This is a genomic window from Ktedonobacter sp. SOSP1-52, assembly GCF_016587395.1.
Genome location: NZ_BNJH01000003.1, coordinates 1,643,358 through 2,102,965 on the forward strand (window position 1 = coordinate 1,643,358; position 459,608 = coordinate 2,102,965).

A 459,608-nucleotide genomic window follows, 5' to 3' on the forward strand; every position below is an offset into this window, starting at 1 on the left:
TGGTGGCGTGGATGGGTCTAGCGATGATGGTCAAGACGCGCCTGTGGCTGGCCGGGACCGTCTCACTCACCCGTGATCGGGCTCTGGCTGATCGGCTCTTGCAACAGGTACGACGCTGTGGGCAGTCCCTGAAAGCGCTGCTGGTCTTGACCGACGGCTGGTCGGCGTACCCAGGCAGTATCAAGCGAGCCTTTCGTGAAAAGGTCAAAGAAACACCGGGACGAGGACGCGCTCGCTTGTGCCTCTGGCCAGAGTTGCATATTGGGACCGTCATCAAGCGAACGCAGAAGAAACGCGTCGTCGAGGTCACACGCACCATGTCACATGGCTCACAAGAGGAAGCCGAGAGGCTCTTGCAGCAGTCGAGAGGAGGCAACGTGCTCAACACCGCCTTCATTGAACGCTTGAATGCCACCATGCGTCAGCGGTTTGCCACCTTGACGCGCAAATGTCGTCAGGGCGCTCACCGCCTACGTCCGTTGGAGACGGGAATGTACCTGCTTGGCACCACCTACAATTTCTGCTGGGAGCACCACGAGATTTCCAAGCCGACGCACGAGGGCAGAGTCGTGACGCCGGCGATGGCAGCTGGGTTGACCGATCACCTCTGGAGTGTGAGTGAGCTCTTGCACTACCAAGTCGCGCCTCCTGCATGGGTTGAGCCCAAGCGACGAGGACGACGAAGGAAAGACGCTCAGCCGTCTGTTCCAACAATGAAGCAGCCGTCAAATCGAGCCCTCGTTCGGCTGCGCAAGGGGGCCTTGTGCTCAACCACCGGTTAGTGATATTGTTGGCGAATGAGCAGAAGCTACGCAACAGCTACTTGCTTGACAGAAGCGAGCAGCTCTGCAAAACGAGAAGTTGGCGTGGTTGCCAGCTTCGCTTCTGCAATCCAATGACAAGCCCGAAGCATGTTGATGGAGGTCGCTGTTAGAAACGCCTGGAGATTGAGCTTTTTCACGCCAATGTATCGGGATCTGCGTATCTCACAGGTCCGTACACTTTGAGCAACGGTTCCTTCAATGCCTGCTCGCGCTGCATACAGGGCTCGAAATTCAGCGGTTTCCTGACGTTTTCGAGCCTGCTGAAGTGCCACATAGCTGGCTTCATCTGGTCGCAAAATGAGTACTTTGGCTGCGGTTGACGAACACTTCTCATGAAGTGTGCAAACCCGACAAAGGGGAAGGGGAAACCGGATACGCAGACTTGGCTTTCCATGTCGATCAGGGATATGTCCCCAATCTCGGCTTGTCTGCCCAGCCGGACACAGGACCTGTTTGGCCTTCCAATCAATGTGGAAGTGGCTATGATCAAAGCGCCCAGCTTCTTTTGAGGCCCAACTGGTATCAGGAAGAACCGGCCCAACCAGATCAACCTGATGGCGATGCTGACTCGTAGCAAGCAGTTCGGCGTCCACATAGCCTTTATCGACCAGGTGCTGGCCGGGGAGAAGTTGGTTGCCAGCCAAGCGTTCATGAAGATTTTCCATGACGTCTCCATCTGGGAGCGTGGATGCTGTCGTGGTAACTTCGAGCACAAAATGAGGCTGATCAGCGTCACATCCTTCGGTAAAATGCACTTTGTAGCCAACCCATCCTGTCTGCTTCTTCTTGCTGTATCGCGCCTCCACATCATATGGCGATTGGATCAAGAGCGCTGCCGGGGGAAGCTCCTGATCTTTTCTCCAAGGTGTTCCCTGCTCACATGCGTGATACTGCTGGATCCAAATCCTTCGCAGAATCTCTACGGCTGGGAGTTCTTGTAACCAGGCATGGGTTGTGCTGCCCCAGATGCTCTCCAGGAGCCTTCGGCCGTCAGCTCCAATCTGCTCTGAGAGCTCTTGACGCGCTTTCTCGTCCTTTGGTAAACGAAAGTCGCTAAAGCGTGATCGATATCGTTTTTCCCATTCAGGTTGAACACGCTCAAGAAGCCAATCGGGAGCTACTTCTGCCAGGATATTGAGGACATGGCGCATGGTTTCTCCAACACATTCCAGACGGTTGACAGCTCGAATAGCCGCCAGAATATGCGTTGAATCTGTCCGTTGTTTGCCTCGTGCTTTGACCCAGCCTCGTTCTCGGAACTGAGACAACATCAGATCAAACAAACGGCGTTCCGCTTGATTGGCAAGGAGGCGACCACGAAATTCACTTAACACGGAAAAATCAAATCCTGGATCCTTGATTTCTAAGCTCAAGGCGTATTTCCAATCAATGCGCGTTTTCACTGCGTCTGCTGCCTGCCGATCCGTTAACCCTTCTGCATATTGCATTACCATCACCAGTGCGAGACGCCAGGCCGATATTGCAGGCTGTCCTTTGTTGGAAAATAAGTCAAGGAAATCTTCATCGCGAAAAAACGTTCCTAATGCATCTCGCATATGAATACAGATGTTGCCTTTCGGCAAAATGGCTTGTGCTATCTCTACAGTTTCTTCTGGGACTGGCGGTATCGCTTGTGGCTGTAGTGTCATGGGTTCCCTCCCTCCTGAATGCTTGTTTTTTCTTGCTTCTTCAGTATCTCACATTTCGCCTCAAATTAATTCGCCAACAATATCTTAGTGGGGAGCTACCAGGCCTGCCCCCTGGAAATTTTTTATACATTGTTGCTTTATCAATCCGGCCCGTAAAACCCCTGGCTTGAGCCATGGGGATACAAGGGCCGTTCCTTGTGGGAGTGGCTTTGGGTGGCGCAGGAATGCACCGACTTGACAGAAACGCGAGGCTTCTGTATACTGCTTCTTGAAATCCTGTTCTACACCTGTAATAAGGTCTCAGCACCGAAGTGGGCAGAAATGCCGTGAGAGGAGGGGAGACATGGAAGATGCGAAGGAGACTCCGGGATCACAACCAGATAAGACACTGTTACCGGTGCGCGTCAAAGCCTATGTCTATCGTGTGTATCCCACCCGCAAGCAAGAAGGCACCCTTCTCTGGACGCTTCGGCGCTGTAAAGAGCTCTACAATGCGTGTCTGGAAGAACGCACCGCCGCCTACAAAATGGCAGGCGTCTCGGTCTGCTATGGTATGCAGGCTGAGCAATTGCCTCAGATCAAAGAGGAGCGACCCGAGTATCAGGAAATCTATTCTCAGGTGCAACAGGATGTGCTCAGACGCCTCGATAAAGCCATGAAGGCCTTCTTTCGGCGCGTTGATGAGGGGCAAACCCCAGGCTATCCACGCTATAAATCCAACGCTCGCTATCGCTCCTTCACCTATCCGCAGAGTGGCTTCGAGATCATCGGCGCCCTCACGTCCCATGGCACCACAAAGAAGAAAACCTGTCGGTTGAAGCTCTCAAAGATCGGGCATCTCAAGATGGTGATGCACCGACCCATCAAAGGCACCATCAAAGCCTGTACCATCAAACACGATGGCGACCACTGGTATGCGTACTTCAGCGCGGAGCAGGCCATTGCTGTCACGCCGGTGCATCCCTCCACCAGGACAGTGGGCGTGGATGTGGGCATCACCTCCTATGCCACGCTCTCCACAGGCGAGCAGATTGCCAATCCACGCATCTCTCGTTCGACTGAGCAACAGATCAAGGAGGCCCATCGCAGGCTCTCTCGGCACAAACGGGGCAGTCATCGACGTGCCCGAGCCAAGCGTGCCTTGACGCGACTCTATCGCAAGGTACACCACCGTCGGCAGGACTTCCTGCACAAGACATCGCGCCGGCTGGTTGAGCAGTATGGTACCCTAGTGTTTGAGGCGTTAGAGATTCCCAATATGACGGCACGGCCCAAGCCCAAACCTGCGCAAGCCCCTGCACCTCCCCAGGGAAGCAACAGTGGAGCGCAAGCCTCGGCGGTGACGCACTATCTGCCCAATGGAGCGGCGGCCAAGGGTGGCCTCAACAAGAGTATCCTGGACGCGGCCTGGGGCCGTTTCATCACACTGTGTGCCTACAAAGCGGAAGAAGCTGGTGGCATAGTGGTGAAGGTGGCGCCCCAGCACACGAGTCAGCTGTGTAGTGGCTGCGGGGTCCTGGTCCCTAAAGACCTCTCGGTGCGATGGCACTCCTGCCCCACGTGTGGGGCAGAGCTTGATCGCGATGAGAATGCCGCGATCAACATCGTGCGCCGCTATGAGCTGCACGGACCCATTCGTGAACGCAAGAAACGCAAATCCACCAGGAAGGTGGTCGGGGCGGGAAGCGCCCCACAGTGATCGGTTCCCTCCAAGGAGGGTGCCAACCACTGTCGAAGCCCCCGCCTTTAGGCGTGGGGTACTTCACGAGAGGTAGACGTTGGACCAGTCGCCGAAGTAGAGTCCGCCACCATTGAGAACGACGCCATGGAGATTAGCGGGGATGATGCCCGCCAGTGTCTGATGCGAGAGCGGGAGCCAGCCCACATCATCGATAGCGACTCGCTCGGCCTGGGCATAGAGATCCAGGCGCTCCTGGCCTGATTTCTGTTCGGCCTGTGCCACCAGGCTATCGAACTTAGGATTGCTCCAATCGCCATTGTTATTGGCCGAGGTGGAGAGCAGGCTCAGGTCCAGCCATTCATAGGGATCGGGGAAGTAGACGCCCCACTGGGTAAAGCCAAACTGGACCGTGTGTTTGGAGGTCTCGCTATTATACGAGGTCAGTTCCATCGGATTGAGCTTGACCTGCACACCAAGGGCGGACTGCCACATTGCCTGCAAGGCCGTTGCCGCATCCTGGGGAAACTGTGAACCAGGATACGAAAACGTCACGGGCGGCATCTTACTGACATCTGGGTAGACCGACTGGAGGAGCTGTTTGGCCCTGGTCATGTTATATGAGATACCAGCATAATCTGGCTGGGCGCCGGGCTGGCCCGGCGGGATGATTGTGCTAGCAGGTGTAACAGAATCTTTAAAGATGTTTGTCGCCAGAAGGTTTTTATTTATAGCCGCGGCAAAGGCTTGGCGAACGGCCGACTTGTTGAAAGGCGCGGTCTTATTGTCAAAGAAGAGCAGATTGCTTTGCAGGATAGGCTTGCGAATGAAACCAGGCAGGTTTTTCGCCGTCTCCTGGTCGTGTGGGGTAATGCCCCAGGTAAAGTCGTATTGTTTGGCCTGATACGCTTTATAGGCGGTCTCTGGTTCTTTGACAAAGAACATTTCGACCTTCTTCAGCTTTGGTTTGGCGCCATAGTAGTTGGGGTTTGGCACCAGATCCATTTTGACTCCGTGTTGCCAGGACTGGACGATGAAGGGGCCAGTTCCTACACCCTGTCCCGCCACGTGCTGTGCCCAGTCGACCTGCCCATATTTCTCGATGAGCTTCTGATTGAGCGGATAAAAGAGGTTAACGGTTAGTAGTTGGAGGAAGTAGGCGGTGGGACGTTCCAACGTGACCTGGAGCGTCTGGTCATCGAGCGCCTTCACTCCCTCTAGCGTTGTAGTCTTGCCACTATTGACATCTTTTGCTCCGACAATGGCCTCCTCCAACACGGGCGCAATGGGAGACTTGACCTCGGGGAGCAGGGCGCGGGTCCAGGTATAGACATAGGTCTGCGCCGTAACGGGCGTGCCATCAGAGAAGGTGATGCCCTTCTTGAGATGGAAGGTGTAGACCTTGTTATCCTTCGAGATATCCCAGGTGGCCTGGTCTGGTTGAGCGCTCAGGTTCTGATCCGCCTTTACCAGGCCTGTGAAAAGCATGTTGATGGCCAGGTTAGAGTTAGAGTCAGAGCCGCTGGCGGGATCAAGCTTGCCAATGTCATTGGTTCCAACGTTGGGGAAGCGCAGGACCTGGTTGTTTGTGGATTGATTGTTCTGCTGTGTGCCTCCTCCGCAGGCGGTCAGGAGGAGGATTGCCAGGCTGCTCAAGAGTAAAAAGGGCAGCAGGTGTGTGCGCTGTTTCTGTGTATACTGCATACACAGTCTCACTTTCTATGGTTCAGATGTAGAGGGATGAGTCACGCTGGCCCGGGCTATTCTCTCTGCACAAAATATAGTTATCAACTTCGATATTATTTTCATGAACTTGTCAGAAAAACCGCTCCGGGTTGTATATGACTTCTGGGTAGATGAGGCTATCTCCTCTTTAAGAAGATAGTTCTCTATAATAATACTCTATTGCTTGCTAGAATGCATATATTGGCGGGCATCTCATTTATGTATCGGCTTGCTACCAGGCTTTCTCCATATCAGACAACTCTATGGTAAAAAGTCAGGTCGAATTGTGGAGGCATGTTTTTCTTTAGTTCTGACTATGATCTTCTTCCGAAACCCAACGTCACTGGCGTGCCTAGCGCTTCGCACTCAGGGTTTTCGGATCAGAAGTATGCAGGAAGTACCAGAAATTCGCAAATGCTTACTGTGTCGGCAATTGTCTATGTTATGGTAGATAGAAGAATGGATTTGTATGAATGGAGGCGCTTTGCTGTGAAAAAACGCTTGTGTATTTTATCAGTGCTAGCTGTGTGTATATTTCTGGTTGCCTGTGGCGCATCTTCAGGTTCTGCGGCTATGCCCGGTAAGAAAAGCGCGTCGGCGACATCAACCTCTACGCAGAAGCAAATGGGGACAGAGGTGGCGGAGCGTCCTCTCGTGACGCCAACGCCGAAAAAATCAGTTCAACCAACGCCAACACCACAACCTACGCAGGTCCCTACCCAGGGAGGAGCAAATGGTGGGAATACTGGTGGAAGCAGTGGTGGAGGCAATGGCGGTGGTACCCCTCCCGTTTCGAGCACGGATCAGCAGTTAGCGCAGCAGCTCTTTGCGCTGGTGAACCAGGATAGAGCCGCTCAAGGTCTGCCAGCGCTTACCTGGACGTCCACGCTTGTGGTGAGTGCGTCTCGACATACCCAGGTCATGGCAGGAGAGTGTGGGCTCTCGCACCAGTGTCCAGGCGAGAGTAGTCTGGGGACGCGCGAAACGAATGCGGGAGTCAACTGGAATGCCTGTGGCGAAAATATTGGTACAGGTGGTCCTGCCCCTTCCTACAATGCGCAGTGGAGCATGGCTTTAGGCCTTCATCGGAGTATGATGAATGAGACCCCTCCTAATGATGGGCATCGTCGTAATTTGTTGAGTAGCACTTTTCATCATATTGGGATTAGTATCTTTGTCGATGCACACAATACGCTCTGGTTAACCGAGGATTTCGCGAATTAGCTGTATGAGGACTTTGTTCTCGTTCCTGGAGGAGATGTGTGATGGAAGTGCTAGCTCTCGATTTTTTAAATAGTGATTATCGTGATTATCGTGGAAGTGGTCGTGCAGAGGACCGTTTCCTGCAACTTGCCTGGCGCCAGCAATTTCTAGCGCGCTGGCACTTAGACGTGGATGCAGCAGCTCTAGATGAGAGTATGATGCGTTCTCTGATCACACTCCGATCACACCTATGGGCCTATGCGGCTCGCCTCGCGCGGGGGGAGCCGCTCGCTGTGGCTGATATGACGCAACTACAGCCGTATCTCCAGGCCTCTGTTGTGCGGCGAACCCTCAGTCAGGACCAGGATGGTCATTGGCGAATTGTGTTGGAGCCGTTGCAGAAGGATTGGCTCTGGGTACAGAGTGAGATCATGGTCTCTTTTGTGGAGCTAGTGACAACGCAAGACCCTACGCGCATAAAGACCTGTGAGAACGATGCCTGTGGCTGGATCTTTTTTGACGCCAGCAAGAATCGTAGCAGGCGCTGGTGTGCAGGGTATGCCTGTGGCAATATGATGACAGTGCGGCGTTACAGAGCACGCCAGACGCATCATAGCCATGCGACAGCGAGCGAAGAATCTCATTGATTCTCGCTCTGCCGCATGTCTTTGCCTCTACTGGGTCACGACGTTTTCTTCAGTTTGATATATGCATGCTGTTTGGGATCATAGCGGTAGACGGGATTGCCATCTTCATATTGAAGATCACCGCCTTTGCTTGATAGCCACATCAGAACCTGCGTATTCGGTGGGAGGTTTGTGTTCCATTGCCAGTGTCCCAGGGCCTGTGAACCGGTGACGCCATAGAGCCATATTCCGCCATCATCGTCAATAGTGTTAGGTGAGAGTTTACGACAAGGGACCATGTCATCGTCTTGCTGCCCCTCAAGGGTAAAATCGCAGGCTCGTAGCATCATTTTCTCTACCGTTGTGTGTGGTTCAAGATAGGGATAATTATCCAGGCCCGGCACCTTTTGTGGTTGCATCATTGCCAGCGCCCAGACCCATGAACCAACCTGGACATGCATATCAGTTGCGACAAAGAGGCTCACCGTATCGTTGTTGGTAATCTGGATCTGTAAATTGCAGCCACCGCTGCAATCAACGTATCTATTTGCCTCCGCCTGTTGTTTGATGGTTTGTGGTAAGTGAATCAGAGGCGTAGGTGTTGGCTTCACAAACGAAGGTTCACTAATTTTACGCACAATGCCACCGATGGCGACCAGAGGCGACTGAGGTTGGAGTGGGATGACGGCCCCGACTGTTAAATTCTGACAATTCTGACCAAAGACACGGTTCAACGCTTGTATAGAATTTTTTTGCGCGTCATTAAAAATTTTCGTTGATTGCCCCATATTCATTTGATTGGCCAGGATTTCATTACAGGAATCGCCATCTTGAATGGTGTAGGGAATAACTCCCATCTGTGGTGAGACGGCGGGAAACGGAAATGATGTATGAGGTGGTGGAAGGTCCGCATGTGCGCCGGTAATAGTTGAAAAAAGTTGTGAAAGACTTAAAAGGCCGCTATTTGCAATAAATAGAGAGCAAGCGAGAAAAGGTAAGAAGCCAACAAAGCATATAACAATTCCAATAATAGTTTTCCACGGTAGCGAACGAGCAATAATATCCACGTTCTCTGCCGATGAAGACCTGGGAAGAAATCGGCGGGACATGATATACTCCAATCTTAGCCTTTTATTGTTTATAACTTACATATTCTTATTATAAGAAGTACCGTAAAAGTTATAATGAAAGTTATTTAAATATATAGTTTGTTTTATGATAGGTATTTCATATAGAGAGTGGTTTTGTGTGCTGGTCTTTCTTAGCAAGGACACCTTCTATATCTAATCCCGTGGGTAAGTGCTTTCGGGTAGTATGTGTGATGCATGCCAGCCATTGGCTGGCATGCATCACACATACTACCCAGGCGAGCGCCGCAGGCGCGAGAGCCATGAAGCTTTGCTATTTCGTATAGACGAAACGTTTGCCATGTGTTGGCAGGTGGCAGGAGATGTGTGGATGAAAGGTGCGAATGTAGTCAACAAAGAAGCCTACGCGCCCGGTATTGGCGGCAAACATCTCATAGTGGGTCGGAATGACGCAATCTATGCCAGCGGCGGCAGCCAGGTCTGCGGCCTCGCGCTCATCCATATTGCCCACGAGTTGCTGTTGTTCGCGGAAGTAGTTGCGTCCGTTGATGGGAGCAGGGCCAGGTCAATTGCATGGGAAAGTAAGTGTGCGGCCATGCTATCATAAACAAGCGTATCCCCAGGATGATACAGGCACACGCCATCGAGGTCCAGGACATAACCCAGGTAGCGATACTGCCCCTCGCTCTCCTCAAAGCCAAAGTTGTAGATTGCAGGTGGGCATTGAATTGCGTGTACAGCGGGAACAGGCCTGAGCCGGCAGGTTCCTAGCATATGCTCTTCGCCAGGCTGGACACCAAGAATGCGCTCGCTCTCTATCCCCGTTTCAGTGAGTTGCCCGATGATAGGACGAGGAACGACGAAGCGGAGCTGTGGCTGGCGCTGAGCCAGCTCTTGCAGGGCGGGGAGATCCAGGTGGTCCAGGTGCTCGTGTGTGCAGAGCACAAAGTCGATCTCTGGCGCGGTCGTGGCGCTAAAAGGAGGAACGACTAGCCGTCCCTCATGCTCTGAGAGGAAGGGGTCAATAAGCATGGTCAACGAAGCACTTTTGATGGCAAAGCCTGCCTGTCCCAGCCACCATAGGGCAATACTTCGGATTGGTAGTTTTTCTGTAGCGCTTATCTCCTGAGCGCAAGTATGTGGATAGGTTTCCATAAAAAAAAGCCTCCTTCTGGGATGCTTTCGACTCGATGACTGGCAGATAGGCGCGGCCCAGGTCTCTCATGCCTGGTTACATCTCTCCTGATTAAAGATACCAGCCATAATAATTATTTTTAATTCGAAGAATTCCTAATTGAATATGCATAGTGTAGATGATAAAAACGGCACTGACAAGAGGAAAAATGGTCTGTTCAGCTCGCAAAAAAACACTCCTTATGTCGAAGTTCGCTTTGGCATCAAGCCTGACGCCTTAAATGTGGGAGGCATCAACCTCTTTGGCGAAAAGTTTGGCAATTATCCCTAGCCAAATGTCTTGAAGGTGAACTTCGCCCACCCCAATGGAGGCACACGTATAGAGCAAGCGCGCCTCAATGGCTCCCAGCCAAATACTCTTTCGTAAATGCTAGCATTTGCATTTATGAATAAAGGGCGCTACACTTGAGCCATGATAGCTGACCTTTTTTAGAAAAGAGAGACACAATGCAGCAATGGTTGTTTGTAGATGCGGACGATACGCTCTGGGAGAATAACATCTATTTTGAAGAGGCCATCCATCGTTTTATTGAGTTCCTTGCCCATAGTAGCATGCAGGTGCATGAAGTTCGCGCCGTACTCAACGAGGTCGAGCATACTGCTGGATATGGCTCTAAAAACTTTGCGCGTAGCCTGGTAGAGACCTATCATCGCCTTGTCGAGCGGGAAGTGAGGGACGAGGATCTGGACTATGTCAGGCGCCTGGGCGAGGAGATTGCGCACCATCCCCTGCAAATTCTAGAGGGTGTTGAAGAGACGCTCAAAGAACTCGCACAGAAGCATCACCTTGTCCTTCTGACCAAGGGGGAGCGCGAGGAGCAGCAACTGAAGGTTGAGCGCTCTGGCCTGGAGTCTTACTTCCAGCGTATTGTGGTCGTAGAAGAGAAAAACACCGGCACCTATGAACTCCTGACACAGGAGTTTCAATGTCCTCTCGCGGACACCTGGATGATTGGGAACTCTCCTAAATCTGATATTAATCCCGCTTTAGAGGCAGGCCTAAATGCCGTCTTCATTCCTCATGAGCATACCTGGGTTCTTGAGCACCAGGAGTTGCGCGAGCCGGGACCAGGCCAGTTGCTGATCCTGGACACCTTTGCCGATCTGCGCGCACACTTCTAAGATCTTCTTCCGAAACCCAACGTCACTGGCGTGCCTAGCGCTTCGCGCTCAGGGGTTCGGATAAGTAGTAAGCAGCTCCAGGTAGAGTCGAACAGCAAAGGAGCCACCAGAGGGAACAGCTGTATGTATCAGCTAAGCCTCTAGTAGCTCCTTTGCTGTCTGTTCTTTAGAGGCATGCCAATTCTATATTCACATTTTGAACGCTTTATCATGAAAAATGCTTGACAAGGAAAATAGCAATAAGCTATAATAGATATAGCTAAAAGTTATTATTAACTAGAGATGAGAGTGCATCACACTGTGAGACCGCAGTTACTGCACGTGTTGGATTCCGGTGAGGTAAGCAAGAAGGTCATCAGGATTGGCTCAGTTCATGAAATGCGACGTTTCTTACGCAAGCATGGCTCGTAACTGGCGAGCGAACATGCTATTATATGGGTGTCTGCTGTCTCTTTAAATATGTTCTTTGATATTTATGATTGTGGCGCGTCTTCACTATTATGATGGAGGATATGCGTATGTACTCGCGCCAGAAGAGAGCTCATTGGTCTTATTGGCTTGGGGCGGGCCTGTTACTTGCTTGCGCCCTGGTGTTCCAATTTGGCACTGGTTCATCGGTTGTCCTGGCAGAGACCAGGGCCACTGCCCATGTTGACCGGGTGGTTCTCAATAGTGATATCAATGCTTCTTCATTGCGCCTCCTTTCGCGGGCCATAGAGAGTGCCTCAAGCGATGGAGCACACGCGCTCGTGGTCGAGGTGGATTCTCCGGGGGGCGACCTGGATTCCATGAAGGCGATGACGCAGAAGATCCTTGCCAGCACGGTTCCTGTAGTAGCCTATGTGGCGCCCGCGGGTGGACGAGCGGCTTCAGCGGCGGCGTTTGTCACCCTGTCGGCGCAAATCGCGGCTATGTCTCCTACGACGCGTATCGGCGCAGCCAGCCCGGTGACGAGCACTGGTGGCGATATTGAGAGCACCTTGAAGGCCAAGATTACCAACGATCTTGTCGCCTCGATGACCAGTATTCAGCAACGTTATGGACGCAATGTCTCCCTGGCCGTGCGGATGGTGACCAATGCCAGTTCCTACGATGATGCGACCGCGATTCGCTCCCACATTGTGGACCTGGGCGCCCCCAACCTGAACAGCTTACTGACGAGCATTGATGGGCGGCAGGTGCGTCTAAATAATGGGCAGCAGGTGCGCTTGCAGACGGCGGATGTCGGTATTCAGGATGTGAGCGAGACGCCCGCCGATGTGTTCTACAATTTTCTCCTTGATCCAACGGTCATTTTCTTCCTGTTCCTGGTCGCTATGCTGGGAGTGTACCTGGAGGTATCCCACCCGGGCGCGATTGTGCCTGGCGTGACTGGCGCCATTGCCTTACTCCTCTTCCTGTTTGGAGCAGGCTCACTTGCGCCAAACTGGGCGGGCTTGGCGTTGATGCTTCTGGCCTTTGTGTTGCTTGTGCTGGATGTGCGTCTCCCAACGCATGGCGCGCTGACCATTGGAGCTGTGGTCTCGCTGATTGTGGGCTCGCTGATTTTCTTCAACAGTGGCGGCTCATATAATGCAGCCTATCTCAACCCGTGGATCATTTACGGCGCGGGCGTGGTGGTTGGTTTGATGGGCCTGAGCATCGTCGCGTACGCTGTGCGAGTGCGTCGAGCACCGGTACGAAGTGGCCAGGAGGCGATGTATGGCGCGAAGGCTGTGGCCTTAACACCGCTACAGCCTGAGGGACGTGTTAGCTATCAGGGCGAGAATTGGGCTGCGCTCCTAGATGTTCCGGATCTGGCGGTAGATAGTGGTACGGAGCTTGAGATTGTCGCAGTGGAAGGGCTGCGTTTGCGCGTTCGCCCCCTGGTAACTCCTGGTGTGGATACTGGTAAGATTGCTCCACCTCTTGAGTAAAGAGGCGATTTCATACATCTATTCGTTGTTTTTGCATATGCATGAATGTCTACAAAGTAGACCGTTGGAATGAGCAGGCTCGTTTCAGCGCGTGCAGGAGGTTTTTTATGGATGCCTTACTTGGTTTTGGCACATTCCTCATCATCTTCGTTATCATCGTGGTGGTGATTTTAGTGCTCTCTGGCCTGCGTGTGGTGCAGGAGTATGAGCGTGGCGTCGTCTTTGTCCTGGGTAAGTCGACGGGGGCGAAGGGGCCAGGCGTCTTCTGGGTGCCCCCATTCATCTCGCGTATGATAAAGGTCGATCTGCGTATTGTGACCTTGAACGTACCCGCTCAAGAGGTGATTACGCGTGATAACATCACGATTAAAGTCACAGCGGTTGTCTATTTTTACGTGGTAAATCCTGAGGCCGCGGTCATTCGGGTCTTGAATTTTATTCAGGCAACCACCCAGATTGGGCAGACAACCTTACGTAACGTACTTGGTCAGTCTGAATTGGATGAGTTGCTTGCCCAGCGCAACAAGATCAACCAGGAATTACAGAGTATTATCGACGAGCATACCGAAAGTTGGGGTGTGAAGGTCACGGCGGTCGAGATTAAGGATATCGAGTTGCCAGCGACGATGCAGCGCGCGATGGCCAAACAGGCCGAGGCCGAGCGCGAAAAGCGCGCGAAGATCATTCACGCTGGCGGTGAGCTGCAAGCCTCTGCACAACTGGCTCAGGCGGCTGGTGTCATCGGTTCGCAGCCCGGCGCCTTGCAGTTGCGCTACCTGCAAACCTTGACGGAGATTGCGGTTGAGAAAAACTCGACCATTATCTTCCCGCTTCCCATGGACCTGATCGAGCCACTGTTGCAAACAGCACGCCGCGATAGTGCCAATGGGCAGGCGAATGTCGAGGTTTCTCGCTATACACCGCCCACGCCCGCCCGTCCGCAGACGCCACCGGCACCAACTCAGCAGCCCCGCCATCCTCAAGAGTAGGTGGCATAGAAAAACGCGAGCAGGGACACACATACACATGCGTGTGTTCCTGCTCGTGCGTACGTGAATGCGGCTCACACTAGATGGCCTAGAGGTGAGGAGAGGAGTTATTCTCTCCCTGTTTCGCGCGGAGGTACTCAGCGCAGGCGCGATAGGTTTCCTCTGAGATGAGTCCCCTCGACATATAGTGGTTAAGCATCACATCTAGCTTTAAAATACTCATCAGGTTGTAGCCATGACGACGCAGGCGCTCAGCGGCGCCATGCTCGCGGTCTACAAGGACAATAACATCTTTGACCGCCAGGCCATTTTCTTGCAGTAGGGATGCGGTCTCTACAATGCTACTGCCCTGGGTGACGAGATCGTCGATGATGAGGGCGGTATCACCCTTAGTAAAACGGCCCTCGATGCCCCGGTTCCCGGTTCCTTCTGGGCGAATACGGGCATAGATAAGCGGTGTGTTGTTTTCAAGGGAGTACGCGGTTGCCAGGAGAAGGCCACCAACCGGCACACCTGCCACAACATTAAAGGGATGTACCCGCGAACGGCGTAGTGATTGTGCCAGTTGAATCTCTTGCTGCATCAGTTTGCTGGCAACGCGAAGGGCGGTTGGATGACTGATTAAAACCTTGGGATTGACGAATACCGGCGAACTGACCGCGGACTCGCTCACGGTAAAGTTGCCAAATTGAACGCCTCCCAGGTCGAAGAGAATCTGTGCCAACCAGAGATTATCCAAAGACTGCTCTTTTGCCACCTTAGCACTGCGGCGCAGTAGCTCTCTTTCAGAAGAGAGATGCACCGCCTCCTTTCTTTGCTCTAAACTCTCTGATGCATATGAAAACAAGCGAACATATGAGAAATGGAACCCTTCTTTTACGCGAAACCTGCATGCTCGCTTGCATCAGATAAGAAGGATGCGCTATTTCAGTATATCATAGTTCCTGAGTTGATAGCTAGGCAGGGGAGAAGGGCTTCTCAAACGCCCACCTTCTGGCCCTTTGGGTTCTATGCAAGGTTGTCGATTATGGTTAGGAGAGAAGGGTAAGTGTGCGCCAGGTGCTGCGACCCCCTTACAGTCTGCTCCTGTACTATATTTATGCAGGGCGAGGGCGAGGGATGGCGAGGAAAAAGCCGCGAAACAATGCTATAATATGCTCATAACATGACGCGATCGCTCTCTGTATACACCTCAGGATGCCATCTGTGTCGAGCATTTAGAAGAGAGACCTTCGTAGCGTGCGTGGAAGCGTAGGAGGTCTCGTTGTTCTCCATATTCAAAGAAATATAATTTAGGTGAGACTACATGCCTATTGTAAGTGTTATTCAATTGGGAAAATCCTTTGGTGCCGAGCGTATCTTCTCTCAGCTCAATTTTCAGATTGATCCCCTGGATCGTATTGGCCTGGTTGGCCCCAATGGCGCGGGAAAATCTACCTTGATGAATATCCTGGCCGGTCTTGAGGAGCCAGATGAAGGGACTGTGGCGGTCGGACGTACTATCCGTATTGGCTATCTAACGCAGATCTCTGCTTTTGACCCAGATAATACACTGCGTGCCGAGATGCTGACGGTATTTGCGCAAATTCAGGAGTGGGAGCGCGAACTCAGTGACCTGGCTACCCAGATGGCGGCCCCTGATGCTCAGCAGGATCACGCGCTCTATGAGCGTATGCTCGCTCGCTATGCTGAGCTGCAAACGCGTTTTGAGCATGCTGGCGGGTATACCTACGAGAATCGCGTAGAGCAGGTCCTCGATGGCCTGGGCTTCACACGTGAGCAGCAGCACGCGCCATTTAAGCATTTGAGCGGCGGCCAGCAGACGCGAGCCTCGCTAGGCAAGCTTCTGTTGCAGGAGCCGGATGTCTTGCTGCTGGACGAGCCAACCAACCACCTGGACCTGGACGCCCTGGAGTGGTTGGAGACCTATCTCTCCACCTGGAAGGGCGCGATTGTCATCGTGGCCCATGATCGCTACTTCCTGGACAAGATCGTCACGCGTACAATTGAGCTGGCGTTCGGGCGTATTGAGGAATATCCAGGCAACTATACCAAGTACCTGGAGCTGCGCGAGGAGCGTATGGAGCGCCGTCTGCGTGAGTACGAAGCGCAGCAAGCCTACATTGCGCATACAGAAGAGTTCATTCGGCGTTATAAAGCGGGCCAGCGTAGTAAAGAGGCACGTGGTCGTCAGACCTTACTGAATCGTATGGAGCGCGTGGAGCGACCGCAAGATTTCCAGACGATGAACTTTAAGTTCTCGCCTGTGGTAGACAGTGGCACAATTGTGTTTTCTACGCGTAAGCTCTTGATCGGCTATGGAGTGCGTGCGCGCCAGGATGTTCCCGCCGCGCAGGAACCGAAGGTGCTTGTGCAGGTGGCCGATGTTGAGTTTATGCGCGGCGACCGTGTTGGCTTGCTTGGTCCCAATGGTTCAGGGAAGACGACCCTCTTGCGCACCTTAACTGGCGAGCTCTCTCCGGTTGGTGGCCAGCTCCAGCTCGGACACAATGTGCGGGTGGGCTATTATTCCCAGACACACGAAGGGCTAAATATGGAGCGGACTATTCTGGACGAGATCCGTCAGGTGAGCGCCTTGAGCGAGGAGGGCGCGCGCACCTTCCTGGGACGTTTCCTCTTTTCAAACGATGATGTCTTCAAGCAGATTGGCTCCTTGAGCGGCGGTGAGCGCAGTCGCGTTGCCCTGGCCAAATTAACCCTCCAAGGTTCCAACTTCTTAATCCTTGACGAGCCAACCAACCACCTGGATCTGCAATCGCGACAATTTCTCGAAGAGGTGCTCAGCGACTATGATGGAACCCTGCTGTTTGTTTCGCACGACCGCTACTTTGTAGATCGCCTGGCGACAAAAGTCTGGTCCATTGAACAAGGGGTCCTGATTCCCTACATGGGCAACTACACGGAGTACCGCACCTTCAAGCGGCCCCTGGTCCTTGATGTGCCCCAGCCACTACTGGCGCCAGCCGCAAAGAAGCAAGTGACAGAGCCAGAGCCAAAAAGCGCGAGCCCGGCTCGGCCTGCTGGCAAGAAGGGGAAAGGGAAGGTCAAGACGCGCACCATCGAGGATGTCGAGAAAGACATCGAGAAGGCGGAGACGCGGGTAAAGACCCTGGAAGAAGAACTGTCTGAAGCAGCATTACAGGCAGATGCGGCACGACTTACTACGTTAAATGAAGCCTATGAACAGGCGAAAACGCAGGTGGAGGAGCTCTTAGCCGAATGGGAGCAGCTGGCCGATGTTGCCAGTTAAGAATAGTTTGTCTGTAATAAAAAGCGCGGTGCTCAGCACCGCGCTTTTTATTACAGACAAACTATTCTTAACCGCGTTTGCGTAGGCGATTGATCAGTCCCGCGATATAGCCAATGATGGCGAGGAAGAGGGCTAGCGTGCTCAGGATGGGCAACGCAATCGCGAAGAAAATGGTTGGCTCAAGCAGCGAGGGATGAGTCTTAAATAAACTGATGAGGCGTGTCTCGCCGAATTTATAGGCTCCTCCCACAATGGCGAAGCCTACGAGGCTGAAGAGCAGCGTCGTGAACACGCTCTTAAGGCCATGGCGGAAGGCGCCAAGGAAGGCATGCACACATAAGAGTCCTAGACCAATACTGGCGATAAGCAGGCCAAGAGGCGCCGGTAGCTTTGGAACGATAAGGAGAGCTAGCCCACCAATGGCGAGAAGTGTGCCCAGAAATTGCAGGGCGAGACTTCCCAGGAATCTTCCAGGGGGAGAGGCGGTCGCGGCCTCTTTGCTCAGAGGCGTTATGGGACTTTTGCCGTTAGAGCTCTCGGCTGAGGCCAGGCTGGCCATGATATTGGTTTTGATCCCATAGGTCTCAGGATTGTTGGGGTTGAGTTCCAGGGAGCGTTCTATGGCAACCAGGGCCGCCTGATACTGACCACTGTTATTGAGCAAGACGGCACGCATGCTCCAACCAAGCGCGTTATTGGCATCAACCTGGATTAACTGATCGACGGTCGTGAAGGCCTCGCGGGTGCGACCCAGCGAGCCGAGCAGTTGGCATTTGAGCGTCAGGGCTTCAACATTTGTTGGCTGCACCTGCAAGGCTTGTTCAAGTAGTTGCAGCGCGTAGGGTTGATTATTTTGTTGCAGTTGTTGTTGGGCCTGCGCTACTAGCTGCGCGCTCTGTTGCTCTTTTTGCGCATTGGCATTGAGCTGCTGAGGAGGACCAGGAGGGGGAGCAACCTGGGTCGCAGTCGCAGTGCCAAAGTTGCCGGTAGTGGTATGCAGGGGTTGGTGCGCAGGTGATGAGCCTGCGGCGGTATGAACAGGCTCCACGGCTTGAGAGGTTGATTCTCCTGACAGCAGGAAGGGGACCTGGAGTTGACCAATCGCGATGATTTTATGCTGCTCATCCAGGTTTTGTGCCAGGACGCTCTGGAGCTGTTGGAAGGTAATATTCCCGCTCTGTGGATCTCTGGCGGGGCCACAGAGACCTGCGATCATGCGGTGAGCGAAAATGCCCAGGCCTTGTTCTCCGCGCTCCTCACCAAACTCATTGCCGCGACAGGAGAAGGTAAGCAGGTGTTTAGTTGGTTGCAGGCTGCCGGAGAGGGTGCGCCCAAGCAGGGGCGTAAAATCGAAGGGTGAGGTCCGGCGCATACTCCAGAGCTGCCCAGTCTGATAGCAGTCGAAGACGAACACAAGCTGTGAGGCGCGACATTGGGGTAAAATCTGGCGTATCAGCGTCCCCAGGTGGAGTGCAGTCTGTGTATTCTGCATCTGTGTGTTTGCCAGGGCCAGGTAGCCATCACCGGTTCGCTCATCCACGAAGGCCTGCCCGGCAAAATAGAGCAGGACCTGGTCGCCGGGCGTCGCAAGCTGTGTACACATTTGTGACACGAGTGATTTAAATAATTCATGCGTAACATGCTGACCCTGGATCAACTGCACATCGCCGGGTGACCACTTTCCACCCTGATTATTCACAAGCCACTGCGCAAGCGCGCGTGCGTCGTTCTCCGCGTAGCGCAATGGTCGAAAAGCGGGGTCTTGAAACGTATTTATGCCAGCAATGAGGCCCAACCGCCTACTCATCTATACTCCTTGATTATCCTGTGTATTTGGTCTGGCTATTGGGTTATTGTACGATATGAATTATGGAGAGTGTAAGAAACAAGCAATAACAAGTACTTTTGGGAGAGCGTCTGCGTCGGAGCGCTACTGAAGGCGCGGCGTTCATCGATGAGGGCGTATGCGTGTCTGCTATCGACGGGCGCTGCTCTCGCGTGCTTTGCTCTTGTCTTGTGTCTATCTTAGCATGCCGAAAGGGAGATGCCAATGCCATATATATTGGGCCTGACGGGAAACATTGCCTGTGGCAAAACTTCCGTGGGTCAGATGCTGCTCGCCTCAGGTGCTCAGCGCTATATTGATGCTGATGCCGTCGTACATCGACTCTATGAAAAAGACCAGCCCATTGCGCGCCAGGTCGCCTCCGCCTTTGGTAACAGTGTGCTGAGTCCTAACGGCGATGTGGACCGTAAGGCCCTGGGAGCTATTGTGTTTTCTGATGCCGAGGCCATGAAGCGCCTGGAGGCAATTGTGCATCCAGCGGTGAGTCGCGCGTTACAGGCTGAATTACAGCAGGTGGGTGAGAAGGATATCGTGGTGCTCGACGCGGTAAAGTTACTTGAAGGTGGCTCGGGTGCACTGTGCCAGGCGAAATGGCTGGTTGTCTGTACGCAAGAGCAGCAGCTACGCCGCTTGATCCAGCGGAATGGGCTGAGTGAGGAGGATGCCTGGGCACGTTTGCGTGCGCAAGCGCCAGTTGAGCCGAAGAAGAAGCTGGTGGATGTTGTGATTGATAACAGTGGAACACTTGAGGAGACACGCAAACAGGTAGAAGCAGCTTTCACACATTTTTGCGAGCAATTTGTATATTAAGGGGCCCTGATAGGTGGTGTGGTGCGCCTGGGCAATCTTCGGTTGCCCAGGCGCACCACACCACCTATCAGGGCGAGCTTGCGAGCCGAGACGCAAGAGCATAGAAGCCGTTTGAGCAGTCCCAGGAGACAAAAGAAGGTATATTGACAGAAAACATTGTACTACGTATAATCGTCGCAACCTTAGCTTAGTTTCGTTTGGATGACATTTCTCCAGATAAGCGGGTGTTAATCGCTTACATGGTTTTCATAAGGGGAAATGGTTTTTCGGAGGGAAAAGATTGGGGGATCTGAAAGTTCTGGTGAGATTTACGGTTTGAAGAACGTAATTCTTATTAAAGAGGTCACTGGAGCCGATCTATGACCAGTCGTTTTTTATCATCTGCCTGGCGTAGAATGCTTGCTTCCATTGTGTCCTACTTCCATAGTTCTCGATGTGGCATGAAGGATAAGTGCTATTTCTAAGGAGGCTAACGTGCGTATGCAAAAACGTTGGACACGGATGTGTGCCCTGGCGTTGGGCGTTCCGCTGTTGCTGGCAATCCTGGCAGCTTGCGGCCCCGGCACTGCTACCACAGGCTCAAACGGTGGTGGTTCTGGCTCAACCATCATCAAAGTGGCAACCGACTTTCCCGCCTCTGGTCAGGATACCGCCAATGGTAAACCTGCTCAGAACGGCGCAGAATTGGCAGTTAATGAGTCCAAGAATTTAATCCCCGGCTACACACTGCAATTTGTGCCCAAGGACGACGTGGGCGCGCAGGGTGTTAATGATCCAGATACCGGCAAAAAGAATGTGACCGAACTGATCGGTGACGCGCTGGTTGCTGGCATTGTTGGCCCCTTCAATAGCGCGGTCGCCCAGGCTGAGATGCCGGTTGCGAACGAAGCCCCCATTGTCCTTATCAGTCCCTCCAATACCAACCAGTGCTTGACCCAGGAAGGCGCCAATGTTGGTTGTACCGGTGCGCAGGACAAGGTTCCCACACTGCGTCCCACTAATAAAGTGACTTACTTCCGCCTGGCCACCACTGATGATCACCAGGGAAGCGTGATCGCTGACTTCCTCTTCCAGAAGAAGGGTTTGAAGAAGGCCTATGTGGTTGATGATACAACTGTCTATGGTGTCGGTATCGCCAATGTCTTCGTCCAGGAATGGCAGAAGCTGGGTGGCACCATCGTGGGCAACCGCGAGAGCAAGCAGAAGAGCAATGACTACGGCGGTACCGTCGCCAATGTCAAAGCCGCCAATCCCGATGTCGTCTTCTATGGTGGTACCGATAGCCAGGGTGGCACGCAGTTGCGCCAGCAGTTGCTGAACGACTCCGGTACCGCGAACCTGGCCTTTGCTGGTGGTGATGGTATCGTGACCACCGCCTTCGCGCAGGCCGTCGGCACCAAGGGCGGCGCAACCTATGGCACCGTCGCGAAGGTTAACGAGACCGTGCTTCCCGCCGCCAAGAGCTTTATCGACAACTATGACAAAGCCTATGGCGCAGACCAGTATGGTGCCTATAGCGCGGGTGGCTATGACTGCATGAAGGTGCTGCTCAATGCCATTAAGAGCGCCATTGATAGCGGGGCCAAGACACCAAAGGACTCCAACGATTCCGCCGGTGCCAAGACCTTCCGCCAGGCCGTCATCGACGCGATGATGAAGACCGACTACAATGGTATCACTGGCCATCATACCTTTGATAAGAATGGTGATACTACCAACAAGGTCATCTCCATCTACCAGGTCGCCGACGTCAACAGCAAACCTGACTTCAAGTTTATTGATCAGATTGCTGCGAAATAAGAGCAGGCGCATATGTCAGGAGGAGTAGAGGATGCTCTGCTCCTTCACTTTTGCAACGAAGCTTGGACAAGGCGCAATCGGCTACCCAAGGATGTAGGTAGCTATGAACGACGCTGGGGGAGTCAGCGACAGGTGTTGATCTGTGGCTACTCCTCCTTTGCTATTGAGGGTTACTCCCTGAAGGCGTGTGCCTCTCTTTGATAAAGACGGAGAAAAGACGTACATGATACACTTTTTTCAAGTCCTGACGATTGGCCTGGTGGCGGGCGCGATTTATGCCCTGATCGCGCTAGGATATACCATGGTCTATGGTATTATTGAGCTGATCAACTTCGCGCATGGCGATATCTTCATGATCGGCTCGATGCTTGCTATTGCGGCGTTGACTTTGATGGGTGTGACTGGAAGCTCTCACCCCACTGGACTCGCGTTGGCAGGCTTATTGATTGTGTCGTGCCTCTTTGCTATGCTTGGCTGCGCGGTGTTGGGCGTATTAATCGAGCGTATTGCCTACCGGCCCCTACGCAATGCTCCCCGCTTAGCCCCGCTGATCTCGGCTATTGGTGTCTCCTTGATCCTTGAGGATATTGGCAAACTCTGGAATGGCATTAACTTTGTTCGCTTTCCACAAATATTCCCTCGTTATGACTACTGCCTCTGGCCTATCTCGCTCGATTCTGTCTTTCCTCCTCATGTGACCTGTCTTGCCAGGCCTGCGGATACCGTTATTATCACAAGCAATAACCTGCTCGACATCATTATGGCGGTTGTGTTGATGATTGCGTTGCAGTGGCTGGTGTCACGCACGAAACTAGGGCGCGCCATGCGCGCAGTTGCCCAGGATCGCGAGGCCGCAGCTTTAATGGGTGTGAATGTCGACCGCGTCATTTCAATGACCTTCTTTATTGGCGCGGCACTGGCTGGCGCAGCAGGCTTTATCTATGGCTTGCAGTATGGCAACACCATTTATTCTATTGGCTTCGATTATGGCCTGGTTGCCTTTATTGCCGCGGTCCTGGGTGGTATCGGCAATATTCGAGGCGCCATGCTTGGCGGCCTCTTTATCGGCGTCATCGAGGCGATGACGTCCTTTATCCCTGACTCCAATGTCTATGGCTTTGGCCTTCCCCATGGTGGTGGAGCCTGGACGCGTGCCGTTATCTTCGCCATCTTGATCCTGATCCTGGTGTTTCGCCCCTCGGGCTTGTTGGGTCAGCAAACACCTGAAAAGGTCTAGACAGAGACTAGAAATGCTCTTGCTGTCTTCCTATTCTCTTATGAGGTGAGGTTATGTTGTCTGCTCGTATGCTTCTTCCTCCACCCGAGACACGAAAGTTGTTGCTCAAGTGGGTCATCGCGCTTCTCATCCCGCTTGCGGTGTTTACCTTTGTCTGGAGTGGCGAAGGCATTATCAACAACGTCTTTTTGAGCTATGTCTCTCCGGGGGAGGCTATACTTCCGTTCGCAGATTGGCCCTCGCTGATCGAGGCCACTGTCTTTATCGGGCTCTTATACCTGACGATTATCGCGCTGGTAGGCTATCTGGTCGCTGCTGATAGTGGACGCCGTGGCATGAGCGAGCTCTGGATCGATATGCTCTTCCAGGTGGTGGCTCCCCTGCTGCTGGTCCAGGCCCTGGGCCTGATTATGGGAATGGCTGCCAGCATCATCGTCTGGGGCCTCTATGCCTTTGGACGCACCAGGATTCGCCAGGCGCTCAAATATGTGCCTCCAGCCCCTCAGGCCAGCCTGGATATCCTGACCGAGGAGGGGCGTGCGCAACGCGTGCAGCAGGCTACTGCGGCGGGCCTCTGGTTTGCCCTCGCTTTTGCTCTTGTCTCTCTGGTGCTCGATATTGTCTACTACATTGCTGGCTCTATTCCCAATACATTGTTGATATGGATTGTTGCGCGCACGCTCTTGCTGCCAGTGGCAGGCTATTTCCTGGGTCGTCTTGGTGGTAGGCGCGCGATGCGCCGGTCACTTCAGGCCAGCGCGAATGGTACGAATGGGAATGGCGCGGCCAAACGCACAGAGCGCCAGATTGCCGCCCTCTCTCTCGCGCGAGCGAAGGAGAAGATCCGTGAGATTGTGCCCACTGACCTGCCACTGCTGAGCCAGGGGGCGCAACGCTTCTATATGGTGTTGATTGTGGCGTTCGCGCTCTTCTATCCCGTGTTGGACCCGCTCCTGTTTGGCTACGGTACGGATGGACGCCTGGCGGCATACGGCGATGCTGGGTACTATGTGATCCTGGCGCTGGGCTTGAACATCGTGGTTGGCTTCGCGGGCCTGCTGGACCTGGGCTATGTCGCATTCTTCGCCATTGGCTCCTATGTTTGGGGCTTCTTTGGCTCTACTCAGTTTCAGATTGTGACGGGCATTACAATTGCGCCAACTACCTGGGCCTGGCTCTTCTGGCCCATGGTCATTGTGGCGGCCCTGATCGCGGCCCTGTGGGGTGTGATTCTAGGCGCGCCTACCCTGCGCCTGCGCGGTGACTACCTGGCGATTGTGACACTGGGCTTTGGTGAGATTGTTCCGGTGATCTTTAAAGAACTGGATAAGTATACTAATGGCATCAATGGTATCGTTGGTGTCTACTCGCCAGCTTTCCCAGGGGTGAACTGGACCTCGATTACTGCGGGTCCCTATTACTACCTGATCCTGGCTCTGATTGCCCTGTGCGTCTTCGCTAACCTGCGCCTGCGCGACTCACGCCTGGGACGTGCCTGGATCGCCATTCGCGAAGATGAGATCGCCGCCTCTTCCTCTGGTATTAACCTGGTGAACACCAAACTGCTCGCCTTTGGCGCGGGCGCCTTCTTCTCTGGTATCGCGGGCGCCTATCACGCTGCTAAACTGGGAACGGTCTCGCCTGATAACTTCAATTTCAGCGACTCGATCATCTACCTGGCCATGGTGGTCATTGGTGGTCTGGGGAGCATTCCAGGTGTGGTCGTTGGCGCTATCGCCGTCTACGCGATCAATCTGCAAATCCTGGGGCAGCTCGATACGCTAGCGGCCGATCCCAACAATTTTCTGCATGTGTTCAAAACGTTTCCCAACTTTGCTTTTAGTAATATTCGCGGCTTGATCTTTGGCGTCATTCTGGTCCTGATCGTGATATATCGGCCAGAGGGATTGATTCCAAGTGCGCGTCGTAGGCGCGAGTTGCACCATGAGGAGGAGAAGATCCCAGAGGCGGATGCCGGAGATGCCCTGGAGGTTCCCCCAGGGACAACCGATTTTGAAGAAGGCGTGCGTGTTGAATAAGTCAGGAGCAAGAGCATGAGTGAGATGCAAGCAGAACGTGTTGAAGGCACGCCCTCTGAGCCTATAACAGGCGAAGCCTTGCTGGCGTTGAAGAACGTCACCAAGGCCTTTGGTGGCCTGACCGCCGTAGGCGACCTTGACCTGTTTGTGCGGCCTGGGGAAATTGTGAGTGTGATTGGCCCCAATGGTGCCGGCAAAACGACCGTGTTTAACCTGATTACCGGGATCTATCGGCCAACAAAGGGCGAGATTACCCTGGATGGGACGTCTATTGTGGGTCTGAACCCAGACCAGGTGCTGGTGCGTGGCATCGCTCGTACCTTCCAGAACATTCGCCTCTTCAATAACATGACAGTGCTGGAGAATGTCCTGGTGGGGCAGCATACGCAACTGAAGGCCAGTGTCCTGGGTTCGCTTTTTCGCACGCCGCGTGTGCGCCAGGAAGAAGAGGCGGCACGCGAACGGGCTATAGAGCTGCTGAGCTTCTTTGGCTCCTCCCTGGTGGATCGGCAAGATGAATATGTTATTAACCTCTCCTATGCGGAGCGCAGGCGTGTTGAGATCGCGCGTGCGCTGGCGGCGAAGCCTAAGCTCTTACTGCTGGACGAGCCGACGGCTGGCATGAACGAGGCCGAGACATTGGAGGCAGTGGGCTATGTCCGGCGCCTGCGCGAAGAATTGGGCCTGGCGATTCTCTTGATCGAGCATAAACTGGCGGTCACGATGGGCATCTCAGATCGTATTGTCGTGCTCGATTATGGACGCAAGATCGCTGAGGGCCTCCCCGAAGAGGTGCGCCGCGATAAGAAGGTTATTGCCGCGTACCTGGGGCAGTCCGCTGAGGAGCCAGAACAGACAGAAGAGCACGAGGTCAAGTAGGATGTTACAACTCAGCAATATCAATACATTTTATGGTCCCAGCCAGGTGCTCCACGAGGTGTCCCTGGAGGTGCAGAAAGGCGAGATCGTCTGTCTGCTAGGCGCGAACGCGGCAGGCAAGACCACGACCATGAAAACCATTTTTGGCCTGGTGCGTCCACGCGGTGGCTCTATCCTCTTTGATGGCAAGCCTATCGAGCGCCGTTTGACGGGCGATATTGTCGCCTCTGGCCTGGCGTTAGTTCCTGAGGCCAGGCGCATCTTCCCGCGCATGTCGGTGCTGGAGAACCTGGAGATGGGAGCATACACGCGCAAGAGTCGCACGGAGCTTAGCCAGGATCTGGAGCATGTGTGCGATATCTTTCCTCGTCTGAGGGAGCGCCTGAAGCAGGCGGCAGGCACGATGTCGGGTGGCGAGCAGCAGATGCTGGCCATGGCACGCGCCCTGATGTCGCATCCACGTATGATTTGTATGGACGAGCCCTCGATGGGACTCTCGCCCATTATGGTGGAGACCGTCTTTGAGACGGTCCAGCGCATCCGTAACGAAGGTGTGACCGTTTTCCTGGTTGAGCAGAATGCCTCCATGGCCTTGAAACTGGCGGACCGTGGATATGTCTTGCAGACAGGCAAGATTGTGCTCAGCGATACGGCCGCCAACCTTTTGACCAACGACCTGGTGCGCCAGGCCTACCTGGGCGGTGCCTAGTCGCCGCTGACCAGAGGGGGACAACGCTACTAAAGTACGCGTCTACATATCCATAGTACGAGATGCCCCGTACCATGATATGTAGACGCGTACTTTAGTAGCGCCGCTATGCCTTGGCGTCGAGCTTCTGGTGCAGTTCTTTGATCTGTTGGATGACATCGTCTAGTGTACGCACATTGAGCTCCTCCATGTCCTCGCGCAGTGTCTCCATCCGCTCAAGAAGCTCCATGTCGTCGTATTCCTCCTCGTCAAAATCCTCTTCAAAGCTCTCGTCCTGGTGTTTATTCATCTGTGCTATCTTCCTTCCTTCGTATTGTTTTCCTTGTCCTGTTTAAAACAGGAAGGAGGTATTGGGATCCTGGTAGGTCCAGCCGGGCTGGCTAATCGCGCCCGTTGCGACCAGGGTAGGCACCCCTTGTAGACCTCCATCAGGTGTCAGGGATACAGTATAAAGACCCTCTCCCTGGGCTAGGCGTTTCCCCTGCCAGGAGAGACGCTGCTGCGTCAGGAAGAGGAAATGCTGGCTATCGGCTGCCCAGGGACTATTGGGCAAGGGCTGGAGCAGCGCTTTGCTATCGACCGCGTTTCCTAACTGACCCCCTGTACCAGCGGGGCTGCTCAGGAGGGTCTGGGTACGTTGATGAGCGACATCTATCAGTATCAGGCTGTGTGGACTATTGAGCAAGAGAAAGCGGCCATCAGGCGACCAGGAGGGCGTGCTCTCTTGATCGGCATGGAAGCTGAACGCATGTCGCTGGTTGAGAGGTAAAATAGTAAATGAGGTACCGGTTGTATAGAGAATCGCGTTGCCATCGGGACTCCAGGCAAACTGCGTGCAGGCGCAGGTTGCCAGCACGCGTTGCGCTCTCTTTAGAGAGCGCAATATCAATTGTACCTGTGCCGGGTGTCCAGAAGATGCGGGCTGAGAATCTATGCTTTGCGCATACAGTAGACTCGTATCCTGGTGTTGTGGTTGCCAGAGCACGCGTTCGAGTCCAGCAGGAAGGGGATGCCCGGTGAGTTCCTGGTTGGTGAGCGCGCGTTGTTGCGTGCCAGCCAGGGTTGTGGTGAAGAGTCCTTTATCAGCAATTCCCGCGACAAGATCATTCGTATAGCCGAAAGAAGGGAACGCATAGCTGGTTGGGAAGATTTTGGCGGCGATCCCACCGGGCTGATCGTTCTGGGTGAGCCACCAGGTGGCATCGCCAGCCTGAAAAGTATCGCCTACACTCGTTTGGCGGAGCAGGAGGCGATTCCCAGATGGATTCCAGGTGGCATTGCTATAGCGTGCGTTGGTGTTTGAGAAGGCGACAACTATGGGCGTGCCACCATCGATTCCAACGGTACTGACGGCGCCAGGGGCATCCTGTATTATGCCACCTGGCCTCTGTTCTGCCAGGACACTTCTGGCTGCCGGGGTACGTGCGAAGTCCGTATCGAGTGTGCGAAAGGCCACAATCTGATGATTGGGCGACCAGCTATACCCGATGACTGGCACATCTTGTTTGGCGATGGCGAAGCTATTGGCGCCATTGGCGTCAACCGTCCAGAGTTGTCCATCTTTGAGATAGCCAATGATCTTTGTTCCATCATGCCCAGGTTGGCAGGCGATGAGGAGCAGGCTAGCCAGCAGTAGCAGGAGGGCGAGAAGTGCCAGATCTTGTCGTTTCATGCTTGCAGTATATGCGCCACGGGCCGCGTGGTCAAGAGCGTTTTAACCAGGGCTTACAGTTACTTCTGAGATGTGCTATGCTTCTTTTTGGCAGTCAATTGTGAGGTTGCGCTGTGTCTCTAGATGGGGTTTGTGTGTAGTATATAGGCTCATCACTATGAAAAGAATAATCGAGCAACTTTTATTCCTCAAAGCAGATAAGGGGCAGAAGGGACAGCTTTATATCATCGACTCATGCCTGGGAATTCTGAGTTCTCTGGCAGTGACGCTTTGTCTCTACCTTCTTAGACTGTATCCAACGATCCCAAACGTCTCGCTCATCTATTTACTTATTGTGCTGGTGCTGGCAAGTACGCGGGGACTCTACGCCGCGACGGTGGCCTCTGTCGTTGCTTTCCTTTCTTTTGATTATTTTCTTGTCCCACCATTCTATACTTTTTCCATTGCTAAGTCTGAGGAATGGTTAGCGCTCTTCATTTTTCTCGTCACGGCTATTTTTACCGGTCAGCTAGCGGCTGCCCTGCGGCAGCGCGCCCAGCAGGCAACAATGCGTGAAAGTGAGACGCGTGCGTTGTATGAACTGGTGAGCGCTACCACGAATGAGGCGAGTATGGAGCGCCAGCTCCAGGTGGTGGCCCAGGCGGTTGTGCGCGAGTTTGCCTCGTCAGGTGTGCGCGATTGTGCCATTCTTCTCCCCAATGAGAAGAATCAGTTTGTTTTACATGCCGACGTAAAACAGACACCAGGTACAATCATGGAATTAGTACCTGACGAGCAGGTGACGGCCATGACGGCCATGCGCGAAGGAAAGGTGATCGACCTCCATAGCGATGCGTTGGTCTCGGCGCGTGACCCTATCCGGTACTGGTATCGTCGCAGGATGGATGCCAACGCCTCAAAGCGGGGCTATATTCGTATGTTGCCCTTGATGTTGGGACAGCGCAGCGTTGGTGTCGTGCGCCTGTTGATGAATGAGGATCCACAGCAATTTATGCTGGGAACGCGTGCGCGTGGAAGAGGTGAGCAACTCTCACAGAGAGCCGCGTTTTTCTGGACCTTTATGGACCAGGCGGCGGCGGTTATTGACCGGGCGCGCCTCCGACGTGAAAGCATGCAGGTTGAACTATTACGACGCACCGATGCCTTGCGCTCGGCACTGCTGTCCTCGGTTTCCCATGATTTGCGCACGCCTCTGGCCTCTATCAAAGCGGCGGCCAGCAGTCTACTCCAAGAAGATGTCTCATGGGGTGAAGAGGAGCGAGCGGGTTTTATTCAGGCAATAGAGCGGCAGGCTGATCGCTTGAATCGCCTGGTAGGCAATTTACTCGATATGTCGCGCATCGAGGGCGGGGCGCTCCATCCAGAGAAGGAGTGGTACCCTATTGATGAGCTTATTCACGATGTGCTGGGGCATATGCAGACAACGTTAGATGGGCGCGAGATCCGGACCTCGCTTCCAGAGGATTTACCCCCTGTTCAGATTGACTACCTACAGTTGGACCAGGTGGTCACGAATTTGCTGGAGAATGCGGCACGTTATACCTCTGTTGGCTCACCAATCGAAATCTCGGTCGAAGTCATGGATGAGAATATGCTTGTAAGCATTGGTGATTATGGACCGGGCATTCCTCCAGGCGACCTGGAGCGTATCTTTGACAAATTCTACCGTGTATCAGGAACCAGGCGCTCCAGTAGTAGTACAATGGGAACGGGATTAGGCCTGGCAGTCTGTCGTGGTTTAATCGAGGCGCATGGAGGTCGCATCTGGGCCGAGAACAGGCTTGAGGGGGGCGCGATTTTCCGCTTTACCTTGCCACTGACAAAGGGAGAAGAACTGGACTATGCATAAAAGTGGTGCTCGTATACTTGTAGTTGACGATGAAATTGAGATTGTGCGTGCCTTACAAAGAAGCCTGACGGCTTATGGCTATGAAGTCTTTTCTGCCTCCAGTGGCGAAGAGGCGCTGGAAGAGGTTGCGCGCCATCGCCCGGATCTTATCTTGCTTGATCTGGGACTGCCTGGAATCAGTGGGCTTGAGGTGTGCCGAAAGGTGCGGGAGCAATCGAACCTGCCCATCATTGTGCTTTCTGTAAAGGATACAGAGCGTGACAAGGTACAGGCGTTGGACCTGGGGGCAGACGACTACGTCTCCAAACCCTTTGGCTTAAATGAGGTCCTGGCGCGTGTACGTGTGGCCTTACGGCATTCAGCCCAGGTCAAGGTGGGAACTGAACCCGTCTTTCAGGCTGGCCCCTTGCGCGTGGATTTCTCCCAGCGCCTGGTGCAGGTTGAGGGGAAAGAAGTGAAGCTGACGCCGACCGAGTATGATCTCTTGAAGGCGTTGATCCGTAACTCGGGCAAGATCATGACGCGTCAGATGTTGCTGTCGCAGGTATGGGGAACGGGGTATGGCACAGAGGCACATTATTTGCATGTGTATATTGGGCAGTTGCGGCGCAAAATCGAGCCAGACCCGGCTCATCCTCGTTTTATTCTGACCATCTCGGGTGTTGGCTATCGCTTTAACAGCGAGGAGCCAGAATAGAGCGAGAACGAGCCATTGACTGGCAACATGCTGGCCTACCAGCGCTTGAGTAGGTGGGCCACTCTGCCTTCGGGTGTAACTTCGTAGCGAATACGATCTGGATTGATATTTTTGATCTTTTCGTTTTCCTCGACATCATCTGCCGAAACGAGCGTATCCTTTGGATGGAGCATCTGCCAGATTTGTGTGGCAAGCTCTGGCTGCCCTTGCAGATACACATACTTGCGGACAGGCAACTTGGCATTGAGTGCCATGCTCTCGGCTTTGCCAAAGGCTTCTTTAGCCTGCTCATCATCCAGATACGGATCAACAATCTCCATCATACGAGGCGTATGAGGCCGCGCTTTCGCATCACTCAGATACAGGAAGACGACCGGGCGATGTTGCTCATTATTATTGACTGCGGCACGGATAACCGCCTCATTACGTGGATCGCCTGGCTTAAGAATGGCCAGAATCGAGTTGGGCATCCGCTCTTCGATGCGTGTGACCACCACTGGTACAGTGACGCGGCCGGTGACTCTCCTGGAGCGTGCATGATAGAGGTAGGCAATAATCATACCCACAATGGTGATACTGCCACCGAAGATCGTGGCATCGCGCTTAAAGATCAGGTTCGTCACCCAGGCAATCGCGACCAGCAGAGTGGTCAGAATACCCAGGACATAATCGATCTTAAACCACAAGCCATGCGTCTCTTTTTGCGCTTCTTGTAGCGGAAGGCTGGAGCCATTCCTGAGGGGCGTATCCGTATTGCTGAGCGCTTCAACCTGCGAGAGCTGCAAATCGTGCGTCGAAGTAATGCTGCCAACGCTAGCGTGGCCATTACCTTGTGTACTCAATGCTAGACGCTGCTGACGCGCGGCCCGAGCCTTCTTCCAATCACGTGTGCGAACCACGTCCAGGCCCAGGCAGGTGAGCGTAAAGGCACCCAGGAGGCCGAAGGCATACATATCGCCCAGCAAGTTGATGTTACCGTTGACGGCGATAAGGATCGCGACCGGGATAAAGGTTGCCAGGGCGATAGAGAAGTGAGGCGTATCGCGTATCTTATTGCGCTTCAAGACGACTTCAGGCAGGAAGCCCATACGCGAGAGGGCCATAAACACATGATAGGCGCCGATGATCGCCGTATTACTAGCGAAGACCAGGAGTGCGCTGGCGCTGATAGCGACCTCTGTTTGGAGCACAACGCTGCCCCAGTTGCCTGCCAGCAGTGAGATGACCTGCCCGGAGGTATCCGGATTGGTCAGGATATTGGAAGGAAGTAGTTGTGTCGAGAAGAGCGTCAAAAGTGGGCTGGTAAGGCCAATTGTGATGACCACCAGAAAAAGGGCCTGTCCCGCAACCTTCTTATGTGGGCGCTTCATAACAGGGGAGAGCTGTGAGATGCTCTCCAGACCCGAGAAGGCCAGAAAGGCGTTCGCAAAGCCAATCAGCAGGGCTAACCCGGTCAGATGCTGGTTGGCAAACATTTTTGGGAAGAGCTGTAAAAACTCGCCAAATGAAATGTGGGAAAAGACGGTGACGAGGATGGCGATGTCGCTAATAAAGGCAATAATTGCGCCAAAGAGGCTCACCTTCGCGCTTTCACTGATACCTACCCAGTTGAGGACGCCAAGGAGTATGACGACGGCAACTGTGACCCAAAGGATATAGGGTGCCAGCGTAGGAAGAACCACGCTCAGGTACTGGATGCCGGAAAGACTACTGATAGCTGCGGTCAGAAAGTAGTCAACCAGGATAAACATACCCCCCAGCGCACCAAACCAGGGGTTAAGAGCTTGCGCACCCACCGTCACGACGCCGCCACCCTGTGGATAGCGATGTGTTACCTCTGCATATTTTAATGTAAGCAACACAAAAACGGTCATCGTCAAGAATACAAAGAAGCCCGCGAGTCCGTGAACGGTTTGATAGAGAATTCCAGGTGTGTAGTAGACCGAGGTCCCAATATCTGCAAAGACTACTGCCCAGCAGAGTAAAGGGCCAAGCATATTTTTTGTATTATGCTCGCTCCCCTCATGTCCTACTTCTGATGTTGTTGAAGCCACAGATTCCTGTGCCATGTCGAACTGTCATCCTTTTGGTCGAGAATGATGCGAGGAGGCTTGCCCTCCTCTAGGAAACTTGCATGCTTGCTAGATGTAGCATGCAAGGCTCTCACGCATGCTACATAGTGTAGCATACAAGCCATTTTAAGCCCAGCTCGACACTTTGCCAAACTGGTCTATTTCCCTCATTGAGGCTGCAAATTGTCTATATATGTTAAACCGTATCTACTTTTGACCAAGCACATTGCTGTCAATTTGACAGTTAGTTTCAAGCAGGCTACAGCTGCCTTTCTCCTCGTTTCGCCCATGAAATGGAGCGTTAATTAAAGACTTCTTACCCATCCGCAAGAGATGCAAAATAAACGCCATTGGTGTTTGGTCAGATACAGAATACATATGTTAGAAGTGTACCTCAATTGAACTAACGTTGGCAACAATCCTCGATCAAATAAGATCGCGCTTTTAAGCGCTTTCAGCGTATGAATTCCTACCGAGCAAATTGCTGGCCGAGCAAATCGCTGGTGGAAGATGAGCTTGATGATGGAGGAAACGAGAAAGGGGATGCTTGCTTTCGGAACACGGTTGGTGCGCCAGTCACGCTCCTGGCATGAACCATGACTGCTTCTTTGTGGTCTCGCGCTCCGCCCGCTTGGCATTGGGAAAGCTCCTGGGCTGAGAGGATCACTTGTCTCAATTGAATAGTCAATAGGGATTCCAGGGAGAGACAGGAAAAAAGCCTTAACGTGGCAGGATCAAGGTGATGAACACGTGTGTTACAATAATTGCGATATAGATGAGTATGTATATTTGAAGGAAAAATGTATGACAACACTCTCTCAGCGGGTACGTATTCTGCATAGTAATGACATCCATGGACGTATTGATGGTCTGGCCCGCATCGCAACGCTGGTGAAGCAGGAGCGTGCGGCTTCTCCTCACCTACCGATTCTCTATCTCGATGGTGGTGACATAGAAGAATCCTCGGTCCGCTTGAGCAATCTGACGCGTGGCACAGGAATGCACCGTCTGCTGGCGGCCGCAGGCTGTGACGTCGCGACGATTGGCAATGGCGGTCTGCTGCGTTATGGGTACGAGATTCTTAAGGAGTATGGAGAGGTTTCGGGTTTTCCCCAACTCCTGGCCAACCTGCGCCTGCCCAACGGCACGGTTCCTGAAGGTGTACAGGCTGCGACCATTCTCAAGGCGGGAGTGCTGCACCTGGGCGTGATCGGCCTCTCTGAGAACATGTTTAACAGCTATACAAAATATTTCGGTATGCTTGAGTTATCGGCAGTAGCGCTTGTGCGCGAACTGGCGGAACAGCTTCGTGAGCAAGGAGCCAACGTGGTGATCCTTCTCTCACATATGGGATTGAAGAACGATCGCGAACTCGCCAGCGAGCTACAGGGTGTGGTTCCCTTGATTATTGGTGCACATACGCATGACCTACTACCCGAAGGCGAGCGTGTTGGTGAAGTACTGATTGTTCAGGCGGGCTGCTACGCGCAGCATCTTGGCTATCTTGATCTGCTCTGGGATGGTGAACGCCTCTCAGTCGAGCGCGTACGCGTCGAGCCCGTCAGCGAGGAAATTCCTCCAGCTCCGGAGATAGAGGTAGAGGTCAAGTTGATTGAAGAGGATATTACGCATGTGTTTAGTGAAGTCATCGGCGAGCTCATGGAAGCACTGGACTTCTCAGAGGAGCGTGAGTGTAGTACGGTAAACCTCATGGCTGATATGCTGCGTGAACGAATGGGGGCCGAGGTGGCTTTGATAACATCGGGTGCCAGCTTTGTTGAAGCGCTTCCGTCAGGACCCCTAACACGTGGAAAGCTCTGGGAAGCCTGTCCCTCGCCTGGAAATCCCGGAGTCGTGGAGATGACTGGTGCACAATTGCTTGCCGTTATCCAGCGTGGCCTCGACCCTGAAATGGTTGCCAGGCGACCCCGCCCATTGCGTGGACACGCGCAAGGCCTTCTCCACCTGAGTGGCGCAAGCATGCGTGCCGGGCAGCTCTATGTTGGAGATGAGCTGGTAGACCCAGAACGGATCTACCGTGTCGCGGGTTCAGATTGGGAACTGGACTCCTATGGAGGGTATACCGATCCCGCGTGGGGGCTCAATCCCACGTATGATATGCCTACTATCCTGTCCGAAGCTCTGGAGGCATATATCACACTACAGAAGAGTATTAGCCTGCCGGTGATGGGTCGCCTGGGGTAAAACATGCAGGAGCCATGATCCTCTAGAATCTCTCCCAGGTTGACTGGATACGAGGATGGTTCCGCGAACCACAGAAAAGGGAGGTTTAGCCTAGAGTCTGTTAGAACTTTAAAGGAACTGCACCTGTTCGATCATTCGCGCCAGCCACTCAAGTTCCGTCTGTATTCGTTGATCATTGAAAGCATTCAATTTTTCGACATAGGGCTGTACTTTGCCCACAATGGGGGAATCAAGATATTTCTGGTATCGTCCCTTTTCCAGGATAAGGGACTGGAGCGCCTGTATACGCGTTTGCAGGATCTTCACGCGATCCTCAGGCTCCAGGAAGCCGAAGAGGGCGAAACGCACATAGAAGTCCATATCGTTGCGAGCGATTGTGTGTGGAAAGTCGCGTAGCATCTCGCGCAGTTCGGACAGACCATGGTCCGTCAAATGATAGATGTGGCGATCGGGCTTTCCTTGTTGCTCGATTGCTTCGCGCCGCACCACACCCATCTCCTCAAAACGCCGTAGCGCCGGATAGAGCTGATTATGGTGCAGCGTCACCAGTCCGCCCAATGTCTGATCGTAAGCCTTCTTTATCTCATATCCATGCATTGGGCGAGAAAGAAGCGCGGCAAGTATAAGCATATCCGCAAGCATAGACGTCCATCCCCGATATATTCCACAAAAGAGCAAGAAAGGCTGCGCTAGCCTTTCTAGAGCGTTGAGATTGTTTTGCCCGACTATATGGGCAAAATCTGTAGGGCTGCATGTAAGGCCATAGCAAGCTTGCGCAGTCTTTCGATGCGACCTCCGAATGTTATACTATAACCTCAGCCTCTCTACCACACTTTCTTTCAAGAGCAGAGAGGAAAATCAGAGATGGACAAGCGAGCAACTACTACCAGACCACCGGGAGGTGAGCCGGACCGGTGGTCGCTGTATCGCCTGACCGCCAGGGCACCTCAGACGGAGCGACCGCCAGGCGCACATTCGGCAGGCGTTTGAGTAGCGTCGTCCAGAGCACCTGCATCTCCATACGCGCCAGTTGCTGACCCAGGCAGGCATGGATACCACGGCCAAAGCTGAGGATGGGATTTGGCGTGCGATCAAAATCCACCACGTCTGGATTAGAGAAGACCGATGGATCTCTATTGCCGGCATGAAAGGGCAGCACCAGCACTTCGCCCGGCGGGACATGGACGCCGCTGAACTCGACCTCTTCGCGGGCGATGCGCGGCCTACCGCCCGCACCCAGCAGGGTGACGCGCAGAATCTCCTCGATCGCGGAAGCCATCGCTTCTGCATCATCGACGCGCGCTTTCAACTGTTCCAGCAGATCTGGGCGTTGGAACAGCACAAAAGCGGAATTGGTAAAGCTCGTGCTGGTCGTCTCAAAACCGGCGGCGATCAATCCAAGCGCGAACGAGAGCATCTCCTGCTCTGTAAGCACGCCATCGCCCTGTTCGTGGTTCTTCACCAGCAGACCCAGGACGGTATTGCTCGGATTGGCCCGCTCTTTCTCGATCAGGGGCGTAATATACTGCACCATTTTCTGCCAGCGCTCCTGCTGTTCTTCTGAGGTGGCAGTGCGCGAGAGCAGATCGCGCCCCCATTCGCGGAAGAGCTTCTCATCTTCATAGGGAATGCCCAACAGGTCACAAATGACGGCCATCGGCGTTTTGATGGCGTAGTCCTCGTAGAGATCCGCCGGCGGTCCCTTGCGCTCCATCTCATCGATCAGCCGATTGGTCAGTGCGACTACCCCTGGACGCATCTCGTTGGCATGCTTGACGGTGAAGGCCTGCGTAACCAGGCGGCGAATCTGGTTGTGGCGCTCAGGTGTCACTGTAAAGAGCGAACCCTCGCGTGTACGGGGCGAGACCTCCATGCGCGGCACATCGCCGTCTGAGCGGAGAATCGTGCCACAGCGCTGCGCATCGTTTGCAGCCTTCGTGATATCTGCATGGCGGGTCAACAGAAGAGCATCACCGCCGTAGGGCATCTTCACACGCGCTACCGGGCACGTTGCTTGCAACTCCGTATACTCTTTGGGTAGCTCCAGACGATGATCAGCCAGCGGAAACGGGAAATGGAGCGGTGCTGCTTCCTGCTGCACCTCCGGCACCTGAACGTTGACATCCTGTTCGTTACTCATAGGGCTATTTGCTCCAATCTAGAATTTGCCTGTTTTTATCACTATTTTGCTGAAATGAGGGAATCTTCACAAGCGAGTTCCATGGACGGTGGTGAATACCACGCCCTTCGTTTATCAGACCGCCTGGTCATTTTCTACAACAATGAGCTCTGAATCGTTTGCTTCGTCCTCAACGCTGAAGACCTGACCCGGACAGAGATCCACGGCCTGTCGCACGTTTTTCAGCAGCGCCAGAGAAGGTCGCTCATTGAGAACATGAACGGTGCCATCGCTGTCTCGCTGCTCAAAAACGTCGGAGCAGGCGAGCACACAGTTCCCGCCCGCAATACACTTTTGGGTATACGCGATCACGCGCACGTCATCACCTCCTTTCTGATATGTTACGTTGACATAGGTAATAATAATATATCAGATAGGCAATGGGCAAGGTGATGAGAGGGAATGTTAGGGGTGGAAATGCCGAGCATCCTCGACGCTCCTTGACACTGTGGTATTTACCATGGTATTATCCGAGATAGAAATACCACCGTAAATACCATCGTATTCGCCCAAAAAAAGGGAACAGAAACAGGAGCCGTTGTATGCCATCCAGTAAGGATCGTCAGCGTATCGAAATTCCAGTCCATTTCTATGAGCAACTGGCGCAGATCGCCGAGACGGAGGATCGCACGATCACCAGCGTCCTCAACCAACTGCTGTTTCAAGCTTTACAGGGCTATCAGCCGACATGGATACCCAGTAAACACCTCAGTCGCTTCAATGAGCATGCTCAGCATGTCCTCTCCCTCGCCCGCGAGGAGGCACTGTCCTTCAATCACCAGTATATCGGGACCGAGCACCTATTATTAGGTTTGTTGCGTGAACAAGAGGGCCTCGCAGCCCTGGCGCTGGAAAAATTGAGTGTCGCACTTGATCCTGTCCGTGCTGCTGTTGAAAAGAAAATTGGGCGTGGAAACCAACCTGTCAAGGAGGAAATTGACTACGTGCCCCGAGTTCGCAAGGTGCTCTCACTTGCGCTGGACGAAGCAGAGCGTCAGGGAAGTGCCTACGTTCGCACCGAGCATATCTTGCTGGGAATAGTGCGCGATGGTGGCGGTGTCGGTGCGGATATTCTCGATACTCTTGGGATTTTGGGAAAGGTACGCGCCCAGGTTTTCGAGCTTCTCGGCTAGCTCTTCCCCTGCTTAAAAAAGGAAGGAGAAAACAGCATGACAGAAACTAGTGATGTTTGGACTGGCAAAGCCAGCAGCTACGATCGGGCGCGTCCGACGCCACCACCAGCTTTGCTCGATCTGCTGACGCAGTTGATTCACCTGCCGCATCCCGCTCTGGTGGTGGATTTGGGCAGCGGGACTGGACTGTCAACCGCGATCTGGGGCGAGCGGGCCGAGCAGGTGATTGGGATCGAACCCAATGCCGATATGCGGAACGAGGCTGTGCGCAACGTCGAGGGCCATCCTTACGCAGCACATATCGAGTATCGAGAGGGGCTTGCTCATCAGACGGGTCTGCCTGATGGGTGTGCGGATATCGTCACTGCTGCCCAAGCATTCCACTGGATGGAACCAACTGCGACCCTGGCCGAGATCGCTCGGATTCTGCGACCCGGAGGACTCTTTGCGGCGTATGACTATGATTCGCCACCAGCAATCCATTGGGAGCTTGATTGGCTCGCCCAGGAGGGAAGTTTGCGCTTAGTGGAGCTTGTCCGGGAGCGCGGACTGGCTCAGAGCTTCAAGATCTGGCCGAAGAACAAATCCCTCGACCCTCTGCGCGAGAGTGCTCACTTCCGCTTCACCCGCGAGGTATTGCTTCATCATATCGAGCAGGGAGACGCTGCACGGTTTCTTGAGATGATGCAGAGCAGTGCGCTCAGCCACCAGTTCCAATTCACCAAACAAGAGATCGGGTTTGATCACCTCAGACAGGCCGCGCTCCAACATATCGGGTCCGAACCCATTCCTTGGTATTTTAGTTACCGAGTTCGCATCGGAATCAAGTGAATGCGGGGATGTGAGAAAGAAAGCCCATCATACGTCGTCCGCATGATGGGCTTTCTTTCTCACATCCTTGAGTGTATCTCGTTACGCAACCCGTGGGCACTATTCAGATCACATCAGAAACGCGCCTGGTATCGCTGGCCCGGTCCTGAGGCGATCAACCGTGGTAGTAGTCGGCGAGTGCGGTGAAGGCGGCCTTGGGTTCCCAGGGCATGTCGGGATAGGTGTCGCCGAGGCGGTTCTCCAGGATCTTGACAACGCCCCAGCTGGCCATGTCGAGGTCTTCGCGGGGGTCGCTGCGGTGTGGCCAGCCGTAGCAAACGAAGGTGCACGCGAAGGCGGCGTCGACGCCCTCGGCGGTGAAGACGTCCAGCAACTCGCGCAGGTAGGTGGCCTGCTCCTGCTCGTCGCGGGTGTAGTCGCCGTTGAGCCGGACCGGGGTGGTCCCGTCGAACACGATCATCTCTCCGCCGCCGCGGGCGCCGTGGTCGGCCGCGCCGCGGTGGGTGGTGCAGCCGAACTCGGTGATCGCGACCGGCTTGCCCTGCGCGACCAGCGTGCGGACACCCTGCTGGAAGATGTGGGCGATCTCCTTCGAGCGGTGGAGGTCGACCGAGACGATGTCGAATGGCGTCCAGTCGACGCCCTCGAACGGGATGGAGGCGTACGTGACCTTGCCACCGAACCGCTCGCGGACCACGGTAACGGCCCTGGCGAGGAAGTCATTGATGCGGGCGGGTAGCCCGGCCAGCAGCTCACGTATCCCCGGCTCGCGCCGGAGCAGACGGCCGGTCCGCTCCTCGAGGCTGTTGCCCGGCAGGAACCCGCTGTTGAACAGGCTCAGCTCGGCGCCGGTGACGAACACGACCTCGGCTCCCCGGTGGCGGATCCGCTCGGCGCGCTCCGCGCCGTCGGCGAGCAGGTTGAGCATCTCCTCGGGGCCGAACTGATAGGTGAACGGCGAGAACCAGACCTCCAGGCCCAGGTCGGCGGCATGGCTCGCGGCGAATTCGAGCCGGTCCAGGTCATCGCCGAACAGGCGCACCGCGGTGCAGTGCAGGTCGTCGCGGATGATCTGCAATTCGCGCCGGACGATCTCGTGGTCGAACGGCCGGCGGGTGACGCCGTCGACACTGAATCCGGTGTCGTAACCGATGCCCTTGACTCGCGGAGACCTTTTTTGTTGCACGACTAATTCGGCTTTATTGAGCTTCATACACATTTTCCCTTCGAACACTTTTTTGTTTCATACACTAAAACATAAGAAAAGGACAGGAGGGCATCAGGACATAGTATCCACTAAAGCGATACTCCCTTCAGCCTCCAAGCAAGCTGCTCTACGATTGTTCTGAGGCTTTCTTCTCGTCTGTTAAGGGCTGAAAAAGTCGCAGAACGATCTGGGCATCAGGAACGTAGGTGCGAAATTGTTCTGGATCTCGTAGAGCCCAACGGGTGAGGCCATCAAGACAGGCACTCACCACCGCTACCAGTTGATCCGGGTCGCCCGGCGCAACCTCGCCGGTGGCTTGGCCCTCGACAATCAGTTGTTTCATCGTCGCCAACAACATTTGATAGCGTTTGCTGAGCGATTCGCGTATCTCTTCGGGCATAGCATCAGCATCGAGGGCATGTTGAAGCAGTTGATGGGCCTCAAGTGGTTCGCGCTGCCCGCGTGCTCCCACGATACTCGAAATCAGCGTAGCAAGATGTTCCCCTGGTGTTCCAGGCATCTCCACCAGCTTCTGGAACTCGGCAGAATCGTCTGGTACTGTTTGCTTGACCAGTTCAGAGAAGATCGCTTCCTTATCAGCAAAGTAGCGGTAAGCCAGTCCAAGACTAATCTGAGCTTCCGCGGCAATATCAGTGATCGTCGCTTCCATCCCCTTGCGCGCAAAGACGCTCCTGGCACTTTCCAGGATCTTTGCACGCTGCGCTTCACGGATGCGTTGATTCGCTTCTGGCGTTCGAGGCATTCCACTGTCCTTTTCAATGAATAAAAAATTATTTCATTGAAAAATATACCTCTTCAGCCCATCTTTGTCAAGCGCTTTCGGGGAGTGTACCATTCGACCAGAAAAAACTTCTCCTAGTGTTGACACATCACCTTGCACACGCACTCACTATGTTCTTTCTCTCCAATACAGCTTCGTTGCCGAGTTGATCCTCTCCGCCGAATTCTTGACAACCTGAAAGTGAGCGCCTATAATTATGACTGACTAAGTCAGTCATAATTTGAGAAGGAGGGACAGCGATGCCTCGAACAGCAGAGGCGAAGCAACACATTGTTTATAGAATCTATTGAGACAGAGAAACGAAGTGAGGAAGTCATGAACCCCATGCCGAAAGGCAGGGGCTTGTCGAAGGGCTGAGACAATGCAAGTCATGTCTAGTGGGCTACTTCGGTAGCAGTCGCGGGATGGGCTAGTTTTCAAGAACGTTCGAGTCCCCCCCCTCGCTTGAGCCTCTTCTAGCCGCGCCCAAGCTGGCACCCTGCGGGGTTAAGCCTGTCCTGCTCTCACGAAGGGGAATATTACCCTGGCCTCGACCAGGAGCAAAGGAAATCCTTTATGCGAATACCTGTTGTAGATAGTCGTGGGGTGGCGTTAATGCCATGTACATCTGCCAAAGCACGACACTTATTCAAGAGTGGTAAGGCACGCCCAAAGCGCAATCGGCTTGGCCTCTTCTTTGTCCAGTTGTGCTACGAGCAAGAACCACAGAATCAACCTCTTGTGGTAGGGATTGATCCTGGTAGCAAATTTGAGGGATTCAGTGTGGTTGGCAGCAAAGACACCGTAATCAATCTGATGGTGGAAGCCCCTACGCACGTGAAAGATGCTATGGAAACGCGCAGGACCATGCGTCGGGCACGTCGGCATCGGAAGTGGCGTCGTCCAAAGCGATTCAACAATCGCCTCAATCGGAAAAAGCGCATACCACCCTCCACACGAAGCCGATGGGAAGCCAAAGCACGTATTGTGGCACATCTCAAAGGCATTCTGCCTTTGACTGATGCTGTGGTAGAGGATGTGCAAGCGGCAACGAGAAATGGGAAAGGAGGGAAATGGAATCTTTCATTTAGTCCGATCCAGGTTGGAAAAGACCATTTGTATCGGTTACTTACTCGTATGGGGCTACAGGTGCATTCGAAACAGGGATGGGAAACCAAACAATTACGCGAGCAGTATAGCCTCAAGAAAACCAAACAAAAGGAGAAGCAACACTTTGAGAGCCATGCGGTAGATAGTTGGGTGTTGGCAGCTTCAGTCAGTGGAGCAACAACGCCAACCTGTCAACGACTCTGGTATGTTGTCGGAGCGGTATTACACCGTCGCCAATTGCATCGCCTACAAGCCTCAAAGGGAGGCGTGCGTAAGCCATATGGAGGCACCCGCTCACTTGGATTAAAGCGTGGAACATTGGTAAGCCATCCCAAATATGGCCTGTGTACCGTAGGTGGCTTTGATCGAAAAAAGCAAACGGTAAGCTTACATGCCTATCGAACGAACAAACGTCTCACACAGGGAGCCAAGCCTGCAACATGTGCTATCAAGACATGGGTGGCATGGCGCAGTTGGCTCGTTCCCCAAAAGGAGAGAAAGGAGCGGCTTTGTGCGCCTCCCCATAGCTCAAGCCAGGGGTTTCCACAAAGCTGATTTGTTAGATGAGTTCAACGAAAAGTGGCACCTTGCGCGTGCCTGGTGCACATCTCGCTTACGAGGTACGCGGCTCTGGCCCCGTCCTACTTCTGATCCACGGCGGAGGTGGCGATGCCCGTGCCTTCAACGGCGTCGTCAAGCACCTCGCCAGCCAGTACACCGTTGTGACCTACGACCGCCGGGGCCTCTCCCGCAGCACGCTCGACAATCCAGAGGAAGAACAGCAGGTGGAGATGCATAGTGACGATGCTCACCACCTGTTGGCTGCGGTCACGTCCGAACCCGCGTATGTATTTGGGAGCAGCGGCGGTGCGGTCGTCGGACTCGACCTGGTCGCACGCTATCCCGAGCAAGTGCGCACACTGATCGCGCACGAGCCCCCATCTCATCTGTTGTCTGGGTTAGAAGAGCGCCATGATACCATCCGAGGAATCGCTCAACGTGAGGGCGCGACTTCGGCGATTCAGCAATTCATGGCACAGATCGGTGTGACCTACGACGACCGGGAGCCGGATGCCGACCTGCCGGAACAAGGGGAGCGACCCACCCAGAACACCATGTTCTTACTGAAGCGGGAATTTGCCATGTATGACCGCTACCGGTTTGATTTCACCGCACTCAGATCCGCCTTGGTCCAGACTCGGATCGTGATTGCTGCTGGAGAGAGCGGACGAGCGTATGTCGGATATCAGAATGCGGTCGCAATGGCGGACAAGCTAGGGACGCCCGTTGTGGAGTTTCCCGGGCACCATGTGGGCTATATCAGTCATCCGAGGGCCTTTTCCGCGAAGTTGCAAGATGTGCTTGGCGAGACACCTCTCCCGTAGGGTGCAAGGGTGACCGCGTGCCGAGACATCGCGCAGACACGCGGTCACCCTCACGGTAGCTCTGGTCATGGAACGTAGCGCATATGGTATCGTTGACGCAACAGAACCCATCCTACGAGATCACGCAGCGCACCAGAGGCGTGGATGGCGAACGGTAAAAGGGAGAATCGTATGGAAGAGCAGGAAGCAAGAGACAATGAACACGATCAAGCAGCAAGAGCTCATTTGGTCATGCTCATGCATGGCCCTATCCCAGTTTGGGAGAAAGTCTAATGCGAAAGCTTAGGTCATACGATGTTCAAATTCCCATGGACTCAGGTATCCAAGGGCTGAATGTCGTCGCACATGGTTGTAATGGCACTCGATATACTCAAAGACGACTGCTCGCGCCTGCTGACGGCTCTACAAATGGGTTCGATACATGCACTCCTCTTTGAGGGTGGCAAAAAAGCTCTCCATGACGGCATTGCCATAGCAATTGGCGACGCGGCTTATGCTGATCTGGACGCTCATCTGCTGTTTTTTGCCGCTTTCGTACAGAAGCCGCCCCGCCTCCTGTTTGCATTCATGAGAAGAGGTCGGTTGATGCGCTGCCATTGTTGCCTCCTTGAAGATCACTTCTGTTCTTTTGCTCCTTTCACTTTCGACCTCCTATCCAACCAGGACAACATCAGGTAGAGATTACCTCCCTTTGTAGGAGGGATTACTGTGATATGCTAAATAGCAACAGCGACCGTGAACAAGGGGGAGCCAGATATGTAAGAGGTAAATTGGGCATGTTGTCCAAAGGCCGCGGAAATTCCGCTCACACGGTTCTTCATTTCATACGGTCCTTCATTGAGCAACTCGTCAAAGAGCGAAAAGCCTCAAACACCATTGAGAATTACGGAAGAGATCTCAACGATTTCTTATCTGCCTTTCCTGAAATTCCCTTTTCGGAATAGCTCGAAGCCGGCGAAAGCCGGATACCTGATTATATCGATTGATTATGAAATCGAGAGGTAAAACGAGAAAAATGAAGAATCTACAGATAGAAACAAAATCCTCATTGTGGTGAGGTTTACCACTATCTCTAAAACGTCCAGTGAGGCTCACGCGTGAGCTAAGGAGAATTATATGTCAAAAAAGACCGTGACCTATTCCTGGCAGGATAAGGCGAGCTATTCCTGGCAAGATAGCAAATTGCTCTTGCTGACGCCCCTGGGTTCGCTACTCGTGCTGTATGGATTTACTGCCTCATGGTTCGCGTACCCGAATGCATCTGGCTGGGAGATAGCGCTCGATTTCGCCAGCAAGGATCTGATCCTTTTGTCGGGCGTGGCGCCGGGCGCACCCGCGCTGCTCTGGCTGGTCCCCTGTACGGCGCTCTTGCTGCTTGGATGTGGGATTATGCGCCTATTTTGGGCGCATCTTCGTTGGGGGCGTATCTGGTCATTGTTCCTTGTTGGTGTATCTCTCGTGCTCATGAGTAGTTTCTGCTTTCCGCTGTTTCCCCCTGAGACCCTGCAACATCTCCGCGGAGGGGACTTGCAAGTGGGTTTCTGGTTGACCGGTGGCGCCTTACTGCTCTCGGCGCTTGGCTTGCTTATTCCAGATCCAACGCAATGGATCATGAAGGCTGACCAGCAGCCAGCGCCAGACACGCGCATGTCCCGGCGACACGCGCTGACCAGCGTGGTGAATCTAAGCGGATTACTGGTGGTTGGCAGTGCAGTGGGCCTGGATCTGGGCTGGCTTACCCACCCATATGTGACGCGCCGCCAGGTGCTCTCTATCGTAGGGTCACATTATTCATCTCTGGATGGGATGAGAAAGCTGGTGTGGTCGTCTGACAATACTTCACTCGTGGAATGTTTGAGTGGCGTCTTGCACTCCTGGAAGATCGCGACCGGTCAGGTGATGCAGACCTATATATCTCCTCCCTCTCCCAATGGTAATATTGTTGGAGAAACCGACAAATCTTTCAATAACATTGCGCTCTCTCCCGATGGTCGTTGGATCGCGGCTGCCGTGAATGCTGATGGAGTGAGTATCTGGGAAGCAGCGAGCGGACATTTCGTGCAGCGCTTTGCCCCTGTCGAGCGGAACCCGATCCTTAGCGAGTTCTATGGTGGCGTTGCGTGGTCGCCTGATGGCACCGCTCTCGTAACAAGTAAGTTCATCTCGGAGAATCAGGCGGTGTTGTTTGTGTTGCGGGCGAGCGATCTAAAACCTCTGGCCACATATCCACTCTCAGACACTGCCCGAACGATGGCCTGGTCAGGCGATGGCCGGATGCTTGCGGTGATCACGGATCAGGTGGACGTGTGGGATATCTCCCGTGGCAAGAAGATCTGGACGTACCAACCGCCACGCTACTCTGTGAGCTCCGAGACCGAAAAGTTCAGAATGAGTGTATCAGATGTGGCCTGGGCCTCCGACAGTCGGCGTCTGGCGATTTCGTTGAGTGCTGGCATCCCAGGCGATGGTTTTGCCGGCCAACCTTCCCCCGTGCTGATTTGGGATATCGCCGCGAATCGGCAAATATGTTCCTGCCAGGGACACTGGGGAAGCTCCAACGGGCTGGCGTGGTCGCCTGATGACTCCAGGATTGCGGCTGCCGGGTCGGACTGGACGGTCCAGATATGGAATGCGCAGACAGGAGCACAGCTCTTAACGTACCAGGGGCATCGCGACACTGTCTGGTCGGTCGCCTGGTCGCCTGATGGCAACTTCCTTGCTTCTGGTTCTGCTGATCACACAATCCAAATCTGGGAAGCGCCTCGGCTCTAAGCACAAGCGATTATGATGGTGTTCTGGGTTTTCTCATGACCACGAGTACAGACACAACGTTTGTGTGTATCTAACCTGTAGAGCATAATGAAAGAGGACTCAATGCTTGATCATGATAACCTGGAAGAGTTCCGCGATCCGCAGACCTTTGATCTAGAGGACGAGGGCTACTATGCTGATTGGCCATTAACCAAGCAGTGGGCGCGTTCGCTTGGTGGACCGCTGCTTGACCTGGCGTGTGGAACAGGACGTATTGCCCTGCGCATGGCTGCGGAAGGTTACCAGGTTACAGGCGTGGACATAGTACCAGAGATGATTGAACGGGCTCGCCAGAAGGCTATTCAGCAGGGCGTCTCGATTGACTGGGTGGTGGCTGATGCGCGCACATTCCACCTCCAGAAGCGTTTCCCATTCATCTATATGCTGGAAAATGTCTTCCAATTCTTTCTGACTCGAGAGGATCAGGAAGCGATGCTGGCACGTGTCCGGGAACACCTGGAGCCGGAGGGATGTTTCCTCTTTGAAACGCGCAATCCCACCCCGCGCAATCTCCTGGAAGTCCGCCATCCCGACCCACCGAAGTACACGCTGCCTGATGGGGGACAACTTCTAACCACCGAAGAGCAATATTATGATCCCATGACCCAGATTCAGCACTATACCCGCCAGCTCACGTTCCTCCATCCAGATGGTCAGCGCCAGGAGAAGACCCTTCACACGAACCTGCGCTACGTTTTCCCACAAGAAATGGAAGCCTTGCTCTTCTACAATGGATTTCAGATTCGTGCCTGCTATGGTAACTGGCAACAGGATCCTCTGACCGCTACATCACCCGCGATGATCTATGTCTGCCAGAGGCGTAGCTAAATCCATGCATCAAATCGCTCAAGCTATGACAGGCCGTCTGTTGTGGATGTACCACAGAGAAGCTAACTGGTTCTAGCCCACAAACGTAAGTGGCAGACCAGCCCGACGTGCACTTTAAGGGCGGCGCTGTTAATACGTATTAACAGCGCCGCCCCATTCTCCTATCTCTCCTTAAAGACATTCCTGGCGATGCTGATGCCATTGAGGGCTGCCGGGAAACCTGCGTAGACCGCCATCTGTATGATGACTTCTACAATTTCCTCTTTCGTCGCACCAACATTGAGGGCGGCATTAATATGGACCGCGAGTTGGGGCTGAGCTGTGCCAAGGGCGGTACACATAGCGACGGTCGCGAGTTCCGTGATCTTGTCGTCGAGTCCGGGACGACCGATAACATCGCCATAGGAGAACTCGATGATGAAGCGCCCCAGATCGGGGGCAATACCCTTGAGGCTTTCGACCACGGCCGCGCCAGAGCCACGGCTTACGCGCTGAAGCGTTTGCATGCCATGCTCGTAGCGGTCGCCTGTCGTTGTGCCGCTATCAACCGCTGGTTTGTCTCCGCGTTGCTCGAAGACCTCACGGGTCGCCGTGATCCCATTGAGAGCCGCGGGAAAGCCAGCGTAGACACTTGCCAGGATCAGGATCTCGACAATCTCCTCCGGTTTCCAGTCAAGGTTCCTTGCTCCATGGATATGGTAGCGGAGCTGGGGCGCAGCAGTACCCAGGGCTGCCAGGGCGGCTACAGTACAGATCTGCCGGGCCTTCAAATCAAGATTAGGGCGCGCTAGAACATCGCCATATCCAAATTCTACAGTGAAGCGGCCCAGCGCGGGCGCGATGTCGTCGAGGGTGCGAATGGGGGCGTCATAATTCTCCCCGCCGACCTTCTGGAGAATAGCTATTCCACGCGTATAGCGGTCATCATCCTGTGCTACTTTATCAAATGTATCTACTTTTTGTTCATTCATACGATAAGATTCTTCTTTCTAGCCTCGCTTAGACCTTTCTAGAATATCACATCCACATATGTTGGTCATGTCCGAAAACCGCTAGACACGCTTCTCTTCAAGGCGTATAATAGCGCTTGCTCGCTTCGCTGGTGAAAATGAAGCCATGGCTATTGCAGCGCATCTTTGGACACGCGGAATATCTCCTTTGTCAGGAGCAAGATAGAAATAGAGAAATTAGGAAATCCATTAAAAATGCAGAAAGCACTCAATTTTCCTCGCTCACTCTGGGTTCTATGTATAGGCACCTTTTTTAACCGTATTGGTGGTTTTGTCAGTGCCTTCCTCATCCTCTACATGACAACCAAAGGTTATACCGCTACCCAGGCGGGTATGGCTGCCAGTGCCTATGGTATTGGCAGCATCAGTGCTGCTGCTCTTGGCGGCTATTTTGCGGATCGAATGGGGCGGCGAAATACAATTATGCTCTCTATGTTTGCTTCAGCCGCCACCATGCTTGTGCTATCGCAGGCAACAGCGTTGTGGCTGATTATTGTGCTTGTTACCCTGGCGGGCCTGGCGACGGAGCTGTATCGTCCAGCCTCCAGTGCGCTTATCGCGGACCTCGTTCCATCCGAGCAGCGGGTGGGTGCGTTTGCCCTGTATAGATTAGCAATTAACCTGGGGGTGACCGCGGGATCAGTAGTCGCGGGCATCCTCGCCAGCCACTCGTTTATATTGCTCTTTATTGGTGATGCCTTGACCTCGGTCATCTTTGGCCTGTTCATTCTCTTTGCCCTTCCCGCTGATGTGCGTAAACGGGCAGAGCCGTCATCCAGGCAAAGCAATTTCTTCCAGGCTGTATTGCCAGATCGCGGCTTTCTCATCCTCCTGGTAGCAGGGATCGCCGTTGCCTTTGTCTATCTGCAACACCTCTCTACTATGGCTCTCCAGGTTCAGGCGCTTGGCTTATCGAATGCTGTCTATGGGTTATTGCTTTCAGTCAATGCCCTCGCTGTTGTGTTCCTCGAATTGCCAATTAGTGCCATAACTCGCCGTTTTCCCAGGCCTGCTGTGATCGCGTTTGGCTTCCTGCTTATCGGGCTGGGCTTTGGCTTGCTCGCGTTCGCGCCCACTATTCCCTTGCTGGCACTGGCTGTGGTCATCTGGACACTTGGCGAAATAGTCCAGGGACCGGTCACGACCGCCTATGTGGCAGATCTCTCGCCAGCGCATCTGCGAGGGAGCTATCAGGGGGCCTGGGGTATGACCTGGAGCCTCGGTCTGATCCTGGCCCCTCTGCTTGGCACACTTGTTTTTACCTGGAGCACGACTGGTTTATGGCTCCTTTGCGCTCTGCTAGGAACGCTGGCAGCGGCGAGCGTGCTGCTTATCACACGCCCCAAAGATCGGCCAGAGCAGGCCATCAGCAGTTCAGAGACCACCCTGGCCGAAGTAGGTATGCGGGAATAAGAGGCGAATTGCAACAGCATAAAGCAGGATTGTTAGTGGGGAACGAAGTGCTCCAGGGGCGGCAGGCGCTGGACATGGGTAATAAAATCCAGTACATCGGGGATGGCAGGTGTGATCGTTAGCTCTACGGGTTGGTGGCTGCGTGGGCGAGGACGCGTGTTCAGGGCCTCAGACTCGCTGAGCCAGCCCGATTGGAGCCAGGTCGTATAGGGCACAAAGGTGGCGGCTCCCCGGCGCGCGGGTTGACGGCGTGCGTTCCCCGTGTTGATCGGCGTCAGTGTGACCTGTTCCGCGTAGCGTGCCAGCAGGCGCTCGGTATCTATGCTGAGCACAATCTGTGGGCGCTCCTTCATCGCCCCGCGCATCCGGTTCAATCGCTCGGGATCGAGCCAGAAAAAGACGCGGGCATTGAGCAAAGAGTACCATTGGGCTGGCGTCATCTCGTGCAGGCAGCGCGCCAGGGCCGTGGGTGGCATTGGCTTCTGATCCCGGATCAGGATGCCTCTGGGCAGTGTGAGCGATTCGGTACGCTGTTGCTCAAGCAAGCTCCTCTTTTGCGTAGGCAGACTCACCTGCTCAAGAAGGGCCTGGGCGCTGAGGAGGCCGTATTGCTGGATAAAGGGCCAGTTGCCCTCCTCAGCTATGTGATAGATTGTGGATGGTAGGCGTTGTTGTGACATATGTATGTTTACGCTAAGGCGACCTCACTGGTTGGTTTGACTGTGATGGTGTGCTCGGGAGAGCCAAAACCATTGAGGGTTGCGTTATGATGGGCGACAATCTGCTCCGCGTTTAGCACAACACGATCAATGGTGGAATGGGCATCGCCGACCAGCGTCACATCATAGCCGTGACTGATCGCGGCCCGGCAGGTGGTATCGATGCAGAAATCGGTGCGGCATCCCGTGATGACGAGATGGGTAATCTGACGCGCCTGGAGTTCCTCGTCCAGCGTCGTGGCGAGAAAGGCATCGGGTGAGCGCTTGGGGATAATTGTCTCGCCTTCCAGAGGTGTGATGGATGGGTGAATGCGCCAGCCACGCGTGCCAGGAACCAGGGAACTGGGCGCCTCCTCCTGGTGCTGGATATAGATCACAGGCGTTCCGCTGGCGCGTGCCTGCTTCAGGAGATGCGCGATATTGGCTAGCAACTCCTCTTCGTGATAGGTCGGCCGTCCCGGAACCTTAAAGAGGGCCACCTGCACATCTACAATAATCAATGCTGTCTGCTTGCTCACGTTTGGTGTCTCCTTTGTTACCCCCGGCCCGCTTCTTCCAGCCTGGAGCATATTGTCGCCCCCATTATACCTCATCTTCCCTCCATTCATCGACGCCACGCCGCGCCCTCGAATGGGGGGTTACTCCGCATTGATTTATCTTATGGGAGCAACAACCAATCTTCCAATGCAATATTCCAAAGAATCACACCCAATTATTTTGATTTAACAGGCAGAGATGCGTTGAATATAGAATAGGCTATTTTGCGTGTTTTTATGAAGAGCAACGGAGTGCTATTTATGCTTCAGAGAACGGTGTCCTATAAGACGCTTCTACGAATCGTTGGTGCGTGCTTTCTCCTCTATGGGCTCTACCTGGTTGTCGTTGTCTTCACTGCGCAAATAAGTTCAAGAGGCAGCATAGAATATGATGGTCCGTTGGTTTTTGAAGACCCAAATGCAGTGATAAACTATATCTTTTGTGGTGGTTGGTTCTTTGGAACCCCGGTCCTGCCTGGTAATTTGTACACGTTTGGCCCCTATACACCTGGTCCTCTTTTCTGGGTGGGTATTAGCTTCCTCTGTCTGGGTGTGGCGAGTAGGCGTGTATGGGTGGCGTATGGAGCTCTGCAGATCGCACTCTGGTTCATCAGCCTATCTATTTGGTTTCCCATTGCTATTCTGAGTGGTATTACAAATTATGATCCAGGTGTCTTTGCACCTTTTGCGCTGGTTACTTTTGCGATTTCATTGGTTCTCCTGGCTTGCTATAAGCCTGTGACCCGCTTCTTAAGTAGGCATTTGGAGTCAAATAATGCGGCACCGATTGCCTAAATGTGGGCGCCATAGTTGTATTGGGAAACGTGGACGGCCTCGTTTGCGTTGACAAACAGAAGTATGCAAGTTATTATGTAATTGTCTGCGATGACATCGTTGTCATTTTTGATTGAAGTGGGGAAAATGGGTACATGTTCGAACAGTACACCCTGTTGTGCAGGCAACAGGTAGGGATGTTGTGCTGTCTTTATGCTGCTAATCGTAATTTGGTGAAAACAAGGAGGTTTTTTCGTATGAAACGACGTACCGCTATTGGTGTGTTGGGTGGGGCACTTTTGAGTCTGGTTGGTTCACCTCTCATCACCGCCTATGCAAGTGAGAGCAACCAATCACGCGCCATAGCCTCATATGCTGCCTTGCAGAAGTATTTTTATGTTAATGATGGCTCCTATCTCTATCATGAGCAGTACCCGGTCGCAGCCACGGATAACGCTTACTCCTATGAGTGGCCCTTTTCGCAGGCGCACGGCGCAACGCTGGACCTCTCAAACCTTCCTGGAGAGGCTGGGCGCGCGTATCGGGATGCTGTCAATGAACGCTGGTTGGGCCAGGAGCGCTACTGGAACACGACCGGGGCGACGGGTTTGCCGGGGTATGACTCCTATGCACGCACGCCTTATGGCAATGGCGGCGATAAGTTCTATGATGACAATGAGTGGGTTGGCCTGGCCTCCATTCAGCGCTACAAGATGTGGGGGGAGGATGCTGTTCTGGAGCGTGCTAAGCGGATCTTCGCGCTCGTAGTCTCTGGTTGGGATAACGATGCCACGCATCCCGCGCCTGGAGGTGTCTTCTGGACGCAGGCTCCCTGGAGCCATGATCGCAACACGGTCTCCAACATGCCCGGCGCCGAACTGGGCCTGCGTCTCTACCAGGTGACTGGGGAGCAGCACTACTTCGATTGGGCGAAGAAGATGTATGACTGGACCAATACCTATCTGCTCGCCCCCAATGGCTTGTACTGGGATCATGTCGACTTGCAGGGGAATATCGAGAAGACTCAGTGGAGCTATAACCAGGGCGTGCCAGTAGGCGTCAATGTCCTGTTCTACCAGGCGACTGGCGATGCAACCTACCTGCAGCGCGCCGAGCAGATCGCCCAGGCCGCGCTCGCTTTCTACGGCACCACAAATCTCGATAAGCAGCCAGCCTTCTTCAACTCCATCTTCTTCAAGAATCTGCTCCTGCTGCAGTCTGTCAATCATAACCAGGACTACGTAAAGGCCATGCAGGCCTATGCGGATCGTGCATGGGAGAACAATCGCGATGCCACGACGGGTCTCTTCCACTTTAATGGCTCTCAGTCAACGCAAATGATAGAGCAGGCGGCGATGACCCAGATCTACGCCGTTCTCTCCTGGAGCCCTTCCCAATATCGTATCCTATATTAGCGACGCGTCCAGGTAGATTGTAGAGCAAGAAGAGCGTAGTGTGATCGATCACACTACGCTCTTTCGCTTTTTTGTGGAATATATGCTACAGAAGGCAACCTTGACAGGTCGCCTGGCCCTGGCGTATGCTCCTGCTCACGATGAGTGTGTTTGCTCTATGGTTGAGATAGTAGGAAGAAGTGTGATCGAATGCGCATACGACCCTTTCGCTACGATGATATTCCCGAGGTGCTGACGGTGCAGTGCGAGGCGGCGCGTGTAGATGGAACTGAGGTAGTCAGCGCGGAGGATTTTGAGTCCTGGTTACGCGACGAGGCACTTGACGCGGCGGAGAACGCCTTTGTGATTACGGATGATGACGATGAGCTGAGCACCTGGAGCCAGGCGGGAACGCTGGAGGGGGTCGAGGGCGAGATCGCAGGCTATACTCTGGTGCGCCTAGAGAGCGATGCAGAGGCCTACCACTTCATATGCCAGGGGGCGGTCATGCCCCAGCAGCGCAGACGGCGTGGTGGGCGCCTCTTGCTGGTGGGCGCGCTCAACCGGGCGCGCGTCATGGCTTATGAGTTTGATTTCGAGGCCGAGCAAGCGGGGATACCTATCTATTTTGAGGTACTGCTACCCACACGCGACGAGGGCGCGCCCCACCTCGCCGCCCTCTGTGAACTGGAGCCAACTGACGATCCAGCCCCTGAGAGCTTTCGTCTCTACCGTCGTGAGCTATAACGGGTCCACAAAGCGAAAAGAGAGAGGCGCACGTTGTGCGCCTCTCCTTTCAATTTATTTACTAATCACACTTTGCGGTAGGTGGTGGTAACAGCGTGGGTGCCATCGGCGAGCTGCTCAATCTCGTAATCGCCAAAGAGAATGGGGTCGGCCAGGTGCAGGCAGAGGAAGATGCGAACTGCCAGCTCGCGAATCTCGGTCTCCGCGTGGGCGTCGGCGCGCATCTCGATCACGTGTCGCCAGGAGCGGACATTGCCCGTGACCACGATGGGGGCCTCGGTCTCGTTCGGGAGCACTGAGCGGGCCGCCTGCTGGACCTTCTTGCGCAGGTCAGTGCGGGCCTCGGCGCTCAGAATTGTCGAGCCCTCTTTTTGCATCTCCAGCAGGCGCTTGGTGAGTTGGGCGTACTCTTCGGCGGCGCGGTCGACGCGCTGCTCAAACTGGGTGTGTAGCTGTGCGTCATCGCGATACTCTGGGCGCTCCACAAAGCGCAACATGCGGCCTGAGACGTACCTCTGACTCAGCTGGGAAAAACCCATGCCCGCCCTGTGCCGGATCAGCTCGTGGGTCAGGCTGCGAGAGACGCCGTAGAGGAGCAGGCTAAAATTGGCGTGCTCGAAGACCGAGCCATGGCCGGAGGACTTGAGATTCTCGAAATAACGGCTGGCATTCTCATTCATCGTGCGTTTGGGGCCAAAGCTCATATAGCAGGTCTGTCCGGCGATCTTACAGAGTTGTGAGCTTTCTGGAAGGGTGGTGGGATCATCGAGATACTGGCTAAAACCAAGTGAGGTATCAAAACCATCAAGGAAGCCTGCCAGGCCGGTGGGGTTGGTCTGAGGGCGCGCCAGCATCACGACTCCAGGAACCTGTAAGTAGGGCGTCCCACCTGGAGTGTGATGGACTGGCGCATGAATCGTGGCAAAGCCTGCATTCTCACTTCCGTTATATTCCTGGAAGAGAGTTTGTGCGTCGAGAGCAGACAATGAGAACCTCCTTGTTGACTGGTGTATTCGCTAGAAATCGACCCCTAGTCTAACAGGTTCTCGGCTATTTGGCTACCTTCTTAATACGAAAACCAACGCCGCTCTCGCAGCTAGCGCTAGCGCGCTCAGGTTTTCGAAAAAGCATTACCCGTCTATTGACTCACGGACTCAGGCGGTGGGGCGAGCAGCTTTTCCAGGGTTGAGCGGCGAATACGGTAGGCCTGGCGAGCGCCTCGGTGGGGAAGAGTGATTGCTTCAAGCACTCCATTTTTGATCCAACGGCGCACAGTGGTATCATCCACACGTAATTGTCTTGCAACTTCACGAACTGTCAGCAGTTCCGCATCGTCGTATTCCACAGAGCCCTCTTTTCTGGTCATAAGGCGTATAAGAAAGTACACCTGACCACAATAGCAGAAGAACGTTAATAGCAGAAGAACGTTGAAGAAATTAAAGTATACCTTGGGTTCGCGCGATGAGTGATTTGATTATATAAACGGTTAAGGCACTTATTAGTAACAAAATCCCTAATAGCCGGGATACACTGTAATTACGTGTACCCCACTGGAATTGTTGTATCAACCACCAATCATAGACATGCTGCGGTTCGCACGCTTAAAGCGTTTATCCCCGATGTAATGCTTCAACTCTTTATGCCACACTGCTTGTCGAATTACGCGGGCAAGTTCCACGTCATCTGCATCGGAGCGAACCACGGAGCGCAGATCGGTCTCTTCAGTGGCGAAGAGGCAGGTGCGCAGCTGGCCATCGGCGGTAATACGGATACGATCACACTGGGCGCAGAAGGGTTCGCTTACGGGATTGATAAAGCCTACTTCGCCAATGTTATCGCTAAAAGTATAGCGGCGCGCGGTCTCAGAGGGATCACCGGAGGTAATAGGGACCAGGGGGCCATAGGCGGCCTCAATGATGGCTTTAATCTCGCCACCGGTTAAGATATCTTCTTTGCGCCAGATCTGATCGGCATCGAGGGGCATAAACTCGATCCAGCGCATGACATAGGCTTTATCGCGTGCGAAGCGTACAAAGTCCAGGACCTCGGCCTCGCTAAAGTTGCGCATAGCCACCGCATTGATCTTTATGGGATGGATGCTGGGATAGGCGGCCAGCGCGTCCAGTCCTTCGAGAACGCGATCAAGCTGGTCACGGCGTGTGACCTGGGTGAATTTCTCATGTAGGAGCGTATCCAGGCTGACATTGATGCGCGTCAGTCCCGCCTCGGCCAGGGCTTTGGCCTGTTGTGGAAGCAGGATGCCGTTGGTGGTCAGGCTCAGGCTGCGTAGCCCTTCCAGTTCATGAAGCTGGTGTACCAGCTCGGGAAGGTCGCGACGCACCAGGGGTTCGCCTCCCGTCAGACGAATCTGCTCAATGCCCATGCTGACTGCCACGCGACTGATGCGCATGAATTCCTCATAGCTCAAGATCTCAGCCTTTTTTAGCCAGGGAAGCCCTTCGGCGGGCATACAGTAGGTACAGCGAAAGTTGCATTTATCGGTCACCGAAATGCGCATGCTTTTGATGCGTCTTCCGTAGCTATCGACTAAAGATTCCATTGGTTGGCCTCCCCCAAAAGACTGTCTTGAACATGTTTTGCTCTATTTCACTATATCATATTTACGTGCCAATGTCACAGATCTGTCACGGGAAATAAGTACTTTGTGTTACAATGTTAAATAAAAGCAGTTAAATGCATATTGTGTATGTGCTGTTCGATAAAAAAAGGTCCGCCCCTTGTGTGTAGAGGGGCGGACCACTTTGTGTGTGTATTGCCATGGACAGGCAATGATGTGTGTTACGAGCGCGTGTGTTTTTTTATGCGTCGTAGTACAGTGAGAACTCGATGGGCGTTGGGCGCAGGCGAACGATGTCATTCTCCTCGCGCTTCAGCTCGATGTACTTCTCCAGGATGTCGCTGGTGAAGACGCCGCCCTCAAGCAGGAAGGCGTGATCGTTCTCCAGGGCCTTGAGTGACTCTTCGAGCGAGCCAGGAACCGAGCTGATCTCATTCAGTTCTTCCGCCGACATATGATAGAGGTCCTTGTCGACCGGGCCAAAGCCGTAGTCGCTGGGCTCGATACCGCGCTTGACGCCGTCCAGGCCAGCCATCAGCAGGGCCGCGAAGAGCAGGTAGGGGTTGGCCGTTGGGTCGGGCGGGCGGAACTCGATGCGCTTGGATTTGGGGCTCTCTGTCAGCGGGATACGAACGGCCGCGCTACGGTTGCCTTTCGAGAAGACCAGGTTGACGGGTGCTTCGAAGCCGGGAACCAGGCGCTTGTAGCTATTGGTCGTTGGAGCCGCGAGGGCCATGAGGGCCGGAGCGTGCAGCAGAATACCACCAAGGTAATGGCGTGCCATCTGTGAGATGCCAGCGTAACCGTCGGCATCGTAGAAGAGAGGCTTCTCGTCCTTCCAGAGGCTCTGGTGTGTGTGCATACCGGAGCCGTTATCGCCATAGACTGGCTTGGGCATGAAGGTCACGGTCTTGCCATACTTGCGCGCGATGTTCTTAATAACGTACTTGTAGAGCAGAATGTTGTCAGCGGTCTTGAGCAGGGTGCCGAAGCGGATATCGATCTCGGCCTGACCGGCGGCGCCAACCTCGTGGTGCTGGGCCTCGACAGGGATACCCAGGGCCTCAAGCTGAAGGGCCATCTCGGAGCGCAGATCCTGCATGGTATCATTTGGCGCGACGGGGAAGTAACCGCCCTTGACGCGCATCGAATGACCCAGGTTGCGGGAACCGTCATGGCGAGTCGCCTTGTTAGTGTTCCAGGCCGCCTCGTCTGAATCGACCTCGACGCTCTGAATATTATCGCTAGAGGTGTACTGAACGTGATCGAAAACGTAGAACTCTGCTTCGGGACCGAAATAAGCGGTGTCGGCAAGGCCACTGGACTTGACGTACTCTTCAGCCTTGCGCGCGATGTAGCGGGGGTCGCGGCTATAGGGCTTACGGGTGCCGGGATGGGCGATATCGCAGATCAGGCTGAGCGTGGGGACAGTGGTGAAGGGGTCCATGAAAGCAGTGGTGGCGTCGGGAATGACTACCATATCGCTCTCATTGATTGCCTGGAAGCCTCGAACGCTGGAGCCGTCGAAGAAGAGGCCCTCTTCAAAAATAGATTCTGCAAGCGCACTGAAAGGAATGCTGAAATGCTGCCAGGTTCCTGGAAGATCGGTGAATTTCAGATCGACCATTTTGGCGCCATTTTCTTTTGCAAACCGTAAGACTTCCTCTGGGGTCATCAAAGTTTTCTCCTCTCGCGTTCAATCCCCGCGTCATTGCTGGTATTTAGTGGCTTGCCTTGCGCACTTTGTTGATGTGTTTAGATGTCTTTGGGTCATTCTGCATAATATAGTGGTCGCTTCCCAGCATCGTGCCAGGACTCAACTTCTGTACATATGATATGCTCTCAGCCCATGAGATACTACAGTTACTTTACCCGAAAGTTTTAGCCATACTTTTGTATATAGTGCACAAAATTTTGTGAAGATAACTAGGTAAAAAGACAGCTATTACCTCTTCTCTGAGATGCTCCGGCTCCTGCTTGCTAGCAATCGCGATGGCAATCATCTCCTTGTGCAAATCCCCTTGTATCTCGGGCATATTGCATTGTATTATCGGCAGATGAGTGGCAGCACTTGAGTCTTGTCTCCAGCGTTTGAAAAATGAACCAGCTAAAGCGATTCTTGAAAAGGTATGTTACATGCAAAAAACACAACTAATCTTGATCGAAGGGATTTCAGGGTCTGGAAAATCCACGCTCGCACAATTTCTTGCCCACACGCTCATACGCTCTGGTATTGCCTGTCGATGGTGGTATGAGGAAGAAAAAGGACACCCTCTCTACGTCTTCCATGATCGAGCCTCCTTACAGGACACCGTCAATAACTTATCCACCGGACACTATCAGAAGGTCATTGATGCCGCTCTGGAGAAATGTAAAGAGTTTACTCAAGCCATTCAGTCTTCTGAGAACATTGTCATTCTCGATGGATGTCTCTTTGGTTATCTCACCTGGAGTCTCTTTCCTTTGGATATTCCAGATGCGGAGATCCAACGCTATCTCTCGCAAGTCGAGCAAATTATCGAGCCTATTTCCCCCAGCCTCATCTATTTGTATCAACAGGATATTGCTCAGGCATTGGGGAAAATTTGCCAACGGCGTGGGAGTGAAACGCGGGCATGGCTGATGACTCAGGCAACCCAGTCATTCTATGGAAAACGACGAGGGCTCCAGGGATTTGGTGGGATGGTAACATACTGGAAAGACTTTCAGATACTTATCGATGATGCATTTGCTCGTTTTAATGGTTCCAAGCTAGCTTTAGAAAACTCAGCAGGAGACTGGAAAACATATGAGCGAACAGTTTTAGACTTCCTTGATCTGCCAATAGAGGAGGACGTCGCAGCAGTTTCTCCTTCCGCACAGGAACGACTTGTTGGTATATATCACTTCGAAGAAGGAAGTTGTCACGTCTTCCTGGAAAAAGACCAGCTTATGGTTGATGGCATACCACTTATCTGGCAGCGAACAAGGCTCATCCCACGAGATCATAATGTGTTTGCCGTCGAGTCACTGCCGTTCATAGTAACCTTTGAAGAAGATACACATGGAAATATCACAGGAATGAGAGCAACAGGGCCAGAATTGTTACATGGAACGGTTGAGCGTCTATATGTACGAAAAGATACTACCGAAAGAGAAATAATTGCATAATGGATTTCAAGCTGACTAATGTCCAACAAAGAGCTCTTGATTACGTGTATCAGAAGGCGATACAGAATAAGAGTACTGATAGAGAAAGAATACAAAAGATATTAAATGTATGCGAGATTGAATGTGACGTCGTTGACCTTATCAAAGCCATCCGTGATCTATCACACCTTACGATCAACTTTCACCCCGACCGGCTGCTTGCCGATGGCCGTTCAGTGATTGCCGCGCTGTATGAAGAAGGCATATACCGTAGCCAGTTTGAGACTAGGATTTCTAATGGTAGGCTCACTGCCTTTGCTGGCGGAGACCGCGATATGTGGGAAGCAGCCATGCTTGGTGGAGCATATCAGACTCAGGGAGTAACCGAGGCAGAACGTCCTAAGTATGCTGGACTAAATCTTATGAACTACAGTGACGGGGCCTGCCCGCGCTTTGGCTCCTGTTATTTACGCTTAAAGGCACATGTAGTACAACGCGCGACGCTTGTCTTTGGTGATAGTGTATCGGATCCTCAGGATATAGGGGTCATAAACGCCTTTGAACCGGTTCTTGCTGGATTACTGGAAGAAGTTAAGGCTCATGGAAATGCGCTCGGGCGCAGAGAGGTAGATGTTACCACATTTGTTCATGCCTTGCTTCATCCTGGTAATACAAAAGCGTCGCTCTTCCATAGGTCACGGGGGCGCGCGCTTGATGATTACATTGAGGCGCAAATACACGGTGAACTGTGTATGGCAGATGATGTAGATGCGCTTGTCGCAGACCCTTCATTCCAGAACACGGCAACCGGTGAGGTATTGGAGGCAACCGCGAAGAAGTTTGGCTTTCCCCTTGAATGGCACGAAGGCTTTGAGCTTCCCTTAGAAGAGGTGCCGAGCGACTTCCGTGGACCAGAAATGCCTCCTCTTGCCCAGCGCGTCTTGGAAAATCACGCGTTAGAGGATGGCTATCTTAATGCCGCAACGATTGGGCTTGCGGCAGTTTCGGTTGTTGCGGACCCTGAACAGTGGCAAGACTGGAGATCACCCAAAGACACACTGCAACACATCAAGTATTTGTGGCATATTCTTGTGGTCTACGGAAAGCCCAGGATGTAAGTACAGGCCACGTATGAGGGTATTTGGTCGCGCTGGAAAAGTTGAATAGGGTGAGAATCTGGCCTACTGGCGCTGAGCTTTGTAGCCGTTAGATGTAATTGATGAGCATACCTCTTGGAGAAATATCCCGAATAATTAGAAAAGCTGCAAAGAAGAAGTGGTATACTATCAAATTACAGGCAACGCTATAGAATTTTTTGACCATAGTTCGCGTTCTATTTGTTAACAGGTATGTTTTTACGTCCTTCTTAATTGAAGAAGAAATTTGGAGGGCTTGTGGCTAGGATGGCTACGGCTTGCAGCGCAAAGAGGCGAAGTGCATGAAGAATCAATCTGATGGCCCTATTTTGCCGCTAACGAAGGTTATAAGATTTATAATAACTTTCACGCTTTTTATAACACTTGTGTATTTGCTTAGTTTTTTGCATATACTTCCAGATTCATGGGGAAATTTCCTTCCAAACCTGGCGACGATTCTGGCCGTACCCGTAGGCATAATTGCTATCTTAGCTGCTCTCAAAAACTTTGAGAAGGCAGTAGTGCAGGTAATGCCTCGGCCTACCGCCTGGGGACCTCCAAAAATTCCAAAGATAAATAGAAAATTGTGGATGTTCGTGGGCCTGGTAGCAGCCGTGGTTTTGATTGTTGTGGGGGGATATCATTATATATGGCCTGCACCTCAATCTACTGTGCCTCCATTACTCTTCTCATATTCAACTCCTGATGGCCCTATTGGAATTAGTGATGGAAGCTATGTCTTCGATGTAAAGACGCGAAATAATCAAGGGCATCATAATGAGGCCCTTAAACAGCAGGCTGCAGATGCATTTAGGAACCAGAACTTCGATCAGGCCAGGCAGCTTTGGGGTCAAGCTATCTCTGGTGACGATTCAGACGATGCTGAAGTCTTAATCTACCAGGAAAACCAGCGGATTATAAACTCCGGCAGCCCATATATCACCTTTATTACCGTCACCCAGCTCACTGGAAGCCACGAAGAATATGGGATTGGGCGAGAGGACCTGCAAGGCTACTATGTGGCACAAAAAGAGTTTAATAGCCAGGCCGGCCCATTTCGTGTCCGTTTGCTTATCGCGAATATAGGCGACCAGGAAACGTATGCGCAACAGGTCACGGATCGCATTCTCTCTTCGTATCAGCAAGATCCAACCATTAAAGGGGTTCTGGGATGGCCCGAGCGGACGCAGCGCATTAATTCTATGCTTCTGACTATGTGTAATAAGTATATTCCCATCGTGACTGTGTCTGCAAATGATAGTCGTAGTTCAGATGGTTGTAACTATAATTTTAGTGTTGCTCCTACGATTGACTCACAGGCAGCTACGGCAGTCCAGTATATCAAATCTGTTCTCAAGAAGAAACGTGTGTCTATTGTGTACGATCCTGCTAACGAATATAGCCAAAGCCTTTATAGAAGCTTCATTGATGATTTTCGTCGTGATCAGCCTTCGGATGCGGCTATTGTGGATCGCGAAACGTACAGCATATATAGTAGCAATACGTTGCCAGGGTTACTGCGCGCCACGTTGCGGGGCAAACCAGACCTTATTTATTTCGCGGGATACCCGGCCGATCTTAATACTGTAATACAGTCGTTACCTGCTTCCGGGGGGGTAGACGTGATGGCTGCAAATATTGTCTACCAGGCTCCTCACTTTCCCAAAGTACAATCTGTAGACCATGTACGCGTTTACTTCACTGCTTTTGCGTACCCAGATCAGTGGGGAATCCTTCATCTGGCTCAGCCAGATTTCACGCAAGAATATATAAATGCCTATGATCCCCAGCAATTTCATCGAGGAGCCTATGGTTATGAGCGCGCTAATGATAGTGTGATGATTGCATATGACGCTTTAAAGTCCTTGATGGTGGCCAGTAAGGGCTTTCAAGACAACAAATTTCCTATGGATCAGCTACAAAGGGCTTTATTCAACAGTAAATATAAAGGCATTACTGGTGATGTCCGCTACAACCAGGGCAGTGTTGATACGAAACCAGTGGTCGTCATCCAGTTCACTCATGGTTACAACGTCTTTAAAGGTGTAGATGGTTGCTATGATGACAACGCGCAAGGAGGGTGCTTTGACGTCAAAAACAATGGACGCCCTTAATGATGCTATCATGCATATGCGGGCCGGGCGAATAAAGCGACGGGCTTTTCTGGAACGTGTCATTGCCCTGGGCTTAAGTGCAGGGGCTGCTACTTCGCTGCTTGAAGCTTGTGGGACTATCTCTACGCGTTGTACGCCAAATGGCTGGGTTAGCCAGCCGAATACGATTGTCTGGAGTAGCGAGCATGACGATCAGGAAGAATTTATTAATATCGTCAAGAATTTTAACGCCCAGAATACCAATGCACATGTCATCTATAATAATGCTCCATTTAAAGATAATGCGCAATATAAAGATACGGTAAGCGCTCTACAAGCATGCGCCAGCGAGATGGACGTCATTTCAATAGATGTCGTCTGGCTAACAGAATTTGCGCATAACCAATGGATACTTCCACTAACGGAGGCGATTAAATCGAGCGTATTGCAGAACTATAAAGGGTTTCAGAGCATTGTAGACAGCTGTTCTTATAAGGGGCAACTGTATAGCGCCCCCATTCGTTTTGATCTAGGCATGTTATATTACAATACTGGCTTTGTGTCTTCTGCTCCACAAACGTACGACGAGTTAAGGGAGCAAGCGTCTCAGATACTTGCCAACTCACAGGGGAAAGAGCTAGACGGTTATGTATGGCAAGGCGCTCAGTATGAAGGGCTGGTGTGCAATTTTATTGAGGTTCTCGCCGGTTTTGGAGGATCTTTTTTCGCGGAAGATGATCCTACGAAAGTAACTATTAATAGCTCGGAAGCCCATGATGCTCTATTTGAGATGGTAAATTGGCTATGGTTGGCCAATATCTCTCCTAATGGTCCCAATGGTATAACCACCTATCAAGAGAATGACGCACGTGTAAGATGGCAGAATGGCTTTGCGGTATTTATGCGTAACTGGTTTAATGTGCAACAGCTTGTAACAGATCCAGGTATCTCAGCCGTTCAAGGTGAAGTAGCGTATACCGCTATCCCTCATAGCAAATCACAGCCTACTGGTCACTCCTGCATTGGTGGATGGCAAGTGGGGGTAAATGCCTCTTCGATAAATCAGGATCTCAGCTGGCAGTTTATTGATTTTTTACTAAAGCACACGAACGACTATCGCCCTACTGACGTTGTAGGTGATGCTTCTCTGAAGAGCATGTATACGAACTCGGTAGCGCGTCCACAATTGCCTAATTACAACCTGATTTCAGAAAGTATTCAAAGACACGTTTTTAGTGCCCTCACAAAACGTGAGACACCATCAGAGGCACTGGCGAAAATGGAAGAAGAGCTGAAGCAGATTATCTCCAGATAGCAGGCATAGTATTCTTGTTCATCCTCACCCCCCTTTTGCATGAAATATGTCATATGTGGTGCTGTAGGGCAAGCTGACCAACACTCTGTACCCGTTATGTGGGGTTGATGAGTATAAAAGGTAAGAAGCGAAGAAGTCGTGAGGCGCGTTGAAGTCTTGCTTGCAGTTGCTGAGGTAATGCGTGTACTATTATACATGCATATATGATAGATAAAATGTGCGAAGGAGATAGATTATACCGCTTTGGGCAGGAATTCTACCCTGTGAGGGGTTTCTGGCCGCGTTGTCCGTTCCGGTTGAATCTGGCAGGCCCAGCGACTATGGTCGAACTGCCCGCGCAATGGCACATCCATAGATACCCTCTTTCTCTTTTTATGACGTTATGCAATGGTCCTGCGAGCAGTATTTCCCTGCTCCAGACTCTGGAGCAGATAGTGGAGCGTATCTAGGAGCAGAAACAGGCGCAGAGAATTCAGCCAGGTGTATCCCTGGATTTGAAACCCATGAGCAATGCCATGCCGATTCACGTCCCGATTGTTTCGTATCTTGTCATAGTTAGCCTGGAAATCGGTGTCTGCGACAAGAATATTGAGGTAGCTGTGAGTCGAGCCTACCCGGGCCCAATGAACCAACCCAGCATCAGTATCTTCAGTCGCATTGATCATACGATTGATCACCGAGGTTGTTTTGCCCAAACGCAGGCCTATATCATGCCCCCTGTTGATTAGTGGCACGTAAATTACGTTCACGCACAGTATGACTCCCCAGGCCCTCAATCTCTGGCGCGAGCGTACGTATGGAGGCGACATAGCGTCTCTCGCAATGAGAAGCCAGTGCGTCTTCAAAAATGTGCCTTCGAGCTGCAAATTCGGGATGATCAGACCAAGACAGCACCACCTGGCACAGGCGTGCATGCCGACTGTGCGTATAGTAGGACCATAACAGCAGGGTCACGGGACGAAGATCACCAGCCTCGACATAGCCCATAATCTGATACATCACATCTTTCGAAAGAGAAGGAGCCAAACAAAGCTTGGCACGCTGAAATGCAGTCAGCAAACGCAGCATGCGCCACGTGTCAGTCTGCCGAAGATAGTGAGGCCACCATTGAGGAAACGTAACGAGCGAGGCATTGACCTGCTGAATCAGCAATTGCGTCGAAGACAGAAAACTTTTTGTAAGCATTCCACTGGAAAAGGATGCTGGCGCGATAAGGCGCTCCATCATCCCGGCTGATGGAACAAGAGCCTGAAATATCTTCCACTCGTGCCTGGAAAGAGAAGAAGGATGGCGACACCAGTGTTTGTATCTGAACCGCAGCGTTCCTGGCGGCTATCCTGCTGCTGCTATTCACTTCAGCGATAAGATGAGAGGCTAGTGCAGGCTTCATGTACGCCATAGCAGCCTGCGCTGGTTTGATAAGAGAGGGAATATACTGGCGAAATGATCCCCCTAATAATGAGGAGGCCGAAGAGAGCGCTGAAACTTGCCAGGAAGGAACCAACGAAGAAAGATCGGGCAGCGGCGCTGTTTGCCCAAGAATATACTATCGTAGCTGTTGTGTAGAGCCAAACGAGTGTGCTGGGTTCTCATTAGAAGTGGAGGATATGGATGGGGACATGGTTTCTGCAATTGAGGTGGGAATGGAAGAAGCGGAACTGGCATCCTCAGTATCTGGCATGGGCAGAACTCCTTTATGAAACGTATATACAGCAATTTGTATCAAATCGTTTGCCATTCTCAAGTATTAAAAGGGCAAATAGCACTCCTCTTTCCTTATTCTTACGAAGCACATCAATTACGGAAATCAGGCACCAAAAATGATGCCCGCCGATTTAGTTGCATCCCTCTCGCCTCGCCGTTGCGGTCTCGGCGCGCACCAAAACCGAAAAAAATCTAGCATGGCGTTTCTCGCGATGAAGAGAGAAATCCAGCTGTCTTGCCATGTCTTCTCTATAAACACGCATATGCAGCATCGCAGCCAATGTCTTGACATGTCCTTCGCGGCGAAGCACTATTTTAGTGGAAAGCGCTTCTGTCGAGGGCAAGATGCCCACTCGCTCCATAGATAAAACCCCTCAGCCTCACTGAAATATCTGGCTTTTCTATGGTACACTACTATATCACTACCATTTTATGGACAGATTGCGTGCAGAAAAGAGAGACCACCAAGCTATGACATCTGTAAAGTCCTTGAAATCCTAGACATTAAAACAGGGTAATAGAAGGAACAGCGGGTAAACCGTGCTCCTGAGCAAATTGATCGGGTGAACGATACTCCAGGCTCTCATGAGGCCGGACGGTATTGTAGAACTGGACCCACTCCTGGGCTGCCCGCAGAAACTCTCCCAAGGTCTGATAGCGGCGGCGTTCAGCCACGGCGAGCTTGAACAGGCCGACGAAGCGTTCCGCATAGCCGTTGTCAGTCGGGGTACCAGCCCGGCTCATCGAGATCTGGAAGCCTTTCTCCAACAAGAGCTGGCGTGTGGCTTCTGCTCCAAACTGCTTGCCCTGATCGCTGTGGAAAATGAGGTCAGGCACGTCAAAGGCCAGGGTTTGCAACGCAGCAGTTACTAACTCGGCACGCATGTGATACTCGAAGGCCAGGCCCAGAATATGCCGGGTCCGCTTCCAGAGCGTGAAGCAGCCTCGCACTTTGGTCCTATCCGCTAGTTTAACCTCAAAAATGTCGGAGAAGACGACTTCGGCCAGGCTCTCCGGGTCCAACTCGCGGACCAGATTGGGAGCAACCTGGCTCGCTTTGCCGGGATAGACGTACCTTTTCTGCTTGCGCCGAGCAGTAATCCCATATTTGTGCATGACGCGGCGGACGCGATCCTTGCTCATCTTGAGGAGAGTCGCGAGCTTGCGATGGCCCAGCGTATCATCGACCTCATGCCACTGTTCAATGGCGACCGCGACCTGCTTATCCTTTGTCGCCTGCTTGCTGGACCAATACAGCGTCGCTCGGCCGATGCCCAGAGCGCGGGCGATCTGGCTTTTGGGATACGGGCCGTTGGGTACACACAACTGGTAAGCCACTTCCACCAGTTGGCGCGGTCTTACTTTCCCCCCAGCAGCCGCGAAGCTTTTTTTAAGATCTCGTTCTGCACCGTCAGTTCGCCAATGATCTTTTTGAGGTCATCGGGCGACTCTCCTGGCTCGTAGCCTTGACTGATGGCTTTCTGCTTCGGGTTGCGTTTGTCCACAAACAGGTCCGGCGCTTTCTCCTGGAATTCCTGCCGCCAACGGATCAGTTGGGAGCGCGAGACGCCAAGCTTCTGGCAGACCGCCTCCAAGGTGGTGTCTCGTTGCAAGCTTTCCAGCACAGCTTTCACTTTGAACTCGGCAGTATAGGTCTTCTTTTCCATGAGGTCCATTCCTTTCATGGTTTCATCTTCCTCTGCCTAGGATACTACATACCGGACAATTGGTAATTCCGATGAATATTGAGCACTTTTTAGCGCGAATGGTAGGATTTTGGCGTGAATGTTGAGCAACCAAGCTATCGGCCATCTGAAAAGCCACTCCAGAGGCCGATTGTTTCGCACCGTTTCTGTAAATTCGACTACCCATTCAGGCCACTTTTGCTCGTTCTCTTCGGCTCTGCCTACCTGGAAACATGGCTGAAGGTTCAGACAGATCCGCAAAACATTGAGCTAAACGGTGATTACTTCTGCGTAGGATTCGAGCATTTCGGGCATTCTGTACTAGCGAATTTACAGATTTTGAAAATCGTGATCCACTTCTGGAGCACGTTCTCGCTTGACCAATGGCTGAGGTGCTCAACATTCGCGTAGAGTAGGGGCCGGTCGCCCATTACTGGGTCGCACGTACCCCCCTCTCACGAACCGTGCATGCGACTTCTCACCGCACACGGCTCTCACCTTCCCCTGGATACTCAGGTACTCGGTTTCGGGGCAGCTTCAGCACACCCCACTTTTCCTTTCTCTTTTCTCCCAGGTTCCGCTAGCATGCTTCCTCCCAAACAGAGCTGGTTTCGCCTCAGTTACCTGGGTTTATCCCTCTGTCGGTACCGCTTTTGCGGTCTGCACAAGCCATTACAGCCGTACATTGAGTAATACCATGCCTCCGTCACCATGCAGGGATGACTCCCTGTTTAGGTGATCCCGCATTTTCAACGGAAATGAGATCGAGCGTGCTCCAGGTCTTCCGTTCGTCCCTATTCCCTCGTACAAAGGGCATGCCAGAAAGGTTGGATAGCACTGCCTTCGGCGCATACATTGCTCTTTCTGGTCTAGCGTTTCAGCCATCTTTCGCTAGCATCTGGGAAGAGATCATTGGGACTAGAATTCAACCAATAAAGGCTTGACCATACACGCTTTGCATTGACCACTCAGAGGATTGATGACTTCCTCTTACGTTGCCTTTGACCCCGACATGCTACACTCCCCCTTTCCTTTCGGAATTCAAGCCAGATGGCAGGGATAAGTCGGGTATGCACAGGGTCTTCCAACAACCCTGATACCTTCCGGTACGCTCACTTTCCGCCGCTGATGCGGCGCACGCCAAAATCACACATTTCACGCCGATTTTGGCTCAACATTCACGCAAATTACCACTTATCTCGTGGTACTCTGATATACCCGATTTTCATCGTAGCTCTCTCCGACCAGTCTGTATTTGATGAGCTAATAGTACAATAACTCATCTCATCACGTAAGTTTTTCGACGTTGATTTACAGATGGCAATATGAACACAGGTTTGGCCTTCCATAAGGAGTTTAGAAGAAGTGAATGGATAAGTCTAGAAAACGGTCGTTATCTAAAGTTTAGTCTCAAAATAAGCACGTGCCACATAAAAGATATGTCCTGAATGATCACAAATAACATCAAACAATATCAATTTACTCACAACTCATCCTCAGTGAGGAGCAAGGAGAGCACGATCTCCTGCATCTTTTTTGTGCTCCCATACATGTGAGCGAATTGTGGAAATTGCTCCCATTCATCTTCAAGGAAACAATACATTGGGAAAATGGCAAAAAAATCTCCACGTGCTAACCAGTGAATGGCTGTCGTTGGTGCATCTTCTGCATTCCCTGTTAAAAGACGAGAAGCAAGTCCGTGGATAGCCATAAAATAGGTATTGAGATCCGCTGATAACTGATCATCGTCTCCCAACATCTTGAAGTGAGAAGTGAGCCTCTTGGTTTCTCGCATTTTTCGCAGATCATCATAAGGGAATGGACCCTGTATCCCTTGAGAGAGATCGTGTAGTTCCTGTAATAAGAATTCTCTGGTTCTCACCTTTTTTCCTCCGTCTCAATAAACCGTACCTTGAACGCGCCGAGGTGCTTGAGAAGAGATCCAACCCTCCTTTTACACCCGTTCATACAATTTTCCACGAGCGACTTTTAACTCTTCCTTGAGCTTGCGATTTTCTTCTTCCAGGGCCTTGATTCGCCGATCCTTGGCGGCGAGCAACACTTCTTTCGTTTTGTCTGTGCGAGCCTGATGAAGCCTTCGTTCTGCCCATCGTTGTTCCACACGCTCCTGGCCTTGCTGTGTTCGTAGCGCTTCGATACGCTCTCGCACGTCGGCATGCGCATACAAATAGCTCTTCGTCACCTGTGCTATCTTCGCAACCGTGTTGAAATTCACGACTGCTTGTTCCCGCAGCAGTTGGTCAATGGCCTGGTGGACACGCTGCTGAGTTTCCATTGTTTTACGCTGCGCATATGCAAGGAGACCACGCGTGTTTGGCTGAACCGACGTTTTGTTTCTCATGCTCGCTTTGCCCTTTCTTCTGGCGTGTATTCACGGAGGGCCTTGCCAGCCGGATGGTGCAGATTCCCATTTCGCAGGACCTGGATCACCGGAAGCAGTCTGCCCATTTTCTGAGTGTTCCGCTCAACCCAAATCTCACTCCCGGCTTTCTTCCCCAGTTCAATCAGCTCACGCATCTCGCGTTCTTCCCGCTCAAATTGGGGGAGAAAATCGGGCGTTGTGCAAAAATGGTGGCAGGTGTAACAAGGAGTTTCCTGTGTTGGGCAATTCGCCTTCTTTGGTTTGAAACAATATCCATTGGGAAGACGAACAGCATCGAGGTTGTGCCGGATGTGCTCCCATTCGATCTCTTGCTCCTTCACCAATTGCTCAGGATCGACTGACTTTGGGACTCCCGCAGGGTCAATGCGCACCGCTCCTTTCGCAAATGCCTCTTCCCAGGCTCGTCGCATGGTAGGATCAAGGAGTTTAGCATACACCATCGTCATGTGCGGTGAAAGGTGAGCCATCCATTTCTGCACATAGAATAGGCTCATCCCATTGTTGATCAATTCGACGGCTTTGGTATGACGAAAGGCATGCGCCTTGAGGCGAAAGGGCTTTCCCGCATCATCAGTCAGTTCAGCTTTCTTGCTGAAGGAAGTGAGCACATACCTAAAATCATCGGCACTTTGAGCCAGCCCAGTTCGGTCTTCTTTTTGCGCTGGGAAAAGATACTTGCGAGGGTTTCTCTCAGGAGGAATATGCTCCTCCACATATTTTTGCTGGGTCGTCACCAGCGCTGCGATCTCGTTAGAGATCGGTACTCTGTGGTTGAGTACATTGGTTTTGCGAATGTCGCCGCAAAGCCACCATCCACTCGGAGAATGTTCCAGACAGGTATCACATCGTAAATTAAGCACATCTGAGATGCGCCAGCCCGACGCCCGTAACAGAATAAAGACAGGCAAATGCTCTGCTGGAAACAGATGGATCTGCTGATCAATTTGTTGCAAGACGCTTTCTGGGATATATTTTACCGTCTCGCCATTGTAGTAATTGGCTTTCCTGCCCACATCATCGGGCCAAATGAGTTTCCCAATCGGCTGGTGAGGTGCTTCAAACGCTGATCGTTGTTGGAGGTATTCCAAAAATTGCTTGAGTGTCGAAAGCGCATAAATCATCTCTTGCTCACTCCAGTGTTTCCCATGATCGGTTCTCAAATAGACCAGATATGCTTCTGTGTCTGCACGATCTAACTGCTGAAAATGGGTAGCGTCTGGGTGCCGCGATATGAAGAAATCGAGAAAGGTCTCAAGATGACGGATCTTGTTTCTACAATGATCGACTGAGTATTTCATGAGCGTCAGCTGGATATGCCTCTTCACGACAGGGCGAAATGCTGGAGCAATGTACGTGAAATTTAGGAAGAAAACGCTTCTGCAAGGGGAATAGCGGGTTCCCGGAATGCAGCGGGCATCCCAAATGTCTTTGGCAAACTCTGCTTCAACCGGATCAGGAAAAGGAAACGGAGAAACGTGGGAATGCGATGCTGGCATTACCTTTCCTCCTGTCCTGGTTGGCTCAAACGAAGCCGTTCCTGCGTTTGTTCCCACGCCTCTCGTAACTCCTCGTCGTCTGGGTGTACATAGAGTTGGTAGGTCGAGGAGATCTGGGTATGTCCGGCTCGTTCTCGGAGCAACTCTGGTCGCCATCCATGTTTAGCCAAGCTGGTTAAAGAGCTGTGACGAAGCAGATGAGCATGAGCATCAATTCCCGTTTTCTTTTTCAACCTCTGAAACAGATCGTTGACATCGGCGTACTCCAGGGGCTGACCAGAGCGTCTACCGTGCAACTTAATGAACACGTGATTGGTTTCCACCTCCTCGGTATGAACAACCACGAGGTAATCCAAGATGGAATTGATCAATTCGCGTGAGACATCAACTTTTCGGCAACTCGCAGGTGTTTTGATTTCTGCTCTATTGATGAGCTGGCCCCGGTCACGAACTGAGATCTGACAGCGCTCAATATCAAGATCCTCAACCCAAAGAGCAAGGCACTCTCCTATGCGAAGAGAACTCTCATACAGAAGCCGTAAGAGCAGTTTGTCACGCAGATTCTCACAGGCATTGATGAGTGTTTCAATTTGCAGCGTGGTCAGTGTCTTCGGCTTGTATTGTCTTGGCACCTGTTACTTGAGGAGGTTCTTCTCGACCAATTGGCTGTTAGTGATATGGTGCAAGAAACGTTTGTACGAGCGAGTTCTGGCGGGCAGGTAGCCGCGCGTTTGCTCGGTGAGATCAGTCGTGAGTTCATCACACCGCCACAGATAGTCGTAGAAGCCTGCAACTGCTGTAATACACTGATTAATGGTGGTATTCGTCCGGGCTTGCCTTACTGGCTGAACAGGAAGCACTTTCAAGGAACGGTAGGGATTTTTGAGCCAGAGAACAAAACCCGCCAAATCATCGAGCGTCACGCAAGCATGATCAAGGTGTTCTTGTGCGAGATACGTAAAGTACAAGGAGAGACTATGAGCATACGCACGGAGTGTATTCCGTGCGCGGCCAATGGCATGAAGATATTTGAGATAGCGCACGACAGGAATGATCAGATCTCCGCTCTCATCAACAAGGACATATCGGATCTCGTGGTCAACAGTTAGAATTTCTTGGACAGGCATGGGATTCCTCTTTCCACTTTCATCATCAACCTCGTTATTGTCCCATGTCATGGACGTTGAAGACTATCTTACAGGACCTGCGTTATATCGTCAATAGCCAGTGAAACAGAGCGTATTTCCTCTCATTAAAGACTATGAAGATGCTTCTCTTATTACCTTTAGATAACGGTCGTTTTGTGTACGGCTCTCTGGGGACGGTTGTGGGTCTTCCAGGCCGGGAAAACAAGGGGCGCATGTCCCAACAAGCATGACAGACTGGGGATAGGGAAGAAAATAGCCCTGGATGTCCAGGGCTACACGCATGGCTCTTGGGATCATCAGGTAGTGGTGAATTCGTTCGTATACTTCATTTATGGTAGATGCAATGTCCTCGCATACTTCCTAATAAAAGTATACTGAACAAGCAAAAGGCTCCGGAGTGCAGGTGGAGCCTTTTGCTTCTCACTGGTGGGCAAACGCTGAGAGTACCAGTATCAGCATACCGGCTGAGTGCAAGTGATATACCATCGAAGGGGATTAACGCGTGCGGCGCTTGCTCTGGCTCTCTAGCAGGATGGTCAGGCGGGTGATCTCCGCCTCCTTGTCAGCCAGAACACTTTCCAGGGTGCGCATACTCTCCTCTAACAGAGCATTCGCGCTTTTGAGATAGGCGGCCTCGGCCTCGGCCATATTGCGCTGGGCCTCTAACTCCTTACAGTGGTGCAGGAGGGTCGCCCGCTCTGAGAGCCAGCGGTCGCGGGTGGCGTGTGGATCTGAGGTTGGAAGGAAATACTCTCCTGCAATCAGGCGGGCTATCTCGGCTTCCTGCTTCTTGCGCTTCCTGCTGGCACGCTGGCGACATGCATCCGAGCAGTATTCCCGCTCTCTATGGCCTCCTTTGGCCCTGGGGGGTAATCTTACCCCGCAATCCAGGCACGCATACATGTGCTCACCCTCTCCCTACAATCACTTGGTAAATGACGTCCGAAGTGAGCGGGTTTTGCCCTCCGACGTGAGCACTTGCCCTCCCATGTGAGCACTGGTACAAAACGACGTGAGCAAACCGCTTCACATCTGGGATATCAGCAAAAAAGAGTGTAAATAACGTCCTGTGCAAGTTTTTAAGCGACCAACTGATCGAGTTGGAGACAAGGAGTCTCCTGTTGCCAGTTGAACCGGACGCAGAAGGGCTGCATCTGAATGCACCTCAAATGCGATTGCGCAGATGCCAGTGGCGTCTTTCGCGTGGATCGGATTCTTCGTGGAGGAGTTACAAAAGTGGTTATAAGCAGAGTTATGTATCCCCACTGCGCATCCATGTGCTATACTGCTCTCAGCAAACGGAGAAAAAGCGTTCTTTGTCGGAAAGAAGGAGAAACTTCGCCATGTCTTTGACGGTCCTCACTCGTCTGCGCTTGGCTGGTCGCCTGTGCAGGCGTGGCTCCTGGTTTATCCTGGCGGTAGGCCTCATTGTGAGCATCTGTCTGTTTTTTGCTATCTATAGCTCTTATATGGCTAATCCTAGCCCCAACAGCCCCGCTCCTCCCCTGGCCACATGGCTGGTTTCATTTGCTCTCTCAGGAATACTAGTTCTCTTCACTTCTTTCTTTTTCATCCTTTTCTTTGCCGTAGGAGCCTGGCTTGAGTATCTAAGCACACAACAGGATTCACAAGAGAAGCAGAGTTCGCAAAACACGGATCGAGAAACGAATTATGAGCACGTGGAGATAACTTCGCTTCCACGCTAAATCTTTCTCCTTGTATGGGCTCTGCCTGAAACAGGATCAGAGCCCATGTGAAGGTCTAGCTCGTCTCACTCACCCGATGTGGAAGTTCTTTCTGCCGCCTGCGGCAGCGAGAGAAAAAAGGGGGCTGGGGACACCCCGCCAAGGGCAGTGCCCCTGGACCCGTTTAGAAAAACTTGTACATGGAGTTAACTACTTGCGTCGCCACGCGACATGCATTGGCCGCGTTCTGCCTCAACCGATGGAACCGGCGGTGTTCAAACCTTCACTACATGGCTCATCCTTGGACCCAAAAATAGGCGAACTTTCAGCCTCTGTACCAGGAAAAGATGAGAATCTGATTTCCGAACCTTCGGGTAAATCACCATCCCCGTTGTTATTTACACTCTTTTTTGCTGATATCCCAGATGTGAAGCGGTTTGCTCACGTCGTTTTGTACCAGTGCTCACATGGGAGGGCAAGTGCTCACGTCGGAGGGCAAGTGCTCACGTCGGAGGGCAAAACCCGCTCACTTCGGACGTCATTTACCATCACTCAATGGGTGCCCCACAGCTTTTTGCACCGCTGAGCTAGGCTTCCAAGAAAGGTGATACAATAGCAGACTTGATCACGACATAGTGGTAAATGACATCCGAAGCGGGCAGGTTTTGCCCTCCGACATAAGCACTTGCCCTCCAACATGAGCACTGATAGGAAAATATCTGGGCGAGCCGCTCCACATCTGGAGTGATAGCATGGAATGATGTAAATAAGTTACCTCGAAAGCATAGTAGTTCACCTGGGCGACGTGCATGTAAATCCCAAGATTGAGCGGGAAATTTCTGCATACTTCTGCGGGCGGATCGCAGGGCAACGAAGCCTTTTTTGCCTCTCTGAGAGAGACAGAAATTTCCCGCTCAATCTTGGGATTTACACGCTGTGACAGCGAACGAATAACCTGCGAACTACCGCATCAAAGTACAAAAGAAATGCCTGTGACAGTTGTGACGGTTGTGACACTGGATACAGGTATTTTCTTTGGCGATTATACCCTGACGACACGTATTCCCCAAAAGGTATCCCTATATACGTGCAATGAGAGGATAATCACCAATTATTTTCACCAACTGCGTTTAATAAGAATTCTTGCGATGATTGTTCTATTCGAGCGGGCGGGGCAAGCCGCCCCTACGCGTCAGATCATATGCTTCGTAGGGGTTACGGACTGCCCGACCTGCATTAACAGTTCAATCAGTCTGAAATACGATGTAAGTCACCTTACGCAGATGAATATCTGTGGAGAGGACAGGACAATTTCCCGATGATGCGCATCAGTCGCGCGACATAGCCATACAGGTTGGCGAGCCGACCTGAGCCATGCTGCTCTGGGCTTTGTCCATAATCGGGCAGACGCATCACGCACCTCTATCACGGTGCGTACTCCGGGCGTCCGTTGGGCCGATAGACTTGGAGCGTTTTGCCCAACGCTCGCCTACAGCGTGTTAATGTTCCCTGACTTCAGGGAGCGTTGTTCACGCCCGGCGGACCGGCAAGCACTCTGGGGACGCCCTCCAGCAGCTGAATCCTGCCGTCGAACGTTCGGGTGCTAACCATATCGAGGGCAACATCGGGATAACCGTCGTAGATGCGTTCCGCGCCGGTGGCACCGGTGATCACGGGAAAGACGACCACCCGGAAACGGTCTACAAGACCCGCCTTGAGCAGCGACCGACACAGGCTGACGCTGCCGAGCGTGCTGAGGATGCCGGAGCCCTCCTCCTTCATCGCCTGGACCGCCTGCACGGCGTCGCCGCGCACGAGGGTCGTGTTGGCCCACGTGAGGGGCTCCTCGAGCGAGGCCGAGAACACCACCTTCGGCGCTCGCGTGAGCTCGTCGACGCTGGCCTCCTCCTCGGCTTCAATCGCGGCGGTTCCCGCCGGCGTCTCTCCGCCGGCGAAGCCGGACATCAGCCGGTACGTGTTCGCGCCCATCAGGTACGTCACCGGTGGTTGCTCGCCGAGCCAGGCGAGGTACTCCGGCCCTTCGAGACCCCACCAGCCGGGCCAGCCATCCCCCGACGCGTAGCCGTCCAGGGTGGTGCCGAGGTCGATCATGAGCTCTCTCATCGTGCTCCTCCTCGAGCGATGGATTGGTCGTCGGACGATGTTGGCGTCAGAACGTGATTGGTTACCAGTTTCATGGTTCTTCCTTTCTCTCATATCCAGGTTTCGGAGATCACTCCATTACTGAGATTGCTTTATTCCCTCACCCTGCGTAAGATAAGTGAAAATACAGCTTCATGAAATCGCACCAATCTTCATTTTGCCGAAGTTCAAAATAGGCGGGTGCAGAAGCAGCGAAATCGCGTGGTGTACAGTCTGCAAAAGACTTAAATTCGCGGATCAGGTGCGCCTGGTCACTGTAGCCATAGACATCCGCCAGATCCGCTAATCGGATGGATGGATTCACCAGTAATGCGGCCTGGAGGCTACCAAAGCGAACAATCCGGGCATATGCTTTAGGCGAAATAGCCGTGTAATGTTTGAACTGTCGCTCGAATTGGCTGGACGACAGGTAGCTCTGTGCGGCAAGGTCTGCCATGCGGATTTGACCATGAGAGCGATGCAGTAAATGTCCGGCAGTGCGGATTAGCATGAGATCGTGCTTCTGCCGATAAGCAGTTTTGCAGACAAATTCCTGATAGCAGTCGATGGCTTCTCCATATCCTCGATGCGCGACAATCTGCGTCAGATCATCCGCAAAACGCTGCCAATCTGCATCAAGGCCGATCACATGCACAGTTGATGGATCAGCATCAATATTCAAGATCGGCTTGACCGCCCAGGGATACAACTGCATCGAAATCATCTGGCAGAAACCAGCAGCGCGAATCCGAAGCGGCTTATTTTGAAGCGGGTTAACAAATGCCCGTGGTAGTTCGAGCATTCCGTATTCGCTCTCCAACATGAGTGGCGCACCCACATTGATCATCACTTCGATGTATGCATCAGGTAGGTACACCTCACGGTTATAGCTTTCCTGGTCTTGCTCAAGTGCCCAAAAGCAGTTCACATCTGCTGCCAACATTGGCACCGGAGCATATATCGGTTGATGCAACATTCAACAATCTCCCTATAGCGACTCAGTTGTCTACATTATAAGCGCACTTATGACCTATTGTATTGAAAAAATTCCGCATATTTTTGTTGGAGCTTATTTGATGGGATTTACATGCACGTCGCCCAGGTGAACTACTATGCTTTCGAGGTAACTTATTTACATCATTCCATGCTATCACTCCAGATGTGGAGCGGCTCGCCCAGATACTTTCCTATCAGTGCTCATGTTGGAGGGCAAGTGCTTATGTCGGAGGGCAAACCCTGCCCGCTTCGGATGTCATTTACCACATAGTTTGCACATACTATTAATAATGCTTGCAATAACACCTTTGTCCAAAGAAAGAAACTGAGGTAAGCTACGATAGAAAGCTTTTTGCGAGTTTGAATGTAGGATACCGAGACGTATGGCGAAGGAGGAAAACATGGCGTTTCATAGTGGTACAGAATACAGAAACGATGACGTTTCTATTGGAGTTCCTGCGAGAGAAATACTTCTTTGCCTTTCTCTTGATGCAGATATTGCCCATTTTGTGGATCACTGGATCTCTCAAGCAAGGCAGCGTGAGGATATCTATTACTTTTCTCTTTTTTGGAAGCAGAAATGTGTTGGTCAGATCCTTCTCCACGATATGAATGTGCAAACTGGTGAAGCTCTTGTGGCCTACCATCTCTTTGAACGTTGCTATCACAATCATGGTGTTGGAACAAAAGCTCTCCATTTACTTCAACAGTATGCAAGAGAAGAAACGACGTTGCAAGTTCTCACCATTATCACCTCTCTCGATAATATCCCATCGCAGCGTCTTGCACAAAAGACCGGTTTTGTGATGATAGGTGCTCCGCGAGAAGATCCTTCTCAAGGGATGGTCTTCCAATGGCATATAGACAGACCATTTTGAGAGCTACAGCTGCTAATCCTTCACGTCATTTACCGTTTAGCCGATTGCCAATTTTATTGCAATGGTTGGTAATGGTATGTGCAAACGGGTGCGGCAAGTTTTTTTGCGCGAGGCAGCGTCAGGAAAAAGCTCTGTGCGACTCTGCTGGCGAACCATTCTATCAGGTACGTAACCATTTTCTCAGAGAGAATGCGGAGATTGTGGATGTGTTTCGCCTGAGCATTCTATGCAACAGCTACAAAGGTGATACGCAATAGCTACAAAGATGATACGAATTTGCTATGTAGCTTTCTCTGCCAGTACCACTATACTTTTACTATCAAAATGTTTTTTCACAGCGATACAAAGGTTCTCTTCCTCAATCGAATCTTAGATGAAAATCATGAGTTTTCAGGAGGCACAAAATGGTTCAGGCTCAGTCCTCAGCATCGGCTCCACAAAAAGTCTATAAGCAGAACAGCATATTGCTAGTTGCGCACCTGTTTCTTCTTGCCCTTGGTCTTGGTTTGGGCGTGCCATTCATTCAACTGTCTAACATGTTTCTTGATATAGCGTCGCGCATAGTGATGCTTGTTCTGGGGGCTATTACGCCTGTTCTTAGCATTCTGGTCTTTATTGGCTTTCGGCGCATGCGCCTGGTCACCTCCTCAGAGGGGGTCATCCTGTATGGCCTTGGTTCTAAGGTCTACACTCCCTGGGACAATATCAAAGAACTAAGGAAAGACTGGTATGGTGGAAACAGCGCGTACTTTACGCGTTTTTATCGGACAGGACAGAGGATCGAGGGTTTCATTTTTTATCGGCCTGCTGTTTTCGGGCTTTCCGTTGAGGACGGTATTAAGCAACATGTCCCTGCTATTCAAGGCTGGGTCTTGCTGGCTGCCCAGATGAGCCGCTATAGACATATGCTTCCGCTGGAAGGATTTTTGAATGAGCAAACACGCCAGGAATTGATCGCGGATGCAAAAAAGTATGCACCTCAAACGTTTCAGGTTACACAAAAAACTTCTTGAATACGAGATAGGTGATAATAGGCGTCAAGAGTGACAGGCGAAATCTTGACCTTCAAAACCTGCTCACTTTTGGTAATTACTACCAAGAGTAGAGAGAGACAGAAAGGATGTCGCATAACATGAAATCAACATTGGCACGTACAGGAGGATTTCTAGTCTTGCTCGCAGGTGCCGTTGGGCTGGTCAGCTTCTTATTTCTGCCTGTTGGCTTTAATCCAATTTATTTCCGCACGCAAAGTGGTCTACAACTTCTGCAGTTCTACGCTTATTGGTGGGATAGCTTTGTCGTTCCAATGCGTGTTAGTTACGCTACTGCGTGGCAGATTGGTTACTGGTCGATGTGGGCCATACTCATCATATTCGGGTTAAATACGCTCTTTGGTATCATCATGGTACTGACGCGAAAACCCAGTATTGTTCTCCCATTGCTCTGTCTTCTGCTCAGTCTGCTCGCAGTATGCAGCTTGTTTTTGATGTTTGATGCAGTTCCTATCAGTGGGGAAAACCTTCTGCTTGTCATGTTAAGAAACATGTTTGGCGATTATCTATCGCCTTATCCCATCACGGGATTGGGCTGGTGGGTCTGCATACTCAGCACACTCCTCATCCTTGTTTGCAGCCTATCCGCCCTGATGAGGAGGAGTGCAACGAAAGATGTCACCAGTTCTGTCTGACGTTCAATTCTCATACCCCTGGCAGTTTTCGTCAATTAGAGAGACAGTTCTACAGATCAGTAGACCCTTTGTCTAATACAGCTATCGGCCATGGCAAGAAGTTCAATTGCTTGCAAGCTACCAACGCAGAGCGGAGCTTGCTTCCCTGGACGCCGCCTCACGCAAAAAAACTTGCCGCACCCATTGATTGTATGCCCTTTTAGTAAATAAGGCGAAATCAGCAACACTTTTGAGGTGAACGTGAAATAATCAGCGCGAATTGTAGGAATTGGCCAGATAGCATCTGAGGAAACTGCTTCTCATCTAAGGTGTCAACGTAAAATGTTGTAAATAACTTGAGGCTGGTGAAACCTCATCATGATCTGGTGTAAATCCCAGGATTAAACGGCTCTTACGCAACCTCGATGACGCGAAATGTGGTACGCTGAGAGTTGCATGTTGGGATTTACCGTGTTCATAAAACGAAAGGAGATGGTACCATTTCCCCAGTGACTACTATGAATGTCAATAACGAGGAATCCGGTCGCCGGCGGGAGTCATTCGACTTTGTTGCCGACTATTACAACTTGTATCGTTCACCGTGCCCACAGGAGGTGGTCAATACGATCATCGCGTTGTCCCACCTTCACAAGGGAAGCAGGGGTCTTGAGATCGGCTGTGGGACAGGACAGCTCAGTGTCCCGCTGGCCCAACATGGCATAGACTTGCTAGCGATAGAACTCGGCCCCCACCTTGCGGCTCTCGCCAGACAAAACCTCAAGCAGTTTCCCAATGCACAAGTTGAAGTAAGTTCGTTTGAAGAATGGGCTCTGCCGAGCCAGAAGTTTGACGCTGTGGTAAGTGCAAATGCCTTCCACTGGCTCGACCCTGCTGTCCGCTTCTCAAAGTCCGCCGAGGCTCTCCGTCCAGGAGGATTCCTGGCAATCCTTCATGTCCACCATGTACAGGGAGGTACACCTGGCTTCTTTGCAGATACACAGCCCTATTATATAAAATGGGGCCTGAGCAACGATCCGTTCTTCCAGCCAACGACACCTGACAACGTCCCAACAATGTACCCAGAGTTGGACCAGTTGCCTGAGTTTCGCTCTATCGAACGTCACTATTCTGAAATTCCCATGAGTTACTCAACCGCTTCTTACACAGGCTGGTTACACACTGACTCCCTGGTGAATAGCCTCAATGACGAGTCGCGACGTGGCTTCCTCCAGGACATTGAACACCTGATTGAATCGAAATACAACGGAGAGGTCATCCGAAACTTCGTCTATGAAATCATCGTCGCTCAAAGAGCTTCGTAGTACATGCCAGTGGAGTTGTTGATGGCAAGGAAGGGAGCAACAACCCTTACTCGGTGTAAACCCCAACAGGAAACGGCTCTTACGCAACCCCTATGACGCCAAACGTGATACGCTGAGCGTTGCATGTTTTTTCCACTCCAGATCTCCAGGAAGGAGAGCTTCTCACCGTCTCTTGCGTTCGGAGATCCTTTTGAGGAGAGAAGAGCACGCGAATGCGCAGAAGATCAAATTTGGCCCGACCATACATGCTTCGTTTAATCAGCTTAAGACGGGTAATATGGCCCTCAGTAGGGCCGTTGCTCTCTGCCCTTGTGAGACCCGCAAGAATAGCCTCTTTGTCCTCATACACACTGCCGGCAAAGGATTTTAAGTCGGTCAGAGGACTGGAGGCTACAGCTTCTAACCACGTATCAAGCCGCTCTCCGGTGTGTGTACGCAGCATCTGAACAAACTGCTGGGCCAAGACATAGGCCAGGTCAACCTCCGGATGAAGCTGTCGTAACCTGGTCACTGTGGCTTGCTCCTTTGCTGTGAGTTCCTCCGGACGACACAAAAACAACCAACTGGCTTGCCGTGAGGATGGCAGTGCCTCTGTCGGGAGGCGGCGAGCACCCCGCTTAGTTCCTGCTTTCTGTGAGGGGTCAGCAAACTGAACCCGCACGTTCTCGTAGGAGCTGTGGAAATTACCATAAGTTCGCCGTTTTTGTCCCATAAAATCGCCAGTCTCTTGAGCGTGACAAGAAAACTTGTTCTTCGCTTTACTGACACATATCCTCGCCCGAAATCGAGATTGACTCAAAAACCTGCCCCAAAAAGCCGCACTCAAACTTTCAGAGGGTTTCTCTGTCAAAGTCGAGGTTGTTTCTCGAATCTAGGCGGTGATATGTGTCAATCTGGCAATTTTATGGTCCGTTTGTCTCGGAAATGCGTTGAAGGGTGAGCACCTTTTGCGGGTGAAGGACGATCAATCGGCACGACTAATGATCACTCATACAGATATACTCGTAAATGATGATTTTATCTGCTATGCATCTTTTGTCAAGTGTCTATTGTATCCTGTAGTGGTAAATGACGTCCGAAGTGAGCGGGTTTTGCCCTCCGACGTGAGCACTTGCCCTCCCATGTGAGCACTGGTACAAAACGACGTGAGCAAACCGCTTCACATCTGGGATATCAGCAAAAAAGAGTGTAAATAACAACGGGGATGGTGATTTACCCGAAGGTTCGGAAATCAGATTCTCATCTTTTCCTGGTACAGAGGCTGAAAGTTCGCCTATTTTTGGGTCCAAGGATGAGCCATGTAGTGAAGGTTTGAACACCGCCGGTTCCATCGGTTGAGGCAGAACGCGGCCAATGCATGTCGCGTGGCGACGCAAGTAGTTAACTCCATGTACAAGTTTTTCTAAACGGGTCCAGGGGCACTGCCCTTGGCGGGGTGTCCCCAGCCCCCTTTTTTCTCTCGCTGCCGCAGGCGGCAGAAAGAACTTCCACATCGGGTGAGTGAGACGAGCTAGACCTTCACATGGGCTCTGATCCTGTTTCAGGCAGAGCCCATACAAGGAGAAAGATTTAGCGTGGAAGCGAAGTTATCTCCACGTGCTCATAATTCGTTTCTCGATCCGTGTTTTGCGAACTCTGCTTCTCTTGTGAATCCTGTTGTGTGCTTAGATACTCAAGCCAGGCTCCTACGGCAAAGAAAAGGATGAAAAAGAAAGAAGTGAAGAGAACTAGTATTCCTGAGAGAGCAAATGAAACCAGCCATGTGGCCAGGGGAGGAGCGGGGCTGTTGGGGCTAGGATTAGCCATATAAGAGCTATAGATAGCAAAAAACAGACAGATGCTCACAATGAGGCCTACCGCCAGGATAAACCAGGAGCCACGCCTGCACAGGCGACCAGCCAAGCGCAGACGAGTGAGGACCGTCAAAGACATGGCGAAGTTTCTCCTTCTTTCCGACAAAGAACGCTTTTTCTCCGTTTGCTGAGAGCAGTATAGCACATGGATGCGCAGTGGGGATACATAACTCTGCTTATAACCACTTTTGTAACTCCTCCACGAAGAATCCGATCCACGCGAAAGACGCCACTGGCATCTGCGCAATCGCATTTGAGGTGCATTCAGATGCAGCCCTTCTGCGTCCGGTTCAACTGGCAACAGGAGACTCCTTGTCTCCAACTCGATCAGTTGGTCGCTTAAAAACTTGCACAGGACGTTATTTACACTCTTTTTTGCTGATATCCCAGATGTGAAGCGGTTTGCTCACGTCGTTTTGTACCAGTGCTCACATGGGAGGGCAAGTGCTCACGTCGGAGGGCAAAACCCGCTCACTTCGGACGTCATTTACCATGTAGACCACTTTTGTCGGAAGGTGACTTGTGGTTCCACCGGCTGTCGATGTTATTGATCTGTTCAGTTCAAGGTCTTCGTGCAGCCTCTCACAACATGCCAGGATTGACCGTCGAAAATAGGTCATTCATCCCATGCCTTTAACTTCTCTCTGCTTTATACTTTGCAGCAATGAGAGATGCAATCCTGTGGAGTGGAAAGAGACGCACAGGATCGTTTGTTAAAGGAGTTTGATATATAGTGAAGCATGAGAATAAATGGCTGTTCGGTATGATTGGTTTTGGCTTGGGGAGTGTCCTCTTGCTGTCAATGGTTGTGATTTTTTGTATCGCAATGGCTTCAGATGGAACAGGGCTGGTATTCCCGGCCATCCCACTGATCTACGCATGTGCCCTCGTGTTGGGAATAGTGTCGCTCGTCGCGTTCGTGCTGGCGTTGTGTGGAAGGTTACGGTCATTTTGCGGCGGGCTAGCTATCCCGTCGATCGTGTTTTATCTTTTGGTGTACATCCAGGGCGAGCCTGCTCCCCTCAAGAACCTGTTCGGCATTGTCGGGATCGCTGGTATGTTGGCGATGCTGGTGGTGCTGGTGACAGCGTACTGGCCGCGTAAGGCCGAGCGAGCAGCGGTGAGCTTGGAGTAATAGCCCTCGATTACAAACGGACCGGAAGACAACGCTAAGCCTTAGCATTGTCTTCCGGTTTCAGCCAGAACGAAGAGACGAAGGGCCATGAGGCTAGGCTAATCTTCGACTGAGAGTACTGACACATATATCCGCCAAGTTGAAAGATTGACACATATTGCCCCCTTTTGGCGAACTTATGGTATTAATGACAGGAGCCCTGATACCCTTGTGCTTGCAGTTCTCGATAGATCCCCATGAGATTATGATAGCCCTCGGAACGTCGCTTCTGGACATAGGCCCGATAGGGATCCAGCTGGCTGGATTGTTCACGAGGCTTGCGTTCTGGAAAGGAGCCAGCCTTGAGCCAGTTCTGGATCGTCGTGAGACCCACCCCGACCTGATCAGCGATGGCACGATGCGTCAAGCCTTGTTTGATCAGACTCATCATCTGCTCATACCGGGCAAGGCGCTCATCACGATGAACTTGCTGGAGGCGTTCTTGCTGCGGATAGAGCCTTCTGGAACGCTCCTGCGGGAAATTCACTTCCTTGTCTATGCCTGCTTGCAGCGTCTTCTTCTTCCGATGCGCTGTGAAGTGAACAGTTAAGAGGCTCTTGAGTGCCTTCCCAAGATTTCTCAAAATATGCCACCGGTCTGCCACTTGGACAGCTTGAGGGGCGCCTCTAAGGGCAGCAGCTGCATACTCAGAGGAGCCATCTCGACTGATCAACTCGATCCCTGGATGCTCTTGGAACCACGCGGCGACGGTTTCCACAGACCGATCTGGGAGCAGATCAATGGCCGTTCCACGCTCCAGATCACACAAAAGCGTTCCATAGCGATGTCCACGTTTCCAAGCCCAATCATCGACCCCAACCTTTTTTGGAGGTGTCGTTTCAAGGAGGTGATAGGTTCGCAGGAGGCGCAAAATGGTATCGCAGCTTCCAGAAAAGCCGAGTTGGTATCCCAAGTCTGCTCCTGCTTGACCTCCCAGAACCATGCCTACCTGGCACAGAGCCTCTTGTAGCTGGAGTGTGCGTTGAGCATGGGGCCGAGCAAGCTGGGGAAATTGCTCGGCAAAAATTTTGCGTACACAGGTGCTCTTTTGACAGCGGAAACGACGGACCTGGAGCACCAAATGGACCGGTCGCCTCCGATGAGGAAGATCATGGAGCATGCGGCTGTAGCGGCTGTGTATCCGTGCGGAGGTGGTTCCACAATCGGGACATGCTGCGCTCGGAGTTGTGGCACAGAAGGTGAGGGTGATCTCATCAGCCACCGTGACCTGCAAGAGTTGCATGCCTTGATCGAAAAGTTCGGGAAGAATGATCATGCTTTCTACTCGGAGAAAAAGAAATGGAGAAATTTTGTTCAACTCCCAGTATATCACAATTTTCGTCATCGAGGTTGCGTAAGAGCCGAATAATGTTGGGATTTACAGTTGCCTCTCGCTCTGAGGGAGGGGTGGCGAAAGCGTGCGGCATCGATTGGAAGCGATGCTGGTCTTGCATTCGCCGAAGCATTTACACGGCTTTATCTTGATTGAATGAGACAGATGAGGAAACAGAGTGAACCCATCTTTTTAATAAAGAGTATCACTTGTTTCCTCGCTATTATAGATCAAACTATTTCTGTGTGCCCCACCTCTGGTGGTTCCGCTTCGGCTCACTTCGCCTGCCAGACCTGAACTGTATGATCCAGACTTCCTGATGCGATCATCTTCCCATTGGGTGACCACGCGACACATAACACCGCATCATCTGGAGAATGGCCACGGTAGACAAAGACGTTGCCTCCGGTCTTTGCATCCCAAAGCTGAACAGTTGAATCGGGATACGCACCTGCTGAGGCAATCCGTTTGCCATCGGGTGACCAGGCTACACCCCATACTCCGCTGGAATGCTTGCTGTAAGTAAGATGCGTCTGGCCTGTAGCCACATCCCAGACACGAGCTGTGTAATTATCGCTTCCTGAAACAATCTGCTTTCCATCGGGCGACCAGGCAACGCTTTTGACAATATCATGCTCACCATAACCTGTATGAATCAGATGTTTGTTTCCACTCGCCGCATTCCATATCTGCACCTGCTTATTATTGTCACTAGAAACAATCCACTTGTCATCGGGCGACCACGCCAGGGCATTGATGTCCCTGTTATGCCCATGATATGTCAGCAACGTTTTCCCTGTCCGGGCATTCCAGACGCGTATCACTTGCTGATTATTGTCACTCCCTACTGAAGCAATACGAGACCCATCATGCGACCAGGCTAGAGAAGAAACAAATCCGTCACTTGAAGGGGCATACGTAAATGTATGATGTGCAGTGGCCGCATTCACAATTTGCACTGTTTCCCCGTCTCCGAATGCAATACGAGATCCATCGGGTGACCAGGCAACCGAATCTACATAAGGTGAAAGCTTAGCTTTGGCCTGAGAGATCACAATGTTTTTACCCGTGATCGCGTCCCAGGTCTGGGCGGTACCGTCGCTACTGCCAGAGACGATCCGCTTGCCATTCGGGGACCATGCTACCCCATTGACAGAACTCGTATGTCCCCGATAGACCACGAAGACGGTCGTGCCATTCTTGTTGGAAACCGAGGCATTGATAACCGGGACATCGGAGTCTGAGGCAGTTGGGTCACTGCATGAGGTCCAGACTACCCCTCCTCCAGTCAGGGCCAGGCCTGTCAATCCCAGCTTTATCAAGGCGCTCCGCCGGGAAATATGTCCTCTCCCGGCTCTCTGTTCTGCTGCTTTGTTCCCATCTTCGTGTGAGTGTAAGTCCACTGATCGGGTCCTTTCATCTGTGTAATTCCCTACTTTTTGATGTTGTGCCAGTTCTTGTGCGGGACTGGATTGAGAACACCATGCTGTATTGTTTAGCTCTTGTTCTAGTTTAGCCGTTCTCTGGGGAGAATCAGATAGCAATACGGTATCATTTATGTATCAAAAAAGCTGAGGGAAGAACGTAGAAAATCGTGTTCACTTTTCGAGATGTAGTGAAGAGGGTGGTATGATTGTGCCTATGTAGGCCCGTGGGTGATGAGGCAGTTTGTAGGATTGCGCGAAAGAAAAGGAGATCGCCGGGATTGGCGATCTCCTCGAACAACTCACGGCAGATTTAGGTAGAGGAGTGTAAATCCCAACATTATTCGGCTCATGGCCGCTCTTGGTGCATACTGCTTGTTTGGTACTCATGTGATATACTTTCTTGCCAATATGTCCAAAGGAAAAAGATGCCAGGAGGAAGTCATGACAGAAATAACCAATGCAGACGTGATTAAGGCCTATGCTGAATATCCTCAGGATCTCATCGAAGGGTTTGGTGAGGAAGGGGATTTCACGCGCAAACATCTTCTGAACCCAGCCATTTTTGCCCTGCTTGGAGATGTGAGAGGCAAAAGCATTCTGGATGCAGGATGTGGCCAAGGATATCTCTGTCGGCTCCTTGCCAAAAAGGGAGCAAGCATCACAGGTGTCGAGCCATCCGAAGCTTTCTACACGTATGCGCGGAGCCGAGAACAGGAGGAACCATTAGGGATTCGCTATGCGCAAGCTGATCTCTCGACCTGGACGCCACCCTTGAATACCTTTGATTTTGTGATTGCGAACATGGTCTTGATGGATATCCCCGACTATGAACCTGCACTCAAGAACTGTGTTGCGGCACTCAAGAGCGGTGGAGGACTCCTTTTTTCCATCCTCCATCCGTGTTTTGAAGAAACAGGATCAGCATGGAAGGAAAAAGGCTATGTCGAGGTCCGGGACTATTTTGAGGAACGAACCATCAAACAAACCTATGGAGGATACTTCATCCATCGCCCACTCAGTACGTATCTAAACAGTGTGATTCAAGCGGGCTGCATACTCCAAAGGGTGATTGAGCCTCAACTAGAGAAAACGGTTGCCGAGTTGCACGGTGCTGAACGCTATTGGTTAGTCCCTGGCTACCTGGTCATTTTTGCTACGCGCGTTTCGCCTCTGAAAGAAGCGAGATAGTGGAAAGAGGGCTTTTCTCAGATTGCGTGGAGTACCCGCTGGCGGAGGAGAGGAAAACCTGCTCTGCCATACCCCTGTCTTTTGATCAATTTCAGCTTGGTCACGTGGCCTTCGACCATGCCGTTATTGATCGGCCAGGTTAAGCCATTTCTCACCGCGTCTTTGTCTTTCTCAACGCCAGCAGCAAAGGACTGGAGTTCGGGAAGGTTGCTTTGTTCCACCTGGGCGAGCCAGGCATCGAGGAGATCTCCAGTGCGTGTGCGCAGCATCTGGGCAAATTGCTGAACCAAGTCATAGGCCAGATCGACTTCTGGGTTGATCTGGCGAAGCTTGACGAGTGTCTCCTGTTCCTCGACGCGCAGTTCTTCTGAGCGATGAAGAAAGAGGAAGGCAGCTTGCCGTGACGTGGGGAGAACAGGTGCCTTCGACGAGGAGTTAGCCAGGTTCTTCCGCCCCGTCGGAAGCAGGCGGACAAGATTGTCACGCACACTCTCATAGGATCCTTTGTAGTTTTGCTCCACCAGTTCTCGAAAAAGGCACGCAATATTGTGGCAGCCTTCTTCCCAGCGCTGAAAAAGATAGGGAAGATAGCGATCAAGTTGGTTGCTCTGTTCACGCGGTTTGCGCTCAGGAAACATCCCAGCAGCCAACCAGCTCTGCACAGTGCTGGCACCCATGCCGACCTGGCGGGCAAGAGCGGCTTGACTCATGCCGAGCTTGTGCAAAGCGATCACTTGCTCATAACGGGCTAGACGCTCCTCGCGTCGGTTGTGTTGAAGGCTCTCCAGCTTTGGAGAAGATCTGACCGCTCGTTTGGATTGCCACGCTGGTGGTTGCTCATCAAGGATAGCTTGTGCCTCACGTTTGCACTGAGTTGCCAAATGGCGCGCCAGCAGCCCTCCAAAGCCTCTCTAAGATTCTTGAGCAAATGGAACCTGTCCGCATATTGAATGGCCTGGGGCGCGCCAGCCGCAGCAGCAGAGGCATATTCCCCTCCCCGGTCCCGGCTGATCGCCATCAGATCGGGGTGCTGGCGCATCCAGCCTGCCGAGGTGTCCGCTTTTCGGTCAGGTAAGAGGTCTACCACTCGCCTGCTTTCCAGGTTCACCAGGATCGTCCCGAAGCGGAGGCCACGCCGAAACGAAAAATCGTCTATCCCAAGAAAGAGAATCGATCCGCGAAGGAGATCGGGGAGATCCATAATGCGGCGCAGAATCGTCTGGCGAGTGGTCTGGATGCCCAAACGAGCGGCGAGCCTGGCGCCCCCTTTGCCACAGGTGCCCAATCCGATAGAGGTGATCTGCTGGCAGTGCCGGATCGTCATCCTGGCCCAGGGTTCCACAAAGGCTGGGAGACGTTCGGTAAAGATTTTCCGCTGACAGAGAGGATTGCGGCAGTAGAATTTCCGAACGGTGAGGAACAACTGAACCCGGCGTCCTGCACAGGGCACATCACGCAAGACCCGGCGATAGTGGCTTTGGATCGAGGATGACAGGTCAGAACACAATGGACAACACGATGTAGGATGTGTCGCAACGACCGCAATGCCCAAACCGTTTTCGGTGATCTGGATCTCATCAATCAACATCCCTTCAGGCAGGGGAAGCAGGGGCGTCCTTTCCATCACGACCTCATTCTTGATGATGAAATGCTCTTTTAGAAGGAACTATATCACTATTTGCCAATGCATAAAAGCAAACAAGCAGTATGCACCAAGAGCGGCCATGAGCCGTTTAATCCTGGGATTTACAGGCACTATCCCCATTAAAATTGCGCACGAGTTGAATATAATAGTTGATCATTTCAACATAGGCATCCAGGGAGATCCGTTCGTTGATCCCATGTGGTCCCGCTAAATCCTCCTGAGGCACCTTGAGGGGCAACGTCCTGTAGACGTTCGTCGAAAGCTGCGCCCAAGCATAATGACGAGCATCGGTCGCGCCAACAACCAGCGATGGAGCGACAAGCGTATCGCTTATCGTCTCCTGGACCGTCTTCTGGAGCATGTGAAAACTCCATGTATCGACCGGCGAAATCACTGGCGAAGCTTCTCCACACAACTCAGGGATAGGTTCGACCTCTACGCGTGGATCGTCGATAATGGCTCGAACCATCTGCATGACGCTCTGAACAGTATCCCCTGGAAGCAAGCGACAATTGACAGTAGCGGTTGCTGTCAGCGGCAGCATCGTGGCTGCCTTTTCACCAGCATGGAAGATACTGGGAGCAGTCGTTGTCCTCATCAATGCATTGCTGCGTTCAGCAGCCGTTAGTTGTCGTTCGATCACAGGACGGAAGAGCCATAGGTTGGCAAATATTATTTTGAAGGGGAAGGTCATCTCTGGCCCCAGATAGCGAAACAGCTCTCGCATTGACTCGGTCCAACGAACCGGAAAGGGATGCTTTTCGAGCTTATTGATGGCTGCCGATAAAATGCCTATGGCCGTTTGGCGTGGTGGCATGGCGCTATGTCCACCATTGGCATGCGCGATCAATTTGAGATCAACAAATCCTTTTTCCGCTGTTCCGACGAGATCGACCCAGATCGATTTTGGGAGACCTGGTGCCATTCCTTGGACCGTAAATAAGCCTTCGTCAATGACCGCTTCAAAGTGCAGTCCTTGTGCTTGCAAATAGGCCGCGATTTTTTCGGCTCCTCGATGCCCTTTCGGCTCCTCATCCTGCCCAAAAGCGATGTAGATGGAGCGCGTTGGCTGAAAGTTTTCGTGAAGAAGAAACTCAGTCGCTTCGAGAATGGCAAGAACACTCCCTTTGTCATCAAGCGTCCCCCGGCCCCAAAGATAGCCCTCGGCAATCGCACCTGAAAATGGTGGATAGTTCCACCCTTCACCTGTCGCAGGCATGGTGTCATAGTGGCCTGTGACAAGCAGAGGTAGCTGCTGATCGTCGCTTCCCCTCCAAAGGAAAAGCAGCCCGTGATCGTTGATGACGGTCTTCTCAAGTCTAGAATGGATCAACGGAAAAGATTGCTGCAAGTATGCCTCGAACTTGCGAAATTGACTCCAATCAATCTCTATGCCTGCGGGAACCTCGGCGATGGTCTGGATCTGGATGGCTCCTTGAAGGCGCTGAACGGCCTGGTCCCGGTCAAGAGGATAGCATACCTTTTTTGGGACGATCATTTGCTTCGATTGAAACATCAGGGTACGCACCAGGACGATTCCTACCAGGAGAACAAGAATGGCAACGACACAAAATACACTAATGAGCAGAGAATTCATATCTCTCTTCCTTTATGCCCGCTTTGGTGCTCTTAAACAAGCCAGCGGTTTATTGCTCTGAGTATAACACTCTTTCTCTCACATGATTTTGCTTGACCTGGACATTTTTTCCGGCTGAAGCTTCAAGGCTTCCTCATGCGTTTGAGCAAAATAGTTTAGGAAGTCATAATGGAAAAACATATAGCCACCACCGATTTTACGAATGAGCATACGCTCCGCAGCCTCATTCAAAAAGCCTACCATATTTAAAGGCATCAGATCAGCTCGATAGAGATACCAACGCAAAACATAATGTTCAATGACCGCAATCAAACCATGTAACAACCCGAACTCTAAGGCAAAAATCAGGCTGAAGATGATTGCAAAATCCATTCCGAGCACGTAGCCACCAGACAAACCTCCTACCAACCCGAAGGCTCCTCCTGCCACAAAGCCAGAAGCTAGTCCTCCTACCAACCCAAAGATGCCGCCAGCAAGAAGACCATGCCTGAGTGATCTCTTGATGCCTTCATTGGAAAGACTATAATAATGTTCAGAGAGCATGTTGCTCGTCCAACCACTTTTTAGTGTTGCTGTGAAGAAAGCGGTCACAGAGGTAATAAGGCCAATCATCAGCCCACAGACCAGTCCAAAGCGAAAACCGTAGACCAGCCCGTTAAACAACGCACTTCCTCCTCCCAAAACAAGCATGGCACTGAGCATAATCGCGCTCCCGATAGTCACTCCTTTGACAATGTTTTGTCCAAAATCACGTTTCACACCAGAAAATGACCATGATACAATTTCTGCTGGTCGAATAGCACTTGCTAATCCAGGTATCAGCGTGTTTCCTCCACCAAAACCCATACCTACGCCCACAACGATAAGGGTAAAGGTGATTGTCGTTGATGCCACTACGTGTAGTGCTATATCAACAAGTCCAAAGGCTCCACCAGCCAGACAGCCCAAGATGATTGTATCGCCGAATTTTTGGCTCCAAGTTCGCTGTATGCTCGTTTTCGTCTGGGGTGCTTCGTCCTGTGACACTCGCACACACGCCAGAAGCCCACGCTGAAAACCCAAAATCAGCCCGCAAAAGATTCCGACGCTTGTTCCAAAGGAGAGGGCATGGATGATTTTTAAAAAGAGAGAGACGTTTCCAGCCGTGAGGAAAAAAAATGGCATACCTATAATGCCAATAGGAATGCCAAACAACAGACCAGCTCGTCCACCAGCAAATATTCCTCGCCATACTGCTTTCCATGAAAGCGTGAGTGTCTCCTTGGCGAGGAGGATCACAATGGGCAGGAGAAGAGAGAGAAAAATCCCTAAGCTTCCTGAAGCATCCAGTCCTCCACCAAGCCCTGGTGCCATCCAGCCAAAAATCTTATTCCCTGGTCCACTGCCAAGCTGACCCAATAATCCAGCCCCCACGCCAAAAATATTTTCCTGCCCCGGCCCGGCCAATCTTCCTCCGCGCAACCAAGCAAACGATCCAGAAATAGCGATGGCCTGAATCCCATAAATCAGGCGAATGATCATACTTTGATAATGAGTGAGCCGCCGAGTATGCAGCGCCCACTCCGGCTGTAAACGCTCTAGGTAAATTTCTGTTTGACCACTTCGCCTCATATACCATGCTAACCAGCCAAGCCATTTCATCACCTTCTGATCGCTATACTGCTGAGAAGGTCTCCGCCGTAACAATCGCTCAACATAGCGATCAAACAGAGCAGAACGATGGCCTTCAGAAGAACTTGTTTGAGAAACCTCTTTAACTGTCATTCCTGCATACGTCGATGCCAATATACTCAGCATCAATGGTGTGGAGCAAAGCTCTCGCAAGTCGGCGTCATGTTTGAGTGCAACTTTCATCGCCACCAACTCAGAGCTTTGCGCGAGATACGCTTCAATCTGGTTTTCAGAAAGCGGCTGCACCATCACCGCACTGCTTAAAATAAGACGGGCAGGCTGGGACAGATAATCATTCGTACGCGAACACACCACCATGTTGACCAGTCCGTGATCTTGCCGATAGTGGTTGACCGCCTCAATGCAAGCGCCCTGCGCGGAAGATTCATCGAGTCCATCTAACAATGGAAGAATCTGATCTTGCTCGATCCATTGCGCCGCCAGCCGCCGAGGAATTTGATACTTCGTATTCAACTCTTCAACCAGCCATGCCGCAAGTGATAGCTGCTGCGGCTTCCATGAAGCCAAATGAAAGATGACCGGAATGGGATGAGTATCGTCCTGTCTGGCCCGACCAACTAAATCACGAGCTAACTCTAGCAACAAGGTTGATTTTCCTGCACCACCTTCTCCTAAAATGAGCAGCTCTCCATCCGCAGCATCAAAGACATCGACAATTGATGTCCCCATAGGCACTCTAGTGGGGAAAAGAGAGGCTTCTCGCGATGCTCTGAGCCAGGGACTAGCAATCGCATCTGGGCAGTTTTCCAACTCAAGCGGTATGAGTCGCAAATGGTATTGATCGAGTACACCAGCAATATAGCGTGACTGAAACCGTCTGAGCATTCTCGTCCGGCTATCACTTCCCCGAGATAATATCTTTCTCGCTCTTGGTTCTGCTTCTTCGTGAAAGGCAGCAGCTTGACCTGGTGGCTCCGGCTCTTCCGGTCGATCAAGGATAACCGTCTGCGATACCTGTTGAGAACTACGTCCATTTAACCCAAGCTCCTCTACCGTCATGCCAAAAAGGTTACACAGGCGCTCCCTCGCATCCAACGACGGCATACGATACCCCCCCTCCCACAAGCGCACCGTATCTACACTAACAGGATCTCTGGCCAAAGTGTTTTTTGCCCATGTAGAGTGGGATTCTTCCTCTCTGCCTGAGCGCCAGTTTAGGAGGGAGTCTCATTCTACATGAGCACAGACAGCAAGTAGCCTGAAACCCTAGTGATGGATTCTTTTTTTTATCGGAGTATACGGAGTCTTCGATTTTGGAACTTTCGATTTCGAGCTCGTTTCATTCGGCTGATGCCAAATGGAACTAAGATCAGGAGAAGAGGAAGAAGCAACAGAGAGAGGAGGGCGATGCCAATGATTTTGTTCGTCGACGGGTCGACTTGACCCCGCTTCATTTCCTCATAGCTATACTGTCTGGTCACGAACGATACTGTCTCGATACAAATGTCCCCAGGTTTCATTTCTTCGCCTCCACATAGTACGCCCCCCCCTGGGGGGCTACGAAAAATACCGCATAGAATACGACTGCAAGCAAGACAAAGTATCCGACAACGGCACAACCTAACCTCAAGCGTGTAAGGAAGGGGATGCGCATCTTCATGCTACCTCTCTATACGTTCTCTGCTATATCGTGTGTCCAACAGCAGTTTATTGTAGAAGGGAAAGGATGTTTTCACCAGGACACATTATGGCCAGATTGCGACAAATACATCTATTTCTGTTTTTTCTAAAATTGCTTTTTCTACCTCAAGTGGATATACTTGAGGTAGCTCTCAGATAATCGATATTTTAGTAACTATTCAGATGGTCCATAAAGAAGATGTCAATCATGCTTGCACCTTCGCTGTTTTAACAGCTTTGACGAGCAGGACTGTCAATCTACGATGAACGGCAGACATTAGCGAGGAATAGCAGGCTTCTGAGGTGTTATTCATGTGTTGGTCTGTTTTTCTGTTTGAAAACGTGAACAAACAAAACCAATATCAACACGAACAAACAGAGGTTGATAAGAACCGCTGGAGTCATCAGAGCGTTTATGTGCCCATTTGAAACGATGAGAGAGAGAAATGGATCAAGACCGATCACCGTGCGAGGTGGATCATTTTCAAGCCCAGGATTATGAGAGGGAAGACGGTTGTTAGACAAGATCCACTTTTGGGTGAAAGAGAGGAGGAACAACAGTCCAGAGAAAAATCCCAGCAGACAGAAAACGAGAGCTGGATGGCGATACCACGCCAGGCTCCTTTCTCCATGGCTCCTCCCTGTTTGATAGTGACGTACTGCCCTGGGAAAGCACATACAACCAATGAGGAAACACCAGAGGAGTCCAATTTCAGCGGTATTCCAGGGATTTGTGGCAAAGGATACATTCATGCAAGAGACAACGGCGAAAGAGATGAGGAGGAGTGCTCCCCCCATCCAATGAGCAGGACCGTTTTTCGGGTCTTGGTCTGGAACATGACGAGATTCTCCTTTTTCGATACTATCAGAAGATAGACGAAGCTGCTGGCGATTGTGACACCTCTTCAAAAGAATCATGAAAAAGCAGGAAGAACAGGATTCCCCGCCAAGGTTTGTTCCAGTGCAGCAAGCAGCTTCATCCCTTGCTTGCGCAACGTGGAAAGATAACTGCGAATGCGACAAAACATGGCAATGCCCTCTTCGGTGCGAAAGCCTCCAGAGACCTTTTGCTGGACTTTCATCATGCGAAGATCTCTTTCTGCTTGATTGTTGTCAAAAGGGGCGGCAAAGTCGTGGAGAAATCGAAGGACCATCCATTTCCCTTGAGGGAGCCGTTCGAGGAGGTTGCGTGCAGAGGATTGCTTGGCACGTCCTGGTTTTCGCTTCCCCTGTTCAGATTTCTTCGGTGGTGGGGGAGGAGGATTGGCTCGATACCCTTCAGCGAGGATCTCATCATAGCGCTGAAGGAGACGCGCGAGCACCAAGAGATCCACTTCCCGTTGCCCTGACGCTTTGGCTTGCTCCACCTCGTGTTTCATCGAGAGGAGGAGTTCTTTCATCGCACGCGCCCAGGGCTGTTTCAACTCCTCATCGAGAAAGGTCAGTTCACGCAAGTGATGCACATTGCACCAGGCTTGGGTGGAGCCGTAGCCCTGATAGCTCCGCAACCCATCATGGACGCTGGTGCCTGCAAATGCAGGAGCAATGCCAATGGCATCGAGGGCTTTGCGCCCTCGGCTTGGATGCGCGGCGTAATGCGTGAGCCGATTCGTCGAGCACACATGAACCCACCAGCCTGTTTTGTCGACGCGCATCCCCGTTTCATCTTGATGAATCACCTTTGCTTTCACCAACGCTGTTTTGAGATGGGTTTCTGCTTCTGCTAACTGCTGATGACAGGCCCGAACAAAGGTGGCGACACTGCCAGCTGAGAGTTGGACGCCGAGCAGTTCCTGCAAGAGTTGGCTCGCACGAGCGTAGGGGACGGCCTGACCTTCGACCAAATAGGCAGCCAGGGTCTGAATACCGGTCCCATATTGTGCAGGAGCCGAAATGCCTGCGGGGAAGGACGCTCGGGTGAGATGGAAACAGACCGGGCATTGCTTTTCTTCCACGCGATGTTCTCTCACCCAGAGGAGCTTGGTTGGCAGATCGATGACTTGGCGTCGCTCTGGCAGGTGAGCTGGTTGGGAACGCAGATTGTGGTGGCAATGCTCACACCATTGAACCGGATGAACGAGGATCTCATCAGGCGTCTGGGTTTGTCGCAAGTGGTGTCCACGATGACCATTTTGTCCACCAGGTTTCTTGCCGCTCGGCTGCCGCAAGCTCTTAGGGGGACGTACAAAACGATCAGAGGAAGGAGGCAAACTGCTATTATGGCGATCTTTGGCGAGCTGACCTTCTAGCATTTTGAGGCGCTCTTGTTGAGAAGTGATGAGTTTTTCAAGCATCTTGATGTGCTCCTGCTGCGATTCAATGGCCTTGATCGCTTGCCTGAGACCTTCACGCAAGTCGTGATTTGCTTGGCGTAGCTTATTTAATTCCTCATCCATTCTCATGTATCTACTCTAACAGATGCATGCTGTTTCCGCAACTGCATGGCCCATCTGAATAGTTACTACCATTTCGTTATCCGGGAGATACCTCTTCTTCAATCACACTCACACACACCACCAGAAAGCGTTGATGCACATCAATTCCTGCACAGCGCTGATACATCACTTCGAGACTCATGATGACCGCTCCTTTGTTGGGTCTCCTCCTTTTTCGTTTTTCGTTCGTCGGGCAACCTCCCAAGGGGTGTCTGTTTTGTGCAGTGTTATTCTTCGTCTTCTTCTCGACCAACCAGCGCCGAGAGGCTCGGCAAGCGTCGATGAGGCCACATGGAGTGGTTCGCCCAGACACCTCAGAACAGTTTCATTTCCACGCTTGGACACAGTATTCTGTTGCTCGTCTTTTCTCTGGGACGTTGCTGCTTCGAGTATACTCCTTTTCATGCGGAGTGGTGAGCCGCCTTAGCGGCGCATGACGTTTCCATTCATACTCAGAGGCCTACTCTGGGACAATTCTTGCGTGCTGCCGAAGCATGGGTGAACTTTTACAATCAGGAGCGACCTCATGAGGGGCTCTCGAATCTTTCTCCGCTGCAGTATGCTCAACAACATCACTTACAAGATATTCCTTATCTCACCTTATAGAACTGTCTATTTTATGTTTGTGCTCAAAAAAGTCAACGACTCCTGGATTTGGATTGCCTTCTGCCGTCAGACGCGGCAAGTGGTCGCCTACGCGGTTGGGGATCGGAGCAAAAAGACGTGTCAGCGGTTATAGGAAGCCATTCCAGAGGGATATTGCCAAGGGCATTGCTTCACTGACTTCTGGGCGGCCTACGCGGCGGTGATCCCCAAGGAGCTGCATACCGCCGTGGGAAAAGAGACGGGAGAAACCGCCCATGTAGAGTGGTGGAATAACACCCTACGGCAGCGTCTGGCCCGTTTTGTGCGCATGACGTTATCATTTTCCAAGTCGGTGCTGATGCATGAGGCGTGCTTGCTCCTCTTCCTCCATCGCTACAATACAGAGCGGGCCATCCTGCTCAAGTGAGCCACTACCAAAAATAACAACCCATGTGCGTATTGGCCTGCCAAGGAAAGCGACGAAAGGAGCGGCTTGGCAGGCCAATACGCACGAGTTACTCTTTTTAGAGCCCGAATGTTAAAGAAGCCAAAAAAGAGCCTATAATAGTAAGCATATGATCAAGTAGGCTTACTCTTTGAACTCGTCAATTTCTTCTGAATTTACAGTTCTGCCTAGATGCTTGCTCAATCCCCCTAGTATTCTTGCTCTCGTTAAAGGTGAAATGCTTTCACCATCTTCAGCACGTTTAATACTAGATGTCGAAACATCTGCTATCGCTGAAAGTTCTGGACGAGATAGGCGAGCCACGTTTATACGAAATTCTTCTAATTTCATAGTCGTTCCCCTGAACTAAATATTATTGAAGCCAGTATAGCATAGAAGCGCAGGAAATGCTACCTAAAGTTACTAACTGGATACTCAAAACTATCCAAACGGGTTCAAAGATATTGAAATAATGCCAAGAATATGTTATAGTTGGATAGATAAAAATCGCTTAATGACAGAAAAAGGAGGTGATAGCAGATAAAAACTGGCTCTCGTCTGCAAACGAGAGCCAGCAAGTGAGAACACAAAAACCTTTCCAAGTCCGGAGTTCTCTGCGCTCAGCATAGCGCATAGAGGCTCCCCAGTCAAGAAAGAGATGATGCGTATGTCTCAAAGAGCCTCAACAACGTTCCATCTTCTGACCGATGGGCCAGTCACGGTTTCCAACGTTGTCTTTTTTCGCGGCGTAGAGGCGGGATACCAAGCCTATCAGAATGCACAAATCCCGCTTAGCGAACATGATCTCTACGAATACCTTGTCCATCGTCTTCTCGCTTTTCCTGATTCGACCTGTGAGAATACAGGGTGGGTCGTTGGGTGGGTGAAAGGTTTGCTAGAAGCCTCTGCTTCTCAACAGCTACCCTCTGCCTCACCTGGCAGGCGTTGTGAGGAGCCTACTCCTTACGGGGATAACTTTCTTCCTGTTATCCCCAATGACGACCAACGTCACAGTGTGATGAATCCATTCTGTTATGTCCCCCTGTGCCCCTGTCACGAGGACCAGAGCAATATTGCGGAGGTCGCTGGCTACGTGAACAACGATCTTCTGACTCCAGAAGAAGCAACCGACCATGTTGCAGGGAAGCATATCTAGCCGGGAATAACCTCCCTCTTGTTGCTTATAGACAACAAGAGGGAGGCAGAGGAGAAAATGCATGAAGCAAAATAGAACGAGTCTCACCTCTCACTTCTCTGGTGAGATACAACAGCAAGACGCCTCACGCCAGCGCGTTGGCACCTCGTTTGGTCTTCACCCAGAAGATACACCTAGACTGACAGACGAGACGAAGCCCATAGGCATTGATACGATCCTGATCTGTGCTGATCCAGCCTTTCATAATGGGGTGCAATCAGAACGGAGCGAGTTTCTCGCCCTGGCTTTTGAAAAGCGCGAGATTGTCGCCCAGGACGTCGAGAACGCTCTGCAATGGGCGATGTACGACACCTTGCGCCCGGCACTTTGGTGCTACGGTTATGTGTGTGGCTGGAACCAGGAGTTCTATCAATATGCAATGCGCAAGCGACAGGCACAATCCAACAGCCCAAAGCCAGCACGCGACGAGAGGGGGGAACGCTAATGCCCCCTTCTCGCTATCGCCCAACATTGGAAACCGAGCATCCACCCAAACGCGGAAACCGCGCTACCAGAACACCCAGAGAGGACAGAGGCACCCAAGACCAGATCGACGAAGATGCCTTGTATGAGACACGCCCCCATACCAGTGTCGTACGCCAAGGCACCTACCATCCAGCCAGGACAGACGTACAGGCAAAGAGCCGGGTCAAGGTGTATGTCCATGACCAACCCAGGCAGCAGAGGCCGCACCAGCAGCCGCCCCTCTTGCCCGTTGGCACGTCCAGGCCATTTCATGTTCCCCGTTGGCCTGCCTATGTAGGACTGGCAGGCGTGTTGATGGTTGGGGGATGGCTTGGAATTGGAGCCTTCAATCAGACGTGGCAGACGTGGCAAGACAACCTGCACTATGGACGCCCTCGTACCTACCAGACCGACGCCGTTGTTGGTCACAATCATGACACGAGCACAGCTCCATCGCACTTCATTGTGCTCAACCTCCACGGCCAGATTACGGTCATTGAAATACCAGCAGGGGACCCAAGTAAGGCGTACGCTTACAAGACAGGCATTGCATTGTTGGGGAGTGGGCAAGACTTGACCCCCGCACAGGTGGCATTCAAAGACCTGAACGGAGACGGCAAGCCTGACATGATTGTCACCGTTGGAGATCAAAGCATTGCCTACAAGAACGAGAACGATGTGTTTAGCTCGACACCCATGAAGGAGGTCAAAGAGTGATTGCCACGCCAGCGTACCCCATCCAAGCCAAGCAGCCACAGCGACCCCAGGAGCGCGATCCCAGGGGATCCCGCCAAACCATGCGTATGCTGACAGAACGCGTCAACGACCTTCTGGGCGTCACGTTTAGCGGTGAGGATGAATACATCGTCATCTCGTGTAAAGAGACTATCACAGCCACCCTTGCCCTGAACTTTCAAACCACGTTCCAGACAGTGCGCCCTATACAAGCCGTGTTAGTCTCCTATGGCAAAGTCAGCACATCGGGAGATGGCTATATCGTCATCCGTTGGCGTGGAGTTACCCCAGAAAGCTTCTTTGACCAGCTCGACCAGCTCAATAAAGAGGTACTTTTCTATACGGCCTTTAATGCCGGACCACTCGACACCTGTCGAGCACCTTGGGATACCATCACAAACGCCTGATGTCTCAGGGGAGAGTACCATCACCGTGTGCTCTTCCCCTTCCTGCTTATTGGAGGGAACCCTATGCAAGACGACATGCAGAACGACCTGGAGCAGATTTTATGCGAGCTTGACCAAGAGCACCAGCAGACGCGCACGGCGGACAACATACCACCCATACAAGCCAATCAGGAGTACGACTACGAACGCCGCATGTATGACATTGAAATTCACATTTACCCGAGAGAGGAGCAAGGGCCAGAAGAGCCAGCCAATACCGTTGAGAGTGTTCCACTCATCAACCAGGAGCCAGAACCACGGAGAAAGCCCCCTGGAGTGGGCAAGGGAACCTACACGTTCCCTTGTGGCTCTCAGCATCATTATATGTGCCTGTGTGCTTGTTGTGGGATGCCTGCTGTATGTGTTGCCCCTCTGGACATCGACTACTACAGTGACGCTTGTTCCTGTCGCACGCATGATAGAAACCCGCTTCACAGTGACCATCGGAAGCACCGCCCCAAACCATCACCAGGTACCAGGAAGGCTTCTTCCCACTATTACCATGAGCCAGGCGCATACCGTTGCCACCACCGGGAAAGTGCATCAGGATGCGCAGGCTGCACACGGCTACATCACGTTTTACAATGGCGCAACCTATGCACAGACCATACCAGCAGGAACTCTTGTTATCGCAGCCAACGGAACCCAGATCACAACCGATCAAGACGCGATCATAGGTGCGGCAAGCTATCCCACTTTTGGGCAGACGAGCGTCAGCGCCCACGCGACTCAGGCAGGACCGGCTGGCAACCTCAAGGTAGGCGCGATCTATGGTCCCTGTTGTGGTGTCAATATCTCCGCAGTGAATGGAGCCTTTAGCGGAGGGCAAGACGCACGCAACTATCAGACCGTGACGCAACACGACATCGACACCGCAGGCGCGAGCCTGAAAGCCAGCCTTGACCAGAGCACCATTGCGGCCTTGCAAACGCAGGTCCAGAGCACCGAGACACTCGTCACCCCGTTGCGCTGCGAACAGAAGATGAGCACTGACCACCAGCCAGGAGAGGAGACGACAAGTGTCCACATTACTCTGGATGAGACATGTATAGGCATTGTCTACCAGACGCAAGCCCTCCAAGGCCTCATTACCCAGACACTTACCATCCAAGCGAGACAGCAACTAGGAATCAGGTACACACTGAGCGGGGAGGTCCACATCACCACTACAGCACAGGGAACGATGACCATGCAGGCGAGTGGTACAAGCGTGTGGATGTATCAGTTCCCTCAGGCAGAGCAGGAATACCTAAAGGCTAGTATTGCAGACAAAAGCCAGGTTAAGGCCAAGAGCTTTTTATTAGCACGACCAGGGGTGCAGTCGGTTTCCTTCTCCACCAATGGGACTCTGCCAGATGTCCAACATATCCGTTTTGTGTTCATTTTCTATTGAGGTTGGAGAAGAGGAGATGCTGGTCAGTAAGAAAATCAGGCTTGAGGTCAGTCCACAAGACGTTGCCACTCTAGAATTCATGCAGGGGAAATGCCGGGGGTTGTACAATTGGTGGGTGATGCGCTTGCGGGATGGGGAGAAATGGCCGGGATGGAAAGAGGCCAAGAAGACATTGCAGCAGAGCAAGGAGCACGACCCGGAACTGCGCTTTGTCTACGGCAAGCTCTTACAGGAGGTCTTTTTCCGTCTGGATGGTGCGATGCAAGCTTTCTTTCGGCGGGTCAAGAACGGGGAAAAACCTGGATTCCCGAGGGTGCGGCCACGGCATTGTTTTTTCACGCTCATCTACCCGGCCATGTATATACAGGTGGAAGGGTTATCTCTCAGGCTTCCAACAGGAGGCAAAGGCAAGAACAAGCGCTACTCTGATATAGTCGTCAAACTGACGGAAGAAGCCCCAATCGGCTACAAAGATGTCGCGATCTCCAGAGATGGATTGGGGCGCTACTATGCATCGTTTGTCCACGAGGTGGAAGAGGAAACGCATGATTCTGGCGGAGCGCTTGCCCTCGATCTAGGTGTGAAGACGCTGGCAACGGGTGTGAACGATCAAGGACGTTTTTATCATATCGGAGGGTTTAAGGGTAACCAGTGGTATAATCGTCAACTAGACAAGATTCGTTCAAAGCGAGATCGCTGCAAGAAGGGGTCACGTCGATACAAACATTTGAGTAAGGTGTACAAGCGCGTTTCACAGCAGAAGCGCAACAAACAGCAGGACTGTCTGCACAAGGCAACCCATCTTATCGCGCACACACTGGTTGAGAGAACCGTGGTGATCGGCGACCTTTCTCAACGGCAGATGACCATGAATGAGCACCGAGAGAGGAACAGGCACCTGAACCGAGCGGTCTACAATGATTGGGGGCTTTACTGCTTCGTTCAAATGCTACTCTACAAGTGCATCCGTTATGGAAAAGAGCTCGTTATCTTAGATGAACGCGATACGTCGAAAACTTGTAGTGGCTGTGGGCGCAAGCAAGACATGCCACTGTGGAAACGAACCTATCGCTGTAGTGAATGTGGACTCGTCATGGATCGGGACGAAAACAGTGCCGTCAACATCTTGATGAGGTTCCTTGCCCGGCTTGGGCCACACACGGACGATTCCGTGCGGTGTGCGGACGTTTTCACCGCAATCGAAAATGTAGAGATTTCTCGACATATTTAGAAAGGCAGATAGATTTATGAGTTCGGGTCATGAGGATCTTACAGAGCCGGTCGCCAGGTCTGGCGCGACGCCCGCGCCACCAGCCCGGCGCGAGCGACGCTCGGTAGGGGCCGGATGTTTCATAGGAGCGATTATACTGGCCTTGCTATTGGGCGTTGTGGGGGGCGTGCTTGGCTCGATTCTGTACGCAGCCAGCATTACGTCAAAGGCGCCAATCTCCACACCGAAACCCGATAACAAGCAGGCGCTGATGGTGCAGTTGAGCAATGACCTGATTACAATTATCGCGGCCAAGCGTGTCAAGGACGTCAGCGTTCCTGGCACGTTGCAGAATATAAAGGTTTCGACGCCCCAGGCGGGCCAGTTGCAGATAGCGGGGGAGGACCAGTTCTCCATCTTCGGGCTGACCGTGACCCGGCCCTTCCGCGTTGTGATGCAACCATACATCGATACGTGTAAGCCAAAGATGCGTGTTCTGAGCGTGGATACAGGAGGGATTCCCGTTGGAGGCCTGGGCGATAGCCTGGAAAACGTGATGAACTCACAGCTCAGCGTCAACCTTTCCAGTTTGCTAAGTGGCTTCTCTTACTGCGCCACCGGAGTTACAACCAATAATAGTGGCCTGGTCGTGAGCTACGCTGTGACACCAACAGCCTAAAAAAGCAGGAAGAAAGAAGAGGAGTACGGCTGGTTGCCTGGCGACCGGCCGTACTCCTCTTCTTTCTTTGATAGAAATACTCCCCCCAGTTATCCTTTTGGCTACCGCGAACAGAGCCAGAAGCAGATACACTTTTCTCAAGATTTGCAATGAAACACACACACACCATTAGGAAAGATGCTTTTTTACTCTATGTCGAACGTGATACAAGATACTTCACAAGCCCAGCAGGCGGCACAACACTCGTACAGAGGGAGGGCAGAAATAAACAGGGCGATAATGTGTGCACAGCGGGCCAGTGAGAGGAAGACAAGCGAACGATGATCTTTATGCTATAATCAAGCATTGTGTCCGTAAGGAAGAGAAAGGAATCAGATCGCAGATGGCCAAACCTGCTATTTTGCTGGTTGATGATGACCTGGATGTCTTGCGCGCAATCGAACGCGATGTGCGTCGTCACTTTGGGGGAACGTATCGCGTTTTGCGAGCCTCATCAGGAGCGCAGGCGCTAGATATACTGACACAATTAGCCTTACGCCATGAACCGGTGGCCCTCCTTTTGACGGATCAGCGTATGCCAGAAATGGATGGTGTCGAGTTTCTCGAACAGGCGAAAGTGCTGTCTCCCCAGGCCAAGCGCGCGCTCTTAACGGCCTATGCTGATACAGACGCGGCTATTCGAGCCATTAACAGCGTGCGCATAGATTACTACCTGGTCAAGCCATGGGACCCGCCTGAAGAGCAACTTTATCCGGTGCTCCAGGATTTGTTGGACGATTGGTTGGCCGATTTTAGCCCTCTCTTTGAAGGGCTGCGCTTAATTGGTCACCGCTGGTCAGCGACGGCCCACGAACTCAAGGATTTTTTAACTCGCAACCTGATTCCCTATCAATGGCTCGATGTGGAGACCCATCCAGAGGCGCTACGCTTGCTTGAGCTTGCTGACCTGGATGCCTCGCATCTGCCCGTGGCGCTCCTGCCTGATGGGACTTCGGTGTCGCAACCAACCGCCAGTCAGCTCGCGGAAACATTGGGCTTGAGAATTCGCGCGGATCAGTTGTTCTAAGACCTGATCATCGTAGGCTCTGGCCCCTCGGGATTGGCAGGTGCGGTCTACGGAGCCTCCGAGGGTCTGCGTACTATGCTCATCGAGCGCGAGGCGCCTGGCGGGCAGGCGGGTACCAGCTCACGCATTGAAAACTACCTGGGTTTTCCCTCTGGCCTTAGCGGTGCGGACCTTGCCAGGAGGGCTGTCACCCAGGCCAGGCGCTTTGGGGTCGAATTGCTCACGCCCCAGGAGGTCACAAGTATACGCGTAGATGGCCCCTATCGCTTCGTCACCCTATCTGATGGCTCCGAACTGAGTTGTTCCGCGCTCTTGATCGCGACGGGTGTTTCATATCGAAAACTTGATATTCCTGGATTGGAGCGCCTGACCGGCGCTGGTGTCTATTATGGCGCAGCGATGACGGAAGCGCTGTCCTGCCGCGATTCCGATGTGTTTGTTGTGGGCGGTGCCAATTCTGCCGGACAAGCTGCCATGTACTTTTCAAGCTATGCACGCACAGTGACCATGCTGGTACGCGGCGATTCGCTGGCCAAATCCATGTCGCAATACCTGATTGATCAGATTCAGCAGACGGGAAACATCACTGTGCAAACCTGTACCTCAGTGGTCGAGGTACATGGTGAGAGCAATTTGGAATCTATCACGCTCGCCAACACGCAAACCGGCGAGAGGCAAACGCTGCCCGCCTTCGCGCTCTTCATCTTTATTGGCGCGATGCCACGAACCGAGTGGCTGGCCGATTTTGTCCTGCGTGACGAGCAAGGATTTCTCTTGACTGGTCCGGACCTGGACCGTGACGGCAAACGCCCATCAGGGTGGAAGCTACAATGTGCGCCGTTCTTACTGGAGACGAATGTACCCGGTATTTTCGCGGCAGGCGATGTGCGGCATGGTTCGGTGAAACGGGTCGCGTCAGGGGTGGGTGAAGGGGCCGTAGCGATTCAGTTTATCCATCGTTACCTGAGCGAGGTGCGTTGATGCTCACGCCAGCAACGTTGCATACCATTCCCTTGTTTGTGTCTCTCCCAGATGACCCGACGCAATGGGTCATTGAGCATAGCAGCGAGGTTACTCTGCAAGACGGCGAACTGCTCTTTGCTGAAGGTCATCCAGCCGATAACTTTTTTGTCGTCCTTGCGGGGGGATTACAGGTCACCAAGCTAATTGGAGGTCGCGCAGTGGTGCTGGCTCGTCACCAGTCTGGAGCCTTTACCGGCGAGGTCCCCCTTTTGACCGGCACTCCCTATATCGCGAGCGCGCACGCGGTGGGGAAAACCCACCTGCTATGCATCACTGCGGCCGATTTTGATGAGATGCTCGGTAAATGTACCTCCATTATGCGCAGGCTGTTCGCAGCTATGGCCCAACGCATTCATAACACAGAGACGCGGGTTCAGCAGAGCGAGAAGCTCTCAGGACTGGGGAAGCTCTCCGCTGGCCTGGCGCATGAGTTGAACAATCCTGCCGCTGCTAGTCACAGGGCCGCAGGACAATTGCGCACCACGCTCCAGGAGATGCTGACGGCCGATCAAACCTTGCACCAACAGCTCACCCCCAGGCAGTGGGCGCTGCTCGCTGATATCCAGCGCGCGGCAAGCACCCAACAGGCCGTCCAGGTGAGACTGGATACGTTGACGCAGAGCGAGCGCGAAGAGACCCTCACGGCCTGGCTGGAGGATCAGGGTCTCTCTGAAGCATGGGAATTGGCCGCCACCTTCGTCGAGGCTGGATTGGAAACGGCCCATTTTGAGACGCTTGCGGAGGAGTTCGCGCACGATCTGCTTCAGCCTGCGCTGACCTGGCTGGCCGCCACGCTTACAGCCAACGGCCTGCTCACTCAGGTGGAACAGAGCACCACGCGTATTTCCGATCTCGTCAAAGCCGTCAAAGAATACTCCTATATGGATCGTGCCCAGTTGCAGGAGGTCGATATTCATGATGGCCTGGAGAATACACTCACCATTCTGGACCATAAGCTTAGAGGACACATCAACGTCATACGCGCGTATGATCACCACCTTCCACGCCTGACTGTCTATGGCAGCGAACTGAATCAGGTCTGGACCAACCTGCTAGATAATGCTATCGACGCGCTCCAGGGGCATGGCCAGATTACTATTAGCACCTGGCAAGATGGTGCCTTTGCCTGTGTGGAAATCGTCGATAATGGGCCAGGCATCCCTCAGGACATTCAGACACGGATTTTTGAGCCATTTTTTACCACGAAAGAGGTCGGGAAAGGGACCGGGCTGGGGTTGGATATTGCCTATCGTATCATCGTGACCGACCATCATGGAGATCTTACCCTGACGTCCCGGCCAGGAGAGACCCGTTTCCGAGTCTCTCTCCCTCTTAATAGTAAACAATAGTAAACAAAAACAGTACACTGGAGGAACGAAATGAGTACACAAATCTGCGCCCATCAAGACGCAATTCAACCTGTCACCCCACACACACGCGGGTGCGAAGAATGCCTGGCCACTGGAGATAGCTGGGTACATCTGCGCCTCTGTCTCACCTGCGGCCACGTTGGCTGCTGTGATTCATCGAAAAATAAGCACGCGACCAAACACTTTCACGCGACCAGCCATCCCATCATTCAATCGATTGAGCCTGGTGAGGACTGGCGCTGGTGTTACATCGACGAAGCCGTTCTCTGACGCTTCTTTCCTCATCAAAAGGAGACCTGCGATCGGCTTGCAGTGCCGAGGCGGGTCTCCCTTTGCCCCTACCAGAGGCTTTCGATCACACGCTCGATAGAGATATGAATGCTGACGCGCTGCTCCTTGGCAAACGTATCCTCCATACTCTGGGCCGCTTTCTCATCGTCATTGTAGCGCACGGCCAGGCGATGAATATCACGCTGAGCCATCTCCTGATCATCGATGAGGGTGGCTTTACCTGTGATCGTTAGATATCCTCCATCCTCGAAGCAGATGGAGACGCGGGGATCGCGGCGCAAATTGCGCTCTTTGACGCGTCCCGCCTTTGTGTTCATGAGAATATGCTCACCTTCCAGTTGGTACCACATGGCCGAGAGTTGGGGTGTGCCATCGGCGTTGATTGTGCCCAGAACGGCGAAACGCCGCTCTTCTAGGAAAGCGCGTACTTTTTCAGAGAGGATCGCGGTGCTATTCCTTTGCAAGTGTGATCGATAGCGTTTGTGCTGAATACATAGCTTACCTATTGACCAGCGTTGCGCATTGATCATAGCGCCTGAAGAGTTGAAGATCTTCGATGGTATCGATATCCAACTCGGTCCCTAACTGGCGGTAGAAGGTATGGTCGAGTTTGAGAGCGCGGGCCTGGGCCACGTAGTGTTGCAGGCTGTTGACGCCAAAGACATAGGGGACAACAAGCGGCGGGCGTGCCAGGAAGGCATTGGTGCCAGTGCCATCACGTGAGGGGGCGAGTACGACCTGGTGTGAGGCCGAGAGGTCGATCATCGCACGCACGTCCTGCCCCTTTAGCAGCGGGAGGTCCGCCGAGAGGGTGAGCAGGGTAGTGGCACCGTGATGGATAGCGTGATGAGCCGCCGCGGTCAGGGCCTGGTTGTGCCCTGGCTGCTCTTCTACCAGGCCATGCGCACCCCAGCGGCGCGCGCGCTCCAGAACCTCGGGATCGGCGCTCACCACCGAGATGCATTCCAGGACCTCGCTGGCGTGCAGGGCATCGATCACGCGATGGAGCATATCGAGCACGAGTGTTGAGCGCTGTTCTGGCGTCAAATGCTCTGAGAGGCGTGTTTTGACGGCCGATAGTTGTTTGACGGGTATTAATACTCGATGCCCCATGCGTGCCTGACTTTCTAGCTTCTAGTGTGATTGATGCTAATAACGGAGGCCTGCGGCCTCAAGAACGGTGCGTGCCAGCGCGGTCTTGGCCTGTTGATCGCGCATGATGGTATCGGTGACCACACAGGGGATGCCCAGGTCCTCTACCTGCTCGGCCAGGTGCGCGTCCTGCTGATCGATAACCATCACATCCAGGAAATCACGATAGCAGCGCGTGACGCCAACCGCGGTGGCCTCCATGTGCAGGGCGCGCATCAGCCTGTCCGCTGGCCCCTTGATGGGAGCGCCGCCCACAAGTGGGCTGACTGCGACGACCATGCCACTGGCCTCGTGCAGGGCATCATGAATGCCGGGAACCGCCAGGATGGTGCCGATGCTCACAATGGGGTTGCTGGGCGCGATCAAAATGGCCTCGGCCTGCTTAATGGCATCGATCACACCTGGGGCGGGCCGTGCCGTTTTAGCGCCGACAAACTCGACGCCCTGGACCTCGACGTTGAAGCGATGCTTCACAAAATATTCCTCAAAGTGGATGAGGCCCGCTGGCGTCTGGATATGTGTCTCTACGGAATCATCGCTCATGGGAAGGATGCGTGGGCCGATGCCCATACGCTGGCGCAGACCCTCGGTGATGGCACTGAGCGTCTCTCCTTGGTGCAGAAGCTGGGTGCGATGGATATGCGTCGCCAGGTCCTGGTCGCCCAACTGGAACCAGTTTTCATGGCCCAGCGCACTGAGGCGTTGCATGGTGTGATAGGTATCGTTCCGCACGCCCCAGCCCTGTTTCTCATCGACGAGGCCCGCCAGCGTGTACATGACGATATCAATATCAGGCGAGATATGCAGGCCATAGAACTGGCTATCATCACCAGTGTTGGCGATCACAACAATCTCTTCTTGTGGGACGACCTGCGTCACACCCTGTAAGAAGCGGGCGGCGCCAACACCGCCCGCGAGTACCACGATCATAAGCTACTTTTCCACCCTTACTCAAAATGGACAATCAGTTCTTCCAAAGGAAGACGTTCCCGGCGCTTAGGATCAGCCGCAGCATAGCCAACAGTAATGAGCGCCTGTGGGATCAGCGTTTCGCTGAGCCCCAGCGCGACGCGGGCGATATCGGGGCAGAAGAGTGGCGCGCACATCCAGCCCGTATCCAGGCCCAGGTCGTAGGCCATAATTAGCATATTCTGAATGGCCGCGCCGATGCTCTGGACCGCCATGGTGCTCTCGTTGGCCTGGCGCTGCTGGTCTGGGTAGGTATCCAGGTCCTCCAGGTAGAGACAGGGGATGATAATGGCGGGCGCCTTGAGAATGCGCTGGCGAGATTTCTCCAGGCGCAGTTGTACGATCTCGGTGGGCTGCCCATCCATCTCCAGGTTGCGTTGCCAGTCCTCTCCCATCGCAGCGGCGAGCCGGGTCTTCGGCTCGGGCTGGGTGAGTACAGCGAAGCGCCAGGGCTGCCGTCCGTGCGGTGAGGGCGCCCAGCGTGCGGCCTCCAGCATCTGGAGCAATGCCTCGCGTGGTACCTCGCGCTCCTGATATTGCCGGACGCTACGGCGCCCACGCAGCAACCCGGCCAGGTCGTCGCTCCGCTGGAGGCCGCTGGTGGCACGCGAATGTGAGGTTGGTGTGGTCACGATATTCCCTTATATGTCTTCTTAGCGGAACATATCCGTGGCGCTGTCACGAATGAGGTCGCGGCCACTCCCCTGTCCCGTTTTATAAGTATACCCGCGGATAAGCGCAACGGGAATACGGTCGACTTTACCCATGACTAATTCAGCCGCCGCCGCCAGTTCGTCGGCGACGCCAATCATGCTGGCGCGCAACTCATAGCCATAGGGATCATTTTGTCCACGATAATCGGTGACAGGCTCCATACCCGCGACACCAATGGCCATATTGACCTGTCCATTGCGCCAGGGGCGTCCCCAGGTATCAGAAATAATTACCGCGAAGTCGAGATGCTCGCCCTCGCCAGTCAGTTCTTGCACGCGCTGGCGAACCTGGAGCGCGGAGCGGTCGGAATCCTCTGGGAGCAGGGCGAGAACTCGCTCGCCACCAATATTGGACTCGTCGACGCCAGCGTTGGCGCAGATAAAGCCATGATGGCTCTCACAGATCATTACTCCGTGATCCATACGCACGATGCGCTTGCTTTCGCGCAGAACGACCTCAACATGCTGGGCATCCTTCTGATAGCGCTGTGCATATTGGAGCGCGAAGGGAGAGGGCTCGATATCGTCGAGATGGACAAGACGACCCTCGGCCTTAGAGACGATCTTCTGCGTAATAATGAGCACATCGCCCTGTTGCAGGGTCAATTGCTGCTGCTTCAGGGCGTCATAAATGAGACGGCCCAGGTCATCTCCTGGGCGGATATCACCAATACCTGTAACAGGTAAAATTTGTATCTGTGTATGCATAGTTTTCCCTCGTACGGTATTATATCGTCTGTTCGCTCATACTGTAAAGAATAAAGTGTTGGACCAGATGAGTCAGCAGACCCCCTGGTGAAACGGAAATAGCCGCTGCTACGAGAATAAAAGAGAGAAGATGAACGCATGATGATGGCCCGACGCTGCTGAAGCACGCGTCTACATATGGCGTATCATATGTAGACGCGTGCTTCAGCAGCGTCGCCCACGCACGGTTCTCTGATACTCTATCGCAAAAAGGGGGATATACGCAATGCTGAAAACCCTGGGTCGTATGCTTCTGGCATCGATTTTTATCTCAGGAGGCGCCAATACCTTTATGCAGCCCGATGGTCGGGCGGAGAAGGTGGCCGCGGCGGGAATACCCCAGCCACGGCAGGCAGCCATTTTGAATGGCGCGGTGATGGTTGTGGGAGGCTCCGCCCTCGCGGCAGGCATCGCGCCCAAACTCGCGGCGACCGCGCTGCTGGGGGCCTTGATCCCCACCACCATCGTGGGCCATCCATTCTGGAAAGAGGAGACGCCAGCCGGGAAAGCCAATCAGCAGGTCCAATTCTTGAAGAACCTCGCGGCGGTGGGTGGCCTACTTCTTGTTCTAGCCGACAATTCTCACGAGGAGGTATAGGCCAGGAGCGCCTTGGCACCAGCTTGGCGGAGTCGTAAGGGATATGTAGAAGGGGAATGGACCAGCAGTCCATTCCCCTTCTACATATCCCTTACCCCAAGGTTCGCGCAGCGAGTCTGAGATGTACGGAAAAGCCTACATACCCTAGCCAAAGCAACCTGCTTTCAGATATTATTAAAGACATGATACCAAGCAGACATCAAGAATTTTTGCATGGAGGCATAGAGTGTCTTTCTTTGATCTCTTTACGCGCTTATTTCGTGCGTCCAATTATAGAAATGCGGGAAGCGATATTCTGGCTAGTAGTGTGATTGATCATACGCGAACGGAAGAGTGGACCGTTGCCTATGTGGACGGGGCTGGCCGCAGGCGGCGCACGGATGTCCCCTATTTATTGCCAAAAGACGACCAGGAGATTCAGCGCCTGGATTACCAGCACTATATCTTACGCCAGGTGCTTCAGGGAAATATCTCCGCGCCCTTTCAGCTAGAGACCCAGCAAGGCTATGTCCTGGACGTGGGCTGTGGTAGCGGTCGCTGGGCGAGCGAGGTCGCCACGAGCTATCCACATTTGCAGGTGATTGGACTCGACCTGGAGGAGGCTAACAGTAAGGCCTCCTCGCGCCCGCTCAACTATCAATTTACGCAGGGAAATGTGCTGGAGAAGTTGCCATTCCCTGACGAGAGCATGACCTATGTGCATCAACGCTTATTAGTAGCGGCTATTCCCGCCGCAAAGTGGCCATGGGTTGTGCAAGAACTAGCGCGTGTGACCCGGCGTGGAGGCTGGGTTGAGCTAGTGGAGATGGGTGGTGGATTTGTGCGCGAGGGGGCGGCAACGCAACAGTTTATGGCCTGGTTCAGGCAATTGAGCCAGATGCGCGGGATTGACCTTGAGGTGATGGGGCGCCTGGATGTCTTGCTCCAGCAGGCAGGGTTACATCACGTCCAGAAGAAGACGCTGAACCTGCCTGTCGGTTCCTGGGGCGGACGCATGGGCGAACTCCTGGCGCGCGACATGCTCTCCGGCTGGCCCAGTCTGCAACCTCTCTGCCAGCAGTATTTAAACATCCCCAAAGAGACCTTTGACGCGGTCATTGCCTCCCTGGAAGCCGAGTGGAATAGCCATCAAACTGAATACGAAGTATATGTTGTCTATGGGCAAAAGTAAGTAGCAGCGTACACAAGTAGCGGATCCCATCACCCGCTACTTGTGTACGCTGCTACTTAGGGCTTATCCGAAAATCAGCACCTTAGCAAATGAGAGAGCCAACCAGATGAAGCAACTGATCTCGTTCGCTGGCCTCGGAAGCCACGGGAACGAGTTGCAGCATCAACTCATCAAGGCCTTCTTCAACAAGCTCCTGGATGCGCTGGCGTACGGTGCTTTCATCGCCACTGATGACCAGTGCCCGCGCCAATGCATCTAACGTTTTCTCATCGCCTTCCACTGCCCTGGCAAAACCAGCCCGTACAAATGCACGCGCATACCCACTCACCCTGGCGTACACTTGCACTCTCTGACGTACCGCAGCCAGGGCCGCTGCTTCATCTGTGCTCATCGCTACCATCAGATGCGCGATCAGCGGGGGCACGGCACGCGAACGTCTCTCGGCTCCGGCTTGCAGCGCGGGCTTAGCTTGGTTGAGCAGATAGGGAACCGGGCACATCCAGGAAAGCGCCCCATCGGCGATTTCTCCGGCCTGCTGGAACGCCTTCGAGCCTAACGCTGCGGTAAGCAGAGGAATCTGAGCATTCTGTGAGGCGGTAATGACCGCGTCGAAATTGCCCATCTGAACAGCGTTACTTGTCTGGAAAAACGTGCCGCGAAAGTCCGCGTTGCTTTCCCACAACGAGCCACGCAAGATCTGCATGTATTCTTTCTGATACGACAGGGGCGCAGTCATTGGCAAACCATACCAGCCCGCAAGGCTCTCACGAGCGCCAGGCCCGATCCCCAACCGCAGGCGTCCCGGAGCAAGGGCATGTATCATGAGCGCCTGCTGCGCCATCAGCAGCGGGTGGCGCAGATAGGTCATAGTAATAGCGGTCCCTAACCGGATGCGCTCGGTTTGTGCTGCTGCGGCAGCAAAGAGCGTCAGTGTATCGGGAGACCCATCACCAGCGCCTCCTGCCGTCATCCAGACCTGTTGGATCCCCGCCAACTCTGCTGCACGGATCTTGTTGAGACTGTCCACGGGATCCGTGCCTTCGATGCAAATTCCGACGCGATCACGCAAAGAGCGCTGTGCGAGAGCATTCGGGTGATCTTGTTGTGATATCATCTGTTTTCTCCTTCCTTATTTTGCCAGGGCAACCTGCGAACGTTCGCTCTGATCAATCAATGCCTCGGAGACTTCCCAGAGGCGACGGCGGATGGCGACATCGTAGGAGGGTTTGGAAGAGGGCGTCTCCTTGCCCTGTTTGTTTTGGGAGAAGTACTTCCCACTCACTCTTACGAGCTCTGGGGAAGTTGCCACATAGAGGGTCGTCTGCGCCCCTTTCTCGACATCTATACCACCAAAGAAGTAACATAACTCTCCAATAAGATGCACAATGCCCCTGGTGCCACTGTTAAAGCTCGAAACCACCATACCGGGATGGAGTGCGTTGACCGTGACCCCTGTGCCGCTGAGCCGGTCGGCCAGTTCGTAGGTAAAGTAGATCTGCGCCAGTTTGGATTGGCCATAGGCTTTCACGACGCTATATCTTCTTGTCCCTCGTAGGTCAGCAAAATCTATCTTCCCCTGGGTATGAGCATAAGAGCTGACATTCACGATGCGAGCAGGCGCGCTGGCCTTCAGCACATCTACCAGCAGTTCGGTGAGCAGAAATGGAGCCAGGTAATTGGTCGCGAAGGTATTCTCCAACCCATCAGGTGTCACCTTACGCTCACCGTTAATGGTTCCGGCGTTATGAATCAGCACATGGAGTTGCGTGTATTTCTGTTTGAACTCGCCAGCCGCACGGCGCACCTCTGAAAGCTGAGAGAGATCAGCAATGATCAGGTCCACCCGGTCGTTTCTGCTGGCCGCCTTGATCTCCGCCTGTGCCGCCTGGCCCTTCGCACGATTGCGGCAGACCATCACGACAGTCGCGCCCATTCTCGCCAGTTCCCTGGCCGTTTCCTTGCCAATTCCCCCGCTAGCGCCCGTTACCAGGCAAACTTTTCCCTGCATGTTGCTTGTTGCCATGATCTGTATCTCCTATCTGAAAACTTTGACGAAATCGTTCTTTTTATCGAAAAAGCCATGTGTCATTTGCCTCTTGACAAGGTGTCAATTGATGTTTAGAGTGTAAACTGTAAAGTGTACTTTAAGGTCAAGGCTTTTTTGGGGAGAATCTATGAAAATCAGTGAACTGGCAGAAAAGACAGGGTTAACCGCCCCCACCATTCGCTTTTATGAGAAAGCAGGGCTACTCGATGCGCGCCATGTGAGGCGCGACGAGGGCAATAACTATCGCGACTATTACGAGGAAGCCGTCGAGCATCTCCTGACCATCAAAGAGGTCCAGACCGCAGGTTTTACCCTGGCTGAGTTCAAAGAGCTGGATGAAGTCTGCAACACGGGTGAACTGGTGGTCCAGAAAGCAACCGTGTATATTCGGCGAAAAATTGATGCAGTAAGCGAGAAAATAGCTGAATTAGAACGAGTTCGAGCCTACCTCATAAGCAAATTAGCAGAAGTTCAGGAAGACCAGGCGACTGATCAGAGACGGCTTGCAAGCGGTGGAGCAGAGCCTTCGTCGTAATCTTCCGCAAGCATCTGATGCTCACCCTCTAGGATTCTCGGATATTTTAATTTTCGCGAGTCCCTAAGATATTGGTTTTCGGATAAGCTCTTAGTGGGGGATGTCAGGCTGGCTCGCTACCCCAGACGAGGTGGCCCTGGATATAGACAGTAATATAGGGAGCGAGCTGATAGCTTGTGCTATGGGCGTTGAAGGAGTAATCGTTGCTCTCATTATAGTTACTCCAATCAGTCTTATTGAAGCGAAACTTAATCTCGCCGGTATTATCCCCAGGTTGCAGGTTCCCGGTGCCAGGGGTGAAGCTGAGTTCCAGGTAACTGTCGGCGCTGGCGCGAGGTGGCGAGAGTAAGACAATGTGCTGGTTGATGTGCTCACAGCCAGGGGTGGCGTAGTCGCACCAAGTCTGCTGTGCCTGGGCGGAGTCGGGCGTGTACCAGTAACGAATCGTCACCGTCGAGAGGTCAAGCGGGGCCGCGCCTGTATTGACGAGTTTTAGCTGAGGCTGGATCTGATTTACAATAGGGCCGCTACCATTGCCGCTTTGGTAATAAAGCTCGATATGTTGTCCACTGACGGGAGAGGACGCCAGGTGCGTAGCTTTTGGGTGCGGCGTGGGCGCAGGTGGGGCTTGATTTAGACTAGCCTGGTCAAAGGGATAGAGAATAGGCTGCAAGTAATTTTGCTTCTCCTGGTTGATATAGGTCCAATCGTCTTGTAGGAGCCCACCGGTATCCACAGAATCGGGGTTCCAACTCCAGAAGGTCCAGTTAATGCCATTGACCCCGCGCCCCAGGTAAGAGACCAGGCTTGTCAGCCATTGTTTATCCTGCGCGTTTTGCAGGCGAGTTCCAAACTCGCCAACCCAGACGGGCGCGATTCCCTGCTTTTGGATATAGCCCCAGTAGCTATCCCAGATAGCGGAGAGATTATGAGGAAAGCTGGGATCTTTAAACCAGAGCTGAGGATAGACGCTCACGGGATAGTCATGGACGGAGTAGACCAGGCGGTGCGCGACCTGTAGCTGAACTGGATGGGTCGCGGCCCCTTTGAGATTGCTGCCCCACCAGGAGCAGTTTCCCGGTACCTGTTTATCGGCATTAGGATCGGGATAACACTCCACACCCTCGACAAAGATGAGCCAATTGGGATTGACCGCGAGAATGGCATTGCCAGCACGCTGCGCAGCCTGTTGCCAGTCAAGTTTTGGATCGCCGCAGCCCCAGCAGGCAGGTGCTCTTGGCTCATTATGCAGATCGGCCCCGATGACCATGGAATTGTCTTTATAGTGTTGTGCCAGCATCTGCCAATCCGCGATCCAGCGCGACTCGGGATACTGCGTGGTATACCATAGCGGCTCCTGTTGCGTAGCGCCAGGGCGGTGCCGATCCAGAATGATGTGCAGGCCAATCTGGCTGGCATACTTCACAATTTTATCTAGTAGTTGCAACCCTCGTAACCCACGTAGCTCTTGATTATTCGTATAGTCAATGCCAGTAGGGGGGTTGTTAACATCGAAGAGATGGTTAGTATAGGGAAGGCGGAGCGTATTATAGTGCTGGGCCTTAATCTGATCGAGCATCTCTTTGTAGTTGCGCGTGGCGAGGCCATGCACGACCAGCGTCTCAGTCTCAAAGCCAGACCAGTTGACGCCCGCGATGCGCACAGGCTGGTTCTGGGCATCGTAAATCTGGCTGCCATTGGTATGCCAGGCCCCAGCTCCGACCGCGCTAGCCGCGGCGGAAGGGAAAAGCGTGTTCTTAAGTAGTCCGAGGCTCAATAGCAGGAGCGAGCCAACGAGCAGAATAGCCAGACCGACAAGCACGACCCGGGAGACACCACGGGCCTGCCTGGGCGGCTTGGTCGACTGATGAGGAAGAAATGGCTCGGTGGGACGCGCGTGATCGAACGACTCCGAGCCGTCTGTATTGTGCGTCATTGTGGCTCATTCCCTTTCTATAGGTTGCCCTATATTAATTACACTGGAATGCGATATCCTCGTAGGGGCAGAGCTTGCTCAGCCTCCCGAGCGAAGCGATATCCCCAGCGCGTGGGTCCGGCCTGCGGGCCGAAGGGTCCATGCTTGCATGGACCCTACAAGACGTTTAGACAGGCCATGTTAGCTATAACTAGTGGTGTCGTGAAGGACCTGGTAGACCTGGATACGCGATTGCGCATCGCCACTGGCGGCATCAAACTGCGCACGCAGTACCGAGCGATGGAGCGCGCGGTCCAGGAGCAGCATTGGCCCACCACGCGTCTGAATATCGCTCTGCATCTGAGCATCAACCACGAGATAGTCGATGCGATTCCAGCAGTCATGCAGCAGGGTATTATGGACCTCGGGATCAAAGGCCGCGTTCCAGTAGATCTGCGCCTGGGTGTAAGGTAAGCCTCTGCCAACGCCCATCCCTCCGGTCTCATGGAGATCGGTATACAGGTAGCTATTGATGATAATAATGGAACTGGTGGGAGCATTGCGATTGATCCAGAGCAGCGCCTGGCGTTGCGGCTCTGCAGTATTCTGGCTGAATTGAGGATTTGCGCGCTGAATATTTAAGGGAATGAGTGCGCCAAGGAGTAGAAAGAGGAGCAAGGCCCGTGCCAGATCGAAGCCAGCGCGTTTGCTGAGCGCTTTGAGCGGTATATCCAGCGCCAGCGCGATATTCATCCCCAGGAGCGGCAGGAGCGGGAGTATCGAATAAGGGAAGATGTTCTGAATGCTTAACAGGAGCACCCAGTAACTGATAAAGAAGAGCGCTATGAGCCATTGCAGGCGGTTCCACCAGCCACCAGCAATATTGATCACCAGGGCAATGCCTCCGGCGATAAACAGGGGCTGGTCCAGGCGAATCCAGGTATTCCAGCTTGTCGCAAAATCTCCCATATTGGGAACATATTGTACCTGTTGGAGCAGTGTGCCAAGCAAACTCGGGTGAGCATGAGTATCACCGGGGAGCAGGCCTGTTGGCAACAGCTCTCCCTTCAGGATCGCCAGCAGTGCATAAGCGGAACTGAGCGAGAGCACAATGTAGCAAAAGGCCACCAGGGCAAACTTGCGTTGGAAGCGTGTGGCAAAGAGCCAGACTCCGTAGAGCATCACAGGTATAAAGACCAGAAAGATCTCTTTGCTTAGGATGGCAATACCTAGCGCAAGGGCCGAAAAGACTATGTTGCGTAGGCGGCTATTGCCACGTACCACAAAGAAGACAGAAAGGAGCAGCCAGAAGGTTCCAATATTATCGAGAAGGATCTCACGCTGATAGGTCACGCTAAGCGGAGAGAGGGTATAGATGGTCATCGCCAGCAGCCCGGCGCTGCGGCTGCCACTGAGGCGGCGTGTGATGAGATAGACAAGTAGACCACTGGCGATGGCGAGCAAGAGCATCAGCACGCGTCCGCTATTGATCGCGGTTTCAAAGCTAAAGAAGCCGCCAGTGAGCAGCGTCCAGACTGCCAGTTGTATCCAGCCCAGGGGTGGGTGATCGTAGGTGTAGGGATAGGGTTGTAGATGACCATGCATGATGGCCCAGGCATTCGCCATGTAGGCGCCTTCATCCGGACCATACTGCGGATAGTTAAACATATTGAAGGCATGGACACCCAGTCCCAGACTTAGCAAAACCAGGACGACTAGCCCCTCAAGCCAGAGCGGTATGGGGACAGCGTTGCGTTGTGCTGGATTGAACAACTCAATACGCGGCAGCAGGCGTGTCTTGATCTTGGAGACACGTAGCTGCTCGGCGGATATCCAGCGTATCTGCTCCAGTAGCGAGGTATTGCCGCTGGCCTGCTGAATATTACGGCGATGGTTATCAGGAACGACCGCATGCACAAAGAAGCGGTTATTGCGGTACAGGGTCACGTTTCCTGGATCGAGCTTCTCCTCTGCCCCTGGCCTTGGTGTTTCGGCTGGACGCGCCGGAACAGGTGGGGTTGTTGGTAGGGTTGGCGCAGGCGTCTGCTCGCTCTTCTCAGGAGCTGGCCTCTGTTGTTGCTCAGGTCCTTGCATACTCTATCTCTCTTCTATTGGATTTGTTGAATTAGGAAGAATGGCATTGTCTTTCAGCCTTTGGCGATGTTGCTGCGATGTTGTCCGATGTGAGCGGTTTTCTCCCAGTTGGAGGCGCCTTTGAGAAAGCGATAGACGGCACGGATAGCGCCAATACCCAGTAAGATCTGGTAAGGCATAAAGGCAATCAAGAGCATGCCAGCCTCGCGCCAACTCCACTGGCGATTATGCACCTTCACAAACTCATGCAGACCAGCCAGGTCGATAAACATGGCCAGGATAAAGCAGTAGAAGGGCATGAAGGTAAACATGGCCATCCACACGGGCAGCTTAACGAAGAAAAACATCACAATAGAGACGGGAATCATCAGCGTAAAGAAGGCCTGGACCTCGGGTAGGATCAGCACATAGAGCGCGAGCAGGCGCTGTGAGAGGTTTGGGAGTTTGAGCCAGCGCCCGCGGAAGAGAATCTGGATAAAGCCCTGGTTCCAACGGGTGCGCTGCTTGATAAATTGCTCAATCGTGTGAGGCGTCTCCTCTTTTGTGACAAACTCATCATCATAGATGATACGCACGCGTGCCCCGAGAGGCAGAGGCGGATGCCCAGGTCTGCATCCTCGGTCAGGCAGTTCTCGTCCCAGCCGCCGAGGCGTTGCATCAGGTCGCGGCGTACGAAGACTGTATTGCCTCCCAGAGGGGTCATGCCAACGCTGGCGAAGAAGTGCAGCGAGGACTTAAACCAGAAGAAGTACTCCAGGACATTCAGAAAACAGAACCATTTGGTATTGTGATTCATAAGCTGCACGCCGCTCTGCACCACGTCGACCTGCTCATTTAAGTAGGTCGTATTAATGACCTGGAGGATATCGGGATGAGGCTCGTCCTCGGCATCAAAGATGGTCACGATATCGCCTTTGGAGACCTGCAAGGCCAGGTTCAGGCCATGCGGCTTATTGATGGGCTTGTCATTAAAGATGACCAACTGGACATTGGGGTCACGCAACTCATTAATTTTGGCGCGGGCCTCGGCAATGGTCCCGGTATCGTCCTCGCGGCAGATGGCCATGATCTGCACCAGTTTGCGGGGATAATTGAGATCATAGACCTTCTGAATAGTATCGCGATAGACCTCCTCCTCGTGGCGCGCCGGCAGGAGAATGGTAAAGGAGAGCTGGGGTTGACGATAGACCGTGGGCGCGCTATTGAGCAGGGCTTGCTCTGGCTCCTCCCAGATGAAGAGGCGCAGGCGAATATTAAAGATGGCCTGGAGCGTCATCAGCGCGATAATAAGCATATAAAGCGCCTCCAGGCATGTGATAAAAATAGTCCAGAGCATATACTACCTTCTATTTCTCCGCATGTATTTGGTGATTTGCCACATCATATTGGGAAATGACCAGATACATCGTATTCGAGAATTTCGTATTTAGCAGGTGATAGTGAGTGCCTCAGATTGCTGTCCACAAATGGTGTGGCGGATGCCTGGCGTGGGATCGTTGAATGTTGCCTGCGCGGGCGAGAATGTATAGGCCTCATTCGTACCATTGCGATGTAGGGTGAGGAGTACCAGGCTATGTCCCTTCAGCGTCACATCCTGGGCATGCCAGGCATTGAGTGGGAGGAGACCGCTATTGGGCCGCACATGGACAATTTCTGTATTCATTTCCTTGTTAATCAAGAGCATGCTTACCGTATTGTGGGCGTCATCCTGAGTCGCATATAGGCTCACACTGTCGTTCTCGCTAGAGGTGGCGATATAGTCTGCTTGCAGGTGCGCAAAAAGCTGCATGATACGCAGCATGACGGTCTGCTGTCCATCTCTAGCGGTAAAGAGAGGATAGGGGGCATCAACGCCCTGGGTAGAGAAGAAGGCCGCATATTCAACCTGTTGATTCATGAGCTTCCCCAGTGTATCGGCCCACCAGAGGGCGGCATAGTCAGGTGGAGGAACGTCGCCCTTCGGATTGGTATTCACCTCCGTCACAGCGACGGGGAGGTCACGTCCAAAGTCCTGGCGTATGCTCTGGCGCAGGGAAGAGATGAGATCATTCCACTCACCGGTGCTGTTTAAGAGCAGATTGGTGGCCTGGCTAGCGTTATCAAGTGGATAACGGTGAAACGAGACGCCATCGAGCAGGTGATATTTCGTGTTAGGATGGGACTGCTCATAGCGACTGACGATCTGAAGGAAGGTCTCCATCCAGAGGTTATGTGCACTATCGTAAGGGCCGAGTCCAGCACCATAGAACTGACTGATCTCAGGACCGAAGACCTTGATTGTGGGATCGTTCTGGTGCATCGCGATAGAATACTGAATAAAGGCCTGAGCGTACTCGGTAGCCGTAAAGGTTGCACCTGTATCTGGATTTTTCAGGCGATCCGGCTCATTGCCCACCGTCCAGTATTTAACAGGGTGATAGGGAGTGGTGGCTCTGGCACGTTGAATACTTTTTGGGTTATTCATATAGTCAACAAGCAAACCAGCTCTACTGGCACGTGTGGCAAGCGTGTCCTGTTGAGAAGGATTAGAAAGTTGGGACTGCATCAGACCATCGGCACCAGTTACCTGGAGGAGCTGGCTAAAATCATCGAGTTGAGAGGAAGAGAGTGTATGTTCCTCACCCCACTCTCCTCCTGGAAAGCGTAAGAGCCGTATCCTGGCAGAGCGTAACCCCGCCACAATACCCGCATCGTAACGCATAAAGCCGCTTCCCTGCTGGTCCTGTGAGTCACTACCCGCTTTAGGAAAGACATTGCTGCCAAAGAGATATGGACTAATTGGCAGGCTTTGATTCAGGTCTAGGTCGGACTCTTGCACATCGCCAATGCGCACAAGCAGGTGCATATTGGCACGCGTAATCGCCGAAGCCACTTGTACCAACCCTAAGATCAATACTACCAGCAGGAAGAGGGGGAGCAGATACCTTCGTTTCCCCACCCGTCGTAAGGTGCCCCTGGGAGCCTGAGGAGGCTGATTCCCTGGACTGGATGAGAAACTCTTTCCCTGCGAGGAAGAGATTGCAGCAGGTAACGGCGTCTCCGGCCCAGATAAGCGCGCGGACTCCCCCGTCGTCTGCTCATTGTGAGTAGACATCACGTGTCCAGGAACATACCCTGGAATATGCCTTGGAATATGTATATATGACACGCCCTCAAGCAAAGAGAGGCGATAGTTGAATGCATTCTCGTGAGAAGACATGGAATACCTCTTGAATAAGCTCTCAAACACGTTCAAAGCTCGCTAGCGCTTCGGTTTCCAGACCTGAACGGTATTATCTGCGCCGGAGGAGGCGATACGCCTCCCATCGGGCGACCAGGCAACGGAGTAGACACCACGCGAGTGCCCACGATAGGTGTAGAGTACCTGCTTACTGGAGGCATTCCAAAGTTGAACGGTCCCATCTTCACTACAGGAGGCGATCAGTTTGCCATCAGGTGACCAGGAGATCCCATGCACGGCATCATTATGCCCAGAGTATTTGACTTTCGTGACACCATCGACCCCCCGCCCAATCAATACGGTTCGATCACCACCACCAGAGGCGATAAGCTGACCATCAGGGGACCATGCAACGGCATAAATCTCCGCGGTATGGCCTCCATACTTGAAGATGGTCTGCCCTATCGCAAAGGCGTCGCTGGGAACGGTCGCCCAATCTTGTAGCGTGTCATCCCAGGAGCCTGAAGCGATGCTATGCCCATCGGGTGACCACGCGACAGTGAGCACGCCCGCGCTATGCTGTTGATAATTGAGGAACAGCCCACCACTAGCACTATTCCAGACTTGAACCGATTTATCCTCGCTCGCAGAAGCAATAAGCTGACCATCGGATGACCAGGAGAGCGCATTCACGATTCCAGAATGCCCCTGATAGGTAGAGAGATTCTCTCCATTGCCAGTGTCCCAGACCTGAACAGTATGGTCCTCGCTCGCTGAGGCTAAGCGTGTGCCATCGGGCGACCAGGCAACATTCGTCACCGCCCCTGTATGTCCTGTGTATGTCCGCTTGACTGCTCCAGCCCCTGCATCAAAGACCTGGATAAGCTGGTCATCGCTTGCCGAAGCGATCAGCTTCCCATCAGGGGACCAGGCAATAGAGTTCACACGAGCGGGATGGGCGCGATAGATCAACGTTCCATCACTTGTGATCTGAGGCTGTGTCGTGCGAGATGTCGTGTTCGTCGCGTTTATGCTATGGGAGACGTTTCCACTCTTACGCGTAATGAGATACCAGGTCCCGATAGCTCCGCCAGCCGCTGCCAGGCCAAGCAGACCCGTCATAAGCGCGCGCCGTGTAAGCGGCTCAGGCTCATCACGCCTGGCTGGCGAATACTCTACTGGAGGATCAATGGGAGCCAACTCTGTCGGTGTGAGTGGGAGCGCTCCATGAATGCTGTGAGTCTGGCTTGCCGCCGGTGGTGGTGTGGCAGGTAATGGCGGCACAGGTGAGAGCTGGGCAACGGAAGATACTGCTGATGAAGTAGTAGCACTAGTATGCGTTTGTGGCGAAGAAGATGTCGAGACTGGCTCAACAAGCGTCAGCGTGGGTGTCTCTGCGATCTGCTGCTGAGGCACCGGCCTGGCTTCAGCCTCTGAGGCAGAAATCTTCTTAGCTGTAACCTGGGTATATGCCTCTTCCAGAGCCTTTACAAAGGCTTGAAGTGAGGAATGGCGACGGGCAGGCTCCTTTGCCAGGGCACGCATAATGGCTTTCTCAGCCTGGCTGGCAATACCCGGCACTTTTAAGCGAAGCGCAGGCGGTTGAGTATGCACATGCTGATTGGCAACCTCCACATATGATCCCTGAAATGGCGGGTTGCCAGCAAGCCACTCATAGACGATCACCGCCAGGGAGTATTGATCACTCGCCGCACAGGGTTTACCCTGAATTTGCTCTGGCGCGGTATAGGGAATGGCATCAAGCGCTTGCTGGGCATTCTGTTGCCCGACACGTTTACGATTCTTGGTCAGGGCATCGAGGGCAAAATCATAGACCAGCACCTGATTATTGCGGTTGAGAAGAAGATTCTCTGGCCGGAGCTGCCTATGCAGATAACCCTTCTCATGAGCATATTGCAAAGCCTCGCCTATCTGTTTCAAGTACGTAAGGAACTTCGCGAGAGGCTGAATTTTCTCTTTGGGATAGACCTGGCGCAGGGTGATATGTGGCACGTACTCGACAACCAGGAAGGGCATACGATTCTCCAACCCGGCATCGCGTACCTGGAGGATATGCGGATGCGTCAACTTCTCCAGATGACGAGTCTGCTGAAGAAAGGCTTCTTTCAGCTCATCGGCCAGGGGCTGAGTATGCATATCAAGCACATACTGCTTTTTGTGATGAATATGTTGTCCTAAAAAGGTACCAGCAAAGCGCCCCTGATCAAGCTGGCCAAGCACCTGGTACTGCCCGATCTGTTGCCCTTTCTGATAACCTGGATTTTCTGCTTGCTCTTCTCTTTCCACCATGCAAAACTCCCACATCTATTTACGCTATTATTTTTGGCATAAGGATTATCACGCTTTGACGATTGATAAGTGTATAAAAGTGAGTAATGCTCTTATAAAGAGTATGTAGCTTGTGCTACACTCCCAATCTCTATTCGGGCAATTCATCATTTGAACGAATGATAATAGATTTTTTAGCATATGGCAATGTTTGTGCTCACTGAATACTAGTGGGCTATTTCACTAAAGAATGATACATTGGCAATAATAAATATATCGATTGTCAGTCGTGCTTGTTTGTTTGGTAAAGAAGAGCACTGTCTGTGCTACTATATAAAGCGGATGGCAATACTACTGGCATAGATAGCAAGGCAATCGGGAGGAGAGGCTGTAATGAGCGAACTACCACTGAAATTTGATCGGCAGGGATTGATTCCCGTGGTCATTCAAGACGATGCCACCAACGAGGTCCTGATGGTCGCGTTTATGAACGACAAAGCATTGGAGCGGACACGAGAGAGTGGCTACACACACTTCTATAGTCGCTCACGTAACACCATATGGCGCAAGGGCGAGCAATCGGGGCACACGCAACAGGTGCGAGGCATATTCGTCAATTGCGAAGAGAACAGCATTGTGATACGGGTAATCCAGCAAGGAGAGGCCGCGTGCCATGAGGGATACCGTAGTTGTTACTACCGGCGTCTTGAAGATGATAATAGCTATGTAACCATCGCCGAAAGGATTTTTGATCCCCAACAGGTCTATACACATGCAGTAGGTGTCAAGCAAGAACAGGCAAAGGACAAGGAGCATATTTCCATGGACATAAACCATCGAGTTTGACACTAAGCATGGTTGCTACTCTAAACACACCCAGTCCGAAATTGTTAGCGCAAGAACTCAAGGAACTTATCTACAAACTAGGCAAGGTTCTTGTCTAGGACTTTGTCTCTGCATATACCGAGGGGAGTACGGGTTGTCGTCATCCACCGTACTCCCCCTCTTTCTTTTTGTCTATATCACCAAATGAGATCCCGCTGCAAAACAGGATTATGAAGTCGATGAAGCTATTTCGCGTTTACGGTAGAGAGCCTGAGCAGGACCTTGTGCTTTTTTCGCGGTTACCTTAGAAACTTTGATTTTTTCGCGCTTACGTTGGAACGCACAGCCTGCCATATGAGCAGAAAAAGGTTTTGCGGATAAAGAAATCGCGTCACAATGCGTTTTGGGGCAGGAGGGCAATCCTATACCACCTCTATGCCGATAGAGGCATTCTCTGCCCTCTGAGAGCTTCAATTTGACGCTAGAGTAGAGATTTTTTGAATTACTGAATTTCTGGAAAGCTGTATTGCAGGAAGTTTGAAAATACAGCTTTCAGGACTACATGGGGTGGGATAGATTTAAGGTTGTTGTCATCAACCACAAAGTACATTTCTTTCAAGCGACAAGGGTCGTTTACGTTAGACTGAACGGCGCAGTATCAAGATTTTATTTGAGGAAGGCCCAGGATAACATCCTGGGCCTTCCTCTACTTATCTCTTGGCTAAATATTATGGATCTCCCGCACTTTTCGTGCTGAACGTACAACCCGTAATCGTAGATACAGTAGAGAGTAAAAGAGTCTTCTCATGTTAACCGATCCTTTCCGAGGTACTTCTTCTCATATATGCTTGATTTTGCATTTGCAGGTTTTTAAGTCCAGCACATTGTCAGCCGTGAAAATATGCTACTCATTACGGCCTGCGCACACACTGCTGAGGGAATATGCCCCTGTTGTGGAGAAACGACGAGCCATATCCATAGTTACTACACTCGTACTCCCCAGGATTTGCCAGTCAGTGAGTGGCCAGAGAGTCCAGCTCATGCTCCAAGTGCGTCGTTTTCGTTGCCCCAATGCGCAATGCTCCAGGCAAACATTTGCTGAACGCTTGCCAGAATTGCCTGTCTCGGCCCGGCAAACCAGGCGTTTAGGAACCATCCTGGAAAATATCGCTGTGGTTCTTAGCGGGCAAGCTGGCTCTCGTCTTGCCCATCAATTGGCCATGCCGGTCAGCGCTGACACCCTCTTACGACGTGCCAAAAAACCGGCCCTGGCTTCTCGACCCACCCCTCGATTTTTTGGTGTGGACGATTTTGCTTTTCGACGAGGACACACCTACGGGACGCTCTTGCTGGATGCGAGAAAGTCATCAGCCAGTCGACCTCCTTGAAGACCGCCATGCAGAGACGTCTGCTGAGTGGCTCAGGCAACATCCTGGAGTAGAAGTCATCAGCCGAGATCGTTCTAAGGACTATCAACGTGGAGCAACTGATGGGGCTCCACAAGCCCAACAGGTCATTGATCGGTGGCATCTTCTCAAAAATCTTCGCGAGGCGATTGAGCGCCTCCTTAGCCACACTGAGATATCAGAAGAGGGAAGCAAGCAGAACTCGCTTGCGATCTCCCCCCGCCAAAAACGAACAAGTGGCGAGCGAACCCATGCTGAAGCATCACGAAATCGACGGTTAGCGCTCTACAATGAAGTGGTTGCCTTATCGCGTGCAGGGGGAACCATTCAGGGGATTGCCAAGCAGCTTCAGATCAGTCGGCAGACAGTGCGCAAGTTCGTTCAAGCTCCTTGCTTTTCCAGAATTTCAGCAGGTGCCACCTACGAAGAGCGCCATTGATGCGTATCGTCCCTATCTGCAAGAGCGTTGGCAACAAGGATGTCGCACGAGCAGTCAACTCTGGAAGGAACTGCAAGCATGCAGGTTTACTGGAAGCCAGATGATGGTCTACCGCTGGGTCCAGTTGCAACATGATGAGGGGATTGTGGGAACCGATCAAGCTCAATCAAACACACAGAAGAGGGCCAAAAGATGGCTCCGCGCCATCTCGCCTGGTTGTTTCTTCATGCCCCTGAGCACCTGGAAAAGCAAGAGCAACAGATGCGAGAGCATCTGTTGCAGATTCCCAACCTGGCAAGAGCCTATCGATTCACCCAACACTTCGCCACCATGCTCAAGGAGCGCAACGTCCAACTCTTGGATGCATGGCTCTGTGAGTGTCAAACGAGCGGAATCAATGAATGAGAGACATTTGCTCAAGGATTGGAGAAAGAAGGCTCTGCTTTACATGCAGCATTCACGCTCCCGTACAGTATGGATCATGTTCCGTAGCGGGCTGGAGACGAAAGACGAGATCAAAGTGATCACCGTCTTTCACCTCGTGGGACTCCTCCTGGAACTCTACAAAGTTCATATGAGTTCGTGGGTATATCCAGAGGACGCATGGACAAAGGTGGGCGGTGTTCCACTCTATAGCGGCTTTATGTATGCCAGCGTTGCAAGCTATATCTGTCAGGCCTGGCATCGTCTGCATCTGGAGATGGTGCGCTGGCCATCGCCATACTGGATCGTTCCGTTGGGAGTGCTGATCTACCTGAACTTTTTTACGCACCACTTTATTCCTGACCTGCGCTGGCCGCTAGTTGTTCTCCTAGCGTGCGTTTTCTGGCGGACAGGCGTTCTCTATTCAGTCGATCACCAGTCCTATCGCATGCCGCTCATCGCAGCATTTTTTTTGATAGGCTTTTTTATCTGGATTGCGGAGAACATTGCAACCTTCTTCGGAGCATGGGCTTATCCTGACCAGGTACAGATATGGTGTATTGTCTCGCCTGAGAAGATTAGCTCGTGGTTCCTGCTTGTCATCATAAGCATCTTGATTGTGGCACAACTCAAAGGAGGGAGAAAGGGCAAACAGAAACGCGTGCGAAATGCAAGAGCCTACGGGTCTGCAACGAGATGTACCTCTGATTGAAGTGGCACTCGAACGTCCTTCATTGTCGTTGTGCTTCCTGTGAAGAAGTGACATTCCCCTCTATCGTCAACAGGCAAGTGCTGTAAGCCACTGCAAAGCGGAGAGTTTGCCTATTTCCGCTGGCAATATACTCATTTGTTTCCTGCCCAGCCAAAGTACGTGTAGAGCGGAGAGTTTGCCCACTTCCATTGGCAGAACGCTAAGGTGGTGGTGATTTGGAGTAAGTGATTGTAGAGCAGAGAGGTTACTCACTTCCGCTGGCAGCATAATAAGCTGATCGGTAGATAAACAAAGCTGTCGCAGCGACGAAAATTGCCATACTTCTGAGGGAACCTGTGCGAGTTCTAATCCACAAAGATGTAGCCCGATCAGCCGCCCCTACTTGTCATAGTTACATTGCTTTAGAACTGCTTCTTATCTATACTTACCATAGATAAATACGAAGGAAAGAAAAAGATGCAACCGTCGGATATCCCAAGCTTTCAAAATGAAGACGGCTTTGGGGAACAAAAAAGAATGAGAGGAGCGATGCCAAAGATAGCCCGCTTCACGCTTCTATGGTCAGCAGAACAGGACCTTTATCTGCTTTACGAACATGACCATCCTTTGCTTGAGGCCGATAGCGCCTCCTGGTTTACCTGGCTGACCACACATACCTCCTTCTCTTTTCGTGGAAGAAATGGTCATTTTAATCTGCTCAAAGAAGCGCGGAAAAAGAGCAGCGAAGCATACTGGTATGCCTATCAACGGCAAGGGAAATGTATCGCAAAGCGCTATGTGGGTCGCAGCATCGAATTATCTGTCACACGTCTAGAAGAGATCGGGAGAGCATTTCAGAAGATACAAATCCTTGAGACGAGTATCTGGCATGGACGAGAAGAGATGCTCAAAGAAGCCGTTGAGCAGAATCTGCGAGCACAGGACGCAGAACACGCAGCCGCCCTGATCGACTGCTATGTGACCAGGCGAGGCTTCGATGATATGCAGGATCTCTCCACGTTGCGGAACTGGCTGGAACAACTGCCCGATGACCTTCTCTCCCAGTACCCGCTGCTCTGTCTTCACTACGCGCAAGTACTCTCAGTGAGCGTTGAACCAGAACAGCCACCGGTTGGCATCCTTGAGCAGATAGAGACGCTGTTGCAGATGGCTGATTCGCGTTGGCGTGCTGAAGGGAATCTCCCTCGACTCGGAGAAGTCTACGCCTTTCGCGCTTACCTTGCGATGCGGCAGGGCATGCAAGAACAGGCTGTTGCCTATGCCAGTCAGGCGTTACGATGGCTATCATTCCTGGAGTCCCAGCATTGGCGCGGCGTTTGCCTCAACCTTCTGGGGTCAAGAGCCGTGTCGTGTGGGCAACTCACCCAGGCTACAGAACTCTTGCGAGAGGCTCTCACCATCTGGACAAACTTGCATCATTTACATGGTGCACGCAGTTGTCTGCTGCTGTTGGCAATGGTCTATGGTGAGCAAGGAGTGTTACAACACGCGGCAGCTTGTTATCGTCGCGTGATCCAGGAAGCCAGGGAGGTAGGAGATCGCGAGGATCTCATCCCGGCCTTGCTCGGACTGGCGCAAACCTTATGTATGTGGAGGGATGTGGAGATGGCGGAACAGGTCGCTCAGGAGGCATGGGACGCGAGCGAGCAGTGGCAAAATGAGGAATTGTTGCAGCGCTCAACGTCTATTCTGCTACAGATATGGTCTCTTGGGGAATCCAAATCCCTTGTCCGGCAGCGCCTCACCGCGCTACAGGCGCGCTTCTCCGCTCATCCAGAACGCTTTGCATCTCTCCAGCCGCTTTTACTACAAACTCTCGGGCTGGATCGAGAAGCTCCACAATACGCGATAACAAGACTTGAGCCCCTTTCGCGACAGGAACAACGCGTCTTACGTCTTCTCGTGGCTGAACTTTCCTATGCAGAGATTGCGCGCGAACTGGTTGTTTCGATCAATACCGTGAAAACGCAGGTGAGCAGCATTTATCGCAAACTTAACGCGCATAGCCGCCGAGAAGCGCGAGCTCTTGCTCAGGATCTCCGCCTTTTTTCAACAGAGAGCCACGAGAACGCCAAAAATCACGAGCGAAGGTGATGCGCTTTCACCCTTCCGCGCTCTATACTGCCCATCCAGACGGACGTATCACCTATGTTTGGAGGAAGTACAATGAGCGATAGTGCAACGAAACACGACGAGGATGTACCGGTCCTGATTGTTGGGGGAAGTGTGGTTGGTCTTTCAATGGCACTCTTTCTGGCATGGCACGGCATCTCTGCATTACTTGTTGAGCGACACACCACGACATCAATCCATGCGCGAGCGGGCGGCTTCAATGCGCGCACAATGGAGCTCTTTCGCCAGGTTGGCATCGAGTCTGCCATCTTTGCACAAGAAACGCCGCCAGAACACCTTGGCGAAATGGGTTTGCGCGTGGAAAGCTTGACGGGGAAGGTGCTCGACGCTACTGAGGCAACCGCGCACCAGCGGGCAAGCATCATTAATCCATTCGCGAGTCCCACGCGGACAGCGATGATCGGGCAGGATAAACTGGAGCCGATAGTGCGTATGCGGGCGACTGCCGCAGGCAGCGCTATCCGCTTTGGCACGGAACTGGTGCATTTTGAACAACAGGTGGGAGGCATTACTGCTCTGATCCGCAACCGAGCTACCGGGCAGGAGAGCCGTATCCATGCACACTACCTGGTGGCGGCAGACGGCAATAGAAGTGCTATCCGGCAACAGCTTGGCATTGGCTCCTATGGTTATGGCATACTTGGACAATGGGTTAGCATCCTGTTTCAAATGGATCTGAGCGAGGTGCTTCAGGGACGAAAGGTGACGCTCTGTTTTGTCAATAACGCCACAGTTGATGGCATACTTGGACAATCTGGAGCATCGAGAGACCGCTGGGCGCTGTTCGCCAATCTCAAACCTAGGCCCGGCGAACGTCTCGACGCACCATCAGAAGCATATTGCCTTGACCTCGTACGCGCGGCGATTGGCATCGCCGACCAGCCCGTGAAGATTGTGAGCACGCTTTCCTGGGAACTTGCTTCACGCGTTGCAGAACGCTATCAACAGAACCGTGTCTTTCTGGTCGGGGATGCAGCGCATGTGATGACGACGATGGGAGCATTTGGGGCCAATACCGGTATTGCAGATGCCCACAATCTAGCCTGGAAGATGGCACTCGTGCTCAAAAAACAGGCGCATGAGCATCTCCTGTCCACCTACGGTCAGGAGCGGCAACCCGCTGCGGATCTCGCTGTGAGTGTTTCCACCGGGTTATATGCCTATCGTCTGCCACACCATGAACAGAGAGAAGCCATCGCGCGGAGTGCTCAGGAGATGCTGATGCGTGTCCGCAAAAGCTCTAATGCGCCTCAACCAACTGCCTTCAGTGTGATATATGGCTATCGATATCGTTCCGCTGCCGTTTCTCATAAGAATGACGATGATGTGATTTTTGAAAATGAGCCGTCGGGACGCCCTGGAACGCGTGCTCCCCATGTCTGGTTACGCCACAATGGCGAGCAGATATCCATCCTTGATCTCTATGGACGCAATTTTGTCTTGCTGGCAGGGCCCAATGGACAGTGCTGGCTGGAGGTGTTTGCAAAGATGGCAAGCAGGTTGGGATTATCTATGGATTTGTACAGGATTGGGCACGATCAGCCATATAGCGATGGCGAGGGCAGCTTTCTTGCAAGCTATGGGATAAGCGACTCAGGTGCTGTGTTAGTCAGACCTGATGGCTTTATCGCCTGGCGTGCTCAAAACGCCGCGGCCCTACCAGCTGGGTCTGATGACATTTTTACTGGTCTATCACGGTTGCTCGGATACGTTCCCCACCACTAGAAGATATAATCCTTTTGCCATTGGGAGATCAGGCCAGCCACCTGAGAACTCCCCGTGCGAAAGCAACGGGAGCTCGAGTGGTTCGGCCCACGCTTCCCATTCTCTCCTCCAGTGGAGAAAAACCAACCCTTGTAGTAGTGCCTGTACAGACGTCAGAAATGTGTCTGGATAGCCGTAGAGTGCACGCTCATAAGACTAGAACAGCAGCCTATAGATCGCCGGCACATTATCTAGTATTACAACGAGACTTTGTGGGGTAGACTGAAAGAGAAGGGAGGTGAAACGCGATGTTACTGCAGACCTGCCGCCTGTTGCGAACCTGAGGGCGATACGAGAATTGACTGCGGAGGAAGCGGCCAGCTTAGCTGAGGACTTGATGGCTTATCAGCAGCACTTCGCTTCACTCTTCTCTCGACGCGAGCAGCGCGAGTGGGCGACACTCTACAGCGGCGTGCTAAAAAGTTGGGCCATATCTAACTCTGCCTTTCTTGGCCAGAAGGAGGATAGCCACAGTGCTGGAACCATCCATGTGCATCCTGAGCGGTAATGGTCAGCAATGCTTGGCTAAGGGCTTCTTCCAGGGCCTCTCTGGTTCTGGCTCCAGCTCGACGTAAGGCGGTTTTGAGTTTGGAAAACGCTTCTTCAATCGGGGAAAGGTCGGGTGAATAGCTTGGTAAAAAGAGGAGCTGACAGCCTTTCGCCTCGATCGCCGCTCTCACTCGCGCGCTTTTGTGGGCCTGGAGATTGTCCATGATCACAATCTGCCCAGCATGAAGACTGGGGACCAAAATCTGTTCGATATACAGTTCAAAAGCCGTGGTGTTCGCTGATCCTTCCAGGATTATGGATGCTCCCATGCCTTCTAGCGTCAATGCGGCGATGAGGGTCGTATTCTTACCACGGTTGCGTGGAGCACTTCCTCTGGCTCGCTCTCCCTTGGGCGCTCGCGCATACAGGGGCGTTAAGGCAATACTGGAACCGCACTCATCAAGAAAGACCAGTTCGTTTGCCGGAAGCTTTCGCGCGTTCTCGCACCACGTGGCGCGCTCCTCTGCATTGCGCTCCGTTGTCCCAATCGACTTTTTTTCGCGTCCAGCCCAACTGTTTGATGGCTCGACTCATAGTCCACCGGCTCACCTGTTCCCCATGCGTCTGCTCCCACATGGCACAGTGTTGTTCAAGCGTTGCGTCGGCATGCGCCTGTAACTGGGGGAGTACGCCAGCCTCCACCTGTGTCCTGATCAATGGCGGGCGACCAGGAATGGCTTTGGGTCGAACATGTCCTTCCTCTCGTCGTTGCTTCACATACCGTTTGAGCATGGAGAGAGAAATCCCAAACAGCCGAATAATCTCAACCCTGGGATAGCCGGAGTCCACCGCTTGCAACACATGCTCGCGGAAATCCTGAGAATATGCCTTCATCACCTGGCTCCTGCAAAGAAATGAGACGGAGCAATAAGACAGCGATGGCGCGCCGAGTCTGCATCCTTTTGAGCGGACCCGACGCACTGAGAGCGCCCGCCCATACGCCTCTTTCGCCACCTTCCCCCATCTCCATGGTCGGGTGAACAGTCCCACCAGAAGCGCCATCCCCATGCCGACGAGAAACGGACCTACGCCAATCACATTCGTCTGATTCCACGCAAACAACGGAGCTGCCGCTGGGAACAGAAGCACCGCAGCGACGACGCCGAGCAGCAAAGCTCCCAGGTTGATCGCAAGCCGCAGCCAACGTCCGCGCCTTGCGTGGAAGCCTCGTCGGGTGCTCCAATCGGCGGCGATGTGCCGGGGAACCTGCCAGAAGTGCGCAAGACTATGGACTGCCGCCAGCGGGAGCTAGGCCAGTGCACTGAACACGTATTCCAACAGGAACGGCTGGATCGGGCCGAGCACGACGAGTCCAATCCCACTGCCAACCATAACCACTGTGGGAACAAGCAGCACCGGGCCGAGCACGCGCAAGACCGGGGGCGGTGGCCCCCGGCGCACGTAGGCAGGCGCTCTGGTGTAGTAGCGCAGGAACCGCCAGCCCATGCTGCCCATCTTCACCAGAAGCGGACCAGCCAACAGGATTCAACGGGTCAGCACTGCAATGAGCATGCCCAGAGCGCTGACGCCGATGAGACAGAGCCCCTCGTTGCCGAAGACTCCAGGAAGATGCGCAGCCCTTCCGCCGAGGTCCAGGCCGTGGTCTGGATGCCCTGCCCCTGCGCGAGAATGAGAATGAAGGTGCTACTGATCACGAAGGTGAGCAGCATCGAGAGCAGCACGAAGAGCACAACTGCGAGCATTTTGCCCGCCAGCCACCGCAGGCGATGCGGCTCACGCACCAGCAGGTTGCGTAGCGTCCCCTGGGTCCATTCCGCCGCGAGATTGGCGCTCACCAGAATGAGTGCAATGGCAATGATCAGGGATCGTGCCTGGCCAATGACAGAGACCAATCCTTGGGGGGTGTGGAATGATGCAATGAGGCCGGTCATCTCCAGGCCGGTGGTTCCAGAGGCGATCTGGTGGAAGGTCAGATAGGCGATAAAGGTGCTCACTACCAGCATCATCCCGGCGCCCGCCAGGACACTCCAACGGCGGAACTTGAGCACTTCGCTGCGAAACGCACGGATCACCGAGATCATGTTGGTCCGCCCGGAGAGGCTCGGATAGAAGGCTGGCGCTTCGATGAGCGCCTCCACACGCGGAAGGTAGTTGGGCGATGCGGTGAGAGGATGGCCCAGAATCGTAGCGCTGCCTGCATTGGGCCGCACCAGCCCCAGGAGCAGACGGATGGTGGTTGTCTTGCCTGCGCCGTTGGGACCGACAAAGCCCGCGATGGTTCCGGCAGGAATGCCGATGGTAAGTCCATCGACGGCGGTGCGGTTTCCAAACCGCTTGCTCAAGCGCTGCATTACAATGGCGAAAGCTCCTGTCTAGAAGAAGAGGCTCTCTCGACAGATGCATCTGTCGAGAGATTACTGATCGTTTAGTAAGTTACTGCGAGAAACAGATTAGGGCAGAGGCTACTCTGCCTGTCTCGCGATGCCATCGAACAGTACACTGACCAGGGAGGTTGCCGGACGCGTCCCTGGCAGGCTCTTCGCCTCCCGCAGCATACCCATATAGAGGCCAACCAGGACGTTGATCGGTATGTCGGAGCGAATCGCTCCCGCATCGTAGGCTGCTTGAAAGAGACCCGTGACCTGCTGTCTGATCCGGTCAAGCAAGGACAGGATCACCTGCTGGTGTTCCGGGTCCTTGAGATGTTCTCTGGCATCGCGTAGCAGCATGCTCAAGCGCTCGTCAAGTGGAAGGGAGAGTAGCGTAGAGGTGAGCAGTTGGAAACGCTCTCCTTGCGAGAACTGTTTCCCAGGGTTTCAGGCCACTCGGCGTTTTTGCACATCTAGAATGGGACGCACCACCTCATTGACCTGGACTGAAAAATGTAAACGACGTCCATCAGGCAAACGTGGAACGGCAGTATTAACCCGCTCACAAAGCACTTCTAGATCCTGATTGTACTGCTTGTCATTGAAAGGCCGAAGTAATACCTCCACGGCGTCCTGCTCCTGTTTTACCACCCCTGGCAGATGGAAAAAGGGAGCCAATCGCTTCCAAGTCGCATGCTGGTAGGACGCCGGAAAATACTGATCGCGCGTCCACATGACTAGATTCGTGAGAGCAACCTTGAAGACGGTCATTACCTGATCTTTGCTGTTATCTAACTCATACATCCTTCGCTCACTCGCTGCGAGGTCTTCCAAAGCACGTAACAGCTTTCGTTGTTCCTGGCAATAGCGCTCACACTTGCGGTGTTCTTGATTGCTGGTTTCGTACGCTTTCCATTGTCGCTGCTGATACTCCTCAATTTCAGCATCGGTAACGGCCTTCTCCTCTTTGATCGTTTTCCTCAGGAGCCAGTCTTTCATCCCCTGCTGCTCCAACTCGATCTGCAGGTTGTTGAGAAGACGGTAGAGCTCCGTAGCTCGCTCTTTTGTCTGCTTACAGCGCTTGGTGTAGAGCTTACTTGCGTTATGGGAACGCTTGCGTGCTCCTTCTGCCCAACGCTGGACGTTCGCCAGCCGTTTTTCCAATGCCACTCGTTTCCTGGCGACTTCCGAGTTTTCCACGAGCTTTTTGCGGTAGCCATGATTGGTATCTAGCCCTAATGGGAGCAAGAAATCACGGATGATATTTTCCTGTAATGGCCAACGACTGATATACACTTTGGCGAGATCGCGCGGATCAATGGTTTCTGCCGTAGTCACAATAGGAATGAGTTTGAACGTCGTGGGTGCCCGAGGGGCTGGCGTCGCTTGCCATCCTTCCTCCCACCACATGCGCTCCTTCCAATCAAGATCTGCATCCCAGCGCCTGGGGTATTCCCGCTCTTCTTCTGTGGGAGGTACAGGAATCTGACGATGTACATCACGGATCAGAGCCACACGAAGTTGAAGAGATTGTCCTTTCTGTTCAGGCAAGGGCAGAGCAATGGAGGCAGGTGCCACCTCGCGGAGAACTTTGCCTTTCCGCGAGGTGTAGAGAGGAATAAAGTCTCCAATATCCGTAAATGAGTCCAGGCCAGCATATTGATCGGTTCTCAGAATAGAGATGACAGTTCGCCCCGACGCTTTCAGAGCAGCAAGAAATTCTGCTGCCATTCCCTCACGATCCACGATGATTTGTTGGACAGTATCGGCACCAGCTTCTTGTTCATACTGCTTCACGATGGCAGGTAAGCCAATCGTCAAGTGCTGATCCCCACGATGGGTTGTGACAAGCAGGGGATGGCCAGAAGCATCATGGAGGAGCACCAGTGCTCTGCTGCCCAGGATAGTGCTTAGCCGCCCAACTAAGCCACGAGCGAGGAATCAGTGTATCTGTGTAGACTGGCTTGCGGTGCCTATCAATGTAAAAGAGTGCTTGTTGTTCGAAGCTTGCGAGAGCTTGGGGTTGCCAGAGATGAGTTGTCCATCTCGCCAGGGCGTTCGTCAATACCTCGGCACCGTTGGACCGAGCGACTTCTGCGAGAAACCGTTCCGTGTGAAAATAGCCATAGGCGCGCTTGCGCCCGGTGAGTAAACCGAGTGCGTCGCCAGTGTAGCTCCGTAAATCCCAAGTACGGTGTATCCCCACAACGCCACAGAACAGGAGGGTGAGCAACAACATCTGACGAGAGCGCGAAGTATGCCGTGCCAGGCGCGACGACTCAACAGGAATGGTGTCTGCCATGGCTTTCATCAAGGTGGTAAGCAGGCCGGTCATGTTTGCGGCGGCGAGCAACAATAATCCTCCTGCTCCCTCTTGCCACTGAGTTGACGTGTGGGAAGCCGTGCAGAAGGTTTTTTTTCTTGAGCCGCTCGACGCGTTTCTCCAGTCAGAGCAGCACGGAGGCGGTTGAGATGCCCGATGCTAATCATCACTCCAAAACACTCTTGGACCGTTGCCTGCATCTCTCGACCCGAATGCTCGTGGCTTTCACGGTACGTCGTTTCGAGAAACTCACGCACGGGAGGAGACACTTTGGCAGGATGCCCATGCCTTCCGTCTACCAGACTCGCTGCACCTCGTGTACGAACCTGGTGAAGCCAGCGATAGGCAGTTGATCGACTCATCTGGATGCCAGCCTGTGCTGCGGCTTCTTGCCACGAGGAACCTGCTTGCATGAGTGCAACCAGATGTTCTTTAGAGGCAAGCCACTCATCATTTCCCATCACCAACTCCTTCATTCCTGATTGTCTGTCCCGGCTTCCAACTCGAAACTCAGATGGAGATGGTCCGCATGGATCTGATTGTGAAAGGGATCGCTGCGAAAACCAGCAGTGGGTGGATACCCCAAGGCGCCATGCCAAGCCTCTGGGCCGAAAATATGATCAGGTCGGTCTTGGGGAGAGAGACGGCGTAAGATATGGCCGATATCCACCACAGAAGGGTCGGTTTCATGATCTGCTATGGCCTTTCCATCGATCGCGATGATATCAACAGCTCGGTAGTAGTAATGGCTATTCACAAAACCACCTGGGGTTTTCGGCCCCAATGGATGCCCTGTCTTAATCGTCGAAACTTCAAGACCATGCGCGCTCGCCAACGTGAGAAGGACAGAAATCAGGCGGGTGTCTGTATGGCCACTTTCAAGGTCAGCACGAGCCTGGTGGGAGGGTTTAAATATGGGTATTGCGAGAAGCTGCTCAATGTGTCGATTCAGAGCCAATGGCTGACCTGCCTTTCTGTTCTTGCTTTCCATCATTATGAGGCGAGAACTGCTCTCCCATCGGATGAGCCCCCTCAGTTTACCATCCAAGGTCGTCCTAGTCTAGATGTGCAAAAACGTCGAGTGGCCTGAAACCCTGCATATATATTGGGAAGGGATTCAGCGTATGCACCATCACACCTCAGAGACACATCAGCATCACCAGAGCGACATCCCTGGCACCCAATGACCTCCCCATCCTACAGAGCCAGGCCCTCACGGGGGAACAGGTCTTTCACTGCATCGTCCCCACCTGCTCGCACCTGGTGCATCTGCCAGGCGATGGGATCCTGGTCGCCTGGCTGGATGCCAAGACGGGCAAATCACACAGCGTGAAAACCCATGTAGCCTACCACAACACCGCGCTCTCCTGCCGTGCTGCGCTGCGCGCCCAGGGCTATGACCTCTTCATGGACCTTTCGGATCAGGCAACCCGCGCGCACTGGCTCCTCATTGCCCAGCGCTGGGCCGGGGAACGCGCGGCCACCTCGCCACACGCTGGCGCACCTTCCAACAATACGTATAACCAGCGCCTAGCGATTCTGAGCAGCCTTTTTGTCTACGCCCGTCGCCAGCAGCTCTACCAGGGCGACAATCCGGTCGAACTCCTGGAGCGGCGCAAGATCTATCAGTATGCCAGCGCCGAAGCCATCGAACCCCTGGAGATGCGCAAACTCCTGGCGACCATCGATCGGACATCACTCAGTAGCATGCGCGATTATGCCATCTTGAGCCTAGCGCTCCAGACTGGCCAGCGCGTCGCGGCCCTCGCTGAGATGCGCGTGGGCCATCTCACCCGCGCTGGTGCGCTGCTCCGGGTTACCTTCCCATGCACCAAGGGCGGCAAACGAAACGCGCGGCAGCTCGGGGAAGAAACCAGTGCAGCGATCTCGATCTACCTGGAGCGGATCTATGGTCCCGGGTGGCCTGCCCGAGGCGAGGCACCAGTGTGGATCTCCCTTTCACGCAACCAGAGCCGCGGCCAGGCTCTCTCGATCCAGGCCCTTGAGCAAATCTGTGCGCGTCGCCTGGGAACCAGTAAGTTCCACGTCACGCGCCACACTGCGGCCAAGACCCTGGACCAACTGGGGGTCAGCGCGAGTGAGATCCAGGATTTTCTTGACCATGAGAGCCTGGCGACCACCGGACGCTATCTCAAAGTGCTCAAGCGGGCGGAGCATAAGTACAGCCGTGATCTAGAGCAGATCTTTGGCATCTCAACACATCAGGCAGAAAATGAGTAGTCTGACGCTTTATTTTCCCTTCCCTCCATACTCAAAACGTGCTTGGCGAGCTGCTTCATATGCGTCAAGAAGGCGCCAAGATCTATCTGATGCAAATAGGTCGTATTCGTCTGGATGATCAGGCTCCCGATAGCAAGGTAAACTCTCAAGGTTGCTGGAACGGGTTATCCAGAATTTATGGCAGAGAGGACACTCGCGCCATCTGTACACCGGTTCATTGTAGAGAAGCCGGTCATCCCTGGAAACGAGGAAACATGGCGCGTCTGGTTGACCACCCATTCCTCCTTTTCCTTTCAGGGGCAACATGGCCGCCTGAACGTGCTCAAAGAGTTCCGGTCTCGTGGGACGGGCTACTGGTATGCGTACCACACCAGCTCCGGGAGCCGCAGGAAGCGCTATCTTGGACCAATTGATCGCGTCTCTCTCTCGTTTAGAGGAGGTGGCTGAGGCGCTCCAGGAGATCAAACAGGAGCAGCCAGGACAGCCCTCGCATGCGTCTGCTCCACGTGTCTCCTTGCACACAACGCAGGCTGGCAACGAGACACCTTCCGACATAGTCGAGCCTGAACGTGCGCTCAATGATCAAAGCTGGATGATGGTGATGACCAGGCTCTCTCCTCCACGTCTGCCTGCCACCCTCGTCGTACGGGAGCGGCTCCTCTCGGCTCTGGATACCGCTCTGTCTTACCCATTGACCTTGCTCTCAGCATCCGCAGGCTGGGGCAAGACCACCCTGCTCTCAGCATGGGCACAACGGTAGCAAGTGCCTGTCGCCTGGCTGTCTCTGGACGCACTGGACAATGACCCGGCGCGCTTCTGGGTCTTGATCATTACAGCTTTGCGCAGATGTCGGCCAGAGATCGGGGAGCATGCGCTTGCCCTGCTGCAAGCTCCTGCATCTACTCGTCGTCCTCTTTCTATTGGCTTGACAACTCTCCACAATGAGTTGGCTGAACGGATCTGCGCTTTACACGGGAAGAAACGCAGTGCTTTCTCACGTAGCGGATGGGACTTGCCCTCGAAGATCGCGATGTTCAACTCCTGGAAGCTCACACAGAGGGCTGGATTGCCAGCTTGCAGCTGGCAGCACTCTTCCTCCAGAAACAGGCTGATCCCTCTGTCGGGGTGCGAATGCTCGGTGGCAACCAGCGCTTCCTCCTCGACTATCTGCGTGAAGAGATCCTCGCCAACCTGTCGGAGGACGTGCAAGACTTCTTGTTAAAGACAAGCTGGCTCGCTCCTTTGAGTGTCACCCTCTGCGATGTCATCAGGGGCCGAGAGGATAGTGCTCAGCTGCTCGAACAGGTGGAGCGAGCCAATCTGTTTCTCCAACCCCTCTCCGAGAAGCGGCAGTGGTATCGCTATCATGCCCTATGGGCACAGGCCATGCAGCATGAAGCCAGGCTTCGCTTGGGGGCTGCTACACTCCGCTCACTCAGCCAGAAAGCGAGTCTGTGGTATGAGCAACAGCATCTGCTGCCGGAAGCGATTGAAATGGCGCTGGCGTGCGAGGATTTTTCCCGCGCAGCTGTACTCATTGGACGGTTTCTGGTCCCCAACAGCTTTCGCAATGAATATCATCTATTACTCTCCTGGTTGAGACGCATGCCGGAGAAGATGCTGCAAGCCCAACCAGACCTCTGTTTTCAGTATGCGCTCGCTCTCATGTTTACCACTGATCGGCGTTCACCGGCCTCGTGGGTCCTTATCGAGTCATTGTTGCAATGGGCAGAGCGAGGTTTTGAGGCAACAGAGCAGTGGGAACAACTTGGAGAAGCATTGCAACTGCACGCTGACCTGGCCTTCTTTCAAGACGATGTTGAGCACCTATTGGTGTTGGGCCAGCAGGCACAATCGAGGCTTCCAGAGCAGAGTTTTATATATCCTGACCACCTTCTGGTCAGGGGGGAGAAGCCTTACTTGCGGGTGAGGTGAATGTGGCTTGGCAGTACTTTCTCGAAGGATACAGGAAGGAAAAACAACTCGGCGATCATGCCGGAGCATTCGGAGCGTCCCTCTGGTTGGGTGAGGTCTGCCTGGAAAAAGGCGAGCTGCGCAGGGCCTCCTACTACTACCATCAGGCTCTTGTCTACATGGATGAAGGTCAGGAGCTTACTCGACAGCAATTGCTGCTGGAAACAGGTAGTGCAGAGCCTTTCTTCGCCTCATGGGCCTATCATTGTCTTGCTCAGCTTGCATATGAGCGCAATGAGTTAGCTGATGCACAGCGCCATCTGTCTGGAGCGCTGCTGGATCAAAGGGCGCCTGGACTCATCCTGGCAGGAATGGTTTGAGGATCTTCGGATTCCCCCCGAGGCATCTGACAGAACGGAACTGTACGGATCACTGGTCGATCAAGCTGCACTTTATCGGGTTCTGCTCAAAATTCGCAGTCTCGGCTTAGTCCTGGTCTCCCTTGATACAGATGAAATTCCATCGGTTCAGGAGGAGCAGTGAGCTGTGTCTGTCACCTTTTTTCTTTGCATTCCGTCAGAGAAGTGAAGGAACAAACCTCAACCGATGGTCGCGAGACGAAAAACACAAGACGAAGAATGCCGTCTACACGGCAGAAGGACCGGATTACCTCACGAGGTAAAGAGAACGAAAGCAATCGAAGAAAGGAAAGAAAAACGTGTCAACGATACAGATGAAAGAGGGCTTGACGGTACATGCGAAAGTGATCGTCTATTGGGCGACCACCGCAATCATCACGCTTGAACTGCTCGCCGGTGGTCTCTCGGACCTGGTGCATGGGGGAACGATGCTGGTGGCCGGCGAGCCTGTTGCCGATGTTATCACGCGCCTCGGCTACCCACTCTACTTGCTCACGATTATCGGCGTGTGGAAGCTGCTTGCCGTCATCACCTTGCTGGTGCCACGTTTTCCTCGACTCAAGGAATGGGCCTATGCAGGCGAAATCATTGTTATGACGGGGGCGGCGGCATCCAACGCATTCAGCGGCGAAGACACAAGCATGGTCATCATGCCCCTCATTTTCGTCGTGCTCGCGCTCATTTCGTGGGCACTTCGACCACAAAGCCGGGCCCTCGGAGTTTTCTTTCCTGCGAGAAGCTAAGTGGCGCATCCAGCCCATCCCAATAGGTGCTTGATCTCGGTTGGGCATTTTGAGAGACAATTGAAATTCTTTTCGAGCCTTGATAACAGAAGGAGAGTAGAATATGCCAGCACGAATGAAGAATCCAGCGATGGTCCTTCCTGACGCCATGAAGGGCATTCAGAACCTGTATAAGGCCATGCACCAGGGAGGCGTGCCACAGCGGACGTTGGAGCTTGTCCATCTGCGAACGAGCCAGATCAATGGCTGTAGCGCCTGCGTCGACGCGGGTGTACGCACCGCCAGGAAGGTAGGCGAGACGGACGAGCGGCTTTTCGCCGTGGCTGCCTGGCGGGAGACGCCTTACTTCACTGACGCCGAACGCGCAGCCCTTGCGCTTGCCGAGGCTGCCACCCGGCTCGCCGATCGGGCCGATGCGGTCTCTGACGAGATCTGGAACGAGGCGGCTCAGCACTTTGACGAAAAGGGGCTGTCCGCCATTATCCTCATGATCGCTACCACTAACCTGTTCAATCGCCTCAACGCGACCATCAAGGAGCAGGCGGGTGCGTCCTGGAGCTAAACGACCTCAGCCCCGGCCATCGCTGCCGGATGAAGCATACAACGCAAGACAAACCCATGCGAAGAGTGAAAGGAGATTATTCCCATGAACGTCCTCATGATCCGTGCGAAAGTGAAACCGACACAGGTGCCAGAAGTCGAGGCTGGCATCAGGCGCTTATTTGGGGCGCTTGAGCAAGCGCAGCCCGAGGGCATTCGTTACGCGTCCTGTCGACTCGCCGATGGGGTGACCTATGTGGTGTTCTTGGAAATTGACGAGGGGGTAGACAATCCTCTGCCGACCTTCCCAGAATTTCACGCATTCCAGGAGGCCCTCAAGACCTCAATGGCCGAGCCGCCAACCACCGAACAGTTGACGGTGAGAGGATCATACCGCCTCTTCTAACCTGTACATGGTGAGCATCTCAAGCCTGAGTCCAATGCTCACCATGGAATTTCTTCATCAGACTTCTCCAAACTCCTACGATGAAAGGCAGGAGTTTGGAGAGCTCTTTCTCTCTCATCAACCCCAAGGTTTTTAAGACTACTTGCTTACCTCTTGCGGAAGGTAGCCGCAATGACAAAACCACCCCTGCGCATCCTGTGCAGTCACCGTAAGCAAAGCTTGGCCAATGGCTTCTTGCAGTGCTTCGCGTGTACGAGCCCCAACCTGACGCAAATGCATCTTCACTTTGGAAAATGCTTCTTCAATTGGGGAGAAGTCCGGTGAATAGCCTGGCAAAAAGCGTAACTGGCATCCCCTGGCCTGGATCAGACCCTCGATCTTCTTCCCTTTATGAGCCGCCAGATTATCCATGATGACAATCTGCCCAGCAGTCAAGCTTGGCACCAGGATCTCATCGATAGACCCATCGTGCGACGTTTTCGGGATATGGGGCGCGCAGTGCGCTTCTGAGAGCTTCACTTGGATTCAATTCGACCCAGTGGATTGAGACCCTCCATCAAAGCCGTGCGCGAGGCCTTCCAACTGGAGTCCTCAGGGTCGAACGCATTGCGAAGGTAAGCCCACGTGAGCCGCTGGATCAGGGCGACTCGTTCGGGGTTCTCGTCCGTCGTTCCCGTGGCGTTGTACCCATGGATTCCGCCAAGTGAGTGTTCTGCCCCGAACAGAGTAAGGAGGCTCTTGCCGCCTGGACTCAAGAAGTACGGGTCAGTAAACCAGTCCGGCCCCCGAACAGACAGGAGGGACTGGTCTCGATCCCCCGCGATCACGAGGGCCGGCGTGGTCATGTCCGCGAAGCTCGGGTGCATAAATGGGAAGTGCTCGGCTGCGAACGGAGTCAGGTCAGCTCCGCCCTGGCCAGGCGTGGCAAGCAGCACACCCGCTTTGATCCGCGAGTCGGACAGGTCCTCTCCCGTTCCGCCCTCGGGATCGAGGACTCGCGCGCCCAGCAGCATGCTCGCCGTCTGGCCGCCCCAGGAGTGTCCGGCTGCGGCGATGCGGCTTCGATCGAGGCGCCCACTGAGGCCGGGAACGGAAGCTTCAATGAGATCGAGTTGGTCGAGGATGCGCTTCATGTCCTCGACTCGGAAACGCCAGATCAGTGGTGTACGGGGATCGTCAGGAGGAAGGCTCAGCGTCCCCGAGTCGAGATGAGTGGGCTGCATTACCACGATGCCGTGAGCAGCCCAGAAGTCGACCAACGGGCCATAACTGTCTAACGACAAGCTAAAGCCGTGCGAGAAAACAAGAATAGGCAATTTGTGCCCAATCGCGGGCGCAGACACTCGCACGTGCAGATCCTCACCACGGCCCGGGGCTGATAGCACGACCGGCTTCACCGAGACGACTGGAGTGGGCGCACTCATGGCCACGTCCGTCATCGCCATGTCTGATTTGTTCATAGATTGTATTCCTCCATGGTAGAATGTATAATAGTATCGGAGCGCTGCTCCGATACTATTATACGGAACTTTGTTCCGTTTGTAAAGCTATTGTTTGAGGGAGGGAATAAAGCAATGACCACCATCGACGAGGGAGCGGGGCAACCAGCCCGGCAGAAGCGGGCCGACGCGCAGCGCAACGAGCAGACGTTGCTCGCCGCCGCCGCCGCCGTGTTCGTTACGTCCGGTGTCGATGCGCCAGTGCGTGACATCGCGGCTGCGGCTGGCGTCGGGATGGGGACGATTTATCGCCACTTCCCGACGCGAGCGGATCTCGTTGTTGCCGTGTACCGCCATCAGGTCGAGGCCTGCGCCGAGGCTGGTCCGGTCCTGCTGGCGAATGGTGGCTCGCCGCACGCGGCACTCGGTCAGTGGGTCAACCTCTTCGTTGATTTTCTGGTCACGAAGCATGGACTTGCCGCGGCCCTGCAACCCGGTAGCGTCGGCTTCGACGCGCTGCATGCCTACTTCCTTGATCGCCTCGTGCCCGTTTGCGCTCAGTTGCTCGCCGCCGCCGCTGAAGCTGGCGAGATCAGCGCCGATATTGATGCCCTCGAACTGATGTATGGCATCGGCAACCTCTGCGTTGGCGCCGACAACGACCCGCGCTACGATGGCCGCCGCATGGTTGAGCTACTCATCGCGGGACTCCTCCAATCGCGCTCGACCTGATACAGCTGATCCATAGAAGAAGCGCCTGCAGTACCTCGATAAGGGTGGTCAACTTCGTGTACATTATCCAATTAGCCGCACTCTCGCTCTATCAAACCAAGCATATTAAGCGCTTTGACAATTACGAACTGGATCTCTCCGCAGTGCCAACCCCCATTGCAGATGATCTGACCTTTGCCATCGAACCGCCAAAGGAGCCGGACGTGGTGGAAGACGACCAAGAAGCGCTTTCGTAAGCAGCCCGCCTTTGTACTTCGCCTATCAAGCTAGCTTGATAGGCATCTCTGCTCTCGTAACTGTTCAGAAGGGTCATGAAAAAGCGGGGAGAACGGGATTGCCCGCCAGCGTCTGCTCCAGTGCAGAAAGTAGCTTCATTCCTTGCTTGCGCAACGTGGAAAGATAACTGCGAATGCGACAAAACATGGCGATTCCCTCTTCGGTGCGAAAGCTCCCGGAGACCTTTTGCTGGACCTTCATCATGCGAAGATCTCTTTCCGCTTGATTGTTGTCAAAAGGGACAGCAAAGTCGTGGAGAAATCGCAGGACCATCCATTTCCCCTGAGAGAGCCGGTCAAGGCGATTGCGCGCTGGCGTTTGCTTGGCTCGTCCTGGGTTTTCGCTTCCCCTGCTCAGATTTTCTTGGAGGCGGGGGAGGAGGATTGGCTCGATAGCCTTCAGCGAGGATCTCATCATACCGCTGAAGGAGGCGCGCGAGTATTAGGAGATCCACTTCCTGCTGCCCCGACGCTTTCGCTCGCTCTACCTCGTCTTTCATCGAGAGGAGGAGCTCTTTCATGGCATGCGCCCAGGGCTGTTTCAGCTCCTCATCGAGAAAGGTCAGTTCGCGCAAGTGATGGACATTGCACCAGGCCTGGGTGAAGCTGTAGCTCTGATAGCTCTTCAAGCCATCATGCACGCTGGTGCCTGCAAATGCCGGAGCAATGCCAATGGCATAGAGGGCTTTGCGACCTCGGCTTGGATGGGCGGCATAGTGCGTAAGCCGATCCGTCGAGCACACATGCACCCACCAGCCCATCTTGCCAACACGCATCCCCGTTTCGTCCTGGTGGATCACCTTGGTCTTCACTAACGCTGCTTTGAGGGTGGCTTCTACCTCAGCTAACCGCTGATGACAGGCTCGAACAAAGGTGGCGATACTGCCGGCTGAAAGCTGGATGCCGAGCAGTTCCTGGAAGCGTTGACTGGCTCGAGCGTAGGGGAGAGCCTGGCCTTCGACCAGATAGGAGGCCAAGGTTTGAATACCGGCCCCATATTGTGCAGGAGCCGAAATGCTTCCAGGGAAGAATGCACGGGTGAGATGGAAACAGACTGGACACTGCTTTTCTTCCACGCGATGTTCTCTGACCCAGAGCCGCTTGGCAGGCAGATCGATGACTTGGCGTCGTTCTGGCAGGTCAGCGGGCTGCAAACGCAGATCCTGGTGGCAATGTTCACACTGGTGCATGGGATGAATGAGGATTTCATCAGGTGCCTGGACTTGGCGTAGGTGATGTCCGCGATGGCCTTTTTGTCCACCAGGTTTCTTGCCGCTGGGCTGTCGCAAGCTCTTGGGGGGACGCACAAAACGATCAGAGGAGGGAGGCAAACTGCTCTTATGACTCTCTTTGGCGAGCTGGCCTTCTAGCAGGTTGAGGCGCTCTTGTTGAGAAGTGATGAGTTCTTCAAGCATCTTGATGTGCTCCTGCTGCGATTCAATGGCTTTGATCGCTTGCCTGAGTCCTTCACGTAAGTCGTGATTTGCTTGATGTAGTTGGCTTCATTCCTCGATTGCAAGGAAAGAGCATATCAGGAGAAAAGGACCACCACGTGGAAACTCACCTGAGCAAGTAAAGCAGAGAGTGCTTAATATTTTTCTTTTGAAGCCTTTGGGATCGCGTCTCATTGCGAGCACTTCCTCCTCATATTTTACGGAATCATCTTCGTTCGACAGAGAGAATATTTTGTAGACGTACCATCCAGGTCGGACAATCACTCCATCCGTTCCCATACAAATCCTCCCGTTGCACACGGATCGAGTCCTATCCTATTTGTTAAGTACCCGATGTGAGCGTCACGCACAAGGGCCTTCCAGTCGGCACGGGGAACATCCTGAATATGGAGCTTGCCATCGGCAGTTTTGGTGGTGTGGGGGCGCCCATAGACGTAGGCTCCTGCATAGGGTGGATGATATAGGAGGCGTAGCACATCATGGTGCTTAATCTCTGCCCAGACGAGTTCTCTGCGGTGCGCCCCACGACGCAGACGGCGCGGGAAAAGCAAATGCTGTTGGCGAAAGTGACGGACCGTCGTAAAAGCTGAGCCGGTGTGTGCAAAACTGCGAAAGACCTCGCAAATGCTCGCCTGCACGTGGCCGTTCGAGATCAAGCACCACAGCGTCCGTTTCGGTGTAGGTAAACCCGATGGGTAAGGTCAGTTTGAGCGCTCCCCGCCTCGCTTTGTTGAGAATACCGCCTTGCGCAGATGTGCGCGCAGCACAAAGAGTTCTGCTTCACTCATCGTCCCGCTTCTCGTCCAAGCAAGAGGCGGTCATTGAAGGTAGAGGGATCGTAGAGCCCCTCTTCATCCAAGATCAAGGTATGGGTAAGTGCACGGATTTCCAACAGATGATGCCAATCGCTGGAGTTACGCGCTAACTGGGAGACCTCCAGCCCCAAGACCAACTTCAGCCACCAGGCGGTCAACTGTTGAGGCACCTGAATAACCCAGACCTTGGTCGATCACCATGATGCGCTCCTCGCTCCAACCGAGTGCTAGCGCACGTTCACGGAGCGCATACTATCGCGAAGTACTTTCAATATTCTCAAAAACGAGGCTTTAGCGTACTTTGCCGCATATACAGACATGCCAGGCCGCGCAGATGTCGCGTTCTGCAAGCAGCATGAAATCATTTCCTCATGAGCACGAAAAGTGTTGAGGAATCTCATTATGGGATCCATTATACATGACACTCGTATAGGCCTTACAAGGTGAGAAGAAAGATTCTTCCGTATACGGACTAATCGGATGGTTTGCCGGGAAGGAGAACTCTTTTTAGTCGGTTGAGAGATCCCATTGAATGCCTGCAAAGTTTGCACCCGATTGCAGGGTAAGGTCCATGACGATCAGCCAGGGGATGCCGCGCAGGTCGGCTTCCTGGAAGTCCGCACCTCTCACAGTGACCTGTTCCAGATTGGTTCCCTGCAAGAGGGCTTGGGTGAGCTTTGCGTCGTTGAGGTTAGCCCCGCTCAGATTGGCTTCACGCAGGTTGGCATTGCCCAGGTAAGCGTTGCTCAGGTCAGCTCCGCTCAGGTCCGCCTGGTTCAGCTGGGTATAGTCCAGCTTGGCCCGGTTCAGCACGACGTTGGTCAGCCGGGCTTCGCTCAAGACGGCTTCGCTCAAGACGGCTCCGCCAAGGTCTGCTCCGTCCAGGTTGGCTCGGGTCAAGCTGGACAGGTTCAGCCGGGCCCGGTTCAGCGAGGCATTGGTCAGTTGGGCCTGGTTCAGCTTGGCCCGACGCAATTTGGCATCACACAGCTTAGCCTTGCTCAAGTCCGCGCCGCTTAGGTCAGCGTCACTCAGGTCGGCATTCTCCAGAATGGCCCCACTTAGCGAGGCACTGGTCAGCCGGGCCTGGTTCAGCTTGACCCAGCGCAGGTCTGCCCCACTCAGGTTGGCCTCGCTCAGATTCGCTCTCATCAGCCTGGCACTGATCAGGTTGGCTCCGCTCAGGTCTGCCCCGCTCAGATCAGCATCACTCAGATCGACTATCACATCTGGATATTGCTCTCGCCATTGGTTCCACCCCGCTACTCCTTGTCTCAGCCAGACAACGAGTTTCCAGTTTGCCATGAAGGGCTCTCCTTGTTGCTTTCTCTACCCGGAGTATAATGGCGCATTTGCAGCAAGTCAAACTGGCAGAACCTCGTACTGATGTTTGGCAAGTTTCCGACGCCATATCTTTTCGTTTTTGAGGGGAGCAAAATCAAGCGGGCACTATTTCACCAAAGCTGTGTATGAACCCACGGGATACGCAACGAGCTGACAGCAAGCGAGCAACGAAATAGTGGAAGAGGTTATTGAAAGCAGGCAGGGACTCTTGCCCCTCATGATCAGCTTAGAGGGGAGATGACACCTTGCTCACATTACCTGTTTGGAAGTCAATTCCTCCTGTATTACTTGATGACGAGAAAGGCAGGAACGCCTGCGACGGTCACACGCAGTTGCGGTGGCCCCCACCAAGCATTACAGGCGAGCCGATCGGGCCAACTCCAGCGATAATGCGAACGTAGCGCACGAGGGGGACGTGGTGGTGGGAAAATTCTCTTCGGGCACTCCACAAGCGGGATGATCTCGGCGTGTTGACGTCGCCAATGGGTGGTCCAAGTACGACGAAGCGCTCGGCCTGCGACATCCACCCATCGTATTGGTCCGAGGAGAACCGGCTTTTGCTCACACGCAACCGAGGCAGGTGGGGGCAAGAGGCGACGGACAGCGCTGACTCGTCGGGCACGATTGCCTTTTGCTCCTTTTGCCAAGCATTGCTCTCGCAGAGAACAGCATTGGCAGCCAGTCTGATAAGCGAGGTAGACGGCGCGCTGAGTGAACGCATTTTCTTGACGCACTTCACTCAACCAGAGGCTTGCTCCCGCTGGACAGCGGAGCTTGCCATCTTCCTGCATCGTGAAGGCATCGGTCCCGAAGCGCCCAGTAGCCCGTCCGAAGGCTGCGGCCCACTCCCACGGTCCATACTCCTCAACTGGCTCTTCAATGGTGGGGAGCACAAGAGGAGTCTTTTTTGGGGACGCCCACTCGATCTCGCGCAGCTTAGCTTGTTGCATGGCCTGTCCAAGTGAGAGCCGAAGGTTCCACACCCATTGACATGCAATCTGCCAGAGCTCTTGTCCGCACTCGGTGTACGAACACCAGCGATCGGGATCTTCTTCGACATCTTCATCCGCAAGCACCGCCTCAAAGGCTCCCCGCCCATGATAGAGATCGAGTACATCTTCGACGAGGTATCCATCGACGGGCAGGGTCGTGATGAAAACCTCATACACCCACTCACCAATGCACTTGCCTACTGAAACCCTCTTGCCCGGTTCGGGGGCGCGGTGTCGAGCCACAATGATGCGAGTTTGAGGCACGTCTCCATCCAATTGGAGCCAGCCTCCGTCAAACAACTCGACCATCTCATCACTGTTGACTCTGCTCACATGCGCGGTTGGTGAGTGAGCCAGCACATATTGGATCTGTGGGTGCTCCAGGACGCGATACCCTCTCGCTCGTGTCACCAGATGGACGCCTGCTGCAATCAGTTGTGCAATGGCGACGGTATCACCATATTGCCCGTCGAGACGAACGAGAGCAACCTCTGGAGTGAGGGCAAAAAGTCCTAAGTAGGTTGTGATGGCTTGAAGCGCCAAGGCAAGTTCTCCTTGATAGTCACCATTGCCTCGGCCTGCATAGGTGCCGATCCATTGACGAGTATGCATCTGAAGCGCGACGGTACGTGTGCGTACCACCTCGCCTCGTTTTCTCCCCGTGTAGCCTGGTGCACAGACCGCATCGAGTCGACGTTGAGGGGGAGGCAGGCTTGGATCACAGGGCAATCCCCGCTGCGGTGCTGCCTGACGTGTGGCATCAACATCAAAGACGAGGTAGCGGCGTCCCTGCCGATCCCAGATCCCACCGATGGAATCGTTCGTCCATCCTTCCGCAAAGCTGTGCTGCTCGAAGAGGGTACGAAACGCTTCCAGACAGGGACGGTCGACGCTCGCCAGGAAACGACTCAAGGTGGCACGATGGGGGAGCTCAGCGCGTCCAAAGAGGGCCATGAAGGCCGATCCAAAGGGAGCGACACGTTCAAAGAAAGCCAATAACGTTCGTTCTCCACTCATTGCATACCCGAACAGGAGCGCGAAAAAATCAATTGGTTCATAGCTGCCGAAGCGTCCACGTACCAATTGGATGTGATGCGCAAAGGCTTCTAGGAGTCCTTTCGTGGTGAGATGCTGGGACACAATGACGACTTCGGCGAACCATGCAGGGATAGAAGGGCGATCCCGAGGTGTGGTTTGAACTTCTATGCTCGCGTTCGGTACCATATCTAAAGTGACCTCCTCATGAGAGTTCGTTTTGTTGCTCTCTCATTAGAGGTCTCTTTTTCCTTTCTGCTGCTAGCTTGCTTGCACCTCGTTGCGTATCCCGTGGGATGAACCAGAATATGTGTCAAACCACGAGATTCAATCACCCTCAATGTGTAATTTCAGCCTCAGTAAAGAAGTTTTGCCATCACATACTCATCGATATAGTCACCATCGATCAACATAGTGCGTCTCATCGTGCCCTCGATTTCAAAACCACATTTCTGATAGAGAGCGACTGCGGCTTGATTGTGTGTCATGACTGTCAACTCTAAGCGGCGAATGCCTTGTTGGCGGGCCCAGTCTTCCATAGTCATGAAGAGCTGGGTTCCGATGCCTTGTCCTGTAAAGGCTTGCAAAATGCCAATCACGAGACCAAGGCGGTGTCTATTGCGCTGGCGCTCTCCTCGCTCTCCTATCAGAAATCCGACCAATTGCTCACCGTGTTCGGCCACGAGAATAAGAAGATGGTCTTGTGGGGAAGGGCAGAGAAATTGTTCTCGTTGTTGCTTTGCAAGCGTTTCGTTTTCATCAGGCTCACGCAACATAAAGGATGTTTCTTCATTGATCTGTTTCCTTAGGTGAAGAAACGCCTCGGCATCACGTTCACAGAGCATGCGAATTTTCATAGATACTCTCCTCTATTCAAAATTTTCTTTGTGGTATCTGTGTTACATCTTTTTCTGGACAAGTACTCACTCAGCCTCCTGTTCTCTCTAGAGTGAGATGTTCTCCATTGCACGTAACTTTCGAGGGGGCCGAGAAATCATCACAAAGTGTTCTCTCTTCTTGGCTTTCCTCACCAAGTGCACAGGGAATATTGCACCTCTTGAATCGCTGATTGTAGCCAGCCTACCACTCAATGAAATCGCTCCAGAGAAAGAACACAATGATACCCAATTCTTAGGCCAAAAACAAGGCCGAGGCGCATTTTCTCGCCATATTGACGTCATTGTCCGCCCAAATGAGGAGTGAAACCTCAGGTGTGAGTGAAATTTTTGAGTTTTCTCTCTACAACTTTTTCAGGCAAGTTTATGAGCCAAATTCGGGTTTGGGCAAAGAGGGTCTTCCGCCACTTTGGTGATTCTGGTATTGCAGAGCGATGAACGTGTTTCGAGAAGCAGCTGCCAGAGCGAGTGATGGTTTTCAAAACACTCTGCAGATGAGCTTTTTTCACCAAACCAGCGGGAGATCCATTTACAGGATTTCACACCAGTTAGGTCGTTGCGCATCAAGAAGAGGAAATGCGGACTGAGGAAGGAGTGGCTTTTTCATTTCAATAGGTTGACAGTACCCTGTAGAAGGCAGAGAGCGAAAGCGGAGAATTATGCCGATCCCTTTTCTTTTGTCGCTCGTTGCACGAGATTTTTGTAGCGATCAGCCAACTCCCCAACTGATCCCAACGCTCGCAGAATGTACGTAGTGTACTGCTCTGAAAGCTCTTCGAGCGAGAGTGGCCCCTCCATATGGAACCATTGGAACACTCCGCTCAGGACGGTGATAATGAACATGGTGGCGGCTGATGGTGTGATGCGCTATCTGGAAGAGCGAGGGATTGGCCTGGAGACAAACGTTGCGCGGGTACCCATTGTGCCGGGAGCCGCGATCTTCGATCTCGCTCTCGGCTCATCTACTGTTCGTCCCGATGCCAGAGCGGGCTATCGCGCCTGTGAACAGGCAAACAGCGGTCCTGTGGTGCAAGGGAGTATTGGCGCTGGCACAGGAGCTACGATTGGCAAGCTCTTCGACCCAACTCACGCGATGAAGGGAGGTCTGGGCTCAGCCAGTATGAAACTCGCTGATGGTACCCTTGTCGGAGCACTGGTCGTCGTCAATGCCGTGGGGGATATCTTTGATCAAGAGACCGGACAACGCGTCGCAGGCGAACTCCATTCAAGAGAGAAGGAAGCTCAGGGGTCCAATCCCTTCGGCAACAGCACTATTGCTGTGGTAGCGACCAACGCTACACTCAGCAAGGAGTGGACCAACAAGGTTGCTCAGATGGCACACAATGGGCTGGCACAAGCGATTCGGCCCGTGCATACGCTCTTTGATGGCGATACCGTCTTCGCTCTCGCCTTGGGGTCAGAGACACAGACACTTTCTGATCGTGCCCTGACGGCAGCCCATGTCAGTACGATTGGTGCCGCGGCAGCGAGCACGCTGGCGAGAGCAGTTGTCAAAGCTGTGCGCAGTGCAACAGCACTGCATGGTGTTCCAGCCGTGCAAGGGTAAGGATCGGAGCTACGTCTCTCGGAACAGTTGGTAAATGACCTACCATGTAAGCAACTTTTGCCCTCAAACAAACATGAGCATTTGCCCCCAATCATGAGCAGCGCAACCATTGGTAACGGATCAAGCCGCTCCACAAGCGAATGGTTGCAAATCGTTTTTGTAAGTGAGGAAGTAGGAAAGAGATCCTTCATTTTTCTGTTACGCTGTAAAAGCTGAGTAGCAAAAACCTTCGTTTCCTGTGACAACTCTTCTCACATCCAATGGCACGGGCAGTTGCAGTCCAGGAAATACCCGTGCCATTGGATGTGGAGCCATCCCTGATCCGCCTGGATGATGAGCAGCACACGATCTTTCTCTGCGCAATGCTCATCCAGACGGCAATGATACTCAGGCTTTTCACCTGTGTTCACACAGTCACGGCTTCGATATCGAACGCGAAAGCAAGGTTATGGCAAGGGTTCAGGGGCAATCATGCTGTTGTGAACCCGGCACTCTTCGACAAAAGCCAGTTCACGCAGGTAGAACACACGCGTCGCTAAGTGGGCACTGAGTTGATGAGCAACGAAGCGTTGGCGACGCACATCCACAAATGGGGCTTGTGGGAAGAGCTGGCTTAGTTCATCCAGCGCAGATGCAGAGGACTCCCAGGTGGTGTCATACTCTCCAAGGGTCATCTGGACGGGAACGCGCACCTCAGCACTGATCTGGCGAAGATGCTCGGGAAAGCGAAGCACCTCACGCAACTCCGCCATCGGCAAAGGAGCTCGACTCTGCTTCAAGCGTTCTCGGGCCTCATGAACCCAACTGTTGGCAGGCCCAAGGGACCTGGCGTTCTCGTCGAAAGGAAACTGGACGAATGGGACCTCGGAAAGCCTGCTTTGAAAGCGTTGGAGGGCACCTGGCAACCAGCGTAATCCCGTCCCATGAGTGCTCACGCCAAGTAAAGGGACATCAGGCTGGCTGGCAGCCAGTCCAAGGACGATGAGTCCCCCGAAGGATTGGCCAAGCAGAACGATTCCGGCCGAGTCGGCTCCATACTGCTCCCAGGCTGCGGTCAGCGCGAGCCGCAGGAGGGCGATCTGGCCGTCAAAGGTGCTCAGATCTTCGGCGATCTGTTGGCTGGCACCATAGCCCGGTCGATCCAGCGCCAGCACCGCGTACCCAAGAGAGGCCGCCGTATCGAGGAAGCCTGCTTCGCCAGGGATGGTGTTATCAAAGATAGCGGCTGAGAGGGCGCCCCCATGCAAGGCCACAATCAGAGCGCGAGGAGCGCTCGAAGGTTTCGCATACACTCCCGAGAGGTCATTATGACCTGCTCGGATCAGAATGGGATGCTTTGTTATTGAAAGGCTCATCTTTTCACTCTCTTTTCTTCTTTTTTCCAGGGGACACCGCCACTGGTGGTGACGCAGGACCTCGGAGGGATCCTCGGAAAGAGGATGAAGCAAAATACTGGAACTGCTTCTCTCAAGCCTCTCTATTCCCAAATCCACTTCCCGCGCCAGAATCGGTTTTTTTCAAGACGTCGCTTCTGGTCAATTCAGAGCGGCGTCCATAGGACACTTACTGAAACAAGGGGAAAACATTCTATTCCATCTCGGCAGGATTTTAGGCGGGTTTTTCTGTCGGGACCCGTTTTGTCCAATACCATTTGTTCATAATCCTTAACCGTTTTAAAGAGCGCTGATTTCAAGCGGAGATCCGGCAGGAGGGTGCCCATTCTCTTGCCAGGTCCTGCCTGGATCGCTTTCCAACTCTGTTGCTTGGAGTATATGTGGAATGGGTAGTTTGAAGCATCGGCAATCGTATCTATCTTTCACCCACGATGCCGAAAGAGCATTGCCTAGGTAATGGGGGGTAGTTGCCAGCGGGAAGGGTGCTGAAACTGGAGATCGATGGAGGAAATTAGAGCAGGTGGGCATCAAGTGCGTAGCGTATAGCGGCGAAACGTGAAGAGAGACCCAGCTTGCTGTAGATGGAGCGCAGATGGGCGTGAACCGTGCGGGGGCTGATGACCAGCGCCTCTGCGATCTGCGCATCTGTGTGTCCCCGCGCGACCAGGCGCAGGACCTCGATCTCGCGCTCTGTCAGGTGAGATGGCCCAACTTCTCTACGCAGTGGCGTTGGTGATTGAGAAGCAACAGGTTCGTGCAAGGTCTGCGCAGCGAGGAGGCGTGCGGGAGACATCCCCTGACCCTCTTCCCAGGCAGCAGTGAAGGCCTGCGGGCCGAGCTGCTGGCGTACGGCTACCACAACAGGCTCATTGTTCGCGCCTGTCGGTTGCAGGTGATCAACGGGAAGCGAGAAATGCGGTGAAGTTTTCCTCTGGCTCCATACCTGGCTCGCTCCCCACAGGCGCGCGGCCCATTGGAGCTTGTGTTGCTGTGCCGCGAGCTGGCCCCATGAACGCAGAACGGAGGCAATGCCTTCGGTCTCATTCAGGCGCTCGAATAGTTCCAGGCTCTTACGATAGCAAGCGTGCGCCACTTCGTACTTCTCCTGCTGCCTCGCCGCCTCTGCCAGACGCAGAGAGGCCCAAGCGAGATGGCGTTGTGTGCCCAGAGCGTGATAGGAGCGACGTGCTTCCTCAAGCCAGGGCTGTGCCAGTTCTGCGTTTCCCTGCTCCAGCTCAAGCTGACCGAGCAAATCAAGGGCACGCGCCAGGTGGAAGGCTTCCTTTGTCTCCCTACACAGTGCCAGGCTTTCTTCAAAAAGTGAGCGAGCATCTGTCGTCTCGCCCTGCGCAAAACGGAGCCGCCCCATGCTCCGGAGCGCACGCGCCAGATTCTTTTTCTGCTTCGTAGTGCGACAGAGGGCGACGCTCTGCTCCAGGCACGTCTGTGCCTCCGTGAGCTCCCCCTGATCAAGAGCAATATTCCCGGCGGTTATCCTGGCAAGGGCCAGCACTATGGGATCATCTTTGGTGAGCCGAGAGCACTGTGCCAACAAGGATTGGGCTTGCTTCCCGTCCTGGTGGACGACCCAGGCCAGATAGCCGAGCCAATAGGAAGCTACCGCGCTTCCCCGAGCATCCTCGGCCTCGCCAAAACAACGCAAGCTTTCCTGGTAGAAGCGCTCCGCTTGCTCACCGTCATCCTGGACAAGGGCAAGCCATGCGGCTGCTTGCAGCGCCCTGGCTTTTACCTCCGGGGAAACCTCGACCTTCAGGCCAAGTGTGCGTTCGACCCAGTCGCGTTCCTGACTGCTAGACCAGCGATACCAGCGTACCGTCCAGAACCGGGCGATAGCGCCAGCCAGGCGCAGCGCCATTTCCGCATTGTGCTCTTGCTCTGCGTGCTCTACCAGCCATTGCAGCGTCATGCGCAGATTCTCGCGCTCCCATTCCAGGCGCTCAAACCAGTTCTCCTGTTCACTCCCAGACGAGGAGGCCGCTGCCTCGGCAAGCTGGACAAAATAGCGGGCTTGAGCGGCTCTGACCATCTCTGCTTCCTGACAAATAACCAGTTGTTCCCAGCCGAATTCGCGTACCGTCTCCAACATGACAAAGCGCGGCTCATCGTGCTCCTGCTCTCGTCTCACCAGCAGATGCTTGCTTAATAAGGAAGTAGCGGTGTCCTCAAGCGTAGCCGTTTCGCTCTCAGGCCAGGCGGAGATCGCTGCGAGTATCGGCAGTGTACATCCGCCGACGAAGGCCGAGAGCCGTCGATAGGTGCGCTGTTCAAGAGGGGTGAGCAAGTCATAGCTCCATTGTAGCGTCGCACGAAGGGTCTGCTGCCGTGCGGGAAGATCGCGTGGGCCATTTGTCAAAAGGGTCAGGCGACGGGTCAGGCGCTGGTGCAGTGCATGAAGCGAGAGGACGCCCAGGCGCGCAGCGGCCAATTCAAGAGCCAGAGGCAACCCGTCCAGGCGCTGACAGATGGCTACCACAAGCGGCGCATTCTCGGCAGTCATTTGAAAGGAAGGGAGCGTTGCCTGTGCACGCTCGACGAACAGCGCAATGGCCCCATACTGCGCCAGAGCTTCGGGGCCAACGGGCATCTGTGGACCAGGGAGCGCAAGCGGCTGAAGTTCCAGCTCGTGTTCTCCCCGCACATGCAACCGCTCACGGCTTGTTACAACGACCTTGAGCGCGGGGCACGAGGTCAGCAATTCGACCAGGAGTGGGGAGGCGCCGATAACCTGCTCGAAGTTATCCAGTACCAGCAACAGGTGCCTCGTGCGGAGAGAGATGATCAACTCCTCCAAAGGAGGATGGGCACTCTTCTGCTGGAAGGAAAAAGCCTCAAGCAAAGTAGGGAGGACAAAGGATGCGTCTTGAACAGGTGCCAGGTTGAACAGGTAAGCGCCATCAGGAAAGTCGTGCTGTACCTGAGCCGCGATGGCGAGCGCCACACGGGTTTTCCCGACGCCGCCGGTCCCTGTGACCGTGAGCAGACGAACCTGCGTGTTATGCAGCAGGCGCTCACCCTCCTCTACCTCCTGTGCCCTGCCGAGAAGGCGGGTCAAGGGAAGCGGTAAGCCGGGTAGCGAAGCTCCATCCAGCTTCCCAGAGGGAGAAGGCAGGGGAAAGAGCTGTTCCGTAGTTTTGTTCTGATGGTTTTCCACGAGGAGAAGTATCTCTCTTAATCCCGAAATGGTTTCCTCTCACGAGCAATCTCTCACAAGTGACACGGCGAGGAGGCCATGTGAATGTTCCGGGAGAGGTTTTTTGTTTTTCTCCCATCCTCATCATACCATATTCGTCAGGGTTCTCACAAAGTGCCATTCGGAGTCGTTCTCACTCCTATGTTCTTTGGCGGGTTCGTGGAGAGGAAAAAGGTCACTCTTTGTGCGTGGAACACGTCACTGACTCTTTGCTTCCCTCTCTCCTATACTTGCTTCATACTGACGATCCACAAGAGCTTTTGCTTTTGCACTTGAACAAAAGAAAAGGAAATACTTGTGAGATTGACCCAATTTGATAGAGTCCCTAAGGTTGAGATATACTCGAACCAGATCAGAAAGGGGTCCATCAAATGGGAAAGGTCCAAAAGGTCTACATCAAAGAATTCAAAGAGGAAGCCGTACGACTTGCGCAAACATCAGGGAAGCCGATTGCACAGATTGCCCGCGAGCTGGGTATCTCAGATTCGGCCATTCATGGATGGCGCAAGGAATTGACGGAGCATGGGAAAGATACATTTCCAGGCAAAGGCACCAAACCGCCTCGAAGAAGAAAATCGCCGCCTCAAACGTGAACTCGAAAGGGTCCAACAGGAGCGCGATATAGTAAAAAAAGCAGTGAGCATCTTTTCACGGGAAGTGAGATGGCGCTACTCGCCAGAGAGGGGCATGAAAATGAGATAGAATAAGGGTGGAGAAGCGTGTGAGATCAGATTTGGTAATGGTGCCCTCAGCCCGAACGGGAATCCAAATGAAGTATCAGTTTATCGAACAAAACAAAACAGGAGTTTCCCGTCGCCGCCATGTGCCGAGTGCTTGAGATCTCGGAAAGTGGCTTTTACGCCTGGCGCAAGCGTCCCACCTGGCAACGCCAGCGAGAAGATGCTCAGCTTACCCAAGAGATTCGGCAGGTCTTTGTCATGCACCGAGGCAGATATGGAATTCCGCGCATCCACGTGGAATTGCGCGTACCAAGGGCGAAGCATCTCCCGCAAACGAGTGGCCCGACTCCATGCATGAGGCAGGAATAAGCGCCAGGCGCAAACGGCGTCGCGTGATCACCACCAGGAGAGATGCTTCTCATCCAGTTGCCCCCAATGTTTTACATCGTGAGTTTACAGCCACAGAGCCGAACACCAAATGGGCGACAGATATCACATATATTCCGACGATGCAAGGCTGGCTCTACCTTGCTGTGATCCTGGACCTGTATTCACGGGCCGTGGTGGGATGGTCCATGTCGAGCTGTTGTGATGAAGAACTGGTAGAAAACGCTTTGAAGATGGCTGTGCTCCGGCGTAGCCCCAAAGCGGGACTGCTGCATCACAGTGATCGAGGCTGCCAATACACTTCACAAGAAGCCATAAGATTTGTCAATCCCCCGGTCAGTTCCCTGTAGGGGAAGCTGAGCTCGGAAAGACACCAAGCCTCCCCTCAGCTGCTCTGTCCAGAGCAGCTAACCTGAGCGTGATCCCAAGCTGGGCGAGGGCTACGAGCTCGTAGCCCTCGCCTAGACTTTGCCAGGATCGTAGTCCTCCCCTGTTTGCATCAAATGAGTTGTCACAGCCACCATTTTGCGCATGACGGCCATGAGCGCGGACATCTTCTTGAGGCCACGCTCGACTAGATGCTGGTAATACGCGCCAAAGGCAGAGCCTTGCAGAGCAATGCTGCGGATGGCGGCGAAGTACAGCATCTGGCGCAGCAATCCACTGCCTCGTTTAGAGAGCTTGGCCTTGCCTTTCCATTTGCCGCTCTCGCGGATCTTGATATCCATGCCAGCGTAGGCGACGGCTTGATCGGTGCAGGCAAAGCGATCCACCTCTCCCAGTTCTGCCCGTAACACCGCGATCGTCTTCGGCCCCAATTCCGGCATTTGTTGCAGCCCCTTGGTGCCTGGATCGGTGGTAATGAGCTCCTCCAGTTCCTTTTCCAGCCTCGTGAGATTGGCCTGCGTATGCTCCAGCTGATCGCAGAGGATGTGCAAACTGCTCGCACGACCCCCTCAATGCGCGGCCACTGCTCACCGACTCTTTCGCCAAGGCCACCAATTTCTGCGCGGTAGGACGCCCAAAATGCGGGGCAGGAACCGTTCGCAACACCCGGTACACTGCAGCTTCTCCTGCCTCGGCCACGGCCTGGGCATGTGGGTAGGCTTTGAGCACCGCCAGGGCTGTCTGTCCACAGGGATCAGCAAATACCTGGGTAAACTCGGGAAACAGCACTACCACCAACGCCTGGATCTGATTCTCGTAGCGGGCGGCCTCTTCGCTCAACTGGGTATGCAAGCGCACGAGTTCCCAGTAGGTGGCGACTTGCTCGCCAGGGATATAGCCCATGCGCGCTTCACCAACTTCCGCAGGGCGCGAGCAATGGTCATTGCATCCAAGCGATCGGTCTTCGCATGTAACCCTCGTTGCTGAGTGATCCGTGATGCGTTTGTCCTGGATGCAACAAGCACATCTGATAACCTCGCTGCTCAAGTTCGTGGTACAGGTTTTCATGATAGCGGGAGGTCGCCTCCATGCCAATCACAATCTGGCTAGGATCGGCATCCAAACGGCTCAGCCTCTCCTCCCATCTGTTCCAGCCCTCCCTCGTATTGGCAAAAGTGGTCGGCTTGACCACGATGCTTTTGTTGGGTCGGGTGATGCACCCCGAACAGGATTGGCTTCCAATGTCAATCCCACAGATGTATTTGATCTCAGCCCTCTCGACTGAGGAGGAAGTTGGGGTCGTCTCCATCGCACACCTAGTTTTCTTGACTTCTCCCTCCCTGGGTCTGCCATCCGGTGCATCCTTTCACCGCGATCAGCAAGCGAGAATCCCGACCCACCAGAGCGAGCGTCAGCTCATCTTGGATAGGCAATCTGACTCTAGCGGCTGCCTTTCACGTCACCGCAGGCTGTTGCAACAAGCCTCATAGACCCTTGAGGCCCTGGCGGACGGGGAGCCGTCTTGTGAAGGAGGTCACTGCTTTTCACAGGCCACTAGCCAATACTGAGGCTCTCCCGCTGCTATTAAATTATTATATGAGCCTATCGTCTGAGGTTAGAGTAATTTGGGATCATTGTAAGCATGTCGCGTCAAGGCAATTGCTGGGATAATGCCGCGATGGAATCCTTCTTCGGTTCTCTCAAAGAGGAATGTATGGGCAGCAGCATCTACTCGTCTCATGAGCAAGCTAGACGCTCGCTCTTTGAGTACCTGGAAGTCTACTATAATCGGCAAAGACGGCATTCGACTCTCGGCTATGTAAGTCCGCTCATGTACGAGCAACTTGGCAATCAGCAAACGTTACATAACGTTTGACGTATTACCATTTATTATGATAGAATAAAATCCTTAATGTTTCTTAACGTAGAAACGTCTTCCATCCTCTCAGCTCTCATCGGTGGAGGCTCTACGAAAACGGGTCAATTCCACCTTTCTCTCCCGCTTCACTGATTGGGGACCAGTCGCTACAGTGGGGAGAGTGCTATCCATCCCTATCGAATGGGAGAGGAATTTCGCCTCTCATCAGAGAAGCAGTTGTCAGTGTTTTTCAAAAAAAACACCGCTACTTGTCCCTCATATGGCATGATTTAGAGCAAAGCGGGTTGCACGCTACAACCCAGTACTTGAACGCGTGTTCCTGTTCCATGCATTACATTATAGGAAATATGGTGTAAAGATGCAAAAATGTGCACCACCCTATCCACCTCACAAAAGGGACGCGCCATTCATCCCCATGTTTCAAAAACAGGGGTCTTCTGGCGCGGTTTGATAAAATGGTGATAAACGTGGGAAAATCCGATCTCTTTCGGAAGACAGGTTCAGTTTTTTCTCTTCCTAAAGAAAAGCTCCTCCTTTAGTGTCACTTACTCATCTTGCAAAAAATGATACTTTGATTTTGGCACGTTTTTTGAGACCGTTCAACAGTTCCTCTCCTCCACAAGCGCCTGGCCTCCCGCCGCACTAGAAAAGCAGAACCATTGGTGTCAGAAAACGGTCCAGCCTGTTGAAAAAGTCCAGATAATCTCATCATTTTACCCTTGGAGCACACAATTCGAGCATAAATGGTAGCGATATCGTAGAATATGCTCATCCATTAGAGGCTTTTTTCAACAAGCTGGGTCGGTTTTAGAACTCATTTAACGGTTGATGGTGATGCACGTCTCATCACCCGCCCAGCATAGGGAGAGGATTGCCTTTGTAGGATGAGGGAATGAAGGAGATGGCCTCTCTATGAAGGATATATCGGAGAAACTGCCAGAAGTCTTGACACCCAACGAAAGCAAGTCTACAATTCGTAACGAATGAACAAATTTTGTGAAAGCGAGAAATCATGGGGATTGATGAGAAAGAACGCGAACGGGCCATCTTCGATGTGACGGCAGAACTGCTGCTTCGGCATGGGTACAATAAAGTGACGATGAGCGATGTAGCGGATGCTGTCGGCTTAAACCGCAGACTGGTTTATCTCTTGTTTCCTTCAAAGGATGCATTGATAAAAGCCCTTCTGCTTCGGGAATTGAACGTCTATGCGGAAGTCTGGAATCGCTATCTCGATAGTGATCCTTTGGGAGGCACGGTCGCCAGCGTCTATCGGGGTCTGCTCGCTGCCCTCAAGCAGTTACCATTGATGACTGCGATGTATACGCGAGATGAGCAGACGTTTGGCAAATATCTCTCCAGACCAGGCAATTTCTTCGCCTCCTGGCCGCCTGATCCTGGTCCGACACAGGAGTATCTCCAGTCCATGCAAGAGATCGGAGTCGTTCGCCAGGACATCAACACGAGAGCCATGGCTTTCATCCTGGATGCGCTGACTCCTTCCATCCTTGCCGCTCTCTCTTCTCACACGAAGGCACCTCTCGATGACTCCAGCAGGTCGAGCCAGCCATCTTTTGATGAGTTAGTGGAAACGGTGGGCGGGATCTGCGATTGCTTGCTCACGCCGAAAGTGGGGGCGAACCTCGAAGCTGGAAAAGTGATGATGCGTCGGAAAATCGAAGAGGTGCAGGCACAGTTTACTGAGGCAGATGATACGGAAAGGAAAAACCAATGACAACTGAGAAGATCCACTTCACAAAAGAAAAAGAAACGATGCTCATGACCTTGAACGGTCGAGCTCTCCAGAGCCAATGGAAGAATCCCATCTTGCGTGATCCCTGGGCAGAAGAAGCGATGCGGCATATCGATTACGACATCAGCAAGAGCTACAGGGGAGTGGGCTCGTGGGGCCTGTGGAACAAGATCGGATGTACCATCATCGCTACGCGCGCCGCGACCTTTGATCTGCTCACGAACCGCTATCTGGCCGATCACCCGGATGCAACCGTGCTGCACGTGGGCTGCGGCATGGACAGCCGTGTGTTCCGAGTTGATCCGCCTGCCAGCGTCCAGTGGTTCGACGTGGATTACCCGGATGTGATCGACCTGCGCCGCCAACTGTTTCCCGAACGGGACGCCTATCACCTGATCGGGGCACCGCTCTCGGATTTGCGCTGGTTGGACGAGGTGCCACGGGACCGGCCCGGACTACTTATTGCCGAGGGGGTACTGCACTACCTGAGCGAAACGGAAGTGAAAGCGCTCCTCAATGCGGTGGTCGCTCACTTCCCCGACGGTCAGATGATCTTCGATATCTGCAATCCGTGGATTGTGAAAAGAGCGGGCTCGAACGTCGGAGGCACGGGTGCAACCTACAAATGGGGCCTTGATGATCCCCAGGACATCAAGCAGCTTGAGCCAAAGCTTGAACTGATCAAGGAATTCAGACCAAGCGAACTGGTCGCGTTTTCCCGATTCCCGCTTTGGGTACGTGCGCTCTTCCGGGCCCAGGAGGTCAACCCCACGCTGCGTAGGATGGAACGTACAATAGTTTACCAATATGAGAACGCAAACTCGGAATCACGATCCTGAGCCGGGTGAAATGAAAAAACGTACGGCAGTGGAAAAATGCAATTGAGCACAATTTGAGAAGAATGGGGAAATGACAAAGGGGGAGGGAAGTGTAGTTTGACTTGATTACTGGCGGATTTCTGCCAAGTAAAGGCTCTTGGACACATTCGGTGTGCCTATCTGTCTAACTCGGCAGAGGAGTGTCCTGTGTGGTAGAATACAAGCAGTAAAATACTTGTGAGTCATCTGGAGGCATTTCCATCGATCTTTCCCCTGTTTTTGCGTTTCCTTCAACACTGGACTTTGATACCATCGATCTGCATGATCAGGCCGTCATCGTTCATCTTCATGCAACTTCTCTGATCGCTCCCTGTCCGCAATGTGGAACGTCTGGATCGCGTGTCCACAGCCACTATCAGCGCACCATTGCCGATGTTGCGTTTAGTGGGCGGCGCCTGATACTCAAGCTGCTCGTGCGCAAGTGGATTTGTCTTGAAGCTTCGTGTTCCCAACGCATCTTTGCTGAACGCTTCCCCGGCCTGGTCCAGCGTTACGCGCGCATGACGGATCGGTTGGGCAAGGTACTCCAGTCGGTCGGAGCAACCACCAATGGAGCCGACTCCGAACGGATCCTGTCGTCGCTTGATATGCCGACGACAGCCAAAACCATCATTCGTCGTGTCTTGCAACTGGTAAATGGCGCGAATGTTCGACGGTTTTTAAGGTGAAACATAGAAATCGGCATGAAACATGGGAATCGCCCACTCAGAGCCTGAGAAAGCCGCTCTACAAGCGGACGTTTGCGCGCCGTTTTTGTAAATGGGAGCAGCAAACGGATCGGTGCATGCGCAAGCTTTTCTTGGCGAACGCGATATAGCGTGGAGTCGTGTGAAACATTCACAGGATATGAGGATGGTAGCTGTATACATTGCGCTTGCTGTTTGGAGCAACCATTTGAAAGAAGCATGTTGAAGAGCAGGTTGCGTTGCGTCCAGCGCATAACTTGCAATGAGGGGAAGACGGCGTGTCTGTTGCCAACAGGTCATTGTGCCCTGTTGGCAGTGATGGTCTCCTGTTTCCTCTCTGAAATATATGCCATATCGTATAGATTTTACGTATGCGGAGGGGGACGTGCTATGCTGATGGTGTGAGGAGGAGCATATGAGGTTAACGTATGAGCAGATGAAGGAACTGGAGCAGCAGAGTGGAAAACGGGTGACAGACCTCATTGCGCTGGCGGCACAAAACGATCCGTTTTATGTTGGCCGACCAGCAGATCTGGCCCTGGCGGAATGGCTTGCTCACGTGTGGCAGCGGTTCGGGTATACTGGTCAGGTGCATATCCGACGTGTGCATTATCAACTCGTGAGCCAAGATCCGCCGATTCAGCTGCCAAATGGCATGCCATATACGAATACAGAAGCGTGTTGGAATAGAGTGTTGCAGGCCTCGAAGCATGCTCGATATCTCGAGTTGGTGGATCCAGCGGTCTTTGTGGACCGCAAGCATCCAGAAACGATGCTCTACTCCGATGAGGAATGGAAAGCAGCAGTCGCTGCGATAGAGGTGGTGGTGCCAGAGGTCGAGGGAGCGCTGCCCGACTTTCCCGATCCTCCACAGTATGGTCCGGTGAAGCTGGCGCGGGCGCAGCGCTACCATCTGGAGGTGGTGTGTGAGAAGTCCACGATGAACAATGTGCTCATTCCTCTTTGCGAACGCTATGGGATGAACCTGCAAACTGGAGCTGGCGAACTTTCGATCACGGCGGCCCTGAACATGGTCAGAAGGATTGAGCAGGTGGGCAAGCCAGCCGGATCTTCTCTATCTTTGACTTCGATCCGGCGGGGCAATCGATGCCGGTTGCGATGGCGCGCGAGCTGGAATATTTTGTGCGTATGCGCCAGGTGGAGCAAGATATCCGGCTTTTCCCGCTCGTGCTTACCGCCGGGCAGGTGCAGGAGTACCGGTTGCTGCGCACACCTATCAAGGAGAGCGAGCGTCGGCGGAGTGAGTTTGAGCACCGGTATGGAGAGGGGGCCACAGAACTTGATGCGCTGGAGGCGATTGCTCCAGGCGCGCTCGCGCGCATTGAGGAGGAGTTAGAATTAGCCAACCGTCGAAGGCGTCCTGCGAACCGCTTTGGATTTGCTCTCCAGCTTGCGCTTCTCCATTTCCCAGGTCGCCCTCTGGCTGAGTAGCGAAGCCACACATCGTCGACAGAACACAACAACGGCAGTCAAACGCATTGGCTGACTCCTCCGATGGCTGTGTAGACGCGTTTGGGAGGGCTCCAATCACAGTTCATCGGAGAGGGGTCTGCTCGCCAGAACTCACGTTCTGTTACTTCTCCCATGTCAAGGGCAACGTCTTCACCCCCAAAACGGACATGCTACTGATCAGAGACAACGGCGCATCGGACACGTGCCAGGAGCCAGGCAGGCGGTCGAGCATCGCGCTCAGCGCAATCTTCGCCTCCAAACGCGCCAGGGGAGCGCCCAGACAGAAATGGATGCCACGCCCGAAGCCTAGGTGCCGATTCGGCTCGCGCTCGATCATGAACTGATTAGCATTGGGGAACTGGGCCTCATCACGATTCGCCGAGGCAATCCAGGCAAAGAGTAACTTGCCAGCTTCTATGCGCTGATCGCCAATCGTCGTCTCGGTCGTGGTCCCGCGTATCGTGAGTTTGAGCGGCGAGTAGTAGCGCAGTGCTTCTTCAAGAGCGCTCGGCACCAGGTCGCGATTGGCACGCAGACGTTCCACCGCTTCAGGATGCTCATCCAGGCATAGGATGGCATTGCCAATCAGATTGGTCGTGGTCTCGTTGCCTGCGACCAGGAGCAGCACACAGAACCCCAACAATTCCTCGTTGCTCAGGCGCTCACCATCCACTTCAGCCAGCAGCAGTGCGCTCACCAGGTCGTTCTGGGGATGGGCACGCCGCTCCTCAAAGATCTGGGTGAAGTAGGCACTCATGCTGTCTGTAGCCTGCATGACCGCCTGCCTGGGCTCTTCCGTCGCTTCCTCGTCTCCCGAGACGAAAGCATCAGACCACTGCTTGAACTCCTCACGCCGCTCTGCGGGAACCTCCAACAACTCCGCAATGACCGTGACAGGCAGCGGATAGGCCAGATTCCTGATCACATCCATCTCACCCACCGCCTGCACCTGGTCGAGCAATCCATTGGTGATCTCCTTGATGCGCGACTCCATGTGAGCCACCATGCGCGGCGTGAAGGCTTGACCAGTCATACGAGGCAGTGAGCTGTTCTCTCTTGGGATGTGTCTGCATCATCCTTCTTCTTTCTCTTTATAGTATTTTCTTCTACTTCATTGGTGGTCCATGCCCCCTACTCGTGTGAGCAGATCTAGCCCTCCAAACGTGGAGCATTCTTTACAGACGACCGTCTGTCCTGTTGGCTTTACGTCATGTGGACATGCTGAAAGGTCCAAGATGGCGTGAGCTTCTTCCTACGGAGACGGCCCGCTTTTTACACGCGCTTTTTATAGGCCCTCATCGCAAAGAGGTAGGCCACCAACAGAATGCCAACGCACCATGCAAGAGCAACCCATATATTGTGAGACACTGGCTGTCCAGACAGTAAGGCACGGATGGTTTCCACGATCGCCGTCACTGGCTGGTTTTCGGCAAAGACCCTGACGACCAGTGGCATCGACTTGGTTGGCACAAACGCCGAACTGATAAAGGGCAGGAAGATAATTGGATACGAAAAGGCGGTTGCCCCGTCTATCGATTTGGCGGTCAGTCCGGGAATCACCGCTACCCAGGTTAATGCCAGCGTAAACAACGCGAGGATGCCGGCGACGGTCAGCCATGACAGGATGCCCGCCGACGAACGAAAGCCCATCAGCAACGCGACGAGGATGATGACCACTACCGAAATCGCGTTGGACACCAGCGAGGTCAGGACGTGTCCCCACAGCAGGGTGGAAGGGGCTATCGGCATGGAGCGAAAGCGCTCAATGATCCCCCGTTGCACATCGGTAAACAAACGGTACGCCGTATAGGATATTCCGCTCGCAATCGCAATCAGTAAGATCCCAGGTAACAAGTAATTGACATAATTATCTGTCCCGGTTTGAATGGCGCCGCCAAACACATACACGAACAGCAACATCATCGCAATAGGCGTGATCAGGACTGTGATGATGGTGTCCATACTGCGAAAAATATGGCGCATAGAACGACCCAGCATCACGCTCATATCGCTGAAAAAGTGTTTCTGTATGGTTTCCTGTTTCTGTATCGTTTCCATTTATTGTTCCTCCTTTTTGCCAATGATGGCAAGAAAGATTTCCTCCAAGGTCGGTTGTTTTTCCACATACTCCACCGAAGCCGCTGGAAACAGCTTTTTGAGCTCCATGAGCGTGCCGCTGGCGAGAATCTTGCCCTCATGGAGAATGGCAATGTGATCAGCAAGCTGTTCCGCCTCATCCAGGTACTGCGTGGTCAAGAAGACGGTGATACCACCATCAGCAAGCTCCTTCACCATTTTCCATACCTCGATGCGTGCCTCGGGGTCAAGCCCGGTGGTCGGCTCGTCAAGGAAAAGGATAGGCGGTGTTCCCACCAGGCTCATGGCGAGGTCAAGCCTGCGGCGCATCCCGCCTGAATAGGTCGACGCCCTGCGGTTTGCGGCATCGGTTAAACCGAAGCGTGTCAGCAACTCGTCGGCCACCTGGCGCGGATGTTTGAGGTGTCGGAGCTTGGCGATCATGATCAGATTTTCTTGCCCGGTCAAAATCTCATCGACGGCGGCAAATTGCCCGGTCAGACTGAGTGATTGCCGCGCGTGGTCTGGCTGTGACGCCACATCAAATCCGTTGACGATGGCCGTTCCCCCGTCCTGTTTGAGCAGCGTGGTGAGGATTTTGACAAGCGTGGTCTTGCCCGCGCCGTTGGAGCCAAGCAGGGCAAAAATGCTGCCCTGCTCCACGCTGAAATTCACGCCTTTTAAAACATCGAGATGCTTGTATGATTTATGCAGGTCTTTTACCTGAATCGAAAAGTTTTGCACAATATTTTCCTTATGAGAGAACAGTCACCTTCGATACATCAGCTCCCAGGCCTTTGAGCGCGGCATACGTTACCTTATCCATCATCGCGCCGTCAAAGTTCATGGATTGAATGGCACGCTTCAAAGACCAGATCCCCACCTGGCGGAAAGACACATTTTTAAGGGTCGCGCCCTGAAACGAAACATCCTTCAGTGCCGGCAGGTCAAACGTGACGCCGAGAAAGGTCTGCCCATCAAGTCGCTGTCCGCTCAGGTCGGAATAGTGGAAGTCCACGCCGAGAAAGCGACAGCGTTCAAAAGTTGTTTTTCGCAGGTCAGTATATTTGAAGTTGACATCAGTCAGCGTGACGCCGATGAATGTTGCTCCGACCAGCCCCGACTTGCTGAAGTTGGTGCGCACCAGGATGGCTTCACGGAAGTTCGCGTTCGCCAGGTCCAGGGTGGAGAAGTCGCAATCGGTCAGATTGGCGCCAGCAAAATTGGCTTCACGGACATCGCTGCCCCGAAATGAGCTCCCGGTGAGGTCTGCGCCCGTAAAGTCAGAGCCGCGCAACGCACTCCCTTTAAAATTTCCTTTCTGCGCGATCACGCCCGCAAAGTCGCTCTGTGGCAGATGGCTCGCACTCAAGTTGATGGACACCTGCCGCTCCAGCGCGTGGGAGAGGTTGGCGACCTCCCGGACGGTTTGCTCAATGTCGCCGATACTCTCAATGGTCATGGTCAAGGCGGTTTCATCATCCTTGCCCTCGGCTTTGAGTTCACGAAACCGCTCCTGCAAATCGGAGAGCAGATCCGCCTTTAATTCGGCGACGCTTTTGACCCCATCGTAGGGAGCAAACACGCCGTGTACATAGTTGGTCAATTTCTCATTCATACCAACACCTTTCCTTTACAATAAGTTCTCCAGCACGCGCTTCGCGTACTCCCAGTTGCGTTTGTTGCGATCGTACGTCGCTTTCCCTTTTTCAGTAATCCTGAAGTATTTCCTCCTGCCGCCCTGAGATTCATCGCCCCAATACCATTCGATATCACCGTCCACCTCAAGCCGCCGGACGCTGGAGTACATTGTGGCTTCCTTGAGTTCATATTCACCACCAGAACGCTCAGCAATCAGCTTGACAATCTCGTAGCCGTAGCGGTCAGCTTCCGATAAGAGCCGTAAAATCATCGTATCGGTATGTCCGCGCAGCAGGTCGGAGGTCAATTTGTTTTCACTCATCTCATCACCTCATATGCGGATTATACGATATAGTACTATGATTGTCAAGGAACTATTTCAATGGTAATACTTTGTTTGATAAACATGATGTATTCATATCAGGATCAACATGAGATTGGGTTCAGGAGCTTGACAGACCACGACTCCTGGAGGCAAACTGATCTTTCATCTGATGGGAGCGCTGGCAGCATTCGAGCGCGATCTTATTCGAGAGCGGACAAATGCAGGATTATTTGAGGGGTTTTTATGTCGGGACCCCGGCTCAGGCACTCATCGTTCTCCTGAGTACGGCTCATCGCCGAAACGGTCTATCCAGCCTTGACTCATCTGGGTACAAGAGATGTTCCGAGCACACCAGTTGCACCTGCGATAAACATGTTCATCGTATCAGTTTTCATGTTCCTTTTCCCTTTTTTATGATTCATCTCACAGAGGAGGGGTTTCTTCCTCGCTCTCTTGCGGAGAAATGGCATCCCCGATCTCAAGCGAGAGCAAGGTCAAACCCAGGTTATTTATTTTGAGCAGAACCTGATAGAGTGCCGCTTGATCGCGCAACGATCCGCAGAGCGACGTTTTGCCAGAGGCTTATGGGAGCACCTGAAGGTCTTCAAACCATTCTTGCCAGGATGGGCCCAAATGTCCTTTGATACCAATGCGACAATGGATATTCAGCGCCTTCCTCCTTTCGTTGAACATGCCTGGAGTATGAGGCGCCAGAGGGTGAGTTGCCTTCACCTGATCGGATGGTTGTGGGTGGGTGAGGAAAACAGAATGGATTAGAGCAAAGACAAGCGCCGCGCCACCTCACTGGCTTCAACGCGATTGTGGACGTCCAGTTTGCGATAGAGGCTTTGGACGTGGGTTTTCACAGTATTGAGCGAGATCACCAGGGCATCGGCTATCTCTGGGTTGGAACGCCCGGCGACCAGCAGACGGAGAACCCGCTGCTCCTGCTCGCTGAGTGGCCCCAGGAGCAACGTATCCTCCCTGAGAGGCGCGGTCTCTTCTGTGGGCTGAGCGCCTGCTTTCTGAGCAAATGCGCGCAGAAGGGTTCGCGCGTGGGATATCAAAGGCGCCTCGCACAGCTCTGGTAACAGCGTTTTCAGCAAGTGCTCCATCGTTGGGCCTTCATCCAGAAAGAGGCGTTGAATGTTTTCAGGGTGGGCCAGCCTCAACGCCTGAATGAGAGAAGATTTCGCCTGGTTGTATTCCTGGCAGGCAACATGGGCCAGAGCCTCCAGAATCTGGATTTCCAGCACACTACGCCTACGTCTCTGCGCCTGGGCCTTCTCTTTCCAGGGGGCCAGCGCTTTCAACGCGGTTTCCCCTTTCTTTTGCTCAAGGTGCAACCGTGCGAGGAGCAGCGCTTCTTCCTGCTGGAGCATGTGTGGAAGCTCTTCCTCCAGTTCGGATGCCTGGGACTGGTCGGCCTGTTGCTTTTCCTGTGCCATTGTTCGACCGCAGAGAGATCTCCATTGATCAGATGCAGTCGTGCGCGGCGCTCTCAGAGACCAGGGGAAGCGAGTATGCATCTCCCATTCTGAGAGCACATCCTGAGCCTGAGCGATCTCGCCTAACGCATGCATCAGGCGAGCCTGGATAAACGAACCCGATGCCAGAACGTGAACCTCTGTCTCCGGCTTCTCTCTCAGCATCAGCGCCGCAGACAGAGAGCGCATTGCGCTCATAGGAAAGCTCAGCGAGGCTATGATAGGCCCATGAGGTGAAGAAAGGTTCTGAACCTCCTGTTTCCAGGAGCAATTGCTGTCGAGCCATCTCCTGATCTTCCTCAAAGTGAGCAAAGGCTTGATGGGAATAGTGGGAGGCCCTACGCAACTCGCCCTGTTCCAGGCATACCGCACCCAACAGAAGGGACAAGGCGAACGCCGAGGAGAACAAACTGAGGCTTTTCGCTCTCCTATACTCTTCAAGAAAGCACTGGCTGGCCACCTCCATCTCGCCTGCGAGAAAGACTTCTAATCCGCTCATAGAAGGCGGTCAGGATACATAAAACTTCGCTCTGTAAGCAGTGGTCGGGCCTGACGAGCCAATGCCAAGGCGCTGACGAGATCATCCTGAAAAAAGGCCAGTTCGGCGTGCAGTTGCAGTGCTTCCCCCAGTTGCTCCCACTGTTGTGTTGCCTCAAAGCCCTGCTTCGTCCACTGAAGAAGCCGTTCAACCTGTTCCCAGGTGGGAGGCGAGCGCCGATCAGTCGTAAATGTCAACGCGAGAACAGATAGGAGACAGAGGTCTGGTTGGGCTCGCACGATCTCCTCAGGTAGTTGTCTCAGCCAACGAGACAGCGTATGATACGCATTGTGGAAGCACGGCCTGGGGATGCCTGTGCGCCCACGCGGAGAGCAGGGTGGTCTTGCCCCAGCCGGCGGAGGCAGAGAGCAAGGTCAGTGGGTGGGACAGAGCGGTATCCAGGGCCGAGAGGAGACGCTCCCGGACGACGAGGGTGGCAGGCAGACGGGGAGGAGAGAGCCTGGTCACTACCATCATCGCCCCAGGCTCGAGGCCCGTTTGCCCAACGTTGGAAAAGATCTCGTGATTGGCCTGGGCTACCTGCAAGGAGGCAAGAGAGGCAGACGCATGCGGGGGATTCAGGTGAAGGCTCCTGATTGAACGTCTGAAGGTTCTGTGCTGCCTCCTCTAAACGCGCGAAAGTCACGGTCTCACTCCGTCCGAGGTAGCGCTTGCGAGTACTACCTGAGCTTGTGTGGTAGGCATACCAGTAGCCGCTGTCGCGTGCGCGGGACTCTTTAAGCACATTGAGGTGACCAGATTGCCCCTGGAAAGAAAACGAAGCATGGGCCGTCAGCCAGGCGCGCCACACCTCCTCGTTTCCGGGTATGATCGACTGCGGTGGATGTTCAGGTGTATGAAGAACATACTTGTGGTCTTCGGCAGACCACATGAGTGCATGAGCAGGTGGTTTTGGCATAGGCTCCTTGTCTATAACAAATGACTTCCCCAAATCCCCAACATGGATGAGTATAGCACGTCTCTTGAAGCCTGTCGAAGAACGACCTGCCAGATGTCCGACGTGATGCAGACAAAGTGCGCATCACCCCCTGGAAGCCGAAATTCCTGAAAGCGTAGAAGAACTGGCACGCAAAGCGTATGCGAAGGTGAGGCCAATTAATTATCACAAAAGTCTGGATGGAACTAAAGTAACCACCTATGCCCAGTGGCGTAGTCAAGCAGATTTCGAGGCGATGTTGCAGAGTCCTGAAACTGCTCCCCAGTTCCGAGCCCTCTCACAGCTTGCCACGAGTTTCGAGCCCATCTCTATAAGGTCGTCTTTGTTGATGAGGCCGTAGCTGAGTGAGGTTTCCCCTTTCGCCTCGCATCTCTTCACTCCGGACAGATAAAGAAGAAGGGACACGTCGGACAGCGAGCTGGCTCTAAGGGGCGTGCCGGAAATTCGCGCTTCTCAATACTGTGAAGCGAGCGTTCGATCTCGTCATAGAGCTGCCGCTCCTTTTTCGACGTAATCATGAGGTAGGGCTAGGAGTGCGCCTGTTCGCTTATCGAGGAGTTGCTTAAAGAGCCGTACTTGAGTAGTGGTACGAGGGGTAAGCGGCCTGCGTCCAGCAGTGGCACTGTTGGGGGGGGGAAGCCCGCTGACAATGTACCGGATGGGTCTAGCCAAAAGAGCCATCGGGCTACCCCTGTGATCTATGCTGACGAATGGGGCATCGCCCCGCGAAGGAACCTGCGTAAGTGTCGTTACGCGCCGTCGGGGGAAATGGCTGACACCCCCTAGCCAAAATGGCATGGCGGCTGGCTCATAGGCTTCTTGGTCCCATGAGTGCTACTTCATTGCCCGCCCGGCGTAAAGCAGGCAGCTACGGATTGCTATCACTTCTCGATGGGAAATCAGGGAACGCTCATACCACCAGTGCTCGTAAGAGCCGCGAGAATGCCAGCGGGTGGGAGAGCGGACGGAGGCGGCGTAGTATTGCGCCCATGTGGCATAGAAGTCTCTGCCTCGGAAGAGGCATCACTGGAGCAACGTGATTAAAGCAGCATCTTATCTATCCTTACAAGAGGGTAGAGATACCTTCACCCGAAAGGCGTGAGGGGACAAGAGCATGATGTTAGGACGGCTGATGAAATTCAAGCACTATGAATCAGAGGTCAGCCAGCTAGGTCGTGTGTGGTGAAAACAGCATTGTTTGAAGCCAAGTCGTGGTGGAGACCCGCCAGCCCACAGGAGACAGTGCTATCGCCTGTGCTCAGCGTTGCAGGAAACGCTACTATTTTCTTGCAAAGCTCCTGCTGAGACCAGCCCGTAAGGAACGGGAAACGACGTAATGGACACCTGAAGCACGAAGCGAGACTTCTAGAGCAACTTGGGGATGGCCTACAGCCTGTGAAGGCCAAGGTCACGGAGGAACCGTAGTAGTCGGCACGAGGGAACGAGTAACCTCGCACATGGCGAAGGGTTCTAGGGAATCAGCTTAATTCTAAGGAGGTTGACTTGGACGAGTCACAGAAGACCTTACAGAGACTTGAGCGCCTACGACAACTGAATACGGACAGGAACTGGACCAATACGAACCTCTATCGACTTTTGTTTAAAGAGGATTTGTATATTGTCGCCTATGAAAGGATCAAATCAGCCCCAGGAAACTTCACTCCTGGTTCGGATAAGAAAACCATTGACGGATTCTCTTTGGATACTATCCACGAGATCATCCAAGAAATGCGAACAGAGCAGTTCCAATTCCAACCCGTCCGAACCGTCTACCTACCAAAACCAAATGGCAAGAAAAGGAAATTGGGTATTCCGTCCACACGGGATAAGATCGTACAAGAAGTCATTCGCATGATTCTTGAAGGTATCTACGAGAGCCCGTATGGACCCTATTTTCACGAGACAAGCCACGGATTTCGACCCAACCGGAGTTGTCACACAGCACTACGGGAAATACGCGGCAAATGGCACGCCACCAATTGGTTCCTCGAAGGCGATATTTCCGCGTGTTTCGACGCCGGGCGTCCGTTCGGGTGCCAGATGACCAGGCTGTGAACAGCCTACGGACAGGATGAAGCTGCCCGTTCCTAACCTCTCCCGCCCTGTCGATCTCACTCGGCAGGGGGCGCAGATGACGAAGCAGATAAGCGCTGTGCGTACCGGTTAGCCCGGAGAGGGACATGCGGCGCATGTGCGGGAAGTCGTCGTACCAAGAGGCATGTGCTGCGAGGAGAGCTGACTATGGTAAGCAGGTCGAATCTGCGAAGGATAGAGCCACTAAAATAGCACACCCGGCTCAGGACGACTGAAGGGCCGATGAGATCAGACGAACAGGCTACTCGTTGGTCGTAGCTGTTCCCTCGCTCTGCGAGTGCTGTAGAGGCTTCATCATCACCAAAGCAGGAATGATCTCAGCGTAGCAAAGGCTACGCATGTGGTTGTCCTACCTACAATCAGTGGGTAAAGTGATCTGGCGCTACCGGAGAACCATATGCCGCTCACTCCTTCAAAGGTTGTTTTTTTTGAAGGATAGGTGGTGAGGACACCGAAGAGGACATATGGGGCGGAACCGCCGTAGTACTCTGAGCGCGGGAGAGCCGCGAACACGGGGAAGGGCGGTAGCGTTGACGGTGTTTTAGTACCAAAAGACGAGGGAACTAGACCCTTGAACAACGTCAAACAGGAACAAACACACCTTGCGAAACTTGCTGCAAGCGATCCAGACAAACGCTTTCGCAGACTCTATCGACTCATCTGTCAACCGGAATGGCTCATGAAAGCTCTCGATGCCATCCGTGCCAACAAAGGCTTTAACACCCCAGGCCCGGATGGAATACGGGGGGAAGATCTCGACCGGAACCAGATTGAGCAACTCGCTGAGAAATTACGCAATGGAACGTATCAACCGACTCCAGTGAGGCGAATATACATCCCCAAGCGTACCGGGAAGTTGCGTCCTCTCGGACTCCCCTCGGCTGAAGATAAAGTCGTGCAGAGCGCTATTAAGCTCGTTCTCGAACCCATTTACGAATGTGTCTTCCGAGACTGTTCTCATGGGTTCCGACCAGAGCGAAGTTGCCAGACGGCTCTTCGTGCCTACCTGCGAAGTGGGACCCCGACCTGGACGATCGAAGGGGATTTGAAAAGCTACTTCGACATGATGGATCATGGAGTCCTCCTGACCCTCCTTCGCAAGAAGATCGCCGACGAACGTCTTCTCGATCTCATCCACAAATTTTTGAAAGCAGGATACCTGGAAAACTGGCATTGGCACGAAACGTGGAGTGGAGCCCCTCAAGGTTCAGTGCTCTCACCATTGCTGTCCAATGTGATGCTCCACGAATTCGACCAGTATATGGAAGAAACGTGGGGAACCAATCGGCCCTCAGAGCGAGGACATGCCGCCAAAAATCCTGCCTACAACCGGGTGAATCTGAAGATTAACCGCCTCAGTCATCGCATCGCACGAGAGACCGATCAAGAAAAACGAGCAACGATGCTTCGACAACTTCACTGCCTGCAAGAGGAGCGGAAACGAATCCCCAGCAGGAAGCCAGCCAAGCGGCTGACGTTCATTCGGTATGCCGATGACTGGGTAATTTTGCTGTATGAGCACTCCAAAGACGAAGCCAGAGCCGTGAAAGCACAGATTGCCGAGTGGCTCAAGACCACGCTCAAGCTCACGTTAAGCCCAGAGAAAACGCTGATTACTCACTGGACGGACAGGGTGAGCTTTCTGGGTTTTGAACTGCGAGGGATCAAATCTCATGACAATGGAGCCAGACGTGCCCCCAGACTCATCATTCCTCATGACACCGAGGAACGAGTCAAGCACACAGTCGCGAAACTGACCCGTCAAAACTTCATCGACCCAGGGGATATGATCGACTCCGTCAACCTTGTCTTGAAGGGGTGGATGAACTACTATTGCTACGCCACCAATCCCCATCGTGTCATTGCCAGAGTTCTGCACCACGCCTTCTGGTGCCTCGTTCGCTATCTGAACAAGCGAAAGAAGCAACGAGGAGCAAAGAAAGTGATGCGGCACTACTACGGGACGGTCAAAGGCAAGAAAACGCTGGTCTACACCTCGCCGCTCACAGGACGACAAATCTCGCTGGTTCGCTCAACCGGTCGGAAATCGCTCTACAAGCTCAAATGCGATCAGGTTGATGTGGACACACGAAAGCATCCTTGGATGAATTACTCAGCCTCGGTTGGTCGAAGTCCCTGGCAACGAGCGGAAATCAAAGCGGACCAACAAGGACGGTGTGCTCAATGCAGAGCAACCATCACAGAAGTTCACCATCGAAATGCCCTCAGCAAGAAAGTCAATGCGAGTCAGTCTGGATATGCAGCAACCAAAGTGGGATTGTGCCATACTTGTCATCTGGCACGAACTCATCAACAGCAACAAAGTAAGAGTCAACAGGGAAAGCTGAGTACTCCGAAAGGGGTCCGCTCAGTTTGAGGGAGCACGGTGGAGAAACCTACTCATGAAAGTGGGCCAGGCGCTCCACCTTGACTCCACATCGACCACGGCATCCTCGTGAAATTGCTTCGCAAGAAGATACAAGATGAACGTTTCCTCAACCTCATTTGGAAACTCCTTCGAGCAGGATACCTGGACCTACAAGAAGCGAGACAAGAGAGCCTGGCAGGCACACCACAAGGCGGATTAGCCAGCCCAATCCTCGCAAATGTATACCTCCATGAACTCGATGAAAAAGCAGAGGAGATACGCAGGCGCATGGAACAAGGCAAGAAAAAACGTCCCAATCGACTCTACACGAAGCTCTCGAAACGCAAATTACGCCTTGTCAAGGAAGGAGCAACGCAGACCAAAGAATTCCACGAACTAGTACAGCGCATTAGAAGTATTCCCGCAGTAGAAGTGAATGACTCAAACTTCATTCGCATCAAATACCTGAGATACGCCGATGACTGGTTGGTGGGAATATGCGGGCCAAGAACACTCGCAGAACAAGTAAAAGAGGAACTCAATGTCTTCCTCAGAGAAAGCCTCAAGCTTACCCTCAGCGAGGAGAAAACCTGCATTACCCATGCCCGTAAAGAACAGGCGCAATTTCTGGGTACCCAACTCTGTATCGGAAGAGGGGGAATTCAACGAATTGTCACCACCACCAACGGCTCAGGAAAACCGATCAAACGTCGATCCACTGGCTCTGAAATGATCATGACCGCGCCCATGAGCAAGCTCATCAAGAGATTGCAGAGCAAGGGATTCTGCACAGCAGCAGGCCACCCCCACAGCAAAAAGGGATGGATTCACCTCGACGCAGATCAAATCGTGGCGCTCTACAACGGGATCAATCGAGGGATACAAAACTACTACCGCTTCGTGGACAATTTTAATCATCTCACCCAAATTCAATACATTCTGAGGTTTTCACTGGCAAAGACGCTAGCAGCCAAATACAAATGCTCTGCGAGACAGGTGTTCCGCAAGCTCGGGACATCGCTCACTATCACGGTGAAAGCGGAAGACGGAAAACGGGACCGCCATGTCTCATTCTTCCTCAACAAAGACTGGAAAAAGCAACGAAACGGCTTTCAAATCAGCGATCCATCCATCGATGCACTTCGATGGAGTATCAGAATGCGAACCCGCTCTAAATTGGGGAAACCATGCTGCATTTGTAACACCTCGGAACAAGTAGAAATGCACCATGTGCGTCACATCCGTAAAACGGGTGGAAACAAACCTGTAGGCTTCAATGCCATCCTACGAGCAATGAACCGAAAACAAATTCCTGTCTGTATCATGTGCCATCAGAAAATCCATTGCGGCGATTATGACGGAATGCGCCTCTCTGACTTGGCATACAACCCTTACGAATCAGAAAAACGTAGGAGATTCCGTGAGAGCCGGATGCGGTGACAAGCCGCACGTCCGGTTCGGGAGGGGGAGGTTGGTGTTCTTGAGCAATCAAGACCTGGCCTTCTACCTCACGCCAAATGCCTTCCTGTAATGGGAAGGATAAGGTAGAAGGTCCGCCAGGGTAAGTCTTTGAAAAACGGAATAAACAGATGAAGGGAGGAATGCAGATGACGAGAGGCTAGACCTCTTGGTGCACCTTCCCATGGGTTTCCATGAATCTGCTCTTCGCGAGTACTTGGACCCAACTGGAAAGCGCAGTGCGGTAAAAGTCGCATGCTGCGTTTGGAGGGGGGGAAAGGCCGCAAGGCCCTACCTATCCCTACTCACTGCAAGCAAACTGGCGTGGACTGGCGACTCATCAAAGGGGCGTAGATCTCGTCGTTATTTCCACTCTTCTCTGCTGATACCCTAGATATGAAGCGGTTTGCTCAAGTCAATGTGTCCCAGTGCTCACATTGGAGGGCAAGTGCTTACGTTGGAGGGCCAAACCTGCCCACTTGGTAGGGTATTTACCAGCAGGTCGAAGAGGAACGACAATGGATGGATATGGCACTCTATCAGTAAGGCGACCCGGAGAAGCTGAGATAATGCATGCGAATGTCTCACAGATGATTTTTCCATTCTTCTTCTAAAGAAATGACTGATTTTGTCAGAATTCGCTTTCAACCATGGCGCAGTATACTATCGGTGCTAATAGCCTGCTACTTGCTGCATAAATTGAGCAAGCAAAATATGATATACTGTTGCTGAGGCAAAAAGTATACAAAGTCATGTTCCTGCTTGTTGGCATGAATAGTGTGCAGACGCAGCGCCGCGTCATTGCAGAGATATAGTGCAAAGATGCATGTATCGAGTGATCCTCCCAGGTGCGAGTGAGTAGTTTTACGAGCTATTTCTCACCCACTCTATATACAATGCATGCTTTTGCTGACTCTCAGGCCCTTGCTGATCTTGGTCTCCTTATTGGTCTGACAACTACTTGTCCAGTTGTGTTTTTGTCTGGTCAGCAAACAAAAAAGGCTTATTTGCAAGAAGCCTTGAGGGAGAAGTGGCATGGCACTCGGTACAAGTCGCATTACTTGAACAACCTGTGTGTATTTGATGTCCGTTAGATTGATTCTTCTCGATATATTTGCATGAAGAAAGGATTTCTCGATGTGTATCAATTGTGAGGGTGAAGGTAGGCAGCCTCAACCGCAGGAAATACGACGTCGAACCATTTTGAAGACGGGTCTGGGTGTTGTTACTGCTATGGGCCTGGGAGGGCTGCAACTTTTGACGTTGGCTCCCCATGCCTCAGCTCACACCCTGGACGGTGCCGCTCCCGAGATCATCAGTTGCGATGAGTGGGGGGCACGTCCACCCTCTTCAGCCATAACGGTGCTGAATAAGAAGGCAACGAAGATTCTGGTGCATCATACTGCATTCCCTAATGTGACTGATTACTCGCGTGACCAGGCTATCAAGTTGGCACATGATATCCAGAATTTGCATATGGACACGAATGGCTGGATTGATACAGGTCAACACTTCACTGTTAGCCGTGGTGGGTATATCACTGAGGGTCGCCATCGCAGCCTGGAAGTACTCCAGACCGCGGACCGCTTTGTGCAAAGCGCGCACTGCCCGTATCTCAACCAGGAGGCCATCGGTATTGAGAACGAGGGCACCTATATCGATGTTCTGCCTCCCGAAGTGCTGTGGAACTCCCTCGTCGATCTGTGTGTGTATACCTGTCAGCAGTATGGGTTTGGTGCGAACGTCATCTTTGGACATTGGAACTTCCAGGAGACTGATTGCCCGGGTATCATGTTCTATAGCAAATTCCCTCAGTTGCGTCGCGAGGTAGCGGCAAAACTGGGACAGAGTATGCCCGAGCGCACCTGGGTCGATCTGCGTTGGGGAGTTCGTGGTGATACAGTTCGAGCGTTGCAATACGTCTTGCGTGCCCAGGGCAGCGATGTCGTGATTAGCGGTACCTATGATGATCCAACCTATCAGCTTGTGACGGCCTTTCAGCGTGCCAAGGGCATTACGCCTGACGGGTACACACGCAATGACACCTGGGAGGCGCTGGTGGGTACTATTCGCCTCGATAACCAGAGCCAGGGTGACTACGTCAATGCCGTGCAGGTCATTCTTAAGCGCAACGGCTACGATGTTACCGTCAATGGCCAGTACGACTATGCGACCATGAAGGCGGTCAAGCAAGTGCAGTCGCTGCACCTGCTTCCCCCAACTGGCAAGGTTGACCTGGATGCCTGGTGTGCCATTATTGGTGGCGTACTCAGTCGCGGCTAATACCCCTGAGTGCTACGAACATATTTCCAGAGCGAGAGATGACTCCTCTGACAGTTGTCTCTCGCTCTGTGTTTTCAAAAGCGCGAGAGAAAGCCTTGGTGAGTTGTGATAGTAGATGCCAACGACTGGAGGCGCATAGTGTATGGAGTGTCAGTATGCATGCAATTGAGTATATGGCGGTGAGCACATTTAGACGATGAAGGATTTGATTTTTCGATTTGCGCGCACCTTTCGTCAACGGCTCATCGATGCGCATGCCGAGTCTCTGGTGCTTGAACCCATCTTGACAATCAGCAGGCAACGGGGCTGGCTCAAGGCGGGTGGCAAGCAGAGGACAGATTCAACCGCTGTGTTAGCTGCGGTGCGAGCGCTCAATAGCCTGGAAAGTGTCGGCAAGAGTATGCGTGCAGCTCTGGGCGATCTGGCGAAGGAGCATCCAGAGTGGCTACTCTTGCAACTGGATCCTAACTGGTTCGATCGCTATATTCACCGCTTTGAGATGACTCGCTTCCCAAAGTAAGAGAGCAAACAACAGGCCCTGCGCAAGCAAGTTGGAGAGGATGTGGCACGCCTTTTAACGTGTGTAGACCAGCAAGAGACCCCATCCTCTCTGCGTCTCTTGCCCTCTATCATCCGGCTCCGACAGGTCTTTGAGCAGCATTACGAGCGTGGACAGGCTGGGGTGCGATGGCGCGATGGGCCTGCAGTGAATAACGACGATCGGATGGTTTCGCCCTACGATGAACAGGCGCGCTCGTCACGCAAACGAGAATTGGTCTGGTTAGGCTACAAAGTGCATCTGACTGAGACCTGTGACCAAGAGGGGCAGGCACCTCATCTGATTGTCCAGGTTCATACCGTCCCAGCGACCGTTCCTGACGGCAAGGCAGTGGAACCGATCTTGGAGGATCTACGCGAACGCAAGATCGCCCCTTCGACCATGTTGGTAGATCGGCGGCCCGGCTCACCATGGCGCGCTCGGTAATCTCACCAATGGTGAGTGCCTCGAACCCTTGCTCCTCGATCGAAGCGATCGACGCTTCCCGCAATAACGTCTGTGTGCGCCTGAGACGTAAATTCTTGATCTGCTGAGTCATTTTGCGCTCCTTGTCTCATTTGGGACAAATCTTCCCGACTGAACCTTGTTTCCGTCTATCCATCCGACTACACTTGGGATCAGACAGTATCATCCATCTGAGAGAGTATGTCTCGGCTCAACCGACTTGTCAACATTCCGATCTGATCCATCGATGATGGGCCAGGATGAGTAGGAAGTGATGAGGCATTCTTCTCAAAAGAGAGAATATCTTGAGAAAGGAGCACGATCTATGCATTCGTTCACACATCACCGCCACAGCTCTGGAGGCGAGACACCAGCGAAAGAAACAAAAGGGCTGGTCGTCAACTCCGGCTGGCGTTACGACCTGGGAGAATGGTTCCACGACACTTTTTCGTTCCATGTGCCGTTTCGCAAGATCAGGCAGAGAACGATCAACCTGGCCTGCTTGCAACCTGGAGAGACGGTGCTGGATGTGGGCTGTGGCACGGGAACGCTGGCGCTGGAGCGGCACGTCGCGTGGGCAGTACGGGCCGCGTCGCAGGCATTGATCCAGGGACGCAGCAAATTATTCGTGCTCGCGCAAAAGCGGCCCGGCGCAATATCTCGGTCGAATTCCAGGTCGGGGTGATTGAGCAGCTCCCCTTCCCCGATCAGACCTTTGATGTGGTGTTCTCGACCTTGATGATGCATCATTTACCGGCTCCCCTCAAACGTCAGGGACTTGCGGAAATGGCTCGTGTGCTCAAACCTGGGGGACGACTGGTTACCGCTGACTTCAAGCACAAGCAGGAACGAGCTGGCTTGTCTGCGCGCTTTCATGTCGGAGGGAGCCGCATCCAAGAGCTGGAGGACCTCCTCAAGGAAGCTGGTTTCGACCGGGTGGGAACGGAGGAACTGCGCCCCGATCCTGTTCGCGATTGGCTTCGTGATGCAGGGCTTCCTCCGCACCGATCTGCGCCTGGGGTACAACCCGATCGCGCAGGAGGTCAGCGACCTGACGGCTGGTCCCTTTGGGTGGGTGCAGCAGGTGAACTTCATAGTGTTCGGGCTCCTGATTATCGCGTTTGCGGTAGGGTTGAGCCGAGGGGTGCGTGCGGCGGCATCCTGGAGGTAGGCCCGGCACTCGTCGGCTGGAACGGGATAGAGCTGATGATAGCCAGCTTCTTCCCCAAAAGCGAAAACGCCGCAGGGCACATCTATGATCCGCTCGGAGTACATATGATGAATGGCATGATCTTCTTCCTGAACATCGGGATCGTGCTCGTCGTGTTGTCGCTACGGTTTGCGCGTGATGAGAGATGGAGCGACCTTGCCCTCTACACAAGGGTTTTGGGCATCGCATTGTTCGTGATGTCTGTGCTCAATGGATATTTCGCGGCGGCGGTAGGAGACCCGTTACACCCCTGGTTGGGCCTGTTCCAGCGGATGATCCTTGCTGTGTGGTTCTTATGCCTCCTCATTCTTGCGCTCCGATTATGGCGCGTAGGGAGGAGCGATGTGGACACGCACCTGGTCGCCCCGTCAGCGGCGCTCTCTTCCAGCATGAGATCCGATCAGGCTGTGACCACCGGGATACCACGTTGGATGATCGTGTTTGGGATCATTACCCTTCTCCTCCTTCTGACGGTTGTGCTCATAGAGATCACCACCAACGGTATGGGTGGGATGCAAATGTCGATCCCCATGTACCTCTCGACCATCGCATATAGGGGGAAACGCTATGATCATGAAGCCCAGCCTACGCAAGGCCGCGCTCACCGCGCATGTCATGTTCTCGGTTGGCTGGTTTGGTGTGGTCGTTGTCTTCCTGACACTCTCCCTGGTCGGGATGACTAGCCAGGACCCCCAGTTGGTACGAGCCGCCTACCTTGCGATGGAGTTGACTGCCTGGTTTGCCATCGTTCCGTCCGCCTTCCTATCGGGGCTAACGGGGGTGATCTCGTCACTGGGCACGAAGTGGGGTTTGTTCCGCCACTATTGGGTCCTGCTGAAACTGCTGATCCCACCTTCCTCTTGATGGTCCACACGCAGGTGGTTGATCTACAGGTGGTTGATCTACTGGCGAGCATCGCGGCAAAGACGGGTGTCCTGGATGCCTATCCTAGTGGGATGCAGATCAAAATGATAGACACTTCTAGCGGTACTCTGGTGGTGTTAATCATGCTCACAGGGCTGGCGGTATACAAGCCACGATGCCTGACCCCTTATGGGCAACGGAAGCAGGATGAACAGGGGAAGAGGATCACCACAGAAGAGATCCCAACGAACCAGGTACAGGAAACGGCGCAAGAACGCGCAGGCAGCCCTGTTCGTGCAGCAATCTCGCAGTAAGTAAGAAAGGAAAGCAGATGAGTATCCTCAAGGTTCCTGGTGCGCAGTTATTTTACGAGGTGAGCGGCTCTGGGCCACTGCTGATCCTGATTCCAGGGGCCAGTGGTATAGGAGAGTCCTTCCGTCCGCTCACCCACCACCTGATCCCACAGTATCAGGTGGTCATCTACGACCGTCGTGGTTTTTTCAGCAGCCCCCTCGACGGTCCTGCCGACCCAGTTCACCGGCTTGAGACCGATGCCGATGATGTCCGGCGTTTGATCGAGAGTCTTTCGGACCAACCAGCGATTGTCTTTGACAGCAGTTCGGGAGTTATTGTTGCCCTCGAAGTCCTCATCTGTGCTCCAGAGCGGGTCCAGACGCTGGTTGCCCACGAACCGCCAGCCGTTTTCCTGTTGCCCGATGCGGCCTCCTGGCTGGCCTTTTTCGACGGGGTCTACGAGACCTACCGAGAGGATGGGATTCCCAAGGCCATGCAGCAGTTTGCCAGTGGGATACTTGGAAGCGTCGACCTCCAGGTACTGGAGCAGGTGAGGCGTGAGCATATAAATGCGTCTATCGTGTCCAAAACCAGGTACTGGATGGAGTACGAGCTGCGCCAGTATCCACGGGTACAGCTTGATCTGGTTGCTCTGGCTGCGCACGCCGAGCGGATTCTGCTTGGCGGGGGCTATGACTCCCAGGACCAGTTGCCCTACCAGCCGAACCAGGTGCTGGCGGAGCAGTTGGACTTCAGGGTCGTTGATTTCCCCGGCGGACATCTCGGCTTCCTGTCCTACCCGGCCTCGTTTGCGAAGGCACTCATGGACGCACTCAAAGACTTTTAGTGTCAGGATAGTACACGGCTTTTCCTGAGAGGAGAACAGCACATGTCTCAATCGACATTACCATCACAACCTACGATGACTCGACCAGCGCAAGCGAAGAGGCGCAAGCAATCACCTCCCGGACCGCCGTGGCAGACGGCACTCTGGAATACTCTCAGGTTTGGGAACCGGCCCCTCTCGTTCTTACGAGAACTGCGCGAGCGCTACGGTGATGTCGTGACACTACCAACGGTGCTCGGTCCCTGGACCCTGGTCTTTCATCCCGATGGCGTACGCCATGTCGTGCAGGAGAATCACAAAAACTACCGCAAGGGAGGGCTTTCCGATCAAGTGCTCAGGATGACGCTGGGCAATGGCCTGCTCACCAATAATGGAGACTCCTGGCTACAACAGCGTCGCCTAATCCAACCAGCCTTTCATCGAAGCCGTATCGCGGGCTTTGGCCAACTGATGACCGAGGGCGCGGTTTCCTGGCTTGATGAAATCAACCTCGACACGTCAGAGCCTCTCGATATGTTCCAGCAGATGAGTGGTTTGACCTTGACCATTGTGTGCAAGGCACTCTTTGGCGCGGACATGCTCCCCTATAAGCAGCGCGTGTTCCAGGCGCTGAGCACCGCCATTCGCCTGGAAGCGCACTCCTTTTACATGCCAGGGCTGATCTTCCTGCCGACCCCTCAGCGTTATCACCTGTATGAGGCGAGAGACACCCTCTACACCGTCGTTGATGAGTTGATCGCTGGGCGAAGGAACAGAGCGACCGAGAGCGAGAATGATCTGCTGACCATGCTCTTGCAGGCGCGGGATGAAGAGACAGGCCTTGGCATGAACGATCAGCAATTGCGCGATGAGGTCATCACGCTCATGGTAGCAGGTCATGAGACCACAGCCGGCGCGCTCACCTGGACACTTCTGCTGCTCTCACAGCACCCGGACATGGAAGCCAGGCTCGGAGAGGAGTACACCCGCGTCCTGGGCGGGCGTGCGGCGACAATAGAGGATCTGCCACAGCTCAAGCTTGGGCGTATGGTACTGGAGGAGTCCATGCGCCTCTATCCACCCGCATGGGCCTTTGGCCGCCAGGCCATCGATGAGGATGAGGTTGGTGGCTACCGCATCGCCAAAGGGGCGTTTGTCCTGATGTTTCCGGCAGTGACCCATCGGCACCCTGATTTCTGGGAGCGGCCTGATGTCTTCGACCCAGAGCGCTTTGCGCCGGAGCGAACAACTGGGCGTCATCGCTTTGCCTACATTCCCTTTGGGGGAGGCCCGCGCGTGTGTATCGGCAATCAGTTTGCTCTCACCGAAGCCCAACTCATTCTGGCAACGATCCTGCCTCGGTATCAGTTCCACCTCCTACCAGGGGCAAAAGTGGTCCCAGAGCCGCTGATCACGTTGCGACCACGAGGTGGCCTGCGGATGACGCTCCATCGGCTGGGAGAGTTTATGATCATGCCTAAGTCGGAGGGGAGCATGGAGGGGATGCCAATGGGAGACATGGAAACAATGGCTCTTGCCTCAATCAGCAATCTGGGTCCAGGGGAGACCAAAACGCTGGACTACACCTTTCCAGCATCGGAGGCTTTCTCCCACCCGGAGTTTGCCTGTTACCTGCCAGGTCATTACAAAGCAGGGATGAAGCTTGGCGTTGTTGTGAAAGCATAAGCAAGCGAGGGCGAGCAAGATGGGAACTAGCTTCACAGAACTCCTCATCTTGCTCTTATTTTTCCTCCCATTTTGAAGAAAAGAGGAACACCGCAAGCCATGCCCGTTGATTACAGAGGACGGGGCTTCCTTGCCGCAAACTCTGTGACAATTCCGTGGGTGTCTGCTCCTTTTCTTAAGGCAAGAGCAACCCACACCATTGTACAAATGCTCCTCACGGAATGCCAAAATGGACAGACTCGTGAGCTGGAAGCATTAATCTTCCTGCCGATCCGCCCCACGTCCGCGGCTGAAGGCGCGGGCCACAGCGCGTTTGGCTGGGGGAAGATGATTGACGGCGCGCAGCATCGTACGCTGGGTGGTCATGATGGCTGTTCCGATCACCGGCTTATTGATGGGTGCGTTGGGGTCCATCTGGGCAAGCGATTGCTTGACAGCCTCTGCACCGTATTTCTGCATCTTCTCCTCATAGCCGTGGATGGCGGTCAGCAGAGCCTGCTGGCCATCGTGCGCGGCCACGAGCTGCTTGCAGAGCAGGCGGGCGTCGCGCAGGGCAGTGTTGGCGCCGGCCCCCCGACCGGGGGTCATGGTGTGGATGGCGTCGCCCAGCAGGGTGACATTCGTGGTCGTCCAGGGCGCGATAGGCTGTGAGGTGCGAATGTTCACTGGCAGCGCCGTCGAGGGATCAGAGCGCGCGATCAGGGTGCGCAGGCTGGGATGCCAGGAGCTGGTCATTTCCCGGATCACCGCCACTAGTTCTTCCCCACGCAGGTTCATGGGATCGCGCGGGAATTGCTGGCGAGGCGCCCACAGGCCCCAGCCGATATAGTCGCTCTCATTGTCATATAACATGCCCGGCCACTGAGCCAGCACCTCAGCCTCATTCACGCCAATCCCTGGCTTGAGCTGGCCATCGTGCCGCCAGGGAAACTCCACCATATGCAGGATGAAACCAACGCCTCTGGGCGCAAAGACCATGCTCATGCCCTTCAACACCTTCTCCGAAACCAGCGCCACATTCTCCGGCGTCATCGGCACCTTGGCCCCCGCGGAGAGCAGACCCGTCTCCACCAGCGTGGCATGGGGCAGATATTGCCGGCGCACCCGCGAATTCGCCCCATCCGCCGCCACCAGGACCGTGCCCGTGGCGCTAGAGCCATCCGCAAAGAAGGCCATCACCGTGCCGTCGTCACGCTGCTCATAATGTGTAAACGTCTTATCAAAGTGGACAATATCCTCCAATCCACTCAAAAGCACCTGGCGCATCGTCATGCGACTGACTGTATGCTCGCGTCTCGCCGGATCAGGATCGCCTGTTAGCAGTGTACTCTCCAGGCTCATCAACTCCTTCATCTGCTCGGTGAGCATATTCAGGTAGAGCGGAGGCCGCGCACAGGTGGCGAGGAAGGTCTCGAACAGCTCGGGCGGCAGATTGGCCCGCAGGCCCCGAATGCCGTCGGGACCAATGCCAACGCGGAAGCCCTGCAGGGGATTGATGCGTGTGCGATCGCGTTCATACACCGCCACACTGATCCCGGCCTGCTTCAGACCCTGCGCCAGACACAGCCCGCCGGTGCCGGCCCCAATAATGAGAACATGCAGTGGTTGGGTAGACATCGAATTGCTCCTTCTGATACACTAATCTCAGTGGTCAAGCATCACATTGATTAAAAATGACAGCGACTTGATATTACAGTAACTAAATTATTTACGAAGGAGGGCGCAAAAATGTTGCAGCGGGATCAGAAAGGGGAGGACAGCATGGAGGAAGAGAGACGGACGCAGGCGAAAGCAGAAGAAAGCGGACCGGCCGCAGCGGGAGAGCTGCAGCGTGATCGCGCCGGGCTGCTGAGGGAGCTGGTCAATGAGATGCAGCGCAGCACCGATGTCTCGACCTTTTTTCTTCAGTTCGTGGCGGCCCGAACAGGCATCCATGTCACCGATATAAAAGTGCTGAGCCTGCTCTCGCGCCTGGGCCCGCTCAATGCGAGCCGCATCGCCGATCTCAGCGGCCTGACGACAGGGGCTATCACCTTTGTGCTCGATCGCCTGGAAAAGCTCGGCTATGCTCGTCGCGTGCGCTCTGCGAAAGATCGCCGCGTTGTGCTCACGGAGATCAATCCCGAAGCGCTCGCAGGCGGCTTCGGCAACTACTTTATGCGCATGGCCGAGATTACGGTCGAGGCCGCGACTCAGCTAACTGATGAGCAACTGGTTCTGATTGTTAATTTTACACAGAAGCTGAATAAGCGGGCGGAAGAGGTGTTGCAAGAAATGAAAAATGATAGTATGTAGCAACGGAACTTGCTTCTGTTAGGTCCGAGCAGCGATCGGTGTTCGCGCCAAACTTACCTTCCGCTTGCGCCAGACTCGTTTTCAATCCGCATGAGTGGCCTGAAACTCTATCCCTCTACCAGGCGGAGGATGGTTGTTTCTTGCCCTGGAAGGACTGGAACCTGGCGTATTTTGCCCCCTTTACCGTGGACGTGGGCGAGTACCACGTGTCCATCTGGCTGCCTCTCAATCTGGCCTACCCGTAGTGTTCGCGCTTCATGCCTCCGTAAGCCGGTTGCGCCAAGAAAGGCAAGAAGATCCTGCCAGTCTTCAGCGGACATGTGGCGAGGCCGTTTCTGATGTGAAGTGGAGGTACGAGATCGACGAATGGCCTCTCGGTGACGTGCCGGTAATGCCACTTCGCTGGCAAGGGAAGGGGAGCCAAAGAAGAGGCGCAAGGCGCTGCGCGTGGTGGAGAGTGTCCAGGGACTGTGGCCCTCCTGCACATGCAGGTGCAAGTAGGCAGAGACGAGCTCATCTGCACGTTGCGAAACGCGCGAAGGCGTCCATAGCAAGCAAGTCCGTCACGGGAGTACCATTCGTGCCCAAACACAGATCTCACGGGCTCAGATGACGCGCGTGGCGTGCTTTCCACACTCAGGCCTCCCTCCTCCTGGGCAGGGTGACGGTAAAGGTCGATCCTTTTCCGACCTCGCTGTCCACCACGATGGTTCCCCCATGGCCCTTGACGATCTCAGCCACAATAGAGAGCCCCATGCCCAGCCCGGGGATCGCTCGCAGCCTGGCAACATCGGCCCGATAGAAGCGCTCAAAAATCTTGTCGCACTGCTCTCGAGGGATGCCCAGGCCTCTGGATGGAAGAACTGGAGATGAGCCCATACGCTTTGTACCTGTTCAAGGGTAAGCCCGGTGTAGTCACTCCAGCGCTGGTTCACATACTCGTGCCAATCGTTGGGTCGTGCCGTCCAGACCAACTGGGGAATGGCATCGATCAGCGTGTTACATGATGCGGGAGTAACACGCTTGGTTTGCTTGCTCTTCAACATAGTGCAGTTAATATCCCTTTCACGTGTCCCAATCCCTGGTGGCGAAGATGCGAACCTGCTCTGAACTCAAGAGGTCTAGAGAAATGATCTGCTCTAGTCGAGAAACAAGCGAGCTGGCGCTTCGTATTCCCGGTCACGGCCTGTGCGCTTGTATTGGCATCCACAACCGTCTCCGTGTCATCGACGATAAATGAGGCACGGGGGAAGCGCCTCCAAGAGAAGACGTATGTTGAGGACGTGATGTGGGCAGAGCGCCCACTCATGTATTATCTGGGCACAGAGCATTCCCTCTCTTCTTTCCCCTTGCTCTGTCCCTTGGGCAAAAGGAGCATACGTGCTCGCTCAATGGAACGATATGTTACAACCTGGCTGGACGTTCACCACGCCATCATTCTTTAACAGATGATATTCTGCGTCTTTGCATGCACTCTACGGCACGTACCGTCTTCCTCTCTTCAAAGAGAGAGGGGCGCCATGCGCAACGGAGGTGAAAGACGTGCTCTCCTGAGCAAGCGTTCCCATGACTCTTCCTGTCGAGAACAGCCTTTTTCACAAAGATCAACATACAAAGGTCAACGTGTGAAAAAAGATTACCCCAAATTGTGCTGTTGTCAATAGGATTGTGCACAATCTAAATTTCTTCATGAGCGGAGGACGTCAAACGTGACTTGGCCATGCATTTCACGCTTGATATGCTTCAACCTGGTTACCTGGCCTTCGGTTCGCCCATTGCTTTCTGAGCGGGAGGGGCTATTGCACCCAAGCAAAAGACGATGATGTAGTAGTTGCCACCCACCATATAGGTGTTAACGGTTAATGTCAGGTTGATGGTCGCGACAATCTTTTCAAGCGTGGCGAAGAGCGCTTGTTGCGCGCTCCGACCAGGGACCTGAACCGCACGATACCAGGCGGGAAGAAGCAAATCCGTCATACGGATTCCTTTCCAAAAACACGCTCCCACCAGGAGCACGCGCGTCCAATGCTGCGTGACGCGTTTGCGCGCCTGGTGAGAGTGAAGGACGAAGAGAAAGAAGGAGAGTGAGAATGGCTGCTGGAGAAGGGGTAGAACGGGTAGTAGGAATGGGCGAAGAGCCTGGGCAAGAAGAGGTCTCGGTCATGAGCGAGGCTCTTCCCATTGGGCCGCCTCAAAGACCCTGGGCAAGAGGCGTTGCCAGAGCGTGTAGAGATGGAAGATGGAGGTTGGCTCTTCCTGTGGCAGGAGTGCCGCGTGAAGCATGTACCAAAAACACTCAGTGAACAGAGTGAAAGTGAAAAGAAATATATACATAACAAAAAATATATCACTTCACTTCCTGCTGCAACGACTCGATGAGGAGCGCTCTTCTGGCCGCATAGAGGTCGCGCATACGGCGGATATGACGCAGCAAATACCCTTTGGTCATCCAGGCTTCCAGGGTCAATTGGTCAAGAATAGGCACATGAATATGGGTATAACTACACAGGGCGAGGAAAGGGGGGATGAGTTGGGGAGGGACGATCAGGTAGCCGATGCGAAGTGCTGGAAAAAGCACTTTGCTGAACGTTCCAATGTAGATGACGCGCTGGGCGAGATCAAGTCCCTGTAAGGCATCAAGTGGTCGACCACTGAAGCGATAATCGCTGTCATAATCATCTTCGAGAATCCAGGCATTGGCTTGCTTGGCCCATTGCAGGAGGGCAACGCGTTGGGCCAGATGCATGGTTATACCCGAAGGGAATTGATGCGATGGAGTGACGAAGGCCAGGCGAGCTTGTGGGTAGCGCTTTTGCCCAATTTCCACATTGATCCCTTGCGATGTCACAGGGATAGGAGCCAGTTGCGCGCCCGCGTTGAGGAGCGCGTGTTGTGCTCCGAGATAGCCCGGATTTTCCATCCAGGCAAGATCACCTGGGTTCAGGAGGAGGCGCGCTGCCAGATCTAAAGCTGTCTGCGCTCCTGGCACAATAATGACCTGCTCGGCCTGGCAATGCACGCCTCGTGTGATGCTCACATGGATGGCGATCGCTTCACGGAGCGGGTAATAGCCCGCGATCTCCTGATAATTGGCCATGTTTCTGGGCATAGATCGTGCGCAGTGAGCCGCGACCTGGTTCCACTGTGGAAAGGGAAAGGCACGTAGGTCTGGGGTGCCTGTGTGAAAAGCCCGTGGGGGCGTTGGTCGACGATAGGTCTGGATAGAGGACACAGGTGCCTGGCGCGTTAAATCCTCTCCCAGGTGAGACAAGAAGAGAGGGGCGTGTGTGCTTTCGTCGGGAGCGGTGTTTCTCTGTGGAACTCCTTTGGGAAGGGAAAAGGTCTCAGGAAGGTCGCATGCCACCCTGGTCCCCTGCCCGACCCTTCTTTCGATATAGCCTTCAGCACAGAGTTGTTCATAGGCATGGTTCACTGTATTAAGAGAAATCCCTAATTCGCTTGCCAGAGCCCGTGTTGATGGGAGGACTTGACCTGGATGCAATTGATCACTGAGGATGGCATGACGCAGTCGATCATACAACTGGCGATGCAATGGCATCGTGAAGGTGCGATTGAGGGCAAGATCTGCTGTGTTTTGAAGTGCGTGTCGTCTTTTTGCCATGCTTGTTTCCCTCTCGCTTAGCGGGGAAAACACCTGTAAAAAATGTCGGGACCCCTTGTACCGCCGGCGCCACAAAGCCGGGCAGCAATTGGTGGATGCAAGTATCCTGCCGCACCTGCCTGAGCCTGATCCACAAACCACCCCAGCCACGAACGCACCAACGCATGAGTGCGATCACGCACGATGCCACCAACGCAGCAACGCACCTTCGCACAAGAGCAGCAGCGTGAAAGCGCGCAGTAGCCCCTTCGGCCTCACGCCTCGCTTTCAGGAGCCGTCTGCTCGTCTTGCAAGAGGGCAAGACGACGTGGACTCGGGCTGCGTACATAGTAGGTGAAGGCCCAGAAGATCCACAGGCAACTGCACAAGCCTAGACTTACATAGGGATTCCAGAAGGCCAGCAGAGTCGCCAGCAGGTAGAGCGGCAATCCCAGCAGTTGGTTGCGTGTCAGCCTCTTTATCTGGCGGGAAGTCACGGCTGGGTGCAGCAGATGGCGCTGATGCGTGGCTGCCCACCAGAGCAGGTTGTAGGCCACATTGATCACAACAAAGACCCCGGCATAGACGGCACACGCTAGGGACGCCGCGGGCGTGATGAGGTACTGGGTCACCAGAGAGGTGGGAAAGGGCACCACGGTGACTAACAACAGTAGCAAGCCATTGGCGAACAGAAAGGGGGTGTCGGTCTTGTACACCAATTTGAAAAGGCCATGATGGCTTGCCCACATGATCAAGATCGTGGCAAAGCTCGTCATGAACGTGAGGTAAGACGGCCACCGCGCAAGCAGCGCGCTGCCCAACGCGGGCACGGAGATCGCTCCCGGCAGGTGTGGCACCTGCAAATTGAACACCAGCAACGTAATGGCGACGGCAAAGACGCCATCGCTGAAGGATTCGAGGCGACCGGTCTCTTTTTCGACGGCCCCTGCTCGCTGTTCACGGCTCATTCTCTCTCCTTGCGGATACGCCAAGTACGTTGCCGCACATCTTGGGGTAATGGGAGGATCTGTGTCATGTACTGGCCTCTGAGAAACAACAGAGCGGATTTGCACGGTAAGGGAATTTCTTCGATCCTCTTTCGGCTTGGTAAGTGGCTTGAGCCAAGGGATGATCGTTTCCCTTTTGCGTGGCAGGAATGGCGTTGTTAGATCGGTACTTTCTCTCTTGTACCGCTTTCTTAACCACTTTATTTTCCTTATCGTGCAAATCCGCTCCGTTGTTCCTCAAAGGCCTTTATCTTATGCTCACGCTCTATGCTTGGTTTTGTCGCCCTGCTTGAGCTGGCCTGCAATGATAACGACGCTTGCAGCGGCAAGGAAGAGTCCGGTGTCCATTGCACCACCGTAGGCGACGCCGGGAGTGAACCAGGGGGCAGGTATACCATCCAGCATGAAGTAGCTCAGACCGAGCAGTCCTGCACCGATGGCAGCAAGCAGTCCCAGGATCACCAGCAGCCGATCGCCATAGGCGAACAGGATCGCACTTCTTCCTCTGAGAGCACGCTTGGCAAACGGGCGCAGCAACGTTACCAGACCAGCGGTAATGAGTCCCAGACCGGCGAGGGTCTCACTCCATTCGATGAAGAAGCCGAAGAGTGCAGCGTTAGGCACAACCAGTCCCTGCAGCAGAGCCACGAAGAGGCCCGGCAAGCGCCCGCTGCTGGTAGTGGTGCGAAGAAGCTCACTGAGCTGATCAGGGAAGGTTCCCAGCAGGATCTTATCGGCACCAGCTAGCAACCAGGCATAGCCAACGATGAGTTGCAGGCCGACCAGCGCCGGATTCGCGGTCGGAATTACGCGTTCTTGAGACTGTCTGTCAGATTGCGGCTTTACAGATTCTTCTAGTAGTGGTCGAGTTTCAATACGAGGATGAGTCGTTGTATTCATTGCTTTCACCTTTACTAGCCCACCACGCGCCTGAAAATGTGCGGCTGGTGTGCTCTCATCTTTTGTGCCTTTTTGTTTATTTAGGAAGGGGCGGTATGTATTTCATTCATTCCTGCTTGACGGTTCGGTACTCCTACACTACCTGGACAGTCAGGTTCATACCGGAATGGATCGCACAATAGAGCTTGAACGTTCCTGCGGTAGTGAAAGGACCAATCGTCTGCGAACTATTGCCTGCAACTTGCAAATCCTTGACCTGCGGTGCACCCGGCTCGGCACCTGGATGTGCCTTACCCTGCTCCCAGGTTCCATTAGCGATAATGTGCGTCGTTATCGTATCAGCAACCAATGTGACACTTTCTCCCTTTTTAATAGTAATGGACGACTGGACAAACTGCATACTGCTCATGTGGACGACGTTCTCTATAGAGTGAGAAGCAGGATTAGCATTGCTAGCAGTGCCACAGGCTGCTAGGAGAAGGACGATAACGCTACATAGGGCCAGGATGACGCCTGGTTTTCTCAACATATGCTTTGCCTCAATTCTAGAATGGTTGGTTGTCTATCTATACAATAGGCGCCATTTATATTGTTCGTAGAATAAATTTGCGCTTTCCTGGCTCATATAATTTCTAATGAATCCCCTAAAAACGTTCTGGATACAGATTGATGACAGGGTACCGCGAAAATATCCTGACTCATAAAATTTCGTGTCGTCATTTGTGTCGTTTTCGTCAAACGTTGGATGATTGAGAATGGCCAAAGTGATCGTTTTTTGACGCAATTTTTTTGCATAGTACCGCGAAATGGCTTGTGGCGTGGATTCATTTTTGTTGCTCATTTTTCGTTTACCTGATGCAAAAAGCTGCTGCACGATCGTGGCAAGTCAGAAAACATTTTGTTTCCTGCCAGGAAAAGAATTGTGTCAGGCAGGCTAGAAATGCGCCACTTCTGCCTCTCAGCTACTGAGATACGCGAATGGTTATGAGTCAAGAAACGAAATTTTATTCTACGAACAACAGAGCATCTATGAATTCGATCTCGTTGTGCTCAAACCACATTGGTTCCCGTAGCGAGTCCAGAGCAATCAGGTAAAAACCAAAAAACGGGTCATCTTCTTCGCCATCAATGATGTTAACGCGCACAATCGTTCCTTTCAATCCTCGGAACGGACCGTAACTCGTGACCCGTATTCGCTTTCCTTCCTTAGCAAAGTGCTCATGACTCATGATAGGTCAACTCCTTTGTTCATCGCTAATGCTTCAAGGTGAGAAATCTCTTTCTCTCTAAAGGAAAGAGAGCAACACTTGCTCACACATGCATCATTTTTATATTTTTCTGCTATCACAGATGCAACATGTTATTACCAGAGAAAGGCGTATGGAGAAAGGCGAACGCATCAAACGAGCCTATGAAATCGCGTTCAGTTAAATGGACTAGGGCCTGTTTGCAAACCATAACCAAAGCAGAATACAGGCAAGCGTGACCATAGCCAGGAAATTGACCGCACGCTTCTCGTAGCGAGTGGCCACGCGCCGAAACTGCTTGAGTCGATTAATCGTCGTTCGACCACATTGCGCTCTTTATAGAGGGCTCGGTTAAAGGGCCCGGTGCGCGTCTCATCGCAGCGGCGGGCAATCGTGTACCCAATTCCCGCCGCTATCTCAAGCGGCAAATCTTGCGACTACTGTACGCCTTATCTCCCAGAACCCGCTTGGGCCGGAGCTTGGGGCGCCCTCGCCCCACTCGCTTGACCGTGCCTTGCTTCATCAATACCTCGAAGAATAGGCTCAATGGGAACACGTTGCTTGGCGGCCATCAACGTTTTAATCGCTGTTTCGCGTACATATTTCCCCTCATGACGCAAATAGGGCAAAATCAGATGAAGAGGAATGATCTGCGAGGACCGGTAGTACCACACCTCCATGGCCTCAGTACAAACCGCCGGTATTAGATCAGCCATCAGCGTGAGCAGCAATTTATCAGAAACTCGCTCTTTCCAACTCGGGAAATCACCTATCAGTATTTCGCGTAACCAGAGGTGCTCTTCTGGATCCAATGCCAAACGAATGGCAGAGATCACATGCTTCTTCCGCGTACGCCGCTGCCAGTGTGTGGGCCACATCTATACGCAAAAGATGCTTGAGGTTTCAACATCCTCAAGAATCGCCATCAACGCATCGACAGGCAGCAGCTTCTGAATCAGCCCCAGAATAATCGCCTGCTCCGTCGCCGTGGTGCTCAGGCCAAGACGGCTGGCTTGAGCACTTCCTCACACCACTGGCGAAAGCTGGTAGGGGCGGTGGACTCGGGGGTGCGCGGCTCAGCGTTGTCGATACCGTTGTTCTTGGCCACCATCATATCGACCATGCCCTGCGCCATAGCGTCGGACATTCCGGATGCGGTCAGCCTGGCCTTCAGGGCCTCGCCGGGGATCTGTTGGTAGCGCACTGGCCTGCCTAGCACCTCCGACATGATCTGCGCCATGTCGTTGAAGGACAGGTCCTCAGGGCCAAGCACCGGGACGCTGCCCTGGCCACTCCAGGAGTGATCGAGTAGCAGTCTGGTGGCGACGGAGGCGATGTCGCGGGTGGCGCAGGTTGGGACCTTGCGCTCCCCGGATACCATGTCGAAGAACATACCCTGGCTCTTGATCGACCTGACCTGACGGAGCAGGTTATCCATGTAGGAGGCTATCGTCAGTGCGCGGTAACTGACCCCCGTGCTTGCGATCAGGTCGTCCTTGGCCAGCAACCCCGCCACCAGCCCGGAGTTTTTTTCCACCGCCGTGCCGCGACCGAGGGCCGAGATCCCAATCACTCGCTTAACCCTCTGACTCTTGAAGGCCTCGCACGCTGGCCTGCTGAAGTCCACGTAGGCGGCCTCGACGCTCGCGGCGTGGGGGTCCGGGGGTACCACCCAGAATACAGAGTCGGCACCTGCGAACGCCCGGCTGACGACGTCGAGGTCGCCATGCGATCCTTGCACGACCTCGACGCGCTCACGTGTGTGCGCGGGAAGGCGAGAGGGATCGCGTACGATCACGCGGATCGGCTCGTTACTATTGAGCAGGTTGTTCAGAACTTGATGGCCGAACTGGCCTGTAGGTGCGGTGACGACAATCATGAAAACTACCTCCAAGGTTGTGAAAACCCTTTTTCCCGTATGAGAAATACCTGTTTGTGTCTAGTGCAATCTCAGGAGACCTAATGTGTAAGAGGGAGCGTCCCTCATCTTCGTTGACACAGGAACCCTGGCTCTATTGCACTACTTGCAGTCAGAACTAGTGCAATCTCAGGAGACCTAGTGTGTAAGAGAGAGCGTCCCTCATCTTCGTTGACACAGGAACCCTGGCTCTATTGCACTACAGGTCTCTGGAACCTGCACTAGCGCTGACTTTCGCAGGAAGGATACTCTAGAAAGAGAGCCCCTTCAAGAGTCATTTTTGCAAATATCATGGTATCATTTGCTGGAGGCTTCCTTTTCAAGCAAGGCAAAAAGACAACACGCACTTCAAAACACAGCAAATCTTGCTCTCAATCGCACCTTCACGATACCATTGCATCGCCAGTTGTATGATCGACTGCGTCATGCCATCCTCAGTGGTCAATTGCAACCAGGTCAAGTCCTCCCATCAACACGGGTTCTGGCAAGCGAATGAGAGCAATGATCAGAAGGCTTGAGGCATAAAAAGCTGTTCCTCTGACAAAACAGGTTCTGCATCCATGAGCAGATAACCACAGTGCGTAAACCAGCCGTGAGTGTCCTGGGCGGTGATGGCCTCCAACGCCTCTGCGAGGGCCAGTCGTAAAGCCTCTTGTGCGTGAGCACCAACCCCGCCGGAAAAACGCTTTGAGCTTTGAAAAAGCCTCTTCAATTGAGGAGAGATCTGGCGAATTAAGAAGGGAAATAGAGCAATCGACACCCGCAGGCTTCAATGGCTTGGCGAACCGGTGTGCCCTGATGGGTACTCAAATTGTCCATCACCACCGTTTGCCCACTGTGTCAACTGGGAGTAAGGACTTGCTCGATGGAGGTCTCAAAGGCCAGAGCATCAGCAGACCCTTGCAGGATCATGGCCTATCCTATGAGGTGAAAGTGAGGCAATCAACGTGGCGTTGCTTCCACAATTGCCAGGAGCCTTGCCCACGGCTCGTTCCCCTTTAAGGGCACGGGCATACAGGCGAGTTAAGGCGATTGCGTTCCACATTCATCACAAAGATCCCCTCGTCTTGTGGCTCCCGTTGGCTTTGTTCACGCCAGGTTCGTCGTGTCTCTTCGTTGCGCTCGGAGGCCACCAGCGTCTTTTTTTTCCGTAGGGGCAGAGATGCCGACTGAGCCCATGTGGTACACTCTCCACCAGGAAAGGATCTCAGAAACAGCCAGGAGAGAAACGCATGAAACCTGCGCGGACATTTTCCCAGGTCAGCCGACGTTTTTACCGTCCCGAAGTGACACACTGTGCCGACTGCCAGAAGCGACTCCGGCGGGCCGTCACCTTGTCGGAACGCACGGTGGTCACGTTGCAGGAGGTGATCAAACTGGTGCATGCGGGCTACCGCTGTTCCGATGCGCAGTGTGTGGGCCATCAGCGGACGTATCGCAGTGCGCGAGCGGATGCGCTGGCCCTGCCCCACTTCACGTATGGGGTGGATGTGGTGCTGTTGGTGGGGCGGCTGCGATTGGTCGAGCACCAAACCGTCGACGAGATCCATCGCGAGTTACTGGCCCGGTTGGCCCCGTTGGGAGTCAAGATCGCGCGCCGAGAAGTGCTCTACCTGTTTGATGCGTACTGCACGTTGCTGCGGGCAGCGAGTGCGGCCAACGAGGACCAGGAGTGGTTGGCCCAAGTCGAGAAGAACGGGGGCATCATTGTTGCCATCGACGGCATTCAGCCTGACAAAGGGAACGAGACAGTGTACCTGGTCCGCGATGCGCTGACTGGGCGGGTCCTGGTGGCCGAGAATGTGCTCTCCTCGGAGACTGCCGTCATGAAAGCACTCTTGACTCCGGTGGTTGAGCTGGGGGTGAAGGTGCTGGGCACGATCAGCGATGCCCAGGAAAGTGAGCTGCTGGCACTCCAGGAGCTCTGGCCGGAGGTCCCTCATCAGGTGTGTCAGTTCCATGCGCTGCGCGATGCCTCCAAGACCGCCTTTGAAGCAGACAAAGCGGCGAAAACGGCGATCCGCAAACGCTTACAGCCGAAGGTTCGTGCGGTGCGCAAACAGATCAAGAAGGCCCTCGTGACCGCCTCGCCTCAGGAGGCCGAGCAGCTCCGCGTGCTGGATGCGTACGCCACTGGGATCTTGACCGCGCTCAATATCGACGGCGTGCAGCCGCTGACTTTTGCGACGGTCGAGGCAAGCCAGATGCTGGAGGAGATCGAAGCCAGTCTCCAGCACTTGCTCAAAAAGGGGGCGCCGTGAGTCGGCGGTGTGAACAGAAGCTCACCCGTCTGCAGGCAATTGTGACAGAACGGGCAACCTGGGCAGAGCACCTGAGACAGGTCAAGCGGATGTATGGCTGGCTCTGTGAGGTCGAAGCGATCCTGGTGAAAGAAGCGGCACGCACGCTCGCAGAACCCGTGAGCAATGAGAGCGTGGGACGACGCCTGGACGCGTGGCGCGAGCAGATGGTCCAACTTCTGGAAACGTCCCCCCTCTCGGAGTTGGAACAGGAGAGCCTACGGGAGCTGCTGCAGGTGCTTTCGAATCTGCGCCCGTACCTGGTGCAGTGTTATGAGCGGGAGGACTTTCCGCGCACCAACAATGACATGGAGCGCAGCATTCGCGCGCTCAAAACGCAGTATCGCCGGGTGAGCGGGCGCAAGAATTGGAATGCGTATCTGTTGCGCTATGGGCGCTGCGTGGCCTATGCGCCCTGGTGGGAGCAAGATGAGACCCACCGCCACCACTTGCAGCGCCAGATTGCTCAGCTTGACCGGGGCCGGTGGAGAGAACTGCGCCAGCAGACGACCCGTGCCCAGCAGGAGCAGCTCACGCGGTTTCGTTTCCGTCACAAGCGTTCTTCCGTGCTGACCTCGCTCGAATCACGCTGGACCGAGGCTACTCAGTCGGTATCTCTGCCCTGACGGTTTTTTTCGTGTCCAGCCCACAGCATGAATGGCACGGCTCATGCTTGCCGTACTTACCTGTTGGCCATGTTTGGCTTCCCAGATCTGGTGAAGAGGCTTTCATGTCTTCAGCCTATTCCCTGGCTCAAAACTTATTGCGGTAGCTATATTGTACCGTGCAACTTTTGCAGAGGGAAGTGCCACGTAAGATACTGTATGGTTTGTCAAGCGGGAAACGGTTTGAGCTTAGAGATGGTGGGCTTGGGCCGGGTTGATCACACTCACCTGGGAATCGGCTTGCGTCAGGCTCAGAGCTAAGTTCATGGAAGTCAGGAGCCCGTCGCTTCCATCACCACCAAGATGATACGCGCGGCATGGCCAGTCGAGAGCAACCGCTGCTGGATAGAACGGAAGCCCTGCGGGGTCTGCTCAATCGTCATTGCACGAGAGGGTTTCCGACCAGAGGTCATCCAAGCTATCGAGGCAGAAGCTTTCGCGATGTCCACTCCGACGAAAAGGTTGTACGATGCTGCTTGATAGGCCATCATAGCCTCTTTTCTAGGGGATCAAAATGGAGAACGCCGTGTTGTCTCGGAACCAGGGGCAGGTTTGTCTAAGTTCGTCATACCTGGTCAAAGCCACAGGATACGGTACAAACTTGAACCAGCCCAGGATAATGGGGACTCTCTTACGTTCGCGGTCATGCCGAGGCTCGCACCTCGTCCTCACCATCATCTTGGAACCGATGTGCCTCGTATACGAGCTATCACCCATAAGGGCTAGTGGGCAAGACCATCAGGTTCGTAGTTGATATCAGCCAGTCGAGATTCTCGGCATAGTGTATCGCTGTACTCATTTTCCTCTATAATCATTAATATGATGAGGCGCCCGCTTCTTTTTTCTTCTATTGCTTTAATTGTCAAAATAAGGGAAGTGATTTTTTATAATCTTTTTGTTTTGAGGAGTGTATTTGTGTTTCTCTTTGCTTTATTTTATCTCGACAATAAGAATTATCTTGGTTATACTTAGCAATACATCCAACATCCAATTTATGAAAGGGGAAAACTACTAAAGTAGAAATGTTGAGATGGCCTTCTTGGGAAGTTACCAGAGAGGGTCAATGGAGAGAAGAACCTGAACGGTTGTATTTAACTTTGCTACATTTGCATGTATCTATTTATGAGAGAGAGAGGATTCTTTGTGAAAAGCCACTCCCCTTTTTCCCTTGTTCGACGCGGTAAACAGGCGCTGTTTACCCTGGTTTTACTGCTGATGTGTTCCCTTCACGTTCCTGTCGCCCATGCAAGCGAGCTTACATCTGCCTCGACTGGCTCTGGTCAAGGTATACAACCTGGTCAATTGTTGACTGGAGGAAAGGGTCACCAGAAGCAGAATCCAGCCTTCTTGCAACAAAAAAATCAATGGAAACCGCACATTGTACTGGCTTCACAGGCTCACCTGAGCTATTCCCCGGCACAATATGTCAATGAGCCTCCTTATACCGGTACCGATTCGGCTGGACACGGCTATACCGATAAATATTTTTGGAATGAGTGTGGACCAGGAGCCTCAACAGCTACGCTTGGGTATTGGGGCGTCAATCTCAAGAGGGGGACTCACACTTATAGTGATCCTTACACCACGACAGCTTGGAATGATACGCATTACACTTCCTATGTCCAGTATATTGCGACGCAGAGCTATCCCTCAGCTTTTACTTCAGCTGGTGAGATGAGCTACCAGAGCTATCCAAACGCTTACGCTACCTTCGGTGATGTCAGGGACGTTTTAAACTGGGAAGCGTCGGGCCATAGCTCCAACTATTTCAACTATTTCTATGCAGTGCTTGGCGTAGATAGCTTGACCAAGGCGAGCTTTAAGAATGACGTGCAGCAAGATATTGCCTTGAGCAAGAAGCCACTCATTGTTTCTGTCAATGACAACGTCCTGCCGGATTGGATCAACGCGCCTGGAACAAGCCATTTTATCACCATCCTCGGGTACGATTTCACCAATAACACCATGACTTATTCCGAGACCTGCGGGCAGAAGTCTTGCAATACACAAGGTACAGGAGTTTACACCATTACTATTGATCAACTCTGGAATGGGATGGTCTATGACAATGGCAATGGTGGCATTATCTGGTAATAGTGACATCTTATGCTTGCTCTGATTCTTGAAGGCAGCAACACATGAGACAAAGGTTTTTGGTGAAAGAAGAGATTAATCTTATGGGCAAAGGCATGCGGTCGCCTACCTGGCTGCAACTCATGGCAGGCCTCTGCATTCTCGGCCTCGTCCTTCTTTTGACAGCCTGTGGAGATTATTCTGCAGCGGTTTCACAGAGCAAAGCGACGCCCCATGCAACCGCAACGCCGCATCCTGATGCCCACATCGTCCCGACTTTTATCGACGATAAAACTGGGCCAGGCTCAAGAGCTGTGCCGCAATTTGCCTATGACAGGCAGCACAAGACACTTGTGCTCTTGGGTGGCAAGAGCTTCAATGGCTATTTACAGGATACGTGGACCTGGGATGGGCATGCCTGGACGCAACAGCATCCCGCGACCTCGCCAGGACCCATTCTTGGGGCCAGTATGGCCTATGATGATGCCACGGGTCTCGTCGTGCTCTTCGGCGGTTCTCCCATCTTCGGTTCAGCTACGAACGATACGTGGACCTGGGATGGCAGCACCTGGACCCAGATGCATCCTAGCATCGCTCCACCACCACGCAGGGATGCCACTCTGGTGTATGATGCAGCGATTGGGCAGCTTGTCCTCTTTGGGGGGTATGGAACGGACACGAAATCTCCCTTGAACGATACGTGGACCTGGGATGGGCAGACCTGGACTCAGCAGCATCCCGCTACTTCTCCTTCAGCCCGCTTGAATGCAAGCATGGCCTATGATGCTGCCATGCGCACGGTGGTGCTTTTCGGGGGAGATGACATGGGCGCACCCATTCCCCTCTTGACCGATACGTGGATCTGGGATGGCACGACGTGGACCCAACAGCATCCCGCCACCTCTCCCGAGGTGCGTTTCACCAACGATGGGACCTTATATGGAGCCTACCCCTCTCCCACTGCTATGGTCCTGGATGAGGCTTCCCAACAGGTGATCCTGACGCTGGCGGGAGGTGAAGATTCTGACAAACAGAAAATCCAGGTTTCCTGGGCCTGGAATGGAAGAACCTGGACTCAAAAGTCAGTACAACATCTTCCAGAACAAAAGATGTACCTGTTCTTTAGTGCGGCGCAGCAAACCGTCTATGCCTTTGCCACTTCCATCACTATGAGTACATTCAATGATAGCTTATGGCGGTGGAACGGCAAAACATGGCAATCCCCTACAGGGTAAGTTTTGAGAGATCTAGAGCTTAGATCAATGCGGAGGCATAATCGCCTCCGCATTGATCTTCTTATCGTTTTTCTTGTTGTCTTCGACTGCTAGAGTTTCCTCCTTCCTCTCGCCTGTCTGTTATGAATCGCAAATCCCCGTGGTGATTTGCCCATTTTGGGGAGAAGCTGCTGATTTCCTGGCAATGCTTCTGTTGAAAGTACCTCCCTTTCTTTCGCCTGTGAAACCGTTCTCGCGGGATGAGACCCGCGAGAACGGGAATCGAGAACTTGCAGGAGCATGGACAAGAAATCCACAGCTTCTTCCCACAATGGACAGGGCGGTTTATGGCCTTTCTTCCGCTTTGCTCATACTCTCTTGCTGGTCGCGCACAAGAAGCGCCTGTTGGATGCCCTGCCGATAGGTTGGGGCAACCACTGGTTTCCACCCGAGCTCACGCACCGCCTTCGCGTTGGAGACGCGCATGGAGGTAGAGAAGAAGTCGGTCGCCAGGGGAGCGAGTGGACGCATCATCCAGCTTGGGAGTGAAAAGGGCCTCGGGAGATGAGCCTGCTGGCAGAGGAACGTGAAGAAGTCTTTATTGTGTACCGGTTCGTCATCGACGATGTTATACGCTTCTCCTGCCTTGCCCCGTTCGAGGGCTGCGACTGTGGCGGCTGCCGCATCTTCCAGATAAATCCAGGAGGTGACCGCGCGGCCCCCATCAGGCAGAGGAAGGCTTCGGCGGCGCAGGTTCTCCAGGAGAGGGACGAGAGATGCTGGCCCATAAAAGTATCCATAGCGCAGCGATATCCCCTCGATCCAGCCCGCTTGGGTCGCTTCCCAGATCTGCCGCTCCAATGAGCGGAACCCGGCCACGTGCCGTTCGAGTTGGGAAGAGCTTCCAGCAGGTGCGAACGGACCGTCTTCAGTGATGACCTTTTCGTCCCAGTCACCGTAGCCGTAGCCCAACGTCATCGACTCCGCTACGAACCTGCGTGCTCCTACCTCCCTGGCGGCAGCGAGCAGATTCGTGGTTCCAGCATCGCGCAGCGCGTTGGTGGCATACATATCCTGATGACGCAGAGGCGTCTTCTTGAGCGCGGTCAGCGCATGAATGACGGCGTCGGTTTGCACCCCCGAGACCGCTCTGAGCAGGTCGTCACGATCCATCACATTTGCCAGGATCGGGTGAGCGCCAAGGTGAGAGAGGTGATCCATACTCTCAGGGGAACGGGCCAACCCAAAAACTTCATGTCCTGCCGCGATGAGGGCACGGGTCAAGGGGGTGCCCAGAGCCCCACTCGCTCCAGCAATCAGCCCTTTCATAATAGCCTTCCTTCTGCTGACTAGCTACGAAACTCTCTAAATGAACATTGACAATATTGGAAATTTTGAGATGAACCTGTCGTTGATGCGAAAACCGTTCATCAACAGAAGAAAGGCCCAAATGTGACCAGGTTCATCTCAAAATTTCCACTTTCTGGAATGCCGCACGCAAACATCCCGTTTGCGTGCGGTTTGATGAGGAACATGGCACGTTTTAGCTCCCTGAAACGGATACATGCTCCAGACTGAAAAACGGGCCAGCGAGATGATATCAAAGCGAATGGCGTGTTCACGAACCGCAGCACGGATGACTCTTTTTCGTACGTAAGCTCCTCTCGCTTTCCCAGATCTCCTAGAAGCCAAGCTGCTGCTTGACCAGGACCATCGTGATACGACCGGGCTCGTGCTCTGCATTGATGATCAGAAGTTTATTGATGGCGCTGGCCTGGCCGTATACTTGCTGGGCACGTTCATTTTCTAAGGGAAGGCTATATTCGCGGATGCGGCGAAGTCCATCTTCTAGCGTCCGCACGAGCTTTTGCGTGCTAACCACCCAGATCACCGTGCCCGCGCCAAAGACGGCGGCACCTAACTGGCTGCCAGATGCTGATGCAATGAGTACCTCGCCCTGTTCGGTGATCGCTTGGACGCTTCCCACTAGGACATCGGGGGCAGCGACCAGTTTGCGCATCTCGTTGCCCTGTGTCACGCGATCAAGCGTAGATAACCGAGCGCGCACCGATTGAAAGTGGTTTGCGTGTTCGATCTGCTCTGCCAAGCCAATCAGCTCAAGGGTACGCGAGGGCGAATCATAGACCTCCGTGCCATCGGGGATCAGGTCAAGCACATACGTTCTTGCATCTTCGCCGGTCTCAAAGACGACAACGCGTATGCAGTGCGCTTGCAGTGCCTGGACGGTCTTCTCGATCTGCTTCTCTGATGCCAGTTGCGTGAATTCGGAATGTGATAGATTGGTAGCCATTGAGATTGTCTTCACTTTCTTGTCTTTTGTAAATTTTGAAATGAACCGATTCTGGCCCACTTTCGGTGAAGGATGAGGTTGTTTAGAGAAATGCCCCTCTCCTTTGAGCGCAGAGAAAGGCGTGGTTCTTTCCCTACACAAGAGTTTTCACCAAGATTGTGCCAGAACCGATAAACTGCTGATTTCTTGGCAATTCTTCTGTTGAAAGTATCTCCCCTTCTTTCGCCATCGCGGTTCATCGATGCCTGAGTCGCCCAGTCGGCGCGAGAAGCGGGAGTGAGCCTCCCTGTCACATCGGTCAGGTTTCCTTTGTCATTCCTATGACAAAACGAAACGAGGAAATGTGACCGATGAAGGAGATACACACCTGGCGGGCAGCGCAATTCGAGGCAGAGCGTCCTTGCCTGCGAGCGATGGCCTACCGCATGCTCGGCTCACTCGCCGAGGCGGAGGATGCCGTCCAGAAGGCCTGGCTGCATCTCTTCTGTTCCGACACGAGTAACGTCTTGAACCTGGGCGGGTGGCTGACGACGGTGGTGGCGCGAGTCCGCCTCAACATGCTCCATGCGCGTGTGTCGCGGCGTGAGGAGTCTCTGGAAGCGTCCGTGTCTGCGCCCATCACCAGCCGCGAGGGCGGGATGGACCCCACAGAAGAGGTTTTATGAAGATTGGCTATATCCGGGTTTCCAAGCAAGAACAAAACGAGGCATTACAATGAGCCGCCGGGTCCAACTGCTCCTAACTGTTCGTAAGTTCTCCTGCCGTAATCCTTTCTGCTCGCGCGAAGTCTTTACAGAGCGTCTCCCTACGTTTGTCGATCCCTAGACCAGGACCACCATCCGATTCTGCCAGCAGATCACATCCATTGAGTTCTCCACCTGTAGAAACGGCGGAGCCAGATTCGCCACTCATTGCGGAGCATATAAAGAGAGCAAGGTCACGCCTCAGGAGGAACAAAGCTGCATAGCACCAGTGGACCAGTTCGAGAGGGTTCGGTCCCTGATTCCATTGTGAATAGGAGAGGAAACACTCTCACCAGGGTGACGACTCCCCACGGCTAAAAGCTCTGTCTTTTACCCACATTTTACAATTGATAGCATGTGCGAGCTTGGAAACGCTGTTGATGGGCTTTCATTTTCAAGGAAAACGGTCTGTGCTCAAGCTCACTGTGTTAAATGTGGGTTAAGAGTCAGGGCTTGAGCCGTGGGGAGTCGTCACGTAGAAACCCAGGTGCAAGAGAGCATCGATTTCAGACATGGTATCGATGGGAGGACACCTACTCCCCTGGAGATTGGGCTTTGGGCAATCCAGTTCTAGCCATAGCACGCGGAGCTTGCGGCACCTCAGCTTACATGCCTTCCGCTGACCACCGCTGTTCCATAACAGGCTCTTTTCCCCTCCATCTTTCGATTTCAGGTGGTTAGGCGCTCCAAGAACCTCCCTCTAAGTTTTCCCCGGTTGCACTGGGGATCTCATCAAGCGCGACACGGCGCACACATAACGCGTCATCAGACGCAAAGGAGCGGGCACCAACGACACAAGAGTGGAAACGTGGTCATGACGCTGTCGATTTTTGGGGAATTCCTCTGCTGATGGGAGAACCTTTTTCTTGGCCAGTTGCTGAGAAATCGCCTGAAGAGGCCAAAAGAGGAGCAATGCAATTGCGAGGATACTTACCCGAAAATCGACAGCGTCATGACCACATTTACGCCAGTGGCGAGTTCAGTCCTTAGCCCACCGCTTTCTTCATAAGCGCAATGATTTTCGCCTCTACTTCAGCATTCAGTTCCTTCAGCGCGAAGTAGACCGGCCACAGGGAGCCTTCGTCGAGGTTCGCGCTATCGTTGAAGCCGATCGTCGCGTACCTGGTTTTGAACTTTTGCGCGGGTTGGAAGAAGCAGACGAGCTTGCCGTCCTTAGCATACCCGGGCATCCCATACCAGGTTTTCGGCGAGAGGGCTGGCGCGCTCGCTTTGATGATCTCATGGAACCGCGTGGCCATAGCGCGATCCGGTTCCGACATCTCGGCGATCTTCGCGAGCACGTCGCTTTCCCCTTCCTCCCTGTTCTTGGTAGCGCGCTCTTCCGCCTTCCGCTCTTTAGCGCGCTCCTTCATCGCGGCTCGTTCCTCGTCTGAGAATCCCTTGGACTTCTTGTTGATCGCTTCGGCGCTCGTGGCGGATTTCTGTGTAACTTTCTTTTCAGACTGGCTCATAAAAATCTCCTCACCTTTACTTAGGTTAAAACTTCACCGCAGTTCGACTGCGGACTTATGCTATTCTCGTCATGTGGCGCCTCATGTGGCAGTGAAGCCGCGGGCGGCGTTTCTTCAAATATGCTCTCTCAGATTTAGCACCCTTGGGGCATCGGCTCTCCGGCCTCCAGTAACGTCTTCATGTCACCCCGCTTAGCGTTGTAATCCGGCCCGTTTCTACTTAAGAGCCTTGCTCGCTCTTCCATCTTTTCCGTATAGGCTTACCAGTAGCAGAGTATATCGTTGAAAACGCGCTTTCTACAGTCAACTCGAATAAAATGTAATGATCCTGCGGCTGATACCCATATGTAGTAGCAAGCTCCCGCATGGCGGGACTATCAGTGAAAAGAGCATGCCCTACCAGCCAAAATTCTCCTTCACCACCATCATTGCTACTTACCCAACAATGCAACGAATAGCCAGAACCACGCTGTAAATCATGCCCTTTCGGAGAGGTTGGCTCCATAAACAAGAAAAGATGCCCCTCGCCTATAATTGGCGTCACAGGATGAACTCGGGGCATTCCGTCAGCACGAACGGTTGCCAGATAGGATGGACCACTTTTTAATCGAGCCTCGCCAAAGGCAGAGAGTTCTGGTTCAGCGAGCGTAAAATCTTGCCAGGACTGTTTCATAAATTCTCCTGATTTTTCTGCTTAACTTAGAGTCAATCGGCGCGACGCCTCGCATGATCCAGTTTCGCGCCGATGTGCCCGGCGGCACGCGTCTGAGCAGCCCTGTCTGGTGGGAGCGGCTGCTGGCTCCCATGGTTGGTCACCGCGATCATGGCAATGATGATCGCGTAGCGCGATCGCGGAGGCGACTAGGATTGAACCACCAGCCACCGGTTGCCATCGGGATCACGGAGGTCAAACCACTTGACGCCAGACCCCGGGCCATACAGGTCATCCTTCACTTCGTTGACCTTGACATCCTTTGCTTTGAGCTGGTTGTACGCCGCTTCAATATTTGAAGTCGAGAGATAGAGATTCATCGTACCAGGTTTCATGTGCTCATGCATCGTCGACAGCGTCAAAGAGGCACCTCCTCCTGGGAGCGAAAGCGAGACCCAGTGGTAATCGCCTTGTCCGTAGTCTTGGGTGACAGACCAGCCCAATTGCTCCGCGTAGAACGCTTTGGCCTTCGCCATATCGGTGACTGCCATCATCACCATCAGAATTTTTTCATCAGCCATTGTCATAACCAACCTTTCAATTGTTGTAAAACAGTGATTTCCTAACTTGAATTGAGCATACATGCTCAAGCATCATTCTTCTTGCTCTCGCTCGTTTCAAGTGAGAGCAGCGTCAGACCAAGACGGACAATCTGTAGGAGCACTCCATGCAGCGCGGCCTGATCCGGCAACGTCCCCGAGAGCTGCGTTGTCCCGGTCTCCTGCTGTTCGATGCAGAGCCCGCCAAAGCGGTCTTGCCAGGACGGGTCCAGGTGTCCTTGGATCCGTATCGTGTAGAACATCTGCCTCCTCCGCATTCGGCGCGTTTCACGGCCTTCGCGCCGTGCTCGGAGAAGCGAACCAGTAAGATCACCAGGATCGCCTCCCCGCGTCTTCACAAAGAATAGCAGAACGCGAGGCATTCCACAGTCGCCAAAAGGATGCCAAAGGGAGTAGTTGCCTGAGGAGAAAGACCACCTGTTGGGAGGAATCTCGTTAGAGCAGGGAGCGAGCCCGCGCCAAGGCAACTGCCTGTGTTCGGCTGGTGGCTCCCAGTTTGCCAAGCAGGTTGCTGACGTGCTTTTTGACGGTGGGTAGCTCGATCACCAGGGTCCGTGCGATGTCCTGATTCGAGGCTCCTGTGTCCAGCAGGCGCAAGACATCCTGCTCACGCTGCGTAAGGGAAACGCCCGGCGCGGATAGACTGACGGACTCCTGCTGGACTGAGGAGGGTCCAGGCGCGAGCGCGGGTGTCGCCACCAGAGATCTGTTTGCGCCAGGCTGCTCCTGGGCGATCGCGGCCAGCAGCTGTGAGATGTAGGCCATCGTAGAAGCGGCCAGATCATGCTGATGGGAATGTGGGGAAAGGAACGCCTCAAGTGCCTGGCGCATCGGTTCGCCTTCATCCAGGTACACGCGCAGGTAGCCCTCTGGTTCGGTCAAGGCAAACAGGTGCGCCGCGACCTCGTGGGCTTGCTCGTTCTGGCCTGCGTGGTGCAGCGCCACCATGTACTGGGCCAGATATGTGAGGGTGATCCTGCTGTTGGCCGAACGACCCAGATTCCCGCTAAAGCGCTCCAGCAGCTCCAGCGCCTCTGTCCAACGAAGCTCTGCAAAATACACCCGCATCACGACCGGGAACGCGTCATACAAGCTGGCTTCCCATGCCGCTTCCGGAAAGACGAGGCCCGTTGTCCAGGCGGATGCCTCTCTCACCTGCCCCTGTGCCAGCCACCAACGCGCTCGTATCACCGGCAGCCAGCGCCAATTGCCGCCATATCCTCGATGTTCTTCTAACAGTTCAAACTCGTGCAGCGACAGCTCTACAGCAGACAGGTCTCCACTTGCCAGTTCGACCTTCATCAAGGCTATGTATCCCATCGTGAGCAAATCACTCTGCTGCCAGGTGGCGGCATCCTGAATGATCGTTTGCAGCCTGCCCCGCGCCTCTTCCAACCGATTCCACTGATACAACACCTCGACCTGCGCGGCCTGAAAGTAGCCTTTGAGCAGGGCATAGCCTGCCATCTGCTCGATCAGCTCGAGGGCAGCCAAACTCTCCTGATAGGCCAGGCGCAGCTGCCCTGCCTCCACGGCTGCCAACGCCAACCATTGCCTGACTCTGGCGTTCGCAAAGAGGCTTCCCGACAGGCTTACCTGCTCTTTGGCAGAGAGCAGTTGCGGCACCAGCCTCGCTCCCTCTCCCCAGACCCTATAGTGGAGGATGAAGTTGAAAGCAAGCGGGAGGATGTGCCAGATAACCTCCTCGTCCCGGTCAAGCTCCTGCATCTCCTGATGAAGGGCGTTCAAGCGTTCAAAGTCTAAGGCTGCTATCGCCTCATGCCCGCCCATGCCCGCATGTAACAGGCGTAAACGCCGGTAAAGCCTGGCTTCCTCGGGGAGAGAGACGGTGCCAGCGTCGGTGCCTGTGGTAGCAGTCAGGTGGGCGGTTCCAGCCACGGATCGCTGCAAGATGCTCTCGACCCGCGCCATGATCTGCCGCACCTGCTGATGGACCCTGGCCCGCTGCACCTCGGTCGTTTGCCCGACAGTGTGGAGCAGGTAGAGAGCGATCGTGAGCAGCAGGGGAGCGTGCTCACGCACTGTCTGCTCAGGCAGCATCAACACCCAGCGTGCCATCGTCGCTGCTTCCCCACGGAGCCAGAACTGCTCGACGGTCTGCTCCATCAGCCGCGCTGCCGTGGAGAAGGAAGCTCCGGCAAGCGCATGGGTAATGGCCTCGGCCCACTGCCCCTCGGCCTCATAAAAGCCGGCGGCCCGGCGGTGCAAGAGCGACACTATCTCTGGTTGGCTGGTGTGGAGCGCCGAGAGCAGGGCTTCACGAAAGAGATCATGCAGCCGATAGGTGCGCCGCTCCTCATCCAGGGGTACCAGGAAGAGGTTTGCTCGCTCCAGCAACGCGAGCATTTGCTGACTGGCCGCCTTCGTTGGGGCGGCGGTGACGGCCTGGCACACAGCAGCGTCCAGGCGCGAGAGGATGGCGATGTGGAGTAAAAAGTCGCGCGTATCGGGGGACAGACGTGCCAGGATGTCCTCCTGCACGTAGTCCAGCAGATACCGCTGGCTACCGGTCAATGTCTCAAGGTATGCTGTGCGATCCTCACGCTTCTGCATAGTGAGCGCGACCAGGTGCAGACCAGCGATCCAGCCTTCCGTCCGGCTCACCAGCCGCTGCAACTCTTCTTCCGAGAGCGGCGGGGAGAGCATCTTGTGCAAAAACTGACTCGCTTCACCCTCCTGGAAGCGCAGCTCGTCTGCACGAATCTCGGTCAACTGCCCGTGGGCTCGTAGACGCGCAAGGGGCAGGTCTGGGTCCACGCGGCTGGAGAGGATCAGATGCAGATGAGCGGGCAGATGCTCCAGGAAGAAGATCATGCCCTGGTGAATGACCGACTCTTCTATCACCTGATAATCGTCCACAATGAGGACGATGGAAGCAGGATACACCTGCTGGCTTTCTAGCTCATGGAGAAGCACGGAAAGACAGGAGGTGAGCGGCGGGGGCTGGGGCGATTGCAACTGTGCCACCACGTTTTCCCCAAAGTTCGCTGCCAGGCTGGGGCAGCGGCGCAGGGCCGCGATCAGCGCGACCCAGAAGCGTGTCGGGCTGTTGTCCAGTTTGTCCAGCGAGAGCCAGGCCACCTGCGTCTTTTGCCGGTGTGCCCAAACCGAGAGCAGCGTGGTTTTGCCCCAGCCCGCCGAGGCTGAGAGCAGGGTCAGCGGTGTCGAAAGCGCCTCATCGAGTGCAGTCAGCAAGCGTTCGCGCTCCACCAGGGCGTTCGGCTGTCGCGGCGGAGCAAGTCGGCTGGAGAGCAGCATCATCCCCTGCTCGGTCGTGGCCGCGGGCTGCTGCGTGTGCAAGAGCGTCTGTGCCGTCTCCTCTAGCCGCGAGAGCCTGAGGGTCTCCGTCTGTCCGAGGTAGCGCTTGCGGGTGCGGCCCTCTTTGGTCTGGTAAGCATACCAATACGCTCCCCCACGTGGCCTCTGTTCCTGGTAGACATTGAGAGAGCCTCTTGCGCCGTGGAAGGCAAAGGAGGACACCCCGTGGAGCCAGGCCAGCCAGGCGGCTTCCTCCGCTGGCTGAAAACGTTGCTCAAGCTGGCCCTGGGTGTACAACTCGTAGAAGCGCTGCTCTTTGGACCAGATCAGGGCGTGAAGAGGTGCTCTGGACATCGAACCTTCCTTGTGTCTGGATTGTTCCCAACGATCCTTCCATTCCTCCCAACACCAGGAAGTATACCAAAGAGGAGGCTCGCCGGCAAGGAGCATCTCTCTCGGCGTGGCGACCTGATCTGCCCACTTCTCTGACACCGCGAGACGATCCGTTGACAGGCCAATAATGCGTTGATCTCGATACCAGAAGTATACGAAAGATCGACAACGGCTGCAACTGTCCGCAACCCTTTACTTTTCCCTTCTGATCTTCTTTCCACCCCATCTTGCCACGCCTTGTTGAAAATGCAAGAAAACTGGCAGAAAATTTGCTGAAAAAGTCCTTACCCGGAGATGAATGGGAACGCAGGCCAATGGCGTCATTAGTTTACGTTCCCATTCATCACTGAACTTAACTGAACTTACAAAATGCTTATATTTTCATGCGCTTTTCTTGATGACGCAGAGATACGCTATGACTACTGACATCGTGATAAGAAACTAAACTGAGTAGCCGCATTGCAGTGAACAACTACGAATAATGTCGCGTTTGTGACGTAATCGCTCTTTTGCTCGAAGCAGCTCTTGATACAAGTGATCGAGGTCCCGACAACAGAGATTGCCCATCTCGACGCGCTTGAGATACTGCCAGATGCCCTCATCTGGGTTGAGGTCGGGAGCGTAGCCTGGAAGTTGCTCCAAATGCAGTCGTTTGCCCATCTTCGTTTTGAGAAAGGTCTTGATCTCATGGTTGCGATGGATGGGAGAGCCATCCCAGATGATCAGGACCTTGCCGCTGATCTTACGCAACAGCACTTTCAGAAATCCGACCACTGCCTCCGCATCATAGGAGGTCTGGCGCACTTGCATGAAAAGCCGCCCATCCAGGGTAATCCCACTGATCGCGGAGAGGTGATCCCGTGTCAGTTTCACGCGCAGAAGAGGCGTTTGCCTGCGCGGAGCCCAAGTACGAACCGCCATTGGCAGCAGATAGAACCCAGCCTCATCTACCCAGAGGATGGTGTATTTCTCGTTTTCGGCTTTTTTTTAATCGCTGGCCAACGATCTTCATACCACTGCTTGATAGCTTCTTCATTCCGTTGCGTCGCCCGTTCGATTGGCTGTTGAGGACTCCAACCAGCTTCTCGTAACAGTCGTCCGGCGTGATCGGGATGGTAACGGACACCAAAGCTGCGATAGATCACTTCCGCGATCCGCTTCCCTGTCCAGACATCTCCCCGAAATCCATAGGCTTCTGCCCCCTCCACCAACAAGCCAGGAATCTGCGCTTGTTGCTCAATTGACAGTTTTGGCTTCACGCCTTTAGGAGGATGTGCTTTGAGTGCTTCTATGCCGCCTTCTCTTGCTTGTTTCATCCATTGGCTCACGGCTCCCTTACTTACCCCTAGTGCTTTGGCTATATCCTTTTGTTGCCATCCTTGTTGCTTCAGTTTCCATGCTTGTTTGCGTCGTTCTTCTCGCCAATCGGCTTTCTTTGGTGCTCCCATGCTGCCGATTCTATCACAGTTTACTTGCTTCCGTCGACGTCAGTAATAGTAGTGGATACATTTATAACAAGGATTTATAAATCAGATGCCAGAAACTATCAGAGACAGTGCCCTCGATAAAACCAGACAGCCCAGTGTCTTGATCGTCGATGACGAGCCTCAGGTTAGAGACCTTCTCCAGATGTGTTTCTCCTATGAAGGATTTCAGGTATTTCTCGCCACAAATGGGCCTGATGCAACCCAGGTTGCGCAGGAGCAGCAGCCCGATGTGGTTATTTTAGACCTTATGTTGCCAGGCTATGACGGGCTGGAGGTCACGCGCCGGCTACGTCGCAGCCGCGACCTGCCGATCATTATGCTTACGGCCAGGGACGAGATAGACGATCGGGTAACCGGGCTAGATACAGGGGCCGACGATTATCTCACCAAACCATTTGCCTTTCGCGAACTCATGGCAAGAACGCGCGCGGTGCTCCGGAGGCGCGGCAACAATATCGCCGATATTCTGACTTTTCAAGGTATCACCCTGAATCGGGGAACGCACCAGGTAACATTTCATCATCAGCCCATCGATTTCACGCCGCGTGAATTTGATCTTCTCGAATTTTTTCTGATGAACCGCAGGCAGGCGCTTTCTCGCGATATGATCATGTCACGCGTCTGGGGCTATGACTACATGGGGGATGATAACATTGTCGAGGTATACATTTGCCATTTGCGGGAAAAGTTGCACGATACTCCGCCACGTCTCCTGCAAACGGTGCGTGGAGTAGGTTATACCCTAAGAGGATAAGGGTGAAGAATGCAAAAGAAACGACGCCTCTCCCGTTTTATGCAACGCGTTCCCATCCGCTGGCGCTAGTTTCTCTGGGTTTACTTGTCTTGCTTTTGAGCGCGTTGGGCATCATCGTATCGTTTATTGTGGAACAGGCTCTTGTGACTAACGAGGTCAATGTCCTGCATAATGAGGCTCAGGTAGCACTTAAGGGCGTTACCAAAGACGTTCACCAACCGCAACAACGTCCTTTTGGGCTGGGCATTAATTTTCTCCCTTCGGTTGCTCCAGACCCTGGCTTTGAGGATACGGCCAGGTCCCTGCTACACGCGTTGACCAGTCCAAGTACGAGTGCGGTGATTCTCACGACCACCGGGACGCCGTTGATCACAAATGCCTCTTCATCATTCGATGCTCCTGGTATAAACATCGCCTCTAGCCAGGTGCAACAAATCATCAAGAGCAATGTGCCTTATCTTCTGGCCAAAGATAATCTGGGACAGCATCAGCTTGTCGTCTTTATTCCGCTGATCAAAAATTTCCACACAACGGCCATTTTACAGGTCAGCACGCCGACCGCACCTATCGACGATTTTCTCACAACGTTCCACCTGATCTTGTTTCTGGGCATTATGTGTACATTCGGCATAGCCATTGCGCTCATATTTCCGCTCGTAAGCATTGCCCTGCGTCCGCTGGTTGAGATCGAACGTACCAGCCGGCAGATCGCACAGGATGAGCTTTCGATACGCATCGATCAGCCACCGACCGATGACGAGATCGGACGATTAGCGCGTTCATTCAATGCCATGGTTGCTCGCCTGGAGACAGCTTTCCAGAAACAAAAACGCTTTGTCAGCGAGGTCTCGCATGAACTACGCACTCCACTGACTGTGTTAAACGGAAATCTGGAGATGTTATTGCTAGGAGTGGATCGGGGAGATCGTGAAATCACACGTCACCTGGCCCGCGGAATGTTTGCCGAGGTGCGGCGTATGCACCGCATGGTTGAAGATTTGTTAGCCCTGACTCGTATGGATGAAGGAAGATTGGTGCTGCGCAAAGACACAGTCACTGTGGATACCTTACTCCACACAGTCTGCGAACAGGCAATCCATCTCGCGCATGGACAAGAAATTCGCTGCCTGATTGAGCCAGGTCTCCCCGCGATCAGCGCAGATCGCGATCGGCTTCAGCAAATTCTGCTGAATCTGGTGGATAATGCGCTCAAATATACTCCTTTAGAGTAGAGGGTCAGATAGAGCTACACGTTCTGAAAGAATCTCAGCGTACGGTAGCTCTCACCATCAACGATACCGGCCAGGGCATTTCGCCTGAAGCACTGCCACATGTCTTCGACCGCTTCTACCGGGCTGATCCCTCACGTAGCCGCTCCTCCGTCTACTCAGGTGGGAGCGGTCTGGACCTTGCTATTGCCAAAGAGTTGGTGGAGGCCCAGCACGGAACCATTGAGATCCGCAGTACACTGGGCAAAGGCACGAGTGTTACTCTCCGCTTTCCCGCTCTTGTACAATTGGAGCGCTCGAAACGCCACGAAAGGCCGGAGATAAAACGGTAGATTGCTGTTGGAGCGCTCGGAAGACACGTTCGGATGTAATTGGCAATTCGGTAATGCGTACGCCTACGGCGGCGTAGATGGCATTGGCGATAGCGCCGGCAGAAGCTGCGGCTGGCGGCTCACCAATGCCGCGATTGCCAAATGCCCCCAATCCCTCGCCGGATTCCAGCATGATGGTCGCAATATCTGGCACATCAAGCGCGGTTGGAATGAGGTATTCGCCTAGCGAGGGAGTCTGAATCTGTCCGTTTGCGATGACAACCTGTTCCATCAAGCTGAACCCCAACCCCCGCGCCACTCCTCCTTGTATCTGTCCCGCGATGCTCTGAGGATGCAGCGCTCGTCCGACATCGTGGCAGCAGCTATACTTGAGAATTGTCACTTCGCCCGTCTCTTCGTCCACTGCAACCTCTGCGGCATGCGCGCCAAAGGTGAAGTCCAGCCAGTCGATGCCAGTCCCACTGGCGCTTTCAAACTTTTTCTCGCGTGGCGTTTGAAACGTGACCTGTTCTTGCATCTTGATGTCACGGCTTGCGGCCTCGGTCAAGATCGCCTCCAGAGTCACACCGCGCTTTGAATGATCCCGCACCTGAATACTGCCGGTGTGCCAAAGCAGGTCTTCCTCCTGAGCCTCCAACATAGTTGCGGCTACACTCACGAGGCGCTTGCGCAAAGCTTCGGCGGCCATGTTCGCGACCTGGCTGGAATGATAGAGGGTTTTGAACCGGCAGTTGCGCCAACGAAAGGCGTGGTCGCGGTATCAGTGGTGTGCAACGTGACCTGAGAGAGCGGGATCTGGAGCACGCTGTCCACCTGTATTCATAGAGCCCCAGTACTGCCGAAACCGGGTGTTTCGCCATGCGCATAGTCCAGTTCTGTTCGCTGAGGTATTTCCAACCACCATCAGCCAGGATAATCACGATCTTTCCCTGTTTCATGCGTTCCGCAACACGTAAGGCTACATCCAGAACCGCGCCGCTGGAAGGACCAGCGAAAATGCCTTCCTGTTTGCGCAATTGCAGAGTGCGCAACCATGCCCGTCGGCTCGTAATCAGCATTTTGTCGTCGAGCAGCGATTGATCAAGCACTGGAGGGGTAAAACCATCTGCGAGACTGCGTAAGCCCTGAATGCTTTCGCCCTGCATCGGCTCGGCAGCGACCACGCGGATGGCGGAGCTGTGCTCTTTCAAACGTTTCCCTATGCCGGTGAGCGTGCCTCCTGAGTCAAGGCCCGCGGCCAGCACGCTGACATCAGGCAAGTCACGCAGAATCTCTGCGCCAGTCGTTTCATAATGGGCGGCGGCATTCGCCAGATTGCCATATTGAAAAAGCATCACATAACGCTTCTCTTGTTGAATCAGTTCCTGAGCGAGCCGGATCGCGCCATTGCTGCCTGCCGCTCCTGGCGAAAGAATAATATCGGCTCCGTAAAGCTCAAGCATTCTGCGCTTCTCCTGAGTGCCTTTTTCGGAGACGACAGCAGTAAACTGATAACCTTTCATGCCAGCTACCAGCGCCAGGGCCACGCCCGTATTCCCGCTGGTCGGCTCCAACAAGATTGAATCGGTGTGCAGCAGCCCCTGTACCTCCGCCTGCTCGGTCATCTTTCTGGCAATTCGATCCTTAATGCTGCCAGAGGGATTGACCCTTCCATTTTTGCGAAAATCTGTACTCCAGGACGCGGGCTGAAGCTTTTGAGTTCGATCAGAGGCGTATTTCCAATGGTTTCCAGAATATTATGATAATACATAACGTACTCCTTTTTAGGGCATCAAATTGCTTCGACCTCACCCCTGAAAGAAGACAGGGCTTTGGCAGTACGAAGTACTTCGTTGACCATAGCGCGTACATCTGTTTCGGTGGTCATATAATTGACAAAGCACGCTCGCAGAGTCTCTTTCCCGGCGAAATGGGTGCTGGTAAAGAAATCTTTGCCGCGCTCCTGGATTGTATGAGCCAGAGTTTTGTTCAGCCGATCCAGCAGGCGCGGCTGATCGAGCAGCGTGTCCGGCGCGTAGCGAAAACGCACAATGCTCAAAGGGCCATCGGCGAGAAGCTCCAGGGCGGGGTCTTCTTCGATCAGTTGCGCGAAGAGTCGAGCCATGCCGATATTACTGGCGATAGCGTTGGTCAGCCCGCTGCGTCCAGCCGTGCGTACAACAGCCCAGACATCCAGGGCGCGAAAGCGGCGTGTGCGCTGGAGGCCCTGAACGCCCTGCTTCCGCACATCCCAGCCCTGAGCCTGAGCCGCCCAATGACGCGCGGCCTGCAAACATGTGAGATTAGCCTCTGAACCACCGCTGACAAAGACGCCCGCGCTTCCTTCAATGGGAAAACCACACAGCTCCATCACTCATTGTACTGCCCGTCGCTCCAGTTCCTAGCCAGCATGCTCGCCAATACCGCAGTTGGGATTCATTGCTGCCTCCAGCGGTTTCAGCAAAATTCCTGCGTGCGCGGGAGCCGAATTAACCCACCCCGCAAACCTGGGGTGCCCATTGCCCTGAGGATAAGGCAGCAGCATTTCGCGCAGAAAAGCCAGCGTCTCCTTGAAAGGTTGACCCTGCTCTGGTAAGACCTGGCGACGAACAACCGTGCGTACATCGTCTGGCATAGCTTGCCAGACCGGGCGATTCTGGATACCAGCCAGATAGGTCGCCATTTCATCAATAATCTGATAGCCCAGATCCCGCAGTTCGGCTTCACTGAAAGAGAAGCCGGGCACCTGTGCTCTTCTGGAATCTACGGCATGCTCATTATATGCTTTGTGTCTATTTTATTCATCAGAATAATTTCTCACATTCTCCGTATCATCAACATGCTTTATCTGCTCAAGCGCCCTTTTAACCAGCACACAACTCATTGCTAAACGATAAGAGCCAGAGGCCACTGTGTCATGGAGCGGTTCGGGCAAATCCGCGCGCAGCAGACTTATGCAGCGATCAATGACCGTTGCTCGCAGAGGCAGTGCCTCATCATTGAGCAAAGTTTCTACACGCCGTGGGTGAAAAGGCTGGGAGGCGAAAGTTCCCACTGCGATGCGAGCTACGGTAATGCGCTTCTCTCGGAAAGCGATATGCGTTGCGACACTGGCAATCGTTGCGGTTCCGGCCTTGCGATTGCTCATTTTTGTATAAAAAGATCGAGAGTCTGGGGAACAAACAGGCACGCGAATCCAGGTAATCAACTTGCGGGAATCTGGCTCCTGGAGCAGGTAGTCGGCCACGCTGACTGTGCGCTGAGTAGCGGGCGCACCCACTTGCAGGATCAGTTGTGCGTTGAGGGCAAGTAGCGGAACCACTGAGTCTGTGATCGTAGTACGCGCAGAGGCAATATTTCCACCAAGAGTCGCAGCGCGCTGGACGAGAGGATTGCCCAAAGATCGGGTCATTTGCGCCAGGAGAGGGATATGTTCCTGAATAATGGATTCACTATCCAAACGGGAAAATGTCGCCAATGCTCCTATGTATATTGCCTGCTCATCCAGATGAATCTGCCTCAGTTCCATCAGCAAACGTAAGTCAAGCAGTGTATCGGGTTGGATTGCACCCCGGTGTAAATCGACAAGCAAGCGCGTCCCCCCTGCCAGTGGTTGCGTCGCAAGATCTGTCTGACTCAAAACTTGCAGGGTGGCTTGCAAAGTAGAAGGAACAACATATGCGAAACCGATCATCTGGGATAGACACTCCTTTCGCCGACAAGAGTGCCATCTGCAAGGCTCTCTCGACCAGCTCCTCATCGCGATGCGATGACATTGACCAGCCGACCACCTTACGAGAAGACAAATCCAGGATCACTGCGAGATAGAGCCAGCCTTGTGCCGTCTCGATACCAGTCATATCGCCTGCCCATTTCGTGTTCGGTTCAGTCGCGATGAACTCGCGATTCACATGATTGTTTGCCACTAGATTCTTATGAGAGCTATCGGTGGTCCGAACCCGACGACATTTGTGCTGTGCGCTCATTCCAGCCACTCTCATGAGACGAGCCACGTGCTTGCGTGAACAGTTCACTCCGAGATCTTTGAGTTCCACATGAATACGCGGGCTCCCATAGATCTGGCGATTGTGCTCAAAAATCTGCCGAATGCGTTGGGTGAGTTCTTCATTCTTCTGTTCACGCTCACTTTTTGGTCGCTTACGCCAGGCATAATAGCCACTGATCGCGAGATAGAAAGCGCTTGGCACATCGTCTTCACTGCATATTCTTGTTTGTGATCTTCGATACACTGAAATTTCATCGCTCTTGTCGTGAAAATATATGCAGAGCTTTTTTTTAAATATCTCTTTCTTGTTTTACGACTTCCAGCTCGCGTTTGAGGCGGCGCACCTCTTCGGCCTCTGGGGTTTGATGCCCGCTGCCTGGAAACGCCTGCTCGCCATGCTCGGAGAACTGCTTACGCCAGTTATGGATGGTGCTGTCCGAGACTCTCAAATCACGAGCGATCTCCGTGATGGGTTTGCTGCTGGTCTCAGCCAGGCTCATAGCTTCGATCTTGAACTCTTTGGTGTAGATCTTTTGGTCTTTCGACATCTTTCTTCCCTCGTTTGGTTGAGTCTTGTATACTCCACATTTCCTGACTCTACCAAATGGGGGGAAGCTCAGTTCAGGAGTGGGTTCTGTTTTGAAATGCGATCCGACGTCGATGAGCGCTTGGTGTCATCTGTTCTGGATCAATGTGCGCAAGAACATGATTTGTCTACCGATCGTTCTCACACCGTCTTTTTCTGTCTCGCATCCTGAAGACTGGACAGGAAGCGCGCGAAACGCGCTTCACTGCAGAATCATCTTCCCCTGAAAAGGTTTCGAATTATGAGGGGAAAACGCTCACCAGTTGACGAACGCCAGCCTGAATCTCCTGCTCATTGACAGCTCCATAGCCAAGAACAAGGCCTCCTCGTTGAGGTGAACCGAGCGTCAACGCCGACAGGGGAATGATCTCGAGCCCGCAGCGTGCTGCTTGTTGTGTAATCTGCTGATCGTCAAGAGTTGGCGGAAGCCACCCCATAAGATGTAAACCGGCTTGAGGAGGCTGCACGTCTAGGCTCCCCCAAGTTCCTGCTGCAACGACTCGATGAGGAGCGCTCTTCTGGCCGCATAGAGGTCGCGCATACGGCGGATATGACGCAGCAAATACCCTTTGGTCATCCAGGCTTCCAGGGTCAATTGGTCAAGAATAGGCACATGAATATGGGTATAACTACACAGGGCGAGGAAAGGGGGGATGAGTTGGGGAGGGACGATCAGGTAGCCAATGCGAAGTGCTGGAAAAAGTACTTTGCTGAACGTTCCAATGTAGATGACGCGCTGGGCGAGATCAAGTCCCTGTAAGGCATCAAGTGGTCGACCACTGAAGCGATAATCGCTGTCATAATCATCTTCGAGAATCCAGGCATTGGCTTGCTTGGCCCATTGCAGGAGGGCAACGCGTTGGGCCAGATGCATGGTTATACCCGAAGGGAATTGATGCGATGGAGTGACGAAGGCCAGGCGAGCTTGTGGGTAGCGCTTTTGCCCAATTTCCACATTGATCCCTTGCGATGTCACAGGGATAGGAGCCAGTTGCGCGCCCGCGTTGAGGAGCGCGTGTTGTGCTCCGAGATAGCCCGGATTTTCCATCCAGGCAAGATCACCTGGGTTCAGGAGGAGGCGCGCTGCCAGATCTAAAGCTGTCTGCGCTCCTGGCACAATAATGACCTGCTCGGCCTGGCAATGCACGCCTCGTGTGATGCTCGCATGGATGGCGATCGCTTCACGGAGCGGGTAATAGCCCGCGATCTCCTGATAATTGGCCATGTTTCTGGGCATAGATCGTGCGCAGTGAGCCGCGACCTGGTTCCACTGTGGAAAGGGAAAGGCACGTAGGTCTGGGGTGCCTGTGTGAAAAGCCCGTGGGGGCGTTGGTCGACGATAGGTCTGGATAGAGGACACAGGTGCCTGGCGCGTTAAATCCTCTCCCAGGTGAGACAAGAAGAGAGGGGCGTGTGTGCTTTCGTCGGGAGCGGTGTTTCTCTGTGGAACTCCTTTGGGAAGGGAAAAGGTCTCAGGAAGGTCGCATGCCACCCTGGTCCCCTGCCCGACCCTTCTTTCGATATAGCCTTCAGCACAGAGTTGTTCATAGGCATGGTTCACTGTATTAAGAGAAATCCCTAATTCGCTTGCCAGAGCCCGTGTTGATGGGAGGACTTGACCTGGATGCAATTGATCACTGAGGATGGCATGACGCAGTCGATCATACAACTGGCGATGCAATGGCATCGTGAAGGTGCGATTGAGGGCAAGATCTGCTGTGTTTTGAAGTGCGTGTCGTCTTTTTGCCATGCTTGAAAAGGAAGCCTCCAGCAAATGATACCATGATATTTGCAAAAATGACTCTTGAAGGGGCTCTCTTTCTAGAGTATCCTTCCTGCAAAGGTCAGCACACGTTCTGATTGCAAGGCTTCTTATTGGTAGAGATTGCTGAGAATGTGTGAGTACACATCAACGCATGTGCATTCTGCAAGGATATGCACATCGAACTGGCGAGCCTTTGATTGGTAACAGAGGCGTTGATGATATTCTATGGAATTTCCATAGAATGCTTCTCCAAGGCTTTCCAACGCGCATTAGAATATATATTTCGACATCACAAGCCCGACGTACGGGCTAAGAAGGAGGAGGTTCAGTATGAAGATTGTGGTTATTGGCGGCAGTGGATTCATCGGAAAAAAGCTTGTGAACACGCTTCATGAACTTGGCCATCAGCTCGTGGCGGCATCACCTAGCACAGGCGCCAACACCATCACTGGTGAGGGGTTAGCTCAAGCGCTTGTTGGCGCTCAGGTGGTCGTCGACGTGGCGAACGCGCCTTTTAGGAAGGTAGGAGATCTTGGACGTCTATGAGGCGGTCACGAGCCGACGGGCAGTGCGCGCATTCACCGACCGGCCTATCCCGAAGGATGTGCTGGAGCGCGTGCTGTCCGCCGCGGCTTGGTCGCCGTCCGGATCGAACCTCCAGCCGTGGCACGCCTACGTGCTGACTGGCGCGCCGCTGGCCGAGCTCAAGAAGCGCTCCGGCGAGCGCGTGGCAGCAGGCGACCCCTGGGACGAGCAGGAGTACGAGATGTACCCGCCTGTACTGAAGTCCCCGTACCACGAGCGCCGATCCGCCTTCGGCAAGCAGCGCTACGGCGCACTCGCTATCTCGCGCGAGGACTGGGAGGCGCGCCAGAGGGCCGCTGCCGCGAACTGGGACTGTTTCGGCGCGCCCGCCGCCTTGTTCTGCTACATCGACCGCGACATGGCCCCGCCCCAATGGGCCGACGTCGGCATGTATCTGCAGACCGTCATGCTGCTGCTTCGCGCCGAAGGGCTGCACAGTTGTACGCAGATGGCGTGGGCGAAGTATCACAAGACCGTCGCGGAGATCCTATCACCCCCGGACGAGCTCATCCTCTTCTGCGGCATGTCGATCGGGTTCGAGGACGTCACGGTGAGTCACGCCCGTTTGGGCCGGGCATCGCTCGACGAGACTGTCAGGTTTGTCGAGGGTTAGAAGCCGTTGCTCTACCAATCATGGTGAACATTGTATGCCAGTGACAAGAGCTGTTTACCTATCTGCAAATGAGCAGGATGGAAACTTTAGCTTTCTATGGCGCAAAAATGGCACCATATCTGACGTAATAAGATGTTCTTGCGTCGGTCGTTTTTTTTTTGCTGGCTTGTGGCTGAAACGTGCTGATCGTTTGTATGAGAGAAACAAAAAGGAGCAACCGAAATGGGAAAGCTTGATGGAAAGGTCGCGATCGTGACCGGAGCGGGACGAGGAATAGGGCGCGCGATCGCGGAGGCATACTTACAAGAAGGTGCATTAGTGACCGTAACGGCTGCGCGTGAACAGGCCGAACTCGATCAACTCGCGAAGCTGGATGGGTCTGAACGTGTGTTGGCACTGCTCGCCGATGTGACGAATCCAGAGGCATGTGAACAGGTAGTGAACCAGACTATCCAACGGTTTGGGCACGTCGATATCCTGGTCAATAACGCCGGTCGAGGTATGAAGTATGTCAATGCTTCTTTTCTGATGGAGCCCACTCGCTTTTGGGAAGCAGAGCCTGCGGCCTGGCATATGATTATGGATACGAATGTCAATGGACCATTCTATATGGCACGTGCAGTTGTGACACGTCTGCTGGAGCAGCAGCGCGAGGGGAGCATCATTAACATCAGTATGGACTATGAAGGGATGAAACGGCGCGGTTTTTCTCCCTATGGACCGTCGAAGGCTGCGCTTGAGTCTGCCTCGGCCATCTGGGCACAGGAGCTGATTGAGGCGCGTATTCGTGTCAATATTCTGCTGCCGGGTGGCGCGACCAATACCGGGATGGTCCCAGCTTCGACGCCAGCGAATCTTCAGGCGCGCTTGCTCCAGCCAGAGATCATGCAGGCTCCGGCTGTGTTTCTCGCCTCCGACGCTTCGCAAGAGCTCACCGGTCGTCGCTTGATTGCGGCGGAATGGAGCGCTGCCAATCCACAAGGCCGAGCTATGGTGGAGGGAATTGGCTAGCTCTTGCGGATCGAGAGAGCACCCGACAATGTTCTGCGGGTGGCCCGCATGCTTCCGGTGACTGTCTTCGTAGGAGCAGCTGAGGGCCACATAGCGGAGATATGTCTGTTTTCGGCCTGGTGGGACATTAAGCTACTGAATAGGGAAGCGCTCCATAGCTTGATTGTATGAGGGTTGAGCGTCTGCCAGTGAAAGCCGGGAGTAGATCTCTAGTGATTGGCGTGTCGAGGATGAGATACTTGGCATGGGTTGTTGCCTCATAATCCATGCAGGTTGTGCACTCACTCTCTTCATCTTCTCAAACTTCGGAATTGGCTTGATATTGACCTTGTTTCCATCAATGCCCATCAGAATTGCATAGCCAGTAGACATTCAGCCTTTTATGAAGTACTCTTGCCCCTGATAACGCACCGTATCAAACTTCCGAAAACCGCCAATCTTGCCAGTGGTAATTCGTTGTTCGCTGTGTCGTCCTTGGGTTTGCTGGTAATCTCCATCGGCGACGCATCGCTTCTTGAGGACGACCGTTGTCTGAAAAGTGGGCATTGTACCTCGTGTGGCAATCACACAGCATCAAAGCAATACTCCTTTGGCAAGCCTGCCAACTGACAGTGTTCTTTTGTCACAAATCCCCACGTTTCCTCTGCCTGAACCTGCCTCAGCAATTGAAGACGAATGCTATTCATCTACGTGGCATGTTTCAAATCTCCTTATAATTGTTGTATTTTCAATATCAGAATACTGGGATTTGCAGATATAAGCCTTTCAACTTGAATATCACAAACTATTGACTTACAGAAAAAAATATGATATGTCAATTTCATTGAGGTCAAGCCAGCGCCCAACAAGTATCAAGCGAAGAAGCGAGCTCAGCCTCCTCCCAAACCCTTTGAGCCTGATGAAAGCTTTCTCGATTTTGTCGATTTGCTTGATCCTCTTTGTCTCACCCCTTACCAAAAGAATGGAGCCTAAAGTGAGATGTATTGGACTGCTGCCGGCGCCGCCTGAACTACTGAGTGAGATCACCTGCGGCGCGTTGGAGCGGCTGCTCACCTCGCAGTTGCCGCGTGAACTCGACTGGACCGCGACCGATCTGCTGCGGGCGACCGTCGACACCGTGCCTTACGGGGCGATCCGCTCAGCACATCCCGGCATCGACGATGAACAACTCCGGGTGGTCATGCCGACGGCCCGCGATGATGAGCAGGAGGTGGGCCCGTGACTGGGACAACAGGCAGGGTGGCATTGGTGACAGGGGCCAGCAGCGGAATCGGTGCGGCCATCGCGCGCCTTCTGGCTGCGCGAGGGATGCGCGTGGTGGTCAACTACCTCCGCAACGGCACGGCAGCCGAGGAGGTCGTGGCCAGCATCAAAGCCGCAGGCGGCCAGGCCATGGCCGTGCAGGCCGACGTGCGCGAGGCAGCGGCGGTCGAGAGCATGATCAAGCAGGTCCAGGCGGCATGGGGCGGCATCGACGTGCTCGTGCACAACGCGCTCACCCCGTATGTGATCAAGCCGTTCCAGGACATGACGTGGGAAGAACTGGGCGACAAGCTCGACGACGAGATGCGTGCGGCGTTCGCGGTCAGCAAAGCCGTCCTGCCCGCCATGACCGAACAGGGCTGGGGACGCATCATCTATCTCGGTACTGGACTCAGCCGCCAGCCCCGGGAGGGCATGATCGCACTGGGCACGGCCAAGGCCGCACTGGCGCAGTTCGCCCGGTACCTCGCCCAGGAACTGGGCCCGCGGGGCATCACGGTCAACGTCGTCGAGCCCGGCCCGGTGGAGGACACCCGCATGGCGGCGGATGTGTTCGACGAGGAGCACAAGCAGCGGCAGGTGGCTGCTACCCCCCTGGGCCGCCTGGCACACCCGGGCGACGTCGCTCAAGCGGTCGCCTTCTATGCCAGCGAGGACAACGCCTTCATGACCGGCACCACGGCCGCGGTCAACGGCGGGATGTCCATGTACTGACGCCCCGCTGTCCTCCGCACACGGGGCCGGACCGCATCCAGCATACCGTCACCTTAGCACCATGGGCCGCAGCCGCCGGGCCTGCGGCACGCGCGGGCGCATGGCGGTGACACGAGAAAGGGAAAACGTTCATGTACACGATCGATCTCGCCTACGTCGGGCGGGGCTTGCACGAGGAACTGGTCGCCTACATCGCCGACCAGCAGGGCTACTACGCCGACGAGGGAGTCCACGTCGCACTGCGCGACGGCTGTTCCTGGGACGAGGAGCGGCTGCGCCACGGCGCCACCATCGGGCTCGGCCGGGCACTGCTGTCCCGACTGGCCAATGGCATCCCCTGGGTCGCACTCACTGTCAACACCCACCGCCCTCTGTTCTGGTTCCTCGCACGTCCCGGCCTGACCTCCCTGGCTGACCTGGCCGGACGACGGCTGGCGGTACATGCCCCTCACACCGCACCCGGGTGCTTCGCCCGGATCGTGCTGCGCCAGGTCGGCCTCGACCCGGACCGCGACATCCACACCATCGTCCGCCCTCCCAGCGACTACGGCATGGACCTGCGCTGGCTGCACGACGGCAGGATCGACGCCGCCCTGGTCGGCAGCACCATGGCACCGGAGGCGATAGCCGCCGAGCACGGCTGGCAGGTGCTGGCCTGGGTCGGCGACTACTTCCAGATCCCCACCGTAGGCGTGGCCGTCGACCCCACCTACATCCATCCGGACGACCCTGCGGTCCAGGCCGTCGTACGAGCCCACCGGCGCGCCTTGCAAGTGATCCACAACGAACCCAACACCACGGTGCGGCACATCCAGACGTTCCTCGGCCGACACACTGCAGACGAAGCCCGAGCCCACTACGAGACGTTCATCGCACCGTATTTCACCACCGACGGCCAAGCCGACCTCACCGTCGGCGCCACCTCGATCACCGCGGTCGCCGCCGAACTCGGCGTCCCCGCCACCGTCCCCGCAGCCGAGTTCTACCGCACCGCAACTTCCACACTCTAGGAGCCCAGCGACGGCGACGCTGCCGAAGTTCACACAGAGACGCCCGCGGCCGCTGGGTCGGCCTCCTGCTCCACGCGCTCCCTCAGCGATCTGCCTTCTTTGATGAGATAAGCAAAAGCAATAGAAAGAAGAGAGAGTGATTCAGCGCGAAATTGCTATTCACACATGCTATATGCGCGTCGCGCCATCTCTCTCTTTCCCTCCTGTTGTTCGGCTATGTTTGCCGGGTAAGTAGCAAGCAGATATTGGAGAGAGGCTAGCACATCGCGCAGCATTCCCTTGAATGGAGAATTGACGCCAATGCGTTGCCCGGTACGGGCTGCTTCCTCTACGTCGAGCAGCATCCACTTCATCTGCTGGCTAAAACGCTCGAGTTGATGAAACTTGTCATGCTCGGGCCGGGTCGAAATGTGAGCCGCGAGCGCGGTGACATTATCACAGATTCGCTGGTTATATGTGACGAGTATGTGGAAGCGCTCAATTTCTTTCTCACTGGCCTTTTGTTCGTTCAGCAGGCGCTGGAAAGCTGCTGCCGCGTTAACGTTCTGCAAGTGCGCGTCTTTGCTTGCCCGCCGCACCGCTTCCAGCGCGGCCTTCTTGTCGCTGTCAGCTATAAAGGCCGCGAGAACGCTGGCAATATATGCCCGGTTGGCCAGGATGGTGCGTCCCATTTGCTGGGGAAGACGCTCACGCTCCCACAGAGGCCAGAAGAGATAGCTAGCCAGGATGCCCATACTGCCACCAGCCAGCGTAGTGGCGATGCGAATGAGGGGCACCAGCCCGTTTCCCGGCATAATCAAGTCGAGCATTATGATAATGAAGGTCGTGAAAAACACAATGAAGAGGGTATTATTGTTCTCCTGGTATGCGAAGCAGAAGAAAGACAGGACGATCATCACTGGAAAAATGAGAAAATTTGTGTGCAGGACGGTTATCAGCAGCATCCCCAGGATTGCGCCAATGATGGTTCCTAGAATCCTTTGAACTGTTTGCTCGCGCGTCGAGCCATAATCAGGCCTCAGGATAAAGAGGATATTCAAAGCGATCCAACTACCATCGGGGATATGCAGCAGTTTGGCGATTGCCACCGCAACGGCTGTGATGGTTGCCAGGCGCAGGGCATGACGCAAAGTAAACGAGCGCAACGTCAGGTTGTCTTTGAAGAGCGAGACACGTTCCCGCGCGATGGCATAGAGCGCCTTCCAGGAGAAATTGTCTTTGCTTATTACTTTGACCTGAAGCATTTCATTCATGATCTCCTGGCCGCCCGGTTGTGTGAGAAGATCGTGCGTCTCGCGGATAAGCCCACTCATACGTTTGAGTAGGTTAGCCAGGTTGCGCGTGTTGACAAGACGTAATGAGAGCCACGCACGGGTTAATGAGTGCTGGGATTCGAGTCGGTTAGCCAGGTTGCGCGTGTTGGCGAGCGCGTAGTAGTCTTTCTCTAGTTGCGGAAGTGACTCGCGCAGGGCATACTCCTGAGTTTCGATGGCATACAGAGAGCGCTCCAGGCTTTCTGGTCGGAGCGTCTGTTTCTCGTCTGCGATAGTGTGCGCCAGTTGTTCAAGGAGCGTCGCGCACCGTTCCATTGTCTGTACAAACGCTGCCTGCTCGCCTTGATGATAGTTATGAGTGCGTGTCACCGCCAGCTCTTCAGCAATGGCAATAACGGCTTCCATGATAGAATCTGCCTGGAGGACGAGCATCAACAGGAGGTGATTGAAAGGATGAGTATCCGAGCGTTGAGAGTGCCGACCAGCAACGATCTGGTGAGCCTTATCGTGGGCCCCCTGCAAGCGTGCCCGTTCCTGCTTGACCCCCTCATTCCAATGCTGCTCCAGTTCTATATGGCAGGCCTTACGTAGCAGAGCACTCACCGCCTGATAGTATCCGCTCACAGCCTGGCGTGCGGGGCGAAAGGGACGGAAAGGCCAGAGCCAGAGAGAGATTGCCAAAGACCAGACAGCGCCAATGATGAAGGCGAGCACGCGTATCCAGGCCACACCGATGCTCGCGGGCTGGCCCATAACGAGAATGAAGACGAAAATGCTGGAGAAGCCGACTTTACCCGCCAGGTGGCCATAGAGACCAACCATGCTACCGAAAAAAGCCCAGGCGAACATGAGGAGCGTCACCAGCCAGGGATTAGCCCCTGCGATAGTCGCAACCAGGGCCGTAACAGTCATGAAGATGGCTGCGCTGAACATGGATATGGCACGGTTCTGATACGCCCCACCCACATCCGCGAAAGCGACGCCGAGCGCGCTAAGGAGAGCCATAATGCTTAACGCGAGATGAGCAGTGAGCACGCCAATGAGAATGGGTACCACGCCGATAATAGTCATGCGCACGCCATTCTGCCAGGTGGCGGTATCAAGGGTGATCATTGTGCGAATATGTGCATGGGTCGCGTTCCGTGCACGCTCAATGGATGGCTGTAAGAAGGCGAAGAGCATAGAATTTATCATCACTTTCAGGCACACTTTATAGGTTACAGCTCCGCAGGCTCGAGATCACACAGGCCGTCATAAATCACAAGCGGAGTTATGCAATAGTATTTATTCATATGCCTCTTTCAATAGAACCAGGAGCACGAGATTAAACATGCTCCCTTCACAATGCGTCGTTTGTTTCTCTTGAGAAAACTATACCATCGCGTTTTAATACCGTCCAATATATAGTATAATATCTATATAATATGTTGAATGGTATAAAAAGGGGAGAAACGGTGGAACTCTTGCAGCTCAAATATTTCCTGACAGTTGCACGATTGGAGCACATGACCCGCGCAGCGGATGAGTTGGGGATTGCCCAACCACCTCTCAGCCAGACCATTGCTCGCCTGGAGGAAGAGTTGGGCGTGCCTTTGTTTGATCGTCTGGGACGAAATATTCACCTGAATCACTTTGGTCGGGCTTATGTCCAGCGCGTTGAGCGGATATTTGAGGAACTTGAGCAGGGCAAACGTGACCTCGGCGATCTCGCGGATGGCAGGCAAGGACAGGTTGGGCTAGCGATGGATGCGGCAACCCACCTGCTTCCAGACCTGCTTAGCGCCTTTCGCAAAGATCACCCGGGAGTTCATTTTCTGCTCTCGGGGCATCACAATACCGTCACCAGTCTGGTGCAGCAACTTGCCAGGGGAACGTGTGATCTGTGTATCTCCTCTCCTCCACTCCAACAGCCGGGCATCACCAGCATTTCCCTGCTGACCGAGGATATTTGGCTTGCTTTTCCCTCGATTCACCTGTTGGCCCGGCGCTCCCAAATTCGTCTGCAGGAGGCTGCCCAAGAAGCCTTTATCAGCATGAAGCCAGGGCACAGCTGGCGCGAGCTGACCGATAGTTTCTGCCAGCAGGCTGGCTTTCGTCCCAGGATAGTTTTTGAAAGTGACGACCCATCCACGATCAGAGGATTGATCAGAGCGGAGCAAGGAATCGCTTTTGGGGCGGCGATTTCCTGGCGCGGAACAGTCGATCCAGCCGTCATACAAATACCGATTTCAGAGCCGAAGTGTCAGCGTACGATTGGACTCTCCTGGCTGACCGATCGTCGCCTCTCGATGGCTGCACAGCAATTCCGCCAGTTTGTCATCGATTATTTTGCTCGCCTCTCCCTGGTATGATGCGTGTCTTCCATACAGCATACTCCGTCTCCCTCCTCTGCTTATAGGCTGGGCCTCCTGGTTGGAGATGTGCTGGCGACGATGAGCGCTCTTCTATTTCTCTCTGAGAGAGATGAGCATGAGAGGTTACTTGAGAGCTTCGCGTAGAAAAAACTCGAAACGAGGTTTCTATCAGAACTGAGAACATAGAGGGATTTAACTGAGGATGGCATGGCGCAGTCGATCATACAACTGGCGATGCAATGGCATCGTGAAGGTGCGATTGAGGGCAAGATTTGCTGTGTTTTGAAGTGCGCGTTGTCTTTTTGCCATGCTTGAAAAGGAAGCCTCCAGCAAATGATACCATGAAATTTGCAAAAATGACTCTTGAAGGGGCTCTCTTTCTAGAGTATCCTTCCTGCAAAGGTCAGCGATGAGGTTTTCAACTCAATACCTCCAGTAGATAGCCAAATGAACTACCTGTGTTTGCGAGGAAGGGTGTTCGCGTCTTCTCACATCTCTCAATTCTGTTTCGCGATATCAGAGCAGGGAAGTAACTTCCTTCCAGGGATGGGACCATATGAAAGGGATAGCTACTGCATGGTCAGGCATCTCACTCTTCCATTCTGGAAGGCGCTCATCAAGCATATTGCTGCGCAGAAGCGAGCTGAGCAGCAACTCAAAGCCAGCGAGGAGAACTTTCGTCTCCTTGCCGAGACAGTACCACAACTCATGTGGACAGCCCAACCAGACGGCTTGCATGCGTACACGAACCAGCGCTGGCGTGACTACACCGGGTTCGCGCCTGAACAGAGACAGAGATGGGACCATCTCCAGTTCATCCACCCTGATGATCAGGAAGGCACCCGAGCCCAATGGCAGCATGCCCTGGACACGGGAACCATGTATGAGCGCGAAGAGCGTCTCAGAAATGGTCAGAATGGAGAGTATCGCTGGTTCTTAACGCGCGCTATGCCGGTGCACGATGAGGCAGGTCAGATTGTCAAGTGGATTGGTACCTGCACCGACATTGAGAAGCAGAAACGCGCGGAGCAGCAGCTCAAAGAAAGCCGGGAGAGCTTGCGCGTGCTGGCCGAAACGGTGCCGCAGCAGGTATGGGTGACACGATCCGACGGCCTGCATGAGTACTGGAATCAGCGCTGGCGTGACTACACCGGGTTGACGCGTGAGCACGTCCAAAGCGACCGCTGGGCTCATCTTCAGTTCATCCACCCTGATGATCGTGCAGGCAACCAGGCTCTCTGGCAGCATGCTCTGGACACGGGAACCATGTATGAGCACGAAGAGCGTCTCAGAAATGGCCAGAATGGAAAGTATCGCTGGTTCTTAACGCGCGCCATGCCGATGCGCGATGAAGGCGGTCAAATCGTCAAGTGGTTTGGCACCAGCACCGATATCGAAGACCAGAAACGAGCGGAGCAGCAGCTCAAAGAAAGCCGGGAGAACTTGCGTGTGCTGGCTGAAACGGTGCCACAGTTGGTGTGGACGACGTCACCAGATGGCTGGGTTGAGTACTGGAATCAACGGTGGTATGACTATAGTGGTTCCTCCCCCGCACAAGCATTGGGTCATAGATGGAGCCAGTTTTTACATCCTGACGATTCTCAGCGCACCCTGAAGATCTGGCATCATGCACTCGCAACGGGTGAACCCTATGAGATCGAATATCGCCTCAAGGATGGCCAAACGGGCGAGTATCGCTGGTTCTTAACTCGCGGGATACCGGTACGTGATGAAGGAGGCCAAATCGTCAAGTGGTTTGGCACCGCCACCGATATTGAGAACCAGAAACGAACGGAGGAAGCCTTACGCCAGAGTCAGGAGCGTATTCGCGCCCTGATCGAATCCAATATTATCGGGATTACTTCTGTCGAGATGGAAGGAGAAGTGCTCGCTGACGCCAATGAGGCGTTTCTTCGCATGACCGGTTATACCCGAGAAGAGGTGCAGAGCAGAACGTTGAACCGGGTGAAGATCACTTCCCCAGAACAAGCGCCGCTCTTCGAGCGCTCGATCCAGGAGCTCACCGCACGCGGGCAGCACGCGCCCTTTGAGACCGAACTGGTATGTCAAGATGGCAGTCGTCTGCCCGTATTGGTGGGAGGCGTTATCTTCCAGGAGCAGCCGCGCCAGATGGTCGTCTTTCTGCTGGATAATTCGGCGCGCAAGGAACTGGAGCAGCGCAAGGATGACTTTATTAGCATGGCCAACCATGAACTGAAGACCCCACTCACTGCGGTGAAGCTGCAGATCCAACTGGTGCGCAAACGACTCGAAAAGCACTCCCAACCCGAGGCGGCCACCGCGCTTGCCCGGGTGGAGGGGCCCGTCAAGCAACTGGAACGCCTGATCGCAGAGTTACTGGATGTCTCCAGGATGCAGGCAGGGAGCCTCGAGTATCGGCGGGAGCGGGTGGATCTCGACGAGTTGTTGCAGGAGGTCACCGCCACCATCCACCACCTCCATCCCAGCCATACCATCCTGGTCCGTGGGAGCGTGCAGACCAGCCTGATCGGGGATCGAGACCGGCTGGGACAGGTCTTCACCAACCTGCTCAGTAATGCCATCAAGTATTCGCCAGATACCCAGACCGTTGAGATAGATCTCTCCGCCTCCGACGATGCGGTCACGATCCGTGTCCGCGATCATGGCCTGGGCATTCCGCGAGAGCAGCGCGACAAAATTTTTGAGCGGTTCTATCGGGTCACTGATCCCAAGCGGAAAGCGATTCCGGGCCTGGGCATGGGGCTCTATATTGTGGCCGAGATCGTCAAACATCAGGGGGAACCATCACGGTGGACAGCGCCGTTGGGAAAGGCTCGACCTTTACGGTGACCCTTCCTCTCATGAGGGATGCCTGAGCAGTTGACGCGCGTGCGTGTCAACTGAGATGATGATGGCGGCGGAAACTGTTTCGGCACGGCTGCCGCCGCCATCACAGACCGTCTTCTTGCAGACACACTCGGCGTTGAATGCCCTGCCTGAATCCGGCGGCTTTGCTGCGCATCACGGCGTCTCTCTTTTGCATCCTACCTGGCTTGGGTCATACCGATGAAGCGCTCGCGCAGATCGGCCAAGCCATCCGCCGAAGTACGATCGCTGGTGTGCTTATCCACCCTCGAATAGATTCAGTTGTTGCACTTGGCCCTCACAGGAAGTCTACATAACTTCTACGACACTTTGGGTCACGTGCAGCACATCGCACTCAGGATAAGCCTGTCGTTTGCTCGGAATCACTTGCCCCATCGCTCGACCCTCTCACGGTTTCTCGCCGCCCTTGATCCCGCTCCCGTAGAAGCAACGATCGTAAACTGGTTAATCATCTCGATACGCACGCATAACTTAATGTGCTTTTCTATATTGTTTAGCAAGCTGAATGAAAATGGCGGCAGGCCAGCTAAAGGTTGCAAATCCGAATTGCCTGGCATTATCTTCTCGTCCAGGTCGTGCTTCCCCCTTCGTTGGATCATAATATTCGTAAAATCCATTTTTTTCGATCATATCCAGTGTTCTATCCACGAGCTCTTCTCCCATTTGCCGAGCTTGAGCGCTTTGTGGGGCATATCTCATCAGACCCTCAATTATCAAAAGATTTGTAATCGGCCATGTAGGACCTCTCCAATAACGTGTCAGTTCAAATTTAGGGCTATTGAGTGCGGTACTTGGTACAGGATATGCAGGCCAGAATTGCTCGGGATCAGAAAGTCGTGTAAGTACCTTCGGGAGTTGCTCATCTGTTACTGCGCCTGCCAGGAGCGGCAGAAACATGGCATTTGTTGGCTCAATGATTGGTTCACGCCTTCCCTGCGCAACATCAATGTCACAATATTGTTGGTGTTCTTCATCCCAAGTATGGGCTAAAGCCTCTTGTGTTTGCTGTGCCCATTTATGGTATTTTGTTGCTTCATCAGTCCTCCCGACACGAGTAAGCGTGTCCGCTAATGCTTCATTTGCTCTGGCCCAAAGAGATGAAAACAGTATATCTTTAACCGCAAATGGCGATTGAGCCACAATTTTCTCGTAATCCCAGCCTAGCTTAGCAAAAAGAGCCACAAGACCCATAAAGCGGTAGTAATCTTCTTGTGTTGGCCGATGCAATGCTTTTCCTAATTTGTCATCAGTTCGATTAGCATCTACATCTTCTCTTACGGCTTGGGGAACATCGGTGAGGTTTATATGCGTATAAGAGCTATCCCAGCGAGGAGAATTGTCAGTACCACTTTCCCAGGGATGTACGATAGTGAGTAACCCACCATCTTCTGGATCACGGTATCTTTTTAGGTAATCATGATACTTCATCACGGCAGGAAGCACTTCATCTAAAAAATCCCCTGCTGCTCCATCTGGAGAATGTTTATACACGTAATCAACTGCAATGCTCAGGAGAGGTGGTTGGGTAATACCTGATGTAACAATTTCGCCTCTTCGGAATTGTTCTGTATGCCATTTCTCTGCTTGCGGATAGTATCGTGTTTCCCCGGGGTTATACGTTATATGCGCAATTAAGCCATTATCCCATTGGCCTGAAACTAGCGCACGAAGTTCATCATAAGCACGTTCAGGATCGAGATGGATAAGTCCCATTGCTACTGCTGCACTGTCCCAATTCCATTGATGCACATAGAACTCTTTGGAAGGAACGGTTCTCCTATATGTTTTCTCATTAAGAGTAGTTACATAGAGATTATGCTTAAGAGCATGATCAGCTACCTTCAGCATTTCAAGCAATTTTTGCTCTCTTGATTGAGGAAGACCGCTATTAGATGGCTTAGGAGTTTTATAATGATCATTCATTTTATACAATCCTTCGTCTCTATTTCACAAAGGCTTTGACGACCTTACACGGTGTATTTCCAGTATTACGCAGGGTATAATGGCCTATGCTTGCGGGAAGAATAATGCTTTCGGCGAAGTGCAATTCTACTGGCTCATTGCCGGGACTATGGATCTCACAACAGTTTCCCTCAACGAGATTAAGCGCCACAAACTTTCCATGCGTCTCATCATCGATAGCGGTAGTGAATTCGAGGCGATGTATGGCGAAGAAGAGGTGTCCGATATCCCCAATACGATATTCAGCCCAGCCAGGGCCATCTCTCAGCAATTCCGGTTGGGGAATGAGGTTCTGACGCACCCAGTTGGTCGTGCGTGTCGGATCAAGGTTGGCGAACGCATGATCGAGATGAACGTGGCGCAGATTGCCAGAGAGGTCGCGCCGCAGATAGTCGTAGGCCTTGAATGTGAAGATATAGGGAGTCGCGCTAATCTCCAGTACCAGGTTGTTTGCGCCGCTACAATGGATGGTCCCACTGGGAATGAGGAAAAGATCATGCGGCTTACTGGGAAAGCTATTCACATAATCCGTAATCTCGAATGGCTGGTCTTGATCGCGTGCCGCCAGCGCATCCGCCTTGAATGCACCACAATCCGCGTCCTCACGCAAGCCCAGATACACCTGTGCGTCTTCCTCACAAGTCACAATATAATAGGTTTCATCCTGGGTAAAAGGCTCGCCAAACTGGTCACGGATATAGTCGACGCGGGGATGGACCTGACAGGAGAGGTTTGTTCCACCCATCGTATCCAGGTAGTCGAAGCGAATAGGGAAATAGCTGCCGTAGCGCGCGGCGACCGGGATGCCAAGCACTGCGTCCGTCTCGGCCCATAGCAAGTAGTCGAAGGCACATTCAAAGAAGTATTCCCTATTCCCCAACAACAGGCCGTTCTCAGGAGCTATCAGCTCAAAGGACCAGGCATAGTTGGGAGCCTCGGTTGGTAATCCGAACTGTTCCTTCATCCACTGTCCTCCCCAGACACCAGGGGCAAACCAAGGCTTGACACGAAACGGTCTTCGAGCCAGTTCATGCAGGGCGAGTCGGATGTCGTCGCCGTGTACAAGTTTCGGCGCGGTGTGGTCGCTACCATCTACAAAGAGGTCCATTCTTGCCAGTTGCGCGCGTTTGATGCGATTGAGCATGGGCCAGTCTACAAAGTAGAAGCGTTTGTACATTGCAGCAAAGCCTTCTGGCTTGCACGTACCCACGTTCGTAATTGCCTTTTGCCCCGCTAACTGCTGCCCCCGGTCCTTGGGCACATCAACATATATATGCCATCCCTGGTCAGTGATAAGGGATGCCCCAAAGCCGTAAATAACGGTGATCGTGTCATTATGCACCTCTTCAACGATGCGCTGAAGTCGTTCCAAGCGTTCCGCTTGCCAGAGGTCTCGTAGATCACCGTGAAAGACGCGCCCGAAGACAGGATCATCAGTGAGCGATGTCGCTAATAAGTGCTGGACCTCGCTTGCGGAGCGGAAGCACGTTTCGGTTGAGAGCCAGCGTATCGCCCCCTCTTGCGCTACTTCTTGCAGTGCGACTCGTAGTCGAGCTATGAAACTGTCCCAAGGCAAGCCAACAAAACCATCAATGACCACTACCTTTGGACCAGTCAAGCCCCTGGCTGCGTTGAAGAGCTTGCGCGCGAGTGCCAGATGTCCTTCTTCAATGGTAAGCCAGGGGAAACGATGAACAGGGTGTGTACGATACTTTGACGTAGCAGATGATTCTTCCATTACACCAGTACTTCCTTTATATATATGCCCTAACAATCCAGAGCACTGTTTCACTATCGAGTGGTGGCAATGTTCGCTCTTCGACCCCAACGTTTCATAGCAAGACGTTCAGGCCGCTCGCGAGCGCAGAGACGCCAACCAATGCGGCGGTATCCCCGAGTTCTGCTATCTTAATCTGTGTGCGACCACGAGGAAAGGTCCATGTGTGCTCGTCTACGTATTGCTGGACACTGGGCAGGAACTGCTGAGAAGAGCCGGAAATCCCTCCACCGAGCACGACGAGGTCTGGATCGTATGCATGGATTAATGAGACAATCCCGACACTGAGATAATGCGCGAAGTAGGTAGCAACTTCACCCGCAATCTTGTCACCAGCCAGGGCGGCCGCAAAGATGCCTTGAGGGGTCATTTCGGGGGGAGTGATACCACTTCCGGCATAGAGCGTAACAGCCTTGCGCATCAGGGGTGCGGTCCCGATAAATGCTTCAAGGCAACCAATGTTGCCACAGGTACAGCGTGGCCCATCAACCTGCACGGTGATATGGCCGCCCATTGATCCGAAGAGCCCACGCGCGCCCCGCACTACCCGGCGTTGAAGTGCAACCCCGCAACCAATTCCGGTGCCAAGCGTTAAACAGAGCAGATTCTCGACCTGTCTGCCCGCGCCATAGACCATCTCACCCACCGTATACAAACGGGCATCATTCTCTGCGAAGGTTGGTAGGTGGAAGGTTTCCGCCAGGGTTTGCGCGATGGGGAAGCCGATAAGATCAGATAAGGACTCGTTTACATCTAGAATCGTACCTCGTTGGGGATCAACAATACCCTTCAAACTAATACCAACCGCGTGAACTGTCTGCCTCTGTAGTACGTGCTTTCCTAAACTAACCAGAGCATTGAGCACACTGGCGGCATCTCTTTGTGGGGGGAGGGCTTCAACATGGACAGAGGAGACCTCGGCTCCGCGCACAATCCCGGCTTTAATCCGCGTGCCACCAAGATCGAAGGCCAGGACAGTCGACGTTTTTGTCAATGGTCCCGATGGGGCTGTTAGGGGCGCGCGGTGTTTTGTGTTATTCATGCTTGACAAACACCATCGGATTAATCATAATAACGACATAACCAACTCGTTATAACAAGACGATACCATATCGCAAAGAGGGCTGTCAACACTTATTGGCAGGAGGAAATAAGGGATTTATGAAAAAAGGTGTCGTGAATGAGACGAATATGCAGGAAGGGAATGCACGACGACAGGCCTTCCCTGTCCCGAAGTATTATCAGGTCAAGGAAAGCATCTCCAACCAGATCGCTAACGGAACCTGGACTCCGGGTATGCTTATCCCTTCGGAAACCGAACTGGAGAGCGCATTTAGCGTCAGCCGTATTACGGTGCGCAGAGCGATCAGCGAACTCACTCATGAGGGGAAGTTGTTTACCATCCAGGGCAAAGGGACCTTTGTTGCCAAACCCAAGCTGCCAGAACGCTTTGTGCATCGTGCCTTTGGTATTTACGAAGATCTCAGGCGTCAGGGTGTAGAGTTGACAACAACGGTCGTGCGCCAGGAACGACAGCCAGCATCAAAAGAGGTTGCCTCAATGTTGGGCCTATTGCCTGGCGAAGAGGTACAGGTGCTAGTGCGTGTGCGCTCGGTAGAGGATGAGAGACTTCTTGTCTCGACCACATACATCCCCAAAATGCTCTGCCCAGATCTGGATACTGTGGATCTTGCTTCGACTTCACTGTATCACGTATTGCGCACGCGTTATAATCTGGAGATCGCGCGGGGAGTACGCAGCCTGGAGGCTATTGCCGCCGGGCAATGGGAAGGGCGCTTACTCGAAATTGCGCTGGGAAGTCCCTTGCTTCTGCTCGATAGTATTGCCTACCTCGCCGATGGTCGTGCCTTTGAGTATTCGCGGACCTTCCACCGAGGGGATCGAGCGCGCGTCGAAGTCGAGTTTACCCCCAGCCAGGACGAATGGTAATCTTGCCCCACAGCGACAATCAAACTAAAAGAAATCCCCATGATCAGAAGCAGTGTTGGTTGCCCACCTTCCCTGGACTACTACCTGGAAGGTGGCTCCGATTCTCTTCCTAAGATGCCTGGTGGTCCAGCTTGGACTTGGCAGCGACCGTCTCCCAGAGACTCGTTGCTTGTTCTTACGGAGTGTATCAACGTTTTGTTTCACCAGGTCAACAGTGCGCTGACGAAGTTGCATATTTTACTCCTTGACAATTCCAGAAAGATACATTATCATCTCGTTATAACGAGTTAGTCATAACGTCATAATGTTATATCTGGTCTGCATTATCAACGCCTCGCTTATTTATGTGATGAAGGAGTGTTCTCAATGAGTAAAGAATATGGGCTTCTTAAAGATTTCCTGGCGGGGAAGATCGATCGTCGCAATTTTATCGGCCGAGCGCTCGCGCTGGGTATGACCCTTGGTGGGGTAGAGGCGGTTCTGCAAGCATGCGGAAGCGGTGGAAATGCAGGTGGCAAGGCCAACATCAGTTGGTCGACCTGGGGAGATGCCGCGCGTTTAAAGTTATTTTTTGACTATACAAATCAGTTTAACGCCAGCCATCCTGACATTACTGCGCAATTCAAGCCGATTCCCACAACCGACATTGATTATGGGGCCAAGATCCTGACGCAACTCACTGGCGGAGTGGCACCAGATGTGTTCTACGTCCCTAATTCATCAATGACTCAATACATCCAGGACCAGGTGATTGTGGATCTGACTCCGCTCTTAAATGGACCCAAGAGTCAGGAGAAGGCAAGCGACTATATTAATAAACTGTGGGGAGTTTCCAGAACGCCCGACGGGAAGATCTATGGCGTCCCGGTGGATTGTAATCCATATGTCATCTGGTATAACAAGACAGTTTTGCAAGAAGCGGGAATAACTCAAATGCCAGCCGACCTGTATGAACAGGGGAAATGGAACCGAGAGACCTTCTCATCAATGCTCGCCAAAGTGGCTGCGAAAGGCAAAACCGGCTATATTCTCACCAATGCGACGCTTATGCTTTGGAGTTGGGTGACGACCAATGGAGGAGTGGTATACGACAACAACGGTCGTGGCAAGTTCGTCGCCAATCAGGATCCCAGGTCCATCGAAGCCTTCACGTGGCTGGCAAATAATATACGTGCAAAAAAGATCGTCTATGCTGGAATTCTTCCTAAAGGCCAGGGAGCTGATTTTGCCTTTATCAGCAACCAGGTAGCGTTTGTAAGCGCGGGGAGATATTACCTTCCTGCCTTCAGGCAGGCAAGTAATCTTCAGTATGACATTGTGCCTCTCCCACCAAACACGGGAAAGCGCCTTGAACCCGCCGGAGTGCCAGTGACGTCTATGTCTGTGAACAGCAAGACGAAGTACCCCGATGCGGCCTTCCAATTTCTCACATCGTATGTCTCTACTGCGGGGCAAAAATTTAGAATCCAGGGCGCGAGCGGCTCAATACCCTCAATCCAGGGCATTGACCAGATTGCCACCAGCGGAAATACTCCTGAGCACGCTCGATACTTCATTGATACGCGCAACGTTGGGTATGCATCATTTCAGGCAGAGGATAGCACTCCTGGATTAACCACAGATATTCTGAAAGAGTTGGAACCTGTCTGGCTACAAGGTGCAGATGTGCAGCAGACACTCAACAAGGTTGCCAACATGGCTAATCAGCGTATCACAGAGGCCAAATCCGGCCAGTAATACACTTTTGTCGCCCTTCATGAGAAAAGGGAGTACCATATGGAGACCAACGTTAAAATGAAGCTACGCCTGAGCAAGCGCGTAGCTTCAGACCCGATACGAAAAAGGCATAGAGTAGAAGCTCTTTGGGGGTATGTCTTTCTGCTTCCCCAATTCATTGGACTGATTGCCTTTGCGCTCATTCCACTTGTCTCTATCTTCGCTCTCAGCCTGGTGAAATGGGATGGGCTAGGCCCCATGCATTTCATCGGCCTGACGAATTTTTTCAACCAGTTTGCCGATCCGGATTTTCAAACAGCACTCATCAATACTGTTTACTACACTATGCTTGTAGTTCCGGCAGGCCTTCTTTTAGCGCTGCTTGTCGCCATGGGGGTCAACAAGGTCCGTGCCAAAACGATTTATCGCGTGATCTATTTCATGCCGGTAATTACCGGTTCAGTGGCCGTCTCAGTCATCTGGATCTGGTTGTTGGATGGCAATTTTGGCCTCATCAATGTGCTCTTAGGTCAGTGGTTTCACATTAAGGGTCCCCAATGGTTAGTTGATGCCCATCTGGTAATCCCTTCGATTGCTATTGTCAGTATCTGGTGGGGTCTGGGTTTCAACATGCTCCTTTTTCTGGCGGGGCTGCAAGGTATTCCCGGATCCTACCTAGAAGCTGCAAAAATCGATGGAGCCAATAAGTTCCAGCTCTTCCGGCATATCACATTGCCGCTGCTCTCGCCCACCCTGTTTTTTGTTACGGTAATTTCTATTATCCATTCGTTTGAGGTGTTTGATCAAACCTACGTCATGACAGGTGGCGGGCCAGGGAAAGACAGTTATACTATCGTCTATCACCTTTACACGCTTGCTTTCCAAAAGTTTGAGTTTGGCAGTGCCAGCGCAGCGGCAGTGGTCCTCTTTGCGATTCTGCTGGCTCTCACCCTGCTCCAGTTCACACTTCAGCGCCGCTGGGTCTACTATGAGGGATAGAATAATTAGAAAGGGGAAATCCATGATACAAGAGGATGCTAGCGGCAAGCGCGTCAATTTGCAAGCTGCAAAAGCGCGTACTCAGCGTACATCTCCCATTAAGGTGGGATCTATCGTTATCCATCTCCTCTTAATCCTGGGCGCCATTCTTATGGCGGCGCCATTCTTATGGATGATTCTGACTTCGCTCAAAACGGCGACGCAAGCCTTTAGTGTTCCGCCGACCTGGATTCCCAATCCGGTTGCCTGGCAGAATTACCCCGATTCCTTGCAGGCTCTTCCTTTTGGTCTTGCCTACTTCAATAGTATCTATATCTGCTTCGTTGTGGTTGCATCTCAATTATTGACCTGCTCCATGGCAGGCTATGCCTTTGCCCGCATTCGTTTTCCCTTGCGTGGCCCCCTTTTCATTCTGTTTTTAGCTACCTTGATGATCCCGTTGCAAGTCACGATTATCCCGCTCTTTCTCGTTATGAAACAACTGGGCTGGATTGATACGCATCTCTCTATTATCGTCCCTTATGCTCTATTGAATGCCTTCGGCGTTTTCCTGATGCGTCAATTTATCAAGGGGATTCCGATAGAACTGGAAGAGGCAGCCATTATGGACGGGGCCAATCGCTGGACGTTGTTCTGGCGCGTGATCCTTCCGCTGCTCAAGGCTCCCCTGGCTGCACTGGGTATTATCTCCTTCCTGAGCCAGTGGAACAACTTTTTTGCGCCACTTATTATGCTCAGCAACTCCAATCTGTACACCGTACCACTAATGCTCAATCTGTTCAAAGGTGAGTACACCACATCCTGGACGCTGTTGATGGCGGGTTCAGCGCTTGCTGTCCTGCCCATTTTGCTTGTCTATATTATCGCTCAAAGGCATATTATTCAAGGCATCCAACTCACGGGTCTCAAAGGATAAAGGGAAGTGTCATCTGCTATGAAACACGAATATGAACAACTCGCCCAGGAGGCAATCAAGGTGCTCCAGGGGAACTGGACCGGGTCCTTTACACGACCTGGCTCCATTCTTTACCACCATCAGTGGTCATGGGATTCTGCCTTTATTGCCATGGGCTATATCCATTATGACCAGGATCGCGCCGAACAAGAACTGCGCGCCCTCTTTGCGGGCCAATGGTCGAACGGGATGCTCCCGCACATGATCTTCAATCCCCAGGCGAGCAACTACCAGGATAGGTTACAGTTCTGGGAGGTTGAGCGCTATCGCTACGCGCCTCGTGATCGAAAGACATCGGGTCTTGTCCAGCTACCAGTGCACGCGACGGCTATGCTGCACATGTATCGTCATGCGCAGAATACCGCGCAGGCACGTGCTTTCCTGGCTGAGATATTTCCCCACCTGAAAGCCTGGCACACATATCTCTATCAGGAACGTGACGCGCAGGGAGAAGGCCTCGTGTATATCCAGCATCCATGGGAATCACTGGATAACTCGCCGGTCTGGGATGCTATTCTCCAGCGTATGCAGCTTCAAGCCGAAGAGGTTCCAGCGTATCAACGTGTGGATATTCAGCTTGTGAATGCCGAGGATCGGCCTACCAAGATGGAATACGACCGCTATGCCTATCTTGTCAAGCTCTTTGCCGCGCGGAACTACGATGAAGCCCAGATACGCCGCGATTGCCCTTTTCTGGTGCAAGATGTGCTGTTCAATGCCCTACTCTGCCAGGCGAATAGAGATCTCGCGGAGATTGCGCAAATCCTGAACGAGGACCCGGTGCCATTTCAGGCCTGGGCCGAACTGACGTCCCAGGCCATCAACCAGAAGCTGTGGGATAACGAGCACGGGATCTATCTCGATTTCGACCTGGTGGCGAATGAACAGATCCATGCCTATAGCGTTGCTGGCTTTGTACCGCTCTTCGCGGATATCCCTGACCAAGCTCGCGCTCAGCGGATGTATACCTATCTCAACTCAGAGGCTTTCAGCCCCTTACATGAAGCGATATACGCCGTACCAAGCTATGATAGGCAGACAACTGAATTTTCCCCCAATCGCTACTGGCGAGGCCCAGTCTGGATCAACATGAACTGGCTGCTCGCTCATGGCTTACGCCGTTACGGGTACCACGAATATGCCCGGCGTTTGCGCCAGACAATAATTGATCTGCCTCAACGGCATGGCTTTTTCGAATACTATAACCCGTTCAGTGGTCAGGGACACGGAACAGACCAGTTCTCATGGACGGCATCACTCCTCTTAGATGTGCTCTACAGCGGCGAATGAAAAAGAGCGCAGATCGTTGTTGGGTGCTGCCCCAGACTTATACCTATGTGTATGAGTCTGGGGCAGCACCCAGCTTGACGTTCTCCTTCTTCTCATGAGCTCTCATCATTGCATTGATATTTAGATAAGGGAAAAGAACTATGTTTGTTGACATGCCTTTGGCTCAACTTGAACGCTATCGACCGCCGCTCACCAGGCCAGATGATTTCATGAGTTTCTGGCAACAAACCCTGGCGGAAAGTTCGTCTCAGCCCCTCAATATCACCAGAGAAGAGCAGGATTACCCCGTTGATCGCGTGACAGTATATAAAGTGTCCTACGATGGATTTGGGCAAGGGACTCGTGTGGCCGGCTGGTATCTTCTTCCGAAGGAGCAGTATCGCCTGACGATTGATGGCAAGATGCCCACGCTTGTACGTTATCATGGGTATGGTGCCAGCAAGCGCCTGCCAGGCTTTCATCTCGACTGGGCTTTACAGGGGTATGGTGTCTTTGCCGTTGATGTACGCGGACAGAATGGCGATACACCTGATAACAATAACTACGACAGCGGGTCTGTGCTTGGCTGTATGACCAGGGGTATCCTCCAGGCACAAAACTACTACTACCGCTTTGTCTATATGGACTGTGTACGCGCGATTGAGGCCGTACGCTCCTTTCCGGAGGTAGGCCCCCTGATCCTGCACGGTGGCAGCCAGGGAGGCGGGTTGGCGCTAGCGGCCGCGGCGCTTGCCAGCGAGAAAGGTATCGTTGCGGCTCTCGCCGATGTGCCCTACCTGTGCCACTTACGGCGCGCAGTCGAAGTCTTTAGTGCCGGTCCTCTCCAGGAACTGGTCGATTACTGGAAGACCTACCCTCAGCGCGTTGAGGAGAGCTTTCATACACTAAGCTATTTTGACTGCCTGAACCTTGCACCACTCATCACCTGTCGCGTTCTGCTCTCGCTCGGCTTGCTCGATACTATTTGCCCCCCTCGACCGGTTTCGCAGTCTATAATCACCTACTCTGCGAAAAGGAGCTGAAGGTCTATCCTTACAATGGGCATGAAGGTGGCAGTCTCATTCACGACGAAGAAAAATATCGCTTTGTGCGCCGCTCTCTGTGCATCTAACAAGAGGCCGAGTGACTGCACTAACGATCTGAGTTGATCTCCTGATCTTCGTCAGAGAGCGCAGGCTCGAAGGTCCCACGATGTAGATACAATTCAACAACATCCGAAGCGGTGAACGCCTGTTGCGGCAGATTCCTGAGAACTTCCCGTGCTAAAGCAACGGGGCTCCAGAGGTTCGGCCCACGCTTCGAACTGACCTCCTTTGGTAAATGTTATTTCATCGCCTGATGGCCTCAATTGGGGCGATAAGGTGAGAATAGGCGAGACTACTCATCGCCGTTGCGTCCCTACTCTCACTTTGTGACGAGGATAGACTTTTTCTGGCCTGGGCAGGTCGCGACCACAAGAGTCACATCAATGTCACTTCCTTCAATGTAGCTGATGATGGCGAGCTGGCTCCATTCGATAAGGTGACGTTGGATGAGGAAGCGACGGATGAGTCAGGACCTGCTTTAACAGGACCTGATGGCCCTTCCTGAATAGTGATCTTTTTTCTAGCCAACAAGCGAACCGGACTTCATGTACGTTTTCAAGAGAGTATGGGCATATTGGAGTGTTTTGAATTTTGCTTCGTCACCGCCTGTATCTGGATGATAGCGCTTGACAAGCTGGCGATACTGCCGTTTCAGGTCCTCTTGCGTGGCTGTATGATCCAGGCCAAAGAAGCGTAATGCATTCTCTATACCAGCCCGAGAGACCTGATATGGCTCTTGAATGCTAGAATATTGCTGTTCGGCGCGCATCCTGGCCTCCCATAACAATGTTTCAAGTGGAGCTGAAAATTCTAGCCAGGTTGCAAAGTGTAAGAGCAATTGCTTGTGCAAACACCAGTAATTCCCCTTGACACTATATCGTTCATCAGTACGGTAGAGCGCAGCATATTCAGGGAGGAGGCGATAGGCATTGATGGCTTTGCGCAAGGTAGCAAATGCGTCCTTTACAGATTGGCGAACTTCTCGATTGTGTGAATTTATACCGTGATCCTCAATATGGATCCTATAATAATCATTCCCTACATCATAAATGTTTTTTACACGTAATAGATACATTCATTATCCTCAACCATGCGTGATACATCGTGGTTCTTTCTTTTTTCTTATGAGTGAACCGCCGCCTTTGTCAGTTCCTCGCTAACCTCCCACATCCGCTTCTGGAGCGCTTCGTCGTAGGAGAGCTTGCTGGAAGTCACAGGGGCGCATTTGACGAAGTATTTGCCCGATACGCCCTCGACCTCTGGTGAAGAGGCCAGGTAGATCGAGGTTTTCGCGCCCGCTTCTACGTTGATACCCATAAATCTACCCACAACACTCATGAATGGTTTCAACGGGCCGGGTGCGGCATTTTGCGAGATATTGGTGGCGACAAAGCCGGGATGAAGCGCATTGACGGTTATTGATGTATCTTTGAGCCGTCGGGCCAGTTCGTAAGTGACCAGCAAATTAGCCAGCTTCGATTGAGAATATGCCTGCAGGTCCAACCCGCCATACTTTTTCTGCGATTGTAGATCGTCAAAGTTAATCTTACCGCTGAAATGCGCTCCGGAGTTCACATTGACGATGCGGGCAGGCTCGCTGGCCTGTAAGGTATCCAACAAGAGATTGGTGAACAAAAATGGGGCGATATGGTTGACGGCTAGCGACATTTCGATGCCATCGACGCTCTCACGACGACTGGGGAACATCGCTCCTGCGTTATTCAGTAATACATGTAACTGAGCGTATCTTTTCTTGAACTGCTCCACCACCTGACGGATGGATTGCTGTGATGACAGGTCGGCCAGTAACAGATCAACGGCATTACTTCCGCTCGCTGCCTTGATCTCTTGCTGGGCTGCTTCCCCTTTGTCGCGACTGCGGCAGATTAGCACAACAGTCGCCCCCATCTTCGCCAGTTCTCGTGCTGCGACCTTGCCAATCCCTGAGTTCGCGCCTGTAATGACACAGATTTTTCCACTCATATGTGTTTGCATAATGTTCTCCAATCATCAAAAAAGCCTATTTTGATTGTATCATAGCTCTCTATTGGAGAGATAGTGTTTTCCAACAGTATCGGCCTTTTAGGCCCGGCGACGAGATTTACAACGTTAAGCTCTCAATTGGCCAGTAAGCTAGTGAAGAGGAAGGGTGTCACACTCACGGCATAATTGGGCCACTGTGACCAATGCTAAAAATTTCGCCAGATTCTGGCAACGGATTTTTATGCTCAAAATTGCACCTCCCTTTAAGCCTGGCGCTACCTTTTTGAACAGATTAATGCCATCAACAGCCGGTGCGACCATCGGTATCCCTCCTGCACGAGCGGTAATCAAGAACTTCTCGTTCACAAGAAAAAACGCTACAAATAGTCCTGAATCCCTCTTGACTTTCAACCTACTTGAAAGTGATATCCTCTTTAACGAAGTCAACAAAGAGAACAGGAGAGCAGTTCCCTATCTAGAGAGGAAAAGGATGTTTAAAATTCGTGAATTTGCCGAGATCGCTCAGGTATCAACGTCCACACTGCGCTACTACGACGACATTGGTCTCTTCAAACCGATGCGGGTTGATGCCGAGACCGGGTATCGGTACTACGCTATCGATCAATTGCTTCGGCTCAATCGTATTCTGGCACTCAAAGCTCTCGGCTTTGAGTTGACGCAAATTACTGCGTGTCTTGACGAAGAACTGTCTCCAGATGCGCTTCAGGGAATGCTTCGCTTGAGACAGGCAAAGCTCCAGCAGCATATTCAGGCTGAGCAGGAACAGCTAGCCCACATAGAGGCCCGCCTGAAGTACATTGAGCGGGAGGGAAATAACTTATCACATGAGGTTGTGCTCAAAGCGGTGAAATCATTCCCCGTCATTTCGAGCCGGACGCAGGCTACCGGTTTCCTGCCCAATGTCCACTATGCCAACGCCTTTCTTGACATGCTCAAGCAAAAAGAGGTCAGCCCAGACGGTCCTCTTCTCTATCTCTACAATGAGAGTTCGTTCTCTCCTGTAGATTTTGATGTCGAGATCGCGGTGCCTATTGAGCATTCATCTGGGAGCAGGCTTGCGCATGATGCAGGCGTCATCATTCAACACTTGCCTGAAGTCCCCCAGATGGCAAGCATTCTCCACCACGGAAGCCCGCATGCTATTGTTGAAGCCTATCAGGCGCTGGGGACTTGGATTGGAGTGCATGGCTATACCATCGCTGGGCCATGCCGCAAGGTCTGCCTGTGCTGGAAGGGGGAACTCAATGACTATCTTACCGAAGTTCAATTTCCGGTTGAGAAGCAACCCTGACGGCTCTCTTCTTCTCCTGGTCTCTTCATTCCGTTGTCGTACATGATAAATAAGGAGTCTTTCGATGATTCAGATCTGCATTGTCTATCATAGCCAGCATAGCCATACGGCCACACAGGCAAGAGCTGTCGCGCAAGGGGCGGCCTCAGTTGAGGGAGTCTCTGTTTCGATCTTCAATGTTGAAGAGGTAAAGCGCCACTGGAAAGATCTTCATGCCGCCGATGCTATCATTTTCGGATGCCCAACTTATATGGGGACAGTCTCCGGGCCGTTCAAGCTGTTTATGGATGAAAGCCTTTCCGTCTGGTCTGAGCAAAAATGGAAGAATAAAGTTGCCGCTGGCTTTACCAATTCAGTAAACTACAATGGAGATAAGCTCAATACGCTGATGCAATTCGTCCTGTTTGCAGCTCAACACGGCATGTACTGGGTCGGCTTAGACCTGAAAGGAGGAAACACAACGAGCCAGGGAAGCATCGAGGATCTTAACCGTCTAGGAAGTTGGATTGGAGCGATGGCGCAGTCGAACTTTGATCAAGATGCAGAGCACGCCCCTCCATCAAGTGACCTTCAAACGGCTCAGCACCTGGGACAAAGAGTGGCCCTAGTGACACGGCAAATGGTGCTTGGCCAAAGCCTGCTCAACAAGACATTCCCCAATGAAAGAATAACATCCTCTCATTGATGTCTGCTTAATATAGCGGTATTACGGAATCAAAACTTGTACACATGGAATAAGCTGTGATGAGAGAGATTGGAGGCAAGACGGGTACGCAAAAATGCGGTAGGGCTGGAGTTCTCTATCTCACCTTCGTAGGCATCAAAATGTTTTGGAATGCCCCTCAGGGCATTCCAAAATCTGAGCCGAAGGAAGCCCTCCCAAAACGCGGTTCTGCCTGGTATGTTGGGGTTCTCACCGATCTGAGCAACCTCAAGGCGGTTGCATTTTTCAGGAGTTTATTTGCGGTCTTCCTTCCTGCCCATACCCCACTGTGGTTGCAGTTTACCAGCGCAGGGGTAGTGGTCATGATTGATGTTTGCTGGCTTGCAACAGTCGCTTGTGTTTTTTCACTTGGACCCATCGCACGAGGGGATACTCGCATCAAAAAATGGATTGAGTACGTTACAGGTGGCATCTTAGATAGTGTTTGATCCCCATGAAATCGGCATTTTTACGAGGTAGCATGAATGGAGAATAATTGAGAAAAGCGGCATATACTTCGCAAATCTCTCCAGTTGACACGTTTGGAGACCCCACCGTGATGCACCTCATGTTCATAAACTGCAAGATGATCGCTTTCAGACACTATCTAATGAAAAAAGATGGCTGTTACATTGGTGATCGTTTTTTCGTGCTGGTATTGCGTGTAACGAGACAAACGGATCATCTATAGCCTCAGCCTCTTTGCTCTGCTTGCCTCTTGACATATGTGAGGGGGCGTAAATTTCTTCCAGGGAGGAAGATTGTGCGAAAAAAAGGTTGGCCAGAAAGCATACTTCTCCTTCTGCTGCTGCTTCTCCTCCTTCTACCTTCTCTCCCTGCTTGTGGTAACAGTGGCAATTCGAGAGGTGCTCTCAGCGTTGCCAGTAAACTTGATGTTGAATCACAACTTCTTACTAAGATGTATACTCTTTTGCTTCGAAAAAATGGGTACAGTGTCAAGGAGAAGGCTGCACTTGCCAATAGCGCGATCATATTTCAAGCTCTGCAAAATGGAGCGATTGATATGTATCCCGAGTTTACCGCTACAGGCCTCAATAAGCTAAAGATCCCTTCTACCTATGATCCCCAAAAGGACTACCAACTGGTAAAGGAAGGCTTCAATAAAAAATATCAGATTACTTGGCTTGCAATGGCCCCTCTCAACGACGGCTATGAGCTCTGTACGTCAAGGGAAAATGCCCAGAAGTATATGATCTTCTCTATTTCTGAAATGTTGCCCAGGATTTCGCAATTCGCTCTCACCTCACCTGGCGACGGAGTTCGTTTTGTCGATGGTTTGAAGCGCACCTACCACATCACAACGAAGAGTTTTAAGAGCCTACGGACGCTTGACTATGGGCTCAGCTTCCAAGCGGTGAAAAGCAATAAAGCACAGATTACTGCCTGCTACGGCACTGATGCTACCGTTCCACAGAGTGGCTTCATCTTCTTGAAGGATGACAAGAATGGCTTTCCAGCCTTCAATCCGGCACCTATTGTGCGTAATAGTGTCTTGCAAAAATATCCTACTCTTCCCAACGTGCTTAATCCGTTGGCTCCTAAATTGACCACCAAGGGGAGTATTCAATTGCAGACTGATGTGGCCAACAGAAGGAAGAATGAGGGTGTCTCCACTGCCCGTGCGATCACCCTCGTCGCTACTGACTTTCTGAAGAAGCAACGGTTGCTCTAGTTTTTTGAATGCTGTGATAGTGCTGCGTAGCGTCCGCTCAGATGGAAGGCTTTAGCTAAGGGAAAAGCGTGAGCGTGGAGGTCGGGCTCACGACCTTCGCCACGCTCTCTGAGGGCACCTTCATCGCCAACCCCAGTTTCTTCTGTGAGGAGGAGAAGGCGTTGCCCAAGGCTCAACACCTCCCCACCAAAACGACGAAAGGGAGCCGCGAGCGAATCAGACACCGTCAGGTGGTCGCGCAGGTCCATCAACGCATCGCCAACCGGCAAGAAAACTCCGTCCAGCAGGAGTCACGACGCCTGATCGACCGCTATAGGCTGTCGAGGTCCTAGTGGTTCGCACTATGGTCAGGAACCCCGCCTTGTCCCTCGTCAATCAGTGATGCTGTCTGATCGGCCTTTTTCGCCACCTTCGTGCCAAAGCGGACGCTGGGCGACGTATAGTGAACATGCCTGCGACATACAGCTCACAGACGTGCTCGGCCTGTGGTCATCGCCAGCCCATGCCCCTTTCGGTCCACATCTATGAGTGCCCCGGCGGCGATCTGTCCATCGAATGAGATCACAACGCCAGAGAAGAGAAACCATTATATTGTCCATTCTAATCACCACATCGTCAATTGTTCCTAAGGTATGTCAATTTTATACTAACAGCAGGTATTTTCACTGAAGGTTGTTTTAATTTAAACCTATAGCATGGAGGCAGTGTTGCTTCTACATAACGACGAGAGGAAGGTGTCGTCCATATGGCCAATACGGAAAAGAGTAATATTTTCCAGGACATCATACAAGGCAAAATTGGGCGCCGAGATCTCCTGACACGGGCACTGATGGTCGGTATGACTGCGGGCAGTCTTGAGGCCTTACTGGTGGCCTGTGGAGGAGACCAGGGAGGTAGTGGCGGTGGTGGCTCCACAACCGTAAAGTACGCGAACTGGGCGTCAGCTGAATCAGCGACGAAGACGCAGATCGACCAGGCGTTGCAAGGTTTTGAGACACAGTTTAAAGCCAAGGTCGAGAATATTGCCATTCCTTTCGATAACATGCTTACGCAGTTGCAGACTATGACCACTGGCGGTAATCCTCCAGATGTCATGGAGCTTAGCGGAAACTGGCCCTATGCCCTTGGCGGCGGCGGTGCGCTCCAGTCACTCAATTCCTACGCTGGGAGTTGGCGTAACGATGCCTTTACCAACACCTTTGAGGTAGGTTCCTACAAAGGTCAGGTCTACGCAGTTCCTTTCAGTATTTCGCCACATGGTTTCTGGTATAACAAAACCATCTTGCAGAAGTATGGCCTCAGCCCCGATAAGCCCCCCACTACCATAGATGAACTCAACAGTGTAATGGAAGAGCTACGGGCCAAGCTGCCTGCTAATGCTCATCCGATCGGTATTGATATATCCAAAACCGAATATGCACTCGTTGGCTTCTGGCCCTGGATCTGGACCTTTGGAGGCGATCCTATGCACGAAGACAACCAGGGTAACATTACCATCAACTGGGCAGATGATGGAACAGTGAAGGCCTTCCAATGGCTGCAAGATGCGGTAAAGAAAAACTGGACTCCGCCCGATCAAGCCATCAAAGCTGAGCGCCAGTTGATGTCGACCGACCAGATGGTCTTCAAGCTCGATGGCCCTTACCTGACTGGTATCCTCCAGAGCGATAATCCATCCGTCTATAAGTCTGTCGCTGATGTCAATACACATTGGGGCGTGACCACCACGCCAGTTGGACCGGGACAAAGCGCTCCTGTAACTTGCGCCGATATTCACAACCTGGGCATGTCGGCCAACTCCAACAATAAAGATCTGGCCTGGAAGCTTATTGACTATCTGACTTCCAACAAGCAGGTACTGACCAACTATCTGGTTACAGAGGGTGTCTTCCCTCATAAGAGCCAGGTTACAAGCGGCGGCCCGTATGCCAACCTCTTCTCAGACGATATCAGCCAGGCTTTTATCAACAAAGTCTTCCCAACCATGCGTCCGCCAGCCTATCATCCTAAGTATAGCCAGGCCGCGACCTATGTCGTGACCGCGTTACAGGATATTGCAGGTGGCGCGAATGTTCCCAAACGTCTTGCGCAATTGAACACAGATGTGAAAACCGTCTTTGGGCAGTAGGCGCTCTATCACCACGAAATGGATATATAACGTACGTATATATCATTGTGGAGAGAGAATACAAGCTGTTTATCGAGATTGTTCTCGATAAACAGCCTGCATTCTCGCATGTTTGTTTCTAGCATTACGAGAAGAAAGGTGGCCACGTGTCTCTCATCAACACTCGGGTGCAGAAGTCACATGCTTTCAGGAATCGGCCATACTATGGACGTGGTCTTAACGGTCCATTGCTTTTCTGGGTTCTGCTCACACCATCGCTGATCCTGTTCATTGGCATCATCTTCTACCCCCTTTTTAACACGATTCTGCTCTCATTCCAATCGCTGAACCTGGCCGATCCTCTTGATAACAATTGGGTGGGCTTGAAAAATTATGTCGATGTGCTAACACGGCCAACCTATAATTTCTGGAGTTCCGCTGGATTTAGCCTCCTTTTCAGTGTCGTCACTACCTGCGTCTCGTTTGCCATTGGTTTTCTCTTCGCGATCATCCTTAACCAGCGCCTGCGCTTTCAGATGCTCTGGCGCGGTCTGGCCCTCATTCCCTGGGTCATTCCATATGTCGTGGTCGCCTATCTCTTCTTCTACATGTATAACTCTCAGTACGGGATCATCAATCAGCTTCTGACCTCGATCAATATCCTGGGATGGCACCCTTTCCCTCAGCCACTAGCATGGTTTGGCGGCGATGGGAAACTGGCTGTCGTCGCCGTGATCTTCGCAAGCATCTGGAACAAGTTCCCGTTCTTTACGCTGATGTTGCTCGCGGGTCTGCAAACAGTCCAGCAGGACTTACTGGATGCGGCGACGGTGGATGGTGCTGGGATGTGGGGGCGCTTCTGGCATGTTATCGTGCCACAGCTTCGTGGCATTATTGTCGTTGTCACGACGCTTCAATTCATTTGGAGCCTTAACGAATTTACCATCATCTACTCAATGACCCAGGGCGGTCCTGGCAATGCCACCAATAACATCATTGTCAATATTTATCGCACGGGTTTCATGAACCAGAATATCAGCATTGCAGCTACCATGGGCACGATCTGGCTGATCATGCTCCTCCTCCTTACTAATTTCTATATCCGTGTCATGGAAGGGAAGGCTGGGTCCCAATGAGTAAAGACATCTCTAACCGCCAACCGCTGATCACTACTCTGGAAGAGGCGAATGAAGGAGAGGCGCGCGCACAGAGCGTAATGAGCGCGGAACAGCAACATTCGCGCCACGCCGATGCGCAGCGCCACCGCACAAGGTATGTCTTCATACGCATTGTGACCTACGCGCTCCTTGTCGCATTGCTACTGTACGCCTTCTTTCCCATTTTCTGGCTCCTCTCCACGTCCTTTAAGTCTCAGGGGGAAGCCTTCTTCTATCCGCCAACCTTCTGGCCACATCAATTCACGCTGCATAGTTACCAGATTCTCCCAGCGGACCAACAAGGCTTTGTACGCTACTTCGCCAACAGCTTGATCGTCAGCGTCTGCACATGCCTGCTAACACTGCTAGCAGCTGTGCCTGGTGGTTACGTCCTCTCGCGTTTCCACTTTCGCGGTGTTCGAGCGGTGCTACTGGTGATCCTGGCGACACAGATGTTTCCATACGCAGTAATCTTGATCTCACTCTACACCCTGTTTCGCCAGTTGCACATGTTAAACACCTATCCCGCCCTGGTGCTGGCCTTTACCACCTTTTCCTTGCCCTTTAGTATCTGGATGGTGAAGGGATTCTGCGATACGCTGCCTACCGACCTCGAAGAGGCGGGGCGCATTGATGGATTGAGCCGTGTGGGCGTCCTGGTGCGTATTGTCTTCCCCTTAATCATTCCTGGCGTGGTCGCGGTTGGCTTCTTTGCTTTCCTCAATTCCTGGAATGAACTGCTCTACGCTGTCACGCTGACGACCAGCCCAGATATGCGTACCATTCCAGCTGGCTTTATCGGCACCTACGTGGGTGAGTTTCAGGATCGCTGGCCCGATATGATGGCGGCCAGCGTCGTGGTCTCGCTCCCGATTGTGATCCTTTTCACCCTCTTCCAAAAGCAACTGGTAAGTGGTCTCACCGCTGGCGCGGTCAAAGGTTAACGGAAATTCTCGGCAAGGCCAGTAGAACCCTGCTAGCCCTGTCGGGACCGGCGATAGTCACTAGGGGATTGACCTATCACCTTGCGAAAGACGCGCGAAAAATAATAGGGATCGTGGATGCCAACGCTCTTGCTCACCTCTTTGATACTCGCATTCGTCATGTCAAGGTAGAGGCAGGAGCGTTGCATCTTGAGACGCAGGTAGTAATCAATCGGAGAATAGCCAGTCACCTGTTTGAACATGTGAATAAAGTGAGGTTTGGAGAGGTTGACATGGTGGGCCAGGTCGTCGAGCGTGAGGGAGGACTGTATCTGTTCAAGCATGTATTGGATGGCGCGTTCGATGACCTCTTTCTTGTTATCGTCCTCCTGCGCCTCCCCATGCAAAAGTATACACATTCCAAGCAGGTAGTGCAGCGCCTGCGACACGTAGAGATAGTGCCGCAAAGAATAGCCTTTATACTGTAGAATGCTGTAACACTCCTCAAAGAGGTTGATAATTTTTGTGGCCTGAGTGGAGGGGACATGGAGCGTTGCGTTAAGCATATCAAACTGTTGAACAAAATTCACTACCGCCTCGCCCTTCAAGTGAAACCAGTAAATACTCCAGGGATCGTCCTCGCTTGCGCCATAAATATGCGGCGTCTTGGCTGGAATCACCAGAAGTCTGCCCTTGGGTATACGCTGTTTCTTGCCCCTTTCCAGGATGACCCATCCCTCACCTTCTGCACAATAGATGAAAATATGCTCATCACAGCCATTTGATCGCTCGCGGTAATGGTAGCGCGCATGGGGAAAGAAGCCAATATCAGTGACATACAGGGGCTTCAAGAGCGAATGGGGCGAGGCATCTTCCAGGAAAGCCTCTGGAAGAACAATGAGCTTCTGCGCCTCAAAGCCATCCGCCTTTTGTATTATCTTCATCGTGCCTCGGCTCCTTGGTCCACACAAAACAATCAGAGGGACCGGCCCTACCTTCGGGCAAGCGTTAGGAGAGACCATTATATAGTCCATCATAATCACGATATCGTCAATTGTCAATATAATTGCCTGCCAGTACACTAACATCAAAACTATAGTTAGTAGTACCAGGATGGATGATACATATGGAAGAACAATCCAGTTCACAGGTACGTGTGTGGGAAGAAGATGTTGTCATTCCCACTTATGCCACTGGTCAACCGGATAAAAATCCAATGTTCTTAGAAAAACGGGTGTACCAGGGTAGCTCAGGCAAGGTTTATCCCTACCCGGTCATCAGCAAGATTGAGAATGAGAAGACGCTCCAGTCCTATCACCTCTTATGCCTTGAGAATGAATACCTGCATATTGAACTTCTGCCCGAACTGGGGGGGCGTATCTATCGCGCACTCGACAAGACCAACAACTATGATTTTGTTTACTATAATCGCGTCATCAAGCCCGCTCTCGTAGGGCTGACCGGGCCCTGGATCTCTGGCGGCATCGAGTTTAACTGGCCACAACACCATCGACCAAATACGTATGGCCCGGTCGAATATCGTATTACGCATAACCAGGATGAGAGTAAAACCATCTGGGTAAGCGAAATAGATCGTATGTATGGCACGAAGATGACGGCTGGTTTTACACTTCATCCAGGCAAAGCTTATCTGGAAATCCAGGTGCAGCTCTATAATCGCACACCCCAACCGCAGACCTTTCTGTGGTGGGCCAATCCCGCGTTCGCCGTCAACGAGCATACCCAGTCTGTCTTCCCTCCCGATGTCCATGCCGTCTTCGATCATGGGAGACGGGATGTCTCCCGCTTCCCTATCGCCACTGGTACCTATTACAAAATGGACTATTCTGCAGGAGTGGACATTTCATGGTATAAAAACATTCCTGTCCCGACCTCTTATATGGCATACCAGTCACGCTATGACTTTATTGGTGGATATGATCATGCCCTACAAGCTGGACTCCTTCATGTCGCGAACCATCATATTTCACCGGGGAAAAAACAATGGACATGGGGCAATGGCGAGTTTGGTAAGGCCTGGGATCGTAATTTGACCGATGAAGATGGACCGTATGTAGAACTCATGGTTGGCGTCTTCACCGATAACCAACCCGATTTCTCCTGGCTCCAGCCCTACGAAACCAAATCCTTCAATCAGTATTTTATGCCCTATAAAAACATTGGGCTCGTCAAAAATGCCTCGATTGATGCCGCGGTCAACCTGGAAATTGACGATGTAAATCATCTCGCTAGCATTCAGGTCTACGCCACAGCTCTCTTCTCTGGTGCCGTGATCGACCTGAGAGGCAAGCATCAGCACTATCTGCACGAAGTCACGATGCTCTCGCCTATTCAGACCTTTACCACCATGGTACCACTTAACCATGAAGAACAGGCGAATGACGTCACCATTACGGTCAGAGACGCGCAAGGGCGTCTCCTGGTAGCCTATACGCCAGTCCAATCGGAGATTGCGAAATTACCAGAGCCCGCCTCTCCACTTGGAACACCTGAAACACTGAGCAATAATGAAGCCCTCTACCTGGCTGGACAGCACCTGGAACAGTATCGCCACGCGACGTTTGAGCCCGACCCTTACTACCTGGAGGGGCTTAAACGCGATCCCGGTGATAGCCGTATTAACGTCGCGTACGGCAAGCTCCTCCTCCAGAGAGGACTATTTCGGACAAGTGAAAGCTATTTCCGCACTGCCATTGCAACCCTTACTCGCTATCATCCCAACCCCTACGATAGCGAAGCCTACTATCAGCTTGGCCTGTCCTTAAAGTTCCAGGGACGACTCGACGAAGCCTTCGCGGCACTCTACAAATCTACCTGGTCGGAGGCCTGGCAGAGCGCGGGCTACTTCACCCTCGCCCAGATCGCCTGTATGCACCAGCAATATACCGAGGCTCTGCAATTGGTTGAGCTCTCACTGCAACACCACACCTATAACTACAAGGCTCGCCATCTCAAAACGGCGCTGTTGCGTAAGCAGGGGCATGTGGACGAGGCCATGCATTTATCCATTGAAACGACGCAGTTCGATGTCGCAGACTTTGGCGCGTATTATGAGCGTATTCTGCTTCATAGGGTAAAAGGTGAAGAGACACAGGCGAAGGATAATGAAGCCCAATTGGCCGCTCTGATGCGTGGGGATGTGCATAACTATATTGCCCTGGCAACCGATTACGCGCACAGTGGGCTTTATGAGGAAAGTATCGCGCTGCTTTCCCGCCTGGCAGGAGAGAACCATGAAAATCTCTCGCCTATGGTCCACTACTACCTCGCCTATTTTCATGATCAGGCAGGTCAACCAGAGCAGGCACAGACCCAGCGCCATACTGCCCGGAATGCGCCTACAGACTATTGTTTCCCCAATAGCCTCGATGATCTGATCGTCCTTGAACATGCCACGAATGCCGATGCGAGTGATGCCCAAGCCCACTATTATCTTGGCAATTTGCTCTATGACAAGAAGCGACATACAGATGCGATCCATCATTGGGAGACCTCGAGAGCACGTGACACTGGCTTCGCGACGGTCCATCGTAATTTGGCCCTGGCTTACTACAACGCGCTACAGCAACCAGAGCAGGCATTGCGCTCACTCGAAACGGCCTTTGCGTGTGATCCGACCGATGCCCGCGTGCTTTACGAGTTAGATCAGCTCCGCAAAAAAATAGGGGTTGCCTCTGAAGAGAGGCTCGCAAGCCTGGAAAAGCATCGGGGGCTCGTCATCGAGCGTGATGATCTCTACCTGGAATACGTCACCTTGCTGAATACCTTACAACGCTATGAAGAGGTACTGGCGCTACTTACTGAGCATATATTCCATCCTTGGGAAGGCGGAGAAGGGCAGGTCGCCCGGCAATATATCTTCGTGCATGTCGAGTTAGGGAAGCGTGCGCTCCTGGTGCGAGATAGCCAGCAAGCCATCGACACGCTTCAGCGGGCACTTATCTATCCTGAGAACCTCGCAGAAGGGAAATTGACGGGCACACTGGAGAATAATATTTACTACTACCTGGGTTGTGCTTACGCCGAACAGGGACTAGTAGACAATGCGAGAGAGTGCTTCCAACGCGCAGCCCATGGACTCGAAGAACCCACTAGCGCGATGTTCTACAACGATCAGCCACCAGATATGATCTTCTATCAAGGACTTGCGCAACTCCAACTCCAGGATCAACAGAAGGCCAGGAGTCGCTTCCATAAACTGATCGATTATGGCGAGCAACATCTCTTCGATGCGGTCAAGATTGATTACTTCGCCGTCTCGTTGCCCGATTTCCTGGTCTTTGAGAGTGATCAGGATAAGCAAAATGAGATTCACTGTCACTACATGCTGGGGCTTGGGCATCTTGGCCTTCAGGAGTACGAGCAAGCCAGAACGCATTTCGAGCATGTCTTGCGCTTAGAAAGCTATCATCAAGGCGCGAAGGTTCACCTTGCAGTATGTAGCGACCCCGCGCTACTTTTTATCTCCTCGAAGGAGGCCTGATACAGTTTTTTCCATCGCCTTTGAGTAGGGATAGTGGTGTGGGGGCTGGTATCCGCCAGCCCCCACACCACTATCCCTACTCCTGAGCTTACGTCTTTTAGCGTGTGCTGAGATGAGTCTCAAGCCACCACTCTTTCATACCATTGGCTGGTAATATCTCATATCGCTGATATTTCTCGACCGCATCTTCCAGCGAGTCCTGTGCTCCGATACATGGCTCTAGACCAAGGTTGTAGTAGGGGGTGCTACCCGTGCCCGAGTAGCCCCGGGCATTCATCCATATTCCAAGCTGCGGAAGCTGGGCAGTATCAAAGGTGAAGCGAAATTCCCCGTCGCTTGCTATCAGTGCAGCAAAGCCTTGTGCAAGAGGTTGGCTCCACAGCTTGATCCCGATACCCGCAGTCTCGTCAGGCATGTAGCTCAAATCCCATTCATGCTCACCTAGCCTGGCATGGATGGGCCACGCCTGTTCACCAGATTGAGGATCAAGTTGGGCAGGCATGCTCACCCATGTATTCATACGTGTGTTGTCTGGCAACTGTATGCGCATTCCGGGCTCGACAGCGAAAAGCGGATGGCTACTCCAGATAAATGCAATGTCGTTATCAGACTGGTTCACAACGCGATAGTCAAACCGCAGGCAAGGTGAGTCCGCGGTGATGCGGATGATACGTTGGAACACATATGGGAGACCAATGCTTTGGACCTGCATGTTGATTATCAAAGTGGTCTCAGTATCACCATCGCCCTTTATTGACCATTGCAGAGGCCAGATCTCCCCGTGATCTGGTATGTTTCGGCCTTTCCAGGGGGGAAGGGGATAGGAGCACGCGCTCACTGTGGGGAAACATTCGTCCCATCCACCTGTATCGGCCTCCTGATACGAGGTCCCATAACCATGCAGCTGATATGGAATTTGAGTGTTCGTCCAGAGCCATTCCCGTCCATTGCGCAAATCGCGGATACTGCTGATCTTTCCACCAAGATCTGGGATGATCGTCAGAGATAGCACCTGATTGGTTACGTGCAGTGCGCGGAAACCTTGGATCTCGGTTTCCTCTGCATGAATTTTGCCTGACATGGAATCTCTCCACTTTTCTCACTGAATACCCCATACCCGTGAGTGATTGCGGCATTCAGAGGTATGGGGTGTGTGGCGCTGGCTTTTACATTGCTTTGGCATTAAGAGGCAGGTATATTAGCCACATCGATCTCGGCGGCAGATGCGTAGCCACCGACACCACTTGTGGCTTCGATCCTGACATAGCGTGCCTGCTGGGTGTTAAAGCTAACGGATTTGAGAGACCGGTCGGACGACCAGGAGCCGCTCGCGACCTTTGCGAACGTCGTCCCATCAGTGCTGACATAGACATTATAGCCAGTAATGTTTCCTGTCGTAGACGTATCGAGGCGTGGTTGGTAGGTCAGCCCAGCTATGCTATGAACGCTCCCAAGGTCAACGGTAATTGCTTGAGGCAGCTTAGCTTGAGGAGTAAATTCGTCATGCCAGATCGTATTCAGATTACCATCGACGGCTGCGCTGGCTGGGTAACCATCATGGGCACTCGTGGCGGTCGCACTCAGAGTTGACTGCGGCACAAAATGCGGCCAGGGACCATTGGGAACAGTATTGACCGGCGCACCGCAGATCAACTGTAAATCTGCCCAGTCAGTGCGATCATTGTAGTTACCGTCACCTGCATCATCGACGTGTAGAGTGAGCACCTTTGCTCCAGTCAGGTTGACATCAACAGATCTGGTTGCGGCCCGGGTGACGAGTCCACTGTCGTAGATCTTCGTCCCATCAGCGAATATCTGGAATATTGCTGTGCCGCCTTGGGGGTTAATCTGATTCACAATGTCGTCGATCCCAACCGTCGCGGACAGGTGTGTGCAATTATTTCCCAGGTAGTACTCAACATCGGATTGTGGAACAACACCAATGCCCTTAGAATAGGCATGTCCTTGTAAAGTAATTGGGTATCCTTCCACGCTTGCATTGGGGAATGGAACGCTATAGCTACTGCTGGCATTGAGCCAGTAATGATCGCTGAGGTAACCGGTACCAGATGGTGGTACTGATGGTACGGTTACTACTAATTGGGTGCTTGTGCTCTCCTTATGGTGATTACCCCATTGGTATGTCGCAGTCACCGAGAGCGTGTAACTGCCAGGAAGGGTACCAGCTGGTGGCGTTACAAGCCAGGTCCCTTTGACTTGCCCCCCAGTTCCAACAGTATGGGTACCGGCAGGTTGCTGTTTCACTTGCCATCCCTGCGGGGCTGAGAAATCGAGGCGCATATCATTAACAGTTTTACGCGCATAGTTCTCAAACACCGAGGAAATAGTCATACTCGATCCAGGGAGAGCCAGGTAAAGACTCGATCCAGGATAGGCCGCAGGCGTGCTTGGAGCCGATAGGCTGGTTGAAGGAGGAATATCATTTCCAGCTTTTTGCGAAACACGGTAAAGAACGGCACTCTGCGGCGCAACGGTTGTGCTAATTTGCCCCGCCGTCTCCGTACTCTGGTGTGTCCACAAATTGTTCAGCGTGTAAGCGGAGGCGTGAGCGAGACCAAGAGCATCTGTGCTGGTTGTGATTGTCAAGGGACCTGTTCCTCGATTGAGGAGGGTAACAGCACGATCACCGTTGGCAAGAGGTTTGACCCAGACATCACCATTGCCATCTTGCTTAATCCGAGTTCCCTGCGCGCCAAGCGCATCCTGGTCCACAGCTATGACATCGCGATTGGTCAACATCCCCTGAGTTGTCGCGGACATGCTGCGAATATCACTCCCAACAATTAAGGGGGCGGCAACCATAGACCACATAGTGAACTGAGCCTGCGCCTCAGCATCGCTCATGCCAAGCCCTGGTCCAAGATAGTCGGGATCGTTCCAGTGCCCAGGGCCGGCAGCTTCGGGATGGGCCGCATCGTGGTCCAGGTTTCTCAGCACATCGGGCCAGAGCACACTATTGGGAAAACCGACATCAGTGTCTGTGCGCCACGAATTACCAGTGTTTGGACCAAATGAGTAGGAGTAATATGCAGATTTTTGTAGAGGTGGGTTATTCTGACCGAAGACATTTGGCGGAAATGGATTGCAGATGTTGAACAACATAGGCCTATGGCTGTTGTTACTCAGGAGTGCATCACGAAACTGACCATATGCCGTAGCTGGATCTAGGTCCAATTCATGACCGCCACAGAAGTCTACCTTCACCGCGTCAAATCTCCAGGCAGCAAACTGGTCTACATCCTGCTGATAGTGGCCGTAACTGCCTTGATTGGCGCCGCCACAGCCATTGCTTCCTGCATCGGTATAGATGCCAGCCTTTAGCCCCTTAGAGTGGATATAATCCGCAATCCACTGCATGCCATGAGGCCATTGCGTCGCGTCAACAGTGATATTGTTGTTGTTATCACGCGTACCAGACCACCAACCACCATCGATCCAGACGTACTGATAACCGACAGCCTCTAATCCACGACTTACCATCGTGTCGGCTATACTGACAATTGTCTGCTCATTAAAATTACTGCCGAGTCCATAGTAGGTATTCCATCCCATATAAGGGGTGATGGCAAGACCGTTGTCCAGGTTGGCCTGAGCTTGTACAGGCTGTGTCGATCCAAAGAGCATAAACTGCACTGCGATTGCTAGGGCCAAGCTCACTGAAATAGCGGCACGAACTACATGGCTGCCTACTACAGTGCGTGGTCTAAAACACAGCGTGTGGGCACTGCTCGATAGTTTAGGTACAATATTCACGTTCTCTTTCCTTCAAGGTACGTGGTGCACTGATCATCCATGATCAATGATTCCATTAGGCACTTCTTCTTTCTCTATGAAAGAAGAAGTGCGCCACTCTTTCAACAACAAGCTTTCCGTACCAAATGATGAACTGTCGTCCGCTCGTGTTGTCCACATGATGAAAATAGTAGTTACGTTCTCGGAGAGGATAACTCCTTTCACAATGAAGAATTCCTTATGGTGGTTAGTGGTGCATCCGCAAGTGAGAAGGTGAATTTGTGGGGGAAATACCCCCCGCCTCGGCAGAGGGCTTCCTCCTGTACCTCCCCTTTGTGCTGGATGCACCATTAGGAAGCAGCCATAAGTATTCATCCTATTCCTAAATATTGACATGCACGATTTTGCGATTTGTTGTTAGTGTATCGTTGAAAGTATCTGCCTACAATTGACGATCTAGTGGTAACAATGGACAATATAATGGTTTTGAGCATCAACTCTTCATTGGAAAAGAAAGGCCAGTTTCCTCTTATGGCAGGGTGGCGCAAGCCAGTTTTTTCTACGGTACTTTATTGATGAGGGATTGCAGCCACCTTGAGACAGATGCCACAATGAAGGTATGCGAGCCTACTCACAAGAGTTGAGACAGCGGGTGCTGCGCGCTGTTGACGAAGGACAATCCCGCGCAGAGATTATCGAACGCTTCCAGGTGTCGCGAGCCTGTGGAACCACTTACACGAAGTATCTTTTTGGGAAATATATCTGAAATCATATATCCAAACGCTTCTTTGTCAGACGAGCAAGTGGTCTGCGTTATATGGTAATATAAAGGTCCAGGGAGATACCCCTCCTCCGCATACCCAGTAACATTTTCACGAGGAAGAGTAAACTCGTCCATTGAGCGGTGACAATGGGCTATTTTCTGCTTTTTGGTCTCCCAGAGGGAGTTACGATGGTAGATACTCTCATTCTAAAGCTCAAATACATTGTTGTAATCAGGAGAAGAGAGGAGCAAACTAATGGAGTATAGGCAACTTGGCGGTTCTGGCCTGAAGGTTTCTGCGCTTAGCTTTGGGACAGCTACCTTTGGTGGCGGGGACGCTTTTTTTAGCGCTTGGGGTAATACCAATGTGGCCGAGGCAAGTCGCTTGGTCGATATCTGCCTGGAGGCTGGCATCAATCTGTTCGATACGGCGGATGTCTACTCTGAAGGCCTGTCGGAAAAGGTTCTTGGCAAGGCTATTGCAGGACGGCGAGACCAGTTGCTTATTTCAACGAAGGCAAGTTTCAGGATGGGCGATGGACCAAACACACTGGGTTCCTCACGCCATCACCTGATCCGAGCCTGCGAGGACAGTCTGCGCAGATTAAATACGGATCATATCGATATCTACACGATGCATGGCTTCGACGCGCTTACTCCTGTTGAGGAGACGCTACGTACACTCGATACTCTGGTACAGAGCGGTAAGGTACGCTATATCGCCTGCTCTAATTTCTCCGGCTGGCATCTGATGAAGTCTCTTGCCATGGCGCAAACCCATGGCTGGACGCGCTACGTGGCCCATCAGGCTTTTTACTCTCTGGTCGGGCGCGAGTACGAATGGGAACTCATGCCACTGGCCCTTGACCAGAAGGTCGGCACTATCGTCTGGAGTCCTCTGGCCTCGGGGGTGCTCTCGGGCAAGATCCGCCGCGGCCAGCCAGCCCCCGAGGGTAGCCGAGTGCAGCAGATCGGCTCAGAGGGATCACGCATATCCGACGAGAAAGTATACGAGATCGTGGACACGCTCGACGCAATGGCCGAGGAGACGGGCAAGTCAGTCTCTCAGATCGCCTTAAACTGGCTGTTGCAGCGTCCCACGGTGGCAAGCGTCATCGTTGGCGCTCGCAACGAGGAGCAACTCAAACAGAATCTTGGCGCAGTCGGTTGGGCTCTTACTGCTGAGCAGATTGCGAAGCTCGACAAGGTCAGTGAGATCCCTACCATCTACCCTTACTGGCATCAACGTTCCTTCGCCGAGCGCAACCCTTTATCTGTCCCTTCTTATAAAGAGCGATAAGGAAAGAGCGCTGGGAGATTGACCTATTTTTTTCCTCTTTTACGAAACAGAGTCTGCGTGAGACATCACCCTGAAGGCCACCTGGTTTACTGAGAGCTCCCCGTGCTAAAGCAACGGGGGTTCCAGAAGTTCGGCCCACGCTTCCCGTTCTTCACGCCAAAGGAGAAGAGCAGGCTCTAGTGGTGGTTCCCCTGGACTTTCGGGCAGACGCGCTCTGGCTCGAGTCATACCCAAGCTTCGGGGCAGCGCCTGCCCCTCTCTCGCACGTTGTGTGATACGCTCGTGTGCTGCCCGCAGGCGCGCCTCTGCACCCTCCCAATACGGCTGGTATCGGGCACACGAGGGAAGGGGATGTGCTGGATCGAGATAAGCGGCCAGAAACGCCGAATACAGGTCGCGTTAGACGGGACCTATGCCACAGGCGCACTGATGCCAGCGCTGGGAGAGCGGCTTCTTGACCTTCTTGCCACAGCCGTGGCACCATTGGCTCAGCGCCGTCGTTCGTGTGGGAACTTCCACCAGGATGCCGCCCGTGCTTGCAACGGTGCGTCTCAACAGTTCAACAAACATCCCTGGTGCTCGCAGTCCCACACTCTTGCCGAATTGCTTCTGCCATGCCTTGTAGGAGATCCTTTCAATGATGATGGTGCTGCCCAGCGCGACGATCTCGTGCACCTTGCGCCCCTGCAGGCTCTTGCGGTGCGCCGCCAGCTTGCGCTCTTTGGTCGCCTTGCGTAGTCGCGTGGCCTGGTAGCGCTTGCTCTGCTTCCACCGCAACTTCTTCCGGTCCTGCTTTTTGATGCGCCCCTTCTCGTCGTAGTTCTCCGGATTGCCTGCTCGCCGCTGCCGATCCATCTGCCGTTGCAAACGGCGAATGGCACGGGCCTCGGGAGCCAGTTCCGCACAGAATACCTCCAGACGAGCCTCCCCTTCCTGGGGAACGAGCACCAGGGTCGAGGGACCCAGGTCGCCCCCAACGATCCCTTGCCCCACCTTGTGCTTGGGTTTGTGGTGAGGCTTGCCTTCCAGGGCCAGTTGCACCACGTAGCGATAGCCCTCTGCATCGGCTCCGGCTGCTTTGGGACTGCTGGTGGGACGTTGGACGAGGCGGGCGTACTTGATGCGGTGCTTGAGCCCATGGGTCACCACCTCGTCCTTCCAATCGATGAAGGCAGGAAGCTGATCCCATTCCAGTGCAGGAACCCTGCGTTTCCCTTCTCGGGTGGCTGCAGGACAAAGCGCAGGCCGGTATCATTGCGCTTGTTCTCGATGCTGGAGAAACCACGCCCTCGGCTCTTGAAGCGCACGCGTTTGGCCTGGCCCAGGCAGACGCGGTTGAGAGCGCGGTAAGCACGGGTCGCCAGGGTTTGGGCGAGCACGGCATCGATGTGCTCGGCAATCCATCCCACGCGCAAGCCTTTGACGGCTTCATGCAATGCTGCCTCGGTGAACCCGTACTGCTTGCGCAAGGCGGAGAAGGCGACTGCCCGCTCAGTCTTCTGCGTGCGAGGAAGATAACGAGCCGCTTGCCAGGCAGCGTCAGCTCGCATGCGGCGCAGGCATTTCTGTCCCTGGGAGAGGATGGCGTTGTAGAGTTGGCGAGCGGCTTCCAGGTGAGCGCGCAGGCGAGTGGCTTGTCCTGGGTCGACGACGAGGGGCAGTTCGAGCAGAAAGGTAGGCGTTGCCGGTCGCTTCTCCTTGGGATGTTTTGGCTTCTGCTGTCTCTGGCGTTGTCCAGGCATGTCGGCTCCTTCTCTCCATTCCCACCGATGAATCGTGCTGATATGCCTATTCTACCAGAACGAGCAGAAGAACACAAGTTCTATTTCGAAAAATACGCTGTTCTATTCGCGCACGAGAGCGGATGTGGCGATTCATCCCTGGCATCAATGACCAGGGCTTTCTCGCCACATTCTCTGTAACCTGCGTAGGGATCAGTAGATGAGTTTCTTCTCGGTGGAAGAGCTTGACGACGTACTCAGATCATAAGAAATTGTGGAGTACGTCGTATGTTTTGAGAACGCGAAAAGGATAATGTATTGCTACCAGGGATCAATACCCAGTAGTTTACGGCCTAATGGAGTCATCACGCGAAGTTGCGCTTGATGATATTGATCAGGCGCAGCAGGCCTGGCTGGATAATGCGGATGATCCTCACGGATGAAGCGGGTAAATTGCGCTATTCGCGGTCTGGGCAGGTGATTGTGTGATGCCGCATGTGGCATTAGATGGTGGAGTAAGGCAAAATCTCCCGCCTCCCCAGTTACCTCGACTGTTTCCGGAAAATCGGTAATATTTTTCCATTTTTCATAAAGTTGACGCCCTTCTGCATGTGCTCGTGCTTTTTCCTCGACGAGTCGATGTCCCCCAGGAACGACATGGATACCACCGCCTTGCGGTTCAACAGTATTGAAATAGTAGCATCCCCCAACCTGTAATTCTTGTTGTGTAAATTGGAAGTTGTTCACAGTGTTGGGTACGGAGGCATCGAGGTGAAGACGCTGACTCAGAATATTTTTTTCGCCTGCATTACGCAACGTAATGCCTATTGACCCATCCATCGATCGCAAGCGCGTCGAGCCAAGCAATTGGACTGCCGCTCTATAAAGTTTCTCATTGATCATCAGTGGTAAAAGTTCCGGCGTATCAATTGTCTGGCTTCCATTTTCATTCATTGGTTTGAGTCTACCATTGTGGGTGCCCCAATGGGCTGGGATGGTCAAATCACGTGGGACCAGATTTAAAATCTGGCCATGATAATAGGCGGCTTCATCCCGTGAAAGTACACCTTTCACGAGGACATAGCCAAGTTCATGAAATTGAGCAACCTCATCTTTGCTCAGGATCGGTTCAACGCTGCTTAATGTGGTCATGGCTAAAGTATCCTTTCCTTTGCTGTGTCATATGCAAAAACATGGTTACGGATGAATGGTACTCTATAGCTTCTGGCTCAGAATAGAGGATTGTTAGCCCATGGAAAAGTAAAAACTCGTGACTGATCACTTTGTACCCTTTTATTATAATATTACCATTTTCTTATTTAATATCCGCAGCTATCATATGAAAGAGCGCCAGGCAGATCGTACAGGCGTCACTACTCAATCAGAAACGGCTCTAGCTACCATTGGCGGACCATCCATCAACATTTGTTCATCGGCGGTAGGGATACCCGGTTCAATCGCCGTTCTCTCACCGTTTGCTGGTCGGCACTTTGAACATTCTTCTTTGGAGCTTGTTTTCTCTGGACGGCCAATTCTACACCGGCTCACGATATTATCAGCATTGACAGGTAGTGTCAGAGTTCAGAAGAAAGCTTGATAAGGTCTACGAATTAATAGGATACGAGTTTCGCAAGAGGATCTGGTGCTCTGGCTGAAAGAGAGGCTGCTAATGGATGCTGGCGATACATAGAAGAAATGAGTGGGTGGAAGAGCGTGTTTGATGAAGCGCAGTAATCGTGTTGGGAAGCCAGAGGAACGCGTACGATGGAGAGGCCAAAAAGGGTTGGGACCCAGGAAATGGCCGATCCTGGGTCCCGCGTGTATCGCCCAATTGCGCACCCCAATACGTTTAAGTTGCAGGCTCAGTTTAAGATCGTCGTGTTTTACTATTAAACTACCGCCCCATGTGAAGATATGGCGGAGCGGGCCAGAATTGCACGGGCATCCGACGATTAGCGGCCTCAACCCTTGACTTGAGGTTCGGCGATGAATACTGAGGCTGGAGTGAGAATCTCATTCTGGGGCGACGCCGACGCTGCCTCTACCGCTGGGCTACCCCGCCCCGATATGGCGGGTGCAGGATTCGAACCTGCCCTGTGACATCTGCATCTATCAATATGAACTTCAGTCTCAGTCTGTACTCCGCCTCCCAGTCTAATGCAAGGGGCGCGAAAATGCAAGCTTTCATTTCAATCGTGTGAGCGAAGCTAGCCGCTGCGAAGCAGCGCTCACGATTGCCTCTTCATGGGTAAATGAGGCGAATCAGGCGAAGAGGTAGTTAAAGACCTTCTCTCCGAGTTTCTGCTCCGTGACCTCGATGCTGTTAGCCTCTTCACGCGCGAATTTGACTGCCTCCTGGAGCTTTTCGACGCGGGCAAGCAGTTCGTTGACGCGCCGGGCAGGTAGCGAGCCGGAGAACTTGACGGTGCGCCAGTAGCCCACAATGACGTCCTCATAGTAGACCTCGACCTGCGCGGGATGCTTCTCCGTGGCCTCGGCTTTCACGTGGTTGCGTGGCACCTTCTTGGTCCTGGTGGTCTGAACTGGTTCGGTCGCCCAGTTGTCGGCGGAGGCATCAAAGTTCCAGCTCTCGGAGGCGTCCAGAACGGGCAGTTTTTTGACAAAGGTATGTAGATCGACCAGTTGCTTCTCCAGGAAGAGCAGGTAGGTCGCGGGAACCTGCGCGAGGAGGACCTGGCCATCAACAACGACATCTGCCTTGGCAACGCAGTTAGCCCAGTCTTTGGTCGCGGTGACGTCGAAGAGCTTGGTGAGTGTTTCGATGGTTTTGCGGATGATGTCCTCGGCCTTGACCTGCACATGGGTCGACTCCGGTGGAAGCTGTTCGCCCTCCTCATCCTTAGGGCGGTAGGTTCTGGAGATGCCAGAGAGCAGGGTTGGCTTCTGGAGTGCGTGGTGTGCCTCCGTCAACTCCTGAAAGGTGCGGCTTTTTGTGCCTTTTTCAACGGCGATAATCTGGTTGAGTTTCGCTGCCATGCGTTTGTTTCCCCTTTTAATCTATTGCTGAGTTTGATGCTTCTTAGTATATAGGTGTCTGTCAATAAGGAAGGGCGCGCTGAGGAGCGCCTCCGCGCCTGCGGTGCCCATCGTGGAGGGGTATCTCGTGATAGACTGGCCTCGCCAGTCTATCACGAGATACCCCTCCACGATGGCGTTTTTAGCCTATGGTGTTGTGGTGTTCTGGAGGGTTTCTTGTTCGCGGCGGATGAGGGCGCGCACGAGGCGTAGCTCTTCGTAGCTATAGGCGTCACCCAGTAGTTCTTTGGCGGGCTTGAGGACCTCCATGCCGACTTGCTGGTAGACGTTGGCAATGTCTTCGTAGTGACTGGCTTGAATGAGGGGCGAGACGTCGACCTCTTCGCCTGTCTCGATCAGGGCCGATAGGTGGTTGATGATCGTGCTAGTAGAGATGCCGCGCTGCTGGGCGATCTCTTCGATGCTATATCCCTGGCGGTAGAGCTCTAGGGAGGCGCGGTGGCTATCCAAGGCGTTGCGCTTGCGGACGACGGGCGCTTCTTCCCTGGCGGGCTTGGGCTCCTCAGCGATCTCCAGGCCCACCTCCATGTTATGCTGATCGCAGTAATCCTCAATGGCGCGTGTGAAGGGCGAGAAGAAAGCTTCCAGCTTGCGGTCGCCTACCCCAGGGATGGCGGCGAACTGCTTTTGCGTCTGCGGACGCTGCTGGGCCATGACTTGCAGGCTGTTATCGGAGAAGATGATATAGGGGGCGATGTTGTACTCGTCGGCCAGGCGCTTACGCAGCTCACGTAGGTGATGGTAGAGGCCCCACTCTTCGGGCTTGAGTTCGACCTGGGGCGCGTTGCGTTTGCTGCCCTGGCGCTGTTCGCTGGCTATAGCGGGTATCTCGACCGTGCGCTGGCGGCGCAGGATCTCGGCGGAGAACCTGTTCAGCTTGAGCACAGGATAGCCATCCTGGGTCTCACTAACGAGTTCCTGTTGCAGGAGTGCGCGCCCCAGGCGCGTCCATTCGTCGGCGCTCAGGTCCCTACCGATGCCATAGGTGGTGAGCTGATCGTGGCCCATCTCGCGAATTTTCTTGGTGTTCGCGCCACGCAGGATCTCAATGATATAGCGCATGCCGTAACGCTGCTGGGTGCGGGAGACGCAAGAGAGGAACTTCTGTGCGTCGATGGTGCGATCCTCCAGAGTGACCGGGCGCAGGCAGTTATCGCAGTTGCCGCAGTTCTCCTTGGTAAAATTCTCGCCAAAATAGGCCAGCAGGGCCTTGCGGCGGCAGTCGGTACTCTCGCTATAGGTGATGACCTGCTGAATCTGCTGGCGGGCCTTCAAAAGCTCGTGCTCATCCTCTTTCTGGGCAAGGATAAATTCGTACTTCATGCGGTCGCCATGCTGGTAGAAGAGGATGCAGCGTGCCTCCAGGCCATCGCGTCCGGCACGCCCTGACTCCTGATAGTAGCCCTCCAGGCTCTTGGGCATATCGTAGTGAATGACGGCGCGCACATCCGGCTTGGCGATACCCATGCCAAAGGCGATGGTCGCCACCAGCACGGGGACATCGTCGTGGATAAAGCTATCCTGGTTGCGCGTGCGCTCATCGGTACTCAGGCCTGCGTGATAGGGGAGGGCACGAATGCCGTGGTGTTGCAGCGAATCAGCGATGGTATCAACGTTTTTGCGGCTCTGGCAGTAGATAATCACGGGCGCATCAGGCTGCTCACGTAAGAACTGAACCAGCTCGCCATAGGTGTTCTGGTGCTTCTGGCGTACCTCGTAGTAGAGGTTGGGGCGGTTATAGCTGGCGACCTCCACATAGGGATCGTTCAGTTTGAGCTGTGTGAGGATATCCTCTTGTACACGCTCAGTCGCGGTTGCGGTCAGGGCTATTGCCGGGACATGGGGATAGCGTACACGTAAACGCCCCAACTGGCGATACTCCGGGCGGAAGTCATGTCCCCACTCGCTAACACAGTGAGCCTCGTCGACGGCGATCAGGCCCAGGCCGACGCGCTCCTGTACTTCGTCGAGGAAGGTCAGAAAGGTTTGGGTTAGGAGGCGCTCGGGCGCGACATAGACGAGTTTGAGCTTGCCCTGAAGGATCTCGCGTTCGCGCTGTGAGCGCTCGCTCGCGCTCAATGCGCTATTGAGGAAGGTCGCGGGGATACCATTGGTCTTCAGGCGGTCGACCTGGTCCTGCATGAGCGCGATCAGGGGCGAAATTATGATACTGACTCCATTGAGTAAGAGTCCTGAGAGTTGATAGATGAGGGATTTGCCCGCGCCTGTTGGCATCAAGGCGAAGGCGTCTCGCCCTGAGAGCGTCTGCTCAATCACCTCGCGCTGCCCGGGGAGGAACGCCTCATAGCCAAAATAATGCTTTAAAAGTTGCTCTAAATCCTGCACACTTCACCAGCCCTTCTAAAAGACACATTCACCTGATGATAGCAGATCGAACTACTCTTTTACAACTAGGGTGCTAATTTTAGCTATGTACATTACACAAAAGTCCCCTGCTCTTAAACCTTGATCTGGGGAGCGCCAAACTCTTGCAGGAGTGGTTGAAGACGAGCGCAGAGCGTAGTGTCCCATTGCTCTATTTCAGCGATCAGGCACATTGTCACTGCCGCGAGAGCCCGACGTAACTCTTGCTCATCGAGTGAGCGCACCAGCGTATCTGCGAACGAATTAGTGACGACTGCGGGAAGCTTATCAACGCCGCGTCCGTGGGCCGCGCTCTCTCCCAGACGGATGCATGCAAGGGCAAGCGTGTGATTACGGACCTCACTGATCCAGTATGCAGCCTGCCAGGGTTTGCGGCGTTCAATGCACGATCGAGCGTGGAAGACGTGATGCCAGCACAGTCCAATCATGTGGCTGGTAGCTGGTGGTGGTGAGGTGTGTAACTGTTGCTGAGCGCTGCCAAAGAGGGTGTGGAAGTGTGGCCCGCGTGCGCCAAAATCTCCTTCAGGGGTGACCGAGATGTCAATCTCCAGGCCATTGGGGAGAAGAAACACGCGGTAGAGGCTGGAGCCAGCGTGCAGGTCAAAATGATGGAGCACGCCGAATTCTTGCTCAAGCCTTTGTGCCCAATCATCAATGACGGTTTCAATCGCGCTGCCTGTGGCGATCCCAAAGGTTATATCAATATCGGACCAGCTATCCTCAACCCCAGCCGCTGTAGAGCCGATGAGCGCGCCCCCTGTGGCTCGCGGATCAGCCTGCGCCATTTTCAGGACGTAATTACGTACGTGGTCGCGTTGCTTCTCAGTGAACATGGTGATTTCCCGTCTTTTAACCTTCGGATATTACCATACTGGCATAAGTGTATATAACAGGTAGGCATGAGGAGACGATTGTATTCGATCTGGTCAAATCTGGAGAGTTGTGCTATGCTTACCTATAGGACAGTTCTAGTTGCATCTTCGTTGAGAGCGTGGTGAGAACACGCCTGCGCCTTGGCGCCAGGCCGCTCAAAACCATTCTTCTTAAGTGGAGTATACCCGGCAGGAACCGAAGAGGTCAAGGGTAGATGCACTAGGGAATTTTTCGTCCTCACGGATTATATCCTGTCGCGGCAGATCCAGCATGGACGCGTATGCGTCTATGGGTAAGCGCAGGCTTGCCTGGGGCTGGTGAGGCGGCGGTAGAAAATTCTTTGAGGAAAGTGGAGCTTATGGATAGTTCTCTTCACAGTGCTAGTCTCACAGCAGATGAGCTGAAGCAGCATTCCGCAGCCATTGAGGAGGCGGAGGTTGAGAGCGCGGAAGAAGAGCATCACATCCACCTGCCCAATCCAAGCCTGTGGCCACTCATTCTGAGTGCAGCGATTCTTGTCACAGTCGCTGGATTGCTGGGCCTTCCTGATAGTGCCTTGCTCACCTATATCGGCGCACCATTTATCATCGTCGGTATCATGGGCTGGGCCCTGGAAGATCCTATGGCGGCACCCAAGGAGCGCTACAAGGTCTTCAATCCCAACGCTCGTTTCCAGCTTGGCCAGGAAGTCCTGGACAAGAACGAGCAGTGGCTTGGCACCGTCAAGGCGCGTTTTGGTCGCTATATTCTGGCCGAACGTGGAGATGTGTTCGCTAAAGTGCTCTATGTGCCTCATGAGGCTGTTGAGGAGATCATCAAAGGAAGCATTGTACGCCTGAATGTCAGCGAGGATACCTTGCTGGATCGAGGTCTCGATGTGGTTCCCGATGATCTATATGACGACGCGGTTGAACCCGTGCTACCGTCCTTAAACGGGACCCCCCTGTTTGGACGTGGGCAGCTCTCTCCTGCGCAGACGGGACACTACAACTATGGCCCGAACTATCCTGGTATCAATACCGATGCCAGTGGTTCGTTCCATCACGAAGAAGTGTCACCCATCCCGCAGAAGTTTGTGGGTGAGCGCCGCAAGGTCGTTTCTCGCGGCAGAAGACCGTTACCTGCCAATGGCTAGGTAACGAGGCCAGGCCCTAAGGGATGTAAGCCGCTCTTGCATCCCTTATTTTTATGGTATTTCTTGTAGAAAAGCGGGTGTTGTCGGCATGCTTTTCGAGCACGCCGACAACACCCGCTTTTTAAAGTGTGGTATGTTTGGGAGATGTGGTGGTTTCAATGGTGTTGGAGCTTATTGACGTGGTAAAATAGAGGTGCCTCTAGCTGCGATGCTTAGGAGGGCCGACTTCCCCTCGTGGGGAAGCCGGACTTTTTTATTTTGATGAGGGTTAGTATTCGTAGAAGCCGCGCCCGCTCTTGCGGCCAAGCATACCGGAGTTGACCATGCGGCGCAGGAGGGGAGATGGCGCGTAGAGCGGCTCTTTAAATTCCTCATAGAGCGCCTCAGCGGCCCAGAGTGTGGTATCGAGACCCACATAGTCGAGTAGGGTCAGCGGACCCATAGGATAGCCACAACCCAGCTTCATAGCCGTATCGATATCCTCTTTGCTTGCCAGCCCATTCTCGTACATGCGGATAGCGGCGAGGAGGTAGGGGATGAGCAGGAAGTTGACGATAAAGCCTGCTGTATCTTTGGCCACGACGGGCGTCTTGCCCAGGGATTTGGCGAAGGCGCGCACCGTCTCAACGGTCTCGTCGGAGGTAGAAATTGTGCGCACGATCTCGACGAGCTTCATAACGGGCGCTGGATTGAAGAAGTGCAGGCCGCAGACCTTGTCGGCGCGCTTGGTAACGGCGCCCATCTGCGTGATGTTGAGCGAAGAGGTGTTGCTGAGGATCAGGGCCTCGGGCTTGAGGGCGTTGTCGAGGGCTGGGAAGAGGCGGAGCTTCTCCTCCATATTCTCAATGACCGCCTCGATGACGAGGTCACAGTCGGCCAGATCTTTGGTATCGAGGGTGCCGCGCAGGTGGTTCTTATAGTCGCGAGCCTGCTCCTCGTTGATCTTCCCCTTCTGAAGCATCATATCCCAGGCACCCTGGATACGTGCCATACCTTTATCGAGAAAGTCCTGCGCGACCTCGCGCACGATTGTTTCATAGCCAGCCTGGGCGCACGTCTGTGCGATTCCGCTCCCCATAAGGCCACAACCAATGACACCTACTTTACGAATCTCCATCGAATCCTTAGTCCTTTCAAAATAAGAGTAGGTCTTGAAAACGAGCAAGATAATCCCCTCGTCATCGTGTACTAATGTACCACAAAACTGGCTTGCGAGGCGAATGCATTGATGGGGAGGTGCGCTACTGACGTACGCGCCTACGCCTGTGGGCTGTGTGTCTACACCCAGCGTAGGCGCTTGGGTGAACGCGTAGATGCCCAGACCGCGTAGGCGCGTACGCCAGTAGTGCATTTAGCCTTCGATAAAGCTTTGGATCTCCTGGGCGGGGGCGGGATCGACGCCGAAGATGATGGTGTAGTGGTTGAGGTTGGGGAGATCACGGTAGGCGCAGTTGGCAATAGTGTGATGGATCTGTTCAGCGTCTTGTTGGGAGAGGAGCTGGTCACTCTCGCTGAAGAGGCCCTGCCCGGCACGTAATAAGAGGGTTGGCGCCTGCACCTGTTCCCACTGGGCCTCGGGTTGGGCCTGGGGATAGTTCAGGCCCTCCTCCAGGATGCCGTGGGCGAAGGCCTTGGAGATGACGGAGCCATCCTGCTCAATGCGTACATCGTGCTCGAAATAGAGATCGATATACTGGTTCCAGTAGGGCGCGAGGTAAGGAGCCTGCTGGAGGCGGGCCAGGTAATCCTGGTAGGAGGGAAGGGTAACGCCCAGGCGTGAAATGGCGGCGGTAAGCCAGGTGGGCATATCATCCTGCCCGCTCCAGGGCAGGGGAGCGCCCGCGTCGATAAGCACAAGCTTGCTCAGCTTATCGGGGTAATGGGCGGCGAAGTAGAGGGCGATGAGTGCGCCCAGTGAGTGCCCGATGATGATGGGCTGCTCAAGCTGAAGGGCGTCGATGAGCGCCGCGAGGTCCTGCGCGTGAATGGGGACGCTGTAGCCGGTTGGTGGTTTGTCGCTATCGCCGCGTCCGCGCAGATCATAGGCGATCACGCGATGATTGGAGGCGAAGGCATCGGCGAAGGCTTGAAAGCAGTAGGCATGGGCGGTCAGGCCGTGGAGGCAGATGATAGGCGTCCCCTCCTTGCCCCATTCGACATAGTGAAGCGTGATCTCGTCGCATGCGACCAGGCCGTTTTTGAGTGGTTCAATTGGCATACCCTGCCTCCTGTTCTTGCTGCTGAAATACCTGCCAGCGCTCGATTGTTGAGCGAATAAGGGCCTTCCCCTCTTCAATGCGCTGGGGAACGGATCGCCACTGTGTGTGTCCATTGCGCCCAAGGGCGCCTGGACGCAGGACATCCTGAATAATACGCGTATAAGGCTCAAGTTCTGGTGGAAAGAGCATAGCGTGGTGCGTGTCTTCCAGGTAGAAGTAGTGCCCCTGGTGATGAAACCACTGGCGGATATCGTCCTGCTGCTTAACGACCTGTACGTGCATATCTTGTGAGAGGTCGTAAACGATCTCGCCAAAGGGGAAGCAGTGCAGGTGGGCATGGAAGACCGTCTGACGGAAGATGCCGTGTTCCCAGTAGATGATGGGGGCATAGAAGCGCTCGAAGAAGCGTTTGACCTCGTCCTTCAGTGTGAAAAGCTCCTCATCCAACACGGCGGGCACGTCGCCATAACAGCGATAGTGCTCTTTCGGTATGATGAGCAGGTGGCCCTCGACAAGGGGGGCGTGATCGGTAACGATACGAAAGTTTTGCGATTCCTTCAGAATATATGGCGCGATAGCCGCGCTATGACAGAAGGTGCAGCTCTTCTCATCAGCTTGCGTGATGCTGCTCCCTTGTTGCATGCAGGGGCTCCTTATAAGATAACAGCTATTATAATTTCATTGCTCTTAAGCGCTAATTATTCCATATTGCCTTGCACTGTGCAAGAGTTCTGTTGAATGGGCATGTGGCAGGGGCATTCGCCCCTGCCACATGCCCATTCAACAGAACTCTTTATCCTGCGTGGCGGAAGCCGGCCTCGGCCATGCTGAGGGGCTGGCCCTCGGCGATCAGGCCAACGTCGACTACCTCCGCCAGGACGAGAATGGAGTCCCCGGCGTCCATGCTATTGCGCACCTCGCAGCCAACCCAGCCCAGGGCGTCGTGCAGGACCACGTAGCCATCGGGGCGCAGTTCGTGGCTGATGCCCTGGAGCTTATCGGGATACTTAAAACCGGACTTACCAAGCATCCCGGCAAGCTCACGCTGCCCCGTGCGTAGCACATTGATGGCGAACTTCTGGCTGCGCTGAATCATGGGCAGGGACTTGGCATCTTTCTCGATAGAAACGGCGACGAGGGGTGGCTCGAACGAAACCTGGGTGAGCCAGTTAGCCGTAAAGGCATTGACCTCGTCCCCCTCGGCGCAGGATACCGCGTAGAGTCCGTACATGAACAGGCGCAACACCTGTTTCTTGACCGCAGGGTCCATGAGTGCATCCTTTCTCTAAGCGAACGTGATGTATTTCTTTTATTGTATGTTATCACGCAGAGCGTTGCCAGAAAGGATGTATGACCAGGCCTACATGGTGTCAATGGCGTTCTGGGCCTCTTGTAAACTGACACCATACAAACTGCGATAGAGCTGAATGGCTTTCAACCTTTGGCCTGCCAGTAAGGCCTGGCGAATAGCAACAAGCTCTGGCCGTTCCTGTGATGGACTGTTTGTTGGAAGATCAACCTCCGGTGTGTGAGGAGTTGGGTCGCTGCGTAGTTCCTGCAGTATGTTGCGCAGGAGCTGTGTTTGTTCCATATGGGCATGAGAACTCGTCAGGGTGAGCAGCAACTGCTGCATGAGGTTTTCGATCCGGTTCATTCTGGCTTGCAGTGAGGTGAGCCGCCTAGCAACATCTCGATCTTCCATTAGCGTTGTATCCTTTCCTGCCCTTAGATGTGTTTAGAAAGCATTCATAACAATCTCTACTAATGACAGGGTAACAGAAAATCGAGTCCCTGACTGTGAGCTAGCTCTCTTTTGTATGCACCTTTTTAGTCCCAGTGTTTGAGAGCGCGGCGCTGAGCGCGATTGAACTGGATGAAGCCAAAGTGAGAGGGGGGGCTGGTGGGTTATGTTGTGTGCCTGGGGGAGTTGGTGGCTGCAGCGAAGGTACCTCACCTGAGAGTATTATATTGCAAGCGGATTTATCAAGCAATAAAAGAAATATTAAACATTTTGGATAAAAAGGTGTAGGGAGAGCCAGGTTGACTGCCTTAAACTTCGCCCCTCTCAAGTGTCTTCTGTGTGATTATTCGGAGCAGCAGCCAGCCTGTCTCATCGAGTAACTTCTCAATTTTCAAAGCCATATCCTATTTTTTCTTTCATATTTAAAGTAAATGACGGTAGACGTTTTGCTTTTCCTCGAATTTTATCATAAAACGCCCTATACTAAAAGTCTCATCGAAAGACTTCTAGTGAATGAAGCGCTGTCAATTCAGCCTTCACTCTCTCTGTGTGTATGAACCATGCGAGGAGAAAGAGTATGCGAACAAAGGAAATTGGGGTATTGCTGGTGCTTGCGGCACTATGGGGAGGGGGATTCCTGTTTATACGGATAGCTACACCGGCATTTGGACCGGTTGCCATGATGGCGATGCGTGTCATGCTGACTGGACTTTCCTTGTTCTTGTGAGAGGTGCGTTGTCGCAGAGATGAAAGGGGAGCATTGAGGACTTTTCTCTTTTGTTGGAAGGCAAGGTGAAGCGATGCAGCGCACTGGACAGGTTGAGGTTATTGTCCGTGGTCGTGAAGAACAGCCAGAGCTTGTCCAAATAGGAGGCTGGACGGTCACAGTGTTTCAAACGGAGATCACTTTGTAAGTCCAACGCAATGGAGAGGTTACTCTCTGCGCTTTTCAGTGCTGGTCTAAGCCTGCTAGAGACCACATGCCTCTATCCATACCGCATGATGTGGATAGAGGCATGCGAGCCAGGAAACTGCTCTCGTGCAAACTGAGGTGTTATTCAGGTGTCTCTTTGGCCTCTGCCAGTGCGCGCTGGTAGGCGACCTCCAGGGCATCGGCCTGGGCTACTGGCACATCAGGCTGCACGCCGACGCCTTCCCAGTTAGTTTTGCTGGTTGGATTGATGGCGCGCAAGCAGGGGATGAATGCCTCGAAATGGGTATCGATGGGATAGCGCAAGCCCGCGTGCGCCCCACCGCCCGTGGTCTCCCCAATCACAAGGGCGCGCTTTAATTGTTGTAGGTTATAGGTGAACTCTTCCGCCGCCGAGAAGGTACGCTGGCTGGTCAGGAGATAGAGCGGCCTGTCCAGGTAGCGCTTACCCGGAATGTAGGATAAGGCCCAATACTGGTGTAGCAGGTCTTTCCTGCGATCATACAAGCCATTGAGCTGTATGTTTTCAGAGGCGAAGGCATCGAAGAAATAGCTACAGAGGAACTGGACCATCGTCGGCTCGCCCCCGCCATTGGTGCGCAGATCAATGATCATGGCGCGTGTATATGCTAGGAAGGTCAGCGCGGCATTCATGCTCTCGCCCGCGAAGTGGGGATGCACAAATTTATTGAATTGAAGATAGCCAATGTTCCCATCTAGAATCTCGACCTTCTTTAAGCCATAGTTCTCTTTACTCTTCTGGCGGATGCGCTCAATCTCCTCCGGTGTATAGTCTTCATGCTCGTCGATGTGCTGGGGAACCCCCTCCGCCTGGTAGAAGAGACGCAGGTGCTTATCATGCGTGACCTCGCGCAGGTGTGTCGTAATCGTCTGCGCGAAGAGCTCGCCATCGCGCATATCCGCGTAGGTTCCCGTGGCGAGATGCTGTCGCAGTGTGGCCGCAACCTCTGGTACCACCTCAGGGAAGACATATTTCTCCCCCATCTGCTTCAGCAGTTCCTCAATAATTGCCTGGGGCGAAAAAGTCTGTTGTGCTGTATCAATGTTCTGCATAGATTCCATCCTTTATTGATCTGCTCTCATAAATATTGCCGTCTTTGCATAGGATAAGATAAACTGATATGCGTTACAACTTTTTAGCTAATGAGTTAATCAGAATGCTAATGGGAGACCGGAGAACAATGACAATTATTATGCATCTAGGCGCCTTGCAGGCCGAGCGGTTGGCCTTTAGTTATTCCCCATTGCATGAAACTGTGCGCAGCCTGCGTGTCTTGAACCGGAGTCAGCAGCATCCCTTGCACTTGCCCTGGGTTCTGCGTATGCGCCAGCAGATGCCTCCGGCTTTAAAGGCTGAAGCATCTGCATTCAGTATTATTTTTGCGGCGACAATTCCCGATATCTTCGCGGGACCCTTGCGGCTCACGGAGGCTTTTCCAACATTTGAAGAAGAGTTTCGTGTGACGCAGGACCTGCCACCTGCTGAGTATGCCGAACTCGTCCTGACGCAAACCATTATGAGAAGGTATGAGGGCGAAGGTGAGTACACATTTGCGCGGGTAAGCCAGTCGCAGGAGTTGCGGCAGCACGTGCTGGCGCGGACGCAAGAGCTTTGTCCCTCATCTCTGGCGATGGTTGAGGAATTGTTGACTGATCCGGAGCAGAGCCACAAGCGGTTTCTGCGCTTCTTCTCCTGGTATTGGGAGACCTGCATTGCACTGGAGCGGCCCCAACTGGAGGAACAGCTTTTGCGCGATATTCAGCAGCGAGGGCAGATCCTCTTTGAGCAGGGGCCATTTGAAGTGCTTGACTCGCTGGCGCCCCAGCTCAATGTGTCCTGGCAGGAAGAGAACATCACCATGCGCTATCCCTCGCAGAGGCACGAGGAGATGCGCATTGGTGAGCAACTTTTCCTTGTTCCCTCGGCGTATGTCTGGCCACGGCTGCACATCATGTTTGAAGAGGATATGCTGGTCGCCCTTGTCTACTCAATTCAGCAATTCCAGGAGGAAGGGAGCGCGCCAGTGCCACCGGAGCGCCTCCTCAAGTTGCTGCGCGCGGCGGGCGATATGACGCGCCTGCAAATCCTGCAATTGCTCAGCCAGCGCCCGCGCTCCACGCGAGAGATTGCGGGCATCTTGAATCTGACCGAGGCTGGTATCTCAAAACACCTGAAGCTCTTACAGGATGCGGGCTTTGTGCGCCCGGAACGTTCCAGCTACTACGTGCTCTACCAGAGCCAACGCGAACCGCTCGCCGAGATCACGCGTGGCCTGGATAGGTTGCTCTAAACATCTAACTGTGCTTTGCCAGAGGCGATGGCGTAGCCGGGGGCACCAATACCAAAGGACCAGGTGATATGTTTTCTGGAGCAACCGGGAAGGTTAAGTGTGGTTTCATGCAACGTTTCCCAGCCATAGTTCCCGGTACCGTAGGAGTCTCCCATTGGGCTGGATGCCGTTCGATCATTCGCGCAGAAGATGGAGTAGAGATATTGCAGGTGCGGGCGAGCAGGGGCTGGGGCATCTACAGAGACACGTGGGGCTGAGATATGAAGAGTAAGCTGTCGATCCTGCGGAACCTGAGAGGCGACATGGATGCGTAGAGTTGGCCAATGCCCATCCAGGGGGCTTGGTATAGGTGCGGCTTCTTGCTGTGTTTTTGTAAAGAAACCTGCTTGTGTGGTGAGTGTCAGGTCGCCACTGTTCTGTAGCACAAAATATTTATGCATGCTTAACGTTTGTCCAGAAGAGAGTGTGAGTGTGTTGTTTAGGGGCGGACATTTATGTGTAGTAGGTGCGGGAAGTTCATAGGCTGGTTTCTGTTCTCCTTGTACAGTTATACCATCTACATAACCACAGGGGCTGTTTGCGAAAGGTATGCCCACAAATTGCATCTTTGAAGTGTGATTAGTAAGCGTGATGTTTACTTCAAGCATTTCGCTGATGAAGTAAGGCCCTGGTGTGATGCCGAGTGTCATCTCGAAGCCGCCAGCCTGGACAGATGTGGTGCTGGGTGCTCTGACCGGGCCAATTGCCGCACCGATCACAAGTGTTTGATGTGGAGTGAAGAACAAGAGCGCGACCGCAATCAGCATGCCAACCACCAGGATCGCGGCGAGGCTACCCAGTAATCTCCTGAATTGCCAGCGACGTGTGGCGTGTGGTGTTTCTGTATTATTGGACATTTGTTTTCTGCTTTCCCTGGTATGTTTAGAAATAAGATACAATTTCTTATAAGACGCTAAAGATGCCCAAAAGATTGCAGGTGGGAAAGAATGCGCTACTGACGTACGCGCCTACGCGGCTCAAGCGCGGTTGACGTAACCCCAACGAAACGCTTGTCTTTCCGTCGTCATGTCCATCAGCGTAGGCGCGTACGTCAGTAGCGCACCTCTAAGCCTCTGACTGTGCATTGCCAGAGACGATGGCGTAGCCGGGGGCACCAATGGCATAGCTCCAGGTGATGTGTTTCATGGAGCAGGCGGGCCGGTTGACGGTGCTACTCTTGAGAGGCTGCCAGCCATAGTTACCAGTCTCTTCAGAGCCGGAACCAGGACCGTTTGTACAGGAAACTCCGTAGAGGTATTGTAAGTTGGTTTGAGCAGGTGCATCGACAGTGATATGCGTGTTCTCAACGTGAGCGGAAAGCTGCCGATTCTGTGGAACCTGAGAAGCAACAGTGAGGTGGAGGGTTGGCCAGTGTCCCTCCAGGGGGCTTTTCACGGGCTGGTACCACTGATCTTTGTTCGGTTCGAGAAAAGTTATATCGCTCGTCAAGGTAATGGTGCCACTCCACTGCAAAACAAAGTATTTCTGTATACTTAGCGTTTTTTTAGGTAGAAGCTGTAAAGGTCGTCTCGCCCCTAATGGGCAACTATGAACTGTAGGTGGAAGTTCAAAGGCGGGCTTTAAATTTTCCTGCATGTAAACACCAGTCGCATAGCCACAGGAATTGATGCCGAAGGGTGAGGACACCCACTGTGTCTTTGAAGTGTGATTGGTAAGTGTGATGTTGACCTCAAGCATCTCGCGAATAAAGTAGGGGCCAGAGGTGATGCCAAGCGTCATCTCGAAGCCGCTAGCCTGGGCATGTGTAGTTGTTAATGGGCCAGCAGGTGGGCCGCTCACAAATGTCCTTTGTGGGGTGAAGAGCAAGAGCGCAGACGTAATAATCACACCCACCACCAGGACCGCGACGAGTCCACTTGCCAGGCGCACGAGGCGCTGGCGGCGCGTGGCTGGTGTGCGTAAAACAGGCGCCATGAGGATCTGGCCTGGCTCATATTCCCTGGCGGGAAGGGCATCAGGCGATACTTGCAGTAGGCGCTCGCGTACGCGTTGGGTGATCTGTTCCTGCTCGGCAGGGGTGAGGTTGAGGGACGTGTGGGGATCTTGCTGGAGCAGGCCTACAAGGTCGTTCCCCTCTTCTTCTGGCAGGATGTCCTCAAATGGCTTCATGGTTGTCTCCTTTCTCCTGGCGTTCATAGAGCATGCGTAACTGCTTGAGGGTGCGTGCCAGCATCTTGCGTACCGTCCCATCAGGTTTCTGTAAGCGGGCTGCGATATCAACCAAGCGCATGCTTTCTTGATAGCGTAGATGAATGAGTTGTTGCTGGAGGGGAGAGAGTTGCGCGATAGCCTCGCGCAGGAGGACATGGCGCTCCTGGCGTAGGAAGCGCTGTTCGGGTGTTGGTTCCTCGTCCTGGTTGTCCCGCGTCTCCTCCAGGGGGACAATCGCCAGGGCGGTGTGGTGGCGATAGTGATCGATAGCTTTGTTGCGCGCGACGCGGTAGAGCCAGGCACGCTGCTGCTCGTGGGTGAGGCGCGCGAAGGCTTGGCTTGTCAGGGCCGCGGCAAAGACGTCAAAAAGTACATCCTCGACATCCTGGCGGCTCGTTATAAGCCGGGCTAGGTAGGGCAGGAGCGCGGAGATATGGCGATCATAGAGCGCGATATGTATCGCGTCCTGTTCTTCAGTGGCATGGCCCTGGTGCATGGTGTGCCCCTTTCGTTCGTTTGAGATCTCATAGAGCATATCGGATGAGGCACCAAAACGTGGCACAGAAAGCGCCCTTTTAGGAAAGGAAATCTCCCTGGGTTCGCTACTTGATCATGTGAAAATGGAGATGCTCTAACCAGGCACGTAGAAAGGTGGTGTTCACTATGTGGGAGACCCAGAGTTCATTATTACCCGTCATGTAGGGGAACTCGTAGACCTTGCCTGGTAGCGAGTGGACGAAGGTGCTGACCTCTACCAGGGAGGGCCGCCAGCTATTCAGAGCTGAGAGCGAGCCGAACTTCTCTTCGGCCTCCTTCTGAACACGTGCGTAGGGTGAGTCTGGCTGATGGAAAAGTTCAACTGCCATCTCTTTTAGTGTTTTCCCGGGAGGAAGGTTCTTGGCAAGCTCCTTATTGATTTCTTCATACCGGGTACTAAAAAAGGCTCCTATTCCTTCGGAGCGAGCTAGCGTCTCTTTGAATTTTGCAGCTCTTGTCGGGTTGGGTTTGAGTGGTGGCGTGATTGCACCATCCATGCTGATAAGGCCGTTATAGCGCTCTGCTAGCTGCAAGGTGAGTAAGCCAAGAGTGCGATGGTCAATGTTTTGATTGCAACCAGATGAGAAGCCAATTGCCTGTGATGGGAGATAGCCGATCTGGGTTTGAAACTGCTCACATTCGCTTTCTTCGTCGGCATAAACTGCTCCATCTTCGATGCTGAAATAAAATATGCAAAAAGAAACTTCTTCAGGAAAAATATCGGGCTTGAGCCAGAGTGTTCGTTCCCGTGTATTGAAGAGCTTGCCTTTTACTTCTATTTCGCGTGCGATGGAATGTAGCCATGCATCTAGCTCTTCTGTCTGCTCCTGGGTCAATTGTCTGCTCCTGGGTCAATGGTTCGCGTAGGAGCACGCTTGCGCCGGGGCCGCCCATACTTGTTTCCCTCCCTGGTTCATCAGCATATTGATGTTTTTGCAGTAGAATACTGTTAGCTAGTATACATGAGCTAATGGGGAAAAGTATATGGGAATTGTGGCCTGACGGCGTCACTTGTAGGATCCATGCTGGCATGAACTCTAATGCACCCCTGTGAGATGTCTGCCTTATGGATTGCATCTCACGGGGGCGAGGTTTTAAGTCCATGCCAGCATGGACCCTACTTCAGTGCTTCGATTGCCTCCTGGGAGGAGATGACGCTGGCTTGGCGAGGAAATACCTTCTGGGTCAGGACGCGATGGACCTCTTCGTCGCCATCGGCGCAGCAGTCTTCAACGACGACCAGCTCATAGTCCATGTCGGCGGCCCAGCGCACGGTTGAGAGAACGACGCCGCTTGTGGCGACACCCAGCAAGACCAGGCGTGTGATGCCCTGCGAGCGCAGGATAACTTCGAGGTCTGTAGTGCTAAACGCGCCTACCCGCCGCTTGGTGACGACGCTCTCGCCGGAGAGGGGCGCAACTCGCTCATGAATCTCCGCGCCAGGAGTGCCTTCGAGCAGGCGGCCCGTCTGGCGGATAGCCGAGAATCCGCGATTGCGTGGGCTGGCCTCTGGATAGCCCTCGCGGAAGCGGACAACCACGTGGATGATTGGTAGATGGGCCTCGCGTGCCGCTTGCAGCACGCCAGTCGCCCGGTCAAGGAGGGAGGCCTTCCTCTCGTCCATGTTGGCCAGGATGTCGTTCTGGTAGTCCATGATCAAGAGCGCGGTTTTTTCATCTTTTAGCATTACGTTTGTCATGTTTTTTCTCCTTCTATTTTGTAGTGGTCGTGCTGCTAAAGCACGCGCCTACATATCAAGTGCGATATGTCCCCTATCTGATATGTAGACGCGTACTTTAGCAGCGTCGGTCGGGAGCACTTTAATCGGCGTCCGTCGTGGCGTGAATCTTGGCTTCTGCCTCTTCCTGGCTTACTTCGACCGGGCGAGCGAGCTGTTGCTTGCCGCGCAGCACGGAGGCGAGGGCCGCAACCAGGCACATGGCGGCCGAGAGGTAGAAGACGCTGTGCAGGCCGACCGCAAAGGGCGATGAAATCAGGTTGGGGAAGAAGGAATGGCCCAGCAGGTTGGCCTTATCGGCAGCAGGCAGGGCGTTGAGTACCTTGCCCGGCACCAGTTGAGCCATGGGATTATAGCCCAGAAAGGCCGCGAAGAGCGCCGAGGTTGGCGGCAGGTGCGCGATTCGGTCCGCCACGCTCGCGGGAACGCCCGCCGCTGTCAGGCCGCGTAGTAGCGTCGTCGGCAGGGAGGAGGCCAGGCCCAGTATAATCAGGCTGAAGAAGATGCCGATGCTCACAATCGAGCCTGAGTTCTGGAAGGTCGAGCGCATGCCAGAGGCGACTCCGCGCTGCTCGCGTGGTACGCTGCCCATGATGGACGACGTATTGGGCGAAGAGAACATTCCCTGCCCGATGCCCAGCATAAACAGGATCAGGGCGAACCAGATGTAGTCAAAGTTCAGCGGTAGAATGGTCAGTAGGAAGAAGCCCAGGGCTTGAATGAGCATGCCCAATGTAGAGAAGGGGCGTGCGCCAAATCGATCCGAGAGCCAGCCGCTTAACGGCCCCATCAAGAGAAAGCCGATCATCAGCGGGATCATATAGATGCCAGCCCACAGGGGCGCAACCTCGTAGTCGTAGCCATGCAGCGGCAGCCAGATACCTTGCAGCCAGATGATAAGCATGAATTGCAGGCCGCCACGCGCGATACTGGCCAGGAAGCTGCTCGCGTTTCCCGCCGCGAACATGCGAATTTTAAAGAGGTCCAGGCGGAACATAGGATCGGGGACACGCAACTCGATCCAGACAAAGGCCGCGAGCAGGAGCACGCCCAGGACGAGCGCGCCCAGCACCAGGGGATTGCCCCAGCCCGTTGGCGAGTCACCGTAGGGCTCGATGCCATAGGTAATACCGATTAAGAGGACCGTCGCCCCAACCGCAAAAGTGATATTTCCCAGCCAGTCGATGCGCTGGCGTTTGCGGGGCGTCGCGGTCTCGCGGAGCATGGTATAGGCCCAGATCGTACCCACGATACCTACAGGCACGCTTACCAGGAAGACTAGACGCCAGTCAAAGTAGGACAGGATACCGCCCAGAATCAGCCCGATGACCGAGCCGAGAATGGCGGCAATCTGGTTGATGCCCAGGGCAAAGCCGCGCTGGTGCTCGGGAAAGGCGTCGGTAATGATCGCCGCGCTATTAGAGAGCAGGAAGCCCCCGCCAATGCCCTGCACGAAGCGAAAGAGAATCAGTTCCAATGCCCCGGCATTCCCCGTACCTGGAGTCAGCCAGAGCAAGATGCTGCCAATCGTAAAGATAAGAAAACCCAGGTTATAGAACCTGACGCGCCCAAACATATCAGAGATGCGTCCGAATGTGACCAGGAGCGTGGCTGTCACGACCATATAGCCCATCAGCATCCAGAGGAAGTAGCCGGTCTCCCCAGGTGCCAGGGGATCAATATGAATGCCTTTGAAGATGACCGGGAGCGAGATCAGGACAATACTTGAGTCGATTGTCGCCATGAGCACACCCAGGGTCGTGTTTGTCAACGCAATCCATTTATAGCGTGGCGAAACGGGCCTGTTTCTACGTGGAACCCGCTTCTCCTCCTGCCTTGCAATACTTTGCGCCACCATGCCTTTCGCTTTCTAGAAGGGTTGTCGCTGACAACGCCTATCATTGATAACCTTGTATATTGCCTTGACTAGAATATCATTCTAGTGCTAGAATATCATTCTAGTCAAGGGGGGTGATATAATTGTGCTCACAGATAGATTAGAGAAAAGGAGATTTTGTGTGATGGATAGTTTAGAGCGTGGCGTGACGACCGGGTCCAGGCGGCAAAGTATTCTTGATGCCGCGCTCCCGCTCTTCCTGACGAAGGGTTTTACTGAGACCACGATGGAGGATATTCGCCAGCGCTCGGGAGCCAGCACTGGGAGCATCTACCATCACTTTGAGAACAAAGAGATGTTGGCGCGTGCGCTCTACCTCGAAGGACGCACGGCCCTCTACAATGTCTTTTTTACCGCTCTTGCTACCAGTGATCCCCGTGAAGGTATCACTGGTCTGGTCTATGCTTACCTGCAATGGTATGAGCAGCATCCCGATTTAGGGCAATATGTCATGCAGGCGGGCGATACCGAATACCTGGGTGCCTACGTCAAGGTGCTACGTCAGAAAACCAAAACCGTCCTGCCAGAGGAGAACTTTCCCACGCAATTCTTCCAATGGCTTGCTCCCTTTGTCGAAGCGGGCGCGATCAAGCGCCTCCCTCAGCAGGTTTACTTCCCGCTCGTCATCGGCCCCAGCCGTGATTTCACGCGCCGCTGGCTCAGGGAGCGCGTCGCCAGCGAAATGCAGGAGGCCCGTGAACCCCTGGCCGAGGCCGCCTGGGTCTCCCTCTCGGCCAAGTAGATCAGAATCTTCCTCTTTCTCTCTCTTAGATCTCAGAAAACTGGAGATTTGTACGACATTGCAAAGTCAAACCATTAAGATTTATCTGGTGGGAGAAGCGACGGAAGATTGAGTATCTTAGCGAGTAGCGCTCGGAATGAAGGCGTTGTATAACGTGTATCGTGAGGCGCGATTGTCAGAAACTGGCACCCCATCGCATTGAGATCCATATGCTGGATCAATGTATTGGCGCGCAAAAAATCTAAATGATATGCTAAACCAAAATCAATAGGACAGTGAAATATCGCGCCTGACGGAATCTTTTTCAGAGTATGAGCAGCATCGTAAAGACTTTGTATTTGTGTCGCATCGTGGATAACCATGTTGAGAGGCGCTAAATGATGATCTGGTATTGGTAATGGGTTAGTGCGGACGATATGCAAAACATTTGGGCCTGTTGCCTCTCCTGCCTGCCATATTCCTTCGCACCCGTTAAGCAACAAAACGATGAGGCCAGCAAGGAGATAAACTCTGGTAAAAGTAGATTTTATCATCGTTTCCCTCAAAATCTTTCTTTCTTGCAAGCCATACGCTATCTGCAAGAGAATATAGTAGAAGCACACTACTGTGACTTATTTCTCTACAGGAGAATACGTCATATGATGAAGAATCATTCCATATTTTCTTGACATATGTTTCCACGAGGGCATATACTTTGCATATTGTACACCCCTCCCCACGGGGTAAGGGTGTAAATAACTTTTAGCAAGAAAAGAGGGTGTGATCTATGGCGATAGCGAAAGAGACAACCTTATCTATACCGGCGATGAGCTGTAATCACTGTGTGCAGACCATCACAAAGACCTTGAGCGATCTAGCTGGCGTAGAGAGCTTGAACGTTGATCTGCCAACAAAGACGGTGCGCCTGGCCTACGACGCTGAAACCTTATCGTTGGCGGAGGCTGAGGCGAAGCTGTTCGAGGCGGGCTATCCCGTCCAGAAGCAGTCATTTGCTAATCGTGGCAAAGCCTTACCACTAAAGTAGGGTCCTTGCTGGCATGGACTGCGAGCGAAGCGACTGACCTTGTGTGAGGATATCGGCCTTCAGTCCATGCCAGCAAGGACCCTACAACGTTGATTGTATGGTGAAAGTGGGGGAGAGATATGTCATTGCTGACAGTAATTGGCCAGGCGTTGCTGACCGCCGTGGGAATGGCCTGGCAGGTCTTATGGAGCCTGGTGTTGGGTTTCCTGGTCTCGGGCATGATCCAGGCCTATGTGAGTCGTGCAGGCATGAGTAAGGTCTTGGGGCGCGCGGGCATGAGAGAGATCGCGATGGCGGCAGGCTTTGGCGCCGCGAGTTCATCCTGTTCGTATGCCGCCATTGCCGCCGCCAAAAGCATGTTTAAACGTGGTGCGCACCTGATCCCGGCCCTGGCGTTTATGTTTGCCTCTACTAACCTGGTGCTGGAACTGGGCCTGGTCCTCTGGCAGTTGATGGGTTGGCAGTTCGCCCTGGCCGAGTGGCTGGGGGGCGTTATTCTTATAGCCTTGATGGCTCTGCTGGTGAAGGTGACCTATCCAAGTAAGCTGGTAGAGGAGGGGCGGACGCAGGAGGAGACGGAGAAGGTGCAGGAGCATGATCATGACGACATTCGAGGTGTACCCGCGCCACTCCAGGTAGTCGAGAACGCTGTAGTTGGTCCGCTGATTGCGGTCATCTCCTTTGTCTGCTCCATTGGCAATGTCCCTCTAGCGGCGATCCTCTTTGCAGGCGGCATCACCTTTGGTGGCGCAATTGCCTTCCTCTATGCCGACCTGATTGTTTTGCCCATTATCGACATCTACCGCAAGTATTACGGTTGGCGACTGGCGGCCTATATCACAGGCGTGCTCTTCACAACTATGGTGGTGACGGCGATCCTAATAGATGCACTCTTCTCAGGCCTGGACCGCCTCTTCCCAGCAGTGCATTTTATCCCCACGGCCAATCCCCACTTCCTGCAACAGGTCACGATGTTCTCCTTCGACTATACTTTTGTACTCAACATACTGGCGCTGCTGGTTGTTGGTGTGCTGGTGTACCTTAATATCAGGCACCCCATGCGTATGCATAGCCATGGAGAGCACGCGGAGCATGGCGCATCTTTCCCGCATCGACGCGAGGCTCACATCCCGAGTTTGCCTGTTACATGGCAGGTCATTACGAGGCGGGAATGAAGCAAGAGGTAAACGTCACTGCTTAAAAAAGCCACATTTTCCCGGCATAGACGCCACGTTCACGGCGTGCCGATTATGCTCATTTGGTGAGTAATTACGGTAAAGAAGCACTTCCTTGCCCTCCTGCACAGGTGGGTAATGGGAATTGGTGCCTGTCAACGTGGCGCCTCTGGGTTAGGACGAGAAGCGAAAGGACTTTACCATGCGCTCGAAGTAGTCGTGGGACGTTTTTGCGTAGCTGCTGGTAGCGTCCTGGTAGATGATGAAATAGAGTTCTGTTTTGTTGGGGCTGATAGTGTAATCGATGCCGAGTACCGTTTCTTTGACCGCGAGGGTTGAGCCGTCGCTCTGCTTGACCTGCTTCTCTATGAACCCCTGGTACCAGCGTTCGCCATTGAGGGTGATGGTGCTCAGGCTGGAGGCTTGCAGGGGGTGTTGTGAAGAGCCAAGAAAGAATTTAAGCATGAGATCGCGTGAGGATACGGTATTGTTTGAGCGTGCGGCATACAAGACGTGGAGTGAGGCTGCTGGGTCCTCAACGCGCGTGAAGAGCGTCCCCTGGAGCATTTCGAGTTGGGGAGAGCTGGCCCCAAGGTAGAGATCCTTGGTTGAGATATTCCAGTTGTTCATATAGTCAATAGAGAAGATCTGGGTACGCTGGCTTTTCCAGACTGGTGGCGCGCTGACTACGTTGCTGGCCTCGAAGCAGGCGCTTAGTACGACGAGGAGCGCCATAAATGAGGCGACAAGGCCAGAAACTCGCGCCAGGCGCGTGATTGCAGTGCTCATCAAAATAGCCTCCTTGCTATCTTTTGACCAGTGTTACCTTTCCGTGAGCGGCCCTGGGCGCGGGGGCGCGCAGGACGCTCTGACAACGAGCGAGGTTGAAAGTTCGACATGGTTGGATTCAAGCTGCTGCCCGGCGATGAGGCGTAGCAGCATAGTGGCTGCCATCTTACCCATCTCGGCCAGTGGCTGGCGAATGGTTGTCAGGGGCGGAGACATCTGGGCGCTATACGTCACATCGTCGAAACCGATTACACTCATGGCATCGGGGATGTGAATATTGCGCTGGTAGAGGGCCTGGTAGACTCCTGCGGCCTGTGCGTCATTCCCCGCGAAGATCGCCGTGGGCGGCTCTGGCTGATCGAGCAGGGCATATGTCTGCTGTAAGCCGTCGCCCAGCATATAGTTGCCCTCGCAGATCAGGCCAGGATCAATCGGGATGCCCGCGCGCTCAAGTGCTTCGCGGTACCCGGCCAGGCGTGCGCGCGAGGTGGTGAGATGGAGCGGACCCGTAATGATACCGATGCGACTATGACCCAGAGAAATAAGATATTCGGTCGCGGTATAGCCTCCCAGCCAGATCGTGGACCCGATGGTGGGGAAGGCCGTGGTAGGCTCGTTGCGATCCCCAATGGAGACAAAGGGAATACCCTGCTCCATCAGCGCGTTAGCGATGCCGAGGCGTTCGTAGGGCAGGAGCAATAAGACGCCATCAGTGGAGCGGTCAAGCAGGCGTCGCAACCATAAAAGCTCGGTATCTTCGTTCTCATGGGTTGCGAAGATCACAAGCCTATGCCCACTCTCCTCCAGCACATCCTGCACACCATGCATGATGCCAAGGTCATAGCCGCCTTCCAGGCGCATAATTACCAGGTCGATCAGTCCACTCTGCCCCTTGCGAAGATGGCGAGCCGCGTGATTCTGAATATAGTCGTGTTGTTCGATGAGCTGCTGTATACGTGCTCGGGTCTGCGCGCCTACGCCGGGAAGCTGGTTGAGCACTTTAGAAACTGTGGTCGTCGAGACTCCCGCCTCCTTTGCGATTTGCGCCATGGTTGAACGTTTAATCTGTCGCTGCTCCATTACACATGCCTTCCCGTCGATTTAGGTAAACGATAACCTTAATTTGTTGCGCTAATAGTACCTGTTTTTTTCTGCATTGTCAATCGGTGTCAATTGGATAATGGAGAATTGGAGGATAAAATTTTCCTTTACTTCTACCATTGACATTGGAGATTTTCTATGTTACCTTTTCTTTCAAGGAAACAAAAGGTAAACGTTACCCTTGATTTACCTTACTACTTATCCGAAATCCTGAGCGCGGAGCGCTCGTCACGAGAGTGACGTTGGGTTTCGGAATAAGATCATAGAACACTTACCTGGTGGGTTGCTTATTTTTCGTCAACGGTGGACGAACATACTACCATCGAGGAGGTTCAAAAAGCTATGAGGCTACTACTATCTCCGCGCCACTTCAAAGGGACCAGGCTCCCTTCGGGCTACCAGGCTTCCTGCACGCTACATGCAACTCACAGGTGGTTCTTCGCTCACTCTCACCTCTAGTTGCGACTACCACTGGCTCTCTCAAGGCTCTCTCAATCTAAGCAGTAACTGTTTCTCTTATTCATTTTGTCTATGGTCATGCTGAAGCATTCTTCAATACATGCTTACAACATGACGTAGGCATGACATGCTCTTTTTAAGGAGGTCTCTTCATGGGCACGAAGCTCAACTTCCGCTCCTCTCTCAATCGCAGGAGTTTCTTGCAGGGTTCTGCCGCCGTTGGTGCGGGAGCTCTTGGCCTGGAGTTCCTGGCTTCTTGTGGAACGACAACCTCAAGCGCGGACTCGACGGTGACGGCGACCATCGACACCTTACCCCCTACCGCCAATAAGGGCGCTATCTACGTATTTAACCAGGGCGTCAAGCAATTTGAGCAGACCCACCCGGGTGAGAAGATCGTTGGCAAGAACGATCCCTACGATCCTACCACCTACTTTGCGCGCCTGGCCGCTGGGCAGTCGGAAGATGTTAAGGAGAGCTGGTTTACTGAGCCGCCGCTCTTGATTAGCAAGCACGCTGTGGCGGATATTACTAGCCTGGCGAAGGGCTGGCAGTACTGGAGCAGCTATAATCCAGGCATCGCGTCTATTGCCACTGATGCTGCCACGGGCAAGATCTATGGCGTGCCCGTCAGTGGGTATGCTCTAGGTATTTACTATAACCGCAAGATGTTTAAAGCCGCTGGGCTCGATCCTGATAAGCCTCCCACGACCTGGGAGGAGTTTCGTGGCTACGCCAAGCAGTTGAAGAGTTCATCCGTGGCGGGCTATGCCGAGACGAGCACGAGCAACCAGGGCGGCTGGCACTTTACCAACTGGATGTATACCGCGGGCGGGGACATGCAGTCTGCTGATGGGACGAAGGCCACTTTCAACAGTGACAAGGGTGTAAGTGTACTGCAAATGCTCAAGGACATGCGCTTTACTGATCAGTCCTTGACGAAGCAGCAGCTCTTTACCCAGGCCGATACGCTCCAACTGCTGGCTACAAACAAGGTAGCGATGGTTGTGATGGCGCCCGACCAGCTCAATACTCTGAAGTCGCAGTACCAGGCGAACCTGGATGACTTCGGTATTGGCCCCATGCCACAGAACGGTGGTAATGCGGCCCTGACCGGAGGCAACATCTTTATCTTCAATCCCAAGTCGTCGAAGGAGAAGATTAAGGCTGGCTTCGACTACGTCATCTACAACAATTTCGACCTGAGTGTGATGGAGAGCAATCTGGCGACCCAGTCGGCCTCTGGACAGGTCGTGGGTGGTCCTGCTAACGTGCTCTTTACCGGCGAATTCCAACAGAAGGTGAACGAGCTTACGACTAAATATGCCAATGCGCCCTTGCAGAACTACCAGTCTTTCAACAAATCGACTGCCACACTGCGTCCGGAGCCACGCAAAGAGACACAGAAAATGTACGCCGCGCTCGACCCGGTGGTACAGGCTGTGCTGACGAACGCGAGTGCTGACCCACAGAAACTGCTCGACCAGGCTGCACAGCAGTTCCAGCAGGTTCTCGACCAGTCTGCCTCCTAGTTTGATAGGCGAGAGGAGAGCGTCTCTGCCCTTCGCAGGGTGAGGCGTTTTTCCTCCCGCCTGGTCGCTAAAATCCCGGAAGGAGCTATGTTATGGGGCTGCCATCGTCTTCGCCGTCTCCCTTATCTCTCCGTAAGCCTGCATTGCCACCGCGCAATATGCTGACACCCAAACGTGCCCCCGCTTCTGGGCAGGAGCGACAGGTGGGACGGAAGTTACTGCTAGTCTTTCGGCGTAATCTCAGCGGCTATCTTTTTCTGCTGCCCGCGCTACTGGTCTTCGCGTTCTTTGTCTGGTATCCCATCGTGCTAGGGTTCGCGATCAGTTTTCAGAGCATCGATATGATCAATCCCCCTGCCTGGGTAGGATGGGCGAACTATCACCATGTGCTCACTGATCCACTCTTTGCCGTGGCCTGGCGCAATACTGTCGCCTTTACGTTCTACGCGCTACTCTTCGGCTATGTGATTCCCATCGTGCTGGCGCTGCTGATTAACGAGATGCGCCATGGTAAGGGCTTTTTCCGCCTGGCCTTCTACCTGCCGGTGATGCTGCCGCCAATTGTAACGGTCTTTCTCTGGCGCTGGATTTATAATCCCGATTCTGGCCTCTTGAATGCTTTGCTCAGCCTGGTGCATCTTCCCGGTGGTCTCTGGCTGGAGACGCCAGGAAGCGCACTCCCGGCCTTGATGGTGATCGCGACCTGGAGTAATGCTGGTTCCACCATGCTCATCTACCTGGCGGCGCTTCAGGGAGTCTCAGCCACGCTCTACGAGGCGTCTGAGATCGATGGCGCGAGCATCTGGCGCCGACTCTGGCATGTGACGCTGCCCGCCATTCGCCCTATTATGCTTCTCATGCTAGTCTTGCAGGTCATTGGTACGATGCAGGTCTTTACTGAGCCATTTACAATCACGGGTGGTGGCCCGCAGCACGCGACGGTGAGTGTGCTCCTCTTAATCTATAACTATGCTTTCCAGGACGCCGACTTTGGTAGCGCAAGTGCGCTAGGGGTGCTCCTCTTCCTGGTACTGGCCATCTTCGCAGTGATCTATATGCGGATGACCAATCGTTTGATGCAAGGAGATTAAGCCATGGCCCTGCCTATCCAGAATCCATCATTGACGCCTGCTCCGGCGAAAAAGAGCTGGTTTCGCCGGGAACGCTCCAGCGAAGAGATGAGCGAGCGTACGCTGGTCTCGCCGCTTTCCTTGAGGCGCCCGACTGGACGCGCGCTCTACTGGCTGATTTTTGTGCTGCTCCTGGGCACGACGGTGATTACGCTGGGTCCGATCTACTGGATGTATACTGGGGCGCTCAAGTCGAGCATTGAGATTTTTCAGACCCCGCCTACGCTCTGGCCCGCGCATCCCCTGTGGGACAACTATAGCAATGCCTGGGACGTGCTGAGCTTCCCCCTCTATTTTGGCAATACCCTTGCCCTGGCGGTGGGAGCCGTAATATTGCAGCTCGTGGTATCGGCAACAGCCGCTTACTCGCTCTCCAAGCTGAATCCGGCAGGTAAGGGCATTATCCAGTTTAGCTTCTTCTGCACACTGATGGTTCCCCCGGTGGCCTACCTGATCCCGCAGTTCGTCAACATCAGCGACCTTCCCTTGCTGCATATCTCGCTGATCAACAACTGGGCCGGAGTCTGGCTCCCCTCTGCGGCCAGTGCCTTCAATATCCTGGTGCTCAAGAGCTTCTTTGATAGCATTCCCGCCGAGTTGACGGACGCCGCGCGCCTGGATGGTGCCAATGCCTGGCAACTCTTTACACGCATTATGCTCCCGCTCTCGCGCCCAGCCCTGGCCGTGGTGACAATCTTTACCGTGGTGGCCTCATGGAAGGATTTCCTCTGGCCTCTACTCGTGCTGACCGATAGTAATCTACAGCCGTTAAGTGTGGCCATCTTTCGCCAATCGGGGATCAACTCTAATTTACCCCTGCCTTTTACCTATCTGATGGCTGGCCTGGCGCTCGCAAGCGTCCCGCCAATTATCCTGTTCCTGGTGTTCCAGCGACAAATCATTCGCGGCATCAACCTGACCGGCCTGAAGGGGTAGCTAGCTGTAGATCTTACATAGACGACGCTTGGTTTATCGCGCATCGTAGGTCTTACATAGGTACTCGATTTATCGCGCACAAGGCGATTTATCGCATAAATATTGAATAGCCGGCATGTTTACATGGAGATGTGTTCTTTCTCATTGAATGTAGGGTGTCGTAGGAGCCAGGCGGCGTGGATAATCACGCAGTATATTCGTGCGATAAATCGCCTTGTGCGCGGTAAACCGGGCACCTATGGAGGGGAGATATTCCTCTTGAAGGGGTTCAGTTAGTCATTGAAAGGAGGCGTAAACCACTCAGAAGCAGGCGTCAACACTGGTGTGCTCTTTACCTGTACGCTTGACAATGACTCTTGTCAAGCGCAACACAGAATCAGGATGTTTGTTGACAGAATGTTACATCGTTGTACACAGCCATGCCGTCTCTCAGGCTGATGGCATGTGTGAGCAAGAAGCCTGGAAAGGAATGCGCGCAATGCAGGATGCAAAGCGAAGAAGGCGCACGAAGTTTATAGGGACGTTTATTCTCTGCGTTTTATTCCTCAGCACCATGGGGATACTCTCGTCCGCGGCGTACGCCTCAACCTTACAGAGCACGAAGAGCGCAAATAGCACGGTGCCAAATGTGACTGGAGGCTCGGGGGCTACACTGCCCTATGTCGAGATGGAGGCCCATAGCGCTACCACGAATGGAAGCATTCTTGGCCCGGACTTTACGCTGGGAAGCCTGGCCTCGGACGCCGTGGATCGCCAGGCTGTGCGTTTAACTCAGGGGCAGTATGTGCAGTTTACCCTGCCCCAGTCGGTCACGGCCAATTCAATCAATCTGCGCTATAGTATCCCTGATGCATCTGGTGGTGGGGGGATCAATGCCTCGCTCAGTCTGTATATTAATGGTGTCAAGCAGTCGAAAGATCTGCAATTGACCTCAAAGTATACCTGGCTGTATGGTGCTCCCGATTTCTCGAATTGTAATGGCAATGTTTGGTCCAAGAGCCCTGGCGGCACGCCGCATCACATGTTTGACGAGGTGCATGTGCTCTTGCCACAGATGGCGGCTGGCACCAATGTCAAGCTGCAGGTCGACTCCGAGAATACTGCTCCCTGGTATGCCATCGATGTCGCCGACTTTCAGCAGGTGGCGGCTCCGCTGAGCGAGCCTTCGGGCTATATCTCGGTTACCGATGCGCCATATAATGCCGATCCCACGGGCGCGGTGGACGCCACGACTGCCATCCAGAACGCTGTCAATGCTGGCGCGTCCCAGGGCAAAGGCGTCTGGATTCCCCAGGGGACCTTCCTGGTTACCAGCCATATCCTGGTGAATAATGTCACCCTGGCGGGTGCGGGCTCCTGGTACTCGGTCCTGGAGGGGCCACCCAATGGCAGCACTGGCACGGGCGTTGGCGTCTATGGTAACGATGCCTATGACGGCAGTACCAGCTCCAATGTCCACCTCTCGAACTTCGCCGTTGAGGGCCAGATCTCGAACCGCGTCGACTGTGTCCAGGATAACGGCATGGGCGGTTCCCTCAATAATTCTAGTATCACCAATGTCTGGATCGAGCACACCAAGGTTGGTATGTGGTTCGATGGCCCCTTTAGTGGCCTGACAGTCAGTGGTAGTCGCATCGATAGCACGCTTGCCGATGGTATTAATTTCCATCGCAACATTACCAATTCCAGCGTCTCGCAGACCATTATCCGTGGTACGGGCGATGATGGCCTGGCGATGTGGTCGTCCTCGGATAACGTGCCTGCTACTGGTGATAGCAACGATAGCTTCGATCACAACACGATCCAGTCGAACTATGTCGCTAATGGTATCGCCCTCTATGGTGGTGTGGGCAATAGCGTGACCAACAACGTGGTCACTGGCTCACAGTATCGCGGCGGTGGCATCATGCTGGATTACGAAAACTTTGGTAACCCGACCGTGAACTTTAGCGGCACTACCACTGTTTCTAACAATACTATAAACCAGGTCGCGGGTTGGGGCGACCAGGGCATTCAGCAATTTGGTGCGCTGATGTTCTGGGCCGACAATGGGGCGATCAATGCCCCCTTCACGGTCTCAGGAGATGAGATCGATAACAGCAACTTTGCCGCGATCTCCTTTGACGGTGGCAACTCTGTGAGCAACGTTGCCATGTCCAATGTGAATATCAACGGGGCCATGTTTGCCTTCTCCAACAAGGTAAATACCGTCACAGGTTCGGCTACAAACGTCACGGCTAGCAACCTGAGTATCGGCGGTATGGAGAGTTGCGAGAGCTCGGGTTCGTGGAATGTAACTATGGGCACGGGTAACACCGGCTGGAGTCCGACGCCGCAGACCTGTGGTTTCCCCCCGCCAAATGTCACACCGACCCCGGCGCCCACGAATACGCCCACACCAATTCCGTCGACTCCAACGCCGACCCCAACGCCTATCCCGCCTCCTTCCGGCACTCTGGTGACGGCGATTAACGCGGGCGGCGGTGCCAGTGGCAGCTATGTGGCCGATACTGATTTCAATCAAGGTAATCAGTTCTCAGATACCTCAACCTCTATCGATACTAGTGGTGTCGCCAGTCCCGCGCCGCAGGCGGTCTGGCAGACTGTGCGCTGGTTCAGTTCCTTTACCTATACCATTCCTGGTTTGACGCCCAATGCCTCTTACACTGTCCGGCTGGACTGGGCAGAACTCTCCTTCCAGGCGGCTGGCCAGCGTAAGTTCAACGTAGCCATCAATGGTAGCCAGGTCTTGAGCGCCTTCGACGTCTACGCTACGGCTGGGTACAAGAAGGCGATTGCCAGGCAGTACGCGGCTACGGCTAATGGCAGCGGACAGATCGTGATCGTCTTCACCCAGGGTGGTGCGGATAATCCCTTTATCAACGGCATTGAGATCTGGAATCCAGGCGGCGGTACACCAACTCCAACGCCGGTTCCGACCAATACGCCAACCCCGGCGCCTACTAATACGCCCACGCCAATTCCGTCGACTCCAACGCCCACGCCAATTCCGTCGACTCCAACGCCCACGCCGACCCCGCCAACTCTGGTGACGGCGATTAACGCGGGTGGTGGTGCTAGCGGAAGTTACGTGGCCGACGCTGACTTTAACCAGGGGAACCAGTTCTCGGATACTTCAACCTCCATCGACACCAGTGGCGTGAGTAACCCCGCGCCGCAGGCGGTCTGGCAGACCTGTCGCTGGAATAGCTCCTTCACCTATACCATTCCTGGTTTAACTGCTGGGAACACGTATACGGTGGAACTGGATTGGGCAGAACTCTCCTTCCAGGCGGCTGGACAGCGCAAGTTTAATGTCGCCATTAATGGTAGCCAGGTCTTGAGCAGCTTTGATGTCTACGCCACGGTTGGGTACAAGAAGGCGCTCGTCAGGCAATTCAGTGCCACGGCCAATAGCAGTGGGCAGGTCGTGATCGCCTTTACCCAGGGCGGTGCGGACAACCCCTTCATCAACGGCATTGCTATCTGGAAACCCTCGGGCAACCCGCCTCCCACGGGAACGCTGGTGAGCGCCATTAACGCGGGCGGTTCGGCCTCGGGCAGTTTCGTGGCCGATACCGGTTATGACCAGGGCAATCAGTTCTCGGATACCTCGACCTCGATCAATACCAGTGGCGTGAGCAATGCTGCCCCACAGGCGGTCTGGCAGACTTGCCGCTGGAATAGTTCCTTTACCTATACCTTGAGTGGCCTCACGGCTGGTAAGTCTTATACGCTCAAGCTCGATTGGGCGGAACTCTCTTTCCAGGCGGCGGGGCAGCGCAAGTTCAATGTTGCCGTTAATGGCAGCCAGGTTCTCAGTTCCTTCGATGTCTATGCTACGGCGGGCTACAAAACGGCGGTACAGAAGTCGTTTGCAGTCACAGCTAATAGCAGTGGGCAGGTCGTGATTGCCTTTACCCAGGGCGGCGCGGACAATCCCTTTATCAACGGTATCGAACTCTACAGCGCCTAGTCACGCGCTGTAGAAAGAGCGCTACTGACGTACGCGCCTACGCTGGGTGCCAGTACTCTGTCCCGGAGGCGTAGGTGCGTACGTCAGTAGCGCACATCCCACCACAATGTGCTTTGAAAGGAAAACACTTTTATGGAGATGGCAACGCCAGCCACCACAAGCGCTCATCTCATCTCTCTCTCTCCTCTGGGCTATCATGTCCTGGGGACCGCGTCCATGCTCGAAACCACCACCTCGAAGGTGTGCTTGCGCGCTGGCTCAGCAATAGTCGAAGTTACTGCGCTAGCTCCAGACCTGTTTCGCGTGGGCTTCTTCCCGCATGGTCGCCCCGCGAGCTATAGCTCCGAGGCTGTGGTATCTCGGGATTGGGAACCCGGTCCCGTGGCGATCAGGGAGGGGGAGGGCGAAGTAACTATCGCTACTTCTGTTGCGACCGCGCATCTCTCGCTAGATCCTCTGCGCATCGGCTTTACCGACCAGGCTGGTCGCGCCTTCGCAACCGATGATCCAGAGCTTGGCATGGGCTGGCTGACCCCGAGCAGGCACCATCTCTCGATATGGTCAATCCGCTCGCCATCCTTGGCACACCCACGCGTGTCTATAAGCGGCATCAACCCGGAGCGCGCTACTTTGGTTGTGGCGAGCGCACAGGCGAACTGGAGAAAACAGGGACGCACCAGCTCTTCTGGAATATTGATCCACCGCGTGGTCATACTGCCCTGCAAAATAACCTGTATGTCTCGATTCCCTTTACCATGGTGATGGCCGATGGACAGGCCTGGGGACTCTTCCTGGATAGCCCGGCGCGCGTCGAGTTTGACCTGGCGCATGAGGACCCTCAGCGCTCGTGGTTTGGTGCGGAGAACGGCGATCTGGTCTACTATGTCTTCTGTGGACCCACGCCTCAGGCCGTTCTGGAGCGCTATACCGAGCTTACAGGCCGCACGCCACTTCCCCCACTCTGGTCTCTGGGCAATGGGCAGAGCCGCTTTAGCTATGAGACCGCCGAGGAGGTACGCGCCCTGGCGCGCGCCTTCCGTGAGCGCGATATTCCCTGCGATACGCTTTACCTCGATATTGATTGCCTCGATGGCTACCGCGTCTTCACCTGGGATAATACGCGCTTCCCCGATCCCGAGGGCCTGCTCTCTGAACTGCGTGAGATGGGCTTCCACGTCGTCTGCATTGTGGATGCGGGAGTCAAAGTCGATGAGAACTATGAAGTCTATACCGAGGGCCGCGAGCGTGATCTCTACTGTAAGACCCCTCAGGGAGACGACTACCAGAATGCCGTCTGGCCGGGCGTCTGTGTCTTCCCCGATTTTACTAATCCGCAGGCGCGTGCGTGGTGGGGCGACCTCCACCAGGGCCTGCTCGACGCTGGTATCATGGGTATCTGGTCCGACATGAACGAGCCTGCGCTCTTTATTCCCCTCAACTCAACCATGCCGTCAGATGTGATTCACCCAGGCGACGGGAAGGCGCGGCTACACACACAGGTGCATAATGCCTATGGCTCCTTGATGGTGCAGGCCGCGCGCGAAGGACTCTTACGCCTGCAACCCCAGCAACGACCCTTTGTTATTTCGCGCTCCGGCTACGCGGGAGTGCAGCGTCACGCCCTGATCTGGACGGGCGATAACTCCTCGACCTGGGAACACCTGGCGATGAGTCTGACGCAGTTGCTGAACCTGGGTCTCTCGGGCGTGGGCTGGGCCGGAGCCGATGTCGGCGGCTTCTATGGTGACACGAGCGGGGAACTGCTGACACGCTGGACGGAGTTTGGCATCTTCCAGCCCTTCTGCCGCAACCACTCGGAGAAGCAGACGCGTCACCAGGAGCCCTGGGTCTTTGGCGAACCCTACACCTCTACTATTCGTGACCTGCTCAAGTTACGTCAGCGCCTGTTGCCCTATCTTTACACCCTCTTCGAGGAGTGCCACCACACGGGCGCGCCCCTGTTGCGCCCCCTCTTCTGGCACTATCCCGAGGACACGGATACCTATGGTGCGAGCGACCAGTTCCTCTGTGGCGATGCCCTCCTCGTCGCGCCCATCACGCACCCTGGCGCCGAGTATCGCCATGTTTATCTCCCCGCAGGCACCTGGTTCCACTACTGGGCCGGCGAGCGCTTCGAGGGTCCGGCGCATATCCTCGCGCACGCCCCCCTTGGTCAACCCGCCCTCTATATCCGGGCCAACACCGCCATCCCGTTCTGGCCTGCTATGAACTACGTCGGCCAGGCCCCAGCTGACCCCCTGACACTCATCCTCTATCCCGCATCTGGCAGCGGGAACGCCGCGCTCTATGAAGATACAGGTGATGGATATGCCTACATCGAAGGCGAATATGCCCGGCGTACCATTCTCTGCGAGTGTGATGAAAAGCAAATTCGCGTCATCCTGGGAGAACAGGAAGGAACCTTTGTCCCCACGTGCCAGCGCCTGCATCTCGAACTGCGCGAAGTTCTCACCACGCCAGCAGAGATCAATCTAGACGACCAGCCTATTGCCTGGTATTACGACCACGAACAGCGCCGAGTCAGCATCAACCTCGCCGCCACCGCTAATGAGCAGACAATCGAAGTGTTGTTTGCGTAATTGATTGTATCCGGGGGCGGGAAATTGGCAGGCTCTCCCAAACAAATGCCCACCTGGAAGATACGCCTGGTCACTAACGACCAGACGTATCTTCCAGGTGGGCACTTTGCCAGATTTCTGCCAGGGAAAAACTAGAGGCCTTTGGGGCGCGCGGGTTTTCCGCGTTCGACGAGGTACTGATCAAATTCGTTGAGGGTGCGTACCCCATGCTGTAAGACAGCGTCATAGATATCTGTGCTGGCTACCTCGACCCGGTAGGTGGGGAGTTGATACCACACATCCTTGATCCGAAGAATGGTGAGCCGGGTTTCTGGCGTCAGTTGTTGCTCAATAGCGTCATGAAGCGGTTCTGGGCGAACTCCTTCGTCAAGCCAGAAGGAGATATCAAGCTTCCATTCAGGCTCTCCAGGGCGCTCATAGTACACCATAAAAAAATAACGCTCATCTAAGTCCGCGAGCTTGAAATGGTCGCTCTGATGCAAGTAGCGCACTTGCTTGACGCGTGGATGTGTCAACAGTGGATGCATGATCTCGAATGCGCGCTCAATGCTCAATCTCGGACTAGAAACTTGCAGGTCGATGTCGCGCCAGACCATCAATCCTAGAACAGTGCTGCCCGTTTGCCTGACGACGCCCTCTGCACTGAGTAATTCGATCAAGTTCAATTCCTTCAGTACGCTTTGCGCTTCATCTTGCAAGAGACGCTGACGTTGTAGTAACAGCTTATCTTGCTCAGGCTGTTGTGTCTCCTGGTGTACAACGGGTGAAGTACGCTCCTCATTCATTCTGTTATGTCCCTTTGCTTTCTTTTTAAGAAATATGTTCATTTGGTGAAGTTGCTAGAGCAAAAGATTTTACTCAATCTTTCTACGAAAAGCAAGTGATAAAAGAAATTTGCATGCTCGTTATCTCTATCACCGGCATACCTGCGCCATTGCTTTCATATAGTTTGAGATATGGGCTTTCGAAATAGAGGAGTGATAGTAGAGTAAGCATAAATTCTGGTATTGTCAACTTGAGAATGTAGCGGAACACTGTGTTAAAATAGCCTCATGAAAACAACAACCACTGCTCCCAATTACAGAGGCTACCGCTTCCCGCCCGAGATTATCAGTCACGCAGTCTGGCTGTATTTTCGCTTCTCCTTGAGTTTCCGTGGTATTGAAGAGCTTATGGCGGAGCGCGGCATTGTTTTGACGTATGAAACTATCCGTCAGTGGACGTTGAAATTCGGGCAAACGTATGCGAATGAGCTCAGACGCCGTCATGGTAAGATGGGCGATACGTGGCATCTGGATGAAGTCTACCTGAAGATCAACGGAAAGACCCAGTACGTATGGCGAGCTGTTGATCAGTACGGTAACGTCCTCGATATTCTCGTGCAGAGCCGACGCAACAAACAGGCAGCGAAGAAATTTTTTCGAAAACTGCTCAAAGGGCTTCAATACGTGCCACGAGTGATTATTACAGACAAACTGGCCAGCTACGCCGCTGCAAAGAGAGAGGTCATGGCAAGTGTCGAGCATCGACAACACAAGGGCTTAAACAACCGAGCGGAACGCTCGCATCAGCCGACCAGACAACGAGAACGAACGATGCGGCGGTTCAAATCAAGCAGTCCAGGCCCAACAGTTTCTCTCCGCATTCGGGCCGATTTTGGATCACTTTCGGCCCAAACGGCATCGTCTCACTGCAGAGGATTACCGTGCTCTCATGCAGGATCGTTTCCTGGTTTGGAACGAGGTGGCCAGAGGAAAGACGGCTGCCTAACGGCGATCCATTCCTTTCAATCCTCCGCTTCTCTCCTCTCCCTTTTCTCTTCTCTTCAAAAAAGCTCTTCTGTTTTCTCGCCAAGTTGACAATGCCTTGCCGGTCTGTCATATGAAGGGTTACTAACTCTTCATGTCGTGCCAAAAGATTGAGTACGGTTCGTTCGCCAATCGTCAATCCTCGTTCATGCAGGCTTTGATGGATTTCTGTCAGACTTTGATGACGTCGGTATCGCAGGAAGCCGACAAGCGCAATCACATCTAGTCCATATTCTCCATGTGGTAATGCCCATGCTCCCTCAGCTTCTGGCCGATAGGGCTGGTGATAGCGTGAACACTCTGGCGAAAGACATCGGCGCACAACCAGGTGCAAATAATGCCGCCCCGTGAGAGTGGTGACAGTGCGTTGGGTATGATAGGCAATATGAGCAGCGTTGCCACACATCAGGCACCTGGTTGAGAGAGGCTCAAGAGTCTGGGTGGGAAGCTTGTCCGAAGTATGCCGGGGCCGTGCCATGATGCTACCTTCTTTCCATTTCATTCGCGCGTCCAGATAACATGGGATAGGAGAAATCAGCAGACATATTAAAACAAAAAGCGCATCACTTGCCCGAGAAAGCCAACTTTTTGTTTCAATATGCCCGGCTTGGAACAGTCCTCTTTTTTAAAGAGAGCCAACCAGATGGAGCAACTGTTTTCGTTCACATTCCTCGTCAACAATGGGAACGAGTTGCAGCATCAGCTCATCCAAGCCACTCGCCAAAAGCTCTTTGAGACTATGACGTATGGTTTCCTCAGTACCACTGACCACCAATGTTCGTACTAAGGCATCAATTTCTTCTTCATTGCCGTCCGCTGCTCTCTTAAAGCCAGCAGCCGCCCACATCCGCGTGAAAGAGCGAAAGCGCGCGGCAAATTGTATCCCCTGGCGCATCTTTGCGCGAACTTTTTCTTCATCCGTACTCAGTGCAACCCGCACATGCGCAATGATTGGAGGGACGGGACGGCCTCGCTCCTCTGCCCCGGCGCGTAGTTGAGGCAGTGCCGACTCCAGGAGATAGGGGATTGGGCAGGCCCAGGAGATCGCGCCATCAGCTATCTCCCCTGCCAGCCTGAACGCTTTGAGGCCGACTGCTGAAGTCAAGAGAGGAACTGAAGCGCTCTGTGGCATCGTTCGCACAGAAGCGTTCAGGGGCGTGTACTCCACGTTGAAAAACGTCTCGTGGTGAGAAATCGCGCTATCATTGAAAACGCCGTGCAGGATCTCCAGATACTCCTGGAGATAGGCAAGTGGAGTTGTTTGCGCGAGGCCATACGAGTTCTCAATCAGCATCTGGTTGCCGGGACCGATCCCTAAGCGCAGGCGTCCAGGAGCGAGAGCTTCTATTGCGAAAACCTGTCGTGCCAACGTCAACGGGTGACGTGTATACACGGGAACAATCGCGCTTCCAAGCCTGATGCGCTCAGTTTGCGTGGCAACCGCCGCAAAGAACGTGACAAGGTCGGCATCTCCAGCATTCTGTGCCCAGATTTGTTGGACCCCTACCCGCTCCGCTTCGCGGACCCTGGAGATGGCGTCCAGAATATCAGTCGCCTCAGAAAAAATTCCAACACGATCACGAATGGAGCGCGGGGCCTCACCAGTTGAAAGCTGCTCTTCTTGTTGCATCACCTATTCTCTCTTTCTTTCATCTGCATGTTTTGTCCTTTACAAGGTGACCGAATGGATCAGAGGGGAATAGACGAGCCAATCGGCCTGGTGGTATTATGGAGCAGCATCCCTGCTGAAACCAGGAGTGTGTTTTCTCATAGGTGTAAAAAGTAACAGTTTTTCGCTGCTGGATAATGAGGAACAGATGACAGAACGTGTGAAGCGCCGAGCGGGACTCGCCGATTTTTTGCGTACCCGTCGTGCTCGCCTGCGTCCCGAACAGTTTGACCTGCCAACAGGTGCTCGGCGACATACGCCTGGGCTCCGACGAGAAGAACTTGCTCAGCTCGTGGGTGTGGGTATTTCCTGGTACACGTGGCTCGAACAAGGCCGAGATATTCAGGTCTCCGATCACGTCCTCTCTCGCCTCGCAGATATCTTGCTGCTCGACGGTGAGGAGCGCCGTCATTTGTTTACGCTGGCACGCGGTCACGTTCTGCTGCCAGGAGAACCAGATGGAGAGAAGCTTTCACAAAACACTCCCTATCAAGCGATCCTCGATTCGTTTCTCTACCCGGCCCAACTGCTCGATCATCGTTTGAGTGTGGTGGCGTGGAATGACAGTGCAAATCAACTCTTCGGCGATTACGCTGTCCTCTCTGAGCGCGAACGTAATCTGGCCTGGTCGCTCTTCATGGACCCGCTGCAACGTCAACGCTTTGTTCACTGGGAGCGGGCCGCACGCGGTTGCATTGCACACTTGCATGCGATGAGGGACCAGTATGGCGATGATGCATGGGTGACGGAATTGATTGCCGATTTGAGTGCCTCCAGTCCTGAATTTCGGGCCTGGTGGCCTGAGCACAAGATCCTCTTAACTTGCAATAGTTCGAGTGAAATGTATCACCCTCTGGTCGGCCACCTTACGTTTCAGCTCACGACTTTTACGGTTCCCCAACAACCTGATAGGGGAATGGTGGTCTATACCCCCTTGCCGCAGGACGACACGGCGGCCAAACTCGGTGCGTTGATGAGAGGGGAAGCGTATCCTCATCTCTAACCTGACAAGATGAGGCAACAGAGCTGTTTGGGAACAACCATCCCAGAGAAAAATGCGGTCTTAGGAAAAAAACAGCAAAAATTTTGTGGGCGCGAGCGGGAAATCCTGATTGCCGCCTATTTCTATGGTATTAAACGTGATGATGTGGACTACATCATGGAGACATTCCCCATTGTCAAGCGTGACGACGAGAAACAGCATGGCGAGTACCGCACAAAGCGCGTCATCCTGGAAATCTATGACGAGATGCTGGTAATTTGGGCCAAGAGTGATCAGGTTTCAGCACGAAGCATGATCAATCGGCACGAAGGGTGAGCAGCTCATCAATTGACTAAGAATGTGTTTGCTAAAGGGAATCTAGCCAGTCAATTTGGAGAGCCGAGCCAGCATGAGTCGACTGAGAGCCACATGGATGAATGCCTCGCTCGTATCGCAGCGACCCTCAAAGTCGCGTGAGAGGCGTCGACAGCGAGAGATCCAGGAGAACGTTCGCTCCACGACCCAGTCATACTACCCCCAAAAGCTGTTTTCTGTTTCTGAGAGCTTGCCATTGTGCAATCCTTTCTTCATTTGCTGGTATGATATCCTCGTCAAGGTTGTTCAGCAAGTGGTGCATCTGTCCAGCGGTGGCGGAAATCATCTCCAATCGCACGCTGATGGTACGCTCGAAGCCGTTCCTGTTCCGCTTCATCAGCCCACACGACCCAGCGATGCAAGGGCTCATCAAGTTGGCGTGCTCGGATCACTCCCTGACGAATCCAGTGCAAGAGCGTCCCCCGTGGAATGTGGAGGTGGCGAGCCAGTTCAGCGGGCCACCATTCGTCGGGCAGGAACCACTCATGGTGTCGAACCCGCGGGCGTGGCGCTTTCACGCCTAATTGGCGTTGCAGTTGCGAGATCATCTCTGTGCGAAAGCCGGTGGTGGAACGAGGAGGGCGAAAGCCTGCATCATTCAACGCCTGAGCAATTGCCACCGCCGCCCAGCCCGCCTCGGTGAACACCTGGACCTGGTGACAGATCTGCGGATACGTACTCAGCTCGCTTAGCTTGCCAATGGGTCGAATCACAACGCCTTCGGTGTGACTACCACCGATCCACTCGATCCGTACTTTCACCTGCTCGCTGGTGCCCTGCACATCGACAATGACTCGCTCGATGACCTGCCGCAGGATCTCTTTGCGATCGGCATCCATGGTCGTTGGAGCCGCCCAGATCGCGGGAATATCGGTCGCCAGGCGACGAATGGCCTCCCGTTCGGAATCCGAAAGCACACGAGGCTTCTGTTGGACAAATCGATGATATTCCTCCTCCAGCTGTTGCTGATCTGCCAGTTTCTCTTCCCATGCATGTTCCAGGGTTCGGGCGACGAGCCGGTGCTCAGGTTCGACCGCATGATACTGACGAGCTGCCCGCTCGGCTTCGTAGGCCGCCCGTTCTCGCCGTTGCTGCCAAAGCCGATCCAACTCAGCGCGCTCCTGCTCCACTCGTTCGGTGACTGTGAGCGATAACTCTAAGGCGGCTGGCTCCAAGGCGGCAAGAACCTGCTGGCTCACGAAGGTATCGAGGCATGGTCCCGCGAGATGTTGACATTTTGGTTCCCCGTAGTGCGTCCAGCGCTCGATACATTCATAGGTGTGAAGATGGTCCCCACCATTATCGTAATGGACATTCAAGCGACAGCCACAGCGGGCACACACGACCAAACCAGCTAAGAGAGCTGGCCCACCCCGTGCAACTCCCATGGCATCAGCACGGGCGCGGTTTGCCTGCAGTCGCGCTTGGTTGTGCTCGTATTGCTCAGGAGAAATGTAGGCCGGACAGCGGTTGGGCAGCAGAACTAGCCACTCGTCGGTGGTCATCACCACACGGCCTGTGCGTGGTCGCTCTGGCTGTTTGCGACGTGGATCTTCCTGTCGGCGTCCATAAACGTAGGAACCAGCATAGAGAGGATGTCTGAGCATCATCTGGATCGTGGCCCGATTGGGGCGGCGCCAGACGAGTTCCCCTTTGCCTGGTCCCTCTCGAACGCGAATACCCAACTGGATCTGGTGATGAGCCAGGTAGCGGACGAGTCCGCCGAGTGTGCCTAGCTCTTCAAATTTCCGGAAGAGGAACCGTACGACCTGTTGCACTTGTTCATCGGGATCGAACTGGATCTCTCCTGTAGGGCTCCAGACATAGCCAACTGGCAGCGCAAACTGCAGTTCTCCGCGCTGAGCTTTGCTCAAACGTCCCTGATGCATACGTTGCTTCAAAACATGGAGTTCAGCTTCTGACATCGTTCCTTTCAACCCAAGGAGCAGGCGATCATTGTACTGCGTCGGGTCATAAATTCCATCCAGGTCAGCAATCAAGGTATGAAAGAGCGCGCAGAGCTCTAAGAGTTGATGCCAGTCAGGGTACGGAGCGCGCCAGACGCGACATCTCGACCCCGAAGATAATCCCAACGTGGTCCAGGCTCACTTCCGAGACCAGCCGTTGGAACCCGGTTCGCCCTTGCGCACTGGCTCCCGACTTGCCCAAGTCATCATCGATCACCAGGACGCGGTCAACGCCCCACCCCAGTGTCTGAGCCCAACCAACCAACCCATATTGGAGTCGTGTGGACTCCTGATGGTCAAGGACTTGTTGAACGGTAGATTGACGCACATAGACAACCGCTAAACGCTCACGGTGCCAAGCATGGAGTTTCTCTGTGCGCAGGTCCTCGAGCGCGGTAAGGCCGGATTTATTCAGCACTGTCGTCGAGCTCATCGTCGTCCCCCTTGCTTGGTACGAGGCTTGGCTCCAGTTGGCGTTCGAGGAGGTGGCTCAACAGCCAGAGGAGTCGCTGACGACTGGTCTGAGGCAGATCCGCCCACAGGTTGATTACTTGCCTGGAATTGGGCGGGGGGGAGCTGTGTTGGGTAAGAGACTGGACATGGGACACCACCTTCCTCATGCTGTGAGGCTTGGGCCACCCGTCTCTGCTCAACCCAGGTAAGCAACTGCAGCAGCCCACTGATACCAAGCATAGGACGTGGCGTGGGTTCTGTCAACCAAAGTGTTTCAGGGGCATTGTGATTGGGTGTTCTCCACCACCCATCGACGGGGTTGGACCTGGAAGCGATGGGGCGTGCGCAGTTTGATGACCTGCACGCTCCAGCCAAACTGCTCTTGGATCCAATCGGCAAACGTGCCAGCGTATGCGCTATCGACCCACACATGTTTCATGCGAGGATATCGGTCAGGCCCATCGGCAAGCAAGAGCCTGCCGCCATCACGATCCTGGATGTCGGCAGCATGCACGCGCACTGTCTGCGCGAAGCCTTCGGTATCAACGAGCAGATGGCGTTTTCTGCCGAACCTTTTGTTAACCTAAGCAGAGGAGTCGCCTCCTTTACTCGGCTTCAAAACTGGACATGATACTTTCGCATCATCCAGCTCCTCAATGATATAGCCTTTGTCAGAGGTACCCACGACCTTCCGAGCGTGTCGTTGGTCATGGCAATGTCGATGGAGCGCAAATCGGTTGCTGATCTCATTTCCTCCGCCTTCGCTTTTGGGAGTGATGTGATCCACCTCAAGGAGATCCCCATTTTGGAACAAGAGTCCACACCATCGGCACTTGCCCTGTTGTTTCTGAAGGAGTTTTGCTAACATCCCGTTGAACATCGAATGGGTTCGTAGCCGCTTACTCCAATAGAGCAAATCACCGTCGTATGGGCTGGCTGTTCCCCGTACTTTCACATGTCGTTGGATAGGCGTTTGCGGGTGTTCTCGCAAGGTCGTTCCCTGCTGGTCAGTAAATATCCAGCCATTGCCGTCATCTACGTGCCAGTATTTCTGTGCTATCCAATGCTTGTTTTTGTTGGGGTGTCTGGAATTCGCCCATGACCTGAGTTGCAGATAGAGAACATGTCCACAATGGCTGAACGTCCGCTTTGCAGCCACAGCCCGGTAGTAGTTGGTCCATCCGCGTATCACTGGATTGAGCTCTCTGATGAGCTTATCCTGAGATGCGCTTCTGTTCTTTTTAATGATCGTCCTCATCTCGGCAACGTGTCGTTGAACGGCTTCTTTGCTCGGTGTGATGATGGTTTTAAAGCCAAGTGGAGGCCCATATTGGTTCGCTTTTCCCGAGTGGGTTTTTCCTACCGGGAATTGGCGGACGGTGAAGCCGAGAAAGTCGAAGCCAATCCGGCCCTGGTATTCTCGGAGCGTATGAGCAATCCTGGTTTTACTTGGCTTGAGTTCCAGTCCCATGTCGGCTAACCATGTCGCTAATACTTCTTGAGCTTTCTTTACACCTTCTTCTGTGGGATGGAACACCACCAGGTCATCCGCATATCGAACCAGTTGGGGTCGATCCGTTTTGGTTCGATAGGCGTTCATGAGGGCGGTCTCCATGCCATAAAGGGCTATATTCATCAATAACGGTGAGGCGACTCCTCCTTGTGGAGTTCCTCGGGTTGTCTCTTCAAAGACTCCGTGATCGACAACCCCAGCTTTGAGCCATGTCTTGATGACACGGCGCATGGTTGGGAAGGTATTCAGTTTCTCAAGGAGTGCTTCGTGGCGGATGTTGTCGAATGCGCCTTTCAGATCAGCGTCTAAGACATATTTGGCCTTATGCGCAATGATCACGAAGATCGCAGCCATCGCATCCTGACAGGAGCGTCCAGGGCGAAATCCATAACTGTTCGGCTCGAATTTGCTTTCCCATTCCGGTTCCAATGCGAATTTTACCAGAGCTTGCTGGGATCTCGTCTCCATGACGGGAATGCCCAATGGGCGCATTTCGAGTTTTCCTGGCTTCGGAATATACACGCGTCGGACCGGGAGGCTCTTCGCGCGTTTCCAGTGCTTGGGGTGAATGCGTTCGGCCAGTTCAAAGCGTTGGGCTGGGGGAACCGATTTGACTCCATCCACCCCAGCAGTTTTCTTTCCCTGGTTATCCTGCGTGACCCGTCGTACCGCCAGCAGTCGGGCTGCCCTCGACTTCATCAACAATTTTTGGAGTGAGTGGACTGCCTGTGTGTTGCCACGTTGTTGGGCTTGGAAGATGCGCTTTTGTAGCCTGTACACGTGCTGCTCGAACTTGCGCCAGGGCAGTGCGCGCCAACGCTCACTCTCAGGATCAAGAGGCGTTTGCCGCTTCATCCTGGGTGCCTTTGTCTTTGGCATACGACTGGTGCCTCTTCCTTCCATATCATCGTGCCTACGTCAGCGTATCCAGGAGCTTTCCTCCTGGCTTTTGCTTCTTAGGCAATCCCACTCTCAAGGGCATTGGTTGGAACCGGCTTGGCGTATCGACCATCGCCAAGAGCCACTTGAGAGTTATCCCGTTCCGAATATCCGTTTGTCGTTGCCGTAGGTGTGTGCTATCCACCAGATATGGGGATGAGTGAACAGAGGCGGGGAAAAAGACGCGTCTGCATCGCGATCATATCACTACCTTTTGGTCAAGTCTCTCAGCCTGTTTGACTTGTTGACGCTCATGATGGTTGGTCACGCACATTCGATTTACTCATCTTGTTAGACGAGCTTCTCACCATAGCAACCTGGCAAAGATTTCGACTCTCGTCAGGCTCAGAGTCTACTTTCACATGCCTGCTTTACGGATTGAGGTCCAGTCGCTACCGTAAGGCATGGCCATTTCCGCCTTCACCGGGCGGGAGAGGGATTGCACCTCACGTCGGATATTCAGTTATCAAGATTCATTCCTTGCTCGCCATCCCTCAGCAGCATATGCTGATTTCGGCGAAACGGGCCGCACTTTTCCCCGCATCGTAGCCGCGCTCTCCACCGCGCACCGCGCTGGTCTGGATGGTTTGGCTATCGATGCTTCCAGCAGAAGGGTCTTCCTCACGCCCCAACTCTTGGCGCAGACGTTTGCGCAAGTGACTGTGGATGCGTTCCCAGGTGCCATCGAGCTTCCAGTCACGGAAGTACTGATACACCGTCTGCCAGTTGGGCAAATCGTGGGGCATCATGCGCCACGGCTCTCCGCTGCGCAGAATATACAGGATGCCATTGATGATCTCCCGCCGCTCAATTTCGGCTGGCCGGCCTTCGGTCGAAGGCTTGGGCACCAAGGGCTCAAGAATGGCCCATTGGGCGTCAGTAACATCACTTGGGTACGCCGGTCGATTCCGGTGGGGAAGCATCACTCTGACTCCTTCTTCTAGTTCAGTTGGTCGCAACGATCTCCTTTCTTTTCTTTCTCGACAACTTTTCCATTAGCAAACAGTTTCTAAGGGAGAAACCGCTTCAGCAGCGGATCGTTCTCTATCGTTTCTGTAAATTCAGTTTTCGTTTTGCTGCCTTTGCGCGTCTCTGCATACAAAGAGTTGAGCCAGATCCGGCCCCAGCAGATTCGAGGGTGGCACATGAATCGTGCGTTCTTCACGTTACGTAGACGCTGGTAGTTTATAGTTCAATGCTCTTGCAGTTTACGCTAAGGTCATGTATGCATACAATAGTTATTGACCTGAGCATGAGGATCTAAAGTGAAGCACGATGCGAGCCGATGAACGGAGGTATGAGCAAGAAAGAACCCCTTCCCAAAGATTGGCGTGAAGGTCGACGACTGCGCGCCTGGCAACTGTATCAGCAAGGCTGGAAACAGAAAGACATCGCCGAGGCCTTGGGAGTCACGGAAGGCGCGGTGAGTCAATGGATGAGTCGAGCGAAGCAAGATGGTCCTGATGGGCTGCGCCACCAGCCACCACCAGGTTCCCAACCCAAACTGACGCCAGGAACAACGCGCCCAGTTGCCTGACCTGTTGGCCAAAGGATCGGAGCACTATGGATTTCGCGGTGAGGCCTGGACCACGGCTCGGGTGGCAGTGCTGATCAAGCAGCAATTTGGTGTCAGGTATCATCCAGCCCATTGGGAAGCGTCAGAACTGAGAGCACCGTCTGGTTTGAGAGCACTTCTTGTGGTACATTGGCAGCTGTTAAGAACACCTCAGAGGAGTGACCATGAACTGTCCATACTGTCTCTCATTGAAAACCAAGCAACGTAACAAGAAAACCACCCTTGGCTATCGAACCTATTGATGCCAGCAATGCCAACGAGCTTTCAATGAACGGACAGGAACTCCTTTTAACTCCCTCGAATATCCGACGGATATCGTCTTACTCGTCGTTTTCTATCGGCTGCGTTATAAATTGAGGTTACGTGATCTCGCTGAGATCTTCCTGGAACGTGGTTTTGCGTTTACTCATGAGGCGGTGCGCGACTGGGAAGCCCGATTTGCTCCCTTAATAACTGATCAGTTGCGGAAGAGGCGTCGTGGACAAGCAGGGGCCTCCTGGCACGTTGATGAAACCCTCTGTAAGAGTCCAGGGAAAATGGTGCTCCTTTCGTACCCACGTGCGATTCGTGAGATCCTTGGCCAGGACGTTCTCCATCGGTGTAGTCATTATCTCAATAATCAACTGGAACAAGATCATCGTGGCATCAAACAGTGTTACTATCCCATGCGTGGGTTTGGAAGCTTCATATCGGCATCGCGCTTCTGTCGGGCCTTTGATGAAGTGCGTCAGTTTTTCCGGATCCGTACAACCATAAAGCAACGTACCTCTCTACAACAGCAACGCGAGATGTTTCTCCATCGATTGGTAGCGTTGCAGGCTCTGGTACAGGCGATCTAACAGACAGAAGTTTGGATGAGGCGTGCCTCAGCACATTTGTTTGTCTCTTGTGTTCCCAGTTCTGACACATCCGGTTGATCCTTCTGACATTGCGGATGCTGCTTACGAGCTGATTTCGCATACACCTGCTGGTTCTAGTGCGACTTTTGTCGTTAGCGACTGGGCGACTGGCAACGACTGGATTGCAGCCCTCACAGAAAATGGGATTGAAAGGCTCGAACTAATTTATAAGAATTTCGTCGTCTTTTATAGCTAGCTTTGTGCCTGAATAATTTGTAATAAGTGTCTGGGCCATTTCCTTCTTCTCGATCCTGTCTATACCATCTCATTGCGTATGGTACAAAAATTGGAATCACACCTTCTGCTTATGAAAAAGAAGAGAAAAAACTTTTCTACATAGCCTCAAGCACTTGAAGTCTTGATCCAGACTCTGAAAGATCGATCAATTTCGCCTGAGTCTCTGTTCCAGAGACGGGAGTGTCCACTGTCATTTGTAAACCGGGATGACCTGCAAGCTGGAAGGTCGTTGTCTGCAAGGTTAACAACCCGACGTGAGGATGATTAAGACGCCTCTCGCTCGTATTGCATCCTTGCACATCGTAACGCGGCCACCACTTGCGAAACTCTGGACTCGCCTCTTTGAGGTCCGTGACTATTTTTGTCAGCCATGCTTCTCCAATATAGCGCTGTGTGCTGATGCGAAAGGCGGCCAGAGAGCGTTGCGCTTCTTCCTCCCAATCTACGAACAATGTGCGTTGTCGTCGATCTGTAAAGAGTAACCAGAGGAGATTGCGTTCGCGGGGAGACATCGTACTGAAATCTGCATATACCTGGCAAGCGGCCTGATTCCAGGCGATGATATTCCAGCTAGAGCAGACCACATAGGCAGGATAGACTCCCATTGTAGCAAGAATGAGTTGGAGTGCAGGATCAACCTTATCCTCCGCCGGAAATGGGGTGGCAGGAAGCTGCTCGCGCGCCAGAATAAAGAGATGTGTTTGCTCATCTGCGTCGAGTTGTAAGGCACGAGCCAGACTTTCCAGGGCTTGAGTCGAGACAGTAATGTCTCGTCCTTGTTCGAGCCAGGTATACCATGTTGCTCCCACTCCTGCGAGTAGTGCCAGTTCTTCTCGGCGCAGTCCTGGTGTTCTGCGGCGTTTTCCCATAGGCAAGCCAACTTGATCAGGAGAGATGCGCTCACGGCGCGTCCGCAGAAACATGGCTAATTCTGATCGTCGCTCTTGTTTATTCATCATCATCTTCCTTATCCAGTTAGTTTTTATACCAGAATAATTTTGCTCCTGGTCCTGGTGTCATTCTCATTGCATAATTCTAGCACACGGATGAATGTGCCTTTGCTCTTACACGCAAAGCTTTGATGGACGATTAATCTTTCTCTTCAAACAAAAGGAGTCTATAGCATGAGTTCTCAACAGGTTGTTCTTGTGACAGGAAGCAAAAGTGGGTTTGGTCGCAATATTGTTGAAACACTGGCACGGCAAGGCCATAGGGTGTTTGCTTCTCTGCGTGATATCAATGGACGTAACGCTTCATATGCAAAAGAATTAAGCGACTTTGCGCAACGCGAACAACTCGCTCTTTCCGTCCTTGAACTTGACGTAACTAACGAAACCTCAGTCAATCAAGCTGTTAAGGTAGTGGTTGATCAAGCCGGACGCATTGATGTGGTCGTGAACAATGCAGGTGTCTCATATGGTGGAATCACCGAGGGATATACGCTCGACCAGGTTCGAGCGCTGATGGAGGTGAACTTCTTCGGACCCGTTCACGTGGATCGCACGGTCCTTCCATACATGCGCCAGCAGCGCAATGGGCTACTGATCCATATATCCTCCATTTCCGGTGGCTTAGCTTTTCCCTTTACAGCCCTGTACTGTGCCAGCAAATGGGCTCTTGAAGCACTGGCAGAGAGCTATCACTATGAACTTGCCCCCTTGGGTATTGAATCGATCCTTGTAGAGCCTTCACTGTTTCCAACAGAGATACTGTCGAGCCAGCAGACCCCACACGATCAGGAACGCTTGATTGATTATGGAGCGATCAATGACATCGCTGTACAAACATGGCATGCTATCGAAGCAGCGAACAATAGTCCTGATGCGCCAGATCCACAAATCGTTGTCGATGTGGTTGCCGATCTCATTGCACAACCACGAGGGACGCGTCCCCTCCGAACGACCGTTGGTAACGACCTGGGGTTAGCATCCTTGAATGCTGCAAAAGCACAGACTCAACAGACAGTACTCGATGCGTGGGGGTTGACTGAACCACTCGCTTTCAAGATACCCGGTGAAGTCACAACAGAAAGGTAAGCCTTCTGAAGTGTGAAGGGATAACGAAATCGGGTTGGTGCGCTCGGCGCGCCAACCCGATTTCGTTATCCCTTGTTTTACAATGATTTTACCTCTTTTGTCGGCGTTCTCTTCCTTACTGCTCTCTTGCTCTCATCTCATTGCGCATCCCGTGGGCTTTTACGTCCTTCGGAAGGTGGAGAATGAGCAGCTCTTCCCAAGTGATTCACCGTTCGAGTTCGCACAGGCAAACATGCCCTATGTGGCCTTTCTCAGGCAGAAGACCGCCTGGAAAACGGTCATTGCTGATACGCAAGCGACACTTGAGGCAAGCCAGGTTGTGTTCTGGTTACAAGGAACACAGTGGCACCTGCGAGCATTGCCCGGCGTTGCCGCCGATTACGTGACCCTCTTTCATCTAGCTCCTGGGTCGCCCTCCTGGCTTGGCCGGTGGGATCACGTCTTTGATACAATACCATTGGGCATCCGTCAGATCTGTGGGATAGATTTGGTTTGCTTTCATATCCCAAGTCTATCTCACCTGACTGGTTGCCCCTTTTCAAACCAGCTCTAAGCGTTGATAGGTTTTGAGCAGGACAAGAAACCCGACTTCGGCAACGCGACCTTTGGTGGAACGATGAGCGACCAGGCGTTCTTGAGGCGTCGGAGTATAGACCTCAGCAAGGTCTTTGGCCGAGATGATTTGTTTGAAGCGAGGATAGGCCGTTCGCTCAATGGCAGTCATAAGCGTCACACTTCCATGCATGGCGGCCTGAACTAGACACAGCCATTAATTTCTGCTAATATACCTTTGTAGAAGTGGTAAATGCAAGACAAGCACCGTTTGTAGGACCTATTTCTGCTAATGTTTCCAGCATCACACGTTTCGCATTTCTGCTAAGGTCGTTGATCTCACAAGGATGTATCTATGAAGCGACAAGCGATGCCCCAGCTTTCCCCTTCAGGGAAACACGCGCTGGCAGCATATGAGCAAATACTCCTCGAACAAGAGGATCTTGCTCCTGCTTCTGTCCGCAACTATCTCAGCGATGTGCGCCATTTCATCGCTTGGTACGAGCGTCATATGGGTACTGAAGCCCATATCTTTACCCCACAAACGATTACAACCCCGGCTCTTACGCGTTACCGTACATATTTGCAAATAGATCAAAGGCAGCGGCCCGCCTCCGTCAATCGCTCTTTAGTGAGTTTGAAGTGTTATTTTGGGTGGGCGAAGCAGAAGCAACTTATTTGCTATGATCCTTCGGCTCCAGTCAAGCTGGTTGGCCAAGAGGAGATAGCTCCGCGACATTTAGACGACCAGGAAGAGCAGGCACTAAGGGTCGCTGTCACCAAAGAAGGGATACTGAGAGATCGCGTGTCGATTGTCTTGCTTCTGCATACAGGGCTCAGAGCAAGTGAGATCTGTCATCTGCGGCGGGACCAGGTAAAGCTGGGGAAACGCAGCGGAAATCTTGAAGTCATCGGCAAACGCAATAAGTATCGCGAAGTACCGCTCAATGCTACTGCAAGGAAGGTTCTGGAGGAGTATCTTTCCTCTCTGCCGTCTCATGCAGTCTTTCTCTTTCCTTCGGGAAAGACCAAAGGGGCTCTCTCGGAACGTATGCTTGGTTACACTGTCAAAAAGTATGCTACTGTAGCGAAACTGGTTGATGTCAGTCCGCATGATTTGCGTCATCGTTTCGGTTATCGCATGGCTGAGTCTGTTCCGCTCCATCGACTGGCACAAATCATGGGTCATGACTCACTGGATACAACCAGACTCTATATTCAGGGAACAAAGCAAGATTTGCAGCAAGCAGTTGAAACCATTGCCTGGGCATAAGAAAACAAAGGAGGGAAAATGTCCATTTTTGATCAGCGTGGGCAACATGTGCATACTCAGTATAATGCCCAACACATGAATTTTGGGACTGTACAGAATATGGTTGATTTCACTACCGAGTTAATAAAGCTAAGAGAAGAGATTGGCCGAGTAAAGAAAGAGGGCTTGCTTGATAGGAAACAGGCCAATGCTGTTGATTATCATATCACGGAAGTGGTAGAGGAAGCAGAGGAAACGCAGCCAGATAAAAAAACAATGCTTGATCACCTCAATACAGCAAAATCCTTGATTTCGGGAGTTACTGCTGCTTCTGGATTGGTCACCGCTCTCGTAGGAGCTATTGAAGCAGTCCAAAAATTATTCTGATGAAGAAACAACGACAGACGAAGAAGAGCCGAACAACAAACAAGAGAAAATCTTTACGTCTGAGTACAATCGATCAACGGTATCAGCAGGTTGAACGACAAACCAATATTGGTCATATCAACCTTTTCTCCCCGAAAGAAAAAGAGAATAGACTCTACCGCAAAAGATTGATCGGACAGGTAGGTTTTCATTGGATTGACGATTATCTCCAAATACATTCTTATCGACATTCTTTGCGTTTGTATGAACAATCAGTACTGGTACATCCACGTCGGCTGCCCAAAGTTGCCAAACGTCTCGTGCAGCCAGAGGGTTTACTGCCAGAAGAGGTAACGCTCCTTGAGGTATACAACCAAGCGGGAGGAGCGTTATTACTCCTTGGTGAATCAGGTTCAGGAAAGACCATCTTGTTGGCACAGCTTCCGCTACTAGAACGAGCGAAACAAGACGAAGAGTCGTTGATCCCAATTATTTTCCCACTGTCAACATGGGCCGTCAAACAGCAACCATTAGCCGAATGGTTAGCAGAAGAACTGAATCGCAATTACGGTATTGAGCAGAATATCGCCCATATATGGGTAAAAAAAGGGAATTTTATTCCTTTGTTAGATGGGTTAGATCGTGTAAATGAGTCCTGCCGTGAAAAATGTGTGCATGCCATCAACGATTTTTACAGTCAATACCAACAGGGACTCGTTGTCTCCTGCCAGACAAATGCATATCAACACCTCTCAGCTCGTACTACGTATCTGGAACTACGCAGGGCCGTAGTTGTACAGCCGCTGACTACAATGCAGGTAGAGAGGTATCTGGAGCACCTAGGTGAACAAGCTACGGCGATACTGAGTATGTTACGCAATGATCCAACATTGCATGATCTGCTCCAATCCCCACTCATCCTCGATGTAGTAACCCAGACCTTTGCGAGCCAACCTGTGCAGATTCGCCAGGTACTTCGAGATGCACAGGAATGGCAAAAAGAAATCTTTGAGGCATATGTCGAGCGCATGTTGGAAGCCTCTGATACTAATCAACCACTTCTAGAAGCAGAGACATCTCGTAGACGAGCGCGTCAACACCATAAGAGAAAGCCTCTCTACTCATCAGGGCAAACGAAACAATGGTTGAAATGGTTAGATCAACAACTGATTCAACATAATCAGACAGAACTATATATTGAATATCTGCAATTTGACTGGCTGCCAGAAAATATCTCACGTTTCACATTGTGCTGGAAAAGTACGGTCCTATTTGGGATAAGCCTGGGCATAATCATTTTTCTTTTTAACCTCGCTATCATGACACCTCTTGTATTCATCTTTCCTCATGGGACTTCCATCGGTTCCCTCACTATCTCTGATATCACTACCCTAGCAGGATGGTCGGGAGTGCTCATTGCGGGGGGAATTGCGACCTTCCTTTTTTATGGTATTGACAATATACGCATTCGCCCAGCAGAAATTGTCGCTTGGTCATGGAGTAAATTTAGAAACGTTCTACCTCAAGCTGTGATAGGCATATTCAGCATATTAACCCTGTGGCTGGTAGTAGTACTATTACCACAAGTGAACAAAGCAACGTCGCCCGAAAAAAACTTTCTCTTGGCCGAGTTGATAACGGGAATATTGTATGTTCTCTTTGTCAGGCTCATCAGCGCAGGTCTGTCGGGTAATATGCTAGAAGATAATCTTCGACTCCGACCGAATATTGGCATCCAGCGCTCAGCGCGGAATAGTATCATCGCCGGACTAGTGAATATGGGCAGTGCGTTTGTGCTTACCATAATAGGTAGTTTTGCGCTCAGTAGCGCTGATCAAAGAGGGTACCTCATCGCTCTAGCAGAAAGCGCATTAGGAAGCACATGCATCATTTTCTCATTGTTTATGGGTGGAGGTGCATGTCTCCTCCATCTTACACTGAGAATGGGACTGAATAAAGCGGGTGTGGCCCCTTGGAGATATGTTCGTTTTCTTGAGTACGCCACAAATTGCCGATTACTCCTCCGTGTTGGAAGAAGCTATATGTTCTATTATCCCTTACTTCTTGACTACTTTGCCAATCTTTCTGCCGAGAACAAGACCTCTTCTCCTTCGAGGAGACGAAAAATGGCCAGCAGAGTTGCATCGTCTTCACAAAAGCGGAAACGTGCGAGAATCGCACGTCTGAGAAGTTATTCTAATAATCATTACAGCATATAGAAATAACACAATTTTTATAAGTATTAGCGGCAAATATGGCGGCCCCAGGAACGAATCCTTGTTAGGATGTTGTCATGAGGTGCGTCGCGTGCTACCCTGCTCTTGTTGAGGGGCGGGGACGCCGCTGTGGTGCGTGGCGTGGTTGTGTTGCAAAAAAGGAAGCTGATCTGGTACAGTAAGAGGAAAACGAGCGAAAGAGGCATGTTATGGCAGGGCAGAATCCGTTCAAATGGCGTCACTTCCAATCCGACATCATTCTCCTGTGCGTACGCTGGTACCTCCGCTATGCTTTGAGCTACCGGGATCTGGAAGAAATGATGCGTGAACGAAGGCTGCGTATCGATCATACGACCATCTACCGCTGGGTGCAGCACTACGCTCCAGAACTCGAAAAGCGGTGTCGACCTCACCTCAAAGCTACCAATGACTCCTGGAGAGTGGATGAAACCTACGTCAAGATCAAAGGAACATGGGCGTATCTCTACTGGGCGGTCGATTCACAGGGACAGACGCTGGAGTTTCTCTTGAGCCCGACACGCGATGCCGAGGCTGCCAAACGTTTCTTCCACAAAGCGCTGCATATCACCGCTGATTCAGCCCCTCAAGCTCATCCGATTGAGGAACAGGCGACCGAGCCCACGATGGTGACTATCCCCACCACTCTAACCCCTGCCTCCTATACACATTTAACAAAGTGATTTTGCAACGTGGCTGAAAAAGCTGTCTTGGAAAGAAGAGCTGACAAACAGAGATGTGAAAGCTCAAGCTTCCCGTCCCGCATCTGATGCTGGCTCCCATGTGCCATTGTTAAATGTGTATAGGAGGCAGCACTCTAACCCCTCGGGTGATCAACGTCGACAAGAACGCAGCCTACCCCAAGGCTATTGCAGAACTCAAAGCCATCGGGACACTTGCCACCTCTGTCGAACTGAGGCAGGTCAAATATCTCAATAACCTCGTTGAGCAAGACCACCGTTTTATCAAGCGCTTGGTCAAGCCAGGGATGGGCTTCTTTTCCTTTGAGACAGCGCAGCGAACCTTACAGGGCTACGAGACGATGCATATGCTTCGCAAGGGACAGGTACACAGTGTGAGGAAAGGAGACATCAAAAAGCAAGTCACCTTTATCGCCCGTCTGTTTGGGGTGGCAGCCTAAGCCCAGCAAGAAAAAAGAGCTTCCTCGCACATTGTGTCTTTGAGCGTTTTTGCAACACAACCCTACTGCGTGAATGCCCATCAACGATGCACCTGCGTCTGACCTCCTCACTACGCTGTGATATCGAGGTTCCCCAGGCCATCCTCGACGCCAGCGAGAAGGGACACCTGGCAGACCAGAATACCCCTGGCTATGAGTGTATCGCCATGGCAACCCATGGGCGTAAGGGGCTGGCACGCTGGGCAATAGGAAGCATCACCGAGCGGGTACTCTCAGGAGCCAGGCGACCACTGCTCATCATGCGACCAGCGAGCATATGCAAAGCTCACTCTGGTTTCCACGGATCTCACGAGACACAAATGCAAAATGAAAAAATACAAGAGGAATGGCAACAACCCTTTGTGGGACTGTTCTAGTGCTATTAAAGAGGGTGCGGGGATTATGATCCCCATACCCTCTTTTTTGCTCAAAGAAGTACACACGAGCGTTAATGAACCACGACAAGCGCGTATTGCCGGACCTCTGTATGGCAGAGCTGAGCGGGGATATGTCCACGTAGATGAACTTGAAACGCAGGTTTGCACTTCGAGTAGGTAGGAATGTAGATGGAGCTTTGCTGCCCATCAACTACCAGGAGGGCCATGGCCTCAAGAAGCGCAGGCCAGGAGTTTTCCAGGAATGCTAGCATCTCTCCTGCCTGCCAACCCTTTGTCTCACATTCCATTGGACCCAGCACATTCTCATTGAATTCCATGACATGCTGAGGATATCGCTGCTCTGTTGCTCGTAGACAGATGTTGAGTGGTTCATAGAGTGTCATCACTATCCCCCTTTTCTCAGCTTTCTATAAACTGCTTGCTTCCCGCCATCGGTGCTATTCTTTCCTACAGCACGGACGAGAGATACATGCGCATCACCTGATAAAGCTGTAGAGTATCCTTCCTCCACCACAATATCTTCTTCTATACAAGCATAACGTTGTTCCCTCACAACTGGATCACGAGCAAGGAACACGCCTTTCTCAAAACAATCACTGTCGAAATTCAACCTTTGTAAGGTGGTTGTGACACCATATGCCCTGCTTTGATAGGTTTGTGATGGCAGTTCTCTATGCTCTACTCTAGTGCCCCACACAATGGGAAGAGAATGTTTGGCCGCAAGAGAGGAGAGAACATATGTATACAGAAGACGCACATCCAGCAAAGCGACAGATGCTTATTACTGAGGCTACTGTGGATGAAAGCCAGTACCTTACTGAACAGCTGGCATCAGATGAGCTGGTCATGCTGGCGATCCCAGGTACCCTGGCAGATGCCAATCCAGAGATGCTGGCGCAAACGGAGATTCTTGTGCCCTTTGTGCACTCACATATTGGTTGTGAGCAGTTGGAGAAGATGCCCAAATTGCGTTACATTACAACACGCTCAACGGGATATGAGCATATTCATCTCACCTACGCGACGCAACGTGGAATTGTAGTCTCGCATGTCCCGGAGTATGGGGAGAGCGCGGTCGCGGAGCATACCTTTGCGCTCCTGCTGGCCTTATCGCGCAAGCTCTATCGTGCTCTGGCGCATGAGTGGGGGAAAGGTGCTGTGATGAGTGACCTGTGTGGAATGGATCTCTTCGGCAAAACGCTCGGGGTCATAGGTACTGGATCGATTGGCTCACGTGTCATCCAGATTGCCCGAGGCTTTGGGATGCAGGTACTGGCATATGATATACAGCGCAATCCGCGGCTCGCAGACATGCCAGGTGTGACATATACTGATATGCCATGCCTCTTACAACAGGCGGATATTGTCACATTGCATGTGCCGGCGAATCCACAGACGTATCATCTCTTGAATCGTGAGACCCTGGGCTGGATAAAGCCAGGCTCGTTGCTCATAAATACCGCCCGTGGAGCGCTGATCGATAGCGAGGCCTTACTCTGGGCCCTGCACGCACATATCCTGGCTGGAGCCGGGCTTGACACTGTTGAGGGCGAAGAACTCCTCCAGTATGAAGAAAACATGTTCCCTCTACCCATGCAAGCTGAGGAGTGTAAACAGTTGCTTTCTTATCACGCGCTCTATCATCATCCCGACGTGATCATCACTCCCCATATGGCTTTTAATACACGAGAAGCTTTGCGGCGTATTCTCGATATCACCATTGAAAATATTCGTGGCTATCTGCACGCAAGACCACAGCACCAGGTACCGCTTGGGTAAGCATACTTCCGTCGTTGCCAGGGCGCGTACCCCTTGTCAGCGGAGAGCGACGATGGGCCTGCATGCGTGTACAACTCAAGGAAGGAGAGGAGGCAGATTATGCCCCAAACACCACATATTGAGCGCCATTTCACCGCCAGCGATACTATTCGGGATATTGTCATTGGTATGTCGGATGGCCTCACTGTGCCATTCGCCCTTGCCGCTGGCCTTTCAGGGGCAGTGAGTTCGACCGCGATTATCGTGACAGCGGGACTTGCAGAAATCGCCGCAGGATCGATTGCCATGGGGCTTGGAGGATATCTCGCCGCGCGCAGCGACGCGGAGCATTATACAAGCGAGCGAAAACGAGAGCAACTGGAGATCCAGGAGAAAGCAGACGCGGAGAAAGAAGAGGTCAGAGAAATCTTCGCCTCTTACGGTTTGACGCCGGAGCAGAGCGCCCCCATTGTGGATGCGTTAAGTAAGCGTCCCCAAGCCTGGGTTGATTTTATGATGCGCTTTGAACTTGGACTGGAAGAGCCAGATCCCAGGCGTGCCTTCGCCAGTGCACTAACCATCGCACTCTCGTATATCGTTGGCGGCTTCATACCACTGAGTCCCTACATCCTGCTTACCACTGCACAGACGGCCTTGATAACGTCCGTTGGCATCACCCTCCTGGCGCTCCTGATCTTTGGCTATGTCAAAGGGCGCTTCACAGGCACCAGGCCTCTGCGCAACGCTTTGCAGACCTCCGTTATTGGTGGGTTAGCGGCAGCAGCAGCCTTTCTGATCGCACGCGCCATTGCATAGTCACCCGCTAGGCGCCTTCATCCATGCAATGGATAGGGCACAAATGATGGGTCGCCAAGCGCTGAAGAGGCAGAGGTGGCTGAAGCGAAGCACCTACTAGCAGCACCAACTCCCGCTGTGTTGTAAAAAAGGAAACTGATCTGGGTCAGTTGCGAAAAGAGCAAAAGCGAGCTCACCAGGGCAGAGTAGCGGCCCTTCACATAGTGTCATGCGCGAGGCCGAAATCCTTCTCATCTGTGTGAGATGGTATCTGCGGTAGGCTGTGTTGCCAATGGAAGCGTCAGGAAGAAGGTCGTGCCCTGCCCTTCTTTGGACTCAAACCAGAGCCGTCCTCCATGTTGCTCGATGAGCGTACGGCAGAGATAGAGACCCAGGCCAGTGCCAGTGATGCCAGCGGCCTTCGCATTATCGGCACGCATAAACCGGCCAAAGATTTGGGCTTGTTGCTGTTGAGGAATGCCAATACCAGCATCCTGCACACGGATGTCGACCGCTTGGGCTGCGATATTCGCTTCAAGCTGTACAGTCACTGGCCCGCCTTGTGGGCTATATTTGATCGCATTGGAGAGGAGATTCGTTAATACCTGTTCGATGCGCCTGGGATCGATAGGGGCTTCAAGGGTTGTTTGTTCTGTTCGCAATTCCAGGTGATGCCGGGTCGCCGTCTGACGGAAACGTTCCACTACCCGTTGTGCCAGGGAAATCATGTTTGTAGGAGCACGCTGTAGGACAACCTGGCCTGCTTGCAAGCGAGTGACATCGAGAAGGTCTTCGGTCAGATCCGTGAGGCGATCAGTCGCATACTCGATATCCTGTAACATCTCCTGTTGCCAGTCAGCCAGTTGTGGGCCATGACCACGTGCCGTTTGCATGATCATGCTACTCACGGATGTTTTGAGGATCGCCAGGGGCGTACGCAATTCATGGGCCGCGATGCCAATAAATTCGTCCTTGAGATATTCCGTCTCTTTTAAGGCACTGACATCCTGGTGAATGACCAGGGCCAGCGGCTCCTGTTCCTGGGGCTGACTTTCTAGTGTCTCTGGTGACTCTATACTGTACCAGTATGCTGAAGTCAGCGGCACGGCATTGACCAGAATAGGGAGGCTTTTCCCCGTGGGCTGACGAATAAATTCCTGGTGCTGAAAAACAGTTTCCCCATGCAGGAGCGCGCGCATGGTAGCCCAGGCCTCTGAAGGGAACTGTTGTCCTTGCTGATCAACAATAGAAATAGTGTGTGCCTCGAGAAACGTCTGCATGGGCTGCTCGAGAGGCCAGGCAGCGCCCCAGATCGTGGCAGCCGCACGATTCGCCAGCACCAGGCGCGCATCCTTCCCATGGACGACATAGATACTGCTTGGTAAGCTATCGAGAATGTGTTGGAGAAAGGTGCGCTGGGATATGGTGGTAGCGTGGATCCGCGATTGGGTCCACTCCATTTGCCTCCGCTCGGTAATGTCCCGGTTGATCTCTAAGGTAGCTGTTGCTGATCCCTGTGGATTACGAATAAGAACCTGCCGGCTTTCCACAATCACGACATGGCCGTCACGATGGATATGGTGAAGTTCTCCCTCCCACCGGCCCTCTCGCTCAAGCTGTGCATCAATGGTCGCTTGACTCCCTGAAAAGCGGGTTTTCAGCAAGGCGTGCGTTATGCGCCCAAGAACTTCTTGAGCCGTCCAGCCGTAGAGTTCTTCCGCTCCATGGTTCCAGGAGAGGATGCGATTAATGGAATCTCGTACGAGAATAGCGTCGCGCGAGAGATTGATGAGATCGGCTTGCATACGGAGACGCTCGGCTTGCTGTAGGCGCTCCTGCTCCAGAAGACGCTGGGTGGTCATATCACGAATCGCGCCAATGACATGCACTGTGTCTCCCACGAGAACCGGGCGGAGGCTAATATCCACGGGGAATTCACTTCCATCTTTCCGCTTCCCAAACAGATTGAGTCCGGCTCCCATAGGTCGCATACGTGGTGCAGCAGTATACGTGGTGCGATGGGCGACATGTGTTACCCGCAAACGTTCAGGAAGCAAGCACTCCAGAGGTTGTCCGATCAATTCCTCTTGGTGATAGCCAAACAGGACCACCATCTGCGCATTTGCATAAATGATGAAGCCTTCATGACTGACCACAATCAATGCGTCAGGAGAGAGACGCAACAGATCTCGTAATGTTGCCATCGTCGTACACTCAAAAGCACTCGCATCGTTCATCTCGATGAAGTGCGTTGCTTCTGCGGCATATCTATCACCATGCTGTTGGTGGTGAGCGTGGCGATTCTGATTCATGAGCAAAAACCTCTTTGAGATATGGTTGATTGTAGTTCGGTCGCTCTCTTCACCCGTGGCTTTTCAACTATTTCCCAGCTTTGCTGGAACGAAAGGTGCGTTTGTCATTTGTCAGCACCCCTGTCTATCTTTTTCTCTATACTACCACATGAGGTTAATTATGCGGTAGGGGACGATACATGGACGAGGCTATCTTGGCCGAGTGCTACAAGCCCATTCTGGCTGTGATGTGCTCGTAAGGTTTTTGTGAGCGGTTGTGATGGGGTGGTGAGAAGAGAAGTGTATGCTTATGACTGTCAGAGAGATGGTGACTGTGAGCAGCACTCAACGGCGAGAGGATGCGATCACCACCTCTCTCAGAAAACAGGCTTTGTCATTATCGTGATCATAGATTTTCTTTTCATGGAGGAGAGAACCATGAGTATGTTTAGCACACTTCAGCCTCGTACATCTACCCAGATTCCAGAGCCACCTGCCGCAAAATTTCTCTTTGCAGATACGCGTATGGCGTGGCTCTGGCTCATCATTCGTGTGTATGTCGGCTATGAATGGCTGACCGCTGGTTTCGAGAAGCTCACCGGTCACTCTATCGCCATTGGCTCCTTTGGCGAAGCTGCCAAAGGTGGCGCCTGGGTCTTCAGTGGACATGACGGCGTCGCTATCCAAGGGTTTGTTGCTGGCGCACTGGCCCAGGCAGGTGGACCACACCCGGCGGTACAGGGCTGGTACGCGGCCTTTCTCCAACATGTAGTGCTCCCTAATGCGGGGATCTTTGCCTACACGGTTACCTTTGGCGAGGTGTTGATCGGTCTTGGTTTGATCTTTGGTGTCTTGACCGGTATCGCCGCCTTCTTCGGTGTCTTTATGAACCTGAACTACCTGCTGGCAGGGACGGTGAGCATCAACCCGGTGATTGGTGCGTTGGCGCTCTTGCTGGTCCTGGGCTGGCGGATCGCGGGCTACTACGGCATTGACCGCTACCTGCTGCCGCTGCTGGGTACCCCCTGGACGGGTTCACTTACCAGGAAACAGGCGCGCGTCGCAACTGCTGCCACAAGTTAGTTGAGGCCGCATGAACGTGCCTGTAGCCTCCATGCAAGTGGAGAAATATATGAGGAAAAAGCTTTGGCAATGGTTTCCTGTCAAAGCCTTCTTTGCTCTAGCGGCGACTGCCTGAGTGCTAGAGGGATCTCACCACACAGCCTGCCCAGGGCAAGCTGTCTCTTTGTCACTGGTCGTTTACAGGGAGGGACCAGGCGACGTACAGGCAATGCGGGGCTCGTATACGCATTGTGTGGTTGTGTTCCATTTTTGTGAGCAGATCGTGTAATCACTGCGCTATTCTCTCTAGAGAACCAGTAATTAGAGAGGCACATTTCACAAGGAGAATATGATGTCACTGCTTGATCAGGCATATCTTGATTTGCTCCATCGCTATTGGAATGCAGCGAACTATCTCACCATTGGACAAATTTATTTGCGGGAGAATCCTTTATTACGGGAACCGCTATGCCCCGAACATATCAAGCCGCGACTCCTCGGCCATTGGGGAACGTCACCGGGTCTGAGCTTCATCTACGTGCACCTCAATCGCCTTATTAAAGAATATGACGCCAATATGCTGTATCTGGCCGGCCCTGGACATGGTGGGCCTGCGATCTTAGCGAATGTCTATCTGGAAGGCACGTATTCGGAGATCTATCCTCACATCACACAGGATGCCGAGGGCATGCGTCATCTCTTCCGCCAGTTCTCAACACCGGGGGGCGTCCCAAGCCATGTCAGTGTCCCGACCCCAGGCTCTATTCACGAAGGAGGAGAGCTTGGTTACGTGCTTTCGCATGCCTTCGGCGCGGCATTTGACAATCCGGATGCGATTGTCGCCGCTGTTATCGGTGATGGAGAGGCCGAGACAGCGCCACTAGAGGGAGCCTGGAAAAGCATCAAGTTTTTGAACCCGGCTCGTGATGGGGCTGTGCTTCCTATTCTCCATCTCAATGGATATAAGATCTCTGGTCCAACCGTGCTGGGACGTAGCAGTAACGACGAGATAGGCAGTCTCATCGCGGGTTATGGCTATGAGGCTCATTTCGTTGAAGGCGACGATCCTCTGCGTATGCACCAGGTTTTTGCTGAGACGCTCGATGCCTGCTATCAGCAGATCCGTTCTACGCAAGAGGAGGCGCGCAGGAATGGTGTCACCATGCAACCAAAGTGGCCTGCCATTGTTTTACGTACACCCAAAGGATGGACAGGGCCGAAAGAAGTCGATGGTCTTCCCATTGAAGGGTCGTTTCGCTCACACCAGGTGCCGGTAGCGGAGGTCAAAACCAATAGCGAGCACTTGCATATGCTTGAGCAGTGGATGCGCAGCTATAAACCGGAAGAGCTTTTTGACGAGCATGGGCGTCTTCTTCCCGAGCTCGCAGCGCTCTCCCCCGTAGGAGAGCGTCGTATGGGAGCCAATCCGCATGCGAATGGAGGAAAGGTGCTATTTGACCTGGATCTTCCACGCTTTACGGATTACGCTCTTGAGGTGCAGCAGCCTGCACGTGAACGCCACGAATCAACCCGTCAGCTCGGCAAGATGATGCGTGACATCTTTACAAGAAATGCGCAGCAGCACAATTTTCGTCTCTTTTGCCCTGATGAAACCAATTCCAACCGCCTTGGGAACGTGTTTGAAGTTGAGAATCGCTGCTCGGTTGAAACCACCATGGCCAATGATGATCATATCGCCGCAGACGGGCGAGTGATGGAAGTGCTGAGTGAGCACCTGTGCCAGGGCTGGTTAGAAGGCTATCTGCTGACAGGGCGACATGGCATCTTTGCAACGTATGAAGCCTTCTCGATGGTCTCGGCCTCCATGACCATTCAGCACGCAAAATGGTTGGAGGAGCAGATCAAACTCCCCTGGCGCGAGCCAATTGCATCGTTCAACATTCTGTTGACATCAACCTGCTGGCGCAATGACCACAATGGGTTTAGTCACCAGGGCCCCGGACTCATCGATACCGTGCTTTCAAAAAAAGGGACGGTGGCGCGCATTTACTTACCACCAGATGCTAACTCGTTACTCTCTGTGGCCAATCATTGCTTCCGCAGTCGCAACTATGTGAACTTGATCGTGATTGATAAGCAGCCACAATTACAATGGCTGAATATGCAGGATGCGGTTGAGCATTGCGCGCGAGGATTGTCGACCTGGCACTGGGCCAGTAACGATGACCAGGTCGAGCCAGATGTCGTGCTTGCCTGTGCCGGTGACATTCCCACGCAGGAGACGATTGCGGCGACCTGGTGGTTACGTCGACACATCCCAGAATTGAAAGTGCGTGTCGTGAATGTCGTTGATCTCATGACGCTCTATCATCCCTATCTGCACCCGCATGGCCTGGATGAGGCGACATTTGCCGCGCACTTTACGCAGGATAAGCCAGTGGTGTTCGCTTTCCATGGGTATCCACGAGCGATTCACGAGATCATACACGGGCGTCCCAACACGCCTCGCTTCCATGTGCGTGGCTTCAACGAGGAGGGCACGACGACGACGCCCTTTGACATGGTTGTGCTGAATGGCATGAGCCGTTATCACCTCTGTATCGAGGCGATGCGACGTGCTCCTCGTGTGCGAGCGCTCACACCCCCTCTTATTGCTGAGTGCAACGATCAGCTTGCTCAACACAAGGCCTATGTGAGAGCCAATTTTGAAGATATGCCGCAAGTACGTGATTGGGTATGGACTGACTGATAGAGTATTCGCACTTGTTAGCAAGACGCAATGCCTGTCAAGCCATGGAAGAAGAGGTGGTCCCGGCAGGCATTGTTGAGTTCCGCTGGTAATCTATCCTCAAGGAGGAGCCTGGTGAATATCCTGGTGTTAAACGCAGGGTCAAGTAGTTTGAAATGCTGCCTGTACGTTGTCTCTGGCAACTTGCCAGGTGAGTCACCGGCAGCAATGTGGGCCGCTCATCTGGAGCAGATGGGCAGTGAACAGATGCAACTGCATGTGGTAACCAGCGATGGTCGCAGCACTGAACAGCGCTTTACTGGCAAGATAGATTGGTCCCTTGCCGTGGCACATACTATCAGGACCCTATGGAGTGGTCCAACGCAGGTACTCACTGGATCTGCGGAGATTGATATTGTCGGGCATCGTGTGGTCCATGGTGGCGCGCAGTATGACGATGGAACCCTCATTACACCAGCAATCAAGGAGGCCATTGCGCAGCTCGCGTTATATGCTCCTCTACACAATCCAGCGGCCCTCGAGGGTATCCGCAGTATCGAAGCCTCTTTGCCACAAACGCCACAGCTTGCTGTCTTCGATACTGCATTTCATCGTCATCTCTCACCTGCTGTCTCATATTATCCCGGCCCATACGAATGGATTGCCCAGGGCATTCGTCGCTATGGCTTTCATGGGCTGAGTCATCAGTATTGCTCGCAACGAGCCGAATCGCTGTTGGGACTCCCTCTTGCATCATTGAAACTGGTAACCTGTCACCTGGGCAATGGGTGCTCGCTTGCAGCAATTTCGCACGGGCAGAGTATAGATACAACGATGGGGTTTACCCCGCTAGAGGGGCTCATGATGGGGAGCCGTTCTGGCTCCATCGATCCAGGCATCTTGCTCCACCTGCTACGCCACCAGGGCTATACCATCGAGCAACTGGATACAGTCCTCAATCAAGGCTCTGGTCTGCGTGGGATCTCAGGTCTGTCTCACGATATGCGGGACGTGCTCGCAGCGGTAGCGGCAGGGAATCCACGCGCGGTGCTGGCAAGAGATATGTACGTGTATCGACTTCGAACCGCTATCGGAGCCATGCTTGCGGCGCTGAGCGGCATGGATGCACTTATCTTTACTGGTGGCGTGGGGGAACACGCTGCTCCTATACGAGCGGCGGTCTGCCAGGCATTCGGCTTTCTGGGGCTTCAGCTCGATGAGGCCAAAAATAGCGTCGCAGGATCGACAGATGACCAGGATATCGCTACTCCTGCTTCACGTATTCGTGTCCTGGTCGTTCACGCCCAGGAAAACTGGATGATTGCGCAGGAATGCTGGCGCTGGAAAACGGGCCAGCATTCCTCTCAAGAAGACCTGACATGCCCAGGATGAGCAGATTCTGACACGACTCTGATCGCACGCGCCATTGCATAGTCACCCGCTAGGCGCCTTCATCCATGCAATGGATAGGGCGCAAATGATGGGTACGCAAAGCGCTGAAGAGGCAGGGGAGGTTAAAGCGAAGCACATGCCAGCAGTGCAAATTCCTGGCCACAGCGAGCGCAGAAAAATCCGCCCCGTGAGCGTTCTGTACAACCAACGCCCAGCGCGTCCAGCATCGTGAGGAGCTGATCCCTCTCCTGCAAAAGCTCTTTCTAGAGCGTACGACGCAGGACTGGCTTGACACCCTGCATCGGTCCGGCATTCCCTCAGGTTCGATTCACTCTATGAGCAGTGTTTTTCATGATCCGCAGCTTGCCCATCGTGGATTTATCTGGGAATGCCCACACCCGACTGCTGGCTACATCCGGCTCCTTGGCTCACCCCTGCGCCTCGAAGCAACGCCTCCCAGGCTCTACAAAGCCCCTCCTCTCCTTGGTGAAGATAATAATCTATGCTCTCTTCGTCAGACAGTCGAAACGAGGTAAGTTACGATGATTGTTGGCAATACCATGTCTACCAAACGCGTGACTATTGAGCCTGATGCAACGCTTGATCCTTACTCGGAGGGCATGCCCTCTCGCAATCAGATCATATCCACGCCTCGCGGGAACGTCTTCTTGCGCGATTTTTGCCCGGCCCCGTTCGTGGAGCGGTTGCGTGTCGACGCGGGGACGCATGCTTTTGCACACCTCCCAGAGCGAGAACACCAGCTTCTCCTTTCGATTGCCCGCAATCCAGATTGCACCCTGGCGCTCGCTCATACACCAGAGGGCGCCATTGTTGGCCAGGTCACGCTTGCACCACTGGATACTTGGTGGAGCCAGCTGGAAAATGCCTATGAAATCGCCATTGAGGTAAGCGAGCATTGGCGTGGGCTGGGCATTGCCCGACGTTTGCTCGCCTTTGCTCTTGAACTGGAGACAGCGGAGAATCTCATTTTATGCGCGCTGGGTCTCTCCTGGCACTGGGATATCGAAGGACTCCACACTACCCCCCATCGCTACAGAGAAATGCTTGTTCACCTGTTCACTTCGCAGGGATTCACCGAGTTTGCGACCACGGAGTCCGATATCACGATGGATCCGGTCAACGTCTTGCTGGTGCGGATTGGCAAATGGGTTGATACGCGCGATATTAAAACCTTTCGCCAGGTCGTCCAACGCCCCCTTCCGCGCTGGTGTAATGTATTTTCAGGAGAAGGAACCCGTTGTGTGATGTCGGTGTCGCGCTCTCACCCACTGGAGAGGACAAGAATCATGAGTGGCCGGGCTCTGCATATAACCCAAGAAGAGGGTCCGTGCGCCATCAAGACTCCCTGATGGCGCACGGACCCTCTTCTTGAAGCAGAAAGCTTTAGACATTGGGATGCGGCTCAGTGGATGCCTGTGCCGTGGCAGAGCTCACTTCTATGGGCACAGCCTGGACCTGCTGGGTATGCCATTCGCCAAGGAGCTCGAGATTCAGCTCGAGCTGGACCCCGCAGTGGAGCAGGACCTGGTGATGCGCCTTGACGATGAGAGCCAGGATATCACTCGACGTTGCCCCACCCAGATTGACGATATAATTGGCGTCTTTGGGCGAGATCTGCGCCTTGCCGTAACACGCACCACGCAGACCAGTCTGGGCGATGAGCTCATCGGCCCGCCTTCCAGGAGGATCAATAAAGACTGAGCCGATATGTCGCTGCTCCGGCTCCGCTTGCTGACGCGCCTGCTTCTGCCTATCGATGAGGGAAGTGAGCACGCCAGGATCCTCTCGCTGGAGATGCAGACCCAGGCGTACCACAATCTCCTCGGGCTCAATCAGTCCTCGCGGGATCAAGACCAGGTGTCCCTCGGCGTCTATGGTGGCGCGGCGCTGCTGCCGGAAGCGGCTCGTGCGATAACCGAGCGCCAGTTCCGCATGTTGATAACGCCGCAGAATAGCGACGGCATCTTCGCCTTGCGCCTTCAAGTTACACCCACGCGCATCCAGGACCTCTATCCAGTTCAAGACATCACCAAGACTCTGTGTATGGGAGCCTGCATTGCTGACGACGCCTCCACCCAGTGTTCCCGGGATACCCACGCCGAACTCCAGACCACCCCAGCCAAGAGAAGCTGTGCGCCTCAGCAAGCTTTCCCAGCGGACTCCGGCATCGGCAAGCACAAGGGCCTCTTGCTCAGACAGAGGCTCAATGTCATAGGAGGATAGCCCCATCTCCGCAACAATACCACGGATCCCGGCATCGGCGTAGAGGATGTTAGAGCCTGCGCCGACTATCAGGAGCGGCCAGTTCTCTTTCGTACAAAGTTGGACCAGTTTTGCGAGCTCTTCTCGCGTCTTCAGGGTGAGCCAGAGATCAGCGGTCCCGCCTGTGCCAAATGAGTTATGCCTGGCCAGAGGCTCCTGCTTATGAATACGTTGCTGAAAATGGGGAGAAAGCATCCTATAGGAATAGTCAATGTCAAACGCTCTCATCATGTGTCCCTTTCTGCCTCTCTGTCCTACAAATACGCTCTCCTTGGAGATTGCGTAAGCGTTGTCTGCTAGGGAAGAGCATATGTGGTGTACTGATCCTCTACCAAGCAGAGGGTATATCCCTCACAGGAATGATACAGAAACCAACAAGAGATCACGTACCGATCACAAAGAGCAAACCCCCTCTTCCTGGTAGGCAGGAAGGAGCACATGGACCGTGCTCCCCACGCCTAGTGTGCTCTCAATCCAGATCAGTCCCCGGTGCTTATGAATGATATGTTTACAAAGGGTCAGTCCTAGCCCTAGACCGCTCACTTCACGTGTCAGACTTCTATCGACCCGGTGAAAGCGGTGAAAAATGCGCTGCAATTGCTGGGGTGCAATGCCAATACCGTGATCACGTACACAGAGCTCGATGAAGGCTGCTGCCATCTCATGCGCTTCATGAGCACTCCCTTGCGGTTCAAACCTGTCCTGTGCTTGCCCGAGCAGGAGAGTGGTGGGTAAGGGACGACGCAGGAGAATCTCGATCTCGCCTCCCTGAGGCGAATATTTGACTGCATTGTCAAGCAACATATCCATGACATCGCGCAATCGCTGCTCATCAGCATACACCAGCGGCTCCCCCAATGCGTCTTCAGCTTCCAGGCGCAGGGAGAAGCGAGGCTGCTGCGCCTGCGCATGCATATGCTGTTTCCAGCGTGACCGTGCCCCTAGCAGGGCTTGTTCAGCGACCGTCTCCAAATTGGTAGGGCTAAACGCAAAAAGAAGGGCCCCGCTTTCCAGTTGGGAGAGTTCGATGAGCTGATCGACCAGGCTTGCGAGATGGCTGCTTGCCTCATCAATCTCCTGGAGAAACTCACGCCGTTCCTCAGGCTGAATACGGTGTTCATAGCGCAGCAAGGTATTGGTATAGCCTTTGATTGCCGCAAGTGGGCTACGTAACTCGTGGCTGAGGGCATCTTGAGATTCAGTCTGGATAAAATTCCCTCCAGAAAAAGATGTATGCAGGCTCAAGAGTGCGAGAAACATCGTCATAAGAGCGGTCCCTGCGGCCTCCTGAACGCAAGGCGACAGTGTATTGGAGGGAGTTGGCTCTATGACACGCTGCGTGTCGCCCGTCGTTTGCATCGTGAGCAACGTGGCAACGGGTGGCAAATGGAAGCGTGATGCTGGAACTGCTTCGCTGTGCTTATCCACATGCGCCTCCAGCACAACGTGAGAAGGCAGCGTAATTGGCAGAGGATAGGAGACGCGTCCCTCGGTGAGAGGCGTTGCCTGCATGATGGCATCCTGTGCGTGAAGAGAAGGAAGTATTAGCGAGAGATGCGGCATACTGACCCCCTGCGAGGCCAGAAGATACCACTGCTCATGCGTAGTGAGGCCGCCTATGAGCGGAAAGTGAAGCGCCAGAATATGGACAACTTCGCGAGAGTGCTGCTCGGGCAGGCAAAGGAGAAGCGCTCCTTGGTACTGATGTACACAACGCAAGAGCATTTGAAGCAGGTGCGCTGCCGCTGTGGCTGCATCGATTTCTCCGGCAAACACTTGTTTCCCTAGCAATCGTGCATAAGCCATCAGATCCAAGCATGAGGTTGTTGGTGTGGTCCCCGATCTCTCTCCAGATGAAGAAAAACAGCCACACGTTCGTAGCATTGGAGCAGTCACGGCATTTCCCTTTGTTGGCTAGTAGATCGTCACTGATGTGACTGTAGTATAGCCTGGAGAGATACACAAGTACGTCACTCACACATAACGTGATATCACAATGCTGACACAAACATGCTGGGTTTCATAGCTTTCCTTCACAAAGAAGAGGGTGGGGGAGATGGGGGAGAAGAGCTGAACTTATGTAGCAGTCGCGTTCTCGCCCTGCGACACATCCCCAATGGGGAGTGTCAGGAAGAAGGTTGCCTTCCTCTGAGGTGAGCCAGAGGCGTCCTCTGTGTTGCTCAACGAGCATCCGACAGAGATACAGGCCCAGTCTGGTTCCGCTAATGCCCGCGGCCCTGGCATTGTCAGCGCGGATAAAGCGCCCCTGGAGGAAAGCGCCGCCTGGGGAGGCGCACCTGTATCCCTTCTTTATACTACCATATTTGGGAGGCAGACAGGAAAGCGCTTATGAAGCGATTTCCTGCATGTGATGTGGCTGTGATACCTCTTCCCCTGGCTGTGACGGGTGAGAGACCCCTACCGGATATGCTTATCACTGTCAGGGAGGTAACAACCGAGGGTGCCGATCCACTGGTACTGGTGAGCAAGGATTGTTCTTCTCTGGGGTATCATCCGTTTTCGTTCAATCGAGCGTACACATCGTTTCAGGGAGGAAACATCATGCAGATGTTGAAAACACTTCAACCACGCGCGTCAACTCAAATTGCCGAGCCACCAGTGGCACGGTTCCTGTTCGCAGACACACGCATCGCCTGGCTCTGGATCATCGTTCGCTTGTATGTTGGCTATGAGTGGCTCACCGCTGGTCTGGAGAAACTGACGGGCCGATCCTTTACGCTCGACGCGTCTTTCGGCCAGGCCGTCAAGGGAGGCGCCTGGGTCTTCAGCGGCCACGATGGGGCAGGGCTTAAGGGCTTTATCGCAGGGGCGCTGGCCCAGGCTGGAGGCCCTCATCCAGCGGTGCAGGGCTGGTATGCCGCCTTTCTCCAACACTTCGTCCTGCCCAACGCTGCCATCTTTTCCTATATAGTCACCTTCGGCGAAGTCTGCATTGGCCTCGGCTTGATCTTCGGAGTATTGACTGGAATTGCCGCCTTCTTCGGTGTCTTTATGAACCTGAACTTCCTGCTGGCGGGCGCAGTGAGTATCAACCCCGTCATTGGAACATTGGCCCTCTTCCTGGTACTGGCCTGGCGGATTGCTGGCTACTACGGTGTAGATCGGTACCTGCTCCCGTTACTAGGAACACCCTGGACAGGCTCGCTCGCGAAACAACAGACACCCCTTCCCAAGGTTGCCACAAGTTAAACACAGGAATCACAAACACTCTCAACGAGGAGTTGCGTCGGCGCAACTCCTCGTTTGTTCTTCACGTTGGTTCGCAAGCTCCCCTTTATGGCGTGGGCTGCGGGTCGACGAGGAGATAGCCAATGCCGATTCTGGTCAGAAGATAGCGTGGTTGAGACGGTGTTGGTTCGATTTTCTGCCGGAGGCGGTTCACATTGACCTGGAGCATGTGGCTCTCTCCCAGATATTCACTGCCCCAGACATGTTCCAACAATTGATCATGCGTCAGGACGCGCCCAACGTTCTGCGCCATATAGGCAAAGAGACGATACTCGACAGGGGTAAGCACAATGTCCGTTGCCCCTCGCTTGACCAGATGTTGCGCGTAATCGATGGTCAGCTCACCGATCTTCGTCGTGGCTTGCATCCCTTTTTCCTCAGTCGTCGCGAAGGAGGTACGCCGAAGAACGGCGCGAATACGCGCCAGGAGTTCATCGACGCTAAAGGGTTTGGTCAGATAATCATCGGCTCCTAAATCCAGCCCGAGCACCTTGTCCTTGTCTTGGCCCCTGGCGGTCATGACAATGATGGGAACGGTGGAGAACTCGCGTATCCGCGTGCAGACCATAAAGCCATCGAGTTTGGGCATCATCACATCTAAAAGCACAAGATCGGGCATTCTGGTTTCCACAGCCTGAAGGGCTTGCTCTCCATCTTGGGTAGCAATGACCTCATAACCCTCAAGTTCAAGGCTGCGTGACACGAGCCGCAGCAAACGCGGATCATCATCAGCGGTCACAACGGTGGTTTTCTTTGCAGCCATAGCTGTTTATCCTCTCGAGGCGGCGTTCCCATGAGAAGTAATCACGTGATGAACCATGTCCTGGGAGCAAGCACAACTCATCTCTCTTTGGCACGAATGTATGCTCTTAGTATATCCCACACCACGCATTAAAGAAAAGCCATGCCTGTGCTGCCCTCGACCAAACTCAGCCACCACTCCTGCAGAGGTACAGGCTCCTGTCTTCGGTAAACTCTGTGTGAGATGATCAGTCTATTGTACCTTGGAGGAACGCAGCTTGGGGTCTTGTTCTCAGTTCTGGCACATCCATTTTGTTGCCTGACGAGTAATTACAAATGAGACCGATGAAACTCAACCACAAAAGGCGGCTTTACGGGGAGCTGTTTCCGTTTTCAGCAGAAGTTTTCAGAGGACATTTTACACACTTGACCAGCAGATCGATCTGATTGATCCGTGTCATAAAAAAACTGGAAATCTTCGCCTGGAATCCTGGCCTTCTCGTCCTCAAGAGACTGTCACCTGGTTGAGTCCGTCTGCTCCACAGGCCACTCACCCAGAATCTCGAGGTTTAACAGTAAATCTATTCCAGATTGTGCCAAAACATGTTGGTGAGCCATAAGAATCAACAAGAGGATTTCTTGAGCGGTTGCACCTCCCAGATTAGCGATATAATTTGCATTTTGCTCAGTAATCTTCGCATTGCCTATGGTTTTTCCTCCAAGGCCCGCTTGCTCAATCAGGTCTTTTGCAAGAGACCCTGTAGGATCTTTAAAGACAGGGCCAGTTTTCGGCAAGGCAGGCTCCTGGGTCTGACGCTCTTGTATATATTGGTAAGAAAGAGCGATTATCTGGTGGGGGTATTTGCGCTGCAATCGCAAGGCTAATCGGAGCACAATTTCAGCCGGTTCGATCAGTTGTCTGCTTGGAAAGACGAGCTTGCCATCAGCATCGATATGAGTAGCACGATGGACACGAAAACGACTGTGCCGGTAACCCAGATCTAAATCCTCACGAGCATAATGTCTTTCAACCAGGGGTACAAACACATCATACTGACCCGTATTGCAAGCTCGTGCATCGAGTACGTCAATCCATTGCAAGCTTTGTCCTAAATCCCGATTGTGAGCACCGACATTACTGATCAGACCAGCTCCCAGGGTCCCAGGAATGCCAATCCCAAATTCGAGTCCAGCCCACCCTAAGACTTGCAGTTGGGGAAGTAGTTGAGACCAGCGAACGCCAGCATCAGCAATCAATGTCTCTGTGCGTTCTTCAATTACATACTGTTGCCAATCGATGCGGGCGACAATGCCTCGAACGCCAACATCAGCAAAAAGGATATTTCTTCCCTCACCCACCAGCAGTAAAGGCCACTGATAGGCCATACACATCCGAATCAAGGCTTCTAGTTCCTGAGGGGTTTGCAGGGTCAACCAGAGATCTGCTGGCCCCCCGACCTCGAAAGAACAATGGTGCGCCAACGGCTCCTGGAGATGGAGCAGCCCTGGAAAATGAGGATGAAGAATGGTATAAGCTTGTTCCCTGTCAAACAACATGGGTATGATCCTTTCTTTGGAAAAGGGAAAGGGCGAAACCTGGGCCTACGTTCAGGGAGGGAATGGGAAGCATGATGGTTATTGTTCTCAGCATATCTTGTAAACGATTACCAGGTATGCCCTTCTCTGAATTCTGACAGAACCCTATTCCCTTATCTTGCCTTGGTTGATGGTCTTCGACATCCCTGTCCTTCATTCCGGCTTTGCCAGGCTCATCTCCATCATGGACGCCTTTCACGCCTCCCTCCCTTTTTGACAAAAGAGGGTTAGATCCAAGTCCTCTCTCAGCGACCTCTCTCCTACTCTCCTATTACAGGATCATCAGTGGTCGCATCATGTCATGCTCTTCATGCTCCAAAATGTGACAGTGCCACACATACTCGCACCCACCCATCCGTGGACTCGATGGGACACGAAATGGCACTTTTGGCAGATCAAAACGCATGATCACCGTCGTCACTTCACCAGGATGCATGCTTACCGTATCTTTCCATCCAAGTTCAGTTTTGTCCGGACCTCGTGCAGGGCCGGTGTAGCTGGGTGTACCGTTGTAACCTTTCACAGCAAACGGTTGACGTCCCAGTATCTGAACATTGACCAAATGCCAATGGATTGGGTGGGTATTACCCGTCAAGTTCGCAATCTACCAGACCTGCGTTTTGCCCTCTTTTACAACCTCGGTTACAGGCTCCTCATAGCCTCGCCCGAAGCCTCCTTGCACCTGTCGGTTGGTCCCAAGCAACTGCAGCAGACGACCATATGCATCAAATGTCTCGTTCAATGTTAGTTGTCGGATCTCCACGCCAGGTGGGAGGTGCAAAACTCCGTTTTGCACCTCCCACCTGGCGGCGCAAGAAATGGGGCAAGGTCAGAAGACAGACTGCTATGAGGTGTGAGACGCAAGGGGCTATCCTTGCCACCCGCTGAGATGACCTTGAATCGCATAATCTGGCGAGTGTTCGGTCCAAAGCCAGGAGTTGTGGGAGTGGGATTTGGGGAGCCTGGAAAGTAGTCATTGATCTTGCTCCCATTCGGGAATGGGGCTGGGGCATCGTTGTAGAGAATGATCTTCTTTCCAGCAAACCCACTGAAGTCAACAAGGAGGTCCCAACGTTCAGCAGGGGCTGTAATAATGCTACCCTCGAGAGAGGCGGGATCGAACGGGTGATTGGAAGGAACACGCACTGGCTTGGGTAGAAATCCCCCTTCTGTCCCTAGCACAAAGAAGTCGGGGCCTGCTGCATTGGTCGGCTCTGAATTATTGTTGAGAGTAATGCTATCCGCACTCCCATTATCTATATACAATTGCAGGTTCAGGAATCGCGCCTGGCAACCGTTGAGAACACGTAGGCGATAGCGCCGATCCTCAACGGTTGTCTCGGGATATACCGTGCCATTCGTAAGCATGGTATCACCGAACATTTCCGGGACAACTGAGCGATCTGGTGGCAGACCCAGAGGATGAGGACCTAGCGACCAACGGTTCGTCTCATAGACGTGGGGGTACCACAAGCTGCCTACCTCTTTGGGGCCCGGCCAACTGGGATCTTTGTGCTCGAGATCAGTTCCAACGAAAATCTTATCCTGGATAATGAGAGGAATCTCGCGCCCACCATGTTCGACAAAGTCGGGCAGGCCATCGTTACGCAATTCAGACTCGAAGTGATCGCGTATAATATAGGCACTGGCAATTCCAGCATAGGCATTGAGCCGGGTAAGACAGTAAGCGTGATCGTGATACCAGACCAGTTGGGCACTCTGATCGTTGGGATAGTAGTACTCCGCTTGACCAGGTTCGAGATGAGGGTTGAGCAATTTGTAGATGTTCCCATTTTGACTCTGCACACTCGGTCCATACTGCCCATCTGGCGTCAACCAGGTACATGGGCCGCCATCGCTGGTCCAGGGCACAAATCCACCATGTATGTGCGTTGTCGTTGCATTCTGCTGTTTCTGAGCACCAGGGAAGTTAGCACTCCTATCAATTGGCAGGATGTGCTTCGGTGGCAACTCATTCGTAAACGTGACCTGTATTGGTTTCCCGCGCTGTACCACAAAGATGCCTCCAAGGTGTCTCTGCACTTGCGCTCGCCCACCAAGCGGAACAGCCGGGTGATAGCCCCATAACGTTGTTGCTCCAAGATCGGGATGTAATTGATCCGTGAATTGCCTGATGAAGAGTGAATAATGCGTCACCCCTGTAGTGGGAGCGACAAAGGCGTCTGGAGTGGCAACCGGAATCCCCGCAGGACCAATGCCGCGTAGAGGCTGATGAAATTTCTTTAGCCCTTCACTTGTATGAAGGGGAAACACATTCCTGACATCAAAATACCAGGGAGCAGTCAAGGCTGCTCCTACACCTAATGTATGCGCCAATAACTGTCGTCTCGTGATGGTTGGATACTTTGTCATACTCTCTCCCCACAGAATGTCCTCTAGGATGAGCTACGGATGTCTCTTTTCAAGGAGAGCAGAACTCGTAATGCCCCTTATATCCGTTTCTTGGTATATCCACTCGTATTCAAGCTCAATGATCAATCAAATGTATAGAATACGATAAACTGTAGCATAAGCGTGCAATACCATACTAGCTGAAATCCCCTCGAATCCTTTTAAGGACGACCAGGCCACGTTCCGAGGATGTCAACATTCAATGCCAGTTCTATGCCGGCGTGCTTCAGAACCCCTTGATGGGCCTCTACGATGAGGGAGAATATCTCTCTCGCCGTCGTACCACCAGTATTGACAATGTAATTAGGATTCTGTACGGCGATCTGTGCTTTGCCGAAGGTTTTCCCCCGAAGATCAGCCTCTGCGATGAGATCCTTTGCCAGATGCCCGGAAGGATCTTTGAAGATGGGTCCGGTTCTTGGCAGGGGCGGCTCATCGGCCCGGCGCTCCTCGATGTACCCGTTACAACGCGCAGCCAGTTGTTGAGGATCTTCACGACGCAAACGTAGTCCCAGTTTCACGACAATTTCTGCGGGTTCGATCAACTGGCGGATCGGGAAGATCAGGTTCCCTTGTACATCGAGATGGGTGTAGCGATTGATGCGGAAACGACTGTGGCGGTAGCCAAGATCTAAATCATCACGGTCATAGCGGCGGGTGACCAGGGTGGGAAACGGATCTCCGAGATGGGTATTGCAATTCCGGGCATCTAAGACTTCGATCCATTCGAGCGCCTGTCCCAGTTCTTGGTTATGAGCGCCGGCGTTACTGGCCAGGCCAGCGCCCAGGGTTCCCGGGATGCCAATCCCAAATTCCAGGCCTGCCCAGCCTGCGGGAATCACCTGATGCAGCACTTGAGGCCAGCGTACTCCTGCCTCTGCAATCAGTGTGGCAGTACCATTACGATGGTCTTCGATTTCGTACTGTTGGAGGTCCATTCGGGCAACGATGCCGCGCACGCCTGCATCAGCAAAAATGACGTTTCTTCCCGCACCAACCAGCAAGAGCGGCCATTGATGGGTAGCACAGAGGCGGAGCAAGGTCTCCAGTTCCTCATGGGTTTCTAGGGCAACCCACAGATCTGCTGGTCCTCCGACTTCAAAGGAGCAATGCCGCGTCAGCGGTTCGTTTCGGCACACCCGGTCACGAAAATGGGAGTGCATCAGTTTGTATGCTTGCTCGATAGCGAGAACCATGTGTTTTTTCCTCACTTCCGTAAGCGAAAGCGGCCGACTCGAAGCTCGTTCAGGATGACAAGCACATCGAGACCTTCCTGAAGCAACACTCCGGCTGCCGGAACAGTCCAGGACCATTCAACCAACAACCTGTCCGCAGCTATGAAACTCGCCCTCTGTCTCTCGGCAGAAAGGTGTCACACGCTTGCTACAGGTTGGTAGGGAAGGAAATCCCCAGGCGTTCTAATCAGCCCCCCTCTCTCGGCTCCAGAAGTAGCACGTTGCCTTTGTGACAAGGGTTTCTCATCCATTGCCGCTGCTGATACACCAACCAGTATGCGAGAACAAGCAAGGGTAGGCGCAGAAGAGGTTCTCATGTGGCTCACCTTTCGTAAGGGAATGGTGGCCCTACTGGACCACGCGCGAGATGCTATTAGGTCCGAGCGCCGAGATGGCCAGAGAGCCGAAAGTCGGCAAGTGAAAACCCTACGGAGAGGGCCGTGCATCATTGTCCGGCAGGACCACAAGTGACCCCGCCATGTAGGGAACATGGGAAGAAATATCACAAATGAAAAGGAAGATGCCGGTGCTGCTCGCGACAAAGTGTGTAGTCGTCGTTGCCTGAGCAGGAAGGGCCAGGGCAACATGGAAGGCCGGGAGGACAAAGGTATGCGCATCATCTTCGGGATTCACAAAGACGATGTTGATGGTATCCCCTTGATAGACCGTCAAGGTTTCGGGCTGAAAGCGATAGACTTCTTTCCCCTGAAGCACGCCACCTTGAGCAAAATCTCTGGACAAAAATGGGTAGATAGGACGCAGTTCCTTGGTGAGGACCGGAACCGTGATAATGGTAAAATTACGTGTTTGAGGCGTGTAGGAGGCAGCTCCCGTTCTGAGGAAAGGCTGCCTCCCAAGCAAGAACGCGATGCTGCTCACAACGATCAGGATGGAGAGCCATGTTTTCATGCGTTTCTCTTTTCACGAATGAAGGATGCTCCTGGGCGTGCGAACACCTTCCAAGGGGGTTCCTCCCTTGTCATCATCGTTCCAGCGATGCTATGATCATGTCACGAAACGATATTGGCAAATGTTTCTTTGCTGCAGGCGGAGCGATTGCAGGGAGCCTCCAACGTTGGTGTGTTCTTGCAACCAACTTGCAAGAAAGAAGAGAAGAAACAAAGAAAAGCATACTAATGCTGGCTGAGGATAACTGTTTGCACAGTCGCTTTGTTTTCCTTCACAAACATGTTTGTGGATTGGGTACTATGCCAGGAAGCATATTGAAGAAAAGCGCGTCTCTCTGGTAATATCAAAGTGCGATATCGAGGAATGATACGATGTTGCGAGACTTTTTTTTAGGCTTTATCAAAATTCATGTGTTGCATCACGCGGCCCAGGAACCCATCTATGGGGTTGCCATGATCGCGGAACTGGCCCGTCACGGCTACAATCTCTCACCTGGGACCCTCTATCCGCTGCTGCATAGCCTGACAGAGCAGGGCTATCTGACGCGGACGGAAAGGATTGTCGATGGCCGTATACGCAAGTATTACGTCATTACGGACGAGGGGCGTGTTGCCCTGCACGAAGCGAAGCGCAAAATTGCGGAGTTGGTTCAGGAAGTGCTGGAAGACGAGCAGGGGGGAGGACCTTCTCCCATGCCACCTATGTAAGCCAGAGGAAGGTCATTGGCAAGCGAAGGCAAGAGAGCTGATGCACCACAGGAAAGTCATTGCAGACAGGAGTGTTTTTGTTGATGGAGGCGCTCGCGTGTGTTTCTCGTTTGTCCATCTGGCGTCAGTGGCCCCTGTTGCCTCTTCCTATCCCATCGCAGGGTATTTCTGGATCGCGCTCTACCGGAACCAAAGCGATGCCGAGAAAGGGAAAGCGCTGGCCCACTTGCTCTGGTGGATGGTGCATCAGGGGCAAGCGTATGCGAAGCCGCTTTCGTATGCGCCGCTCCCAGCCGTGATGGTCAGCCACGATGAAAGACAAATTCGCGAACTGACTTGTGGAAGCACCCATCAGTCCTGTTATCAGGGAACGTGAACCACCAATGACTGCACGCGCTGCGCTTCCTCTCTTTCCTGAAAAGAGGAGCGGGGAAGCACGGCGCATGGGCTCCCCAGCTAATGTCAGTAGGCGTCACCTCCCACGAGTAAGACCTCTCTTGAGAGGAAAAATCTAGAGAAAATGGAAAAAAACGTTTATGGAAGCACCAACAACAAACCCAGCCGCCCCTCCCCAGCCGACCCCTTCCTATCACGAACTCAGGGAAGTCCTCTGGCTCTTTTTGCGCCTGGGCTTTACCGCCTTTGGAGGACCTGCTGCTCATATCGCCATGATGCGTGAGGAGGTTGTCCGGCGGCGCCATTGGATCAGTAATGAACGATTCGTCGATCTGATCGGTGTGACGAACCTTATTCCTGGTCCCTCGTCCACGGAACTGGCGATCTACCTGGGCTACCTACAAGCGGGATGGCCTGGCTTGCTGGTAGCCGGAGTCTGCTTTATCGGTCCAGCTATGCTGATTGTGCTCGCTTTGGCCTGGGCCTATGTTACTTATGGAGCCTTGCCTCAGATCGGCTGGCTCTTTTATGGTATTCAGCCGGTCGTTGTGGCTATTGTCGCACAAGCGATCTGGAATCTGGGACGAACAATTTTCACAGGGCCACTTGCGGTGGGCCTCGCGCTTGTGGTGCTAGTCTGTTATTTCCTGGGCGTCAATGTACTGATCTTGTTGCTCGGAGGGGCCGCGCTCTACGGTGTGCTTCGTTTGCTCATCTCGCGCAGGCGCACAAAAACGCCTGTTGTGAGTGTAGCGGTCCCATTGCTGGCTACAAACCTGCGAGCTGATCTACAGCCGCTCATTGCTCGGCTTGGTGCCGGAGCCGTTGCCGCAGCCCCCTCCGTCAGTTTAGGCCTGGTCTTTCTGACCTTTCTCAAACTTGGATCAGTGGTGTATGGAAGTGGCTATACCTTGCTGGCGTTCCTGCGTACTGATCTGGTGCAAAACCTCCATTGGTTGACGGACAAGCAGTTGCTCGATGCGATTTCCATCGGGCAGTTTACACCAGGCCCGGTTTTCACAACGGCAACCTTTATTGGGTATGTCATCGGTGGGTGGCCCGCAGCCCTGCTGGCAACGCTGGCGATGTTTCTGCCTTCGTTTGCCTTGATTGCCCTCATTCATCCCGTGGCTTCGCGTTTACGCCAGGCGACCTGGACCGCCACACTGCTTGATGGGGTCAATGCTGCCGCGCTGGCGTTAATGACTGGTGTGCTTGTTCAACTGGGACAACATGCACTCACCGATATCTTGACGGTAGCGATCGCCATCCTCGCCTTTGTGATTCTGCTGCGTTTCAAGCTCAATTCCGTGTGGCTGATTCTGGCAGGAGCCGTCATCGGTCTGCTCCGGTTCTGGATTGTAGGGATGTGAAGAGAAGGGAGCCAGGGCTGAAGAAAAGGTGGGAAGCAACCCAGAGAGGTTGGCTTCCCACCTTTTCTTCGGTCAGCACTGCAATGACCTTGGCCTGCTTCGAGCCTTGCATCAAAAAAGGATGCCAATGTACAAGGGAGGGGTGGGAGAAGCAAGATCGGGATCGATTGCTCAGACACGGTACTCACCTGATCTCCATTTCAGGGCATATACGCCGTCCCTTTCATCACAAAACGAACAGGTATGGGTTCTCCAACAAGTTGGGTGAAATGAGTTGAGAGCAGCCAGGTTGACCCAGTGGCCTCCTTCATAGTGCTGAGCCAGAAAATACTGTAACGGTTTCCGATATCGTCTCGTGTTTCTTACGAAGAGACAACGTATGGACAAAAGAGGTGCTTCTAGACGCGTATCATCGTGAGATACTACAGTCAGATGTGCTCAAGGTGAGAAGGTGTACAATTTTACTCACCTTCGTCCTCAAAAAGAGACAGCTTCTGGAAGCGTTGAGAGAAGTACCTGTTCTTCTTCACAGCAAAGGAGTCGCTTATGCAAGGCAATGAATCACATATGACCCCCCAACAGCATGCCCAACATATTGATCAGCTCTTGCAACAAGCTCAACAAGAGTGTCGCGCTGATATTGAACGGATTCAGGACCCTAAGGCGCAGGCGCTCTTTGAGACAGTTGCTGAAGTGATTAGTGGGACGCGTAAAGCGCTGAACGACTATCAGCAAGGTAGTGAGAGCATTTGGCAATCTGAGCGGTAGAACCCTATGCCTTTGCCTTTCCCCACGGGAGAAGCGTCTCAAAGGAGGTATTGTGTGGAGGAAAGGTGCATGGTGTTTGCATGCCTCCGCCTCTTTGCTGGTCCAGTCTCGTCATCCTCCTTGCGTTGTCACTGATCAAGAAAGGATGTGCAGGTTTTGCAGTGGTTTCACCGTATCCTCTTCAGTAGAGCACCGGCTGCAATGGTTCTCGTACGGCTGGCAATAGGTAGCATCTTTCTCTCTGAGGGGCTTCAGAAATTTCTGTTTCCTGCGGAGCTTGGCGTCGGACGCTTCACCCATATCGGCATTCCCTATCCAGCATTCACCGCACCCTTTGTTGGCGTCGTCGAGATCGGCTGTGGACTCCTTTTTCTGCTCGGTTTCCTCGTGAGACTGGCTGCCATTCCTTTAATACTTGATATGCTGGTTGCTATCGCCACAACCAAAATCCCTCTCCTCCTGGAGAACGGATTTTGGAAGATGGCCCATGAAGCGCGCGTTGATGTGAGTATGCTTCTCGGCTCTCTCTTCTGTCTGATTGTTGGAGCAGGTGCCTGGTCTCTCGATGCACTGCTCCATGCGTTGCTCACACGCAATCATCCTGTCTCCTAAGCGCGAGACGGTGGAACTGGTTGACTACAACTGAGGTAAGAACAGCCTGATACAATGAACCTGTTACGACCCTCGATAGGGTACTGTGCTCTGGTCAGAGCAAAACAGGCAAGAGAAGTAACTCTGGCTCCCTACAAGGAGGTGCGCCCATGAAAAGATGGTTCAGTCTTATGATCCTATCGTGTTGCCTCTCACTGCTCATCGTATGGAGCGGGACAACAAGCATACCAGCAACATACACGTTGTGACGAGAGAATCAGACCATGACAATGCATAACCCTGTCACACCTGATGCCATTTTCCAGATTGCGAGTGGTTTTATGGCGTCGAAACATCTGTTTGCCGCCAGCGAGCTCGGACTTTTTGAGCACCTGGCTGAGGGCCCCATGACCTTAGAGCTTCTGGCGCAAAGGATAGGGATTGCCTGCCCAAGACTACGTATCATTGTTGATGCAATGGTGGCTCTGGGTTTGGTCGAATGCCACAATCAGTGGTATCAGAATAGTCCAGTGGCTACTGCCTTTCTCAGTGGAGATTCCTCTCCTGATCTCCGCCCATTCCTGCGCTTCTGGAACCAGATTAGTTACCCGGCATGGCAGCAGTTTGAAGCACGTCTTCGTACCGGTCAGGCCACATTTGAACCTGCAGACGAAGAGCGGATCAGAATGTTCTCGGAAGGGGTGGAGTCCATCACCAGTGGGGCTGCCCAGGCACTCGCCTGCACCTATGACTTTGGTTGCCATCGCCAGGTGCTCGATCTTGGCGGAGGAAACGGATCGTTTCTGCTGGCGCTCTTAGGCCAGTGCCCTGCCCTCAAGACCACCCTCTTTGAGCTTCCACGTGTGGCAAGACTGGCACGCAAGCGCCTGGAGACGGCCCCTGTGGTTGAGCAGATTACCATAGTTGAGGGAGATTTCTTTCAAGATCCCCTTCCACCTGATCATGATTGTGTTCTTCTTGCCCACGCTGTGCATATGTTCTCACCAGAAAGAAATCTGACCTTGCTCCAGCGCATCCATGCCGCTGTTTCTTCTGGTACGCGCCTGTTGCTGGTCGATTTCTGGACCGATACCACCCATACCCATCCCCTGTTTGCCACGCTCATCGCTGGCGAGTTTCTGGTTGCCACTGGCGAAGGCGATGTGTATAGCGAGGAAGAGGTACGTACATGGCTGCGGCAAAGCGGCTGGTGCTACCTGACGCATCTGCCTCTCTCGGGAGCCTCCAGCCTCATCGTTGCCGAAGCACAACAATGAGTGGACCTGAGAAGAGCAACAGGTAAGCAGGACCTTGGGATGCAACGCTCTCCTATTGACCCACGGCTCGGGTATCGGTCGCGACGGAAATAATGACCACCATCAGCACGGCAGACAACAAGATCTCCAGACCAAAGGACTGCCACACGCTCCCATGGGGAAGCGTGGCACCAAGATCGGCCACCAGACCAAAAAGCAGACGGAGGGTTCCAACTCCCGGGATCGCCCCCAGGAATTGCCCACCAATATAAACAGGAACCTCTTCCCAGGCGAAGTGACGGGTCAGAGCAAAGGCAACAGTCACGGCAGGATTGAAGTGTGCGCTGGAAAGATGGCCCATCGCAGCAATCATCACGGTGATAATGTTTCGGATTCAACAGCAGATTTTGGCTCTCTCTGGCTTCTCTCCCGCTGTCTATCTTGGCTTCGCTGATGATTATATACGCGCAGTCGAAACAACTGAGATTGCAACCCTGGCAGAGTATAGGAACCTTATCCCGAGGACGATTTCTCCCTGCTCCTCACCCTCGCTCGATGGACTCAATAAGCCACTGAGCGAAGAGGAAATGATGCACTATCTGCGCATGTTTAACCATTGACTCTTTGATGGTCGACAAATGCCCCTTGACCTCGGGAGGCCCTATTTCGCGCAAATTGCCCGCTTCGATCCTTCCAAAGGGATCCCTGATGCCCTTGAGTCCTACCGGCAGGTACGAGAGATGCTTCAGGGGCATTGTCAACTTGGCGAAGGCTCTACTGGGAAAGCTGAACAGTATGGTAGAATGTTCTGATGAAAAAGAACGCACCATTATCTCAATACAAAGGGTATCGTTTCCCTCTAGAAATTATCAGCCACTGTGTCTGATTGTATTTCCGTTTCTCGCTCAGTTTCCGCGACATTGAAGAGATTATGGCTGAACGTGGGGTCGTTCTGACCTATGAAACCATCCGTCAGTGGTGTTTGAAATTCGGCCAAATGTATGCTCGTGAACTCAAACGTCGCCATCCGAAACCTGGTGACAAATGGCATTTGGACGAAGTTTTCCTGAAGATCAATGGGAAGCAGCACTACCTCTGGAGGGCTGTCGATCAACATGGCAACGTTCTTGATATCCTGGTCCAGAGTCGACGCAACAAACAGGCGGCCAAAAAGTTCTTTCGCAAGCTCCTCAAGGGGCTTGCCTACGTACCACGCGTGATTATCACCGATAAATTGGCCAGCTATGCAGCCGCCAAAAAAGAGATCATGCCAGGCGTCGAGCACCGCCAGCACAAAGGCTTGAAGAATCGGGCTGAGAACTCGCATCAGCCGACAAGGCAACGAGAACGGGCCATGCAGCGCTTCAAATCAGGAGGCCATGCCCAACGCTTTCTTTCCGCCTTTGGCCCAATTTCCGAGCATTTTCGCCCCAAACGGCATCGTTTGCAGGCAGCGGAGTATCGCGCCCTCATGCAGGATCGGTTCCAGGTATGGAACGAGTTGACGAGGATGAAAACAGTCGCATAGCACTCCACTATCCGCCACTAATCTTCCACCTTTCTCCTTCTTCCTCACCATTTTCAGAAAAGCTCTTTATTTCTTTTCATAAGTTGACAATTCCAAACGATGGGTGCTAGGTAGCGTCGCAGAGAAGGTGGTTCATCATGCGCCTGTCCCAGTACTCATTCTCCGCGACGAGAAACCCCTGCTCACTCATCCCAACCGCGGTGGCGCAAGTGGTATTCGTGCCCTGGTCCCATTAGATACTTCAGCCCGATCTCAGGATGTGATCGCTCCAGCGGCAGCCCTGATGGCAGCCTTGCCATCTCCTGCGCAAGGGGAACTACACCTCATCCAGATGGCAGTGGAGCTGAAAGAGAGTAGCGAAGGAGCAAAAGAGGCGCTGCTGCAAAGTGCCAGGCAGAATCTGCAAATGATCTGCACATGCATTCGCGAAGGCCTGGTTGCCAATATTGGCCCCGACCTCCGCTTCAAACTCACCTGGTCCGTCTCAGTGGAGAGGGATATCGCAGAAGGGATTGTCCGGGTTGCTGAGAATGGTGTGAGAGCAGAAGATGGTAGCGTCGTTGAACCCTGTGATCTCATTGCCATGACCACACATGGGTATAGTGGAATCAAAAAGTGGACGATGGGCAGTATTGCTGGACGTGTGCTTCAAGCAACCAGGCTTCCGTTACTACTGGTGCGCCCGGCGGATATGCTTAGGAAAGAGCATCTGGAGGAGGAGGGCTACCAGAATAACATGTGATATGACCGAGAAACAGGACCTGTGCTTAGAGATGTATGTGTGAGAACACGATCCTATCCTAGAGAGAAAGGGAAGTATGGAGAGAGCGCGCCCACAATGCATCTCTCTTCTTGGAAAGGAGCTGGGAATGGTTTACCACACACAGGTCAGGACGAGTGGCGGACAGGTAGTGATCTCGAACCCTGATACGAAACTGCTGGATTATTCGCTGCTTGTCCCCACGGCTTCAATACTCCATAACGTCTATGACGAGCGTATCGCAATTATTGGCTCAGGACCAGTGGGACTCAATGCGGCACATGTCCTGGCACTCCTGGGATATAGCCAGATCACGATCTTCGAGGAGAAGCCGACTGCGGGTGGAATGCTCGCCCTCGACATGCCTTCCTTTGGTTTGTCGTCTCAGGCCAGAGAGCAGTTACTTGAGCTCCTCTTGCGACCAGGGGGCGTACTTCGCTTACGGACCCGCATTGGACGCGATATCTCGTTTGACGAGATACGCCGGGACTTTGATGCCGTATTACTGGCAGTCGGCGTGCAACAGCAGATACCTATCGATCTGCCAGGCGAAGATGCGTTGAAAGGTGTGTGCTCCGCGCTGGAGATACTCTCCACCCGGCCTTTCTCCTCACAGGGTGGATGTGCGGGAACGGTCGTTGTACTGGGAGGAAGCCGCTATACATTTGACGTTGCTGCTCATGCTGTAGAAGCAGGGGCCAGATCCGTCCACGTGTTCTATCCAGCCCCCCTGTCGGAACTGCCTGTAACTGCAAGAGAGCAGTTGCTGCGCCCGCATGAGCGCATTTCCATTCACGAGTTTACTATGCCGAAGAGCTTCCTGGGAACGGAAGATATGAATGTCTGTGGGATACGTTGTCAGAAGACACGCTGGGTCCGCGACGATGACTCTTCGCACCTGGCCTTTGCCCCGGGGCGCGGATGGTGCTATCCCGTCGAAGCGGTAATTGTCGCCATTGGCGAGGCTCCCGATCTGTCATTTCTCCCTCGCGGACTGACCATAGCAACGACATGTGGTGAGGAGCTGCGACTGACAGGCCCCTTTACGACGCTCATGCCAGGTGTCTTTGCCGCGGGAGATGTCGTCCATAGCTTGGAGTCGTTGGAGGAGGCCTTGCAGGAAGGACGCGATGTGGGACTACAGATCCATCGCTATCTCAGGCAGCAGAAGCACAGTCACGTAGAGGGGAGTGACAACCCTGGGAGAGGGAATGTTCATTTGCCTGGATCAACAGCAGATAAGACTACTCAATAATAACATGGGATACGAGCGGGTGGGCCGCAACAGAGCATTCTTTCGAGACTTAGTTGAGTCCTGCTCGCTTGTTTTTGACGTGTGACATGGGTATATGTCTGCTTTATGGATCTGTCAGAACTCAGAACACAGTCAGAGAATGGATGAAAGGTTTCCCCACTTTTACTCTAAAACAGCGCTCATATACTTGTGTTTTCCCCACCAGCTGCTCGTTTTGCAAGAGGCATTCCTCACTTTCTGGGGACATTTCTCGCCGTGTCCTGAGTTCTGACAGATCCCCTTGAAGGTGGTCAGGTCCAGCAAACACGGGGGAAAAGAGAACGGTCGTTGCTGTTCGTCACACCATTCATAACGCTGGAGAAACTGCTGAGCGGAGGCGCCGAACCAGGGGTCTGAAACCTGGACTTCAAAGAATGTCAGCGCCGCTGCATTCAGGAAGAGGAGCTTGCCTGCCCGGTCCCACACCATAATGGCATCGGGAAGGGAGACAAAATACGCTTCGAGGTGCCGTAACGACATCGATTTTTGAAACGCTGATGGTACTGGTTGCGGCGCGTTCTGACTCATCTCGTCCCTCCTTTGTGGACGTGAGTGCATAGGCGACGAGTAAGAAAAAGACGCAAGATGGGAGACAGACGATCATCCTCCTCCGCAATGGAAGAGATGGCCTGCCCATCAAGTTCAAACAGCCCTTCCCCGACTCTCTTCATGATAGCACCGGCGAAAAAATCGGCTGACCCGATCTATTGGCATATGTATAGAATATTACTGAAGGGACTCTTCCTGAAGTTGTTGCCAAGGTGAAACACTATGATCACCTGGCCGATTACGTCGGCCGGGGAAGGAGGTAGTCTCATATGATCGCATCGCAAGCTCTCCTGGATCTTCCACTTGATGCCAGGATAGACCCCCAGGAGTTTCTTCATGCCGCCATGGAGTGGCATTTCAATCCAGAGACCGGTTCGCCATACTGGCTGAAGCGGGCGAAATCGTTGCCCTTCGACCCGCGCAAGGATGTCAAACGCATCGAGGACCTGGCGCTCTTCCCCAATATCGTTGACGAACTGCGCGACGTTCGGGCGGAAGACCTTATCCCCAAAGGATACGGGCCGCACCCCGATGTCGTTGGAGTCCCCGAAAGCGGTGGCACAACCGGCACCCCCAAGCGAGTAGTCATCCTGCGTGACTGGGCGGACACAGCGGGAGCATGGATGAACACTCAGCTAGACGCACACGAGTTTCCACGAAACGTGAACTGGCTTGCCCTCCTCCCGAGAGGACCTCATATGGTCGGAGAGGTCGCTATGCGGCGGGCCACCATGCGCGGTGGCCTCGCGTTCATGATCGACATGGACCCACGCTGGGTCAAGAAACTCATCGCTGCTGGCAAAACCGAGGAGGCCGACGCTTACGTCGAACACCTCGTGGAGCAGGCCTCGTTCCTGCTGCACAGCCAGGACATCGGCGTCATCATGACCACGCCACCTCTGCTGGAGCGCATCGCCCAACACGACGATCTGGTGGAACTGATCAACCAGAAGGTGAAGGGAATCCTGTGGGCCGGAGCGCACATGGATACCGACACTCGCCAGCTGTTTCGGTCCGAGGTCTTTCCCAGAGTGAAGCTCGCAGGGGTGTATGGAAGCACGATGATCCTCGGCGGCACCATCGAGCGCGCGGGTCTCACCGACGACGAGCCTCGCATCTACGATCCCCCCTCGCCCTTCATCACCTTTTCCGTGATTGACCCTGCCAGTGGCCACACGGTGGACTACGGCAAGCGAGGACAGGTCGTGATGAACCACATCAGCAAGAACATGCTGCTACCCAACAACCTGGAGCGCGACCTGGCTACCCGGATCGAACCACCAGCGGGTCAGGTGAGCGACTCAGTGGCCGACGTGTCTCCCGTCGCGCAGTTCGGCAACGAAGCCGTCATCGAGGGGGTGTACTGATGAGTGTGATCAGTCAACTGCTTTTCATAGATGCTCTGGGGCCCAACGGGGCGTACCGGGCGCACAACCGGCAGACCATCACGGATGTCGCGGGTCATCCGCTGGCCGAGCTGAGCCTGGTGCCCAAACTGTTCGTCACGCGGGCCATAGCCGCGCTGCATAAAGCGAAGACGCTACCCCTGGAGGACCGTCTGACCGCCCTCGCCGAGGCCGGGAAACTGTTCGCAACGGGAGAGGTCGACGGCATGTCCGCTGCCGAGTACCAGCACACGGTGAGCCGAATGTCTGGCACACCACTGTCCATCGTGCGCGGGGCCGTAGAGGCTGTTGCTCACTACGCTGCTAAGGTTTACTGGAGCGCGCAGCAGGCCCGGCCCATCGGAGCAGTGAACGACTGGCGCGATCCGCAGGCTCGTGAGGGCACGGCGGTCTGGATCCGGCGCGGGAACGTCTTCGCAGTGCATGCGCCTGGCAACGAACCTGGCGTGCACAGTCTATGGCTGGAGCCTCTGGCCCTGGGCTACCGCGTGGCTGTCCGGCCCTCGCGGCGGGAACCGCTCACGCCGTATCGACTGATTAACGCGCTACGGGCCTGCGGGTTCGGCAACGACCAGGTGGTCCTGCTGCCTACTGACCATGACGCTGCCGACGAGATCTTGCGCCAGGCCGATCTGAGTATGGTCTACGGGGGGCAGGAAGTCATCGATAAGTATGCCGCAAACCCCACCGTCCTGCCAAACGGGCCTGGTCGGTCGAAGATCCTGGTCACTGCGGACTCGGACTGGCACTCCTCCCTCGACATGATTGTCGACTCGATCAGCAACCTGGGCGGAACGGCCTGCATTAACGCCACGGCAGTGTTCGTAGAGGGCGACCCGACGCCAGTCGCCGAGGCTATCGCCGAGCGGCTCGCGGCGCTTCCGAGCCTGCCGCCAGAAAATGAGCAGGCAGTGCTACCCACCTACTCCCTAGAGGCCGCGAAGAAGATCGAGCGTTACCTGCTGACCAAAGCCGTCGGGACCCGGGCCTACCTGGGCGGCGACGGAGTCGTACAAGAACTGGGGGATGGCAGCGCGGTGCTGCGGCCCGCCGTGCACCAACTGGACAATCCCTTTGCGGAGCAGGCAAACATCGAACTGGCCTTTCCGTGCGTATGGGTTGCGCCGTGGACGCGGGAGGCCGGGATCGCTCCCCTCAAAAACACCCTGGTGCTCACGGCGGTCACCCGGGACGAGAAGTTGCTCGACGAACTGTTCGCGGATCCGACGATCAAGAACCTCTATATCGGCAACCACCCGACGTACTGGATGGCACCAGGCGTCCCACATGATGGCTATCTTGGCGAGTTCTTGATGCGCTCCAAAGCCGTCATCCGCGACTGACATACACGGAGTGGGAAGCCGCGTCCGCGATCCGGAGAACGATGGATGGGAGAGGAGAGAAAGACACATGGATGGTCGTGTGGCCGTCCAGGGAGCGACACAGCCCAACTGGCGGTGGAGATCAACGGTGCTCAGTTCGAACAGCTTGCGTTGGTGCAGGTTCTTCAGCCCTACCTCGTGCTTCCATCTGATTGCGTGCGCGTGTTCGCTTCCTCCTCATGGTGATCCTGCCCCGGAATTGTGGAAGGAGGGAAGCTTCGGATAGACTCTTTCCAAAGGAGGGAAAGGATCATGCAGAAGGTGCAAAAGACCTATACAGCCGAATTTAAGCGTGAGGCGGTGCGGCTGGCCCAAACCAGTGGCAAGCCGATCGCGCAGGTGGCCCGTGAGCTGGGCATTTCAGACACCTCGATCCACCAATGGCGCAAGGAACTGGCGGCTCTTGGTGGCGAAGCGTTTCCGGGGAGCGGCCATCAAACAGCCCAGGAGGAAGAAGTGCGTCGTCTCAAACGGGAGTTGGAGATCGTCAAGCAGGAACGCGACATCTTAAAAAAGGCAGTCGGCATCTTTTCGCGCGAAAGGCAGTGAGATATCAGTTCATTGCTGACCACCGGCACGAGTATGCGATTGTGCTGATGTGCCGAGTGCTCGATGTCTCGGTCAGCGGGTATGACGCCTGGTGTAAACACCTACCGAGCGAGCACAGCCGGAAAGATGCCGAACTCGCCGACCAAGTAAAAATCGTTTTCCAAACCTATCGCGGTGTCTATGGCAGCCCGCGAGTTCATGCTGAACTGCAAGCACAAGGGATCAAGTGAGCGCGCAAGCGAGTGGCTCGGTTGATGCGCGAACAGGAGTTGTTCGTGAAACGCCCCCGCCATCGCACGGTCACGACTCACAGCGATCCTGAGGCCCGCGTAGCACCGAATCTGCTCCAGCGGGATTTCAGTGCCGAACAGCCCAATACGAAATGGGTGGCTGACACCACCTCTATCTGGACAGCAGAGGGCTGGCTGTACCTGGCCGTGGTCTTAGACCTGTTCTCGCGCATGGTTGTGGGCTGGTCCATGGCCGCGATTCAAGATACCACGCTGGTCGTCCAGGCGCTTGAGATGGCGATCACTCGGCGCCGTCCGCCATCCGGCTTGCTTCACCATTCGGACCGCGGCAGTACCTACACGAGTGAGAGGTATCAGGCAATGTTAGTTCAAGGAGGCATGATCGTCAGCATGAGTCGAACGGCTGACTGCTACGACAATGCTGCGATAGAAAGCTTCTTCCACAGCTTGAAAGGAGAAGGTCTCGACGGACAGGCATTTCAGACACGAGCACAAGCTAGGAGTGTGACCTTTGATGACATCGAAACGTTTTCCAATCGAATTCGGAGGCATTCCACACTCCAGTATATGAGTCCCCTCATGTACGAACAATCGATGAGCTAACCCTCCTCTTTGGGGACTCCACTTTTTCGGGTAAAGATCACCTCCTACCGCAGAATTTTTACGCAATTACCTTGAAAAGTATCAGGAGAAAGTATTTGTCGTAAAAAACAAGGCTGATCGTGAGCGCCTGCTTGAGCAGCTCGCAAAAAGATAACGCATACGAGAGAAGAAGAGATGTCATCAGAGAATCAGCAATTCAGTCGTCAAGATCTCTTAGCAGATCTTGAGAAGGGCTGGAAGCATTACCTTTCACGGTTGCAAGAGCTATCAGAGGAAGAACAAGCTCGCTATGTACAGGAACAAGGCTTTTCTCGCATCCAGGATGTGCTGGTGCATATCTTTGTATGGTGGGAGCGCTCCATGCAAAGATCACTTATGATCCTGGATGGTCACTCCCTTCCACATACAGACGTGGACGCATTCAATGCCGAAATGGTTGAACAGTATCAGCAATGGACTCGCCAGTCCGTTGAGGAAAAGTTTGCCATAACGTTGACCACCCTTGAGCGTTTTCTCATAGATCTACCAGAAACCGCACTTGAGCACGAGCGAATTCAACTCTGGTTGCGTATCGACGCACACGACCACTATGAGGATCACCGTCTACCCAACGAACTGGCATTAGATTAGCCTGTTTTTCTCACGGCTCGCCTCGAATTTCAGGTAGTTTTGAAGAATTGTGCTCTCAAACACCCGGCTTTTGTGCGATTGGACATCAGTCGGTACTCGCTTTGGCCAAAATGCTCGATTTTAATCTCAAGTATTTTGGCCGAGTGGGGAATACAATCCATTTTACGCCCTAAAATTTGAGCGAATCGTGAGCAGGAAGCAAAATGATTTATAACTTGCAGCAAGAACATGTATTGCCTGGACTTTGTTTCAACGAAACGTATTATGCTAAATTGAAGCGAGATGATGAGGACAGAAAGGTGGTTCAAACAGATTGGACGGTTTTACTCTTAGGCGGATTGTCAGGAGTAGGCAAAACAACGGTTGCAGAACAAATAGGACGTCAGCTTGGCATTTCCTGGCTCCAGCTGGATGATTTTCGTTTAGCTTTGCAATGGGGTCTCGCTTCTCTTTTGCCAGAGCATCACATCGAAACACTGAACTTCTTTAATGATCCTACTGTCTGGCAATCGGCTCCAGAACATCTTTGCAAAGGTTTAATTACCATGGGCGAAAGCATGGCGCCCTCTCTTGAAATCGTCGTAAACAATCACGTTGATACTGCTGCTCCCACGGTGGTTGAAGGAGATGGCATTCTCCCTTCCTTGTTTGCTCAACCATCATTTCAACGTCACCGAACAACAGAGCGAGTACGGGCAGTGTTTCTCGTAGAACCGGAAGAAGAACGTATTTTAGCCAATATCATAGGACGACAACGAGGTACACAAAACCAATCTGAGGCAGAATTACGAACAGAGGCACGAACCAAATGGCTGTATGGACAATGGCTCACTAAAGAAGCTCAACAGTATGATTTGCCTGTACTTCCCCCGCGCCCTTGGTCGACGCTTTTTGAGCGTCTATTGTTGGCTTTCGCTCTTTAAATTTTTCATCCCCATGGCAATCTGTAGTTTGGCCCATAAAATGGCTCATACGCAGGTTTGCTGATTCTAGCTCATTAAGAGCTGACGTGAAAAAGATGTCTTCGCTTCTGGAGTCAATCAGTATGTGATTAACCGAAGAGATTGTCTCCACTATCAGCGAACCTACGTATGAGCCGATATATGCGTCAAAATCTTGTATTCCGTTCATAAATCCGGTACGCTTGTCACAAACGATCCTTCGCTAGATATAAGAAGGAGTTGACGTTTCTCAGAATACTTGGGTATTGACAGGAGGTGAAAGGCAAGATGACACAAGACAAAACATACCTACGAACTACATTCGACCAAGATGCCTTGTTATATGATCAGGCTCGGCCAGGCTATCCTAAAGCCCTTTTTGACGATATCGTGACGCTCTCAGCCCTCCCGCCTGATGGGCGTCTCCTCGAAATTGGGTGCGGAACAGGGCAGGCAACACTTCCTCTGGCACAGCGGGGTTACCACATACTCAGCATTGAGCTTGGGGCCAATCTGGCTGCTCTTGCCCGCCGTAATCTGGCGGCGTATCCTCTCGTCAGCATACACACAGAGGCGTTTGAAGCCTGGCAATTGGAAGAGGAAGCGTTTGATCTCGCATTTTCCGCGACCGCTTTTCATTGGATCGACCCCGCCATCTCCTATCAGAAAACAGCACAAGCCCTCAAGCCTTCTGGAGCCATCGCCTTGTTTTGGCATATGCATGTCCAGAGTGAGGCTTCTCAGGGCTTTTTTGAGGAGGTGCAGCAGATCTATCGACGACAGGCACCTGAACAGGAGGAGAAATATGGTCCATTACTGTGGCCCCATGAGGTCCAAGAACCAGTTAAGGCAGAAATGGAGCAGATGGGTCTCTTTCGTGACGTGGTAGTACGTCGATATCACTGGGATGTCACCTACGATGCAGCCAGCTATCTTCGCTTGCTGGACACCTATTCCAACCACAGGGTGTTAGAGAAGCACCGACACGACCGTCTCTTTCACGATATCGCTGATTTGATCAATACTCGCTATCATGGGTGCGTCACCAAAGGATATCTTGCCATCCTGTACGTGGCGCATCGGAAATGACAAAGGGATCTCCAAAGACCGGAAACGATCTCTTCTGGAATCAAACGAAAAGTATCAAGTATTCTGAGAAACGTTAGGAGGACCAGATGAAACCATCCGAGTTTGAACAATGGTGCCATCGCCTTCAGCTTTCTGATCCGACCTGCTCATTCATTGAAAAACTCCGACTTTCTCCTCCTGTGCGACGGGTCCAAGGCAGAGCCATGAATGTCAGCGGGGCATATACATCCCGCAAAATGGGGGTGACGATTCAATTTGAAAGTCACAAAGTGGAGTTATGGGCTATCTACCTCATGGAATATGATGCCCAGGTTTTCGAGTATTTTGATCAAGCAGCCACGCTCACTCTTGAGTATGAGAGTCTTTCTGGGCGAAAAGTGGTTGCGCAACACACTCCCGATTTTTTTGTGCTCCGAGCAGGGATCTGTCAGAACTCAGAACACAGTCAGAGAATGGATGAAAGGTTTCCCCACTTTTCCTCTAAAACAGCGCTCATATACTTGTGTTTTCCCCACCTGCTGCTCGTTTTGCAAGAGGCATTCCCCACTTTCTGGGGACATTTCTCGCCGTGTCCTGAGTTCTGACAGATCCGCCACGCAGCAGTCGATAACGCCCTATGAGAAAGAGGGCTGTGTTGCAAAGATAAAGCTGATCTGTTAGGATGAATCTCAAAGAAGACGAACGAGGATCATGTATGGCAGCGCAGCACCCTTTCAAATGGCGCCACTTTGAAACCGAGATCATCCTTTTATGCATCCGCTGGTATTTGAGATACGCCTTAAGCTACCGCGACCTGGAGGAAATGATGGCAGAACGCAGACTCTCGGTAGACCACACCACGATCTATCGTTGGGTGCAACGCTACGCTCCTGAACTGGAGAAGCGCTGTCGGCCGCATCTCAAGGCCACCACTGACTCCTGGAGGGTCGATGAGACCTACGTGAAAGTCAATGGGGTCTGGATGTACCTGTATCGAGCGGTGGATTCCCAGGGAAACACACTAGAATTCCATCTGAGCGTCACTCGCGATGCCCAGGCCCCAAGGGCTTTTTTACAAAAGCCCTTGGGGCCTCTCACACGATGACTCCGCGCGTGGTCACGGTTGATAAAAACGCGGCATATCCCAAAGCCCTCACAGAGTTGAAAATAGCAGGGGGTTTTCCAGCAGCGTGTGAACTGCGACAGAACAAGTATCTCAATAATCTGGTTGAACAAGACCATCGCTTTATCAAACGACTGGCTAAACCAGGACTGGGCTTCTTTTCCTTTGAGACGGCCTGGCGAACATTACGTGGCTATGAAATCATGAACATGCTCAGGAAAGGACAAATACAAGGAGTCAAGAAAGGAGATGGCCCGAGACAGGCAGCGTTCGTCGCAGAACTGTTTGGAGTCGCCATCTAAACGCCGCGAAAGAGTGATGACGCTTCGTTCTTCATGTTCCTCACCGTGTTTTTGCAACACAGCCTGATTCAGAGGCTGCTGGAGGGCAAAGAGCCATTGGAGATGCTGAAGGGGTAATGAATTTGGGCTCTGTTGCAAAAAAGCTCCGAGGAACACGAGGAATATGAAGGTTTCCAGCTGCTCAGCTTGGGCGGCTACTCCAAAGAGGGAGGAGATGAATGCAATCTGACCGATAATATTTGCTTTTTCTCTCCCATCTATCTGTCCCTTGCGAATCATGTTCATGATCTCAACCCCTTGCAACGTTCACTCAGCCGTCTCGAACGAAAAGAAACCTAATCTGGGTTTGCCACGTCGTTTGATAAAGCGATGATCTTGTTCAATGAGGTTGTTGAGATATTTGCTCTGCCGCAGTTCATAACCTTCTGGAAGAAGCTTCTCCCCTTGCAGTTCCTTGAAAGCCTTTGGATATGCCATGTTTTTGTCAACCGTGATGACGCGAGGAACCACGATGTGGAGAGCACCCAGTGCTTTCGCGAAAAAGCGCTTTGCAGCAGGGGCATCGCGTGTCGGGCTCAAGAGAAACTCCAGCGTGTTCCCCTCGGAATCGACCGCCCGGTAGAGAGACATCCATGTTCCTTTGATCTTGACGGAGGTTTCATCCATGCTCCAGGAGTCAGTGGCGGCTTTGAGATGAGGTCGACAACGCTTTTCGAGTTCTGGAGCGTAGTGCTGCACCCAGCGGTAGATGGTCGTATGGTCCACCTGCAGTCCCCGTTCCCGCATCAGTTCTTCCAGGTCGCGAGAACTCAGCGAGTAGCGCAAGTACCAACGGACACACAGCAGAATGATGCTCGCTTGGAAGTGGCGCTATTTGAACGGGGGCGTATTGCCCATGAAGGAAGTTCCTCTCTTGGCAGAATAACCTCAAATATAAAGGCCTGACTTCATTTTTGCAACACAACCCAGCGACGGCTATTAGTAATTTACGCAGTAATTTACGCACACCCGTTGAACGGAGATATTTTTCGAGAATGGCATCATTTCCCCAATGTACACTGTATATGCAAAGAGAGAAGAAACAATGTGAAGAACGTCTTGTTTTCAGAGCGGATTGACTCACTTGAAGAGAGGACCTCAGTTGTCTGAGGACGGAGGTCCTCCAGCACCTATTCGAGGTGCTGCCGCTTTAGTATTCCCTCAGGTCATCTGGGAGTACGTTCCTTCTTTTTTCTCTCTGGCTAGTTGTTGGCGCGTGCTGCCCGTGCAATGCTTTCTGCGAAGAGTGGCGTTTCGCGGGAATTGTGACCCGCAAGACCCGTCTGGATGGTTTGCGCGATCTGCTCAAACGTGATGCCGAGTTCTTTTATGGAGTCCAGAAATGCCTCCGTGGGGTGTGCAGTAATGGTGTTGGTATATTTACTGTGCCCGTCTCCTATCTCCTTCATGCTGATTTCCCAGATCACCAGTACTCGGCTGCGTCCTTCGGGGGTAATGACATCGGACAGCGACCTCACCTTACAGTGCAGCTTTTCTGTGATCTCGCCCACAAAATGCTGGATAAGAAGGTAGTTATCGACTATTTCGACATTGATCGATACAGGGCGTCCATCATCGGTTGTGGTGGAACCAGCCGTGATATGCTCTGAAGGCGCACAGCGTTGATATTCTCCCTCGGAAAGAGTGAAAAGCCACCTGGAGATATCGACTTTCTCGATGGGAACGGCAAGCACATGGCTAACGGTTGACTGACCTAGAATGAGGTCTGTCCGAATGGTATCTAACATATTCTCTTTCCTTTTCGTTGGTGTGAATAACGACCAAACAGAAATGTAATGGAACTCTCAGAAAGATGTTGTCCACCTCTCTGAACGACTGAAATGAGACATGTCATAATGAACTACCGTTGTTTTCCCAACCATATGTTCATCGACCGCTCTTTGACTCTCTACCGATGAGAGTGAACTTCGGCTTCCACTAAAGCGTGGTCAGTCCCAAGGTTTTCAGAATCTGGCTATCACGCATGCGATCGGGAAAAAGGCGCAACAAGTCGAGCCGCCTGGCCATGCGCCCAACAGGATAGCGTGTTTTTGGCCGATGTGCTGTCAGGGCGTGCGTAATGGCAGCGACGACAACATCGGGGGAATCTCTATATGCGCCAGGGAAAGCTTTACGGAACGCTGCCAGCGCGGATGCGTAAAGTTGCTGTTGTTGGTCGGACCACTGCTGTGCCGCGTGTTGGGTGCTGACCGTCGCTTTCTCAAAAATAGCCGTCTGGATGGCCATTGGCTCCATGATAGCAACGTCTATTCCCCAGGGGTGCAGTTCGAGACGCAGTGCATCGGTCAGAGATTCCTGCGCGGCGTTCGATGCTGAGAGAACGCCAACGAAAGGGAGCGCGATGCGCCCACTCATGGCTCCCATATTGGCAATGCGCCCACGCGCGAGCCTGAGCAACGGCAAAAACGCCTGGATGACAGCAATGCGTCCGATCACCTGGACTTCAAATTCGTGGCGGATAGTCTCAAGAGGAAGCAATTCAATCGGACCTTCAACAATCAGACCGGCACTATTGACCAGCCCAACGAGTCCTGTGCTCTCAACCGCCTCGCTTACGGTTTTAACTGCCTCGGCAATGGAGTCCGGATCAGTGACGTCGAGCAAGACGGGGGTGATGCGAGCAGAGATCTCGCGTTGCAGTTTTTCTCCATCAGAGGGCCTTCGCACGCCAGCAAAGACCTGCATCGAGATGGCGAGCAGTCGCTGTGCCAATGCCCCCTGTGGCTCCCGTAATCAAAATGCTTCCTCTGCTTGCTTGTGAGGGTGTTGCCATACGAATGGTGTTCCTTTCCCAATCAATAGAACAGCTTGTCCTTCTATACTGTATCTGTTACAATAAACGATACGTATCGTATTTTTATGGATCACCAAAATTATATACGATACGTATCGTGTAGTCAAGATGTGGACAGCAAAGAGGAGAAGAAAAGATGGGTGAGCAGGAGTCCCCCGCCCAGGGCCGCCGACGAAGCAATCAGGCGCACCAGGCGATTTTGCAAGCGACGCGTGAGGTGCTCTCTCAGGTCGGCTATCGTGACATGACGATTGAAGCCATTGCAGCGGTGGCAGGAGTAGGGAAAAAGACCATTTATCGCTGGTGGCCTTCGAAAGCTGCCGTGGCTCTTGAGGTGCTGACCACCTCTGCGGAAGCGCGCGAGCCTTTTCCAGATACCGGTTCTCTTGAGGGAGATTTACTGACCTATTTTGAGCAGGCTTTTGCTGGCTTGCAAGGAAAAACAGGCACTGTGTTGAGCGGGCTGTCGGCTGAGGCGCAGTTAGACCCGGAATTTGCGCGGGAATTTCAGCAGGCGTTCATTGTGCCAATGAAAGCGAGTCTGGTTGCCCTCTTACAACGCGGCTTGCAACGAGGTGAACTGACTCCTGATACCAATCTGGACGTCTTGGCAGACTTGATTTATGGAGCCAAATGGTACCGCTTTCTCTTGTATCCGGCTCCCCTGGATGATGCATTTGCCAGAGACATCGTGAGATTGATCTTGCGCTTGAAAGAGAAAAGTCCTGTGGCTGAGTAGCTGCTCTGCACTGGAGAAAATGTAGATCCCAGAATTCGATGAGATAATTTCTTGATAATTATCGAAATCCGTCTTTGAAGACCCCTGTGGAGTGTTCAGCAGTGGAAGCTGAACAAGTGAAAAAATGTTGATGGGATCGTCAAGGATCCTCCTGAGAATCTTTCTGTGCTTGCGTCTCGTAAGCCAACGGGCCCAGGTAGCCAAGCGAGGAGTGACGACGAACTCGATTGTAAAACACCTCCAGGTAGGCGAAGAGCACAGATCGTGCTGCTAGTCGGGTCGGAAAGGTCATGCGATAGACACATTCTTCCTGGAAGTGTTGCAAAAAAATTAAAGCTCAGCAAATTGAAGTACACATGGCCATCGTTTACCACTCAAAGAAGTAGAACATGCGCGTTTTCTCTAGAATAATGATTCTCGTGTCGCAATTGCTTGCTCTGTTGTCTCCGCTCATCATTTTTTGCAACACTACCTGTTTTTCTGCCTGTTGCCCCCTCATCACAAGATCTTGGCATGGAACGGCTAGCAAATCTCGACCAGACACGCTACACTGGTATCTGAATTACCTGCGTTATGGTGAGAACGAGAAAGAGGTTCATGTATTTTGAGTGAAGTCAAAGAAAACGCGACGCCTCATCACGGGGCTGAGCCTGCTTCGTGAGAGAAGATGGCCAACGTAATTTTCTCACTCACATTGCCCACCAAGGGCAATTTGTAATATCTCCCTCTCCAAGCCATGACCATCCCAACTCCCCAGCCCACTATTGCTCCACTATTGAGGACGAGGGCGCAAAGGACAGCGAGCACAATGATGAAATCCAAGGGCGTTGCCTGCTCCCGCGGGGCTGGCTGGGAGAGGAGATGTGTCTGGACAGGCATGAAATGCAGTGTCGTTCCGGAGAGAGCAGAGACAATCCCTATAAAAGCGATATTGCACAGAGTGACAATTCCAAACAGAAGCAGTGATTGCAGGCTATGAAAGCGAACGAAGCGATCTTTTCGAGCGAAGAGGAGTATGAGTAGACCAGACCACCAGAATGCGCTATAGCTGAAGATTGCCAGAATTCGTGAAGCGCGCGCGAGGGTTTCGCGTTGCTCTTCACGAGAAGTAACCGTTGCTGGTTCGGGTGTGGACGGGTGGGGGGGCAGCGTCTCATCTTCTCTGAGCAAGCCTAAATCGTGAACCTCTTTACCAAAGAGGAGGGAGAGTTTCTCTTGGTAATAGGGAGAAGGTGATGAGTATCCGCGTTCCCATCGACTGACATTACCCGCATCAGTCCCGATCTGTTCGGCCACTCGTGCCTGGGACCATCCACGCTGCTTTCGCGCCTCTTTCAAGCGATCATTGGGTTTCATTGTTCTCCTTCGCCCTGAAGCTGTTCAAGTGCTCACAAATATCTCCATCGCCTGCACCGGGGCAAGAGTATGGCCCAAATACTGCTCACCTGGGCATTCCCTTTTGTGAACTGGTTGCCTAGCAAATGCTCAGCCTTCTCCATTGTACCATAGGGCTGTCGCCAGGTATGCTTGCGTTGGAAACCGAATCGAAAGGCATGCTGGCCTTGATCATCGTATTCCACCGTGAGATCTGGCGTTTCTGCACGCTCCCAGGTCGCCTTTGCGTATTTCTCGTCTTTCGGTTTTCAAAACCGTGTTTACCACCTTATCTTTAGAAGGAGTTTTCGTGTATGTGGTTTTGTCACCCTCATCAGGGGTTGGCGCGACATATGAGTTTTCTGGTGCGCTCCCTTGTTGTGTTGAGTCTATGGTTTGGCTTTTTGCTGGCGTGTGTGTCGCCAACGGAGGCGCAGACAGTGGAACGTTCATCTCCTCCCACCTCATTGGGAGATCCACAGGAGCTAGAGACATTTTTGAACGGTGTTATGACGAGGCAATTGGCTGACAATCACATCCCTGGCGCCACGATCTCGATTATCAAGGATGGCCGCATCCTCCTGGACAAAGGGTACGGGTATGCAGATATCCAGCAGGGGCAAAAGGTCCAGGCCGACAGGACCGTGTTTCGCCTGGGCTCGGTCAGTAAGCTGTTCACGTGGACAGCGATCATGCAATTGGTTGAGGAAGGGAAGGTCGATCTGCATGCAGATGTCAACGTCTACCTCAAAACATTTCGTATTCCCGCTACCTATCCTCAACCAATTACGATTGAGAATCTGCTGACGCATACAGCTGGATTTGAAGATGGCACGATTGGGCAGTTAGTCCCCCAGATACAGGACCTGGAGCCCCTGGGGGCATGGCTTCCCAAACATATCCCGGCGCGCATCTTCTCTCCTGGAGTGGTCACCGCCTATTCCGATTATGGAGCGGCATTGGCAGGCTATATCGTTGAGCAGGTCTCAGGAATGTCTTTTGAGCGCTACATCGAACAGCATCTCTTCCAACCGCTAGGCATGCGCCAGAGCACCTTTCGCCAGCCGTTGCCTGATGCCCTTTCGGGCCAGCTTTCCCACGGCTATACCTACAGTAACGGAGCCTACCACACAGGTTCTTTTGAGGACATTGAAACCGTTCCAGCTGGAGCCCTCAGTTCAACAGCGACCGATATGGCTCACTTTATGATCGCACAGTTACAGTTGGGGGGCTTTGGCCACACCCGTATCTTGCAGGAATCGACCGCGCGAGGGATGCAACAGCAGCATTTTACCAATGACTCCCGGCTTCCTGGGATGACGTATGGCTTCTATGAACAACAAATTGATGGACATCACCTCATTGGACATTCTGGTGACACGACGTTGTTTTATTCGCTGTTGATGCTCCTGCCAGCGCCTCATGTGGGTCTCTTCGTCGCTTTCAACAGTCATGGTGGAAGCATGGCTTCCCAAAACCTGTTACAAGCCTTCATGGATCACTATTATCCGGCCCCTCAGACAACCTCGACCACGCCACCGGCTGGTTTTTCTGAACGTGCTCGCCAGATTGAGGGGACCTATTGGTCAACTCGCCGCAACGAAACGTCCTATCAAAAGGTGGGATACGATTTGCTTTCCCCAGTCACGGTGAGTGCTTCTGGTAGTGGGCATCTTGTTATCAAGGGGGTAGGCAGCCAGGATATCAATCTGGTAGAAGTCCAGCCGTGGATCTTCCAACGGACCGATGGGTTCTCTGATACGGTCATTTTCCAAAGCTCGGGCACTGAGATGAACATGTTTATCGGAAATCGTCCCTACCAAGCCTATCAGAAAAGAGTCTGGGCTGAAACACCTGCTTTTCATGTGGGACTCCTGTTGCTCTGCCTGGTCCTTTTCTTGGGAGTGGACCTTTCGGCGCTTGCCTATCTCCTGCGGGCGATCAGGAGGAAGGCACGTTTGAAGCCTAAGGTTGGAGCATTCCGATCCGAGCTTCCCAGGTGGTTGGGATGGACTGTGAGCACACTTAATGTGATTGTTTTGATCGGGTTGTTCCTGCTCTTTTCCAGCAACGATCCCTATGCAGTACAGTTCGCTATGTCACCTGCCCTTGTCGTTGTCATGATGCTGGCTAGCGTTTCTGCTCTGCTCACCTTGGGGGTGGTTTTCTATAGCTTCCTGGTGTGGAGGATGCCCTCCTGGAACCGATGGCAGCGTCTCTTCTTTGTATTCCAGGCTCTCGCTGGGGTTGTTTTTAGCATGGATCTGACCTTCTGGCATCTGTTGTGGCTGCCCTGATGATTGAAACCCTGGTCAACCGACCTGCCTAGCTCATTTCCTCTCCAAGGTCTACGACCAGCCAACAAAAGGCAGGGGACTTGGAGGCTTTGCAAACCTCTGCCTCATTTTAAGGTATCATGCCTCCCATTGGAGGGAAAGCCACGGCTCAGGGAATGGATGCTGGTGGTACTCTCCATTGGATGAGAGATTGAGGAGGCGCGGTCGTCTGAGCACGGCCGTACCTGGGTAGCCGAGTGTCTGCTTCGGGAGCTTATAGACTGACGCTCTGTGCTGAGCGTGATTGTGTGATGCGTACGCCGCTCCTCGCTTTCACCACTGTCTCTATCTGGACGACACAGCGCTGGCTCATCGAGTTCGCACGCTATCCAACCTCAGTAAATCGGCAGACTGCCCTTACCGGCTCGCGGGCGCTGGAATATCATCGTACTGACATGGTGCTTACCGATGCTACTGTCTCTCGAAAGAGCACACTGGAGATTGATGGTGCGTTTGTCTCTGCGTTTTGAGCCCGATACATCCAGGTTGAACGTGATATATTTGGTGTGCATGGCGCTCACTCCTTTCAGGAAAGGAGTCACGGCCTCTGAGAAGAGGAATCGCCTCCTCTAGATACGGAGAAATTGATGGACAAGAAGCGAGAGAAAGACCACGCAAAGAGATCCCCCTGGCTCCACGTACGAACGCTTGGCCTGATTGTACTCGTTGGTATCAATCTGCGCACGGTGCTTCTGGCGGTCCCACCCATCGTACCATTACTCAGTCATGATTTCCAGCTCACCTATACCCAGACGGGTCTGCTGACTTCGCTGCCGACACTCGTCATGGGAGTCGTCTCATTGCCAATAGGATTGCTTATCGGAAGGTGGGGAGGGCGCATCATGGTCGCGTTTGGCCTCCTGCTGGTCGCACTCGGTGCTAGCTTGCGTGCCCTTTGGCCTGCCGTCCTTCCACTCTATTTCTTTACAGCGCTCCTTAGCCTGGGAAGTGCCTGTTCACAGACAGCGATCCCCGCGCTGATCCGCCAATGGTTCTCGACCCAGATTGGCCTGGCTACCGCGCTCTACAGCGACGGGCTGGTCATCGGCGAGACAGTGGGGGCGATGCTCACCATCCCGGTGATGCTCAACTGGTTTGGCCGTGACGCGTGGACCAGCACCTTTGTGTTCTGGAGCATCCCCGTCATGATCGCCCTCGTCCTCTGGCTGTGGCTGGCTCCGGCAAATACTGTCAACCAGAGGAGTTGGACCTTGAAACAGGCAGGGTCCACCCCTCATAGGTCGTCCCGTCGATTCGTTCCCGTTAATCCCTGGACGCTTGGCTTGTTCGTTGGGGGCGCACAGCTCATCTACTTTGGGACGAATGCGTGGATCGCTTCCTACAATCAGGCGGTCCATGCTCCAGCCCTCACGTGGCTTGCACTTGGTATATTAAATGCAGCACAGCTCCCTGCCAGTTTGTTTGCGACCCTGTTTGCGCACAAACTGGTGGGACGGAAACTCCCTTTCATTATCTGCGCGTCGCTTTGCCTGATCGCGCTGGTGTGCTGGATATGGACACCAGTCGTTCTCGAGCCTCTCTGGGCTGCGGTCATTGGAGGCACAACCATCCTCCTCTACATACTGGCCATTGCTTTACCTGCGCTCCTGGCGAAACAGGAGGAAGTCGCGCAGTGGACGGGTACCATGCTGACAGTAGGCTACCTCTTCTCGTTTCTTGGCCCATTCATCGGAGGCTGGCTCTGGGATATAGTTCATATTCCGGCGATTGTGTTTCTCCCGTTGGTTCTTGCATCAGGAGTCGTCCTCGTGCTCGGTGTGCTCTTGCCTATACAGCGACCTCCCACCGCATAGGGCCTCTCACCGAGTTGGAGGTGAAAGTCGTGAACTGCGGGTTTCATGAATGAAACCGGGAATTGTTGATGAGGTTTTCCACCGAAAGTGCGCAAGACCCTCAAAATCGTTGCAGATTTTGCGTTATTTACCACCTGAGTATAAGTCACGCAGAATACACAAAAAGGAAGCAGAGCGGAAAATCAAAGTAAATGATGCTGCTGGCTTGCTCTCTTCACCATTTAAGAGAGTTCCGCGAGGCGGCGTTGAAGAAAAGAGCGTTCGATCTCGTTTTGGCAAAGCTTGAGCGCTTGGATGTATGCTTCAAGGGCTTGCTGGGGTCGGCCAGCTCGCCGTAGTAGATCGGCGCGTGCGGCGTGGAAGGGGTGATAGTTGGAGAGAGCTTTTTGCATTTCTGGCCTGTCAAGTAGTGATAGCCCGTGTAAGGGATTGTCCGCCATCGCCACAGCGACAACGCGGTTGAGTTCGATTACAGGAGATGGGGTCATGCGCATCAGTGTGCCGTAGAGAGCCGCAATCTGCATCCAATCGGTCTCCTCGAAACGTTTGGCCTCAACGTGTAAGGCGCTTATAGCGGCCTGTACCTGGTAGGGGCCCGAGCGTCGCATATGCAATGCTTGTTCCAGGAGAGCCTGCCCTTCTTGAATTTTGTCCTGGTTCCACAGAGAGCGATCCTGTTCTTCGAGCAGGACAAGTTCTTGCTCTGGTCCCAGGCGCGCGTTACGCCGGGCGTCATGTAAAAGCATGAGTGCTAGCAGGCCTAATGCTTCTGGGAGCGTGTCAAGCAGGGATTCTTGTGTTAGGAGCTGGAGGAGGACTCGCGCAAGATGTATCGCTTCATCACAGAGTTCAGTGCGTAGCAACATATTGCCGCTGCTGACGCTGTAGCCTTCATTGAAGATGAGGTAAAGGACGGAGAACACCGCGTCCATACGCTCTCCAATGGTCTCAATCGGGGGTACCTGGTAGGGGATACCGGCATCCCTGATTTTGCGTTTGGCACGTACCAGGCGCTGGGCCATAGTTGGGAGCGGAACCAGGAAAGCGCTTGCGATCTCAGCGGTGGAGAGACCACCGAGCGTTTGCAGCGTGAGTGCGACCTGTGCTTCCAGTGCCAGCGCTGGGTGGCAGCAGGTAAATATCAGCTTGAGCCGCTCATCGGGGATTGCCTCGGCTTCTCTTGCTCCAGTTCCGTGTTGCCCTTCCTTTTGAAGTAGCTCTTGCAGGATCTCGTGCTTGCGTGCCAACGTACTGGCACGGCGCAAACGATCGATGGCTTTGCGCCGCGCGGTCGTTGTGATCCAGGCACCCGGATTGGGCGGAATACCTTCTATGGGCCAGCGCTCAAGCGCGATGAGCAGGGCATCCTGGAGGGCATCCTCGGCTAGCTCGAAGTCCCGTAGGGTGCTAATTAAGCTGGCAAGGATACGATCTGCCTCCTGGTAAAAGGTATGGGCGACCATCCGGTGTGCTGGCAGCATTTATGCTCTCACTTTACTACTCAAATTCCATGATGGGGCGAATCTCAATAGAGCCATCCGTAGCGGCAGGGACCTTGGCCGCAAACTCAATGGCCTCGTCAAGATCCTTGCAGTTTAGCAGGTAGAACCCACCAAGCTGCTCTTTGGTCTCGGCAAAGGGGCCATCAGTGTGCAGAGTTTTGCCGCCTCGTACCCGTACCGTGGTCGCGGTATTGGTAGGGAGAAGAGCCTCACTGCTGACAAGCACGCCCTGCTGTTCGGCTTCTTTGCCAAAGGCCATATAGGCTTCATATTCTTCGTTCAATTCTTCCTGGCTAAATTTTGCATGGTCGGCCTCATTTTGGTAGATCAAGAGTAGATAACGCATGTTTCCTCCTATGTATTGTTGTTCCTAGTTATAGTTCGAGGACGATTCGTGTTGTCCTTCAACAGAGCAACGAATGGGAGGCGACGAAATCGACATTTTTAGCAACAGATTGCACTAAATTTCTGCAAACTGATTTTTTTGTTTTTCCCTGGTCCTCGCAAAAAAACACCCGATGCGCAACGAGTGTGACCAGTAACCAATCGGCATAGAAATGTGCCTCCTTGTAGAGGAAATAGACAACGGTTCTCAACAAGGAGGTAAGCATGACCAGTATCACCGATGGTTCGGTAACAATCCAGATGAGGTCGGAGCCAAACTTCTCGATCCCGTGCTGGTGTTCCTGTGGGACGCTTCGTCATATGATGCTTGAAAAGGAGTGCGCACTCGAATTGGGCAAAAACGCCACACTAGAAGATAAAACCGTTAATATTAGGGTCGATCTTGACCGCTTTTGGTGGTAATCTGTCGAAAAAGAAGCAGAAAGGAACATAGGTTATGGCTGAACAACCGATGGAGACGACATTGCGCACCGCTTTGTGGCGACAGTTTGGCGCAGCCATCGATATGCTTGAAAACGCCTTGGTGGCCTGCCCCGATACGCTCTGGCAGGAGCATCTCTGGATCGACTCTGAGGGACCGGAATATGGGACATTCTGGGATATCACCTACCACACACTCTCCTGGCTCGACCTGTATCTCACAGGCTGCTCAGTAGAAGAATTCACTCCCCCTGCGCCCTTCAAGAAGAGCTCTGATGATGCCATTCCCAAACAGCCCTATACCAGGGATGAACTACACACCTATCTGAAGCATCTGCGTAAGAAGTGTCAGTCAACGATCACCGAGTTGTCAGACGAGAAAGTACACCAGCCATTCCGTTTTCCCTGGGACAGTGAAAATCCGATCAGCTATTTAGAGCTCCTGTTGTACGCCATGCGTCACGTCCAGGAACATGCGGCCCATCTGAGCCTCTTTCTCGGACAGCATGGCATTTCAGACGAGGCGCTCGACTGGGTCTCGCAAGCGAAGGATGAAGCGGGCATCTGAGGCGTGCGAGACGCAAGCAGGTATAGTGATGGGGGTGCGCATTCCCAAACACGTGTCTTCCAGAGTGACGTTTTCTGGGAATGGATTGCTGACAGTATGCCAGAGGAAAGCAAGATAGAAGAAGTTTTTTTCTTTGCAAGGTGGTAGTGTACCCCCTTAGTAACATCCAATCTGGCAAGGGCGTCGCACTAATGCACACACGTCGCTTGGGAACGCTTGTCGAGGCGTGAAACTGTTCATGGAATGGAGATGATGAAAGAACGTTCCCATTCCTACTGGGGCAACTGGCAAACCAACTTTATGCTGCGTGGCAGCTTTGAAGTCCCTACTACCTGGGACCCTTCGCTGCCGGTGGCGCTCTCTCTGCCCCTGGGCGATGCTGGCGATTATTTTCCTCACCCGGAGGCGCTGCTCTACATTGATGGCACAGCCTACGCTGCCTGCGACCGCAATCACCAGGAAATTCTTCTGTCTGACATTTATTGCTCTGGCCACTCCCACTCCCTGGCCCTCCACGGCTGGACGGGCCTGGGCTACGGTACGGGTCAGCCCTCAACGCAGCTCTATATGCGCCCCTGTGAGGTGGTCCAGATTGATCAACCAACACGCGATTTTATCTCGACGGCTCGCGTCGCTCTGGGTTCAGCGGAGGTTCTGTCAGAAAGCTCTCCCGCCCGTGCGAAAATCTTGCATGCGCTCAATGAGGCTTTTATCGCGCTCGATACGTATGAGCCTGGCAGCCCTTCTTTCTATGCCAGCACTACGCAAGCCCATGCGCTTCTACGCTCCGCCCTGGCTCAGGCCGGCCCCCCTCTGGCGGTGGATATTACTGCCACCGGCCACGCCCATATCGATGTGGCCTGGCTCTGGACACTTGGGCAGGCCCGCCGCAAAGCTGACCGCACATTCCACACGGTCGCCCGCCTGATGGAGCAGTTTCCTGACTATCACTTTACGCAAAGCCAGCCCCAGCTCTATGACTATATTCGCCGCGATCATCCCGCGCTGTTCGAGACAATTAAGCAGCGCGTCTCTGAGGGCCGTTGGGAGCCTATTGGAGGTATGTGGGTGGAGGCAGATTGCAATCTGAGCGGATCCGAAGCGCTGGCTCGCCAATTCTTGCTGGGCCGCGCGTTCTTTACCAAATACTTTGGGGCGGAGGCGGAATCTCCTGTGCTCTGGCTGCCCGATGTCTTTGGCTACAGCTGGGCGCTGCCGCAGTTGATCAAACAGGCCGGGCTGGAATATTTCTTTACGACTAAAATCGGTTGGAATCAATATAACCGCCATCCCTATGAAAGCTTCTGGTGGCAGGGCATCGATGGCACACGCGTTCTCACACACTTTAGTACAACTGAGGAGCCAGGCAAGAAGAACAGCACGTACAATGCCCTGGCCACACCTTCGCACATCCTGGGGACATGGCTGAATGCGCAGCAAAAGGATGCTGCGCAAGGCGAAGCTCCCGTTCCCCTGCTGATGGCCTTCAGCTATGGTGATGGCGGCGGCCCAACGCGTGAGATGCTGGAAAATATCCGCGAGCTGGACTCATTTCCCGCTATGCCTCACGTCCAGCAAAATAGTGTGAAACATTTCTTTGAGACACTGGAAGAAACGTCTGGCCCAACGTTGCCGATCTGGAATGGCGAGCTCTATCTCGAATACCATCGCGGAACCTACACGACTCAGGGTCGCAATAAACGCGCTAATCGCAAAAGTGAGTTTCTGCTCCATGATGCGGAATTCCTGGCGACGCTGGCCCATCTGCTGGATCTCACCTATGCCTATCCCGCCTCAACGTTGCATTCTGCCTGGGAACTGCTCTGTCTCAATCAGTTCCACGATATTATCCCCGGCAGTAGCATTCACGAGGTTTATACAGAGTCACAGGAACAATATGCGACCCTGAAAGAGCTGGGTTCTCAGGTCTGCGAAGAGGCTCTGGAAGCTATTGCGCGCCAACGGGATGCCGCTCTTCTGGTTGTCAATCCGACGTCCTTTGCGCGCCATGACCTGGCTTTTTGGCCTTCTTCCCTTGAAGCTGGCCACTATCTCTATGATCCCCTGTCAAGTAGGAGCAAAAAACCAAGAGATCTTGATTTACCAATCTCACCAAACACAAAACTTTCCCGACCACAGCGCGAACGGTGTGGTAAACTTCCAGGCGCTTGATGAGCAAGCACAGAGAACTCAATAGGCGTCTACTTGGGCTGGCTCAACCCAAGGATTGCGCAACGAGATGCAGGAATTGATGGGTCAAATAGCCCGTTTTCATCGGAGGAAACAATCACCTTCGGCCAGGTTCCCCTCATGAGGCACAGCCATCTCTGTCTGAGCGAAATCTTTGCTCAGAATCACGTAAGTCGCAGTAGCAAGCGCTGTCCGGGTCGCAACATAACACCGCTAGTTTCTTGTAACCCCGACTATTCTGAGTACAATGGTACATGTGCATTCTCGCATTCGCTTTTGTTTTTTAGGGATAAGGAGAGAGAAGAGGAGTGGATCCACTAAACAACTTGAACGCCTTTGCAGTATCGATCTTGCCCGTAGTCTTGGTGATCATGTTGGTTATGTTGGCATTTAATCAGCTCAACAAAGGCTGGTGGAAGTGCAGCGCCCCAGGATGCGACTTCCGAACAAGAAACGAAGAGGAAGCGCTTGGACACCAGGCAAAACACGCGCAGCACAAGGCGGTATTTGAAGACTAACGAGACGAAAAGGCCCTCGCTCGCGGGTTGGGCTCACCAACAACAAAAGCATCGTGGCTTGGCCAAGTCACGATGCTTTTTCTCCTTGCAAGAGAACAATTGAGTAGGCAATTGCCAATGCATCTCATGTCCTAAATTCTTCCATGCCAGCGCGTCCATCGTTGTATATCGATGAAAAGGAAGCAGTCAGGGATGTATAACGACCCAACCCAACCATATCAGACCCCACCACCTCCACCTTACAGGCCACCAATGACGCCACCACGTCCTCCAACGCCAAACTTTTGCGCCTTGGGCCTGGTATCGCCGCCAGAGCAAGAAGGCACAAGGCTGCATCGCGACACTGACCATACTCATAGCCGTGATGCTCTGTTGCACATGCGCGATGGCAAATGCCCATCCGCCATCGGGGAATTCGCTTGCGGTACAGTCGACTAGCGCGCCCGCGGGGAAGATGCGATACACACCAACAGGTCCAATGAGTCCAACTCCGACTCCTACACCGTCGCCCAAACCCTCGCCAACTCCAACGCCCAGGCCTACACCAACACCTATGCCGCCTACGCCCTTCTCCTCGAAAACGGACCATCTCCCCCGACAGGCGTTTGATCTGGGGAAGGGGAGAAGTGCGCTTTTTTCAGGCAAAGAAACACCTCGGCGCGTTTCTCCCTCTTAACAAAGAAAAACATCGGTAAGGTTTGGATGTGCTGACCCCTGTAATATCAATGCTTTACAGAGGAGATGTTATTCCTCGCTTGCCCCGCGCAACATGCGCTCCATTGAGGCAATGGCCTGCTCAATTGTTTCTTGTTCGGCGGGCGTGAGTTGCGCGAGCAGATTCCCCAGTTGGACACTTCGTCGGAGCTGTCCCTCACGCAAGACCTGCATGCCCTTTGGTGTGGCCATCAGATGAATAGTGCGTCGATCACGCGTGTCTGTCTGGCGTTCAACCAATCCCTCCGATACCAGAGCTGCAACGATCCTACTGATGGTTGGCACCGCGACCTGTTCCGCTTCGGCTAGATCGCTGATGGTACAGGGTCCGCCAAAACCGACGACCGAGAGCGCTGAGAGGCGCGCTGGACTTAACCCTGTCAGCGGATCTTCCTGACGGACGCGCCGGAGCAGGTGAATCGCCACAGAATGAAGGCGGTTAGCGATGTCAATCGCGTTGTTCTCAGGGGGCTTTGACTGTTGATCCATCATGTGCTATTCTACCATAAGAAATTAGTTAGCGTTGCTAAGTGTTTTTGCAAAAAGGATACGTAATGTCTCTCTCTCAAGATCTTTTCACAGTTATCAGAACGGGCGATAGTGTGCAGCTCACCACCCTTCTCGCGGAACAGCCCGCGCTGGTAAATGTCCGGTCGCCGCAAGGAATATCTGCTGTGCTCTGGGCACATTATACAGGCCAAACGGACCTGCTGCCAACGCTGTTAGCCGCCAATCCGCAGCTTGATATTCATGATATGGCAGCGATGGGTGACCTTAGTCGCTTGCGCGCCCTGTTGGCCGATAATCCTTCGCTGGCGCGGGCGTATTCACGTGATGGTTTTACGGCTTTGCACTATGTGGCCTTTTTTAATGGTAGCACCGATCTGGCATCCTCTTTGCTGGAGGCAGGAGCAGAGGTTGATGCCGTTGCTCGTAATGAGCAGCAAGTCACGCCGCTCCACAGTGCTGCCGCACATCGCCACAATGCCGTCATTCAATTGCTCCTCGCTCATGGAGCCAATGTCAACGCCCGTCAGGAGAATGGTGAGACCCCACTTATGGAGGTCGCCCAAAATGGCGACACCGCGCTGGTGGGCGATTTGCTGGCGCGCGGAGCTGATCCTATGCTGAGCACAGACGATGGGCGAACTGCGGCGAATTTCGCGGCAACCGCTGGCCACGCTGATCTAGCAGCAACACTGCGTGGCAAGATGGCGTAATATCTCTCGAGGGCATTCGCCTGAAAATAGGCCTCTAATGCTGAGATAAAGCTCCAGGCGCAGCCTCTTTTCATCCTCATCCCCACCCGACACGGACATCGCGTTTCCTCATTCAGAAAAACTCCTACGCACGAGTTTTTTGAATGAGGAAACACCCTCCAGACTGTATATCCAAGAGACAAGACGCGATCTGCAACAAGCGGTCGAGACCATCGCTTGGATCTGAGAAAGGGAAATTCTTGATGCACTCCCCCTGCACATTCATCTGCTGGGTCGCTTCCTGCTGCTCTCGGGCGAAACCCCGATAACAACCATCACCGTTCCTCGTGTCCAATCTCTGCTCGCCTACCTTGTGCTCAATCGGAGCGTCCCCCAGGATCGCTCGCATCTGGCCTTTCTCCTGTGGCCTGATTCGATGGAAGCGCAAGCCCATACTAATCTGCGTCAACTGCTGTATCACTTGCGACAATCCCTTCCAGATGCCGACCAGTTTCTCTCAACGTCCAAACAGAGCCTGCAGTGGCTCCCAGTACAGGCAGAGAGTTCTTTCTTCCTAGATATCCAGGAGTTTGAACAAGTATGTGACCAGACAAAACAAGCAGAGCAAGCTCATGACATGACCGCGTTGCGGCAAGCTCTGGAGCAGGCGCTGCATCTGTATCATGGGGAATTGCTGTCTGGTTGCTACGAGGAGTGGATCGTTCCTGAACGGGACCGTTTGCGTCAGATGTTTCTCCAGGCAGCGGAAAGCTTGAGCATACTCCTGGAAGAAGAGGGTGCGTATCCTGCTGCGATCTCCGCCGCCCAAGCACTCCTACGCCAGGACCCTTTGCGCGAGGCGACCTATCGGCAACTCATGCGCTTACATGCCCTGCGTGGAGACCGAGCCGCCGCGCTGCGTGCGTACCATACCTGCGCCAAGGTCCTGGAGCGTGAACTGGGGACCGAGCCGAGCGCAATGACGCAGACAGTCTACGAATCACTCATGCACTCAAACCGTTCTCACAAGACCCAGACCGACCCACTTCCCAAACAGCGCACGGAGGCGCCATTGCAGGGCCGTAAAGCGGAGTGGCGGCGTCTCCAGAAATCCTGGAGCGCTGCGACAGGCGGGATTTCTGGTCGACAGAGTGGACATCCACATCTTGTGATTCTCAGCCGGGAGGCAGGGATTGGCAAAACGCGATTAGCGCAGGAACTTAACGTATGAGTCAGCCAACTTGGTATGACAGCGGCGAGTGCACGGTGTTATGCCACGCTGGGGCATCTGGCGTATGCGTCGCTCACCTCTTGGCTCCGCAGCGATCCGCTTCAGGCCAACTTCTCGCTGCTCGATCTAACCTCGCTCACGGAGATTGAGCGATTGGTGCCAGAGGTGCTTATCGCGCACCCACACCGGTTGTGTTGCAAGAAGTAAGCTGATCTGCTACAGTGGAGAGAAAAGAGCAAAAGAGGACTCACCGTGACTGAGCAACCCCCGTTCAAATGGTACCACTTCTAAGCCGATATCATTCTCTTGTGCGTACGATGCTACCTCCGTTATGCTTTGAGCTATCGCGATCTTGAGGAAATACTGTTGGAGCGAGGATTGCCTGTCGACCATACAACGATCTATCGCTGGGTTGAGCACTATGCGCCCGAACTCGAACGGCGTTGTCGAGCGCACTTGACGACCACGTCGCACTCCTGGCGGGTCGATGAAACGTACATCAAGGTCAAAAAAGAGTGGGTGTATTTGTATCGAGCGGTTGATTCGCACGGAAAGACGCTCGATTTCTTCTTCAGCTCGACGCGAGAGGCACAAGCCGCCAAGCAGTTCTTTCTGAAAACGCTCGCCGCTTCCCATACCAGGGGACCACGGGTCATCAACGTGGACAAAAACGCTGCCTCTCCCGAAGCGTTCGCGGAATTGAAAGCGGAAGGCTGTCTCCCCGAAGAGTGTGTATTGCGGCAAGTCAAATATCTTCATAACCTCATTGAACAAGATCATCGCTTCATCCAACGGTTGACGAAGCCAGGGATGGGCTTTTTCTCCTTCGAGACGGCCTGGCGAACCCTCCAAGGAGACGAGATGATGAACATCCTGAGGAAAGGGCAAGGACAAGGAGTGGCAAAAGGAGATGTGGGAGAGCAGGTCGCGCCGGTCGCCACACTGTTTGGAGTGATCGCCTAACTGAACGAGGAGGACCTCTTCACATCCATCTCGCCTTCGTCATCGTTTTTGCAACACAACCATAAAAGGTGCTCCGGCTCTTGAAGCCGGTAAGGGCCATGATCTCGGCGACAGAATGCTCTCGGCCCTTGTATAACTCCCTGGCACGTGAGAGGCGCGCAGGCGGGATCGAATCTATGGCGCGTGGCCTGCCGCCCTTTCTCCCACGGGCACGGGCAACCTCTAAGCCGGCCTGAGTCCGCTCGCTGATGATGTCACGCTCGAACTCAGCAAGGGCTGCGATGACGTGGAACATGAGTCGGCCTGTTGGCGTGGTGGTATCGATATTCTCCTTGAGGCTGCGCAATTCCACACCGCGTTCGGCGAGTAGGTTCACCGTCTCAATGAGTTCTTTCAGGCTCCGCCCGAGTCTATCCAGTCGCCACACGACCAGGATATCTCCTGGACGCAGCATTTCTAGCATTTTCAGAAACTCCGGGCGGTCGAAGCGCTTGCCAGTCACTTTATCGGTAAAGGTGCGCGAACATCCCGCCTTCGCCATCGCATCTACCTGAAGCGCTGTCAACTGCTTATTTTTTGAGACCGTGTTTTGCAATGCGCTGCGGTAATGCTGCGTGGCCAAAAGAGCAAGATGGGAGAAGTATTACTCGATCCCACCCTGGTATAGTAACGGAAACGTGAGCATACGACTGCGCATGTTGAGAGCTTTCGCAACCAGAAGCAGAACCATCCTAGGCCGCCTGATCGGTTCTTGATTTCTGTCCTCGATTTTGGTTGCTGAATAAAGAAAGGGTATACCTGATGATGAAGCTCGGCATAGACGCCATACTGCTCTTTGTGCGTGAACTGGACAAATGTACCGCATTTTATCGTGATGTCCTCAAGCTCCCCTTTGTAGGAAGCGATCCCGGCGTTGCCACCTTCAAGGTGCAAGACCGCTACCTGACCCTGCAATCACCAGAAGGAGTCGCAAAACTCTTTGGGATTGAGCCCGACGCAGTTAATATCGAGGGCAACCCGCGTGCCATGATAGCCTCTCGAGTGGAAGATGTTCATGCGACCTATGAAACCCTCAAAGCAGCGGGTGTTCCCTTCCTCCGACCACCCACCGATCATCCCTGGGGGGTACGCACTGCCATATTTGTCGATCCCGAAGGCAACCTCTGGGATATCAACCAAGATCTAGAATAATGGGGGGGGTGGGAACTGGTTCGTAGATGCCTCGCCAAACGGGCGAGGAGCAGCCGAATCATCGCCACCTGGATCAGCATTTCGCTGGTCTGCACTTTTCGTTCGTAATCTTTACTCATTCTCCTGTTGCGAGAAATCCAACTGAACGTGCGCTCCACCACCCAACGGCGCGGCACAACGCTGAAGCCTCGGGTGCCTGGAGCACGCTCCACCACTTCCAGTTCCCACTCACCTGTAGCTTGACACCAGGCCGCCAACTCCTGCCCGCGACTGCTCAGATCTTTTTCAGGCGAGGGACAAAGAACTTGAGTCCTGCGAGTAGACAACGGGCTCCCTTGGTGTCGTGGGTATCAGCAGGGGTGACATAGAGGGAAAAGGGAATCCCCAGCGTATCCACGAGGATGTGCCGTTTCCGTCCCTTGATGTGTTTGTGCGCATCATAGCCACAGATCCTAGCGGATTCCTCGACCGTTTTGATACTTTGAGCGTCCATGATAGCAGCACTCGGATGTGGGTTCCTGCCTTGTCGTATGCGTTCAGCCCGGTGCAGTGCCCGCAACAAGAGCGTCCAGGTGCCTTTGAGGCGCAGGCGCCGAAAATGATAGAAGACGGTCTGCCATAGGGGAAAGTTACATGGCAAGTAGCGCCAGGGGCAGCCGGTGCGCAGGACATAGAAGATGGCGTCAAAGATGGATCGCAACGAGTGCGTGAGCGGCCTCCCACGTTTGGGCTGAGGAGGCAGATGCCGTTGCAGGCATGCCCACTCTGCATCGGTCAGATCGCTTGGATAACTGGTACTCATTCTACCAGTCTACCACATGAGGTTTCCTCTGCACATTCCGGAAATTTGAGAGAAACTGCCTCCCAAGCGGTTTCTCTCAGTTCCAAAACACGGTCTTAGAGGCGGCAGTAACAGTCATGCTTTGGGCTTGACCACTTCGTCTGCTTTCATCCCTTCTGGTCGGGCAAGTCCGAGAATCTGACGCATTCGTCCAACAGCCTGCATGAGCTCTTTTGGCCCTTTCCCAATGTTTGCGAGGATCTCTTCTGTCTGGCTCAGCCCTGCCCGCTGTAGTAGACGCTTTTCGTTGAGGACCCATATGCCTTGTTCTGCTGCGTGTGCATGGGCCATCGCCATTGCTGCTCGGGCAAGGGACCCTGCACAGGCTACCACTTCGCTACGAGTAGCATATCCCTCAGCAAAGAGTAACGAGAAGGCCGCATTTCCTTCCCACCAAGCCGGGGCTTGCTTTCGGAGGGCATCAGGGAATGAGGGGCGTGGAAGGTTTCCAGAAAGCACTTTCCAATGGCGAGTTCACCCATCTGGACATAGGTTGGTAAACCAACAATATGGCCTGCCATATTATCCACCTCAAAGCGCCCACCTTCTGCTTCCTTTATCCAGTATTCAACAACAGTGAGATCCCGGTACAACACGTCTACATGCTGCCCATCAATCAACAGCCAGCCCCCTCCATTGACGAGCCGCCCCCACGTCCCAGGCTCTACCACATGACCGGGAAAGCCGAGTGCTCGAAGATCGGAGGATTGGATGTGCCTGCGATAATACAGGCCAATATCCCAATCGCTATCTGGTCGTGCTTCACCTCTGGCACGAGAGCCGCCAAGAGAGACTGCTACAACTCCCGGAATATGGATCAGTTGCTCGACAAGAGGTTGGAGAAATGGAGATATCTGTTCTTGATTCACAATACATTCCCTCTTTGCTTGTTCTTCGCCTCCCATTCTATCACTTTTAGGGACAGTGTAAATGCAGAGCGTCTCTCGATTGCCATGAGTGTAATACGGCAGAGCGCTGTGGTATCCTCGCCAGGTGCTTGATACAAGAGAAAAGCGTGCTCTAAAAAGATCTGCTCATGTCTCTCTTAACCAGGAGACGCTAATGTGGGCAAATGAAAGGTCCGGCCTCCCAAGACGAAGCTTTCCATCTCCGTTCCTATCCCTAGCCAATCCAACTCGCAACGCACGAATTCGAGACGCGAGAGACCCTGCTTTCTCGCTGTCGATTTGTTTCGTGCCCACTCCATGATCGCTCGGGCAACTCGCTCCTGATCTGCATGCCGATCTGCTTCCTGCTTGGAAAGCACATGCCAGACGATCACAAGGAGCTTACGCGCAATGGCGACAATCGCTTTCTTTTTCCCAATGCGTGTGGCAAGCCGCTCGAACTGCTCTTTCCAGTGGGGGTGATGCTCCACGGCCATCCATGCCAATTCGACAAGGGCCGCTCGCATCTCTTTCCGTCCTTGCTTGGTAATCTGTCCAGTTTGATACGTCTCTCCTGAGGCATGGACGCTTGCCCCCAGGCCAGCATATCCAACGAGATGTTTCGCGACTTCAGAAAGCGCGTAATATCACCAATGGCGGCCAGCAGAACGAGCGCATTGATGACCCCAATCCCAGGTAACTGAAGCAGAAAGGGCACCTGACTTCTCCAGCGTTCGGTTGCACTCAGATGGACGAGCTCTGTGTCTACTTCCTCGATTAGAGGCTCCAGACTCTCAAGCACAGACAGATCTTGACGAATGCGTAGCTTCTCTGAAGCCGAAAGAGGAAGCGTTTCTCACCAGGGACGTTGGGCTGGAGTGAACAGTCCTCCAGGTGGAGGCACAATATTGTATCGATGGAGGGTGCTACGCAGCCGATTCTTGGCCTGGGTTCGTTGGCGAATCAGGCGAGTGCGGTGGGCAATGAGGGCCCGCAACTCACGTACATCCTGAGGGGGAATCCAGACGGCAGGGATGAGACCGGCGGCCAAGAGTTGGGCCAAATGCAAGGTATCACGAACATCGGTCTTCACGCGAGCAGTCGTAATCAGTTTCACGAGCAACGGATGCGCGACTGTGACCGAGGCGACCAAGGAGCGGAGTTGATCGCAGAGTGTGATTTGACACTGGTTTCGTCCTCGATATCGAATCATATCCTGTCCTACGACCTGCCTGAGAAGCGGCTTGAGAGAAACTGCTTGAGCAGGAAATGCTGATCTTTTGACGCATATACGTAACATTGGTCCAATTTAGGAACCATAAAGTGTCCTGTGGTTTGCCAGCCAGTTTGTCCCCACAGGACAGGATATGGGTCAATGACGAGTCAGATGGTTTATCGGTCAAAACCGTGTTGTAGTTCATCTGCCAGAAAAGCCTGTGTATGCGGCTGAGCAAAGAGGGACTTTTCCAGCAGAAGCACTTCGTTATGAAGAAAACAGATGATATGAGTCGTAATCAAGAGACGATACGTACAGCTCCTGAGATAATTTGCCAGCGCTCATCCTGAAACAGCCATACACGCAGATAGCGGCAGAAAGCCTCAAGAGGTTTTCCCTGTAATCGCACCTTTACATGAGCTTTTACTGCAACAATTGCGCTTTCTCCATAGAATTGCATAACTGGTTCTTCGGCAAACTCCACTGCTGTCTGAACAACAGCACCAGATGCATGACTTTCGATATCATCGCGTTTTCCCTGTACATTTCCCTCGACATCAATAAACACCAGATCATCATGTAGTAATTGTTCAAGGGCTTGCACATCATTGTTCACCATTGCCTGTTGAAGCTGCTTCTCAGCATGCACAATTTCCTCAAGGGAGTGGTTCACTTCTCTCTCCTTTCATTCGTGCTAACAACACTTGTCAGTCAGTCAGTCAGTCAGTCAGTCTGTCTTCTTCCTCAAGGATAGATACTCAAAGTAAAGAAGTAAAGAGGAAACCCATGCTCATAGCATACTTTTTACCCATAAGATGTCCCGTTTGACGCATATCTGAGAACGCGAGTCCAAAAAAACAAGAGCATTTCGTCCTCTCATAAAGGGAGACTATCTGCAATGGACTAAAGGACATGTGATTTGACAATCAATTTGTCCGAACTCTTGACGGATATCCTGTCCAGCACTTGGCTTGACAGGACGGTTGAGAGCTATGTCCCAAAGTGGTATTGTTCAGCTTTTGACGCATAAACATGACTGTAGCGCAATTTTTGACAGATATGCTGTCCATTGGTCCATTCTCGTAGAAAGCGACTGTTCTGCTTACAAAAGCATGGACTCAGAGGTCGGGATATGGTTCAAACCGGACACAAAATGGTTCAAACCCGTGAAAAAGCCATACAGAACCCGGCAAAGTGAAATCAGGCCGCTTGTGCTGTCAAGAACGCTCTGACGAGTCCACTTTGTGAAACAGTTTCCTGAGCTAGTGGACTACATTATCATTTTGAACCATAAACCGTCCAGCACGGCCCATAAAGTGTCAAAAAAGGACAAACTGATTGGCAAACCACACAAGCTCTTGTGAGGACGGATTGAGTTATAAAACTGCACCCAGTCCTTAGCGGCATGCAAAAATTCTCCCAACATCTGATACAAGCAGGGTTCAGACACAGTAAGCTTGAATAAGCCCACGAACTGATTGCTTGTTATCTTACCGTTCGCTTAAATCTGGACGCAATAACTGGCGGTCCTGATCGCCCGCTCTTCTGGCTTGCAGTCTCACGAAAATGCTTCTGCTAATCGGTGCGTGGTTGTTATTTGACAGGATTGTCATCGCCTCTGACAAATAAAAGATCGTATCATCCGTGCTTACCCTTTTTCGATTTCCGCCATATAACCTGACGATCTATCATTTCCCAGTCTTTTTTCATTCGCGAGGTTGCTTTTTCCCTTTTTTACTGGCTGTGTGACGCGATATTTGGCAGGAACGCCAGAAATTGCGGCAAAAAAGGTTCGATTTTATCGAGATCTCCTGGTATACTTGCTGATGAGATGTTTGTCCTCCGCGCTAACTTTTCAGAGGAAATAAGGGAGATGCTGTGTGAGTAACATTGCAATCTATGGTTTTGGACGTATTGGACGTTCTATGCTCAAATCGGCATTGAAGCGGAATCTGTTCATACCCGTTGCGATTGCCGACATTAGAGATCTTGAGACGACAGCCGCCGTCTTTCAAGTTGATAGCAACTATGGCCGCTGGCATGAAGATGTCAGCACCAGAGAAAATAGTTTTCTGATTGGTGGGCGTGATATCCCCTATATCGATTCGTCCAAAGAAGTGCCCGATTGGGGAGCGATGGGCATCGATCTGGTTGTTGACTGCACAGGCCGCGCCGTCACTCGCGCCGGAGCGCAGGTTCATCTTGACCGTGGCGCGAAGCGGGTGCTCATCAGCGCCGCGAGCAAAACCCTTCAGGATTGCGACGCCGTTCTGCTGCCTGGCATTAACATGGATAGTTTTGATCCGCAGGCCCACAAAATCGTGAGCATGGCAAGCTGCACCACCAACGCCCTTGCTGCCGTAGTGAAAGTGATGCTGGAGCAATTTGGCATCCAGTACGGCTTATTCACAACGGTTCACGCGTATACCAACACCCAATCTTTAACCGACCAGCCCATGCGCGACCGGCGCGATTCGTGGGCGGCAGCCGAAAATATCATTCCTTCCTCCTCCGGCGCGGCGAAAGCTCTCAAGTTTATCTGGCCGGACCTGAAAATCACAGGCAAGGCGTATCGTGTCCCCGTCAAGACCGGCAGCATCGCTGAACTCAATCTCATCACCGAACGCGCGGTCACAGCGCAAGAAGTGAACGCCGCCTTTATCCAGGCAGCCAGCGAGGGGCCGCTGAAAGGGATTATGGATGTGCTGAAAGAGGAATGGGCATCAGCGCGTATTGTCGGAGACTACCATTCTTCGATTATTGATCTCCCTCTGACCCAGGTGCAGGAGGGAAATTTTGTCTCGGTTGCGGCCTGGTACGACAATGAATGGGGATACGCTTCGCGCCTCGCCGAGACCGCAGCAAAACTTGGGGGCTAAAGGGGCGCGCCGACACGTGGGCATCAGCAGGGATATAGTACCTTCGCTGATGTCCCGAGTTTTGCTCCATTCCTTAGGGAGAAACGGTCCGCTTTCCTCCTCATGATCCACGGAAGACAAGAACGTCCAATCGTGAAGCTCGTTGGGTAAAACGTGAGTGAGCATGGAAACTGGCTGGAGAGTCAAACATCACATAGCTTATTGCGGCACCTTCAGGTACGTAACGACTCCAATACGACAGCTTATGTGGCAGAAAGAAGTGTTGTTTTTGCCTAAATGACAGCTATGGATATCATTGGAAGACACGGCATATTATGTGGCAGAGATCAACACAATACTTTTGTCGTAAAGCCAGGCTGGTAGAACCTTCAAAGCATCTTTACGGATATTTTATCTGGGCTCTAGGACATATTCGGTGTGTCTACCTGACTCTGGGAAACTACTGATCAGGCGTCGGGGATGTAGGGAATCAACCCTTTGCGGAATGCAGCCTTCTGGATCTCCCTGGGTGCTTGGCGCACATCGATGATGAGTCCATTCACCTCAAGCATCCAGATCAAAGGGTTCTTGTCCACCATGGAGGGGAGCGACCAATCCGGGTCCATGGGATACATGCCCAACAGGTCACGGATCTGTTTGGATTTCGCCTGCATCGTGCTCGAACTGAGATCGAAATACTCCCAGATCTGGCTTGCTGCAATGTGGGGAGTCTGGGAGGCATCAAAGAGAAAGTTGACCATGCCTAGAGAACCGGTCGAGTAAATGCTCGTGTCCAATTTGCCAGGGAGAGAACGTGCTTCTCTAGCGTTGCATCATGGTTTCGAGTCGTGCTTTGACAGCAGGCCACTCGCTCTGAATAATGCTGTAGTAGACCGAATGGTGATAGGAGCCATCAGACATAATGAGATGATTACGCAAGACGCCCTCTCTGACCGCTCCTAAAGCGTCGGTAGAGAAATAGAGATGACGATGCGACGTTACTCAGACAATACATCGGAAACCAAATGTTCTACCCCCTCCATAAGCATCAGCAGAAGATCCTGGGCTACCTGTTCTGAGGGCCTGGTGGCTGGCTCTCTGCTCCACTGGAGGGCCTCTCCCACAATAGCCCAACTCATGGCTCTTGCCATGGTTGCCTTTGGGATAGCCCCTCGAATTTCTTCTCTCTTCCGCTCGTTTAGCCATCTCAGGAGGAGTTCAGCCAATTCCTCCTGGATGACCCGTTCGATTGTTGGGCTCTTCTCCCTTAGTATTTTAGACGACGGGTGCGAGATCGCGCAACCGCGATGAGAGGCACCCTACTATTGAGGCTGTACAAAGACAGGAGAACACATGCTGACTTCCATCAATACCACCATGAAAGCCATACGCATTCATCGCTCGGGAGGGCCTGAAGTCTTAGAATATGAGGAGGTGCCCCGCCCCATCGCCGGACCAGGTGAGGTGCTGCTTCGTGTCTGTGCAGCGGGCGTCAACCCCGCTGATTGGCGAGGGCGAGCTGGCTTTCCAGACCTCCCAGAACACCTCCGACCAACCCTTCCACGGCCCAGCACGCCGGGTTTTGATGCTTCAGGTATCGTCGAGGCCGTCGGACCAGGAGTCACCGAGTTTCAAGAAGGGGACGCCGTCTATGGCATGATCCGCTTCCTGTCGAGAAGTTCAACCTATGCGGAATACACCACCGCTCCGGTCACAGATCTCGCCTTCAAGCCAGCGACGATCGATCATCTCCAGGCCGCAGCGGTTCCGATGGCAGCACTGACAGCCTGGCAGTTTCTCTATCAAGATCTAGAGCCTGGTCAGACAGTCCTGATCAATGGTGCCGCCGGTGGCGTGGGACACTTTGCGGTGCAACTGGCGAAGATCAAGGGAGCGCACGTCATCGCGGTAGCATCGAGCCGCCACGAGGTATTCTTGCGCGAACTGGGCGTCGGTGAGTATATCGATTACACCGCCACTCCTGTAGAGCAGGCGGCTCGCAACGTCGATCTCGTCTATGACACCGTAGGCGGCGCGAACGGAGATCGCCTGCTCTCCGTTCTCAAGCGCGGCGGCAGGCTGGTAGGAATCAATATTGGCAATTATTCAGCCGAACGCGCCGCCTGGCTCGGCATCACCATTGGCACGAAGCATCCGAGCCTCCATCCCGATACAGCACAACTCGCAGAGATAGGTCACCTGATCGACACCGGACAGGTACGCGTTGCTATCGATGCCGTCGTGCCACTGTCCGAGGCATACAAGGCGCACGTACGCGGCGAAGCGGGCCATATGCGCGGAAAGATCGTTTTGCACGTCGGAGAGTAGGGTCGCTCGCGCTCCCGCTTCTTGGATTCGCGTGGCCATCTGAACTGTGGTGATGACACTGCTTCATTGCGCGGTCTTTTGCACCTCGATCAGGAGAGGGAGACGCAAAGACCGCGCAATGAAGCAGTGTCGTTCCCCAGATGCCAAGCACGAGAAATGGCAAGATCGCCTTGCCTCATACGTGGGAGCGAAACGCAGCAAACCAGGAGAAGAAAATGCAACCATTGTATCTGTTAGTGCGAACCTTTGTGCCTGAGGGTGCCCCAATTGTCGTGGGCATTGATGAGACGATTGAACGGCGTCGGGGAGCAAAAACGCCGCGAAAGGAATCTATCGCGATCCGGTGCGTTCGAGTAAAGAGTTTTTTGTCAAAACGAGTGGTCTGCGTTGGGTTTCGATGATGCTGCTTGCGCCAATCCCCTGGGCCCGATGGGTCTGGGCTTTGCCGTTTCTCAACGTGCTTGCTCCCTCTGAACGATACTATGAGCAGCGTGGGTGGCGACACAAGAAGATCACCGATTGGGGAAGGCAAATGATTCGCCAACTCCGTCGCTGGCTGCCTGATCGGTATCTGGTCGTCGTCGCCGATAGCAGTTATGCGGTCTTAGAATTGCCGGCTTGTGCGGCTGGTTTGCTCGCACCAGTCACGGTAATTACGCGTTTGTGGCTGGATGCCGCTTTATACGACCCTGCTCCTGTTCGTAAACCCGGGACCAACGGGCGTCCGCGCAAGAAAGGGGCTTGCCAACCGACACTGCAAGCCAGACTGGTAGATCCTAAGACGAACTGGGAGGCACTCCCGGTGGCCTGGTATGGCGGGCAGCAACGCTTGGTGGAAGTGGCGAGCGGCACGGCCATTTGGTATCACAACGGCTTGCCGCCCGTTCCCATCTGTTGGGTTTTGCTCCGTGATCCGCAGTCCCATTTTTCTCCCCAGGCACTGCTCCGTACCGATCAGGCGATCAGCCCCACCCAAATCATCGAGTGGTTTGTCTTGCGGTGGCAGGTGGAGCTGACCTTCCATGAAGTGCGGACGCATTTGGGGGTGGAAACGCAACGACAATGGTCTGATCTGGCGATCTTGCGTACAACACCAGCGCTATTAGGACTCTTCTCCCTGAGAACACTGTTCGCTCAGACATTGTTTGACGGCAAGCCTTTACCAGAGCGTCAATCCGCCTGGTACATCAAAGCTCTCCCCACCTTCGCCGATACGCTCGCGTTCGTTCGCCAACAGCTTTGGCCCGTCACCCTTTTTGGCATGTCGCCTGCAAAACCCGACATGGTGGAAATTCCACGAGCACTGCTTGATCGTTTGACCGACACGCTCGCCCTTGCGGCGTAATATGGAGAAAGTCTAGCTTAGAGCTTATCCAGAAACCAGTACTTTGGCAAAAACGAGTTGAGCGCAGGCCAGATGAAGGGACGCCAGGTAATTTCTCCCTTTTTCTCCCAGCGCACCAGGAGGCGACGCGAGCGGTTGATCCAGGAGTGAGTACGTTCCACTACCCAGCGGCGCGCTCGATAGCCAGGAGTGAAGACCTTTTCTTGCTTTTCAGCACCCCGACTGCGGATGTGAGACACGTACTGATGGTTTTCTATCTCTTGGAGGATCACGGGATAATCGTAGCCTGCATCCAAACACAAGTGTTGCGGCTGCGATTCAGTCGGATCAGGCCGGGCGATGACGCTGCCGTCCAGGGTTGCACAGAGGAGTTTCATATCGTGACGGTTGGCTCCGTCGATGATAATGGCCAAAGGAAGTCCAGCCCCATCAGTCAAGAGACTGCGTTTGACACCTCGTTTGCCGCGATTGGTGGGATTGGCTCCCGTCGAGGCGCAACCGAAAGGGGCTTTCGTCATTGCCCCATCCACTGACTGCCACTCCCACTCGATTCCTTGCACTTCATCATACTCCATGAGTCCGGTTTGCCAGAGCGCTTCACGGATGTGTGGCTCATCGCCACACATCCGTGAAGCGCTCGTAATACGTTTCGTACCCAACTCCATCTCGGGTTATTTTTCCAGAGCGAGCTGGGAAAACGTGTTCTGACGAATCAACTCCTCAGTGATGTTCCAGAGACGTTGGCGTATTATCACATCATAGGAAAGCTTGGAAGAGGAAGTTTGCTTGCAGTCAGAAAAGTACTTCCCACTCACTCTCTCAATCTCAGGTGAGGTTGCCAGGTAGAGCGTCGTCTGCGCTCCTTTCTCGACATTTCTCCCAACAAAGAAGTAGATCACTCCCCCAATGACATGCGCAATACCTTTAAAGCCATCGTTAAAGTTGGAAGCAATTATGCCAGGATGCAGCGCGTTGACAGTAACACCAGTCCCTTCAAGCTGACTCGCCAGTTCATAGGTAAAGTAGATCTGCGCCAGTTTGGACTGGCCATACGCTTTGCCGGAGCTATATCTCTGCGTCCCCTGGAGATCAGCAAAATCTATCTTTCCCTGGGTATGCGCGAGAGAACTGACATTCACGATGCGCGCTGGTGCGCTGGCCTTCAGCACATCCAGCAGGAGATGAGTGAGCAGAAATGGAGCCAGATAATTCGTTGTAAAGGTGTATTCTAACCCATCGGCAGTAATCTTGTGCTCGCTATTAATTCCTCCAGCATTATTGATCAGCACATGAAGCTGTGTATAGTGCTGTTTGAACTCGTCGGCCACGCGACGTACCTGGGAAAGCTCGGAGAGGTCTGCAACGATCAGATCTACCTGAGCGTTTCCGCTCGCCTCTTTGATCTCTGCTTGTGCTCCTTCTCCCTTTACACGATTGCGACAAACCATGACCACCGTCGCGCCCATCCTGGCAAGTTCTCTGGCTGTTACCTTACCAATCCCTGAACTGCTGCCTGTCACCAGGCATACTTTTCCCTGCATGGTGTTATTTGTCATACTCTGTATCTCCAGTCTGATTCTGGCGAATGGTGTCGCGCATCATGGTCACAAGTGCCTCATTACTCAAACCTGAACGCGCTTCCTCAAGCAGTTCGCCCCAGGCCCTCTCAAGATCGATCTGGTAGCTCTTACTGAGCCTGATCAGTTGGATCAATGCATCCGCGATATTCCGGGCAAGATGCGCGTTCTCCAGAGGCATCGCGAGCTTGCCTTCGATGATCATCACATCGTCGGCCAGCCTTCCAACTACGGCGGCCAGGTGCGTCACCAGCAGGCTCCTTTCCCACGGCCCGACCACCTCATGAAAACGCTGTGACAACTCCTGGGCATCGTTCATCATCTTTTCGAGTTTCATCTTGTTGTTGCCTTTCTCCTCAAAAGGGGAGGAATTCCATGTTTTGGTTGATAACTGACTCAGGCGATACATGCTTGAGCAAAGTGGCGGATCGAATCCTGTTGGATAGCATTGGGAAAGGTGACGATGAGTTCCTGCACACCTGCCGCCTCATATGCCTTGAGGCGTGTGCGGACCGTCTCAAGGGTGCCAACCAGCGCCATATCGAGCTGCGCTTGAGATCGAAACATCATAGGTACCAGGGCCATGGCCTGCTCATCGGTATCGGCAATGGCACATAGGGTGCTGACGGTGCGTCGGATACTCTCATAGTCGCGCCCAACGACCTCGCAATGCTCTTTGAGCAGCGCAAATTTGTGTGCCACTGTGGCTGGATTGCCCGCCACGTTACAGGCATCTGCGTATTGGGCCACCAGTTTCAGCGTGACTTTCTCGCCGCTGCCTCCAATCAGGAGAGGGATATGTGGTTTCTGCACGCCCTTGGGCTGATTAATAGCACCGCGAAGGTGGTAGTAGTCACCTTCAAAGGTCGCTTCTTCCTGGGTCCACATCGTGAGAATGACCTGGACCGCTTCGCGCAGTTGACGCAGACGCTTTGGTGCATCAGGATAGTCGTAGCCGTAGGCGCGGTACTCGTGTTCGTACCATCCGGCTCCGATGCCAAAATTGAGCCGTCCGTGTGAGAGCACATCGAGAGTACTCGCCATCTTTGCCAGCAACGCGGGATTGCGATACCCATTGCAGGTGACCATCTGCCCAATGCGTATGCGCGTCGTATCGCGCGCCAGTGCGGCCGCACTGGTCCAGCATTCAAAGGTCACTTCCTGGGATGGCTGGGGAACCGTATGAAAATGGTCGACCAGCCAGATCGACTCATACCCACACTCTTCCGCTGTTTGTGCCATATGGGTCATCGTTTCATAGGCTTCCACGGGATCGATGATCCCTACCAGATCCATCAACCAGCCTTGTGGCAGTTGAACTCCATAGGTGAGAGACATCCTGAACTCCTTCTTTCTTTTCGAGCAGAAAAAAGCTCTCTGTCATTTTGCTCTTGACACTGTGCTGCTCGACGTTTAGAGTGTAAACTATAAAGCATACTTGAAGGTCAAGTCCTTTTGAAGGTCAAGTCCTTTTGAAGGTCAAGTCCTTTTGAAGGCGGAGATTTCCCTCTGAAAACCTGGCACGAGAGACAAAAAATCTCTCCCTCAGATCTGAACCTTCCGTATCAATTGTTCAGATGATGTAAGAGTGCTTAGACAGGGGTTGTCTTGGCTTGAGGCAGCAAGATGACCGTATTACCTAGGCGTTCCAACTAGCGAATAAGCCGTTGTTGAATCTTCTGTTTATTTGCGATGGAAAAGGAGCCAGCACCTCTCTTACAGCTCACCTCCATCGTGGGGACACGACTTCCAGAGATGTTCCTCCTGAAAACTGATCCGACGCTTGCTCGTGAAAGATCACCAACAGGGCGTCTTTCCACATGAGAGTTTCCTCTACGTGCTTCCCAGATGGGAGCGACAATGAGTAGTTCTTCCAGACGCCCGAAGACAGCTTCTTCTTCAAGCTTGGTAGCCTTAGTATTTCCATCGTTTTCAGTATTGGGATCTTTCCTCCATAGTGAGCGTACCAGCTCAGTCCATCGAGTTCTTTTTCATGCTGAATGGTGCACCTACGGTCACTGAGGTGAACTAAATTGAGAATCGAATTGCCAGAAAGAGAAAAAAGAGGATGATCTTTTCATCACACATTGCACGAGAAAGGATCATTCTCCTGTGTCACCTCATAATACAGCTCTGAGAGAAGCCAACCAATGAGCATCTTCTGATGATCAAAGAGGTCCAGGCAGCCGGTTTCACGTTAGCCGAGTTAAAAGAGCTTGATGAAGCCTGTCACGCAGCAAGGGAACTGCGGCAGCGCTACACCACCGGCGCCTGCGACCACTCTCTGCCAGATGAGCGTCCAGAGGAAACCGTAGCGCGGTCCCGACGGCGTGGCAGCGAGCAGGAGATCGAAATCCGCCATGTCTTTTCGTAGTTTGCGAGTGTAGGGTGGCCGAGGCGAGAGCGGTCATCGTGCCGTTGACGTGGTACCTGCAGGCTACCTTTGGTGAGGAGGTGAGCGCGTATACCACACCAGCACTCCCCTCTCAATCGATCTGGACACGCCAGAACCGCATCCAGAAGCGGAGCTTTACGCCGCTCGCGGTGTTGGTCGATGATCAGCCAGCGTTGCCGCGATCCCTCGCTCTGATCGGTCTTCATCCGGATTTTTATTTCGGCAAGGGACAGATGAGGGGGATTGATTGATTACTCGTGCCATGCCTCTGCTCCTCTCGTGTGTGCCAGGTCCAAAGGATGCGAACCTCATACGAAAGCACAGGAATGCGGCTCTGTTTCGCCTTGCGCGGAGCTGCTCCACGAGCCATTCGGCCACGTCTTCTTGCACCGCTGGTCGACGTCCGATCCCCCCCCCTGTGGGCCTGGCGAGCGAGGCTGCTACCACTCATTCTCGCCAGACCCTCGACTCCTGGGCCTTTAGAAGGACCGATAGGACCTGGCTGCCGTCAACTGTTCGGCGGTCGGCGGCTCAGAGATCCAGGTCTTGAAGTGCTCAGCGAACGCCCGATATTCTGGCAAGACCAACAACGGATTGTCTACTCCGTCGTCAGTGACGCTGAGCGTGACAAAGGTCTCCCCGTCTGGAAGCGGACAGACAGCGTACAGAAAGCCCTGGGGCCGTTCTCGTTCCAGCGCCTCCAGCACGCGTTTGCCGGCCGCATCGATGTCGGCGCGTTTGTCGGGCTTCACTTTGGTATGGGAAATCGCTACTTTCATGGGAACTGTTCCTTTCACTTTTCCATCTGGTTCGTTGTGCTTTTCCGATGGCGGTGCACAACACCCTCAAGATGCGTCTTGATGGTGATGAGATCGCCCAGTCGGCGCGGTCAAGAGGAGTGGATCTCCCTCTCACCTCGGCTGGGTTTCCCTCGTCACCCTCCCGACGTATCTCACGGAAAGAATGTGACCGGCTTCTCACCGGCTTGAGGCAAACCCGTGGGCCAGTGCGGGAAACGTCCTGCTCTCTTGCGATGACGCGCCAAGACGGGCTGGCTCCCTGTCACATCAGCCCGGTTTCCTTCGTCGTTCTTATGACGAATGGAGAAAGAAGGAAGAGCATGAATGGATGAACATGACTGGCTGGTTGAGCGCTTCGAGGCAGAACGTCCCCAACTGCAGGCGATGGCCTATCGGATGCTGGGTTCCCTTCCCGAGGCGCAGGATGCCGTCCAGGAGTCCTGGCTGCATCTGGTCCGCACGGACCCAAGCACCGTCTCAAACCTGGGCGCATGGCTGAGCAGGGCGGTCACGCGGATCTGCCTGGATATGCTGCGCGCGCGCAAATCGCGGCGCGAAGAGTCCCTGGAAGCGTCCTTTCCTGGGTCCATCACCAGAGAGCCTGGCAGAAGCGACCCCGAGCAAGAAGTGGAGCTGGCCGATGCGGTGGGTCTGGCGCTGCTCGTGGTGCTCGATCAGCTTGCTCCCGCCGAGCGCCTCGCCTATGTGCTGCACGACATCTTCGCCGTGCCCTTCGACGAGATCGCGCCTCTCGTGGAGCGCTCAGAGGCTGCGGCCAGGCAACTCGCCAGCCGCGCCCGCCGCCGAGTGCGGGGAAGAGCGCACATGCAGGACGCTGATCTCACCACCAGCCGAGAAGTGGTCGAAGCCTTTCTCACCGCCGCACGTACCGGAAACTTCGACGCGCTGCTCGCCGTGCTTGATCCAGATGTGGTGCTCCGACGCGATCCAAGAGCCGTACCTGCGGGCGGAGCAGGAGAGCTTCATGGGGCGGCGGCTGTGGCCAAACAGTTTGTGGGACGTGCTCAGGCAACACAACCAGTGCTGGTCAATGGCTCAGTGGGAGTCGTCGTGGCCCCGTATGGGCGGCTGCTCAGCGTCCTCGATCTCTCAATCAAGGGAGGCAAGATCACCGCGATCACCACGATTTCCGATCCTGCACGCCTGCGCCAGTTGCACCTTGCGGTCCTCGACGACTGACGAACCGCCGCCCGTTCAACGCCGTGCTCACACGACTCGAACGGCGGGAGCACGGGCACGACTCGAACGGTGGCCGCATGCTCGCGTGATGCGTCGCACCATCGGTCGGAACTTGCGGAAAAATAGGGGGAGTCGATGAGATGCGCAACGAGGGAGACCACCATTTTTTTACGACAGATTGCGACTTGGTAAGAGAGGCAATCAGTAGCATGATGGTATCACCATCATTTCATACCTGGAGGAGAAGCGATATGACGAAATGTGCTCTGGTTCTTGGCGGGGGTAGTGTTGCGGGCATTGCCTGGCAAACGGGAGTAATCACGGGTATGGCGGATGCAGGCGTCGATGTCCGAGATGCCGATGTGTTCGTGGGCACATCGGGCGGAGCATGCGTGGCGGCGCAGATTACTAGCGGCCTCACGTTGGAGGAGCTATTTCAGCGGCAGGTTGACCCTGCCTTGCAGGCGAGAGAGCTCGCCGCGCAAATGGACCTGGCACGATGGAGCGCCGATCTTAAACAAGCAATGGAAGGTGCCGGGGATATTACCGAGCTTATGCAACGCCGGGGTGCTATGGCCCTGGCGACGCACACCGTGACGGAGGCCGAGCGGCGCATCTTCAACCATGCCTCCGGCGTTGACCTCGTAGACGCGGTCGCGGCCAGTTGCGCTATTCCGGGTGTCTGGCCCCCGGTGACGATCGATGGGCATCGTTACATCGATGGCGGAACCTATGCCAATGAGAACGCGGACCTGGCGAGCGGCTTCGAGCGAGTGCTTGTGCTGGCGCCCGACGTTCCCGCCCATTCCCCAATCACACTGGACGCTCATAGCCAACAGTTGCGGCGCGAGGGAGCCAGGGTAGATATCGTGCACTTCGACGAGGTCACAAAGAAAGCCCTGGCGGTGGTCGGCGGCAATCTGCTCGACCCTGCTGTGCGAGAGCGCGCCGCCTACGCCGGACGCGCGCAAGGCCGCAGCATCGCAAGCCAGTTGTACGGGTAGGGAACGTGCTATATGTGCCTCATACATATCCGCGTCGACATATGATGGATGCGCTTTGGATTCGTGTACACGTACTAGTAAACGAGACCAAATCCGCACCGATGTTGAGGCGACCGTGAGGGAAGCAGCATGCATTGGAGGATTTGATCTTCTCTCAAGGGACCAATCTGCACCACAAGGGCTGTTATCCACGCGTCTCTTGGAAATGAGTCGTGGGACAGATAGCGATGTTCCGCTCTTTCTGGGTATCAGTCAAAGCGAAACATGTTCCTGTAACCAGGCCGATTCACTAACCTTTTTGGACTCTTTCCTCATGTATGTGTGAAGCAGGACTTCTCTGTATGTGCGAAACAATCCACCTCTGAAGCGGTTTCTGCAGAGGCATCTCTAACACGTATCATGAACTCAAAAGGATGACATCAGCACAGCGGCACGTCAGCCAGAGGCACACCTGCTGCTGTGCTGATGGAGCAGGAGCAGAAGCGGTTGCCAGGATGCGCCGGATGGTGAAGCTCAGCTTCGTCGGGTGGTGCCTATGAAGGGCCTGAATGTTGAGCCGACCACAATACCAGTCCCACATATTGCTCATGTACCCCTCTACTTGCTTCTGACTCATGCCCAGCCGCTCCCGCATCCCCTGGTGCACCTCTTCCTCTGTACATGCACCCACAGACCCTGCTCGCCAGAACGGTTTCATGCGGTGCTCCAGTTCCCCAGCTTGCAGGCACGCTTCCCAGTGCGTGTCCAGGCCATGATCCACTAACTCAATGACATGCAGTTCTAGTACGCCCCAAAGATCAAAGTCTACTGCTCGAAGTGCCATCCCTGTTTTCGTTGCGATCACAAATATATCCGCAATGGATAGACTAAGCTCTGTTTGATGGGCTTGTCAAGGGGCACTACTATCCCCACAACTCGTTGCGCAAGTTGTGGGAATTAGCACGCGAGGTCCAGACGGTTTCAACAGTTTGCTTCGTTTCCTGATCATACGAGGTAAAAACATGTTGCTCCTGATATATGTCGCTTATGCTCATTATGGCGGCGTTGTACATGACCGCTCAGGCCTACATAACGGATGTGTTGGCTGATGGGATCGACCTCAGCATAAATCTGCTGAGGGGATGGGAAAAGCGCATTCATCCGAGTGGCAATATGAGCCTGTTGTTGGCTTCTGGGAAGTGCTAGGAATGTTGTTTCACACGATTGGCAACAAAGAGCAATGCGTACTCCTCCCCCAAAGAGGGCATAGCCCTCAAAGTAATTCATCGGGTCTTGGATACCTCGCTGGCAGACAACACAGGGCTTCCGAGGTTGTGTTGCAAGAATTATGAAGAAATCAAAAGAAGAATGAAGTTCCTTCCTGGTGTCGTTTAAGCGACCACTCCAAAGAACCTGGTAATGAAGGCATTCTGGCCTCGCACATCTCCTTTGTTCGCGCCTTGTAGTTGCCCTTTCCCAATCATGTTTATCACCTCGAAGCCTTGTACGGTTCTCCAAGCTGTCTCGAAGGAAAAGAAGCCCATCCCCGGCTTCGTCAACCGCTTGATGAAGCGATGATCTTGTTCGATGAGATTATTGAGCTATTTTACCTGTCTCAACTCCATGTGCTGAGGCAGCGCTCCAGCGGATTTGAGCTCACCAATGGCTTTGGGAGAGGCTGCGTTCTTGTCGACATTGATCACACGAGGGGCTGACGTGATGGTTGTGACGTCAGTCAGAGCGCTGGATATGGTCGTTTCGTCAACGATCCCTGGTGGGGCACACAGATCGCAGAACTCTCTCGGATCAGTCCGGCATTTCGGGAACTATGGGCCCGTCACGATGTATTCAACAGGCCGGAAGGATGGAAATCCATACGCCATCCGCTTGTAGGAGAACTGACCCTTGATTTTTTCTTGCTCCAGGCGGTCGATTCGGAGCATCTGCGACTCCTGATTTACTCGCCCCGTAGCAATTCCGGGACCGCCAAGAAAATCGAGCGGCTTCTCGCCTTTGAGGAATAGAGGAAGCATACCGTCTCAAAGGCCATTTATAGACATAGGCGCGAGTCAGGCAACCTGGGGAAGGTATTCCTTGCCATGACAGCGACCATTCCCCAGGAGCGCCGTGAACTTCTCCAGCAGCGACAGACGGTGATTGCCGTTAACTCAGGACTGCAAGAGCGCGAGTTACTGAAGCAGGCGTCACTGGCTTCCGCCTTAGCCGAAGCGTTGCGGCAACGCGGGATCACCGACCCGAGCGTGCTCTGATCGCTGAGGCAGGAATCGCTGCCTTGAAGGTTGCATCCGTCCGCAGGATCAGTGAAACAGGCCCGCGAAAGCTGTCACAGCTTCTCCGAGAGTCACTTGACGAGCTCAAAGCCGTAATCGGTCCTTGGGAATGAAAAGACCGAAAAACAGCGCGAAGCCGCTAAGCCACTTTCCAGGCTCGTCCCCAGGCCCACAAATCGGCTCACGCGAGGAATCGTGAAGTGCGCGAACGAGTGCGAAGCACTTGGCTAAAGGCAATTGCTATCACCCTTCATCAACTTCTACCCGTTTTACCGCCCACTTAATTATCCCATTTTCTCCCACAGAGTCCAATGATTTACATTTTTCATCATCTCTTTTCGGAAGATGCAAATCTCACCCACAACAGCCGCATCCACATGGGTATAGTTCGACGGTCTCATCTTCCAAAGTGACGTTTTTTGCCCAATTTGAGTGCGCACCCTTTTCAAGCATCATGTGACGAGGTGTCAGGCGAAAATACATTTCGGGGAAAATTGGAGGAGTTTGGGCTGGAGAAGAGCGGGTGAGATAGGGTAGGCTTCTTTCAAGAAGATCGCGGGAGCTGCGGTCAAGAAGAGAGAAAGGAGCTATTCATAGGTATGAAGCGAAGGCAAGTTGATCGATATGTTTTGGGGTGTTGCAGGCGGTGGCGGCTCAGTTTGTGGTGATGCTGGTGCGACACTGGTTGCATTGGTAGGAGGAGCCAGGGATGAAGCTCATTGATGGAATGGAATGGTATAGCAAAGAAGAGCTGTTTGCGGAGGTTCGCGGGCGGGGGCTGGTGATCTATGACAGTCTCTTTGAAGAGTGGCAGAAGTATGGTATGATGCCAGTGAGCCGTCGGGAAGTGCGTGGGAGAAAGAAGGGGGTTTCTGGCTGGTGGTCGCGGGACCACCTGGAATTGTTATGTACGCTGTGTCGTATCAAGCAAGAACAAAAGCTATCTTCGCTGGTGTCGCAGTGCAATGTCCCGGTCTGGGTTTGGATGTATTGGGGGAGGGCTATGGGGTGAGCTTGGAGCAGGTGAAGCGTGCGATGAAGACGTGGGTTGAGCGGCGTTATCCAGCTCGAGTCAAAGAGGTCAAGGCGAGTGCGCGGCAGTTGGTGCGTCTGGTCGCCAATGACGCAGGGTATGGGACGCGCGACAAGCCGACGTGGGGCAATTTCTGGCGTCGTGGTCCGTGGCTTGGTTCGCGTCCTGGCTGCCGTTACCTGCACGCAGCAGCCTTTCTCGGTTGAGGGGCTCTAGCCCAGCAATTATCAGCGCTGACGCGATCTCCGGCGACAGTTACAGCAGCGGGGCTTTCGGAAAAATCCTGCCGCCTATCTGGCTGCTATTGAGGATCGCTTGCTTTAGTGACGCTTTCTGCCACTCCCAAGCTTCCATCTTCCATTTCAGGGGCGTATTCCACCTGGTATTTTGGGCCAAGACATCGCTTCAATTCTGCTTCGAGAGCACGACCCTTTGCATTGAAAGCAGTGACATCCAATGGATGACCGGGATTTTCTAATGGAGAGGTATATTCTGTGATCCACTCATCAAAATGGCAGGCTAATTCGGGTGGCAATCCGAAAGCGTGATGCTCGATCATACCCTGTCGATCCCAAATACCTGAGCTCCCATATTCCGCCATCACTCTCAGCTTCCGTGGGCTGTTTACTTTTTTTGCCATCGCTACTCTCTTCTGCCTTTCCTCTCCGTTTCACACGAGTTTCCTTCATGGAGTGTGCGTCAAAACAAGTTTGGCATACTTATCCATTTGGTGTCAAGGAAGGTTTTCCGTTGCGACCGCTCTTTTTTTGTGGATTGCAATGCCAATGGGCGTGCTCCAGGGGAGGTGCTGGCGGGAATGAAGTGCGTCTAGAAAGAAGAGGAGCAGCAGCAGCAGCTGTTGCTATAGAGGGGTGAGAGCTCCCAAGAGGGTGAACTGCTTGCAGCGCCTGGTGGTTTCCTGCGGCGGCGTGTATTGCGTATAGTCATAGTGGGGAAAAGTGGCAACTGGTTGCTAGTGGGTGTCCTTCAGGTGGAGGGTGTGGGAACGGGGTTTTCCAGTGCTCCAGAGAGGAAGGCGCCAGGAGGTAGTGTGTGGTGATGTGGGTGGCCGAGGTTGGCCGTTGTGGAGGGTGTGTCTGTGTGAGTAAACATGCGATATCGTATAGGTTTCTGTGGAATGGGGCAGGCAGCGGGTTGTGCCTGGACCCCGTTTGCATGCGCAGGAATATCGTGTTCTTTTACAGAGCCGATTCCAGGCGTGGAATGAGGTAACCGGAATCACACAAGCGGCCTAACCACCACTCGCCCTGTCTCTCATTGACTCCTCCCGCACGCTTTCTTCGTTATAACTCAGCAATACATTGCGTTTCTACAAACAAGTTGACAATACCCTTCACGATCTTCTTATGGATATCCAACCCAGCGCAGTTGGTGTAGAGGATTTCCATTTCAGTGCTCCTGTGCATTTCTTTCAAACGACGCAAGCGACGCTCCGGCTTGAGTGGGCAAAAACGAAGATTCTCTTCTGCGTGCTGCTGACGAAACTCCTCTCACCAGCGCAACAAGGGGTGGTTCCTGCACCCACCCGAATCAGTCTCGTGGTCTGGCTCATCGGCACAATATGCGCGCGATCTCTCTGCCAGAACATCTCCTCCTCATTCTACTCTTTTTCATGAGGGGTGGTGTAGTCATACATGAGCGTCTCGTGGGGAGTTCCATGTTAATGACATTTACAAGGGATGATCTATTGTGCCTTGACATCGACCTTTCCAGGACGGCACACCGTAAGCACTGTCGCCAGGGTAGCTATGCCGAACGCGGCGATGGTCAGAGCCATTGGAACAGCGGTCTCACTCCCACTGAGACCAACCAGTGGTGCCGCGACCACCCCAATGATGATCTGCAACACGCCCAGGAAGGCCGATGCGCTCCCAGCTACCCTAGCATTGTCCAACGCGAGCGCCGTCGCATTCGGCGCGATGAGGCCCACACTGGCGATGAGGACAAAGAGTGAGGGAAGCACTCCAACGAGGCCAACTCCCGTGATCACGGCACCGATCAAGGCGATACCACCAACGGCGAGAACCACAGTTCCTCCAATCAGCAGCTTTTGCGGTGACACCCGACCGATAAGCCTTGCGTTGACCTGGGCCATTACCGGAACGCCCAGAGCATTGATCCCGAATACAACACTGGCGCGTTGAGGCAAAAGGCCATAAATGTTCTCTAAGATGAAAGGGGAGTTTGAAATGTAGACAAAAATGGCAGCGAAGGTGAAGCCCAACGAGAGAGCAAAACCGACGAACCGACCATCGAAGAGCAAATGACGGAAATCCGAAAGCGAGGCAGAGACCCCACCTCCCTGACGATGTGCAGGCGTGAGCGTCTCGCCGAGTCCAAAAGCGACTATCAGCACGATCACTGTGCCAATAAGAGCGAGCGCGATAAAGACCCCTCGCCAGGAGGCAAAGCTGAGTAGCAGACCACCAATTACAGGCGCAATCATTGGTGAGAGGTAGTTCACCACCATCAGTAGAGAGATACAATGAGCCAGGGCGCGATCGGTATAGAGATCGCGGGCAATAGCAAGCGAAATCACAATCCCAGCCGCCGCAGCAACCCCCTGCGCAAAACGCAACCAATGAGGAGCCCAACCGAAGGAGCGACAATACATAGTAGAGACGTGAGTACATAGGCAGCCATCCCAACAAGCAGAGGCCCACGCCGCCCACGCGCGTCACTGGTCGGTCCGATGATCATCTGACCCAGTGCCACGCCGAAGAGACTGGCAGTCAGGGTGATCTGGGTCTGCGTCATTGTCGCGCCCAGTTCGTGGCTGATCGTTGGGAGAGAGGGCAAGTACATATCGGTAGATAATGGTCCAATTGCCGCCATGATACCTAGGAGAAACACATGACGCACCCGGACCCGGGTCGGTGTCTCCTTGGTTGCTAAAACGTGTTGCTTGGGCGCCTTCTCAGTGGAGATCCGTCCAGCGTTCTGGTGTTTTTGCTGCTTCAACGAGTTGATATTCATTTTTTCCTGGCGTTTTTCCCGCTAAGCAGGAAGTAATTCATGCATAAATGAGAAAGAAGTATGGCAATGGATATTCTGGCGCACCACAGCGCACGGCTGACGTAAACCCTTCCTTTTGCATCGCAAACCCTTTTGCCGACTTTTTGCGTCGCTCAAAGAGGTTCTCAATCGTCCCGTTCTTCTCTCAAACGCTTCTGAACTACGCTCTTTCTCTTTTTGTTTAGCGGAAAAATGCCAGAGAAAAATGTTGGGATTCCAAATTGACAGGTGCTGTAAAGCGAAAGCCCTGATCTAGTCAGCGAAGACATGGTAGTCACCAATCTCGTGCAGTTCGCTGATGATAGGAGCTCCTCCGTCGAACCGATCGAACTTACCCTCTTGTATCTGTCGATATGCCTTGAGCTGACCCAGAGGGCCAAGGCCGCCTTCGGTTTCGGTTACAACTAGATTGACGAATGTCACGCCGTCATCTAGGCGGAATGTCGAGTAACGGATACCGTCGGGCTGGGTGATTTGCAATTCCTCAAAGACAGCACGGATGAGCTGTTCATTATTGGCTGCTTGGTCAGGTTTGACCTTGTAGCGAACCATGAAGATGCGTCTCATAGGGAAACCTCCTGAGTTGTGTTCTCGGTATTGGGAACCAGTGTCGTCATGAAGATATCCTTGCTTTCCGGACCGCCCACAGGAGCACGCAGCGTCTTCAAGGCCCCCCCCAGGCGAGAAGCTGGTCGAGCATGGTATGAACGGACTGTTCCTGATGGGGGCGCGGTCGAAAGTTGGTGTAGTCCTCAAAATCACTATATAAGTTGAGACTGACCTGCTGCCCCACATCGGCAACCTGGATTTCCCCCATGACCAGCCGCAGATGCTCGACAGCACGAACGCCATCATTGGCGCCATAGCTCACAAAACCAGCTGCCTTATTGTGCCACTCGTAGTACAGGTAGTCGATGGCGTTTTTGAGCACTGCCGATGGTGCGCGATTATATTCGGGTGTTACGAAAATAAACGCATCAAAGGGACGGATCTTTGCGGACCACTCCTTGGTATGTTGATGCTGATATTGATTCAGTAATGGCGAGAAGGGCTCATCAAACAATGGTAGATTAATCTCCTTAAGATCCAGCAGTTCAACTTCAGCATCTCCGCGCTTCTGTGCGATATCGTAGACCCAGTGCGCCACAGCTTCACTATTCCGATTTGGGCGTGTACTCCCGACGACGATAGCTACTTTCAACATGATGTCCTTTCCTCCTTGCGTTATGTCATTTGAGACAGGAATGAATGGCTTTTCCGTTCCTCGCGACAAAAGGTTATTCAATCAGGGAACTGCTCAATGCACGCTGTCGCAGTTCGGCAACCACTTGTGAGAGCTTGGCTTTCGCTTGATCAAGGATCGCCATCTTCTGCTCAATCTCCATCAGCTTCTGCTCATAGAACGGAAGAGCGACAGGGAGACAGGTACCGATCGATTCCACGAAATTGTGAGCTGACCCGAGGAGGGTATGAAGACCATTCTGGTAGATCTGGTCAGTTGTTAATCCCATGCTCAGAAACTGCTGAATTAAATGCACGCGGTCAACATCTTCCTCTTGATAAGAGCGGTAGCCGTTTTCCAATCTTTGCGTAGAAAGCAGTCCTTTTGCCTCATAGTAACGTAATGAGCGAAGGCTCACTCCTGTTCTCCGTGCCAGCTCGCTGATCTGCATCCTCTCTCAATCCTTTCTGTCTCATGCTCTGACCAGAGTCTAAACCATGACACCATGTCAAGGTCAAGCCCCTAAGAATGTGTTTGCTAAGGGAAGTCTAGCCAGTCAATTTGGAAAGCCGAGCCAGCATGAGCCTACTGAGAGCCACATGGATGAATGCCTCGCTGGTATCGCTGCGACCCTCAAAGTCGCGTGAGAGGCGTCGACAGCGAGCGATCTAGGAGACGTTCGCTCCACGACCCAGCGCCTGGGCAGGACAACAAAGCCTTTCTGATCATTACAGCGCAGCACTGGCTGGAGAAGAAAGTGAAAATGCGGTATTGTCAACTTAGGAAAGTAGCTGAACAATGTGCGAGAAGAGCTGTATGAAAACAAACACCCCTGCTCCAAGCGACAAAGGCTTTCGCTTCCCACCTGAAATCATCAGTCACGCAGTGTGGCTCTCTTTCCGCTTCTCCCTCAGTTTTCGCGATGTGGAAGAGCTTCTGGAACAGCGCGGAATCGTCGTGAGCTATGAAACCGTGCGGCAGTGGTGCTTGAAGTTTGGGCAGACCTACGCCAACGAACTGCGCCGTCGCCATCCGAAAACGGGAGACACATGGCATATGGACGAGGTGTACCTGAAAATCAATGGTAAAACCCATTATGTGTGGAGAGCTGTTGATCAGTACGGCAACATGCTGGACATCCTGGTGCAGAGCCGAGGCAACAAGCAGGCGGCCAAAACGTTCTTTCGCAAGCTCCTCAAAGGGTTGCACTACGTCCCGCGCGTGATCATTCCCGATACATTGAAGAGCTATGGAGCAGCCAAACGCGAGATCCTGCCTGGCGTGGAGCATCGGCAACACAAAGGCTTCTGCCAATCGAGCGGAAAACTCACATCAACCGACGCGACGACGAGAGAAGAACATGCGGCGGTTGAAATCGGCCAAACACGCACAACGCTTTCTTTCGGCCTTTGGACCCATCGCTGGACATTTCCAACCACGAAGGCATCGGTTACCTGCCGGGGAGTACCGTGCCCTTTTGCAGGGCCGATTCCAGCAATGGCATGAGGTCACGAGAGTCAAGCCGGTCGTCTACCTACCTCTCCCTCCCCACTTCTCATGACCCTTTTATTGCTTTTCTCCTTATCGCTCACCAGTATATTTCGTTTTTATAAATAAGTTGACAATGCCATCCCATCCGTCTGGTTGAGCAATCCTGGCAAAAGGATGATCCTGACCCTAAAGCACTTGCTTGTTATAGGGTCCTCTGGCAAAAAGGAAGCCATGATGATCCTCTCCGAGAGGAGATGTGGCTCCGTTTTGTCACCGGGCGACCAGTGAGCGACATCACCATCCAGTTTCTGGACTGGTGTTGCCAGCACTAGGCAGCCCAGGGAAAACGGCATTGGCTCCTCATTTGGGACAACGCCTCTTGGCATATCGGCAAGATGGTGCGGACTTGGATCAGAGATCACAACCTCACCGTCAAGCAATCCCATGAGGGCGTTCGGATTTTGCCGTTTCAGTTGCCAACTCAAAGCCCTTGGCTCAATTCGATTGAACCAAAGTGGGTCCATGGCAAGCGCAACGTGGTCGAGCGCGATGGCGTGCTTTCGGCACATCAATTGGCCAGCCGGGTCTGCGCATATTATGGGTGCTCGTATGAACCACATTTAACCCTTTCCGAAAAGGTTTCGTAATCCTACACTAGGAGTTGGTTGATGCTGGCGACCAGGAGGAAAGCCGCATTTTATTGTTGAAGATGCAGAAAGCGGTGACGTCGTGGAACTACTCTGGATCGGTTGCTCCTGATCTGTGTCGTGTTGGCACGTTGATTGCCCAACTTGGGCAATGGAACTGGGCAGAAACAATTGCTTTGTCGCTGACGCAAGAGGAGCAAAAATATGTGTTGGTGCAACACATTGCCCAGAAGATTCACGCTCCCGCCCCCCACGACGCTTCTCCTGTGGGGGGCGCGGTATTTCCTTTCCACACATGCAGTGCTTCATAAGTGCCCCGCTTTGGCTCTCTCGTGAGGCAAATGTGACGGTCACGTTTGTGGTTTTGTGGTTGGGTGCGCCACAACTTTTTGCACACAGTGGAATGAGGGAAAAATCAGCATGAAAGTTGTCACACATCAGCCCTGTCAACTTTCATAAAAAAGAACACATGCTGCTCCTTCTGCTACAAGAATTCGCGTGCCGATAGTGAGATACCAGTGGCTCATCGATATTTACGCGACTATCAAGCAATGTGAGACATTGTATATTCAGGTTGAGAAAGAAACGTATATACTCTCTCATATACACATCCTTACAGATGCCGTTCAAAGAAGTGAATAACAAGGGTAAATCCATCTATGCGTATTTCACACAACACGTTGCCACAGGGGATCTCTCGGCAGGCAGCCATGCATCAGTTAGGAAAGGTTCGCGGGGTCTACGAGCCACGCCACACCCATCCTCTAGCGATGATAAGTACGTTGCTGGGCAACATGATCGTTGCTCTCATTATGGTAGTGGCTATCCTCATCTTCCCCTTCCCCCCTTCCACACCATTATATGTTGTCTTACCTTTATATATTCTATTCCGTCTCTCGGGAGCCCTCTTATTTGCTATTCCGATTGTTCTTATTCTTATATGTTGCACGATACTTCCGCACAGGAACACGCGGGTGTATGCCTTCAGCAACGGTTTAATATACAGCAAAAGTGATCAGATGATCCCTCTCCGTTGGGAGGGCATCCAATCACTTTATCACAAGAGCATCCTTGGAAAGGGAGGAACTATACATACCTATACCATCCAGCTCTCCAACGGCCAGAAGATACTCCTGCCAAACGAACTCAAAAAAATTACTCATTTGGGGGACATGATTGAGGATAAGATTGCGCGCATCTGGCTACCGCAGGTGATAGGCGCCTACCAGAATGGTGATCCCATTCACTTTGGCCCTTTGACGGTGAATCAGAGCGGACTCGACAGTGGGAAGGCACATATTCCCTGGGCGCAAATTCCTCGTCTGGTGGACGCTCGTACGTGTGTTGTTGCCGATCAGCAAGGCATCTTCCGTAGGCTTTTGGTTAGAGAGGAGGATGTTCCGAATGCGGTTTTACTGCAACGTCTGGTGAATCAGATTGCCACGGCGAACAATTCCACGAGAAGATCTCCCCATAAAGGCTCGTCTTCTCACTGCTAACTCATGTGTTTTTTCTTTGCAAAAACGTGTGGGACACCCTTTGCGGTTTGGCATGTTTATGATAGCCCTGGTGGACAAACTCATGGAGGCTGTTTCTCTTGTGGCTGTCGATCAGTCGATAGCCGCCCAGCTCGCCCTTGAGGCCTTCCCATTCTCTTAGGACTACTAGCGAGGGATCGTCGAGGATGGCTTGCGCACGCTCTACAGTTGACATGGTACTCCTTCCTTTTGTTCCTCTTCTTTGATATTGCCCCCAGGCGCTTTCTTGACCCGCAGGCGCTGTGACCAGGGTGTTTTTTGCCGCGGGCCAAAGTGATCTGTTGGGGTGGGTAGTGTTTGTCTGGAGGTAAGTGACCTGTAGCGGCACAACCCCGCGTGCCCTCGGCTCACGAGCCCCAGGGTGTTAATCCAGGAGCAGGGGGGAAAGCGCCAGAGGAATCGCTCATTCTGTGCAAGCACGTGCCTCATCTGGGAAGGTTCGCCAATGATGAGCAGGGGCATCATAGAGCCTGTTTGGAAGATGGAGACAAGGAGCTCGAACTGCTCTCCACTGTTGGCAAGGTGGTGGATATCGGCAATCACGACCAGTTCGATCTGGCGTTTGAGGAGGCGCTTCACGCGTCTTTCTTTGCTATAGGCCGCTTCTCTCTTGTTCCAATCTGGGTCATCCAAGGCCTGAAGGAGCACTTTTACGAGCCAGGCGGCACCCGTGGGGCGCTGTTCAGGTGGTGGAATCGCGGCGTAAAAGACGGCGCTGTGGGCGTGGGGGTAGGTTCTCTCGATATGCCTGGAGAAGGGGCTTGCCAGGGGGATCGGTGAGATAAAGAAAAGGAGGCTCCCCATTGGGGTCGAGTGGGCTTGTTGGCAGCGTGTGTAAGGCGTGACTGAGTCTGCGTAGCTGGTCTGTATCAACATGCTCCATATGAGCATCCTCCTCGTGCGTAGCGTAGCTGGTAATTACCCCGATCGCTCGTCGCAACTCCCCCCGGTAATCTCCGTTGCCAGGGCCTCCAAACGTGCCGAGCAGCTGATGCGTATGTGCCTGAAGCACAACTGTCCGGGTCCTCACCACCTCTCCTCGTTTCCTGCCGTGATAGCCCGGCGCGCAGACCTGGTCAAACCGCCGATGAGGAGCAGGCAACGGGTCGGTCTGCGGCAACAGCACAGCGACAAAATCAATGAGATCGTACTGACCAAAGCGTGCACGGGCGAAGCGCACCTGCTCCTGAAGCGCTTTCAGGATTCCCGTGTGTGAAAGCACCTGAGCAAAGGCTGCCACTTCTCCCATCCAGGAAGGGGTCGAGGGCAAGGGTTCCGGCGTAATCTGGATGGTTACCGAAGAACGCGTCATACTACGAGCGTATCCTCCTTAGTGTCAATTTGGGCAATCTGTGAGATATATGTGTGGTTGGTTTGCTCCCAAGGCGCGCCAGAAGCCTCACGCGTGCCGTGAACATCTCTCCTTATGAGACAAAGAGATCCCTGCCAGATTTCCTTCGCAGGGATCCCTCGGCTTCCCGTGCTTTCTTGTCGAATCTGCGCGTTCCCTTAAGGAGCTCCAATCGCCTCTGTGAGAGAGGCAGTGCAAGAAGAAGAGTGAGATCGCCTCCTCTCGGTACAGAGACCGACAGAAGTCAGCCATCTTCGCTCGTTTGCTATCGTACCTGCAACAGCAATTTGCCAATATGGGAGCGGGCTTCGATGCGTCGATGCGCCTCTGCTGCTTGCTCCAGGGGGAGTGTCTCGGAAATGGTAAGTTTGAGAGCACCCTCTGCCATGAGCTGAAGAGTTTGCCCGGCCATTGTAGCGAGGAGATGCGGTGTGGTCTGACTCAGCGTGGTGATGCTGTAGCCAACCACAGCCTTGTTCGAGCGCCACAGTTCGTTGGGGGAAATCGGCTTTTCGGGATTTCCGCTGGCATCCCCAAAGACAACGAGACGACCAAGGGGAGCAAGCACGCTCAGACTTTGACTGCGTGTCGGCTCTCCGCGTGCATCGAGCACGATGCCGATTCCCTTGCCATCCGTCGCTTCCATTACGGCCTGCTCGAACCCATTGACCGGGAAGATCTGGTCGTATCCAAATGAGCGCGCAGAGGCGGCATGCTTTTCGTTACCGACAGTGCCCAGCACGAGCTGCGCTCCCAAGGCTCGCGCAATTTGCCCTGCTGCCATGCCCACCCCACCTGAAGCCGAATGAATCAGTACGCTCTCTCCCTTACGCATCCTGGCCGCTTGAGTAAGCATCCCATAGGCCGTGAGGGCTACGGTCGGGAAGACAGCGGCCTGTTGCAAATCGATCTTGCTTGCGAACGTATCCAGAGGAAAGGTGAGGGCGGCCTGTGCGAGCACAAACTCCGCGTAGCCACCGCCGACGGTGAGAGCTGAAATGTCCTGCCCCACACGAAATCCTTCCACCCCCTCTCCCAATGCTCGAATCGTCCCGGCAACCTCATAACCAGGAATAAAGGGCAAGACTGGGCGATGACGTCCCTGGCGAGACCACAGATCGGTATTGTTCACCCCTGCATAGGCCACCTGGATCAAGATCTGTCCCGATCCTGGCTCTTGAATGGGCATATCACGAGTTTCAAGCACCTCTGGCCCGCCGAAGCGAGGTACCACTACAGCTTTCATAAATGTCTCTCTCCTTTTCTTTCTCTTTCTTTGCCAGGCTCTTCAGCGAATTGCTGTTCAGAGCTAACGGGTCAGCACCTTCAAGGCAACTTGATCGCGTCCCTTGCCCTGGAGAAGTGCAAGAGTCACCCAGAGCCGTAAGACATCGTCTACCACTTCGACCTGATCCACATCACCCAGTCGCACCGGGCACAGACCGACCTCGGTAATGAGCTGCTCAACTACAGTCTGTGCCTCACCTTCAGGACCGCAGTAGAACAAATCCGCCTGCACGCCCTGATAGAATGGATCGGCAAACGGCTCCCACCCGTAGGAGTTGAAGGCCCGGTAGACCTGAGCATGAGGAGCATGAGCTTGAAGGGTGCTCAGACTGGTCAGCGGCTCATGATCAGCCCATTTTTTGGTGGACAACGTTTTTTGAATGTGTGGGAGTTTATTCGCTGCTTCAATGACAATTTTATGATCTAACAGGTGAGCATGGGTGATAATAAGTTCCTCGACCACCTCCCCTGGCACTGCAAGCACGGCAATATCACTCATTGCCAGAGCATCTGCTGGGGAGCCGATCAGCACATGCTCTCCTAAATGCGCTCGCAAGCTTTGTGCTCGCTCCGATGACGGATCTTTGACTCCAAAGGCAACGGTATGTCCAGCTCTGGCCCATTTGTGGCCCAGAGTACTCCCCACAGGTCCTGCGCCCAGGATAGCAATACGTCGTTCCGGCATAGTTCTCTTTTCTTTCTTCTCGCTCTTCTCCATCGCCTCAGACGTAGAAGAGCACCACTCTTTTCTCAAAGCTCTCCCCCATTGGAGAGAGCTGTTGCCCTCCAATGGTACAAAAAAGACTTTCTTCTTGTAAGGAGGAACAAAAAAGTGATATAGTCACCCTATGGTAACCAAAAAACAGAGAGTGGAACCAATTCCAACGGACTGCCGAACACGGCGTGGGCTTGAGTTAATCGCCGACCACTGGACATTGCTGGTCATTGTGGCGCTGCAACAGGGCACAAAACGGTTTAGTCAGATACATGCCCAAATTGAGGATATCTCGAAGAAGATGTTGACACAGACGTTACGTGCATTGGAACGCGATGGCCTGGTCAAACGCGTGGTTTACCCTGTCGTGCCCCCTATGGTAGAGTATTCTCTCACCACACTTGGCCAGACGCTCATCGAACCAATCTGGGCGCTACGGGATTGGTCGGAGAAATATATCGAAGAGGTTGAGCGGATACGTGTTGAGTATGATCAGACAGGGAAGAATTCCCTCCAGGAGGAAATTCTAGCACTGGTTCAAAAACGAGCAAATGGAGCAGATTCCTCGGCAAAACCAGAGAAAGAATAGCAGCGGAGAACTCATTTTTCGACGGCTTTTTTCTTCGCTTGTAGGTAAGCGATCTCTTCCTTTTGCATAGCGTTTGGCTTGGTCGCGTCTTTCGACGTACGCATCAAGCTCTTGCAAAACTCTGCCATTACAGACACCGAAATGCTATCGCAAGCCATCTACAATTGTAGGACTAGCCAGAAGCCCACTCACCGAATTATTCGAAATTTCGCCCGACATCATGCCTAAATTTACACTTCCTTGTCTCGAAATAGATCTCTTGACATATTCTCTCGGAAGCGAGACACGGTTTCCGCTCATGTGCCCGCCTCTTATTGTTCAGTTATGGTTCTCGTTGCACAACCCGTGGGATTGGCATCTCCAAGGTGGTAAAACCAGGCCGTTTCAGGATCAAATGACTCAGGGATTAAATTGGTTGCTTCGGAGGCGGAGATCTGCACAGTTGAGGCGTGCTGCCTCAGATGGCTTCTACTCACGGTCATTGTTCATGGTTGGTTACGCTGTTGCTCCCTTGGCTGGGTTAGGGTGCGAGGCAGGAATGCCAGCACCCCTTGACGCAGGGTCTCGAGCATTGTGGCATGTTGCTCTGTCGCGCTCGCCAGCGTTTCTTGATAGGCAGTAAGAATATCATCGCTGAAGAGCCGTAACGGTGGATCGAATTGGATGCTTTCCTCGTCATAACGTTCTTGTGGTGGGTAACGGGAAGAGATGTCAACACAATGCCGTTCTCACAGCTTCACGGTCGCCTGGTACTGAAGGTCGTACCGATCTTCATGACGCAAGAAGACCTTGCACTGCTCAAGGTCAAGATGCTCGGCAAGCACACTGCAAATGTGTAGTGGATTGTGGAACGAGGCGAGTAGGTTGTGGACCCACAGTCGCTGTTCAGCGAGGCACACCTGCTGCTCACGCATACTGCGCAAGGCTGCCTGGCAAAAGGGGCGCAGGATGCTGATGAAGCCAACGAGGTACTGCATACGTTGAGGGTCAATGTGGGCTGAAGGGCGCGTCACAGGGGAGTGCTGCTCGGTCTGAGTGAGCGAGAAACGTATGACTTCGGTGATTCCCAGGCCAGTTCGCTCCATGAGTCGCCATAAACGAAGTTTATCCTCTTTCCTCGGACGGAAGTTGACCTGTGGACCAATGGCTCCTTCGGCGAGTTCCTGTTCTGTGGGTTCCCTCTCTGCAAGGTTTGGCTCTCCTTCACTCACGGTGTGCCTCTCTCTCTTTTGCGCTACAAGGAAGGGCATCTATGGCATTTGCTCTGCATAAAGAGACTCTCGTGCATGAATGAGCAAGTTTCAAGAGGGGAGAGGTTGAAGAAGCCAGGCTCTATGAGCATTGGCGGAAGGGATGTGCTGGAGATGCTGGATTGATTCTGGTGCGCTATACAAGTGTAAGGCGCCCGCCCATCACCGCCTCGTCAGAAATGGCAAGGTGGAGATGGCGGGCACTTTGGATGTGGTATATGCTCGAGTACCTGGTGAGAGTGTGGGAGTGTGGGAGTGCAGAAGAGAGGTGGTGGAGATGGGGAGGAGGGGAGTGAGAGGTGAGAAGAATGAAGGGATGACAGGGAAAAGAGGGCAGTGGCGCCCCCAGAGTGAGCGTGAACATGCTCATATTCTTGCAATCGCGATTTTGCCCTTCTTCCACCAGCTCCTTTTTCATGAGCCAGGTCTCTCTGGAAGAAGCGAGGCAGGGCCTGTTCTCTTGCCCAGGCCCTGATGGTGGCTCCAGGTGTCTTCCCTCTTGGATCGTGTGTGGCCGCGGCCGAGCCTGGCCCAGGGCCAGAGACACGGGCGCGCCGGTAGCAACGGCGAACGTGTGGGATCGTTTTGGAGCACAAGACCGGCGCGCCCAGCAATGCTCTCTGCACTGGCATCAATGAGGATCTTTCTTGAGGCTTGTCCCTGCCGCTGCCAGCATGAAGGAGCGTGTGTTGGCCTGGGAGGCGCCAGGACGATGGATGTTGGTTTTCTTTTTCCCATGTTTTTCCCATGGTTGTTCTACGCAGCGCCTGCCCTCCACGTGTGCTGCTCCCGTGTTTTTCCTCCAACGTTGTGCCAAATGACGATTGCCCAAAATTGCGTTTTTTGAGCACGAAAAGGGCGTGTTACACCCCTGTTTTGATACATTTTTGGGGAACGGTTGCGTTCCTTCCGATACCGGTGAGGGAGATCGTCAGGCATTGGCAGGTGAGAGGGTGTGGAGAATGGTCTGGGGATGAATGAGAGCGGTGGAGATGGCGACCTGGAGGAGAGCGAGGGCTTCCGCGATCTCCTCGGGACGGGGAACCAGGCGGTAGTGCCCTGGTTGAATGGTGATGGCCTGCAGGTGCTGGCGATGCCGGTAGGCTGTCATGCGCGAAACCTCCAACATTGCCGCGAGTTCCGTGTCGCTGAACCCATCGGGGTGCGCGTCGTACAGGCGGCGGGCACGCTGTTGTTTCTCATAGATATGGGCCGGAAGTGGCCTGCGTTCTGAGGTGGGGAAGAGGAGAGGGCGCGCATGGTGCTCGATAAAGGCGAGGAACTCTGGCCCTGGCCGGAACCACTCGGAAAAGCGCCTGAGGTGATCGAACTGATGGTGAAGGCGGTGCTCTGTTTCGCGCGTGCCGTCCATAATGCCGAGGAGCTCCAACTGTTCTGCGTACTCTTCGCGCAATTGGGCAAGCCTGGTCCGGAGATGGACAGCGCGTGCCAATCTTGATGGAGTGAGCGTCGAGATGGTGCAAGAAAGAGACCATAGCCTCGATATATACGGTTGGCGACATGCTCTCGGGAAGCCTACGATGATGGGTATCTCATCGTCTTCTCGATGATCTGGCTTCAAGTGTACCATATGCTGTGACAGGAGAAAGCATTTTTCGGAGTGTGACAGGCTCCAGGAGGCTGCTAGAGCCTGTTTCTTTTCACAGGATCACTGCTATCTGCCCGTAATATGTTTTTCTTCTCCAGGTTCGCGCGCTGGTCAGTGCGTGGTAGATTTTCGTTCTCCTGGTTCTCTTTTTCCCATGTTTCCCCTGTGTCTGCGCGGAGCCCGGGTCTGTGATCTTCCTGCGTTTTTTTGGCAAAATCGTGATTGCAAAGAAAGGTGCGCTTTTCTGCTCAAAAAGAGGTGCCACTGCTTCCTTTTGGTGGCTGCGTTTCTGTGTGTGGTCCCGCCCTCATCTTCCTCTCCTGCTCTTCTTCAAAAAGCAGATTCCCAGATAGCGGTTTTGCGGACCTGCATGGTCGCCATCTTTTTTCTCTCCCGCCGGCGCGCGGAGTTTCTCATATGGAAGCCGATGTTCACCTCATCTTTTTCCGTGTTCTTATTCTTCTTATAGTCGTAAAATGGCGTGATGTGGCCTTTGAGTATTAACGGATACTGTTGCTCAATTCATTGACCATGTTGAAGCAGGCAAAACACATATGTTCAGGTTGAGCGCCGAGCAGCAATTTAGCAACAGTATATTCTGAAAATGCCGGGAAAAGAAGACAGAAACCCTCCCCTTCCCCACTCTCCGGTCGTGGTTAGTGTGCTTGCACTTCATGCTTGCTCTTCGTGCTTCAGGCTACTGGCTGCGATGGTCGTGTGAGTTGATACCCCATATGCTCTAGACGACGAACCAGCAGGTGCTCAACCTTGCTACGATCCTTTTGCTGGAAAAACTCCACTCCTTTCTCCTGATATTCCTGCCCGGTTTTCATCATCCGGCAGTAGATGACGAGAATATCGTGTCCAATGGCCAGCGCCGCTCGTTTGCTCCCTCGGCGCTTTTTGAGGCGGCGATACCGCTCCCCTAAGTACGTGCGAGACCGCCGTACCCCATGAGCCGCTTGCACCAGCACCTCCCGTACATACCGATTGCCTTTCTTACACTTTCCACTCAGTCGCTTCCCTGCGCTTTCCTTCTGGCCGGGACAGACACCGGCCCAGGAACTGAGATGCTCGGCATCCGGGAAGCGCTGGAGATCGGTTCCCACCTCTGCCATCAACACATACAAGACATGTCGACTCACTCCATTGATCTGTTCACAACGCATGATCTGTTCTTCAAAAGGGTGAAGATGGTGCTCGATCTCCTCTTCCAGGTGTTCGATAGCACGATCCTGAACCGCAATGAGGGACAACAATTCTCGTAATAAAAAGCGATGATGCTCCCGCATTTCTCCTGTCAGAGCCGTCACAATCTGCTCCTGACTCGCCTGCACACCTGGATGTACCCGCTTGGCCAGTCGCTCTGGATCGCTTTCTCCTTCACAAAGCGCTTGGAGAATGGCTCGTCCAGACAAGCCCATGATATCGCTGAGGACGGTCGCTAACTTTATCCCGGCCTCTTCAAGGGCTTTATGTACCCGATTGACTAGGCGAGCGCGTTCCCGGACGAGGCTCACCCGGAGCCGGGTCAGATCCCGCAGGTCTTGTTGTTCCTGGCTGGGCACGAAACTGGGGTTGACGAGTCCATGTTGAAGCAAACTGGCGATCCATTCGGCATCCTGCACATCCGTTTTTCGCCCTGGCACGGCTTTGATATGCTGCGCATTGGCCACAATCAGCTTGAAGAAGCCCTCCAGGCGTCGATACACCGGCATCCAGTACACTCCCGTGCTTTCCATGCCCACATGGGTGCATCCTTCTTGCAATAACCAGGTGCGCAATGCCAGGAGACCTGCTGTTTCATGACGGAACGTGTGGATCTCTTGGTGCCGTTTTCCTCCTTCCGCCACAATCAGACACACCACCACAAAGCGTTGATGCACGTCTATCCCTGCACACCGTTCATACATCACTTCCAGGCTCATGTTTCCCACTCCTTTCTCTTCCTATCCCATCTGTCTGCGGCAACGTCCTAGGGAGTGTCTGCTCTTGTACAGTGTATTCTTCGTGCTCTTGCGTTCGGCTCTCGCCGTTTAGGCAACATGGAGTGGTTCGTCCAGACACCTCGGTACAGTTTCAAAAACACGTTCTGGCACGGTATACTGTTGCTCGTCTTTTCTCTGGAACGCTGCCACTTCAATTCTACCCATTTTCATACGGAGTGGTGCGCCAACACGGCGCATGACGTTTCCATTAATACTCAGAGGCCTATATTTTAGCGATCCCTATTGCGCTTGTCAGCGAGGCAGCAATGAAAACGCCAATGGGCTCTTACGGGAATCTCTCCCAAAAGGGATTGATCTTGGATCAGTTTCTCAATCAGGTCTTTCACATCTTGTACGCTTGATCAATGATCGGCCTCGGAAATGCCTTGGGTGGCATTCTGCTTACACTTCATTCTTGGCCGAAATTGGGACCATGTCGCACTTTACTTGACAATCCATTATTTTTCTCTTGACGCTCACACTACTAAGTGTTACAATATAGTGGTACTAAGTAGTACTTCATATCGGTGACACTGATTAGTAAGGAGGTGTCGACACGGATAAATTAACTGAAATGCTCAAAGGTGTCCTGGAAGGGTGTGTCCTTGAAATTATCAACCGAGGAGAGACCTACGGTTATGAAATCACACGAAAGCTCAACGCTTTGGGCTTTACAGACGTGGTGGAGGGAACGGTTTATACCATCCTTATCAGGCTTGAAAAAAATAAGCTGGTGGAGATTACGAAAAAGTCGTCCGACATGGGGCCGCCCCGAAAGTTTTTTACGTTAAACGACGCGGGCCGTGAGGAACTGTGCCAGTACTGGAAAAGGTGGGAGTTCCTATCATCAAAAATCAAAGAGTTAAAGGAGAAAAACCATGAATTCTTGGGATAAAATCACAGGCAACGACATGACGAGAGAATTGAAGACTTTTGAGGCGCGCGCAAAAAAACTTCCCACTGATTATCAAGCGGCATGGGGAGAAATTCAGGCCAATCTTTGGCCTCATACAGATTTCACCGGACGTAACCTCATGCCGATTCTTGATCGTGTGCTTGGCCTGCTCGAAGAAGCGGTGGCGGATGGCCAGAGCGCCCGGGAGGTTCTGGGCGACGATATCGCGGGCTTCAGTTCGGCGTTGGCGGGCTCGGAGGGGGCAAAGTCTTATCGCGACAAGTGGCGCGAGCAACTCAACAATACTATCGCTAGAAAATTAGGCAAGTAGGAGAATAACAATGAGCATACGAGATCTCATCGAAGGCAAAAAAGCGTGGCGGGCGCATATGGCGCGTGTCAAGGCGCTCCCACAAGAGTATCAGATTGTTTACAAAGAGATTCAAAAATATCTCTTTAAGGTCGGGCCTGTCGAGCTAACCGAGGGGACTGATTTGCTCTCGGGGATTGTCGATCTTTTTGAGGAGGGCGCAGCCGTTGGGAAAGGCGTACTCGAAGTGACAGGCAGAGATGTGGCAACTTTCTGTGATGATCTCATCGAGGGTTCAAAAACATATGCCGATGTCTTTAAGGAATCAATTGGCCAAGAAGTCGCCAAGACCATGAAAAAAGGTACGGATAAAGATCATTGAGGGGGGATCGGTATGGAAAATACGATTGAAGTGACGAGCCTGCGAAAATCTTTCGCAGGCGCGAAAGGCGCGAAAACCAGAGTCCTGAGAGGCGTAGATTTCAACGTCCGCAAAGGCGAGATATTCGCCCTGCTCGGCTCAAACGGCGCTGGCAAGACGACGACCATAAACATCCTTTCGACACTGCTGAAATTCGACGAAGGAACCGCGGCAGTGAACGGTTTTGACCTGGTTTCGCAACCTGAGAAGGTACGGCGATCCATCAGCTTAACCGGGCAGTTTGCCGCCGTGGACGAGATACTGACTGGGCGGGAAAATATTATTCTTATCGCTAAACTGCGCAATATTCCCAAACCCACCCAATTTGCCGACAGATTGCTTAAACGCTTCGGGCTTACCGACGCAGCCAACAAACCGGCAGGCACGTATTCCGGAGGGATGAAGCGCAGACTCGACATCGCTATGAGCCTTGTGGGTGAGCCCGCCGTCATCTTCCTTGACGAGCCGACGACGGGACTTGATCCGGAAGGGCGACTTGAAGTCTGGAAAATAGTCAAGGAACTTGCTGATGGCGGCACGACGATTTTACTGACGACACAGCATCTGGAGGAGGCGGAACAGCTTGCAGGGAGGATCGCGATTCTGCATGACGGCAAAATAATCGCCAATGGGACGCTTGAGGAACTTAAAAAGCTGTTCCCGTCCGCGAAAGTTGAATATATCGAAAAACAGCCGACATTGGAAGATATTTTCCTCGCTATCATCGGCAAAAAGGAGGACAAATAAAATGAAGCATACAGGCGTACTGACCGGTCGCTTAATGAAGCACATTCTGCGCAGCCCAGACACAATCATCACGGTTGCGATAACGCCGATCGCGATGATGCTGATGTTTGTCTATGTGTTTGGTGGCGCGGTAAAAACGAGCATGCCCGCCGATGTGAATTATGTGAATTACCAGTTGCCAGGCATACTGCTGATGGCTATTGCCAGCGGTATAGCCTATACGGCTTACCGATTATTCATGGATGTACAGAAAGGGATGTTCCCGCGTTTTAACTCCATGCCCATCGGACGCTCATCGATGCTGTGGAGCCATGTGCTGACCTCTCTTGTATCCAACATGATTACCGTCGTTATTATTATCATCGTCGCGCTTATTATGGGCTTTCGCTCAAGCGCGGGAATTCTTAACTGGCTCGCGGCGGTGGGAATTCTCGTGCTCTACACACTTGCGCTGACATGGGTTGCGGTCATTCCTGGAATCACGGCAAAATCAATGGAGGGTGCGAGCGCGTTTTCTTATCCGCTGTTATTCCTGCCATTTCTTAGTTCAGCTTTTGTTCCAACAGAAACAATGCCAACCGTCCTCCGTGTGTTTGCGGAAAACCAGCCGGTAACGTCCATTGTAAACTCTATCCGGGCGCTCTTGTCCAATGAGCCGGTGGGCAATGAGATTTGGGTCGCTCTCGCATGGTGTGCCGGCATCATCGCCGTGGCTTGGTTCTTCGCTATGAGGGCTTATAAAAGCCGGATATGATCCAGAACAGAGATTGCCACAACTATCCTCAAAGGCGTGGATATAAAGCTGGAAAAAGGGCAAATCGGCGTCATATTGGGGCCTTCCGGGTCGGGTAAATCCATATCGATTAACATGCTGATACCCATGATTTTGAACCCGCTATATGTCCTGATAAGCTTCGTATTGATCTTTGTGGTGTATAAGATAACTAAGTGGTTTTGCGGCAGGAAGCTCACGAAAATATCCATGAGCGAGGCGTTGAAATCGGGTTTGGAGTGATATTGGTCACTGTATGACAGACAGGTTCAGGGCGTTCATGCAATCCTGAGCCTGTCCGTTTTATCTCCATAGGTGGGGCAGCACTACGTAAGTGTCACCAGGGGCAGAGTGATCGGGCAATTCGGTGAACATAGTCCTCTACTCTACAAGGAGTCTCCCATCGTGATGGAGTAAGACACACTCTCAGAAGATTTGCCAGACCTCTCCAGTATACGGATGTGCTCTAGAATACCCGATGGCTAATTGGAAACCTATGGGCGATCAGGAGAGACCATAGATGGTATCCCCCAGTCTCTGTTTGCAGATCGCATAGGGCCGACGTCCAGAAACGCGGATGGTATTGTCAACTTATCTGTAAAAATGGGAATATTGATGAGCTGTAAGGAAGAGAGCCCCAGAAGAACAATGAGAGGTGAGGAAGTCTGTGTGGTTATGCAATCCGCTTGACTCCAATTACCTCATTCCAGGTCTGAAATCGGTCCTGCAAAAGAGCATGGTACTCCCCTGCACACAAACGATGTCTTCGTGGTTGGAAATGTCCAGTGATGGGGCCAAAAGCTGAAAGAAAGCGTTGCGCGTGTTTGGCCGATTTGAAGCGCCGTATCTTCCTTTCTCGCAATCGTGTCGGTTGGTGGGAGTTTTCCGCTCGATTGTTTCATCCTTTGTGCTGCCGATGTTCCACCCCAGGTAGGATCTCGTGTTTGGCTGCTCCATAGCTCTTCAGCGTATCGGTGATGATCACGCGTGGCACGTATTGGAGCCCTTTGAGGAGCTTGCGGAAGAAGCGTTTCGCCGCTTGTTTATTCCGTCGGCTCTGTACCAGGATATCCAGCATGTTGCCATTCTGATCCACTGCTCTCCAGAGATAGCGCGTCTTCCCGTTGATCTTCAGGTACATTTCATCCATGTGCCTTGTGTCTCCACAACGAGGGTGGCGACGGCGCAATTGATTGGCATACATCTGCCCAAACTTCAGGCACCACTGCCTCACCGTTTCATAGCTCACGACGATCCCGCGCTGGGCCAGAAGCTCCTCCACATCGCGAAAACTCAGAGAGAAGCGGAAATACAGCCAGACTGCATGACTGATAATCTCAGTTGGGAAGCCAAAGCCTTTGTAATCGGGAGTCGTGGCGTTTGTTTTCATGCGACTACTTTAACACAGTGTTCAGTTCCGTTCCCAAGTTGACAATACCATCGTGTCTTCTTCCTGACCGAGGAACATGCGCGGGCTGCCGGGTATCGGCCCTGCGCTGTCTGTCTGCCAATGGCCTATGCGAAATGGAAGGCGCTACAAGACGACGTTCCCGAGAGCCGAGCCAATTCACCTGGGAAAGGTAAACGAGATGAGTAGCGTTTTCACTACCGACAGAATGGCTCAGTGCTCGCCGACGATCATCAAGACGAGGGAGGAACAACTGAACTATGGATAAACAACAACTTCTGAAAAAACTTGAAAAGGAATGGACCGCGTTCAATGCGTCCTACGCAGGCTTCTCAGTTTATGGTCTTATCTCGACGCTGGCTTATGGACGCCAGCTAGCGGCAATGGCCCTCTCGGAGACGTGATGCAGTTGATAACGACATGATTTCTTTACGTATCATGACACGCTCCTTTCAAACTTCTTATTTCACGCGTTCGAGCAGGAAGACGGGGATCTCGCGGTTCGTCTTCTGCTGGTATTCGGCATAAGGAGCAAATACCCTGGCTGCCTCTTCGAAGGCCTTGGCGCGCTCTTCGCCACTCAACTGCCTGGCACGGGCGGGGAACTTCTCGTTGTTAACCTCAACTGTGATATCGGGATGAGCCATGAGATTGTGATACCACTGAGGATGCTTTGGCGCGCCTCCCTTGGAAGCCACTGCCAGATAGCTATCGCCATAAGGAACCGCCATCAGCGGATAGACCCGCTCCTGACCCGTCTTTGCCCCCCTGGTTGTGATAAGGATCAAAGGGGCCCAGCCTGCGACCTTTCCCTTATTAGCACGAAACTCATCGACCACCTTCACGTTATTCTCAATAAAGTCACTATCCTTCATATTCTCTCTCCTTGTCTCTTTAGCGGAAGTTAGATCTTCCTTATTTATCGTACCACTTCACAATAATTTCCTGTGCACAACCCCTATCCCGGAGCGCCGCAGGCGCGAAGGACCTTCAAAGGAGTGATACTGACCTCCCCTCCTGAGAAAGGAATAGCCCTGCGCTAGAGCAATGTACAGAAAGGTTGATTTCTTGCTCCTTCCGACGCTGCTAAAGCACGCGTCTACATATGGAGGTACGGGGCCTCTCGCGCCTTGATATATAGACGCGTGCTTTAGCAGCGTCAGTCCCCACACGGCTCAATGCTACTGCACGGTTCTGTCAGAACTGAGTGCATAAAAGCCCACAGAAAGAGGTGGCAGTCTTTCAACACATCATCCATTGAGCTAAGAGCCTGTTTGAAAAACTGCTGGGCGGCTTCCATATCGCGTTTCTCGCTCAAGCGAGAATCAACCAGGTTGCCCTCAGCATCAATGGCGCGATAGAAGTAGCACCACTTTCCATGGACTTTGATAGACGTCTCATCCTCATACCAGGATCTTCCTGCCTGTCCCCATCGTTTTCTCCGCAGATGGTCTGCCACCAGAGGCGCAAACCGTGCTTCCCAGTCCCGAACGGTTTCATGGGCGAGCACGATGCCCCGCTCCAGAAACATTTCAGCGAGATCCCGTAGGCTCAACTTGTAGCGAAGCCGCCACAGGACAAGCAGCAGAAACACGTCAGTGGGATATTCCAGGAAGTTGAACGGTGTTCCTGTGCGCTCATTGAAGAGGTGCTTGCAAGCTGAGCAACGGAACAGGCGATAGCCGAGCGTGGCCTTCTGGGTTTGTTCTTTGGTGGTAGCTGAGGCGCAATGTGGGCAGGTCATGGATCGCTCCTTCGCAGATGAGTTGGTGTTCTCAGCATACCTTGCAAACGATCGTCACGGCAAGCCTTTCTCTGAATTCTGACAGAGCCCCTTCACTTGCTCCTTGAGCGTAATCTTTGCCGCGATCCCGACTCACATAGGTAATTTCTGGGTGATTGCGCATCCAGTCAGCTGAGGACTGAGACGAATGTTCAGCCAGTACGTCAATCACTTGATGCAAATCCAGGTCAACGAAAATCGTCCCGAACTTGCGTCCCCGTTTGAACGAAAAATCATCGATCTCCAGGGCTGTAACGGCTCCGGGAGCGGGGGTAGGCAGTGCCATGATCCGTCGGAGAATGGTCGTCCATGAGGTCACAATTCCCAGGTGAGCTGCAAGCCGGACTCCCAAGCTTCCCGACGTGGCCAAGCCAATGGCTTGGATGGCTGCGACCAGGCGAATCGTCATCTGCACCCAAGGTTCCACAAAGTCGTGGAGGCGCTCTGTGAAGACCTTGGGCTGGCAATCAGAATTCCGACAAAAGAATTTGCGTACAGCCAGATGGGGACGAACGTTGTGGCCTTCGCAGGGCACATCTCGAACGGTCCTGCTGTAATGACTATGAACTGAGGATGAGGCCTGAGCACAGAGAGGATAATATGAACAAGGGCGAGTGCTTGTCACCGAAATGGTGAGTGCCGTTGCTTCCTCGTGGATCTGCATGATGCACAATCCTTTAGGAAGAGACAAGAGAGGCGACCCTTCCATCATCAGCTCCTCGTGAAAACGAGAAAGCAGTATTTTTACAAAGAGCATATCATTACTTCACAATGCACATCACGCAGCAGAAGTAAGCAAACGGATTCACCAAAGCTGTGTATGACCCCTTCTTTACACCCATTACGGGTTAGTGTCTGGCCTGCGAGCGAGAAAGCAGTGTATATATAGGTATCCCGTTGGCTTTATAATGCTTTGACCACGGTAATATCTAAGGCTCGATATGGCTCCAGCACTTCATCCAGAACGGATTGTTCGGTAATGATTGCTGTAAGCTCACTCAATTGGCCTACAATGTAGGGCGAGGCCGTATTCAACTTCTCTGGCACTGTTAAGGCGATTACCTCTGATGCGCAGGCAATCATGGCACGCTTGAGATACGCTTCTTCTAGATGATTTGTGCTGATACCCACGGAGGGATGCAAGCCGCATACTCCAAGGAAATAGATATCCGCGCGCATCATACGTATTGTTTCTAGCGTGGCGGTCCCAAGTGTGACCATGGCTTCTTTGAGGATGTTCCCTCCCAAGAGTACGATTTCAATATGTGGATGATGCGCTTCTAGCGCTATCGCAACATGAGGATTGTTGGTCACTACTGTCGCGTGCAGGTCTTGGGGGAGGTGCTGGGCTACTTGGATATTAGTCGTGCCTCCATCCAGAAGAATAACTTGCCCGTTACGCACAAATTGGATCGCGGCCCGCGCGATAGTCGCTTTTCCCGCGGGAGCTTGCGTTTGACGCGAAGTGAAGTTCCCATAAACCGGTGGACGTGGTAATGCTCCACCATGAACACGCTGAAGTGCCCCCTCAGCTGCCAATTCACGCAAATCACGCCGAATTGTATCTTCCGAAGTGCCAAGTTCTTCGCTAACACGTTTGGCGACTACTTTCCCATCTTGCGAGAGCACCCGCAAAATATATTGCCTTCGTTCCGCTGTAAGCATCCTCTCACCTTTGCTGGTTTTTACATGTTTTTATCTATAATTGCCTGATTGGAGTTAGAGAGGTACATGAAATTACTTGACATTGCACGAAATTGCATATATCATCTTGGAATATGTATAGTATAGCATACATGGAAAGAAGGTCTGGCAACAATGCAACGCTTTCACTGCGACGCCATTTTGTTCGATCTCGATGGCGTGCTTGTGGACTCAACAGCTTGTGTAGAACGGTTGTGGTATCAGTGGGCCATTCGGCATGGATTAGATGCGCAGGAAGTTATTGCGTGCGCTCATGGTAGGCGTACTGTTGATACTATGCGCGCTGTCGCTCCAACTCTTGCCATTGAAGAAGAGGCTCGACGTATGGAACAAGCGGAAATAGAAGATACGCAAGGACTTGTGAGCATCACAGGAGCCGCTGACCTCTTGACCAGCCTGGCTCCTTCCCAATGGGCGGTAGTCACCTCTGGCTCACGCGCCCTTGCTACCACTCGTTTACGTGCGGTTGGCTTGCCTTTGCCATTGATCTTTATTACCGCCGGGGACGTCGCTCAAGGCAAACCTCATCCCGAGGGATATTTGAAGGCCGCAAGCCTTTTAGGAGTAACACCTCAGCGTTGTGTTGTGATTGAGGATGCGCCAGCGGGGATTCAAGCCGCGCTCAAGGCTAATATGACTGCTATCGCGGTCGCGTCCACGCACCAGCCCTCGGAATTGCAAGCCGCGCGAGTCTGCGTACCGTCACTGGCTGCTCTCCACGTGATCCATCTGAAGGGATCGGATCAGGCCAGGCCATCTTTGACAATTACGATAACTAGAACGATATATGGCCAGCTTCACGCTATCTAATGCTCAGCCATCGAGGACTGGATGGCTGGTTGCCTGGGATCGCAGTCGAGGATGTATGGGGGATCGGCAAACGCCTGGGGAAACGGCTACGTCAGGTGGGGATTGTGAGTGCGCGCGGGCTCAAGGAAGCGGACCTTCTCTGGCTGCGTCATCTGATCAATGTGGGGGCGCAGCAGGTGGCGCTGGAACTGCGAGGGGTGTCATGCTTGCCCCTGGAGGTGAAGCCGCGGCCCAGGGAAGGGATTATGGTGGCGCTCTCCTTTGGGCGAGAGATTGAGGAGCGGAGGAAGTTGGAGGAGGCGGTGGCGACATCGCTGCCCTGCCAGTGCTCATCGCAAAAGCAAAGGACGTTCTGCTTGTTCTGGAGGCCAGACGACACGGCGTCGCCCATTCTGCCATTGCACGATAAGCATCTGATGACCGGACTGAAGACCATTCAGTGCGTTGATGCGGAAAGCACCATAGAGCGTCGTGCAGACAAGTTGGTAGGCAGCAGCGAGTTGGGCTGTATCCTCACAACGACCACTGTCTCGCAGACAGCGCGCACACAAAAGCCCAGCTGCGAAGGCTTGTGCTGCAGGATACGGGGGCTCCCCTCCTGTAACAGCACCATACTTTGTTACAAACCAATCAGCATCAGGCCCTTCATCAGGTTGGGGAGCCGCCGACGCAATCCATTGCGCAGGTCCAAGCAGTCCTTCACGCCGGTTTCCCAGCGGAACAAGCACCTCCTCAACACCTGCTCCAACGAATGCCGCCGCACGCCATGTGTGCTTCAACAAGCTGGGAGCCGCCGCACACTCATCAGCAAAGCTTCCTGCAACGAGCAATATATCTGTATGTGGGACGAGCGATGCGGCTTCGGCTGCATGGCCTGGCTCAAAAGCCACGACCTCTACCTCAAATTTGAGGCTGACCGCGGCGCTTGCGACGCCCATTGCCACATCTTGACCAAAACCACTGGCTGTATGAAAGAGAGAGACAGTAGCTGTACCTGGATCGAATGCACGCACTGCTTCAAGGACTCCTGTAAAATAGGTTGAAGCCGGGGAGAGCACATTAATGACCTGGGGGAACTCCGGGCGAGAAAGCTGAGAGGTTGCACCACTGTGATTCCAGATCACACGTTTGCAGCTCCGTGCCGCTGCAAGCATCATATGACTTCCGTATGGCCCGAAAAGGAGATCAGGCTGCTCATTGAGAGCAGCACGCATACTTGTCCGCACGTCGCTTCCCGTGTCTCGTACGTTGAGCTCCACACCCATCCAAGGCGGAGGTAGGCGCGCGGCATGCTTGGCCCATAAGGAAAGACCGATAGCGCAGGCCTGCCCAAATGGGGCCAGCGGACCAGTCAAAGGGGTGACGAGCGCTGCACGTAGACCGGTCATACTATATACTTCCTGGTTCCTCGGAAAAGCCATTGGTTGCTACAGGTTGCATCCATGCTTGACCTTCAAGACATCCCTAGAGATTTTGACCAGCAATATGCTGAATCTTCATAAAGAGGACCACACGTGGATCACCACTATAGCGAAAAGACATCTCATAATGTTTCGCCAGGGTATCATAGAAGGTACCTGTTGGGTCTTCTTCAATCCGCTCCACGATACCGCGGAACTCGGCACAGGTATAGGGATCATCCACATCAGTGATAGACACAGCAACACGTGGATCCCGCTGAATATTCTGAAATTTTTTGCGGTTCGTCGTATGGGTGAACTTGATATATTCTCCATCCCACAAAAAACACATGGGAGATGACTGTGGAGCTCCATCGGGTCCAATGGTCGCGAGATGTGCAAGCTCCTTTGATTGAAGGATTTTCTGAACCTTTGGATTCTTCAGATCTGCCATAAGATAATCCTCTCTAAACCCTCTTTTCTGGAAAGGCTAGATAGTGCATGCTTTTCAAGCATTGCTCATAGCATTTCGAATGCTTCCATTCCTCACTCAAAATGAGTGACCTGAAAATTATTATATAGCACAAAGCCATTGAGACCAAACAGATCGTTTTCTAACTTTACCCCCTCGCGGGTCAAAGCCTGCGGCGAGCGATTCGGTTCTGTCAGAACTAGATAACAGAAGCCTACACGATAAACTTATAGAGGTCCTGCTTATCGTGTTGCTCCTGCTTGATGTTCGGCGGGCCCGCAGGCTTCCTGCCTGACTCCCTCTGCTGACCTGGAAACGCTGGTAGGCTCCATCTTGTAAATCCCTGTTTTCTGTGGCTCTCCCTCACCTTGTGTGATTCTGAACTGCTTCCGGCAAACAGCCAAAAAGGAAAGCCTGTTGCGCGCATCTCTCTATGACCAAAGTTGCTTTCCGTATGCGAGAGCTTTCACACAAAGTGAGGGAGAGAAGCCATAAGATTTGTCAAGCCCTGCGCAAGGAGAGTCTGGGGGCTCTTCTCATTACAGATGATGCTTCTGAGCAAAGAAAAGGGAACGGTTTTATGTCCTATCTTCCGAGTCTTCTTACGCTTGTTGGGGTCACACTTGTTGGGGCTATGAGCCCAGGTCCAGACTTTGCCACTACGGTCTACTACTCGACCCGCTCCCGTCGCGAAGGGACCTTTGTCGCTCTAGGGATCACGAGCGCTCTCTCTGTCTGGATCATCGGAAGCATGGCGGGGTTAGAGGTGGCGTTAGCACAAGTCAATTGGTTGGTCCAGATCATACGCATGCTTGGGGCTCTGTATCTCATCTCCTTAGGCATTCGAGCGATCCTTCATGCCCACGATCCTGCTCCCTCTTCCTCCGTTTCACCAATCACTGCTTCAGAGCTTGCTGCCTGGAGAGTTGGTTTTCTCTCGAATATGGGAAATCCAAAGGTGCTTGCCTTCTTTAGCAGTGTCTTTGTCGTACTTTTCCCTGCCCATCCCCCGTTCTGGGTTGAGGCTGCGAGTGTCGTGCTGATGTTGAGCGTCAATATTGTCTGGTATGGCTTGGTCGTCTTTGTCTTCTCTTTGAAACCAGTGATGCGTGTCTATCAGAAAGCAAAGCGATGGATTGGCTATCTCACTGGGGCGATATTTGTTGCGTTGGGTGTGCGCCTGGCTCTCGAAAGATAACCTCAAACTGCTTCTCTACCCGGACGAGATAGGTTCACACTTGCTCATCTTTTAGAGATGGAATCGCCAGGCAAATGAATGGGATACAGCTTCTGCCCCTGCTGCTGCCCAGACAAGCGGATTGATCCAAGTGGCTCATGAGTATATTGAGCCGCTTGGCGATGCAGATCCCACGGGATGTGCAACGAGAGTTCAGCAGGCTACTCATCAGTTTAGCGAGGGAAAGGAATGCCCATAGCTTGAAAAAGTCCAGAGGAAATAAAGGTGGTACACCAAAGCGCCATCTGCTGGGGGGGATAGGGCATGCCGTTTTCGAGCCACCAACGGATCATACTGATGAACCAGTTCGCCAGCGAGGCAACGGCTAGCCCCTCTGGCATCCCTTCAACTGCGTTCTGCGAGCTTCTGGGAGGCAGAGAGAGACGCTTACCCAGAAGTTCCCCCAGGGTGTCATGCATCTTTGCAGTGAACCAGGCATTGCTCACCATCACACGATACAATCTCGAATATTCAGCAATATGTGCGAAAGAGGTGGACAGCAGGGTGACCACCCCCTCTACTTCAGAGGCAGAAGGGGGCTTGAGTGGGGAACTTAGATCGCAAGCGAGTTGCTCAATCGCTTCTTGAAACAGGCTATTGCCTAACTCATACTTGTCCTGATAATGGCGATAGAAGGTGGCTCGATTCACCATCGCTCGCTCGGCAATTTCTCCTACGGTGATGACCTCAAAACGTTTTTCGGCCAATAAAGCAATTAACGTGTCCTGGAGGAGTTTGCGTGTGAGTCTGGCTCGGATATCCTGGTGTTTGCGCATCAAATTCCCCTTTGTGTTGTGAAATGCGACAGGGTTCCACCTTTGATTCTTGTTTTTGTCCGGCTGCCGCGCTATGCTCAATTCAGCAACAGTATATCGCATTTTTCGACACTATGTTGCATACGTCGTTTCCATTCCATTTGTTGTTGAGGAGAAAGGTATGTTTTTCGAAACGACTCCGTTTTGGGTCAATCTGCTTGGCATTGTCCTTGGTCTGTTCTTCTTATTTGCAGGGGCAAGAAAACTGTATGGATGGGAATGGGGGAAAAACAGTTATCTCAAACATTCCCCCCTTTGGGTCTATTACGTTTCTGCGGTCGTGGAGGTCGTTTCCGGAATCGGGCTCACCTTACCCCCTTTGAGATTCGCCGCCGCGCTTTTGCAGCTCCTGCTGATTCTCTGGATCTCTATTCGTTCCTGGCGTCATATCAAGGTCAAAAGTGTTCTTCTTCCGGTGACTACGGTTCTCTTGCTTCTCTTGTTGTTGTGGCTCACCCGTCCTTGAGCGGCGCGTGAAGCATGGTTCTGGCATCGCAGACAAGGAGAAGCTCTCATCCATATGACGCCATCAAAAGTCACCATTCAGATTACTCCGGAATCTATGCCCTCAGTCCCATCCTGGATGGGAGAAGTGGCAGCCTTTGCTCAGGTTCTCACCCATAAGGGTCTCCTGAAAAGGATCCAGGAGCAGGTGCGCTTCGCATGCGCCTGTTTTGGTCAATACGACCTCATCGATTTTGTTGCGGCGCTGATCGGCTATGTGATTTCAGGAGAGCCGACTCTGCAGGCCTTTTACGAACAGCTCGCTCCTTGGGCCGAGCCGTTCATGGCTTTGTTTGGGCGAAATCGGTTGCCCCATCGCTCGACCTTGTCCCGGTTTCTTGCTGACCTTGATCAGCCGACCGTGGAAGCCTTGAGGATGCTTTTTCAAAAAGATCTGCTTGCGCGCAAACCGTTTCCCTCTCCTGGGGGCCTGTTCGACCGGGCAAGCGGGCAGTGGCTTGTCGTCGATGTGGATGGAACACGACAAGCGGCCCGCCAACGGGCGCTGCCGCAGACCGATGCCTTGCCTGCTCCTCATCGTCGGTTTGATCAGGTGTGTGCACCGGGCTATCACGGAAGGAAGCGAGGAGAAGTTATTCGTACCCGGACAGTGATTCTCCTGGCTCATACACATCAGTTTCTTGGCACGTTTGGTGGACCTGGTAACGGGGATTACCGTGGGGAGTGTGCGACACGAAAGTCGCTCTTTTGGCTGTCTCGACGGTTCTTCCGTCATGAGACCTCCTGCTTCACCAGGAGTATCCTACCCAGACATGCGGTGTGGTAACGCAACCGTGTGAAGCTCTGGGGACAATGAAGCCGCAGCCGAAAGGCTGGCATCGGAATCGCGAGAAGACGATGCAACTGCAAGCATCAATGCTGTAAGGAGCTAGGATTGAGTGGAATGGTTAGCGCATGCAAACACCTGCTTAAACGTCGTAACGGTAAACAAGCCAAAGATGCTGACAGGCTTGACCCAAAATGGGAACGGAGGTGGTAGGGGAGCTGTTCGCTCTCCCCTCGTGAACACACAAACCTCCCGGCGGAAAGGGTGAACCTTCCCCACTCTGGCAAAAGAACGAAACGTGGTAAGCCCATATTTCTCCTGGCAACAGGAAAGCGACCCGCGAGGGAAGCCGATGGGAATGTGGGTACAAGAGGATGGAGAAAGCAAAGGCCACTCGGTAATCGAGCGGATAGGGGTTGAGTGATAAGCAAGATCACCCCACGCGAAAGCGGGCAGACTTCCATCTGGTCCTCTCTCACAAGAACACTGACAAACCGATCAAGGAGGCAAAGCAGATCACGGTTGCACAAACTGGTGCGGCCTCCCACGACCTCGTGGCAGGATGGCACGACCTTGACTGGAAGGCTATCACCCACAACGTGCGTCGGCTTCAGGCGAGGATTGTGAAGGCGACAAAGAAAGGCAGGTGGGGCAAAGTGAAAGCTTTGCAACGCTTGTTAACCCACTCGTTTAGCGGCAAAGCCTTTGCTGTTCGACGAGTGACAGACAACGATGGGAGCACGACTCCTGGAGTCGATCAGGTAATCTGGGACACTCCAGAAAAGAAATCACAGGCGGTAGTCGCGCTCAAGCAACGAGGATACAATCCTCAACCGCTCAGGCGCGTCTACATACCTAAGCGAAATGGCAAGAAACGCCCATTAGGCATCCCTTGCATGCAGTGTCGTGCTATGCAGGCTCTCTACCTCCTGGCTCTTGACCCGGTGGCGCAGACGCAAGCAGATCACGGCTCCTATGGGTTTCGCAAAGAACGATCAATCGCAGACGCGATCGCGCACTGTTTCAATATCTTTGCACAACAAACCTCAGCGCAATGGGTGCTGGAAGGCGACCTCAAAGGCTGCTTCGACGCGATTTCTCATACGTGGCTCTACACCCATATTCCAATGGAAAAAGCGATGGTACAGAAATGGCTCAAAGCTGGATTCATGGAAAAACACATTCTCTACCCTACAAATGCAGGAACTCCTCAAGGAGGGAGTTGCTCACCCGTACTCGCAAATAGGACGCTCGATGGCCTGGAGCGTGCGTTGAAGGAAGCTATTCCTCCAACAACGCGGAAAGGGAAATTAGCGAAAATTCATCTTGTACGATATGCCGATGACTTCATCATTTCAGGAGAATCAAAAGAGATCCTGGAACAAAAGGTGAAGCCATTATGTTGTTGTCCCGCTTTAAGTGATCAGATGAAGTGAAAGATCAACTTTTTCTCAACTCAAACTGAATGGGGCTGAGATAGCCCAGGGTGGAATGTTTGCGCACCCGGTTGTAATACACCTCTATGTAGGCAAAGAGGGCAGTGCGAGCCTCTTCGTGGGTTGCAAAGTGTGTTCGTGATGTACATTCTCGCTTCAGCGTTCCAAAGAAGCGCTCCATCACCGAGTTATCCCAGCAGTTGCCTTTACGACTCATGCTCACACGAATCCCGTGGTCCTGCAGAAACCTCTGATAGGCGTGGCTGGTATACTGACAGCCGCGATCTGAATGGTGAAGCAATCCCGCCTCTGGCTTGCGATGCCTGATCGCCATGGCCATCGCTTGCTCGACCAAAGCCTCATCTTGTTTGGCTGCCATGGCCCAGCCAACAATGCGCCGCGAGTAGAGATCCAAGACCGCTGCCAAGTACATCCAGCCGTTTGCTGTCGCAATATATGTCACATCTGTGACCCATTTTTCGTTCGGGCGCTCGGCCTCAAAAGCACGATCAAGTACATTTTCGGCTGGCGTTGCAGCAGGATCGGCATGGGTCGTCAGCACACGATGGGTCGTGTGATGGGCAGCGAGCTGGGCCTGCTTCATGAGACGCACCACGCGTTTGCGGCCCACACGAACGCCTTCATCGCGCAGTTGCACATGAATGCGCGGACTGCCATAGCGTCCCCGGTGCTGATGAGAGATTTTCACGATCTCTTTGCTGATTTCGCCATCTTCTCGCTCCCTCTGCGAGGGAGGGCGCTTTATCCAGGCATAGAACCCGCCGACCGAAACCGAGAGCACGCGGCACATGATCCGAACCTCAAACTGCCCTCGGTGGTGCTCAATAAAGCCGAAACGGTCTTCTACGGATGCGAGAAGATGGTCAGCGCCTTTTTTAGGATGTCACGCTCCTGTCGCAACACGTCATTTTCCCGCCGTAAGCGGCGCAGCTCCTCAGCTTCTGGCTGGAGATTTCCACTGCCAACAAACGCTCGTTCTCCGTTGGCCGCCAGCTCAGAGCACCAGCGACTCAGTGTGCTCATCGCAATCCCTAAGTCTTCTGCTACCTGCCTCTGCGATTTTCCGCTTGTGTGGACTAAATTCACAGCTTCTCGCTTAAAGGTCTTATCGTATGTTTGTCCCGTTGCCATGCTTTCCTCACTTCTTCTACGACCGTCCACTTCCAGTTTACTGTTTCATCCAAACCGGGACAACTACAATCTTGAGCCATCTCGATGCCTTTGCAGCGCGGGTGAAGGACGGTTTGCAAGAGGCGGACTGGCAGACACGTCGGGACATCATTCGGGCTCTGGTCAAGCGGGTAGATGTGGATCAGGAGCAGGTTCGTGTGGTGTTTCGCGTCAACCCGCCACCGCCCTCACCCCATCCGCCTCTCCACAACGAAACCTCAATTTTGCAACATTGTGGGAGGCGTGGTATCACCAATACTCAGCAATATCTATTTGGACAAATTGGACAAATATGTCGAACAAGTCCTCATTCCAGCTTACACCAAAGGGGACATGAGGAAAACCAATCCTGACTACGACGCGCTCCAAACGCGCTCGTATCGGGCAAGGAAAAAGGGAAACAAACAGCAGGCCAAAACACTGTTCAAACAGATGCAAAAACCGCCACGTCGTGATCCCTACGACCCCGATTACAGGCGACTCCGCTATGTGCGATATGCGGATGACACATTGCTTGGATTTGCTGGACCAAGGGAAGAAGCAGAAGGCATCAAGCGCCAACTCGGAGAGTTCCTACGCGATCATCTCAAATTGGAACTGTCCCAGGAAAAGACCCTCATTACCCATGCACATACAGAGGTAGCGCGTTTTCTTGGGTATGAGATTGCAACGCAGCATGAAAATACCAAACATGATCGATTCGGGCACCGCTCGGTGAACGGACGGATTGTGTTACGCGCTCCCACAACGGTCATCGAGAGGAAATGCAGCATCTACATGAAACACGGGAAGCCCACTCACCGTCCCGAACTCAGAAATGATGATGATTTCACAATCATGAGCCGATACCAGTTGGAATATCGCGGAATTGTGCAGTACTACCTACTGGCCCAGAACATTCCCCAATTCTGGAAACTTCACTGGATCATGAAGGAGTCGCTGCTCAAAACATTGGCGAGCAAGCACAAAAGGAGAGTGACCGACGTAGTGAGAAAATACCAAACCACGACGGAAACCTCACAAGGGACCTTGAAATGCCTAGAAGTCATTGTTCCGCGAGAAGGGAAAAAGCCGCTTGTAGCGCGCTTTGGCGGGATACCATTGCGACGGCAAAACGCAGCCATTCTCATCGATCAGCCCTTCCTGGTGTTTAGAAATCAACGCAATGAATTACTGAAACGACTTCTTGCGGAGAAATGCGAGCTTTGCGGATCAAGAGAGAACACCGAAGTTCATCACATTCGCAAGCTCGCCGATCTGAACATGAAAGGAAAAGCTGAAAAGCCAACCTGGGTAAAGTGTATGGCAGCGAGGCATAGAAAGACGCTTGTCGTCTGCCAAGACTGTCACAGAGCTATCCATGCCGGAAGACCTGTTGGACAGAATATCAGGACATAAATCACTGGCGAGCCGGATGATGCTAACGTATCAAGTCCGGTTCTGAGGGAGGCCGAGGGAAAAGGATTGGTGAACAATACCTCGCCAGCGGCCTACCCTACCTATCAAGCCTCCCTTCGTGGCGATGAACACGTCGTTCACAGCTTACAACGTCTCCTGATGAAATCGGAGGCCGCCCGTACCCTCGCGGTACGTCGGGTGACGCAAGACAACCAAGGCAAACGAACAGCGGGAGTAGACGGCGGCTCTCCCCAACTTTTGATGAGCCGGGTATTGTAGCGTTAAGAAGGAACGGTGAAGAAGTGCAAGGAAAGAGCGAAAAAAGGTGAAAGGGCTTCCAACTGTTTCTTGGGGATGTGCGGGGATGTTCTCTTCCTCCTGTCATTGCAGAAGTTGTGCGGGTAGTGGCGGGTAGTGCCCCCCATCACTCTCACAGAAGACCATCAGGTTTCCTGTGAGGCGGAAAGCAACACAAGCCGACCGATGCAGAGCCAAGCCTGATCCCATCGGTTCCATTGAAATTGCGCTCAATCAACATGCAAGACGCGCAAGCGGAGCAAGTCAATGTTGGCTCGCCCATACATCTGTCGTTTGAGCAGTTTGAGCCGGGTGATGTGTCCTTCCACTGGCCCCGTACTCTATGGCTCCGTCAGGGCGGCGAGAGCCGCATCAGCTTCGTTTTCTAGACCCAGAGCAAAGCGACGTATTTCCTCGCAAGGACTCGCTTTCGCCCTCTTTAGCCAAGGAAAGAACATCTGGTCGTCACGCTTCTTGATCATCTGGAGAAACTCTTTCCCCAAGGTAGAGAGGTTCTCCAGAGATGGAGCCAAACGAAAGAGATGTCCGTGTCTATTATGGTGGATTGAACACGCTGAGTGAAGATGGGTTGGATGGAGAGGACCACTACCAAGTAGTTCTCTGGCCTGAAAAGTACCGATCTGTCGAGATCTTGAAAAAACGGCCATCCCTTTGATCATTATGTAACAGGCGAGTGTCCACATAACTTGAGAACTTTTCGAGAATGCTGCTTGCTTCTGCTATCTCAGAAAGGCAGGACACTGCTGCCTTTCTCCGGGTACTCGCCAAAGCCTTGCGCAATTACGGCACTCCAGAGGCCATCGTTACGGATAGCGGTGGAGTCTTCTATTCAAAACGTGCAATGGCGATATATGAAGCTTTGGACATTCGTAAAGAGCGAATTGACCCCAGGCAGAGCTGGCAAAATTACGTGCGCCGCGTCGGTGGCTATTGGAATTCCTGCGCAATGCAGGAGAGGTCGAGAGCGAAATGACCTCTAGGATAATGACTTACTTGGAAGGGAAACCTGAAGAGGAAAACAGCATGTCATTAAAGTGGAGAAAGGTTGAAGGTATGTAAATCTTGGCTCTGCAAATCCTGTGTGTATGGTGAGTGAATAACGAACCTAAGTTCTTGGTGGTGATATGCCACACCCGTCATAGCATACCTGAAATGACGACACTGGAATACGCATGTGATGTAATTAGTGCGAAACCGCTCTCTCCAGTGAACCGCAAGCAATGAGCTTGGTGTGAATAACACAGAACATGGCACCTAACCACACTCAACGTTCCATAGACGCAAACGTGGGACGGCCTACAGGCGGCGACGCCCAGGGCTGCGGACCCCCCATAGTAGTCAGAGACGGTAACGCCGTTCACAAGGCGAAGGGGCAACCTACGAAAGTAGGCCAGAGCGCTCCCTTGATAAAAGAGCGCAGGGGAGGTATCGTGCAGTTTCACCAAACAGAGGTATGCGTAATGCAGGACGCCAACGTTTACCTGGAACTGGTTCGTGAGCGAGGCAAAAAGGGGTTGCCTCTTGAGCGGGTCTACAGACAACTCTTCAACAGAAATCTTTATCTCAAAGCCTATGGCAAAATCTATCGCAATGCGGGCGTTCTCACCAAAGGCGTCAATGAGGACACCATTGATGGAATGTCGCTGGAGAAAATTGATGCGATCATTGAAGCGCTGCGACATGAACGCTACCGATGGAAACCAGCGCGCCGAACCTACATCCCCAAAAAGGATGGAAAACAACGCCCACTGGGTTTGCCGGTGTGGTCGGATAAACTGCTTGGAGAAGTGGTCAGAATGATCCTCTCCGCTTACTTCGAGCCGACATTTAGCGACCACTCACACGGTTTCCGAGAAGAACGTGGATGCCATACAGCACTGAGAGAGATTTACTACGGATGGAGTGGAACCACCTGGTTCATAGAGGGCGACATTTCAGGTTGCTTTAATAACCTCGACCATGAATTGCTCATCTCAGCGCTGAGTGAACATATCCATGATGGACGGTTCATCAACCTCATCCGACAACTGCTCAAAGCTGGCTACCTGGAGGAGTGGAAATTTCACCGGACACTCAGTGGTGTTCCGCAGGGTTCCGTTGTCAGCCCGGTGCTTTCCAATATCCTACTGGACAAGCTGGACAAGTTTGTAGAAACAGTCCTCATCCCAGAATATACCAGAGGAGAGAAAAGAAAACGGAACAAGACGTACCAACACCTGATGGGACAAACTGAGAAGCATTACCGGAAAGGAGAAAAAGGTCAAGCCGCCATGTACCGCAAACAGGCGCAAAAGCTCCCATCAGTGGATACGCACGATCCCGATTTTCGCCGCCTGAGATACTGTCGCTACGCCGACGATTGGCTCATCGGCTTTATCGGTCCCAAATCAAAAGCGGAAGAAATCAAGCATCAACTCGAAATCTTCCTGCGCGACGAGCTCCACTTGGAACTCTCCAAAGCAAAGACGCTCATCACGCACGCAAGAAGCCAAGCAGCACGCTTCCTGGGGTACGATATTACCACCATCCAGAAAAATGCCAAGCGCATAAAGAACGTCGCACGTGGAACCAAAGGCAGAAGTGTCAATGGACGGATTGGATTACGCGTACCGCCAGAGGTGCTCAAGGAGAAATGTGACCGATACAAAAAGAACCAAAAGGTCATGCATCGACCTGAATTGGAAAACGATAGCGACTTTACGATCATGGGCCTCTATCAACTAGAGTACCGAGGAATTGTCGAATATTACCGCCTGGCCTACAATCTGCACACCCTCGACCTGTTGAGATGGGTCATGGAAGTGTCGCTCACAAAGACGTTAGCACACAAACACAAAACATCAGTGCAGAAAATGTGCGATAAGTACAAGGCCGAATGGGAAGAAAACGGCACGACCCATCGAGGACTTCGCGTGGTCATTCCACGTGAAGGAAAGAAACCCCTGATAGCGACCTGGGGCGGCATCTCACTGCAATGGGATGTCAAAGCAATCCTAAATGATCAACCGCCACACCAAACGATGGGGCGCTCTGAATTGGAGAAGAGGCTTCTGGCCCAGGTATGCGAACAATGCGGCGCAACGAGCCAGACCATCCCCATCGAAGTACACCACATTCGGGCACTCAAGGACCTGGAGAAATATCCAGGCCGTGAGAAACCCAGATGGGTGCAAATCATGGCGGCCAGACGCCGCAAGACGTTGATCCTATGCCGAACGTGTCACCAGGACGTCCAATATGGACGCCCAATGAGACGACAGCAACCAAGCTCATGAAGGGAATACACCAACGATACTGGAAAGCCGGATGCTAGGAAACCAGCACGTCCGGTTTGGGGGAGGGGAGTCGAAAAAGTACCACAGTAATGAGGCAACTCGTCGGCTTCCTATCCTACATAGAGGCGCACTTATACGTTATTTGGAATTTGAGCGAGAGGGAAAATTGCTAAATAACGTGTATTATGTGGACTTGGGACGACCAAGGGAAGGGCCAATTCCACATAATCGGGATAATGCGGCGTCTCACGGATTATTATCTAAATAAAGCCCCTACACTGGATGAGATGAAAAAGGCCCATCGTAAGTTTATTCGGGATAATAACACGCAAATCCACTTCGCGCATCGAGAACGTCAGGATAATCGTCACAGTCCCCAGGATGTCCTACGTGGTGTCTTAGCGCGGACCCTCCCAGCTCCCACCCTGGCCCGTATTTTCTTTGCAACTGAGTTTACCCGCCACTTAGATCGATCAGGATATATTCGTTTTCGTCGATGGCGCTTCTATGCGGAAGCCAGGTTAGCGAAACAAGAAGTTGAGGTAAGCTTTTACACCAGCACACTCAAAATTGAGTATCAGGAGACGGAGCTAGCTTTCTATACGGTAGAATGGGAGGATAACAAGCACATCAAAGAGGTGAAGAATCCTCGCCTGATCGAGACAGGTTATCGGTCGCCACAGCTTACGTTGTGGACGCTCGGACCTGATGAATGGCTGCTTTTCCTGAAACTGCCCGACTACGCAGCGCGAAAAAAGCCACCCAAGAAGCTGGATGTCATTCAACTCCAGCTTCCCGATGTGGCGGAACACAGGCCATTTGAAACGGATCAGGCACAAAGCAGGAAAATTAGGCCCCCTTCTTCAACTCGACAATTTGAAGAAGATTGCCATTGGTATCGTCAAAGACGGCCGTCGTCGGTCCGCCCTGGCTGAACGGCTCCTGGGTAAATGTCACCCCCAACTTCTGCAGGCGCTCATACTCAGCCTGGACATCATCGACCGCAAACGAGGTGATGGGAATCCCATCTTCCACTAATGCTTCGCGCAAGGCTTTCATGGCAGGGTAGTCTGCATTTGGCTCCAGCAGGATCTCTGGGCCATCAGGATCTTCTGGAGAAACCACGGTAATCCAGCGCGCGCCTCCGCCTAATTCGATGTCCCTCTTCTTTTGAAATCCCAGTATTTCCGTGTAGAAGGTCAGGGCCTGGTTGTAATCAGCTATAGGAATGCTCGTGATGTAAATCCTCATGAATCCTCCTTCTTTTTCTCTCCCCAGCGCTGTTGAATAGCGCTTAAGGGCTTTGTGTTGATGTAATGGAACTTATATCGCCCCTGGCGTTTGACCGTCACCAAATTGGCGGCCTCCAGGATCTCCAGGTGCTGCGATATCGCTTGCCTTGTCGATGCTATCTGGTGTCGCAGAAGCAAGCGCGAACATAGTTCGAACAATGTCTGTCCATCGTGCTCAGAAAGCTCATCGAGAATCGTTCTTCTGGTCGGGTCGGCAAGTGCCTTAAAGAGTAAGTCCATGTCCATAGCAAGAGCATACGCAAGTGAATACTTGCATGTCAAGAGGATACGACTGGGAAAAGAAAAAAACTTCTCGAATCTTGCTCACTTCTCGAAGCGAGATCCGATCAGGCATGACGTTTTATGCCCAATTTGAGTGCGACACCTCGCCGTATGATGCTTGAAAGGGTGCGCACTCAAATTGGGCATAAAAGTTGGTGTCATCGCCGAGGTTGATAGAGGACTTCTCACCTTTTCTGGGAATGGGTGCTGATTGTAGGCAGAGAAGAGCAAGATGGGAGAAGTTTTTCCTGATCGACTTCTGGTAGACTATCCGTACGTCGCGAACACTTGCAAATTGCAAGTACATTACGGTGACATTCCTTTTAAGGAGAAAAATGTGAGAAAAATAGTTGCTTCGATGCTCATGGCTCTGGATGGTGTTGTTGAAAATCCAGAGTGGACTGTTCAATTTAGGCGTGAAGACTCACAAAAATATAAATCCGATGAGCTTTTTGCCAGCGATGCACTCCTTCTGGGGCGTAGAACATATCAGGAATTTGCAGCCGGCTGGCCGAGCATGCAGGGAACTGGGAAGTATGGGGAGCGCATGAACAGCCTGCCGAAGTTTGTGGTCTCCACCACGCTCTCAGAAATGGAGTGGAACGCCAGCTTGCTCACGGGCAATCTCGCGGAGGAAGTCTCCCGGATCAAGCAGCAACCGGGGCAGGATGTGTTGATTTTCGGGAGTGGAGAGCTGGTCCACAGCCTGATGTCCCTGGACCTGATCGATGAATATCGGCTCATGGTCTTCCCGGTCGTGGTGGGCGGCGGCAAGCGTCTCTTCCGAGAGGGAAGCGAGAAGAAGGTGCTGAAGCTGATCGAGACCAGGACCTTCAGTTCCGGCGTCATCGTCCTCACCTACCGACCAGATCGGCCTTAGCCGGAGCGGAGCTAGACCAAACGCTGGCAACTCTCATCGAGACGTTTGGAGGTGCATCTCGTTGCGCAACCCGTGGGTATTAGAAGCGATATTTTTACTGCCCTGGCTGAGATCTATGCTTTGCAAGGGGAGAAGCAACAAACCTATACAGCGATTGGACAGGCAAAAGATGCGTATCCTAATCATCCAAGAAGCGACTCGTCCTATTTTTATGCTGACTCTCCTGTGAACTTGCTCCATCAAGCTGAGGCCGAGGCATTCCTGCATTTACATCAGCCCAGACGAGCGTTAGAAGCTTTACAGGCAAGTAATAAAGAGCCACTCACTGGTCGAGGACGCTGCGAGCATTTCATCCGCCAAGCAGAAGCCGGGCGGCAATGTCATGATCTTGAACTTTTTAGGAGCAGTTTGATCGAGGGTTCATTGCTTGCGACAGCGTTAGGGAGTAGCCATCGTTTGCAGTCGGCATTACAGGTCTATAACCAGGCTCCTCGTGATTGGAAAGAGAATGCTCAAGTAAAATGGCTTAGCGCAACTATATTGAGCTTTCCAGAAAGGACTGGCAAATATTGAGTGAGAGAGGCAAAAGAGACGAGATATCAAGTTCTCTCCTCGCTCCATTCCCTCTAGAAGCCGCATAAGGGTTGCCTTCTTTCGGAAGAGAGTGGGTTCGTCTTCCAGTTCGACATCACTCATGACACCCATGAACGAGACATTTTGGAGTGTGCAGCAGTGATGACAAAAGAAAAAGCCCTGGAGTGGTGCGTCCAGGGCTTAGAGGTTGGTTGGATGAGGTGTGCTGTGGTGATGGATTGCGCACTTCAATCAACGCGATGATGTGCCGTTTTCATGTGCCGCTTTCACGGGATTTTACACGCGATGTACTGGTGGGGGTCCAACAGCAAAAATGGGTAGGCTAAACAATTGTGTGAGACGTACCATTGTGGGCCGATAAGAAAGGTACCGATGACAATGCCCCCTATCCCGCTGCATAGGGCAATGAAGGCCAAAATAGCATAGTCAGTCAGGTCAAAGCGATTTCTCATAACACCTCCAGAAGAAGAAATGGAGCGAGGAGAGAACTTGATATCTCATCTCTTTTGCCTCTCTCACTCAATATTTGCCAGTCCTTTCTGGAAAGCTCAATATAGTTGCGCTAAGCCATTTTACTTGAGCATTCTCTTTCCAATCACGAGGAGCCTGGTTATAGACCTTTAATGCTGACTGCAAAGAGTATGAGGGAATGAGAACCTGGTGCCTGGTGCTGCTCTCTCTGATGAGTGCCGTTGTCTCATTGTCTCTTCTCCTTGCTTTTTGCGCTCCCGGAGGAGGTCTTGACCGGGCAAGGGGGTGCATGCCTTTTCTTCTATCTATCGCTATCGCGATTGCAGAGAAAGACACGTTTCTCTGCTCAACTGGAGGCGCCACTGCTCCTTTTTGGTGGCTGCCCTTCTCCCTGTGAACACACGATGCGCAGAAAAGGATGGTGTCCACGGACACAACAGGATGCGAGCGTAGGCGTGGGTGAGGATGTGTTTTCTGGAAGAGCCTACGATAGAAGGTGGATATGTCTCAGACCTGTCTCAGACAGGAAAAGACACGTTTGAGACGGCTTGCGGAGCGAGTGTGAAGCGTAGGGGCGTGTGTTGTGTCTCTGAAACGCGAGGGGGCAGCAGGGAACTTCCCCCAGAGAAGCCAGGAATCGCCTGGAGCAGGTGACGGCGCAAGGAGCTGAGATGACCCCAAAGCATCAAGAGATCATTGATACGACATTGCAGGCGATCCAGGTGGCTGCGTCTGCAACCACGGCTGAGTGATTGTCTTCAGGCTCGTCCTCCCGTTGGAGATGACTTGCGAGAGCACTTCGGCAGAAGGCGAGGCCTTGCCGTACGAGCGCTTGAGGCGCGCGGTACCAGAAGGATCAGGGAAGGCGAGGATGCAAAGAACACGCAAACGAGAGAGGCAATGTGTCTCCATGACGCGTCGAAAAGCTGCCTGAATCCTGCGGCTCGTGACGAGCGAAGGTGTCCGCAGGAAACAGGTCCGTGATGGCGGCGCGCATCCGTGCGCATCCGTGTCGACACGGCTTCTGCCGCCATCATCGTCTCACATGATGTGCATGTGGAGGTCGTTCCCGGGTCAGCCATCCCTCTTCTTGGGCAGGGTTACCTGGAAGGTGGAGCCTTTGCCGACGTCGCTGTCCACCGTGATGGTTCCCCCATGACCGTTGACGATCTCCCCGACAATGTATAACCCCATGCCCAGGCCAGGGATCCCTCTCTTCCTGGAATCAGTGACCCGATAGAACCGGTCAAAAATCTTGTCGCGCTGCTCTCGCGGGATACCCAGCCCATGATCGCGGACCCGAATGGTCGCCTCCTCAGGGGAGGCGGAGAGATCCATCTCGACGGTCTGAGCATCGGGAGAATACTTGATAGCATTACTGAGCAGGTTGGTGAAGACCTGTCCCAGCCGGTCTCGATCCCCCAGCAGGATGGCTTGCACGGTACCCCGCACCAGGATGGTATGGCTGGGATGTGTTTGCTGCATGGTGTCGACGATCTCCCGCAGCAACGCATCGAGATCCACCGCTTCCTGCCGATACTCGAGCTTGCCCGCCTGGATTTTGGAGACATCCAGCAAGTCTTCCACCAGTCGGGTGAGTTTGTTGATCTGGGTTTGCATGCTGGAAAGCGCCGAAGCCTGCAGGCCTTGTTTGGTCAGTTGCCGGTGCAGCAAGGTGGTCTGCAGTTTCAAGGCGGTAAGTGGGTTCCTCAGTTCATGGCTGGCCATGCTGATAAAGTCATCCTTGCGTTGTTCCAGTTCCTTGCGCGCCGAGTTATCGAGCACAAAGGTGATCACCTGGAATGGGTGATGCTGTAAGAGGGCCCCGCCCACGAGCACGGGAAGGCGACTGCCATCTTTGCACACGTATTCTTTCTCATAGGGCGTCAGCGACTGCTGGGCATCAAGTTCCTGTTGGGCCTGCTGGGTCCGAGCCAGATACTCTGGAGGGGTCATCTGCATCCAGTTTATACACCCCACGCGGAGGTCTTCTCGTGTATAGCCGGTCATGCGTAGAAAGGTGTCGTTGGCATCCACAATCTGGTCGCCTTCGCCGACAAAGATTCCGATAATGCTGGAATTCATCAGGACGTTCGCTCGTTCCTGACTCTGGCGCAAGGCTTCCTCCGTCCGCTTCTGGTCCTCGATGTCGGTGCAAGTTCCAAACCATTTCAGGATGTGTCCCTGCTCATCTCTGAAAGGGATGCCTCGTACCAGAAACCAGCGGTAGTTCCCCGTCTTGCCCTCGCGCAGGCGATATTCGACCTCATGAGATTGGCCGGTGCGGAGCTGCGTCTGCCAGACCGTCCACGTCTTTTGTCGATCATCGGGATGGACGAAATGCAACCACTGGTCTCCATTGACCCCTTCAACGGGAACGTTCAGATAGGTAAGGAGGTGCTGATTGCCATATTCCAGAAAGCCATCCGGTCGCGTCGTCCACACAAGCTGAGGCATCGTCTCCAGCAAAACGCGAAGCTCTTCCCGGCTTTCTTTGAGCTGCTGCTCGACCCGTTTCTTCTCCTCAATGTCGGTGCTGGTGCCAAACCATTTGATGATCTGGCCTCTTTCATCACGTACCGGCATGGCGCGGGCTAAGAACCAGCGATACTCCCCAGTCTGGCCATTTCTGAGACGCTGTTCGTGCTCATACATGTCTCCCGTGTCCAGGGCATGCTGCCAGAGAACTCGGCTACCTTCCCGATCATCGGGATGGAAGAACTGGAGATACGCCCATGGGTCGCTTTGTATCTGCTCAAGCATCAACCCGGTGTAGTCACGGTAGCGCTGGTTCACATACTCAAGCAGGCCGTCGGATCGTCTCACCCACACCAGTTGCGGCACCGTTTCGGTCAGCACACGCAAGCTCTCCCGGCTTTCTTTGAGCTGCTGCTCCGCCCGTTTCTTCTCCTCAATGTCGGTGCTGGTGCCAAACCATTTGATGATCTGGCTGGTTTCATCACGCACGGGCATGGCGCGGGCTAAGAACCAGCGATACTCCCCGATCGTGTTCTGGCGCAGGCGCAGTTCCGTTTCATACCCCCCGCCGGTCTGGACGGCGCGCTGCCACGCGGTGCGGACGCGTGGCCGGTCTTCAGGATGCAGACACTGCATCCATCCCTCCCCCTGGGCCTCTTCGGTACTCAGGCCGGTATAGTCGCACCAGCGTTGGTTAAACGAGTCATGAGAGCCGTCTGGTTGCGAGGTCCAGACCATCTGGGGGATGGCATCGATGAGGGCATGGAGTTCCGCTTCGGCGCGCTTGCGCTCGGTGATGTCGATGCTGGCGATGACGAGGTACGCGATGTGGTGCTCCGCATCCCTGTGGGGAGTGATCGCGACCTCCAGGTGACGGTCCAGGCCTTCTCTGAGGTGAACCACCGCCTCGAACCGCACGGTTTCTCCCCTGCTGGCTCGCGCGATGGCGGCACACAACTGCTCTTGACTGGTCGGAGAACAGGACCACCACCGGGTTTCGACGAGCGGGTAACCAATGACCTCCTCGCGTCGGACGCGCGCTTCCGCCAAGGGAACCTCATTGATCTCCAGGACGATCCCCTCGGGGGTCAGCACGCCGACCCTGCTATACAAGCCATTCAGGTCCTCGATGGAGAGACGCTCGTCCTGGGGAACCGGCGCCTCTCGTCGGGCTGCGGCTCTGCCCTGGTGGACCTGCACCATCAGCCCTCCCATCGTGGGAGCGAGCTGCACGTGCAGCCAGGTCTGGGTCACGGGAGAAAGATACTCCACTTCGCTTGGTACTCGGGTCTGGGTGGTCTTCTGGACGGCCTGGTAGAGCGCGGTGCTCACGAGCTGTGGAGCGCAGCGCCACAATGGCTTGCCACATACTTCCTCTCGTGTGGCTCCGAGCATGGTCTGCGCGCTGGCATTGGCATACACAATCGTGGTGGCGTCATCGACGACAAACAACGCATCAGGAAGCGTCTCAAGCGTGATGAGGAGCATTTCACGCGATGTGAGCATGCTTGACTCGCTGCTTTGTGGGTTGAACATCATACTGTCTCTCTCCCTTTCATATGGCCCATGTCTCGGTGAAGAGGTTTTTCGCCTCTGACATCGAGCTATATTGTTGTATGGTGGTTGTCGACCTACCTTCTCTTTGTGGGCAGAATTATCGAGTACAAGGGATCATCGAGCAGGGCCGTGCGAGTTCCTCATGTGCCTGCTCGGTATAGGCTTTGTATTCTGGAGGGGTCATCTGCATCCAATTGATCTTTCGTTGACAGAGATCTTCCCGGGGATAGCTGGTCTGCGTAAAAAGGCATATTGGCCTCCACAATCACATCATCTTCGCCAATGGTGATCTCGATACTCGTTGAGTTTATCAGTGCGCGCACCCGTTCCTGGCTCTGGCGCAGGGCCTCTTCAGTCTGTTCGGCCCGCTTCAAACATCGATGTCTGCACATGTAAAATCCAGTGCAGCATCGTCCCCTGCGCATCTTTGTAGGGAATCCTTCGAGCATGATGCACACTGCCAGAACAGCTTGCCAGGCAGTTCGTGCTTGCTTGTCCCAAGCATGGTGGCGGCTCTTGTATTCACCTACTGGATCATGGCTCTCTGATCGAGAAAGATCGGCGCATCAGGAGGCGTATCCAGCAGAGCAATGCGTTTCAGGTCGAGCGCAGACGAATTGCCCGAGGGTCCATCCTCATCTCTGAAGCGTGAGGTAGTCAACTGCTCTCCTTCTTGTGTGCTTGTTTGGCTGCTTCCATCGCTATGATGCTCACGGTGGCAGCAGCCAGCACGACATCCTTTAAGAGAAATTCACCATACAGGGTGAGCGCGGGAAATCCGGTCACTGCTGGCGCAATCACAAAAATGGTCAGTGTTCCAGTACACAAGACCAGGCAAAGCAGGCCGACGTAACGCAGCCATGCACCTGCAATGAGGGGAATGGCGGCAACGATCACCATCTCTTACCAGAAAGGGATGAATACGATCACCATCTCTTTCTGGTAAAAAACTCTTGTCCTTCTCATGCAAGAAGATGTGCGATCAATTGCAGCAGCGTCTCCAGATCAAAGGGTTTCTGGAGCGTTCTGAGATGCTCCAAGGCACCGCTTTCTTGTGGCAAATCGGCACTCATGAGGAGGATGGGGGTTTGCTCACCTCCTTCTCTACGCTGCAACTGGTCGGCGAGTTCCAGCCCATTCATCCCAGGGAGATGATAATCGAGGAGAAACAAATCAGGCGTGATCGTTTGCAGCATATTTAGCGCCATCTCGCCGCTCGGGGCAAGATGCCCTTGATAGATTGCCTCCTCCTGGAGCACTTCCAGCAGGAGATTGCCAAGGATGGGATCATCTTCGACAATGAGAATACGCTTGACAACTAGAACATCACTACATGCTTGTGGCTGGGACGCATACATGGGCGCTCCTTATGTTCTTTTCAGGGGAAGCGTCACCTGAAAAGTCGATCCTTTTCCCATTTCGCTCTCCATCGTGATGGATCCTCCATGGTATTTCACAATCTCCGCGACAATATACAAGCCCATTCCGAGGCCTGGAAAGGCGCGCTGATGTGGAGCAACCGCCCGATAGAAGCGCTCAAAGATTTTCTCGCGCTGCTCTTGTGGAATGCCGATACCCTGATCATGCACGCTGAGCGTCACGGCCTCTTCGGATGCCTTGCTATCCACCTCTATCGTGTTGGCTCCTGGGGAATATTTGATCGCGTTGCTGATCAGGTTCAGCACCATTTGCTCGAGCCGGTCCTTATCCCCGACCAGAAGAGGGGGGGACGCGGCACGATGCACGACGATGGTATGGGTCGTCTGCATCTGTTGCACGATCTCAACGACCTCCTGGAGCACGTCGTCCAGATTCACCGTTTCTTGGGCATACTCCAGGGTGCCAGCCTGAATTTTGGAGAGGTCGAGCAACTCTCCGACCAATCGGGTAACCATGTTGAGTTGTGCCTCCATCCGGGAAAGAACGGTATCCGCGTTGTAGATGCCTTGCTTTCCCAGTTGCTTTCGTAATAGTTGCGTTTGCAGCTTCAAGGACGTGAGCGGTGTCTTGAGTTCATGGCTGACCATCCCTAGAAAGTGATCTTTGCGCTGCTCCAGCTCCTTGCGGGCTGAGTTGTCCAACACAAAGCCGATGCCCTGGAGTACCTCACCATGAAAGGCCACTCCTCCCATGAGCACGTCCAGGCGGCTACCATCCTTACACATGAGTTCGGCTTCAAAGGGCGTGGTATCTTGCTGCACGACCAGTTCCTGGTGCGCCCGCTGGAACAGCGATGGCTTCGAGGCTGGCAGGGTGAAATCGCTCCAGTTGATACACCGCTGGCACAGCTCGTCCTGGTTATAGCCCGTCATCCTCAGGAAGGTGTTGTTCCCTTTCACCACCACGTCGCCTTCGGCGAAAAAGATCCCGATCACGCTGGAACTCATGAGATGGTTCACGCGTTCCTGGCTCTGGCGTAAGGCGTCCTCGGTTTGTTTCTGCCTCTGGATATCGGTGCAGGTACCAAACCATTGGACGATCTGCCCCTCCTCGTTCCGCAGAGGCACACCCCGTGCTAAAAACCAGCGATAGGTGCCCGGCTGTCTCTCCCTGAGGCGATATTCAAACTCATAGGGTTCCCCTGTCTCGAATGCCTGGCACTGAAGAGCCAGGACCCGTTCTCGATCCTCAGGATGTACAAACTGAAGCGAGGCCGCTTCATCATGCGTGATATCCGTTCGGAGGGCTGTATGCCACATACCCTGCCACATGCCCTGGATGCACTGCCGGTCAGCGGGAGGCAGGTGCTGGAGCCATTCATCCTCTGTGCATTGCTCGGCCATCATATGGGCATAGTCGAGCTTGCGTCGATTATAGTAGGCGATGGAACCATCAGGCCGCCTGACCCAGACAAATTGGGGCATGGTATCGAGCACAGTACGAAGTTCCTCTTCCACGTGCTTGTACTGGGTAATATCGAATCCCGTACAGAGCAGATACTCGACCTGCTGATTCGCCGCACAGTGGGGCGTCAGCGTCACGGCAAGGTCGAGATACCTTCCTGGGTGTGGACAGACGCGGGCTTCAAAGCGCACCGTCACTCCCTGTCTGGCCTGTTCGATCGCCGCACCTAATTGCCTTTGGGCATGTGGGACAGACGACCACCAGGAAACAGCGGTGAGCGGTTTGCCAAGCACCTCCTCGAGCTGGACCTGCGCGTCCGTCAAGGGACGCTGACTGATCTCCAGGATCAGTCCCTCCGGTGTCAACATCGCGACCCGCTCAGCACTGTGCTCCAGGAGATCCCGATACCGCTGTTCACTTTGGCGAAGGGCGTCCTGGCACTGCGTTGGTTCCGTGTTTTCCTGGAACAAGACCGCGAGGCCCACTCCGGTGGGCGAGATCTGTGCATGGAACCAGGTCTGGGTCACCGGAGAACGATATTCCACGTCGGTCAGCTTCTGCGTCTGTCTGGCCTTGAGCACCGCCTGGTAGAGCGCTGTGCTCACCAGGTGAGGAGCGAGGCACCAGAAGCTGTTTCCAACCAGCGCCTCTTGTGTGGTGCCGAGCATGGTCTGCGCGCTGGCATTGGCATACACAATCGTGGTGGCGTCATCGACGACAAACAACGCATCAGGAAGCGTCTCAAGCGTGCTGAGGAGCGTTTCACGCGATGTAAGCATGCTTGACTCGCTGCTTTGTGGATTGAATGTCATATTGTCTCTCTCCCTTTCACGTATCCCCATCCCTGGTGACAAAGATGTTTTCCCGCTTTGAACCGCAAGACATATCATGCCATGGAGATGATCCCTCTTCTGTCACATCGGTTGTCACAAGCGATAAAAAAGTGTGTGTATGCAATACGTGCTTTTCCCGGAGAGGCCAGGAGCAATGAGCATCTGCCCCGGGCCCTTTCAGGGGCGGCTTTTATGGCTATCCGTTGCAGCGCTTATGTACAACGGAAAACCGTCTCTCCAAGAGAACACATGGTGAAGGATGGTTCTGTCGGCAGGATGGTATCTCCCTTCGATGCTCTCGAGCAGAGCCAGGACACCGCGTAGAGCCTTGTCCATCTGCTGTGGATCTTGTAACGCTCGTGCCAAGACATATCTTCGTTGCACGATGGCGACGAGCGTTGTCGCCACATCGATCGTGTCGATGGTCTCGCTGAGCGCTCCCGCACGTTGGGCCTGCTCAAGGGCTGCGCTGATTTCCTGTTCGGTAGAGAGAAAGGAGGAGGAGAGAGGATGGCGTCATGCTTCTTGGCTGAGGACCTCTTCCTGAGTCATTCTCCCCAGGCGACAACCGCGGGTATTGTCAACTTCCATTTTTCTCTTGATGAGCTTTTACCACTGAACCTTCATTTGAGGTCTTTCAGATCTGCAATGCAGCGTTCGTGCTCTTGTCTTGTACTGACACCAAGAAGTATACTCAGATAAAGGGCCTGTTAAAAGGGCCATTTTCAGGTAGACGAAAGGGGCCATTTAAGAAAGATTTTGATTCATACAGGGGCTTTAAGGAGAGTAGATACCGTCTATCTAAAAGAGCACTACCTGGCAAAAGGCCAGGAATCGCTCTTGACCAGTGTTGTCGCTAAGGTGGTAAGGTCGCCAATTGGCAGGAAATGCTAAAGTGGGAGGGAGAAGACGGACCCCTCATCCAGGGTCTGGATGAGGCGAGCGCTCAGTTGTGGATTGATCGCTCCCTGGGCATTCCCGGACAGTTCCAGTTTTTTGCGAGCACGCTCTCCGCTAGCGGAGCCGTAAGGACAAGGTATCCCATACCACTATTCATATCTGATAGCGTCCCGTCAGGCATAATGCCAGGTGTTCCGTACGTCGACATCCAACGAGTATTGCCTGAAACTTCAATGCTATCACTAACGGGAGTGATCCTTGCTGTCACGCCTGTTTCATTCATGTTGCTCATAATGCGTCCAGCTTTTTCAGCGTGAGAACAACTGAAAAAGCTGGACGCATCGTTTCTCTATTTCCGGCAAGGCTTTTACACCAGGCTCCTAGGCTGAGGAGCTCTTCACTCTAACGACTGCACATTCACTCGCGTGGAAGACTTTTGTCTTCTTCGCTCTCTTGTGTCGATACACGGATTTTTCTGCATGTACGCTGCCCTGCTTTCAAGAGGTGGATCGAATGGATGTACGTTTTAAAGACGACATCCATTCGATCCACACTTTTATTTTTCTATGGCTCTCTGTTGGCTCTGGCTTTCTTACGCTTTTGCCGCAATGACCTCGAGTTCAACGAGAATTTCCGGGTAAATCAATTCGGTAACCACAGAAAACATGCCTGCTGGAGCTGGAGAAACATCACCCAGGTAACGGCCTCGAACTTGAATATAGGCCGATTTATCCTCCGCGTGAATCAGATACTGATTGACCTTCACGATATCAGCTACCCCCATGCCAGCAGATTCCAGGGTTGCCAGAATATGCTTCCAGGCCAGGTCGGCCTGCTCCTCAATCGTCTTTGGCACGGTCCCATCAAGCTTGATGCCGGGCGTTCCAGACGCATACAACCAGCGAACATTGCCTGGGACCTCCACCCCATCACTGTAGCGATCAGGGCCGTGACCACCAATCAGTGCTGACACCCCTATATTGTGGATGTTCATTCTTCGTCTCCTTGGTTATCTTTATCTCGATTTGAGAGCACATGCGAGAATGCTCAACATTTCTTTCAAAGGACATCTTCTCTCAAACAACATCGGTATGCGAGTCATCTTCTTATCAGTCCAATAGATCCTATTCCTCTTCTAGAAGAAGTGTCCATCT

General features: G+C 53.3%; 433 protein-coding genes and 41 pseudogenes (2 of these 474 cut by a window edge). 232 read left to right on the forward strand and 242 right to left on the reverse strand.

What is annotated here, in order from left to right:
* Positions 1-782 carry the 3' portion of a hypothetical protein gene (locus tag JMJ16_RS32450; protein ID WP_236601765.1) on the forward strand. The gene continues 409 nt to the left of window position 1, outside the view, so 782 of the gene's 1,191 nt are visible here — the last part of the coding sequence; its start codon lies off the left edge, out of view; it ends in the stop codon at positions 780-782.
* Between the two features lie 26 nt (positions 783-808).
* Here JMJ16_RS32450 and JMJ16_RS32455 read toward each other — a convergent pair whose 3' ends face one another.
* Complete coding sequence (locus JMJ16_RS32455) at positions 809-2,473, reverse strand: IS1182 family transposase (protein ID WP_201381424.1); 1,665 nt, start codon at positions 2,471-2,473, stop codon at positions 809-811.
* A gap of 343 nt (positions 2,474-2,816) precedes the next feature.
* Here JMJ16_RS32455 and JMJ16_RS32460 point away from each other — a divergent pair, with 343 nt between their 5' ends.
* The gene (locus JMJ16_RS32460) at positions 2,817-4,172 is read left to right on the forward strand and encodes an RNA-guided endonuclease TnpB family protein (protein ID WP_201388341.1); all 1,356 of its coding nucleotides are present in this window, start codon (positions 2,817-2,819) and stop codon (positions 4,170-4,172) included.
* Between the two features lie 63 nt (positions 4,173-4,235).
* Here the strand turns inward: JMJ16_RS32460 and JMJ16_RS32465 are convergent, their stop codons facing one another.
* A complete protein-coding gene (locus JMJ16_RS32465) occupies positions 4,236-5,855 on the reverse strand; it encodes a peptide ABC transporter substrate-binding protein (protein WP_201388343.1) in 1,620 nt (539 codons plus the stop codon).
* 594 nt (positions 5,856-6,449) lie between these two features.
* On the opposite strand from JMJ16_RS32465, the gene JMJ16_RS32470 reads away from it, so the two are divergent.
* Both JMJ16_RS32470 and JMJ16_RS32475 read left to right on the forward strand, forming a co-directional pair.
* A complete protein-coding gene (locus JMJ16_RS32470) occupies positions 6,450-7,100 on the forward strand; it encodes a CAP domain-containing protein (RefSeq protein WP_201388345.1) in 651 nt (216 codons plus the stop codon).
* 41 nt (positions 7,101-7,141) lie between these two features.
* A complete protein-coding gene (locus JMJ16_RS32475; RefSeq protein ID WP_201388347.1) occupies positions 7,142-7,726 on the forward strand; it encodes a CGNR zinc finger domain-containing protein in 585 nt (194 codons plus the stop codon).
* A gap of 35 nt (positions 7,727-7,761) precedes the next feature.
* Here JMJ16_RS32475 and JMJ16_RS32480 read toward each other — a convergent pair whose 3' ends face one another.
* From JMJ16_RS32480 to JMJ16_RS32490, 3 genes are all read right to left on the reverse strand, one after another.
* The gene (locus JMJ16_RS32480) at positions 7,762-8,814 is read right to left on the reverse strand and encodes a hypothetical protein (RefSeq protein WP_201388349.1); all 1,053 of its coding nucleotides are present in this window, start codon (positions 8,812-8,814) and stop codon (positions 7,762-7,764) included.
* Between the two features lie 292 nt (positions 8,815-9,106).
* Positions 9,107-9,295, reverse strand: coding sequence for a hypothetical protein (locus JMJ16_RS32485; protein ID WP_201388351.1), 189 nt, complete (start codon positions 9,293-9,295; stop codon positions 9,107-9,109).
* A complete protein-coding gene (locus JMJ16_RS32490; RefSeq protein ID WP_201388352.1) occupies positions 9,250-9,948 on the reverse strand; it encodes an MBL fold metallo-hydrolase in 699 nt (232 codons plus the stop codon). Before JMJ16_RS32490 ends, JMJ16_RS32485 begins: the two co-directional genes overlap by 46 nt.
* A gap of 145 nt (positions 9,949-10,093) precedes the next feature.
* On the opposite strand from JMJ16_RS32490, the gene JMJ16_RS32495 reads away from it, so the two are divergent.
* The 4 genes from JMJ16_RS32495 to JMJ16_RS32510 all read left to right on the forward strand — a co-directional run bounded on the left by JMJ16_RS32495 (position 10,094) and on the right by JMJ16_RS32510 (position 14,014).
* Positions 10,094-10,258, forward strand: a complete 165-nt coding sequence (locus JMJ16_RS32495; protein ID WP_201388354.1) for a hypothetical protein — start codon at positions 10,094-10,096, stop codon at positions 10,256-10,258.
* 176 nt (positions 10,259-10,434) lie between these two features.
* Positions 10,435-11,109: an HAD family hydrolase gene (locus tag JMJ16_RS32500; RefSeq protein ID WP_201388357.1), complete on the forward strand. Its 675-nt coding sequence runs from the start codon at positions 10,435-10,437 to the stop codon at positions 11,107-11,109.
* Between the two features lie 518 nt (positions 11,110-11,627).
* Complete coding sequence (locus tag JMJ16_RS32505; protein ID WP_201388359.1) at positions 11,628-13,025, forward strand: nodulation protein NfeD; 1,398 nt, start codon at positions 11,628-11,630, stop codon at positions 13,023-13,025.
* Between the two features lie 107 nt (positions 13,026-13,132).
* The gene (locus JMJ16_RS32510; protein WP_201388361.1) at positions 13,133-14,014 is read left to right on the forward strand and encodes a slipin family protein; all 882 of its coding nucleotides are present in this window, start codon (positions 13,133-13,135) and stop codon (positions 14,012-14,014) included.
* An 88-nt stretch (positions 14,015-14,102) separates the two neighbouring features.
* Here JMJ16_RS32510 and JMJ16_RS32515 read toward each other — a convergent pair whose 3' ends face one another.
* Entirely contained in the window at positions 14,103-14,753 is a 651-nt protein-coding gene (locus JMJ16_RS32515; RefSeq protein WP_236038093.1) for an orotate phosphoribosyltransferase, read from the reverse strand.
* 567 nt (positions 14,754-15,320) lie between these two features.
* Here JMJ16_RS32515 and JMJ16_RS32520 point away from each other — a divergent pair.
* Entirely contained in the window at positions 15,321-17,285 is a 1,965-nt protein-coding gene (locus tag JMJ16_RS32520; RefSeq protein ID WP_201388363.1) for an ABC-F family ATP-binding cassette domain-containing protein, read from the forward strand.
* A gap of 67 nt (positions 17,286-17,352) precedes the next feature.
* Here the strand turns inward: JMJ16_RS32520 and JMJ16_RS32525 are convergent, their stop codons facing one another.
* Positions 17,353-19,092, reverse strand: coding sequence for a tetratricopeptide repeat protein (locus JMJ16_RS32525; protein ID WP_201388365.1), 1,740 nt, complete (start codon positions 19,090-19,092; stop codon positions 17,353-17,355).
* Between the two features lie 243 nt (positions 19,093-19,335).
* On the opposite strand from JMJ16_RS32525, the gene coaE reads away from it, so the two are divergent.
* The 6 genes from coaE to JMJ16_RS32555 all read left to right on the forward strand — a co-directional run bounded on the left by coaE (position 19,336) and on the right by JMJ16_RS32555 (position 26,605).
* Positions 19,336-19,941, forward strand: coding sequence for a dephospho-CoA kinase (gene coaE, locus JMJ16_RS32530; protein ID WP_201388367.1), 606 nt, complete (start codon positions 19,336-19,338; stop codon positions 19,939-19,941).
* Between the two features lie 480 nt (positions 19,942-20,421).
* On the forward strand, positions 20,422-21,741 hold the full coding sequence (locus JMJ16_RS32535; protein ID WP_201388370.1) for a branched-chain amino acid ABC transporter substrate-binding protein: 1,320 nt from the start codon (positions 20,422-20,424) through the stop codon (positions 21,739-21,741).
* A 223-nt stretch (positions 21,742-21,964) separates the two neighbouring features.
* Positions 21,965-22,978, forward strand: a complete 1,014-nt coding sequence (locus tag JMJ16_RS32540) for a branched-chain amino acid ABC transporter permease (protein ID WP_201372226.1) — start codon at positions 21,965-21,967, stop codon at positions 22,976-22,978.
* A 53-nt stretch (positions 22,979-23,031) separates the two neighbouring features.
* Positions 23,032-25,017, forward strand: a complete 1,986-nt coding sequence (locus JMJ16_RS32545) for a branched-chain amino acid ABC transporter permease (protein ID WP_201388372.1) — start codon at positions 23,032-23,034, stop codon at positions 25,015-25,017.
* Positions 25,018-25,032: 15 nt separating this feature from the next.
* The gene (locus JMJ16_RS32550) at positions 25,033-25,896 is read left to right on the forward strand and encodes an ABC transporter ATP-binding protein (RefSeq protein WP_201378200.1); all 864 of its coding nucleotides are present in this window, start codon (positions 25,033-25,035) and stop codon (positions 25,894-25,896) included.
* Between the two features lies 1 nt (position 25,897).
* Positions 25,898-26,605: an ABC transporter ATP-binding protein gene (locus JMJ16_RS32555; RefSeq protein WP_201388374.1), complete on the forward strand. Its 708-nt coding sequence runs from the start codon at positions 25,898-25,900 to the stop codon at positions 26,603-26,605.
* A gap of 106 nt (positions 26,606-26,711) precedes the next feature.
* Here JMJ16_RS32555 and JMJ16_RS32560 read toward each other — a convergent pair whose 3' ends face one another.
* The gene (locus JMJ16_RS32560) at positions 26,712-26,894 is read right to left on the reverse strand and encodes a hypothetical protein (protein WP_201388376.1); all 183 of its coding nucleotides are present in this window, start codon (positions 26,892-26,894) and stop codon (positions 26,712-26,714) included.
* Positions 26,895-26,936: 42 nt separating this feature from the next.
* Positions 26,937-28,277, reverse strand: a complete 1,341-nt coding sequence (locus JMJ16_RS32565; protein ID WP_201388378.1) for a PD40 domain-containing protein — start codon at positions 28,275-28,277, stop codon at positions 26,937-26,939.
* Between the two features lie 157 nt (positions 28,278-28,434).
* Between JMJ16_RS32565 and JMJ16_RS32570 the strand changes: the two genes are divergently transcribed.
* Together JMJ16_RS32570 and JMJ16_RS32575 are read left to right on the forward strand one after the other, a co-directional pair.
* Positions 28,435-30,126 (forward strand): ATP-binding protein, encoded by a 1,692-nt coding sequence (locus JMJ16_RS32570; protein WP_201388381.1) that lies wholly within the window; start codon positions 28,435-28,437, stop codon positions 30,124-30,126.
* The gene (locus JMJ16_RS32575) at positions 30,119-30,823 is read left to right on the forward strand and encodes a response regulator transcription factor (protein ID WP_201372234.1); all 705 of its coding nucleotides are present in this window, start codon (positions 30,119-30,121) and stop codon (positions 30,821-30,823) included. The genes JMJ16_RS32570 and JMJ16_RS32575 overlap by 8 nt, the downstream gene beginning before the upstream one ends.
* Positions 30,824-30,858: 35 nt before the next feature.
* Here the strand turns inward: JMJ16_RS32575 and JMJ16_RS32580 are convergent, their stop codons facing one another.
* Positions 30,859-32,892: an APC family permease gene (locus JMJ16_RS32580; RefSeq protein WP_201388383.1), complete on the reverse strand. Its 2,034-nt coding sequence runs from the start codon at positions 32,890-32,892 to the stop codon at positions 30,859-30,861.
* 807 nt (positions 32,893-33,699) lie between these two features.
* Here JMJ16_RS32580 and JMJ16_RS32585 point away from each other — a divergent pair.
* The gene (locus tag JMJ16_RS32585; RefSeq protein WP_201388385.1) at positions 33,700-35,100 is read left to right on the forward strand and encodes a bifunctional UDP-sugar hydrolase/5'-nucleotidase; all 1,401 of its coding nucleotides are present in this window, start codon (positions 33,700-33,702) and stop codon (positions 35,098-35,100) included.
* A 108-nt stretch (positions 35,101-35,208) separates the two neighbouring features.
* On the opposite strand, the gene JMJ16_RS32590 is transcribed toward JMJ16_RS32585, so the two are convergent.
* From JMJ16_RS32590 to JMJ16_RS32600, 3 genes are all read right to left on the reverse strand, one after another.
* Positions 35,209-35,742, reverse strand: coding sequence for a PadR family transcriptional regulator (locus JMJ16_RS32590; protein WP_201388387.1), 534 nt, complete (start codon positions 35,740-35,742; stop codon positions 35,209-35,211).
* Positions 35,743-35,983: 241 nt separating this feature from the next.
* Positions 35,984-37,240: a cytochrome P450 gene (locus tag JMJ16_RS32595; RefSeq protein WP_201388389.1), complete on the reverse strand. Its 1,257-nt coding sequence runs from the start codon at positions 37,238-37,240 to the stop codon at positions 35,984-35,986.
* A gap of 114 nt (positions 37,241-37,354) precedes the next feature.
* Positions 37,355-37,597 (reverse strand): ferredoxin, encoded by a 243-nt coding sequence (locus tag JMJ16_RS32600; RefSeq protein WP_201388391.1) that lies wholly within the window; start codon positions 37,595-37,597, stop codon positions 37,355-37,357.
* 224 nt (positions 37,598-37,821) lie between these two features.
* Between JMJ16_RS32600 and JMJ16_RS32605 the strand changes: the two genes are divergently transcribed.
* Complete coding sequence (locus tag JMJ16_RS32605; RefSeq protein ID WP_201388393.1) at positions 37,822-38,412, forward strand: Clp protease N-terminal domain-containing protein; 591 nt, start codon at positions 37,822-37,824, stop codon at positions 38,410-38,412.
* Positions 38,413-38,448: 36 nt separating this feature from the next.
* Positions 38,449-39,243 carry a class I SAM-dependent methyltransferase gene (locus JMJ16_RS32610; RefSeq protein WP_201388395.1) on the forward strand — a complete coding sequence of 265 codons (795 nt, stop codon included), beginning with the start codon at positions 38,449-38,451 and terminating at the stop codon, positions 39,241-39,243.
* 154 nt (positions 39,244-39,397) lie between these two features.
* Here the strand turns inward: JMJ16_RS32610 and JMJ16_RS32615 are convergent, their stop codons facing one another.
* A complete protein-coding gene (locus JMJ16_RS32615) occupies positions 39,398-40,456 on the reverse strand; it encodes a hypothetical protein (RefSeq protein WP_201388397.1) in 1,059 nt (352 codons plus the stop codon).
* Between the two features lie 121 nt (positions 40,457-40,577).
* A complete protein-coding gene (locus tag JMJ16_RS32620) occupies positions 40,578-41,213 on the reverse strand; it encodes a TetR/AcrR family transcriptional regulator (protein WP_201388399.1) in 636 nt (211 codons plus the stop codon).
* Between the two features lie 594 nt (positions 41,214-41,807).
* Between JMJ16_RS32620 and JMJ16_RS32625 the strand changes: the two genes are divergently transcribed.
* Both JMJ16_RS32625 and JMJ16_RS32630 read left to right on the forward strand, forming a co-directional pair.
* On the forward strand, positions 41,808-42,896 hold the full coding sequence (locus JMJ16_RS32625; RefSeq protein ID WP_201388401.1) for an RRXRR domain-containing protein: 1,089 nt from the start codon (positions 41,808-41,810) through the stop codon (positions 42,894-42,896).
* Between the two features lie 8 nt (positions 42,897-42,904).
* On the forward strand, positions 42,905-43,726 hold the full coding sequence (locus JMJ16_RS32630) for an alpha/beta fold hydrolase (protein WP_201388403.1): 822 nt from the start codon (positions 42,905-42,907) through the stop codon (positions 43,724-43,726).
* 282 nt (positions 43,727-44,008) lie between these two features.
* On the opposite strand, the pseudogene JMJ16_RS54730 reads toward JMJ16_RS32630, so the two are convergent.
* Positions 44,009-44,224: pseudogene (locus JMJ16_RS54730) on the reverse strand (IS3 family transposase); the annotation flags it as partial.
* Positions 44,225-44,842: 618 nt separating this feature from the next.
* On the opposite strand from JMJ16_RS54730, the gene JMJ16_RS32645 reads away from it, so the two are divergent.
* Together JMJ16_RS32645 and JMJ16_RS32650 are read left to right on the forward strand one after the other, a co-directional pair.
* Positions 44,843-46,498, forward strand: coding sequence for a WD40 repeat domain-containing protein (locus tag JMJ16_RS32645; RefSeq protein ID WP_201388407.1), 1,656 nt, complete (start codon positions 44,843-44,845; stop codon positions 46,496-46,498).
* 102 nt (positions 46,499-46,600) lie between these two features.
* The gene (locus JMJ16_RS32650) at positions 46,601-47,365 is read left to right on the forward strand and encodes a class I SAM-dependent methyltransferase (protein WP_201388409.1); all 765 of its coding nucleotides are present in this window, start codon (positions 46,601-46,603) and stop codon (positions 47,363-47,365) included.
* Positions 47,366-47,526: 161 nt separating this feature from the next.
* Here JMJ16_RS32650 and JMJ16_RS32655 read toward each other — a convergent pair whose 3' ends face one another.
* Entirely contained in the window at positions 47,527-48,336 is an 810-nt protein-coding gene (locus tag JMJ16_RS32655; protein WP_201388411.1) for a carboxymuconolactone decarboxylase family protein, read from the reverse strand.
* Between the two features lie 234 nt (positions 48,337-48,570).
* Here JMJ16_RS32655 and JMJ16_RS32660 point away from each other — a divergent pair, with 234 nt between their 5' ends.
* Positions 48,571-49,788: an MFS transporter gene (locus tag JMJ16_RS32660; protein WP_201388413.1), complete on the forward strand. Its 1,218-nt coding sequence runs from the start codon at positions 48,571-48,573 to the stop codon at positions 49,786-49,788.
* 32 nt (positions 49,789-49,820) lie between these two features.
* Here the strand turns inward: JMJ16_RS32660 and JMJ16_RS32665 are convergent, their stop codons facing one another.
* Both JMJ16_RS32665 and JMJ16_RS32670 read right to left on the reverse strand, forming a co-directional pair.
* Positions 49,821-50,468: a hypothetical protein gene (locus tag JMJ16_RS32665; protein ID WP_201388415.1), complete on the reverse strand. Its 648-nt coding sequence runs from the start codon at positions 50,466-50,468 to the stop codon at positions 49,821-49,823.
* Between the two features lie 8 nt (positions 50,469-50,476).
* Positions 50,477-51,025 (reverse strand): cysteine hydrolase family protein, encoded by a 549-nt coding sequence (locus tag JMJ16_RS32670; RefSeq protein ID WP_201388417.1) that lies wholly within the window; start codon positions 51,023-51,025, stop codon positions 50,477-50,479.
* 1,049 nt (positions 51,026-52,074) lie between these two features.
* On the opposite strand from JMJ16_RS32670, the gene JMJ16_RS32675 reads away from it, so the two are divergent.
* Together JMJ16_RS32675 and JMJ16_RS32680 are read left to right on the forward strand one after the other, a co-directional pair.
* A complete protein-coding gene (locus JMJ16_RS32675) occupies positions 52,075-53,232 on the forward strand; it encodes a glycoside hydrolase family 76 protein (protein WP_201388419.1) in 1,158 nt (385 codons plus the stop codon).
* A gap of 189 nt (positions 53,233-53,421) precedes the next feature.
* Positions 53,422-53,958 carry a hypothetical protein gene (locus tag JMJ16_RS32680; RefSeq protein ID WP_201388421.1) on the forward strand — a complete coding sequence of 179 codons (537 nt, stop codon included), beginning with the start codon at positions 53,422-53,424 and terminating at the stop codon, positions 53,956-53,958.
* Between the two features lie 65 nt (positions 53,959-54,023).
* On the opposite strand, the gene thyX is transcribed toward JMJ16_RS32680, so the two are convergent.
* The 4 genes from thyX to glnA all read right to left on the reverse strand — a co-directional run bounded on the left by thyX (position 54,024) and on the right by glnA (position 58,211).
* Positions 54,024-54,944 (reverse strand): FAD-dependent thymidylate synthase, encoded by a 921-nt coding sequence (gene thyX / locus JMJ16_RS32685; protein WP_201388423.1) that lies wholly within the window; start codon positions 54,942-54,944, stop codon positions 54,024-54,026.
* A 152-nt stretch (positions 54,945-55,096) separates the two neighbouring features.
* Entirely contained in the window at positions 55,097-55,303 is a 207-nt protein-coding gene (locus tag JMJ16_RS32690) for a helix-turn-helix domain-containing protein (protein WP_007922981.1), read from the reverse strand.
* Positions 55,304-55,522: 219 nt separating this feature from the next.
* On the reverse strand, positions 55,523-56,518 hold the full coding sequence (gene moaA / locus JMJ16_RS32695) for a GTP 3',8-cyclase MoaA (RefSeq protein ID WP_201388425.1): 996 nt from the start codon (positions 56,516-56,518) through the stop codon (positions 55,523-55,525).
* Positions 56,519-56,777: 259 nt separating this feature from the next.
* Positions 56,778-58,211 (reverse strand): type I glutamate--ammonia ligase, encoded by a 1,434-nt coding sequence (glnA, locus tag JMJ16_RS32700; protein ID WP_201388427.1) that lies wholly within the window; start codon positions 58,209-58,211, stop codon positions 56,778-56,780.
* Positions 58,212-58,672: 461 nt separating this feature from the next.
* On the opposite strand from glnA, the gene JMJ16_RS32705 reads away from it, so the two are divergent.
* From JMJ16_RS32705 to JMJ16_RS32720, 4 genes are all read left to right on the forward strand, one after another.
* Positions 58,673-59,686, forward strand: coding sequence for a hypothetical protein (locus tag JMJ16_RS32705; RefSeq protein WP_201388429.1), 1,014 nt, complete (start codon positions 58,673-58,675; stop codon positions 59,684-59,686).
* Entirely contained in the window at positions 59,686-60,783 is a 1,098-nt protein-coding gene (locus JMJ16_RS32710; protein WP_201388431.1) for a DUF3626 domain-containing protein, read from the forward strand. The genes JMJ16_RS32705 and JMJ16_RS32710 overlap by 1 nt, the downstream gene beginning before the upstream one ends.
* Positions 60,784-61,103: 320 nt before the next feature.
* Positions 61,104-62,915, forward strand: a complete 1,812-nt coding sequence (locus JMJ16_RS32715; RefSeq protein ID WP_201388433.1) for an ABC transporter substrate-binding protein — start codon at positions 61,104-61,106, stop codon at positions 62,913-62,915.
* A complete protein-coding gene (locus tag JMJ16_RS32720) occupies positions 62,860-64,209 on the forward strand; it encodes an extracellular solute-binding protein (RefSeq protein ID WP_201388435.1) in 1,350 nt (449 codons plus the stop codon). The genes JMJ16_RS32715 and JMJ16_RS32720 overlap by 56 nt, the downstream gene beginning before the upstream one ends.
* A gap of 380 nt (positions 64,210-64,589) precedes the next feature.
* Here the strand turns inward: JMJ16_RS32720 and JMJ16_RS32725 are convergent, their stop codons facing one another.
* The 10 genes from JMJ16_RS32725 to JMJ16_RS32770 all read right to left on the reverse strand — a co-directional run bounded on the left by JMJ16_RS32725 (position 64,590) and on the right by JMJ16_RS32770 (position 73,549).
* A complete protein-coding gene (locus JMJ16_RS32725) occupies positions 64,590-64,958 on the reverse strand; it encodes a hypothetical protein (RefSeq protein WP_201388437.1) in 369 nt (122 codons plus the stop codon).
* Positions 64,918-65,208 carry a hypothetical protein gene (locus tag JMJ16_RS32730; protein ID WP_201388438.1) on the reverse strand — a complete coding sequence of 97 codons (291 nt, stop codon included), beginning with the start codon at positions 65,206-65,208 and terminating at the stop codon, positions 64,918-64,920. The genes JMJ16_RS32725 and JMJ16_RS32730 overlap by 41 nt, the downstream gene beginning before the upstream one ends.
* Positions 65,209-66,417: 1,209 nt before the next feature.
* Positions 66,418-67,239: an IS3 family transposase gene (locus JMJ16_RS32735; protein ID WP_201388439.1), complete on the reverse strand. Its 822-nt coding sequence runs from the start codon at positions 67,237-67,239 to the stop codon at positions 66,418-66,420.
* Positions 67,240-67,271: 32 nt separating this feature from the next.
* Positions 67,272-67,580, reverse strand: coding sequence for a transposase (locus JMJ16_RS32740; RefSeq protein WP_201377694.1), 309 nt, complete (start codon positions 67,578-67,580; stop codon positions 67,272-67,274).
* A 1,501-nt stretch (positions 67,581-69,081) separates the two neighbouring features.
* A complete protein-coding gene (locus JMJ16_RS32745; protein ID WP_201381236.1) occupies positions 69,082-69,480 on the reverse strand; it encodes a YxiJ family protein in 399 nt (132 codons plus the stop codon).
* Between the two features lie 72 nt (positions 69,481-69,552).
* On the reverse strand, positions 69,553-69,960 hold the full coding sequence (locus tag JMJ16_RS32750) for a DUF6262 family protein (RefSeq protein ID WP_201381238.1): 408 nt from the start codon (positions 69,958-69,960) through the stop codon (positions 69,553-69,555).
* Positions 69,957-71,162: a tyrosine-type recombinase/integrase gene (locus JMJ16_RS32755; protein ID WP_201388440.1), complete on the reverse strand. Its 1,206-nt coding sequence runs from the start codon at positions 71,160-71,162 to the stop codon at positions 69,957-69,959. The genes JMJ16_RS32750 and JMJ16_RS32755 overlap by 4 nt, the downstream gene beginning before the upstream one ends.
* Positions 71,163-71,497: 335 nt before the next feature.
* On the reverse strand, positions 71,498-72,130 hold the full coding sequence (locus JMJ16_RS32760; RefSeq protein ID WP_201381252.1) for a tyrosine-type recombinase/integrase: 633 nt from the start codon (positions 72,128-72,130) through the stop codon (positions 71,498-71,500).
* Positions 72,131-72,133: 3 nt separating this feature from the next.
* On the reverse strand, positions 72,134-72,625 hold the full coding sequence (locus tag JMJ16_RS32765; protein WP_201381254.1) for a site-specific integrase: 492 nt from the start codon (positions 72,623-72,625) through the stop codon (positions 72,134-72,136).
* A 516-nt stretch (positions 72,626-73,141) separates the two neighbouring features.
* Positions 73,142-73,549, reverse strand: coding sequence for a hypothetical protein (locus tag JMJ16_RS32770; RefSeq protein ID WP_201388441.1), 408 nt, complete (start codon positions 73,547-73,549; stop codon positions 73,142-73,144).
* A 440-nt stretch (positions 73,550-73,989) separates the two neighbouring features.
* Between JMJ16_RS32770 and JMJ16_RS32775 the strand changes: the two genes are divergently transcribed.
* Positions 73,990-74,352 carry a hypothetical protein gene (locus JMJ16_RS32775; protein WP_201388442.1) on the forward strand — a complete coding sequence of 121 codons (363 nt, stop codon included), beginning with the start codon at positions 73,990-73,992 and terminating at the stop codon, positions 74,350-74,352.
* 1,254 nt (positions 74,353-75,606) lie between these two features.
* On the opposite strand, the gene JMJ16_RS32780 is transcribed toward JMJ16_RS32775, so the two are convergent.
* The 3 genes from JMJ16_RS32780 to JMJ16_RS32790 all read right to left on the reverse strand — a co-directional run bounded on the left by JMJ16_RS32780 (position 75,607) and on the right by JMJ16_RS32790 (position 77,449).
* The gene (locus JMJ16_RS32780) at positions 75,607-75,744 is read right to left on the reverse strand and encodes a hypothetical protein (RefSeq protein WP_201388443.1); all 138 of its coding nucleotides are present in this window, start codon (positions 75,742-75,744) and stop codon (positions 75,607-75,609) included.
* Positions 75,745-75,846: 102 nt separating this feature from the next.
* The gene (locus tag JMJ16_RS32785) at positions 75,847-76,455 is read right to left on the reverse strand and encodes a dihydrofolate reductase family protein (RefSeq protein ID WP_201388444.1); all 609 of its coding nucleotides are present in this window, start codon (positions 76,453-76,455) and stop codon (positions 75,847-75,849) included.
* Between the two features lie 139 nt (positions 76,456-76,594).
* Entirely contained in the window at positions 76,595-77,449 is an 855-nt protein-coding gene (locus tag JMJ16_RS32790; RefSeq protein WP_201388446.1) for a helix-turn-helix transcriptional regulator, read from the reverse strand.
* Positions 77,450-77,870: 421 nt separating this feature from the next.
* Here JMJ16_RS32790 and JMJ16_RS32795 point away from each other — a divergent pair, with 421 nt between their 5' ends.
* The 4 genes from JMJ16_RS32795 to JMJ16_RS32810 all read left to right on the forward strand — a co-directional run bounded on the left by JMJ16_RS32795 (position 77,871) and on the right by JMJ16_RS32810 (position 81,335).
* Positions 77,871-78,347, forward strand: a complete 477-nt coding sequence (locus JMJ16_RS32795; RefSeq protein WP_201388448.1) for a GNAT family N-acetyltransferase — start codon at positions 77,871-77,873, stop codon at positions 78,345-78,347.
* 404 nt (positions 78,348-78,751) lie between these two features.
* The gene (locus JMJ16_RS32800) at positions 78,752-79,360 is read left to right on the forward strand and encodes a hypothetical protein (protein WP_201388449.1); all 609 of its coding nucleotides are present in this window, start codon (positions 78,752-78,754) and stop codon (positions 79,358-79,360) included.
* A gap of 119 nt (positions 79,361-79,479) precedes the next feature.
* Positions 79,480-80,034, forward strand: a complete 555-nt coding sequence (locus JMJ16_RS32805; protein WP_201388451.1) for a hypothetical protein — start codon at positions 79,480-79,482, stop codon at positions 80,032-80,034.
* A 497-nt stretch (positions 80,035-80,531) separates the two neighbouring features.
* On the forward strand, positions 80,532-81,335 hold the full coding sequence (locus JMJ16_RS32810) for a bifunctional 2-polyprenyl-6-hydroxyphenol methylase/3-demethylubiquinol 3-O-methyltransferase UbiG (RefSeq protein ID WP_236601849.1): 804 nt from the start codon (positions 80,532-80,534) through the stop codon (positions 81,333-81,335).
* A gap of 79 nt (positions 81,336-81,414) precedes the next feature.
* On the opposite strand, the gene JMJ16_RS54735 is transcribed toward JMJ16_RS32810, so the two are convergent.
* Both JMJ16_RS54735 and JMJ16_RS32820 read right to left on the reverse strand, forming a co-directional pair.
* Positions 81,415-82,047, reverse strand: a complete 633-nt coding sequence (locus tag JMJ16_RS54735) for a transposase (RefSeq protein ID WP_201388455.1) — start codon at positions 82,045-82,047, stop codon at positions 81,415-81,417.
* Positions 82,048-82,904: 857 nt separating this feature from the next.
* The gene (locus tag JMJ16_RS32820; protein ID WP_201388442.1) at positions 82,905-83,267 is read right to left on the reverse strand and encodes a hypothetical protein; all 363 of its coding nucleotides are present in this window, start codon (positions 83,265-83,267) and stop codon (positions 82,905-82,907) included.
* A 654-nt stretch (positions 83,268-83,921) separates the two neighbouring features.
* Between JMJ16_RS32820 and JMJ16_RS32825 the strand changes: the two genes are divergently transcribed.
* Entirely contained in the window at positions 83,922-84,323 is a 402-nt protein-coding gene (locus tag JMJ16_RS32825) for a hypothetical protein (RefSeq protein WP_201388457.1), read from the forward strand.
* A gap of 184 nt (positions 84,324-84,507) precedes the next feature.
* Here the strand turns inward: JMJ16_RS32825 and JMJ16_RS32830 are convergent, their stop codons facing one another.
* Together JMJ16_RS32830 and JMJ16_RS32835 are read right to left on the reverse strand one after the other, a co-directional pair.
* Complete coding sequence (locus JMJ16_RS32830; protein ID WP_201388459.1) at positions 84,508-85,638, reverse strand: ISL3 family transposase; 1,131 nt, start codon at positions 85,636-85,638, stop codon at positions 84,508-84,510.
* A 332-nt stretch (positions 85,639-85,970) separates the two neighbouring features.
* The gene (locus JMJ16_RS32835; RefSeq protein WP_201386714.1) at positions 85,971-87,098 is read right to left on the reverse strand and encodes a WD40 repeat domain-containing protein; all 1,128 of its coding nucleotides are present in this window, start codon (positions 87,096-87,098) and stop codon (positions 85,971-85,973) included.
* 465 nt (positions 87,099-87,563) lie between these two features.
* On the opposite strand from JMJ16_RS32835, the gene JMJ16_RS32840 reads away from it, so the two are divergent.
* On the forward strand, positions 87,564-88,310 hold the full coding sequence (locus JMJ16_RS32840; RefSeq protein ID WP_201388461.1) for a bifunctional 2-polyprenyl-6-hydroxyphenol methylase/3-demethylubiquinol 3-O-methyltransferase UbiG: 747 nt from the start codon (positions 87,564-87,566) through the stop codon (positions 88,308-88,310).
* Between the two features lie 17 nt (positions 88,311-88,327).
* Here JMJ16_RS32840 and JMJ16_RS54740 read toward each other — a convergent pair whose 3' ends face one another.
* The 5 genes from JMJ16_RS54740 to JMJ16_RS32860 form a co-directional block, all read right to left on the reverse strand.
* Entirely contained in the window at positions 88,328-89,020 is a 693-nt protein-coding gene (locus tag JMJ16_RS54740) for a transposase (RefSeq protein WP_236601766.1), read from the reverse strand.
* A 38-nt stretch (positions 89,021-89,058) separates the two neighbouring features.
* A complete protein-coding gene (locus JMJ16_RS54745; RefSeq protein ID WP_236601767.1) occupies positions 89,059-89,934 on the reverse strand; it encodes an ISL3 family transposase in 876 nt (291 codons plus the stop codon).
* Between the two features lie 109 nt (positions 89,935-90,043).
* Positions 90,044-91,552 (reverse strand): M20/M25/M40 family metallo-hydrolase, encoded by a 1,509-nt coding sequence (locus JMJ16_RS32850; RefSeq protein WP_201388462.1) that lies wholly within the window; start codon positions 91,550-91,552, stop codon positions 90,044-90,046.
* 78 nt (positions 91,553-91,630) lie between these two features.
* Complete coding sequence (locus JMJ16_RS32855; protein WP_201388463.1) at positions 91,631-94,288, reverse strand: NACHT domain-containing protein; 2,658 nt, start codon at positions 94,286-94,288, stop codon at positions 91,631-91,633.
* Positions 94,289-95,778: 1,490 nt separating this feature from the next.
* The gene (locus JMJ16_RS32860; RefSeq protein ID WP_201388464.1) at positions 95,779-97,260 is read right to left on the reverse strand and encodes an IS66 family transposase; all 1,482 of its coding nucleotides are present in this window, start codon (positions 97,258-97,260) and stop codon (positions 95,779-95,781) included.
* A 483-nt stretch (positions 97,261-97,743) separates the two neighbouring features.
* Here JMJ16_RS32860 and JMJ16_RS57370 point away from each other — a divergent pair, with 483 nt between their 5' ends.
* Positions 97,744-97,905: an integrase core domain-containing protein gene (locus JMJ16_RS57370; protein WP_374229132.1), complete on the forward strand. Its 162-nt coding sequence runs from the start codon at positions 97,744-97,746 to the stop codon at positions 97,903-97,905.
* Between the two features lie 13 nt (positions 97,906-97,918).
* Positions 97,919-98,311: pseudogene (locus tag JMJ16_RS54750) on the forward strand (IS1 family transposase).
* Between the two features lie 162 nt (positions 98,312-98,473).
* On the opposite strand, the gene JMJ16_RS32880 reads toward JMJ16_RS54750, so the two are convergent.
* Entirely contained in the window at positions 98,474-98,680 is a 207-nt protein-coding gene (locus JMJ16_RS32880; RefSeq protein WP_201388468.1) for a hypothetical protein, read from the reverse strand.
* A 316-nt stretch (positions 98,681-98,996) separates the two neighbouring features.
* Between JMJ16_RS32880 and JMJ16_RS32885 the strand changes: the two genes are divergently transcribed.
* From JMJ16_RS32885 to JMJ16_RS32900, 4 genes are all read left to right on the forward strand, one after another.
* Positions 98,997-99,485, forward strand: a complete 489-nt coding sequence (locus JMJ16_RS32885; protein ID WP_201388470.1) for a hypothetical protein — start codon at positions 98,997-98,999, stop codon at positions 99,483-99,485.
* Between the two features lie 61 nt (positions 99,486-99,546).
* Positions 99,547-99,969 carry a hypothetical protein gene (locus JMJ16_RS32890; RefSeq protein WP_201388472.1) on the forward strand — a complete coding sequence of 141 codons (423 nt, stop codon included), beginning with the start codon at positions 99,547-99,549 and terminating at the stop codon, positions 99,967-99,969.
* A complete protein-coding gene (locus tag JMJ16_RS32895) occupies positions 99,969-100,706 on the forward strand; it encodes a hypothetical protein (protein WP_201388474.1) in 738 nt (245 codons plus the stop codon). The genes JMJ16_RS32890 and JMJ16_RS32895 overlap by 1 nt, the downstream gene beginning before the upstream one ends.
* Positions 100,703-101,131, forward strand: coding sequence for a hypothetical protein (locus JMJ16_RS32900; protein ID WP_201388477.1), 429 nt, complete (start codon positions 100,703-100,705; stop codon positions 101,129-101,131). The genes JMJ16_RS32895 and JMJ16_RS32900 overlap by 4 nt, the downstream gene beginning before the upstream one ends.
* 99 nt (positions 101,132-101,230) lie before the next feature.
* Here JMJ16_RS32900 and JMJ16_RS54755 read toward each other — a convergent pair whose 3' ends face one another.
* On the reverse strand, positions 101,231-101,491 hold the full coding sequence (locus JMJ16_RS54755) for a hypothetical protein (protein ID WP_236601768.1): 261 nt from the start codon (positions 101,489-101,491) through the stop codon (positions 101,231-101,233).
* Positions 101,492-101,531: 40 nt separating this feature from the next.
* Between JMJ16_RS54755 and JMJ16_RS32905 the strand changes: the two genes are divergently transcribed.
* The 6 genes and pseudogenes from JMJ16_RS32905 to JMJ16_RS32930 all read left to right on the forward strand — a co-directional run bounded on the left by JMJ16_RS32905 (position 101,532) and on the right by JMJ16_RS32930 (position 108,181).
* Positions 101,532-102,563: a baseplate J/gp47 family protein gene (locus JMJ16_RS32905; protein ID WP_236601769.1), complete on the forward strand. Its 1,032-nt coding sequence runs from the start codon at positions 101,532-101,534 to the stop codon at positions 102,561-102,563.
* A gap of 16 nt (positions 102,564-102,579) precedes the next feature.
* A complete protein-coding gene (locus tag JMJ16_RS32910) occupies positions 102,580-103,794 on the forward strand; it encodes an RNA-guided endonuclease TnpB family protein (RefSeq protein ID WP_201388479.1) in 1,215 nt (404 codons plus the stop codon).
* Positions 103,795-103,810: 16 nt separating this feature from the next.
* On the forward strand, positions 103,811-104,452 hold the full coding sequence (locus JMJ16_RS32915; RefSeq protein WP_201388481.1) for a hypothetical protein: 642 nt from the start codon (positions 103,811-103,813) through the stop codon (positions 104,450-104,452).
* A 382-nt stretch (positions 104,453-104,834) separates the two neighbouring features.
* Positions 104,835-106,499 (forward strand): annotated as a pseudogene (locus tag JMJ16_RS57375) (FAD-dependent oxidoreductase).
* Positions 106,499-107,890: a sensor histidine kinase gene (locus JMJ16_RS32925; protein WP_201388483.1), complete on the forward strand. Its 1,392-nt coding sequence runs from the start codon at positions 106,499-106,501 to the stop codon at positions 107,888-107,890. Before JMJ16_RS57375 ends, JMJ16_RS32925 begins: the two are co-directional and overlap by 1 nt.
* 30 nt (positions 107,891-107,920) lie before the next feature.
* Positions 107,921-108,181 (forward strand): ubiquitin carboxyl-terminal hydrolase 14, encoded by a 261-nt coding sequence (locus JMJ16_RS32930; RefSeq protein ID WP_201388485.1) that lies wholly within the window; start codon positions 107,921-107,923, stop codon positions 108,179-108,181.
* Between the two features lie 68 nt (positions 108,182-108,249).
* Here the strand turns inward: JMJ16_RS32930 and JMJ16_RS32935 are convergent, their stop codons facing one another.
* From JMJ16_RS32935 to cofE, 5 genes are read right to left on the reverse strand one after another with little or no spacing between them, the layout of a single operon-like run.
* Positions 108,250-108,732 (reverse strand): PPOX class F420-dependent oxidoreductase, encoded by a 483-nt coding sequence (locus tag JMJ16_RS32935; protein WP_236601772.1) that lies wholly within the window; start codon positions 108,730-108,732, stop codon positions 108,250-108,252.
* Positions 108,701-109,315, reverse strand: a complete 615-nt coding sequence (gene cofC, locus JMJ16_RS32940; RefSeq protein ID WP_201388487.1) for a 2-phospho-L-lactate guanylyltransferase — start codon at positions 109,313-109,315, stop codon at positions 108,701-108,703. Before cofC ends, JMJ16_RS32935 begins: the two co-directional genes overlap by 32 nt.
* A 36-nt stretch (positions 109,316-109,351) precedes the next feature.
* Positions 109,352-110,284: a 2-phospho-L-lactate transferase gene (cofD, locus tag JMJ16_RS32945; RefSeq protein WP_201388489.1), complete on the reverse strand. Its 933-nt coding sequence runs from the start codon at positions 110,282-110,284 to the stop codon at positions 109,352-109,354.
* Positions 110,285-110,301: 17 nt separating this feature from the next.
* Complete coding sequence (locus tag JMJ16_RS32950; RefSeq protein ID WP_201388491.1) at positions 110,302-110,955, reverse strand: nitroreductase family protein; 654 nt, start codon at positions 110,953-110,955, stop codon at positions 110,302-110,304.
* Between the two features lie 21 nt (positions 110,956-110,976).
* On the reverse strand, positions 110,977-111,744 hold the full coding sequence (gene cofE / locus JMJ16_RS32955) for a coenzyme F420-0:L-glutamate ligase (RefSeq protein ID WP_201388493.1): 768 nt from the start codon (positions 111,742-111,744) through the stop codon (positions 110,977-110,979).
* Between the two features lie 265 nt (positions 111,745-112,009).
* On the opposite strand from cofE, the gene JMJ16_RS32960 reads away from it, so the two are divergent.
* Positions 112,010-112,381, forward strand: a complete 372-nt coding sequence (locus tag JMJ16_RS32960) for a DoxX family protein (protein WP_201388495.1) — start codon at positions 112,010-112,012, stop codon at positions 112,379-112,381.
* A 226-nt stretch (positions 112,382-112,607) separates the two neighbouring features.
* Positions 112,608-113,552: a class I SAM-dependent methyltransferase gene (locus tag JMJ16_RS32965; protein ID WP_201388497.1), complete on the forward strand. Its 945-nt coding sequence runs from the start codon at positions 112,608-112,610 to the stop codon at positions 113,550-113,552.
* A gap of 82 nt (positions 113,553-113,634) precedes the next feature.
* Here the strand turns inward: JMJ16_RS32965 and JMJ16_RS32970 are convergent, their stop codons facing one another.
* Together JMJ16_RS32970 and JMJ16_RS32975 are read right to left on the reverse strand one after the other, a co-directional pair.
* A complete protein-coding gene (locus tag JMJ16_RS32970) occupies positions 113,635-114,666 on the reverse strand; it encodes an LLM class flavin-dependent oxidoreductase (RefSeq protein WP_201388499.1) in 1,032 nt (343 codons plus the stop codon).
* Between the two features lie 15 nt (positions 114,667-114,681).
* Positions 114,682-115,575: an SDR family oxidoreductase gene (locus tag JMJ16_RS32975; protein ID WP_201388501.1), complete on the reverse strand. Its 894-nt coding sequence runs from the start codon at positions 115,573-115,575 to the stop codon at positions 114,682-114,684.
* 151 nt (positions 115,576-115,726) lie between these two features.
* Here JMJ16_RS32975 and JMJ16_RS32980 point away from each other — a divergent pair, with 151 nt between their 5' ends.
* Positions 115,727-116,134, forward strand: a complete 408-nt coding sequence (locus JMJ16_RS32980) for a MerR family transcriptional regulator (RefSeq protein WP_201388503.1) — start codon at positions 115,727-115,729, stop codon at positions 116,132-116,134.
* A gap of 103 nt (positions 116,135-116,237) precedes the next feature.
* Here the strand turns inward: JMJ16_RS32980 and JMJ16_RS32985 are convergent, their stop codons facing one another.
* The 6 genes and pseudogenes from JMJ16_RS32985 to JMJ16_RS33005 form a co-directional block, all read right to left on the reverse strand.
* Positions 116,238-118,070 carry a cellulase family glycosylhydrolase gene (locus JMJ16_RS32985; protein WP_201388505.1) on the reverse strand — a complete coding sequence of 611 codons (1,833 nt, stop codon included), beginning with the start codon at positions 118,068-118,070 and terminating at the stop codon, positions 116,238-116,240.
* Between the two features lie 180 nt (positions 118,071-118,250).
* Positions 118,251-120,143, reverse strand: a complete 1,893-nt coding sequence (locus JMJ16_RS32990; RefSeq protein ID WP_201388507.1) for a phospholipid carrier-dependent glycosyltransferase — start codon at positions 120,141-120,143, stop codon at positions 118,251-118,253.
* A gap of 53 nt (positions 120,144-120,196) precedes the next feature.
* Positions 120,197-120,718 carry a glycosyltransferase family 2 protein gene (locus tag JMJ16_RS57380; RefSeq protein WP_374229115.1) on the reverse strand — a complete coding sequence of 174 codons (522 nt, stop codon included), beginning with the start codon at positions 120,716-120,718 and terminating at the stop codon, positions 120,197-120,199.
* 53 nt (positions 120,719-120,771) lie between these two features.
* Positions 120,772-121,479, reverse strand: a pseudogene (locus tag JMJ16_RS57385) (glycosyltransferase); the annotation flags it as partial.
* Between the two features lie 90 nt (positions 121,480-121,569).
* Positions 121,570-123,342 (reverse strand): hypothetical protein, encoded by a 1,773-nt coding sequence (locus JMJ16_RS33000; RefSeq protein ID WP_201388509.1) that lies wholly within the window; start codon positions 123,340-123,342, stop codon positions 121,570-121,572.
* A gap of 42 nt (positions 123,343-123,384) precedes the next feature.
* On the reverse strand, positions 123,385-125,613 hold the full coding sequence (locus JMJ16_RS33005; protein ID WP_201388511.1) for a serine/threonine-protein kinase: 2,229 nt from the start codon (positions 125,611-125,613) through the stop codon (positions 123,385-123,387).
* A 372-nt stretch (positions 125,614-125,985) separates the two neighbouring features.
* On the opposite strand from JMJ16_RS33005, the gene hisI reads away from it, so the two are divergent.
* The 9 genes and pseudogenes from hisI to JMJ16_RS33050 all read left to right on the forward strand — a co-directional run bounded on the left by hisI (position 125,986) and on the right by JMJ16_RS33050 (position 133,802).
* Positions 125,986-126,438 (forward strand): phosphoribosyl-AMP cyclohydrolase, encoded by a 453-nt coding sequence (gene hisI / locus JMJ16_RS33010; RefSeq protein ID WP_201388513.1) that lies wholly within the window; start codon positions 125,986-125,988, stop codon positions 126,436-126,438.
* A gap of 880 nt (positions 126,439-127,318) precedes the next feature.
* On the forward strand, positions 127,319-127,519 hold the full coding sequence (locus JMJ16_RS57390; RefSeq protein WP_201388515.1) for a transposase family protein: 201 nt from the start codon (positions 127,319-127,321) through the stop codon (positions 127,517-127,519).
* On the forward strand, positions 127,434-127,805 hold the full coding sequence (locus JMJ16_RS33020) for a hypothetical protein (protein ID WP_236601773.1): 372 nt from the start codon (positions 127,434-127,436) through the stop codon (positions 127,803-127,805). Before JMJ16_RS57390 ends, JMJ16_RS33020 begins: the two co-directional genes overlap by 86 nt.
* Positions 127,771-128,262, forward strand: coding sequence for a transposase (locus tag JMJ16_RS33025; protein ID WP_201388519.1), 492 nt, complete (start codon positions 127,771-127,773; stop codon positions 128,260-128,262). Before JMJ16_RS33020 ends, JMJ16_RS33025 begins: the two co-directional genes overlap by 35 nt.
* Positions 128,263-128,427: 165 nt before the next feature.
* Positions 128,428-128,667, forward strand: a complete 240-nt coding sequence (locus tag JMJ16_RS33030) for a transposase (RefSeq protein WP_255553272.1) — start codon at positions 128,428-128,430, stop codon at positions 128,665-128,667.
* Positions 128,668-128,737: 70 nt separating this feature from the next.
* Positions 128,738-129,397 (forward strand): annotated as a pseudogene (locus JMJ16_RS33035) (DUF817 domain-containing protein); the annotation flags it as partial.
* 528 nt (positions 129,398-129,925) lie between these two features.
* A complete protein-coding gene (locus JMJ16_RS54770) occupies positions 129,926-131,491 on the forward strand; it encodes a LuxR family transcriptional regulator (protein ID WP_236601775.1) in 1,566 nt (521 codons plus the stop codon).
* Positions 131,492-131,563: 72 nt separating this feature from the next.
* Positions 131,564-133,255: an FAD-dependent monooxygenase gene (locus JMJ16_RS33045; RefSeq protein ID WP_201388525.1), complete on the forward strand. Its 1,692-nt coding sequence runs from the start codon at positions 131,564-131,566 to the stop codon at positions 133,253-133,255.
* A gap of 277 nt (positions 133,256-133,532) precedes the next feature.
* Positions 133,533-133,802 (forward strand): hypothetical protein, encoded by a 270-nt coding sequence (locus tag JMJ16_RS33050; protein ID WP_201388527.1) that lies wholly within the window; start codon positions 133,533-133,535, stop codon positions 133,800-133,802.
* On the opposite strand, the gene JMJ16_RS57395 is transcribed toward JMJ16_RS33050, so the two are convergent.
* The 9 genes from JMJ16_RS57395 to JMJ16_RS33095 all read right to left on the reverse strand — a co-directional run bounded on the left by JMJ16_RS57395 (position 133,729) and on the right by JMJ16_RS33095 (position 139,490).
* Positions 133,729-134,331, reverse strand: a complete 603-nt coding sequence (locus JMJ16_RS57395; protein WP_201389221.1) for an IS630 family transposase — start codon at positions 134,329-134,331, stop codon at positions 133,729-133,731. The genes JMJ16_RS33050 and JMJ16_RS57395 overlap by 74 nt on opposite strands.
* The gene (locus JMJ16_RS33060; protein WP_201388529.1) at positions 134,243-134,677 is read right to left on the reverse strand and encodes a helix-turn-helix domain-containing protein; all 435 of its coding nucleotides are present in this window, start codon (positions 134,675-134,677) and stop codon (positions 134,243-134,245) included. Before JMJ16_RS33060 ends, JMJ16_RS57395 begins: the two co-directional genes overlap by 89 nt.
* A gap of 414 nt (positions 134,678-135,091) precedes the next feature.
* A complete protein-coding gene (locus tag JMJ16_RS33065) occupies positions 135,092-135,244 on the reverse strand; it encodes a hypothetical protein (RefSeq protein WP_201388531.1) in 153 nt (50 codons plus the stop codon).
* Positions 135,245-135,336: 92 nt separating this feature from the next.
* A complete protein-coding gene (locus tag JMJ16_RS33070; RefSeq protein WP_201388533.1) occupies positions 135,337-136,155 on the reverse strand; it encodes an ATP-binding cassette domain-containing protein in 819 nt (272 codons plus the stop codon).
* Between the two features lie 111 nt (positions 136,156-136,266).
* Positions 136,267-136,533, reverse strand: a complete 267-nt coding sequence (locus tag JMJ16_RS33075) for a hypothetical protein (RefSeq protein WP_201388535.1) — start codon at positions 136,531-136,533, stop codon at positions 136,267-136,269.
* Positions 136,534-136,620: 87 nt separating this feature from the next.
* On the reverse strand, positions 136,621-138,057 hold the full coding sequence (locus tag JMJ16_RS54775; RefSeq protein ID WP_236601776.1) for a hypothetical protein: 1,437 nt from the start codon (positions 138,055-138,057) through the stop codon (positions 136,621-136,623).
* A complete protein-coding gene (locus tag JMJ16_RS33085) occupies positions 138,044-138,526 on the reverse strand; it encodes a hypothetical protein (protein WP_201388537.1) in 483 nt (160 codons plus the stop codon). The genes JMJ16_RS54775 and JMJ16_RS33085 overlap by 14 nt, the downstream gene beginning before the upstream one ends.
* Positions 138,505-138,957, reverse strand: a complete 453-nt coding sequence (locus JMJ16_RS33090; RefSeq protein ID WP_201388539.1) for a helix-turn-helix domain-containing protein — start codon at positions 138,955-138,957, stop codon at positions 138,505-138,507. Before JMJ16_RS33090 ends, JMJ16_RS33085 begins: the two co-directional genes overlap by 22 nt.
* 11 nt (positions 138,958-138,968) lie before the next feature.
* Complete coding sequence (locus tag JMJ16_RS33095) at positions 138,969-139,490, reverse strand: hypothetical protein (protein WP_201388541.1); 522 nt, start codon at positions 139,488-139,490, stop codon at positions 138,969-138,971.
* Positions 139,491-139,825: 335 nt separating this feature from the next.
* Here JMJ16_RS33095 and JMJ16_RS33100 point away from each other — a divergent pair, with 335 nt between their 5' ends.
* From JMJ16_RS33100 to JMJ16_RS33130, 7 genes are all read left to right on the forward strand, one after another.
* The gene (locus tag JMJ16_RS33100; RefSeq protein WP_201388543.1) at positions 139,826-140,737 is read left to right on the forward strand and encodes a tyrosine-type recombinase/integrase; all 912 of its coding nucleotides are present in this window, start codon (positions 139,826-139,828) and stop codon (positions 140,735-140,737) included.
* Positions 140,738-141,077: 340 nt separating this feature from the next.
* The gene (locus tag JMJ16_RS33105) at positions 141,078-141,497 is read left to right on the forward strand and encodes a hypothetical protein (protein WP_201388545.1); all 420 of its coding nucleotides are present in this window, start codon (positions 141,078-141,080) and stop codon (positions 141,495-141,497) included.
* 245 nt (positions 141,498-141,742) lie between these two features.
* Positions 141,743-142,672 carry a hypothetical protein gene (locus JMJ16_RS33110; protein WP_201388547.1) on the forward strand — a complete coding sequence of 310 codons (930 nt, stop codon included), beginning with the start codon at positions 141,743-141,745 and terminating at the stop codon, positions 142,670-142,672.
* Between the two features lie 2 nt (positions 142,673-142,674).
* On the forward strand, positions 142,675-143,031 hold the full coding sequence (locus tag JMJ16_RS54780) for a hypothetical protein (RefSeq protein WP_236601777.1): 357 nt from the start codon (positions 142,675-142,677) through the stop codon (positions 143,029-143,031).
* Between the two features lie 338 nt (positions 143,032-143,369).
* A complete protein-coding gene (locus JMJ16_RS33120; protein WP_201388551.1) occupies positions 143,370-143,813 on the forward strand; it encodes a DoxX family protein in 444 nt (147 codons plus the stop codon).
* Positions 143,814-143,916: 103 nt separating this feature from the next.
* Complete coding sequence (locus JMJ16_RS33125; protein ID WP_201388553.1) at positions 143,917-144,375, forward strand: carboxymuconolactone decarboxylase family protein; 459 nt, start codon at positions 143,917-143,919, stop codon at positions 144,373-144,375.
* A gap of 84 nt (positions 144,376-144,459) precedes the next feature.
* Positions 144,460-144,759, forward strand: coding sequence for a hypothetical protein (locus tag JMJ16_RS33130; protein ID WP_201388555.1), 300 nt, complete (start codon positions 144,460-144,462; stop codon positions 144,757-144,759).
* A 138-nt stretch (positions 144,760-144,897) separates the two neighbouring features.
* Here JMJ16_RS33130 and JMJ16_RS33135 read toward each other — a convergent pair whose 3' ends face one another.
* Both JMJ16_RS33135 and JMJ16_RS33140 read right to left on the reverse strand, forming a co-directional pair.
* Complete coding sequence (locus tag JMJ16_RS33135; protein ID WP_236601778.1) at positions 144,898-145,278, reverse strand: transposase; 381 nt, start codon at positions 145,276-145,278, stop codon at positions 144,898-144,900.
* Complete coding sequence (locus tag JMJ16_RS33140; protein WP_374229133.1) at positions 145,275-146,204, reverse strand: alpha/beta hydrolase family protein; 930 nt, start codon at positions 146,202-146,204, stop codon at positions 145,275-145,277. Before JMJ16_RS33140 ends, JMJ16_RS33135 begins: the two co-directional genes overlap by 4 nt.
* 129 nt (positions 146,205-146,333) lie before the next feature.
* On the opposite strand from JMJ16_RS33140, the gene JMJ16_RS33145 reads away from it, so the two are divergent.
* Together JMJ16_RS33145 and JMJ16_RS33150 are read left to right on the forward strand one after the other, a co-directional pair.
* Entirely contained in the window at positions 146,334-146,930 is a 597-nt protein-coding gene (locus JMJ16_RS33145) for a TetR/AcrR family transcriptional regulator (protein ID WP_201389225.1), read from the forward strand.
* Positions 146,931-146,986: 56 nt separating this feature from the next.
* Entirely contained in the window at positions 146,987-147,166 is a 180-nt protein-coding gene (locus JMJ16_RS33150; protein WP_201388559.1) for a hypothetical protein, read from the forward strand.
* A gap of 73 nt (positions 147,167-147,239) precedes the next feature.
* Here JMJ16_RS33150 and JMJ16_RS33155 read toward each other — a convergent pair whose 3' ends face one another.
* From JMJ16_RS33155 to JMJ16_RS57405, 9 genes and pseudogenes are all read right to left on the reverse strand, one after another.
* Positions 147,240-147,410, reverse strand: coding sequence for a hypothetical protein (locus JMJ16_RS33155; RefSeq protein WP_201389260.1), 171 nt, complete (start codon positions 147,408-147,410; stop codon positions 147,240-147,242).
* Positions 147,411-147,416: 6 nt separating this feature from the next.
* A pseudogene (locus tag JMJ16_RS57400) lies at positions 147,417-147,563 on the reverse strand (transposase); the annotation flags it as partial.
* Entirely contained in the window at positions 147,502-148,620 is a 1,119-nt protein-coding gene (locus tag JMJ16_RS33160) for a transposase (protein WP_201388561.1), read from the reverse strand. The gene JMJ16_RS33160 and the pseudogene JMJ16_RS57400, both read right to left, overlap by 62 nt.
* 299 nt (positions 148,621-148,919) lie before the next feature.
* Positions 148,920-149,297 (reverse strand): recombinase family protein, encoded by a 378-nt coding sequence (locus JMJ16_RS33165; RefSeq protein WP_201388563.1) that lies wholly within the window; start codon positions 149,295-149,297, stop codon positions 148,920-148,922.
* A 146-nt stretch (positions 149,298-149,443) separates the two neighbouring features.
* Entirely contained in the window at positions 149,444-149,644 is a 201-nt protein-coding gene (locus JMJ16_RS33170) for a hypothetical protein (protein ID WP_201388565.1), read from the reverse strand.
* Between the two features lie 337 nt (positions 149,645-149,981).
* Entirely contained in the window at positions 149,982-150,779 is a 798-nt protein-coding gene (locus JMJ16_RS33175; RefSeq protein ID WP_201388567.1) for a pentapeptide repeat-containing protein, read from the reverse strand.
* Positions 150,780-151,102: 323 nt separating this feature from the next.
* Positions 151,103-153,034, reverse strand: a complete 1,932-nt coding sequence (locus JMJ16_RS33185) for a hypothetical protein (RefSeq protein ID WP_236601780.1) — start codon at positions 153,032-153,034, stop codon at positions 151,103-151,105.
* A gap of 167 nt (positions 153,035-153,201) precedes the next feature.
* Entirely contained in the window at positions 153,202-153,702 is a 501-nt protein-coding gene (locus JMJ16_RS33190) for a GNAT family N-acetyltransferase (RefSeq protein WP_201386467.1), read from the reverse strand.
* 696 nt (positions 153,703-154,398) lie between these two features.
* The gene (locus JMJ16_RS57405) at positions 154,399-154,584 is read right to left on the reverse strand and encodes a hypothetical protein (RefSeq protein ID WP_374229118.1); all 186 of its coding nucleotides are present in this window, start codon (positions 154,582-154,584) and stop codon (positions 154,399-154,401) included.
* On the opposite strand from JMJ16_RS57405, the gene JMJ16_RS33195 reads away from it, so the two are divergent.
* Positions 154,577-155,308: a P1 family peptidase gene (locus JMJ16_RS33195; RefSeq protein WP_236601781.1), complete on the forward strand. Its 732-nt coding sequence runs from the start codon at positions 154,577-154,579 to the stop codon at positions 155,306-155,308. The genes JMJ16_RS57405 and JMJ16_RS33195 overlap by 8 nt on opposite strands.
* 446 nt (positions 155,309-155,754) lie before the next feature.
* Here the strand turns inward: JMJ16_RS33195 and JMJ16_RS33200 are convergent, their stop codons facing one another.
* Complete coding sequence (locus JMJ16_RS33200; protein WP_201388572.1) at positions 155,755-156,663, reverse strand: alpha/beta fold hydrolase; 909 nt, start codon at positions 156,661-156,663, stop codon at positions 155,755-155,757.
* A 550-nt stretch (positions 156,664-157,213) separates the two neighbouring features.
* A complete protein-coding gene (locus JMJ16_RS33205) occupies positions 157,214-159,874 on the reverse strand; it encodes a tetratricopeptide repeat protein (protein ID WP_201388574.1) in 2,661 nt (886 codons plus the stop codon).
* A 410-nt stretch (positions 159,875-160,284) separates the two neighbouring features.
* Between JMJ16_RS33205 and JMJ16_RS33210 the strand changes: the two genes are divergently transcribed.
* A complete protein-coding gene (locus JMJ16_RS33210) occupies positions 160,285-160,506 on the forward strand; it encodes a transposase (protein ID WP_201388575.1) in 222 nt (73 codons plus the stop codon).
* A 437-nt stretch (positions 160,507-160,943) separates the two neighbouring features.
* Positions 160,944-161,330 carry a DDE-type integrase/transposase/recombinase gene (locus tag JMJ16_RS33215; RefSeq protein ID WP_201388576.1) on the forward strand — a complete coding sequence of 129 codons (387 nt, stop codon included), beginning with the start codon at positions 160,944-160,946 and terminating at the stop codon, positions 161,328-161,330.
* Positions 161,331-161,441: 111 nt separating this feature from the next.
* On the opposite strand, the gene JMJ16_RS54785 is transcribed toward JMJ16_RS33215, so the two are convergent.
* Positions 161,442-161,918: a transposase gene (locus tag JMJ16_RS54785; RefSeq protein ID WP_236601782.1), complete on the reverse strand. Its 477-nt coding sequence runs from the start codon at positions 161,916-161,918 to the stop codon at positions 161,442-161,444.
* A gap of 88 nt (positions 161,919-162,006) precedes the next feature.
* On the opposite strand from JMJ16_RS54785, the gene JMJ16_RS54790 reads away from it, so the two are divergent.
* On the forward strand, positions 162,007-162,354 hold the full coding sequence (locus JMJ16_RS54790) for a hypothetical protein (RefSeq protein ID WP_236601783.1): 348 nt from the start codon (positions 162,007-162,009) through the stop codon (positions 162,352-162,354).
* Here JMJ16_RS54790 and JMJ16_RS54795 read toward each other — a convergent pair.
* Entirely contained in the window at positions 162,308-162,562 is a 255-nt protein-coding gene (locus JMJ16_RS54795) for an IS110 family transposase (RefSeq protein WP_236601851.1), read from the reverse strand. The genes JMJ16_RS54790 and JMJ16_RS54795 overlap by 47 nt on opposite strands.
* Here JMJ16_RS54795 and JMJ16_RS54800 point away from each other — a divergent pair.
* The 7 genes and pseudogenes from JMJ16_RS54800 to JMJ16_RS57410 all read left to right on the forward strand — a co-directional run bounded on the left by JMJ16_RS54800 (position 162,456) and on the right by JMJ16_RS57410 (position 168,015).
* Positions 162,456-162,857 (forward strand): hypothetical protein, encoded by a 402-nt coding sequence (locus JMJ16_RS54800; protein ID WP_236601866.1) that lies wholly within the window; start codon positions 162,456-162,458, stop codon positions 162,855-162,857. The two genes, JMJ16_RS54795 and JMJ16_RS54800, sit on opposite strands and share 107 nt — an antisense overlap.
* Before the next feature lie 137 nt (positions 162,858-162,994).
* Positions 162,995-163,243, forward strand: a pseudogene (locus tag JMJ16_RS33225) (integrase core domain-containing protein); the annotation flags it as partial.
* 1,015 nt (positions 163,244-164,258) lie between these two features.
* Positions 164,259-164,981, forward strand: coding sequence for a TetR/AcrR family transcriptional regulator (locus tag JMJ16_RS33230; protein ID WP_201388578.1), 723 nt, complete (start codon positions 164,259-164,261; stop codon positions 164,979-164,981).
* On the forward strand, positions 164,978-165,838 hold the full coding sequence (locus tag JMJ16_RS33235) for a class I SAM-dependent methyltransferase (protein WP_201388579.1): 861 nt from the start codon (positions 164,978-164,980) through the stop codon (positions 165,836-165,838). The genes JMJ16_RS33230 and JMJ16_RS33235 overlap by 4 nt, the downstream gene beginning before the upstream one ends.
* A 341-nt stretch (positions 165,839-166,179) precedes the next feature.
* Complete coding sequence (locus JMJ16_RS54810; protein ID WP_255553273.1) at positions 166,180-166,545, forward strand: transposase family protein; 366 nt, start codon at positions 166,180-166,182, stop codon at positions 166,543-166,545.
* Between the two features lie 433 nt (positions 166,546-166,978).
* On the forward strand, positions 166,979-167,920 hold the full coding sequence (locus tag JMJ16_RS54815; protein ID WP_236601785.1) for a hypothetical protein: 942 nt from the start codon (positions 166,979-166,981) through the stop codon (positions 167,918-167,920).
* Positions 167,905-168,015, forward strand: coding sequence for a DUF4158 domain-containing protein (locus JMJ16_RS57410; RefSeq protein ID WP_374229134.1), 111 nt, complete (start codon positions 167,905-167,907; stop codon positions 168,013-168,015). The genes JMJ16_RS54815 and JMJ16_RS57410 overlap by 16 nt, the downstream gene beginning before the upstream one ends.
* Positions 168,016-168,157: 142 nt before the next feature.
* On the opposite strand, the gene JMJ16_RS33255 is transcribed toward JMJ16_RS57410, so the two are convergent.
* From JMJ16_RS33255 to JMJ16_RS33275, 5 genes are all read right to left on the reverse strand, one after another.
* Entirely contained in the window at positions 168,158-169,069 is a 912-nt protein-coding gene (locus JMJ16_RS33255; protein ID WP_236601787.1) for a cytochrome P450, read from the reverse strand.
* A 239-nt stretch (positions 169,070-169,308) separates the two neighbouring features.
* Positions 169,309-170,094: an ABC transporter permease gene (locus JMJ16_RS33260; RefSeq protein WP_201388583.1), complete on the reverse strand. Its 786-nt coding sequence runs from the start codon at positions 170,092-170,094 to the stop codon at positions 169,309-169,311.
* A complete protein-coding gene (locus JMJ16_RS33265; protein ID WP_201388585.1) occupies positions 170,095-170,856 on the reverse strand; it encodes an ABC transporter ATP-binding protein in 762 nt (253 codons plus the stop codon).
* A gap of 10 nt (positions 170,857-170,866) precedes the next feature.
* Positions 170,867-171,730: a pentapeptide repeat-containing protein gene (locus JMJ16_RS33270; RefSeq protein ID WP_201388587.1), complete on the reverse strand. Its 864-nt coding sequence runs from the start codon at positions 171,728-171,730 to the stop codon at positions 170,867-170,869.
* A gap of 15 nt (positions 171,731-171,745) precedes the next feature.
* Positions 171,746-172,075, reverse strand: a complete 330-nt coding sequence (locus JMJ16_RS33275) for a PadR family transcriptional regulator (protein ID WP_201388589.1) — start codon at positions 172,073-172,075, stop codon at positions 171,746-171,748.
* Positions 172,076-172,211: 136 nt separating this feature from the next.
* Here JMJ16_RS33275 and JMJ16_RS56440 point away from each other — a divergent pair.
* Positions 172,212-172,307: pseudogene (locus JMJ16_RS56440) on the forward strand (recombinase family protein); the annotation flags it as partial.
* A gap of 544 nt (positions 172,308-172,851) precedes the next feature.
* Here the strand turns inward: JMJ16_RS56440 and JMJ16_RS33285 are convergent.
* Positions 172,852-173,763 carry a LuxR C-terminal-related transcriptional regulator gene (locus JMJ16_RS33285; RefSeq protein WP_201388592.1) on the reverse strand — a complete coding sequence of 304 codons (912 nt, stop codon included), beginning with the start codon at positions 173,761-173,763 and terminating at the stop codon, positions 172,852-172,854.
* Positions 173,764-174,060: 297 nt separating this feature from the next.
* Positions 174,061-174,342, reverse strand: coding sequence for a hypothetical protein (locus JMJ16_RS33290; protein WP_201388594.1), 282 nt, complete (start codon positions 174,340-174,342; stop codon positions 174,061-174,063).
* Positions 174,343-174,412: 70 nt separating this feature from the next.
* Here JMJ16_RS33290 and JMJ16_RS33295 point away from each other — a divergent pair, with 70 nt between their 5' ends.
* The 12 genes and pseudogenes from JMJ16_RS33295 (at position 174,413) to JMJ16_RS33355 (ending at position 189,147) form a co-directional block, all read left to right on the forward strand.
* Entirely contained in the window at positions 174,413-174,703 is a 291-nt protein-coding gene (locus JMJ16_RS33295; protein WP_201388596.1) for a hypothetical protein, read from the forward strand.
* Between the two features lie 1,861 nt (positions 174,704-176,564).
* Positions 176,565-177,116, forward strand: coding sequence for a reverse transcriptase domain-containing protein (locus tag JMJ16_RS33305; RefSeq protein ID WP_236601788.1), 552 nt, complete (start codon positions 176,565-176,567; stop codon positions 177,114-177,116).
* Between the two features lie 610 nt (positions 177,117-177,726).
* Positions 177,727-179,532: a group II intron reverse transcriptase/maturase gene (ltrA, locus tag JMJ16_RS33310; RefSeq protein WP_201388598.1), complete on the forward strand. Its 1,806-nt coding sequence runs from the start codon at positions 177,727-177,729 to the stop codon at positions 179,530-179,532.
* Between the two features lie 78 nt (positions 179,533-179,610).
* Positions 179,611-180,963, forward strand: coding sequence for a reverse transcriptase/maturase family protein (locus JMJ16_RS33315; RefSeq protein WP_236601789.1), 1,353 nt, complete (start codon positions 179,611-179,613; stop codon positions 180,961-180,963).
* 1,155 nt (positions 180,964-182,118) lie between these two features.
* Entirely contained in the window at positions 182,119-183,264 is a 1,146-nt protein-coding gene (locus JMJ16_RS33320) for an N-acetylmuramoyl-L-alanine amidase (protein WP_201388600.1), read from the forward strand.
* Between the two features lie 205 nt (positions 183,265-183,469).
* Positions 183,470-183,784 carry a hypothetical protein gene (locus JMJ16_RS33325; protein ID WP_201388602.1) on the forward strand — a complete coding sequence of 105 codons (315 nt, stop codon included), beginning with the start codon at positions 183,470-183,472 and terminating at the stop codon, positions 183,782-183,784.
* Positions 183,785-183,826: 42 nt separating this feature from the next.
* Positions 183,827-184,249 carry a hypothetical protein gene (locus tag JMJ16_RS33330; RefSeq protein WP_201388604.1) on the forward strand — a complete coding sequence of 141 codons (423 nt, stop codon included), beginning with the start codon at positions 183,827-183,829 and terminating at the stop codon, positions 184,247-184,249.
* A gap of 447 nt (positions 184,250-184,696) precedes the next feature.
* Positions 184,697-185,059 (forward strand): annotated as a pseudogene (locus tag JMJ16_RS33335) (class I SAM-dependent methyltransferase); the annotation flags it as partial.
* A 193-nt stretch (positions 185,060-185,252) separates the two neighbouring features.
* On the forward strand, positions 185,253-185,438 hold the full coding sequence (locus tag JMJ16_RS57415; protein WP_374229135.1) for a DUF998 domain-containing protein: 186 nt from the start codon (positions 185,253-185,255) through the stop codon (positions 185,436-185,438).
* Between the two features lie 863 nt (positions 185,439-186,301).
* A complete protein-coding gene (locus JMJ16_RS33345) occupies positions 186,302-186,655 on the forward strand; it encodes a hypothetical protein (protein WP_201388610.1) in 354 nt (117 codons plus the stop codon).
* 17 nt (positions 186,656-186,672) lie between these two features.
* Positions 186,673-187,482, forward strand: a complete 810-nt coding sequence (locus JMJ16_RS33350; protein WP_201388612.1) for an alpha/beta fold hydrolase — start codon at positions 186,673-186,675, stop codon at positions 187,480-187,482.
* 42 nt (positions 187,483-187,524) lie between these two features.
* Positions 187,525-189,147 carry a cytochrome P450 gene (locus tag JMJ16_RS33355; protein WP_201388614.1) on the forward strand — a complete coding sequence of 541 codons (1,623 nt, stop codon included), beginning with the start codon at positions 187,525-187,527 and terminating at the stop codon, positions 189,145-189,147.
* A gap of 255 nt (positions 189,148-189,402) precedes the next feature.
* On the opposite strand, the gene JMJ16_RS33360 is transcribed toward JMJ16_RS33355, so the two are convergent.
* Positions 189,403-190,764, reverse strand: a complete 1,362-nt coding sequence (locus tag JMJ16_RS33360) for an NAD(P)/FAD-dependent oxidoreductase (RefSeq protein ID WP_201388616.1) — start codon at positions 190,762-190,764, stop codon at positions 189,403-189,405.
* Between the two features lie 111 nt (positions 190,765-190,875).
* On the opposite strand from JMJ16_RS33360, the gene JMJ16_RS33365 reads away from it, so the two are divergent.
* Complete coding sequence (locus JMJ16_RS33365; RefSeq protein ID WP_201388618.1) at positions 190,876-191,442, forward strand: MarR family winged helix-turn-helix transcriptional regulator; 567 nt, start codon at positions 190,876-190,878, stop codon at positions 191,440-191,442.
* 107 nt (positions 191,443-191,549) lie between these two features.
* Here the strand turns inward: JMJ16_RS33365 and JMJ16_RS33370 are convergent, their stop codons facing one another.
* The 12 genes and pseudogenes from JMJ16_RS33370 to JMJ16_RS33415 all read right to left on the reverse strand — a co-directional run bounded on the left by JMJ16_RS33370 (position 191,550) and on the right by JMJ16_RS33415 (position 200,076).
* The gene (locus tag JMJ16_RS33370) at positions 191,550-191,996 is read right to left on the reverse strand and encodes a hypothetical protein (RefSeq protein WP_236601790.1); all 447 of its coding nucleotides are present in this window, start codon (positions 191,994-191,996) and stop codon (positions 191,550-191,552) included.
* Positions 191,997-192,078: 82 nt separating this feature from the next.
* A pseudogene (locus JMJ16_RS33375) lies at positions 192,079-192,291 on the reverse strand (ATP-binding protein); the annotation flags it as partial.
* A gap of 903 nt (positions 192,292-193,194) precedes the next feature.
* The gene (locus JMJ16_RS33380) at positions 193,195-193,419 is read right to left on the reverse strand and encodes a hypothetical protein (protein WP_236601791.1); all 225 of its coding nucleotides are present in this window, start codon (positions 193,417-193,419) and stop codon (positions 193,195-193,197) included.
* A 183-nt stretch (positions 193,420-193,602) separates the two neighbouring features.
* Positions 193,603-193,725, reverse strand: a complete 123-nt coding sequence (locus JMJ16_RS56180) for a hypothetical protein (RefSeq protein WP_255553258.1) — start codon at positions 193,723-193,725, stop codon at positions 193,603-193,605.
* 64 nt (positions 193,726-193,789) lie between these two features.
* Positions 193,790-195,064, reverse strand: a complete 1,275-nt coding sequence (locus JMJ16_RS33385) for a PLP-dependent aminotransferase family protein (protein WP_236601792.1) — start codon at positions 195,062-195,064, stop codon at positions 193,790-193,792.
* A gap of 254 nt (positions 195,065-195,318) precedes the next feature.
* Positions 195,319-196,011, reverse strand: a complete 693-nt coding sequence (locus JMJ16_RS33390) for a TMEM175 family protein (RefSeq protein ID WP_201388620.1) — start codon at positions 196,009-196,011, stop codon at positions 195,319-195,321.
* Between the two features lie 297 nt (positions 196,012-196,308).
* Positions 196,309-196,950 (reverse strand): hypothetical protein, encoded by a 642-nt coding sequence (locus JMJ16_RS33395; protein WP_201388622.1) that lies wholly within the window; start codon positions 196,948-196,950, stop codon positions 196,309-196,311.
* A gap of 133 nt (positions 196,951-197,083) precedes the next feature.
* Complete coding sequence (locus JMJ16_RS33400; protein ID WP_201388624.1) at positions 197,084-197,479, reverse strand: plastocyanin/azurin family copper-binding protein; 396 nt, start codon at positions 197,477-197,479, stop codon at positions 197,084-197,086.
* 475 nt (positions 197,480-197,954) lie between these two features.
* Positions 197,955-198,179, reverse strand: a complete 225-nt coding sequence (locus JMJ16_RS33405) for a KOW motif-containing protein (protein WP_201386566.1) — start codon at positions 198,177-198,179, stop codon at positions 197,955-197,957.
* A 207-nt stretch (positions 198,180-198,386) separates the two neighbouring features.
* Positions 198,387-198,556, reverse strand: a pseudogene (locus JMJ16_RS54830) (transposase); the annotation flags it as partial.
* A gap of 90 nt (positions 198,557-198,646) precedes the next feature.
* Positions 198,647-199,033 (reverse strand): hypothetical protein, encoded by a 387-nt coding sequence (locus JMJ16_RS33410; protein ID WP_201388627.1) that lies wholly within the window; start codon positions 199,031-199,033, stop codon positions 198,647-198,649.
* A 158-nt stretch (positions 199,034-199,191) separates the two neighbouring features.
* A complete protein-coding gene (locus tag JMJ16_RS33415; RefSeq protein WP_201388629.1) occupies positions 199,192-200,076 on the reverse strand; it encodes an NAD(P)H-binding protein in 885 nt (294 codons plus the stop codon).
* Positions 200,077-200,521: 445 nt separating this feature from the next.
* Here JMJ16_RS33415 and JMJ16_RS54835 point away from each other — a divergent pair, with 445 nt between their 5' ends.
* From JMJ16_RS54835 to JMJ16_RS33430, 3 genes are all read left to right on the forward strand, one after another.
* Positions 200,522-200,611 (forward strand): GntR family transcriptional regulator, encoded by a 90-nt coding sequence (locus JMJ16_RS54835; protein WP_236601853.1) that lies wholly within the window; start codon positions 200,522-200,524, stop codon positions 200,609-200,611.
* A gap of 736 nt (positions 200,612-201,347) precedes the next feature.
* A complete protein-coding gene (locus JMJ16_RS33425; RefSeq protein WP_201377840.1) occupies positions 201,348-202,376 on the forward strand; it encodes a hypothetical protein in 1,029 nt (342 codons plus the stop codon).
* Positions 202,373-203,041 carry a transposase gene (locus JMJ16_RS33430; RefSeq protein WP_201377837.1) on the forward strand — a complete coding sequence of 223 codons (669 nt, stop codon included), beginning with the start codon at positions 202,373-202,375 and terminating at the stop codon, positions 203,039-203,041. The genes JMJ16_RS33425 and JMJ16_RS33430 overlap by 4 nt, the downstream gene beginning before the upstream one ends.
* Before the next feature lie 311 nt (positions 203,042-203,352).
* Here the strand turns inward: JMJ16_RS33430 and JMJ16_RS33435 are convergent, their stop codons facing one another.
* Entirely contained in the window at positions 203,353-203,571 is a 219-nt protein-coding gene (locus tag JMJ16_RS33435) for a hypothetical protein (RefSeq protein WP_201388631.1), read from the reverse strand.
* A gap of 652 nt (positions 203,572-204,223) precedes the next feature.
* On the opposite strand from JMJ16_RS33435, the gene JMJ16_RS33440 reads away from it, so the two are divergent.
* Together JMJ16_RS33440 and JMJ16_RS33445 are read left to right on the forward strand one after the other, a co-directional pair.
* On the forward strand, positions 204,224-205,174 hold the full coding sequence (locus tag JMJ16_RS33440) for a hypothetical protein (protein WP_201388633.1): 951 nt from the start codon (positions 204,224-204,226) through the stop codon (positions 205,172-205,174).
* 83 nt (positions 205,175-205,257) lie between these two features.
* On the forward strand, positions 205,258-206,388 hold the full coding sequence (locus JMJ16_RS33445; protein WP_201388635.1) for a kelch repeat-containing protein: 1,131 nt from the start codon (positions 205,258-205,260) through the stop codon (positions 206,386-206,388).
* A gap of 324 nt (positions 206,389-206,712) precedes the next feature.
* Here the strand turns inward: JMJ16_RS33445 and JMJ16_RS33450 are convergent, their stop codons facing one another.
* The gene (locus tag JMJ16_RS33450) at positions 206,713-207,696 is read right to left on the reverse strand and encodes an NAD(P)-dependent oxidoreductase (RefSeq protein ID WP_201388637.1); all 984 of its coding nucleotides are present in this window, start codon (positions 207,694-207,696) and stop codon (positions 206,713-206,715) included.
* Positions 207,697-208,048: 352 nt separating this feature from the next.
* Positions 208,049-208,678 carry an LUD domain-containing protein gene (locus JMJ16_RS33455; protein ID WP_201388639.1) on the reverse strand — a complete coding sequence of 210 codons (630 nt, stop codon included), beginning with the start codon at positions 208,676-208,678 and terminating at the stop codon, positions 208,049-208,051.
* A gap of 350 nt (positions 208,679-209,028) precedes the next feature.
* On the opposite strand from JMJ16_RS33455, the pseudogene JMJ16_RS33460 reads away from it, so the two are divergent.
* A pseudogene (locus tag JMJ16_RS33460) lies at positions 209,029-209,340 on the forward strand (sigma factor); the annotation flags it as partial.
* Between the two features lie 1,067 nt (positions 209,341-210,407).
* On the opposite strand, the gene JMJ16_RS33465 reads toward JMJ16_RS33460, so the two are convergent.
* The 7 genes from JMJ16_RS33465 to JMJ16_RS54850 form a co-directional block, all read right to left on the reverse strand.
* Positions 210,408-210,893 (reverse strand): iron chaperone, encoded by a 486-nt coding sequence (locus JMJ16_RS33465; protein ID WP_201388642.1) that lies wholly within the window; start codon positions 210,891-210,893, stop codon positions 210,408-210,410.
* Positions 210,894-211,113: 220 nt separating this feature from the next.
* Positions 211,114-211,566 carry a pyridoxamine 5'-phosphate oxidase gene (locus tag JMJ16_RS33470; RefSeq protein WP_201388643.1) on the reverse strand — a complete coding sequence of 151 codons (453 nt, stop codon included), beginning with the start codon at positions 211,564-211,566 and terminating at the stop codon, positions 211,114-211,116.
* A 188-nt stretch (positions 211,567-211,754) separates the two neighbouring features.
* The gene (locus JMJ16_RS33475) at positions 211,755-212,126 is read right to left on the reverse strand and encodes a VOC family protein (protein WP_236601794.1); all 372 of its coding nucleotides are present in this window, start codon (positions 212,124-212,126) and stop codon (positions 211,755-211,757) included.
* 65 nt (positions 212,127-212,191) lie between these two features.
* Positions 212,192-212,407 carry a hypothetical protein gene (locus JMJ16_RS33480; RefSeq protein WP_201388647.1) on the reverse strand — a complete coding sequence of 72 codons (216 nt, stop codon included), beginning with the start codon at positions 212,405-212,407 and terminating at the stop codon, positions 212,192-212,194.
* A 193-nt stretch (positions 212,408-212,600) separates the two neighbouring features.
* Positions 212,601-215,798 (reverse strand): LuxR C-terminal-related transcriptional regulator, encoded by a 3,198-nt coding sequence (locus JMJ16_RS33485; RefSeq protein ID WP_201388649.1) that lies wholly within the window; start codon positions 215,796-215,798, stop codon positions 212,601-212,603.
* A gap of 480 nt (positions 215,799-216,278) precedes the next feature.
* Positions 216,279-216,758, reverse strand: coding sequence for a transposase (locus tag JMJ16_RS54845; RefSeq protein WP_236601122.1), 480 nt, complete (start codon positions 216,756-216,758; stop codon positions 216,279-216,281).
* 26 nt (positions 216,759-216,784) lie between these two features.
* On the reverse strand, positions 216,785-217,285 hold the full coding sequence (locus JMJ16_RS54850; protein WP_236601123.1) for an IS630 family transposase: 501 nt from the start codon (positions 217,283-217,285) through the stop codon (positions 216,785-216,787).
* 85 nt (positions 217,286-217,370) lie between these two features.
* Between JMJ16_RS54850 and JMJ16_RS33495 the strand changes: the two genes are divergently transcribed.
* Genes JMJ16_RS33495 through JMJ16_RS57420 form a run of 3 tightly spaced genes read left to right on the forward strand, consistent with a single transcriptional unit; the run spans position 217,371 to position 219,639 of the window.
* Entirely contained in the window at positions 217,371-218,078 is a 708-nt protein-coding gene (locus JMJ16_RS33495; protein WP_201388651.1) for a response regulator transcription factor, read from the forward strand.
* Between the two features lie 2 nt (positions 218,079-218,080).
* Positions 218,081-219,310 carry a cell wall metabolism sensor histidine kinase WalK gene (locus JMJ16_RS33500; RefSeq protein ID WP_201388653.1) on the forward strand — a complete coding sequence of 410 codons (1,230 nt, stop codon included), beginning with the start codon at positions 218,081-218,083 and terminating at the stop codon, positions 219,308-219,310.
* A gap of 56 nt (positions 219,311-219,366) precedes the next feature.
* On the forward strand, positions 219,367-219,639 hold the full coding sequence (locus tag JMJ16_RS57420; RefSeq protein WP_374229136.1) for a sensor histidine kinase: 273 nt from the start codon (positions 219,367-219,369) through the stop codon (positions 219,637-219,639).
* Here the strand turns inward: JMJ16_RS57420 and JMJ16_RS33510 are convergent.
* The 10 genes from JMJ16_RS33510 to JMJ16_RS33545 form a co-directional block, all read right to left on the reverse strand.
* On the reverse strand, positions 219,566-220,279 hold the full coding sequence (locus JMJ16_RS33510; RefSeq protein ID WP_236601795.1) for a xanthine dehydrogenase family protein molybdopterin-binding subunit: 714 nt from the start codon (positions 220,277-220,279) through the stop codon (positions 219,566-219,568). The genes JMJ16_RS57420 and JMJ16_RS33510 overlap by 74 nt on opposite strands.
* Positions 220,164-221,243, reverse strand: coding sequence for a PLP-dependent cysteine synthase family protein (locus JMJ16_RS33515; protein WP_236601796.1), 1,080 nt, complete (start codon positions 221,241-221,243; stop codon positions 220,164-220,166). The genes JMJ16_RS33510 and JMJ16_RS33515 overlap by 116 nt, the downstream gene beginning before the upstream one ends.
* Positions 221,240-221,389 (reverse strand): hypothetical protein, encoded by a 150-nt coding sequence (locus tag JMJ16_RS54855; RefSeq protein WP_236601797.1) that lies wholly within the window; start codon positions 221,387-221,389, stop codon positions 221,240-221,242. The genes JMJ16_RS33515 and JMJ16_RS54855 overlap by 4 nt, the downstream gene beginning before the upstream one ends.
* 21 nt (positions 221,390-221,410) lie before the next feature.
* Positions 221,411-221,989 carry a pyridoxal-dependent decarboxylase gene (locus JMJ16_RS33520; RefSeq protein WP_201388657.1) on the reverse strand — a complete coding sequence of 193 codons (579 nt, stop codon included), beginning with the start codon at positions 221,987-221,989 and terminating at the stop codon, positions 221,411-221,413.
* 30 nt (positions 221,990-222,019) lie between these two features.
* Entirely contained in the window at positions 222,020-222,364 is a 345-nt protein-coding gene (locus JMJ16_RS33525; RefSeq protein ID WP_201388659.1) for a hypothetical protein, read from the reverse strand.
* 51 nt (positions 222,365-222,415) lie between these two features.
* Positions 222,416-223,279 (reverse strand): xanthine dehydrogenase family protein subunit M, encoded by an 864-nt coding sequence (locus tag JMJ16_RS33530; protein WP_236601854.1) that lies wholly within the window; start codon positions 223,277-223,279, stop codon positions 222,416-222,418.
* Positions 223,161-223,922, reverse strand: coding sequence for an IS3 family transposase (locus tag JMJ16_RS33535; protein ID WP_307813283.1), 762 nt, complete (start codon positions 223,920-223,922; stop codon positions 223,161-223,163). Before JMJ16_RS33535 ends, JMJ16_RS33530 begins: the two co-directional genes overlap by 119 nt.
* Positions 223,915-224,172 carry a transposase gene (locus JMJ16_RS33540; protein ID WP_201388663.1) on the reverse strand — a complete coding sequence of 86 codons (258 nt, stop codon included), beginning with the start codon at positions 224,170-224,172 and terminating at the stop codon, positions 223,915-223,917. The genes JMJ16_RS33535 and JMJ16_RS33540 overlap by 8 nt, the downstream gene beginning before the upstream one ends.
* Positions 224,173-224,449: 277 nt before the next feature.
* On the reverse strand, positions 224,450-224,677 hold the full coding sequence (locus tag JMJ16_RS54860; protein WP_236601799.1) for a hypothetical protein: 228 nt from the start codon (positions 224,675-224,677) through the stop codon (positions 224,450-224,452).
* Between the two features lie 2 nt (positions 224,678-224,679).
* A complete protein-coding gene (locus JMJ16_RS33545) occupies positions 224,680-225,960 on the reverse strand; it encodes a PLP-dependent aminotransferase family protein (RefSeq protein WP_236601800.1) in 1,281 nt (426 codons plus the stop codon).
* A gap of 345 nt (positions 225,961-226,305) precedes the next feature.
* Here JMJ16_RS33545 and JMJ16_RS33550 point away from each other — a divergent pair.
* The 3 genes and pseudogenes from JMJ16_RS33550 to JMJ16_RS33560 form a co-directional block, all read left to right on the forward strand.
* Positions 226,306-226,488, forward strand: a pseudogene (locus JMJ16_RS33550) (NAD-dependent epimerase/dehydratase family protein); the annotation flags it as partial.
* Between the two features lie 19 nt (positions 226,489-226,507).
* Entirely contained in the window at positions 226,508-227,173 is a 666-nt protein-coding gene (locus JMJ16_RS33555) for a nitroreductase (RefSeq protein WP_201388667.1), read from the forward strand.
* Positions 227,174-227,395: 222 nt separating this feature from the next.
* Positions 227,396-228,184: an SDR family NAD(P)-dependent oxidoreductase gene (locus JMJ16_RS33560; protein WP_201388669.1), complete on the forward strand. Its 789-nt coding sequence runs from the start codon at positions 227,396-227,398 to the stop codon at positions 228,182-228,184.
* Between the two features lie 372 nt (positions 228,185-228,556).
* On the opposite strand, the gene JMJ16_RS54865 is transcribed toward JMJ16_RS33560, so the two are convergent.
* Entirely contained in the window at positions 228,557-228,730 is a 174-nt protein-coding gene (locus tag JMJ16_RS54865; RefSeq protein WP_236601801.1) for a hypothetical protein, read from the reverse strand.
* 427 nt (positions 228,731-229,157) lie between these two features.
* Here JMJ16_RS54865 and JMJ16_RS33570 point away from each other — a divergent pair, with 427 nt between their 5' ends.
* From JMJ16_RS33570 to JMJ16_RS33580, 3 genes are all read left to right on the forward strand, one after another.
* The gene (locus tag JMJ16_RS33570; RefSeq protein WP_201388671.1) at positions 229,158-229,406 is read left to right on the forward strand and encodes a hypothetical protein; all 249 of its coding nucleotides are present in this window, start codon (positions 229,158-229,160) and stop codon (positions 229,404-229,406) included.
* A complete protein-coding gene (locus JMJ16_RS33575) occupies positions 229,403-230,161 on the forward strand; it encodes an SDR family NAD(P)-dependent oxidoreductase (protein WP_201388673.1) in 759 nt (252 codons plus the stop codon). The genes JMJ16_RS33570 and JMJ16_RS33575 overlap by 4 nt, the downstream gene beginning before the upstream one ends.
* A gap of 131 nt (positions 230,162-230,292) precedes the next feature.
* Entirely contained in the window at positions 230,293-231,171 is an 879-nt protein-coding gene (locus JMJ16_RS33580) for an ABC transporter substrate-binding protein (protein WP_201388675.1), read from the forward strand.
* A 155-nt stretch (positions 231,172-231,326) separates the two neighbouring features.
* Here the strand turns inward: JMJ16_RS33580 and JMJ16_RS33585 are convergent, their stop codons facing one another.
* Positions 231,327-233,639 carry an FUSC family protein gene (locus JMJ16_RS33585; RefSeq protein ID WP_201388677.1) on the reverse strand — a complete coding sequence of 771 codons (2,313 nt, stop codon included), beginning with the start codon at positions 233,637-233,639 and terminating at the stop codon, positions 231,327-231,329.
* Positions 233,640-233,899: 260 nt separating this feature from the next.
* On the opposite strand from JMJ16_RS33585, the gene JMJ16_RS33590 reads away from it, so the two are divergent.
* From JMJ16_RS33590 to JMJ16_RS33600, 3 genes and pseudogenes are all read left to right on the forward strand, one after another.
* Positions 233,900-234,796: a LysR family transcriptional regulator gene (locus JMJ16_RS33590; protein WP_201388679.1), complete on the forward strand. Its 897-nt coding sequence runs from the start codon at positions 233,900-233,902 to the stop codon at positions 234,794-234,796.
* Positions 234,797-235,345: 549 nt separating this feature from the next.
* Positions 235,346-237,657, forward strand: a pseudogene (locus tag JMJ16_RS33595) (PAS domain S-box protein).
* A 17-nt stretch (positions 237,658-237,674) separates the two neighbouring features.
* Positions 237,675-237,851: a hypothetical protein gene (locus tag JMJ16_RS33600; protein ID WP_201388680.1), complete on the forward strand. Its 177-nt coding sequence runs from the start codon at positions 237,675-237,677 to the stop codon at positions 237,849-237,851.
* Between the two features lie 287 nt (positions 237,852-238,138).
* Here JMJ16_RS33600 and JMJ16_RS33605 read toward each other — a convergent pair whose 3' ends face one another.
* From JMJ16_RS33605 to JMJ16_RS33615, 3 genes are all read right to left on the reverse strand, one after another.
* Positions 238,139-239,590 (reverse strand): amylo-alpha-1,6-glucosidase, encoded by a 1,452-nt coding sequence (locus JMJ16_RS33605; protein ID WP_201388683.1) that lies wholly within the window; start codon positions 239,588-239,590, stop codon positions 238,139-238,141.
* 19 nt (positions 239,591-239,609) lie between these two features.
* The gene (locus JMJ16_RS33610; protein WP_201388685.1) at positions 239,610-241,367 is read right to left on the reverse strand and encodes a class I mannose-6-phosphate isomerase; all 1,758 of its coding nucleotides are present in this window, start codon (positions 241,365-241,367) and stop codon (positions 239,610-239,612) included.
* 94 nt (positions 241,368-241,461) lie between these two features.
* Entirely contained in the window at positions 241,462-242,448 is a 987-nt protein-coding gene (locus JMJ16_RS33615) for an ROK family protein (RefSeq protein ID WP_201388686.1), read from the reverse strand.
* A 119-nt stretch (positions 242,449-242,567) separates the two neighbouring features.
* Here JMJ16_RS33615 and JMJ16_RS33620 point away from each other — a divergent pair, with 119 nt between their 5' ends.
* Positions 242,568-243,356 (forward strand): GntR family transcriptional regulator, encoded by a 789-nt coding sequence (locus JMJ16_RS33620; protein ID WP_201388688.1) that lies wholly within the window; start codon positions 242,568-242,570, stop codon positions 243,354-243,356.
* 24 nt (positions 243,357-243,380) lie between these two features.
* Here the strand turns inward: JMJ16_RS33620 and JMJ16_RS33625 are convergent, their stop codons facing one another.
* Positions 243,381-243,590: a hypothetical protein gene (locus tag JMJ16_RS33625; protein ID WP_201388690.1), complete on the reverse strand. Its 210-nt coding sequence runs from the start codon at positions 243,588-243,590 to the stop codon at positions 243,381-243,383.
* Between the two features lie 132 nt (positions 243,591-243,722).
* Between JMJ16_RS33625 and JMJ16_RS33630 the strand changes: the two genes are divergently transcribed.
* From JMJ16_RS33630 to JMJ16_RS33650, 5 genes and pseudogenes are all read left to right on the forward strand, one after another.
* A complete protein-coding gene (locus JMJ16_RS33630; RefSeq protein WP_201388691.1) occupies positions 243,723-245,093 on the forward strand; it encodes a sugar ABC transporter substrate-binding protein in 1,371 nt (456 codons plus the stop codon).
* Between the two features lie 57 nt (positions 245,094-245,150).
* The gene (locus JMJ16_RS33635; protein WP_374229137.1) at positions 245,151-246,071 is read left to right on the forward strand and encodes a carbohydrate ABC transporter permease; all 921 of its coding nucleotides are present in this window, start codon (positions 245,151-245,153) and stop codon (positions 246,069-246,071) included.
* Between the two features lie 22 nt (positions 246,072-246,093).
* The gene (locus JMJ16_RS33640; protein ID WP_201388695.1) at positions 246,094-246,987 is read left to right on the forward strand and encodes a carbohydrate ABC transporter permease; all 894 of its coding nucleotides are present in this window, start codon (positions 246,094-246,096) and stop codon (positions 246,985-246,987) included.
* Between the two features lie 18 nt (positions 246,988-247,005).
* A complete protein-coding gene (locus JMJ16_RS33645) occupies positions 247,006-248,316 on the forward strand; it encodes an amylo-alpha-1,6-glucosidase (protein ID WP_201388697.1) in 1,311 nt (436 codons plus the stop codon).
* Between the two features lie 152 nt (positions 248,317-248,468).
* Positions 248,469-249,427, forward strand: a pseudogene (locus JMJ16_RS33650) (acetylxylan esterase).
* 494 nt (positions 249,428-249,921) lie between these two features.
* Here JMJ16_RS33650 and JMJ16_RS33660 read toward each other — a convergent pair.
* Positions 249,922-250,347: a J domain-containing protein gene (locus tag JMJ16_RS33660; protein ID WP_201388701.1), complete on the reverse strand. Its 426-nt coding sequence runs from the start codon at positions 250,345-250,347 to the stop codon at positions 249,922-249,924.
* A 176-nt stretch (positions 250,348-250,523) separates the two neighbouring features.
* On the reverse strand, positions 250,524-251,396 hold the full coding sequence (locus JMJ16_RS33665) for an SDR family oxidoreductase (protein WP_201388703.1): 873 nt from the start codon (positions 251,394-251,396) through the stop codon (positions 250,524-250,526).
* Positions 251,397-251,874: 478 nt separating this feature from the next.
* Here JMJ16_RS33665 and JMJ16_RS33670 point away from each other — a divergent pair, with 478 nt between their 5' ends.
* The 9 genes from JMJ16_RS33670 (at position 251,875) to JMJ16_RS33710 (ending at position 259,300) form a co-directional block, all read left to right on the forward strand.
* Positions 251,875-252,696 (forward strand): MerR family transcriptional regulator, encoded by an 822-nt coding sequence (locus JMJ16_RS33670; RefSeq protein ID WP_201388705.1) that lies wholly within the window; start codon positions 251,875-251,877, stop codon positions 252,694-252,696.
* Positions 252,697-252,760: 64 nt separating this feature from the next.
* Positions 252,761-253,381, forward strand: coding sequence for a flavodoxin family protein (locus JMJ16_RS33675; RefSeq protein ID WP_201388707.1), 621 nt, complete (start codon positions 252,761-252,763; stop codon positions 253,379-253,381).
* A gap of 59 nt (positions 253,382-253,440) precedes the next feature.
* Positions 253,441-253,848, forward strand: a complete 408-nt coding sequence (locus JMJ16_RS33680; RefSeq protein WP_201388709.1) for a LysE family translocator — start codon at positions 253,441-253,443, stop codon at positions 253,846-253,848.
* Between the two features lie 314 nt (positions 253,849-254,162).
* Positions 254,163-255,092 carry a glycine betaine ABC transporter substrate-binding protein gene (locus JMJ16_RS33685; protein WP_201388711.1) on the forward strand — a complete coding sequence of 310 codons (930 nt, stop codon included), beginning with the start codon at positions 254,163-254,165 and terminating at the stop codon, positions 255,090-255,092.
* A gap of 68 nt (positions 255,093-255,160) precedes the next feature.
* Positions 255,161-255,424: a transposase gene (locus JMJ16_RS33690; protein ID WP_201388713.1), complete on the forward strand. Its 264-nt coding sequence runs from the start codon at positions 255,161-255,163 to the stop codon at positions 255,422-255,424.
* A 59-nt stretch (positions 255,425-255,483) separates the two neighbouring features.
* Positions 255,484-255,651, forward strand: a complete 168-nt coding sequence (locus JMJ16_RS57425) for a zinc ribbon domain-containing protein (RefSeq protein WP_374229138.1) — start codon at positions 255,484-255,486, stop codon at positions 255,649-255,651.
* A gap of 186 nt (positions 255,652-255,837) precedes the next feature.
* The gene (locus JMJ16_RS33700) at positions 255,838-257,220 is read left to right on the forward strand and encodes an ABC transporter substrate-binding protein (protein ID WP_201388717.1); all 1,383 of its coding nucleotides are present in this window, start codon (positions 255,838-255,840) and stop codon (positions 257,218-257,220) included.
* A 146-nt stretch (positions 257,221-257,366) separates the two neighbouring features.
* Positions 257,367-258,335, forward strand: coding sequence for a carbohydrate ABC transporter permease (locus tag JMJ16_RS33705; RefSeq protein WP_201388719.1), 969 nt, complete (start codon positions 257,367-257,369; stop codon positions 258,333-258,335).
* On the forward strand, positions 258,332-259,300 hold the full coding sequence (locus JMJ16_RS33710) for a carbohydrate ABC transporter permease (protein WP_201388721.1): 969 nt from the start codon (positions 258,332-258,334) through the stop codon (positions 259,298-259,300). Before JMJ16_RS33705 ends, JMJ16_RS33710 begins: the two co-directional genes overlap by 4 nt.
* A 32-nt stretch (positions 259,301-259,332) precedes the next feature.
* On the opposite strand, the gene JMJ16_RS33715 is transcribed toward JMJ16_RS33710, so the two are convergent.
* On the reverse strand, positions 259,333-260,223 hold the full coding sequence (locus JMJ16_RS33715) for an AraC family transcriptional regulator (protein ID WP_201388723.1): 891 nt from the start codon (positions 260,221-260,223) through the stop codon (positions 259,333-259,335).
* Positions 260,224-260,405: 182 nt separating this feature from the next.
* Here JMJ16_RS33715 and JMJ16_RS33720 point away from each other — a divergent pair, with 182 nt between their 5' ends.
* A complete protein-coding gene (locus JMJ16_RS33720) occupies positions 260,406-263,783 on the forward strand; it encodes a DUF5107 domain-containing protein (RefSeq protein WP_201388724.1) in 3,378 nt (1,125 codons plus the stop codon).
* A gap of 97 nt (positions 263,784-263,880) precedes the next feature.
* Here JMJ16_RS33720 and JMJ16_RS33725 read toward each other — a convergent pair whose 3' ends face one another.
* The 3 genes from JMJ16_RS33725 to JMJ16_RS33735 all read right to left on the reverse strand — a co-directional run bounded on the left by JMJ16_RS33725 (position 263,881) and on the right by JMJ16_RS33735 (position 267,761).
* Positions 263,881-264,864 carry a DUF5107 domain-containing protein gene (locus JMJ16_RS33725; protein ID WP_201388726.1) on the reverse strand — a complete coding sequence of 328 codons (984 nt, stop codon included), beginning with the start codon at positions 264,862-264,864 and terminating at the stop codon, positions 263,881-263,883.
* Positions 264,865-264,965: 101 nt separating this feature from the next.
* Positions 264,966-267,557: an NPCBM/NEW2 domain-containing protein gene (locus tag JMJ16_RS33730; RefSeq protein WP_201388728.1), complete on the reverse strand. Its 2,592-nt coding sequence runs from the start codon at positions 267,555-267,557 to the stop codon at positions 264,966-264,968.
* Between the two features lie 33 nt (positions 267,558-267,590).
* Complete coding sequence (locus tag JMJ16_RS33735; protein ID WP_201388730.1) at positions 267,591-267,761, reverse strand: hypothetical protein; 171 nt, start codon at positions 267,759-267,761, stop codon at positions 267,591-267,593.
* Positions 267,762-268,555: 794 nt separating this feature from the next.
* On the opposite strand from JMJ16_RS33735, the gene JMJ16_RS33740 reads away from it, so the two are divergent.
* Positions 268,556-269,599, forward strand: coding sequence for an aldo/keto reductase (locus tag JMJ16_RS33740; RefSeq protein ID WP_201388732.1), 1,044 nt, complete (start codon positions 268,556-268,558; stop codon positions 269,597-269,599).
* A 105-nt stretch (positions 269,600-269,704) separates the two neighbouring features.
* On the opposite strand, the pseudogene JMJ16_RS33745 reads toward JMJ16_RS33740, so the two are convergent.
* Together JMJ16_RS33745 and JMJ16_RS33750 are read right to left on the reverse strand one after the other, a co-directional pair.
* Positions 269,705-271,341, reverse strand: a pseudogene (locus tag JMJ16_RS33745) (AAA family ATPase).
* Between the two features lie 300 nt (positions 271,342-271,641).
* A complete protein-coding gene (locus JMJ16_RS33750; protein ID WP_201388734.1) occupies positions 271,642-272,472 on the reverse strand; it encodes a phytanoyl-CoA dioxygenase family protein in 831 nt (276 codons plus the stop codon).
* 612 nt (positions 272,473-273,084) lie between these two features.
* Here JMJ16_RS33750 and JMJ16_RS56185 point away from each other — a divergent pair.
* On the forward strand, positions 273,085-273,213 hold the full coding sequence (locus JMJ16_RS56185; RefSeq protein WP_255553259.1) for a hypothetical protein: 129 nt from the start codon (positions 273,085-273,087) through the stop codon (positions 273,211-273,213).
* Positions 273,214-273,582: 369 nt separating this feature from the next.
* On the opposite strand, the gene JMJ16_RS33755 is transcribed toward JMJ16_RS56185, so the two are convergent.
* The 3 genes from JMJ16_RS33755 to JMJ16_RS33765 form a co-directional block, all read right to left on the reverse strand.
* The gene (locus JMJ16_RS33755) at positions 273,583-274,317 is read right to left on the reverse strand and encodes a hypothetical protein (RefSeq protein ID WP_201388736.1); all 735 of its coding nucleotides are present in this window, start codon (positions 274,315-274,317) and stop codon (positions 273,583-273,585) included.
* Between the two features lie 186 nt (positions 274,318-274,503).
* Positions 274,504-276,723 carry a DNA helicase RecQ gene (recQ, locus tag JMJ16_RS33760; RefSeq protein ID WP_201388738.1) on the reverse strand — a complete coding sequence of 740 codons (2,220 nt, stop codon included), beginning with the start codon at positions 276,721-276,723 and terminating at the stop codon, positions 274,504-274,506.
* A 113-nt stretch (positions 276,724-276,836) separates the two neighbouring features.
* Entirely contained in the window at positions 276,837-277,595 is a 759-nt protein-coding gene (locus JMJ16_RS33765; RefSeq protein WP_201388740.1) for a hypothetical protein, read from the reverse strand.
* A 398-nt stretch (positions 277,596-277,993) separates the two neighbouring features.
* On the opposite strand from JMJ16_RS33765, the gene JMJ16_RS33770 reads away from it, so the two are divergent.
* Entirely contained in the window at positions 277,994-278,770 is a 777-nt protein-coding gene (locus JMJ16_RS33770) for a hypothetical protein (protein ID WP_201388742.1), read from the forward strand.
* Between the two features lie 268 nt (positions 278,771-279,038).
* Here the strand turns inward: JMJ16_RS33770 and JMJ16_RS33775 are convergent, their stop codons facing one another.
* The 5 genes from JMJ16_RS33775 to JMJ16_RS33795 form a co-directional block, all read right to left on the reverse strand.
* A complete protein-coding gene (locus tag JMJ16_RS33775) occupies positions 279,039-280,121 on the reverse strand; it encodes a 3-hydroxyacyl-CoA dehydrogenase family protein (RefSeq protein WP_236601803.1) in 1,083 nt (360 codons plus the stop codon).
* A complete protein-coding gene (locus JMJ16_RS33780; RefSeq protein WP_201388744.1) occupies positions 280,122-280,988 on the reverse strand; it encodes an alpha/beta fold hydrolase in 867 nt (288 codons plus the stop codon).
* Positions 280,978-281,631 carry an HIT family protein gene (locus JMJ16_RS33785; protein ID WP_201388746.1) on the reverse strand — a complete coding sequence of 218 codons (654 nt, stop codon included), beginning with the start codon at positions 281,629-281,631 and terminating at the stop codon, positions 280,978-280,980. Before JMJ16_RS33785 ends, JMJ16_RS33780 begins: the two co-directional genes overlap by 11 nt.
* A 151-nt stretch (positions 281,632-281,782) precedes the next feature.
* Complete coding sequence (locus JMJ16_RS33790; protein WP_201388748.1) at positions 281,783-282,259, reverse strand: flavin reductase family protein; 477 nt, start codon at positions 282,257-282,259, stop codon at positions 281,783-281,785.
* A gap of 90 nt (positions 282,260-282,349) precedes the next feature.
* Positions 282,350-282,691, reverse strand: coding sequence for a hypothetical protein (locus JMJ16_RS33795; protein ID WP_201388750.1), 342 nt, complete (start codon positions 282,689-282,691; stop codon positions 282,350-282,352).
* Positions 282,692-283,307: 616 nt separating this feature from the next.
* On the opposite strand from JMJ16_RS33795, the gene JMJ16_RS33800 reads away from it, so the two are divergent.
* Complete coding sequence (locus JMJ16_RS33800; protein WP_201388752.1) at positions 283,308-283,457, forward strand: hypothetical protein; 150 nt, start codon at positions 283,308-283,310, stop codon at positions 283,455-283,457.
* A 327-nt stretch (positions 283,458-283,784) separates the two neighbouring features.
* Here the strand turns inward: JMJ16_RS33800 and JMJ16_RS33805 are convergent, their stop codons facing one another.
* Positions 283,785-284,735, reverse strand: coding sequence for a S41 family peptidase (locus JMJ16_RS33805; RefSeq protein ID WP_201388754.1), 951 nt, complete (start codon positions 284,733-284,735; stop codon positions 283,785-283,787).
* Between the two features lie 128 nt (positions 284,736-284,863).
* On the opposite strand from JMJ16_RS33805, the gene JMJ16_RS33810 reads away from it, so the two are divergent.
* The gene (locus JMJ16_RS33810; RefSeq protein ID WP_201388756.1) at positions 284,864-285,973 is read left to right on the forward strand and encodes a DUF5937 family protein; all 1,110 of its coding nucleotides are present in this window, start codon (positions 284,864-284,866) and stop codon (positions 285,971-285,973) included.
* Here the strand turns inward: JMJ16_RS33810 and JMJ16_RS33815 are convergent.
* From JMJ16_RS33815 to JMJ16_RS33840, 6 genes are all read right to left on the reverse strand, one after another.
* Positions 285,970-286,869 (reverse strand): hypothetical protein, encoded by a 900-nt coding sequence (locus tag JMJ16_RS33815; RefSeq protein WP_201388758.1) that lies wholly within the window; start codon positions 286,867-286,869, stop codon positions 285,970-285,972. The two genes, JMJ16_RS33810 and JMJ16_RS33815, sit on opposite strands and share 4 nt — an antisense overlap.
* 208 nt (positions 286,870-287,077) lie before the next feature.
* A complete protein-coding gene (locus tag JMJ16_RS33820; protein ID WP_201388760.1) occupies positions 287,078-288,142 on the reverse strand; it encodes a hypothetical protein in 1,065 nt (354 codons plus the stop codon).
* On the reverse strand, positions 288,129-288,746 hold the full coding sequence (locus JMJ16_RS33825; RefSeq protein WP_201388762.1) for an RNA polymerase sigma factor: 618 nt from the start codon (positions 288,744-288,746) through the stop codon (positions 288,129-288,131). Before JMJ16_RS33825 ends, JMJ16_RS33820 begins: the two co-directional genes overlap by 14 nt.
* Positions 288,747-288,786: 40 nt before the next feature.
* On the reverse strand, positions 288,787-289,557 hold the full coding sequence (locus JMJ16_RS33830) for a DUF6368 family protein (RefSeq protein WP_201388764.1): 771 nt from the start codon (positions 289,555-289,557) through the stop codon (positions 288,787-288,789).
* 281 nt (positions 289,558-289,838) lie between these two features.
* Positions 289,839-290,420 carry a cysteine hydrolase family protein gene (locus JMJ16_RS33835; protein WP_201388767.1) on the reverse strand — a complete coding sequence of 194 codons (582 nt, stop codon included), beginning with the start codon at positions 290,418-290,420 and terminating at the stop codon, positions 289,839-289,841.
* A 121-nt stretch (positions 290,421-290,541) separates the two neighbouring features.
* A complete protein-coding gene (locus tag JMJ16_RS33840) occupies positions 290,542-292,317 on the reverse strand; it encodes an MFS transporter (protein WP_201388769.1) in 1,776 nt (591 codons plus the stop codon).
* Between the two features lie 163 nt (positions 292,318-292,480).
* Between JMJ16_RS33840 and JMJ16_RS33845 the strand changes: the two genes are divergently transcribed.
* Entirely contained in the window at positions 292,481-293,098 is a 618-nt protein-coding gene (locus JMJ16_RS33845) for a TetR/AcrR family transcriptional regulator (RefSeq protein ID WP_236601855.1), read from the forward strand.
* Positions 293,099-293,172: 74 nt separating this feature from the next.
* On the opposite strand, the gene JMJ16_RS33850 is transcribed toward JMJ16_RS33845, so the two are convergent.
* Positions 293,173-293,631, reverse strand: coding sequence for a hypothetical protein (locus JMJ16_RS33850; RefSeq protein WP_201388773.1), 459 nt, complete (start codon positions 293,629-293,631; stop codon positions 293,173-293,175).
* A gap of 233 nt (positions 293,632-293,864) precedes the next feature.
* On the opposite strand from JMJ16_RS33850, the gene JMJ16_RS33855 reads away from it, so the two are divergent.
* Positions 293,865-294,122 (forward strand): heavy-metal-associated domain-containing protein, encoded by a 258-nt coding sequence (locus JMJ16_RS33855; RefSeq protein WP_201388775.1) that lies wholly within the window; start codon positions 293,865-293,867, stop codon positions 294,120-294,122.
* A 119-nt stretch (positions 294,123-294,241) separates the two neighbouring features.
* Entirely contained in the window at positions 294,242-295,297 is a 1,056-nt protein-coding gene (locus JMJ16_RS33860; protein WP_201388777.1) for a permease, read from the forward strand.
* A gap of 174 nt (positions 295,298-295,471) precedes the next feature.
* Here JMJ16_RS33860 and JMJ16_RS33865 read toward each other — a convergent pair whose 3' ends face one another.
* Both JMJ16_RS33865 and JMJ16_RS33870 read right to left on the reverse strand, forming a co-directional pair.
* Positions 295,472-296,086 carry a hypothetical protein gene (locus JMJ16_RS33865; RefSeq protein WP_201388779.1) on the reverse strand — a complete coding sequence of 205 codons (615 nt, stop codon included), beginning with the start codon at positions 296,084-296,086 and terminating at the stop codon, positions 295,472-295,474.
* Between the two features lie 33 nt (positions 296,087-296,119).
* Positions 296,120-297,166 carry a LacI family DNA-binding transcriptional regulator gene (locus JMJ16_RS33870; RefSeq protein WP_201388781.1) on the reverse strand — a complete coding sequence of 349 codons (1,047 nt, stop codon included), beginning with the start codon at positions 297,164-297,166 and terminating at the stop codon, positions 296,120-296,122.
* A 632-nt stretch (positions 297,167-297,798) separates the two neighbouring features.
* On the opposite strand from JMJ16_RS33870, the gene JMJ16_RS33875 reads away from it, so the two are divergent.
* The 5 genes from JMJ16_RS33875 (at position 297,799) to JMJ16_RS33895 (ending at position 307,820) form a co-directional block, all read left to right on the forward strand.
* Positions 297,799-299,178, forward strand: a complete 1,380-nt coding sequence (locus tag JMJ16_RS33875; protein ID WP_201388783.1) for a substrate-binding domain-containing protein — start codon at positions 297,799-297,801, stop codon at positions 299,176-299,178.
* Positions 299,179-299,270: 92 nt separating this feature from the next.
* The gene (locus tag JMJ16_RS33880; RefSeq protein ID WP_201388785.1) at positions 299,271-300,269 is read left to right on the forward strand and encodes a carbohydrate ABC transporter permease; all 999 of its coding nucleotides are present in this window, start codon (positions 299,271-299,273) and stop codon (positions 300,267-300,269) included.
* 3 nt (positions 300,270-300,272) lie between these two features.
* A complete protein-coding gene (locus JMJ16_RS33885; protein WP_201388786.1) occupies positions 300,273-301,244 on the forward strand; it encodes a carbohydrate ABC transporter permease in 972 nt (323 codons plus the stop codon).
* Between the two features lie 478 nt (positions 301,245-301,722).
* Positions 301,723-305,220, forward strand: a complete 3,498-nt coding sequence (locus JMJ16_RS33890) for a malectin domain-containing carbohydrate-binding protein (protein WP_201388788.1) — start codon at positions 301,723-301,725, stop codon at positions 305,218-305,220.
* A gap of 557 nt (positions 305,221-305,777) precedes the next feature.
* Entirely contained in the window at positions 305,778-307,820 is a 2,043-nt protein-coding gene (locus tag JMJ16_RS33895; protein ID WP_201388790.1) for a TIM-barrel domain-containing protein, read from the forward strand.
* A 131-nt stretch (positions 307,821-307,951) separates the two neighbouring features.
* Here the strand turns inward: JMJ16_RS33895 and JMJ16_RS33900 are convergent, their stop codons facing one another.
* Entirely contained in the window at positions 307,952-308,605 is a 654-nt protein-coding gene (locus JMJ16_RS33900; RefSeq protein ID WP_201388792.1) for a hypothetical protein, read from the reverse strand.
* 267 nt (positions 308,606-308,872) lie between these two features.
* On the opposite strand from JMJ16_RS33900, the pseudogene JMJ16_RS33905 reads away from it, so the two are divergent.
* Positions 308,873-309,590 (forward strand): annotated as a pseudogene (locus tag JMJ16_RS33905) (IS6 family transposase).
* 260 nt (positions 309,591-309,850) lie between these two features.
* On the opposite strand, the gene JMJ16_RS33910 reads toward JMJ16_RS33905, so the two are convergent.
* Positions 309,851-310,030 (reverse strand): hypothetical protein, encoded by a 180-nt coding sequence (locus tag JMJ16_RS33910; RefSeq protein ID WP_201388794.1) that lies wholly within the window; start codon positions 310,028-310,030, stop codon positions 309,851-309,853.
* Positions 310,031-310,253: 223 nt separating this feature from the next.
* Entirely contained in the window at positions 310,254-311,258 is a 1,005-nt protein-coding gene (locus tag JMJ16_RS33915; protein ID WP_201389234.1) for an LLM class flavin-dependent oxidoreductase, read from the reverse strand.
* 187 nt (positions 311,259-311,445) lie between these two features.
* Here JMJ16_RS33915 and JMJ16_RS33920 point away from each other — a divergent pair, with 187 nt between their 5' ends.
* Both JMJ16_RS33920 and JMJ16_RS33925 read left to right on the forward strand, forming a co-directional pair.
* Positions 311,446-312,300 carry a helix-turn-helix transcriptional regulator gene (locus JMJ16_RS33920; RefSeq protein ID WP_201388796.1) on the forward strand — a complete coding sequence of 285 codons (855 nt, stop codon included), beginning with the start codon at positions 311,446-311,448 and terminating at the stop codon, positions 312,298-312,300.
* A gap of 96 nt (positions 312,301-312,396) precedes the next feature.
* Positions 312,397-312,615 (forward strand): annotated as a pseudogene (locus JMJ16_RS33925) (hypothetical protein); the annotation flags it as partial.
* A 42-nt stretch (positions 312,616-312,657) separates the two neighbouring features.
* On the opposite strand, the pseudogene JMJ16_RS33930 reads toward JMJ16_RS33925, so the two are convergent.
* From JMJ16_RS33930 to JMJ16_RS33940, 3 genes and pseudogenes are all read right to left on the reverse strand, one after another.
* Positions 312,658-312,804, reverse strand: a pseudogene (locus JMJ16_RS33930) (IS5/IS1182 family transposase); the annotation flags it as partial.
* An 86-nt stretch (positions 312,805-312,890) separates the two neighbouring features.
* On the reverse strand, positions 312,891-314,747 hold the full coding sequence (locus JMJ16_RS33935; RefSeq protein ID WP_201378906.1) for a recombinase family protein: 1,857 nt from the start codon (positions 314,745-314,747) through the stop codon (positions 312,891-312,893).
* Positions 314,695-315,054, reverse strand: a complete 360-nt coding sequence (locus tag JMJ16_RS33940; protein ID WP_201378908.1) for a recombinase family protein — start codon at positions 315,052-315,054, stop codon at positions 314,695-314,697. The genes JMJ16_RS33935 and JMJ16_RS33940 overlap by 53 nt, the downstream gene beginning before the upstream one ends.
* Positions 315,055-315,106: 52 nt before the next feature.
* Between JMJ16_RS33940 and JMJ16_RS54875 the strand changes: the two genes are divergently transcribed.
* Positions 315,107-315,283, forward strand: coding sequence for a hypothetical protein (locus tag JMJ16_RS54875; protein ID WP_236601805.1), 177 nt, complete (start codon positions 315,107-315,109; stop codon positions 315,281-315,283).
* Between the two features lie 65 nt (positions 315,284-315,348).
* Here the strand turns inward: JMJ16_RS54875 and JMJ16_RS33950 are convergent.
* The 3 genes and pseudogenes from JMJ16_RS33950 to JMJ16_RS33960 all read right to left on the reverse strand — a co-directional run.
* Positions 315,349-315,639: pseudogene (locus tag JMJ16_RS33950) on the reverse strand (transposase); the annotation flags it as partial.
* Positions 315,640-315,657: 18 nt separating this feature from the next.
* On the reverse strand, positions 315,658-317,466 hold the full coding sequence (gene ltrA, locus JMJ16_RS33955; RefSeq protein WP_201378913.1) for a group II intron reverse transcriptase/maturase: 1,809 nt from the start codon (positions 317,464-317,466) through the stop codon (positions 315,658-315,660).
* 554 nt (positions 317,467-318,020) lie between these two features.
* Positions 318,021-318,449 (reverse strand): IS5 family transposase, encoded by a 429-nt coding sequence (locus JMJ16_RS33960; protein WP_201378915.1) that lies wholly within the window; start codon positions 318,447-318,449, stop codon positions 318,021-318,023.
* A gap of 374 nt (positions 318,450-318,823) precedes the next feature.
* On the opposite strand from JMJ16_RS33960, the gene JMJ16_RS33965 reads away from it, so the two are divergent.
* From JMJ16_RS33965 to JMJ16_RS33975, 4 genes and pseudogenes are all read left to right on the forward strand, one after another.
* Positions 318,824-319,063 carry a helix-turn-helix domain-containing protein gene (locus JMJ16_RS33965; RefSeq protein WP_236601806.1) on the forward strand — a complete coding sequence of 80 codons (240 nt, stop codon included), beginning with the start codon at positions 318,824-318,826 and terminating at the stop codon, positions 319,061-319,063.
* Between the two features lie 67 nt (positions 319,064-319,130).
* The gene (locus JMJ16_RS54880) at positions 319,131-319,310 is read left to right on the forward strand and encodes a hypothetical protein (RefSeq protein ID WP_236601857.1); all 180 of its coding nucleotides are present in this window, start codon (positions 319,131-319,133) and stop codon (positions 319,308-319,310) included.
* Positions 319,267-319,941: pseudogene (locus JMJ16_RS33970) on the forward strand (DDE-type integrase/transposase/recombinase). The gene JMJ16_RS54880 and the pseudogene JMJ16_RS33970 overlap by 44 nt, the downstream one beginning before the upstream one ends.
* A 22-nt stretch (positions 319,942-319,963) precedes the next feature.
* Positions 319,964-320,197, forward strand: coding sequence for a hypothetical protein (locus tag JMJ16_RS33975; protein ID WP_201388800.1), 234 nt, complete (start codon positions 319,964-319,966; stop codon positions 320,195-320,197).
* 136 nt (positions 320,198-320,333) lie between these two features.
* Here the strand turns inward: JMJ16_RS33975 and JMJ16_RS33980 are convergent, their stop codons facing one another.
* A complete protein-coding gene (locus tag JMJ16_RS33980; RefSeq protein ID WP_236601807.1) occupies positions 320,334-321,194 on the reverse strand; it encodes a helix-turn-helix transcriptional regulator in 861 nt (286 codons plus the stop codon).
* A 168-nt stretch (positions 321,195-321,362) separates the two neighbouring features.
* On the opposite strand from JMJ16_RS33980, the gene JMJ16_RS33985 reads away from it, so the two are divergent.
* Positions 321,363-322,274: an SDR family oxidoreductase gene (locus tag JMJ16_RS33985; RefSeq protein ID WP_201388804.1), complete on the forward strand. Its 912-nt coding sequence runs from the start codon at positions 321,363-321,365 to the stop codon at positions 322,272-322,274.
* Between the two features lie 400 nt (positions 322,275-322,674).
* Here JMJ16_RS33985 and JMJ16_RS33990 read toward each other — a convergent pair.
* Both JMJ16_RS33990 and JMJ16_RS33995 read right to left on the reverse strand, forming a co-directional pair.
* Positions 322,675-322,776 (reverse strand): annotated as a pseudogene (locus JMJ16_RS33990) (transposase); the annotation flags it as partial.
* Between the two features lie 36 nt (positions 322,777-322,812).
* On the reverse strand, positions 322,813-322,998 hold the full coding sequence (locus tag JMJ16_RS33995) for a DUF4158 domain-containing protein (protein ID WP_201388806.1): 186 nt from the start codon (positions 322,996-322,998) through the stop codon (positions 322,813-322,815).
* A 183-nt stretch (positions 322,999-323,181) separates the two neighbouring features.
* Between JMJ16_RS33995 and JMJ16_RS34000 the strand changes: the two genes are divergently transcribed.
* From JMJ16_RS34000 to JMJ16_RS34025, 6 genes and pseudogenes are all read left to right on the forward strand, one after another.
* Positions 323,182-324,099, forward strand: coding sequence for a tyrosine-type recombinase/integrase (locus JMJ16_RS34000; protein ID WP_201388808.1), 918 nt, complete (start codon positions 323,182-323,184; stop codon positions 324,097-324,099).
* Positions 324,100-324,117: 18 nt separating this feature from the next.
* Complete coding sequence (locus JMJ16_RS34005) at positions 324,118-324,465, forward strand: hypothetical protein (protein ID WP_201388809.1); 348 nt, start codon at positions 324,118-324,120, stop codon at positions 324,463-324,465.
* Positions 324,465-326,663: an NACHT domain-containing NTPase gene (locus tag JMJ16_RS34010; RefSeq protein WP_201388810.1), complete on the forward strand. Its 2,199-nt coding sequence runs from the start codon at positions 324,465-324,467 to the stop codon at positions 326,661-326,663. Before JMJ16_RS34005 ends, JMJ16_RS34010 begins: the two co-directional genes overlap by 1 nt.
* A gap of 206 nt (positions 326,664-326,869) precedes the next feature.
* Positions 326,870-327,241: pseudogene (locus JMJ16_RS34015) on the forward strand (IS6 family transposase); the annotation flags it as partial.
* Between the two features lie 260 nt (positions 327,242-327,501).
* Positions 327,502-327,819: pseudogene (locus JMJ16_RS34020) on the forward strand (DDE-type integrase/transposase/recombinase); the annotation flags it as partial.
* A gap of 86 nt (positions 327,820-327,905) precedes the next feature.
* A complete protein-coding gene (locus JMJ16_RS34025) occupies positions 327,906-328,235 on the forward strand; it encodes a universal stress protein (protein ID WP_201388811.1) in 330 nt (109 codons plus the stop codon).
* A 71-nt stretch (positions 328,236-328,306) separates the two neighbouring features.
* Here the strand turns inward: JMJ16_RS34025 and JMJ16_RS34030 are convergent, their stop codons facing one another.
* Positions 328,307-328,639, reverse strand: coding sequence for a hypothetical protein (locus JMJ16_RS34030; RefSeq protein WP_201388812.1), 333 nt, complete (start codon positions 328,637-328,639; stop codon positions 328,307-328,309).
* Between the two features lie 355 nt (positions 328,640-328,994).
* On the opposite strand from JMJ16_RS34030, the gene JMJ16_RS34035 reads away from it, so the two are divergent.
* Positions 328,995-330,035, forward strand: a complete 1,041-nt coding sequence (locus JMJ16_RS34035) for an NAD(P)-dependent oxidoreductase (protein ID WP_201388813.1) — start codon at positions 328,995-328,997, stop codon at positions 330,033-330,035.
* Between the two features lie 99 nt (positions 330,036-330,134).
* Positions 330,135-330,830, forward strand: coding sequence for a VIT1/CCC1 transporter family protein (locus JMJ16_RS34040; protein ID WP_201388814.1), 696 nt, complete (start codon positions 330,135-330,137; stop codon positions 330,828-330,830).
* A gap of 230 nt (positions 330,831-331,060) precedes the next feature.
* Here JMJ16_RS34040 and JMJ16_RS34045 read toward each other — a convergent pair whose 3' ends face one another.
* Entirely contained in the window at positions 331,061-333,121 is a 2,061-nt protein-coding gene (locus JMJ16_RS34045; protein WP_201388816.1) for a PAS domain S-box protein, read from the reverse strand.
* Positions 333,122-333,538: 417 nt separating this feature from the next.
* Here JMJ16_RS34045 and JMJ16_RS34050 point away from each other — a divergent pair, with 417 nt between their 5' ends.
* The 5 genes and pseudogenes from JMJ16_RS34050 to JMJ16_RS34070 all read left to right on the forward strand — a co-directional run bounded on the left by JMJ16_RS34050 (position 333,539) and on the right by JMJ16_RS34070 (position 339,613).
* Positions 333,539-334,183: a DoxX family membrane protein gene (locus tag JMJ16_RS34050; RefSeq protein WP_201388818.1), complete on the forward strand. Its 645-nt coding sequence runs from the start codon at positions 333,539-333,541 to the stop codon at positions 334,181-334,183.
* Between the two features lie 331 nt (positions 334,184-334,514).
* Positions 334,515-336,872, forward strand: a complete 2,358-nt coding sequence (locus JMJ16_RS34055; protein WP_201389236.1) for a phosphoketolase — start codon at positions 334,515-334,517, stop codon at positions 336,870-336,872.
* 114 nt (positions 336,873-336,986) lie between these two features.
* Complete coding sequence (locus JMJ16_RS34060) at positions 336,987-338,243, forward strand: acetate kinase (protein WP_201388819.1); 1,257 nt, start codon at positions 336,987-336,989, stop codon at positions 338,241-338,243.
* Positions 338,244-338,455: 212 nt separating this feature from the next.
* Positions 338,456-338,779: pseudogene (locus JMJ16_RS34065) on the forward strand (CoA transferase); the annotation flags it as partial.
* A 6-nt stretch (positions 338,780-338,785) separates the two neighbouring features.
* Positions 338,786-339,613: a GNAT family N-acetyltransferase gene (locus tag JMJ16_RS34070; RefSeq protein ID WP_201388821.1), complete on the forward strand. Its 828-nt coding sequence runs from the start codon at positions 338,786-338,788 to the stop codon at positions 339,611-339,613.
* 34 nt (positions 339,614-339,647) lie between these two features.
* Here JMJ16_RS34070 and murB read toward each other — a convergent pair whose 3' ends face one another.
* The 3 genes from murB to JMJ16_RS57430 all read right to left on the reverse strand — a co-directional run bounded on the left by murB (position 339,648) and on the right by JMJ16_RS57430 (position 342,861).
* The gene (murB, locus tag JMJ16_RS34075) at positions 339,648-340,757 is read right to left on the reverse strand and encodes a UDP-N-acetylmuramate dehydrogenase (protein WP_201388822.1); all 1,110 of its coding nucleotides are present in this window, start codon (positions 340,755-340,757) and stop codon (positions 339,648-339,650) included.
* A gap of 162 nt (positions 340,758-340,919) precedes the next feature.
* Entirely contained in the window at positions 340,920-342,332 is a 1,413-nt protein-coding gene (locus JMJ16_RS34080) for a cell wall metabolism sensor histidine kinase WalK (RefSeq protein ID WP_201388824.1), read from the reverse strand.
* Between the two features lie 214 nt (positions 342,333-342,546).
* Positions 342,547-342,861, reverse strand: a complete 315-nt coding sequence (locus JMJ16_RS57430; RefSeq protein WP_374229139.1) for an ATP-binding protein — start codon at positions 342,859-342,861, stop codon at positions 342,547-342,549.
* Positions 342,862-342,875: 14 nt separating this feature from the next.
* Here JMJ16_RS57430 and JMJ16_RS34085 point away from each other — a divergent pair, with 14 nt between their 5' ends.
* Complete coding sequence (locus JMJ16_RS34085) at positions 342,876-343,736, forward strand: DoxX family protein (RefSeq protein ID WP_236601809.1); 861 nt, start codon at positions 342,876-342,878, stop codon at positions 343,734-343,736.
* 85 nt (positions 343,737-343,821) lie between these two features.
* Here the strand turns inward: JMJ16_RS34085 and JMJ16_RS34090 are convergent, their stop codons facing one another.
* From JMJ16_RS34090 to JMJ16_RS34120, 7 genes are all read right to left on the reverse strand, one after another.
* The gene (locus JMJ16_RS34090) at positions 343,822-344,538 is read right to left on the reverse strand and encodes a response regulator transcription factor (RefSeq protein ID WP_201388826.1); all 717 of its coding nucleotides are present in this window, start codon (positions 344,536-344,538) and stop codon (positions 343,822-343,824) included.
* 494 nt (positions 344,539-345,032) lie between these two features.
* Positions 345,033-346,073, reverse strand: coding sequence for a UDP-N-acetylmuramate dehydrogenase (locus tag JMJ16_RS34095; RefSeq protein WP_201388828.1), 1,041 nt, complete (start codon positions 346,071-346,073; stop codon positions 345,033-345,035).
* Between the two features lie 310 nt (positions 346,074-346,383).
* A complete protein-coding gene (locus tag JMJ16_RS34100) occupies positions 346,384-346,707 on the reverse strand; it encodes a multicopper oxidase domain-containing protein (protein WP_201388830.1) in 324 nt (107 codons plus the stop codon).
* Between the two features lie 9 nt (positions 346,708-346,716).
* Positions 346,717-346,854 (reverse strand): hypothetical protein, encoded by a 138-nt coding sequence (locus JMJ16_RS34105; protein WP_201388832.1) that lies wholly within the window; start codon positions 346,852-346,854, stop codon positions 346,717-346,719.
* 2 nt (positions 346,855-346,856) lie between these two features.
* Positions 346,857-348,485 carry a hypothetical protein gene (locus JMJ16_RS34110; RefSeq protein ID WP_201388834.1) on the reverse strand — a complete coding sequence of 543 codons (1,629 nt, stop codon included), beginning with the start codon at positions 348,483-348,485 and terminating at the stop codon, positions 346,857-346,859.
* Between the two features lie 200 nt (positions 348,486-348,685).
* Positions 348,686-349,720: a UDP-N-acetylmuramate dehydrogenase gene (locus JMJ16_RS34115; protein WP_201388836.1), complete on the reverse strand. Its 1,035-nt coding sequence runs from the start codon at positions 349,718-349,720 to the stop codon at positions 348,686-348,688.
* Between the two features lie 465 nt (positions 349,721-350,185).
* Positions 350,186-350,668 carry a cupredoxin domain-containing protein gene (locus JMJ16_RS34120; protein WP_201388838.1) on the reverse strand — a complete coding sequence of 161 codons (483 nt, stop codon included), beginning with the start codon at positions 350,666-350,668 and terminating at the stop codon, positions 350,186-350,188.
* A gap of 371 nt (positions 350,669-351,039) precedes the next feature.
* On the opposite strand from JMJ16_RS34120, the gene JMJ16_RS34125 reads away from it, so the two are divergent.
* From JMJ16_RS34125 to JMJ16_RS34150, 6 genes are all read left to right on the forward strand, one after another.
* Positions 351,040-351,375 carry a PadR family transcriptional regulator gene (locus JMJ16_RS34125; protein ID WP_201388840.1) on the forward strand — a complete coding sequence of 112 codons (336 nt, stop codon included), beginning with the start codon at positions 351,040-351,042 and terminating at the stop codon, positions 351,373-351,375.
* A 97-nt stretch (positions 351,376-351,472) separates the two neighbouring features.
* Complete coding sequence (locus JMJ16_RS34130) at positions 351,473-351,751, forward strand: hypothetical protein (protein WP_201388843.1); 279 nt, start codon at positions 351,473-351,475, stop codon at positions 351,749-351,751.
* A gap of 160 nt (positions 351,752-351,911) precedes the next feature.
* Positions 351,912-353,144 carry a chromate efflux transporter gene (gene chrA / locus JMJ16_RS34135; RefSeq protein WP_201388845.1) on the forward strand — a complete coding sequence of 411 codons (1,233 nt, stop codon included), beginning with the start codon at positions 351,912-351,914 and terminating at the stop codon, positions 353,142-353,144.
* A 546-nt stretch (positions 353,145-353,690) separates the two neighbouring features.
* Entirely contained in the window at positions 353,691-353,912 is a 222-nt protein-coding gene (locus JMJ16_RS34140) for a hypothetical protein (protein WP_201383269.1), read from the forward strand.
* A gap of 156 nt (positions 353,913-354,068) precedes the next feature.
* Positions 354,069-354,524, forward strand: coding sequence for a DoxX family protein (locus JMJ16_RS34145; RefSeq protein WP_201383271.1), 456 nt, complete (start codon positions 354,069-354,071; stop codon positions 354,522-354,524).
* 263 nt (positions 354,525-354,787) lie between these two features.
* The gene (locus tag JMJ16_RS34150) at positions 354,788-355,780 is read left to right on the forward strand and encodes a methyltransferase (protein WP_201388847.1); all 993 of its coding nucleotides are present in this window, start codon (positions 354,788-354,790) and stop codon (positions 355,778-355,780) included.
* Positions 355,781-355,832: 52 nt separating this feature from the next.
* On the opposite strand, the gene JMJ16_RS34155 is transcribed toward JMJ16_RS34150, so the two are convergent.
* Positions 355,833-356,132, reverse strand: coding sequence for an aquaporin (locus JMJ16_RS34155; protein WP_236601860.1), 300 nt, complete (start codon positions 356,130-356,132; stop codon positions 355,833-355,835).
* A gap of 10 nt (positions 356,133-356,142) precedes the next feature.
* On the opposite strand from JMJ16_RS34155, the gene JMJ16_RS34160 reads away from it, so the two are divergent.
* The 4 genes and pseudogenes from JMJ16_RS34160 (at position 356,143) to JMJ16_RS34175 (ending at position 359,302) form a co-directional block, all read left to right on the forward strand.
* Positions 356,143-356,379, forward strand: coding sequence for a hypothetical protein (locus JMJ16_RS34160; RefSeq protein ID WP_201388849.1), 237 nt, complete (start codon positions 356,143-356,145; stop codon positions 356,377-356,379).
* Positions 356,380-356,570: 191 nt separating this feature from the next.
* Positions 356,571-357,287, forward strand: a pseudogene (locus tag JMJ16_RS34165) (IS6 family transposase).
* Between the two features lie 103 nt (positions 357,288-357,390).
* Positions 357,391-358,029, forward strand: coding sequence for a universal stress protein (locus tag JMJ16_RS34170; protein WP_255553260.1), 639 nt, complete (start codon positions 357,391-357,393; stop codon positions 358,027-358,029).
* Between the two features lie 127 nt (positions 358,030-358,156).
* Positions 358,157-359,302 (forward strand): FAD-dependent oxidoreductase, encoded by a 1,146-nt coding sequence (locus tag JMJ16_RS34175; RefSeq protein ID WP_201388854.1) that lies wholly within the window; start codon positions 358,157-358,159, stop codon positions 359,300-359,302.
* A 162-nt stretch (positions 359,303-359,464) separates the two neighbouring features.
* Here the strand turns inward: JMJ16_RS34175 and JMJ16_RS34180 are convergent, their stop codons facing one another.
* The gene (locus tag JMJ16_RS34180; protein ID WP_201388855.1) at positions 359,465-359,869 is read right to left on the reverse strand and encodes a PAS domain-containing protein; all 405 of its coding nucleotides are present in this window, start codon (positions 359,867-359,869) and stop codon (positions 359,465-359,467) included.
* 290 nt (positions 359,870-360,159) lie between these two features.
* On the opposite strand from JMJ16_RS34180, the gene JMJ16_RS34185 reads away from it, so the two are divergent.
* The 9 genes and pseudogenes from JMJ16_RS34185 (at position 360,160) to JMJ16_RS34225 (ending at position 368,145) form a co-directional block, all read left to right on the forward strand.
* Positions 360,160-361,257: an AMP-binding protein gene (locus JMJ16_RS34185; protein WP_201388857.1), complete on the forward strand. Its 1,098-nt coding sequence runs from the start codon at positions 360,160-360,162 to the stop codon at positions 361,255-361,257.
* On the forward strand, positions 361,257-362,639 hold the full coding sequence (locus JMJ16_RS34190; RefSeq protein ID WP_201388859.1) for an aldehyde dehydrogenase family protein: 1,383 nt from the start codon (positions 361,257-361,259) through the stop codon (positions 362,637-362,639). The genes JMJ16_RS34185 and JMJ16_RS34190 overlap by 1 nt, the downstream gene beginning before the upstream one ends.
* 291 nt (positions 362,640-362,930) lie before the next feature.
* Positions 362,931-363,227, forward strand: coding sequence for a transposase (locus JMJ16_RS34195; protein WP_201388861.1), 297 nt, complete (start codon positions 362,931-362,933; stop codon positions 363,225-363,227).
* A complete protein-coding gene (locus tag JMJ16_RS34200) occupies positions 363,224-363,457 on the forward strand; it encodes an IS3 family transposase (RefSeq protein ID WP_201388862.1) in 234 nt (77 codons plus the stop codon). Before JMJ16_RS34195 ends, JMJ16_RS34200 begins: the two co-directional genes overlap by 4 nt.
* A gap of 12 nt (positions 363,458-363,469) precedes the next feature.
* Entirely contained in the window at positions 363,470-364,081 is a 612-nt protein-coding gene (locus tag JMJ16_RS34205) for an IS3 family transposase (RefSeq protein WP_255553261.1), read from the forward strand.
* A gap of 174 nt (positions 364,082-364,255) precedes the next feature.
* Complete coding sequence (locus JMJ16_RS34210) at positions 364,256-364,711, forward strand: ClbS/DfsB family four-helix bundle protein (RefSeq protein WP_201388864.1); 456 nt, start codon at positions 364,256-364,258, stop codon at positions 364,709-364,711.
* A gap of 203 nt (positions 364,712-364,914) precedes the next feature.
* On the forward strand, positions 364,915-365,634 hold the full coding sequence (locus JMJ16_RS34215) for a hypothetical protein (protein ID WP_236601811.1): 720 nt from the start codon (positions 364,915-364,917) through the stop codon (positions 365,632-365,634).
* 306 nt (positions 365,635-365,940) lie between these two features.
* A complete protein-coding gene (locus JMJ16_RS34220) occupies positions 365,941-366,741 on the forward strand; it encodes a class I SAM-dependent methyltransferase (RefSeq protein WP_201388865.1) in 801 nt (266 codons plus the stop codon).
* 694 nt (positions 366,742-367,435) lie between these two features.
* Positions 367,436-368,145: pseudogene (locus JMJ16_RS34225) on the forward strand (IS6 family transposase).
* 189 nt (positions 368,146-368,334) lie between these two features.
* Here JMJ16_RS34225 and JMJ16_RS34230 read toward each other — a convergent pair.
* The 3 genes and pseudogenes from JMJ16_RS34230 to JMJ16_RS34240 form a co-directional block, all read right to left on the reverse strand.
* Positions 368,335-368,997: pseudogene (locus JMJ16_RS34230) on the reverse strand (IS6 family transposase); the annotation flags it as partial.
* A gap of 389 nt (positions 368,998-369,386) precedes the next feature.
* Positions 369,387-369,932, reverse strand: a complete 546-nt coding sequence (locus JMJ16_RS34235; RefSeq protein ID WP_201388866.1) for a hypothetical protein — start codon at positions 369,930-369,932, stop codon at positions 369,387-369,389.
* A 190-nt stretch (positions 369,933-370,122) separates the two neighbouring features.
* Positions 370,123-370,917: an SDR family NAD(P)-dependent oxidoreductase gene (locus tag JMJ16_RS34240; RefSeq protein WP_201388867.1), complete on the reverse strand. Its 795-nt coding sequence runs from the start codon at positions 370,915-370,917 to the stop codon at positions 370,123-370,125.
* A 218-nt stretch (positions 370,918-371,135) separates the two neighbouring features.
* Between JMJ16_RS34240 and JMJ16_RS34245 the strand changes: the two genes are divergently transcribed.
* Complete coding sequence (locus tag JMJ16_RS34245) at positions 371,136-371,738, forward strand: TetR/AcrR family transcriptional regulator (protein ID WP_201388868.1); 603 nt, start codon at positions 371,136-371,138, stop codon at positions 371,736-371,738.
* Positions 371,739-371,877: 139 nt separating this feature from the next.
* On the opposite strand, the gene JMJ16_RS34250 is transcribed toward JMJ16_RS34245, so the two are convergent.
* On the reverse strand, positions 371,878-372,069 hold the full coding sequence (locus tag JMJ16_RS34250) for an IS3 family transposase (RefSeq protein ID WP_255553275.1): 192 nt from the start codon (positions 372,067-372,069) through the stop codon (positions 371,878-371,880).
* A gap of 305 nt (positions 372,070-372,374) precedes the next feature.
* Positions 372,375-373,094 carry a helix-turn-helix domain-containing protein gene (locus JMJ16_RS34255; RefSeq protein ID WP_201388872.1) on the reverse strand — a complete coding sequence of 240 codons (720 nt, stop codon included), beginning with the start codon at positions 373,092-373,094 and terminating at the stop codon, positions 372,375-372,377.
* A 332-nt stretch (positions 373,095-373,426) separates the two neighbouring features.
* Here JMJ16_RS34255 and JMJ16_RS34260 point away from each other — a divergent pair, with 332 nt between their 5' ends.
* The 3 genes from JMJ16_RS34260 (at position 373,427) to JMJ16_RS34270 (ending at position 377,262) form a co-directional block, all read left to right on the forward strand.
* Positions 373,427-375,409, forward strand: coding sequence for a serine hydrolase (locus tag JMJ16_RS34260; protein WP_201388874.1), 1,983 nt, complete (start codon positions 373,427-373,429; stop codon positions 375,407-375,409).
* Positions 375,410-375,699: 290 nt separating this feature from the next.
* Complete coding sequence (locus tag JMJ16_RS34265) at positions 375,700-375,918, forward strand: hypothetical protein (protein ID WP_201388876.1); 219 nt, start codon at positions 375,700-375,702, stop codon at positions 375,916-375,918.
* A gap of 117 nt (positions 375,919-376,035) precedes the next feature.
* Positions 376,036-377,262: a CynX/NimT family MFS transporter gene (locus tag JMJ16_RS34270; protein ID WP_201388878.1), complete on the forward strand. Its 1,227-nt coding sequence runs from the start codon at positions 376,036-376,038 to the stop codon at positions 377,260-377,262.
* 221 nt (positions 377,263-377,483) lie between these two features.
* On the opposite strand, the gene JMJ16_RS34275 is transcribed toward JMJ16_RS34270, so the two are convergent.
* Complete coding sequence (locus JMJ16_RS34275; RefSeq protein ID WP_201388880.1) at positions 377,484-378,743, reverse strand: RNA polymerase sigma factor; 1,260 nt, start codon at positions 378,741-378,743, stop codon at positions 377,484-377,486.
* A gap of 16 nt (positions 378,744-378,759) precedes the next feature.
* Positions 378,760-379,110 carry a YciI family protein gene (locus JMJ16_RS34280; RefSeq protein WP_201388882.1) on the reverse strand — a complete coding sequence of 117 codons (351 nt, stop codon included), beginning with the start codon at positions 379,108-379,110 and terminating at the stop codon, positions 378,760-378,762.
* A gap of 495 nt (positions 379,111-379,605) precedes the next feature.
* Here JMJ16_RS34280 and JMJ16_RS34285 point away from each other — a divergent pair, with 495 nt between their 5' ends.
* The 3 genes from JMJ16_RS34285 (at position 379,606) to JMJ16_RS34295 (ending at position 382,865) form a co-directional block, all read left to right on the forward strand.
* Positions 379,606-380,157, forward strand: a complete 552-nt coding sequence (locus JMJ16_RS34285; protein ID WP_201388884.1) for a DinB family protein — start codon at positions 379,606-379,608, stop codon at positions 380,155-380,157.
* Between the two features lie 249 nt (positions 380,158-380,406).
* Positions 380,407-382,329 carry a hypothetical protein gene (locus JMJ16_RS34290; RefSeq protein ID WP_201388886.1) on the forward strand — a complete coding sequence of 641 codons (1,923 nt, stop codon included), beginning with the start codon at positions 380,407-380,409 and terminating at the stop codon, positions 382,327-382,329.
* Positions 382,330-382,655: 326 nt separating this feature from the next.
* Complete coding sequence (locus tag JMJ16_RS34295; protein WP_201388888.1) at positions 382,656-382,865, forward strand: hypothetical protein; 210 nt, start codon at positions 382,656-382,658, stop codon at positions 382,863-382,865.
* 186 nt (positions 382,866-383,051) lie between these two features.
* Here JMJ16_RS34295 and JMJ16_RS34300 read toward each other — a convergent pair whose 3' ends face one another.
* Both JMJ16_RS34300 and JMJ16_RS34305 read right to left on the reverse strand, forming a co-directional pair.
* Entirely contained in the window at positions 383,052-383,510 is a 459-nt protein-coding gene (locus JMJ16_RS34300; RefSeq protein WP_201388890.1) for a hypothetical protein, read from the reverse strand.
* 99 nt (positions 383,511-383,609) lie between these two features.
* Positions 383,610-384,071 carry a MarR family winged helix-turn-helix transcriptional regulator gene (locus JMJ16_RS34305; RefSeq protein ID WP_201388892.1) on the reverse strand — a complete coding sequence of 154 codons (462 nt, stop codon included), beginning with the start codon at positions 384,069-384,071 and terminating at the stop codon, positions 383,610-383,612.
* Between the two features lie 62 nt (positions 384,072-384,133).
* Here JMJ16_RS34305 and JMJ16_RS34310 point away from each other — a divergent pair, with 62 nt between their 5' ends.
* The 4 genes from JMJ16_RS34310 to JMJ16_RS34325 all read left to right on the forward strand — a co-directional run bounded on the left by JMJ16_RS34310 (position 384,134) and on the right by JMJ16_RS34325 (position 386,972).
* On the forward strand, positions 384,134-384,799 hold the full coding sequence (locus JMJ16_RS34310) for an ankyrin repeat domain-containing protein (RefSeq protein ID WP_201388894.1): 666 nt from the start codon (positions 384,134-384,136) through the stop codon (positions 384,797-384,799).
* Positions 384,800-385,214: 415 nt separating this feature from the next.
* The gene (locus JMJ16_RS34315) at positions 385,215-386,009 is read left to right on the forward strand and encodes a bacterial transcriptional activator domain-containing protein (RefSeq protein ID WP_201388895.1); all 795 of its coding nucleotides are present in this window, start codon (positions 385,215-385,217) and stop codon (positions 386,007-386,009) included.
* A 15-nt stretch (positions 386,010-386,024) separates the two neighbouring features.
* Positions 386,025-386,216, forward strand: a complete 192-nt coding sequence (locus JMJ16_RS34320; protein ID WP_201388896.1) for a hypothetical protein — start codon at positions 386,025-386,027, stop codon at positions 386,214-386,216.
* A gap of 90 nt (positions 386,217-386,306) precedes the next feature.
* Complete coding sequence (locus tag JMJ16_RS34325) at positions 386,307-386,972, forward strand: IS6 family transposase (RefSeq protein ID WP_236601861.1); 666 nt, start codon at positions 386,307-386,309, stop codon at positions 386,970-386,972.
* A 19-nt stretch (positions 386,973-386,991) separates the two neighbouring features.
* Here the strand turns inward: JMJ16_RS34325 and JMJ16_RS34330 are convergent, their stop codons facing one another.
* On the reverse strand, positions 386,992-387,594 hold the full coding sequence (locus JMJ16_RS34330; protein ID WP_307813268.1) for a recombinase family protein: 603 nt from the start codon (positions 387,592-387,594) through the stop codon (positions 386,992-386,994).
* Positions 387,595-387,773: 179 nt separating this feature from the next.
* On the opposite strand from JMJ16_RS34330, the gene JMJ16_RS34335 reads away from it, so the two are divergent.
* Complete coding sequence (locus JMJ16_RS34335) at positions 387,774-388,163, forward strand: VOC family protein (protein WP_201372896.1); 390 nt, start codon at positions 387,774-387,776, stop codon at positions 388,161-388,163.
* On the opposite strand, the pseudogene JMJ16_RS34340 reads toward JMJ16_RS34335, so the two are convergent.
* The 7 genes and pseudogenes from JMJ16_RS34340 to JMJ16_RS34370 all read right to left on the reverse strand — a co-directional run bounded on the left by JMJ16_RS34340 (position 388,144) and on the right by JMJ16_RS34370 (position 391,780).
* A pseudogene (locus JMJ16_RS34340) lies at positions 388,144-388,965 on the reverse strand (IS5 family transposase). The gene JMJ16_RS34335 and the pseudogene JMJ16_RS34340 sit on opposite strands and share 20 nt — an antisense overlap.
* 114 nt (positions 388,966-389,079) lie before the next feature.
* On the reverse strand, positions 389,080-389,295 hold the full coding sequence (locus tag JMJ16_RS34345) for a hypothetical protein (protein WP_201388897.1): 216 nt from the start codon (positions 389,293-389,295) through the stop codon (positions 389,080-389,082).
* Positions 389,296-389,330: 35 nt separating this feature from the next.
* Complete coding sequence (locus tag JMJ16_RS34350) at positions 389,331-389,873, reverse strand: nucleotidyltransferase domain-containing protein (protein WP_201388898.1); 543 nt, start codon at positions 389,871-389,873, stop codon at positions 389,331-389,333.
* Between the two features lie 176 nt (positions 389,874-390,049).
* Entirely contained in the window at positions 390,050-390,490 is a 441-nt protein-coding gene (locus tag JMJ16_RS34355; RefSeq protein ID WP_236601862.1) for a transposase, read from the reverse strand.
* A gap of 59 nt (positions 390,491-390,549) precedes the next feature.
* Positions 390,550-390,693 (reverse strand): annotated as a pseudogene (locus JMJ16_RS56510) (IS110 family transposase); the annotation flags it as partial.
* 54 nt (positions 390,694-390,747) lie between these two features.
* Positions 390,748-391,104 (reverse strand): transposase, encoded by a 357-nt coding sequence (locus JMJ16_RS54890; RefSeq protein WP_236601813.1) that lies wholly within the window; start codon positions 391,102-391,104, stop codon positions 390,748-390,750.
* Between the two features lie 301 nt (positions 391,105-391,405).
* Complete coding sequence (locus JMJ16_RS34370) at positions 391,406-391,780, reverse strand: nuclear transport factor 2 family protein (protein ID WP_201388899.1); 375 nt, start codon at positions 391,778-391,780, stop codon at positions 391,406-391,408.
* A 1,207-nt stretch (positions 391,781-392,987) separates the two neighbouring features.
* Between JMJ16_RS34370 and JMJ16_RS34375 the strand changes: the two genes are divergently transcribed.
* On the forward strand, positions 392,988-393,986 hold the full coding sequence (locus JMJ16_RS34375) for a type I glyceraldehyde-3-phosphate dehydrogenase (RefSeq protein WP_201388900.1): 999 nt from the start codon (positions 392,988-392,990) through the stop codon (positions 393,984-393,986).
* A gap of 446 nt (positions 393,987-394,432) precedes the next feature.
* On the opposite strand, the gene JMJ16_RS34380 is transcribed toward JMJ16_RS34375, so the two are convergent.
* Complete coding sequence (locus tag JMJ16_RS34380; RefSeq protein ID WP_236601814.1) at positions 394,433-394,726, reverse strand: DUF6398 domain-containing protein; 294 nt, start codon at positions 394,724-394,726, stop codon at positions 394,433-394,435.
* A 592-nt stretch (positions 394,727-395,318) separates the two neighbouring features.
* Here JMJ16_RS34380 and JMJ16_RS34385 point away from each other — a divergent pair.
* Together JMJ16_RS34385 and JMJ16_RS34390 are read left to right on the forward strand one after the other, a co-directional pair.
* Positions 395,319-396,293 (forward strand): NADP-dependent oxidoreductase, encoded by a 975-nt coding sequence (locus tag JMJ16_RS34385; RefSeq protein ID WP_201388901.1) that lies wholly within the window; start codon positions 395,319-395,321, stop codon positions 396,291-396,293.
* 343 nt (positions 396,294-396,636) lie between these two features.
* Positions 396,637-397,638 (forward strand): transposase, encoded by a 1,002-nt coding sequence (locus tag JMJ16_RS34390; RefSeq protein WP_236601815.1) that lies wholly within the window; start codon positions 396,637-396,639, stop codon positions 397,636-397,638.
* A gap of 24 nt (positions 397,639-397,662) precedes the next feature.
* On the opposite strand, the pseudogene JMJ16_RS34395 reads toward JMJ16_RS34390, so the two are convergent.
* The 4 genes and pseudogenes from JMJ16_RS34395 to JMJ16_RS34410 all read right to left on the reverse strand — a co-directional run.
* A pseudogene (locus JMJ16_RS34395) lies at positions 397,663-398,237 on the reverse strand (IS5 family transposase); the annotation flags it as partial.
* A gap of 72 nt (positions 398,238-398,309) precedes the next feature.
* The gene (locus JMJ16_RS34400) at positions 398,310-399,194 is read right to left on the reverse strand and encodes an SDR family oxidoreductase (RefSeq protein WP_201388903.1); all 885 of its coding nucleotides are present in this window, start codon (positions 399,192-399,194) and stop codon (positions 398,310-398,312) included.
* On the reverse strand, positions 399,184-399,552 hold the full coding sequence (locus tag JMJ16_RS34405; protein WP_201388905.1) for a hypothetical protein: 369 nt from the start codon (positions 399,550-399,552) through the stop codon (positions 399,184-399,186). The genes JMJ16_RS34400 and JMJ16_RS34405 overlap by 11 nt, the downstream gene beginning before the upstream one ends.
* A 59-nt stretch (positions 399,553-399,611) precedes the next feature.
* Positions 399,612-400,553 carry an LLM class F420-dependent oxidoreductase gene (locus JMJ16_RS34410; protein WP_201388907.1) on the reverse strand — a complete coding sequence of 314 codons (942 nt, stop codon included), beginning with the start codon at positions 400,551-400,553 and terminating at the stop codon, positions 399,612-399,614.
* An 826-nt stretch (positions 400,554-401,379) separates the two neighbouring features.
* Between JMJ16_RS34410 and JMJ16_RS34415 the strand changes: the two genes are divergently transcribed.
* Together JMJ16_RS34415 and JMJ16_RS34420 are read left to right on the forward strand one after the other, a co-directional pair.
* Positions 401,380-401,589: a hypothetical protein gene (locus JMJ16_RS34415; protein WP_201388909.1), complete on the forward strand. Its 210-nt coding sequence runs from the start codon at positions 401,380-401,382 to the stop codon at positions 401,587-401,589.
* A gap of 38 nt (positions 401,590-401,627) precedes the next feature.
* Positions 401,628-401,861, forward strand: a complete 234-nt coding sequence (locus JMJ16_RS34420; protein ID WP_201388911.1) for a hypothetical protein — start codon at positions 401,628-401,630, stop codon at positions 401,859-401,861.
* A 228-nt stretch (positions 401,862-402,089) separates the two neighbouring features.
* On the opposite strand, the gene JMJ16_RS34425 is transcribed toward JMJ16_RS34420, so the two are convergent.
* A complete protein-coding gene (locus tag JMJ16_RS34425; RefSeq protein WP_201388913.1) occupies positions 402,090-402,389 on the reverse strand; it encodes a hypothetical protein in 300 nt (99 codons plus the stop codon).
* 345 nt (positions 402,390-402,734) lie between these two features.
* Here JMJ16_RS34425 and JMJ16_RS34430 point away from each other — a divergent pair, with 345 nt between their 5' ends.
* Together JMJ16_RS34430 and JMJ16_RS34435 are read left to right on the forward strand one after the other, a co-directional pair.
* The gene (locus tag JMJ16_RS34430; RefSeq protein ID WP_201388915.1) at positions 402,735-403,610 is read left to right on the forward strand and encodes a sigma-70 family RNA polymerase sigma factor; all 876 of its coding nucleotides are present in this window, start codon (positions 402,735-402,737) and stop codon (positions 403,608-403,610) included.
* Between the two features lie 251 nt (positions 403,611-403,861).
* Complete coding sequence (locus JMJ16_RS34435; RefSeq protein WP_201388917.1) at positions 403,862-404,614, forward strand: patatin-like phospholipase family protein; 753 nt, start codon at positions 403,862-403,864, stop codon at positions 404,612-404,614.
* Between the two features lie 397 nt (positions 404,615-405,011).
* Here JMJ16_RS34435 and JMJ16_RS34440 read toward each other — a convergent pair whose 3' ends face one another.
* Together JMJ16_RS34440 and JMJ16_RS34445 are read right to left on the reverse strand one after the other, a co-directional pair.
* A complete protein-coding gene (locus JMJ16_RS34440; RefSeq protein WP_201388919.1) occupies positions 405,012-405,437 on the reverse strand; it encodes a hypothetical protein in 426 nt (141 codons plus the stop codon).
* A gap of 547 nt (positions 405,438-405,984) precedes the next feature.
* Positions 405,985-406,317, reverse strand: a pseudogene (locus JMJ16_RS34445) (DDE-type integrase/transposase/recombinase); the annotation flags it as partial.
* Positions 406,318-406,380: 63 nt separating this feature from the next.
* Between JMJ16_RS34445 and JMJ16_RS34450 the strand changes: the two are divergent.
* From JMJ16_RS34450 to JMJ16_RS34465, 4 genes are all read left to right on the forward strand, one after another.
* A complete protein-coding gene (locus tag JMJ16_RS34450) occupies positions 406,381-406,617 on the forward strand; it encodes a hypothetical protein (RefSeq protein WP_374229140.1) in 237 nt (78 codons plus the stop codon).
* A gap of 75 nt (positions 406,618-406,692) precedes the next feature.
* Complete coding sequence (locus JMJ16_RS34455) at positions 406,693-406,863, forward strand: hypothetical protein (protein ID WP_201388921.1); 171 nt, start codon at positions 406,693-406,695, stop codon at positions 406,861-406,863.
* A 730-nt stretch (positions 406,864-407,593) separates the two neighbouring features.
* Positions 407,594-407,896 carry a hypothetical protein gene (locus JMJ16_RS34460; RefSeq protein WP_201388923.1) on the forward strand — a complete coding sequence of 101 codons (303 nt, stop codon included), beginning with the start codon at positions 407,594-407,596 and terminating at the stop codon, positions 407,894-407,896.
* The gene (locus JMJ16_RS34465) at positions 407,893-408,123 is read left to right on the forward strand and encodes a hypothetical protein (RefSeq protein ID WP_201388924.1); all 231 of its coding nucleotides are present in this window, start codon (positions 407,893-407,895) and stop codon (positions 408,121-408,123) included. Before JMJ16_RS34460 ends, JMJ16_RS34465 begins: the two co-directional genes overlap by 4 nt.
* 95 nt (positions 408,124-408,218) lie before the next feature.
* On the opposite strand, the gene JMJ16_RS34470 is transcribed toward JMJ16_RS34465, so the two are convergent.
* The 6 genes and pseudogenes from JMJ16_RS34470 to JMJ16_RS54895 all read right to left on the reverse strand — a co-directional run.
* On the reverse strand, positions 408,219-408,557 hold the full coding sequence (locus tag JMJ16_RS34470; RefSeq protein ID WP_201388926.1) for a hypothetical protein: 339 nt from the start codon (positions 408,555-408,557) through the stop codon (positions 408,219-408,221).
* A 1,065-nt stretch (positions 408,558-409,622) separates the two neighbouring features.
* Positions 409,623-410,914: pseudogene (locus JMJ16_RS34475) on the reverse strand (multidrug effflux MFS transporter).
* 291 nt (positions 410,915-411,205) lie between these two features.
* Complete coding sequence (locus JMJ16_RS34485; protein ID WP_201388932.1) at positions 411,206-411,520, reverse strand: hypothetical protein; 315 nt, start codon at positions 411,518-411,520, stop codon at positions 411,206-411,208.
* A gap of 97 nt (positions 411,521-411,617) precedes the next feature.
* The gene (locus JMJ16_RS34490; RefSeq protein WP_201388934.1) at positions 411,618-412,157 is read right to left on the reverse strand and encodes an NADPH-dependent FMN reductase; all 540 of its coding nucleotides are present in this window, start codon (positions 412,155-412,157) and stop codon (positions 411,618-411,620) included.
* 73 nt (positions 412,158-412,230) lie between these two features.
* Positions 412,231-412,626 carry a MerR family transcriptional regulator gene (locus tag JMJ16_RS34495; protein WP_201388936.1) on the reverse strand — a complete coding sequence of 132 codons (396 nt, stop codon included), beginning with the start codon at positions 412,624-412,626 and terminating at the stop codon, positions 412,231-412,233.
* 97 nt (positions 412,627-412,723) lie between these two features.
* Positions 412,724-412,917, reverse strand: a pseudogene (locus JMJ16_RS54895) (IS5/IS1182 family transposase); the annotation flags it as partial.
* Between the two features lie 74 nt (positions 412,918-412,991).
* On the opposite strand from JMJ16_RS54895, the pseudogene JMJ16_RS34500 reads away from it, so the two are divergent.
* The 4 genes and pseudogenes from JMJ16_RS34500 (at position 412,992) to JMJ16_RS34515 (ending at position 415,812) form a co-directional block, all read left to right on the forward strand.
* A pseudogene (locus JMJ16_RS34500) lies at positions 412,992-413,736 on the forward strand (IS6 family transposase).
* Positions 413,737-414,061: 325 nt separating this feature from the next.
* Entirely contained in the window at positions 414,062-414,313 is a 252-nt protein-coding gene (locus tag JMJ16_RS54900; RefSeq protein ID WP_236601816.1) for a hypothetical protein, read from the forward strand.
* Between the two features lie 14 nt (positions 414,314-414,327).
* Positions 414,328-414,624 carry a hypothetical protein gene (locus JMJ16_RS34510; protein ID WP_201388938.1) on the forward strand — a complete coding sequence of 99 codons (297 nt, stop codon included), beginning with the start codon at positions 414,328-414,330 and terminating at the stop codon, positions 414,622-414,624.
* 348 nt (positions 414,625-414,972) lie between these two features.
* Positions 414,973-415,812 carry a DUF6585 family protein gene (locus tag JMJ16_RS34515; RefSeq protein ID WP_201388940.1) on the forward strand — a complete coding sequence of 280 codons (840 nt, stop codon included), beginning with the start codon at positions 414,973-414,975 and terminating at the stop codon, positions 415,810-415,812.
* Position 415,813: 1 nt separating this feature from the next.
* Here the strand turns inward: JMJ16_RS34515 and JMJ16_RS34520 are convergent, their stop codons facing one another.
* The 5 genes from JMJ16_RS34520 to JMJ16_RS34540 all read right to left on the reverse strand — a co-directional run bounded on the left by JMJ16_RS34520 (position 415,814) and on the right by JMJ16_RS34540 (position 419,174).
* The gene (locus tag JMJ16_RS34520) at positions 415,814-416,026 is read right to left on the reverse strand and encodes a hypothetical protein (RefSeq protein WP_201388942.1); all 213 of its coding nucleotides are present in this window, start codon (positions 416,024-416,026) and stop codon (positions 415,814-415,816) included.
* Positions 416,014-416,484, reverse strand: coding sequence for a hypothetical protein (locus tag JMJ16_RS34525; RefSeq protein ID WP_201388944.1), 471 nt, complete (start codon positions 416,482-416,484; stop codon positions 416,014-416,016). Before JMJ16_RS34525 ends, JMJ16_RS34520 begins: the two co-directional genes overlap by 13 nt.
* Positions 416,485-416,533: 49 nt before the next feature.
* Complete coding sequence (locus JMJ16_RS54905; protein ID WP_236601817.1) at positions 416,534-417,163, reverse strand: hypothetical protein; 630 nt, start codon at positions 417,161-417,163, stop codon at positions 416,534-416,536.
* 304 nt (positions 417,164-417,467) lie between these two features.
* The gene (locus tag JMJ16_RS34535; RefSeq protein ID WP_201388946.1) at positions 417,468-418,448 is read right to left on the reverse strand and encodes an NADPH:quinone oxidoreductase family protein; all 981 of its coding nucleotides are present in this window, start codon (positions 418,446-418,448) and stop codon (positions 417,468-417,470) included.
* Positions 418,449-418,511: 63 nt separating this feature from the next.
* Positions 418,512-419,174: an NADPH-dependent F420 reductase gene (locus tag JMJ16_RS34540; protein ID WP_201388948.1), complete on the reverse strand. Its 663-nt coding sequence runs from the start codon at positions 419,172-419,174 to the stop codon at positions 418,512-418,514.
* 184 nt (positions 419,175-419,358) lie between these two features.
* On the opposite strand from JMJ16_RS34540, the gene JMJ16_RS34545 reads away from it, so the two are divergent.
* A complete protein-coding gene (locus JMJ16_RS34545) occupies positions 419,359-419,793 on the forward strand; it encodes a helix-turn-helix domain-containing protein (RefSeq protein WP_236601818.1) in 435 nt (144 codons plus the stop codon).
* Between the two features lie 728 nt (positions 419,794-420,521).
* On the opposite strand, the gene JMJ16_RS54910 is transcribed toward JMJ16_RS34545, so the two are convergent.
* From JMJ16_RS54910 to JMJ16_RS34565, 4 genes are all read right to left on the reverse strand, one after another.
* Entirely contained in the window at positions 420,522-421,004 is a 483-nt protein-coding gene (locus tag JMJ16_RS54910; protein WP_236601819.1) for a hypothetical protein, read from the reverse strand.
* A 453-nt stretch (positions 421,005-421,457) separates the two neighbouring features.
* Positions 421,458-421,781 carry a hypothetical protein gene (locus tag JMJ16_RS34555; protein WP_201388952.1) on the reverse strand — a complete coding sequence of 108 codons (324 nt, stop codon included), beginning with the start codon at positions 421,779-421,781 and terminating at the stop codon, positions 421,458-421,460.
* 193 nt (positions 421,782-421,974) lie between these two features.
* On the reverse strand, positions 421,975-422,457 hold the full coding sequence (locus JMJ16_RS34560; RefSeq protein ID WP_236601820.1) for a hypothetical protein: 483 nt from the start codon (positions 422,455-422,457) through the stop codon (positions 421,975-421,977).
* 887 nt (positions 422,458-423,344) lie between these two features.
* Complete coding sequence (locus JMJ16_RS34565; RefSeq protein ID WP_201388956.1) at positions 423,345-424,580, reverse strand: IS110 family transposase; 1,236 nt, start codon at positions 424,578-424,580, stop codon at positions 423,345-423,347.
* Positions 424,581-425,214: 634 nt separating this feature from the next.
* Between JMJ16_RS34565 and JMJ16_RS34570 the strand changes: the two genes are divergently transcribed.
* The 6 genes from JMJ16_RS34570 to JMJ16_RS57435 are packed head-to-tail and all read left to right on the forward strand — an operon-like array spanning position 425,215 to position 428,028.
* Entirely contained in the window at positions 425,215-425,535 is a 321-nt protein-coding gene (locus JMJ16_RS34570; RefSeq protein ID WP_201380829.1) for a PadR family transcriptional regulator, read from the forward strand.
* Positions 425,519-425,866 carry a DUF1048 domain-containing protein gene (locus tag JMJ16_RS34575; RefSeq protein ID WP_201380831.1) on the forward strand — a complete coding sequence of 116 codons (348 nt, stop codon included), beginning with the start codon at positions 425,519-425,521 and terminating at the stop codon, positions 425,864-425,866. Before JMJ16_RS34570 ends, JMJ16_RS34575 begins: the two co-directional genes overlap by 17 nt.
* Positions 425,867-425,876: 10 nt before the next feature.
* Complete coding sequence (locus JMJ16_RS34580) at positions 425,877-426,227, forward strand: DUF1048 domain-containing protein (protein ID WP_201380833.1); 351 nt, start codon at positions 425,877-425,879, stop codon at positions 426,225-426,227.
* Positions 426,228-426,239: 12 nt separating this feature from the next.
* The gene (locus tag JMJ16_RS34585; RefSeq protein ID WP_201388958.1) at positions 426,240-427,013 is read left to right on the forward strand and encodes an ABC transporter ATP-binding protein; all 774 of its coding nucleotides are present in this window, start codon (positions 426,240-426,242) and stop codon (positions 427,011-427,013) included.
* Between the two features lies 1 nt (position 427,014).
* Complete coding sequence (locus JMJ16_RS34590) at positions 427,015-427,767, forward strand: ABC transporter permease (protein WP_201388960.1); 753 nt, start codon at positions 427,015-427,017, stop codon at positions 427,765-427,767.
* Between the two features lie 36 nt (positions 427,768-427,803).
* The gene (locus tag JMJ16_RS57435; RefSeq protein WP_201388962.1) at positions 427,804-428,028 is read left to right on the forward strand and encodes a hypothetical protein; all 225 of its coding nucleotides are present in this window, start codon (positions 427,804-427,806) and stop codon (positions 428,026-428,028) included.
* 430 nt (positions 428,029-428,458) lie between these two features.
* On the opposite strand, the pseudogene JMJ16_RS34600 reads toward JMJ16_RS57435, so the two are convergent.
* Positions 428,459-429,175, reverse strand: a pseudogene (locus JMJ16_RS34600) (IS6 family transposase).
* 278 nt (positions 429,176-429,453) lie between these two features.
* Between JMJ16_RS34600 and JMJ16_RS34610 the strand changes: the two are divergent.
* Positions 429,454-429,597: a hypothetical protein gene (locus tag JMJ16_RS34610; RefSeq protein WP_201388964.1), complete on the forward strand. Its 144-nt coding sequence runs from the start codon at positions 429,454-429,456 to the stop codon at positions 429,595-429,597.
* 57 nt (positions 429,598-429,654) lie between these two features.
* On the opposite strand, the gene JMJ16_RS34615 is transcribed toward JMJ16_RS34610, so the two are convergent.
* The 4 genes and pseudogenes from JMJ16_RS34615 to JMJ16_RS34630 form a co-directional block, all read right to left on the reverse strand.
* Positions 429,655-430,068 carry a nitroreductase family deazaflavin-dependent oxidoreductase gene (locus tag JMJ16_RS34615; protein ID WP_201388966.1) on the reverse strand — a complete coding sequence of 138 codons (414 nt, stop codon included), beginning with the start codon at positions 430,066-430,068 and terminating at the stop codon, positions 429,655-429,657.
* Between the two features lie 386 nt (positions 430,069-430,454).
* Positions 430,455-430,937: pseudogene (locus JMJ16_RS34620) on the reverse strand (IS6 family transposase); the annotation flags it as partial.
* Between the two features lie 31 nt (positions 430,938-430,968).
* Positions 430,969-431,640, reverse strand: coding sequence for a transposase (locus tag JMJ16_RS34625; RefSeq protein WP_201388968.1), 672 nt, complete (start codon positions 431,638-431,640; stop codon positions 430,969-430,971).
* Between the two features lie 239 nt (positions 431,641-431,879).
* Complete coding sequence (locus JMJ16_RS34630; RefSeq protein WP_201388970.1) at positions 431,880-432,641, reverse strand: DeoR/GlpR family DNA-binding transcription regulator; 762 nt, start codon at positions 432,639-432,641, stop codon at positions 431,880-431,882.
* Between the two features lie 153 nt (positions 432,642-432,794).
* Here JMJ16_RS34630 and JMJ16_RS34635 point away from each other — a divergent pair, with 153 nt between their 5' ends.
* On the forward strand, positions 432,795-433,490 hold the full coding sequence (locus JMJ16_RS34635) for an HAD family hydrolase (RefSeq protein ID WP_201388972.1): 696 nt from the start codon (positions 432,795-432,797) through the stop codon (positions 433,488-433,490).
* 329 nt (positions 433,491-433,819) lie between these two features.
* Here JMJ16_RS34635 and JMJ16_RS34640 read toward each other — a convergent pair whose 3' ends face one another.
* Entirely contained in the window at positions 433,820-434,878 is a 1,059-nt protein-coding gene (locus tag JMJ16_RS34640; RefSeq protein ID WP_201388974.1) for an ABC transporter substrate-binding protein, read from the reverse strand.
* Positions 434,879-434,954: 76 nt separating this feature from the next.
* The gene (locus tag JMJ16_RS34645; RefSeq protein WP_201388976.1) at positions 434,955-435,344 is read right to left on the reverse strand and encodes a PPOX class F420-dependent oxidoreductase; all 390 of its coding nucleotides are present in this window, start codon (positions 435,342-435,344) and stop codon (positions 434,955-434,957) included.
* A 598-nt stretch (positions 435,345-435,942) separates the two neighbouring features.
* Between JMJ16_RS34645 and JMJ16_RS34650 the strand changes: the two genes are divergently transcribed.
* A complete protein-coding gene (locus tag JMJ16_RS34650; protein WP_201388978.1) occupies positions 435,943-436,560 on the forward strand; it encodes a LysE family translocator in 618 nt (205 codons plus the stop codon).
* 212 nt (positions 436,561-436,772) lie between these two features.
* Here the strand turns inward: JMJ16_RS34650 and JMJ16_RS34655 are convergent, their stop codons facing one another.
* Positions 436,773-437,375, reverse strand: a complete 603-nt coding sequence (locus tag JMJ16_RS34655) for a TetR/AcrR family transcriptional regulator (RefSeq protein WP_201388980.1) — start codon at positions 437,373-437,375, stop codon at positions 436,773-436,775.
* Between the two features lie 160 nt (positions 437,376-437,535).
* Here JMJ16_RS34655 and JMJ16_RS34660 point away from each other — a divergent pair, with 160 nt between their 5' ends.
* The 3 genes and pseudogenes from JMJ16_RS34660 to JMJ16_RS34670 all read left to right on the forward strand — a co-directional run.
* Positions 437,536-437,880: a hypothetical protein gene (locus tag JMJ16_RS34660; protein WP_201388982.1), complete on the forward strand. Its 345-nt coding sequence runs from the start codon at positions 437,536-437,538 to the stop codon at positions 437,878-437,880.
* 54 nt (positions 437,881-437,934) lie between these two features.
* Complete coding sequence (locus tag JMJ16_RS34665) at positions 437,935-438,705, forward strand: hypothetical protein (protein WP_236601821.1); 771 nt, start codon at positions 437,935-437,937, stop codon at positions 438,703-438,705.
* 515 nt (positions 438,706-439,220) lie between these two features.
* Positions 439,221-440,105: pseudogene (locus tag JMJ16_RS34670) on the forward strand (reverse transcriptase domain-containing protein); the annotation flags it as partial.
* A gap of 40 nt (positions 440,106-440,145) precedes the next feature.
* Here the strand turns inward: JMJ16_RS34670 and JMJ16_RS34675 are convergent.
* Positions 440,146-441,293 (reverse strand): IS3 family transposase gene (locus JMJ16_RS34675; RefSeq protein ID WP_374229122.1). Its coding sequence is split into 2 segments (ribosomal slippage): positions 440,146-441,030 and positions 441,033-441,293, totalling 1,146 coding nucleotides; the frame shifts between segments, so codons are not numbered across the junction.
* 372 nt (positions 441,294-441,665) lie between these two features.
* Between JMJ16_RS34675 and JMJ16_RS34680 the strand changes: the two genes are divergently transcribed.
* The 5 genes and pseudogenes from JMJ16_RS34680 to JMJ16_RS34705 all read left to right on the forward strand — a co-directional run bounded on the left by JMJ16_RS34680 (position 441,666) and on the right by JMJ16_RS34705 (position 447,258).
* On the forward strand, positions 441,666-442,730 hold the full coding sequence (locus JMJ16_RS34680; RefSeq protein ID WP_374229123.1) for a group II intron reverse transcriptase/maturase: 1,065 nt from the start codon (positions 441,666-441,668) through the stop codon (positions 442,728-442,730).
* A gap of 102 nt (positions 442,731-442,832) precedes the next feature.
* A pseudogene (locus JMJ16_RS34685) lies at positions 442,833-442,973 on the forward strand (reverse transcriptase N-terminal domain-containing protein); the annotation flags it as partial.
* A 775-nt stretch (positions 442,974-443,748) separates the two neighbouring features.
* A pseudogene (locus JMJ16_RS57440) lies at positions 443,749-444,021 on the forward strand (hypothetical protein); the annotation flags it as partial.
* A 487-nt stretch (positions 444,022-444,508) separates the two neighbouring features.
* Complete coding sequence (locus tag JMJ16_RS34700; RefSeq protein WP_201382848.1) at positions 444,509-446,323, forward strand: reverse transcriptase/maturase family protein; 1,815 nt, start codon at positions 444,509-444,511, stop codon at positions 446,321-446,323.
* Positions 446,324-446,610: 287 nt separating this feature from the next.
* Positions 446,611-447,258 carry a hypothetical protein gene (locus JMJ16_RS34705; RefSeq protein ID WP_201388991.1) on the forward strand — a complete coding sequence of 216 codons (648 nt, stop codon included), beginning with the start codon at positions 446,611-446,613 and terminating at the stop codon, positions 447,256-447,258.
* Here JMJ16_RS34705 and JMJ16_RS34710 read toward each other — a convergent pair.
* Positions 447,173-447,574, reverse strand: a complete 402-nt coding sequence (locus JMJ16_RS34710) for a VOC family protein (protein ID WP_201388993.1) — start codon at positions 447,572-447,574, stop codon at positions 447,173-447,175. The two genes, JMJ16_RS34705 and JMJ16_RS34710, sit on opposite strands and share 86 nt — an antisense overlap.
* Positions 447,571-447,855, reverse strand: a complete 285-nt coding sequence (locus JMJ16_RS34715) for a helix-turn-helix transcriptional regulator (protein ID WP_201388995.1) — start codon at positions 447,853-447,855, stop codon at positions 447,571-447,573. The genes JMJ16_RS34710 and JMJ16_RS34715 overlap by 4 nt, the downstream gene beginning before the upstream one ends.
* 379 nt (positions 447,856-448,234) lie before the next feature.
* On the opposite strand from JMJ16_RS34715, the gene JMJ16_RS34720 reads away from it, so the two are divergent.
* Both JMJ16_RS34720 and JMJ16_RS34725 read left to right on the forward strand, forming a co-directional pair.
* Positions 448,235-448,777 (forward strand): dihydrofolate reductase family protein, encoded by a 543-nt coding sequence (locus tag JMJ16_RS34720; RefSeq protein ID WP_201388997.1) that lies wholly within the window; start codon positions 448,235-448,237, stop codon positions 448,775-448,777.
* A 51-nt stretch (positions 448,778-448,828) separates the two neighbouring features.
* A complete protein-coding gene (locus JMJ16_RS34725) occupies positions 448,829-449,350 on the forward strand; it encodes a hypothetical protein (protein ID WP_201388999.1) in 522 nt (173 codons plus the stop codon).
* Positions 449,351-450,916: 1,566 nt separating this feature from the next.
* Here the strand turns inward: JMJ16_RS34725 and JMJ16_RS34730 are convergent.
* The 9 genes and pseudogenes from JMJ16_RS34730 to JMJ16_RS34760 form a co-directional block, all read right to left on the reverse strand.
* The gene (locus JMJ16_RS34730; RefSeq protein WP_201389252.1) at positions 450,917-453,856 is read right to left on the reverse strand and encodes a PAS domain S-box protein; all 2,940 of its coding nucleotides are present in this window, start codon (positions 453,854-453,856) and stop codon (positions 450,917-450,919) included.
* A gap of 161 nt (positions 453,857-454,017) precedes the next feature.
* Complete coding sequence (locus JMJ16_RS34735) at positions 454,018-454,269, reverse strand: hypothetical protein (RefSeq protein WP_201389000.1); 252 nt, start codon at positions 454,267-454,269, stop codon at positions 454,018-454,020.
* A 134-nt stretch (positions 454,270-454,403) separates the two neighbouring features.
* Positions 454,404-454,538 carry a hypothetical protein gene (locus JMJ16_RS56190; protein ID WP_255553263.1) on the reverse strand — a complete coding sequence of 45 codons (135 nt, stop codon included), beginning with the start codon at positions 454,536-454,538 and terminating at the stop codon, positions 454,404-454,406.
* Positions 454,535-454,777: a DUF417 family protein gene (locus JMJ16_RS34740; RefSeq protein ID WP_201389002.1), complete on the reverse strand. Its 243-nt coding sequence runs from the start codon at positions 454,775-454,777 to the stop codon at positions 454,535-454,537. The genes JMJ16_RS56190 and JMJ16_RS34740 overlap by 4 nt, the downstream gene beginning before the upstream one ends.
* Positions 454,778-454,839: 62 nt before the next feature.
* Entirely contained in the window at positions 454,840-455,235 is a 396-nt protein-coding gene (locus JMJ16_RS34745; RefSeq protein WP_201389004.1) for a response regulator, read from the reverse strand.
* Positions 455,236-455,244: 9 nt separating this feature from the next.
* Positions 455,245-457,533 carry a PAS domain S-box protein gene (locus JMJ16_RS34750; protein WP_201389006.1) on the reverse strand — a complete coding sequence of 763 codons (2,289 nt, stop codon included), beginning with the start codon at positions 457,531-457,533 and terminating at the stop codon, positions 455,245-455,247.
* A 198-nt stretch (positions 457,534-457,731) separates the two neighbouring features.
* Positions 457,732-458,049, reverse strand: a pseudogene (locus JMJ16_RS57445) (TetR family transcriptional regulator C-terminal domain-containing protein); the annotation flags it as partial.
* Between the two features lie 997 nt (positions 458,050-459,046).
* A complete protein-coding gene (locus JMJ16_RS34755) occupies positions 459,047-459,448 on the reverse strand; it encodes a RidA family protein (RefSeq protein ID WP_201389008.1) in 402 nt (133 codons plus the stop codon).
* A gap of 141 nt (positions 459,449-459,589) precedes the next feature.
* On the reverse strand, positions 459,590-459,608 hold the 3' end of the coding sequence (locus JMJ16_RS34760) for an SDR family oxidoreductase (protein WP_201389010.1). 905 nt of this gene lie beyond the right edge of the window; only the last 19 of its 924 coding nucleotides appear in the window; the start codon falls outside the window, past its right edge; it ends in the stop codon at positions 459,590-459,592.

Excerpts from the sequence above, each read along its gene's own strand:
- JMJ16_RS34425 (WP_201388913.1), bottom strand. The coding sequence starts at position 402,389 with ATGAAAGTAGCGATTTCCCATACCAAAGTGAAGCCCGACAAACGCGCC.
- JMJ16_RS32885 (WP_201388470.1), top strand. The coding sequence starts at position 98,997 with ATGTCTCAAAGAGCCTCAACAACGTTCCATCTTCTGACCGATGGGCCA.
- JMJ16_RS33235 (WP_201388579.1), top strand. The coding sequence starts at position 164,978 with ATGACAACTGAGAAGATCCACTTCACAAAAGAAAAAGAAACGATGCTC.
- JMJ16_RS33270 (WP_201388587.1), bottom strand. The coding sequence starts at position 171,730 with ATGAATGAGAAATTGACCAACTATGTACACGGCGTGTTTGCTCCCTAC.
- JMJ16_RS33470 (WP_201388643.1), bottom strand. The coding sequence starts at position 211,566 with ATGAAACAGTCCTGGCAAGATTTTACGCTCGCTGAACCAGAACTCTCT.
- JMJ16_RS32680 (WP_201388421.1), top strand. The coding sequence starts at position 53,422 with ATGCGCATACGACCCTTTCGCTACGATGATATTCCCGAGGTGCTGACG.
- JMJ16_RS34435 (WP_201388917.1), top strand. The coding sequence starts at position 403,862 with ATGACGAAATGTGCTCTGGTTCTTGGCGGGGGTAGTGTTGCGGGCATT.
- JMJ16_RS33400 (WP_201388624.1), bottom strand. The coding sequence starts at position 197,479 with ATGTTGAGAAAACCAGGCGTCATCCTGGCCCTATGTAGCGTTATCGTC.
- JMJ16_RS33715 (WP_201388723.1), bottom strand. The coding sequence starts at position 260,223 with ATGAAGATAATACAAAAGGCGGATGGCTTTGAGGCGCAGAAGCTCATT.
- JMJ16_RS57405 (WP_374229118.1), bottom strand. The coding sequence starts at position 154,584 with ATGTTCATTATCACCGTCCTGAGCGGAGTGTTCCAATGGTTCCATATG.
- JMJ16_RS32970 (WP_201388499.1), bottom strand. The coding sequence starts at position 114,666 with ATGATATCACAACAAGATCACCCGAATGCTCTCGCACAGCGCTCTTTG.
- JMJ16_RS33475 (WP_236601794.1), bottom strand. The coding sequence starts at position 212,126 with ATGGCTGATGAAAAAATTCTGATGGTGATGATGGCAGTCACCGATATG.
- JMJ16_RS32960 (WP_201388495.1), top strand. The coding sequence starts at position 112,010 with ATGCTGAAAACCCTGGGTCGTATGCTTCTGGCATCGATTTTTATCTCA.
- JMJ16_RS34235 (WP_201388866.1), bottom strand. The coding sequence starts at position 369,932 with ATGTTAGATACCATTCGGACAGACCTCATTCTAGGTCAGTCAACCGTT.
- JMJ16_RS34385 (WP_201388901.1), top strand. The coding sequence starts at position 395,319 with ATGCTGACTTCCATCAATACCACCATGAAAGCCATACGCATTCATCGC.
- JMJ16_RS33815 (WP_201388758.1), bottom strand. The coding sequence starts at position 286,869 with ATGTCCAATAATACAGAAACACCACACGCCACACGTCGCTGGCAATTC.
- JMJ16_RS33195 (WP_236601781.1), top strand. The coding sequence starts at position 154,577 with ATGAACATGGTGGCGGCTGATGGTGTGATGCGCTATCTGGAAGAGCGA.
- JMJ16_RS33770 (WP_201388742.1), top strand. The coding sequence starts at position 277,994 with ATGGATAGTTCTCTTCACAGTGCTAGTCTCACAGCAGATGAGCTGAAG.
- JMJ16_RS34090 (WP_201388826.1), bottom strand. The coding sequence starts at position 344,538 with ATGGCTGCAAAGAAAACCACCGTTGTGACCGCTGATGATGATCCGCGT.
- JMJ16_RS33185 (WP_236601780.1), bottom strand. The coding sequence starts at position 153,034 with ATGGTACCGAACGCGAGCATAGAAGTTCAAACCACACCTCGGGATCGC.
- JMJ16_RS32800 (WP_201388449.1), top strand. The coding sequence starts at position 78,752 with ATGGTTCAGGCTCAGTCCTCAGCATCGGCTCCACAAAAAGTCTATAAG.
- JMJ16_RS34070 (WP_201388821.1), top strand. The coding sequence starts at position 338,786 with ATGATTGTTGGCAATACCATGTCTACCAAACGCGTGACTATTGAGCCT.
- JMJ16_RS32915 (WP_201388481.1), top strand. The coding sequence starts at position 103,811 with ATGAGTTCGGGTCATGAGGATCTTACAGAGCCGGTCGCCAGGTCTGGC.
- JMJ16_RS34005 (WP_201388809.1), top strand. The coding sequence starts at position 324,118 with ATGTCCATTTTTGATCAGCGTGGGCAACATGTGCATACTCAGTATAAT.
- JMJ16_RS34160 (WP_201388849.1), top strand. The coding sequence starts at position 356,143 with ATGTTTCGGATTCAACAGCAGATTTTGGCTCTCTCTGGCTTCTCTCCC.
- JMJ16_RS32560 (WP_201388376.1), bottom strand. The coding sequence starts at position 26,894 with ATGAATAAACACCAGGACGAGAGCTTTGAAGAGGATTTTGACGAGGAG.
- JMJ16_RS34555 (WP_201388952.1), bottom strand. The coding sequence starts at position 421,781 with ATGGGAAAAAGAAAACCAACATCCATCGTCCTGGCGCCTCCCAGGCCA.
- JMJ16_RS33210 (WP_201388575.1), top strand. The coding sequence starts at position 160,285 with ATGGGAAAGGTCCAAAAGGTCTACATCAAAGAATTCAAAGAGGAAGCC.
- JMJ16_RS34705 (WP_201388991.1), top strand. The coding sequence starts at position 446,611 with ATGAAAAAGGCCCATCGTAAGTTTATTCGGGATAATAACACGCAAATC.
- JMJ16_RS34755 (WP_201389008.1), bottom strand. The coding sequence starts at position 459,448 with ATGAACATCCACAATATAGGGGTGTCAGCACTGATTGGTGGTCACGGC.
- JMJ16_RS33890 (WP_201388788.1), top strand. The coding sequence starts at position 301,723 with ATGCAGGATGCAAAGCGAAGAAGGCGCACGAAGTTTATAGGGACGTTT.
- JMJ16_RS54815 (WP_236601785.1), top strand. The coding sequence starts at position 166,979 with ATGAGGTTAACGTATGAGCAGATGAAGGAACTGGAGCAGCAGAGTGGA.
- JMJ16_RS34175 (WP_201388854.1), top strand. The coding sequence starts at position 358,157 with ATGGTTTACCACACACAGGTCAGGACGAGTGGCGGACAGGTAGTGATC.
- JMJ16_RS33845 (WP_236601855.1), top strand. The coding sequence starts at position 292,481 with ATGGATAGTTTAGAGCGTGGCGTGACGACCGGGTCCAGGCGGCAAAGT.
- JMJ16_RS54850 (WP_236601123.1), bottom strand. The coding sequence starts at position 217,285 with ATGGGAGCACCAAAGAAAGCCGATTGGCGAGAAGAACGACGCAAACAA.
- JMJ16_RS34095 (WP_201388828.1), bottom strand. The coding sequence starts at position 346,073 with ATGTTGTTTGACAGGGAACAAGCTTATACCATTCTTCATCCTCATTTT.
- JMJ16_RS33680 (WP_201388709.1), top strand. The coding sequence starts at position 253,441 with ATGAGAGAGATTGGAGGCAAGACGGGTACGCAAAAATGCGGTAGGGCT.
- JMJ16_RS32660 (WP_201388413.1), top strand. The coding sequence starts at position 48,571 with ATGCAGAAAGCACTCAATTTTCCTCGCTCACTCTGGGTTCTATGTATA.
- JMJ16_RS34715 (WP_201388995.1), bottom strand. The coding sequence starts at position 447,855 with ATGGACTTACTCTTTAAGGCACTTGCCGACCCGACCAGAAGAACGATT.
- JMJ16_RS32480 (WP_201388349.1), bottom strand. The coding sequence starts at position 8,814 with ATGTCCCGCCGATTTCTTCCCAGGTCTTCATCGGCAGAGAACGTGGAT.
- JMJ16_RS33155 (WP_201389260.1), bottom strand. The coding sequence starts at position 147,410 with ATGATGAAGGTCCAGCAAAAGGTCTCCGGGAGCTTTCGCACCGAAGAG.
- JMJ16_RS33980 (WP_236601807.1), bottom strand. The coding sequence starts at position 321,194 with ATGAATAAACAAGAGCGACGATCAGAATTAGCCATGTTTCTGCGGACG.
- JMJ16_RS34210 (WP_201388864.1), top strand. The coding sequence starts at position 364,256 with ATGTCATCAGAGAATCAGCAATTCAGTCGTCAAGATCTCTTAGCAGAT.
- JMJ16_RS33720 (WP_201388724.1), top strand. The coding sequence starts at position 260,406 with ATGGAAGAACAATCCAGTTCACAGGTACGTGTGTGGGAAGAAGATGTT.
- JMJ16_RS32830 (WP_201388459.1), bottom strand. The coding sequence starts at position 85,638 with ATGATCATTCTTCCCGAACTTTTCGATCAAGGCATGCAACTCTTGCAG.
- JMJ16_RS34740 (WP_201389002.1), bottom strand. The coding sequence starts at position 454,777 with ATGGTGATCGTTGCCGCCATTCCCCTCATTGCAGGTGCATGGCTGCGT.
- JMJ16_RS33425 (WP_201377840.1), top strand. The coding sequence starts at position 201,348 with ATGAAACCTGCGCGGACATTTTCCCAGGTCAGCCGACGTTTTTACCGT.
- hisI (WP_201388513.1), top strand. The coding sequence starts at position 125,986 with ATGAGCGAACTACCACTGAAATTTGATCGGCAGGGATTGATTCCCGTG.
- JMJ16_RS34680 (WP_374229123.1), top strand. The coding sequence starts at position 441,666 with ATGAGGAAAACCAATCCTGACTACGACGCGCTCCAAACGCGCTCGTAT.
- JMJ16_RS34410 (WP_201388907.1), bottom strand. The coding sequence starts at position 400,553 with ATGTCTCTCACCTATGGAGTTCAACTGCCACAAGGCTGGTTGATGGAT.
- JMJ16_RS34080 (WP_201388824.1), bottom strand. The coding sequence starts at position 342,332 with ATGGCTTATGCACGATTGCTAGGGAAACAAGTGTTTGCCGGAGAAATC.
- JMJ16_RS34585 (WP_201388958.1), top strand. The coding sequence starts at position 426,240 with ATGGAAAATACGATTGAAGTGACGAGCCTGCGAAAATCTTTCGCAGGC.
- JMJ16_RS34405 (WP_201388905.1), bottom strand. The coding sequence starts at position 399,552 with ATGAAACTCGAAAAGATGATGAACGATGCCCAGGAGTTGTCACAGCGT.
- JMJ16_RS32475 (WP_201388347.1), top strand. The coding sequence starts at position 7,142 with ATGGAAGTGCTAGCTCTCGATTTTTTAAATAGTGATTATCGTGATTAT.
- JMJ16_RS34125 (WP_201388840.1), top strand. The coding sequence starts at position 351,040 with ATGTTGCGAGACTTTTTTTTAGGCTTTATCAAAATTCATGTGTTGCAT.
- JMJ16_RS34285 (WP_201388884.1), top strand. The coding sequence starts at position 379,606 with ATGGCTGAACAACCGATGGAGACGACATTGCGCACCGCTTTGTGGCGA.
- JMJ16_RS33545 (WP_236601800.1), bottom strand. The coding sequence starts at position 225,960 with ATGGCAAAAAGACGACACGCACTTCAAAACACAGCAGATCTTGCCCTC.
- JMJ16_RS34150 (WP_201388847.1), top strand. The coding sequence starts at position 354,788 with ATGACAATGCATAACCCTGTCACACCTGATGCCATTTTCCAGATTGCG.
- JMJ16_RS34050 (WP_201388818.1), top strand. The coding sequence starts at position 333,539 with ATGAGTATGTTTAGCACACTTCAGCCTCGTACATCTACCCAGATTCCA.
- JMJ16_RS33025 (WP_201388519.1), top strand. The coding sequence starts at position 127,771 with ATGCGAGAAAGTCATCAGCCAGTCGACCTCCTTGAAGACCGCCATGCA.
- JMJ16_RS33005 (WP_201388511.1), bottom strand. The coding sequence starts at position 125,613 with ATGGTGGAAAGAGAAGAGCAAGCAGAAAATCCAGGTTATCAGAAAGGG.
- JMJ16_RS33215 (WP_201388576.1), top strand. The coding sequence starts at position 160,944 with ATGCATGAGGCAGGAATAAGCGCCAGGCGCAAACGGCGTCGCGTGATC.
- JMJ16_RS32840 (WP_201388461.1), top strand. The coding sequence starts at position 87,564 with ATGACAGAAATAACCAATGCAGACGTGATTAAGGCCTATGCTGAATAT.
- JMJ16_RS33675 (WP_201388707.1), top strand. The coding sequence starts at position 252,761 with ATGATTCAGATCTGCATTGTCTATCATAGCCAGCATAGCCATACGGCC.
- JMJ16_RS32935 (WP_236601772.1), bottom strand. The coding sequence starts at position 108,732 with ATGATCAATGCGCAACGCTGGTCAATAGGTAAGCTATGTATTCAGCAC.
- murB (WP_201388822.1), bottom strand. The coding sequence starts at position 340,757 with ATGATGAGAGCGTTTGACATTGACTATTCCTATAGGATGCTTTCTCCC.
- JMJ16_RS33365 (WP_201388618.1), top strand. The coding sequence starts at position 190,876 with ATGTTGCAGCGGGATCAGAAAGGGGAGGACAGCATGGAGGAAGAGAGA.
- JMJ16_RS34710 (WP_201388993.1), bottom strand. The coding sequence starts at position 447,574 with ATGAGGATTTACATCACGAGCATTCCTATAGCTGATTACAACCAGGCC.
- JMJ16_RS33870 (WP_201388781.1), bottom strand. The coding sequence starts at position 297,166 with ATGGAGCAGCGACAGATTAAACGTTCAACCATGGCGCAAATCGCAAAG.
- JMJ16_RS33585 (WP_201388677.1), bottom strand. The coding sequence starts at position 233,639 with ATGATAAATTCTATGCTCTTCGCCTTCTTACAGCCATCCATTGAGCGT.
- cofC (WP_201388487.1), bottom strand. The coding sequence starts at position 109,315 with ATGGGGCATCGAGTATTAATACCCGTCAAACAACTATCGGCCGTCAAA.
- cofE (WP_201388493.1), bottom strand. The coding sequence starts at position 111,744 with ATGCATACACAGATACAAATTTTACCTGTTACAGGTATTGGTGATATC.
- JMJ16_RS32625 (WP_201388401.1), top strand. The coding sequence starts at position 41,808 with ATGCGAATACCTGTTGTAGATAGTCGTGGGGTGGCGTTAATGCCATGT.
- JMJ16_RS33090 (WP_201388539.1), bottom strand. The coding sequence starts at position 138,957 with ATGGGAAATGATGAGTGGCTTGCCTCTAAAGAACATCTGGTTGCACTC.
- JMJ16_RS32860 (WP_201388464.1), bottom strand. The coding sequence starts at position 97,260 with ATGGATGAGGAATTAAATAAGCTACGCCAAGCAAATCACGACTTGCGT.
- JMJ16_RS32455 (WP_201381424.1), bottom strand. The coding sequence starts at position 2,473 with ATGACACTACAGCCACAAGCGATACCGCCAGTCCCAGAAGAAACTGTA.
- JMJ16_RS54790 (WP_236601783.1), top strand. The coding sequence starts at position 162,007 with ATGCGGGGCAGGAACCGTTCGCAACACCCGGTACACTGCAGCTTCTCC.
- JMJ16_RS33275 (WP_201388589.1), bottom strand. The coding sequence starts at position 172,075 with ATGAGTGAAAACAAATTGACCTCCGACCTGCTGCGCGGACATACCGAT.
- JMJ16_RS32790 (WP_201388446.1), bottom strand. The coding sequence starts at position 77,449 with ATGTTGCATCAACCGATATATGCTCCGGTGCCAATGTTGGCAGCAGAT.
- JMJ16_RS33520 (WP_201388657.1), bottom strand. The coding sequence starts at position 221,989 with ATGGAGCTGTGTGGTTTTCCCATTGAAGGAAGCGCGGGCGTCTTTGTC.
- JMJ16_RS33395 (WP_201388622.1), bottom strand. The coding sequence starts at position 196,950 with ATGAATACAACGACTCATCCTCGTATTGAAACTCGACCACTACTAGAA.
- JMJ16_RS33620 (WP_201388688.1), top strand. The coding sequence starts at position 242,568 with ATGAAAAAAGGTGTCGTGAATGAGACGAATATGCAGGAAGGGAATGCA.
- JMJ16_RS34485 (WP_201388932.1), bottom strand. The coding sequence starts at position 411,520 with ATGAGACGCATCTTCATGGTTCGCTACAAGGTCAAACCTGACCAAGCA.
- JMJ16_RS34495 (WP_201388936.1), bottom strand. The coding sequence starts at position 412,626 with ATGCAGATCAGCGAGCTGGCACGGAGAACAGGAGTGAGCCTTCGCTCA.
- JMJ16_RS32575 (WP_201372234.1), top strand. The coding sequence starts at position 30,119 with ATGCATAAAAGTGGTGCTCGTATACTTGTAGTTGACGATGAAATTGAG.
- JMJ16_RS54735 (WP_201388455.1), bottom strand. The coding sequence starts at position 82,047 with ATGGGACAAAAACGGCGAACTTATGGTAATTTCCACAGCTCCTACGAG.
- JMJ16_RS32975 (WP_201388501.1), bottom strand. The coding sequence starts at position 115,575 with ATGGCAACAAGCAACATGCAGGGAAAAGTTTGCCTGGTAACGGGCGCT.
- JMJ16_RS33915 (WP_201389234.1), bottom strand. The coding sequence starts at position 311,258 with ATGCAACAAGAAGAGCAGCTTTCAACTGGTGAGGCCCCGCGCTCCATT.
- JMJ16_RS32850 (WP_201388462.1), bottom strand. The coding sequence starts at position 91,552 with ATGAATTCTCTGCTCATTAGTGTATTTTGTGTCGTTGCCATTCTTGTT.
- JMJ16_RS33795 (WP_201388750.1), bottom strand. The coding sequence starts at position 282,691 with ATGGAAGATCGAGATGTTGCTAGGCGGCTCACCTCACTGCAAGCCAGA.
- JMJ16_RS33130 (WP_201388555.1), top strand. The coding sequence starts at position 144,460 with ATGAACGTCCTCATGATCCGTGCGAAAGTGAAACCGACACAGGTGCCA.
- JMJ16_RS34335 (WP_201372896.1), top strand. The coding sequence starts at position 387,774 with ATGATGAAGCTCGGCATAGACGCCATACTGCTCTTTGTGCGTGAACTG.
- JMJ16_RS33700 (WP_201388717.1), top strand. The coding sequence starts at position 255,838 with ATGGCCAATACGGAAAAGAGTAATATTTTCCAGGACATCATACAAGGC.
- JMJ16_RS32525 (WP_201388365.1), bottom strand. The coding sequence starts at position 19,092 with ATGAGTAGGCGGTTGGGCCTCATTGCTGGCATAAATACGTTTCAAGAC.
- JMJ16_RS32540 (WP_201372226.1), top strand. The coding sequence starts at position 21,965 with ATGATACACTTTTTTCAAGTCCTGACGATTGGCCTGGTGGCGGGCGCG.
- coaE (WP_201388367.1), top strand. The coding sequence starts at position 19,336 with ATGCCATATATATTGGGCCTGACGGGAAACATTGCCTGTGGCAAAACT.
- JMJ16_RS34010 (WP_201388810.1), top strand. The coding sequence starts at position 324,465 with ATGAAGAAACAACGACAGACGAAGAAGAGCCGAACAACAAACAAGAGA.
- JMJ16_RS34640 (WP_201388974.1), bottom strand. The coding sequence starts at position 434,878 with ATGACCGGTCTACGTGCAGCGCTCGTCACCCCTTTGACTGGTCCGCTG.
- JMJ16_RS33645 (WP_201388697.1), top strand. The coding sequence starts at position 247,006 with ATGAAACACGAATATGAACAACTCGCCCAGGAGGCAATCAAGGTGCTC.
- JMJ16_RS34055 (WP_201389236.1), top strand. The coding sequence starts at position 334,515 with ATGTCACTGCTTGATCAGGCATATCTTGATTTGCTCCATCGCTATTGG.
- JMJ16_RS54890 (WP_236601813.1), bottom strand. The coding sequence starts at position 391,104 with ATGATTCGATATCGAGGACGAAACCAGTGTCAAATCACACTCTGCGAT.
- JMJ16_RS33000 (WP_201388509.1), bottom strand. The coding sequence starts at position 123,342 with ATGTCTTCTCACGAGAATGCATTCAACTATCGCCTCTCTTTGCTTGAG.
- JMJ16_RS33850 (WP_201388773.1), bottom strand. The coding sequence starts at position 293,631 with ATGATAAAATCTACTTTTACCAGAGTTTATCTCCTTGCTGGCCTCATC.
- JMJ16_RS33360 (WP_201388616.1), bottom strand. The coding sequence starts at position 190,764 with ATGTCTACCCAACCACTGCATGTTCTCATTATTGGGGCCGGCACCGGC.
- JMJ16_RS32895 (WP_201388474.1), top strand. The coding sequence starts at position 99,969 with ATGCCCCCTTCTCGCTATCGCCCAACATTGGAAACCGAGCATCCACCC.
- JMJ16_RS34645 (WP_201388976.1), bottom strand. The coding sequence starts at position 435,344 with ATGGCAGATCTGAAGAATCCAAAGGTTCAGAAAATCCTTCAATCAAAG.
- JMJ16_RS34660 (WP_201388982.1), top strand. The coding sequence starts at position 437,536 with ATGTTTTTCGAAACGACTCCGTTTTGGGTCAATCTGCTTGGCATTGTC.
- JMJ16_RS33435 (WP_201388631.1), bottom strand. The coding sequence starts at position 203,571 with ATGATGGCCTATCAAGCAGCATCGTACAACCTTTTCGTCGGAGTGGAC.
- JMJ16_RS34490 (WP_201388934.1), bottom strand. The coding sequence starts at position 412,157 with ATGTTGAAAGTAGCTATCGTCGTCGGGAGTACACGCCCAAATCGGAAT.
- JMJ16_RS32780 (WP_201388443.1), bottom strand. The coding sequence starts at position 75,744 with ATGCGTCTGCCCGATTATGGACAAAGCCCAGAGCAGCATGGCTCAGGT.
- JMJ16_RS34565 (WP_201388956.1), bottom strand. The coding sequence starts at position 424,580 with ATGAGCCTGGAAGTGATGTATGAACGGTGTGCAGGGATAGACGTGCAT.
- JMJ16_RS33750 (WP_201388734.1), bottom strand. The coding sequence starts at position 272,472 with ATGACCACATTAAGCAGCGTTGAACCGATCCTGAGCAAAGATGAGGTT.
- JMJ16_RS34195 (WP_201388861.1), top strand. The coding sequence starts at position 362,931 with ATGCAGAAGGTGCAAAAGACCTATACAGCCGAATTTAAGCGTGAGGCG.
- JMJ16_RS33285 (WP_201388592.1), bottom strand. The coding sequence starts at position 173,763 with ATGAGCGCAATGCGCTCTCTGTCTGCGGCGCTGATGCTGAGAGAGAAG.
- JMJ16_RS33810 (WP_201388756.1), top strand. The coding sequence starts at position 284,864 with ATGACAATTATTATGCATCTAGGCGCCTTGCAGGCCGAGCGGTTGGCC.
- JMJ16_RS32665 (WP_201388415.1), bottom strand. The coding sequence starts at position 50,468 with ATGTCACAACAACGCCTACCATCCACAATCTATCACATAGCTGAGGAG.
- JMJ16_RS33200 (WP_201388572.1), bottom strand. The coding sequence starts at position 156,663 with ATGAGCCTTTCAATAACAAAGCATCCCATTCTGATCCGAGCAGGTCAT.
- JMJ16_RS34115 (WP_201388836.1), bottom strand. The coding sequence starts at position 349,720 with ATGGTTCTCGCTATCGAGCAAGCATACAAACTGATGCACTCCCATTTT.
- JMJ16_RS33295 (WP_201388596.1), top strand. The coding sequence starts at position 174,413 with ATGCCTGTGCGCCCACGCGGAGAGCAGGGTGGTCTTGCCCCAGCCGGC.
- JMJ16_RS33800 (WP_201388752.1), top strand. The coding sequence starts at position 283,308 with ATGCGAACAAAGGAAATTGGGGTATTGCTGGTGCTTGCGGCACTATGG.
- JMJ16_RS33445 (WP_201388635.1), top strand. The coding sequence starts at position 205,258 with ATGGGCAAAGGCATGCGGTCGCCTACCTGGCTGCAACTCATGGCAGGC.
- JMJ16_RS32820 (WP_201388442.1), bottom strand. The coding sequence starts at position 83,267 with ATGTCTTTGACGGTCCTCACTCGTCTGCGCTTGGCTGGTCGCCTGTGC.
- JMJ16_RS32650 (WP_201388409.1), top strand. The coding sequence starts at position 46,601 with ATGCTTGATCATGATAACCTGGAAGAGTTCCGCGATCCGCAGACCTTT.
- JMJ16_RS34580 (WP_201380833.1), top strand. The coding sequence starts at position 425,877 with ATGAGCATACGAGATCTCATCGAAGGCAAAAAAGCGTGGCGGGCGCAT.
- JMJ16_RS32890 (WP_201388472.1), top strand. The coding sequence starts at position 99,547 with ATGAAGCAAAATAGAACGAGTCTCACCTCTCACTTCTCTGGTGAGATA.
- JMJ16_RS33580 (WP_201388675.1), top strand. The coding sequence starts at position 230,293 with ATGTACACGATCGATCTCGCCTACGTCGGGCGGGGCTTGCACGAGGAA.
- JMJ16_RS33355 (WP_201388614.1), top strand. The coding sequence starts at position 187,525 with ATGTCTCAATCGACATTACCATCACAACCTACGATGACTCGACCAGCG.
- JMJ16_RS33095 (WP_201388541.1), bottom strand. The coding sequence starts at position 139,490 with ATGATGGAAAGCAAGAACAGAAAGGCAGGTCAGCCATTGGCTCTGAAT.
- JMJ16_RS33615 (WP_201388686.1), bottom strand. The coding sequence starts at position 242,448 with ATGAATAACACAAAACACCGCGCGCCCCTAACAGCCCCATCGGGACCA.
- JMJ16_RS33125 (WP_201388553.1), top strand. The coding sequence starts at position 143,917 with ATGCCAGCACGAATGAAGAATCCAGCGATGGTCCTTCCTGACGCCATG.
- JMJ16_RS34520 (WP_201388942.1), bottom strand. The coding sequence starts at position 416,026 with ATGTCAACTGTAGAGCGTGCGCAAGCCATCCTCGACGATCCCTCGCTA.
- JMJ16_RS33940 (WP_201378908.1), bottom strand. The coding sequence starts at position 315,054 with ATGAGCTCGACGACAGTGCTGAATAAATCCGGCCTTACCGCGCTCGAG.
- JMJ16_RS32990 (WP_201388507.1), bottom strand. The coding sequence starts at position 120,143 with ATGCAAGGACCTGAGCAACAACAGAGGCCAGCTCCTGAGAAGAGCGAG.
- JMJ16_RS34750 (WP_201389006.1), bottom strand. The coding sequence starts at position 457,533 with ATGACATTCAATCCACAAAGCAGCGAGTCAAGCATGCTTACATCGCGT.
- JMJ16_RS57390 (WP_201388515.1), top strand. The coding sequence starts at position 127,319 with ATGCTACTCATTACGGCCTGCGCACACACTGCTGAGGGAATATGCCCC.
- JMJ16_RS32510 (WP_201388361.1), top strand. The coding sequence starts at position 13,133 with ATGGATGCCTTACTTGGTTTTGGCACATTCCTCATCATCTTCGTTATC.
- JMJ16_RS33350 (WP_201388612.1), top strand. The coding sequence starts at position 186,673 with ATGAGTATCCTCAAGGTTCCTGGTGCGCAGTTATTTTACGAGGTGAGC.
- JMJ16_RS33140 (WP_374229133.1), bottom strand. The coding sequence starts at position 146,204 with ATGGCGATGACGGACGTGGCCATGAGTGCGCCCACTCCAGTCGTCTCG.
- JMJ16_RS34515 (WP_201388940.1), top strand. The coding sequence starts at position 414,973 with ATGCGTATTTCACACAACACGTTGCCACAGGGGATCTCTCGGCAGGCA.
- JMJ16_RS34275 (WP_201388880.1), bottom strand. The coding sequence starts at position 378,743 with ATGCTGCCAGCACACCGGATGGTCGCCCATACCTTTTACCAGGAGGCA.
- JMJ16_RS32715 (WP_201388433.1), top strand. The coding sequence starts at position 61,104 with ATGAAGAATCAATCTGATGGCCCTATTTTGCCGCTAACGAAGGTTATA.
- JMJ16_RS33885 (WP_201388786.1), top strand. The coding sequence starts at position 300,273 with ATGGCCCTGCCTATCCAGAATCCATCATTGACGCCTGCTCCGGCGAAA.
- JMJ16_RS32750 (WP_201381238.1), bottom strand. The coding sequence starts at position 69,960 with ATGAGAAACAAAACGTCGGTTCAGCCAAACACGCGTGGTCTCCTTGCA.
- JMJ16_RS33610 (WP_201388685.1), bottom strand. The coding sequence starts at position 241,367 with ATGGAAGAATCATCTGCTACGTCAAAGTATCGTACACACCCTGTTCAT.
- JMJ16_RS34575 (WP_201380831.1), top strand. The coding sequence starts at position 425,519 with ATGAATTCTTGGGATAAAATCACAGGCAACGACATGACGAGAGAATTG.
- JMJ16_RS54800 (WP_236601866.1), top strand. The coding sequence starts at position 162,456 with ATGCCAATCACAATCTGGCTAGGATCGGCATCCAAACGGCTCAGCCTC.
- JMJ16_RS33415 (WP_201388629.1), bottom strand. The coding sequence starts at position 200,076 with ATGATTGTCGTCACCGCACCTACAGGCCAGTTCGGCCATCAAGTTCTG.
- JMJ16_RS33075 (WP_201388535.1), bottom strand. The coding sequence starts at position 136,533 with ATGCTGCTACGCGATGCCAGAGAACATCTCAAGGACCCGGAACACCAG.
- JMJ16_RS32925 (WP_201388483.1), top strand. The coding sequence starts at position 106,499 with ATGCTCACGCCAGCAACGTTGCATACCATTCCCTTGTTTGTGTCTCTC.
- JMJ16_RS32595 (WP_201388389.1), bottom strand. The coding sequence starts at position 37,240 with ATGAGTAACGAACAGGATGTCAACGTTCAGGTGCCGGAGGTGCAGCAG.
- JMJ16_RS54900 (WP_236601816.1), top strand. The coding sequence starts at position 414,062 with ATGGTGCGGACTTGGATCAGAGATCACAACCTCACCGTCAAGCAATCC.
- JMJ16_RS33840 (WP_201388769.1), bottom strand. The coding sequence starts at position 292,317 with ATGGTGGCGCAAAGTATTGCAAGGCAGGAGGAGAAGCGGGTTCCACGT.
- JMJ16_RS34380 (WP_236601814.1), bottom strand. The coding sequence starts at position 394,726 with ATGGTCAACTTTCTCTTTGATGCCTCCCAGACTCCCCACATTGCAGCA.
- JMJ16_RS32610 (WP_201388395.1), top strand. The coding sequence starts at position 38,449 with ATGACAGAAACTAGTGATGTTTGGACTGGCAAAGCCAGCAGCTACGAT.
- JMJ16_RS33635 (WP_374229137.1), top strand. The coding sequence starts at position 245,151 with ATGAAGCTACGCCTGAGCAAGCGCGTAGCTTCAGACCCGATACGAAAA.
- JMJ16_RS32720 (WP_201388435.1), top strand. The coding sequence starts at position 62,860 with ATGATGACAACGCGCAAGGAGGGTGCTTTGACGTCAAAAACAATGGAC.
- JMJ16_RS32590 (WP_201388387.1), bottom strand. The coding sequence starts at position 35,742 with ATGCTTGCGGATATGCTTATACTTGCCGCGCTTCTTTCTCGCCCAATG.
- JMJ16_RS33060 (WP_201388529.1), bottom strand. The coding sequence starts at position 134,677 with ATGAAGGCATATTCTCAGGATTTCCGCGAGCATGTGTTGCAAGCGGTG.
- JMJ16_RS56180 (WP_255553258.1), bottom strand. The coding sequence starts at position 193,725 with ATGCTTCACGCGGCACTCCTGCCACAGGAAGAGCCAACCTCCATCTTC.
- JMJ16_RS34045 (WP_201388816.1), bottom strand. The coding sequence starts at position 333,121 with ATGAATCAGAATCGCCACGCTCACCACCAACAGCATGGTGATAGATAT.
- JMJ16_RS32465 (WP_201388343.1), bottom strand. The coding sequence starts at position 5,855 with ATGCAGTATACACAGAAACAGCGCACACACCTGCTGCCCTTTTTACTC.
- JMJ16_RS33390 (WP_201388620.1), bottom strand. The coding sequence starts at position 196,011 with ATGAGCCGTGAACAGCGAGCAGGGGCCGTCGAAAAAGAGACCGGTCGC.
- JMJ16_RS33605 (WP_201388683.1), bottom strand. The coding sequence starts at position 239,590 with ATGAATGATCATTATAAAACTCCTAAGCCATCTAATAGCGGTCTTCCT.
- JMJ16_RS33110 (WP_201388547.1), top strand. The coding sequence starts at position 141,743 with ATGGGACTTGCCCTCGAAGATCGCGATGTTCAACTCCTGGAAGCTCAC.
- JMJ16_RS34260 (WP_201388874.1), top strand. The coding sequence starts at position 373,427 with ATGTGGTTTTGTCACCCTCATCAGGGGTTGGCGCGACATATGAGTTTT.
- JMJ16_RS34255 (WP_201388872.1), bottom strand. The coding sequence starts at position 373,094 with ATGAAACCCAATGATCGCTTGAAAGAGGCGCGAAAGCAGCGTGGATGG.
- JMJ16_RS34110 (WP_201388834.1), bottom strand. The coding sequence starts at position 348,485 with ATGACAAAGTATCCAACCATCACGAGACGACAGTTATTGGCGCATACA.
- JMJ16_RS32710 (WP_201388431.1), top strand. The coding sequence starts at position 59,686 with ATGGATTTCAAGCTGACTAATGTCCAACAAAGAGCTCTTGATTACGTG.
- JMJ16_RS54845 (WP_236601122.1), bottom strand. The coding sequence starts at position 216,758 with ATGGCGGTTCGTACTTGGGCTCCGCGCAGGCAAACGCCTCTTCTGCGC.
- JMJ16_RS34470 (WP_201388926.1), bottom strand. The coding sequence starts at position 408,557 with ATGGCAAAAAAAGTAAACAGCCCACGGAAGCTGAGAGTGATGGCGGAA.
- JMJ16_RS33385 (WP_236601792.1), bottom strand. The coding sequence starts at position 195,064 with ATGGCAAAAAGACGACACGCACTTCAAAACACAGCAGATCTTGCCCTC.
- JMJ16_RS33920 (WP_201388796.1), top strand. The coding sequence starts at position 311,446 with ATGACAGAACGTGTGAAGCGCCGAGCGGGACTCGCCGATTTTTTGCGT.
- JMJ16_RS33855 (WP_201388775.1), top strand. The coding sequence starts at position 293,865 with ATGGCGATAGCGAAAGAGACAACCTTATCTATACCGGCGATGAGCTGT.
- JMJ16_RS34650 (WP_201388978.1), top strand. The coding sequence starts at position 435,943 with ATGTCCTATCTTCCGAGTCTTCTTACGCTTGTTGGGGTCACACTTGTT.
- JMJ16_RS34035 (WP_201388813.1), top strand. The coding sequence starts at position 328,995 with ATGTATACAGAAGACGCACATCCAGCAAAGCGACAGATGCTTATTACT.
- JMJ16_RS32705 (WP_201388429.1), top strand. The coding sequence starts at position 58,673 with ATGCAAAAAACACAACTAATCTTGATCGAAGGGATTTCAGGGTCTGGA.
- chrA (WP_201388845.1), top strand. The coding sequence starts at position 351,912 with ATGGAAGCACCAACAACAAACCCAGCCGCCCCTCCCCAGCCGACCCCT.
- JMJ16_RS33875 (WP_201388783.1), top strand. The coding sequence starts at position 297,799 with ATGGGCACGAAGCTCAACTTCCGCTCCTCTCTCAATCGCAGGAGTTTC.
- JMJ16_RS32460 (WP_201388341.1), top strand. The coding sequence starts at position 2,817 with ATGGAAGATGCGAAGGAGACTCCGGGATCACAACCAGATAAGACACTG.
- JMJ16_RS32930 (WP_201388485.1), top strand. The coding sequence starts at position 107,921 with ATGAGTACACAAATCTGCGCCCATCAAGACGCAATTCAACCTGTCACC.
- JMJ16_RS32740 (WP_201377694.1), bottom strand. The coding sequence starts at position 67,580 with ATGGAAAAGAAGACCTATACTGCCGAGTTCAAAGTGAAAGCTGTGCTG.
- JMJ16_RS32470 (WP_201388345.1), top strand. The coding sequence starts at position 6,450 with ATGCCCGGTAAGAAAAGCGCGTCGGCGACATCAACCTCTACGCAGAAG.
- JMJ16_RS33510 (WP_236601795.1), bottom strand. The coding sequence starts at position 220,279 with ATGTTGGAGGCTCAGGAGGAAGACCTGCTTTGGCACACCGGCAGTATT.
- JMJ16_RS33860 (WP_201388777.1), top strand. The coding sequence starts at position 294,242 with ATGTCATTGCTGACAGTAATTGGCCAGGCGTTGCTGACCGCCGTGGGA.
- JMJ16_RS33775 (WP_236601803.1), bottom strand. The coding sequence starts at position 280,121 with ATGCACTACTGGCGTACGCGCCTACGCGGTCTGGGCATCTACGCGTTC.
- JMJ16_RS34735 (WP_201389000.1), bottom strand. The coding sequence starts at position 454,269 with ATGTGCAGACATCGATGTTTGAAGCGGGCCGAACAGACTGAAGAGGCC.
- JMJ16_RS33755 (WP_201388736.1), bottom strand. The coding sequence starts at position 274,317 with ATGGCAGCGAAACTCAACCAGATTATCGCCGTTGAAAAAGGCACAAAA.
- JMJ16_RS32495 (WP_201388354.1), top strand. The coding sequence starts at position 10,094 with ATGCATAGTGTAGATGATAAAAACGGCACTGACAAGAGGAAAAATGGT.
- JMJ16_RS34440 (WP_201388919.1), bottom strand. The coding sequence starts at position 405,437 with ATGGCACTTCGAGCAGTAGACTTTGATCTTTGGGGCGTACTAGAACTG.
- JMJ16_RS33900 (WP_201388792.1), bottom strand. The coding sequence starts at position 308,605 with ATGAATGAGGAGCGTACTTCACCCGTTGTACACCAGGAGACACAACAG.
- JMJ16_RS34430 (WP_201388915.1), top strand. The coding sequence starts at position 402,735 with ATGGATGAACATGACTGGCTGGTTGAGCGCTTCGAGGCAGAACGTCCC.
- JMJ16_RS33780 (WP_201388744.1), bottom strand. The coding sequence starts at position 280,988 with ATGCCAATTGAACCACTCAAAAACGGCCTGGTCGCATGCGACGAGATC.
- ltrA (WP_201378913.1), bottom strand. The coding sequence starts at position 317,466 with ATGCCAAAGACAAAGGCACCCAGGATGAAGCGGCAAACGCCTCTTGAT.
- JMJ16_RS34400 (WP_201388903.1), bottom strand. The coding sequence starts at position 399,194 with ATGACAAATAACACCATGCAGGGAAAAGTATGCCTGGTGACAGGCAGC.
- JMJ16_RS34265 (WP_201388876.1), top strand. The coding sequence starts at position 375,700 with ATGCGTACGCCGCTCCTCGCTTTCACCACTGTCTCTATCTGGACGACA.
- JMJ16_RS33260 (WP_201388583.1), bottom strand. The coding sequence starts at position 170,094 with ATGGAAACGATACAGAAACAGGAAACCATACAGAAACACTTTTTCAGC.
- JMJ16_RS34745 (WP_201389004.1), bottom strand. The coding sequence starts at position 455,235 with ATGTATGCGTCCCAGCCACAAGCATGTAGTGATGTTCTAGTTGTCAAG.
- JMJ16_RS32765 (WP_201381254.1), bottom strand. The coding sequence starts at position 72,625 with ATGCCTGTCCAAGAAATTCTAACTGTTGACCACGAGATCCGATATGTC.
- JMJ16_RS32645 (WP_201388407.1), top strand. The coding sequence starts at position 44,843 with ATGTCAAAAAAGACCGTGACCTATTCCTGGCAGGATAAGGCGAGCTAT.
- JMJ16_RS34040 (WP_201388814.1), top strand. The coding sequence starts at position 330,135 with ATGCCCCAAACACCACATATTGAGCGCCATTTCACCGCCAGCGATACT.
- JMJ16_RS32490 (WP_201388352.1), bottom strand. The coding sequence starts at position 9,948 with ATGGAAACCTATCCACATACTTGCGCTCAGGAGATAAGCGCTACAGAA.
- JMJ16_RS33960 (WP_201378915.1), bottom strand. The coding sequence starts at position 318,449 with ATGCTTCCCCACCGGAATCGACCGGCGTACCCAAGTGATGTTACTGAC.
- JMJ16_RS56185 (WP_255553259.1), top strand. The coding sequence starts at position 273,085 with ATGGAGAGGCCAAAAAGGGTTGGGACCCAGGAAATGGCCGATCCTGGG.
- JMJ16_RS34155 (WP_236601860.1), bottom strand. The coding sequence starts at position 356,132 with ATGATTGCTGCGATGGGCCATCTTTCCAGCGCACACTTCAATCCTGCC.
- JMJ16_RS33190 (WP_201386467.1), bottom strand. The coding sequence starts at position 153,702 with ATGAAAATTCGCATGCTCTGTGAACGTGATGCCGAGGCGTTTCTTCAC.
- JMJ16_RS54905 (WP_236601817.1), bottom strand. The coding sequence starts at position 417,163 with ATGACGCGTTCTTCGGTAACCATCCAGATTACGCCGGAACCCTTGCCC.
- JMJ16_RS32620 (WP_201388399.1), bottom strand. The coding sequence starts at position 41,213 with ATGCCTCGAACGCCAGAAGCGAATCAACGCATCCGTGAAGCGCAGCGT.
- JMJ16_RS34120 (WP_201388838.1), bottom strand. The coding sequence starts at position 350,668 with ATGAAAACATGGCTCTCCATCCTGATCGTTGTGAGCAGCATCGCGTTC.
- JMJ16_RS34615 (WP_201388966.1), bottom strand. The coding sequence starts at position 430,068 with ATGAAGGATAGTGACTTTATTGAGAATAACGTGAAGGTGGTCGATGAG.
- JMJ16_RS33455 (WP_201388639.1), bottom strand. The coding sequence starts at position 208,678 with ATGGCTACCAATCTATCACATTCCGAATTCACGCAACTGGCATCAGAG.
- JMJ16_RS33465 (WP_201388642.1), bottom strand. The coding sequence starts at position 210,893 with ATGAGCCAGTCTGAAAAGAAAGTTACACAGAAATCCGCCACGAGCGCC.
- JMJ16_RS32730 (WP_201388438.1), bottom strand. The coding sequence starts at position 65,208 with ATGTATCAGATTATGGGCTATGTCGAGGCTGGTGATCTTCGTCCCGTG.
- JMJ16_RS33380 (WP_236601791.1), bottom strand. The coding sequence starts at position 193,419 with ATGACGGATTTGCTTCTTCCCGCCTGGTATCGTGCGGTTCAGGTCCCT.
- JMJ16_RS32580 (WP_201388383.1), bottom strand. The coding sequence starts at position 32,892 with ATGGCACAGGAATCTGTGGCTTCAACAACATCAGAAGTAGGACATGAG.
- JMJ16_RS33625 (WP_201388690.1), bottom strand. The coding sequence starts at position 243,590 with ATGCAACTTCGTCAGCGCACTGTTGACCTGGTGAAACAAAACGTTGAT.
- JMJ16_RS32785 (WP_201388444.1), bottom strand. The coding sequence starts at position 76,455 with ATGAGAGAGCTCATGATCGACCTCGGCACCACCCTGGACGGCTACGCG.
- JMJ16_RS32605 (WP_201388393.1), top strand. The coding sequence starts at position 37,822 with ATGCCATCCAGTAAGGATCGTCAGCGTATCGAAATTCCAGTCCATTTC.
- JMJ16_RS33230 (WP_201388578.1), top strand. The coding sequence starts at position 164,259 with ATGGGGATTGATGAGAAAGAACGCGAACGGGCCATCTTCGATGTGACG.
- JMJ16_RS32910 (WP_201388479.1), top strand. The coding sequence starts at position 102,580 with ATGCTGGTCAGTAAGAAAATCAGGCTTGAGGTCAGTCCACAAGACGTT.
- JMJ16_RS33820 (WP_201388760.1), bottom strand. The coding sequence starts at position 288,142 with ATGAAGCCATTTGAGGACATCCTGCCAGAAGAAGAGGGGAACGACCTT.
- JMJ16_RS32520 (WP_201388363.1), top strand. The coding sequence starts at position 15,321 with ATGCCTATTGTAAGTGTTATTCAATTGGGAAAATCCTTTGGTGCCGAG.
- JMJ16_RS34280 (WP_201388882.1), bottom strand. The coding sequence starts at position 379,110 with ATGCGTTATCTACTCTTGATCTACCAAAATGAGGCCGACCATGCAAAA.
- JMJ16_RS33540 (WP_201388663.1), bottom strand. The coding sequence starts at position 224,172 with ATGTCGAAAGACCAAAAGATCTACACCAAAGAGTTCAAGATCGAAGCT.
- JMJ16_RS33740 (WP_201388732.1), top strand. The coding sequence starts at position 268,556 with ATGGAGTATAGGCAACTTGGCGGTTCTGGCCTGAAGGTTTCTGCGCTT.
- JMJ16_RS33485 (WP_201388649.1), bottom strand. The coding sequence starts at position 215,798 with ATGTCCAGAGCACCTCTTCACGCCCTGATCTGGTCCAAAGAGCAGCGC.
- moaA (WP_201388425.1), bottom strand. The coding sequence starts at position 56,518 with ATGGAATCTTTAGTCGATAGCTACGGAAGACGCATCAAAAGCATGCGC.
- JMJ16_RS33880 (WP_201388785.1), top strand. The coding sequence starts at position 299,271 with ATGGGGCTGCCATCGTCTTCGCCGTCTCCCTTATCTCTCCGTAAGCCT.
- JMJ16_RS32675 (WP_201388419.1), top strand. The coding sequence starts at position 52,075 with ATGAAACGACGTACCGCTATTGGTGTGTTGGGTGGGGCACTTTTGAGT.
- JMJ16_RS33985 (WP_201388804.1), top strand. The coding sequence starts at position 321,363 with ATGAGTTCTCAACAGGTTGTTCTTGTGACAGGAAGCAAAAGTGGGTTT.
- JMJ16_RS33495 (WP_201388651.1), top strand. The coding sequence starts at position 217,371 with ATGCCAGAAACTATCAGAGACAGTGCCCTCGATAAAACCAGACAGCCC.
- JMJ16_RS33805 (WP_201388754.1), bottom strand. The coding sequence starts at position 284,735 with ATGCAGAACATTGATACAGCACAACAGACTTTTTCGCCCCAGGCAATT.
- JMJ16_RS32555 (WP_201388374.1), top strand. The coding sequence starts at position 25,898 with ATGTTACAACTCAGCAATATCAATACATTTTATGGTCCCAGCCAGGTG.
- JMJ16_RS34590 (WP_201388960.1), top strand. The coding sequence starts at position 427,015 with ATGAAGCATACAGGCGTACTGACCGGTCGCTTAATGAAGCACATTCTG.
- JMJ16_RS34415 (WP_201388909.1), top strand. The coding sequence starts at position 401,380 with ATGATCAAAGAGGTCCAGGCAGCCGGTTTCACGTTAGCCGAGTTAAAA.
- JMJ16_RS32810 (WP_236601849.1), top strand. The coding sequence starts at position 80,532 with ATGAATGTCAATAACGAGGAATCCGGTCGCCGGCGGGAGTCATTCGAC.
- JMJ16_RS32615 (WP_201388397.1), bottom strand. The coding sequence starts at position 40,456 with ATGAAGCTCAATAAAGCCGAATTAGTCGTGCAACAAAAAAGGTCTCCG.
- JMJ16_RS32485 (WP_201388351.1), bottom strand. The coding sequence starts at position 9,295 with ATGGATGAGCGCGAGGCCGCAGACCTGGCTGCCGCCGCTGGCATAGAT.
- JMJ16_RS32805 (WP_201388451.1), top strand. The coding sequence starts at position 79,480 with ATGAAATCAACATTGGCACGTACAGGAGGATTTCTAGTCTTGCTCGCA.
- JMJ16_RS32880 (WP_201388468.1), bottom strand. The coding sequence starts at position 98,680 with ATGAAATTAGAAGAATTTCGTATAAACGTGGCTCGCCTATCTCGTCCA.
- JMJ16_RS32570 (WP_201388381.1), top strand. The coding sequence starts at position 28,435 with ATGAAAAGAATAATCGAGCAACTTTTATTCCTCAAAGCAGATAAGGGG.
- glnA (WP_201388427.1), bottom strand. The coding sequence starts at position 58,211 with ATGACCCCAGAGGAAGTCTTACGGTTTGCAAAAGAAAATGGCGCCAAA.
- JMJ16_RS54855 (WP_236601797.1), bottom strand. The coding sequence starts at position 221,389 with ATGTATTATCATAATATTCTGGAAACCATTGGAAATACGCCTCTGATC.
- JMJ16_RS33895 (WP_201388790.1), top strand. The coding sequence starts at position 305,778 with ATGGTCAATCCGCTCGCCATCCTTGGCACACCCACGCGTGTCTATAAG.
- JMJ16_RS54865 (WP_236601801.1), bottom strand. The coding sequence starts at position 228,730 with ATGCCCACTTTTCAGACAACGGTCGTCCTCAAGAAGCGATGCGTCGCC.
- JMJ16_RS34290 (WP_201388886.1), top strand. The coding sequence starts at position 380,407 with ATGATGAAAGAACGTTCCCATTCCTACTGGGGCAACTGGCAAACCAAC.
- JMJ16_RS34540 (WP_201388948.1), bottom strand. The coding sequence starts at position 419,174 with ATGCCGGAACGACGTATTGCTATCCTGGGCGCAGGACCTGTGGGGAGT.
- JMJ16_RS32770 (WP_201388441.1), bottom strand. The coding sequence starts at position 73,549 with ATGTATGCGTGCCTGGATTGCGGGGTAAGATTACCCCCCAGGGCCAAA.
- JMJ16_RS33070 (WP_201388533.1), bottom strand. The coding sequence starts at position 136,155 with ATGCAGCGCTTGAGCAAGCGGTTTGGAAACCGCACCGCCGTCGATGGA.
- JMJ16_RS33560 (WP_201388669.1), top strand. The coding sequence starts at position 227,396 with ATGGGAAAGCTTGATGGAAAGGTCGCGATCGTGACCGGAGCGGGACGA.
- JMJ16_RS34000 (WP_201388808.1), top strand. The coding sequence starts at position 323,182 with ATGAAGCGACAAGCGATGCCCCAGCTTTCCCCTTCAGGGAAACACGCG.
- JMJ16_RS34665 (WP_236601821.1), top strand. The coding sequence starts at position 437,935 with ATGACGCCATCAAAAGTCACCATTCAGATTACTCCGGAATCTATGCCC.
- JMJ16_RS33160 (WP_201388561.1), bottom strand. The coding sequence starts at position 148,620 with ATGCTTGAAGAACTCATCACTTCTCAACAAGAGCGCCTCAACCTGCTA.
- JMJ16_RS33865 (WP_201388779.1), bottom strand. The coding sequence starts at position 296,086 with ATGAGCACTGCAATCACGCGCCTGGCGCGAGTTTCTGGCCTTGTCGCC.
- JMJ16_RS33995 (WP_201388806.1), bottom strand. The coding sequence starts at position 322,998 with ATGACTGCCATTGAGCGAACGGCCTATCCTCGCTTCAAACAAATCATC.
- JMJ16_RS34700 (WP_201382848.1), top strand. The coding sequence starts at position 444,509 with ATGCAGGACGCCAACGTTTACCTGGAACTGGTTCGTGAGCGAGGCAAA.
- JMJ16_RS34655 (WP_201388980.1), bottom strand. The coding sequence starts at position 437,375 with ATGCGCAAACACCAGGATATCCGAGCCAGACTCACACGCAAACTCCTC.
- JMJ16_RS34730 (WP_201389252.1), bottom strand. The coding sequence starts at position 453,856 with ATGTTCAACCCACAAAGCAGCGAGTCAAGCATGCTCACATCGCGTGAA.
- JMJ16_RS33255 (WP_236601787.1), bottom strand. The coding sequence starts at position 169,069 with ATGACTGGTCAAGCCTTCACGCCGCGCATGGTGGCTCACATGGAGTCG.
- JMJ16_RS32980 (WP_201388503.1), top strand. The coding sequence starts at position 115,727 with ATGAAAATCAGTGAACTGGCAGAAAAGACAGGGTTAACCGCCCCCACC.
- JMJ16_RS33515 (WP_236601796.1), bottom strand. The coding sequence starts at position 221,243 with ATGACCGAGCAGGCGGAGGTACAGGGGCTGCTGCACACCGATTCAATC.
- JMJ16_RS34320 (WP_201388896.1), top strand. The coding sequence starts at position 386,025 with ATGACAGCGGCGAGTGCACGGTGTTATGCCACGCTGGGGCATCTGGCG.
- JMJ16_RS33480 (WP_201388647.1), bottom strand. The coding sequence starts at position 212,407 with ATGTTCTACACGATACGGATCCAAGGACACCTGGACCCGTCCTGGCAA.
- JMJ16_RS34025 (WP_201388811.1), top strand. The coding sequence starts at position 327,906 with ATGCACCTGCGTCTGACCTCCTCACTACGCTGTGATATCGAGGTTCCC.
- cofD (WP_201388489.1), bottom strand. The coding sequence starts at position 110,284 with ATGATCGTGGTACTCGCGGGCGGTGTTGGCGCCGCCCGCTTCTTACAG.
- JMJ16_RS34345 (WP_201388897.1), bottom strand. The coding sequence starts at position 389,295 with ATGGCCCATGCACACGCAGCAGAACAAGGCATATGGGTCCTCAACGAA.
- JMJ16_RS33320 (WP_201388600.1), top strand. The coding sequence starts at position 182,119 with ATGTGTATCAATTGTGAGGGTGAAGGTAGGCAGCCTCAACCGCAGGAA.
- JMJ16_RS32550 (WP_201378200.1), top strand. The coding sequence starts at position 25,033 with ATGAGTGAGATGCAAGCAGAACGTGTTGAAGGCACGCCCTCTGAGCCT.
- JMJ16_RS34185 (WP_201388857.1), top strand. The coding sequence starts at position 360,160 with ATGATCGCATCGCAAGCTCTCCTGGATCTTCCACTTGATGCCAGGATA.
- JMJ16_RS32795 (WP_201388448.1), top strand. The coding sequence starts at position 77,871 with ATGGCGTTTCATAGTGGTACAGAATACAGAAACGATGACGTTTCTATT.
- JMJ16_RS34630 (WP_201388970.1), bottom strand. The coding sequence starts at position 432,641 with ATGCTTACAGCGGAACGAAGGCAATATATTTTGCGGGTGCTCTCGCAA.
- JMJ16_RS34215 (WP_236601811.1), top strand. The coding sequence starts at position 364,915 with ATGATTTATAACTTGCAGCAAGAACATGTATTGCCTGGACTTTGTTTC.
- JMJ16_RS32565 (WP_201388378.1), bottom strand. The coding sequence starts at position 28,277 with ATGAAACGACAAGATCTGGCACTTCTCGCCCTCCTGCTACTGCTGGCT.
- JMJ16_RS34535 (WP_201388946.1), bottom strand. The coding sequence starts at position 418,448 with ATGAAAGCTGTAGTGGTACCTCGCTTCGGCGGGCCAGAGGTGCTTGAA.
- JMJ16_RS33790 (WP_201388748.1), bottom strand. The coding sequence starts at position 282,259 with ATGGACCCTGCGGTCAAGAAACAGGTGTTGCGCCTGTTCATGTACGGA.
- JMJ16_RS33175 (WP_201388567.1), bottom strand. The coding sequence starts at position 150,779 with ATGGCAAACTGGAAACTCGTTGTCTGGCTGAGACAAGGAGTAGCGGGG.
- JMJ16_RS34310 (WP_201388894.1), top strand. The coding sequence starts at position 384,134 with ATGTCTCTCTCTCAAGATCTTTTCACAGTTATCAGAACGGGCGATAGT.
- JMJ16_RS34270 (WP_201388878.1), top strand. The coding sequence starts at position 376,036 with ATGGACAAGAAGCGAGAGAAAGACCACGCAAAGAGATCCCCCTGGCTC.
- JMJ16_RS32855 (WP_201388463.1), bottom strand. The coding sequence starts at position 94,288 with ATGCCGTCGTTGGATGCGAGGGAGCGCCTGTGTAACCTTTTTGGCATG.
- JMJ16_RS33665 (WP_201388703.1), bottom strand. The coding sequence starts at position 251,396 with ATGCAAACACATATGAGTGGAAAAATCTGTGTCATTACAGGCGCGAAC.
- JMJ16_RS33670 (WP_201388705.1), top strand. The coding sequence starts at position 251,875 with ATGTTTAAAATTCGTGAATTTGCCGAGATCGCTCAGGTATCAACGTCC.
- JMJ16_RS33785 (WP_201388746.1), bottom strand. The coding sequence starts at position 281,631 with ATGCAACAAGGGAGCAGCATCACGCAAGCTGATGAGAAGAGCTGCACC.
- JMJ16_RS34085 (WP_236601809.1), top strand. The coding sequence starts at position 342,876 with ATGAAGCGATTTCCTGCATGTGATGTGGCTGTGATACCTCTTCCCCTG.
- JMJ16_RS34245 (WP_201388868.1), top strand. The coding sequence starts at position 371,136 with ATGGGTGAGCAGGAGTCCCCCGCCCAGGGCCGCCGACGAAGCAATCAG.
- JMJ16_RS32775 (WP_201388442.1), top strand. The coding sequence starts at position 73,990 with ATGTCTTTGACGGTCCTCACTCGTCTGCGCTTGGCTGGTCGCCTGTGC.
- JMJ16_RS33145 (WP_201389225.1), top strand. The coding sequence starts at position 146,334 with ATGACCACCATCGACGAGGGAGCGGGGCAACCAGCCCGGCAGAAGCGG.
- JMJ16_RS33710 (WP_201388721.1), top strand. The coding sequence starts at position 258,332 with ATGAGTAAAGACATCTCTAACCGCCAACCGCTGATCACTACTCTGGAA.
- JMJ16_RS33835 (WP_201388767.1), bottom strand. The coding sequence starts at position 290,420 with ATGACAAACGTAATGCTAAAAGATGAAAAAACCGCGCTCTTGATCATG.
- JMJ16_RS32500 (WP_201388357.1), top strand. The coding sequence starts at position 10,435 with ATGCAGCAATGGTTGTTTGTAGATGCGGACGATACGCTCTGGGAGAAT.
- JMJ16_RS33725 (WP_201388726.1), bottom strand. The coding sequence starts at position 264,864 with ATGTCAGGCAAAATTCATGCAGAGGAAACCGAGATCCAAGGTTTCCGC.
- JMJ16_RS32585 (WP_201388385.1), top strand. The coding sequence starts at position 33,700 with ATGACAACACTCTCTCAGCGGGTACGTATTCTGCATAGTAATGACATC.
- JMJ16_RS32655 (WP_201388411.1), bottom strand. The coding sequence starts at position 48,336 with ATGAATGAACAAAAAGTAGATACATTTGATAAAGTAGCACAGGATGAT.
- JMJ16_RS32545 (WP_201388372.1), top strand. The coding sequence starts at position 23,032 with ATGTTGTCTGCTCGTATGCTTCTTCCTCCACCCGAGACACGAAAGTTG.
- JMJ16_RS54745 (WP_236601767.1), bottom strand. The coding sequence starts at position 89,934 with ATGGAAAGGACGCCCCTGCTTCCCCTGCCTGAAGGGATGTTGATTGAT.
- JMJ16_RS32535 (WP_201388370.1), top strand. The coding sequence starts at position 20,422 with ATGCAAAAACGTTGGACACGGATGTGTGCCCTGGCGTTGGGCGTTCCG.
- JMJ16_RS34460 (WP_201388923.1), top strand. The coding sequence starts at position 407,594 with ATGAAGCTCATTGATGGAATGGAATGGTATAGCAAAGAAGAGCTGTTT.
- JMJ16_RS54740 (WP_236601766.1), bottom strand. The coding sequence starts at position 89,020 with ATGAGTCAAGCCGCTCTTGCCCGCCAGGTCGGCATGGGTGCCAGCACT.
- JMJ16_RS33450 (WP_201388637.1), bottom strand. The coding sequence starts at position 207,696 with ATGAAAGGGCTGATTGCTGGAGCGAGTGGGGCTCTGGGCACCCCCTTG.
- JMJ16_RS34140 (WP_201383269.1), top strand. The coding sequence starts at position 353,691 with ATGCAAGGCAATGAATCACATATGACCCCCCAACAGCATGCCCAACAT.
- JMJ16_RS34570 (WP_201380829.1), top strand. The coding sequence starts at position 425,215 with ATGCTCAAAGGTGTCCTGGAAGGGTGTGTCCTTGAAATTATCAACCGA.
- JMJ16_RS33765 (WP_201388740.1), bottom strand. The coding sequence starts at position 277,595 with ATGTTCACTGAGAAGCAACGCGACCACGTACGTAATTACGTCCTGAAA.
- JMJ16_RS34030 (WP_201388812.1), bottom strand. The coding sequence starts at position 328,639 with ATGACACTCTATGAACCACTCAACATCTGTCTACGAGCAACAGAGCAG.
- JMJ16_RS34455 (WP_201388921.1), top strand. The coding sequence starts at position 406,693 with ATGACAGCGACCATTCCCCAGGAGCGCCGTGAACTTCTCCAGCAGCGA.
- JMJ16_RS54770 (WP_236601775.1), top strand. The coding sequence starts at position 129,926 with ATGCCAAAGATAGCCCGCTTCACGCTTCTATGGTCAGCAGAACAGGAC.
- JMJ16_RS34220 (WP_201388865.1), top strand. The coding sequence starts at position 365,941 with ATGACACAAGACAAAACATACCTACGAACTACATTCGACCAAGATGCC.
- JMJ16_RS33640 (WP_201388695.1), top strand. The coding sequence starts at position 246,094 with ATGATACAAGAGGATGCTAGCGGCAAGCGCGTCAATTTGCAAGCTGCA.
- JMJ16_RS33965 (WP_236601806.1), top strand. The coding sequence starts at position 318,824 with ATGAGCAAGAAAGAACCCCTTCCCAAAGATTGGCGTGAAGGTCGACGA.
- JMJ16_RS34190 (WP_201388859.1), top strand. The coding sequence starts at position 361,257 with ATGAGTGTGATCAGTCAACTGCTTTTCATAGATGCTCTGGGGCCCAAC.
- JMJ16_RS34610 (WP_201388964.1), top strand. The coding sequence starts at position 429,454 with ATGGATAAACAACAACTTCTGAAAAAACTTGAAAAGGAATGGACCGCG.
- JMJ16_RS54755 (WP_236601768.1), bottom strand. The coding sequence starts at position 101,491 with ATGATGCTGAGAGCCACAAGGGAACGTGTAGGTTCCCTTGCCCACTCC.
- JMJ16_RS34305 (WP_201388892.1), bottom strand. The coding sequence starts at position 384,071 with ATGATGGATCAACAGTCAAAGCCCCCTGAGAACAACGCGATTGACATC.
- JMJ16_RS32630 (WP_201388403.1), top strand. The coding sequence starts at position 42,905 with ATGAGTTCAACGAAAAGTGGCACCTTGCGCGTGCCTGGTGCACATCTC.
- JMJ16_RS34635 (WP_201388972.1), top strand. The coding sequence starts at position 432,795 with ATGCAACGCTTTCACTGCGACGCCATTTTGTTCGATCTCGATGGCGTG.
- JMJ16_RS33045 (WP_201388525.1), top strand. The coding sequence starts at position 131,564 with ATGAGCGATAGTGCAACGAAACACGACGAGGATGTACCGGTCCTGATT.
- JMJ16_RS57415 (WP_374229135.1), top strand. The coding sequence starts at position 185,253 with ATGCAGGGCTTCCTCCGCACCGATCTGCGCCTGGGGTACAACCCGATC.
- JMJ16_RS34315 (WP_201388895.1), top strand. The coding sequence starts at position 385,215 with ATGGAAGCGCAAGCCCATACTAATCTGCGTCAACTGCTGTATCACTTG.
- JMJ16_RS34180 (WP_201388855.1), bottom strand. The coding sequence starts at position 359,869 with ATGAGTCAGAACGCGCCGCAACCAGTACCATCAGCGTTTCAAAAATCG.
- JMJ16_RS33405 (WP_201386566.1), bottom strand. The coding sequence starts at position 198,179 with ATGAGTCATGAGCACTTTGCTAAGGAAGGAAAGCGAATACGGGTCACG.
- JMJ16_RS32985 (WP_201388505.1), bottom strand. The coding sequence starts at position 118,070 with ATGACGCACAATACAGACGGCTCGGAGTCGTTCGATCACGCGCGTCCC.
- JMJ16_RS32505 (WP_201388359.1), top strand. The coding sequence starts at position 11,628 with ATGTACTCGCGCCAGAAGAGAGCTCATTGGTCTTATTGGCTTGGGGCG.
- JMJ16_RS33630 (WP_201388691.1), top strand. The coding sequence starts at position 243,723 with ATGAGTAAAGAATATGGGCTTCTTAAAGATTTCCTGGCGGGGAAGATC.
- JMJ16_RS34625 (WP_201388968.1), bottom strand. The coding sequence starts at position 431,640 with ATGCAGATCCACGAGGAAGCAACGGCACTCACCATTTCGGTGACAAGC.